This is a genomic window from Kocuria turfanensis (assembly GCF_001580365.1).
GTDB lineage: Bacteria > Actinomycetota > Actinomycetes > Actinomycetales > Micrococcaceae > Kocuria > Kocuria turfanensis.
Genome location: NZ_CP014480.1, coordinates 681,258 through 1,134,765, shown reverse-complemented (window position 1 = coordinate 1,134,765; position 453,508 = coordinate 681,258). Strand labels below are relative to the sequence as shown.

397 protein-coding genes, 13 tRNA genes, 2 other RNA genes, 5 pseudogenes and 1 riboswitch (2 of these 418 only partly in view) are annotated in these 453,508 nt (G+C 74.0%); of the genes and pseudogenes, 279 read left to right on the top strand and 138 right to left on the bottom strand.

All coding sequences use genetic code 11. From position 1 onward, the window contains the following. A protein-coding gene (locus tag AYX06_RS05180) for an alpha-amylase family glycosyl hydrolase (protein WP_062734880.1) crosses the window boundary here: on the top strand, positions 1-2,164 show its 3' portion. Its footprint begins 1,310 nt before the window's first position; the window shows 2,164 of its 3,474 coding nt (coding positions 1,311-3,474); the start codon falls outside the window, past its left edge; the stop codon is at positions 2,162-2,164. 87 nt (positions 2,165-2,251) lie between these two features. Here the strand turns inward: AYX06_RS05180 and AYX06_RS05175 are convergent, their stop codons facing one another. The 4 genes from AYX06_RS05175 to AYX06_RS05160 form a co-directional block, all read right to left on the bottom strand. Continuing rightward, positions 2,252-3,229, bottom strand: a complete 978-nt coding sequence (locus tag AYX06_RS05175; protein WP_084271461.1) for a carbohydrate ABC transporter permease — start codon at positions 3,227-3,229, stop codon at positions 2,252-2,254. Continuing rightward, positions 3,226-4,212 (bottom strand): carbohydrate ABC transporter permease, encoded by a 987-nt coding sequence (locus tag AYX06_RS05170; protein WP_062734879.1) that lies wholly within the window; start codon positions 4,210-4,212, stop codon positions 3,226-3,228. Before AYX06_RS05170 ends, AYX06_RS05175 begins: the two co-directional genes overlap by 4 nt. Before the next feature lie 128 nt (positions 4,213-4,340). Then, on the bottom strand, positions 4,341-5,708 hold the full coding sequence (locus tag AYX06_RS05165; RefSeq protein WP_062734878.1) for an ABC transporter substrate-binding protein: 1,368 nt from the start codon (positions 5,706-5,708) through the stop codon (positions 4,341-4,343). 228 nt (positions 5,709-5,936) lie between these two features. Next, a complete protein-coding gene (locus AYX06_RS05160) occupies positions 5,937-7,520 on the bottom strand; it encodes a cation:proton antiporter domain-containing protein (RefSeq protein ID WP_062734877.1) in 1,584 nt (527 codons plus the stop codon). Between the two features lie 210 nt (positions 7,521-7,730). On the opposite strand from AYX06_RS05160, the gene AYX06_RS05155 reads away from it, so the two are divergent. From AYX06_RS05155 to AYX06_RS05130, 6 genes are all read left to right on the top strand, one after another. After that, on the top strand, positions 7,731-9,119 hold the full coding sequence (locus AYX06_RS05155) for an MFS transporter (RefSeq protein WP_062734876.1): 1,389 nt from the start codon (positions 7,731-7,733) through the stop codon (positions 9,117-9,119). Further along, on the top strand, positions 9,116-10,219 hold the full coding sequence (locus tag AYX06_RS05150) for a winged helix DNA-binding domain-containing protein (RefSeq protein ID WP_062734875.1): 1,104 nt from the start codon (positions 9,116-9,118) through the stop codon (positions 10,217-10,219). Before AYX06_RS05155 ends, AYX06_RS05150 begins: the two co-directional genes overlap by 4 nt. A 101-nt stretch (positions 10,220-10,320) precedes the next feature. Next, the gene (locus AYX06_RS05145; RefSeq protein ID WP_062734874.1) at positions 10,321-11,337 is read left to right on the top strand and encodes an Acg family FMN-binding oxidoreductase; all 1,017 of its coding nucleotides are present in this window, start codon (positions 10,321-10,323) and stop codon (positions 11,335-11,337) included. Positions 11,338-11,409: 72 nt separating this feature from the next. Next, on the top strand, positions 11,410-12,108 hold the full coding sequence (locus AYX06_RS05140) for a maleylpyruvate isomerase family mycothiol-dependent enzyme (protein ID WP_062734873.1): 699 nt from the start codon (positions 11,410-11,412) through the stop codon (positions 12,106-12,108). A 356-nt stretch (positions 12,109-12,464) separates the two neighbouring features. After that, on the top strand, positions 12,465-14,378 hold the full coding sequence (gene typA, locus AYX06_RS05135) for a translational GTPase TypA (RefSeq protein WP_062734872.1): 1,914 nt from the start codon (positions 12,465-12,467) through the stop codon (positions 14,376-14,378). Positions 14,379-14,415: 37 nt separating this feature from the next. Next, positions 14,416-15,768, top strand: a complete 1,353-nt coding sequence (locus tag AYX06_RS05130; RefSeq protein WP_062734871.1) for a PIG-L family deacetylase — start codon at positions 14,416-14,418, stop codon at positions 15,766-15,768. Positions 15,769-15,931: 163 nt separating this feature from the next. On the opposite strand, the gene AYX06_RS05125 is transcribed toward AYX06_RS05130, so the two are convergent. Next, positions 15,932-16,234, bottom strand: a complete 303-nt coding sequence (locus tag AYX06_RS05125) for a putative acetyltransferase (RefSeq protein ID WP_232319395.1) — start codon at positions 16,232-16,234, stop codon at positions 15,932-15,934. Positions 16,235-16,304: 70 nt separating this feature from the next. Here AYX06_RS05125 and fdxA point away from each other — a divergent pair, with 70 nt between their 5' ends. From fdxA to AYX06_RS05105, 4 genes and pseudogenes are all read left to right on the top strand, one after another. Continuing rightward, positions 16,305-16,634 carry a ferredoxin gene (fdxA, locus tag AYX06_RS05120; protein ID WP_047801516.1) on the top strand — a complete coding sequence of 110 codons (330 nt, stop codon included), beginning with the start codon at positions 16,305-16,307 and terminating at the stop codon, positions 16,632-16,634. Then, positions 16,631-17,758 (top strand): annotated as a pseudogene (gene dapC, locus AYX06_RS05115) (succinyldiaminopimelate transaminase); the annotation flags it as partial. The gene fdxA and the pseudogene dapC, both read left to right, overlap by 4 nt. A 195-nt stretch (positions 17,759-17,953) precedes the next feature. Next, positions 17,954-19,252 carry a citrate synthase gene (locus AYX06_RS05110; RefSeq protein ID WP_084271728.1) on the top strand — a complete coding sequence of 433 codons (1,299 nt, stop codon included), beginning with the start codon at positions 17,954-17,956 and terminating at the stop codon, positions 19,250-19,252. A 90-nt stretch (positions 19,253-19,342) separates the two neighbouring features. After that, positions 19,343-19,708: an A1S_2505 family phage non-structural protein gene (locus tag AYX06_RS05105; RefSeq protein WP_062734869.1), complete on the top strand. Its 366-nt coding sequence runs from the start codon at positions 19,343-19,345 to the stop codon at positions 19,706-19,708. Positions 19,709-19,718: 10 nt separating this feature from the next. Here AYX06_RS05105 and galE read toward each other — a convergent pair whose 3' ends face one another. The 3 genes from galE to dapD form a co-directional block, all read right to left on the bottom strand. Beyond that, positions 19,719-20,738, bottom strand: a complete 1,020-nt coding sequence (gene galE / locus AYX06_RS05100) for a UDP-glucose 4-epimerase GalE (protein ID WP_062734868.1) — start codon at positions 20,736-20,738, stop codon at positions 19,719-19,721. 35 nt (positions 20,739-20,773) lie between these two features. Beyond that, positions 20,774-21,697, bottom strand: coding sequence for a hypothetical protein (locus tag AYX06_RS05095; RefSeq protein ID WP_147017290.1), 924 nt, complete (start codon positions 21,695-21,697; stop codon positions 20,774-20,776). 123 nt (positions 21,698-21,820) lie between these two features. Beyond that, positions 21,821-22,807, bottom strand: coding sequence for a 2,3,4,5-tetrahydropyridine-2,6-dicarboxylate N-succinyltransferase (gene dapD, locus AYX06_RS05090; RefSeq protein WP_062734867.1), 987 nt, complete (start codon positions 22,805-22,807; stop codon positions 21,821-21,823). Positions 22,808-22,868: 61 nt separating this feature from the next. Between dapD and dapE the strand changes: the two genes are divergently transcribed. Continuing rightward, positions 22,869-23,978 carry a succinyl-diaminopimelate desuccinylase gene (dapE, locus tag AYX06_RS05085; protein ID WP_062734866.1) on the top strand — a complete coding sequence of 370 codons (1,110 nt, stop codon included), beginning with the start codon at positions 22,869-22,871 and terminating at the stop codon, positions 23,976-23,978. A gap of 25 nt (positions 23,979-24,003) precedes the next feature. Here the strand turns inward: dapE and AYX06_RS05080 are convergent, their stop codons facing one another. From AYX06_RS05080 to AYX06_RS05065, 4 genes are all read right to left on the bottom strand, one after another. Beyond that, positions 24,004-24,876 carry an amino acid ABC transporter permease gene (locus AYX06_RS05080; RefSeq protein WP_062734865.1) on the bottom strand — a complete coding sequence of 291 codons (873 nt, stop codon included), beginning with the start codon at positions 24,874-24,876 and terminating at the stop codon, positions 24,004-24,006. Then, positions 24,876-25,562: an amino acid ABC transporter permease gene (locus tag AYX06_RS05075; protein ID WP_047803717.1), complete on the bottom strand. Its 687-nt coding sequence runs from the start codon at positions 25,560-25,562 to the stop codon at positions 24,876-24,878. The genes AYX06_RS05080 and AYX06_RS05075 overlap by 1 nt, the downstream gene beginning before the upstream one ends. A 132-nt stretch (positions 25,563-25,694) precedes the next feature. Continuing rightward, complete coding sequence (locus AYX06_RS05070; protein ID WP_062734864.1) at positions 25,695-26,543, bottom strand: glutamate ABC transporter substrate-binding protein; 849 nt, start codon at positions 26,541-26,543, stop codon at positions 25,695-25,697. Positions 26,544-26,598: 55 nt separating this feature from the next. After that, entirely contained in the window at positions 26,599-27,318 is a 720-nt protein-coding gene (locus AYX06_RS05065; RefSeq protein ID WP_170301014.1) for an amino acid ABC transporter ATP-binding protein, read from the bottom strand. 216 nt (positions 27,319-27,534) lie between these two features. Here AYX06_RS05065 and AYX06_RS05060 point away from each other — a divergent pair, with 216 nt between their 5' ends. The 3 genes from AYX06_RS05060 to AYX06_RS19165 all read left to right on the top strand — a co-directional run bounded on the left by AYX06_RS05060 (position 27,535) and on the right by AYX06_RS19165 (position 29,303). Continuing rightward, positions 27,535-27,840: a DivIVA domain-containing protein gene (locus AYX06_RS05060; RefSeq protein WP_062734862.1), complete on the top strand. Its 306-nt coding sequence runs from the start codon at positions 27,535-27,537 to the stop codon at positions 27,838-27,840. Then, complete coding sequence (locus AYX06_RS05055; RefSeq protein WP_084271460.1) at positions 27,837-29,021, top strand: hypothetical protein; 1,185 nt, start codon at positions 27,837-27,839, stop codon at positions 29,019-29,021. The genes AYX06_RS05060 and AYX06_RS05055 overlap by 4 nt, the downstream gene beginning before the upstream one ends. A 114-nt stretch (positions 29,022-29,135) precedes the next feature. Continuing rightward, positions 29,136-29,303: a DUF3117 domain-containing protein gene (locus AYX06_RS19165; protein WP_075872508.1), complete on the top strand. Its 168-nt coding sequence runs from the start codon at positions 29,136-29,138 to the stop codon at positions 29,301-29,303. A gap of 114 nt (positions 29,304-29,417) precedes the next feature. Here AYX06_RS19165 and AYX06_RS05050 read toward each other — a convergent pair whose 3' ends face one another. Beyond that, complete coding sequence (locus AYX06_RS05050) at positions 29,418-30,050, bottom strand: O-methyltransferase (RefSeq protein ID WP_062734861.1); 633 nt, start codon at positions 30,048-30,050, stop codon at positions 29,418-29,420. Between the two features lie 161 nt (positions 30,051-30,211). Between AYX06_RS05050 and AYX06_RS05045 the strand changes: the two genes are divergently transcribed. After that, the gene (locus tag AYX06_RS05045) at positions 30,212-30,898 is read left to right on the top strand and encodes a hypothetical protein (protein WP_062734860.1); all 687 of its coding nucleotides are present in this window, start codon (positions 30,212-30,214) and stop codon (positions 30,896-30,898) included. A gap of 37 nt (positions 30,899-30,935) precedes the next feature. After that, positions 30,936-31,283, top strand: a complete 348-nt coding sequence (locus AYX06_RS05040) for a Sec-independent protein translocase family protein (RefSeq protein WP_062734859.1) — start codon at positions 30,936-30,938, stop codon at positions 31,281-31,283. A gap of 94 nt (positions 31,284-31,377) precedes the next feature. Here the strand turns inward: AYX06_RS05040 and AYX06_RS05035 are convergent, their stop codons facing one another. The 3 genes from AYX06_RS05035 to AYX06_RS05025 are packed head-to-tail and all read right to left on the bottom strand — an operon-like array spanning position 31,378 to position 34,469. Then, positions 31,378-32,565: an Mrp/NBP35 family ATP-binding protein gene (locus AYX06_RS05035; protein ID WP_084271459.1), complete on the bottom strand. Its 1,188-nt coding sequence runs from the start codon at positions 32,563-32,565 to the stop codon at positions 31,378-31,380. Continuing rightward, positions 32,558-33,175 carry a DUF1003 domain-containing protein gene (locus AYX06_RS05030; RefSeq protein WP_062734858.1) on the bottom strand — a complete coding sequence of 206 codons (618 nt, stop codon included), beginning with the start codon at positions 33,173-33,175 and terminating at the stop codon, positions 32,558-32,560. Before AYX06_RS05030 ends, AYX06_RS05035 begins: the two co-directional genes overlap by 8 nt. Next, positions 33,168-34,469, bottom strand: coding sequence for a magnesium transporter MgtE N-terminal domain-containing protein (locus AYX06_RS05025; protein WP_062734857.1), 1,302 nt, complete (start codon positions 34,467-34,469; stop codon positions 33,168-33,170). Before AYX06_RS05025 ends, AYX06_RS05030 begins: the two co-directional genes overlap by 8 nt. A gap of 87 nt (positions 34,470-34,556) precedes the next feature. Between AYX06_RS05025 and AYX06_RS05020 the strand changes: the two genes are divergently transcribed. Beyond that, positions 34,557-35,459: a general stress protein gene (locus tag AYX06_RS05020; protein ID WP_084271458.1), complete on the top strand. Its 903-nt coding sequence runs from the start codon at positions 34,557-34,559 to the stop codon at positions 35,457-35,459. Positions 35,460-35,515: 56 nt separating this feature from the next. Here AYX06_RS05020 and AYX06_RS05015 read toward each other — a convergent pair whose 3' ends face one another. Continuing rightward, entirely contained in the window at positions 35,516-37,090 is a 1,575-nt protein-coding gene (locus tag AYX06_RS05015; RefSeq protein WP_062734856.1) for an aminopeptidase P family protein, read from the bottom strand. Positions 37,091-37,171: 81 nt separating this feature from the next. On the opposite strand from AYX06_RS05015, the gene AYX06_RS05010 reads away from it, so the two are divergent. Next, positions 37,172-38,023 carry a PHP domain-containing protein gene (locus AYX06_RS05010; protein ID WP_062734855.1) on the top strand — a complete coding sequence of 284 codons (852 nt, stop codon included), beginning with the start codon at positions 37,172-37,174 and terminating at the stop codon, positions 38,021-38,023. Positions 38,024-38,033: 10 nt separating this feature from the next. Here the strand turns inward: AYX06_RS05010 and AYX06_RS05005 are convergent, their stop codons facing one another. The 5 genes from AYX06_RS05005 to AYX06_RS04985 form a co-directional block, all read right to left on the bottom strand. Beyond that, on the bottom strand, positions 38,034-38,891 hold the full coding sequence (locus AYX06_RS05005) for a DNA-methyltransferase (RefSeq protein ID WP_062734854.1): 858 nt from the start codon (positions 38,889-38,891) through the stop codon (positions 38,034-38,036). Further along, a complete protein-coding gene (locus AYX06_RS05000; protein ID WP_147017292.1) occupies positions 38,888-40,582 on the bottom strand; it encodes a DEAD/DEAH box helicase in 1,695 nt (564 codons plus the stop codon). The genes AYX06_RS05005 and AYX06_RS05000 overlap by 4 nt, the downstream gene beginning before the upstream one ends. A 346-nt stretch (positions 40,583-40,928) precedes the next feature. Continuing rightward, a complete protein-coding gene (locus tag AYX06_RS04995; RefSeq protein WP_062734853.1) occupies positions 40,929-41,165 on the bottom strand; it encodes a DUF3107 domain-containing protein in 237 nt (78 codons plus the stop codon). 55 nt (positions 41,166-41,220) lie between these two features. Then, complete coding sequence (locus tag AYX06_RS04990; RefSeq protein WP_062734852.1) at positions 41,221-41,838, bottom strand: TetR/AcrR family transcriptional regulator; 618 nt, start codon at positions 41,836-41,838, stop codon at positions 41,221-41,223. A gap of 51 nt (positions 41,839-41,889) precedes the next feature. After that, positions 41,890-43,215, bottom strand: coding sequence for a glutamyl-tRNA reductase (locus tag AYX06_RS04985; protein WP_062734851.1), 1,326 nt, complete (start codon positions 43,213-43,215; stop codon positions 41,890-41,892). Between the two features lie 125 nt (positions 43,216-43,340). Here AYX06_RS04985 and hemE point away from each other — a divergent pair, with 125 nt between their 5' ends. The 8 genes and pseudogenes from hemE (at position 43,341) to hemL (ending at position 52,299) form a co-directional block, all read left to right on the top strand. Then, a complete protein-coding gene (hemE, locus tag AYX06_RS04980; protein ID WP_062734850.1) occupies positions 43,341-44,546 on the top strand; it encodes a uroporphyrinogen decarboxylase in 1,206 nt (401 codons plus the stop codon). Beyond that, positions 44,543-46,066 carry a protoporphyrinogen oxidase gene (gene hemG / locus AYX06_RS04975; protein WP_062734849.1) on the top strand — a complete coding sequence of 508 codons (1,524 nt, stop codon included), beginning with the start codon at positions 44,543-44,545 and terminating at the stop codon, positions 46,064-46,066. Before hemE ends, hemG begins: the two co-directional genes overlap by 4 nt. A gap of 3 nt (positions 46,067-46,069) precedes the next feature. Continuing rightward, a complete protein-coding gene (hemQ, locus tag AYX06_RS04970; RefSeq protein WP_062734848.1) occupies positions 46,070-46,816 on the top strand; it encodes a hydrogen peroxide-dependent heme synthase in 747 nt (248 codons plus the stop codon). Next, the gene (locus AYX06_RS04965) at positions 46,813-48,021 is read left to right on the top strand and encodes a ferrochelatase (RefSeq protein WP_062734847.1); all 1,209 of its coding nucleotides are present in this window, start codon (positions 46,813-46,815) and stop codon (positions 48,019-48,021) included. Before hemQ ends, AYX06_RS04965 begins: the two co-directional genes overlap by 4 nt. Next, positions 48,018-48,974, top strand: a complete 957-nt coding sequence (gene hemC, locus AYX06_RS04960; RefSeq protein ID WP_062734846.1) for a hydroxymethylbilane synthase — start codon at positions 48,018-48,020, stop codon at positions 48,972-48,974. The genes AYX06_RS04965 and hemC overlap by 4 nt, the downstream gene beginning before the upstream one ends. 5 nt (positions 48,975-48,979) lie before the next feature. Further along, positions 48,980-49,807: pseudogene (locus AYX06_RS20385) on the top strand (uroporphyrinogen-III synthase); the annotation flags it as partial. 111 nt (positions 49,808-49,918) lie between these two features. After that, complete coding sequence (gene hemB / locus AYX06_RS20380; protein ID WP_062736888.1) at positions 49,919-50,929, top strand: porphobilinogen synthase; 1,011 nt, start codon at positions 49,919-49,921, stop codon at positions 50,927-50,929. A gap of 53 nt (positions 50,930-50,982) precedes the next feature. Further along, positions 50,983-52,299, top strand: coding sequence for a glutamate-1-semialdehyde 2,1-aminomutase (gene hemL / locus AYX06_RS04950; RefSeq protein ID WP_062734845.1), 1,317 nt, complete (start codon positions 50,983-50,985; stop codon positions 52,297-52,299). A gap of 22 nt (positions 52,300-52,321) precedes the next feature. Here the strand turns inward: hemL and AYX06_RS04945 are convergent, their stop codons facing one another. After that, the gene (locus tag AYX06_RS04945) at positions 52,322-53,176 is read right to left on the bottom strand and encodes a 3'-5' exonuclease (protein WP_084271455.1); all 855 of its coding nucleotides are present in this window, start codon (positions 53,174-53,176) and stop codon (positions 52,322-52,324) included. Between the two features lie 383 nt (positions 53,177-53,559). Between AYX06_RS04945 and AYX06_RS04940 the strand changes: the two genes are divergently transcribed. The 5 genes from AYX06_RS04940 to AYX06_RS04920 all read left to right on the top strand — a co-directional run bounded on the left by AYX06_RS04940 (position 53,560) and on the right by AYX06_RS04920 (position 62,651). Beyond that, complete coding sequence (locus AYX06_RS04940) at positions 53,560-54,708, top strand: TerC family protein (RefSeq protein ID WP_084271454.1); 1,149 nt, start codon at positions 53,560-53,562, stop codon at positions 54,706-54,708. Next, positions 54,705-55,199 (top strand): adenine nucleotide alpha hydrolase family protein, encoded by a 495-nt coding sequence (locus AYX06_RS04935; protein ID WP_062734844.1) that lies wholly within the window; start codon positions 54,705-54,707, stop codon positions 55,197-55,199. The genes AYX06_RS04940 and AYX06_RS04935 overlap by 4 nt, the downstream gene beginning before the upstream one ends. Positions 55,200-55,227: 28 nt before the next feature. Then, entirely contained in the window at positions 55,228-55,662 is a 435-nt protein-coding gene (locus tag AYX06_RS04930) for a helix-turn-helix transcriptional regulator (RefSeq protein WP_307725486.1), read from the top strand. Between the two features lie 57 nt (positions 55,663-55,719). Then, positions 55,720-59,076, top strand: coding sequence for an ATP-dependent helicase (locus AYX06_RS04925; RefSeq protein WP_062734843.1), 3,357 nt, complete (start codon positions 55,720-55,722; stop codon positions 59,074-59,076). Positions 59,077-59,156: 80 nt separating this feature from the next. Further along, complete coding sequence (locus AYX06_RS04920) at positions 59,157-62,651, top strand: ATP-dependent helicase (RefSeq protein ID WP_084271453.1); 3,495 nt, start codon at positions 59,157-59,159, stop codon at positions 62,649-62,651. Here the strand turns inward: AYX06_RS04920 and AYX06_RS04915 are convergent. Then, complete coding sequence (locus AYX06_RS04915) at positions 62,627-63,907, bottom strand: macrolide 2'-phosphotransferase (protein ID WP_062734842.1); 1,281 nt, start codon at positions 63,905-63,907, stop codon at positions 62,627-62,629. The genes AYX06_RS04920 and AYX06_RS04915 overlap by 25 nt on opposite strands. 115 nt (positions 63,908-64,022) lie before the next feature. Here AYX06_RS04915 and nudC point away from each other — a divergent pair, with 115 nt between their 5' ends. Together nudC and AYX06_RS04905 are read left to right on the top strand one after the other, a co-directional pair. Continuing rightward, the gene (gene nudC / locus AYX06_RS04910) at positions 64,023-65,114 is read left to right on the top strand and encodes an NAD(+) diphosphatase (RefSeq protein WP_147017294.1); all 1,092 of its coding nucleotides are present in this window, start codon (positions 64,023-64,025) and stop codon (positions 65,112-65,114) included. After that, complete coding sequence (locus AYX06_RS04905) at positions 65,111-66,934, top strand: ATP-dependent helicase (RefSeq protein ID WP_147017295.1); 1,824 nt, start codon at positions 65,111-65,113, stop codon at positions 66,932-66,934. Before nudC ends, AYX06_RS04905 begins: the two co-directional genes overlap by 4 nt. Here AYX06_RS04905 and AYX06_RS04900 read toward each other — a convergent pair. After that, complete coding sequence (locus AYX06_RS04900) at positions 66,925-67,746, bottom strand: ThiF family adenylyltransferase (RefSeq protein WP_062734839.1); 822 nt, start codon at positions 67,744-67,746, stop codon at positions 66,925-66,927. The two genes, AYX06_RS04905 and AYX06_RS04900, sit on opposite strands and share 10 nt — an antisense overlap. Positions 67,747-67,906: 160 nt before the next feature. Between AYX06_RS04900 and AYX06_RS04895 the strand changes: the two genes are divergently transcribed. Continuing rightward, on the top strand, positions 67,907-68,473 hold the full coding sequence (locus AYX06_RS04895; protein ID WP_062734838.1) for a M48 metallopeptidase family protein: 567 nt from the start codon (positions 67,907-67,909) through the stop codon (positions 68,471-68,473). Here AYX06_RS04895 and AYX06_RS04890 read toward each other — a convergent pair. Then, entirely contained in the window at positions 68,449-69,891 is a 1,443-nt protein-coding gene (locus tag AYX06_RS04890) for a zinc-dependent metalloprotease (protein ID WP_062734837.1), read from the bottom strand. The two genes, AYX06_RS04895 and AYX06_RS04890, sit on opposite strands and share 25 nt — an antisense overlap. Before the next feature lie 213 nt (positions 69,892-70,104). On the opposite strand from AYX06_RS04890, the gene AYX06_RS04885 reads away from it, so the two are divergent. The 3 genes from AYX06_RS04885 (at position 70,105) to AYX06_RS04875 (ending at position 74,455) form a co-directional block, all read left to right on the top strand. Beyond that, entirely contained in the window at positions 70,105-71,184 is a 1,080-nt protein-coding gene (locus AYX06_RS04885) for a YlbL family protein (RefSeq protein ID WP_062734836.1), read from the top strand. Between the two features lie 160 nt (positions 71,185-71,344). Continuing rightward, complete coding sequence (locus AYX06_RS04880) at positions 71,345-74,320, top strand: UPF0182 family membrane protein (RefSeq protein ID WP_062734835.1); 2,976 nt, start codon at positions 71,345-71,347, stop codon at positions 74,318-74,320. Between the two features lie 58 nt (positions 74,321-74,378). Beyond that, a tRNA-Met gene (locus tag AYX06_RS04875) sits at positions 74,379-74,455 on the top strand. A gap of 162 nt (positions 74,456-74,617) precedes the next feature. Here AYX06_RS04875 and AYX06_RS04870 read toward each other — a convergent pair. Further along, positions 74,618-75,361 carry a PspA/IM30 family protein gene (locus AYX06_RS04870; protein WP_062734834.1) on the bottom strand — a complete coding sequence of 248 codons (744 nt, stop codon included), beginning with the start codon at positions 75,359-75,361 and terminating at the stop codon, positions 74,618-74,620. Between the two features lie 154 nt (positions 75,362-75,515). Further along, complete coding sequence (locus tag AYX06_RS04865; RefSeq protein ID WP_062734833.1) at positions 75,516-77,567, bottom strand: TPM domain-containing protein; 2,052 nt, start codon at positions 77,565-77,567, stop codon at positions 75,516-75,518. A gap of 297 nt (positions 77,568-77,864) precedes the next feature. On the opposite strand from AYX06_RS04865, the gene AYX06_RS04860 reads away from it, so the two are divergent. Continuing rightward, a complete protein-coding gene (locus tag AYX06_RS04860) occupies positions 77,865-79,301 on the top strand; it encodes a S1C family serine protease (protein WP_062734832.1) in 1,437 nt (478 codons plus the stop codon). 22 nt (positions 79,302-79,323) lie between these two features. On the opposite strand, the gene AYX06_RS04855 is transcribed toward AYX06_RS04860, so the two are convergent. Continuing rightward, positions 79,324-79,791, bottom strand: a complete 468-nt coding sequence (locus tag AYX06_RS04855) for a tRNA (cytidine(34)-2'-O)-methyltransferase (protein ID WP_062734831.1) — start codon at positions 79,789-79,791, stop codon at positions 79,324-79,326. A gap of 59 nt (positions 79,792-79,850) precedes the next feature. Between AYX06_RS04855 and AYX06_RS04850 the strand changes: the two genes are divergently transcribed. From AYX06_RS04850 to secA, 10 genes are all read left to right on the top strand, one after another. After that, positions 79,851-81,056: a cysteine desulfurase family protein gene (locus AYX06_RS04850; protein ID WP_062734830.1), complete on the top strand. Its 1,206-nt coding sequence runs from the start codon at positions 79,851-79,853 to the stop codon at positions 81,054-81,056. A gap of 100 nt (positions 81,057-81,156) precedes the next feature. Further along, positions 81,157-82,353, top strand: coding sequence for a tRNA 2-thiouridine(34) synthase MnmA (mnmA, locus tag AYX06_RS04845; RefSeq protein ID WP_084271451.1), 1,197 nt, complete (start codon positions 81,157-81,159; stop codon positions 82,351-82,353). 10 nt (positions 82,354-82,363) lie between these two features. Then, positions 82,364-82,765 (top strand): chorismate mutase, encoded by a 402-nt coding sequence (locus tag AYX06_RS04840; protein WP_062734828.1) that lies wholly within the window; start codon positions 82,364-82,366, stop codon positions 82,763-82,765. Further along, positions 82,762-83,814 (top strand): uroporphyrinogen decarboxylase/cobalamine-independent methonine synthase family protein, encoded by a 1,053-nt coding sequence (locus tag AYX06_RS04835; protein ID WP_062734827.1) that lies wholly within the window; start codon positions 82,762-82,764, stop codon positions 83,812-83,814. The genes AYX06_RS04840 and AYX06_RS04835 overlap by 4 nt, the downstream gene beginning before the upstream one ends. 163 nt (positions 83,815-83,977) lie before the next feature. Then, complete coding sequence (gene mtrA, locus AYX06_RS04830; RefSeq protein ID WP_062734826.1) at positions 83,978-84,661, top strand: MtrAB system response regulator MtrA; 684 nt, start codon at positions 83,978-83,980, stop codon at positions 84,659-84,661. Then, positions 84,658-86,403, top strand: a complete 1,746-nt coding sequence (gene mtrB, locus AYX06_RS04825) for an MtrAB system histidine kinase MtrB (protein ID WP_062734825.1) — start codon at positions 84,658-84,660, stop codon at positions 86,401-86,403. Before mtrA ends, mtrB begins: the two co-directional genes overlap by 4 nt. Beyond that, on the top strand, positions 86,400-88,091 hold the full coding sequence (locus AYX06_RS04820; RefSeq protein WP_062734824.1) for an LpqB family beta-propeller domain-containing protein: 1,692 nt from the start codon (positions 86,400-86,402) through the stop codon (positions 88,089-88,091). The genes mtrB and AYX06_RS04820 overlap by 4 nt, the downstream gene beginning before the upstream one ends. Positions 88,092-88,257: 166 nt before the next feature. Further along, complete coding sequence (locus AYX06_RS04815) at positions 88,258-89,052, top strand: ComF family protein (RefSeq protein ID WP_084271450.1); 795 nt, start codon at positions 88,258-88,260, stop codon at positions 89,050-89,052. An 89-nt stretch (positions 89,053-89,141) separates the two neighbouring features. Then, complete coding sequence (hpf, locus tag AYX06_RS04810; protein ID WP_062734823.1) at positions 89,142-89,828, top strand: ribosome hibernation-promoting factor, HPF/YfiA family; 687 nt, start codon at positions 89,142-89,144, stop codon at positions 89,826-89,828. Positions 89,829-90,018: 190 nt separating this feature from the next. Then, entirely contained in the window at positions 90,019-92,760 is a 2,742-nt protein-coding gene (gene secA / locus AYX06_RS04805; protein WP_062736884.1) for a preprotein translocase subunit SecA, read from the top strand. 27 nt (positions 92,761-92,787) lie between these two features. Here the strand turns inward: secA and AYX06_RS04800 are convergent, their stop codons facing one another. Beyond that, positions 92,788-93,303: an Rv3235 family protein gene (locus AYX06_RS04800; protein WP_062734822.1), complete on the bottom strand. Its 516-nt coding sequence runs from the start codon at positions 93,301-93,303 to the stop codon at positions 92,788-92,790. Between the two features lie 158 nt (positions 93,304-93,461). Continuing rightward, positions 93,462-94,256, bottom strand: coding sequence for a LysM peptidoglycan-binding domain-containing protein (locus AYX06_RS04795; RefSeq protein WP_062734821.1), 795 nt, complete (start codon positions 94,254-94,256; stop codon positions 93,462-93,464). Positions 94,257-94,474: 218 nt separating this feature from the next. On the opposite strand from AYX06_RS04795, the gene AYX06_RS04790 reads away from it, so the two are divergent. Continuing rightward, a complete protein-coding gene (locus tag AYX06_RS04790; protein WP_062734820.1) occupies positions 94,475-95,038 on the top strand; it encodes a hypothetical protein in 564 nt (187 codons plus the stop codon). A 34-nt stretch (positions 95,039-95,072) separates the two neighbouring features. On the opposite strand, the gene AYX06_RS04785 is transcribed toward AYX06_RS04790, so the two are convergent. Next, positions 95,073-95,288 (bottom strand): helix-turn-helix domain-containing protein, encoded by a 216-nt coding sequence (locus AYX06_RS04785; RefSeq protein WP_047802457.1) that lies wholly within the window; start codon positions 95,286-95,288, stop codon positions 95,073-95,075. Positions 95,289-95,519: 231 nt separating this feature from the next. Between AYX06_RS04785 and AYX06_RS04780 the strand changes: the two genes are divergently transcribed. The 3 genes from AYX06_RS04780 to AYX06_RS04770 are packed head-to-tail and all read left to right on the top strand — an operon-like array spanning position 95,520 to position 99,156. Continuing rightward, on the top strand, positions 95,520-96,173 hold the full coding sequence (locus AYX06_RS04780) for an SAF domain-containing protein (RefSeq protein WP_062734819.1): 654 nt from the start codon (positions 95,520-95,522) through the stop codon (positions 96,171-96,173). Then, a complete protein-coding gene (locus AYX06_RS04775) occupies positions 96,170-97,543 on the top strand; it encodes an AAA family ATPase (RefSeq protein WP_232319394.1) in 1,374 nt (457 codons plus the stop codon). The genes AYX06_RS04780 and AYX06_RS04775 overlap by 4 nt, the downstream gene beginning before the upstream one ends. A gap of 47 nt (positions 97,544-97,590) precedes the next feature. Further along, complete coding sequence (locus AYX06_RS04770) at positions 97,591-99,156, top strand: sensor histidine kinase (protein ID WP_062734817.1); 1,566 nt, start codon at positions 97,591-97,593, stop codon at positions 99,154-99,156. 72 nt (positions 99,157-99,228) lie between these two features. On the opposite strand, the gene AYX06_RS04765 is transcribed toward AYX06_RS04770, so the two are convergent. Continuing rightward, the gene (locus AYX06_RS04765; protein WP_017833636.1) at positions 99,229-99,477 is read right to left on the bottom strand and encodes a WhiB family transcriptional regulator; all 249 of its coding nucleotides are present in this window, start codon (positions 99,475-99,477) and stop codon (positions 99,229-99,231) included. Positions 99,478-99,789: 312 nt separating this feature from the next. Here AYX06_RS04765 and AYX06_RS04760 point away from each other — a divergent pair, with 312 nt between their 5' ends. From AYX06_RS04760 to AYX06_RS04735, 6 genes are all read left to right on the top strand, one after another. Next, complete coding sequence (locus tag AYX06_RS04760) at positions 99,790-100,188, top strand: hypothetical protein (RefSeq protein ID WP_062734816.1); 399 nt, start codon at positions 99,790-99,792, stop codon at positions 100,186-100,188. 110 nt (positions 100,189-100,298) lie between these two features. Further along, on the top strand, positions 100,299-101,477 hold the full coding sequence (locus tag AYX06_RS04755; protein WP_062734815.1) for a glycosyltransferase family 4 protein: 1,179 nt from the start codon (positions 100,299-100,301) through the stop codon (positions 101,475-101,477). Positions 101,478-101,580: 103 nt separating this feature from the next. Continuing rightward, complete coding sequence (gene glf, locus AYX06_RS04750) at positions 101,581-102,768, top strand: UDP-galactopyranose mutase (protein WP_062734814.1); 1,188 nt, start codon at positions 101,581-101,583, stop codon at positions 102,766-102,768. Further along, complete coding sequence (locus AYX06_RS04745; RefSeq protein ID WP_062734813.1) at positions 102,765-104,768, top strand: glycosyltransferase; 2,004 nt, start codon at positions 102,765-102,767, stop codon at positions 104,766-104,768. Before glf ends, AYX06_RS04745 begins: the two co-directional genes overlap by 4 nt. Beyond that, the gene (locus AYX06_RS04740; protein ID WP_062734812.1) at positions 104,768-105,628 is read left to right on the top strand and encodes an ABC transporter permease; all 861 of its coding nucleotides are present in this window, start codon (positions 104,768-104,770) and stop codon (positions 105,626-105,628) included. Before AYX06_RS04745 ends, AYX06_RS04740 begins: the two co-directional genes overlap by 1 nt. A 2-nt stretch (positions 105,629-105,630) precedes the next feature. Further along, positions 105,631-106,398: an ABC transporter ATP-binding protein gene (locus AYX06_RS04735; RefSeq protein WP_062734811.1), complete on the top strand. Its 768-nt coding sequence runs from the start codon at positions 105,631-105,633 to the stop codon at positions 106,396-106,398. 76 nt (positions 106,399-106,474) lie between these two features. Here the strand turns inward: AYX06_RS04735 and AYX06_RS04730 are convergent, their stop codons facing one another. Continuing rightward, entirely contained in the window at positions 106,475-108,547 is a 2,073-nt protein-coding gene (locus AYX06_RS04730) for a DUF6541 family protein (protein WP_062734810.1), read from the bottom strand. A 141-nt stretch (positions 108,548-108,688) separates the two neighbouring features. Here AYX06_RS04730 and AYX06_RS04725 point away from each other — a divergent pair, with 141 nt between their 5' ends. Together AYX06_RS04725 and AYX06_RS04720 are read left to right on the top strand one after the other, a co-directional pair. After that, positions 108,689-109,354, top strand: a complete 666-nt coding sequence (locus AYX06_RS04725; RefSeq protein WP_232319393.1) for a glycosyltransferase family 2 protein — start codon at positions 108,689-108,691, stop codon at positions 109,352-109,354. 54 nt (positions 109,355-109,408) lie between these two features. Next, on the top strand, positions 109,409-109,825 hold the full coding sequence (locus AYX06_RS04720; RefSeq protein WP_062734808.1) for a DUF2304 domain-containing protein: 417 nt from the start codon (positions 109,409-109,411) through the stop codon (positions 109,823-109,825). Between the two features lie 10 nt (positions 109,826-109,835). Here AYX06_RS04720 and AYX06_RS04715 read toward each other — a convergent pair whose 3' ends face one another. Next, the gene (locus AYX06_RS04715; RefSeq protein ID WP_062734807.1) at positions 109,836-110,783 is read right to left on the bottom strand and encodes a glycerophosphodiester phosphodiesterase; all 948 of its coding nucleotides are present in this window, start codon (positions 110,781-110,783) and stop codon (positions 109,836-109,838) included. Between the two features lie 388 nt (positions 110,784-111,171). On the opposite strand from AYX06_RS04715, the gene AYX06_RS04710 reads away from it, so the two are divergent. The 8 genes from AYX06_RS04710 (at position 111,172) to AYX06_RS04675 (ending at position 117,166) form a co-directional block, all read left to right on the top strand. Further along, a complete protein-coding gene (locus tag AYX06_RS04710; protein WP_062734806.1) occupies positions 111,172-112,434 on the top strand; it encodes a CpaF family protein in 1,263 nt (420 codons plus the stop codon). After that, positions 112,431-113,288, top strand: coding sequence for a type II secretion system F family protein (locus AYX06_RS04705; RefSeq protein ID WP_062734805.1), 858 nt, complete (start codon positions 112,431-112,433; stop codon positions 113,286-113,288). Before AYX06_RS04710 ends, AYX06_RS04705 begins: the two co-directional genes overlap by 4 nt. After that, positions 113,285-114,229 (top strand): type II secretion system F family protein, encoded by a 945-nt coding sequence (locus tag AYX06_RS04700; protein WP_062734804.1) that lies wholly within the window; start codon positions 113,285-113,287, stop codon positions 114,227-114,229. The genes AYX06_RS04705 and AYX06_RS04700 overlap by 4 nt, the downstream gene beginning before the upstream one ends. Before the next feature lie 51 nt (positions 114,230-114,280). Further along, positions 114,281-114,505: a hypothetical protein gene (locus tag AYX06_RS04695; RefSeq protein WP_147017299.1), complete on the top strand. Its 225-nt coding sequence runs from the start codon at positions 114,281-114,283 to the stop codon at positions 114,503-114,505. 2 nt (positions 114,506-114,507) lie between these two features. Next, the gene (locus tag AYX06_RS04690; RefSeq protein WP_084271448.1) at positions 114,508-114,939 is read left to right on the top strand and encodes a TadE family protein; all 432 of its coding nucleotides are present in this window, start codon (positions 114,508-114,510) and stop codon (positions 114,937-114,939) included. Next, positions 114,920-115,369, top strand: coding sequence for a hypothetical protein (locus AYX06_RS04685; protein WP_232319392.1), 450 nt, complete (start codon positions 114,920-114,922; stop codon positions 115,367-115,369). Before AYX06_RS04690 ends, AYX06_RS04685 begins: the two co-directional genes overlap by 20 nt. Continuing rightward, positions 115,366-115,851 (top strand): pilus assembly protein TadG-related protein, encoded by a 486-nt coding sequence (locus AYX06_RS04680; protein WP_062734803.1) that lies wholly within the window; start codon positions 115,366-115,368, stop codon positions 115,849-115,851. Before AYX06_RS04685 ends, AYX06_RS04680 begins: the two co-directional genes overlap by 4 nt. Positions 115,852-116,020: 169 nt before the next feature. Beyond that, positions 116,021-117,166, top strand: coding sequence for a glycerol dehydrogenase (locus AYX06_RS04675; RefSeq protein ID WP_062734802.1), 1,146 nt, complete (start codon positions 116,021-116,023; stop codon positions 117,164-117,166). A 56-nt stretch (positions 117,167-117,222) separates the two neighbouring features. Here the strand turns inward: AYX06_RS04675 and AYX06_RS04670 are convergent, their stop codons facing one another. After that, on the bottom strand, positions 117,223-118,383 hold the full coding sequence (locus tag AYX06_RS04670; protein WP_062734801.1) for a glucose-1-phosphate adenylyltransferase family protein: 1,161 nt from the start codon (positions 118,381-118,383) through the stop codon (positions 117,223-117,225). A gap of 88 nt (positions 118,384-118,471) precedes the next feature. Between AYX06_RS04670 and prfB the strand changes: the two genes are divergently transcribed. Beyond that, positions 118,472-119,593: a peptide chain release factor 2 gene (gene prfB, locus AYX06_RS04665; protein ID WP_062734800.1), complete on the top strand. Its 1,122-nt coding sequence runs from the start codon at positions 118,472-118,474 to the stop codon at positions 119,591-119,593. 121 nt (positions 119,594-119,714) lie between these two features. Here the strand turns inward: prfB and AYX06_RS04660 are convergent, their stop codons facing one another. After that, positions 119,715-120,965 (bottom strand): polysaccharide pyruvyl transferase family protein, encoded by a 1,251-nt coding sequence (locus tag AYX06_RS04660; RefSeq protein ID WP_062734799.1) that lies wholly within the window; start codon positions 120,963-120,965, stop codon positions 119,715-119,717. A gap of 181 nt (positions 120,966-121,146) precedes the next feature. Between AYX06_RS04660 and smpB the strand changes: the two genes are divergently transcribed. The 6 genes from smpB (at position 121,147) to AYX06_RS04625 (ending at position 129,096) form a co-directional block, all read left to right on the top strand. Then, positions 121,147-121,623 (top strand): SsrA-binding protein SmpB, encoded by a 477-nt coding sequence (gene smpB / locus AYX06_RS04655; protein WP_062734798.1) that lies wholly within the window; start codon positions 121,147-121,149, stop codon positions 121,621-121,623. Between the two features lie 86 nt (positions 121,624-121,709). Continuing rightward, positions 121,710-122,092: a transfer-messenger RNA gene (ssrA, locus tag AYX06_RS04650) on the top strand. Positions 122,093-122,629: 537 nt separating this feature from the next. Continuing rightward, on the top strand, positions 122,630-124,258 hold the full coding sequence (locus AYX06_RS04645; RefSeq protein WP_062734797.1) for a zinc ribbon domain-containing protein: 1,629 nt from the start codon (positions 122,630-122,632) through the stop codon (positions 124,256-124,258). Positions 124,259-124,261: 3 nt separating this feature from the next. Beyond that, complete coding sequence (locus tag AYX06_RS19155) at positions 124,262-125,869, top strand: serine/threonine-protein kinase (RefSeq protein ID WP_147017305.1); 1,608 nt, start codon at positions 124,262-124,264, stop codon at positions 125,867-125,869. Between the two features lie 58 nt (positions 125,870-125,927). Next, the gene (locus AYX06_RS04630) at positions 125,928-128,162 is read left to right on the top strand and encodes an ATP-binding cassette domain-containing protein (RefSeq protein WP_084271446.1); all 2,235 of its coding nucleotides are present in this window, start codon (positions 125,928-125,930) and stop codon (positions 128,160-128,162) included. Between the two features lie 148 nt (positions 128,163-128,310). Then, complete coding sequence (locus tag AYX06_RS04625; protein WP_062734795.1) at positions 128,311-129,096, top strand: DUF4190 domain-containing protein; 786 nt, start codon at positions 128,311-128,313, stop codon at positions 129,094-129,096. Positions 129,097-129,246: 150 nt separating this feature from the next. On the opposite strand, the gene hisN is transcribed toward AYX06_RS04625, so the two are convergent. The 4 genes from hisN to AYX06_RS04605 form a co-directional block, all read right to left on the bottom strand. Next, positions 129,247-130,044: a histidinol-phosphatase gene (gene hisN, locus AYX06_RS04620; RefSeq protein WP_062734794.1), complete on the bottom strand. Its 798-nt coding sequence runs from the start codon at positions 130,042-130,044 to the stop codon at positions 129,247-129,249. A gap of 70 nt (positions 130,045-130,114) precedes the next feature. After that, positions 130,115-131,224: a ribosome small subunit-dependent GTPase A gene (rsgA, locus tag AYX06_RS04615; protein ID WP_062734793.1), complete on the bottom strand. Its 1,110-nt coding sequence runs from the start codon at positions 131,222-131,224 to the stop codon at positions 130,115-130,117. Next, the gene (gene aroA / locus AYX06_RS04610) at positions 131,214-132,569 is read right to left on the bottom strand and encodes a 3-phosphoshikimate 1-carboxyvinyltransferase (RefSeq protein ID WP_062736879.1); all 1,356 of its coding nucleotides are present in this window, start codon (positions 132,567-132,569) and stop codon (positions 131,214-131,216) included. The genes rsgA and aroA overlap by 11 nt, the downstream gene beginning before the upstream one ends. Before the next feature lie 38 nt (positions 132,570-132,607). Beyond that, a complete protein-coding gene (locus AYX06_RS04605) occupies positions 132,608-133,147 on the bottom strand; it encodes a DoxX family membrane protein (RefSeq protein ID WP_062734792.1) in 540 nt (179 codons plus the stop codon). Positions 133,148-133,495: 348 nt separating this feature from the next. On the opposite strand from AYX06_RS04605, the gene AYX06_RS04600 reads away from it, so the two are divergent. Both AYX06_RS04600 and rsrA read left to right on the top strand, forming a co-directional pair. Further along, a complete protein-coding gene (locus AYX06_RS04600) occupies positions 133,496-134,164 on the top strand; it encodes a sigma-70 family RNA polymerase sigma factor (protein ID WP_047802491.1) in 669 nt (222 codons plus the stop codon). A 2-nt stretch (positions 134,165-134,166) separates the two neighbouring features. Beyond that, positions 134,167-134,433, top strand: coding sequence for a mycothiol system anti-sigma-R factor (gene rsrA / locus AYX06_RS04595; protein WP_047802492.1), 267 nt, complete (start codon positions 134,167-134,169; stop codon positions 134,431-134,433). Between the two features lie 106 nt (positions 134,434-134,539). Here rsrA and AYX06_RS20915 read toward each other — a convergent pair whose 3' ends face one another. The 3 genes from AYX06_RS20915 to AYX06_RS04585 form a co-directional block, all read right to left on the bottom strand. After that, a complete protein-coding gene (locus tag AYX06_RS20915) occupies positions 134,540-134,614 on the bottom strand; it encodes a 50S ribosomal protein bL37 (protein ID WP_095343185.1) in 75 nt (24 codons plus the stop codon). A gap of 136 nt (positions 134,615-134,750) precedes the next feature. After that, positions 134,751-135,350, bottom strand: a complete 600-nt coding sequence (locus AYX06_RS04590; RefSeq protein WP_062734791.1) for a GDSL-type esterase/lipase family protein — start codon at positions 135,348-135,350, stop codon at positions 134,751-134,753. A gap of 130 nt (positions 135,351-135,480) precedes the next feature. Then, positions 135,481-139,353: a multifunctional oxoglutarate decarboxylase/oxoglutarate dehydrogenase thiamine pyrophosphate-binding subunit/dihydrolipoyllysine-residue succinyltransferase subunit gene (locus AYX06_RS04585; protein WP_062734790.1), complete on the bottom strand. Its 3,873-nt coding sequence runs from the start codon at positions 139,351-139,353 to the stop codon at positions 135,481-135,483. Positions 139,354-139,623: 270 nt separating this feature from the next. On the opposite strand from AYX06_RS04585, the gene guaB1 reads away from it, so the two are divergent. From guaB1 to AYX06_RS04570, 3 genes are all read left to right on the top strand, one after another. Continuing rightward, a complete protein-coding gene (gene guaB1 / locus AYX06_RS04580; RefSeq protein ID WP_062734789.1) occupies positions 139,624-141,081 on the top strand; it encodes a GMP reductase in 1,458 nt (485 codons plus the stop codon). A 178-nt stretch (positions 141,082-141,259) separates the two neighbouring features. Further along, the gene (locus tag AYX06_RS04575) at positions 141,260-142,606 is read left to right on the top strand and encodes a hemolysin family protein (RefSeq protein WP_062734788.1); all 1,347 of its coding nucleotides are present in this window, start codon (positions 141,260-141,262) and stop codon (positions 142,604-142,606) included. Next, positions 142,603-143,685, top strand: a complete 1,083-nt coding sequence (locus AYX06_RS04570; protein WP_062734787.1) for a hemolysin family protein — start codon at positions 142,603-142,605, stop codon at positions 143,683-143,685. Before AYX06_RS04575 ends, AYX06_RS04570 begins: the two co-directional genes overlap by 4 nt. A gap of 72 nt (positions 143,686-143,757) precedes the next feature. On the opposite strand, the gene AYX06_RS04565 is transcribed toward AYX06_RS04570, so the two are convergent. Together AYX06_RS04565 and AYX06_RS04560 are read right to left on the bottom strand one after the other, a co-directional pair. Next, on the bottom strand, positions 143,758-144,714 hold the full coding sequence (locus AYX06_RS04565; protein WP_062734786.1) for a diacylglycerol kinase family protein: 957 nt from the start codon (positions 144,712-144,714) through the stop codon (positions 143,758-143,760). After that, positions 144,707-145,132: a Fur family transcriptional regulator gene (locus AYX06_RS04560; protein WP_062734785.1), complete on the bottom strand. Its 426-nt coding sequence runs from the start codon at positions 145,130-145,132 to the stop codon at positions 144,707-144,709. Before AYX06_RS04560 ends, AYX06_RS04565 begins: the two co-directional genes overlap by 8 nt. A gap of 143 nt (positions 145,133-145,275) precedes the next feature. Between AYX06_RS04560 and AYX06_RS04555 the strand changes: the two genes are divergently transcribed. Together AYX06_RS04555 and AYX06_RS04550 are read left to right on the top strand one after the other, a co-directional pair. Further along, the gene (locus tag AYX06_RS04555) at positions 145,276-145,938 is read left to right on the top strand and encodes an MBL fold metallo-hydrolase (protein ID WP_062734784.1); all 663 of its coding nucleotides are present in this window, start codon (positions 145,276-145,278) and stop codon (positions 145,936-145,938) included. A gap of 127 nt (positions 145,939-146,065) precedes the next feature. Continuing rightward, complete coding sequence (locus AYX06_RS04550) at positions 146,066-146,494, top strand: HIT family protein (RefSeq protein ID WP_062734783.1); 429 nt, start codon at positions 146,066-146,068, stop codon at positions 146,492-146,494. Between the two features lie 40 nt (positions 146,495-146,534). Here AYX06_RS04550 and hrpA read toward each other — a convergent pair whose 3' ends face one another. Continuing rightward, positions 146,535-150,623 (bottom strand): ATP-dependent RNA helicase HrpA, encoded by a 4,089-nt coding sequence (gene hrpA, locus AYX06_RS04545; RefSeq protein WP_062734782.1) that lies wholly within the window; start codon positions 150,621-150,623, stop codon positions 146,535-146,537. Positions 150,624-150,797: 174 nt separating this feature from the next. On the opposite strand from hrpA, the gene AYX06_RS04540 reads away from it, so the two are divergent. From AYX06_RS04540 to AYX06_RS04525, 4 genes are all read left to right on the top strand, one after another. Then, on the top strand, positions 150,798-151,805 hold the full coding sequence (locus AYX06_RS04540; protein ID WP_062734781.1) for an ABC transporter substrate-binding protein: 1,008 nt from the start codon (positions 150,798-150,800) through the stop codon (positions 151,803-151,805). 145 nt (positions 151,806-151,950) lie between these two features. Then, positions 151,951-152,889, top strand: a complete 939-nt coding sequence (locus tag AYX06_RS04535) for an ABC transporter permease (protein WP_062734780.1) — start codon at positions 151,951-151,953, stop codon at positions 152,887-152,889. Between the two features lie 3 nt (positions 152,890-152,892). Further along, positions 152,893-153,720 carry an ABC transporter ATP-binding protein gene (locus tag AYX06_RS04530; protein ID WP_062734779.1) on the top strand — a complete coding sequence of 276 codons (828 nt, stop codon included), beginning with the start codon at positions 152,893-152,895 and terminating at the stop codon, positions 153,718-153,720. A 105-nt stretch (positions 153,721-153,825) separates the two neighbouring features. Continuing rightward, positions 153,826-154,218, top strand: coding sequence for a hypothetical protein (locus AYX06_RS04525; protein ID WP_062734778.1), 393 nt, complete (start codon positions 153,826-153,828; stop codon positions 154,216-154,218). A gap of 9 nt (positions 154,219-154,227) precedes the next feature. Here AYX06_RS04525 and AYX06_RS04520 read toward each other — a convergent pair whose 3' ends face one another. Both AYX06_RS04520 and AYX06_RS04515 read right to left on the bottom strand, forming a co-directional pair. Then, positions 154,228-155,622 carry an APC family permease gene (locus tag AYX06_RS04520; protein WP_062734777.1) on the bottom strand — a complete coding sequence of 465 codons (1,395 nt, stop codon included), beginning with the start codon at positions 155,620-155,622 and terminating at the stop codon, positions 154,228-154,230. A 102-nt stretch (positions 155,623-155,724) separates the two neighbouring features. Next, positions 155,725-155,797 (bottom strand) — tRNA-Arg (locus AYX06_RS04515). A 105-nt stretch (positions 155,798-155,902) separates the two neighbouring features. On the opposite strand from AYX06_RS04515, the gene argS reads away from it, so the two are divergent. The 9 genes from argS (at position 155,903) to AYX06_RS20840 (ending at position 168,248) form a co-directional block, all read left to right on the top strand. After that, positions 155,903-157,573: an arginine--tRNA ligase gene (argS, locus tag AYX06_RS04510; RefSeq protein WP_062734776.1), complete on the top strand. Its 1,671-nt coding sequence runs from the start codon at positions 155,903-155,905 to the stop codon at positions 157,571-157,573. A 5-nt stretch (positions 157,574-157,578) separates the two neighbouring features. Next, a complete protein-coding gene (gene lysA, locus AYX06_RS04505) occupies positions 157,579-159,027 on the top strand; it encodes a diaminopimelate decarboxylase (protein ID WP_062734775.1) in 1,449 nt (482 codons plus the stop codon). After that, positions 159,028-160,350, top strand: a complete 1,323-nt coding sequence (locus AYX06_RS04500) for a homoserine dehydrogenase (RefSeq protein WP_062734774.1) — start codon at positions 159,028-159,030, stop codon at positions 160,348-160,350. Positions 160,351-160,442: 92 nt separating this feature from the next. Further along, the gene (gene thrC, locus AYX06_RS04495; protein WP_062734773.1) at positions 160,443-161,552 is read left to right on the top strand and encodes a threonine synthase; all 1,110 of its coding nucleotides are present in this window, start codon (positions 160,443-160,445) and stop codon (positions 161,550-161,552) included. Between the two features lie 6 nt (positions 161,553-161,558). Continuing rightward, entirely contained in the window at positions 161,559-162,515 is a 957-nt protein-coding gene (gene thrB / locus AYX06_RS04490) for a homoserine kinase (RefSeq protein WP_062734772.1), read from the top strand. 324 nt (positions 162,516-162,839) lie between these two features. Then, on the top strand, positions 162,840-165,074 hold the full coding sequence (gene rho, locus AYX06_RS04485; protein WP_062734771.1) for a transcription termination factor Rho: 2,235 nt from the start codon (positions 162,840-162,842) through the stop codon (positions 165,072-165,074). A gap of 124 nt (positions 165,075-165,198) precedes the next feature. Next, complete coding sequence (gene prfA, locus AYX06_RS04480) at positions 165,199-166,281, top strand: peptide chain release factor 1 (protein WP_062734770.1); 1,083 nt, start codon at positions 165,199-165,201, stop codon at positions 166,279-166,281. Between the two features lie 16 nt (positions 166,282-166,297). After that, positions 166,298-167,218: a peptide chain release factor N(5)-glutamine methyltransferase gene (gene prmC / locus AYX06_RS04475; RefSeq protein WP_062734769.1), complete on the top strand. Its 921-nt coding sequence runs from the start codon at positions 166,298-166,300 to the stop codon at positions 167,216-167,218. 4 nt (positions 167,219-167,222) lie between these two features. Then, entirely contained in the window at positions 167,223-168,248 is a 1,026-nt protein-coding gene (locus tag AYX06_RS20840) for an L-threonylcarbamoyladenylate synthase (RefSeq protein ID WP_084271444.1), read from the top strand. A gap of 106 nt (positions 168,249-168,354) precedes the next feature. Here the strand turns inward: AYX06_RS20840 and AYX06_RS04465 are convergent, their stop codons facing one another. Next, positions 168,355-169,326 (bottom strand): NAD-dependent epimerase/dehydratase family protein, encoded by a 972-nt coding sequence (locus tag AYX06_RS04465; protein WP_062734768.1) that lies wholly within the window; start codon positions 169,324-169,326, stop codon positions 168,355-168,357. Between the two features lie 170 nt (positions 169,327-169,496). Between AYX06_RS04465 and AYX06_RS04460 the strand changes: the two genes are divergently transcribed. From AYX06_RS04460 to murA (AYX06_RS04390), 15 genes are all read left to right on the top strand, one after another. Next, a complete protein-coding gene (locus AYX06_RS04460) occupies positions 169,497-170,408 on the top strand; it encodes a glycosyltransferase family protein (protein ID WP_062734767.1) in 912 nt (303 codons plus the stop codon). Continuing rightward, the gene (locus tag AYX06_RS04455; RefSeq protein ID WP_232319391.1) at positions 170,405-171,250 is read left to right on the top strand and encodes a glycosyltransferase; all 846 of its coding nucleotides are present in this window, start codon (positions 170,405-170,407) and stop codon (positions 171,248-171,250) included. Before AYX06_RS04460 ends, AYX06_RS04455 begins: the two co-directional genes overlap by 4 nt. Positions 171,251-171,318: 68 nt before the next feature. Further along, positions 171,319-173,229 (top strand): polysaccharide biosynthesis protein, encoded by a 1,911-nt coding sequence (locus AYX06_RS04450; protein WP_062734766.1) that lies wholly within the window; start codon positions 171,319-171,321, stop codon positions 173,227-173,229. Further along, entirely contained in the window at positions 173,226-174,341 is a 1,116-nt protein-coding gene (locus AYX06_RS04445; protein WP_232319390.1) for an MraY family glycosyltransferase, read from the top strand. The genes AYX06_RS04450 and AYX06_RS04445 overlap by 4 nt, the downstream gene beginning before the upstream one ends. After that, positions 174,338-174,796, top strand: a complete 459-nt coding sequence (locus tag AYX06_RS04440; protein WP_062734765.1) for a hypothetical protein — start codon at positions 174,338-174,340, stop codon at positions 174,794-174,796. Before AYX06_RS04445 ends, AYX06_RS04440 begins: the two co-directional genes overlap by 4 nt. Beyond that, positions 174,783-175,193, top strand: a complete 411-nt coding sequence (locus tag AYX06_RS04435) for an AtpZ/AtpI family protein (protein WP_062734764.1) — start codon at positions 174,783-174,785, stop codon at positions 175,191-175,193. The genes AYX06_RS04440 and AYX06_RS04435 overlap by 14 nt, the downstream gene beginning before the upstream one ends. Positions 175,194-175,226: 33 nt before the next feature. After that, complete coding sequence (gene atpB / locus AYX06_RS04430) at positions 175,227-176,018, top strand: F0F1 ATP synthase subunit A (RefSeq protein ID WP_062734763.1); 792 nt, start codon at positions 175,227-175,229, stop codon at positions 176,016-176,018. A 118-nt stretch (positions 176,019-176,136) separates the two neighbouring features. After that, entirely contained in the window at positions 176,137-176,340 is a 204-nt protein-coding gene (gene atpE / locus AYX06_RS04425; protein WP_062734762.1) for an ATP synthase F0 subunit C, read from the top strand. 47 nt (positions 176,341-176,387) lie between these two features. Next, the gene (locus AYX06_RS04420; protein ID WP_062734761.1) at positions 176,388-176,939 is read left to right on the top strand and encodes a F0F1 ATP synthase subunit B; all 552 of its coding nucleotides are present in this window, start codon (positions 176,388-176,390) and stop codon (positions 176,937-176,939) included. After that, entirely contained in the window at positions 176,939-177,751 is an 813-nt protein-coding gene (locus AYX06_RS04415; RefSeq protein ID WP_062734760.1) for a F0F1 ATP synthase subunit delta, read from the top strand. The genes AYX06_RS04420 and AYX06_RS04415 overlap by 1 nt, the downstream gene beginning before the upstream one ends. Before the next feature lie 148 nt (positions 177,752-177,899). Continuing rightward, positions 177,900-179,525: a F0F1 ATP synthase subunit alpha gene (gene atpA, locus AYX06_RS04410; RefSeq protein WP_047802195.1), complete on the top strand. Its 1,626-nt coding sequence runs from the start codon at positions 177,900-177,902 to the stop codon at positions 179,523-179,525. Positions 179,526-179,585: 60 nt separating this feature from the next. Continuing rightward, positions 179,586-180,497: a F0F1 ATP synthase subunit gamma gene (locus AYX06_RS04405; protein WP_062734759.1), complete on the top strand. Its 912-nt coding sequence runs from the start codon at positions 179,586-179,588 to the stop codon at positions 180,495-180,497. A 54-nt stretch (positions 180,498-180,551) separates the two neighbouring features. Next, positions 180,552-182,018, top strand: coding sequence for a F0F1 ATP synthase subunit beta (gene atpD, locus AYX06_RS04400; RefSeq protein WP_062734758.1), 1,467 nt, complete (start codon positions 180,552-180,554; stop codon positions 182,016-182,018). Between the two features lie 2 nt (positions 182,019-182,020). Beyond that, the gene (locus tag AYX06_RS04395; RefSeq protein ID WP_062734757.1) at positions 182,021-182,293 is read left to right on the top strand and encodes a F0F1 ATP synthase subunit epsilon; all 273 of its coding nucleotides are present in this window, start codon (positions 182,021-182,023) and stop codon (positions 182,291-182,293) included. 127 nt (positions 182,294-182,420) lie between these two features. Further along, positions 182,421-183,698, top strand: coding sequence for a UDP-N-acetylglucosamine 1-carboxyvinyltransferase (murA, locus tag AYX06_RS04390; RefSeq protein ID WP_062734756.1), 1,278 nt, complete (start codon positions 182,421-182,423; stop codon positions 183,696-183,698). Between the two features lie 78 nt (positions 183,699-183,776). On the opposite strand, the gene AYX06_RS04385 is transcribed toward murA (AYX06_RS04390), so the two are convergent. Both AYX06_RS04385 and nucS read right to left on the bottom strand, forming a co-directional pair. Beyond that, the gene (locus AYX06_RS04385) at positions 183,777-183,980 is read right to left on the bottom strand and encodes a cold-shock protein (RefSeq protein WP_017833253.1); all 204 of its coding nucleotides are present in this window, start codon (positions 183,978-183,980) and stop codon (positions 183,777-183,779) included. A 278-nt stretch (positions 183,981-184,258) separates the two neighbouring features. After that, positions 184,259-184,954 (bottom strand): endonuclease NucS, encoded by a 696-nt coding sequence (gene nucS, locus AYX06_RS04380; protein WP_062734755.1) that lies wholly within the window; start codon positions 184,952-184,954, stop codon positions 184,259-184,261. A gap of 63 nt (positions 184,955-185,017) precedes the next feature. Here nucS and AYX06_RS04375 point away from each other — a divergent pair, with 63 nt between their 5' ends. Next, complete coding sequence (locus AYX06_RS04375; RefSeq protein WP_062734754.1) at positions 185,018-185,362, top strand: hypothetical protein; 345 nt, start codon at positions 185,018-185,020, stop codon at positions 185,360-185,362. Positions 185,363-185,392: 30 nt separating this feature from the next. Here the strand turns inward: AYX06_RS04375 and AYX06_RS04370 are convergent, their stop codons facing one another. Then, on the bottom strand, positions 185,393-186,622 hold the full coding sequence (locus AYX06_RS04370) for an AI-2E family transporter (protein WP_062734753.1): 1,230 nt from the start codon (positions 186,620-186,622) through the stop codon (positions 185,393-185,395). A gap of 224 nt (positions 186,623-186,846) precedes the next feature. On the opposite strand from AYX06_RS04370, the gene AYX06_RS04365 reads away from it, so the two are divergent. From AYX06_RS04365 to AYX06_RS04345, 5 genes are all read left to right on the top strand, one after another. Continuing rightward, a complete protein-coding gene (locus AYX06_RS04365; protein ID WP_062734752.1) occupies positions 186,847-187,806 on the top strand; it encodes a tetratricopeptide repeat protein in 960 nt (319 codons plus the stop codon). Positions 187,807-188,000: 194 nt separating this feature from the next. Beyond that, a complete protein-coding gene (locus tag AYX06_RS04360) occupies positions 188,001-188,852 on the top strand; it encodes an ABC transporter ATP-binding protein (protein WP_062734751.1) in 852 nt (283 codons plus the stop codon). Further along, complete coding sequence (locus AYX06_RS04355; protein WP_198161415.1) at positions 188,834-190,486, top strand: hypothetical protein; 1,653 nt, start codon at positions 188,834-188,836, stop codon at positions 190,484-190,486. Before AYX06_RS04360 ends, AYX06_RS04355 begins: the two co-directional genes overlap by 19 nt. Positions 190,487-190,537: 51 nt before the next feature. Next, positions 190,538-190,876, top strand: coding sequence for a DUF3039 domain-containing protein (locus tag AYX06_RS04350; protein WP_084271443.1), 339 nt, complete (start codon positions 190,538-190,540; stop codon positions 190,874-190,876). 124 nt (positions 190,877-191,000) lie between these two features. After that, entirely contained in the window at positions 191,001-192,803 is a 1,803-nt protein-coding gene (locus AYX06_RS04345) for a DEAD/DEAH box helicase (protein ID WP_062734749.1), read from the top strand. A gap of 93 nt (positions 192,804-192,896) precedes the next feature. On the opposite strand, the gene AYX06_RS04340 is transcribed toward AYX06_RS04345, so the two are convergent. Continuing rightward, positions 192,897-193,508 (bottom strand): isochorismatase family protein, encoded by a 612-nt coding sequence (locus AYX06_RS04340; RefSeq protein ID WP_062734748.1) that lies wholly within the window; start codon positions 193,506-193,508, stop codon positions 192,897-192,899. Positions 193,509-193,600: 92 nt separating this feature from the next. Next, positions 193,601-194,950, bottom strand: coding sequence for a nicotinate phosphoribosyltransferase (locus AYX06_RS04335; RefSeq protein ID WP_371860046.1), 1,350 nt, complete (start codon positions 194,948-194,950; stop codon positions 193,601-193,603). A gap of 55 nt (positions 194,951-195,005) precedes the next feature. Between AYX06_RS04335 and clpS the strand changes: the two genes are divergently transcribed. From clpS to AYX06_RS04295, 8 genes are all read left to right on the top strand, one after another. Continuing rightward, complete coding sequence (gene clpS / locus AYX06_RS04330) at positions 195,006-195,344, top strand: ATP-dependent Clp protease adapter ClpS (protein WP_062734747.1); 339 nt, start codon at positions 195,006-195,008, stop codon at positions 195,342-195,344. Next, positions 195,345-195,905 (top strand): DUF2017 domain-containing protein, encoded by a 561-nt coding sequence (locus tag AYX06_RS04325; RefSeq protein ID WP_062734746.1) that lies wholly within the window; start codon positions 195,345-195,347, stop codon positions 195,903-195,905. A 128-nt stretch (positions 195,906-196,033) separates the two neighbouring features. After that, complete coding sequence (murI, locus tag AYX06_RS04320) at positions 196,034-196,978, top strand: glutamate racemase (protein ID WP_062734745.1); 945 nt, start codon at positions 196,034-196,036, stop codon at positions 196,976-196,978. A gap of 56 nt (positions 196,979-197,034) precedes the next feature. Further along, complete coding sequence (locus AYX06_RS04315) at positions 197,035-197,862, top strand: MBL fold metallo-hydrolase (RefSeq protein WP_062734744.1); 828 nt, start codon at positions 197,035-197,037, stop codon at positions 197,860-197,862. 56 nt (positions 197,863-197,918) lie between these two features. Further along, complete coding sequence (gene rph / locus AYX06_RS04310) at positions 197,919-198,704, top strand: ribonuclease PH (RefSeq protein ID WP_062734743.1); 786 nt, start codon at positions 197,919-197,921, stop codon at positions 198,702-198,704. Continuing rightward, on the top strand, positions 198,697-199,347 hold the full coding sequence (gene rdgB / locus AYX06_RS04305) for an RdgB/HAM1 family non-canonical purine NTP pyrophosphatase (protein ID WP_062734742.1): 651 nt from the start codon (positions 198,697-198,699) through the stop codon (positions 199,345-199,347). The genes rph and rdgB overlap by 8 nt, the downstream gene beginning before the upstream one ends. 26 nt (positions 199,348-199,373) lie before the next feature. Continuing rightward, entirely contained in the window at positions 199,374-200,240 is an 867-nt protein-coding gene (locus AYX06_RS04300; RefSeq protein ID WP_062734741.1) for a phosphotransferase family protein, read from the top strand. A 22-nt stretch (positions 200,241-200,262) separates the two neighbouring features. Next, on the top strand, positions 200,263-200,940 hold the full coding sequence (locus AYX06_RS04295; protein ID WP_084271442.1) for an exonuclease domain-containing protein: 678 nt from the start codon (positions 200,263-200,265) through the stop codon (positions 200,938-200,940). Here the strand turns inward: AYX06_RS04295 and AYX06_RS04290 are convergent. After that, positions 200,912-202,027 carry an ADP-ribosylglycohydrolase family protein gene (locus tag AYX06_RS04290; protein WP_062734740.1) on the bottom strand — a complete coding sequence of 372 codons (1,116 nt, stop codon included), beginning with the start codon at positions 202,025-202,027 and terminating at the stop codon, positions 200,912-200,914. The two genes, AYX06_RS04295 and AYX06_RS04290, sit on opposite strands and share 29 nt — an antisense overlap. Before the next feature lie 177 nt (positions 202,028-202,204). Between AYX06_RS04290 and AYX06_RS04285 the strand changes: the two genes are divergently transcribed. After that, positions 202,205-203,338, top strand: coding sequence for an MIP/aquaporin family protein (locus AYX06_RS04285; RefSeq protein WP_062734739.1), 1,134 nt, complete (start codon positions 202,205-202,207; stop codon positions 203,336-203,338). A gap of 175 nt (positions 203,339-203,513) precedes the next feature. After that, a complete protein-coding gene (locus AYX06_RS04280) occupies positions 203,514-204,821 on the top strand; it encodes a hypothetical protein (protein WP_062734738.1) in 1,308 nt (435 codons plus the stop codon). Positions 204,822-204,863: 42 nt separating this feature from the next. Here the strand turns inward: AYX06_RS04280 and AYX06_RS04275 are convergent, their stop codons facing one another. From AYX06_RS04275 to AYX06_RS04265, 3 genes are all read right to left on the bottom strand, one after another. Beyond that, positions 204,864-205,649, bottom strand: coding sequence for an MBL fold metallo-hydrolase (locus AYX06_RS04275; RefSeq protein ID WP_084271441.1), 786 nt, complete (start codon positions 205,647-205,649; stop codon positions 204,864-204,866). Continuing rightward, positions 205,646-206,767 carry an S-(hydroxymethyl)mycothiol dehydrogenase gene (locus AYX06_RS04270; protein WP_062734737.1) on the bottom strand — a complete coding sequence of 374 codons (1,122 nt, stop codon included), beginning with the start codon at positions 206,765-206,767 and terminating at the stop codon, positions 205,646-205,648. The genes AYX06_RS04275 and AYX06_RS04270 overlap by 4 nt, the downstream gene beginning before the upstream one ends. A gap of 201 nt (positions 206,768-206,968) precedes the next feature. Further along, the gene (locus AYX06_RS04265) at positions 206,969-208,081 is read right to left on the bottom strand and encodes a YihY/virulence factor BrkB family protein (protein WP_062734736.1); all 1,113 of its coding nucleotides are present in this window, start codon (positions 208,079-208,081) and stop codon (positions 206,969-206,971) included. Between the two features lie 173 nt (positions 208,082-208,254). On the opposite strand from AYX06_RS04265, the gene AYX06_RS04260 reads away from it, so the two are divergent. Further along, a complete protein-coding gene (locus tag AYX06_RS04260; RefSeq protein WP_062734735.1) occupies positions 208,255-209,085 on the top strand; it encodes a transglutaminase-like domain-containing protein in 831 nt (276 codons plus the stop codon). A 9-nt stretch (positions 209,086-209,094) separates the two neighbouring features. On the opposite strand, the gene AYX06_RS04255 is transcribed toward AYX06_RS04260, so the two are convergent. The 6 genes from AYX06_RS04255 to bcp all read right to left on the bottom strand — a co-directional run bounded on the left by AYX06_RS04255 (position 209,095) and on the right by bcp (position 217,010). Continuing rightward, the gene (locus tag AYX06_RS04255) at positions 209,095-209,529 is read right to left on the bottom strand and encodes a MarR family winged helix-turn-helix transcriptional regulator (protein ID WP_047804513.1); all 435 of its coding nucleotides are present in this window, start codon (positions 209,527-209,529) and stop codon (positions 209,095-209,097) included. A gap of 241 nt (positions 209,530-209,770) precedes the next feature. After that, on the bottom strand, positions 209,771-212,920 hold the full coding sequence (locus AYX06_RS04250) for an efflux RND transporter permease subunit (RefSeq protein ID WP_062734734.1): 3,150 nt from the start codon (positions 212,918-212,920) through the stop codon (positions 209,771-209,773). Positions 212,921-213,111: 191 nt separating this feature from the next. Continuing rightward, positions 213,112-214,596: a malate:quinone oxidoreductase gene (locus AYX06_RS04245; protein WP_084271439.1), complete on the bottom strand. Its 1,485-nt coding sequence runs from the start codon at positions 214,594-214,596 to the stop codon at positions 213,112-213,114. Positions 214,597-214,712: 116 nt separating this feature from the next. Next, complete coding sequence (locus AYX06_RS04240) at positions 214,713-216,311, bottom strand: ABC transporter substrate-binding protein (RefSeq protein WP_062734732.1); 1,599 nt, start codon at positions 216,309-216,311, stop codon at positions 214,713-214,715. A gap of 105 nt (positions 216,312-216,416) precedes the next feature. Next, positions 216,417-216,500 (bottom strand) — tRNA-Leu (locus tag AYX06_RS04235). A gap of 36 nt (positions 216,501-216,536) precedes the next feature. Next, positions 216,537-217,010: a thioredoxin-dependent thiol peroxidase gene (gene bcp, locus AYX06_RS04230; RefSeq protein ID WP_062734731.1), complete on the bottom strand. Its 474-nt coding sequence runs from the start codon at positions 217,008-217,010 to the stop codon at positions 216,537-216,539. Positions 217,011-217,214: 204 nt separating this feature from the next. Here bcp and AYX06_RS04225 point away from each other — a divergent pair, with 204 nt between their 5' ends. Next, complete coding sequence (locus tag AYX06_RS04225) at positions 217,215-217,766, top strand: MarR family winged helix-turn-helix transcriptional regulator (protein ID WP_084271438.1); 552 nt, start codon at positions 217,215-217,217, stop codon at positions 217,764-217,766. A 293-nt stretch (positions 217,767-218,059) separates the two neighbouring features. Here the strand turns inward: AYX06_RS04225 and AYX06_RS04220 are convergent. After that, positions 218,060-218,135 (bottom strand) — tRNA-Lys (locus tag AYX06_RS04220). A 569-nt stretch (positions 218,136-218,704) separates the two neighbouring features. On the opposite strand from AYX06_RS04220, the gene AYX06_RS04215 reads away from it, so the two are divergent. The 4 genes from AYX06_RS04215 to AYX06_RS04200 all read left to right on the top strand — a co-directional run bounded on the left by AYX06_RS04215 (position 218,705) and on the right by AYX06_RS04200 (position 223,255). After that, complete coding sequence (locus AYX06_RS04215) at positions 218,705-220,597, top strand: acetolactate synthase large subunit (RefSeq protein WP_062734730.1); 1,893 nt, start codon at positions 218,705-218,707, stop codon at positions 220,595-220,597. A 2-nt stretch (positions 220,598-220,599) separates the two neighbouring features. Beyond that, positions 220,600-221,109, top strand: coding sequence for an acetolactate synthase small subunit (gene ilvN, locus AYX06_RS04210; protein WP_062734729.1), 510 nt, complete (start codon positions 220,600-220,602; stop codon positions 221,107-221,109). Positions 221,110-221,209: 100 nt separating this feature from the next. Continuing rightward, complete coding sequence (ilvC, locus tag AYX06_RS04205) at positions 221,210-222,235, top strand: ketol-acid reductoisomerase (RefSeq protein ID WP_062734728.1); 1,026 nt, start codon at positions 221,210-221,212, stop codon at positions 222,233-222,235. Positions 222,236-222,397: 162 nt separating this feature from the next. Continuing rightward, the gene (locus tag AYX06_RS04200) at positions 222,398-223,255 is read left to right on the top strand and encodes a CPBP family intramembrane glutamic endopeptidase (RefSeq protein WP_062736872.1); all 858 of its coding nucleotides are present in this window, start codon (positions 222,398-222,400) and stop codon (positions 223,253-223,255) included. On the opposite strand, the gene AYX06_RS04195 is transcribed toward AYX06_RS04200, so the two are convergent. Next, a complete protein-coding gene (locus AYX06_RS04195; RefSeq protein WP_062734727.1) occupies positions 223,209-223,877 on the bottom strand; it encodes an AIM24 family protein in 669 nt (222 codons plus the stop codon). The two genes, AYX06_RS04200 and AYX06_RS04195, sit on opposite strands and share 47 nt — an antisense overlap. A gap of 95 nt (positions 223,878-223,972) precedes the next feature. Between AYX06_RS04195 and metG the strand changes: the two genes are divergently transcribed. The 9 genes from metG to AYX06_RS04150 all read left to right on the top strand — a co-directional run bounded on the left by metG (position 223,973) and on the right by AYX06_RS04150 (position 231,518). Beyond that, positions 223,973-225,535 carry a methionine--tRNA ligase gene (metG, locus tag AYX06_RS04190; RefSeq protein ID WP_062734726.1) on the top strand — a complete coding sequence of 521 codons (1,563 nt, stop codon included), beginning with the start codon at positions 223,973-223,975 and terminating at the stop codon, positions 225,533-225,535. Between the two features lie 79 nt (positions 225,536-225,614). Further along, positions 225,615-226,691, top strand: a complete 1,077-nt coding sequence (locus AYX06_RS04185) for a 3-isopropylmalate dehydrogenase (RefSeq protein ID WP_062734725.1) — start codon at positions 225,615-225,617, stop codon at positions 226,689-226,691. Between the two features lie 100 nt (positions 226,692-226,791). Continuing rightward, on the top strand, positions 226,792-227,901 hold the full coding sequence (locus AYX06_RS04180) for a branched-chain amino acid aminotransferase (RefSeq protein WP_062734724.1): 1,110 nt from the start codon (positions 226,792-226,794) through the stop codon (positions 227,899-227,901). A gap of 75 nt (positions 227,902-227,976) precedes the next feature. Next, entirely contained in the window at positions 227,977-228,750 is a 774-nt protein-coding gene (locus tag AYX06_RS04175; protein ID WP_062734723.1) for a fumarylacetoacetate hydrolase family protein, read from the top strand. Positions 228,751-228,810: 60 nt separating this feature from the next. Further along, positions 228,811-230,322, top strand: a complete 1,512-nt coding sequence (gene gltX, locus AYX06_RS04170) for a glutamate--tRNA ligase (RefSeq protein ID WP_062734722.1) — start codon at positions 228,811-228,813, stop codon at positions 230,320-230,322. 124 nt (positions 230,323-230,446) lie between these two features. Then, positions 230,447-231,025, top strand: coding sequence for a cupin domain-containing protein (locus AYX06_RS04165; RefSeq protein ID WP_186815590.1), 579 nt, complete (start codon positions 230,447-230,449; stop codon positions 231,023-231,025). An 89-nt stretch (positions 231,026-231,114) separates the two neighbouring features. Continuing rightward, positions 231,115-231,186, top strand: a tRNA-Gln gene (locus tag AYX06_RS04160). Positions 231,187-231,207: 21 nt separating this feature from the next. Continuing rightward, positions 231,208-231,280 (top strand) — tRNA-Glu (locus tag AYX06_RS04155). A 162-nt stretch (positions 231,281-231,442) separates the two neighbouring features. Next, positions 231,443-231,518, top strand: a tRNA-Glu gene (locus AYX06_RS04150). Positions 231,519-231,596: 78 nt separating this feature from the next. Here the strand turns inward: AYX06_RS04150 and AYX06_RS04145 are convergent. Beyond that, positions 231,597-233,045 (bottom strand): alkaline phosphatase PhoX, encoded by a 1,449-nt coding sequence (locus AYX06_RS04145; protein WP_062734720.1) that lies wholly within the window; start codon positions 233,043-233,045, stop codon positions 231,597-231,599. Positions 233,046-233,281: 236 nt separating this feature from the next. On the opposite strand from AYX06_RS04145, the gene AYX06_RS04140 reads away from it, so the two are divergent. Then, on the top strand, positions 233,282-233,620 hold the full coding sequence (locus tag AYX06_RS04140; protein ID WP_062734719.1) for a hypothetical protein: 339 nt from the start codon (positions 233,282-233,284) through the stop codon (positions 233,618-233,620). A gap of 232 nt (positions 233,621-233,852) precedes the next feature. Here the strand turns inward: AYX06_RS04140 and AYX06_RS04135 are convergent, their stop codons facing one another. The 3 genes from AYX06_RS04135 to AYX06_RS04125 form a co-directional block, all read right to left on the bottom strand. Beyond that, the gene (locus tag AYX06_RS04135; RefSeq protein ID WP_062734718.1) at positions 233,853-234,284 is read right to left on the bottom strand and encodes an OsmC family peroxiredoxin; all 432 of its coding nucleotides are present in this window, start codon (positions 234,282-234,284) and stop codon (positions 233,853-233,855) included. 164 nt (positions 234,285-234,448) lie between these two features. Beyond that, positions 234,449-235,705, bottom strand: coding sequence for a heparan-alpha-glucosaminide N-acetyltransferase domain-containing protein (locus AYX06_RS04130; protein WP_062734717.1), 1,257 nt, complete (start codon positions 235,703-235,705; stop codon positions 234,449-234,451). 149 nt (positions 235,706-235,854) lie between these two features. Further along, entirely contained in the window at positions 235,855-236,247 is a 393-nt protein-coding gene (locus AYX06_RS04125; RefSeq protein WP_062734716.1) for a hypothetical protein, read from the bottom strand. 228 nt (positions 236,248-236,475) lie between these two features. Between AYX06_RS04125 and AYX06_RS04120 the strand changes: the two genes are divergently transcribed. From AYX06_RS04120 to AYX06_RS04060, 13 genes are all read left to right on the top strand, one after another. Further along, on the top strand, positions 236,476-237,198 hold the full coding sequence (locus tag AYX06_RS04120; protein WP_062734715.1) for a response regulator transcription factor: 723 nt from the start codon (positions 236,476-236,478) through the stop codon (positions 237,196-237,198). Then, a complete protein-coding gene (locus AYX06_RS04115) occupies positions 237,195-238,484 on the top strand; it encodes a sensor histidine kinase (protein WP_084271437.1) in 1,290 nt (429 codons plus the stop codon). Before AYX06_RS04120 ends, AYX06_RS04115 begins: the two co-directional genes overlap by 4 nt. Beyond that, positions 238,481-240,673, top strand: a complete 2,193-nt coding sequence (locus tag AYX06_RS04110; protein WP_062734714.1) for a heavy metal translocating P-type ATPase — start codon at positions 238,481-238,483, stop codon at positions 240,671-240,673. The genes AYX06_RS04115 and AYX06_RS04110 overlap by 4 nt, the downstream gene beginning before the upstream one ends. Before the next feature lie 38 nt (positions 240,674-240,711). After that, on the top strand, positions 240,712-241,392 hold the full coding sequence (locus AYX06_RS04105; RefSeq protein WP_062734713.1) for a DUF305 domain-containing protein: 681 nt from the start codon (positions 240,712-240,714) through the stop codon (positions 241,390-241,392). Further along, on the top strand, positions 241,389-241,661 hold the full coding sequence (locus AYX06_RS04100) for an SHOCT domain-containing protein (RefSeq protein ID WP_062734712.1): 273 nt from the start codon (positions 241,389-241,391) through the stop codon (positions 241,659-241,661). The genes AYX06_RS04105 and AYX06_RS04100 overlap by 4 nt, the downstream gene beginning before the upstream one ends. Beyond that, the gene (locus tag AYX06_RS04095) at positions 241,658-243,190 is read left to right on the top strand and encodes a multicopper oxidase family protein (RefSeq protein WP_062734711.1); all 1,533 of its coding nucleotides are present in this window, start codon (positions 241,658-241,660) and stop codon (positions 243,188-243,190) included. The genes AYX06_RS04100 and AYX06_RS04095 overlap by 4 nt, the downstream gene beginning before the upstream one ends. Positions 243,191-243,353: 163 nt before the next feature. After that, complete coding sequence (locus AYX06_RS04090; RefSeq protein ID WP_062734710.1) at positions 243,354-244,742, top strand: APC family permease; 1,389 nt, start codon at positions 243,354-243,356, stop codon at positions 244,740-244,742. Between the two features lie 114 nt (positions 244,743-244,856). Continuing rightward, on the top strand, positions 244,857-246,146 hold the full coding sequence (locus AYX06_RS04085; protein ID WP_232319389.1) for a carboxylate-amine ligase: 1,290 nt from the start codon (positions 244,857-244,859) through the stop codon (positions 246,144-246,146). Beyond that, positions 246,143-247,024, top strand: coding sequence for an alpha/beta fold hydrolase (locus AYX06_RS04080; RefSeq protein WP_062734709.1), 882 nt, complete (start codon positions 246,143-246,145; stop codon positions 247,022-247,024). Before AYX06_RS04085 ends, AYX06_RS04080 begins: the two co-directional genes overlap by 4 nt. After that, complete coding sequence (locus AYX06_RS04075) at positions 247,021-247,725, top strand: esterase/lipase family protein (protein ID WP_084271436.1); 705 nt, start codon at positions 247,021-247,023, stop codon at positions 247,723-247,725. Before AYX06_RS04080 ends, AYX06_RS04075 begins: the two co-directional genes overlap by 4 nt. Before the next feature lie 120 nt (positions 247,726-247,845). Continuing rightward, a complete protein-coding gene (locus tag AYX06_RS04070; protein WP_147017314.1) occupies positions 247,846-248,112 on the top strand; it encodes an SHOCT domain-containing protein in 267 nt (88 codons plus the stop codon). Positions 248,113-248,290: 178 nt separating this feature from the next. Further along, complete coding sequence (locus AYX06_RS04065) at positions 248,291-248,485, top strand: DUF2795 domain-containing protein (RefSeq protein ID WP_047803530.1); 195 nt, start codon at positions 248,291-248,293, stop codon at positions 248,483-248,485. Positions 248,486-248,698: 213 nt separating this feature from the next. Then, complete coding sequence (locus tag AYX06_RS04060; RefSeq protein ID WP_062734707.1) at positions 248,699-249,106, top strand: four-helix bundle copper-binding protein; 408 nt, start codon at positions 248,699-248,701, stop codon at positions 249,104-249,106. A 240-nt stretch (positions 249,107-249,346) separates the two neighbouring features. Here AYX06_RS04060 and AYX06_RS04055 read toward each other — a convergent pair whose 3' ends face one another. Continuing rightward, positions 249,347-249,907 carry a DUF421 domain-containing protein gene (locus tag AYX06_RS04055; RefSeq protein ID WP_062734706.1) on the bottom strand — a complete coding sequence of 187 codons (561 nt, stop codon included), beginning with the start codon at positions 249,905-249,907 and terminating at the stop codon, positions 249,347-249,349. A gap of 51 nt (positions 249,908-249,958) precedes the next feature. Then, positions 249,959-251,206: a cation:proton antiporter gene (locus AYX06_RS04050; protein WP_062734705.1), complete on the bottom strand. Its 1,248-nt coding sequence runs from the start codon at positions 251,204-251,206 to the stop codon at positions 249,959-249,961. 174 nt (positions 251,207-251,380) lie between these two features. Between AYX06_RS04050 and AYX06_RS04045 the strand changes: the two genes are divergently transcribed. From AYX06_RS04045 to AYX06_RS04030, 4 genes are read left to right on the top strand one after another with little or no spacing between them, the layout of a single operon-like run. Next, entirely contained in the window at positions 251,381-252,256 is an 876-nt protein-coding gene (locus AYX06_RS04045) for a potassium channel family protein (RefSeq protein ID WP_062734704.1), read from the top strand. A 45-nt stretch (positions 252,257-252,301) separates the two neighbouring features. Then, positions 252,302-253,222, top strand: coding sequence for an NADP-dependent oxidoreductase (locus tag AYX06_RS04040; protein WP_062734703.1), 921 nt, complete (start codon positions 252,302-252,304; stop codon positions 253,220-253,222). 50 nt (positions 253,223-253,272) lie between these two features. Beyond that, entirely contained in the window at positions 253,273-255,036 is a 1,764-nt protein-coding gene (locus AYX06_RS04035) for a dynamin family protein (protein WP_062734702.1), read from the top strand. Then, the gene (locus tag AYX06_RS04030) at positions 255,033-256,721 is read left to right on the top strand and encodes a GTPase (protein WP_062734701.1); all 1,689 of its coding nucleotides are present in this window, start codon (positions 255,033-255,035) and stop codon (positions 256,719-256,721) included. Before AYX06_RS04035 ends, AYX06_RS04030 begins: the two co-directional genes overlap by 4 nt. Before the next feature lie 82 nt (positions 256,722-256,803). On the opposite strand, the gene AYX06_RS04025 is transcribed toward AYX06_RS04030, so the two are convergent. The 3 genes from AYX06_RS04025 to AYX06_RS04015 all read right to left on the bottom strand — a co-directional run bounded on the left by AYX06_RS04025 (position 256,804) and on the right by AYX06_RS04015 (position 260,571). After that, on the bottom strand, positions 256,804-257,655 hold the full coding sequence (locus AYX06_RS04025) for a hypothetical protein (RefSeq protein WP_062734700.1): 852 nt from the start codon (positions 257,653-257,655) through the stop codon (positions 256,804-256,806). Beyond that, entirely contained in the window at positions 257,639-259,531 is a 1,893-nt protein-coding gene (locus tag AYX06_RS04020; RefSeq protein WP_084271435.1) for an FAD-dependent oxidoreductase, read from the bottom strand. The genes AYX06_RS04025 and AYX06_RS04020 overlap by 17 nt, the downstream gene beginning before the upstream one ends. A gap of 227 nt (positions 259,532-259,758) precedes the next feature. After that, the gene (locus AYX06_RS04015; protein ID WP_261775370.1) at positions 259,759-260,571 is read right to left on the bottom strand and encodes an IclR family transcriptional regulator; all 813 of its coding nucleotides are present in this window, start codon (positions 260,569-260,571) and stop codon (positions 259,759-259,761) included. A gap of 129 nt (positions 260,572-260,700) precedes the next feature. Here AYX06_RS04015 and leuC point away from each other — a divergent pair, with 129 nt between their 5' ends. The 6 genes from leuC to AYX06_RS03985 all read left to right on the top strand — a co-directional run bounded on the left by leuC (position 260,701) and on the right by AYX06_RS03985 (position 267,339). Beyond that, complete coding sequence (gene leuC / locus AYX06_RS04010; RefSeq protein WP_232319388.1) at positions 260,701-262,203, top strand: 3-isopropylmalate dehydratase large subunit; 1,503 nt, start codon at positions 260,701-260,703, stop codon at positions 262,201-262,203. 32 nt (positions 262,204-262,235) lie between these two features. Next, a complete protein-coding gene (gene leuD / locus AYX06_RS04005) occupies positions 262,236-262,835 on the top strand; it encodes a 3-isopropylmalate dehydratase small subunit (protein ID WP_062734699.1) in 600 nt (199 codons plus the stop codon). Between the two features lie 170 nt (positions 262,836-263,005). Then, the gene (murA, locus tag AYX06_RS04000; RefSeq protein WP_062734698.1) at positions 263,006-264,322 is read left to right on the top strand and encodes a UDP-N-acetylglucosamine 1-carboxyvinyltransferase; all 1,317 of its coding nucleotides are present in this window, start codon (positions 263,006-263,008) and stop codon (positions 264,320-264,322) included. Between the two features lie 13 nt (positions 264,323-264,335). Beyond that, positions 264,336-265,085 (top strand): lysophospholipid acyltransferase family protein, encoded by a 750-nt coding sequence (locus tag AYX06_RS03995; protein WP_062734697.1) that lies wholly within the window; start codon positions 264,336-264,338, stop codon positions 265,083-265,085. A gap of 26 nt (positions 265,086-265,111) precedes the next feature. Next, the gene (locus tag AYX06_RS03990) at positions 265,112-266,224 is read left to right on the top strand and encodes an NAD(P)H-dependent glycerol-3-phosphate dehydrogenase (RefSeq protein ID WP_062736867.1); all 1,113 of its coding nucleotides are present in this window, start codon (positions 265,112-265,114) and stop codon (positions 266,222-266,224) included. Beyond that, a complete protein-coding gene (locus AYX06_RS03985) occupies positions 266,221-267,339 on the top strand; it encodes a D-alanine--D-alanine ligase family protein (RefSeq protein ID WP_062734696.1) in 1,119 nt (372 codons plus the stop codon). The genes AYX06_RS03990 and AYX06_RS03985 overlap by 4 nt, the downstream gene beginning before the upstream one ends. Before the next feature lie 34 nt (positions 267,340-267,373). On the opposite strand, the gene AYX06_RS03980 is transcribed toward AYX06_RS03985, so the two are convergent. Both AYX06_RS03980 and AYX06_RS03975 read right to left on the bottom strand, forming a co-directional pair. Continuing rightward, on the bottom strand, positions 267,374-267,976 hold the full coding sequence (locus AYX06_RS03980) for a class F sortase (RefSeq protein ID WP_232319387.1): 603 nt from the start codon (positions 267,974-267,976) through the stop codon (positions 267,374-267,376). Continuing rightward, positions 267,973-268,722, bottom strand: coding sequence for a hypothetical protein (locus AYX06_RS03975; RefSeq protein WP_157093451.1), 750 nt, complete (start codon positions 268,720-268,722; stop codon positions 267,973-267,975). The genes AYX06_RS03980 and AYX06_RS03975 overlap by 4 nt, the downstream gene beginning before the upstream one ends. Positions 268,723-269,410: 688 nt before the next feature. Between AYX06_RS03975 and AYX06_RS03965 the strand changes: the two genes are divergently transcribed. Then, a complete protein-coding gene (locus tag AYX06_RS03965) occupies positions 269,411-270,691 on the top strand; it encodes an ABC transporter permease (RefSeq protein ID WP_062734692.1) in 1,281 nt (426 codons plus the stop codon). A gap of 24 nt (positions 270,692-270,715) precedes the next feature. On the opposite strand, the gene AYX06_RS03960 is transcribed toward AYX06_RS03965, so the two are convergent. The 3 genes from AYX06_RS03960 to AYX06_RS03950 form a co-directional block, all read right to left on the bottom strand. Further along, positions 270,716-271,021, bottom strand: coding sequence for a DUF4193 domain-containing protein (locus AYX06_RS03960; protein ID WP_062734691.1), 306 nt, complete (start codon positions 271,019-271,021; stop codon positions 270,716-270,718). Between the two features lie 182 nt (positions 271,022-271,203). After that, positions 271,204-271,620: a CBS domain-containing protein gene (locus tag AYX06_RS03955; protein ID WP_062734690.1), complete on the bottom strand. Its 417-nt coding sequence runs from the start codon at positions 271,618-271,620 to the stop codon at positions 271,204-271,206. A 199-nt stretch (positions 271,621-271,819) separates the two neighbouring features. Beyond that, positions 271,820-272,323 (bottom strand): DUF3515 domain-containing protein, encoded by a 504-nt coding sequence (locus AYX06_RS03950; RefSeq protein WP_062734689.1) that lies wholly within the window; start codon positions 272,321-272,323, stop codon positions 271,820-271,822. A gap of 64 nt (positions 272,324-272,387) precedes the next feature. On the opposite strand from AYX06_RS03950, the gene thiL reads away from it, so the two are divergent. The 5 genes from thiL (at position 272,388) to AYX06_RS03925 (ending at position 278,795) form a co-directional block, all read left to right on the top strand. After that, entirely contained in the window at positions 272,388-273,473 is a 1,086-nt protein-coding gene (thiL, locus tag AYX06_RS03945; protein ID WP_062734688.1) for a thiamine-phosphate kinase, read from the top strand. Beyond that, on the top strand, positions 273,463-274,422 hold the full coding sequence (locus tag AYX06_RS03940) for a DAK2 domain-containing protein (protein ID WP_307725487.1): 960 nt from the start codon (positions 273,463-273,465) through the stop codon (positions 274,420-274,422). Before thiL ends, AYX06_RS03940 begins: the two co-directional genes overlap by 11 nt. 12 nt (positions 274,423-274,434) lie before the next feature. Next, positions 274,435-276,732, top strand: coding sequence for an ATP-dependent DNA helicase RecG (locus AYX06_RS03935; protein WP_062734686.1), 2,298 nt, complete (start codon positions 274,435-274,437; stop codon positions 276,730-276,732). A 34-nt stretch (positions 276,733-276,766) separates the two neighbouring features. Then, a complete protein-coding gene (rsmD, locus tag AYX06_RS03930) occupies positions 276,767-277,366 on the top strand; it encodes a 16S rRNA (guanine(966)-N(2))-methyltransferase RsmD (RefSeq protein WP_062734685.1) in 600 nt (199 codons plus the stop codon). A gap of 106 nt (positions 277,367-277,472) precedes the next feature. Continuing rightward, positions 277,473-278,795, top strand: coding sequence for a UDP-glucose dehydrogenase family protein (locus AYX06_RS03925; RefSeq protein ID WP_062734684.1), 1,323 nt, complete (start codon positions 277,473-277,475; stop codon positions 278,793-278,795). Positions 278,796-278,868: 73 nt separating this feature from the next. Here AYX06_RS03925 and AYX06_RS03920 read toward each other — a convergent pair whose 3' ends face one another. Both AYX06_RS03920 and AYX06_RS03915 read right to left on the bottom strand, forming a co-directional pair. Then, on the bottom strand, positions 278,869-279,114 hold the full coding sequence (locus tag AYX06_RS03920) for a hypothetical protein (protein WP_062734680.1): 246 nt from the start codon (positions 279,112-279,114) through the stop codon (positions 278,869-278,871). Between the two features lie 199 nt (positions 279,115-279,313). Further along, on the bottom strand, positions 279,314-280,534 hold the full coding sequence (locus tag AYX06_RS03915) for an aminotransferase class I/II-fold pyridoxal phosphate-dependent enzyme (RefSeq protein ID WP_062734677.1): 1,221 nt from the start codon (positions 280,532-280,534) through the stop codon (positions 279,314-279,316). Between the two features lie 46 nt (positions 280,535-280,580). Between AYX06_RS03915 and coaD the strand changes: the two genes are divergently transcribed. The 5 genes from coaD (at position 280,581) to mutM (ending at position 283,603) form a co-directional block, all read left to right on the top strand. Next, a complete protein-coding gene (coaD, locus tag AYX06_RS03910) occupies positions 280,581-281,048 on the top strand; it encodes a pantetheine-phosphate adenylyltransferase (protein WP_062734674.1) in 468 nt (155 codons plus the stop codon). 68 nt (positions 281,049-281,116) lie between these two features. Next, positions 281,117-281,731 (top strand): YceD family protein, encoded by a 615-nt coding sequence (locus AYX06_RS03905; protein ID WP_186815592.1) that lies wholly within the window; start codon positions 281,117-281,119, stop codon positions 281,729-281,731. A gap of 2 nt (positions 281,732-281,733) precedes the next feature. Continuing rightward, the gene (rpmF, locus tag AYX06_RS03900) at positions 281,734-281,937 is read left to right on the top strand and encodes a 50S ribosomal protein L32 (RefSeq protein ID WP_031282896.1); all 204 of its coding nucleotides are present in this window, start codon (positions 281,734-281,736) and stop codon (positions 281,935-281,937) included. A 5-nt stretch (positions 281,938-281,942) separates the two neighbouring features. Next, on the top strand, positions 281,943-282,641 hold the full coding sequence (gene rnc / locus AYX06_RS03895; protein WP_062734672.1) for a ribonuclease III: 699 nt from the start codon (positions 281,943-281,945) through the stop codon (positions 282,639-282,641). A 20-nt stretch (positions 282,642-282,661) separates the two neighbouring features. Further along, positions 282,662-283,603, top strand: coding sequence for a bifunctional DNA-formamidopyrimidine glycosylase/DNA-(apurinic or apyrimidinic site) lyase (mutM, locus tag AYX06_RS03890; RefSeq protein WP_062734669.1), 942 nt, complete (start codon positions 282,662-282,664; stop codon positions 283,601-283,603). A 22-nt stretch (positions 283,604-283,625) separates the two neighbouring features. On the opposite strand, the gene AYX06_RS03885 is transcribed toward mutM, so the two are convergent. From AYX06_RS03885 to AYX06_RS03875, 3 genes are all read right to left on the bottom strand, one after another. Further along, entirely contained in the window at positions 283,626-284,807 is a 1,182-nt protein-coding gene (locus AYX06_RS03885; RefSeq protein WP_084271434.1) for an NAD-dependent epimerase/dehydratase family protein, read from the bottom strand. Beyond that, positions 284,804-287,500, bottom strand: a complete 2,697-nt coding sequence (locus AYX06_RS03880; protein WP_062734667.1) for an alpha/beta fold hydrolase — start codon at positions 287,498-287,500, stop codon at positions 284,804-284,806. Before AYX06_RS03880 ends, AYX06_RS03885 begins: the two co-directional genes overlap by 4 nt. 129 nt (positions 287,501-287,629) lie before the next feature. Continuing rightward, on the bottom strand, positions 287,630-288,655 hold the full coding sequence (locus AYX06_RS03875) for a 3-oxoacyl-ACP synthase III (protein WP_062734664.1): 1,026 nt from the start codon (positions 288,653-288,655) through the stop codon (positions 287,630-287,632). A 257-nt stretch (positions 288,656-288,912) separates the two neighbouring features. On the opposite strand from AYX06_RS03875, the pseudogene smc reads away from it, so the two are divergent. Next, positions 288,913-292,526 (top strand): annotated as a pseudogene (gene smc, locus AYX06_RS03870) (chromosome segregation protein SMC). Between the two features lie 75 nt (positions 292,527-292,601). Here smc and AYX06_RS03865 read toward each other — a convergent pair. Beyond that, complete coding sequence (locus AYX06_RS03865; RefSeq protein ID WP_062734662.1) at positions 292,602-293,837, bottom strand: MFS transporter; 1,236 nt, start codon at positions 293,835-293,837, stop codon at positions 292,602-292,604. 79 nt (positions 293,838-293,916) lie between these two features. Here AYX06_RS03865 and ftsY point away from each other — a divergent pair, with 79 nt between their 5' ends. The 25 genes from ftsY (at position 293,917) to AYX06_RS03740 (ending at position 318,398) form a co-directional block, all read left to right on the top strand. Beyond that, positions 293,917-295,062, top strand: a complete 1,146-nt coding sequence (gene ftsY / locus AYX06_RS03860; RefSeq protein ID WP_062734659.1) for a signal recognition particle-docking protein FtsY — start codon at positions 293,917-293,919, stop codon at positions 295,060-295,062. A 207-nt stretch (positions 295,063-295,269) separates the two neighbouring features. Further along, complete coding sequence (locus AYX06_RS03855) at positions 295,270-296,583, top strand: ammonium transporter (protein ID WP_062734657.1); 1,314 nt, start codon at positions 295,270-295,272, stop codon at positions 296,581-296,583. Positions 296,584-296,634: 51 nt separating this feature from the next. Next, on the top strand, positions 296,635-296,973 hold the full coding sequence (locus AYX06_RS03850) for a P-II family nitrogen regulator (RefSeq protein ID WP_047805187.1): 339 nt from the start codon (positions 296,635-296,637) through the stop codon (positions 296,971-296,973). Between the two features lie 223 nt (positions 296,974-297,196). Further along, a complete protein-coding gene (ffh, locus tag AYX06_RS03845) occupies positions 297,197-298,789 on the top strand; it encodes a signal recognition particle protein (protein WP_062734655.1) in 1,593 nt (530 codons plus the stop codon). Positions 298,790-298,796: 7 nt separating this feature from the next. After that, complete coding sequence (locus tag AYX06_RS03840) at positions 298,797-299,282, top strand: NUDIX domain-containing protein (RefSeq protein ID WP_062734653.1); 486 nt, start codon at positions 298,797-298,799, stop codon at positions 299,280-299,282. 74 nt (positions 299,283-299,356) lie between these two features. After that, positions 299,357-300,679, top strand: a complete 1,323-nt coding sequence (locus AYX06_RS03835) for a hypothetical protein (RefSeq protein WP_147017320.1) — start codon at positions 299,357-299,359, stop codon at positions 300,677-300,679. 580 nt (positions 300,680-301,259) lie between these two features. Then, positions 301,260-302,777 (top strand): sensor histidine kinase, encoded by a 1,518-nt coding sequence (locus AYX06_RS03830; RefSeq protein ID WP_062734648.1) that lies wholly within the window; start codon positions 301,260-301,262, stop codon positions 302,775-302,777. Beyond that, complete coding sequence (locus tag AYX06_RS03825) at positions 302,774-303,448, top strand: response regulator (RefSeq protein ID WP_062734645.1); 675 nt, start codon at positions 302,774-302,776, stop codon at positions 303,446-303,448. The genes AYX06_RS03830 and AYX06_RS03825 overlap by 4 nt, the downstream gene beginning before the upstream one ends. Before the next feature lie 169 nt (positions 303,449-303,617). After that, positions 303,618-304,559, top strand: a complete 942-nt coding sequence (locus AYX06_RS03820) for an ABC transporter ATP-binding protein (protein WP_084271433.1) — start codon at positions 303,618-303,620, stop codon at positions 304,557-304,559. After that, positions 304,556-305,737, top strand: a complete 1,182-nt coding sequence (locus tag AYX06_RS03815; RefSeq protein WP_062734643.1) for an ABC transporter permease — start codon at positions 304,556-304,558, stop codon at positions 305,735-305,737. Before AYX06_RS03820 ends, AYX06_RS03815 begins: the two co-directional genes overlap by 4 nt. Before the next feature lie 223 nt (positions 305,738-305,960). Continuing rightward, positions 305,961-306,395: a 30S ribosomal protein S16 gene (rpsP, locus tag AYX06_RS03810; RefSeq protein ID WP_062734640.1), complete on the top strand. Its 435-nt coding sequence runs from the start codon at positions 305,961-305,963 to the stop codon at positions 306,393-306,395. Between the two features lie 2 nt (positions 306,396-306,397). Continuing rightward, positions 306,398-306,643 carry an RNA-binding protein gene (locus AYX06_RS03805; protein ID WP_047805200.1) on the top strand — a complete coding sequence of 82 codons (246 nt, stop codon included), beginning with the start codon at positions 306,398-306,400 and terminating at the stop codon, positions 306,641-306,643. 145 nt (positions 306,644-306,788) lie between these two features. After that, complete coding sequence (gene rimM, locus AYX06_RS03800; RefSeq protein WP_062734638.1) at positions 306,789-307,427, top strand: ribosome maturation factor RimM; 639 nt, start codon at positions 306,789-306,791, stop codon at positions 307,425-307,427. After that, positions 307,427-308,263: a tRNA (guanosine(37)-N1)-methyltransferase TrmD gene (trmD, locus tag AYX06_RS03795; protein ID WP_062734636.1), complete on the top strand. Its 837-nt coding sequence runs from the start codon at positions 307,427-307,429 to the stop codon at positions 308,261-308,263. The genes rimM and trmD overlap by 1 nt, the downstream gene beginning before the upstream one ends. Before the next feature lie 198 nt (positions 308,264-308,461). Further along, positions 308,462-308,860 (top strand): 50S ribosomal protein L19, encoded by a 399-nt coding sequence (gene rplS / locus AYX06_RS03790; protein WP_062734634.1) that lies wholly within the window; start codon positions 308,462-308,464, stop codon positions 308,858-308,860. A gap of 16 nt (positions 308,861-308,876) precedes the next feature. Continuing rightward, positions 308,877-309,557, top strand: a complete 681-nt coding sequence (gene lepB / locus AYX06_RS03785; RefSeq protein ID WP_062734631.1) for a signal peptidase I — start codon at positions 308,877-308,879, stop codon at positions 309,555-309,557. A 72-nt stretch (positions 309,558-309,629) separates the two neighbouring features. Further along, a complete protein-coding gene (gene lepB, locus AYX06_RS03780) occupies positions 309,630-310,568 on the top strand; it encodes a signal peptidase I (protein ID WP_232319386.1) in 939 nt (312 codons plus the stop codon). After that, complete coding sequence (locus AYX06_RS03775) at positions 310,558-311,319, top strand: ribonuclease HII (protein WP_062734630.1); 762 nt, start codon at positions 310,558-310,560, stop codon at positions 311,317-311,319. Before lepB (AYX06_RS03780) ends, AYX06_RS03775 begins: the two co-directional genes overlap by 11 nt. Continuing rightward, positions 311,316-311,660: a DUF2469 domain-containing protein gene (locus tag AYX06_RS03770; RefSeq protein ID WP_062734628.1), complete on the top strand. Its 345-nt coding sequence runs from the start codon at positions 311,316-311,318 to the stop codon at positions 311,658-311,660. Before AYX06_RS03775 ends, AYX06_RS03770 begins: the two co-directional genes overlap by 4 nt. Positions 311,661-311,758: 98 nt before the next feature. Continuing rightward, positions 311,759-312,127 carry a YraN family protein gene (locus tag AYX06_RS03765; RefSeq protein WP_062734623.1) on the top strand — a complete coding sequence of 123 codons (369 nt, stop codon included), beginning with the start codon at positions 311,759-311,761 and terminating at the stop codon, positions 312,125-312,127. Between the two features lie 90 nt (positions 312,128-312,217). Beyond that, positions 312,218-313,483, top strand: a complete 1,266-nt coding sequence (locus AYX06_RS03760) for a hypothetical protein (protein WP_062734619.1) — start codon at positions 312,218-312,220, stop codon at positions 313,481-313,483. Between the two features lie 236 nt (positions 313,484-313,719). Next, positions 313,720-315,333: a YifB family Mg chelatase-like AAA ATPase gene (locus tag AYX06_RS03755; protein ID WP_062734616.1), complete on the top strand. Its 1,614-nt coding sequence runs from the start codon at positions 313,720-313,722 to the stop codon at positions 315,331-315,333. 55 nt (positions 315,334-315,388) lie between these two features. Beyond that, entirely contained in the window at positions 315,389-316,615 is a 1,227-nt protein-coding gene (locus AYX06_RS03750; RefSeq protein ID WP_062734613.1) for a DNA-processing protein DprA, read from the top strand. Between the two features lie 9 nt (positions 316,616-316,624). Next, positions 316,625-317,575, top strand: coding sequence for a tyrosine-type recombinase/integrase (locus tag AYX06_RS03745; RefSeq protein ID WP_062734609.1), 951 nt, complete (start codon positions 316,625-316,627; stop codon positions 317,573-317,575). 319 nt (positions 317,576-317,894) lie between these two features. Then, positions 317,895-318,398, top strand: a complete 504-nt coding sequence (locus AYX06_RS03740) for a DUF3145 domain-containing protein (RefSeq protein ID WP_047805220.1) — start codon at positions 317,895-317,897, stop codon at positions 318,396-318,398. Between the two features lie 97 nt (positions 318,399-318,495). Here AYX06_RS03740 and AYX06_RS03735 read toward each other — a convergent pair whose 3' ends face one another. From AYX06_RS03735 to aceE, 6 genes are all read right to left on the bottom strand, one after another. Beyond that, positions 318,496-319,755: a beta-ketoacyl-[acyl-carrier-protein] synthase family protein gene (locus tag AYX06_RS03735; protein ID WP_062734606.1), complete on the bottom strand. Its 1,260-nt coding sequence runs from the start codon at positions 319,753-319,755 to the stop codon at positions 318,496-318,498. A 112-nt stretch (positions 319,756-319,867) separates the two neighbouring features. Next, positions 319,868-320,113, bottom strand: a complete 246-nt coding sequence (locus tag AYX06_RS03730; RefSeq protein WP_017833742.1) for an acyl carrier protein — start codon at positions 320,111-320,113, stop codon at positions 319,868-319,870. Between the two features lie 207 nt (positions 320,114-320,320). After that, a complete protein-coding gene (locus AYX06_RS03725) occupies positions 320,321-321,388 on the bottom strand; it encodes a beta-ketoacyl-ACP synthase III (protein ID WP_062734603.1) in 1,068 nt (355 codons plus the stop codon). 111 nt (positions 321,389-321,499) lie between these two features. Continuing rightward, positions 321,500-322,414, bottom strand: coding sequence for an ACP S-malonyltransferase (locus AYX06_RS03720; RefSeq protein ID WP_062734600.1), 915 nt, complete (start codon positions 322,412-322,414; stop codon positions 321,500-321,502). Positions 322,415-322,492: 78 nt separating this feature from the next. After that, positions 322,493-323,767: a PucR family transcriptional regulator gene (locus AYX06_RS03715; RefSeq protein WP_062734597.1), complete on the bottom strand. Its 1,275-nt coding sequence runs from the start codon at positions 323,765-323,767 to the stop codon at positions 322,493-322,495. A 107-nt stretch (positions 323,768-323,874) separates the two neighbouring features. Next, positions 323,875-326,613: a pyruvate dehydrogenase (acetyl-transferring), homodimeric type gene (gene aceE, locus AYX06_RS03710; protein WP_062734595.1), complete on the bottom strand. Its 2,739-nt coding sequence runs from the start codon at positions 326,611-326,613 to the stop codon at positions 323,875-323,877. Between the two features lie 435 nt (positions 326,614-327,048). Between aceE and AYX06_RS03705 the strand changes: the two genes are divergently transcribed. From AYX06_RS03705 to AYX06_RS03690, 4 genes are all read left to right on the top strand, one after another. Next, entirely contained in the window at positions 327,049-327,465 is a 417-nt protein-coding gene (locus AYX06_RS03705) for a DUF3052 domain-containing protein (RefSeq protein WP_047804578.1), read from the top strand. Positions 327,466-327,502: 37 nt separating this feature from the next. Further along, entirely contained in the window at positions 327,503-327,961 is a 459-nt protein-coding gene (locus tag AYX06_RS03700; RefSeq protein WP_062734593.1) for a peroxiredoxin, read from the top strand. Positions 327,962-327,989: 28 nt separating this feature from the next. After that, positions 327,990-328,892, top strand: a complete 903-nt coding sequence (locus AYX06_RS03695; protein WP_062734591.1) for a Sir2 family NAD-dependent protein deacetylase — start codon at positions 327,990-327,992, stop codon at positions 328,890-328,892. Positions 328,893-329,021: 129 nt separating this feature from the next. Beyond that, positions 329,022-329,094 (top strand) — tRNA-Val (locus tag AYX06_RS03690). Positions 329,095-329,126: 32 nt separating this feature from the next. Here AYX06_RS03690 and AYX06_RS03685 read toward each other — a convergent pair. Next, entirely contained in the window at positions 329,127-329,378 is a 252-nt protein-coding gene (locus AYX06_RS03685; RefSeq protein ID WP_062734588.1) for a hypothetical protein, read from the bottom strand. A gap of 220 nt (positions 329,379-329,598) precedes the next feature. On the opposite strand from AYX06_RS03685, the gene gndA reads away from it, so the two are divergent. After that, positions 329,599-331,056, top strand: coding sequence for an NADP-dependent phosphogluconate dehydrogenase (gene gndA / locus AYX06_RS03680; protein ID WP_062734585.1), 1,458 nt, complete (start codon positions 329,599-329,601; stop codon positions 331,054-331,056). A 98-nt stretch (positions 331,057-331,154) separates the two neighbouring features. On the opposite strand, the gene epsC is transcribed toward gndA, so the two are convergent. The 3 genes from epsC to msrA all read right to left on the bottom strand — a co-directional run bounded on the left by epsC (position 331,155) and on the right by msrA (position 333,567). After that, on the bottom strand, positions 331,155-331,739 hold the full coding sequence (epsC, locus tag AYX06_RS03675; RefSeq protein ID WP_062734582.1) for a serine O-acetyltransferase EpsC: 585 nt from the start codon (positions 331,737-331,739) through the stop codon (positions 331,155-331,157). Positions 331,740-331,924: 185 nt separating this feature from the next. Continuing rightward, entirely contained in the window at positions 331,925-332,860 is a 936-nt protein-coding gene (cysK, locus tag AYX06_RS03670) for a cysteine synthase A (protein WP_062734580.1), read from the bottom strand. Positions 332,861-332,988: 128 nt separating this feature from the next. After that, on the bottom strand, positions 332,989-333,567 hold the full coding sequence (gene msrA / locus AYX06_RS03665; RefSeq protein ID WP_062734578.1) for a peptide-methionine (S)-S-oxide reductase MsrA: 579 nt from the start codon (positions 333,565-333,567) through the stop codon (positions 332,989-332,991). 91 nt (positions 333,568-333,658) lie between these two features. On the opposite strand from msrA, the gene AYX06_RS03660 reads away from it, so the two are divergent. Further along, positions 333,659-334,708, top strand: coding sequence for a Nif3-like dinuclear metal center hexameric protein (locus tag AYX06_RS03660; RefSeq protein WP_084271432.1), 1,050 nt, complete (start codon positions 333,659-333,661; stop codon positions 334,706-334,708). Next, positions 334,705-335,439, top strand: a complete 735-nt coding sequence (locus AYX06_RS03655; protein WP_062734576.1) for a zinc ribbon domain-containing protein — start codon at positions 334,705-334,707, stop codon at positions 335,437-335,439. Before AYX06_RS03660 ends, AYX06_RS03655 begins: the two co-directional genes overlap by 4 nt. Before the next feature lie 25 nt (positions 335,440-335,464). Here AYX06_RS03655 and rnpB read toward each other — a convergent pair. After that, an RNA gene (gene rnpB, locus AYX06_RS03650) (RNase P RNA component class A) lies at positions 335,465-335,856 on the bottom strand. Between the two features lie 103 nt (positions 335,857-335,959). Between rnpB and AYX06_RS03645 the strand changes: the two genes are divergently transcribed. Continuing rightward, the gene (locus tag AYX06_RS03645; RefSeq protein WP_062734573.1) at positions 335,960-336,733 is read left to right on the top strand and encodes a YaaA family protein; all 774 of its coding nucleotides are present in this window, start codon (positions 335,960-335,962) and stop codon (positions 336,731-336,733) included. Positions 336,734-336,748: 15 nt separating this feature from the next. Here AYX06_RS03645 and def read toward each other — a convergent pair whose 3' ends face one another. The 3 genes from def to orn form a co-directional block, all read right to left on the bottom strand. Then, positions 336,749-337,321, bottom strand: coding sequence for a peptide deformylase (def, locus tag AYX06_RS03640; RefSeq protein WP_062734571.1), 573 nt, complete (start codon positions 337,319-337,321; stop codon positions 336,749-336,751). Positions 337,322-337,421: 100 nt separating this feature from the next. Then, positions 337,422-337,495 (bottom strand) — tRNA-His (locus AYX06_RS03635). Positions 337,496-337,616: 121 nt separating this feature from the next. Continuing rightward, entirely contained in the window at positions 337,617-338,234 is a 618-nt protein-coding gene (gene orn / locus AYX06_RS03630) for an oligoribonuclease (protein WP_147017326.1), read from the bottom strand. Between the two features lie 155 nt (positions 338,235-338,389). On the opposite strand from orn, the gene mptB (AYX06_RS03625) reads away from it, so the two are divergent. The 7 genes from mptB (AYX06_RS03625) to ettA all read left to right on the top strand — a co-directional run bounded on the left by mptB (AYX06_RS03625) (position 338,390) and on the right by ettA (position 345,191). After that, positions 338,390-339,952 carry a polyprenol phosphomannose-dependent alpha 1,6 mannosyltransferase MptB gene (mptB, locus tag AYX06_RS03625; RefSeq protein ID WP_232319385.1) on the top strand — a complete coding sequence of 521 codons (1,563 nt, stop codon included), beginning with the start codon at positions 338,390-338,392 and terminating at the stop codon, positions 339,950-339,952. A 69-nt stretch (positions 339,953-340,021) separates the two neighbouring features. After that, positions 340,022-340,094: transfer RNA gene (locus AYX06_RS03620), tRNA-Arg, on the top strand. A 284-nt stretch (positions 340,095-340,378) separates the two neighbouring features. Then, complete coding sequence (locus AYX06_RS03615) at positions 340,379-341,416, top strand: acyltransferase family protein (protein ID WP_062734568.1); 1,038 nt, start codon at positions 340,379-340,381, stop codon at positions 341,414-341,416. A gap of 343 nt (positions 341,417-341,759) precedes the next feature. Continuing rightward, entirely contained in the window at positions 341,760-341,990 is a 231-nt protein-coding gene (locus AYX06_RS03610; RefSeq protein WP_047804588.1) for a hypothetical protein, read from the top strand. A 313-nt stretch (positions 341,991-342,303) separates the two neighbouring features. Next, the gene (locus tag AYX06_RS20710) at positions 342,304-342,438 is read left to right on the top strand and encodes a hypothetical protein (protein ID WP_261775371.1); all 135 of its coding nucleotides are present in this window, start codon (positions 342,304-342,306) and stop codon (positions 342,436-342,438) included. A 388-nt stretch (positions 342,439-342,826) separates the two neighbouring features. Continuing rightward, complete coding sequence (locus tag AYX06_RS03600) at positions 342,827-343,399, top strand: single-stranded DNA-binding protein (protein WP_062734561.1); 573 nt, start codon at positions 342,827-342,829, stop codon at positions 343,397-343,399. Between the two features lie 109 nt (positions 343,400-343,508). After that, positions 343,509-345,191, top strand: coding sequence for an energy-dependent translational throttle protein EttA (gene ettA, locus AYX06_RS03595; protein WP_062734558.1), 1,683 nt, complete (start codon positions 343,509-343,511; stop codon positions 345,189-345,191). A gap of 245 nt (positions 345,192-345,436) precedes the next feature. On the opposite strand, the gene AYX06_RS03590 is transcribed toward ettA, so the two are convergent. Continuing rightward, on the bottom strand, positions 345,437-346,327 hold the full coding sequence (locus AYX06_RS03590; protein ID WP_062734556.1) for an acyl-CoA thioesterase: 891 nt from the start codon (positions 346,325-346,327) through the stop codon (positions 345,437-345,439). 160 nt (positions 346,328-346,487) lie between these two features. Between AYX06_RS03590 and AYX06_RS03585 the strand changes: the two genes are divergently transcribed. Together AYX06_RS03585 and AYX06_RS03580 are read left to right on the top strand one after the other, a co-directional pair. Next, entirely contained in the window at positions 346,488-346,973 is a 486-nt protein-coding gene (locus AYX06_RS03585) for an acyl-CoA thioesterase (RefSeq protein WP_062734553.1), read from the top strand. A gap of 5 nt (positions 346,974-346,978) precedes the next feature. Then, a complete protein-coding gene (locus tag AYX06_RS03580; RefSeq protein WP_062734551.1) occupies positions 346,979-347,647 on the top strand; it encodes a hypothetical protein in 669 nt (222 codons plus the stop codon). A 30-nt stretch (positions 347,648-347,677) separates the two neighbouring features. On the opposite strand, the gene AYX06_RS03575 is transcribed toward AYX06_RS03580, so the two are convergent. After that, positions 347,678-348,097, bottom strand: coding sequence for a globin (locus AYX06_RS03575; protein WP_062736861.1), 420 nt, complete (start codon positions 348,095-348,097; stop codon positions 347,678-347,680). 167 nt (positions 348,098-348,264) lie between these two features. Further along, entirely contained in the window at positions 348,265-350,832 is a 2,568-nt protein-coding gene (gene pepN / locus AYX06_RS03570; protein WP_062734548.1) for an aminopeptidase N, read from the bottom strand. 215 nt (positions 350,833-351,047) lie between these two features. Between pepN and AYX06_RS03565 the strand changes: the two genes are divergently transcribed. From AYX06_RS03565 to AYX06_RS03555, 3 genes are all read left to right on the top strand, one after another. Beyond that, positions 351,048-351,569 (top strand): ribose-5-phosphate isomerase, encoded by a 522-nt coding sequence (locus AYX06_RS03565; RefSeq protein ID WP_062734546.1) that lies wholly within the window; start codon positions 351,048-351,050, stop codon positions 351,567-351,569. Then, a complete protein-coding gene (locus AYX06_RS03560) occupies positions 351,570-352,460 on the top strand; it encodes an Fpg/Nei family DNA glycosylase (RefSeq protein WP_062734544.1) in 891 nt (296 codons plus the stop codon). Positions 352,461-352,563: 103 nt separating this feature from the next. Continuing rightward, entirely contained in the window at positions 352,564-353,205 is a 642-nt protein-coding gene (locus AYX06_RS03555) for a methyltransferase domain-containing protein (protein WP_062734541.1), read from the top strand. Between the two features lie 125 nt (positions 353,206-353,330). On the opposite strand, the gene AYX06_RS03550 is transcribed toward AYX06_RS03555, so the two are convergent. Next, positions 353,331-353,401, bottom strand: a tRNA-Gly gene (locus AYX06_RS03550). A gap of 226 nt (positions 353,402-353,627) precedes the next feature. Here AYX06_RS03550 and AYX06_RS03545 point away from each other — a divergent pair. The 6 genes from AYX06_RS03545 (at position 353,628) to AYX06_RS03520 (ending at position 358,967) form a co-directional block, all read left to right on the top strand. Further along, a tRNA-Pro gene (locus tag AYX06_RS03545) sits at positions 353,628-353,700 on the top strand. 108 nt (positions 353,701-353,808) lie between these two features. After that, positions 353,809-355,269 carry a trigger factor gene (tig, locus tag AYX06_RS03540; protein ID WP_062734539.1) on the top strand — a complete coding sequence of 487 codons (1,461 nt, stop codon included), beginning with the start codon at positions 353,809-353,811 and terminating at the stop codon, positions 355,267-355,269. 190 nt (positions 355,270-355,459) lie between these two features. Beyond that, positions 355,460-356,125, top strand: coding sequence for an ATP-dependent Clp protease proteolytic subunit (locus tag AYX06_RS03535; protein ID WP_062734536.1), 666 nt, complete (start codon positions 355,460-355,462; stop codon positions 356,123-356,125). 61 nt (positions 356,126-356,186) lie between these two features. Continuing rightward, on the top strand, positions 356,187-356,864 hold the full coding sequence (locus AYX06_RS03530) for an ATP-dependent Clp protease proteolytic subunit (RefSeq protein WP_062734533.1): 678 nt from the start codon (positions 356,187-356,189) through the stop codon (positions 356,862-356,864). Between the two features lie 143 nt (positions 356,865-357,007). Further along, positions 357,008-358,303, top strand: coding sequence for an ATP-dependent Clp protease ATP-binding subunit ClpX (gene clpX, locus AYX06_RS03525; RefSeq protein ID WP_062734530.1), 1,296 nt, complete (start codon positions 357,008-357,010; stop codon positions 358,301-358,303). Positions 358,304-358,370: 67 nt separating this feature from the next. Further along, positions 358,371-358,967: a mycothiol-dependent nitroreductase Rv2466c family protein gene (locus tag AYX06_RS03520; protein ID WP_062734528.1), complete on the top strand. Its 597-nt coding sequence runs from the start codon at positions 358,371-358,373 to the stop codon at positions 358,965-358,967. A gap of 86 nt (positions 358,968-359,053) precedes the next feature. Here AYX06_RS03520 and valS read toward each other — a convergent pair whose 3' ends face one another. Then, positions 359,054-361,690 carry a valine--tRNA ligase gene (gene valS / locus AYX06_RS03515; RefSeq protein WP_062734526.1) on the bottom strand — a complete coding sequence of 879 codons (2,637 nt, stop codon included), beginning with the start codon at positions 361,688-361,690 and terminating at the stop codon, positions 359,054-359,056. 338 nt (positions 361,691-362,028) lie between these two features. Between valS and ileS the strand changes: the two genes are divergently transcribed. From ileS to ndk, 4 genes and pseudogenes are all read left to right on the top strand, one after another. Beyond that, positions 362,029-365,376, top strand: coding sequence for an isoleucine--tRNA ligase (gene ileS, locus AYX06_RS03510; protein ID WP_084271718.1), 3,348 nt, complete (start codon positions 362,029-362,031; stop codon positions 365,374-365,376). After that, positions 365,373-366,746, top strand: coding sequence for a bifunctional folylpolyglutamate synthase/dihydrofolate synthase (locus AYX06_RS03505; protein WP_062734520.1), 1,374 nt, complete (start codon positions 365,373-365,375; stop codon positions 366,744-366,746). Before ileS ends, AYX06_RS03505 begins: the two co-directional genes overlap by 4 nt. 100 nt (positions 366,747-366,846) lie before the next feature. Next, entirely contained in the window at positions 366,847-367,281 is a 435-nt protein-coding gene (locus AYX06_RS03500) for a DUF4233 domain-containing protein (RefSeq protein ID WP_084271431.1), read from the top strand. 43 nt (positions 367,282-367,324) lie between these two features. After that, positions 367,325-367,714, top strand: a pseudogene (gene ndk / locus AYX06_RS03495) (nucleoside-diphosphate kinase); the annotation flags it as partial. Between the two features lie 127 nt (positions 367,715-367,841). Here ndk and AYX06_RS03490 read toward each other — a convergent pair. Beyond that, positions 367,842-368,474, bottom strand: coding sequence for a vitamin K epoxide reductase family protein (locus tag AYX06_RS03490; RefSeq protein WP_062734515.1), 633 nt, complete (start codon positions 368,472-368,474; stop codon positions 367,842-367,844). A 416-nt stretch (positions 368,475-368,890) separates the two neighbouring features. Between AYX06_RS03490 and AYX06_RS03485 the strand changes: the two genes are divergently transcribed. From AYX06_RS03485 to AYX06_RS19145, 25 genes and pseudogenes are all read left to right on the top strand, one after another. Next, the gene (locus AYX06_RS03485; RefSeq protein WP_084271430.1) at positions 368,891-372,436 is read left to right on the top strand and encodes an Rne/Rng family ribonuclease; all 3,546 of its coding nucleotides are present in this window, start codon (positions 368,891-368,893) and stop codon (positions 372,434-372,436) included. A 243-nt stretch (positions 372,437-372,679) separates the two neighbouring features. Next, on the top strand, positions 372,680-373,414 hold the full coding sequence (locus AYX06_RS03480) for a nuclear transport factor 2 family protein (RefSeq protein WP_062734513.1): 735 nt from the start codon (positions 372,680-372,682) through the stop codon (positions 373,412-373,414). Positions 373,415-373,496: 82 nt separating this feature from the next. After that, positions 373,497-373,590: riboswitch (TPP riboswitch) on the top strand. Then, positions 373,582-374,454 (top strand): hydroxyethylthiazole kinase, encoded by an 873-nt coding sequence (thiM, locus tag AYX06_RS03475; RefSeq protein ID WP_062736859.1) that lies wholly within the window; start codon positions 373,582-373,584, stop codon positions 374,452-374,454. Its footprint overlaps the riboswitch before it by 9 nt. Continuing rightward, positions 374,451-375,131: a thiamine phosphate synthase gene (thiE, locus tag AYX06_RS03470; protein WP_062734511.1), complete on the top strand. Its 681-nt coding sequence runs from the start codon at positions 374,451-374,453 to the stop codon at positions 375,129-375,131. The genes thiM and thiE overlap by 4 nt, the downstream gene beginning before the upstream one ends. Next, a complete protein-coding gene (locus tag AYX06_RS03465; protein WP_062734509.1) occupies positions 375,128-376,648 on the top strand; it encodes a bifunctional hydroxymethylpyrimidine kinase/phosphomethylpyrimidine kinase in 1,521 nt (506 codons plus the stop codon). Before thiE ends, AYX06_RS03465 begins: the two co-directional genes overlap by 4 nt. 220 nt (positions 376,649-376,868) lie before the next feature. Continuing rightward, positions 376,869-377,180, top strand: coding sequence for a 50S ribosomal protein L21 (rplU, locus tag AYX06_RS03460; RefSeq protein WP_062734507.1), 312 nt, complete (start codon positions 376,869-376,871; stop codon positions 377,178-377,180). A 61-nt stretch (positions 377,181-377,241) separates the two neighbouring features. Next, positions 377,242-377,499, top strand: a complete 258-nt coding sequence (gene rpmA, locus AYX06_RS03455; RefSeq protein ID WP_017834601.1) for a 50S ribosomal protein L27 — start codon at positions 377,242-377,244, stop codon at positions 377,497-377,499. A gap of 154 nt (positions 377,500-377,653) precedes the next feature. After that, a complete protein-coding gene (gene obgE, locus AYX06_RS03450) occupies positions 377,654-379,219 on the top strand; it encodes a GTPase ObgE (protein WP_062734505.1) in 1,566 nt (521 codons plus the stop codon). Positions 379,220-379,496: 277 nt separating this feature from the next. Continuing rightward, on the top strand, positions 379,497-380,750 hold the full coding sequence (gene proB / locus AYX06_RS03445) for a glutamate 5-kinase (protein WP_186815595.1): 1,254 nt from the start codon (positions 379,497-379,499) through the stop codon (positions 380,748-380,750). Beyond that, positions 380,747-382,105 (top strand): glutamate-5-semialdehyde dehydrogenase, encoded by a 1,359-nt coding sequence (locus AYX06_RS03440; protein WP_261775372.1) that lies wholly within the window; start codon positions 380,747-380,749, stop codon positions 382,103-382,105. The genes proB and AYX06_RS03440 overlap by 4 nt, the downstream gene beginning before the upstream one ends. A 120-nt stretch (positions 382,106-382,225) precedes the next feature. Continuing rightward, positions 382,226-382,474, top strand: coding sequence for a hypothetical protein (locus AYX06_RS03435; protein ID WP_062734503.1), 249 nt, complete (start codon positions 382,226-382,228; stop codon positions 382,472-382,474). 121 nt (positions 382,475-382,595) lie between these two features. Next, the gene (gene nadD / locus AYX06_RS03430; protein ID WP_062736856.1) at positions 382,596-383,222 is read left to right on the top strand and encodes a nicotinate-nucleotide adenylyltransferase; all 627 of its coding nucleotides are present in this window, start codon (positions 382,596-382,598) and stop codon (positions 383,220-383,222) included. Next, positions 383,222-384,169, top strand: a complete 948-nt coding sequence (locus AYX06_RS03425; protein WP_062734501.1) for a hypothetical protein — start codon at positions 383,222-383,224, stop codon at positions 384,167-384,169. The genes nadD and AYX06_RS03425 overlap by 1 nt, the downstream gene beginning before the upstream one ends. A 93-nt stretch (positions 384,170-384,262) precedes the next feature. After that, positions 384,263-384,685 carry a ribosome silencing factor gene (gene rsfS, locus AYX06_RS03420; protein ID WP_062734499.1) on the top strand — a complete coding sequence of 141 codons (423 nt, stop codon included), beginning with the start codon at positions 384,263-384,265 and terminating at the stop codon, positions 384,683-384,685. 115 nt (positions 384,686-384,800) lie between these two features. Continuing rightward, positions 384,801-384,876: transfer RNA gene (locus tag AYX06_RS03415), tRNA-Ala, on the top strand. Between the two features lie 276 nt (positions 384,877-385,152). Beyond that, positions 385,153-386,370 carry a formaldehyde dehydrogenase, glutathione-independent gene (fdhA, locus tag AYX06_RS03410; protein WP_062736855.1) on the top strand — a complete coding sequence of 406 codons (1,218 nt, stop codon included), beginning with the start codon at positions 385,153-385,155 and terminating at the stop codon, positions 386,368-386,370. Between the two features lie 115 nt (positions 386,371-386,485). Beyond that, on the top strand, positions 386,486-387,556 hold the full coding sequence (locus tag AYX06_RS03405; protein WP_062734497.1) for an App1 family protein: 1,071 nt from the start codon (positions 386,486-386,488) through the stop codon (positions 387,554-387,556). 58 nt (positions 387,557-387,614) lie between these two features. Further along, positions 387,615-389,093 carry an aldehyde dehydrogenase family protein gene (locus AYX06_RS03400; RefSeq protein WP_062734496.1) on the top strand — a complete coding sequence of 493 codons (1,479 nt, stop codon included), beginning with the start codon at positions 387,615-387,617 and terminating at the stop codon, positions 389,091-389,093. Between the two features lie 299 nt (positions 389,094-389,392). After that, a complete protein-coding gene (gene nrdH / locus AYX06_RS03395) occupies positions 389,393-389,629 on the top strand; it encodes a glutaredoxin-like protein NrdH (RefSeq protein WP_062734493.1) in 237 nt (78 codons plus the stop codon). A 98-nt stretch (positions 389,630-389,727) separates the two neighbouring features. Beyond that, positions 389,728-390,222, top strand: a complete 495-nt coding sequence (gene nrdI, locus AYX06_RS03390; protein ID WP_084271429.1) for a class Ib ribonucleoside-diphosphate reductase assembly flavoprotein NrdI — start codon at positions 389,728-389,730, stop codon at positions 390,220-390,222. Further along, positions 390,219-392,378, top strand: a complete 2,160-nt coding sequence (nrdE, locus tag AYX06_RS03385) for a class 1b ribonucleoside-diphosphate reductase subunit alpha (protein ID WP_062734491.1) — start codon at positions 390,219-390,221, stop codon at positions 392,376-392,378. The genes nrdI and nrdE overlap by 4 nt, the downstream gene beginning before the upstream one ends. Before the next feature lie 88 nt (positions 392,379-392,466). Then, positions 392,467-393,465, top strand: coding sequence for a class 1b ribonucleoside-diphosphate reductase subunit beta (gene nrdF / locus AYX06_RS03380; protein WP_062734489.1), 999 nt, complete (start codon positions 392,467-392,469; stop codon positions 393,463-393,465). Positions 393,466-393,884: 419 nt separating this feature from the next. Further along, complete coding sequence (locus tag AYX06_RS03375) at positions 393,885-394,364, top strand: potassium channel family protein (RefSeq protein ID WP_186815596.1); 480 nt, start codon at positions 393,885-393,887, stop codon at positions 394,362-394,364. Positions 394,365-394,688: 324 nt separating this feature from the next. After that, the gene (locus AYX06_RS03370) at positions 394,689-395,213 is read left to right on the top strand and encodes a DUF1269 domain-containing protein (RefSeq protein ID WP_062734485.1); all 525 of its coding nucleotides are present in this window, start codon (positions 394,689-394,691) and stop codon (positions 395,211-395,213) included. A 166-nt stretch (positions 395,214-395,379) separates the two neighbouring features. Then, positions 395,380-396,123 (top strand): annotated as a pseudogene (locus AYX06_RS19145) (class II glutamine amidotransferase); the annotation flags it as partial. Between the two features lie 96 nt (positions 396,124-396,219). On the opposite strand, the gene AYX06_RS03365 reads toward AYX06_RS19145, so the two are convergent. The 4 genes from AYX06_RS03365 to AYX06_RS03350 form a co-directional block, all read right to left on the bottom strand. Continuing rightward, complete coding sequence (locus AYX06_RS03365) at positions 396,220-397,506, bottom strand: ion channel protein (RefSeq protein WP_062734483.1); 1,287 nt, start codon at positions 397,504-397,506, stop codon at positions 396,220-396,222. Positions 397,507-397,922: 416 nt separating this feature from the next. Then, a complete protein-coding gene (locus AYX06_RS03360; protein ID WP_062734481.1) occupies positions 397,923-398,543 on the bottom strand; it encodes a dihydrofolate reductase family protein in 621 nt (206 codons plus the stop codon). Positions 398,544-398,878: 335 nt separating this feature from the next. Beyond that, the gene (locus AYX06_RS03355; RefSeq protein ID WP_084271427.1) at positions 398,879-399,823 is read right to left on the bottom strand and encodes a CPBP family intramembrane glutamic endopeptidase; all 945 of its coding nucleotides are present in this window, start codon (positions 399,821-399,823) and stop codon (positions 398,879-398,881) included. Between the two features lie 896 nt (positions 399,824-400,719). Continuing rightward, a complete protein-coding gene (locus tag AYX06_RS03350) occupies positions 400,720-402,240 on the bottom strand; it encodes an HNH endonuclease signature motif containing protein (RefSeq protein WP_186815597.1) in 1,521 nt (506 codons plus the stop codon). 710 nt (positions 402,241-402,950) lie between these two features. On the opposite strand from AYX06_RS03350, the gene AYX06_RS03345 reads away from it, so the two are divergent. Then, positions 402,951-404,465 carry an MFS transporter gene (locus tag AYX06_RS03345; protein ID WP_232319384.1) on the top strand — a complete coding sequence of 505 codons (1,515 nt, stop codon included), beginning with the start codon at positions 402,951-402,953 and terminating at the stop codon, positions 404,463-404,465. A gap of 18 nt (positions 404,466-404,483) precedes the next feature. Here the strand turns inward: AYX06_RS03345 and AYX06_RS03340 are convergent, their stop codons facing one another. The 4 genes from AYX06_RS03340 to AYX06_RS03325 all read right to left on the bottom strand — a co-directional run bounded on the left by AYX06_RS03340 (position 404,484) and on the right by AYX06_RS03325 (position 408,348). Continuing rightward, complete coding sequence (locus AYX06_RS03340; protein WP_062734475.1) at positions 404,484-405,431, bottom strand: helix-turn-helix transcriptional regulator; 948 nt, start codon at positions 405,429-405,431, stop codon at positions 404,484-404,486. 246 nt (positions 405,432-405,677) lie between these two features. Continuing rightward, the gene (locus AYX06_RS03335) at positions 405,678-406,910 is read right to left on the bottom strand and encodes a Dyp-type peroxidase (protein ID WP_062734473.1); all 1,233 of its coding nucleotides are present in this window, start codon (positions 406,908-406,910) and stop codon (positions 405,678-405,680) included. Next, positions 406,903-407,559: a copper chaperone PCu(A)C gene (locus AYX06_RS03330; RefSeq protein WP_062734471.1), complete on the bottom strand. Its 657-nt coding sequence runs from the start codon at positions 407,557-407,559 to the stop codon at positions 406,903-406,905. The genes AYX06_RS03335 and AYX06_RS03330 overlap by 8 nt, the downstream gene beginning before the upstream one ends. Positions 407,560-407,688: 129 nt before the next feature. After that, on the bottom strand, positions 407,689-408,348 hold the full coding sequence (locus AYX06_RS03325) for a hypothetical protein (protein WP_147017341.1): 660 nt from the start codon (positions 408,346-408,348) through the stop codon (positions 407,689-407,691). Between the two features lie 147 nt (positions 408,349-408,495). Between AYX06_RS03325 and AYX06_RS03320 the strand changes: the two genes are divergently transcribed. Continuing rightward, complete coding sequence (locus tag AYX06_RS03320) at positions 408,496-409,902, top strand: MBL fold metallo-hydrolase (protein WP_062734467.1); 1,407 nt, start codon at positions 408,496-408,498, stop codon at positions 409,900-409,902. A 330-nt stretch (positions 409,903-410,232) separates the two neighbouring features. Here the strand turns inward: AYX06_RS03320 and AYX06_RS03315 are convergent, their stop codons facing one another. The 3 genes from AYX06_RS03315 to AYX06_RS03305 form a co-directional block, all read right to left on the bottom strand. Beyond that, complete coding sequence (locus AYX06_RS03315; protein ID WP_062734465.1) at positions 410,233-410,619, bottom strand: hypothetical protein; 387 nt, start codon at positions 410,617-410,619, stop codon at positions 410,233-410,235. Positions 410,620-411,276: 657 nt separating this feature from the next. Beyond that, complete coding sequence (locus AYX06_RS03310; protein ID WP_062734463.1) at positions 411,277-411,570, bottom strand: rhodanese-like domain-containing protein; 294 nt, start codon at positions 411,568-411,570, stop codon at positions 411,277-411,279. A 41-nt stretch (positions 411,571-411,611) separates the two neighbouring features. Continuing rightward, positions 411,612-412,148, bottom strand: a complete 537-nt coding sequence (locus AYX06_RS03305; protein ID WP_084271715.1) for a rhodanese-like domain-containing protein — start codon at positions 412,146-412,148, stop codon at positions 411,612-411,614. A 341-nt stretch (positions 412,149-412,489) separates the two neighbouring features. Here AYX06_RS03305 and AYX06_RS03300 point away from each other — a divergent pair, with 341 nt between their 5' ends. Further along, entirely contained in the window at positions 412,490-412,930 is a 441-nt protein-coding gene (locus AYX06_RS03300; protein WP_062734459.1) for a DUF302 domain-containing protein, read from the top strand. Between the two features lie 87 nt (positions 412,931-413,017). On the opposite strand, the gene AYX06_RS03295 is transcribed toward AYX06_RS03300, so the two are convergent. After that, positions 413,018-413,575 carry a dihydrofolate reductase family protein gene (locus tag AYX06_RS03295; RefSeq protein ID WP_062734456.1) on the bottom strand — a complete coding sequence of 186 codons (558 nt, stop codon included), beginning with the start codon at positions 413,573-413,575 and terminating at the stop codon, positions 413,018-413,020. A gap of 192 nt (positions 413,576-413,767) precedes the next feature. On the opposite strand from AYX06_RS03295, the gene AYX06_RS03290 reads away from it, so the two are divergent. Then, positions 413,768-414,256, top strand: a complete 489-nt coding sequence (locus tag AYX06_RS03290) for a hypothetical protein (RefSeq protein ID WP_062734452.1) — start codon at positions 413,768-413,770, stop codon at positions 414,254-414,256. A gap of 240 nt (positions 414,257-414,496) precedes the next feature. Beyond that, complete coding sequence (locus tag AYX06_RS19665) at positions 414,497-414,994, top strand: hypothetical protein (protein ID WP_147017343.1); 498 nt, start codon at positions 414,497-414,499, stop codon at positions 414,992-414,994. On the opposite strand, the gene AYX06_RS03280 is transcribed toward AYX06_RS19665, so the two are convergent. The 3 genes from AYX06_RS03280 to mptB (AYX06_RS03270) form a co-directional block, all read right to left on the bottom strand. Further along, positions 414,931-416,577, bottom strand: a complete 1,647-nt coding sequence (locus tag AYX06_RS03280) for a peptide chain release factor 3 (RefSeq protein WP_062734446.1) — start codon at positions 416,575-416,577, stop codon at positions 414,931-414,933. The two genes, AYX06_RS19665 and AYX06_RS03280, sit on opposite strands and share 64 nt — an antisense overlap. Positions 416,578-416,754: 177 nt before the next feature. Next, positions 416,755-417,981 carry an IS110 family RNA-guided transposase gene (locus tag AYX06_RS03275; protein ID WP_062734075.1) on the bottom strand — a complete coding sequence of 409 codons (1,227 nt, stop codon included), beginning with the start codon at positions 417,979-417,981 and terminating at the stop codon, positions 416,755-416,757. A gap of 345 nt (positions 417,982-418,326) precedes the next feature. Continuing rightward, the gene (mptB, locus tag AYX06_RS03270) at positions 418,327-419,907 is read right to left on the bottom strand and encodes a polyprenol phosphomannose-dependent alpha 1,6 mannosyltransferase MptB (protein ID WP_062734444.1); all 1,581 of its coding nucleotides are present in this window, start codon (positions 419,905-419,907) and stop codon (positions 418,327-418,329) included. Between the two features lie 285 nt (positions 419,908-420,192). Between mptB (AYX06_RS03270) and AYX06_RS03265 the strand changes: the two genes are divergently transcribed. Then, positions 420,193-421,500, top strand: a complete 1,308-nt coding sequence (locus AYX06_RS03265) for a glycosyltransferase 87 family protein (RefSeq protein WP_062734442.1) — start codon at positions 420,193-420,195, stop codon at positions 421,498-421,500. 91 nt (positions 421,501-421,591) lie between these two features. Next, on the top strand, positions 421,592-422,788 hold the full coding sequence (locus tag AYX06_RS03260; RefSeq protein WP_371860061.1) for a glycosyltransferase 87 family protein: 1,197 nt from the start codon (positions 421,592-421,594) through the stop codon (positions 422,786-422,788). Positions 422,789-422,941: 153 nt separating this feature from the next. Here the strand turns inward: AYX06_RS03260 and AYX06_RS03255 are convergent, their stop codons facing one another. Continuing rightward, positions 422,942-425,041 (bottom strand): acyltransferase family protein, encoded by a 2,100-nt coding sequence (locus AYX06_RS03255; protein ID WP_062734438.1) that lies wholly within the window; start codon positions 425,039-425,041, stop codon positions 422,942-422,944. Between the two features lie 447 nt (positions 425,042-425,488). After that, positions 425,489-427,192 (bottom strand): ribonuclease J, encoded by a 1,704-nt coding sequence (locus AYX06_RS03250; protein WP_062734436.1) that lies wholly within the window; start codon positions 427,190-427,192, stop codon positions 425,489-425,491. Between the two features lie 504 nt (positions 427,193-427,696). Between AYX06_RS03250 and AYX06_RS03245 the strand changes: the two genes are divergently transcribed. Both AYX06_RS03245 and AYX06_RS03240 read left to right on the top strand, forming a co-directional pair. Then, the gene (locus tag AYX06_RS03245) at positions 427,697-428,548 is read left to right on the top strand and encodes a hypothetical protein (protein WP_062734433.1); all 852 of its coding nucleotides are present in this window, start codon (positions 427,697-427,699) and stop codon (positions 428,546-428,548) included. Between the two features lie 350 nt (positions 428,549-428,898). After that, positions 428,899-430,362 carry a protein adenylyltransferase SelO gene (locus AYX06_RS03240; protein WP_062736852.1) on the top strand — a complete coding sequence of 488 codons (1,464 nt, stop codon included), beginning with the start codon at positions 428,899-428,901 and terminating at the stop codon, positions 430,360-430,362. 172 nt (positions 430,363-430,534) lie between these two features. Here AYX06_RS03240 and AYX06_RS03235 read toward each other — a convergent pair whose 3' ends face one another. Both AYX06_RS03235 and AYX06_RS03230 read right to left on the bottom strand, forming a co-directional pair. Beyond that, the gene (locus tag AYX06_RS03235; protein ID WP_062734430.1) at positions 430,535-431,980 is read right to left on the bottom strand and encodes a phytoene desaturase family protein; all 1,446 of its coding nucleotides are present in this window, start codon (positions 431,978-431,980) and stop codon (positions 430,535-430,537) included. Then, positions 431,977-432,843, bottom strand: coding sequence for a UbiA family prenyltransferase (locus AYX06_RS03230; protein WP_084271423.1), 867 nt, complete (start codon positions 432,841-432,843; stop codon positions 431,977-431,979). Before AYX06_RS03230 ends, AYX06_RS03235 begins: the two co-directional genes overlap by 4 nt. Before the next feature lie 181 nt (positions 432,844-433,024). Between AYX06_RS03230 and AYX06_RS03225 the strand changes: the two genes are divergently transcribed. Continuing rightward, the gene (locus tag AYX06_RS03225; protein WP_062734424.1) at positions 433,025-434,218 is read left to right on the top strand and encodes a nucleotide disphospho-sugar-binding domain-containing protein; all 1,194 of its coding nucleotides are present in this window, start codon (positions 433,025-433,027) and stop codon (positions 434,216-434,218) included. Between the two features lie 320 nt (positions 434,219-434,538). After that, complete coding sequence (locus AYX06_RS03220) at positions 434,539-434,733, top strand: hypothetical protein (RefSeq protein ID WP_062734422.1); 195 nt, start codon at positions 434,539-434,541, stop codon at positions 434,731-434,733. Positions 434,734-434,772: 39 nt separating this feature from the next. Here the strand turns inward: AYX06_RS03220 and AYX06_RS03215 are convergent, their stop codons facing one another. Both AYX06_RS03215 and yczR read right to left on the bottom strand, forming a co-directional pair. Then, positions 434,773-435,876: an excalibur calcium-binding domain-containing protein gene (locus AYX06_RS03215; RefSeq protein ID WP_084271422.1), complete on the bottom strand. Its 1,104-nt coding sequence runs from the start codon at positions 435,874-435,876 to the stop codon at positions 434,773-434,775. A gap of 207 nt (positions 435,877-436,083) precedes the next feature. Beyond that, positions 436,084-437,508: a MocR-like transcription factor YczR gene (gene yczR, locus AYX06_RS03210; RefSeq protein ID WP_062734421.1), complete on the bottom strand. Its 1,425-nt coding sequence runs from the start codon at positions 437,506-437,508 to the stop codon at positions 436,084-436,086. Positions 437,509-437,569: 61 nt separating this feature from the next. Between yczR and yczE the strand changes: the two genes are divergently transcribed. The 3 genes from yczE (at position 437,570) to AYX06_RS03195 (ending at position 440,239) form a co-directional block, all read left to right on the top strand. Next, entirely contained in the window at positions 437,570-438,190 is a 621-nt protein-coding gene (gene yczE / locus AYX06_RS03205; RefSeq protein WP_062734419.1) for a membrane protein YczE, read from the top strand. 223 nt (positions 438,191-438,413) lie between these two features. Beyond that, entirely contained in the window at positions 438,414-439,583 is a 1,170-nt protein-coding gene (locus AYX06_RS03200) for a mannitol-1-phosphate 5-dehydrogenase (RefSeq protein ID WP_062734416.1), read from the top strand. Positions 439,584-439,774: 191 nt separating this feature from the next. Then, complete coding sequence (locus tag AYX06_RS03195) at positions 439,775-440,239, top strand: hypothetical protein (RefSeq protein ID WP_062734414.1); 465 nt, start codon at positions 439,775-439,777, stop codon at positions 440,237-440,239. Between the two features lie 24 nt (positions 440,240-440,263). Here AYX06_RS03195 and AYX06_RS03190 read toward each other — a convergent pair whose 3' ends face one another. The 7 genes from AYX06_RS03190 to AYX06_RS03160 form a co-directional block, all read right to left on the bottom strand. Continuing rightward, positions 440,264-441,043: a hypothetical protein gene (locus AYX06_RS03190; RefSeq protein ID WP_062734412.1), complete on the bottom strand. Its 780-nt coding sequence runs from the start codon at positions 441,041-441,043 to the stop codon at positions 440,264-440,266. A gap of 10 nt (positions 441,044-441,053) precedes the next feature. After that, positions 441,054-441,428 carry a PadR family transcriptional regulator gene (locus AYX06_RS03185; protein WP_062734410.1) on the bottom strand — a complete coding sequence of 125 codons (375 nt, stop codon included), beginning with the start codon at positions 441,426-441,428 and terminating at the stop codon, positions 441,054-441,056. A gap of 118 nt (positions 441,429-441,546) precedes the next feature. After that, entirely contained in the window at positions 441,547-441,999 is a 453-nt protein-coding gene (locus AYX06_RS03180; RefSeq protein ID WP_062734408.1) for a GNAT family N-acetyltransferase, read from the bottom strand. A 103-nt stretch (positions 442,000-442,102) separates the two neighbouring features. Continuing rightward, positions 442,103-442,558: a universal stress protein gene (locus AYX06_RS03175; RefSeq protein WP_062734406.1), complete on the bottom strand. Its 456-nt coding sequence runs from the start codon at positions 442,556-442,558 to the stop codon at positions 442,103-442,105. 159 nt (positions 442,559-442,717) lie between these two features. Further along, the gene (locus AYX06_RS03170; protein WP_062734404.1) at positions 442,718-443,146 is read right to left on the bottom strand and encodes an Hsp20/alpha crystallin family protein; all 429 of its coding nucleotides are present in this window, start codon (positions 443,144-443,146) and stop codon (positions 442,718-442,720) included. Positions 443,147-443,405: 259 nt separating this feature from the next. Continuing rightward, the gene (locus tag AYX06_RS03165; protein ID WP_062734402.1) at positions 443,406-443,837 is read right to left on the bottom strand and encodes a universal stress protein; all 432 of its coding nucleotides are present in this window, start codon (positions 443,835-443,837) and stop codon (positions 443,406-443,408) included. Next, positions 443,834-444,166 (bottom strand): hypothetical protein, encoded by a 333-nt coding sequence (locus AYX06_RS03160; protein WP_062734399.1) that lies wholly within the window; start codon positions 444,164-444,166, stop codon positions 443,834-443,836. Before AYX06_RS03160 ends, AYX06_RS03165 begins: the two co-directional genes overlap by 4 nt. A 258-nt stretch (positions 444,167-444,424) precedes the next feature. Here AYX06_RS03160 and AYX06_RS03155 point away from each other — a divergent pair, with 258 nt between their 5' ends. Continuing rightward, positions 444,425-445,165 carry a glucose 1-dehydrogenase gene (locus AYX06_RS03155; protein ID WP_062734396.1) on the top strand — a complete coding sequence of 247 codons (741 nt, stop codon included), beginning with the start codon at positions 444,425-444,427 and terminating at the stop codon, positions 445,163-445,165. A 111-nt stretch (positions 445,166-445,276) separates the two neighbouring features. On the opposite strand, the gene AYX06_RS03150 is transcribed toward AYX06_RS03155, so the two are convergent. Further along, a complete protein-coding gene (locus tag AYX06_RS03150) occupies positions 445,277-446,515 on the bottom strand; it encodes an FG-GAP repeat domain-containing protein (RefSeq protein WP_062734394.1) in 1,239 nt (412 codons plus the stop codon). A gap of 306 nt (positions 446,516-446,821) precedes the next feature. Here AYX06_RS03150 and AYX06_RS03145 point away from each other — a divergent pair, with 306 nt between their 5' ends. Continuing rightward, positions 446,822-447,517: a hypothetical protein gene (locus AYX06_RS03145; protein WP_157093449.1), complete on the top strand. Its 696-nt coding sequence runs from the start codon at positions 446,822-446,824 to the stop codon at positions 447,515-447,517. A 319-nt stretch (positions 447,518-447,836) separates the two neighbouring features. On the opposite strand, the gene AYX06_RS03140 is transcribed toward AYX06_RS03145, so the two are convergent. Then, positions 447,837-448,409, bottom strand: coding sequence for an MOSC domain-containing protein (locus AYX06_RS03140; protein ID WP_062734389.1), 573 nt, complete (start codon positions 448,407-448,409; stop codon positions 447,837-447,839). Positions 448,410-448,537: 128 nt separating this feature from the next. Between AYX06_RS03140 and AYX06_RS19125 the strand changes: the two genes are divergently transcribed. Beyond that, a complete protein-coding gene (locus tag AYX06_RS19125; protein WP_084271421.1) occupies positions 448,538-449,818 on the top strand; it encodes a GNAT family N-acetyltransferase in 1,281 nt (426 codons plus the stop codon). A 75-nt stretch (positions 449,819-449,893) separates the two neighbouring features. Here the strand turns inward: AYX06_RS19125 and AYX06_RS03130 are convergent, their stop codons facing one another. After that, positions 449,894-450,658 (bottom strand): hypothetical protein, encoded by a 765-nt coding sequence (locus AYX06_RS03130; protein WP_062734387.1) that lies wholly within the window; start codon positions 450,656-450,658, stop codon positions 449,894-449,896. 284 nt (positions 450,659-450,942) lie between these two features. On the opposite strand from AYX06_RS03130, the gene AYX06_RS03125 reads away from it, so the two are divergent. The 4 genes from AYX06_RS03125 to AYX06_RS03110 form a co-directional block, all read left to right on the top strand. Beyond that, the gene (locus AYX06_RS03125) at positions 450,943-451,548 is read left to right on the top strand and encodes a helix-turn-helix domain-containing protein (protein WP_062734385.1); all 606 of its coding nucleotides are present in this window, start codon (positions 450,943-450,945) and stop codon (positions 451,546-451,548) included. Then, on the top strand, positions 451,541-452,281 hold the full coding sequence (locus AYX06_RS03120; protein ID WP_062734383.1) for a B3/B4 domain-containing protein: 741 nt from the start codon (positions 451,541-451,543) through the stop codon (positions 452,279-452,281). Before AYX06_RS03125 ends, AYX06_RS03120 begins: the two co-directional genes overlap by 8 nt. A 117-nt stretch (positions 452,282-452,398) precedes the next feature. After that, a complete protein-coding gene (locus AYX06_RS03115; RefSeq protein ID WP_062736850.1) occupies positions 452,399-453,244 on the top strand; it encodes an EamA family transporter in 846 nt (281 codons plus the stop codon). A 196-nt stretch (positions 453,245-453,440) separates the two neighbouring features. Continuing rightward, positions 453,441-453,508: the 5' end (the start) of a dihydrodipicolinate synthase family protein gene (locus AYX06_RS03110; RefSeq protein WP_062734381.1), read on the top strand. Its footprint extends 832 nt past the window's final position; the window shows 68 of its 900 coding nt (coding positions 1-68); it begins with the start codon at positions 453,441-453,443; the stop codon falls past the right edge of the window.

Here is a 453,508-nt window from a genome sequence, read left to right as displayed (position 1 = left end):
CTTCTTCATGTTCGGCGAGGTCTACGACGCCGACCCGGCGTACCTGTCCTCCTTCACCACGGACGGCCGGCTCCAGGCCGTGATCGACTTCGGCTTCCAGGCCCGCTCCCTCGAGTTCGCCAAGGGCGGCGCGACCACGTCCCTGCGGGACTTCTACGCCGCCGACGACCACTACACCGACGCCGACTCGAACGCCTACCAGCTGCCCACGTTCACGGGCAACCACGACATGGGCCGCGCCTCCTGGCTGCTGTTCGACGCCGGCTTCCGGGACGAGCAGCTGCAGCGGCGCGTGGAGCTGTCCAACGAGCTGATGTTCCTGACCCGGGGCCAGCCGGTGGTCTACTACGGCGACGAGCAGGGCTTCATCGGCTCCGGCGGGGACCAGCTGGCCCGCCAGGACATGTTCGCCACCCAGGTCCCGCAGTACCTGCAGGAGCCCATGATCGCGGCCGAGCCCGGCGCGGCCGACCGCTACGGCACCGACCACCCGCTCTACGAGCAGATCGCCGAGCTCTCCGCGCTGCGGGCGGCCCACCCGGCGCTCGCCGACGGCGCGCAGCTGCACCGGTACTCCTCCGACCGGGACGGCGTCTACGCGTTCAGCCGGATCGACGCGGACGAGCGGCGCGAGTACGTGGTGGTCACCAACAACTCCGAGCAGGCCCGGACCGTGACCGTTCCGACGTCCTCGGACAACACCCAGTTCACCGCCCTCTACGGGACGGACGGCAAGGACAAGCGCAAGTCCGGCAAGGACGCCCGGCTCGACGTCGAGGTCGCCCCGCTGTCGACCGTCGTGTACCGGGCCGGGCGGGCCCTCGCCCCCGAGCAGGAGGCCCCGCAGGTGCGCCTGCAGGCCCCCGACCTCGCGGCCGACGGCCGGACCGAGCTGCGGGCGGACGTCCCCGGCCGCGGCTTCGCCCAGGTCAGCTTCGCCGTGCGCCCGGCCGGGACGCAGGAGTGGACGGCGCTGGGCACGGACGACAACGCCCCCTACCGGGTCTTCCCCGACGCCGCGGACGTGGCCGACGGGACCCTGCTCGAGTACCGGGCCGTGCTGAAGGACTCCTCCGGCAACCTCTCCGCCTCCTCGGCCTGGGCCGTGGCCGGTGCGGGCGGCGCCCCCGCGGACGGCGGGACCACGGGCCCGGTGGTGGGCGAGGTGCAGCAGCCGGACACGGTCTCCGTGCCCGGCACGCACAACACCGAGATGGGCTGCGCCGCCGACTGGGCGCCCGCCTGCGATCAGGCGCAGCTGCGCCTCGACCCCCAGGACGGGATCTGGAAGGGCACCTTCGACCTCCCGGCCGGGGGACACTCCTACAAGGTCGCGATCGACCGCGCCTGGGACGAGAACTACGGCGCCGGCGGCGCGCTCGCCGGCGCCAACATCGGCTACGACGCCCCGGGCGGGCCGGTGACGTTCTACTACGACCCGGCCACGCACTGGGCGGCCACCGACGCCGACGGGCCCCTGCTCACGGCCTCCGGCACGTTCCAGGACGAGCTGGGCTGCGCCGCCGACCGCACCCCCGACTGCCTGCGCCCCTGGCTGCAGGACCCGGACGGGGACGGCACCTACGCGTGGTCCACGACCCTGATCCCGGCGGGGGAGTACACGTTCCGCGTGGTGGAGGGCCTCGGCGCCGGCGCGGCGTACGGGCAGGACGGGGCCGTGGACGGCGCCGAGGTGAGCCTATCGGTCCCCGAGGACGGGATGGTGTCCACCATCGAGTACGACGCCGGCACCCACGAGATCCGCACCCGGACGGGCGAGGCCGAGCAGCCCGCCGCCGGCCCCGACCTGGGCACGGACCGGGCCGCGTGGGTCGGGGCGGACCTGCTGGCGGTCCCGGCGGGCACGGTCCCGGCCGGCACGGACCCGGCCCTGCTGGACTGGTCCCTCACCTGGGGCCCGGACGGCGCCCTGGCCCTCGACGCCGAGACCGTCACCGGCGGCCGCAGCGTGCCGGTGACGGTCGCGGAGCTGCCGGCCGGCGTCGTCGCCGAGCGCCCCGAGCTGGCCGGCGGGGTCGCCCTGCAGGTGGACCGGCGCACGGCCCGGCAGGCCGGGGAGATCCTGGCGGGCCAGGCCGTGGTCTCCGCCACCGACGGCACGGGCCGGATCGTGGCCGCCACCGGCGTCGCCGACGCCCGGTAGCACCGCACCCGCCCGGACACCGGGCAGAGAGAGGCCCCCGGAACCGGAGTTCCGGGGGCCTCTCCGTGCGCCGGGGCCGGCGGGCGCTCAGCCCTTCACGCCACCGGCCAGCAGCCCGCGGACGAAGTAGCGCTGCAGGGCCAGGAACACGACCATCGGCACGACCATGGACACGAAGGCCCCGGCGGAGAGCAGGTGCCACTCCGAGCCGCGCGTGCCGGCCAGCTCCCCGAGCCGCACCGTCAGGGGCGCCACGTTGAGGTTGGAGCCGAAGGTCAGGCCCACGAGCAGGTCGTTCCACACCCACAGGAACTGGAAGATCGCGAAGGACGCGATCGCCGGGACCAGCAGGGGCAGCAGCACCCGGAAGAAGATGGTCACGTGCCCGGCGCCGTCCATCCGCGCGGCCTCGATGAGGGTGCGGGGGATGTCCATCATGAAGTTGTGCAGCAGGAAGATCGCCAGCGGCAGGGCGAAGATCGTGTGCGAGAGCCAGACCGCCCAGAAGGACCCGGACAGGCCCCACTGGTTGTACTGGGTCAGCAGCGGGATCAGGGTGATCTGGATCGGCACGATCTGCAGGGCGAAGACGGCCACGAACAGCCAGGACCGGCCGCGGAAGTCGATCCACGCGAACGCGTAGGCGGCCAGCAGGGCCAGCGTGATGGGGATGACCACCGCGGGCACCGTGATCACCACGGAGTTGACGAAGAACGCCGCGAAGCTCGAGGTCGCGGACCCGGTGATGACCTCCTCGTAGTTGGCCAGGGTCACGGAGGGGTCCGCGAAGAACGTCCACCAGCCGGAGCGGCGGATGTCCAGCTCCGGGCGGAAGGAGGTGATCAGCAGGCCCAGCGTGGGGGTGGTCCACAGCACCGCGATGACGACCGCGGCGAGGGAGGCCCACGGCGAGCTGAGCTTCGTCCTCGCCCGTGCGGCCCGCTCCCCGAGGCTGCGGCGCCGCCCCGGGACCACGGTGGTCCCGGCGGGGCCGCCGCGCTCCGGGCGGCCGTCCTCGACGAGGTCCTCGGGCGAGGCGGGCGGGATGTTGGCGGCGGTGGTCATCGCTGCTCCTCGGAAAGCTTCATCTGCCGGATGTTGTAGAGCACGATCGGGACGACCAGCACGAACAGCGCCACGGCCAGCGCCGCGCCGATGCCCGGCTGCCCGAGCGGGAAGCTCTGCGTGTAGAACTCGTTGGCCACGATCGAGGTGCCGAAGTTGCCGCCGGTCATGGTGCGGACGATGTCGAAGACCTTCAGGGTGCCCATCGCGATCGTGGTGATCACCACGACGATCGCCGGGCGGATCGAGGGCACGGTGACGGAGGCGAACATGCGCCAGGCCCCGGCGCCGTCGAGCCGCGCGGCCTCCATGATGTCGTCGGGGATGGCCTTGATGGCCGCCGAGAGCACGGTCATCGCGAAGCCGGTCTGGATCCAGATCATCACGGCGATCAGGAAGAAGGTGTTCCAGGGCGGGTCCAGCAGGAACTGCTGGGGCGGCGCGCCCAGCCACACCAGCAGCTGGTTGAGCAGGCCCGTCTGCCGGACGCCGGGCTGGTCCGGCTTGAACTCGTAGACGAACTTCCAGATGATCGACGCGCCCACCAGCGAGATCGCCATGGGCAGGAAGATCAGGGTCTTGGCGAGCTTCTCGAACCGGGTCCGGTCCACGAGCACCGCGTACACCAGCCCCACGGCCGTGGCCACGGTCGGCACGAGCAGCACCCACAGGGCGGTGTTGAGCAGGACGGTCTGGAACCCGTCCTCGGTCAGGATGGTGCGGTAGTTGTCCAGCCCCACCCAGGTCTGCCGGTCCCGGGCCTGGAAGGAGCCCAGCACGGTGCGGGCGGCCGGGTACAGCAGCCCGAAGACCAGCAGGGCCACGGCGGGGCCGAGGAAGCCCACCAGGGGCACCCAGCGGGGCAGGGAGGGGCGGTCGACGAGCCACAGCACGGCGGCCGTGACCCCGACGAACAGCAGGATCGCCACGCACATGACGAGCAGTTTCTCCGCCGTCGTGTCGGCGTTCAGCAAAAGGTCCACGAAGAGCTCCTCAGGGCTCGGTTCCGGCGGCCGTCGTCGGCGCCGCGGGTCCGTCCGGTGGCACGCGGCGGGCGGGCCGGGTCGCGGGGACCCGGCCCGCCCGCCGGTGCGTCACGGACGGCCTGCGGTCACTCGGACGGCCAGCTCTTCTCGATGTCGGCCAGGACGGTCTCGCTGTCCTCGCCGAGGGAGATCCAGTCGGTCATGCCGTTCCAGAAGGACCCGGCGCCGACCGCCGCGGGCATGAGGTCCGAGCCGTCGAAGCGGAACACCGCGTTCTCGTCGGTCAGCTGCTCGTAGGCCAGCTTGTCGATCGGGGACTTCAGGTTCTCCGGGTCCAGACCGGAGTTGGCCGAGATCCAGCCGAACTCGGTGGCCTGGGCCTTGGCGTTGGACCACTCCGGGCTGGTCAGGTAGGCCTGGAAGGCCTGGACCTCGGGCCGGTCGGCGAAGGCGACGGTGAACTCGCCGCCGCCCAGGATCGGCTTCTCGTCCTCGGACTGGCCGGGCAGGTAGAACGCGAAGACGTCGCCGTCCTCGGCCACGTTGGTGCCCTCCGGCCAGTTGGCCTGGTAGAAGGACGCCTGGCGGTGCATCCAGCAGGACCCGTCGAGGATCGGCAGGCCGGCGTCGCCGAAGGCCGTGGTGGCGATGGAGCGCACGTCGCCCAGGCCGCCGTTGACCATCTTGTCGTCCTTGAGGATCGCCCCGGCCGCGTCGAGGGCCTCGACGACCTGCGGGTCGTCGAAGGGGATCTCGTGGTTGACCCACTGGTCGTAGGCCTCGGGCCCGGCGGTGCGCAGCATGGTGTCCTCGAGCCAGTCGGTGGCCGGCCAGCCGGTGGCGTCGCCGGACTCGATGCCCGCGCACCACGGCTTGGCGCCGGTCCCGGCGATCGTGTCCGAGAGCTCCATGAGCTCGTCCCAGGTCTTGGGCACCTCGTAGCCGGCCTCCTCGAACATGGCGGGCGAGTACCAGACGAAGGACTTGGCGTTCGCCCCGAGGGGGGTGCCGTAGAAGGTGCCGTCGACCGTGCCGTACTCCTTCCAGGAGGGGTCGTAGTACTCGTCGACGTTGGCCGCGGCGTCCTCGCCGACAGCCTGGATGACGTCCGGGTGGTCCTCGGCGATGGTCCGGATCAGGCCCGGCTGCGGGACGAACGCGACGTCCGGCGCGCTGCCGGACTGCAGGCGCACGAGCAGCTGCGCCTCGAACTCGCGGGAGCCCTCGTAGACGATGTCCGCGCCGGTGCACTCCTCGAACGGGGCGTAGGAGTCGATGTGGGACTGGTCCTCGGGCGCCACGATCGAGGTGTAGACGCTCACGCTCTTGCCGCTGAGGTCGCCGTACTGCTCGAAGGCCGAGCAGTCGACGTCGCCGCCGGCTGCGGTGGCGTCCTCGGAGCCGCTGTCGCCGCCGCAGGCGGTGAGCGTCACGGCCGCGGCCGTGGCGGCGAGCGCCAGGGTGATGCGTCGGGTGGAGGGGGATGTGGACATGGGCTGTCTCCGATTTCCCGGTCGGCCGGCGTGCGGGCCGGCCATGCGATGGTTTCGACTTCCGCACTCGGAGCCCGGGAAACCTCTGGGGTTACCGCCGAGGAACATTTGTGCGAACGCTATGAAGGTACCACAACAGTGACCTGGCACACATTGGGTTCGGGAGTCGAAGACAACGTGTTGCAAAAGGAAACGTCCGGTCGGCGCGGGACCCGGGCGTCCGGGCCGTCAGTCGGCCCGGTGGCCGAGGGCCTCGACGGTCTCCGCGGCCAGGGCGATCCCGGCGCCGCTGTAGAGGTTGAAGACTGTGCGCACCCCGTGCCCGCGCAGCTCCTGCACCTCGTCGTCGTACTGCGCCACGGCAGCCACGGCCCCCGTGAACCCCGACTCCGTGAGCTGGCGCAGGGCCACGAGGTTGGAGCCGTGGAAGGGCATCGCCAGCACCGCGATCCGCACGTGGCCGGTCGCGATCACCCGCTCCCAGAACTCCTGGTCGGTCGCATCGGCCTCCTGGACGTCGAAGCCCTGGGCGCACAGCCGCTCGACCCGGTCCGTGGCGTTCTCGATGCCCACCACGGAGAACCCGTACTCCCCGGAGAACTCCTGGTAGGCGGCCTGGCCCACCCGTCCCATGCCCAGCACCAGCACGTCGGCGTGACCGATGTCGATGGGCCGGTCCTCCGGGTGCAGCCGGTGCTCCGGGTGCTCCGGCAGCCGCCGGGCCAGGGTGCTGATGAGGGGAGAGCCGCGCCGGTTGACCAGCGCGGAGACCACGAAGCTGGCCGCGACCGCCACCGAGAGGACCACGAGCCAGCGCTCCGTGAGCATCCCGGCGGACACCCCGATGGCCCCCACGATCAGGGCGAACTCGGAGTGGTTGGCCAGGGCCAGCCCGCCGCGGAGCGACGTCCGGCGGCGCAGCCCGAACAGCCACAGCAGCAGCACGAACAGCAGGGACTGGACCGGCACGAGCACCAGCAGCAGCAGCCCCAGGAGCACCGTCATGGAGTCGGGCATGCCGTTGAACCCGATCGAGACGAAGAACGCCACCAGCAGCAGGTCCTTGAGGGTGAACAGGGTCCGGGAGAGCTCGCTCGCGTTCGCGTGCGAGGCCAGGAGCATGCCCACCAGCAGCGCCCCCAGGTCCCCCTTGATCCCCACCGCGGAGAAGGCGATGTAGCCGGGCACCAGGGCCATGACCACCCCGAACAGCGCCTGCATCTCCCCGTGCCCGATCCGGTCCCAGACCCGGCGGAACACCCAGGCGGCCGGGATCAGCAGCACCAGCCCGAAGGCCCAGGGGCTCGGCGGGTGCTCGCTCGTGGCGGTGATGAACACGACCGCCGCGAGGTCCTGCATGATCAGGATGCCGATCGCCACGCGCCCGTAGAGGGACGTGGTCTCGCTGCGCTCCTCGAGCACCTTGAACACCAGCACGGTGCTGGAGAAGGACAGCGCGAAGCCCACCAGGGCGAGCGTGGGCAGGTCCGCGTCGGGCAGGGCCAGGCCGGCCAGCATGAACAGCCCCAGGAAGCCGGCGCCCAGCGCCGTGCTCAGCACCATGTGGATCCCGGCGGTGCCCCAGACCTCCTTGCGCAGCAGGAACCGGGCGTCCAGCTTGAGCCCGATCCCGAACAGCATGAGGGTCACGCCGATGTCGGCGAGCTCGTCCACGGCCTCCAGCCGCTCCACGCCCAGGCCGTTGAGCACGAAGCCCGCGGCCAGGAACCCCACCAGGGGCGGCAGCCGGAGCAGGACGGCCAGGGCGCCCGCGCCGAAGGCGACGACCAGGTACACGGCGACCGTTGTCACAGGAGGCTCCCTCGCCGGGCCGGTGGGTGGGGACCCTCCCAGTCTAGGGGCGGAGCAGCTCCCCGGCCGGGCCCGGGGCGACATGCGCCCGGCCGGCGCCGTCCGGTCCGCCGACCGCCTACAGTGGTCGCAGCGCCGCGGCAGCCCCACCACCGCGGCAGCCCAGCACCGCCGTGGTCGCCGCACCGCGCACAGGGGAAGGACCGGAGCATGCACGAGAGCCCGCGGCCCGCCGGCAGCACGTCCGCGCTGACGCGGTCGCAGCGGCTGGACCGGCTGCCGTACACCACCGAGCACCGGAAGCTGCTCGTCGGCTCCGGCGTCGGCTGGGCGCTGGACGCCATGGACGTCGGCCTCGTGTCGTTCGTGATGGCCGCCCTGGCCCAGCAGTGGGCGCTGAGCTCGGGGGAGCTGTCCCTGCTCGCCTCGATCGGCTTCGTCGGCATGGCGGTGGGGGCCGGCCTGGGCGGGCTGCTGGCCGACCGGATCGGCCGCCGCCAGGTGTTCGCCCTGACCCTGCTCGTCTACGGGCTGGCCACCGGCGCGTCCGCACTGGTGGGCTCCCTCGCCGCGCTCGTCCTGCTGCGCTTCGTGGTGGGCCTGGGCCTCGGCGCGGAGCTGCCCGTGGCCTCCACCCTCGTCTCCGAGTACTCGCCCCGGCGGATCCGCGGCCGCCTGGTGGTGGTCCTCGAGTCCTTCTGGGCCGTCGGCTGGATCATGGCCGCCCTCGTCGGCTACTTCGTGGTGCCGACCTCCCCGGACGGATGGCGCTGGGCCCTGGTCGTCGGCCTGGCGCCGGCCGCCTACGCGGTGGTCGTGCGCCGGGCGCTGCCCGAGTCCGTGCGCTTCCTGGAGAGCCGCGGACGCACGGACGAGGCCGAGGCGGCCGTGCGCGCCTTCGAGCGCGCCCCGGCCCTGGGCCGGTCCCGGGCGGAGTCCGAGGGGCAGGCCCGGGCCGCCGAGCCCGCCGCCGTGCCGGCGACCGGGGCCGAAGGTCTCTGGTCGGCCGGGCTGCGGCGGCGCACCGGGGCGCTGTGGACGGTCTGGTTCTGCGTCAACTTCGCCTACTACGGGGCGTTCACCTGGCTGCCCACGCTGCTGCTCCAGCAGGGCTTCACACTTACCACGTCCTTCGGCTACGTCCTGGTCATCACGCTGGCCCAGCTGCCCGGCTACGCGGCGGCCGCCTGGCTGATCGAGGTCTGGGGCCGGCGGATCACCCTGGCGGTCTTCCTCGGGGGCTCCGCGGTGAGCGCGGTGCTGTTCGGCATCGTCTCGGTCGGCACCGTCGTGCTCCCCTGGCAGGTGATCGGCTCCGGCATGGCCCTGTCCTTCTTCAACCTGGGCGCCTGGGGTGCGCTCTACGCCATCGGCCCCGAGCTGTACCCCACCGCGCTGCGCGGGACGGGCACCGGCGCCGCCGCCGCGTTCGGCCGGATCGCCTCCATCCTCGCCCCGCTGTCGGTGCCGGTCCTGCTGGGCCTGGGCGGGGAGCGCTACGACCTCGTCGTGGTCTTCGCGGTCTTCGGGGCGGCGTTCCTCGTGGCCGCGGCCGCCGCGTTCGCCCTGCCCGAGCAGCGCGGCCGGACCCTGGCATGACGTCCCCGCCCGTCCTCGGCGACCGGGAGATCGGCTTCGCCCGGCTGGCCGCCCACGGGCTCGTGCGACCCGCCGACGCGGCCCCCGAGGACGTCGTGCGCGCCCTCGGGGCCGTCCAGGCCCAGGACCTGCCCGGTGCCCTCGTGTCGGTCGGGCTGCGCCGGGGCGCCGGGGCCGCGGCGGTGCGCGAGGCCTTCGCCGAGGGCCGGATCGTGCGCACGTGGCCCATGCGCGGGACCCTGCACCTGGTGCCCGCCGAGGAGCTGCGGGCGTGGCTGGCCGTGCTCGGGCCCCGCACCGTCTCCGCGACGGCGGCCCGCCGGCGGGAGCTGGGCGTCGACGAGCGCCTGGACGCCGCCCGGGAGACCGCCCTGGCGGCGCTGCGCCACGGCCCCCAGCCCCGGGAGCGGCTGCACGCCGCGTGGGAGGAGGCCGGGCTGCTGGGCGCCCCGGGCCGGGCCTACCACCTCATGCTCGCCCTGCACCTGGACGCGACCCTGTGCATGGGCCCCCTGGCCGCGGACGCCCGCGACCAGCTCGTGGTCCCCGTCGCGGACTGGGTCCCGGGGGCCGGGGAGGAGCCCGGCCAGGCCCCCGCCGCCCCCGGGGTGCCGCCCGTCGTCGTGCACTGGGTGCGCCGCTACCTGCGCAGCCACGGCCCGGCCACGGTCGCCGACGCCGCCCGCTGGGCGGCGCTGCCGCGCGCCACGGTGCGCGCCGCGGTGGCGGTGCTCGACGACGTCGTGGCGGTGCACGACGCCGGCGGCCAGGAGCTGTGGTGCGCCCCCGAGGTGCTCGGGGCCGCGGTGCGGGCGGACCGCCGGGCCGCGGGGGTGCACCTGCTGCCGCCGTTCGACGAGTTCGTCCTGGGCTACGGGGACCGCTCGCACGTGCTGGCCGGCCGGCACGCCGTGCGCATCGTCCCCGGCGCCAACGGGGTCTTCAAGCCCACGGTCGTGGCCGGCGGGCGCGTGGTGGGCACCTGGGGGCGCAGCCGCCGGGCGAGCTCGCCGGGACTCGTGCTGGAGCCCTTCGAGGAGCTCTCGGCCACCCGCCGCCGGGCCGCCGAGCGGGCGTTCGCGCGGCTGCCGGTCCTCTGATCCGACCCCGGGAGGATGTTCGGCGGCCACCGCCGGCGGGTGTTGACCTGCGGACGACGGCCGAGGACCGTGGACCGTCCCAGGACGCGGGAGGAGCCGGCATGGACCACGACGAGGCCGTCCGGGAGACCTGGCGCCGGCCCCCGGCCGGTGCCGGTGGGGAGCACGAGCGGCTGCGGTCGCTGGTCCACCACGCGACCCTGGCGCCGTCCAGCCACGACATCCAGTGCTGGCGGTTCCGGCTGGACGGGCGCACGATCTCGATCCTGCCCGACCTCTCGCGGCGCTGCCCCGCCGTCGACCCCGACGACCACCACCTGTACGCCTCGCTCGGGTGCGCCGCGGAGAACCTGGCCCAGGCCGCGCGCGCGGACGGCTGGGAGCCGGTGGTGCGCTTCGAGGACCGGCCGCCCCCCGGGCGGGTGCGGGTGGACCTGACCCCGGCCCCGGCCCGGGCCTCCGACCTGTTCGACGCGATCCTGCGGCGCCAGAGCACGCGCACGGAGTACGACGGGACGCCGCTGGGCCCGGAGGAGCTGGAGCTGCTGCGCTCCGCCGGGACGGGCAACGGCGTGCGCACCGTCCTGCTGACCGGCGGCCGGGCCAAGGAGACGGTCGTCGACCACGTGACGCAGGGCAACACGGCCCAGCTGCGCGACCGGGCGTTCGTGCGGGAGCTGAAGCAGTGGATCCGCTTCGACGACGCCGAGGCCGTGCGCACCCGGGACGGGCTGTCCGGGCGCGCGACGGGCAACTCCTCGGCGTCCCGGTGGATCGCCGGCCCGCTGTTCCGGCTCCTCTCCCGCACCGGGCCCGCCAACGAGGCGTACGCCCGGCGGATCCGCAGCGCCTCCGCCGTGGCCGTGCTCGTCTCCGCGACCGACGACCCCGAGCACTGGGTGGAGGCCGGGCGGTGCTACGAGCGCCTCGCCCTGCAGGCCACGGCGCTGGGCGTGCGCCACGCCTTCGTGAACCAGCCGGTCGAGGACGCGGCCCGGCGGCGCCGCTTCGCATGGGCGCTGGACCTCGACGGTCGGCCCGACCTCGTGATCTGCCTCGGACGCGGCCCCGAGATGCCCCGGTCGCTGCGGCGCCCGGTCGACGACGTGCTGCGCTGACGCCCGGAGGAGCACCCCGCGGCCGGGCCCCGGTGGTGGCCGGGCTCACACGGCGCTGGATAGGGTGGGCCCATGAGCGATCCCACCCGCCTGCACACCGACCTGTCCCGCCTCGGGCGCGAGACCGACAGGTTCCTCGCCACGGCCGAGTCCCTCTCCGGAGAGGAGCTGGCCGCGCCCTCGCTGTGCGGCGGCTGGAGCCGCGCCCACGTCGTGGCCCACCTCGCCTCCAACGGGCGGGCCCTCGTCCGGCTGGTCGACTGGGCCGTCACGGGCCGGGAGCAGCGCCCCTACGCGTCCCCCGAGGCCCGCAACCGGGAGATCGACGAGCTCGCCGCCCTGCCCCGCGAGGAGCTGCTGCGCCGGACCCGCGAGAGCGCGGCCTACTTCGCCGAGCAGTGCCGGCGGCTGGGCGGGGACCTGGCCGTGGACGAGGTGCACATGCACGGCAAGCGGATCCCCGCCTCCGCCGTGGTGGCGCTGCGGAACTCGGAGATCGTCGTCCACCACCACGACCTCGACACGGCCTGGACCCTGGAGCGGGCCGAGCCGGACTCGCTGCTCGACGCCCTCGAGGCGGCGGTGCGCACCATGCGCGCCAAGGACGCCCCCGGCATGACCCTGGTCACCGAGGAGGGCGACGAGTGGGTGATCGGCGACGGCGCCGCGCGCGTCCGTTCCGACCGCGCCGGCCTGCTGGCGTGGCTGGCGCGCGGGCAGGCCGGGCGCGTCACGGCGGAGGAGCGGCTGCCGGCGCTGCCCACCTGGTGAGCCCCGCCCCGGCACGCCCCCGCCGAGTCCCCAGACCCTGGTCCCGCTGAGCGCCGAGTCCCCGCTGTTGCGGCGCCTCCCCAGGAATGAGCATGGGGATCCGCCACAATGCTGGGGGTTCGGCGTCGTGGACGGGGCTCGGCGCTTCGGGGGCGGGGGAGTCGCAGCGTCGGGGTCGGCGGGGTCACAGCCCACCGGGGTGCCGCCCGGACGGTCCCGCAAGGTAGACTGTCCGGTGGCCCGCTGTGCGGGCGCCCCCGCCCGGGCCCCTCCGGGTGCGCGGCGGCGCCCCGGCCGCACCCATCGGGAGGGCTGCACCTCCCCCCGCATCTCCACCCGAAGAGAGACCCACGCGTATGTCTGTAACCTCCACCACCGCCCAGCGCGCCGACCTCCGCAACGTGGCCATCGTGGCCCACGTCGACCACGGCAAGACCACCATCGTGGACGCGATGCTCCAGCAGACGCACGCGTTCTCGTCCCACGGTGAGGTCGAGGAGCGCGTGATGGACTCCGGTGACCTGGAGCGCGAGAAGGGGATCACGATCCTCGCCAAGAACACCACGGTGTTCTACGACGGGCCCTCCGCGAACGGGGAGACCATCACCATCAACGTCATCGACACCCCCGGCCACGCCGACTTCGGCGGCGAGGTCGAGCGCGGCCTGTCCATGGTCGACGGCGTCGTGCTGCTCGTGGACGCCTCCGAGGGCCCGCTGCCCCAGACCCGCTTCGTGCTGCGCAAGGCGCTCGAGGCGAAGCTGCCCGTGATCCTCGTGGTCAACAAGGTCGACCGCCCCGACGCCCGGATCGAGGAGGTCGTGGGCGAGTCCATGGACCTGCTCCTGGGCCTGGCCTCCGACATCTCCGAGGACGAGCCGGACCTCGACCTGGACGCCGTGCTGAACGTGCCCGTGGTCTACGCAGCGGGCCGCGACGGCCGGGCCTCCCTCGAGCAGCCCGCCAACGGCTCCCTGCCGGACAACGAGGACCTCGAGCCGCTGTTCAAGACGATCATCGAGCACGTCCCGGCCCCCTCCTACGACCCCGAGGGCGTGCTCCAGGCCCACGTCACCAACCTGGACGCCTCCCCGTTCCTGGGCCGTCTCGCCCTCCTGCGCATCTTCAACGGCACCCTCAAGAAGGGGCAGACCGTGGCCTGGGCGCGGGCGGACGGCCAGCTCAAGAACGTGCGGATCTCCGAGCTGCTGGCCACCAAGGGCCTGGACCGGGTCCCGGCCGAGTCAGCCGGTCCCGGTGAGATCGTGGCCGTGGCCGGGATCGAGGACATCACCATCGGCGAGACCCTCACCGACCCGGAGAACCCGCAGCCCCTGCCCCTGATCACGGTGGACGACCCCGCGATCTCCATGACCATCGGGATCAACACCTCCCCGCTGGCCGGCCGCGTCAAGGGCGCCAAGGTCACCGCCCGTCAGGTCAAGGACCGCCTCGACAAGGAGCTCGTCGGCAACGTCTCGCTCAAGGTGCTCCCCACCCAGCGCCCCGACGCCTGGGAGGTCCAGGGCCGCGGTGAGCTGGCCCTGGCCATCCTCGTGGAGCAGATGCGCCGCGAGGGCTTCGAGCTGACCGCGGGCAAGCCCCAGGTCGTCACCAAGACCGTCGACGGCAAGGTGCACGAGCCCTACGAGCACATGACCATCGACGTGCCGGACGAGTTCCTCGGCGCCGTGACCCAGCTGATGGCCGGCCGGAAGGGCCGCATGGAGGCCATGGCCAACCACGGCACCGGCTGGGTGCGCATGGAGTTCAAGGTCCCGTCCCGCGGGCTCATCGGCTTCCGCACAAGGTTCCTCACCGACACCCGCGGCGCCGGCATCGCCTCCTCCTACGCCGACGGCTACGAGCCGTGGGCCGGGGACATCGAGTACCGCACCAACGGCTCGATGATCGCCGACCGCGCCGGCGTGGTCACCCCGTTCGCGATGATCAACCTGCAGGAGCGCGGGACGTTCTTCGTGGAGCCCACCTCCGAGGTCTACGAGGGCATGATCGTCGGGGAGAACTCCCGCGCCGACGACATGGACGTGAACATCACGAAGGAGAAGAAGCTCACCAACATGCGGGCGGCCTCCTCCGACACCTTCGAGAACCTCACGCCCCCGCGCAAGCTCACCCTCGAGGAGTCCCTCGAGTTCGCCCGCGAGGACGAGTGCGTGGAGGTCACCCCGGAGTCCATCCGGATCCGCAAGGTGGTCCTCGACGCGAACGAGCGGCTGAAGGCCAACCGCGCCCGCGCCCGGGCCTGAGCCACCGGCCCAGCAGGCGAGCGCAGCAGGCCCGGTCGTGACCCAGCCCGTCCCGTACTACCCCGAGCAGGGCGTCCTCGTGCGCGAGGACGCCCTGCCGGGTCTGCTGCCCGCCGGGCTGCGCCCGGAGGACGCCCGGCTGCTGTTCGTGCACGCCCACCCCGACGACGAGTCCATCGCCACGGGGGCCACCATGGGCCGGTACGCGGAGCTGGGCGCGCAGGTCGTGCTGCTCACCATGACCCGCGGGGAGCGCGGCGAGGTGATCCCCGAACCCCTGCGCGGGCTCGAGGTCGGCCGTCCCGGCTGCACCGACGACGGCACCGCCCTGGGCCGCTACCGCGTCGGGGAGCTCGACGACGCCGCCGCCGCGCTGGGGGTGGCCGACCGCTTCTTCGCGGGCGAGCCCCCCGCCCTGGACCCCGCCGCGGGCTTCGCCGGCGGCACGGGCCACTACCACGACTCCGGGATGTCCTGGGGCCCCGACGGCCGGGCGGCCCCGGCCGGGGACTCCTCCCCGCACAGCCTCACCGCGGCGTCCGCCGAGGAGGCCGCCGCGCACGTCGCCGCGGCCGTGCGCGCCGTCCGCCCCCACGTGCTCGTCAGCTACGACGACGACGGGGGCTACGGCCACCCCGACCACGTCCGCACGGCCGCCGTCGCGGTGCGCGGCGCGGAGCTGGCCGCCCGTCCCGGCACGGACGCGTCGGGCCGGGTTGCCGAGCCCTGGCGCACCCCTCTGCTGTGGGCCGTGGAGGGGGAGGCCCGGGCGGACGACCCCCGCCCGCAGGCCGCGGTGCACGGCTCCGCCGAGCGCAAGCGGTCGGCCATGGCCGCCCACGCCACCCAGCTGGTGCTCGCCGAGGACGGCAGCCGCTTCGCCCTGTCCAACGGGGTCTGGCAGCCCTTCAGCGCCGTGGAGACCTTCCGCCTGCTCGCCGGGGACCCGGGTGCCGCCGCCGAGGAGACGCGCGCCGACGCCGGCCCGGCCTCGCTGCCCACCACCCTGGTGACCTCCGTCGCCGCCGGTCTCGCCGGCGCGAGCGTGGCCACGGTGCTGCACGCGGCGATCTGGTACTCGCCCGCGGGCTGGTGGATCCCGTGGGGACTGCTCTTCGCCGCCGCCCTGCTGCTGAGCGTGTCCCTGTGGGTCGGCACCGCCACCCGCCGCGTGTGGGCCGCCGCCGTGCCCGGGCTGATCGGCTACCTCGTCTCCTGGTTCTTCGCCTACGGCGGGGACGGCTCGGTGATCGTGGTGACCGACCCGAGCACCGTGGTCGGCGTCCTGGGCCTGGCCTGGTTCGTGGTGGTGTTCGCGGTGACGATCGCCTCCGTGCTCGTCACGGGCCGCTGGGTGCGCGCCCGGCGGCGGGCGGCCCGCCCCGCCTGAGCGCCCGGCGGCCCGCCCCGCCGGAGCGCCCGGCCGGCCGCGGTCCCGGCGTCCGCCGGGCTCGGGGCGCCGGCCCCCCAGAACCCGTCCAGCCCGGCCCACCCGCGCACCCGGGACCGGCTCGGGCCTGCCCTGCCGCCGCGCCACCCCGCGCGGCCGCCGTTCAGCCGCCGCGCGGACGCCGGCGCGGCGGGGCCGGCGGCACCACCCGGGCGGCCCGCACCGCCGCGGCGGGGATCAGCACGTCCCCGCGCCGGGTGCGCACCGTGACCGTCCCGGCACCCCCGTCGGTGTCCAGCCCCACCAGCTCGCCCAGGGCGTCCGTGAGCGGCAGCCCGGAGACGTCGTCGGCGGGCAGGGCGTAGCGCACGCTCACCCGTGTACCGCAGGGCAGGCCCGCGAGCAACTCGACGGCCGCGGATGACGGAACGGGCGAGGACGTTGAGCCGGATGTCGGGGAGACCATGGCTGTCATCGTAGCCAGGACGCGGTGGCTAGACTGGTCGGAGAATCCCAGCAGAAAGGTGTGAAACGCCGTGACCTATGTCATCGCCCAGCCCTGTGTCGACGTCAAGGACAAGGCCTGCGTCGAGGAGTGCCCCGTCGACTGCATCTACGAGGGGGAGCGCTCGCTCTACATCCACCCGGACGAGTGCGTGGACTGCGGCGCGTGCGAACCGGTCTGCCCCGTCGAGGCCATCTACTACGAGGACGACACCCCCGAGGAGTGGGCCGACTACTACAAGGCCAACGTCGAGTTCTTCGACGACCTCGGCTCCCCGGGCGGGGCCGCCAAGCTCGGCAACACCCACACGGACCACCCGATGATCGCGGCCCTGCCCCCGCAGAACCAGGGCGCCCAGTGACCGAGACGGCACGGTCCTTCGGCCTCGCCCTCCCGGACTACCCGTGGGACACGATGGCGCCCTACCGCGCCGTCGCCGCGGAGCACCCGGACGGGGTCGTGGACCTGTCCATCGGCACGCCCGTGGACCCCACCCCGCTGGTGGTCCAGGACGCGCTGGCCGCCGCCGCGGACGCCCACGGCTACCCGACCACCCACGGCACGCCCGCCCTGCGGGAGGCCGTGGTGGCCTGGTACGCCCGCCGGCGCGGCGTGCCCGGCCTGGACCCGGCCGCGGTCATGCCCACGGTCGGCTCCAAGGAGCTCGTCGCGTGGCTGCCGCTGCTGCTGGGCCTGCGCCCGGGGGACGTGCTCGTGCGCCCCACGGTGGCCTACCCGACCTACGACATCGGGGCCCGGCTGGCCGGCGCCGAGGCGGTGGCCGCCGACGACCTCGACGAGCTCGAGGACGAGGTCCGCGCCCGGGTGCGCCTGGTCTGGTTGAACTCGCCGGCCAACCCCACCGGCATCGTCCGCGACGTCGAGTCGCTGCGCCGCGTCGTCGACCAGGCCCGGGCCCTCGGGGCGGTGGTCGTCTCCGACGAGTGCTACGCCGAGCTCGGCTGGGGCGCGTGGGACGTCCAGCAGGGCGGGGCCCCCGTCCCCTCGGTGCTGGACCCGCGGGTCAGCGGCGGGGACACCTCCCTGCTGCTCTCGGCGTACTCGCTGTCGAAGCAGTCCAACGCCGCCGGCTACCGCGCCGCGTTCCTCGCCGGCGACGCCCGGCTGATGGCCGACCTGGTGAACTCCCGCAAGCACGCCGGGATGATCGTCCCGGCCCCCGTCCAGGAGGCCATGCGGGTCGCCCTCGGCGACGACGCCCACGTGCACGCCCAGAAGGCGCTCTACCGGGCCCGGCGCGACCGCCTGGTGCCCGCCGTGGAGGCGTTCGGGCTGCGCGTGGAGCACTCCGAGGCGGGGCTCTACCTGTGGTGCACGGCCGGGGAGGACACCTGGTCCACGGTCCAGCGCCTCGCCGAGCGGGGCGTCGTGGTGGGCCCGGGCGTGTTCTACGGGACGGCCGGGGAGGGGTACGTGCGGCTCGCGCTCACCGCCACGGACGAGCGGATCGACGCCGCCGCGCAGNGCCGCGCAGCGGCTCGCCCGCCGCTGAGACGCCCCCGCGCGGCGCCGGGATTGGTCCGCCCGCCGACGGAACAGGTAGGTTGGACCCTGACGATCGCTGTGTCCCGAGACACGCCCGTGCTGCGCCACCGGTGCCGCCCGGCAGGGCCGCCCCGGGCACCGGACACCGAAATCCACTCGCGGAGGACGAAGAACATGACCGAGTCTGCACAGAAGACCGAGACCGCCCAGCTCGACTACGGCAACGGCGGACGGCTCGAGCTGCCCGTCCAGGACGCCACCGTGGGCAACCGCGGGTACGCGATCACGAACCTGCTCAAGGAGACCGGCAACGTCGCCTTCGACCCCGGGTTCATGAACACCGCCAACGCACGCTCGGCCGTGACCTACATCGACGGCAACAACGGCATCCTGCGCTACCGCGGCTACCCGATCGAGGAGCTCGCCCAGCACTCGACGTTCATCGAGACCGCGTACCTGCTGATCTACGGCGAGCTGCCCACCCCGGCCCAGCTCGAGGACTTCGACACCCGGGTGCGCCGGCACACCATGGTCCACGAGGACCTCAAGAGCTTCTTCAACGGGTTCCCGCGCAACGCGCACCCCATGCCCGTGCTCTCCTCGGCGGTCTCGGCGCTGTCCACGTTCTACGCGGACTCCCTCGACCCGTTCGACCAGCAGCAGGTGGAGATCTCCACGATCCGGCTGCTCGCCAAGGTCCCGACCCTGGCCGCGTACGCCTTCAAGAAGTCCAAGGGCGAGCCGATGCTCTACCCGCAGAACGACCTCAACTACACGGAGAACTTCCTCCGCATGTGCTTCGGGGTGCCCGCCGAGGACTACGAGATCGACCCGACGATGGCCAAGGCCCTCGACGTGCTCCTGATGCTGCACGCCGACCACGAGCAGAACTGCTCCACCTCCACGGTGCGGCTGGTGGGCTCCTCCCACGCCAACATGTTCGCCTCGGTCTCCGCCGGGATCAACGCCCTCTACGGCCCGCTGCACGGCGGCGCGAACGAGGCAGTGCTCGCCATGCTCAACCGGATCCAGCAGGAGGGCGTCAAGCCCGAGGAGTTCATGGAGAAGGTCAAGAACAAGGAGTCCGGCGCCCGGCTCATGGGCTTCGGCCACCGCGTGTACAAGAACTACGACCCGCGCGCGCGCATCGTCAAGGACTACGCCCACGACATCCTCGAGAAGCTGGGCGGCAACGACGAGCAGCTCGACATCGCGATGCGGCTCGAGGAGAAGGCCCTCGCCGACGAGTACTTCGTGGAGCGCAAGCTGTACCCGAACGTCGACTTCTACACGGGCCTGATCTACAAGGCGATGGGCTTCCCGGAGAAGATGTTCACCGTCCTGTTCGCCATCGGCCGGCTGCCGGGCTGGATCGCCCAGTGGCGCGAGATGATCGAGGACCCGGAGACCAAGATCGGCCGCCCGCGCCAGCTCTACGTGGGCGAGGCCGAGCGGCACTACCCGCAGGGCTGAGCCGCGCCGCCGGCGACCGGGCCCGCGTCCCCCGAGGGGGCGCGGGCCCGGTCCTTTCTCCCCGCCGCGCGGCCCGGTAGGGTGCGGGCCATGAGCGAGCAGCGGCACACCCCCGAGCGGATCACCGAGCTGGGCCCGGACGAGGTCTTCGTCTTCGGCTCCAACGCCCGCGGCGCGCACGCGGCCGGCGCGGCGCGGACCGCGGTGGAGCGCTTCGGCGCGGTGCCGGGGCAGGGCCACGGGCTGCAGGGGCGCTCCTACGCGATCGACAGCATGAGCGGGTTCCCCGCCCTGGCGCGGGAGGCGGCCGCGTTCGTGGACTTCGCCCGCGCCCACCCGGAGCTGACGTTCTGGCTGACCCGGGTGGGCACCGGCATCGCCGGCCACGACGAGCGCCGGGTGGCGGCGCTGTTCGCCGACGCGCCGCCCAACGTGGTGCGGCCGCCGGGCTGGTGAGCCCGGGGCCTCAGGACCCGGCGTAGCCCTCCGGGTTGCTCCTCTGCCAGTTCCAGTGGTCGCGGCACATCGTGTCGATGTCCCGCTCGGCCGACCAGCCCAGCTCGGCCAGGGCCGTGGAGGGGTCGGCGTAGGAGACGGCCGCGTCCCCGGGACGCCGGGCCGCGACCTCGTAGGGGATGCTGCGCCCGGAGGCCCGCTCGAACGCGGCGTGCACCTCCAGCACCGAGTAGCCCTTGCCCGTGCCCAGGTTCCACGTGTGCACCCCGCCGTGCCGGGCGAGGTGGTCGAGGGCCCGCAGGTGGCCCTCCGCGAGGTCGACGACGTGGATGTAGTCGCGCACCCCGGTGCCGTCGGCGGTGGGGTAGTCGTCGCCGAACACGCGCAGCTTCTCGCGCCGGCCCACGGCCACCTGGGCGATGAACGGCAGCAGGTTGTTCGGCACCCCGGTGGGGTCCTCCCCGATCCGGCCGGACTCGTGGGCGCCCACGGGGTTGAAGTAGCGCAGCAGGGCCATGCTCCACGACGGGTCCGAGGCGGCGAGGTCCACGAGCATGTCCTCGATGTGCTCCTTGGTGCGGCCGTACGGGTTCTGCGCGTCCATGGGCTGCTTCTCGGTCAGCGGCATCTCCTCCGGGGCGCCGTAGACCGTGGCGGAGGAGGAGAACACGATGGAGCGGCAGCCGTGGGCCTCCATGGCCTCCAGCAGGTTCAGGGTCCCGGTCACGTTGGTGCGGTAGTACCGCAGCGGCTGCTCGCCCGACTCGCCCACGGCCTTGAGCCCGGCGAAGTGGATGACCGCCTCCGGCCGGTGCTGCGCGAACAGGGCGTCGAGCCCGGCCGGGTCCAGCAGGTCGACCTCGGCGAACGCGGCCGCCGGGCGCCCCGCGAGCTCCTCCACGCGCTGCAGGGAGGTCCGCGAGGAGTTGGCGAGGTTGTCCATCACGACGACGTCGTGGCCGGCCTCCAGCAGGGCGAGGACGGTGTGCGAGCCGATGTAGCCGGTTCCCCCGGTGACGAGAATTCTCATGCGCCCAGCGTATCGGCCCGGGCGCGGGCGGGCCCTCAGCGGCTCGCGAGGACCAGCACGACGTCCTCCGCCGGCGGGGGGCCGTCCGGGTGGGCCTCGGCGGCGTCCACCCAGCCGGGGGCGGGGGCGAAGCGGGTGGTCCGCTGGTCGGCCCGGACCCAGCTGCGCCCGTCGAAGGAGACCTCGGCGACGCCCAGCCGCTCGGCGGAGGCGACCGCCCAGTGCGCCACCGCCCAGCCGGTGGGCCCGGCCGGGGCGGGCACGACCACCCGGCCGGCCTCGGCGCGCGCCGCGGGGGCCGCGGCGCCGAAGGCCGCGCCCAGGGCGCCGGCGGCCGCGGCCGCGTCCCCGGGCTGCTCGGGGTCGGCGAGCACGCAGTTCAGGGAAGCCTCGGTGCCCCCGGTCAGGCTGTCGGCGAAGGCCCGGGCCAGGGGCTCGTGCCGGGCGTAGGCGTCCGGGTGCGCGGAGCGCTGGACCGCCTGGGCGGCCTCGGTCACGGACAGCCCGGCGTAGTCCACCTCGGCGAGCCGGTCGTAGAAGACGCCGGTGGCGTAGGACGGGTCCAGGATCTGCTCGACCGTGCCCCAGCCCTGGGACGGGCGCTGCTGGAAGAGGCCCACGGAGTCGCGGTCCCCGTAGTCGATGTTGACCAGCTGGGACTCCTGCATGGCCGTGGCCAGGGCCACGACCGCCGCGTACGGGTCCGTGCCGCGCCGGACGGACTCGGCGGTGATCAGGGCCGCGTTGGCCGCCTGCTCGGAGGACAGGGTGTGCCGCCGGCGCTGCCCGTCCGGGTCCGTGGTGGCGACCACGCAGCGGGGCTCGCCGGCCGAGGGGCGCCCCGCCCGCAGCTCGACGGCCACGAGGGTCCCGGCGGCGAGCACGGCGCAGACCAGCAGCAGCACGAACAGCGACAGCCCGGCCGTCCTGGTGCGGCGGCCGGAGGCGGGGGAGGACACGGGGGCTCCTGGACGGGCGGGGGAGGCGGGTGCGGAGTGGGGCGCGGCCGGCGGCGCTCGGCCGGCGGGGGAGGCCCGCCGACCTGGCTGCTCAGCCGGGGTGGAGCTCAGCCGGGGTGGAGCTCAGTTGGCGTGCAGGGCCGCGTTGAGCTCCACGGTCCGACCGGCGCGCGGCAGCACCTCGACCGTGCCGGTGAGCGAGTTGCGGCGGAACAGCAGGTTCGGGACGCCGGAGAGCTCCGAGGCCTTGGCCGTGGACTGCGCCCCGTCGGCGAGCACGCTCACCCGCGTGCCGGCGGTGACGTAGAGGCCGGCCTCGACCACACAGTCGTCGCCGAGGGAGATGCCCACGCCGGAGTTCGCCCCGAGGAGCACGCGCTCGCCCACGGTGATCCGCTCCTTGCCGCCGCCGGAGAGGGTGCCCATGATGGACGCGCCGCCGCCGATGTCCGTGGCGTCGCCCACGACCACGCCGGCGCTGATCCGGCCCTCGACCATGGACTGGCCCAGCGTGCCGGCGTTGAAGTTCACGAAGCCCTCGTGCATCACCGTGGTGCCGGCGGCCAGGTGGGCGCCGAGCCGGATCCGGTTGGCGTCGCCGATCCGCACGCCCGAGGGCACCACGTAGTCCACCATCCGCGGGAACTTGTCGACGCTGTGCACGGTCACGTGCCCGCCGGTGGCCTTCATCCGCAGCAGGGCGAGGGTGAGCTCCTCGGCGAGCACGGGGCCGCGGTCGGTCCAGGCGACGTTGGCGAGCAGGCCGAACACCCCGTCGAGGTTCACGGTGTTGGGCCGCACGAGGCGGTGGGAGAGCAGGTGCAGGCGCAGGTACGCGTCGGCGGCGTCGGCGGGGGCGGCGTCGAGGTCGACGACCGTCTCGACGATCTCGCTGCGGATGTTGCGGTCCGGGTCGGCGGTGGCCGCCAGCCGCAGGTCGGCGTCGAGGGAGGTGTCGACCGCGTCGGACAGCGCCGGGGCGGGGTACCAGACGTCGAGGACGGTGCCCTCCTGGGGGCCGGAGGCCACGACGGTGGCCAGGCCCAGGCCGGAGGCGGAACGACCGGCGGCGGGACGACCGGCGGCGGGACGAGAGGTGGGAGAAGTCATGGCGTCCATCCTACGGGGGAGGGCGGGGCCGGGCCGATCCGGCCGCGGGGGTGCCGCCGCTATGCTGGCAGCCATGATCGCACCCGACCTCGACCTCGCCGCGGACCCTGCCGAGCTCACCGCCGCCCTCATCGACCTGGAGTCCGTCTCCGGCGGCGAGGGGCCCATCGCCGACGCCGTCGAGGCCGCGCTGCGCCGGCTCCCGCACCTCGCGGTGCACCGGGACGGGGACGCCGTGGTCGCCCGCACCGAGCTGGGCCGGGGCGAGCGGGTGGTGCTCGCCGGGCACCTCGACACCGTGCCCCTGCCCGCCGTGCCCGGCGCCCGCGGGACCGTGCCCTCGTCGTGGGAGGAGGCCGACGGCCACCGGGTGCTCTACGGCCGCGGGGCCACCGACATGAAGGGCGGCGTGGCCGTCCAGCTCGCCCTCGCGGCCGCCCTGACCGAGCCCAACCGGGACGTCAGCTACGTCTTCTACGACCACGAGGAGGTCGACGCCGCGGCCAGCGGCCTGGGACGGCTGCAGCGCAACGCCCCGGAGCTGCTCGAGGCGGACTTCGCGGTGCTGCTCGAGCCCACGGACGGGACGGTGGAGGGCGGGTGCAACGGCACGATGCGCTTCCGGATCACCACCACCGGGCGCGCGGCCCACTCGGGGCGGTCCTGGATCGGGGACAACGCCATCCACAAGCAGGCCGACGTCCTGGCCCGCCTGGCCGCCTACACCCCGCGGACGATCACCGTGGAGGGCCTCGACTACCGGGAGGGCCTCAACGCGACCGGGATCGGCGGCGGCGTGGCCGGCAACGTCGTCCCGGACACCGCCCACGTGGAGATCAACTACCGCTTCGCCCCGGACAAGTCCCCGGAGGAGGCCCTCGCCCACGTCCGGGAGGTCTTCGCCGGCTACGAGCTGGAGATCGCCGACCTCTCGGCCGCGGCCCGCCCCGGCCTGGACCGCCCCGCCGCCGCGGCGTTCGTGGCCGCGGTGGGCCAGGAGCCGAAGCCGAAGTACGGCTGGACCGACGTGGCCCGCTTCTCCCAGATGGGGGTGCCGGCGGTGAACTTCGGTCCCGGCGACGCCCTGCTCGCCCACACCGACGACGAGCACGTGAGCGCCGAGGCCGTGCGGGAGTGCTACCGGGCCCTCGCCGCCTGGCTCACCGACTGAGCGGCCGGCTCAGACGGCGGTCGGCTCAGACGGTGGCCTCCTCGGCGGCGAGGGGGCCCTCGGCCGGCTTGGTGGCGCCTCCCGTGCGGTAGCTGAGGAACCGGGAGAGCCACGCCGCCAGCAGCGTCAGCAGGTAGTTGATCAGCACGAAGACCAGGGCCACGACGAACAGCGTCTGGAGGATGTTGCCGTCCCCGGAGCCCAGGCGCCGGCCGCTGGCGAGCAGCTCCGGGTAGGTGATGATGTAGCCCAGGGCCGTGTCCTTGAGGATGACCACGAACTGGCTGACCAGCGAGGGCAGCATGGCCGTCAGCGCCTGGGGGAGCTCGATCAGGCGCAGCGAGCGGGCCGGCGTGAGCCCGATGACGAGCCCGGCCTCCCGCTGCCCCTTGGGCAGCTGGTGGACGCCGGAGCGGATCAGCTCGGCGATCACGGACCCGTTGTAGAACATCAGGCCGAGGACCACCGCCCAGAAGGGGACGTTGGACGGCTCGACCAGCCCGGCCCGCCCGATGCCCAGGTAGAAGAAGATCATCATCACGAGCACCGGCACGGCGCGGAAGAACTCCACGACCACGGTGGAGACCCACCGGACGGGCCCGAGCTGGGAGAGCCGGCCGAGCCCGAAGACCAGGCCGAAGACGACGGAGAGGACCACGGCCAGCAGCGCGGCCCGGAGGGTGTCCCACAGTCCCGGCAGCAGGAAGTTCTCCCACGTGCGCGCGGTCAGCAGGGGACTCCACTTCGCGGCGTCGAGCTGGCCCTTCTCGGCCAGCTCGCCCAGCACGATCCAGGCGAGGGCCGCCGCGAGCAGCACGCCGAGCACGTTCAGCGCCGCGCTGACCCGCCGGCCGCGGGGTCCTTGGACGTCGAAGAGGACGTTCTGGGTCTTGGCCATCAGCGCTTCACCGCCAGCTTCCGGGAGGCCCAGGTGGTGAGCAGGCCCACCGGGACCACGATGAGGACGAAGCCGAGGGCGACCACCAGGAAGATCGCGATGATCACGTCCGGGCGGAACTCGATCATGGTCTTCATGAGCGAGGAGATCTCGGTGACCGACGCGGCCGCGGCCACCGTCGTGTTCTTCGTCAGGGCGATCAGGGTGTTGCCGAGCGGCGTGACGGCCCCCCGCAGCGCCTGCGGGAAGATGATCAGCCGGGCGGCGGGCAGGAAGGACAGACCGATGGCCCGGGCGGCCTCGGCCTGGCCGACCGGGACGGTGTTGACCCCGGAGCGGATGGCCTCGCAGACGAAGGCCGCGTGGTAGAGGCTCAGGCCGATGACCGCCCAGTTGAAGAAGTTCTGGTTGAAGTCGCCGGAGAGGTTGATCCCCAGCTGGCTCCACACGCCCAGGACCAGGAAGACGAGGATGATGGTCAGCGGCGTGTTGCGGAACAGGTTCACGTACCCGGTGCCCAGCAGCCGCAGCGACGCGATGGGGGAGATGCGCATCAGCGCGATCAGCCCGCCGAGGACCGCCGAGCCGATCGCGGCCCAGAAGGTCAGCCGGAGGTTGACCCAGAAGGCGGCCAGGACGTCGTACTGCTCGAACAGGCTGGCGAAGTCTGCCAGGTAGTCGCTCACGGGAGCTCCCGGGGATCGGGGTGGTGCTGGGTCACGCGAGGGCCCTTCGTCGTGGATCGGTCGGTGTGCTGCGGGGGCGCCGGTCCCGGGGCCGGCCGGAACCGGCCGGCCCCGGGACCTACGCGTCCGTCGTCACTCGCCGCAGGGCTCGGGCTCCGGCGGGTTCAGCTCAGCGTTGTACTGGTAGTCGGCCCCCTCCGTGTTGGCGGTGACCGCCTCCTCCCAGGCGCCCTCGTCGATCATCTTGGTGATGGCCTCGTTGACGGCCTCGCACTGGTCGGAGCCCTGGGGCAGGCCCACGCCGTAGCGCTCCTCGGAGAAGGTGTTGCCCACCACCTTGAACTTGCCCTGGTTGGCCTCGGTCGCGGCCAGGCCCGCGAGGATGATGTCGTCCGTGGTCACGGCGTCCACCTGGCCGGACTCCAGCGCGGTGAGGCAGTCGGCGTAGCCGGGCTGCTCGACGAGGTTGGCGCCGGGCTGGTCCTCCTTGACCTTCTGCGCGGAGGTCGAACCCGTCACCGAGCACAGGTTCTTGCCCTCGAGGTCGTCCGGGCCGGTGATCGAGGTGTCGTCGCTGCGGACCAGCAGGTCCTGGCCGGCCACGAAGTACGGGCCGGCGAAGTCCACGGTCTGGTCGCGCTCCTCGGTGATCGAGTAGGTCGCGAAGATCATGTCCACCTGGTCGTTGGCGAGCATGTTCTCGCGGTTGGCCGAGGGGGACTCCACCCACTCGATCTGGTCCTCCGCGTAGCCGAGCTCGTTGGCGACGTACTTGGCGACGTCGACGTCGAAGCCGGTGTACTGGTCGCCGTCCCGGAAGCCGAGGCCCGGCTGGTCGTACTTGATGCCGATCCGGACGGACTCGCCGGACCCGCCGGTCTCCCCGCCGCCGGCCTGCTCCCCGCCGCCGCCGCACGCAGTGAGGGTCAGGGCCGCGGCCGCGGCCATCGCGGCGAGTCCGAGGGGCTTGGTGTTGCGCATGGTCTGCTCCTTGCAGTCGAGGTGGTGGCGTTCGGTCGGAGGGACGGGTGGACGGTCAGTGGCCGAGGATCTTGCCCAGGAAGTCCTGGGCGCGCGCGGAGCGCGGATTGGTGAAGAACTCCTCGGGGGTGTTCTCCTCGACGATCTGCCCGTCGGCCATGAACACGACGCGGTCGGCGGCCTTGCGGGCGAAGCCCATCTCGTGGGTCACCACGATCATCGTCATGCCCTGCTTCGCCAGGGCGACCATGGTGTCGAGCACCTCGTTGATCATCTCGGGGTCGAGGGCGGAGGTCGGCTCGTCGAAGAGCATGACCTTCGGCTCCATGGCCAGGGCGCGGGCGATCGCCACGCGCTGCTGCTGGCCGCCGGAGAGCTGGGCCGGCAGCTTCTCGGCCTGGTTCGCCACGCCCACGCGGGTCAGCAGCTCCATGGCCTGCTTCTTCGCCTCGCCCGCCGAGCGGCCACGGACCTTGACGGGTCCGAGGGTCACGTTCTGGAGCACCGACTTGTGGGCGAAGAGGTTGAAGGACTGGAAGACCATGCCCACGTCCGCGCGCAGCCGCGCGAGGGCCTTGCCCTCCTCGGGCAGCCGCTTGCCGTCGATGAGGATCTCCCCGTCGTCGATGCTCTCGAGCCGGTTGATCGCGCGGCACAGGGTCGACTTCCCGGACCCGGACGGGCCGATCACCACGACGACCTCGCCGCGGCGCACCTCCAGGTTGATGTCCCGGAGCACGTGGAGGTCCCCGAAGTGCTTGTTGACGTGCGACATGCGGACCAGGGCCTCGCCCGTGCCGGGCGCGGCGGCGGACGGTGCGGCGGCCGGCGGAGTGGCGTGTGACATACCGGAAAGATATCCCAGATTTCTTCCGTGTGATGGCGAACACGTTGCGAGCACGTTAAGTGCGTACCGATCCGTAGGAATGTTTCGCGTCCGGGCGGCCGCGCAGCTGCCGGGCCGCCCGGGCCCGGCGCATAGCCTGGTGCCATGACCGAACTCTTCGTGGTGCTGACCGGCCTGGTGCTGCTGCTGACCGTCGTGGGCGTCGTCCTGCTCGGCCGCGACCGGCTCTCCGGCTGGACCGCTCCGGCCCGGGACGGGATCCGGGCCGAGCGCGCCCCGGACGCGCCTCTCGTGCTGCCCGAGGTGATGACGCGCGAGGACGTCGGGCGGATCGCCTTCTCCGTCCGGCGCCGCGGCTACGACCCCGGGGAGGTGCAAGCCGTGCTCGACCGCCTCGCCCGGCAGCTGCCGGCCCAGGACCCCGGACCCGGTCCGGCGCGGAGAGCGTGAGCTCCCGCCTGGCCGCCGCCCCCTGGTGGGCCCAGGCCGCGCTCGTCTGGGCGGCCTCCCGGGTGTGGGCGTGGGCCGTGTTCACCACGGTGGGGCGCCAGCAGGGCCCCGGCCCGTGGGGCGACGGCGCCCTGGGATACCTCGCGTTCACCGGCATCTGGGACTCCGACTGGTACGAGCGGATCGCCCGGGAGGGCTACCCGGGGTCCGTCCCGCGGGACGAGGCCGGGCGCACCCAGGAGAACGCCTGGGCGTTCTACCCGGTCTTCCCGCTGCTCGTCCGGGCGGTGACGGGGCTCACCGGGGCCGGCTGGGACGCCGCGGCCTCGGTGGTGTCCCTGGCGGCGGGCTTCGGCGCGGCGCTGCTCGTCCACCGGCTCTTCCTCCGGTTCGCCGCCCCGGACACGGCCCTGTGGGGGCTGGCGTTCGTGGCGTTCAACCCGGTGGCCCCGGTGCTGCAGGTGCCCTACGCCGAGTCGCTGCACCTGGCGCTGCTGGCCGGGGCCCTGCTGCTGGTGGCCCGGGGCCGGCACCTCGCGGCGGCGCCGGTGGTGCTCGTCATGTGCCTCACCCGCCCCGCGGGGGTGCCCTTCGCCGCCGCCCTGGGGATCACCTGGCTCGTGCGGACCGTGGCCCGGCACCGGGCCGGGCAGCTGCGCCGGGCGGCCGACGCGTTCGACGGGCTGTTCGCCCTCGCAGTGTTCTCCTGCGCCGCCGCGCTGGCCTGGCCGGCGATCGCCTGGTGGGCCACGGGGGAGCCGACGGCCTACACCGAGACGGAGACGGTCTGGCGGGGCGGAGGGCTGGTGCCGGTGGTCCCGTGGTTCGACGCCGGGACGGACCTCTTCGGCCCGGTCGCGGGACTCGCCGCCCCGGTGCTGCTGGTGGCCGGCTGTGTCCTGGTGCTGCGCTCGCGGGTGGTGCGCGAGCGGCTGGACCTGCTCACCCGGGTGTGGCTGGCGAGCTACGCCGTGTACCTGCTGCTGTTCCTGCACCCGCAGACCAGCACCTTCCGGCTGCTGCTGCCGCTGTTCCCGCTCGCCCTGCCGCTGGCGGCGGTCTCGGACTCGCGCGCCTACCGGGTGGCGTGCGTGCTCTTCGGCGCCGTGCTCCAGCTGGTCTGGGTGGGCTGGCTGTGGCACTGGAAGCAGCTGCCCGGGGGCGGGGACTACCCGCCGTGAGCCGCTCCCGGAGGCCGCGCCGACGCGCGCCGCCCCGGTCCCGTGCCGTCCGGGCCCACCGCGACGGCTCGGATAGGATGGGAGCAACACCAACTGAGGAAGAGGAGTTCCCACATGGCGGCCATGAAGCCGAGAACCGGTGACGGACCGATGGAGGTCACCAAGGAGGGGCGCAGCCTCATCATGCGCGTGCCGCTCGAGGGTGGCGGCCGGCTCGTGGTCGAGCTGAAGCCGGGCGAGGCCGCGGAGCTCAAGGAGTGCCTGGCCGGCGTGACCGAGTGACGTCCCGCCCGCGACGGCGGAGGGCCCGGCACCACGGGGTGCCGGGCCCTCCGCCGTGCTGCGGGCCCGGCCGGTGCGGTTCTCCCGAGGGGAGGCCCCGTCCCGGGGGCCGGATCAGCGGCGGACGGCGAGGAGCAGGCCCGAGCCGGTGGTGAGCAGTGCGGTGCTGAAGCGCTCGTCGTCCCGGAACAGCCGGTGCACGGCCCGCATGGTCCGGGTGTTCTCCTCGCGGTTGGCCGGCTGCGCCACCTTGTCCTGGTGCAGGGCGTCGTTGACCACCAGCATCCCGCCCGGACGCAGCAGCCGCACCGCCTCCTCGGCGTAGTCCAGGGTCCCCTCGGAGTCCGCGTCGAGGAACACGAGGTCGTAGGCCCCGGCGCTGAGCCGGGGCATCACCAGGGAGGCGCGGCCGGGGATGGTGCGGGTCCGGCTCGTCGGCACCCCGGCCTCCCGGAACGTGTCCCGGGCCGCGCGCAGGGCCCGGATGTCGGTGTCGATGGTCGTCAGCACGGACGTGGCCGGCAGCCCGCGCAGCAGCGCGAGCCCGGAGACCCCCGCCCCCGTGCCCACCTCCACGACGGTGGCGGGCCGCGCCGACGCGGCGAGCACCGTCAGGGCGGCGGCCGTGCCCGGGGTGACCGGCGGGATGCGCAGGGCGAGGGACCGCTCCCGGGCGCGGTAGGCGAGCTCGTCCTCCACGGCGAACGCCTCGGCGTACGACCAGCTCGTCGTCTTGTCCGCGCCCATGTTCCGCCCTTCGTCGCTGTGGCCAATGCGCGTCATCCTACCGGCTGGGTCCCCGCGCCCGGCCATCGTCCAGTCCGCGTCCAGCTTGCCCGCCGATCATGGGACCGACGCCGCGCCCCGCGCCCGGCCCCGCCCACCAGCGCCCGCACGAAGGAGGCCCGATGCCCCGCCCGGACCGCGCCGCCCCGGTGCCGGCCCGCCCCCGCAGCAACGCGGTGCCGGTGGCCGCCGCGACCGTCAGCGCGGTGCTCACCCTGCTGCTGGGCTCGGGCTACGCGGTCGGGCGCACCGTCGTGGCGGAGTCCGCGGCGTCCTCGGGCACCGCGGAGCAGGCCCCGGTCTCGGCGTGGCGCGGCACCGGCGGGGTCCTGCACGCGGACGAGGCCTCCGCGGACCGCTGGCGCGCGGAGGGCTGGACGCTGCCCACCCTCGCCTCGGACGGCTACCAGGTGCTCTCCATGGCCCGCGACACGCGCTCCGGCCACCCGGTCGTCGAGGTGCGGCTGCAGCGCGGCGAGGAGCTCGTCGTCGTGGTCGAGCAGCGCGGCCGGGTCGACCGGGGCAATCCCATGGACGGGATCACCGGGCTGCCCGTGAGCGCCGAGGGACTCCGGCCCTCCCCGGTCGAGGGCGTCCCGCTGTGGCTGGACGCCGGTCCGCCGTGGCGGGTGGTGCTCGTGGGCGAGGACGTGGTGTACACGGTCACCGGGGACAGCGGCCCGCCCGCGATGGCCCGCACCGTCCACCACGTCCTGGCCGACGAGCTCAGCCGGGTGGCCGAGCCGGCCGCGGAGGATCCCGGCGTCGCCGAGACGGTGGCCGCCGGCCTGCGCAGGATCTTCGGCTGACCCGTCCGGCTCCCTCCGGCTGGTAAAATTTCTTCCTGTGCTCGGCATCAACGGCGGCGAAGCGATCATCCTGGTGCTCCTTGCCCTGTTCATCATCGGGCCGGAGCGGCTGCCGGAGTACGCGGAGAAGCTCAAGGAGTTCGTCAAGGCCGCCAAGCGCTACGCCACCGGCGCCACGGAGGAGCTCAAGGAGACCCTGGGGCCCGAGATCGCCGACGTCGACTGGCGCCGGCTGGATCCCCGCCAGTACGACCCCCGCACCATCGTGCGCCAGGCGCTGCTGGAGGACGACGAGCCGGCCCGGCCCGGCCCGCAGCGCTCCCGGCCCTCGCTGACCCGGCTGGCCCCCGGGGAGCGCGCCCCCTTCGACACCGAGGCGACCTGAGCCGCCCGACCCGGAGGACCGGTCGACGGAGGCCCGGTCAACGGGGGGCCTGTCCACGGACACGGGCCGGCGGGGACCGGCCGGCGGGAACCGGTCAGCGGGGACCGAGGCCCAGCGGCCGGCCGGCCAGCCCGAGCGGCCGGGAGCCCAGCACGTCGGCCACCGAGCGCAGCGCCGCCGCCGCGGGCGAGTCCGGGGCGGACCACACCACCGGCCGGCCCGTGTCCCCGCCCTCCCGGAGGGCGACGTCGAGGGGCACGCCCCCGAGCAGCGGCACCTCGTAGCCGAGCCGGCGGGTCAGCGACTCCGCGATCCGGGCGCCGCCGCCGGCCCCGAAGAGCTCGAGCACGCTGCCGTCCGGCATGGGCATGCCGGCCATGTTCTCGATCACCCCGGCCACCGTCTGCCCGGTCTGCACGGCCAGCGCTCCGGAGCGCTCGGCGACCTCCACCGCGGCCTGCTGGGGGGTGGAGACGACCAGCACCTCGGCGGTGGGCAGCAGCTGGGCCACGGAGATCGCGACGTCCCCGGTGCCCGGCGGGAGGTCGAGGAAGAGGTGGTCCAGGTCCCCGAAGTGCACGTCCGTGAGGAACTGCTCGACCGCCCGGTGCAGCATCGGCCCGCGCCAGGCGACCGGCTGGTCCGGGTCCACGAACATCCCGATCGAGATGACCTTGAGCACCCCGGCGCGGCCGGTGTCCTGCCGGGCCGTCTCGGGGACCTCCACCACCGGGGGCAGGATCATGTCCCCCACCTGGGTGGGGGACCGGTCGATGCCCAGCAGCCCCGGGACGGAGAAGCCGTGGACGTCCGCGTCCACGATCCCCACGGACCGGCCCCGGGCGGCCAGCGCGGCGGCGAGGTTCACGGTGACGGTCGACTTGCCGACCCCGCCCTTGCCGCTGGTCACGGCGTGCACCCGGGTCAGGGAGGACGGGTCGTTGAAGGGCACGGTCCGGGTGTGGCCCACCCGCTCCTTGAGCGCGGTGCGCTGCTCGGGCGTCATCACCCCGACCTCCACGGCCACGGCGCGCACCCCCTCCACGGTCGACACGGCCTCCCGGACGTCGTGCTCGATGGTCGAGCGCAGGGGGCAGCCGCTGATCGTCAGCAGCACGTGCACCGCGGCGCGGCCGGCGTCGTCGAGGGCGGCGGAGCGGATCATCCCCAGCTCGGTCACCGGCCGGCGCAGCTCGGGGTCGAGCACGCGGTCCAGCGCCTTGCGCAGCGCGGGGTGCAGGTCCTCGGGGGCGAGGACGTCGTCGGCACGGGGGTCAGACACGGGGGATTCCTCTGGTCTCGGGGGCGGCGGGTCGGTCGAGGCTCCTGCTCCGGCGGCGGGGGCTCTTCCGCGGGTGGGCGGCCGGCTCGTCGGCGTCCGGGGCCTCCTCCTGCGCCTCGAGCAGGTCCTCGAGCACCGTGCGCAGCTCGGAGCGCACGAAGTCGCGGGTGGCGACCTCGCGCAGCGCGATCCGCAGCGACGCGATCTCCCGGGTCAGGTACTCGGTGTCGGCGAGGTTCTGCTGGGCCCGGCGCCGGTCCTCCTCCTGGGTCACCCGGTCCCGGTCGTCCTGCCGGTTCTGCGCCAGCAGCAGCAGCGGGGCGGCGTAGGAGGCCTGCAGGGAGAGCATCAGCGTCAGCAGCGTGAAGTTCAGGGCCCGGGAGTCGAACTGCAGCTCCCGCGGGGCGAGGGTGTTCCAGCCCAGCCACAGCGCCACCAGCACCGTCATCCAGAACAGGAACTGGGGCGTGCCCATGAAGCGGGCGAAGCCCTCCGTCCACTTCCCGAACGCGTCCGGGTTGGGCCGGAACCGGTCCAGCAGCCCGGGGCGGTGCTCCCGGGGCTGGTCCAGGGCGTTGACGCGGGCGCGCCGGGCCTCCCGCTCACTCATACCGCTTGCCCACCTTCCGGATCGGGGTGCCGTCGTCGGCGGTGCGCCAGTCCTCGGGCAGCAGGGCGTCGAGGACGTCGTCGATCGTGATCGCCCCGACCACCCGGTCGTGGTCGTTGACCACGGGGATGATGGTCAGGTCGTAGGTCGCCAGCTCGCGGGCGACGTCCTGCAGGGACGCGAGGTCGGAGACCGGCTCGAGCGAGCGGTCGATGAGGTTGCCCACGGCCTCGGGCGGCGGGTAGCGCAGCAGCTTCTGGGTGTGCACCATGCCGAGGTACTTGCCGGTGGGCGTCTCCAGCGGCGGCCGGGAGACGATCACGGCCGCCGCGACCGCGGGGCTGAGCTCCTCCTGCCGGATGTGCGCGAGGGCCTCGGCGACCGTGGCCTCCGGCGGCAGGATGATCGGCACGGGGGTCATCAGCGAGCCGGCCGTGCCCTCCTCGTACTCCAGCAGGCGCCGGACGTCCTCGGCGTCCTCGGGCTGCATGAGGGCGAGCAGCTCCTCGGCCTGGGCGTCGGGCAGCTCGTTGAGCAGGTCCGCGGCGTCGTCGGGCTCCATCTCCTCGAGCACCGTGGCCGCGCGGTCCCGCGCCATGTTGGTGAGGATGTAGACCTGGTCCTCCTCCGGGAGCTCCTCGAGGACGTCGGCGAGCCGGTCGTCCTGCAGCTCGTGCGCGATCTCGAGCATGCGCTTGGCCGACATGTCGTGGATCTCGTCGGCGAGGTCGGCGGGCTGCTGCTCCTCGTGGGAGGCGACCCACTGGGTGGCCGGCTGGTGGCCCGCGGCGGAGGGGTCCCCGGCGTCCTCCCAGTCGATGATCAGCGTCTCGTTGCGCCGGCGCATCAGGCCCCCGCCGGTGCCGGTGCGGCGGACGAAGAGCTGGGTGATCAGCCAGTCGCCGGTGTTGCGCTTGCGCTCCATGGCCATGTCCTCGACCGTGGCCTCCCCGGAGCCGTCGCGCAGCACCACGGTGCGGTCGAAGACCTCGCCGACGGCCAGGGTCTCCGCGCCGCGCTGCTCGAAGCGGCGCAGGTTGACGAGCCCCGTGCTGATGATCTTGTCCGCGTCGATGCTGGTCACCCGGGTCATGGGCACGAACACGCGCTTCTTGCCGAGGACCTCCACCACGAGACCCACCACGAGCGGGCGGCGGGAGGAGCGCCCGTACCGGGAGCTCCCGCGCATCAGCACGACGACGTCGCGCAGCCGCCCCAGACGGTCCCCCAGGGGGTCGAACACGTCGAGGCCGATCAGGCGCGCGATGAAGATCTTGTCGATGTTGCTGCTCACCGTACAAGACTACCCACCGGGTCCGCGGGGCCCGATCAGGCCCCGGGGAGGACCCGGAAGAGGCCGGGGATGGGGGAGAATGGGGCCATGAGCACGCCACGGTCCCTGCCCCCCGCCAGCCCCGCCGTCCGCGGCCTGCCCCGCGGGGAGGTGATCGGCCGCTACGGCACCTACGCCGACGCCCAGAAGGCCGTGGACCACCTCGCGGACGAGCAGTTCGAGGTGGACCGGATCGCGATCGTCGGCAACGACCTGAAGTCCGTGGAGCAGGTCACCGGCCGGCTGAGCTACCCGAAGGTCGCCGGTCAGGGCGCGCTCAACGGCATGGTCTTCGGCGCCTTCCTCGGGATGATCCTCTCCCTGCTCGCCGGCGGCGAGTGGGTGTCCTCCCTGCTGGTGTCGGTGCTGCTCGGCGGGGCGTTCTGGATGCTGCTGGCCACGGTGACCTACGCGATGCAGCGCGGCAAGCGGGACTTCACCTCCACCAACCAGATCGTCGCCACCTCCTACGACGTCGTGGCGGCCCCGGAGGTGGCCCAGCGCGCCCGCCAGGTGCTGCAGGGGTTGCGCGGGCTGCAGAGCCTGCCGCTCGGCGGGTCCGCCCGGCCCGGCCCCGCGCAGGGCCCGGCGCACGGCCAGGGCCCCGCGCACGGCCAGCAGCCGCCGGGCGCACCGGGGGCCCCGTGGCAGCGCCCCGCCTACGGCGCCCCGGCCGGTCAGGGCCCCGGGCCGCAGACGCCCGGGCAGCAGGGCCCCGCGCAGCAGGGTCCCGCGGGTCCGGCCCCCGGGCCGCGGCCCGAGGAGCCGGTGCCCGGGCGCTCCGCCGGTTTCGAGGACCTCCCCGACGGGCGGCCCCAGTACGGCATCCGCCTCCCGGCCGGGGAGCCGGCCCGCCGCGACGCCGGGCCGGCCGAGCACGGTGCCGCCCCGGAGGGCGGCCCGGGCGAGCCGTCCGCCGGCGGGAGCACGTCGGCCGACGCCTCCCGCTGACGGGCGGGCGCCGCCTCCCGCGGGGCGGATCCTGCCGCCCGCCGGCGGGCGCCGGCTCAGCTCGGGTCCACACCCTCCCGGGCGTGCCACAGGCCCGTCATCCAGGCCTCCACCTCGTCCGGGGTGCGCGGCAGCCCCGAGGAGAGGTTGACGTTGCCGTCCTCGGTGATCAGGACGTCGTCCTCGATTCGCACGCCGATGCCCCGGTACTCCTCCGGCACGGCGAGGTCCTCGGCCTTGAAGTAGAGGCCGGGCTCGATCGTGAACACCATCCCGGGCTCGATCACCCCGTCCACGTACAGCTCCCGCTTGGCCTGCGCGCAGTCGTGCACGTCCAGGCCCAGGTGGTGGCTGGTGCCGTGGGGCATCCAGCGCCGGTGGTGCTGGCCCTCCGCGGACAGGGAGACCTCCGCGGGCACGGGGAGCAGCCCCCAGCTCTCCAGCCGGCGGGCGAGCACCTCCATGGCCGCGGCGTGCACGTCGCGGAAGCGGTTGCCGGGCACCGCGGCGTCGAAGGCGGCGTCGGCGGCGTCGAGGACCGCCTGGTAGATCCGCCGCTGGACGTCGGTGTAGCGCCCGTTCACCGGCAGGGTGCGGGTGATGTCGGCGGTGTAGAGCGAGTCGGCCTCCACCCCCGCGTCCACGAGGATGAGCTCCCCGGGGATCACCCGGCCGGTGTTGCGGATCCAGTGCAGGACGGTGGCGTTGTTGCCGCACGCCGCGATGGTGTCGTAGCCGAGGTCGTTGCCGTCGGTCCGGGCACGGGCGAAGAACGCGCCCTCGACCATGCGCTCGCCGCGGTGGCGGTGGCCGGCGGCCGCGGGGAGCACGTGCACGATGTCGGTGAAGCCGGCGATCGTCGCGTGCACGGCCTCGCGCAGCTGCTCGACCTCGTGTTCGTCCTTGACGAGGCGCAGCTCGGAGAGCGCCTCGGTGAGCTCGCCGTCGAGGGCGTCCGAGCTCTCCAGCTCCACGCCGGTGTTGATCCGGGAGGTGTCGACCAGGGCGTCCACGTTGAGGTCGACCTCGCGCACCAGGCGGATCCGCAGCCCGCCCAGGGCCGCCGGTCCCGCGTTCTTGGTGACGGCGTCCTCGAGCCCGCCCAGGTCCCGGGTGCGCAGCCCGTAGGCGGTGCCCAGCTCCTCCAGGGTCGGGCGGGGTCCCACCCAGAACTCGCCGTTCTTGGCGTCCGCGTAGAACTCCTTGGAGTCGCGCCCGGCCATCGGGTGGAAGTACAGGGTGGCCTCGTGCCCGCCGCCGTCGTCGCCGCGGCCCTCCTCCACGGGCTCGAGCACCAGGACGGCGTCCGGCTCGTGGTCCACCCCCAGGCCCGTGAGGTGGGCGAAGGCGGAGTGCGGGCGGAAGCGGTAGTCCGTGTCGTTGGAGCGGACCTTCAGCGGCCCGGCGGGCAGCACGAGCCGCTCGCCCGGGAACCGCTCGGAGAGCCGCCGGCGGCGCCGGGCCGCGAAGTCGGCCACCGGCTCCCGCCGGGTCTCGGCCGGCTCCGCGTCGGCCCACTGGGAGGCCATGAACTGCTGGAAGGCGGGGGAGTCGGGCCGCTGCGACCGGTTCTCGACCCGGTCGGAGAGCGGCTGGTCGGCGTCCTGGGGTGTGCTGCTGTGCTCTGTCATGGTTCCTTTCCTCGTCTCGTCCGTCTCATCGTGCCACGGCGGGCCGCCGGCCGTCCCCGCCGGGACCGGTATCGTGGAGGGGTGAAGATCGACCTGCACACCCACTCGGCGGAATCCGACGGCACGGAGCGCCCGGCGGACGTCGCCCGCGCCGCCCACGCGGCGGGGCTGGACGTCTTCGCGCTGACCGACCACGACACCACGTCCGGGTGGCGGGAGGCCGGGGACGCGGCGGTGGCCCTCGGGGTCGCCTTCGTGCCCGGCATGGAGATCTCCTGCACCACGGACACCGGGATCTCCGTGCACCTGCTGAGCTACCTGCACGATCCCGCGGACCCGGCGCTGCTGGCCGAGGTCGAGTCCTCCCGCGGCTCCCGGCGCACCCGGGCCCAGCGCATGGTGGAGCTGCTCTCGGAGGACTACCCCATCGACTGGGACGTGGTCCTGGACCACGTCCACGAGGACGCCACGGTGGGCCGCCCGCACATCGCCGACGCCCTGGTCACCGCCGGGGTCGTGGAGGACCGCAGCGCCGCCTTCGCCTCGGTGCTGCACAGCCGCTCCCGCTACTACGTCCCGCACTACGCCCCGGACCCGGTGCGGGCGGTGCGCCTGGTGCGCGCCGCCGGCGGGGTCCCGGTGTTCGCGCACCCGCTGGCGGCCGCCCGCGGCCGGGTGGTCGGCCCCGAGGTCTTCGAGGCCATGATCGACGCCGGCCTGGCCGGGCTGGAGGTCGCCCACCGGGACAACCCGGACGACGCCCGGGCGCGCCTGGTGCAGATGGCCTCCGAGCACGACCTGCTGGTGACGGGCTCGAGCGACTACCACGGCACCGGCAAGCCCAACCGCCTCGGGGAGAACCTGACGTCGGTGCAGTCGCTCGTGCGGATCGAGGAGCAGGCCACCTCCGGGGTGGTCGTCCGCTACCCCTGAGCCGGCCGGCTCAGCCGCGCACGGCGGCGTGCGGCAGGCGGGCCCGCATGACCTCGACCGCCTCCGGGTTGCGGTCCACGCACACGAACCGCCGGCCCAGCTGCTGGGCGGCGGCCCCGAGGGTCCCGGAGCCGGCGAAGAAGTCCAGCACCCAGTCCCCGCGGGCGGAGCTGGCCGCGACCATCCGCCGCACCAGGCCCACGGGCTTCTGGGTGGGGTAGCCGGTCTTCTCCCGCCCGGTGGGGGAGACGATGGTGTGCCACCACACGTCCGTGGGCAGCTTCCCCCGCTCCACCTTCTCGGGGGTCACCAGCCCCGGGGCCATGTACGGCTCCCGGTCCACCTCCGTGCTGTCGAACAGGTAGCGCTCCGGGTCCTTGACGTAGACCAGGACGTTGTCGTGCTTGGCCGGCCACCGGCGGCGGGAGCGCCCGCCGTAGTCGTAGGCCCAGATGATCTCGTTGAGGAAGCACTCCCGGCCGAAGATCGTGTCCAGCATGACCTTGGCGTAGTGCACCTCCCGGTAGTCCAGGTGCAGGTACAGCGTCCCGTCGTCGGCCAGCACCCGCCACGCCTCCCGCAGCCGGGGCTCCAGGAAGCCCCAGTAGTCGGCGAACGCGTCGTCGTAGCTGCGCAGCTCGCCCAGCACCGTCGTGTAGGAGCGCCCGGCGAAGCCGGTCCGGTCGCCCTCCCCGTCCGCGGCGGGGGTCATGCTGGAGGCGCGCCGGCGCTGGGTGCGGCCCGTGTTGAAGGGCGGGTCCACGTAGATCATGCGGAAGGCCCCGCCGGGCAGCCGCCGCAGGAGATCCAGGTTCTCCGCGGCGACCACCGCGTCGGGGCCCTCGGCGTCGAAGACGAAGGGGATCACTCGGCGGCGGTGCCGCTCTGCGCCCGCTGGGCCTCGCCGCCGCCCTGGCCGCCGCGGCGGCGCCGGCGCCGGCGGGTGGTGCCGTCGGAGGTGCGCTCCACCGAGGTCTCCCGGGAGGTCTCCCGGGCCTCCCCGCGCGGCTCGTCCGTCGCCGGGGTCGCCTCCCGGCGGCTCCGGCGCTCGCCGCGGTCCTCGCGGCGCTCCTGGTCCCGGTCCTGGCCCCGGCGGGAGCCGCCGCCGGAGCGGTTCGCGTCGCGGTCGCGGGAGCGCCCGCCCCGGCCCTCGCCGCGGGGGCCGGCCTTGCGCCCGCCGGGCTCGCCGAGGTCCTCGAGCACCTCGGCCTCCAGCCCGGCGTGGGTGCGCTTGGAGCGGGGCAGCCGGCCCTTGGTGCCCTTCGGGATGCCCAGGTCCTCGTACAGGTGCTCCGAGGAGGAGTAGGTCTCCCGCGGTTCGGGGATGCCCAGCTCGAGGGCCTTGTCGATGAGCCGCCAGCGGGGCACGTCGTCCCAGTCCACGAACGTGACGGCGGTGCCCTTGTTGCCGGCGCGCCCGGTGCGCCCCGTGCGGTGCAGGTAGGTCTTCTCGTCCTCGGGGCACTGGAAGTTGATCACGTGGGTGACGTCCTCGACGTCGATGCCGCGGGCGGCGACGTCGGTGGCCACGAGCACGTCGACCTTGTTGTTGCGGAAGGCCCGCAGGGCCTGCTCGCGCGCCCCCTGCCCGAGGTCGCCGTGCAGCGGGGCGGCGGCGAAGCCGCGGGAGATCAGCTCGTCCGCCAGCTTGGCGGCGGCGCGCTTGGTCTTCGTGAAGACGATGGTGCGCCCGCGGCCCTCGGCCTGCAGGATCCGGGCGACGACCTCGTCCTTGTCGAGCTGGTGGGCCCGGTAGACGACCTGGCGGATGTCCTTCTTGGTGGCGCCCTCGTCCGGCGCGGCGGCCCGGATGTGCATGGGCTTGGTCATGTAGCGCCGGGCCATGGCCACCACGGGGCCGGGCATCGTCGCGGAGAAGAGCATGGTCTGGCGGACCTCGGGCACCGCCGCGAGCAGCTTCTCGACGTCGGGCAGGAAGCCCAGGTCCAGCATCTCGTCGGCCTCGTCGAGGACCACGGCGCGCACCGCGGAGAGGTCGAGGTGGCGCTGCCGGTTGAGGTCGATGAGCCGGCCCGGGGTGCCCACGACCACCTCGACGCCGCGCTGGAGCTCCTCGATCTGGGGCTCGTAGGCCCGGCCGCCGTAGATCGTGGCGACCCGGGCGTCCCGGGTCCGCGCGGCGGTCGAGAGGTCCTGGCCGACCTGGACGGCCAGCTCGCGCGTGGGCACCACGATGAGGGCCTGGGGGGCGCCCGGCTTCTTCAGCTGCTCCCAGCCGGCGTCGCCGCGGCCCACGACGCGCTGCACCACGGGGATGCCGAAGCCCAGGGTCTTGCCCGTGCCGGTCTTCGCCTGGCCGATGATGTCCTGCCCGGACAGGGCCACCGGCAGGGTCATGGCCTGGATGGGGAAGGGGTGGACGATGCCCTCGGCGGCGAGGGAGTCCACGATGTCCTGGCGCACCCCGAACTCGCCGAAGCCCTGCGGCAGCGGCTGGGGGTGCTCGTCGGTCTCCACGACGACGTCGGGGGTGCCGACCGGCGTCGCCTCGCTGGGCGTGAGGTCCTCGGGGGCGGTGTCGGTGATGTGGTCGGTCACGATGCGGGTTCCTTCGTTCGGGCACGCCCGCGCCAGGGGCGCGGACCGGGGTCCGGCCTCGGGCGGCCGTGGTGGCGGCCGCCGGGGGCGTGCGGTGGGTGGAAGCCGATCGCGAGCGTGCGCCGCCCCGACCGGGCGCGCCACGGGATCGTGGGGCCCGGCTCCGGTCCCGTGCGCGGCCGCCGTGGGGGGCCTGGTCGCCGGGAGCGGGGGCGAGAAGGTGTCTGTCGTTCGTGGGATCGCGGGTACGACCGGTCATCCAGTGCGCTTAACAGTGTAGCCCGACGACCGCGCACACTCCGTGCGGTCGCCGGGCCGGGGTCCGCCGTGCTCGGCGGGAGGGCGCTCAGTCGTCCTTCGTGAAGGGCATGAACCCCACGGGCCGCTTCTGCTCGGCGCCGACGGCGGCGTAGCCGATGACGTTCGCGGGGACGACGGTCACGTTGCCCTTGGCGTCCGTGAGCGTCAGCGGGGTCCCGGAGGAGATGGCCGCGGTGATCCGCTCGACGGCCTCCTGCGCCTCGAGCGCGGAGTCGACGACGATCTCCCTCGCGACGTGCTGAACACCGATCTTGATCTCCATGGGTCCTCCTCGAAAGCGGGGCTGCGGGTGCGTCCCGGTCAGTCTAGGGAGGGGCCTACTCCCAGTCCTCGTCGATCACCGAGATTCCGCCCCAAGCTAAACGGAAGATCTGCCGCTGGGCCTCGGCGCGCCCGCCGGTGCCCGGGTTGCGGATCCAGTGCACCGCCGCGGTCTGCGCCATGCCCGTCAGGGACCGGGAGACGAGCACCGCGTGCGGGTGGCTGAGCCCCGCGTTGGGCCCGAGCACCGTGGCGATCGCGTCGGCCACGGTCAGGTGGAAGCTCTCGAACCGTTCGGCGACCTCGGGGTCCGCGAGCAGGTCCGACTCGAAGATCAGCCGGTGGGCCTCCGGGTTGGCCTCCACGAAGCCGAAGTAGACGTCCAGCATGGACTCCACCCGCTCGCGGTTGACCTCGCTGCCCCGCAGCGCGGCGACGAGGGCCTCCGAGAGCTCCTGGAGGTAGTAGTCGACGAGCGCCAGGTAGAGCTCGCGCTTGCCGGGGAAGTGCTGGTACAGCACGGGCTTGCTCACCTGGGCGGCGTCCGCGATGTCGTCCATCGACGACCCGTGGTAGCCGTTGGAGGAGAACACGGTCAGCGCCGTCTCCAGCAGCTGCCGGCGGCGCGCCTCCCGCGGCAGGCGCGCGGGGCGGCCTCTCCTGGTCTCAGTCATGAACCGTTCCTCCTCAACCGGCCGGCGGAGCCGACCGCACGAAATGCTGCCCTACCCTGCCGCCTTCGGACGGTGGTCGATCTCCGCGGCCGGAGCGGGGGCCGGGGGCGCGGTCCGCTCGGCCGGGGCCGCGGGGACCTCGATGCCGTACAGGGCCTCCAGCCCGGTGATGTACTCGTCCTGCCGGCCCTGCGCGGCGAGCTCCCGGGCGCGCACGGTCGGGGTGTGCAGCAGGGAGCGGACCATGCGGCGCATCGCCAGCTCGATCTGCTCCTTCGCGGCCGTGCAGCCGTGGTGGGACGTGACCTTCTCGAGCTCGGCGTCGAGCACGGCCATGGTGTGCCGGCGCAGCGCGACGATCGCGGCGTCCATGTCCCGTCCGTCCTGGCTCGCGGCGAACTCCTGGGCGGCGTGCTCCACGATCCCCGTCGCGGCCTCGACCGACTCCCGGGTCTCCTCGGGAGCGGCCAGGCGCACCGACTCGAGGGTGATCAGGTCCACGCCCGGCAGGTCCGCCACGGCCGGGTCGAAGTCGCGGGTGAGCGCCAGGTCGACGACGGTGCGCGGTCCGGCGGGGAGCGCGGACGCGCTCATGGGGGAGGAGCCGCCGCTGCAGCCGATCACCACGTCGGCGCGCTCCAGGGCGGCCGGCAGCCCCGCGGGCTCCACCGGGGTCCCGCCGCGGTTCTGGGTGAACTGCTCGGCGCGCCCGGAGGCGGAGAACACCTCGATGTCGGCGCAGCCGCGGTCGCGCAGGGCGGCCATGGTCGCCCCGGCGTAGGCGCCGGTGCCGAACACGAGGGCCCGGCGCGAGGCCCAGGTGCCGGCCGTGACGTCGTCGGCGAGGTCCAGGGCCACGGAGACGATCGAACGGCCCCGCTCGCCCAGCGCGGTCTGCGTGCCGACCTTCCGCGCCGTGCGCGCGGCCGCCTCGAACAGGCGCAGGAGCCGGCCGGAGACGGTTCCCGCCTGCTGTGCGTCGTTGAGCGCCCGCCGGACCTGCCCGGTGATCTCGCGCTCGCCCACGACGGCGGACTCCAGCCCCGAGACCACCGTGAAGAGGTGCCGGGCGGCGCCCGAGTCGGTGAAGACCCGCAGCGAGCCGGTGACGAACTCCGGGTCGAGTCCGGCGCGGGAGCCGATCTGCTCGGCGAGTTCCGCGAGGACCTCGTCCAGGGCGGCCCGCGGGGCGGCGCCCGGCGCGGGGGCGAGCTCGCCGTAGAGCTCCAGCCGGTTGCACGTGGACAGGGTCACGGCCCCCCGGAGCCGGCCGGACCCGACCATCTCCTCGGACAGGCCGAGGGCACCGGTGCTGAGACGCGCAACGGTGTTCAGATCGACGTTCTGGTGGGAGGCGACGAGTGCGAAGAGGACCACAGTCCATTCATACTAGACGGTCACCGCCATTGCGTGCCTCGGTGACGCGTGAGAGGCCGCTCACCCCCGGCGGTGACGCTGCGTCGGTAAACGACGTCGGTGTTCCTTGGCACAATGGAGGCACTATGCCTACCACCCCTGAGACGGCGAGCACGCCGGACACGTCGACCGCAGCCGTTCCCGGGCATCCCACGGGCGGCACCCACCCCACGACGGCGTTCGACCGCCTGACCGGATCGCTCGGGGCGCTGCCGGAGCGCCACCCGCTGCGCGCCGCCGGGACGATGGACGCGCCGCTGCTGCAGGCGCTCACCGGCCGCACGCCCGACCGCCGCCCGGTGTGGTTCATGCGGCAGGCCGGCCGCTCGCTGCCGGAGTACCGCAGCCTGCGCCAGGGCACCGCCATGCTCGACGCCTGCCTCGACCCGGCGATGGCCGCCGAGATCACGCTCCAGCCGGTGCGCCGGCACGACGTGGACGCCGCCATCTTCTTCTCCGACATCGTCGTGCCCATGCGCGTGGCCGGCGTGGACGTCGAGATCGTCCCGGGCCGCGGTCCCGTCCTGGAGCACCCGGTCCGCACCGCCGCGGACGTCGCCGCGCTCCCGGAGCTGGCGGACGCCGCCCTGGACCCCGTCCGGGAGGCCGTCGCCCGCACCGTCGCGGAGCTCGGCGCCACCCCGCTGATCGGCTTCGCCGGCGCCCCCTTCACGGTGGCCGCCTACATGGTGGAGGGTGGGCCCTCCCGGGACCACCTCCTGCCGCGCACGATGATGCACGCCGACCCCGCCGCGTGGCGGGCGCTGGCCGAGTGGGCGGCCCGGACCTCCGGGGCGTTCCTGCGCGCCCAGGTCGAGGCGGGCGCCTCGGCCGTGCAGCTGTTCGACTCCTGGGCGGGATCCCTCTCGCTGGCCGACTACCGGACGCACGTGCTGGAGCACTCGACGGCCGCGCTCGGTGCCGTCGCCGACCTCGCCGTGCCCCGCGTCCACTTCGGGACCGGCACCGGCGAGCTGCTCGCGGCCATGCGCGACGCCGGGGCGGACGCCGTCGGGGTCGACTACCGGCTGCCCCTCGAGGAGGCCAACCGCCGGCTCGGCGGCCGCACGGTGCTCCAGGGCAACATCGACCCCGCCCTGCTCTCGGCCCCGTGGCCGGTGCTGACCGAGCACGTGCGCGAGGTGCTGCGCGGCGGGGACCGGGCGCCCGGCCACGTCGTGAACCTCGGCCACGGCGTCCCGCCCGGGACCGATCCCCAGGTGCTGACCGATCTCGTGGGCTTCGTCCACGACCAGCCGGTGGAGCGGGTCCCGCGCGGGGGCACCCCGTGAGCCCCCGGCCTGCCGGACGGACGGCTCCGCCGCGCTCCGCCCTGGTGGTCGGCGGGGGCGTCTCCGGCCTCGTGGCCGCCCACGACCTCGCCGCGCGGGGGCTGCGCGTCACGCTGGTCGAGGCGGAGGACCACCTGGGCGGCGCCGTCGGCGCCCACCAGGTGGCCGGTCTCGTCATGGACTCCGGCGCGGAGTCCTTCGCGACGCGCTCCCGGGCGGTGCCCGACCTCCTGGAGGAGCTGGGACTCGGCGACCGCGTGGTGCAGCCCCGCCGGGGCGGCTCCTGGCTGTTCCTGCCCGAGGGCGCGGTCCCGGCGCCCGACTCCGGGATCCTGGGCATCCCCGCCGACCCGACCGCCCCGCGGCTGCGGGCCGCCCTCGGCCGCGCCGGCCTGGTCCGGGCCGGCCTCGACCGCCGGCTGCCCGCCTTCGTCGGCATGACCGAGCGCTCCCTGGGCGGTCTCGTCCGGGTGCGGATGGGGGAGCGGGTGCTGGAGCGCCTCGTCGCCCCGTTCACCACGGGCGTGCACTCCGCCCACCCCGACGACCTCGACGTCGACGCCGTGGCCCCCGGCCTGCGCCGGGCCCTGCGCGAGCACGGCTCCCTCGGCGCCGCGGCGGGGGCCCTGCGCCGCGCCGCGCCCGCAGGGGCGAACGTGGCCGGGCTGCGCGGCGGGATGAACGCCCTGTCCGAGGCGCTCGTGCGCGAGCTCGAGCGCGCGGGCGTGAAGCTGGTCACCGACTACGACGTCATCGCCCTGGACCGCGACCCCCGGCGGGAGGGCTGGATGGTCATCCAGCGCCAGCCCCGCCGCGGCGAGAAGACCGCGGTGGCCCGCGGCGAGCTGCTGGTCGTGGCCACGGGCGGCGCGACCGCCGTCCGGCTCCTGTCCGGGCACCGCCACGAGCTCCAGCGGTTCACCCCGGAACCGGGCCCCCAGGTGGCCCTCGCCACCCTCGTGGTGGACGAGCCGCGCCTGGACGGCGCGCCCCGGGGCACGGGCCTGCTCGTCAGCGAGGACGCCCGCGCGGTGCGCGCCAAGGCCCTGACCCACGCCACCGCCAAGTGGGACTGGCTGCGGGAGGCCGCCGGCCCGGGCCGGCACGTGCTGCGCCTGTCCTACGGCCGCGCCCAGCCCGACGCCTCCGCGGTGCCCCCGGAGGTCGCCCTGCCCGACGAGCAGCTGATCCGGCTGGCGCTGTCCGACGCCTCGACCCTGATGGGGGTGCCCCTGCGCCCCGCGCAGCTGGTCGGCGCGGACATCGTGCGCTGGCGCTCGGCCCTGCCCCGCGCGGGGGTCGGCCACGTCCGCCGCGTGACGGAGTTCCGCCGGGCGCTGGCGCAGCTGCCCGACGCCGTCGCCGTCGGCGGCTGGCTGGCCGGCACGGGACTCGCCTCCGTCGTCGCCGACACCCGCTCCCAGGTCCGCGCGCTGCTCGCCGAGGCCGGCGTCCCGGAGGCCGCCGCGCCGCCCGGGCCGGCCCGGACCGACCCCGACCCCACCCGACGAAAGGACTGATCCTTGAGCCACGACACCAGGCCGCAGCCGCACGACGGCCGTCCCGCCGCCGAGCCCGACCAGGCGCAGGACGGGGGCGCGGAGCGGCTCCACTGGGCCGTCTGGACCGTGTTCGCCCGGCCCGCCGGGCCCTCCGGCGCCTCCGTCGGTCCCGACGGGTCCGCCGCGGAGTTCGACGGCGTCGTCGAGCAGCTGGCCGCCGAGGGCGTGACGCTGCGCGGGGTCTACGACGTCTCCGGGATGCGCGAGGACGCCGACGTCCTGACCTGGCTGCACGGGGAGGACCCGCAGGCCCTGCAGGCGGCGGTCCGCCGGCTGCGCCGCACGGGCCTGCTGGCGGGCACCGCCCAGGTCTGGAACGCGATGGGCGTCCACCGGGACGCCGAGTTCACCCGCAACCACTCCCCGTCCTTCGCCCGGGGGGTCCCGGCCGAGCAGTGGGTGTGCGTCTACCCGTTCGTGCGCTCCTACGAGTGGTACTACATGAACCCCCAGCGCCGCGGCGAGATGCTGCGCAACCACGGCATGGCCGCCCGGGACTACCCCCAGGTGCTGGCCAACACCATCGCCTGCTTCGGGCTCAACGACTTCGAGTGGCTGCTGGCCCTGGAGGCGCCCGAGCTCGTGGACCTCGTGGACGTGATGCGGGCCTTCCGCAACACGGAGGCCCGGCTGCACGTGCGCGAGGAGACGCCCTTCTACACCGGTCGCCGGATCGGCACCGAGGAGATCGCGGAGGTGCTGCGATGACCGCCGAGAACGACCTGTCCCGCGCCCGGGCCCACCCGCCCGAGGACTACGACGCCGTCATCCTCTCCTCCTTCGGCGGCCCCGAGGGCCAGGACGACGTCCTGCCCTTCCTGCGCAACGTCACGAAGGGCCGCGGCATCCCCGACGAGCGGCTCGAGGAGGTCGCCACCCACTACCGGGCCAACGGCGGCGTCAGCCCCATCAACGCGCAGAACCGCGCGCTGCGCTCCGCCCTCGAGGCGGAGCTGCTGGGCCGGGGGATGCACGTGCCCGTGCTCTGGGCCAACCGCAACTGGGCCCCCTACGTGGCCGACGTGGTGCGGGAGTGCCACGCCCGGGGCATGCGCCGGCTGCTGGTGCTGGCCACCAGCGCGTACTCCAGCTACTCCGGGTGCCGGCAGTACCGCGAGGACTACGGCGTCGCGCTCGAGGAGCTCGGCCTGCGGGACGAGATGCACATCGACAAGGTGCACCAGTACTACGACTCCGAGGGCTTCGTGCAGCCCTTCGTCGAGGGCCTCCGGGACGGCCTCGCGCAGGTCCGGGGCCGGCTGGGCGCCGAGGGCGGGCGGATCGCCATCCTGTTCTGCACCCATTCCATCCCGACCACCGACGCGGAGGCGTCCGGGCCGGCGCGGATGGACTTCGAGGAGAACTCCGCCTACGTGGCGCAGCACCTCGCCGTCGCCCGGACCGTGCTCGAGCGCGTCGGGCCGGAGGAGCTGGGGGACCACACCTGGGACCTCGTCTACCAGTCCCGCTCCGGACCCCCGCAGGTGCCGTGGCTCGAGCCGGACGTCAACGACGCCCTCGAGGAGGTCGCCGCGCGCGGGGTCGCCGGCGCGGTGCTGGTGCCGCTGGGCTTCGTCTCCGACCACATGGAGGTCAAGTGGGACCTCGACACCGAGGCCCTCGAGACCTGCGAGCGGCTGGGCCTGCCGGCCGTCCGCACCCCCACCGCCGGCACGCACCCGGCCTTCGTGTCCGGGCTGGCCGACCTCGTCGAGCAGCGGGTCGCCGGCCGCACCGCACCGCCGAGGGTCTCCGCGTGCGCCCAGGGCACGTGGTTCGACGACTGCGCCCCGGACTGCTGCGTCAAGGTGCTCCGGGGTGCCGCCGGGCCGCGCCCGACCATCGCCCAGCGGCCCGAGGGCGACCCGATCCCCGTGGATCTCGACGAGTCGGGGGAGGTGCGGTACGCGTGACGGCCGAGACCGCCCCGGACCGGCCCGTCCTCCGGGTCGGCACCCGCGGCTCCCAGCTGGCCCTGACCCAGACCGGCACGGCGGCGCGCGCCGTGGCGGCCGCGGGCGGCCTCGAACCGGAGCTCGTCACGATCCGCACGGAGGGTGACGTCCTGACCGGCCCGCTCTCCCAGATGGGCGGCACCGGGGTCTTCGCCACGGCCCTGCGCGCGGCGCTGCTGGCCGGCTCGGTGGACCTGGCCGTGCACTCGCTCAAGGACCTGCCCACCGCCCCCGTGCCGGGTCTCGAGGTGGCCGCGGTGCCGGAGCGGGAGGACCCCCGCGACGCCCTGTGCGCCCGCGACGGGCTCACCCTGGCGCAGCTGCCGGCCGGCGCGAAGGTCGGCACCGGCTCCCCGCGGCGGGCGGCGCAGGTGCGCGCCGCCCGCCCGGACCTGGAGATCGTGGACATCCGCGGCAACGTCGGCACCCGCCTGGCGCGCGTGGCCCCCGGCGACCTCGACGCCGTGGTCCTCGCCGCCTCGGGGCTGCACCGGCTGGGCCGGCAGGACGCGATCACCGAGCTGATCGACCCGTCCGTGATGCTCCCGGCACCGGGCCAGGGCGCCCTGGCCCTGGAGTGCCGGGCCGAGGACGCCGCCGGGGACGCCCCGCTCGCCATCGGCCTGGCCGCGGTGGACCACCTGGAGACGCGGCTCGCCGTGACCGCCGAGCGGGCGCTGCTGACCCGCCTCGAGGCCGGCTGCGCCGCCCCCGTCGGCACCTACGGGCGGCTCCGGGGCGACGAGCTGGTGCTCGACGTGGTCGTGGCCGACCCGGACGGCAGCCAGGTGATGCGCCGCGGCGGCAGCACGGCGCATCGCACCGTCGACGCCGCCCGGGACCTCGGCACCCGGCTGGCCGACGAGCTGCTCGCCGACGGCGCCGGCCGGCTGGCCCGGTTGACGCTCTGAGACCCGTGCCGCGCCCCGGCCACGACGACCGCTCCGGTGCCCTGCACGGGGCCCGGGTCGTCGTCACGCGCTCCGCCGGGCGGGCCCGGGAGCTCGTGGCGCTGCTGCGCGCGGACGGGGTCCGCGTCCGGCTCGCGCCGCTGCTCGAGCCGACCCTGCCGGGAGACACCGCGGCGCTGTCCGCGCTGCTGGACCGCGCGGCGGCGCCCGGGCCCGCGGGGCGCACCTGGCTGGCGGTCACCTCGGTCAACACCGTGCGCGCCCTGCAGGCGGTGACCGGGGCCCCCGGCCCGTCGGGGCTCGGCGCGCGGCTGGCCGCGGCCCGGAGCGCGGGACTGCGCGTGGCGGCGGTGGGGGACGCCACGGCCGCGGCCCTCGCGGACGCCGGGCTGGCCCCGGACCTCGTCCCCGGCACCGCGCACTCGGCCGCGGGGCTGCTCGCGGACTGGCCGGCCGAACCGGCCCCCGGCACCGTCCTGCTGCCGCTCTCCGCCCGGGCCCGGCCGACCCTCGAGGCGGGCCTCGCCGCGAAGGGGTACCGTGTCCTCACGGCCACGGCCTACGCCACGGTCCCGTGGCCGGCCCCGGAGCCCCTCGTGCCGGAGACCGCGGCGGACGCCGGTGCCGTGCCGACGCTGGACCGGGCCGGGCTCCTGGCGGCCCTGGCCGCCGGCGAGGCCGACGCGGTGGTGCTCACCGCGCCCTCCCACCTCGCCGAGCTGGTGGGCGAGGACCCCGCCGTGCTGGCGGGCACCGCGCTCGTGGCCATCGGCGAACCGACCCGGCAGGCGGCCGCCGACCGCGGCCTGACCGCCCACGCGGCGGCCCGTCCCACCCCGGAGGCGGTCCGCGCCGCCCTCGCCCGCGCCCTCGCGGCCCCCCGCGGGCCGCGGCGCCCGGAACCGACGACACCGACGACATCCCCGACCGAGGAGACGACTCCCGTGACCGACCGAACCCCGCGCTACGACCTCGTGTCCCGGCCCCGCCGGCTGCGCAGCACGCCCGCCGTGCGACGCCTGGCCGCCCAGACCCGGGTGCACCCGTCCGACCTCATCCTCCCGGTCTTCGTGCGGGAGGGCCTCACCGAGCCCGCCCCGCTCGGCTCCATGCCGGGCGTCGTCCAGCACTCCATGGACTCGCTCCGCCGCGCCGCGGCCGAGGTCGCGGCCAAGGGCCTGGGCGGGATCATGCTCTTCGGCGTGCCCGCGCAGCGGGACGCCCGGGGCAGCGCCGGGTGCGACCCCGAGGGGGTCCTGAACCGTGCCCTGCGCGCCGTGCGCGCCGAGGTCGGCGACGACACGGTGGTCATGGCCGACCTGTGCCTCGACGAGTTCACCGACCACGGGCACTGCGGCGTCCTGGCCGAGGACGGGACCGTGGACAACGACGCGACCCTGGAGATCTACGGCCGGATGGCCGTGGCCCAGGCCGAGGCCGGCGCCCACGTGCTCGGGCCCTCCGGCATGATGGACGGCCAGGTCGGGGTGATCCGTGCCGCCCTCGACGAGGCGGGCCGGCCCGACGTGGCCGTCCTGGCCTACTCCGCGAAGTACTCCTCGGCGTTCTACGGCCCCTTCCGGGAGGCGGTGGACTCGCAGCTGCAGGGCGACCGGCGCACCTACCAGATGGACCCCGCCAACCGGCGCGAGGCGCTGCACGAGCTGCAGCTGGACCTGGACGAGGGCGCCGACATGGTCATGGTCAAACCCGCCATGAGCTACCTCGACATCCTGCGCGACGTCGCCGAGGTCTCCCCGGTGCCCGTCTCCGCGTACCAGATCTCCGGGGAGTACGCCATGATCGAGGCCGCCGCGGCCAACGGGTGGATCGACCGGCGGGCCGCCGTCCAGGAGTCCGTGCTCTCCATCCGCCGCGCAGGGGCCGACACCGTGCTGACCTACTTCGCCGTCGAGCTCGCGGACTGGTTCCGCGAGGAGAACGGCCTCTCCTGAACCCCACCCTCCCCCGAGCCGGCACCCCCGGCGGAAGGAAGCAGACAGAACCCATGAGCGTTTCCCAGGAACTCTTCGACCGAGCCCGCAAGGTCATGCCCGGCGGGGTCAACTCGCCGGTGCGCGCCTTCGCCTCCGTGGGCGGCACCCCGCCGTTCATCACCGCGGCCAAGGGCCCGTACCTCACCGACGTCGACGGCCGCGAGTACGTCGACCTCGTCAGCTCGTGGGGGCCCGCCCTCATCGGCCACTCCCACCCCGCGGTCATCGAGGCCGTGCACGAGGCCGTGGAGCGGGGCCTGTCCTTCGGGGCGACCACCCGCGGCGAGACCGAGCTCGCCGAGCTGGTCGTGGACCGGATCGGCGCGATCGACGAGCTGCGGATGGTCTCGACCGGCACCGAGGCGGCCATGACCGCGATCCGCCTGGCGCGCGGCGTGACCGGCCGGGACCTGATCGTGAAGTTCGCCGGCTGCTACCACGGCCACGTGGACTCCCTGCTGTCCGAGGCGGGCTCCGGCGTCGCGACCCTGGCCCTGCCCGGCTCGGCCGGGGTCACCGCGGCCACCGCCGCCGAGACCCTGGTGCTGCCCTACAACGACCTCGCCGCCGTGGAGGAGGCCTTCGCCGCCCACCCCGGCCGGATCGCGGCCGTCATCACCGAGGGCGCCCCCGCCAACATGGGCGTCGTGACGCCCCTCGAGGGCTTCAACGCGGGCCTGCGCCGGCTCACGCGCGAGCACGGCGCGCTGATGATCTTCGACGAGGTGCTGACCGGCTTCCGCGTGCACGAGGCCGGCTACTGGGGCCTCACCGCGGCCGGTGAGGACGGCTGGGAGCCGGACCTGTTCATGTTCGGCAAGGTCATCGGCGGCGGGCTGCCCGCGGCCGGGGTGGGCGGCCGCGCCGAGGTGATGAACCACCTCGCGCCGCTGGGCCCCGTCTACCAGGCGGGCACGCTGTCCGGGAACCCGGTGGCGATGGCCGCGGGCGCGGCGACGCTGCGCACCGCGGACCGGATCGCCTACCAGACCGTCGACCGCCGGTCGGCCCAGCTGCAGGAGGCCGTGCGCGCCGTGCTGGACGAGGCCGGGGTGGACCACTCGATCCAGTCGGCCGGCAGCCTGTTCTCGGTGGCCTTCGGCACCTCGGCCACCGGCGTGCACGACTACGCGCAGGCCAGGGCGCAGGAGACGTTCCGCTACCCGGCCTTCTTCCACGCGATGCTGGACCAGGGCGTGTACCTGCCCCCGTCCGTGTTCGAGGCGTGGTTCCTCTCCGCCGCCCACGACGACGCGGCCATGGACCGGATCGTCTCCGCCCTGCCCGCGGCGGCGCGTGCCGCCGCCGAGGCCCGGCCGGCCGCCTGAGCACGGACCGCTCCGGGGACGCTCAGGCGTCCTCGGGGCGGCGCAGCGGCCAGGCGCCGTCCACCACCGCGTCCGGCCGGGTCCGCCGGAAGTACTCCTGCAGGCTCGCGGCCTGCTCCGCCGCCCAGCCCACCTGGTCCTCGTGCAGCTCGGCGGCCGGGCGCACGAGCTCGGGGAACCGCCGCGCCATCAGCACGGCGAGCCGCTCGGTGGCCACCGCGTCCGCCGCCGAGGTGTGCGCGGCGGTGAGCTCGACCCCGTACTCCTCGCAGAGCGCCCCGAGGGTGCGCTTGCCGCGCCGGTACCGGTGCACCTGCTTGTTCAGGACGTAGGGATCGAGCACCGGGAACGGCTGCGGCACCTCGACACCGTGCCGCCGCCCCTCGTGGGCGAGGACCGTGAAGTCGTAGGAGGCGTTGAACACCAGCACGGGCGTCCCGGCCGCGAACAGCTCGGCCAGGACCCGGGCGATCTGCGCGACGACCTCCGCCGCCGGCCGGCCCTCGGCACGGGCCCGCTCGGTGCTCACCCCGTGCACGGCCGCCGCCTCCTCCGGGATCTCCACCCCCGGGTCGGCCAGCCACTCCCACTCGTCCGTCACCGTGCCGGAGGCGTCGGTGCGCACGACGGAGGCCGTGACGATGCGGGCGGTGTGCGGGTCCCGTCCGGTCGTCTCCAGGTCGAAGGCCGCCCGCGGCCCCTCGGTCCACGCCGGGGCGGCGCCGGGCGCGACCGTCGGGGGGCCGAGCTCGAACAGGACGTCCTGCTCCGCGTCGGCGCCGGCCGCCGAGGGCGCCGGCGGCGCGGCGCGCAGCGGCGCGGCGTCGAACAGGGGCGGCTGGTCGGTGGGCTCGGCAGGGCGTGAGGGCGAGGACATGGATCCACCGTACCGGCCCCCTCCGACCCGCCACGCCGCGCCGCCGGGCACCACCCGGCCGGCAGGCCCGGCGGCGGGTCCGTCCCCGTGGCGGGCGGGCCCCGGGACGGCACGACGGTGACCGTGACGACGCCTGCCGGCTCCGGTCCCGGTCGTCCCGACGGGCGCCGCCCCGGTCGTGGTCCGTCGTGGGCCCTGATCGGCGTCACCCGTCGGGCCGGCGGGGTCTTGCCGGAACAGGTGAACCGTGCTTCACTTGTCGGCACAGGGAGGGGAGTATCCCAGCAGCGTTCCGTCGTCACTACGGCCCCGCGAGGGGTCCGGCGGGCGGGCCCGGACGGGCCGGGAGAGACCTCCGATCGACTCGATCGGAAGGTGCTGTCATGGATGTCCCGTTCTGGATCTGGGCCGCGGTGCTGGGCTTCATCGTGGTGATGCTGGCCGTCGACCTCTTCGCCCACCGGCACGCCCACGTCATCGGCGTGCGCGAGGCGGCCGTGTGGTCGGGGGTGTGGGTGGTCTTCGGCGTCGCCTTCGGCGCTCTCGTCTGGTGGGGTTGGGGTGCGGAGTTCGGCCAGCAGTACTTCGCCGGCTACCTGATCGAGAAGTCCCTGGCCGTGGACAACGTGTTCGTCTGGGCGATCATCTTCAGCTACTTCGCCGTGCCGCGGGAGTACCAGCACCGGGTGCTCTTCCTGGGGGTGCTCGGCGCGCTGGTGTTCCGCGGGATCTTCATCGCCGCCGGGGCGGTGCTGATCCAGAACTTCTCCTGGATCCTCTACGTCTTCGCGGCGTTCCTGCTCTACACCGGGTGGCGGATGATCCGCCAGCGCAACGAGCACCTGAACCCCGAGCAGTCGATGGTGCTGCGCGGCTTCCGCCGCTTCGTGCCGATGACCGACGCCTACCACGGCCAGAAGCTGCTGGTCCGGCGGAACGGGGTGCTGCTGGCCACGCCGCTGCTGGCGGTGCTGGTGCTGATCGAGGTCACCGACATCGTCTTCGCCGTCGACTCGATCCCGGCGATCTTCGCCGTCACCGACGAGGTGTTCCTGGTCTTCACCGCCAACGCCTTCGCGATCCTGGGGTTGCGGGCGATGTACTTCCTGCTGGCGGATCTGATCCACCGCTTCGTGTACCTGAAGGTCGGGCTGGCCCTGGTGCTGATCTGGGTGGGGATCAAGATGCTGCTGAAGATCGACATCGTCTACATCCCCACCGGGATCTCCCTTGCGGTGGTCGCCACGATCATCACCGTCTCGGTGGTGCTGAGCCTGCGGGCCACCCGCGGGCAGGGCCGCCGGTCGCTGCCGGCCCCGGCCCAGCCGCCCTTCCGGGTGGCCACCGCCGAGGAGAACGCGGCCCTGGACCCGGTGTGGCGCCGCGGGCGACCCGCCGTGCGCGAGCGGGCCGGGCGGGTCCACGACGACGCCGCCCCCGCCCGCAGCGGCGCCGAGGACGGCTCCCGGACCGGTGCCCGGGACGACCACGACCGACAGCACGACCGACAGCACGAAGGAGACGCACGATGAACGGTCCCGCCACCGGAGCCCGGCACCCGGTCGCCGCGGTGATCACCGACGGCCCCGAGGCCGCCGCGGTCGCCCGCCGCGCCGTCCGGATCGCCGCGGAGGCGGGCCGGCCGCTGCTGCTGCTGGTGCCGATGCTCCGGTCGGCGTTCACCGACGACGCCGTCATCGGCCGGCACGTGCACGAGGAGGCGCTGCAGGACGCGCGGGCCGTCGCCGCCCGCGCCCTGCCGACCCTGGAGGCCGCAGGCGTGCCGTTCCGCGTGCAGGTGGTCTGGCACCGCAGCTGCGGCCTCAGCGGCGCCCGGCAGGTCCGCGCCGTCGCCCTGGCCCACGCGGCGCACCGGGCCGGGGCCCCGGTCGTGGTCACCCCGGTCCAGCTGCCGGTGCCCACGGTCGAGCACGGGCCCAGCGTGGTCCTCGTGGCCTCCGGGTCGGCCGCCCCGCTCACGGTGCACCGCCCGGCGCGCTCGCGCCGGCTGGACCAGCTGTGACCCGCCCCCAGCACGGAAGGAGCCCACGGTGACCCGTTCCGCCGTCCCCGCGGGCGGCGGCGCCCCGGCCACCGGCGCCCCGGCCCCCGGCCCGCCGCGCGACGTGGACCCGCGCGACGGGCGGACCCGGGGATCCGGGCCGGTGCCCGCCGGTGGGGTCGTCCGGCCGCCGTGGACCTTCCTGACCAACCACGGCCACGTGCTGCTGGCCGTGGCCCAGTCCCAGGACGCCCGGGTCAGCGAGATCGCCGCCCGGGTGGGCATCACCACGCGTGCCACGCTGGCGATCCTCAAGGACCTCGAGTCCGCCGGCTACCTCCGCCGCCACCGCGTCGGGCGCCGCAGCCACTACACGGTCGACGGTCACCGGCCCTTCCGGCACCCGGCCATCGCCGCCCACGAGATCGGGGAGCTGCTGGACGTCCTCGCCCCGGCGCCGGCCGGGGCCGGGGGCGCGTCCTGACGGGTGGCCGCGGCCGGTGGCGTTATCCCGTCGGAGTGCCGTGATGGGATGAGTCCCATGCGGCACTCCGAGGACAGCACCCAGACCACCAGCACCGCCGCGGCGCCCGGGGCGGGGCCGGTGCGCTGGAACCTCGTGCCCCCGTCCGGCGCCGGCCCCGCCCGGGCCCCGTGGCAGCCGACCCCCGAGCAGGAGGCCGTGGCCGGTCTGCCGGCCGGGTGCGGGCCCCGTCTCGTGCTCGGCGGGCCCGGGACCGGACGCACCCGGGTGCTCGTGGAGCTGGCGGCGCGCCGGATCCGGGCGGGCCTGGACCCGGACCGGCTGCTCGTGCTCACCCCCTCCCGCCTGTCCGCCGCCCGGGTGCGGGACGAGCTCACCGCCTCCGTGTCCGCCACCATGAGCACCCCGCCGGTGCGGGCCTGGCAGTCCTACGCCTTCGACCTGCTCCGGCGGGCGCAGAACGAGGGCCTGCTGCCCGGCGTGGCCCACAGCCCCAAGCTGCTGTCCGGCCCCGAGCAGGACGTCCTGATCGGCGAGCTCATGGCCGGGCACGCCGCGGGGGAGGGCGCCGCCGTCGCCTGGCCGGCGGACCTGCGGGAGGCGCTGGGCACGCGGGGCTTCCGGCAGGAGGTGCGCGAGCTGTTCGACCGGATGTCCGAGTACGACCTCGCGCCCGCGGACCTGCGCGACCTCGCCCGCCGGCTGGACCGCCCGGACTGGTCCGCCGCCGCGGCGATGCGCGCCGAGTACCAGGCGGTGCGCCGGCTGCGGATGCCCGAGTCCTACGACCCCTCGGCCCTGGTGACCGAGGCCGCGCGGGTCCTCGAGGAGCAGCCGGACTTCCTGCGCGCCGAACAGGAGCGCCTCGAGCTCGTGCTCGTGGACGACCTCCACGAGGCGACGCCCTCGATCCACCGGCTGCTCGCCGTGCTGTGCCGGGGCCGGGACACCGTGCTGACCGCCTGCGCGGACACCGTCGTGCAGGGCTTCCGGGGGGCCCGGCCGGACCTGCTGCGCACCCTCGACGACCGTCTCGCCGAGCCCGCCCGCCCGCTCCGGCGGCACCTGCTGGGCGAGAGCCGTCGGATGCCGCCGGCGGTGGCGGAGGTCTGGCAGCGCGTCGCGGAGCGCATCCCCGCCGTGGCCGGCGCCCGGCACCCGCGGCGGCTGGAACCGTCCGACGCCGTGGCGGGGGAGGGAGAGGTCGTCACCGTCGTGCTCTCCTCCCCGCTGCACGAGGCCCGCTGGATCGCCCACGAGATCCTCCAGCGCCACCTGGTGCAGGACGTCCCGCTGGCGGACATGGCCGTGGTCGTGCGCAGCGGCCGCTACCTGGAGAGCCTGGAGCGCCAGCTCTCGGCCTTGGGCGTGCCCGTCAGCACGTCCGCCGCCGAGACCCCGGTGCGGGACGAGGCGGCGGTGCGCCCGCTGCTGGGCGCCCTGCGGATCGTCACCGAGGCGGACGCCGCGGCCGCCGAGCGGGACGGGGGCGGGCACTTCGCCGCCCTCACGGTGCAGGCGGCCGTGGAGCTGCTGTCCTCCCGGATCGGCAACGCCTCCCCGATGGACGTCCGGCGGCTGCGCCAGCGGCTCCGGGCGGAGGAGCTCGCCGCCGGCGGCGGCCGGACCAGCGACGACCTGCTCGTCGAGGCCCTCGTGGCCCCCGGCGCGCTGGACGCGGCCGGGGTGCGCTCCGTCCCCGCCCGCAGGATCGCCCGGATGCTCACCGCCGGCCGGCGCGCCCTGCGCGAGGAGGGCGCCACCGCGGAGACGGTCCTGTGGGCGCTGTGGGAGGCCGCCGGGGTCGCCGAGTCCTGGCGCCGCCGCGCCCTGGAGGGCGGGCCCGCGGGTGAGCGGGCCGACCGCGACCTCGACGCCGTCGTCGGCCTGTTCGAGGCGGCCGAGCGCTACGTCGACCACCTGCCCGGGGCGAGCCCCGCGCAGTTCCTGGACTACATCGACAGCCAGGAGCTGCCCATGGACACCCTGGCCGCCCGCGCCCCGACCGACGAGACCGTCGAGATCATGACCCCGGCCACCGCGGCCGGCCGGCAGTGGCCGGTCGTCTTCGTCGCCGGGGTCCAGGAGGGCGTGTGGCCGAACACCCGCCTGCGCGGGCAGCTGCTGGCCGCGGACCTGCTCACGGACGCCCTCGACCTCGGCGTCGAGCAGGCCTCACGGGTCACCCCGGTCACCCGGATGCGCGAGGTCCGCCACGACGAGCTGCGCTCATTCTCCGCCGCGGTCTCCCGCAGCCGGGGCACGCTCGTGGTGACGGCGGCCTCCGACGAGGACCAGCAGCCCTCCGAGTTCCTGGACCTCGTCGACCCGCCGGGCACGGGCCCCGGGGACGGCGTCCGAGCCGTCGTGGACGCCCCCCGGCCCATGACCCTGCGCGCCCTCGTGGCGGAGCTGCGGCAGTGGGTGCAGCTGCACGACGAGGACCCCGTGCGCGCCGAGGCCGCCGCGCGCCTGCTGCACCGCATCGCCTCGTCCCCGCGCCCGGTGCCCGGGGCCCACCCCGACACCTGGTGGGGCGCGGCCGAGCTCTCCAGCACGGCCCCGGTCTTCGACGACGGGGTCCCGGTGCCCGTCTCCCCGTCCCGGATCGAGACCATCCACCGGTCCCCGCTCGACTGGTTCGTCGCGGCCTCCCGCGCCGAGGCCGCCACCGACCTCAGCCGCAGCCTCGGCTCGCTCGTGCACGCCATCGCCGAGGAGCTGCCGGAGGCCTCCGGGTCCGAGCTCGTGGCCGAGCTCGAACGCCGCTGGCCCACGCTGGGGCTCCCGGAGACGTGGGAGTCCGCGGTGCAGCTGGAGCGCGCCCGGCAGATGCTGCGCAAGTTCGCCCAGTACGTGGTGGACGCCCGCAGCCGGCACGGCCGGCGGCTGGCCTCGGTGGAGGGCTCCTTCAGCGTGCTCGTCCAGGGCCGGGCCCGGGACGCCCTGCTCCGCGGACGCGTGGACCGGCTGGAGCTCGACGAGCAGGGGCGCTACGTCGTCGTGGACCTCAAGACCGGCCGCAACCAGCCGGCGGGGGCGAAGATCGCCGAGCACCCCCAGCTGGCGGCCTACCAGGTGGCACTGTCCGCGGGCGCGGGAACGGCCATGGTCGCGGGCGAGGACGAGGCCGTCCTGGAGCTGCCCGGCGGCACGGTCACGGAGCTCTCCGGCGGCGCCCTCCTCGTCCAGCTCGGGACCCGGGCGAAATCTCCCTCCGTGCAGCAGCAGGACCCCCTGGACCCGGCGGACACCTGGGCGCGGGACCTGATCACCCGCGCCGCGGAACTGGTGGCCGGGGAGCACTTCGTCTCCCGCCACGACCAGGCGGAGGGCGCCTTCGGCGGGCACGGGTGCCGGCTGCCGCAGATCTGCCCGCTCTGCGCCGAGGGCCGGCAGGTGAGCGAGCCGTGAGGACCGTCCCCGGGTCCGCCGGACCCCACACCGGGCGCCCCGGCGCCACCACCCCCGGAGCACAGGAGGACCCAGCCCCCATGACCGAGGCCCCCGCCACCCCCACCGCGCGGACCGGGCACGACCCGGACCACCCCTACGGCGGCGTCGACCCCCGGTACAGCCCCGAGGAGCTCGCGGAGCTGCTCGGCGGCAACCGCCCCACCGGGCAGCAGTCCGCCGTGATCTCCGCCCCGCTCTCGCCCCGGCTCGTGGTCGCCGGCGCGGGCTCGGGCAAGACCGCCACCATGGTCGACCGGGTCGTGTGGCTCGTGGCCAACGGCATCGTGGCCCCCGACCAGGTCCTCGGCGTCACCTTCACCCGCAAGGCCGCCGGGGAGCTGGGGGAGCGGATGCGCACCCGGCTCGCCCGCCTGCGCGCCGAGGGGCTCGTGGCGCCCGTCGGCGCCGAGGACGACGACGTCCCGGCCGCGCCGCAGGACCCGACCGTCAGCACCTACCACTCCTACGCCAACACCCTCGTGCGCAACTACGGGCTGCGGATCGGCATCGAGCCGGACACCACGCTGCTGGGCCAGGCCCGCACGTGGCAGATCGCCGCGCAGACCGTCGAGGCGTGGACCGGGGAGCTGCTCGAGGCCATGCCCGCGAAGTCCACCATGGTCCGCGCCGTCCTCGACCTCGCCTCGGCGTGCGCGGAGCACCTCGTGGAACCGGCGGCCGTGGAGCGCTTCGCGGCCCGGCTGCTGGGCGAGCTGGCCACCACCCCGCCGGGCCGGCGGAAGAAGACCCTCGGGGCCTCGCTGAAGAAGGTCGAGGAGAACCAGCGCACCGCGTGGGTGCTCGCCGAGCTCGTGGCGGACTTCGCCCGGCGGAAGGAGGAGGCCCAGGCCATGGACTTCGGGGACCTGCTCTCCGCGGCGGCCCGGCTGGCCGAGCAGGACCCCGCCGCCCGGCGGAGCGAGCGGGAGCAGCACCGCGTGGTGCTCCTCGACGAGTTCCAGGACACCTCGCACGCCCAGCTGCGCCTCTTCGCCGCCCTGTTCGGGCAGGGCCACTCCGTGATGGCCGTGGGCGATCCCCAGCAGTCGATCTACGGCTTCCGCGGGGCCTCGGCCGGCCAGCTCTTCGGCTTCTACGACTCCTTCCCGGTCGCCCCGGGCCAGGACGGGGACCCCAGCTTCCTGACGACGGCGTGGCGCAACGACGCGAGCATCCTCGACGTCGCCAACACCCTCGCCGCCCCCCTGCGGACCCTGCCGGCGTGGGCACGGGGGGCGTCCTCCCTGACCGTCCCCGAGCTCACGCCCCGGCCCGGCGCCGGCCCCGGGCACGTGCGGCTCAGCCGGTACGCGACCGACGTCGAGGAGGCGGCCGCCCTCGCCGAGCGGATCGGCGCCCGCCGCGAGGAGCACCGCGGGGACCCGGAGGACCAGATGCCCACCATGGCGGTGCTGTGCCGCAAGCGCGCCCAGATCGAGCCCGTGCGCCGGGAGCTCGCCGCCCGCGGGATCCCCTACGAGGTCGTGGGCCTCGGCGGGCTGCTCAGCACCCCGGAGGTCTCCGACGTCGTCGCGACGCTGCGGGTGCTGGACGACCCCGGCCGCTCGGACGCCCTGGTGCGCCTGCTCGCGGGGGCCCGGTGGCGGATCGGGGCCCGGGACCTCATGGCGCTGTCCGACTGGGCGTCGCACCTGGAGCGGCGCCGCACCGAGGCCGCGCGGGCCGGGCGGCCGGAGGACCTCGAGAGCCCCGTGACCGCGGAGGAGGCCGAGGAGGAGGCCCTGGTCGAGCCGGACCTCTCCGACCACGCCTCGCTGGTCGAGGCGCTCGAGACCCTCCCGCGCCCGGGCTGGACCTCCGTGCACGGCCGGTCCCTGTCCGAGGCCGCCCGGCACCGGCTCGGCACGCTGCGGGCCGAGCTGGAGCACCTGCGCTCCTACCTCTCGGACGACCTGCCCAGCCTGCTGCACGAGATCGAGACGGTCCTCGGCCTCGACATCGAGGTCGCCGCGCACCCGCACCGCTCCTCCCACCAGGCGCGGCGCAACCTGGACGCCTTCCAGGAGGCGGCGCAGTCCTTCACCGCCTCCTCCGCGACCGGCGACGTGTCGGCGTTCCTCGCCTGGCTCGACGTCACGCTGGCGGAGGAGAACGGGCTCGAGCCGGGCCCCGACCGCGCCCGGCACGACGCCGTGCAGCTCGTCACCGTGCACTCGTCCAAGGGCCTCGAGTGGGACCACGTGTACGTGCCCGGCCTCAACGCCAAGAACTTCCCGACCGACAACCCCGCGCGCTGGACCCTCGACACCGGCGCCCTCGCGTGGCCGCTGCGCGGGGACGCCCGGTTCCTGCCGCAGTGGTCCGTGGACACCACCGACCTCAAGGCCCTCGAGGAGTCGCACGCGGAGTTCCTCGAGCTCGCCGCGCAGCACGCCGAGGACGAGGAGCGGCGCCTGGCGTACGTGGCCGTGACCCGCGCCCGGACGGTGCTGGAGCTCTCCAGCACCGTCTTCCGCGGCACCGCCGCCAAGGGCCAGGAGCCCTCCCGGTTCGTGGCCGAGCTGGCACCGCTGACCGAGGGGGCGGCGCCGCCCGTCCGGCTCGGGCCGTGGGCCGAGGTGCCCGAGGGGACGCGCAACCCGGCCGCCGCCACCGTGCTGAGCGCGCCGTGGCCCTACGACCCGCTGGAGGGCCCGGAGATCACCGAGACGGTCACGGGGGAGGACGGCACGGACACCGTGCGGGTGAGCCCGCCGGCCCACCTCGGGCGCCGGTCCCGCCTGGAGCGGGCCGCCCGGGCGGTCCGGGAGCGCGGCTTCGAGGACACCGCGGACCTGGACGTCGAGGACCTGCTCGGCGCCGGGGAGCGCGACGGACGCTCCCCGGACCCGCGGCGCTGGTCCGAGGAGGCCCGGATCCTGCTGGCCCGGCACGAGGACGCACGGGCCGAGCGGTCCGTGCCCATGCCGTCCCACGTCTCCGCGTCGACGCTGGTGGCGCTGGCCCGCGACCCGCTCGAGGTCGTCTCGGGCCTGCGGCGCCCCATGCCCCGGCGGCCCGGCACCGCCGCCCGGCGCGGCACCACCTTCCACGCGTGGATCGAGCAGTACTACGGCAGCTCCGCGATCTTCGACGTCGGCGAGCTGCCCGGCACGGCCGACGAGTACGTCGACGAGGCCTACGACCTCCCCGAGCTCGCGGCGACGTTCCGGTCGAGCCCCTGGGCGGACCGGCAGCCGCACGCCGTGGAGTTCCCGCTCGAGACCCCGATCGCCGGGATCACGGTGCGCGGGCGCGTGGACGCGGTGTTCCGCAACGGCGACGGCACGTGGGAGCTCGTCGACTGGAAGACCGGGCGGGCGCCGGCCGGACGGGAGCTGCGGGAGCGCTCGGCGCAGCTGGCCGTCTACCGGCTCGCGTGGTCCCGCCTGCGGGGAGTCCCGCTCGAGGCGGTCACCGCGGCGTTCTACTACGTGGCCGAGGACCGGGTGGTCCGCCCGCACGACCTCTCCGGGGCCGAGGAGCTGGAGGCGGTGATCCGCGAGGCCTACGACGTGGTGCTGCGGTCCTGACCGGATCCGTCCGCCGGCGGCGCGCCCGAGGTCCGTCCGGGCCGCGCGGCCGGGCGCGGGACGCCGCCGGCAGTCCCGCTCTCGGTGCTCTCCCCGGTGCTGTCCCCGGTGCCCCGGTCCCGGGACTCCCCGTCCGGGGCCGCCGGCTCCCCGGCGGCCGGCGCCACGGTGGCCCGCGCCGGTGCGGTGGTCGGCGCCGTGACCGGTGCGGCGTCCTGTGGGGGCGCCGCCGCGGTGGCCGGCGCGGCGGTCTGCGCCTCCGCGGCGGCGCGCCGGGCGACGTCCTGGGCGAGCGTGTCCAGCATCTGCTCCGCGTCCGCCACCAGGCCGTCCATCCCGCGGTCCACCGCGCGCACCAGCCACTGCGCGAGGGCGAGCTCCGCGTCCAGCCGGGCGCGGTCCAGCAGGTGCGGGTCCGGCTCCCGGTCCGGGGCCTGGAAGGAGGTGCGGCGGCAGGCCGCGGCGTAGGCCTCCAGCACGCCCTCGGCGAGGCGGGCGTCCCGCGCCGCGAGCAGCCACGCGAAGTCCCCCGCGGGATCGCCCACGTGCAGGTCCGTCCAGCCGGTGACCCCGCGCACCCGGCCGCGGGAGATCAGCAGGTCGTCCTCCTGCAGGTCGCCGTGGACGACCCGGGGCGGGAACCGCCACACGGCCCGGTCCTCGAGGACCCGCTCCCACCGGTGCAGCAGCGCCGCGGGCACCCGGCCCGTGGCGGCGGCCCGCCGCAGCTCCACCACGCGCCGCTGCCGGCACTGCTCGGCCGTGTAGCTGGGCAGGTCCGCGTCCAGCACCAGCGCCGGCGGCAGGGCGTGGATCGCGGCCAGCAGGCGCCCGAGCTGCACGCTCAGGGTGGGGGGCGGCTCGGCGCTGGGGACGTGCCGGTGGTGCTCCGGGTCCGGGGCGGCGGCCATGCGGGCGAGCTCGTCGATGTCCAGCGGCGCCCCCTCGATGTGCGAGTGCACGAAGGCGTGCAGGTGCCCGTCCTCGACCGAGCCCGCCGCGGTGGGCACGAGGAAGGGCAGCCGGGAGCGGATCGCCGGGGTGAAGCAGCGCAGCACGAGGTGCTCCGTCTCCAGGCGCACGCTCGCCTCGGGGCTCAGCGGCGAGCGCACCCGCCACCGGCGGCCCGCGGCGTCGAGGACCACGGCGGAACGGAAGTCGGCGTCGTCGTCCGGGGAGGGACCCACGGCCACGGGCGCGAGTCCGGGGACGCCTGCGGCGGCGACGGCGGCCAGGTGCTCGAGGGAGGTGCTCACGGCGTTCACCCTACAAGAGGCCCGGTACAAGAGGCCCGGCCGGGGGCGACCACCGCCGTCCCCGGCCACCGTCCGGCCCGCTCCGGGGTCCGCCGGGATCGCTACAGTGGGGAGCGTGTCCGCCTCCACCGTTCCCCTGCCCGAGCCCGGCCCCGGCGCGTCCTCCGCGCCGGCCCCCGGGCGCCTCAGCGCGGCCCGGCTGCCGTTCGCCGCGACCGCCTTCGACCGCGACGCCGTCGACCGCGAGCTCGAGGACGTCCGCGTGCTCGCCGCCCAGGACCCCTCCTCGCTCGTGCTCGTGCTCGCGGGCGGCCTCGCCCCCGTGGCCGGCGACGCCCTGGTCCTCGTGCCGGTCGCCGACGTGCCACGCGTCGACCACGACCCGCGCCGCCCGGAGGTCTACCTGGGCCGGCTGTCCGGCGCCGAGGGCGAGCGGGGCCCGCGCGTGCTGCTGCGGGCCGTCCCGGCGGCGGAACCGGCGGACGGGGACGCGGCGGCCGAGCCGTTCGCGGTGCCCGAGCCCGTCGTGGCGGCGGTGACGGCCTCTGCCGCGGCGCGCGGCGTGGAGGGGCTGCGCTGGGCCGGGCTGCGGGAGCTGGGCCCGGTGCTCCCCGCCGCGGACACCGCGCTGCTGGTCACCGCGCAGTCGGTGGGGCTGTGGCACCGGGACCACCCCCGGTGCCCGCAGTGCGGGGAGCCCACCGAGGTGATCCGCTCCGGCTGGGCGCGGCAGTGCCCCAACGACCGTTCCCTGCACTTCCCGCGCACCGACCCCGCGATCATCGTGGCCGTCAGCGACGGCCACCCCGACCCCGCCCGGGAACGGCTGCTGCTGGGCCGCTCGGCGCTGTGGAAGGGCAACCGGTTCTCGACGCTGGCCGGGTTCGTGGAGCCGGGGGAGTCCCTCGAGCAGGCCGTGGTCCGGGAGGTGGCCGAGGAAGCGGGGCTGATCGTGGGGGACGTCCACTACCTGGGCTCCCAGCCCTGGCCGTTCCCGCGCTCCCTGATGCTCGGCTGCCGGGCCGTGGTGCGCTCCGGCGCGGCCGTCCCGGACGGCCAGGAGATCCTGGAGCTGCGCTGGTTCACGCGTGCGGAGCTGCGGGAGGCCGCGCGCACCGGGTCCGTGACGCTGCCCGGGCGGGTCTCGATCGCCCATGCCCTCATCGAGCACTGGCTCGGCGAGGACCTGCCGGAGACCGCGTGGTGAGCGGGGAGGACGCCGACCAGCTCTCGGAGGTCGGGCTCGAGGAGCGGATCCTCGCCGGGCTGGACCCGGAGCAGCGGGAGGTGGCGACCACGCTGCGCGGCCCCGTGTGCGTGCTGGCGGGGGCCGGCACGGGCAAGACCCGGGCGATCACCCACCGGATCGCGTACGGCATCGCCACGGGCGTGTACACCCCGCAGAAGGTGCTGGCCCTGACGTTCACGGCGCGCGCCGCCAACGAGATGCGCAACCGTCTGCGCGGCCTGGGCGCCGGCGGGGTGCAGACGCGCACGTTCCACGCCGCCGCGCTGCGCCAGCTCCAGTACTTCTGGCCGCAGGCGGTGGGCGGGCCCCTGCCCGGGCTGGTGGAGCACAAGGCGCGGCTGATCACCGAGGCCGCGCAGAACATGCGCCTGTCCACGGACCGCGCGGCCGTGCGGGACCTCGCCGCGGAGATCGAGTGGGCCAAGGTCTCGATGCTCACGCCCGACACCTACCCGTCCCGGGCGGCCCGGCGGGACATGCCGCTGGGCTACGAGGTGCGCACCGTGCAGCGGCTCTACCAGTCCTACGAGGAGCTCAAGACGGACCGGCACCTCATCGACTTCGAGGACGTCCTGCTCCTGACCGTCGCCGTGCTCGAGGAGGACGAGCGCGTGGCGGCGACCGTCCGCGAGCAGTACCGGCACTTCGTGGTCGACGAGTACCAGGACGTCTCCCCGCTCCAGCAGCGCCTGCTCGACGCCTGGCTCGGCGGGCGGGACGACGTCTGCGTGGTGGGCGACGCCTCCCAGACGATCTACTCCTTCACGGGCGCGAGCTCCCGGCACCTGCTGGAGTTCCCGCGCCGGCACCCGGAGGCCCGGGTGGTCAAGCTCGTGCGGGACTACCGCTCCACCCCGCAGGTCGTGGAGACCGCCAACCGCCTGCTCGCCGCCCGCCGGCCGGGCCCGGGCTCCACCCCCGGCTCCTGGGCGACCCCGCTGCACCTCGTGGCCCAGCGCCCGGACGGCCCCCGCCCGTCCTGGAACGAGTACCCGGACGACGAGGCCGAGGCCGCCGGGACGGCCGCGCGCATCCGGGACCTGATCGACGACGGCGTGCCCGCCTCCGAGATCGCCGTGCTGTTCCGCACGAACGGGCAGTCCCAGGCCTTCGAGACGGCCCTGGCCGAGGCGGGCATCGGGTTCCAGCTGCGCGGCACGGAGCGCTTCTTCAACCGCCCGGAGGTCAAGCAGGCCGTGGTGCAGCTGCGCACGGCCGCACGGGCCGCCGAGGCCTCGGACGAGCCCACCCGGCTGGTGCGGGACATCCTCTCCTCGCTGGGCTACTCCGACCGGGCGCCGCGCTCCACCGGGGCGGTGCGGGAGCGGTGGGAGTCCCTGGCCGCCCTCGTCTCCCTCGCCGACCGGATGGCCGAGGACGCCGCGGCCCGCGGCGAGCAGTTCCTGCTGCCGGACCTCGCGGCCGAGCTGGAGCGCCGCACGGCCCAGCAGGACGCCCCCGTGATGAACGGGGTGACCCTGGCGTCCCTGCACTCGGCCAAGGGCCTGGAGTGGGACGCCGTGTTCCTGGCCGGGCTCAGCGAGGGGCTGGTGCCCATCGGCTTCGCCGAGACCGCGGACGAGATCGACGAGGAGCGCCGCCTGCTCTACGTGGGGATCACCCGGGCCCGCGAGCACCTGGTGCTGTCCTGGACGCTGTCCCGCACCCCGGGCGGGCGGCCCACGCGCAAGCCCTCACGGTTCCTGGACGGACTGCGGGAGACCGAGCCGCCCCGGCCGCGCGGCCCGCGCGGCCGGGGAGCCCGGGCTCACGCCTGACCGAGGCCGCACAGGCATCGGCTGCGGTCGAGCTCCAGCAGCGCCTCCGCGCCGGGCCACGGCGGGGCGAGGAGCCGGGCGTGCGGCCACCCGCCGTCCGTCCCCTCCGGGGTGCCCCGCGGCTCCGCGGGGACGCCCGCGCCCCGCAGCGCGTCCCCCCACAGCGTGTCCAGGGCCACGGCCAGCACCTCGACCGCCAGACCGCCGGCCACGGCCTCCGCGTGGGCGGGCCGCGCCCAGCCGGTGAGGACGGCACCGGGGCCGCGCGGCACCGGGTCGGGTTCCCGGGCACCGAGGGTGGCCCGCAGGCAGTCCGGGCACGGCCGGTGCGCCCAGGGCACCGTGGGCCAGCGCAGCAGCGCGCCGTCGGCGTGGTGCAACGACACCAGGGGGTGGCGCGGGTCGAGGGCCGGTTCCGTCCACAGCGCGCCGCCCCCGCCCGCCAGGGGGTGCTCGGTGCTGCGCACCACCACCGTGCCCGGCAGCAGCGCCCCGGGGAACAGCTCCGGCGCGCTGACCGGGACGCAGCGGGGATCCAGCGCGCGCAGCCGCCGGCGCAGCACCTCGTCCCGGGGGCGGCCGAGATCGGCCCGACGGTACACGCCGGTGTCCAGGTCGGCGGCGGCCACGGGCGAGCCGTCGTTGACGTTGAGCCCGAGCACCCCGCAGCGGAGCAGGAGCACGGCCAGCCCGGCCGCCAGGCCGTCGAGGCCCAGCAGCAGGACGTGCACCTCCTCGGGGCGCGGCGGCTCGAGCCGGGGCGGGACCGGCTGCGGCGCGGGGCGGGGACCGGGGACGGAGGGGAACGGCACGGGGGCACCTTCCGGACGGGTGGGCGGGATGCCGCCACTGTGGCCCGGGCCGGGCCCGCCGCGCGCTCGAGCACGGCCCGTCCACTGTCCACGTCGGGGGCCGTCCACACGTCCGGACCGCCGGTTCGCGGCCGGCGGCGCGGGCGTGTTCAATGAGCCCATGCCCGTACCGTCGCAGCCCGAGGTCGTCGTGCGCCGCTCCGCCCGCCGCCGCAAGACCGTGTCCGCGCACTGGAGCGAGGACACGGTGGTGCTCTCCGTCCCGCAGTCCGCGACCCGGCGGGAGATCGAGCACTGGACCCGGGAGCTCGTCCCCCGGGTCGTGGAGCGCCGCCGCCGGGAAGCGGCCAGGGGCGCCGACCGCCGGTCCGACGACCGGCTCCTGGAACGGGCCCGGGAGCTGTCCCGGCGCCACCTCGAGGGCCGGGCCCGGCCCTCGGACGTGCGCTGGTCGGCGCGGCAGAACACGCGGTGGGGCTCGGCGACGCCGGCCACCGGGGTGATCCGGATCTCGGCGCAGCTCCAGGAGGCCCCGGAGTGGGTCCTCGACTTCGTGCTGGTGCACGAACTGGCGCACCTGCTCGAGGCCGACCACAGCCCCCGGTTCCGGGAGCTGGAGGCCCGGTACCCGCTGGCCGGGAAGGCCCAGGCGTTCCTCGACGGCGCCGCCTGGGCCCACCGGTCGGGACGGGCCGCGGAGGATCAGCGGGGCGCGTCCCCGCCCTGAGGGCCCTCGCCCTCGGGCCGCTGCGGGCCGGCGCCGCCGTCCGCGCCGGGGCCCTCGTAGCCGCCCGAGAGCAGCCGCTGGAGCGCGGCGTCGACCTCGTCCTCGGAGGCGGTGAGCAGCCCGCGGCGCTCGGAGAAGCCCGCGGGGTCGTCCAGGTCCTGGTCGGTGGGCAGCAGCTCCGCGGCCTCCCACAGCCCGTCGCGGTCCTGGATCCCGCGGCGCTCGCCGACGTACTGCCAGAACTCCGCCGCCTCGCGCAGCCGGCGCGGGCGCAGCTCGAGGCCCACCAGGGCCCCGAAGGCGTGCTCGGCCGGGCCGCCCGAGGCACGGCGGCGCCGCACGGTCTCCGAGAGCGCCCCCGCGGAGGGCAGGTTGGCCGTCGAGTCGACCGTGACCACGTGCACCCAGCCCTCCACGAGCGCCAGCACCGTCTCGAGCCGCTTGAGCGTGGCCTCCTGGTCCGGAGTCTGCTGCGGGGCGAAGATCCCCGAGGAGAGGGCGTCCTGCATGCTGGAGGGGTCCATGGGGTCGATGTCCCGCGCCGCCTCCTCGATCCGGGACATGTCGATGTGGATGCCCGCGGAGAAGCGCTTGATGAGCTCCAGGATGTGCTCCCGCAGCCAGGGGTTCGCCGCGAACAGCCGGACGTGGGCGGCCTCGCGCACGGCGACGTAGAGCATGATCTCCTGCGCCGGGATGTCCAGGCCCTCGCCGAACTCCTTGATGCTGGCGGGCAGCAGCCCGGACCGGCCCTCCGCCAGCGGCAGACCGATGTCGGTGGAGCACAGCACCTCGCGGGAGAGCCCGCCGATGGCCTGCCCCAGCTGCATGCCGAACAGCATCCCGCCGGCGCCGGCCAGCATCCCGGAGGCCCCGCCCATCATGCTCGACAGCTCGGCGGGGAGCTGCTGGGTGAGGGCGTCGGTGAGCGCCTGGGTCACCGACTCCGCGACGGGGCCGGTCATGTCCTTCCACGTCTCCTGCGTGGCCTCGATCCACTCCGCGCGCGACCACGCCTGCGGGCGGATCGAGGTCTGCCCGAACTCGGTGTGGTCCACCAGCCACAGCTCGGCGAGCCGCATGGCGTCCTCCACCGCCCCTCGCTGGGCGGGCGTGACGGAGGGGTCGCCGTCCGCCGCGGCGATCCGGCGGGCCTGGTCGTGGGCGAGCTTCCAGTTCACCGGCCCCTCCCCGGCGCCGGCGCCCATCATGGACTGGATCTGCTGGAACATCATGGACATCGCCTGCGGGTCCATCGGGATCCCGGCGCGGCCCAGGTCCTCGGGGCTCATGCCGCCCTGGCCCATGAGGCGCTCGAGCATCTCCTGGAAGGGGTCCTTGCGGTGGTCGCCGGAGTCGTCCCCGGGGGTGTCGCCGGGGGTGTCCCCGGAGCGGTCGTTGGGAGGCTGCGGAGTCATGGGTCCACCGTTTCGTCGGATCGGTCTCGGGATCGGGGCGCGCGGGCGCTCCCGACGTCTCTGCGTCCAGCCTAGCGATCCCCGGTCGGGGCCGACCATGGGCCAACTCCCAGTTCGCTGGAAGCTCACGGGGGGCTCCGCCGCGATAAACTGGACCGTCCGGACCGGGAGGCGCCCGGCCCCGGCCCCACCGACGACCGCCGAGGACTGCCCGTGACCGTTTCCCCCCGCCCGCGCCGCGGCCTGCGCCGCCGCAGCCTCGAGTCGTGGGCGCTGCTGGGGTCCGCCGGGCTGCTGCTCGCCGGGACGGTGCTGCCCGCGCCGTTCGTGATCGAGTCGCCGGGGCCCACGTTCAACACGGTGGGGGAGCACGACGGCCGGCAGCTGCTGGGCGTGAGCGGCGCGCCCACCTATCCGAGCGACTCCGTCCTGGACCTCACCACGGTCTACGTCACCGGGGGCCCCACCAGGCACGTCAACGTCCTCACGGTCCTGGGCTCCTGGCTGGACCCCTCCGCCTCCGTGGTGCCGGCCGACAGCCTCTATCCGCGCGAGGTCTCCGGGCAGGAGGTGGACGACGCCGGGATGCTGGCGATGTCGTCCTCGCAGGAGCACGCCGTCGCGGCGGCCCTGGACCACCTGGGCATCGGCTTCGACACGGAGCTGTCGGTGCACGGCACCGTGCCCGGCGGCCCGGCCGACGGGGTGCTGGAGAGCGGCGACGTGCTGCGCCGCGTCGACGGCTCGACCGTCTCGTCCCTGTCCGGCCTCAAGGGCGCGCTCGACGCGGCGGGGGAGCGGGGCGTGCGCCTGGAGGTCGAGCGCTCCGGCGAGCCGCGCGAGGTCGCGGTGGACACCGTGCGCGACGAGGCGACCGGCGCCTGGCAGCTCGGCGTCTTCCTCGTGCCCGACTTCGACTTCCCCGTGGACGTGGACTTCGAGCTCGACGAGGTCGGCGGCCCCAGCGCGGGCATGATGTTCGCCCTCGGGCTCGTGGACGAGATGACCCCGGGCTCGATCGCCGGCGACCGGCACCTGGCGGGCACCGGCACCATCACCCCCGAGGGGGACGTCGGGCCCATCGGCGGGATCCGGCAGAAGCTCGAGGGGGCCCAGCAGGCGGGGGCCGAGGTGTTCCTGGTCCCCGAGGGCAACTGCGCCGAGGCACGGGGCCACGTGCCCGAGGGCCTGACGGCGGTGTCCGTGGGCACCCTCGACGACGCCGTGGCCGCCGCGGAGGCCGTCGCCGAGGACCGGGACCTCTCGGCGCTGCCCGGGTGCACCGACACATGAGGACCGCAGCGTGCACGATTGCACCCCCGAGAACGGCCCGGGCAGAATGGTCGGGGCCCCCCGTCGATCCGTCGGCGGACCCGATCCCGCCCGGGGCAGTGCAGCACCCACGACTCCACGCACCACACCTGACGATCGACGCGAAATGCAGAGGTAACCAGTGACCGCCGGACCCACAGCCCCCCGACCACCGAGGCAGCAGCCAGCCGGACAGCGGCGGAAACGGGGTGCGCTCTGGCCGACCGTGGTCATCGTGCTGGTCCTCGTGGCCGCCTTCGTGGGGCTGACCCAGCTCTACACGGACGTCCTGTGGTACGACCAGCTGGGCTACCTCAGCGTGTTCTTCACCGAGAACGCCACGAAGATCGCGATCTTCGTGGTCTCCGCGGTGCTCGTGGCCGCGCTGATGTTCGCGAGCCTGTTCTTCGCCTACCGCAGCCGGCCGATCACGGCCGAGTCGATCGTCGACGACAACCTGCGCCGCTACCAGGAGGCCCTCGAGCCGGTCCGCAAGATCGTCATGATCGTCGTGCCGGTGCTGTTCGGGCTCTTCGCGGCGAGCACGGCGATGACCCAGTGGGACACGGTCCTGCTGTTCCTCAACCAGGAGCCGTTCGGCCAGGAGGACCCGCAGTTCGGCCTGGACCTGGGCTTCTACGTCTTCACCCTCCCGTTCCTGCGCTTCCTCATCGGCTTCCTGGTCTCGGCGATCCTGCTGGCCGGCGTCGCGGGGATCCTGATGCACTACGTCTACGGCGGCATCCGGATCACCGAGCGCGGGCTGTCCACCACCCGGGCCTCCCGGGTGCACCTGGGCGTGCTGGCCGCGCTGTTCCTGCTGCTGCAGGCGGCGAACTTCTGGCTGGACCGGTACTCCACCCTGCAGTCGACCTCCGGGGAGTGGACGGGTGCGCTGTACACCGACGTCAACGCGGTGATCCCCACCAAGGCGATCCTCGCCGCGGCGGCGCTGATCGTCGCGGTCCTGTTCGTCGTGGCGTCCATCATCGGCCGCTGGCGGCTGCCGGTGATCGGCACGGCCATGCTGCTCGTGGTTGCGGTCGTGGCCGGCGGGATCTACCCGTGGATCGTCCAGCGCTTCCAGGTGCTGCCGACCGAGCAGGCCCTGGAGAGCCAGTACATCGAGCGCAACATCCAGCTCACCCGCTCGGCGTACGGGCTCGACGCGGCCGAGGTGATGCCCTACGACGCCACCACCCAGACCGAGCAGGGCGCGCTGCGCCAGGACACCGAGACGACGTCGAACATCCGCCTGCTGGACCCCAACGTGGTCTCCTCCGCGTTCTCCCAGCTGCAGCAGTTCCGCCCGTACTACCAGTTCCCCGACACCCTCAACGTGGACCGCTACGAGATCGACGGCGAGGTCCAGGACACGGTCATCGCCACGCGCGAGCTGAACCCGGACCAGAACCAGGGCTGGTACAACCAGCACGTGGTCTACACGCACGGCTACGGCGTGGTCGCGGCCTACGGCAGCCGGGTCGAGGCGGACGGCAAGCCGCAGTTCATGCAGTCCGGCATCCCCTCCCGGGGCGTCATCTCCGACGACTACGAGCCGCGCATCTACTTCGGCGAGAACTCCCCGATGTACTCGATCGTCGGCGGCGGGGAGGGCGACGAGCCGCTCGAGCTGGACCGCCCGCAGACGGCCGGGGACGAGGCCGGCGACGCCAAGACCACGTTCGCCGGCAACGGCGGGCCCAGCATCGGCAACTTCTTCAACCGCCTGGCCTACGGCATCAAGTTCCAGTCCTCGGACCTGCTCCTGTCGGACGCCGTGCGCCCGGAGTCCCAGATCCTCTACGACCGGGACCCGCGCGAGCGGATCGAGAAGGTCGCCCCCTACCTGACGGTCGACGGCGCCCCGTACCCGGCGATCATCGACGGCCAGGTGCAGTGGATCGTCGACGCCTACACCACCTCCGACGCCTACCCGTACTCGACGCCGTCGGTGCTGGAGGAGGCCACGCAGGACACCCAGACGGCCCAGGGCGCCGCCGCGACGCTGCCGCCGGAGCGGGTGAACTACATCCGCAACTCGGTCAAGGCCACGGTCAACGCCTACGACGGCTCGGTGTCCCTGTACGCCTGGGACGACCAGGACCCGGTGCTGAAGGCGTGGCAGAACGTCTTCCCGGGCACGCTCAAGCCCTACTCCGAGATGTCGGCGGAGCTGATGGCCCACGTGCGCTATCCGCAGGACATGTTCAAGGTCCAGCGCGAGCTGCTCAACCGCTACCACGTGACGGACCCGAACAGCTTCTACCAGAACGACGACGTCTGGTCCGTGCCCAACGACCCGACGCAGGACTCCGAGGTCGCACTGCCGCCGTACTACCTGTCGATGCGCATGCCCGGTGAGGAGGAGGCCAACTTCTCCCTCACCACGTCCTTCATCCCGCAGCAGTCGGAGACGGGCAACACCCGCAACGTGATGTACGGCTACCTCTCGGCCAACTCCGACGCCGGCACCGGCGAGGACGGCGTGAAGAGCGAGGAGTACGGCACGCTGCGCCTGCTCGAGCTCCCGCGCTCCTCGGTGGTGCCCGGGCCCGGCCAGGCGCAGAACCTCTTCAACTCGGACACCGACGTCTCGACGGAGCTGAACCTGCTCCGCCAGGGCGCGTCCGAGGTGATCAACGGCAACCTGCTCACCCTGCCCGCCGGCGGCGGCATGCTCTACGTGCAGCCGGTCTACGTGCAGTCCTCGGGCGACGCCGCGTACCCGACGCTGCGGCGCGTGCTCGTCGGCTTCGGCGAGGAGGTCGGCTTCGCGCCCACCCTGGAGGAGGCGCTCGACGAGGTCTTCGGCGGCGACTCCGGCGCCCAGACCTCCGCCGGCGCCGGCGTGAACGACGCCGAGGCGCAGACCCCGGACGGGGAGGCCCCGGCGGAGGGCGAGGCCCCCGCCGGTGGCGGCGGTCTCGACGACGCCCTGCTGGAGGCCAACCGGGCGATCCAGGAATCGGAGCAGGCGCTCGCGGACGGCGACTGGACCGCCTACGGGGAGGCCCAGCAGCGGCTGCAGGACGCCATCGAGCGGGCGCTCGAGGCGGACGGCGTCGTCGCCCCGGAGGCCGAGGGCGCGCTGGCCCCCGAGCAGCCCGCCGAGTAGCCGGCCGAGCAGCCGGTTTGCGGCTCCACCCCGCGGCACGTATAGTCGTACCTGTCGCCGCGGGGTGGAGCAGTTCGGTAGCTCGCTGGGCTCATAACCCAGAGGTCGCAAGTTCAAATCTTGCCCCCGCAACCACGGAAGGCCCCCGGACCGTCACGGTCCGGGGGCCTTCGTCGTGCCCGCCGCGGACGCCGCCGCCCCGGCGCCCGGCGGGGCCGCCGCGCGCGGCCCCGGGCACGGCTGAGGCCCCACGGCCGTGCGCCGTGGGGCCTCTGCGGTGCCGGGGGCAGCCGCCCGTCAGACCTCTTCGGAGGAGACGATCTTCTCGGCGTTGCGGGACTTCAGCGCCGCCAGCCGGGCCTCGATCTCGCTCTGCTGGCCCAGGGCCTCCAGGGACTCGAACTGCGCGTCGAGGGAGGAGGAGGCGAGCTCCTGCTGGCCGAGCAGGCGGGCCTCCTCGCGGCGGATCTTGTCCTCGAAGCGGGAGACCTCGCTGGTCGGGTCGAGCACGTCGAAGGCCTTGATGGCGTCCTGGACCTGCGACTGCGCCTGGACGGACTTCTGCCGGGCGTTGAGCTCGTCGCGCTTGTTGGACAGCTCCTGGAGCTTCCCGCGCATCTTGTTGAGCCCGTCCTTGAGCTTCTCCACGACCTGGGTCTGGGACTGGATCTGCGGCTCGGTGCCCCGCGCCTCCGTCTCGTACTGGATCTGGCGCTGGAGGGCGACCTTGGCGAGGTTGTCGAACTTCTCGGCCTCGGAGGACCGGCCCGAGGCGCGGAACTCCTCCGCCCGGTTGGAGGCGGCCAGGGCCTTGTTGCCCCACTCCTGGGCCTCGCGCACGTCCTCCGCGTGGTCCTGCTCCAGCAGGCGGAGGCTGCCGATGGTCTGGGCGACGGCGGCCTCGGCCTCCCGGATGTTCTCGGTGTAGTCGCGCACCATCTGGTCCAGCATGAGCTGCGGGTCCTCGGCGGCGTCGATCATGGCGTTGATGTTGGCCTTCGCGAGCTGGGCGATGCGGCCGAAGATGGACTGCTTGATCATGGTTCCTTCTCTCCTCTGGTGCTGCCGGGAGGGGTCTCCCGGATCGTCGGACGGTCGTGGTCGGGGTCGGGGTCGGAATCGTGGTCGGAGTGGAGGTCGGGGTGGAGGTCGTGGTCCTGGCCGGGCGGGCCGCGGTCCGGTCGGGCGGCGGCGCTCAGAACCCCCCGCCGATGTCGCCGCCGAAGCCGCCGCCGAAGCCGCCGCCGAAGCTGCCGCCGAAGCCGCCACCACCGTCGCCGCCGCCGAAGCCGCCGCCGCTGAAGCCGCCGCCGCCGTTGAGGATGGAGCCGAGCAGGATCCCGCCGAGCATCGCCCCGCCGAGCCCGCTGTTGGACCGGCCCCGGTAGCCGCCCATGCCCATCGGCCCGCCGAAGCCGCCGTAGGAGAAGGACTCCACGTCCCGCTGGGCGGCGTACTGTGCCTCGCCGGCGAGCCGGATGGCCTGGTTGGCGTAGCCGAGGGCCTCGGAGGGCTGCGACTGCCGTGCGTGCTGGGCGGCCTCCAGGCAGCGCTCGGCCTCGGCCAGGCGGGTGCGGGCCTCCGGGCCCACGCCGCCGCGGCGGGCCCAGATGTACTCGCTGGCCGAGCTGACCTGGGCCTGCGCGGAGACGAGGGTGTGGGCGAGGGTCTCCCGCGCGGAGCGGTCGCGGTCGTTCTGCGAGCGCACGGAGGCGAGCCCCTTGTCGAGCTCGTCCTTGGCCACGGCCAGCCGGCGGCTCAGCCCGAGCGGGTCGATGCGCCCGGCGCGCATCTGCTCCTCGACGGTGCGCAGCACGGCGGCGACACCGGCCACGGCCCCGGCCAGCTCCGGGTTGGACCCGCGGCGGACGAGGGCGTCCGCCTCGGCGACGTCCCGCTGGGCGATGGTCACGGCGTCCCGGAGGGACTCCTCGGCGGCGGCGAGCTCGGTGGCGGCGTGGTCCACGGCGTCGAGCAGGCCCCGGGCCTGGCCCACGCCCTCCTCGGCCGCGCGGATGTCCACCACGGCGTCGCTCGTGCGGCCGGCCCCGAGCTCCTCGCGGGCCTCGTCCACGGCGGCGCCCACGAAGTCGAGGCGGTCGCGAGCCTGGTCGATGTTGTCGCGGACCGGGGCGAGCGCGGTGTCGTTGTAGCGGGCGGCGAGCTCGCGCAGCCGGGCGTCGGCGGTGCCGAAACGGGGCCGCACGGCCTCGGCCTCGCGCTGGACGTCCGCGAGCGCGTCCGGGGCCCGGGTCTCCAGCTGCCGCAGGGAGCTGAAGGCCTGCTGGTGCTCCTGGAGGGGGCGCTGGGCGTCCTGCGACCGGGCGATGATCTCGGCGAGCCAGGCCCGCTGCTGCTCCTCGGTGTCCGGGATGTGGTCCTCGAGCTGCTGCTGCAGGGCGAAGGAGGCCTGCATGTGCTTCTTGGCGTCCTGGATGGCCCGGCGGAAGGGCTCCACCTGCTCGTCCCCGTACTGCAGCTGGGCGAAGGCCAGCTCCTGCTCGGAGTGCTGGATCGCGTTGTCGGTGGCCACCAGCAGCGTCCCGGCGCGCTTGCGCAGCTCGGGCACCGGCACGTCCGGATAGGGTCCGGCCGGGTGCTCCTGCGCGGCCGGCCGGCCGTCGTGCTGCGGCCCGCGCTGCCGGCGCTTCTTGTTCCGCGCGGCGATGCCGTAGACGGCCAGGCCGCCCAGGCCCAGGGCGCCGAGGCCCAGGATCCCCGCGCCCGCGCCGCCGCCGGAGGCGCCCTCCTCGCCGCCGCCGGTGCCGCCGAGCTCGGCGTCGATGCCCTCGACCGCTCCGCGGACCGCGCCGTCCCAGTCCTCCGCGGACAGGGCGGGGGAGATGTGCTCACGGTAGATGCGCTCCTGCTGCGCCTGGTCCAGCGGGCCGGCGGAGGAGGCCGCGAAGCGCGCCTGGCGGTCCTCGGTGGCCACGACCAGCACGGCGTCGGAGCTGCCGAAGCCGTTGAGCGCGGCGAACTCCTCCAGCCACGCCTCCGGCTGGTCGGGGCTGGTGAACGTCTCGACGAACACCGCCGTGAGGTTGACGCCCTCCTCCGTGGCGAGGTCGCGCACGTCCGCCTCCAGCGCCGCGGGGTCCTGCAGCACCCCGGAGTCGTCGACGATCCGCTCGCCCGGGGGCACGTCCACGGGCGGCTCCGCGACGGCCGCCCCCGCGGGCACGAGCAGGGCGAGCGCCAGGCCGCAGCCGGCGGCGGTGCGGCGGGACACGGGGCACCAGTGCATGATCTCCCTCACGTGGTCGGTGGTCCCGATTCTAGGGCGGGGCCGCGGCGCCGTCCCGGAGGACGGGATGCCTACGCGCAGGGCGAAATCGCAAGGAGGCTGTCGAGCGCACCGGGGCCGTGCGGACGGTGCCCAGGATCCGCCCGGGCGGCTTCCGGACGACTCCCGGACCGCTCCCGGGCCGCGGTGAGGCCTCTCAGCGTAGTTTCAGTGCCGACCGGGATACTGGGGAGCAGATCCGCCCGTACCGCCCCGCCCGGCGGCCCGGGCCCGGCCGTTCCCAGGAGGAGAGCCCCCATGTCCGAGCCCCGCGACCCGCGCTTCGACGCCGAGACCCAGCACACGCAGCCGATCCCGCCGGTCGGCGACCGCCCGTCGCAGGATCCCTGGTCGTCCGGCGTAGCGCCCGCGCCGGGCGCCCGCCCCGTCTACGGGGCCGCGCCGGACGGGTCCGGGCACCCCGCCGCGCAGCCCGGGTGGGGGAGCGGCGCCGGGGAGGCGCCCGAGGGGCCCCGTCCCGGCCGGCGCAAGGGCTTCTCGGCGGGCGCCCTGGTCACCGGCATGGCGCTCGCCGCGCTCGTGGGAGCGGGGGCGGCCGTGGGGACCGACGCCCTGCTGGACGGAGGCGGCACCGGCACGGTCGCCGGCGGCTCGACGTCGGAGTCGATCATCGTCAACGACCAGGACGAGGTGAACGCGGTCACCGCGGCGGCGGTCAAGGCCTCCCCGTCGGTGGTGACGATCTCCGCCTCCGGCGGCGGCCAGTCCGGCTCCGGCTCCGGCGTGATCCTCGACGACGAGGGCCACATCCTGACCAACACGCACGTGGTGACGCTCGACGGCACGGCCAGCGACCCCGGCATCGAGGTCCAGCTCGAGGACGGCAGCGTCCACCGGGCCACCGTGGTCGGCACGGACCCGCTCTCCGACCTCGCGGTGCTCAAGATCGACGTGCAGGGCCTGACGCCGGCGACCCTGGGCTCCCTGGAGGACGTCAACGTGGGCGACACGGCGATCGCGATCGGGGCCCCCCTCGGGCTCGCGGGAACGGTGACCGACGGCATCGTCTCCACCCTGAACCGCACCATCGCCGTGGCCTCCTCCGCCGCGCCGTCCACGCCCTCGGAGGGCGGCTCCGAGCAGGGCGACGGCAACGACTTCTTCTTCGACCTCCCGGACGAGGAGGGCCGGGGCGGGGGCTCGCAGGGCGCCGCGGCGTCGGTCTACCTCAACGTGATGCAGACCGACGCCGCGATCAACCCGGGCAACTCGGGCGGTCCGCTGATCAACACCGACGGCGAGGTGATCGGGATCAACGTGGCGATCGCCTCGGCCGGGGCCGCCACGGAGGCCGGCAACATCGGGGTCGGCTTCTCGATCCCGATCGACACCGCCCGGCGCGTGGCCGAGGAGATCATCGCGGACGGCAGCGCCAGCCACGGCTACCTCGGCACGAGCGTCAGCGCCGCGCCCGCCGCGGACGGGCAGAGCCGGGCGTTCTCCGACGGCGCCGTGGTGCGCGAGGTCGTCCCGGGCTCGCCGGCCGACGAGGCCGGGCTGGAGGTCGACGACGTCGTCACCGAGTTCAACGGGCACCGGATCGAGGACGCGAACTCCCTCACCGCGGCCGTGCGGGAGCTGCCGGCCGGCGGGACCGGCAGCATGACGTTCCGGCGCGACGGCGAGGAGCGCACCGTCGAGGTGACCGTCGGGGACGCGGCCGAGCAGTCCTGATCCCGGCCGGGCGTCGGCCGGGCTACCGGCCGGCGCCGGCGAAGCCCAGCTGGCGCCAGGCCTCGTAGACGGCGATGGACGCCGAGTTCGCGAGGTTGAGGGAGCGGCGGGCGGGCAGCATCGGGATCCGGACCCGCGCGGTGACGTGCGGGTCCGCCTTCACCTCCGCGGGCAGCCCCACGGACTCGCGGCCGAAGAGCAGCACGTCGCCGGGGCGGTAGGCGACGTCGGTGTGCGCCAGCTCCCCGTCCGTGGTGAAGGCGAAGACCCGCTCCGGGGCCAGCGCCGCCCACGCCGTCTCCAGGTCGGGGTGCACGGTGAGCACGGCGAGGTCGTGGTAGTCCAGGCCGGCCCGGCGCAGGTGCGCGGAGCCGAAGTCGAAGCCCAGCGGCTCCACGAGGTGCAGCTCGGCCCCGGTGACGGCGGCCAGGCGGATCGCGTTGCCGGTGTTGCCCGGGATCTCGGGGGTGTGGAAGAGGATGCGGAGCATGCCCGCCAGTCTACGGACGCCGGGCCGGCGCCCGGCCCGGCGTCCGTAGACTGGAGGGCGTGCCGCACCGTCCCGTCTACCTCGACCACGCCGCCACCGCGCCCCTGCGGCCCTCCGCGCTCGCCGCGGTCACCGAGCAGCTGGCCCGCGGCGGCAACCCCTCCTCGCTGCACCGGGCCGGGCGGTCGGCACGCACGGTGGTCGAACAGGCCCGTGACGACGTCGCCGCGGCCCTCGGCGCGGACCCCGTCGAGGTGATCTTCACCTCCGGGGGCACCGAGGCCGACAACCTGGCCGTGCAGGGCCTGTACCGGCACCGCCGGGAGGCCGACCCGCGCCGCCGCCGCATCCTCGTCTCCTCGGTGGAGCACGCCGCGGTCGCCGAGACCGTGGAGTGGCTGGCCGAGCACGAGGGCGCCGAGCCCGTGCACCTGCCCGTCGACGCCGCCGGCCGGGTGGACCCGGCCGCGGTCCGGGCGGAGCTGGCCCGGGACCCCGGCGCCGTGGCGCTGCTGAGCGTCATGTGGGCCAACAACGAGGTCGGCACCGTCCAGCCCGTGGCGGAGCTGGCCGCGCTCGCCGAGGAGTTCGGCGTCCCCTTCCACTGCGACGCCGTCCAGGCCTTCGGCTCCCTGCCCGTCGACGCGCACCTGCCCGGGCTGACCACGCTGGCCGTCTCGGCGCACAAGGTGGGCGGACCGGTGGGCGCGGGAGCCCTCGTGGCCGGGCGCGCGGTGGGGCTCGCGCCGGTCCAGCACGGCGGCGGGCAGGAGCGCAGGATCCGCTCCGGCACCCTCGACGCCGCCGCGCTCGCCGGCTTCGGGGTCGCGGCCCGGGAGGCCGTGGCCGAGCGGGCCGAGGAGGCCGAGCGGCTCGCGGGCCTGCGCGACCGCCTGGTGGCGGGCGTGCGGCGGGTCGTGCCGGAGGCCGTCCTGCGCGGGCCGGAGGACCCCGAGCACACGGGTGCCCGGCTGCCCGGCAACGCCCACTTCACCTTCCCCGGGTGCGAGGGGGACTCGCTGCTGTTCCTGCTCGACGGCGCCGGGATCGCCTCCTCCACCGGCTCCGCCTGCCACGCCGGGGTGCCCCGGGCGTCCTCCGTGCTGCTGGCCATGGGCCTGGACGAGGCCACCGCCCGCGGGGCCCAGCGCTTCAGCCTGGGGCGCACGAGCACCGAGGCCGACGTCGACGCCCTGCTCGACGCGCTGCCCGAGGTCCACGCCCGGGCCCGGCGCGCCGGGCTCTCCGGCACGCCCCCGGGCTGAGCCGCCCCCCGGTGCCGGGAATAGGCCCCGGCACCGGGTCGTTGAGCCCACGACCCCCGACCCCGACCCACCTGCCCCCGCGCAGGGGAAGGACCCGACCGTGCGAGTACTGGCAGCCATGAGCGGCGGCGTCGACTCGGCCGTGGCGGCGGCCCGGGCCGTCGACGCCGGCCACGACGTCACGGGCGTGCACCTGGCCCTCTCCCGCACCCCCGGCACCCTGCGCACCGGCTCCCGCGGCTGCTGCACGATCGAGGACTCCCGGGACGCGTGGCGCGCCGCCGACGTGCTGGGCATCCCCTACTACGTGTGGGACTTCTCCGAGCGCTTCCAGGCCGACGTCGTCGACGACTTCGTCGCCGAGTACGCCGCCGGGCGCACGCCCAACCCGTGCCTGCGCTGCAACGAGAAGATCAAGTTCGCGGCCCTGCTGGAGAAGGCCCTCGCCCTGGGCTTCGACGCCGTGTGCACCGGCCACTACGCCAAGGTCGTCCAGGACGCCGACGGCCGGCGGGAGCTGCACCGGGCCGCGGACTGGGCCAAGGACCAGTCCTACGTGCTGGGGGTGCTCACCGCCGAGCAGCTCGAGCACGTGCTGCTCCCGCTGGCCGACACCCCGTCCAAGGCCGAGGTGCGGGCCGAGGCGGCCCGCCGCGGCCTGTCCGTGGCGCAGAAGCCCGACTCCCACGACATCTGCTTCATCCCCGACGGCGACACCCGCGGCTGGCTCGCGGAGCGCATCGAGATGCGCGAGGGCGAGATCCGCGACGTCGAGGGCACCGTCGTCGGCACCCACCCCGGGGCCAACGCGTTCACCGTGGGCCAGCGCAAGGGCCTGCGGATCGGCACCCCCGCCCCCGACGGCAAGCCGCGCTTCGTGCTGGAGATCCGGCCGAAGACCAACGAGGTGGTCGTGGGCCCGGAGTCGATGCTCGCCGTGGACGAGCTGCGCGGGATCCGCCCCTCCTGGGCCGGGGCGCCCGTGCCCGAGGCGGCGCCGGTGCTGCGGCCCGGGGCCGCGGCGGGGGAGGCGTCGGCGTCGTTCCCCGTCCTCGCGCAGGTCCGTGCGCACGGGGACCCAGTGGCCGCCCGGGCGCACCTGGAGCTCGTCGAGGGGGACGGCGGCGCCCCGCTGCCCGAGCTGGTGGTCCGGCTCGAGGAGCCGCTGCGCGGGGTCGCCCCCGGGCAGTCCGTCGTGCTCTACCAGGGAACCCGCGTGCTCGGGCAGGCCACCGTGGACCGCGCGCACTCGCTGGCCCGCCCGGACGTCGCGGGCGGGTCCGGCGCCGGCCGATAGACTGGCGGGCATGAGCGCTCCGCACCCCCACGCCTCCGCCGACGTCCGTGCCCACCACGACTTCGACCCCGCGGCGTCCTCGCTGCGGGGCGAGGCGGATCCCGAGGTGCTCGCCGAGCTGCAGTCCATCCGCGGCACCATCGACAACATCGACGCGGCCCTCGTGCACCTGCTCGCCGAGCGGTTCAAGGCCACCCAGCGCGTCGGGGTGCTCAAGGCCACCCACGGCCTGCCCGCCGGGGACCCGGACCGCGAGACGGCCCAGATCGGCCGGCTGCGCGCCCTCGCCGCCTCCGCCCAGCTCGACCCGGAGTTCGCGGAGAAGTTCCTGAACTTCATCATCAGCGAGGTCATCCGCCACCACGTGGCCATCTCCGAGGACCACCGGCGGCAGGACCCGGACGAGTCGTGAACCGCGCACCCGACCCCCGCCGCACCGACCCCGACGTCCCGCACGTCGTGGGCACGGCCCTGGGCGCGATGCCCGGCACCGACGTGGTGGAGACCGTCACGCTGCTGCGCGGGGAGCTCGGGGCCCCGCACCTCTCCTTCCTGCCGTCGCTGCCCGCCCGCGGGCCGGCCGCGGACCCGGTGGCCCGCACCGCCGCGGTGCTCGACGAGCTCCACGCGGACCGCCAGCCGCACGGGCTGCGCGTCTCCGGGGTCCCCGGCAAGGACTCCCGGGCCGCCCGGGCCCTGCTGGCCGGCGACGTCAACGTCCTCGCCGACGTGATCGGCGCCGAGAGCGGCGGCGACGACGCCCCGGTCAAGACCCAGCTGCTCGGCCCGCTCACCCTCGCCGCCCGGCTGCACCTGCACGCCGGGGAGCGCGCCCTCAAGGACCACGGCGCCCGCCGCGACCTGCGCGACTCCCTGGCCTCCGGCGTCACCGCGCACGTGCGCGCCGTGCGGGCCGCGGCGCCCGGCCGCGAGATCGTCGTCCAGCTGGACGAGCCGGACCTGGCGCAGGTGCTCGCGGGCACCCTGCCCACGATGAGCGGCTACCGGACCCTGCGGGCCGTGCCCGCGGCGGAGGCCCGGACCTCCCTGGCCGCCGTGGTGGAGGCCTGCCGGCAGGCCGGGGCCGCCGCCGTCGCGCTGCGGCTTCCCCCGGGGGTCGACTCCCGGCTGGCCCCGGAGGCCGGTGCCGACGCCGTGCAGCTGACCGCCCCGGAGGGCACCGCCCGCGACTGGGAACCGCTCGCGGCGCTCGTGGAGAACGGCACCGAGCTGTGGCTCGGCCTCGTCCCCGTGCCCCCCGCCGGAGCCGGCGCCGAGGCGCTCGCCGCGGCGGTGTGGCGGATCTGGCGTGACCTGGGGCTGCCCGCGGGGGCCCTGGACCGCGTGCGCATCACGCCCCGGGAGGACCTCCTCGCCCTGGGCCCCGACGGGGTGCGCGAGGTCCTCTCCCGCGTCACCGGAACCGCCTCGGCCCTCGCCCGCACCGCGGCCGAGGCGTGAGGCGGGCCCCCGTGGCGGTCGACACACAGCGCGCCGAGGTGCGCGGCCCGGCCGGGATCGGGGACAATGCAGGTGGACCCCGGTCCAGCACGGTGCCCCGGACCTCCCGGGGCCACGGCGGGAGCCGCCTTCGGCGGGTCCGCCCGATCCCAGCGGAGAGGCGATGAACGCGCGAATACTGGTCGTCGACGACGACGCTGCCCTGTCGGAGATGATCGGGATCGTCCTGACCGCGGAGGGCTTCGAGCCCGTCTTCTGCTACGACGGCGGCACGGCCGTGGACACGTTCCGCGCCGTGCGCCCGGACCTGCTGCTGCTCGACCTCATGCTCCCGGGCAAGGACGGCATCCAGGTCTGCCGTGAGATCCGCACCATCTCCGACGTCCCGGTCGTGATGCTCACCGCGAAGTCGGACACCGTCGACGTCGTGCGCGGGCTGGAGGCCGGCGCCGACGACTACGTGCCCAAGCCCTTCAAGCCGGCCGAGCTCGTGGCCCGGGTCCGGGCCCGTCTGCGCCCGGTCGAGCGCGCCCACTCCTCCGAGCTGCGGATCGGTGACCTGACCATCGACGTCAGCGGGCACAGCGTGCACCGCGGCGACCACGAGATCAACCTCACCCCGCTCGAGTTCGACCTGCTCACCGCCCTGGCCCGGGCCCCGCACCAGGTCTTCTCCCGCGAGATGCTGCTGCGCGACGTGTGGGGCTACCAGCACGCCGCCGACACCCGGCTGGTCAACGTCCACGTGCAGCGGCTGCGCTCCAAGGTCGAGCGGGACCCGGAGAACCCCGAGATCGTGGTCACCGTGCGCGGTGTCGGCTACAAGGCGGGCTCGTCCGCCCGATGACCCCGCCGGACGCCGTCGCCTCCCCCCGGCGCCGCGGGCCGGTCCGCGCCACGGGCCGCCGCCTGCAGCTGTTCCGGCTCCTCCTGGCGCGCCGCTGGCGGCAGTCCCTGCAGTTCCGCGCCATCGCCGTGTCCCTGTCCCTGACGGCACTGGCGTTCTTCGTCACGGGCAGCTTCCTCTCGCACCAGATCGCCGACCGGCTCTTCAGCGAGCGCCTCGACCAGGTGCTCGCCTCGGCCACCGCGGACTTCGAGCAGGTGCAGGACAGCTTCGACGCCTCGGACGCCTCGGACCGCGACGAGCTGCAGGCGCTCGTCGCCTCCTCCCTGGGCGCGCTCTCGGTCGACGGCGCCGAGACGGAGCGCTGGATCCTCCTGCCGATGGACTACACGAGCGGGCAGACCCTCATCCCGGCGCAGAGCCAGAGCCCGTGGATGACGTCGAGCACCGTCCCGCAGGAGCTGCAGGAGCGGCTCGCGGAGCAGGACGGGGTGTTCTGGCAGCCCGCGTCGGTGCCGATGACGGAGAACGGCGACGAGGCCCCGGTCGTCGTCGTGGGCACGGTGGTGGAGCTCTACCAGAACTCCCGCTACGGGCTCTACCTCGTCTACGACTTCTCCGAGCCCCAGCGGACCCTCGACGCGATGCACGCGGTGCTGCTGCTGTCGGTCGTGGTGCTGCTCCTGCTCGTGGGCGCGATCGTCTGGTACGTGACCCGGGAGGTCGTCCGCCCCGTCTCCAGCACGGCCCGGGTGGCCGAGCAGCTCGCCGAGGGCGACCTCGGGGTGCGCCTGCCGGTCAGCGGCTCGCACGAGGTCGCCCGGCTGGCGCGCTCCTTCAACCGGATGGCCGACAGCCTGCAGGAGCAGATCACCCAGCTGGAGCAGCTCTCCTCGATGCAGCAGACCTTCGTCTCCGACGTCTCCCACGAGCTGCGCACCCCGCTGACCACGGTCCGGATGGCCGCGGAGGTGCTGTTCAACGCCCGCGAGGACTTCGACCCCGTCAACCGGCGCTCCGCCGAGCTGCTCTACCACCAGGTGGACCGCTTCGACTCCCTCCTGGCCGACCTGCTCGAGATCTCCCGCTTCGACGCCGGCGCCGCCCGGCTGGAGGTGACCAGCGTGGAGCTGTTCTCGGTGGTGCACGACGTCGTGGAGGGCGCCGCCCCGCTCGCGGTCTCCTCGGGGTCGGCCGTGCGCGTGCGCTCCGAGCTGTCCCGCTGCACGGTCCAGGGCGACCAGCGGCGGATCGAGCGGATCCTGCGCAACCTCGTCGTGAACGCCCTGGAGCACGGGGAGGGCCGGCCCATCGACATCGTCGTGGGCGCCTCCGACGTCGCGGCGGCCGTGGCCGTGCGGGACCACGGCATCGGCATGGACGAGGAGGAGGCGGAGAAGGTGTTCAACCGCTTCTGGCGCGCCGACCCCGCCCGGGCCCGCACCACGGGCGGGACCGGCCTGGGCCTGGCCATCGCCACCGAGGACACCCGCCTGCACGGGGGCCGCCTCGACGTCTGGGGCGCCCCGGGGGAGGGCGCCTGCTTCCGGCTCACCCTGCCCCGCACCCGCGCGCGCCGGCTCGGCCCGGAGGACCCCAGCCCCGTCGGGCTGCCCCCGGACGCCGCCGCCTACCCGGAGACGGCGGAGGTGACGGCCACCGGCACCCTGGTCCTGACGTCCGTGCGGCCGCCGGAGCAGACCCCTCCGGCGGCGCCGGCCGACGAGGAGGGCCGGCCATGAGCAGCACCCACCGCCGCCGGGCGACCGCCGCCGCCCTGTGCCTGGCCGTGGTCCTCGGCGGCTGCGGCGCCATCCCGCGCTCCGGGCCGGTCCACCGCCACGCCGAGCCCACCCGCACCACGGCCGAGCCCACCTACGACGTCGCGCCGGCGGGCCCCCAGGACGGCGCGGAGCCCGAGCAGGTGGTCCGCGGCTTCCTCGCCGCCGGCACGGGCGTGGACGACGACTACTCCGTGGCCCGGGAGTACCTGACCCCGGAGCTCGCGGCGACCTGGCACCCCGACGCGCGCACCATCGTGCACCGCGGCGAGCCGTCGCTCGTGCCCCGGCTGGAGGAGAACGAGTACCGGATGAGCCTGGAGATCGCCGCCGTGGTGGACGGCACGGGCGTGATCGAGCGCAAGCCCGCCGGGGCCGCCGAGGTGCTCGACTTCGACGTGGTCCAGGTGGACGGGCAGTGGCGGATCTCGGACGCCCCCGACGCCACCGTGCTCACCGCCTCGGACTTCGAGGAGATCTTCGAGCCCCACCAGCTGTACTTCGCCGACACGGACCAGAGCAACTTCGTCGCGGACCCGCGCTGGTTCCCCGACCGCACGCCCGTGTCCACCTCGATCGTGCGCGGCCTGCTCGGCGGCCCCGCCCCCTACCTGCGCGGCGCGGTGAGCACCGCCTTCCCCGCCGGCACCACGCTGGCGCGCTCGGCGGTGCCGGTGCGCAACGGCACCGCCACCGTGGAGCTCAGCGTGCCCGACTTCGACCCGGCGAACATCGAGACCAACCGGCGGATGCACGACCAGCTCGCGCTGAGCCTGCGCTCGCTCACCGCCGTGAACGACGTCGAGCTGCTCGTGGACGGCGCGCCCGTGGAGCTCGGGGCCGGGTGGACCGACGCGGCCCCGGTCGAGGACGTCACGGTCCCGTCCCGGCAGATCGGCCTGCGCGACGGCGAGCTCGCGTTCTACCAGGGCGGCCAGACCGACGCCGTCAGCGGCCTCGCGCCGCTGGACGGCCACCGGCCCTCCAGCCCGGCGATGGACGCCGCCGCCGAGCACTTCGCGTTCGTGGACGCCGGCACCGGCGCCCTGGTGACCGTGGACCGCGAGTCGGAGCCCGTGGAGCGCTTCAGCGGGACGGGGCTGACCCGCCCGAGCTTCGACGAGCACGGGTGGGTCTGGGCCGCGGACTCCGCCGGGGCCGTGCGGGCCGTGCGCCCCGGGGTCCGGGACGCGGAGCCGGTGCGCGTCGAGGCCCCGTGGCTGGCCGCGCGGACGGCGACGTCCCTGCGGATCTCCCGCGGCGGCACACGGGCGCTCGTGGTCACCCAGGACGACGGGGACGCGCAGGTGTGGCTCTCGGGCGTGGTGCGCGGGCCCGAGGGCGCCCCGCAGAGGCTCAACGAGCCCTACCGGGTGGCGGCCGACGTGGACGCGGACGTGGCGCTGTGGCTCAGCGACCGGGAGTTCGTGACCGCCCCCCTCGGCGGGACCGGGTCCGTGCGGCCCCGGGTCTACGACGTGTCGGGGCGCTACCGGGAGCTGCCCGGCCTGGAGGGGCTCACGGGGCTCAGCGGCGGCAACGGCACCTCCTCGGTCTACGCCGTGGCCGACGGGACGCTGCACATGCTCACCGGCAACGCCTGGGCCCCGCAGAGCGAGGACGTGCGGGACACCGCCTTCGCCGGCTGACCTCCCGGCCCGGAGCCCGCCGGCGGGGACGTCGGTCTCCGGGCGGCACGCCGGCGCGCCTCCCGGCGCCGGTTGGCCCATCGGCGCCGGGCGGTCCACAGGCGCGGCCGTCCGGATCCGGGTCCGCCCCGGGCGCCGGGCGGGCCCTCCGGCCCACGATGGGCCCATGCCCGTCGTTCCGCACCGCGTCCGCGCCCTGGACCGTGCGGCAGCCCGCGCCCTGGACCGCCTGGCCGAGGCCGCCGAGGTCCTCGTGCCGGTGGAGTGCGCGGTGTGCCGGGCGCCGGGCAGCAGCCTGTGCCGGGGCTGCCGGATGCTGCTGCGCCGCTCCTGCGCCCGGCCGTTCGAGGCCTCCTCGACCGCGCCCCTGCTCGGGCCGTGCCTGCCCGTGACCGCCGCCGGCCGCTACGCCCACGAGCTGGCGAGCTGCCTGCTCGCGTTCAAGGACGGCGGCCGCACCGACCTCGCCCCCGTCCTCGCGGCCGGTCTGGCCACGGCCCTGCGCGCGGCCGCGCCGTCGTGGCCGCCGGGGCCCGTGCTCCTGGTCCCGGTGCCCACGGCGCCGTCCGCCCTGCGCCGGCGCTGGTTCGACCCCGTGCTCGTCCTGCTGGAGGACTGCGCACGCCGCGGGGTGCTCCCGACGGGGACCGCGGTCGCCGGGCACCTGCGGCACCGCGGCGGCGTGCTCCCCGGACCGGCGCAGAAGAGGTTCGGCCGCGCGGGCCGGCGCACCCGGCAGGCGGGGTCGCTGCGGGCGGTCGTGCCCGCCGGGGCCCGCTGCGTCGTCGTCGACGACGTGCTGACCACGGGGGCGACCCTCGCCGAGGCGGCCCGGGCGCTGCGGGCCGGCGGCGCCGACGTGGTGGGCGCCGTGGTCCTCGCGGCCGTGCGCCCGCCGGCGGTTCCGCTGACCGCTGATTCCCGCCCGGCGCCTCCGGGGGCTGGTGAATATCGACTGTGATTCCACTAACGTTGAGTCACGGGACGCAACAATCCTCCCGGGTGGGCGGCCCCATCCGCCCACGTCACCCCCGACAACTGGAGGGCATCATGGAACTGAACGTCATGGGGCGCAACGTCGCCGTACCGGAGCGGTTCAAGGAGTACGCCGCCGAGAAGGTCGTCAAGTTCGAGGAGCTGGGCGAGAAGGTCCAGCGCATTGATGTCAAGGTCACCAAGGACCACGCGATGCCGGGTCACCAGGGCATGGGCGTGGAGATCACGGTGTCCGGGCGCGGCCCCGTCCTGCGGGCCGAGGCACGCGGCGACGACAAGTTCGCGGCCTTCGACGAGGCCTACAGCAAGCTGCTCGAGCGGCTGCGCCGCGCGCGCGACCGCCGCAAGGTGCACCGCGGCGCCCACCGCCCCACCGCCGTTCACGAGGCCACCGGCGCCCTGCCCGTGGTCCCGAGTTCCGGACCCATCTACACCACCCCCGAAGAGCTCGCGACCGCCGAGCAGGAGGCGTTCGACCAGAGCGTGAGCCTCACCGACGCGGTCACGCCCGTCGAGATCCGGCGCAAGCGGTTCCCCGCCGCCGAGCTGAGCGTCGACGAGGCCGTCGACCACATGGAACTGGTCGGCCACGACTTCTACCTCTTCCTCGACAAGGAGACGGGGGAGCCCTCCGCCGTCTACCGCCGCAAGGGCTGGAGCTACGGCGTGATCAGCCTCAGCGAGAACGGCGAGGAGCCCCAGGAGAGCGTCCGGGCGTACCAGACCGAGGGCGCCCGCTGAGCGCGCACCGCTGAGCGCGGGACCCCGCCGGCCGGGAGCCGGCCGGGTCCCGCCCCGGAGGAGCCCGGTGGTCGGCGCCACCGGGCTCCTCCGTGCCCGCCGGAACGGGCCTGCTCCCGTAGACTGGAGCAGGTGCCGTAATCCCCCCACCAGCCCAACACGGCAGTCGAACACCGAGGAGCGTGTGCACGTGGCGTCATTCCTGGAGAAAGTCCTCAGGACCGGAGACAAGAAGGTCCTGACGAGGCTGCGGTCCTACACGGCCGCCATCAACAGCCTCGAGGACAGCTTCCGGGAGCTCAGCGACGCGGAGCTGCGCGCCGAGACGGACGCCTTCCGCGCCCGGGTGGCCGACGGCGAGTCGCTGGACCGGCTGCTGCCCGAGGCCTTCGCCGTGGTCCGGGAGGCGGCCTCGCGCACCCTGGGCCAGCGCCACTACGACGTGCAGCTCATGGGCGGCGCCGCCCTGCACCTCGGCAACATCGCCGAGATGAAGACCGGTGAGGGCAAGACCCTCGTCGCCACGGCCCCGGCCTACCTCAACGCGCTCACCGGCAAGGGCGTGCACGTCGTCACCGTGAACGACTACCTGGCCGAGTACCAGGCCAACCTGATGGGCCGCGTCTACCGGTTCCTCGGCATGGAGACCGGGGTGGTGCTGGCCAACCAGGACCCCGCGACCCGGCGGCAGCAGTACGTCGCGGACATCACCTACGGCACGAACAACGAGTTCGGCTTCGACTACCTGCGCGACAACATGGCCTGGAGCCCCGACGAGCTCGTCCAGCGCGGGCACAACTTCGCGATCGTCGACGAGGTCGACTCCATCCTCATCGACGAGGCGCGCACCCCGCTGATCATCTCCGGGCCGGCCTCCGGCGAGGCCAACCGGTGGTACACCGAGTTCGGCCGCCTCGTGCAGCGCCTGAAGCCGGAGACGGACTACGAGGTCGACGAGAAGAAGCGCACCGTGGGCGTGCTCGAGTCCGGGATCGAGAAGGTCGAGGACTGGCTGGGCATCGACAACCTCTACGAGGCGCAGAACACCCCCCTCATCGGTTTCCTGAACAACGCGATCAAGGCCAAGGAGCTCTTCCGGGCCAACAAGGACTACGTGGTGCTCAAGGGCGAGGTGGTGATCGTCGACGAGCACACCGGCCGCATCCTCGCCGGGCGCCGCTACAACGAGGGCATGCACCAGGCCATCGAGGCCAAGGAGGGCGTGGAGATCAAGGCGGAGAACCAGACCCTCGCCACGGTCACCCTGCAGAACTACTTCCGCCTCTACGACAAGCTCTCCGGCATGACGGGCACGGCCGAGACCGAGGCCGCCGAGTTCATGAACACCTACGGGCTGGGCGTCGTGTCCATCGAGACCCACCGCCCGCTCGCCCGCATCGACCGCCCCGACCTCGTCTACAAGAACGAGGTCGCCAAGTTCGCCGCCGTGGTCAAGGACATCGAGGAGCGCCACGCCAAGGGCCAGCCGGTGCTGGTGGGCACGGTGTCGGTCGAGAAGAGCGAGTACCTCTCCAAGCTGCTGGCCCAGCGCGGGGTCCGCCACGAGGTGCTCAACGCGAAGAACCACGCCCGCGAGGCCGCGATCGTCGCCCAGGCCGGACGCCGGGGTGCCGTCACGGTCGCCACGAACATGGCCGGCCGCGGCACCGACATCATGCTGGGCGGCAACGCCGAGTTCAACGCGGTGGACCGGATGCGCGAGCGGGGCCTGGACCCCCAGCGCGACGCCGAGGAGTACGAGCGCGTCTGGCCCGAGGTGCTCGCCGCCTGCGAGGCCGAGACCAAGGCGGAGCACCAGGAGGTCGTCGAGGTCGGCGGCCTCTACGTGCTGGGCACGGAGCGGCACGAGTCCCGGCGCATCGACAACCAGCTGCGCGGGCGGTCCGGGCGCCAGGGCGACCCGGGCGAGTCGCGGTTCTACCTGTCGCTGGCCGACGACCTCATGCGCCTGTTCAACGCCGGCGCCGCCCAGCGGCTCATGGCAGGAGCCCCGGACGACACCGCGCTCGAGCACAAGATCGTCTCCCGGGCCATCGCCTCCGCGCAGAGCCAGGTGGAGGGCCGCAACGCCGAGCAGCGCAAGAACGTCCTGAAGTACGACGACGTCCTCAACCGCCAGCGCGAGGCCGTCTACCGGGACCGCCGCCGCGTCCTGGAGGGCGACGACCTGCAGGAGCAGATCGTCCAGTTCGTCGACGAGGTCATCAGCTCCACGGTCGAGGACCGCACCGCGGTGGGCCATCCCGAGGACTGGGACCTCGAGGGTCTGTGGGAGTCGCTGCGCACGATCTACCCGGTGACCCTCACGGTCGACGAGGTCGTGGAGGAGGCCGGCGGGCGCACCCGCCTCACCGCCGAGTTCCTGCGCGAGCAGATCCTCTCCGACGCCCGCCTCCTCTACGCCCAGCGCGAGGAGGAGGTCGGCCCGGAGGCCATGCGCAACCTGGAGCGGCGTGTGCTGCTCTCGGTCATCGGGCGCAGGTGGCCCGAGCACCTGTACGAGATGGACTACCTCAAGGAGGGCATCGGCCTGCGCGCCATGGCCCAGCGCGACCCGCTCGTGGAGTACCAGCGCGAGGGGTACGCGATGTTCCAGGAGATGATGGGAGCGATCCGCGAGGAGACGGTCTCCACGCTGTTCCGGATGGAGATCCGCCGTCAGCGCGTGGGCGCCGACGGCGGTCCCGTGGAGCTGCAGATCCCGCGCCAGCCCAGCTTCCTGCAGTACACCGCGCCGGGCGAGACCGGCGGGACGCAGACCCGGGTGGAGCCGGCGCCCGCGGCGGCCCGCGCCCGCGCGGACGGATCGGCCGGAGCTGACGGATCGGCCGGCGCGGACGAGCCGACCCCGAACCGGGCGGAGCGCAGGGCCCGCGCCCGGGCCGGCAGCGCCGAGGCCGCCGAGGGCTGAGCGGAGCGGGCCGCCCCGGGGCGGCGGTCAGCCGACCTCGAGCTCGGTGACGCTCCAGCCCCGCCCCAGGCGCTCCACCCGCATGGCCACGGCCCGCCCGCGCCGTGGCTCGACCACCACGAGGGCCACCTCGTAGACGCCGCGGTCCACCCGGCAGACCCGGCACCGGCGGACGTGCGGATTGCGGTGCAGCTCCTGCAGCGAGGCCTTGCCCTCGAACTGCTCCTGCAGCAGCCGCAGCATGTCGGCCCGCTGCTGGAAGCGCTGCACGATCTCCGGAGTGGTCCACCGGGCCAGCTGCGCCGCCGGCCGGCTGCCGCCGAGCACCTCCACGGCCGCCTGGCCGATGGACCGGGCGAGCGCGGTGACGCGGCCCAGCTCGTCCTCGGCGGTGCCGCCGACCACGCGGGTGGCGCCCCAGGTGTAGCCGCCCGGGGCCGTGGGCGGGGCCGGGCGCTCCCGGCGGACCGGCGGCGCGGCCGGGGACGGCCGGGGAGCGAGCGGCCGGGCGACAGGATCGGAGCCGGCGGCGGGTGCGTTCATGACGGGCCTCCTGGGAGCGGTGCGGGAGTGGACGGGGCCGGGCGGTCGGAACGGGGCGGTCAGGTCGGAGTGGTCAGGTCGGAGTGGTCGGGACGGAGTGGTCAAGGTCGGAGTGGTCGGGACGGAGTGGTCAGGTCGGAGTGGCCGGGGCCGAGTGGTCAGTGGTCCCCGGTGCCGGGCACCACGAGCCGCTGGCCGGGGAGCAGCAGATGAGGCCCGTGCACCAGGACGCGCCGGTTCAGCTCGTACCAGGCGGGCCAGGCGCGGTCGACGTCCTCGGCCGAGGCCCCGGGGCCGAGCTGCGCCGCCGCGAGGGACCACAGGGTGTCGCCGCGCAGGACGGTGACGACGCCGTCGACCGTGCGCTCGGCCGGCGTCGGGTGCGCTCCCCGAGACCGCGACGCCTCCTCGCTCGAAGGCGCGGCGGGCGGACGGAGCGGTGCCGGGTGTGCCGGTGCGGGGGCGGCCGCACCGGCGGACGGCGGTCCGTCCGGAGCGGACCCGGAGGACCCGTGCACCGCCGTGCCGCCGGACCAGAAGGGGGAGGGCGTCTTGTCGGCGACCGCGCCCGGGGTCGCGACGAGCTGCAGCCCCAGGGCCGTGGCGGCGACCCGGCGCAGCAGCGCCGGGGAGCAGCGCCCGCACAGCCGGCCCAGGCGCTCCCACCGGTGGTGCCCGGCCAGCACCGCCAGGACGGCGAGGGCGGCGGCCACCGCCCATGCCACCACCACCGCGCAGCCGAGGCCGGCCGCCGCGAGTCCGATCAGCTGCTCGGGGTCCGTGGCGGCGGACCACGGGGCGCCGCGTGTCCCGCCGCGGTGCTCGTCCCCGGGCGGAGCCCCGCCGAGGAGGACGGCGCCGCTGGCGGCGAGCGACAGACCGAGGGCGGGCAGCAGCAGGGCCGGCCACAGCTCGGTCACGGCGCGGGACGCGGAGCCTGCCGTAGTGCCCATGCGCGTCCCTCGCTGTTCCCGCCGAAATCTGGTCTTTGATGCTGTTTGATGTCGTTTGACACGTTTTGGTGTCATGGGAGATTGGTAGCACCGTGACCGGCCGGGTGTAAAGACCCCGCGTCCTGCGGTGGACACGGACCTGCTTGACGGCCGTGCGGGGCGGTCCTAGGTTGAGGGCCTGCCCGGCCGGAGGCGCCGGGCGCCGGAGGGAGGGCCGGATGCGCTGGGAGCAGCTGTTCGCGGACATGGAGGCCCAGCTGGCCGCTGCGGGCCAGCAGGCCCTCGAGGCGGAGGCCGCCGAGCAGGCCCGGGCCGAGTACGCGCGGGTGCAGCTGGCGGACCGCCTGCGCCGGCGGCGCGGCGAACCGGTGCGGGCGCTGCTGGCCGGCTCCGTTCCGGTCGAGGGGCGGGTGCGGGCGCTGGGCGCCGGGTGGGTCGCTCTCGAGGACCGGGGGGCTGAGCACCTCGTGCCGCTGGGCGCGGTGCTGTGGTGGGAGTCCCTGGGCCGGGGCTGGCAACCGGCCACGGACGTGCTGACCGTGCGCCTGGGGCTGGCCCACGCGCTGCGGGCGCTCGCCCGGGGACGGGCCCGGGTGCGGATCCGGCTCGTCGGCGGCGGCGCCCTGGGGGAGCTCGACGGGACCATCGACGGGGTGGGCGCCGACTTCGTGGACCTGGCCCTGCACCCGGACGACGACTACCGCAGGCGGGGCAGCGTGACCGCCTCGCGGGCGGTGCCCTTCTCGGCCCTGGTCTGCGTCTCCTCGCTCACCGGAGCGTGAGCGCCGCGCCGGAGCGGCACCGCGCGGGCGCCGGTCAGTCCAGGGAGCCGGAGCGCACGGCCTCCGCGGTGCGCTCGTAGCCGCGCGCGATGTACTCCTCCAGCTTGGCCGTCTCCACCCGCCACTGACCGCGCCCGCCCACCTGGATGGCCGGCAGCTCCCCGCTGCGCACCAGGGCTCTCGCCTGCGTGGCCGAGATGTTGAGGATCTCGGCGACGTCGGCCAGGGTCAGGAAGCGCTGCTGCGCCATGCTCCGCCTCCTCGCACGTCGTTGCTCGTCCGTCCCAGTCTGCCACCGAACGCCCGTCGCCGGGTGGCCGTCCACACGGGAGGACGCCCCGCCCCGGGAACCCCTGCGGGGCGGGTGCGGGCCTGTCCCCAGTTGTGCACCGGGCTGTTCCCGTGGTCGTGCCGCAGGGGCAGAATGTGGGCGACGAGCGCGGCGCCACGGCCCGCCCACGCAGGAGGAAGGCGGTCGCCGATGAGCGGCACGGTCAGGGGCGCGGACACCGCGTCGGCCCGGTTCAGGAAGCCGACCTGGAAGGATCCGCGGCTGCTCACCGGGCTGCTGCTCGTGCTGCTGTCCGTCGCCGGGGTCACCGCGGTGGTGACGGCCACCAACCGCACGGACCCCTTTCTGGCCGCGGCTCGCGACCTCGAGGTCGGGCAGGCCGTGACCGAGGACGACGTCGTGGCCGTGGACGTCCGCCTCCAGGACGCCGCCGACCTGTACGTCCCGGCGGGCGCCGCCCCCGCCCCGGGCACGGTGGCGACGCAGCGGATCCCTCAGGGCCAGCTGCTGCCGGGGGCCGCCCTCGGCACCGCCGACCGGCTCGATCGCAAGCCGGTCGCGGTGCCCGTCGAGCACCCGCTGCCCGAGGACGCCGCTGCGGGCTCGCGCGTCGACGTGTGGGTCGCGGCCCAGAAGCCCTCCGGCCGCGGCCACGAGTCCGCGCGCCTGCTGCTGCCCGCCGCGGAGATCGCCTCGGTCTCCGCGGAGGAGACCGCTCTGGGGGCGGGCCGCGGCACGGTGGTGCACGTGCTCGTCGAGGACGGCCCGATGGAGGACGTCGTGGACGCCCTGGGCAACGACGCCCGGGTCACGCTCGTGTGGAACCCGGCGGGCGCGCCGTGACCGGACTGCCGGTCATGGCCCTCGGGATCTCCACGTGGCCCCTGGTCGACGGCATCGAGCGGCTGCACGGGCCCGTCACGGTGGTCCGGCGCTGCCTGGACCTCACCGAGCTCCTGGCGGCGGCGCGGGCGGGACTCGGCCGGGCCGCCCTGGTCGCGGAGGGCGCCGAGGAGCTGACCGCCAGCCTGCTCGAGCAGGTCCGGCTCGGCGGAGCGGTGCTGCTGGTGCTCGAGGGACACGACCACCGCCGGCTCGCGGGGCTCGGCGCCGTGGTCGTCCCGGAACGAGCGGGTCCGGCCGACGCCGCGCGCCTGGTGGAGGAGGCGGTGTCCGCCGCGGCGGACGCACCGAGCGTTGCCGGCTACGCCGACGTCGCCGCGCAGACGACGCAGCGGCAGGCCGCCGTCGGCGAGGCCGCCGACGGGTCGGTCACCGGGCCCGAACCGGCCCCGCCCGGCGCGGAGCCGCCGGGCCCGCCCCGGTCCGGGCGGATCGTGGCGGTGTGGGGGCCCACCGGGGCCCCCGGCCGCACGACCGTGGCGGTCAACCTCGCGGCGGAGCTCGCGCTGCTCGGCGAGGACGCGGCGCTGGCCGACGCCGACACCTACGGGCCGTCGGTGGCCGCCGCCCTGGGGATGCTGGACGAGGCCGCCGGGCTCGCCCAGGCCTGCCGCCTGGCCGACCAGGGCCGGCTCGACGGCCCCGCGCTGCGCCGGACCGCGGCCGACGTGGCGGTCGCGGGGCGGACCGTGCGAGTGCTCACCGGCCTCACCCGTCAGGACCGGTGGCCGGAGCTGCGCTCGGGAGCGGTGGCGACGGTCCTGGAGCGCTGCGCCCAGGAGTTCGGGACGACCGTCGTGGACTGCGGCTTCGCGCTGGAGGCCGACGAGGAGCTCACCGTGGACACGATGGCGCCCCGCCGGCACGCGGCGGCGCTGACGGTGCTGGAGCGGGCCGACGTGGTCGTGGCCGTGGGGGCGGCGGACGCCATCGGCGTCCCGCGGCTGGTCAAGGGGCTGCCCGACGTCGCCGCGGCGGCGCCGGGCGCCCGGCTCGTCGTCACGGTCAACAAGCTGCGCCGCTCCGCGGCGGGACGGGCCCCGGAACTGGGGGTCCGCGATGCGTGGGCCCGGTTCGGCCCCGGACCGGCCGTGGAGCACTTCGTGCCGTGGGACCCGGAGACCTTCGACGAGGCGCTGCTGGCGGGCGCGGTGCTGGCGGAGACCGCGGCCGGCTCGCCCGGGCGGGCGGCGCTGCGCCGGCTCGCCGCCGGGGTGCTCGCCGAGCCTGAGGGCGCGGACGCCGGCGGGGACCCGGTGGTGCGCGGTACTAGGCTGGGCGGCAGGATCGGGGCCTGGTTGCGCCGCTGATCCCGGGGGGCCGTCCGGTTTCCCCGCCCGCGACGACCGGAGGCGAAGTGGCGTTCACGGAACCCCTGAGGAACTGCGGGGACTTCGGTCCCGGCGACTACGAGTGGCTGCACCTGCTCGTGGGGGACTGGCAGCTCATCTCCGACCTCGCCTTCGGCGACCTCGTGCTGAGCTTCCCGGCGGACTACATCCCCTCCGCCGGCAGCGGCAACGGCCGGGGCATGCCCGCCCCGGGCAGCCCCTTCCGCGTCCTCGCCCACGTCCGCCCGGCGACCGGTCCCACCGTCTTCCACCAGGACATGGTCGGGGAGCTGATGCCCGAGGAGCTCACCGGGCCGCTGCGCGCGGCGTGGGTGGGGCGGCGGATCGAGCTGCTGCGCGCGGGCGGGGACGGGCCGGCCACGGGCGCCCAGGTCAAGATCGTCCCGCTCGTGCGCAACGGCCGCACCCTCGCCCTGCTGACCGTGCACACCGGGCGGCGGTCCGGGCAGGTGACCTCCCTGCAGGAGGTCGTCTACCGGGAGGCCGCGGACGCGCTGCTGCGGATGGCCAACGAGGGCCTGTGGCCGGACTTCTCGGCGCCCACGGGCTCCCGCCGCGGCGCGCCGCGGGTCGGGGACGGGGCCATCCGGATCGACGCCGACGACCGGGTGGCCTACGTCTCGCCCAACGCCGAGTCCGCGCTGCGCCGGCTGGGGATCGACGGAGAGCTGGTCGGCAAGCGCCTCATGGACGTCGTCCCGCCCGCGCTGGGTCCCGGCGTCGAACCGGACGAGACGCTCGCCCCGGTGCTCAGCGGGCGCACCGCCTGGCGCACCGAGGTGGAGGGCGCGCGGGTGAGCGTCAACTTCCGCTCCGTGCCCCTGCGCGACCGGTCGGGCCGGCTGGGCGCCGTGCTGCTGTGCCGCGACGTCACCGAGCTGCGCCGCCGGGACCTGGAGCTGGTGTCGAAGGACGCGACCGTCCGGGAGATCCACCACCGGGTCAAGAACAACCTGCAGACGGTCTCCGCGCTGCTGCGGCTGCAGGCCCGGCGGATGACCACCGACGAGGCCCGGCACGGGCTCGAGCAGGCGATGCGCCGCGTGGCGACGATCGCCATGGTGCACGAGACGCTCTCGCAGGGCTTCTCGCAGAACGTGGACTTCGACGAGCTCATCGAGCGGCAGTTCCGGCTCGCCGCGGAGGTGGCCGCCCCGGAGCAGTCGGTGCGCACGCGGATCATCGGGGAGTTCGGCGAGCTGCCGACCCGCCTGGCCACGCCCCTGGCCCTGGTCATCAACGAGCTGGTCACGAACGCGGTCGAGCACGGACTGGCCGGCCGGACCGGGACGGTGACCCTGGAGGCCTCCCGGGTGCCCGACGAGGAGGGCGCCGGCCAGCTGCTGGAGGTCGTGGTGAGCGACGACGGGGCGGGCATGGGCGCCGCCGTGATCGAGGAGTCCGGCGTGGGGGCGTTCCGGCGGGCCGACGTGGGGGAGGGCCTGGGGATGCAGATCGTGCGCACCCTCGTGGCCGGGGAGCTGGGCGGGTCGATCCACTGGTCCCCGCGCCAGGGAGGCGGCACCGAGGTCACGGTGCGGGCCCGTCTCGACGACCAGCCCGGCCCCTGACGACGGAGGACCGGGACCCCGTGGGGTCCCGGTCCTCGGGTGCCGCGGGCGTCCTCGTCCCGGGCGGGTGCCTCAGGAGGCGCGACGGGCGCGGGCGGCGCGGCGCTTGAGGGCGCGCCGCTCGTCCTCGCTCATCCCGCCCCAGACCCCGGCGTCCTGGCCGGACTCGAGGGCCCACTGGAGGCAGGTGTCCATCACGGGGCAGCTGCGGCACACGGCCTTGGCCTCCTCGATCTGGAGCAGAGCAGGTCCGGTGTTGCCCACGGGGAAGAACAGCTCGGGATCCTTCTCCAGGCATGCTGCGCGACTACGCCAATCCATGGTCAGCGATCGCTCCTTTCAAGGACGGGTCCCGGCGCACAGGGCAGAACGATCCTGCGGCAGGGGCGTCCGGGACAAGAGAAAAGGCCCACTCGCACGGGCCTTGTGAAGAACTGTCGTCCACCTTCCCACGCCGCGGGGTGGGGGACAAGGGGTTTGGGGCGCCGGTCACACCCGTGTCGGTGAGGTCTTCCTCACAGCCGGGCCCGGACGGGCGTCCCGCGGGCGTCCCCGCCGCCGCCCGGCGCACTATGGTGGCGGGGGAGCGCGGCAGCCCGCGCCCCGCCGCCCGGTCGGAAGGAGACCGTCACCATGTCCACCCCCTCCCGGGACGTGCGCCCGCGCGAGATCGCCGTGCTGGCCGGCACCGTGGTGCTGGAGGCCCTGGCCCTGGCCGTCGCCGGGCTGCGCCTGGTCTGGACCCTGCTCTTCGAGCAGCCCCTCACCGTGGGCGGGACGGTCTTCCTGGTGCTGGTGCTCCTCGGCGGCGCGCTGTGGCTGCTGCACGTGGGCCGCGGCCTGTGGCGCGGCTTCCGCTGGCCGCGGGCCGCGGCGCTGGTGGTCCAGCTGTTCGTGCTGGTGCTCGCCCTCCCGCTGCTCCAGGCCGGCCAGTGGGTCCTCGGCCTGGTCCTGGCGGCGCCGGCCGTCGTCGTGCTCCTCCTGCTGTTCCGCCCGGCGGTGCTCGCCTGGACGAGCCGCACCGTGCGGTAGGAGCGGGCCAGTACAGTGGGAGCGCCCGCGCCCGGCGTCGTCGTGCCCGGCCTCCGGACCCCCCGCCCTTGTCCCTGCCCGTCGAGAAGCTCCGAACAGGTGGTCTCCCCGTGACTCCCCGCCGCGTCGTCATCGTCAGCCGCATCTTCGCCCCCGAGCCGGCTGCCGCGTCCTTCCGGCTGCGCGCCCTGGCCCGGGGCCTCACCGAGCAGGGTGCGCAGGTGCGCGTCCTCACCACGCGACCGCCCGCGGGGACGGAGATCGAGCCCGAGCCCTATCCGGTGCGGCGCTGGCCGGTCCTGCGGGACCGGTTCGACTACGTGCGCGGCATCGTGCAGTACCTCAGCTTCGACGTCCCCGTGTTCTTCCGGCTGCTGCTCACCCGCGCCGACCTCGTGGTCAGCGAGCCGCCCCCCACCACCGGGATGGCCGTGCTCGCCGCCTCGGCGCTGCGGGGCCGGCCCTACGTCTGGTACGCGCCGGACATCTGGACGACCGCCGCGGAGAAGATGGACGTCTCCCCCCTGGTCAAGCGGGCCATGCGGGTCATGGAGACGCTCGCGGCGCGGCGGGCGGCCGGTGTGCTCACCGTCTCCGAGGCCATGGGACGGGAGCTGCAGTCCGTCACCGGCGTCGCGTGGGAGAAGGTGCTCGTGGCCGAGAACGGCATCGACACCGACGTCTTCCGGCCCGACGGCCCCGTGGCCGACCCCGGCGCCCCCTACTTCGTCTACGCCGGGTCGATGTCCGAGTGGCAGGGCGCGGACGTGTTCGTCCGCGCCCTCCCGCGGGTCCTCCGCGCCCATCCCGACGCGCAGCTGCGCTTCTTCGGCCGCGGCTCCGACATCGACCGGGTCGAGGAGATCGCCGCGCGCACGGCCCCCGGCCACGTCGTCTTCGAGGGGCTGCGTCCCGCCGCCGAGACCGCCGAGTGGACCCGCGGGGCCGTGGCGGCCCTGGGCGCCGTGCTGCCGAACATCGGCTACGACTTCACCAAGCCCACCAAGATCTACGCGGCCGCCGCGTGCGGCACCCCCGTCGTCTACGCCGGGACCGGCGTCGCCGCCGAGCTCGTGGAGGACAACGGCCTGGGCGCGGCCGTGGACCACGACGCGGACGCGGTGGCCGAGGCGATGATCGCCGCCCTGGACCGCCGGCGCGACCCGGCCCTCGCCGAGGAGAACGACCGGCTCCGGCGCCGGCGCGCGGACTGGGCGGCCCGGAACGCCTCCCTGGCGGCCTCCGGCCGCCTCGCCGCCGGGTGGCTGCTTCAGGGCTTCCCGGACTGATCAGGTACTTTGGTACGCAGCGCACGCCCGGCGCGCCCGTGCCTTCCCCCACCGGCCGGATGTCGGCCGGGCCCACCAGGACACCAATGTCAGGAGTTTGCCCGTGAACGCAGATCTCGTCGTCGTCGGGTCGGGCCTATTCGGCCTGACCGTGGCCGAGAGGGCCGCCAACGAGCTGGACCTCAACGTGGCCATCATCGACCGTCGCTCCCACATCGGGGGCAACGCCTACACGGAGAACGAGGAGCAGACCGGGATCGAGGTGCACCGCTACGGCGCCCACCTCTTCCACACCTCCAACGAGCGGGTCTGGGACTACGTCAACCGCTTCACCGACTTCACCGACTACGTCCACCGCGTCTACACCCGCCACCAGGACGAGGTCTTCCCCATGCCGATCAACCTCGGCACCATCAACCAGTTCTTCCGGGCGGCGTACTCGCCGGCGGAGGCGCGGGCGCTGATCCAGGAGCAGGCCGGGGAGCTCGCCGGGACGGACCCGCAGAACCTCAACGACAAGGGCATCCAGCTCATCGGCCGGCCCCTCTACGAGGCGTTCATCAAGCACTACACGGGCAAGCAGTGGCAGACCGACCCCAAGGACCTGCCCGCCTCGATCATCAACCGGCTGCCGGTGCGCTACACCTACGACAACCGGTACTTCAACGACAAGTACGAGGGCCTCCCGGTGGACGGCTACACCGCCTGGCTCGAGCGCATGGCCGACCACCCGAAGATCGACGTCCGCCTGGACACCGACTTCTTCGACGAGGGCCACGACTACTCCCGCTCCGCCGTCTCCGGGCAGGTGCCCGTGGTCTACACCGGCCCCGTGGACCGGTACTTCGACTACGCCGAGGGCGACCTCTCGTGGCGGACCATCGACCTGGAGCAGGAGGTCCTGCCGGTCGAGGACTTCCAGGGCGCGCCGGTGATGAACTACCCGGACGCCGACGTCCCGTTCACCCGGATCCTGGAGTTCCGCCACTTCTACCCGCAGCGCAACTACACCAAGGACGCCACGGTGATCATGCGGGAGTTCTCGCGCTTCGCCGAGAAGGGCGACGAGCCGTACTACCCGGTCAACACGTCCGTGGACCGCGAGAAGCTGCTGAAGTACCGGGACCTGGCCCGCGGCGAGGACAAGGTCCTCTTCGGGGGCCGGCTCGGCACCTACAAGTACCTCGACATGCACATGGCCATCGGCGCCGCCCTGTCCATGGTCGACAACAAGCTCAAGCCCCACTTCACCGGCGGGGCCTCCATCGAGAGCGGGGGAGTGGACGCGTGACCGCGACGACCCAGGACACCGACCGGACCGGCACCGCGGGCACCGCCCACCGGGTGCTGCAGGAGCTCGTCTTCCCGGCCAAGGACCGCGCCTCCACCCAGCCGCTCTACCTGGACACCCGGGCGGACACCGGCAGCTCCGTCCAGCAGGAGGACACGGGCGAGCAGCGCCCCCAGATCGTGGTCAACGTGGCCTCCGAGCCCGCCAGCTCGAGCGGGCTGACGATCCTCGGGCGCACCTCCGCGCGGGTGCGCGCCCGCAGCACCGTCTCCTTCGCCACGTACTTCAACGCGTTCCCGGCCAGCTACTGGCGGCACAACACGCACCTGCGCGAGGTCGTGCTGCGCGTGCGCACCACCGGCCGCGGCACGGTGAGCGTGCACAGCTCCAACGCCCGGGGCGAGTCCGTGCCCGTCTCCGTGCACGAGGTCGCCGGCGCCGAGCACGTCGTGGAGGCCGTGCTGCCGCTGAAGGCGTTCGCCGACGGCGGGTGGTACTGGTTCGACCTGGCCGCCGCCGACGAGGACCTCCAGCTGCTCGGCGCCCAGTGGCTGGGCGACGGCACGGGCGTCCCCGAGGGCACCGTGACGCTCCAGATCACCACCATGAACAAGCCGTCCTACTGCCTGACCAACGCCCGGCTGCTGGTCGAGCAGCAGGAGAACCTGCCGCAGGTCGAGCAGGTCGTGATCGTGGACCAGGGCAACCAGAAGGTCGTCGACGAGCCCGGCTTCGACGAGGTGCAGGAGCGCTTCGGCGACCGGCTGCGCGTGATCGACCAGGGCAACCTCGGCGGGGCCGGAGGCTTCGCGCGCGGGATGTACGAGGCCGTCCGCGCGGACAGCACCTACGTGCTGCTCATGGACGACGACGTGGAGATCGAGCCCGAGGCGGTGCGCCGGGTCAGCGTGTTCGCCGACTTCTGCAAGCGCCCCACACTGGTCGGCGGGCACATGATCGACCTGCTCAACCCCACGAAGATCCACAACTTCGGCGAGGCGATGGACCCGTACAGCTTCCAGTACGGGCCCGCGGGGGAGGGCGTCGAGCTGGGCCACGACTTCCGGCACAGCAGCCTGCGCAGCACGGCCTGGATGCACCGCCGCGTGGAGGTCGACTACAACGCGTGGTGGATGTGCCTGATCCCCACGCAGGTCATCCGCGAGATCGGCCTGGCCCTGCCCGTGTTCATCAAGTGGGACGACGTCGAGTACGGCATCCGCGCCAAGGCGGCCGGCTACCGGACCGTGTCCCTGCCGGGCGTGGCCGTGTGGCACCTGGCCTGGGCGGACAAGGACGACACGATCAGCTGGCAGGCGTACTTCCACAAGCGCAACCAGCTCGTGGCCGCGCTCCTGCACTCGCCGTTCGACCGGGGCGGGGAGGTCCTGGGACGCAACGGGGCCAAGGACCTCCGGCACCTGCTGTCCATGCAGTACTTCGCCGAGGAGGCCCGGGTGCTCGCCCTCCGCGACGTGCTGGCCGGGCCCGAGACGCTGCACGAGCTGCTGCCCCAGCGGATCCGCGACGTGCGCCGGCTGATGACCCAGCACACCGACGCCGTCTACCAGGCCGACATCGACGCCTACCCGGCGGTGGCCTCGGCCAAGCCGCTCCGCACCCGGCGGCTCTCCGCGCCGCACGGGGTGAAGATCCTCACCTCCACCGCGTCCGCCCTGGTGCGCCACCTCGCGGTGCGCCCCAAGGACGAGGCGGACCAGCACCCGCAGGTGCACCTGCCCTACCAGGACGCCCGCTGGTGGCGGCTCACCCGCTACGACAGCGCCCTGGTCTCGGCCTCGGACGGCACCGGCTACACCTGGTACAAGCGCTCGCCCCGGGAGGCCCGGGCCCTGCTGGCCGAGTCCCTGCGGCTGCACGCGCAGCTGGCCCTGCGCTGGCCGGAGCTCTCCCGGCGCTACCGGGAGGCCCTGCCGGAGGTGACCTCCATGGAGGCGTGGGAGGCGACCTTCCGCGAGCACTCGGAGATCGGCGTCTGATGGCAGCGCCCACGGTCGTCCGGAGGCCGTCCCCCGGGACGGGGCTGCCGGCGGTCTTCCGGCAGCGCTACCTGCTGAAGCTGCTGGTCGACAAGGAGCTGCAGATCCGCTACCGCGGCACGATCCTGGGGCTGCTGTGGTCCTACGTGAAGCCCGGCATCCAGTTCGTGGTCTTCTACGTGGCGCTGGGCATCTTCCTGGGCCTGGAGCGGGGGATGGAGAACTACGCCGTCTACCTGTTCTCCGGGATCATCCTGATCAACTTCTTCTCGGAGTCCTTCGGCAACGCCGCCCGCTCCATCGTGGCCAACGCCAGCCTGATCAAGAAGATCTACCTGCCGCGGCAGATGTTCCCGGTGGCCTCCGTGTGGGTGGCCGGGGTGCACCTGCTCCCGCAGCTGGTGGTGATGCTCGTGGCGTGCCTGATCGTGGGCTGGTCGCCCACCTGGATCTCCCTGCTGGCCGTCCCCGCCGCGCTGCTCATCGTGGGCCTGCTGGGGGCGGGGCTGGGCATGGTCTTCGGCGCGGCGAACGTCTTCTTCCGCGACGCCGAGAACTTCGTGGACCTGATCGTGATGGTCAGCACCTGGTCCGCCCCGGTGCTCTACGCGTGGACGATGGTGCGCGACGTGCTGGGCCCGGTGTGGTTCGCCGGGTTCATGCTCAACCCGCTGACCGTGGCCGTGGAGCTCTCCCACGCGGCGTTCTGGCTGCCGACCACCAGCCCCGGCGCCCACGCGGTGCCGCCGAACCTGTTCTCCCTGTGGACGCCCGCCGCGCTGGTCGTGGTCGCGGTGATCATGTTCCTGGGCGACCTGACCTTCCGCCGGCTCGAGGGCCGGTTCGCGCAGGAGCTGTGACGATGAGCACTGACCGCACCGTCCCGCCGGCCGAGCCCGCCGTGGTCGCCCGGCACCTGGCCAAGGAGTTCTCGCTGCGCCACGCCCGCTCCCTCAAGGAGACGGTGATGTGGCTCGCGCGGGGCCGGCGCCAGGACATCTCCAACCGCTTCCGCGCCCTGGAGGACCTCACCCTCAGCATCCGGCCGGGCGAGAGCGTGGCCCTCGTGGGGCTCAACGGCTCCGGGAAGTCCACGTTCCTCAAGCTGGTCTCCGGCGTGATGAGCCCCGACGGCGGCTCGCTGGAGGTCAACGGGCGCGTGGCGGGGCTGATCGAGGTGGGGGCCGGCTTCCACCCGGACCTCACCGGCCGGGACAACGTGTACCTCAACGGCGCGATCCTCGGGATGACGAAGGAGGAGATCGACCGGAAGTTCGACCAGATCGTCGCCTTCTCCGAGATCGAGCAGTTCATCGACACCGAGGTGAAGTTCTACTCCTCGGGCATGTACCTGCGCCTGGCCTTCGCCGTGGCCGTGTTCACCGACCCGGACATCTTCATCATCGACGAGATCCTCTCGGTCGGCGACGAGCCCTTCCAGCGCAAGAGCCTGGGGCGGGTCCGGGAGCTCTCGGAGGAGGGCAAGACCCTCCTGGTGGTCAGCCACGACTTCGACGTGGTCCGCAAGGTCTGCGACCGCGGGGTGTGGATCGAGCACGGCCGGGTCCGCAGCGACGGACCCATCGACGAGGTCATCGAGCAGTTCCGCGCCTCGGAGAACGCCGGCTGACGCGGTCCTCCGGCACGGACGACGGGCCGCCCAGCTCCTCCCGGAGCCGGGCGGCCCGTTCTCGTCCGCCCCGGGCTCAGGGCGCGTCGCAGCCGACGACCTCGTAGAGCGCCGCCGGGCCCTCGCGCTCGACGAGGGCGAGGCCGGGGGCGCCCGCGGGGTCGACGGCGTTGAGGCCCGAGTAGTCCCGGGCCTGCTGGGCGTGCGGGATGATGAACTGGGTGCCGAAGTCCAGCACCCAGCGGACGTCGAGCTCCTCGGCGGCCGCGCAGGCCGGGGTGCCCGGGGCGGCGTCGCCGATGCCCGTGGCGAGGGCGTGCAGCTCCGGGTCCAGGGCGCGCAGCTCGGTGTCGGGCGACTCGACGTGGTACTGGGTCACGGGCCGGTCCGCGACCGCGTAGGCCAGGGACCCGCCGTTCCAGGGATTGACCGCGATGACGTCCCCCGGTTCGGTGAGCTCGTCGAGGTCCTGCAGCAGCTCGTACTCCGCCTGGTTGAGGATGCTCTCCGGGCCCTCCCACGCGTAGTACTGCTTGCCCCAGCGGGTCGCCTGCGTCAGCGACTCGACCTGGGAGTACGGCACCGCCAGACCCAGCAGCACGAGCGCCGCGACGGGGTAGGCCGCACGGGCGGCCCGGGGCCGGCCGGCGAAGGAGGCGAGCGCCGTCCCGGCCGCCGCGAGACCGGCCACCACGTGCGCGGCCCCGAAGGCGATGAGCGGCACCGCGGTCAGGGGCAGGGTGGCCGCCAGCCGGTAGGAGTCGGTGTACCACCCGCCCACGAGCCACTGCCGGGCCGGGCCCTCCTCGCCCGCGGCCGCCACGGCGTAGAGGTACACGAGCACCAGGTGCGCGACCACCAGCCAGCGCAGCCTCCGCCGGGCGACGGCCGCGTAGACCCCCGCCGCGGTGAGCACCACGAGCACCCAGGGAACGTCCTCCCGGCCGTTGGCGCCGTAGAGCAGGGCCTCGCCGGCCGCCCGCGCCACGGTGGTGGACGGCTCCCACACGAACGAGGTGGTCAGCACGTTCCACAGCAGCAGCCACGCGGTGACCGCGACGACCGCGACCGCCGCGAGCCCGAGCGACGGCCCGAGCCGCCGGGCGCCGGCCGCGGCCCGGAAGCCCAGCCACCAGGCCGTGGCCGCCAGCGGCACGGCGACCACGAGCAGGGCCAGGAACGCGTTGGGCTGGGAGACGAACAGCGCGCCGAGGGTGACCACGAGGCTGGCGGCCAGGCGGACCCGGCCGGCGGCGTCCGGGGTGCGCGCCGTCCGGTCCGCGGTCACCCCCGGGCCCAGCAGCCGCACGAACAGCCCGAGGGAGACCGGGACGATCGCCAGGGCGAGGATGTTGGGGAAGAGCGGCCCCCAGGCCATCAGGCCCAGCGGGAAGACGCTGAACCCGGCGGCGGCCGTGCCGGCGGCCACGGCGGCGACCGCGGACGAGCCCACGAGGCAGCGCACGAGGAAGATGCACGAGGCCGGCCACACCACCCCGGCCACCGCGAGCAGGGTCAGGTTGTGGGCGACGAGCACGCTGTCACCGCTCAGCGGCACCACCAGGGACGCCAGCTGGTGCCACGCCGCCGGGTACAGGGCGACGGCGCTGTCCGGGTTCACCAGCCGGTTCAGGGTCAGGGTCGAGCCGTTGCCCGTCTCCACGACGTAGCGGATCGCGTTGAGGTGGAAGATGTTGTCCCAGCGCTGGGCCATGGCGTCCGGGGCACCGATCACGGACGCCAGCCGGCGCAGCAGGAGGACCGCGCCGATCACGAGGCCGGCCGCGGCCCCGGCGGGGAACAGCCAGCGGCGGTGCGCGCCGAAGCGGGCCTCCGGGTCTGCCGGATCGGGCACCGCGGCGGAGGAGCCGGCCGCGTGCCCGCCCCGCGGGATCAGCCGCCCCACCAGCCAGGCCAGCCCCGTCAGCACCACGGCGGCCAGCACCTGGGAGAGCACCCCGTAGGGGACGCCGACGAGGTCCAGCACCACTCCCGTGAGCCCGACGACGGCGACGCTGAAGGCCGGGGCGGTCAGCAGGGTCCGGCCGCCGCGCTGCCCGAAGGCCCACAGCAGGGCCAGCCCGGGCAGCCACAGGAACGCCAGCAGGACCAGGAACGCCGGGAGGTGCGGCCACCAGTCCGTCAGCACGTCGGTCCTGCGGAGCTCGGCCTGGCAGCGGGCACAGTCTTGTCCTCACGGTGGGGGGAAGGGTCGGGTCGATCATAGCGGCCACCCGGCCGGGGACCGGTCCTGACGGGCGGGTCCGGCGCGCTGTGCGAGAATGTCCGGGTGAGTCGTTCGTGGATCGTCATGCCCGTGTACAACGAGGCGGCCGTCGTGGGAGAGGTGCTGAGGGAGCTCCGCAGGACCTTCCCGCACGTCGTCTGCGTCGACGACGGATCTTCCGACGACTCCGCCCGGATCTGCGCCGAGGCCGGCGCCGTGGTCGTCCAGCACCCCATCAACCTGGGGCAGGGGGCGGCCCTGCAGACCGGCTTCGAGTACGCCCTGCAGGACCCGGACATGGACTGCGTGGTGACCTTCGACTCCGACGGCCAGCACCGTGTGGTCGACGCGTGGGACATGGTCGGGCGCATCCGCTCGGGGGAGGCGGAGGTCGTGCTCGGCTCCCGGTTCCTGGACCGGCGCACCCAGGTCTCCGCGCTCAAGCGCCTGGTGCTGCGCACCGCGGCGTTCTTCTCCCGGCTCTCCACGGGCATGGACCTCTCCGACGCGCACAACGGGCTGCGCGCCATCGACCGGGGCACGCTGTCGAGGATCCGGCTGACCCAGAACCGGATGGCCCACGCCTCCGAGATCGTCAACCAGCTCGCGGACATCCAGCCGCGCTGGGTGGAGCACCCGGTGCAGATCATCTACACGGACTACTCGAAGTCCAAGGGGCAGTCGCTGCTCAACGGCGTGAACATCCTCGCCGAGCTGTTCGTGAAGTAGCCCCCGCCCCGACCCGCCCGCACACCGCACCACTGAAGGGAAGAGCCGCCCCCCATGATCTACGCCGTGCAGATCCTGCTGGTCCTCGCCGTGGGCTACGGCGCGCTCGCGCTGATCCGCGGCGGGGCCAACGCCAAGCACCAGGCGATCCGCCGGGTGGTCGGGCTGGCCTTCTTCATCTTCGCGGCCCTGTCCATCTTCTTCCCCGACCTGCTCACGGGCGTGGCCCAGTTCTTCGGCATCGGCCGCGGCACCGACCTGGTGCTCTACGGCTTCGTGGTGGTCTTCATGATCACCCAGGCCACCTCCGCCCTGCGCAACCGCCAGCAGGAGGTCAACGTGACCCGGCTGGCCCGGCACATCGCCGTGACCGAGGCGGAGCAGCCGTGGGCCCCGGCTCCGGCCCACACCGGGCGGGCCTCGGTGCGCTCCTTCGCGCCGTCCTCCCCCGGGGAGCGCCCCGCCGGCTGACCGGCACGGGTCAGGCCTCCCGGACCACCCGGGAGAGCAGGTCCGGCCGGTCGGTCATGACGCCGTCCACGCCCCACGCCAGCAGCCGGCGCATGTCCTCCTCCCGGTCGATCGTCCACACGTCCACGCGCAGGCCGGCCTGCTGGGCGGCCCGCAGCAGCCGGGGCGTGAGGACCCGCAGCCCCAGGAGGGTGTCCGGGGGCTGCAGGCCCTGGAAGGGTGGGGTGTGGCGGTCCTGGCGGCCCAGCAGGCACAGCAGCCGGAACGCCGCGAACTCCGTGACGGCGGCCGCCGTGGGGACCGCCCCGTCCGAAGCCCGCCGGAAGCGCCGGATCGAGGCGGTGCGGTTGGCCGCGACCAGCGTGCGGTGCTGGGCGCCCGCCGCCCGGACGGTCCGCCAGACGGCCTCCTCGGCGCCGGGGCGGTTGCCCTTGAGCTCGATCGCCACGGGGTGGTCCGGGAAGGACGCGTAGACCTCCGCCAGCGTGGGGACCCGCACCCCGCGCCCCCGCCACGGGAAACTCTCCCCGTCCGGGGTGAACGCGTGCCCGGCGTCCAGGCGCTGCAGCTGCGCGGTGGGCAGCAGGGCGACCGCCCCGGTCCCGTCCGTCGTGCGGTCCACCGTCAGGTCGTGCATCAGCACGGCCGTGCCGTCGGCGCTGACCTGCACGTCGAGCTCCAGCACGACGTCGCCGAGGGCCGCCGCCGCCCGGAACGCCTCGAGGGTGTTCTCGGGCGCGACCTCGGCGCCGCCCCGGTGGGCGAAGGTCGTCGGCCAGTCCCGGGGCACGGGAGTCCTCGTGCCCGGTGCGGGGGAGCCCACGTGCCGGACGAGGGCCGCGCCGGCGGCGCCGGTGAGCAGGTTCCCGGCGAAGGGGACGGCCGCGAGCAGCAGCGCCCGGGCCCGGGTGGTGACGCCGGGGCGCGCCCCGTGCTGCTCGGTGGTCACGTGGGTCACGGCGGTCCTTCCGGTCGGCGGCGGTCCGGGCGGCGCCGTGCTGGGGGCGCTCGGTGCGGATCTCGGACGGGGACGTCCGGTGCGGAGCACCTCCGCCCGCCCACCCTACGGCTCCCGCGGCGTGCGGCGCACGCCGGCGCGTGCCGTGGCGGATCGCGGCGGCTCGGCGGAGAGCGGCGCCGCCGACGCGAGGGTTCATGCACCCGCATCCTGCGACGGATTGTGCGTTCGCAGTCGGGAACAACACCGCAGGTCAGCGCCGGCTGTCCACAGGGGGCGGCCCCGGGGTTGTGGGGAGTGCCGTCGTCTCGCCTATGTTCCTGTGCATGCGCTCCGGGGGGAGCGCTGCCGGTGCGCATCGCGCGCCGGGCACCGCGCAGGGGGTCACATGGCGGCACTGCTCTCCGAGGACGCGCTCGGGCTCGTGGAGGCGGAGGTGCGCGAGCTGATCCGGCGCCGGGGGCTGGACCCGGTGCTGGAGCCGGAGCGGACCCGGGAGCTGGTGGACGCCGCGGTGCGCGACTACGACCAGCGCTCGGCGCGCGGGGTGCTGCCGGCCCTGACCGACCTGCAGGCCGCCCGCCGGGTGCTGCTGGACCTCGTGGCGGGGTTCGGGCCGCTGCAGCCGCTGCTGGACGACCCCCGGATCGAGGAGATCTGGATCAACGGCCCCGCGGAGGTCTACGCGGCCCGCGGCGGGGAGTCCGAGCTGACCAGCCTGGTGCTGACCGAGGCGCAGATCCGCAACCTGGTGGAGCGGATGCTGAAGTCCTCGGGCCGCCGGCTGGACCTCTCCTCCCCGTTCGTGGACGCGGCGCTGCCGGACGGGTCCCGGCTGCACGTGGTGATCCCGGACGTGACCCGCAGGCACTGGGCGGTGAACATCCGCAAGTTCGTGGCCCGGGCCCGCCGGCTCGACGACCTCGTGGAGCTGGGCTCGCTGCCGGCCCGCGCGGCGCGCTTCCTCGACGCGGCGGTGGCCGGCGGCCTGAACATCCTCGTCTCGGGCGCCACGCAGGCCGGGAAGACCACGCTCCTCAACTGCTTGTGCGCCTCGATCGGACCGCGGGAGCGGGTCGTGACCGTCGAGGAGATCTTCGAGCTGCAGGTGCCCCTGCGCGACGTCGTGGGCATGCAGTGCCGCCAGCCCAACCTCGAGGGCACCGGCGAGATCCCCCTGCGGCGGCTGGTGAAGGAGGCACTGCGGATGCGCCCGGACCGCCTCGTGGTGGGAGAGGTGCGGGAGGCCGAGAGCCTGGACATGCTCATCGCGCTCAACAGCGGACTGCCCGGCATGTGCAGCCTGCACGCGAACTCGGCCCGGGACGCCGTGACGAAGATCTGCACCCTGCCGCTGCTCGCGGGGGAGAACATCAGCACGGGCTTCGTCGTGCCGACCGTGGCCTCGTGCTTCGACCTCGTGGTGCACTGCCACCGGGACGCCGACGGCCGCCGCCGCGTCACCGAGATCCTCGGCATCGGCAACCGGGTCGAGAACGGCGTGATCGAGACGTACCCGGTCTTCGCCGAGGGGGCCGACGGCCTGCGCGCGGTGGCCGCAGAGGCCCCGGCGGCGTGGAAGTTCGAGCGGGCCGGGCACCGGGTGCGCGACCTGCTCGCCGAGGACGGAGCGCGTGGGGGCGCCCGGTGAGCGCCGCGCTCGGCGTGCTGATGGGCGCGGGCGTGTTCCTGCTCTGGTGGTCGTGCTGGGCGGAGGAGACGCCACGGGCGCAGCGGCGCCGCCGGATCGGGCGGCTGCGCGAGCTGCTGGTGCGCGCGGACCTGGCCCGGGTCAGCCCCGCCGGGCTGCTGGCGGCCTGCGCCGGGGCCGGGGCGCTGAGCGGACTGCTCGTCGCCGCCGTCACCGGCGCGGCCGTGCTCGGGCTGTGCGCGGGCCTGCTCGGCGCCTGGCTCCCGGCGGCGGTCGTCCGGCACCGGGCCCGCACCCGCGCCGCGGTGCTGCGGGAGGTGTGGCCCGACGTCGTCGACCACCTGCGCTCGGCGATCCGCGCGGGCATGTCCCTGCCGGAGGCACTGATCCAGCTCCAGTACCGCGGCCCCGAGCCGGTGCGCCCGGCCTTCGCCCGCTTCGCCGCCGACTACCGGGCGTCGGGCCAGCTGCAGGGCTCGCTCACGCTCCTCAAGGACCGGCTGGCCGACCCGGTCGCGGACAACATCGTCGAGGCGCTGCGCGTGACGCGGGAGGTGGGCGGCACCGACCTCGGGAGGCTGCTCGGCACCCTCTCGGAGTTCCTGCGCGAGAACGCCCGCACCCGCGGCGAGCTGGAGGCCCGCCAGTCCTGGACCGTCAACGCCGCGCGCCTGGCCGTGGCCGCCCCGTGGATCGTGCTGCTGCTGATGGCCACCCAGCCCGCGGCCGTCCGCGCCTACGACACCCCGGCCGGTGCGCTCGTGCTGCTGGGCGGGCTGGTCGTGTCCGTGCTCGCCTACCGCCTGATGCTGCGCATCGGCGCGCTGCCCGAACCCGAGCGGGTGCTGCGATGAGCGGCTCCCCGGCCCTGCTGGTCCTCCTCGGCCTGCTGCTCGCCGCAGGCCTGTGGCTCGTGCTCACCGGGAGCCGGGTGACCGGCGGGCCCTCCTTCGCCGCGCGGATCTCCCCGCAGCTGCGCTCGGTGGAGGTCGAGTCCGCGCTGCTGGCCGGACCGGGGCCGCGCCGCGCCGGGACCCAGGACCCGGGGAGCACGGTGCTGGGCTCCGCCGCCCGGGACCTGGCCCGGCGGCTGGTGCGGCACGCCGGCTCCTCGTCGCGGGTGGAGCGGCGGCTCGCCCGCGCCGGATCCGCCGGCACGGCGGCCGACTTCCGCGCGGAGCAGCTGCTGTTCGCGACGGGGGGCCTGCTGATCGGCGTCCTGCTGGGCCTGGCCGCCGCCGCCCGCTGGGGCACGGGCGGCGCGGGCGGGGTACTGGCCGCGGCGGCCACGGCGGCGGCCGGCCACCTGCTGCGCGACCACCTGCTGAGCCGGCGGATCCGGGCCCGGGAGGCGAGGATGCTCGCCGAGTTCCCCGCCGTGGCCGAGCTCATGGCGCTGTCCGTGGGCGCGGGCGAGAGCGCGGTGGGGTCGCTGGAGCGGGTGTGCCGGGTCGCGGAGGGCGAGCTCACGGCGGAGTTCCGCCAGGTGCTGGCCCAGACCCGGTCGGGGGCCGGCCTGGTGCACGCCCTGCAGGACTTCGCCGCGCGCACCCCGGTGGCCCCGATCGGGCGGTTCGTCGACGGCATCGTCGTCGCGATCGAGCGCGGCACGCCCCTGGCCGACGTCCTGCGCGCCCAGGCCCAGGACGTGCGCGACCACGACAAGCGCGAGCTGATGGAGGCCGCCGGGCGCAAGGAGATCGCCATGATGGTCCCCCTGGTGTTCTTCGTGCTGCCGCTGACCGTCGTGTTCGCGGTGTACCCGGGGCTGGCCGTGCTGGAGCTCGGCTTCTGAGGACCCCCACCGGGCCCGGCTCCGGGCCGCACCACCACGAAAGGACACCCCATGAAACACCTGCTCCGGCCGGCCGCGCTGCTCGGCGTGCTCGCCCTGATCCGCACCGGACTCCTCGACCGGCTCGCCGCCGAGGACCCCGACCGTGGCGACGTCCCCGGCTGGGTCATGCTGACGCTGATGTCGGCGGTGCTCGTGGCCGGGCTGCTCCTCGTGGCGCAGCCGGCCCTGGAAGGGCTCTTCCAGGACGCCATGGCCCGGGTCAGCCAGAACTGAGCATGCGGCTCGCGCGCCTGCTCCGGCCGCTGCAAGCCCGGTTGCGGGGAGCCGGCGGGCCCGCGGCCGCGGACCGGGGCCACGCCGTGGTGGAGTACGTCATGGTGGCCGGTCTCGCGGCGATGATCTTCGCCGGCACCCTGCAGCTGGCGCTGGCCCTGCACGTGCGCAACACCCTCATCGACGCCGCGGCGGCCGGGGCCCGGTACGGGACCCTGGCGGACCGGTCGCCCGAGGACGGGGTGCAGCGCACCCGCCGGATCGTCGCCGACGCCCTCGGACCCCGCTACGCCCAGGACGTCGCCGCCTCCCCCGTGACGGTGGGGGAGGTGCGGACGCTGGAGGTCCGCGTCGTCTCCCCGCTGCCGGTGGTGGCGCTGTTCGGCCCGCCCGCGTCCCTGGAAGTGCGCGGCCATGCCGTGCTCGGCGGCTGAGCCGCGCCCCGCCCGCGGGCCGGCGGAGGACGAGGGCAGCGCGGTGGTCGAGTTCGTGGCCCTGGGGACGCTGCTGCTGGTCCCGGTCGTCTACTTCGTGCTCACGGTGGCCCAGGTCCAGGCCGGGGCGTTCGCCGTCGTGGCCGCGGCGCACCAGGGCTCCCAGGTCCTGGCCGGGGCCGAGCCCGGGGAGCTCGCCGCGGCCGACCTGACCGCGGCGGCGCAGCTGGCGGCCGCGGACCAGGGCTTCGGGCCCGAGCAGCTCGCCGTCCGGCTCGAGTGCTCCGACGGGGCCTGCACGAGCCCCGGCGCGGTCGCCACGGTGCACACCACCCTGGAGGTCCCGCTGCCCCTGGTGCCGGGCTTCACCGACATGGAGGTCGCCGTGCTCACCTCCTCGGCCACGGTCGTGCCGGGGAGGTACGGGTGAGCAGGCCGGACGCGGTCCCGGACCGGGGCCCGGAGGGCGGCCCGGAGGACGGTCCGGACAGCGGGCAGGTCACGATCCTGGTGCTCGGCTTCGCGGTGGTCTCCCTGCTGCTGACGGTGGTGGTCATGGGCGTCACGTCCGTCTACCTGGGGGAGCGGAAGCTGCAGGTGCTGGCCGACAACGCCGCGCTCGCCGCGGCGGACACCTTCGTGGCGCTGCGCCCCGGCGGTCCCGGCGCACCGCCCAGCACCGTCCTGGACGACGACGCCGTGGCCGGGGCCGCGGCGAGCTACCTCGACACCGTCGGCGCCTGGACCGCCACCCCGGGCCTGGCCCTGGCCGCCCCGACGGGCAGTCCGGACGGGCGCACCGCCGAGGTGACGCTGACCGCCGTCGTGCACCCGCCGGTGGTCAACCTGCTGGTGCCCGACGGCATCGCGATCACCGCCGGCAGCGAGGCCCGCGCCCAGCTCGGGCGGTGAGCGCCGTCGCCCCGCGCAACGTTGCGGGCGCGGCGCGACACGGTTCTCAACGGGCGAGAACACCCCTGGCGCCGGGCGCCGCGCCGTTCCTGCGCTGGCGGGCACCGGGGAGGACACCCCGGGCGGCACGCGCACCGACCTGCCGGCACCGTCGTCGAAGGAGAACGCCATGGACGCTCCCGTCCGCTCCGTCATCAGCCCCGGGCGCTACGTCCAGGGACCGGGCGCCATCGCACGCCTGGGCGAGTACCTCTCCGCCATCGGGCGGACCCCCCTCGTCGTGGCCGACGACGTCGTCTGGGGGTTCGTGGGCCACGACGTGGAGGCGTCCCTGACGCGGGCCGGCATGACGGCCACGCGCGAGAAGTTCCACGGCATCCCCTCGGCCGGGGAGATCGACCGGCTCACCGCCGTCATCCGCGACACGGGAGCCGACGTGGCCGTGGCCGTGGGCGGCGGCAGCACCATCGACGCGGTCAAGGCGTCCGGGTACCTCGCCGGCATCCGGTGGGTCAGCGTGCCCACCGTCGCCTCCACCGACGCCCCGACCTCGGCGCTGGCGGTCGTCTACACGGACGAGGGCGTGTTCGAGGAGTACCGCTTCTTCCCCCGCAACCCCGACCTCGTCCTCGTGGACTCCCAGCTGGTGGCCAACGCGCCCGCGACGTTCCTGGCGGCAGGGGTCGGCGACGCCCTGGCCACCTGGCTGGAGGCCCGGGCCACCGCCGCCTCGGGGTCGCTGACCATGGCCGGGGGAACGGCCACCCTCACGGGCACCGCCCTGGCCCGGCTGAGCTGGGACGTGCTGTGGGAGAACGCCCTCGTGGCGATGGACGCGGCCCGGGACCACGTGGTGACCCCGGCGCTGGAGAAGGTCATCGAGGCCAACACCCTGCTGTCCGGGCTCGGCTTCGAGTCGGGGGGCCTGGCCGCGGCCCACGCCGTCCACAACGGGCTGACCGCCGCACCGCAGACCCACGGCCTGGCCCACGGGCAGAAGGTCAACATCGGCTCGATCACCCAGCTGGTGCTGGAGGGGGCGCCGAGCGCGGAGATCGTGGACTTCATCGAGTTCACCACCCGGGTGGGGCTGCCGACCACGCTCACGGAGATCGGGCTGCGCCCGGAGGACACCGAGGAGATCCAGGCCGTGGCCCGGGCGGCGACCGTGGAGGGCGAGACCATCCACAGCATGCCCTTCACCGTGCGGGCGGAGGACGTCGCCGCGGCGCTGACCTCGATCGAGCGCCTGGGCCGGCGGGTGCGCGAGCGCGCCGGGCTGCCCGAGCCGCAGCCCTACCGCCACGCCCACTAGCGACCCTCCCGGCCTGTGCCCCGCCCCGGGCCGCCCGGCACCGGCCCGGGGCGGGCTCAGAAGCCGCCGGGCAGGGCCGACCGGCGGTCGAACTCCTCCGTGACGGACACGGCGCCGGACCCGTCGAGCAGGGTGACGGCGCCGGGACCGCCGTGCACGCCCGCGGGTACCCCGGCGCCCACGTCGGCCACGACGTTCTCCAGGTGCGCCCCGGCGGGCACCCGCACGCCGTCCAGCAGCACCGAGTGGCGCACCGTGGCGCCCTCCTCGACCACCACGCCGGGGCCCAGCACGGAGTGCTCCACGGTGCCGCGCACCGTCGAGCCCGCCGCGACCATGGACCGGCGCACGTCGGCGCCGCCCTCGATCCGGGCGGGCACCAGCTGCGGCTGGGCCGAGAGGATCGGCCAGTCCGGGTCGTCGAGGGTGACCCCCTCGCCGTCGAGCACCTGGAGGTGCGCCGTCCAGTAGGACTGCAGGGTGCCCAGGTCCATCCAGTACCCCTCCAGGCGGTGCTCCACCACGGTGCGGTGGGCCACGAACCAGGGCACGAGGTCGTGGCCGTAGTCCTCGAGCTGCCCCTCCTGCTCGTGCAGCTCCTCCAGGGCCGCCAGCAGCTGCTGCGCGTCGTAGAGGAACATCTCACCGGCCACCAGCCGCCCCTGCGGCCGCTCGGGCTTGTAGTCGAAGCCGGTCACGCGCCCGTCGTCGTCGGCCTGCACCACGCCGTAGCGGGAGGGGTCCTCGTCCACGACCGTGGTGACCATGGTCAGGTCCGCGCCCTTCTCCCGGTGGGTCTCGATCACGTCGAGGAAGTTCAGGGTGTAGAGGTGGTCGGCGCTGAGCACCAGGACCAGGTCCGGGGCGAAGTCCCGGATGAGGTCCTTCTGCCGGTAGAGGGAGTCCGCGTTGCCCTCGGCGAAGCCCGCGTCCTCGGTGCCCTCGTACGGGGGCAGGACCTGCAGGCCGCCGTGCGTGCGGTCGAGGTCCCAGGGGCGGCCGTTGGCCAGGTGCCGGTTGAGGCTGTGGGGGAGGTACTGCTGGACCACCCACACGTCGGAGATGTGGGAGTGCGCCAGATTGGACAGCGCGACGTCGACCAGCCGGTAGGTGCCGGCCACGGGCAGGGCCGGCTTGACCTTCTTCTCGGTCAGCGCGGCGAGGCGGGAGCCCTTCCCGCCGGCGAGCACGAGGGCCAGGGTCCGGGGAATGCGCATCGTGCGTCCTCTCTCTCGGCTTCATCCTGCCAGAGGGGCGGGCTCCTGGCCCGGGGCAATTTGCCCCCATGCGATAATCTTGGCTTCCATGGCCTCCCTTGACTTCCCGGCAGAGATCTCCGCCCTCCGTTCCACGTTCGCCTCCATCGAGGCCGTGAGCGATGTCGACGCGATCCGGCGGGACATCGCCGAGCTCTCGCAGCAGGCGACCGCCCCGGACCTGTGGGACGATCCCGCCGTGGCGCAGAAGATCACCTCCAAGCTCTCCCACAAGCAGTCCGATCTCGAGCGGCTCGAGAAGCTGGGCGGCCGGATCGACGACATCGAGGTCATGGTGCAGCTGGCCGCCGAGGAGGACGACCCGGAGACCCTGGAGCTGGCCGTGGAGGAGCTCGCGTCGGTCAAGCAGGCGCTCTCGCAGCTCGAGGTGCAGACCCTGCTCTCCGGGGAGTACGACGAGCGCGAGGCCGTGGTGACCATCCGCGCCGGCGCCGGCGGGGTGGACGCAGCCGACTTCGCCGAGATGCTGATGCGGATGTACCTGCGCTGGGCCGAGCGCCACGGCTACCCGACCACGGTCCTGGACACCTCCTACGCGGAGGAGGCGGGCCTGAAGTCCGCCACGTTCGAGGTCAAGGCGCCCTACGCGTTCGGCACCCTCTCCGTGGAGGCCGGCACGCACCGGCTCGTGCGCATCTCCCCGTTCGACAACCAGGGCCGGCGCCAGACCTCCTTCGCGGCCGTGGAGGTCATCCCGCTCATCGAGCAGGACGACTCGATCGAGATCCCCGAGTCCGAGATCAAGGTCGACGTCTTCCGCTCCTCGGGCCCGGGCGGTCAGTCCGTGAACACCACCGACTCCGCGGTGCGGATGACCCACATCCCCACGGGCATCGTGGTGTCCATGCAGAACGAGAAGTCCCAGATCCAGAACCGTGCCGCCGCGCTGCGCGTGCTCCAGTCCCGTCTGCTGCTGCAGCGCCAGGAGGAGGAGAGCGCCAAGAAGAAGGAGCTCGCCGGTGACGTCAAGGCGTCCTGGGGGGACCAGATGCGCTCCTACGTGCTCAACCCGTACCAGATGGTCAAGGACCTGCGGACCAACCACGAGGAGGGCAACCCCTCCGCGATCTTCGACGGCGCGATCGACGGCTTCGTCGACGCCGGCATCCGCTGGCGGGCCGACCAGCGGCACGCGCCCGCGGACGCCTGAGCCCGCCGGGTCCGCGCCTGCCGGGTCCGCCGGGTCCGCGGGCCGAGGGGGCCTGCTGCGCCCGAGCTCCCGCCGGACGAATGGAGCCCGGCCGGTCCGCGGACCGGCCGGGCTCCTCTCGTCAGCGGCGCAGGAAGCGGGCCACCGTCCGGCCGGGCGGGACCCGTCCGGCGGCGGCGGCCGGCGGATCCTCCAGCGCCTCCCGGGCCGGGTAGAGCTCCTCCGCCTCCCGCAGCTTCGTGCGGTGCAGCCGGGCGGCGGTCTCCGGGAACGACGACGAGCGCGCGGGCGGCTGCGCCGTGCGGCTGCCGGCCGGGGTGACGGACCAGCCCGTGCCGGCGTCGAGCAGGGACTGGTGCTTGACCCGGTAGTAGTCCGCGCTCACCTCCAGCGCCGTGCCCTCGGCCCCGCAGGCAGCGGCCAGCAGGTGGAAGTGGAACCGGGAGGTCAGCCAGGTCTGGCCGGCCCGGGCGGGGAAGCCCTCCTGCCAGACCCGGGTGAAGGGCACGAAGTGCTGCTCGGGGATCAGGTCCGCCAGGCGGTCGAAGGCCGCGCGGTCCGCCCCCGGGATCGCCTCGAGGTAGCGCACGGTCCGGCCCGCCAGCTCGGGCCCCGTGAGGGCGGTGCGCACGGCGGCCACCGCGTCGTCGAGGACCCCCGGGTCGGCCATGTCGCTCTGCAGGCACACCCACACGTCGCCCTCCGCAGCGGGCGCCCCGGACGGGCCGGCCGGGAACCCGGCCACGTCGGGCAGCCCGAGGAAGGCGTCGTCGGGCGCCCGCCGGGCCCGGGACAGCTGCGCGCTGGGCGCGTCCCGGACGGTGACGTGGTCGAAGGCGGCGAGCGCCTCGCGCAGGGTCTCCGTGGCCGCAGCGGTGTCCTCGGCCGGGGTCAGGCCCAGGCCGGTGGCCGCCAGCCGCGCGCCGGAGAGCTCGCCCAGCCGCCGCGCCGCACGCAGCAGGCGGGCGTGGTGCGGCCAGATGGCGTTGAGGTACCCGCCCCCGATCAGGTGCACCGAGCTCGCCCGCCGGGCCCCGAGCAGGCCGAGGTCGTAGCGCGGGGAGCCCAGGGAGGTCACCACCCGGTCCACGTGGGCGTCCGCGGCGGCCGGGTCCATCTCCGTCGTCTCGAAGACGAGCCGCCAGAGGGTGTCCGTGGTCCGCAGCCGCGGGTGCAGCCCGTCGAAGAGGTGGGACGCCAGCCCGGGGTGCGGGCAGTCGAGCCAGACCTCGGCGTCGGGCCGGGTGCGGGCGAGGAAGCGCAGCCACGAGGCGGCGATGAACTCGTCGCCGAAGTTCGGGTGACCGCTCGTGCCGACGAGGTAGAGGATGTCCGCGGCTGGGGACGGCGCGGAGGGGGCGATGTCCAGCATTGGCCCAGCGTACCGGGTGCCCGGGCGGCGACCTGGGACGACGCCCCGTCGCGGGACCGGCCGGCGGTGGCCCGGCGCGGACCGCGCCGGGGGAGAGGGGGGTGGCGTAGGATGGAGGACCGGCCGCGCGCCCCGGCGCGCGGCCGCGTTCCGTCCGCACCGTTCCCGAGGGAGGAGGCCCATGGCCACGAAGGACACCGGCCGCCAGGTCGTCGCGAACAACAAGAAGGCCCGGCACGACTACCACGTCCTCGACACCTACGAGGCCGGTCTCGCCCTCATGGGCACGGAGGTGAAGTCCCTGCGGATGGGCCGCGCCTCGCTCGTGGACGGGTTCTGCCAGTTCACCGACGGCGAGCTGTGGCTCGAGGGCGTGCACATCCCCGAGTACCTCCAGGGGTCGTGGACGAACCACTCCGCCCGCCGGCGCCGGAAGCTGCTGCTGCACCGCAGCGAGATGGACAAGATCGAGCAGAAGGTCCGGGAGTCGGGCTTCACGATCGTGCCGCTGTCCCTGTACTTCGTGGACGGCAAACGGGTCAAGGTGGAGATCGCCGTGGCCAAGGGCAAGAGGGAGTACGACAAGCGCCAGGCGCTGCGGGAGAAGCAGGACAACCGGGAGGCCCAGCGGGCCATGCGGTACAAGAACCTGGGCTGAACCCCGGCGCCGGCTCCTTGCACGGCCACGTACCGCGCGGTAGACTGATGTATCCCGCTGCGGCGGGGTGCTTGGAAACAGAATACGGGGATGATCGGTTTCGACGATGTGAGTTGAGACAGGGGAAGCGGGTCGAGGACGCAGAGTTATCTCGTAAACGCTCTCTGTAAAACAATAGTTGCCAATTCCAACAGCAACGCCACCGCAAAGTCTGACCTCGCGCTCGCCGCGTAACCAGACTTAGGTGACTGTCAGCCCGGGTTCGCCTTCGACCCGGGGCCTGGCATCAGCTAGAAGGCCACTGCTCCAGCCGTTCGTCGCGGGCGTCTGGAGAACACTTGCGCGACTGAGTCCGTCGGCCACGGGTCTGCACGAGGGCCGGGACTGAGAAAACGTCACGCAGACTGCACCCGGAGAAGCCCTGACAAAGCTGCATCGGACGGGGGTTCAATTCCCCCCATCTCCACATTCCCGGCGGGGACGTGCCTGTGGGCACGTCCCCGCTTTTCTGTTGCCATCTTCCGGGGCCACGGCCGCGGCGCGGTGTCGCCCGCACCGGACACGGACGACATCCGCCTCTCCGGGGGTGCCCCTGCACACGGCCCGCAGCGTCAGGCGCCGCCCTCCTCGGCGGGGCCCGTCACACGTCCGCACCCTGGCTGCGGACGGCTCGTCCACTGCTACATTGGGGCCATGGACATCGTCGTTCCAGTCGGCGGACCCAGCGGTGGCCATCACCGTTCGTGAGGGCGAGCAGGCGGAGGTCCGCCCGCACGCCGCGGTCGCGACGCCCGTGATGAAGGGGCGTCCGGGAGTCGACGACGGGCCGGAACGGGTCGTGCCGCCGACGTGCCGGGCTGGTACGGGCACCTGGGGAACGACGAACCAGGGCGAGCTGCCGCAAAGCGGCCGGGACCCCGTCCCACGGACCTGCGCGGGGCGCCGGCGGCGCATCGGTGACAGGGCATCGGCCGTGCTGCACCGCATTCCGAGGAGCCTCCGCGGGGTGGGCCCACGCTCCGCCCGATTCCTGGCACTCCTCCGCGGGATCCTGCTGGCCATGGTCGCCGTGCTGATGCTCACGGCCGCCGGGAACCCCGGTCCGCCGTCGTCCGGCACCCTGCACAGCGGCATGGAGGGCACCAAGGCCGCGCTCGTGCGGATCGAGCTCCGCGCGGCCGCCGAGATCGCCCACATCGACCACACCACCGGTGAGGTGGAAGTCTCCCGGGGCCGATCCACCGTTCCCCTGGGCTCCGCAACGGGCGTGCTGACGTCCGCGGACGGCATCGTCGCCACCACTTGGGACAATCTCGCCATCGACGAGTCGGCGGTGGCGGTGTACGCCGCGAACGAGCTGTTCGCCGAGGAGATCGGGGTGCAGGTCGTCGGCAACGGCGGCGACCCGGCTCGGAGAGGCTCCACGCCGGACCCCTACTGGAGACCGCACCTGCAGCACTGCTACGACCAGGTGACGCACTGCGTGCTCTTCCGGGTCCCGCAGTACCACGTCCGCACCTACACCTCCGAGCCCGGTGGCGTCATGGCCGAGCTGCTCAACTCGCCGTCGGACCCCGGAGACGTCGCGCTGCTGCGGATCGGTGGAGGAGGGGGAGCACCCACGGCGACGCTCGCGGCCCCGGGCACCACGCCCGGTCCGGACCCGGTCGTCCTCGGCTTCACGGAACGGCCGTCGCCTGAGGCCGGCCCCGCAGAGATCCCGGCGACGGTGGACGCGTCCACCGGTTCGATCAGTGCGGAGGAGGACCTCGCGGCGCCGTTGGACGCGGGTGTGTCCGGCGGACCGGTCCTCGACCGGGCGAGCGGTGAGGTCCTCGGCCTCACCGGGCCTCTCCAGGAGGACGGCTCGGCGTCGCTCGTGTCCGCGGACGCCGTCCGGGCGGCGATGACGGAAGCGGACGTGGAGCCGGCACCGTCGAAGTTCGACGCCGTGTTCCGCCGGGGAGTCGATCATCTCGCGGCGGGCAACCAGGGTGGGGCGGCGGAGAGCTCCCTCGAGGAGGCTCTCACCTATTACGACTCCGCCCTGGCCGCAGCCCACCTGGACCGGGCGCGGGGCTCGTCCGACAGCCGGCCGTCGGCCGACGCGGCGGCCACGGGCACCGGCACGGGCGGCCCGTCCCTGGGCGCGCTGCTGCCCGTCGTCGTCGGTGCCCTGTTGCTGCTGGGTGTCGTCGGGGCCGTCCTGCTGCGGCGCCGTAGGGCATCGACGAATGTTTCCGCGTCCGGCGCCCTGCACGCCCCGGAGGCGGGGTCCAGGTCAGCCTCTCACGCGGTGTCGCGGCCGGGTCGGTCGGGAGCCGATGACAAGGCGTCCCGGTCGACGATCGCCGCACGGGCCGACCGCGGCCGTCCGGACTCCGGCACGGCCGCTTCGACCGAGCGCCCGCGCTCCGCCCAGCGGACGTCCCGTCCGACCGCGGGGCCGGTGGATGCCGGGACGCCCCCGGCCACGTACAGGAACCGGTCGCGGGCCGACGACGAGACGCGTGCCGCGGGTGCGCTCGCTCCGCGTGCGGCCGAGGGACCACCCCCTGCCTTCTGCTCCCAGTGCGGGCGGCCGGTGCGGCCGGGAGCACGGTTCTGCTCCGGCTGCGGTCAACCGGTCGGATGACCCGTGGAAGACCCGCGCAACTACCTCGAGCCCGGCACCGAGATCGCGGGCTACCGGGTCCAGTCGCTCATCGCGCGAGGCGGCATGGGCGTCGTCTACCGTGCGATGGACATCCAGCTCGGCCGGCCCGTGGCCCTGAAGCTTCTCGCGCCTGAACTCACCCCGAACGAGAAGTTCCGTCACCGGTTCATCCGGGAGTCCCGGCTGGCCGCCTCCGTGGACCATCCGCACATCCTGCCCGTCTACGGTGCCGGGGAGTGGTCGGGTCTGCTGTACATCGCCATGCGGTACGTCCGTGGCACAGACCTGAGGGCCGAGATCGCGTCACGGGGCCCGCTGCCGGTGTCCGAGGCGCTGGACATCCTCTCCGACACCGCGTCCGCCCTCGATGCGGCCCATGCGGCCGGACTGGTGCACCGGGACGTCAAGCCCGGCAACATCCTGCTCTCCGACGACCGGGTGGACGGCCGGCGGCACGTCTACCTCACGGACTTCGGCCTCACCAAACGTGCGACGTCCGCCACCGGGGTCACGACGGCCGGCCACTTCCTCGGCACCCTGGACTACGTCGCGCCCGAGCAGATCCGCGGGGAGGACGTGGACGGCCGGGCCGACGTCTACGCGTTGGCGTGCGTGGCCTACACACTGCTCGCAGGCCATCCGCCGTTCGACCACGACGACGACGCCGCGCAGCTGTGGGCGCACATCGGCGAGGACCCGCCCCGTGTGAGCGCCGAGCGACCGGAGGTCCCGAGCAGCGTCGAGCACGCCATCCTGGCCGGGATGGCCAAGCAGCGCGACGACCGGCCTGCCACCTGCGGCTCACTCGTCGCCCTGATGACCGGCCACGGGGTCACCGGCGATCCGTCCGCGCCGGCACCGGGTCACGAGGACGACGACCCTGCTGTCACCGCGCCGGAGGAATCCCTCACCGGGTCCGCCGCTGCTCCGGCTCCCGGCGGGCGCCGCAGTGGCGCCTCCCGGCACCGCGAGGCAGTTCCCGGCCGCCGGTCCGCCGGGCGGCGGGTGGTCCTGAGCGTCGTGGTCGTCCTGCTCCTCGCCACCGGTGTCCTGCTGCCTCGAGCGTTGTCGGGCGACGACCGCGTGACCTTCCGTGCCGACGGCGTCCCCTACACCCTCGAGGTCCCGGAGCGGTGGACGGTCCGGACCCGGGAGGCGGGCGACAGCACCGTCAGCGTGCTCTCCGAGACGGATCTCGTCGCGCTCTTCGCGGACGAGCCGGATGCGCTGCCGGCCGCGGCGGCGCACGTCGCGGACGACCCTGCCGGCGTCGTGGGCCTCGCCGTCTACCACCGGCCGGCCGGTCTGGACGGCCGGTCGCCGGCCGCGCGGCTCGGAGCGGCCGAAGCCCTCCTGCCCGGCCGGGACGCCCGCCTGGTGGACCGGGGCAGCACCACCGTGGGGGGCGTCCCGGCGCAGGAGATGGAGGGGACGATGCCGCTCACTGCCACCGACACCCTGCAGGTACGTGCCCTCGTCGTGGAGACCGACCCGGTCCAGCTCCTCGTGTTCTTCGCGCCCCCGTCGCTGTACCCGGAGCGCACCGGGGTCTTCGACGACGTCGCCGCGTCCCTGCGTCCCATGGAGTGAGGGGTGCACCATGCGCCACGAACAGTTCCCGTCTCCGTCTCCGTCTCCGGGCGCACCGATGCTGTACGTGCGGCTGGACGGACACGAGTGGAGCTTCGCCCCGGGGAGGAAGCTCGGTGTGGGCCGGGACCCGCAGGCCGATGTCCGTCTCGACGACGAGCGCGTGAGCCGCGAGCACGTCCGCATCTGGCACAGCAACGGCCGGTGGTGGGTCGCGGACCACGCCAGCCGCAACGGCACCTGGGTCGTGGGCGCGGACCAGGCGATGGACGGGCCGGTGCCGGTCGTCCACGGCGGGCTGCGCCTGCGTCTCGGCGCGCTGGACGGCCCAGAGCTGCTCCTCAGCACCGAACAGCCCGAGAAGCCCGCGACGCACCGTGTGCTCACCATCGGCAGGTCCTGCTCGTGCGACGTCGTCGTGGAGGATCCACTCGCGTCCCGACGCCACGCCACGGTGGAGCTCGACGAGCACACCGCTGTGCTGCACGACGCGGGCAGCTTCAACGGCACCTTCCGCAACGGCGAGCGGATCCAGGAGGCCGAACCGTTGCGCCCCGGGGACGTGATCGGCGTCGGGTCGACCTCGCTGACTTGGGACGGCACCGACGTCAGGGCGGCACCGGCGCCGCCACCCGTCTTCAGTGCCCGGCACCTGGAGGTGACCACCCGGACCGGTGCCCACTTGTTGGACGACGTGTCCATCACCGCTCGGGCCGGCGCGCTCGTGGCCGTCATCGGGCCGTCTGGCGCGGGGAAGTCGACCCTTCTGGGGGCGCTCACAGGGTTGCGGCCGGCCACCCGCGGACATGTCACCTGGAACGGTCGGGACCTCTACGCCGAGTACGCCCAGCTGCGCTTCCTGGTGGGCCTGGTGCCGCAGGACGACATCCTCCACCGGCAGCTCACCGTCCGGCGGGCGCTCCAGTTCGCCGCCCGGCTGCGCCTTCCGCCGGACACGACCGCCGCCGAGCGGGACGAGCGGGTGCAGGAGGTCCTCGCCGAGGTCGGCCTGACGGCGCAGATCGACCAGCGGATCGACTCGCTCTCGGGCGGGCAGCGCAAGCGGACCTCGATCGCCCTGGAACTGCTCACCGCACCCCGCCTGCTGTTCCTCGACGAGCCAACGTCCGGGCTCGACCCGGGGCTCGACAGGCAGGTCATGCGCAGCCTGCGCTCGCTCGCCGACGCCGGCCGTGTCGTGCTGGTGGTCACCCACAGCGTGCTGGCCCTGGACGAGTGCGACCGCGTGCTCGTCCTCGCCCGCGGCGGGCGGGTGGCTTTCTTCGGGCCGCCGGTGGACGTGCTGCCCTTCTTCGGGGTGGACGACTACCCCGCGGCCTTCGCCGCTCTCGAGGACCGGACGTGGGTGGGCCGGTACGCGCGCTCACCGGCCCGCGACGCCTACGTGGGACGGACGTCGTCGGCCGTCGTGCCGGTGCCGGCGGCCGACGCGCCCCCGCCGCCGCGGGCCGCCCCGGTGCGCCAGCTGTGGACGCTGATCCGGCGCAACGCCGCCGTCGTCGCCGCGGACCGCCTCTTCGTGGTGCTCCTCGTCGGCATGCCGATGCTGCTCGCCCTGATGGCGCATGCCTTCCCCGGCGAGGCCGGGCTCTCGGTGAGCGAGGCCCGCGGGGATCTCCACCAGATCCAGCTGCGGCTGATCGTGCTCGTGGTCGGTGCCGCGCTTATGGGCACGGCCATCTCCGTGCGCGAGCTCGTGGTGGAACGGCCCATCTATCGGCGGGAACGGGCCGTGGGTCTCTCGCCTGGGGCGTACCTCGTCAGCAAGGTCGTCGTCCTGGGCGTGCTCGTCGCCGGCCAGTGCGTGGTGTTCACCGTCCTCGCGCTCGTCGGTCTTCCCGGGCCCGACGACGCGCTGGCGCTGGGGAACGGACACGTGGAGGTCGCGGCGGCCGTGGCCGCGGTCGGCGTCACGATGACCGTCGCCGGGCTCGCGGTGTCGGCCGCCGCGACGTCGACGGAGCAGACCATGCCGGCGCTCGTCGTCCTGGTCATGGCTCAGCTCATCCTGTGCGGCGGCCTGTTCCCCGTCGAAGGACGCGCCGGCCTCGAGCAGGTGTCCTGGGTGCTCCCGGCGCGCTTCGGCTACGCGGCGACGGCGGCCACCGTCGGAATCCAGCGTCCCCCCGCGCCGGACGTCGACCCCCTGTACGACCCGACCGCTCAACAGTGGCTCGTCGACCTCGGCCTGCTCGGCGTCCAGTCGCTGGTCTTCCTCGCCCTCGCGGCGTGGGCGCTGCACCGTTCGGCGACCCGGAACGCGTGGCGGTGAGGGCGGGCTCCGTGCACCGCCGGGGTGGCGACCTCGGGCGTCCACGGGGCCGGGCGTCCGGCTCGTGGCCGGCCCGGGAAATAGGCGGCGACCGGGGGCCGGTGTGACAAGCTGGAGGTGTACCGCCGACGACCGAGAGGGCAACGCCATGAGCCAGAACGACAACACGCCAGACCAGGGCGGCACGGGTGCCGGCGGGTCGTCGAGCTACGGCGGCCGGGGCGGGCCCGAGTACGGCCAGCGCATCGAGGGCGCCCCCTCCGGGCCGTCCTACGAGGCGCCGCGCTACGGCCAGGGCACGGGCGGGGACCAGTACTCGTCCCCGCAGTACGGTCAGGGACAGTACGACCAGGGCCAGCAGGGCCAGTACGGCGGCGGGCAGTACGGCCAGGACCAGTACGGTCAGGGACAGTACGGCCAGGGCCAGTACGGCGGCGGGCAGTACGGCGCCGGGCAGTACGGCCAGGACCAGTACTCCCAGGGGCAGTACGGCGGCCAGGGCTATCCCGCCCAGTACCAGCAGGGCCAGGGCTACCCGGGGCAGCAGGGCCAGTACGACATGGGCCAGTACGGCGCCGGTGCGAAGCCGCAGGGCACGGGGCTGGGCATCGCCGCCCTGATCCTGGGCATCGTGTCGCTGCTGACCTGCTGGTTCGTGCTGGGCCTCGTGCCCGGGCTCGTGGGCCTGGTGCTCGGCATCGTGGCCGTGCGCAAGCTCGGCCGCACCCCGGGGGCGTCCAAGGCGGTGCCGATCATCGGCATCGTGCTCAGCGTCCTGGGCATCCTGGCGAGCATCTTCTTCCTCGTGATCTTCGGGGCGCTGCTCGGGGAGTTCGGCCCGGCCATGGAGGCCTGCAACCAGTACTCGTCGGACCCGACCGCCTTCCAGCAGTGCATCGAGCGCGAGATGGGCCTCACCACCCAGAACCTCTGAGCTCCGCCGGCGACGCGAGGGGCCCGCACCGGCCGGTGCGGGCCCCTCGCGTCGTCGTGCCCGACCGGCCGGGTCCGCACCGGGTGCGGACCCGGAGCCCCGCCGGACCCGGGGCCTCTGGCACGGGGACCCGGGCCCCGGGAACCCGGATCAGGAGGACGGCGTCAGCAGCTCCAGCACCTCGTCGTGGAGCAGGCCGTTGCTGGCCAGCGCGCTGCCGCCGAAGGGGCCGGGCTCGCCCTCCAAGGAGGTGAAGCGGCCGCCGGCCTCCTCGACCACGGGCACGAGCGCGGCCATGTCGTGCAGGCTCAGCTCGGGCTCGCACGCGAGGTCCACGGCGCCCTCGGCGAGCAGGCAGTAGGACCAGAAGTCGCCGTAGGCCCGGGTGCGCCACACCTCGTCGGTGAGCTCGAGGAAGCGGTCCCGGACCCCGCGGTCCCGCCACCCGGTCAGTGAGGAGTAGGACAGGGAGGCGTCGGAGAGCCGCCCGACCTGCGAGACCCGGATGCGCTGGGCGTTGGCCAGGGACTTGCCGGTGAACGCCCCCGTCCCGGACGCGGCCCACCAGCGCCGCCCCAGCGCGGGCGCGGAGACCACCCCGACCACGGGCCGGCCCTCGTCGACGAGGGCGATCAGCGTGGCCCACACCGGCACGCCGCGCACGAAGTTCTTGGTGCCGTCGATCGGGTCCACGACCCACTGGCGGGCCCCGCTGCCGGTGGCGCCGTACTCCTCGCCGATGACGGCGTCCCGGTTGCGCGTGCGCCCCAGCTGGGCGCGGATCAGCTGCTCGGCCTCGCGGTCGGCGTCCGTGACCGGGGTCAGGTCGGGCTTGGTCTCCACCGTCAGGTCCTGGGCCTTGAACCGGCGCATGGTCAGGCGGTCCACGGCGTCGGCCAGGATGTGGGCGAGGCGGAGGTCGTCGGTGTAGTTGCTGGGGCTGCGCATTGCTCCAACCTACCCCGAACCGGTCCCGCGCCCGGCCGGACCTGGGCCGACGGCCGGCGCGGCCGCCGGCTCACTGGATGCCGAGCTCCTTGTCCTCCCGGGACTCGCCCGGGCGCTCCCCGGCGCCGAGCAGCCGGCGCAGCGAGGCCAGCCGGGACGTGCCCGCGTCCCCGGCCCGGCCCTGCGCCACCCAGTCGTCCAGCGCGCAGCCGGGGGAGGCCTCGGTGTGGCGGCAGCCCTTGGGGCACTCGGCGATCGCCTCGGCGAGCTCGTCGAAGGACTCCACGATGCGGTCGGGGTCGACGTGGGCGAGGCCGAAGGAGCGGATGCCGGGGGTGTCGATGATCCAGGACCCGGGGGAGGCGTCCTCGATCCTCAGGGCCAGGGCCGACGACGACGTGTGCCGGCCCCGCCCGGTCACCGCGTTCACCCCGCCGGTCGCCCGGTCCGCGCCCGTGAGGGCGTTGACGAGGGTGGACTTGCCGACCCCCGAGTGCCCGAGCAGCACCGAGACGTGGCCGTCGAGCCGCGCGCGCAGGGCCTCCACGAGGGTGCGGTCGAGGGGCAGCGTGGCCCCGTCGTCGTCGGCCGCCGCGTCCCGCGCGGGACCGGAGAGGAGCACCGGCAGCTCCAGGGCGGTGTAGTGGGAGATCAGCTCCGCGGGGTCGCGCAGGTCGGTCTTGGTGATGCACAGGAGCGGCTCGATCCCGGCGTCGTAGGCGGCCACGAGGGACCGGTCGATGAAGCCGGTGCGCGGCTCCGGGTTGGCCGCGGCGACCACGATCACGAGCTGGTCGGCGTTGGCGACCACCACGCGCTCCACCGGGTCGGTGTCGTCGGCGCTGCGCCGCAGCACCGTGGCGCGCTCCTCGATCCGCACGAGGCGGGCCAGGCTGTCCGGGGCGCCGCTGACGTCCCCGACGAGGCCGACGAGGTCCCCGGCGACCACGGGCCGGCGGTGCAGCTCCTTGGCGCGCACCGCCACGACCAGCCGCTCCCGGTCGGTGTCCTCGTCCAGGACCGCGGTGTAGCGTCCGCGGTCCACCGTGACGATGCGGCCGGTCACGGCGTCCCGGTGCGCCGGCCGGTCCTTGGTGCGGGGCCGGGAGCCGGACTTGTTCGGGCGGACGCGGACGTCCGACTCGTCCCAGTCGCGCCGGGCGGAGTCCCTACGCGCCACGGCCGGTCCCCAGGAGCGCGGCCCACAGCTGCGGGAACTCGGGCAGGGTCTTGGCGGTGGTCCCGATGTTCTCCACGCGCACGCCGGGCACCACCAGGCCGATCACGGCCCCGGCGGTGGCCATCCGGTGGTCCTCGTAGCTGCGGAACGTGCCGCCGTGCAGCGGGGCCGGCCGGATCAGCAGACCGTCCTCGGTCTCCTCGGCGTCCCCGCCGAGCCGGTTGATCTCGGCCACGAGCGCCGCGAGCCGGTCCGTCTCGTGGCCGCGCAGGTGGGCGATGCCGCGCAGCCGGGACGGGGTGGTGGCCACGGCGCACACGGCGGCGACGGTGGGGGCCAGCTCTCCGGCCTCGCCCAGGTCCAGGTCCACGCCGGTGACCACCGGGGGGCCGGTGACCGAGAAGGTCCCGTCCGCGAGCTCCACCTCGGCGCCGAAGGCGGGCAGGATGTGCTTCCAGTGGTCCCCGCCCTGGGTGGTGTGCCCGGGCCAGCGCGGCACCGAGACCCGCCCGCCGGTGACCACGGCCGCGGCGAGGAAGGGACCCGCGTTGGAGAGGTCCTGCTCGATGGTGACGTCGAAGGCCCGGACCGGGCCGGGCGCCACCCGCCACTGCTCCGGCACGGAGTCGTCCACCGCGACCCCGAGCCCGCGCAGCACCGCCACGGTCATCTCGACGTGCGGCATGGACGGCACGCCGCGCCCGTCCGCGCCCCGGTGGTGCAGCAGCAGGCCGTCGTCGAAGCGCGCCCCGGCGAGCAGGAGGGCGGAGACGAACTGGCTGGAGCCGGTCGCGTCGATCTCGAGCTCCCCGCCGGGCACCCCGCCCGTCCCGTGCACGGTGAAGGGCAGCCGGCCGCGGCCGCCGTCCTCGACCCGCAGGCCGAGTGCCCGCAGGGCGTCGACCACCGGGCCCATCGGGCGCACCCGGGCGCCCGGATCGCCGTCGAAGGTCACCGGGCGGCGGCCCAGGGCCGCCACGGGCGGGACGAAGCGCATCACGGTCCCGGCGAGCCCGCAGTCCACGGTGACCGGGTCCGTGGCGTTCCAGGCGGCGGGCCGCACGAGCAGGTCCGGGCCGAAGTCACCGTCCCCGGGCACCTCCTCCACGCCGGCCCCGAGGGCGCGCAGGGCCTGCACCATGAGCCGGGAGTCGCGGGAGTGCAGCGGGGAGCGCAGGCGGCACGGGCCGTCCGCGAGGGCGGCGAGGAGCAGGTACCGGTTGGTGAGGGACTTGGAGCCCGGCACCGTCAGCTCGGCGACGACCGGGCGGTCGCCCACGAACGGAGCCGGCCACAGCTCGTGCTGCTGGGCCGGCTCCGGCACGTCGGGACGGGGCGCGGGCACGGGGGCCTCGGACGGGATCACGACCGCGGGACCCCGGCTCAGCTGTGCTTGACGGCGTGCTGGAGCGCCTTCTCGGCCTTGGCGACCTGCTTCTGGGTGTCCTTGCCGAGCCTGGAGGCGTTCTTCTTGACGTCGCCGGCGAGGTGCTCGGCGCGCCACAGCAGGGAGGGGTTGCCCTCGGTGTCCACGGCGGCGAGCATGACGGCGCCGACGAGGGAGGCGTTCTTGAAGGCGGTGGCCCGGCGGGCGGCCTTCTGCTCCGCGGTGTCCGCCTCGGCGGCGCGGTAGTCGGCGTAGGCGTTGAGCGCGGTGGTGGTCACCAGCACCCCGGCGGACAGGCGCGGCAGCCGGCCCAGGCCGAACAGCACGGCGGCGCCGACCTGCGCGGCGGCGAGCCCCTGGGCGACCACGGCCGGGTTCTGCAGCACGGGGCCGGCCTGCGGGAAGGCCTTGGACGCCGCGGAGGCGGCGGGAGCGAGGTGCTCGGCGGCGCGGGACGAGTTGCGGAAGCTCTCGACACCGTTGGCGACGTAACCGGTGGCCAGCAGCGGGCGGGCGATGCGACGGACGATGCTCATGGATTCCTCCTGGGCGGCAGGCGTGACCGCGGGGCGTTGTCGGACGGGTACTGGTTCGGCGGACGGCGCCGCTGGACCCATCCTAGCCACGGGGGCCGGGGCACGGGCGAGCCGCGACCCGCCGCGACGGGGAATACGCGCGCCCGTGACCTCCGTTGTGCAGGAGGACGGCGAGCGGCCCCGCAACGGGCCGGCCCGCCGCGGCAGGACCGCCGGAACCCCGGCGGCCGGCCGGACGTCCAGCGAGCACACCGGCACGCCCGGGGGAGAGGAGCAGCCATCAGCACCGCCGTCAGCACCCTCGCCCCGGCCCCGGCCGGCCGGCGGGTCCCCGTAGACTGGGCCGTGATGAACGAGCAGAACCAGCAGGGGGCCGTCCCCCAGCGCACCGAGCCGCCCGTCGACGTCGACACCGAGACCCCGGAGGCCCGGAAGGCGCGCTTCGAGCAGGACGCCATGGAGTACGTGGACCAGCTCTACGCCGCTGCCCTGCGGATGGCCCGCAACCCCGCCGACGCCGAGGACCTGGTGCAGGAGGCCTACACCAAGGCGTTCTCGGCGTTCCACCAGTACCGGCCCGGCACGAACCTCAAGGCCTGGCTGTACCGGATCCTCACGAACACGTACATCAACCTCTACCGCAAGCGCCAGCGCGAGCCGCAGCAGGCGAACACCGACACCGTGGAGGACTGGCAGCTGCACCGCGCCGAGTCCCACACGTCCTCGGGCCTGCGCTCGGCGGAGGTGGAGGCCCTCGACCACCTGCCGGACAGCGACGTCAAGCGGGCCCTGCAGGAGCTGCCCGAGGAGTTCCGCCTGGCCGTGTACTTCTCCGACGTGGAGGGCTTCGCCTACAAGGAGATCTCCGAGATCATGGACACGCCGATCGGGACGGTGATGTCCCGGCTGCACCGCGGGCGGAAGCTGCTGCGCGAGAAGCTCGCCGACTACGCGGCGGAGCGCGGCTTCGACACGTCCAAGGTGACCGGCGACAAGAAGAAGGAAAAGGACAAGTAGACATGGCCGACTGCGAGAGCCTCGGACACTGCACGGACGAGCGGATCCGCCGGATCTACGAGTACCTCGACGGGGTGCTCCCGGCGCAGGACCTCGACGAGATCCACGGCCACCTCCTCGAGTGCCGGGAGTGCGCGCGCGAGTACGACCTGGAGTGCGTGATCCGCTCCGTGGTCCGCAGGTCCTGCGCGGAGACCGCCCCCGCCGACCTGCGGGTCTCGATCCTCGCCCGCCTGCACGCCCAGCGCCAGGAGCCCCCCGCGGCCTGAGCGCCGCTCGGCACCGCGCCGCGCCCCACCCCGGGCGCACGGAAGGGCCCCGGACCGCTCAGCGGTCCGGGGCCCTTCCGTCACGGCGTTGCCGGGTCCGGGGACCTCAGGCGTTGGGGCGCTTGCCGTGGTTGGCGCCGCCCTTGCGGCGGTCCTTGCGCTTGCGTCCGCGCTTGCTCATACGAGCCTCCTGTCTGTCCGCGGTCGCCCGCGGCGGATCGTGGGTGTCGGCGTCCGTTCCCGCGTGGTCTGGTGAGTTCAGCGGCGGCCGGACGAGGCACTGCCCGCCATTGTCTCACACGCGCGGGAGGCCGGGTTCACTGGGGCTCGGGCAGGTCCAGCCAGTTGTACCAGCCGCGGTGCAGCACGAGCCACGCCATCAGCCCGTAGCCGGCCTGTCCTGGGTGGCCGTGGTTGGCGGCCAGGTCCTTGCGCCACTGCTCGTGGTGCTGCAGCGGGTTGAAGGTGTCCACGTAGACGTGGTTGCGGCGGGTCGTGACGTCGGCGTAGGCGGCCGAGAGGTCCGCGATGCGCCGGTTGCGCTCGCCGTCCAGCGTGGGCGGGGGCCCGACGACGAGCACCCGCACGTTGTGCTGGGACGCCGTGTCGATGATGTTGGCCATGTTCAGCCGGGAGCGGGCGCTCGTGATGGACAGGTCGATGTCCAGCGTGGAGGGCGCGATGACCAGACGGTTGTCGTGGCCGGGGGAGAAGCGGCGGGCCGCCTCCTCGAACCAGCGCTCGTTGAGGGACTCGCTGCCCTCGCCGGGGGCGGCGAGGTTGTAGGCCGCCACGGGGGCCACGTGGTGCGGGGTGCGGGCCATGACGCGCCCGAACCAGCCGAGGGCCCGCGGGTCGCCCTCGCCGGCCAGCAGCTCGTCACCGACTGCGACAATTCTGATCCTTCGTTGCTCCACGTCGTTCTTTCTGGTCGGGGGTGCGGGTGGTCATGGGCAGCGCCGGCCCGTGGGGCACGGGCCGGCGCCGGACTCGCTGGGAACGTGCGGGGACGGCGGGGGCCAGGGGCCCCCGCCGTCCCGGGCGGGCTCAGTCCCGCTCGAAGGCCGTCTGGACCAGGGTCTCCAGCTCGGCGGCGTGGCGCTTGGCCGAGCCGTTGGCCGGGGACGCCGAGGCGGGCCGGGAGGCCAGGCGCACCCTGCGGTCCAGCTCCGGCAGCAGGTTGACCGCCATGAACGGCCAGGCACCCTGGTTGGCGGGCTCGTCCTGGGCCCAGGTGAGACGGGCCTCCGGGTACTTGGCCAGCTCCTCCCGGATCTCCGCGAGCGGCAGCGGGTAGAGCTGCTCCACGCGCACGATCGCGGTGCGGCGGTCCTGGCGCTGCTCGCGCGCGGCGGCCAGGTCGTAGTACAGCCGGCCCGAGACCAGCACCACGTCGGTGACCTCGGAGGCGTTCAGCCCGCCCTGGTCGCCGATCACCGGGCGGAACGCGCCGGAGGTGAACTCCTCGATCGGGGAGGCCGCCGCCTTGAGCCGCAGCAGCTGCTTGGGCGTGGCCACGACCAGCGGCTTGCGCGGACGGCTGTAGGCCTGCCGGCGCAGCAGGTGGAAGTGGCTGGCCGGGGTGGACGGGTTGGCCACGATCATGTTCTGCTCCGCGCACAGCTGCAGGAACCGCTCGATCCGGGCCGAGGAGTGGTCCGGGCCCTGTCCCTCGAAGCCGTGGGGGAGGAGCATGACCAGCGAGGAGCGCTGGCCCCACTTCTGCTCGGCCGAGGAGATGAACTCGTCCACCACGGTCTGCGCGCCGTTGACGAAGTCCCCGAACTGGGCCTCCCAGACGGTCAGGGCGTCGGGCCGCTCCACGGAGTAGCCGTACTCGAAGCCCAGCACGCCGTACTCGGACAGCAGCGAGTTGTAGATCGCCAGCTTGGCCTGGTCCCCGGAGAGGTGGTTGAGCGGGGTCCACTCCGCCCCGGTGCCGGCGTCGAAGAAGACCGCGTGCCGCTGGGTGAAGGTCCCGCGCCGCACGTCCTGGCCGGACATCCGCACCGGGATGCCCTCCATCATCAGCGAGCCGAAGGCCATGAGCTCGCCCATGCCCCAGTCCACGCCGCCCTCGCGGGTCATCGCCTCCCGGCGCTCGAGCAGCTTGCGCAGCTTCTTGTGCACGGTGAAGTCCTCGGGGACCTCCACGTGCACCGCCCCCAGGCGCTGGGCGGCCTCCGCGGAGATCGCCGTGGTCCGCGGCACCGAGACGCCGGAGTCCGCCTGCTGGGCGGAGGGCCGCTCGATGTTCGAGATCGCCGCGGAGTCGCCGGTGACCAGCGGGATGGACGAGGTCTGGGCCTCGTGGGTCTCCGCGAACACCCGCTCCAGGCGCTCCTGGTAGTCCTTCAGCGCCCGGTCGGCCTCCTCCTGGGTGATGTCGCCGCGGCCCACCAGGTTCTCGGTGTAGATCTTGCGGGTCGAGCGCTTCTCCTCGATGAGGTTGTACATCAGTGGCTGGGTCATCGAGGGGTCGTCGCCCTCGTTGTGGCCGCGGCGGCGGTAGCACATGAGGTCGATCACGACGTCCTTGTGGAACGCCTGGCGCCAGGCGAACGCCATCTGTCCCACGTGCGTGACGGCCTCGGGATCGTCCGCGTTGACGTGGAAGATCGGCGCCTGCAGGCCCTTGGCGATGTCGGTCGCGTAGGTCGTGGAGCGCGCCGCCGCGGGGGACGTGGTGAAGCCCACCTGGTTGTTCACGATGACGTGGACGGTGCCGCCCACCGTGTACCCGGGCAGCTGCGCCATCTGCAGGACCTCGGCCACGACGCCCTGGCCGGCGAACGCGGCGTCGCCGTGGACCTGGATGGGCAGCACGGGGTAGGTGCCGTCACCCTCCGGGCCGGCGCCGAGGACGTCGGTCTTGGCGCGGGCGATGCCCTCGATGACCGGGTCCGCCGCCTCGAGGTGGGACGGGTTGGCGGCGAGGTAGACCTGGGTCTCGTTGCCGTTGTCGGAGGTGAAGGTGCCCTCCGTGCCGAGGTGGTACTTCACGTCGCCGGAGCCCTCGGTGGTGCGGGGGTCCTGGCTGCCCTCGAACTCGCGGAACACCTGGGCGTAGGACTTGCCGGCGATGTTGGTGAGCACGTTGAGCCGGCCGCGGTGGGCCATGGCGATGCCCACCCCGGCGAGCCCGGCGTCGGCGGCGTCGGCGATGATCTCGTCGAGCAGCGGGATCAGGGACTCGCCGCCCTCCAGGGAGAAGCGCTTCTGGCCCACGTACTTGGTCTGCAGGAACGTCTCGAAGGCCTCGGCGGCGTTGAGCCGGCCGAGGATGCGGAACTGCTCCTCGCGGCTGGGCTTCTGATAGCCGTGCTCGAGCTGGTCCTGGAACCACTCGCGCTCCTCGGGCTCCTGCAGGTGCATGTACTCCACGCCGACGGTGCGGCAGTAGGCGTCCCGGAGCCGGCCCAGGATGGTGCGCAGGCTCAGCACGTCCGCGCCGCCGAAGCCGCCGGTGGGCCACTCGCGCTCCAGGTCCCACAGGGACAGCCCGTAGGTGCGGATGTCCAGGTCGGGATGCTTGCGCATCACGTACTCGAGCGGGTTGGTGTCCGCCATGAGGTGCCCGCGCACGCGGTAGGCGTGGATGAGCTGCTGGATCCGGGCGACCTTGTTGACCTGGATCTCGGGGTTGACCTGGTTGTCCACGGCCCAGCGCACGGGCTCGTAGGGGATCCGCAGGGCCTCGAAGATCTCGTCGTAGAAGTCGTCCCCGCCCAGCAGGTAGGACTCGATCAGGCGCAGGAACTCCCCGGAGCCCGCGCCCTGGATCACGCGGTGGTCGTAGGTCGAGGTCAGCGTGATGATCTTGGAGACGGCGTGCCGGGCGATGGTCTTCGGGGAGGAGCCCCGGTACTCGGCCGGGTGGTCCAGGGCGCCCACGCCGACGATGCAGGCCTGTCCCTTGGACAGCCGCGGCACGGAGTGCACGGTGCCGATGCCGCCGGGGTTGGTCAGGGACACCGTGGTGCCCTGGTAGTCCTCCATGGTCAGCTCGTTCGTGCGCGCCCGCCGCACGATGTCCTCGTAGGAGTTCCAGAACTGCAGGAAGGACATCGCCTCCGCGCCCTTGATGTTGGGCACCACGAGGTTGCGGGAGCCGTCCTTGTTCGGGATGTCGATGGCGATCCCGAAGTTGACGTGGGCGGGGTGCACGGCCACCGGCTTGCCGTCCTGCTCGTCGTAGACGACGTTCTGGGACGGGTAGTTGGCCAGCGCCTTGATCACGGCGTAGCCGATCAGGTGCGTGAAGGACACCTTGCCGCCGCGGTTGCGGGCGAGGTGGCTGTTGATCACGATCCGGTTGTCGATGAGCAGCTTCGCGGGGACCGCGCGCACGGTCGTGGCGGTCGGCACCGTGAGCGAGGCGTCCATGTTGGCGGCCACCGCCTTGGCGGGACCGCGGAGCTTGACGACCTTGTCCTCCGCGGGGGCGTCCGTGCTGGGGGCGCTGGCGCGGGCCCGGGCGGGCTGGGCCGGGATGGGCCGGCGGGACTCGGTCTCGCCCTGGCCGCTCTCGGGGCGGCCCTCGGCCTTCGCGCCGGACTTCGTGGCGGGCGGGGCCGCGGCCGGCGCCGTCGCCGACGCGGCCCGGGGGGCGCTCTGCTGGGCGGCGGGCGGCCGGGGGGCGGCGGCGGCCTTGGGCTGGGCGGGGGCCTCCCGCGGGGCGGGTGCCTTCGGGGCGGGGGCCTCCTGGGCCGGGGCCGCGGCGGGGGTCCGCTCGGGGGAGGACTGGGCGCCCGGCTGCTCCGTCGCAGTGCCGTTGTCAGCGCTCATCGCCTCGAAGATGGGCCACCACTTCTCGTCCACCGAGTTCTTGTCCGACCGGTACTTCTCGAACAGTTCGTCGACGAGCCACTCGTTACCTGCGAATTCTTCAGGGATGGGGTGCTGTGGCTGATGTGGCACGGGGAATACGCCTCTTCCATAGGTTGATCGCGCGAAGGACCGGCTCTCCGGTCCCCGCGTTGTCGGTCCCAGCAGCATCCGGTCCCGCCGCCGGTGTTCGTCGCCGGCCGTCTCCCGCGACAGCCGCCGGCGTCCTCCGGACCTGCCGGACGGTCGTGAACCGGGCGCGGCCGTACCTCCGGCGAGTCTAGTGATCTGCGCGGCGGCATGGCTAGTCCGCGCTCCCCGCGCCGCCGCGCGTGTCGCGGGCCCCCCGCTAGACTGGTCGGCGTGCGCTTCCTCAACACCCCCACGTCCGACCTGACCTACAACGACGTCTTCCTGGTCCCCGCCAGCTCCCGGGTCACCTCCCGCTTCGACGTCGACCTGACGCCCCGCGACGGCACGGGCGCCACGATCCCCCTGGTCGCGGCGAACATGACCGCGGTCACCGGCCGCCGCATGGTCGAGACGCTGGCCCGGCGGGGCGGTCTGGGCATCCTCCCGCAGGACATCCCGCTCGACGTCATCGCCGAGGTGACCTCCTGGGTGAAGAACCGCTCCCCGCGCTTCGAGACGCCCGTGGTGCTGGGGGCGGAGGACACGGTCCACGACGCCCTCGGCATCATGCACAAGCGCCCCCACGGCGCCGTGGTGGTGTGCGGCCCGGACCGCGCCTACCGCGGGGTGGTGCTCGCCGCGGACTGCACGGAGGTGGACCGCTTCACCCAGCTCGGCTCGATCATGCGCACCGACGCCCCGGTGTTCTCGCTCGCGGAGGTCTCCGCGCGCTCGGGCGAGGAGGTCCTGGCCGCCGCCTACGACCGCCTCACCCAGACGCGGGCGCACGTGGCGCCGGTGCTCGACGGCGACACCGTGGTGGGCGTGCTGACCCGCAAGGGCACCGTCCGCTCGACCATCTACACCCCCGCCCTCGACGGCGCCGGCCGGCTCCGGGTCGGCGCGGCGGTGGGCATCAACGGCGACGTCCGGGGCAAGGCGCGGGCGCTGCTGGACGCCGGCGTGGACGTGCTGGTGGTGGACACCGCCCACGGCCACCAGCGCAAGATGATCGAGGCCCTCGGCCAGGTCCGCGCGGCGGCGCCGGACGTGCCGGTCGTGGCGGGCAACGTGGTCACCGCCGACGGCGTGCAGGACCTCGTGGACGCCGGGGCGGACATCGTGAAGGTCGGCGTCGGCCCCGGGGCGATGTGCACCACCCGGATGATGACGGCCGTGGGCCGGCCCCAGTTCTCCGCGGTGCTCGAGTGCGCCGAGGCGGCCGCCGGCCTGGGCCGGCACGTGTGGGCCGACGGCGGGGTGAAGCACCCCCGCGACGTCGCCCTCGCGCTCGCGGCCGGCGCCAGCCAGGTCATGGTCGGCTCCTGGTTCGCCGGCACCCACGAGGGACCGGGCGAGCTCAACGTCGACGCCGACGGGCGTGCGTACAAGGAGAGCTTCGGGATGGCGTCCACCCGCGCCGTGCGCGAGCGCACCCGGGGCGAGGGCGCCTTCGCCCGGGCCCGCAAGGGCCTGTTCGAGGAGGGCATCTCCAGCTCCAAGATGTACCTGGACCCCGAGCGCCCCGGCGTGGAGGACCTCGTGGACCAGATCACCGCCGGCGTGCGCAGCTCCATGACCTACGCGGGGGCCACCAGCCTCGAGCAGTTCGCGGCGCGCGCGGTGGTCGGCATCCAGTCCGCCTCCGGCTACGAGGAGGGCAGGGCGCGCCCCGTCAGCTGGTCCTGAGCACGCGCCGGCGGGTCCCGCTCCGGTACCCTGGAGTCCTCATGGACTCCTTCAGTAGTTGCCGGCCCGGCCGCGGCACTCCCCGCCGCGGCCCCCGAGCCGGCTCACCCACCGACCCCCCACCAGCCCCCGACCGCCTGGCCCCGGGCCGGCGGTCCCCCCGGGGAGGCAGCGCCTGATGGAGTGGTTGCTGCTGGCCTCCGGCCTGCTCCTGATCCTGGGCACGGGCTTCTTCGTGGCCGTGGAGTTCTCCCTCGTGGCCCTGGACCAGACCACGGTCCGCCGCGCGATCGCCGAGGGCGACCGGGCGGCCGAGCCCCTGCTGAAGTGCCTGAAGTCCCTCTCCACGCAGCTCTCCAGCTGCCAGCTGGGCATCACCCTCACCACCCTGCTCACCGGCTACACCCTGGACCTGGCGCTGCAGTCCTTCCTGCGCGAGCCGATCGCCGAGCTGACCGGCCTGTCCGTGACCGCCGCCGGCGGGGCCACCCTGGCCCTGTCCATGCTCATCTCCACGCTGCTGTCGATGCTGCTGGGGGAGCTGGTCCCGAAGAACTGGGCCATCGCGGAGGCCTTCCGGGTGGGGCGGGTCGTCGCCCGCCCGCAGCTGCTGTTCACCGCGGTGTTCAAGCCCTTCGTGCTCACGCTCAACGGCGTCGCCAACCGGGTGCTGCACCTGTTCGGCATGGAGGCCAAGGAGGAGCTCTCCGGGGCGCGCTCGCCCGAGGAGCTGTCCTCGATGGTGCGCCGCTCCGCGAAGATGGGCACGCTCGACGTCGGCACCGCCAACTTCGTGGCCAAGACCCTGACGTTCGCCGAGCGCACCGCCGCGGACGTGATGACGCCGCGGATCCGGGTGCAGATGCTCGACTCCCACGAGTCCGTGGCGGACGTCGTGGCGCTGGCCTCCCGCAGCGGGCACTCCCGCTTCCCCGTCATGGACGACTCCCCGGACGACGTCCGCGGCGTGGTGCACATCAAGAAGGCCGTGGCCGTGCCGTCGGAGCGCCGGGCCGCCCTGGAGTGCGGGGCGATCATGGAGGAGGTCCTGCGCGTGCCCGAGACCGTGCACCTGGACTCGCTGCTCGTGCAGCTGCGCTCCGGCGGGCTGCAGATGGCCGTGGTCGTCGACGAGTGGGGCGGCACCGCCGGCGTCGTCACCCTCGAGGACCTCGTGGAGGAGGTGGTCGGGGAGGTCTCCGACGAGCACGACCGGCTCACCCTCGGGGCCCTGCAGTCGGCCACCGGCGAGTGGTACTTCCCCGGCCTGATGCGCCCCGACGAGGTGTCCGAGCAGATCACCGAGCTCGACATCGAGGACGGCCCTGCCTACGAGACCATGGGCGGGTTCATGATGGACCGGCTCGGGCAGATCCCGCGACCCGGGGACGCGGTGCCCGTCAAGGGCGGGACGCTGGAGGTCGCCCGGATGGACGGCCGGCGCGTGGACCGCATCCGCTTCGTCCCGTCCGCGGACGACCAGCAGGACACCGGAGCGGCCGCGGCCGGGGAGGAGGCACGATGAGCGACTGGGCAGGCCTGGCGTGGCTGGTGGTCCTCCTGGCCGGCAACGCCTTCTTCGTGGGCGGCGAGTTCGCCGTCATGTCCGCGCGGCGCAGCCAGATCGAGCCGCTCGCCGAGGCCGGGAACAAGCGTGCGCGCACCGCGCTGTACGCGATGGAGCGGGTCTCCCTCATGCTGGCCTGCTGCCAGCTGGGCATCACGGTGTGCTCGCTGCTGATCCTCAACATCTCCGAGCCCGCCCTGCACCACATCGTCTCCGGGCCGCTGGAGCACCTGGGCGTGCCCGCCGAGGTGGCCGATGTCAGCGGGTTCCTCACGGCGCTGGTCGTGGTCACCTTCCTGCACGTGGTCTTCGGCGAGATGGTGCCCAAGAACATGTCCGTCTCGGCCGCCGACCGCGCGGTGCTGCTGCTGGCCCCGCCGCTGGTGTTCGTCTCGCGGGTGGTCAAGCCCGTCATCGCGACGCTGAACTGGTCGGCCAACCACGTCCTGAAGCTCATGGGCATCGAGCCGAAGGACGAGGTGTCCTCGACCTTCACCCTCGACGAGCTGCAGTCCATCGTCGCGGAGTCCACGAAGGAGGGCACCGTGGCCGACCAGACCGGCCTGCTCTCCGGGGCCCTGGAGTTCTCCGCCAAGCGCACCGCCGACGTCATGGTGCCGCTGCACGAGCTCGTCACCCTGCCGGAGGACGTGTCCCCGGCGGAGGTCGAGAAGGCGGTGGCCCGCACCGGCTTCTCGCGCTTCGCCCTCACCGAGGACGACGGCGTGCTCAACGGCTATCTGCACATCAAGGACGTGCTCTCCATCCCGGGCAGCCGGTACAACGAGCCCGTGCCGGTGACCCGGGTCCGCTCCCTGGCCAACCTGCGGCCCGAGATCGAGATCGACGACGCCCTCGCGGCGATGCAGCGCACCGGCTCGCACCTGGCCCGGGTGGTCGACGCGGGCGGGCGGACGCTGGGCGTGCTGTTCCTGGAGGACGTCATCGAGGAGCTCGTGGGCGAGATCCGCGACACCACGCAGGACCGCCGCCAGCGCCGCGGGGACCGGGTCGACTTCTCGGAGCCGCCGCGCTGACCCGAGGCGCTGACCCGAGGCGCTGAGCTACCGGGCTGAGCTGCCGGGCTGGGACGCCGGGCGCCGGAGGGCTCAGGCCAGGATCCGCACCGCCGCGGGGAGCACGTCCACCCGCACGGGCAGCGGGCCGAGGCGCTCCCCGTCGGCGTAGGCGGTGACGCCCGGGGCCGCCACGCGCACCGAGCGCACCTGCTCGATGCGCACGCTGGGCAGGGCGACGTGGCGCCCCGAGAACAGCCGCGGGAACAGGACCAGGAACTTCGCCCGGCCCAGGGGCGCCACGGTGAACAGCTCCAGCAGCCCGTCGTCCTCCCGGGCGCCGGGCACGACGGGCAGCCCGCCGCCGATCGAGGAGGTGTTGGCCACGTTCAGGAGCACCCCCGCCCGGTCCTCCGGGCGGCACCGGCCCGCGGCGTCCTCGACCTCCAGCCGGTAGGCGACGGTGCGCAGCCGCACGATCTCCACCAGGACGGCCAGCAGGTACGTGCCGGGCCCGGTCAGGCGCGGCCAGCGGTTGGCCCGCTCGTTCACCACGGCGTCGAAGCCGGCGCACAGGGCGGTCCCGAAGCAGCGGGTGCGCCCGTCCGGGAACCGGACGCGGCCGACGTCGAGCCGGCGCGGGACCGGGTCGTCGAGCCGGCGCAGGATCCGTCCGGCCGCGCCCACCGGGTCCCGCAGGGGGACGGACAGGTGACGGGCCAGGTCGTTGCCGGTGCCGCAGGGCACCACGCCCAGCGGGATCTCGACGCCCTGCTCGGCGAGCTCCACGAGCACCCCCAGGCCGGCCTGGACCATCCCGTCCCCGCCCACGACCACCAGGGCTCGGATGGAGAGCGCGGCGGCGCGGAGCCGGTCGCGGACCATCGTCACCAGGGTGTCGAGGTCCGCGGCGGAGAGCACCACGGCGTCGTCTCCGCCGGTGCGCAGCAGGTCCGCGGCCCGGTGCGCCTCCGCCAGGGCCCGGCCGCGGCCGGCGCGGGGGTTGACGGCGAGGACGAAGGTGCCGCGGGGGAGCGCCGGCTCAGCCATCGGCGCGCCGTGCGCTGCAGGCGGCGCACAGGCCGGTGATCTCGATCGTGTGGTCCACCTCGGTGAAGCCGTGGGCGGCGGCGGTGCGCCCGGCCCACTCCTCGACCGTGGGGGCCTCCAGCTCCACGGCGGCGCCGCAGCGGCGGCAGACCAGGTGGTGGTGGTGGTGCTCGGCGGCGCAGCGGCGGTAGATCGCCTCGCCGTCGCCGCCGCGCAGGACGTCCAGCTCCCCGAGCTCGGACATCGACTGCAGGATCCGGTAGGTCGTGGCCAGGGAGACGGACTCGCCGCGCTCCCGCAGCAGCGCGTGCAGGTCCTGCGTGGAGATGAAGTCCTCCAGGGAGGCCAGGGCCTGGCTGACGGCACGGCGCTGCCGGGTGTTGCGGACCTCACCGCCCCCGCCGGTTCGCACGCTCACGCCTCGTCCTCTCGTCGGTCTGCTCCGCCCGGCGCCCGGTCCGGCCGCCGGCGCCCGGACGCGTCCGGGCGAGCCACCAGCTTAACAAGGCCGGGGCCGGCACGCTCCCCGGGCGGCGCCGGGGCCGGGGCTAGGCTGGGCCCATGGAGCTGATCAAGTACACCCACTCGTGCGTCCGGCTCGAGAACGAGGGCCGGGTCCTGGTCATCGACCCGGGCAACTTCTCCGGGCCGGAGGAGCTGGCCCGGGCCCTCGACGGGACGGACGTGCTGCTCGTGACCCACGTGCACCCGGACCACCTGGACGCCGAGCCCGTGCAGGAGCACCTGCGGGCGCACCCGGAGGTCCAGGTGCACGCCCCGGCGCCCGTGGCCGCCGGGCTGCGGGAGGCGCTCGGGGAGGGGGCCTCCGTGCACGACGCCGCGCCGGAGACCGTGCTGGAGCTGGACGGCTTCACGGTGCGGACCTTCGGCGGTCAGCACGCCCTGATCCACCCGCTGATCCGCACCGTCGACAACGTGGGCTACCTGGTCAACGACACCGTCTACCACCCCGGCGACTCCTTCGTGGTGCCGCACGGGCTGGAGGTCCCGGTGCTGCTCGCCCCGATCCACGCGCCGTGGAACAAGCTCTCCGAGGTCGTCGACTTCGTCGTGGCCGTGCGCCCGCGGCAGGTCTTCCAGATCCACGACGGGCTGCTCTCGGCCAACGGCTTCGGCATCATCGAGAAGCAACTGGCGGCGTTCGCCGCCAAGTACGGCACCGAGTACCGCCACCTGGACACCGGGGAGCGCGTGCGGCTGTAGCCGCCCCGCCCCCGTGCCGACCCCGCCGGGTCGGCACGGGCGGCAGGACCGCGGCCGCCGCGCGGCCGCCACCCCCCACGGACCCGACCGCGGACACCCCGTCCGCCCGAGGAGCGAAGGAGCACCTGTGAGCACCGTCTTCACCAAGATCATCGAGGGGGAGATCCCCGGCCGCTTCGTGTGGCAGGACGAGCGCTGCGTGGCGTTCCTGTCCATCGAACCGCTCGGGCCGGGGCACACCCTGGTGGTCCCGCGCGAGGAGTACGACCACTGGATCGACCTGCCCGAGGACCTGGCCGCCCACCTGATGGTGGTCTCCTGGAGGATCGGCCGGGCCCTCGACGCCGTGTGGCGGCCCGCGCGGGTGGGCCAGATGATCCAGGGCTTCGAGGTGCCGCACACCCACGTGCACGTGTGGCCCGCGAACTCCGTCGAGCAGTTCCAGTTCGCCAACGCGGACCGGCACCCGGACGCGTCCGCGATGGACGAGGCCGCCGCCCGGATCCGGGCCGCCCTGGTCGACGCCGGGCACGGCAGCTCGGTCCCGCAGCCCTGACCGCCCCGGGCCCGACCCGTGGGCGCCGGGCGCGGGCGGATCAGGCCCGGGCGGCCTCCAGGGCGTCCTTGAGGGCCTTGCGGATCCGCTTCTCCGACACCGTCTGGGCGGTGCCCAGCTCCTGGGCGAACAGGGACACCCGCAGCTCCTCGATCAGCCAGGCCACCCGGCGCAGCTCCTCGGGCACCGGCGCCGCGGGCGGCAGGGTGTCCAGGGCGGCGTCGTAGTCGTCCTCGAGCTTCTGCACCGCCAGCATGTGCACCGTGTCCCGCTGCAGGTGCCCCGCGAGCTTCTCCAGCCGCACCTCCATGGCCCGCACGTAGCGGGGCAGGTGCTGGAGCTGGTCGTAGCCGGTGGCGGCCACGAACCCGGGGTGCACCAGGTGCTCCAGCTGGGCCTTGACGTCGTTGAGCGAGTTCACCGCGGCGAGGGAGGGCGCCCGCTTCAGCTGCTTGCGGATCCGCGCGGCCCCGGAGAGCACCTGCTCCACCAGCGCGGTGACCTGGAAGACCGTGTCGATGAGCTCGGCCCGCACGTGCTCGTGCAGGGCGTCGTACTCCGCGCGCGTGAACGGCGGCTCGGGCGGGGTGAGCTTGTCGATCGCCGCGACCGTGCAGTCGGCGATGAGCTCGGTCACGGACCCGTGCGGGTTCTGCGTGAAGACGAGCTTCTCCTTGTTGTTGAGGTGCTCGAGCACGTACCGCTCGGGGGAGGGGATGCGCAGCAGCAGCAGGGTGATCACCCCGCGGCGCTGGGCGGCCCGCTGCTCCGCGGCCGAGGAGAGGATGCGCACCGCCACGGTGGCGTCCCGGCCCGGGGCCCGCCGGCCCGGCGGCCGGGCCGCTCCCGTCCGCGGCCGCTCCGGGACGAGGGCCGGCCAGCCGGTGATCCGCTGTCCCGCCACGGTCGTCTCCACGCTGCGCGGCAGGTCCGGCTCCGGCCACGCGGTCAGGCCCGTGCGCTCGAGGGCCGGCGCCGCCGGGGCGTCCGCCCGGGGCGGGACGGGGGCGGGCCGGCCCGCGCCGCCGCGGGACCCGGACCCCCCGGGCCCGGAGCGGCCGGGACCGGCCGAGGGGACGGCGCCCAGGGACTCGGCCAGGGCCGCCCGGATCTCGTCGTGCAGCTCGGCCTTGAGCTGCTCCAGGTCCTGGCCCTCGCCGAGCACCCGGTTGCGGCGGTCCCGCACCTCGAAGCGCATCCGCAGGTGGGCCGGGACCGCGTCCCAGTTCCAGGACCCGGGGGGCACCACGTGCCCCTTGAGCCGGCGCAGCACGAGCTCCAGGGACGGCTCGAGGGCGTCGACGGCGGGATCGAAGTCCTCCTGCAGCATCCGCACGGCCTGGCGGGCGACGTCCGGGGCGGGCACGAAGTTTCGCCGCACGGCCTTGGGCAGGGACTTGATGAGGGCGGTCACCAGCTCCGTGCGGAGGCCGGGGATCTGCCACTCGAACGGCGCGGGGTCGAGCTGGTTGAGGAACAGCACGGGCACCCTCACGGTCACGCCGTCGGCCTGGTCCGCCCCGGGGGCGAACTCGTAGACGAGGTCCAGCACGAGCTCCCCGTCGGGGGTCCGGCGCACCCACTGCCGCGGGTACAGGGACTCGTCGTAGTCGCGGGCGTCCTCGGCGATCAGGTCCTCGGGGTCGAGGTCGAGCAGGTGCTCGTCCTGGTGCCGGGCCTTCTTCCACCAGGCGTCGAAGTGCCGGGCCGAGACCACCGACGCCGGGATCCGGGCGTCGTAGAACGCGAACAGGGCCTCGTCCTCCACGCGCAGGTCCTTGCGGCGCAGCCGGTTCTCGAGCTCCTCGACCTCCGCCAGGCGCTTGCGGTTGCGCGCCCAGAACCGGTGCCGGGTCTGCCAGTCGCCCTCGACCAGCGCGTGCCGGATGAACAGCTCCCGCGCCAGCTCCGGGTCCACCCGCCAGAAGTTGATCCGGCGCTGGGCCACCACGGGCACGCCGTAGAGGGTGACCTTCTCGTAGGCCATCACGGAGCCCTGGGCGCGGGACCAGTGCGGCTCCGAGACGCTGCGCTTGACCAGGTGCGGGGCCAGCTCCTCGGCCCACAGGGGGTCGATCGCCGCGTTGACGCGGGCCCACAGCCGGGAGGTCTCCACCAGCTCCGCGGACATGATCCAGTCCGGGGACTTCTTGAACAGGTTCGAGCCGGGGAAGACGGCGAACCGGGAGCCGCGCGCGCCCTGGTACTCCCGCTTGCGCTCGTCCTTGAGCCCGATGTGGCTGAGCAGGCCGGCGAGCAGCGAGACGTGGATCTCCCGCTCCTTCCCGGACGGGTCCACCTCCCGGCCCTTGCCGACCCGGATGCCGACCTGCTGGCCCATCTGGCGCAGCTGGGCGTAGAGGTCCTGCCACTCGCGGATCCGCAGGAAGTTCAGGAACTCCCGCTGGCACAGCTTCCGGAACCGGGTCGAGGAGAGCTCCTCCTGCTGCTCCTGGACGTATCGCCACAGCAGCAGCCAGCTGGTGAAGTCGGAGTTCTCGTCGAAGAAGCGCTTGTGCAGCTCGTCGGCCTGCTGCCGCTTCTCCAGGGGACGCTCCCGCGGGTCCTGGACGGTCAGCGCCGCCGCGAGCACCATGACCTCCCGGGCGCAGCCCCGCCGATCCGCCTCCACGATCATCCGGCCCAGCCGGGGGTCCACCGGCAGCTGCGCCAGCTGGCGCCCCACCGCGGTCAGCGGGCCGCCGCCGTCCTCGTCCCGGCGCTCCCGCGGGGCGCCGCCCGAGGTCCCGCCCCGCGGCTCCTTGAGCGCGCCGAGCTCCCGCAGCAGCGCCACGCCGTCCTTGACGGCCCGCGACTCCGGCGGCTCCACGAACGGGAAGCGCTCGATGTCCCCGGGCTCCTTGACGACCCCCACCGAGGTCATCTGCAGGATCACGGACGCGAGGCTGGTGCGCAGGATCTCGGGGTCGGTGAACTCCGGGCGGGAGAGGTAGTCCTCCTCCGCGTAGAGCCGGATGCAGATGCCGTCCGAGACGCGCCCGCAGCGGCCCGCCCGCTGGTTCGCGGAGGCCTGGGAGATGCGCTCGATCGGCAGCCGCTGCACCTTGGTGCGCGCCGAGTACCGGGAGATGCGGGCGGTGCCGGGGTCGATGACGTACTTGATGCCCGGGACGGTCAGGGACGTCTCGGCCACGTTGGTGGCCAGCACGATCCGCCGCCGCCCGGACGGGGCGAACACCCGGTGCTGCTCGGCCATGGACAGCCGGCCGAACAGGGGGAGGACCTCGGCGTCGGACATCCCCCGGATCCGATGGAGCGCGGCCTGCAGCGCCTCCTGGGCGTCGCGGATCTCGCGCTCGCCGGCGAAGAAGATCAGGATGTCCCCGGGCGGCTCGTGCGAGAGCTCCTCGACCGCGTCGCACACCGCGTCGATCGGGTCGCGGTCCTCGTCCTCCAGGCCGTCGCCGGCGTCCTCGGCGTCCGGCCCGCCGTCCCCGGACCGGGGCTCGGACAGCGGGCGCCAGCGGATCTCCACGGGGTAGGTGCGCCCGGAGACCTCGATGACCGGGGCCGGCTCGGGCTCCCCGCCGGCGTCCGGCCCGGCCGCCCCGGAGGGCTCCGGGGCGAAGTGCCGGGCGAAGCGCTCCGGGTCGATCGTGGCCGAGGTGATGATGATCTTCAGGTCGGGGCGCCGGGGCAGGATCCGCCGCAGGTAGCCCAGCAGGAAGTCGATGTTCAGGGAGCGCTCGTGCGCCTCGTCGATGATGATCGTCGAGTACCGGCGCAGCAGCCGGTCGTGCTGGATCTCGGCGAGCAGGATGCCGTCGGTCATCAGCTTGATCCGGGAGTCCGCGCCCACCTCGGAGGTGAAGCGCACCTGGTAGCCGACGGTCCCGCCGATCTTCTCGCCCAGCTCCGAGGCGATCCGCTCGGCCACCGAGCGCGCGGCGATCCGCCGCGGCTGGGTGTGCCCGATCAGCCCCTGCTCGCCCAGGCCGAGCTCGAGGCACATCTTCGGGATCTGCGTGGTCTTGCCGGAGCCGGTCTCGCCGGCGATCACGACCACCTGGTGCTCGGAGATCGCGCGCTTGATGTCCTCCCGGCGCGCGGAGACCGGGAGGTCCTCGGGGTAGACGACGGTGCGGGGGCTGCTGAGCGATGCTGGCATGACCCCCCGATCCTACCGGCGACGGGCCCCGGTCACGGCCCGGACGCGGTGGACGATCCGGGCCCCGTGGATCGCCGGCGAAGCCGTTCTGTCATCATTTGTGAGCTGTCTCTCATTTCTCGACCGAACGGCAGGTAATATTCCTGACATCACCCGTTCCAGAAAGGACACACCATGCAGCGACTGTTCCCGTTGACGGCAGCCCTCGCCTCCTCCGCCCTCCTCCTCACGGCCTGCGGCGGCTCCGACAGCTCGGGCGCCGCCGGCTCCGGGGAGTCGGGCGCGGCCGTCGAGGAAGCCACCGTCGGGATCAGCCAGTTCGTGGAGCACCCCTCCCTCGACGCCGCCCGCGAGGGCTTCCTCGCAGCGCTGGAGGAGGGCGGCTACACGGAGGGGGAGAACCTCACCGTCGACTTCCAGAACGCCTCCGGGGACCAGGGCACCTCCACCAGCATCGCCTCGAACCTCGCCGGCTCCGACGCCGACCTCGTCCTGGCCGTCGCGACGCCCTCCGCCCAGGGCGTGGCCCAGGCCGTCACCGACCGGCCCGTGCTCTTCACCGCCGTGACCGACCCGGTCGAGGCGGGCCTCGTGGAGTCCCTGGAGAACCCCGGGGGCAACGTCACGGGCACCACCGACATGAACCCCGTCGCCGAGCAGATCGCGCTGATCAAGCAGCTCGACCCGGAGGCGAAGTCCGTGGGCATCATCTACAGCTCGGGCGAGACCAACTCGCAGGTCCAGGTGGAGATGGCCAAGGAGGCCGCCGCCGAGGAGGGCCTGGAGGTCGTCGAGAAGGCCGTCACCAACACCTCCGAGGTGGCCCAGGCCGCCGAGTCCTTCGACACGGACGCGATCTACGTGCCCACCGACAACAAGGTGGTCTCCGGCCTGGAGGCGGTCATCTCCGCCGCCGAGGCCAAGCAGATCCCGCTGGTCGCGGGCGAGGGCGACTCCGTGGAGCGCGGCGCCCTCATCACCAAGGGCATCGACTACGAGCAGCTCGGGCGCCAGACCGGGGAGATGGCCGTGCGCATCCTCGCCGAGGGCGCCGACCCGGCCACCATGCCGGTGGAGTCCCAGGAGGAGACCGAACTGGTCATCAACATGCAGGCCGCCGAGCGGATGGGCGTGGAGGTCCCGCAGGAGCTGCAGGACTCCGCCGCGCAGGTCATCGAGTAGGCGCCGGCCGCGCCCGGACCGTGACCCCGGCGCCCGGTGACCCCGGGCGCCGGTCCGCCCGGGCCCACCCCACCACAGCCGGGGTGCCCCCGCCCGATCGGCGGAGTCGCTCCGTGTCCCACCAATCAGAACGGATCCACCAGAAGTGATAGCCGGTATCGAACTCGGACTGCTCTACGCGGTCATGGCGCTGGGCGTCTACCTCACGTTCCGGGTGCTCGACTTCCCCGACCTGACGGTCGACCAGTCCTTCACCACGGGCGCCGCCACCACGGCGATGATCATCCTCGGCGGCGGCAGCCCCTGGCTGGCCACCGCCGCCGGCTTCGTGACCGGCGCGCTCGCCGGGCTGATCACGGGCCTGCTCCACACCAAGGCCCACATCAACGGGCTGCTCGCGGGCATCCTGACCATGACCGCCCTGTACTCCATCAACCTGCGCGTGATGGACGGGCGGGCGAACCTGTCCCTGCTGCGCGAGGACACGATCTTCACCCCCCTCGCCGAGCTGGGCGTGCAGGGGACGTGGATCGGCATCGCCCTGTTCCTGCTGGGCGTGGCCGTGGTGAAGGTGCTGCTCGACTGGTTCCTCTACACCGACGCCGGCCTGGCCATGCAGGCCACCGGCGACAACCCGGAGATGATCCGGTCCTTCGGGGTGAACACGGACCACCAGAAGATGCTGGGCCTGTGCCTGTCCAACGGGCTCGTGGGCCTGGCCGGGTCCCTCGTGGCCCAGTACCAGGGCTTCGCCGACATCGGCATGGGCATCGGCCTGATCGTCGTCGGGCTCGCCTCCGTGATCCTGGGCCAGGGCCTGTTCGGCTCGCGCACCGTGGTCGTCGCCACCCTCGCGGTGATCCTCGGCTCGATCGTCTACCGCCTGGTGATCACCGTCGCCCTGCAGGCCGGGCTGAACCCGTCCGACATGAAGCTGATCTCCGCGGTCCTCGTGGTGCTCGCCCTGGTGGTCCCGCAGATGCAGTTCTTCCGGCGGCGCCGGGAGCGGCACCTGGCGAGCCAGGCGGCGCAGCTCGTCGACGACCTGACCGACACGCCCGCGACCACGAAGGCAGGTGCCTGAGCCGTGCTCACCATCGACAACGTCCACAAGACGTTCTTCGCCGGGACCGTCAACGAGCGCCGCGCCCTCGCCGGCGTCTCGCTGACCCTCCAGGAGGGCGACTTCCTCACCGTCATCGGCTCCAACGGCGCCGGGAAGTCCACGATCCTCAACACGATCTCCGGGACCCTCATCCCGGACACCGGCACCGTGCGCGTCGACGACACCGACGTCACCCGGCTGCCCGAGCACAAGCGCGCCCGGTACCTCTCCCGGGTCTTCCAGGACCCCATGAAGGGCTCCTCGCCGACCATGACGGTGGAGCAGAACATGGCCATCGCCCTCCAGCGGGGGAAGAAGCGCGGACTCGTCCCGGGGCTCACCGGCGCGCGCCGGCAGCTGTTCCGGGACAAGCTCGCCAGCCTCGAGCTCGGGCTGGAGAACCGGCTGGGCGCGAAGGTCGGCCTGCTCTCGGGCGGCCAGCGCCAGGCCCTGTCCCTGCTCATGGCCACGTTCTCCGAGCCGCGCATCCTGCTCCTCGACGAGCACACCGCGGCCCTCGACCCGCAGCGGGCGGACCTCGTGTCCCGGCTCACAGCGGACATCGTGGCCGAGCAGCACCTGACCACGGTGATGGTCACGCACAACATGGAGCAGGCGCTGCGCCTGGGCAACCGGCTGATCATGATGCACGAGGGGCGGGTGCTCTTCGAGCTCGACGCCGCCCAGAAGCAGACCATGACCGTGCCCGGCCTGCTCGAGCAGTTCCGCCGGCTCCAGCCCGGGGCGGAGCAGGGCGCCTTCGACGACGCTACGCTGTTCGAGAGCGTCAAGACCGAGGACGGCCACTGACCGCACGTCCGTGACCGGCACCGGCGGGGCGGACGGGGCGGGCCGGACACGGCCCGCCCCGTCGCCGTTCCCCGCCGGACCCCACCAGCCCAGGAGGCCACGACCGTGCCCGAGCCCACCGAGCAGCAGCGCGCCCGCCGCCGACGCACCGGGGGGTGGATGCTGGCCGTGGGGGTGGTGGCGCTGTTCGTCTCCACGTTCACGGTGCCCGAGGCGATCCACGACCTGGCCCGCGTCTCCGCCGGGCAGGAGACCGGGCTGAGCACGCGCGGGGTGGTGGTCACCGTGGTGGGCGCCGCCACCCTGCTCGGCGGCGGGGCCCTGGCGATTCTCGGGTTCAACTGGCGCCGGTCGGTGGGGGAGGGCCCCCACCCGGAGGACCTGCTGCTCGACGAGCAGTTCGGCGACGCGCCCGTGCGCCCGTACGACCCCGACGAGCTCCGCCGCCGGCCGGGGCGCCCCGATCCCGAGGACGGGCAGCGGGACGACCGGTCCTGACCCCGTGCGTCAGCCGCGGAGCCCGGCCCGGCCGGAGGCGTCCTCCGTGGCCGCCGGGGAGGCCCCGTCCGCGGTGACGTCCGCGCGCCCCGGGGCCCCGGGGCGCCGGCCGGTCAGCCGGGCGACGGCGTAGAGGACGGCCCCGGCGCCGATCAGGATCCCGCCGCGCCACCACACCTCGGCGCTCTGCTGGGACAGCAGGACGAGGCAGGAGAGCACGGCCAGCACGGGCAGCGGCGTCCAGGCGCGGAAGTGCCCGTGGGCCACCCGCTCCCGCCGCAGCACGAGCACGGCGATGTTGGAGCTGAGGAAGACGAACAGCAGCAGCAGCACGAGGGTCTCGGCGAGGACCACGACCCCGCCGGTGGTGGTGAGGACGACGGCCACGGCCGTGGTCGCGGCGATCGCCGCCCACGGGGTGCCGCGCAGCGGCAGGACCCGGGTGAAGACGCCGGGCAGCAGCCCCTGGACTCCCATGCCGTAGGCCAGCCGGCTGGCCATGATCATGGTCAGCAGCGCGCCGTTGGCCACCGCGACGAGCGCGATGAGGCTGAACAGCCAGCCCGGCACGGCGATGCCGGAGGCGGAGACGACGTCGAGCAGCGGGGCGCTCGAGGCCGCGAGCCGCTCCGCCGGCAGCACGACGGACGCCGCCGTGCCGACCAGCACGTACATCACTCCCGCCGCGGCCAGCGCCCCGAACAGCGCCCGGGGATAGGTGCGGGAGGGCTCCCGGAGCTCCTCCACGACGTTGGCGGAGGTCTCGAAGCCCACGAAGGAGTAGTAGGCCAGCAGCGCCCCGCCGAGGACCGCGGGCAGCGGGTCCACGCCCTCCCCGAAGCTCAGCGCCCGGCCGGGATCGCCCTCGCCCCGGCCGAGCAGCAGGGCCGCGGCCACGACGACGATCAGCAGCCCCGTCAGCTCCACCGCGGTCATGGCGACGTTGGCCCGCAGGGACTCCTTGATCCCGCGCGCGTTGAGCAGGGCCACCAGGACCAGGAAGACCGCGGCGCCGGCCGTCGGCGGGACGTCGAGGAAGACCGAGAGGTAGTCCCCGCTGAAGGCCAGGGCCAGGGCGGCGGCGCTGACCACGCCGGCGGCGAGCATGCAGAACCCGACGAGGTAGGACACGAGGGGCACGCCGAAGGCCCGTTCGGCGAACACCGCCGCGCCCCCGGCCCTCGGGTACTTGGTGACCAGCTCGGCGTAGGAGGCCGCGGTCAGCAGCGCCAGCACCAGGGCCAGCACCATGGGCGCCCAGGTGACGCCCCCGACCCGGCCCGCGATGGTGCCCACCAGGGCGTAGACGCCGGCGCCGAGGACGTCGCCGAGGATGAACAGGAACAGGAGCGGTCCCGTGATGTCCCGCTTCAGGGCGGAACCGACAGTGTGCTGTTGAGTCATGGGGGCACTCTATGCGCCTCGCCGGGCGGGGACGTGCGGCGGGAGCACGGGAACGACACAGGGCCCCGGACCGATCGGTCCGGGGCCCTGTGTCGTACGGGGTGCCCGCGGTAGGATTCGAACCTACGGCCTTCTGCTCCGGAGGCAGACGCTCTATCCCCTGAGCTACGCGGGCCTTTCACCGCCTCAGCGATGAACCTCGACGATACTAGCAGGTTTTGCGCGGCTGTCGTTCCCCGCCCGGCACAGGGCCTGCGGAGCGCCCGGTTACACTGGTCCGGTGACTCCAGAACAACTTTCTCTCGCCGTATCCGCATGCCTGCAGGACGCCGTGGCCCAGGGCGATCTCGCCCTCGCCGACGGCGCCGCGCTGCCGGAGGTGCGCATCGAGCGACCGAAGAACCGGGAGCACGGGGACTGGGCGACGAACGTCGCCATGCAGCTGGCCAAGAAGGTCGGCCGGGCTCCCCGCGACGTCGCCGCCGTCGTGCAGGACCGGCTGCAGGGCACCCCCGGCGTGGCCGCCGTGGACGTGGCCGGCCCGGGCTTCCTCAACATCACCCTCGACGCCGCCGCCGCCGGCGGGATCGCCCGCACCGTGGTGGAGCAGGGGGAGGCCTTCGGCAGGGCGGACGCGCTGGCCGGGACGTCCATCAACCTCGAGTTCGTCTCGGCGAACCCCACCGGCCCGGTGCACCTGGGCGGCACGCGCTGGGCCGCCGTCGGCGACTCCCTCGCGCGGGTGCTCGAGGCGCAGGGCGCGCAGGTGGTGCGGGAGTACTACTTCAACGACGCCGGCGCGCAGATCGACCGCTTCGCCCGCTCCCTGCTGGCCCGCGCCCAGGGCGAGCCCGCCCCGGAGGACGGCTACGGCGGGGAGTACGTCACCGAGATCGCCCAGCGGATCGTGGCCGAGAACCCCGGCGTGCTCGACTCCGGGGACCCCCAGGAGGGCTTCCGGGCCGCCGGCGTGGAGCTGATGTTCGCGGAGATCAAGTCCTCGCTGCACGACTTCGGCGTGGACTTCGACGTCTACTTCCACGAGCAGTCGCTGTTCAGCAACGGCGCGGTGGAGGCCCTGCTGGAGCAGCTCAAGACCTCCGGCGCCCTCTACTTCGCGGACGGCGCGTGGTGGCTCCGCTCCACCGCCTACGGCGACGACAAGGACCGGGTGGTCGTCAAGTCCGACGGCCAGGCGGCCTACATCGCCGGGGACATCGCCTACTTCAAGAACAAGCGGGACCGCGGCGCGGACCTGTGCATCTACATGCTGGGCGCCGACCACCACGGCTACGTGGCCCGGCTCAAGGCCGCCGCGGCCGCCCTGGGCGACGCCCCGGAGCGGGTCGAGGTGCTCATCGGCCAGATGGTCAACCTGGTCAAGGACGGGGTGCCGGTGCGGATGTCCAAGCGGAACGGCACGGTGGTGACCATGGAGGACCTCGTCGAGGCCGTCGGCGTGGACGCCGCCCGCTACTCGCTGACCCGGTTCTCCGTGGACTCCAACATCGACATCGACCTGGACCTGCTGACCCGCCGGTCCAACGAGAACCCGGTCTTCTACGTCCAGTACGCCCACGCCCGCACCTGCGCCGTGGGCCGCAACGCCGAGGCCGCCGGGGTGTCCCGCACCGGGGCGGACGGCGAGGCCGTGTTCGACGCCTCCCTGCTCGACCACCCGATGGAGGGAGAGCTGCTCGCGGCCCTGGGCCAGTACCCCTCGGTGCTCGCGCAGGCCGCCGAGTTCCGGGAGCCGCACCGGGTGGCCCGCCACCTGGAGGTCCTCGCCGGGACCTACCACCGCTGGTACGACGTCTGCCGCGTGGCCCCGCAGGGCGACGACGACGTCACCGACCTGCACCGCACCCGGCTGTGGCTCAACGACGCCGCACGCCAGGTCCTGGCCAACGGCCTGGGCCTGCTCGGCGTGTCGGCCCCCGAGAGGATGTGATTCGCATGACCGCCGACCCCACCACCCGCACCGGGGGCTCGCCGCTGGCCCCGCAGTGGCTCAGCGTGCCCGAGGACCTCGACGCGCTCGACCCGGCCATCTGGCCCGAGGCGTTCCGGCGCGACGCCGAGGGAGTGCTGACCGTGGCGGGGATCCCCGCCACGGAGCTCGCCGAGCGCTACGGGACCCCCTCCTACGTCTACTCCGAGGACACCTTCCGGGCCCGCGCCCGGGAGTTCCGCGCCGCCTTCACCGAGGCGTTCGCGCGGATCGGGGCGGAGGTCTCCGTCTACTACGCCGGGAAGTCCTTCCTGACCACCGAGGTGGTGCGATGGATCCGCGAGGAGGGGCTCAACGTCGACACCTCCTCGGGCGGGGAGCTGGCCGTGGCCCTGCGCGGCGGCATGGAGCCGGCCCGGATCGCGCTGCACGGCAACAACAAGTCGGCCGCCGAGATCACCCGCGCCCTCGACAACGGGCTCGGGCGGATCGTGGTGGACTCCCTGGCCGAGATCGAGCTCGTCGCCCACCTGGCGCGCACCCTGGGCGTCGTGGCGCCGGTGATGATCCGGGTGACCCCGGGGGTGCACGCCTCCACGCACGAGTTCATCGCCACCGCCCACGAGGACCAGAAGTTCGGCCTGTCCCTGGCCGCGCCCGAGGACGGCGGGGACAGCCCCGCGATGCAGGCCGTCGCCGCCTGCGTGGTGGACCCCGACCTCGACCTGCGCGGCCTGCACTGCCACATCGGCTCCCAGATCTTCGACGCCGACGGCTTCGGGAAGGCCGCCGAGCGGGTGCTGACCCTCATGGCGCAGGCCGACGAGCGCTTCGGGCTGACCCTGCCGGAGCTCGACCTCGGCGGCGGCTACGGCATCGCCTACACCGAGGCGGACACCCCGCGCCCGGCGCGCGAGATCGCCGAGTCCCTGGCCGACCAGGTGGCCGCCACGGCCCGGTCCCTGCACATGGCCGTCCCGCACCTGTCGATCGAGCCCGGCCGGGCGATCTCCGGTCCCTCCGCGTGCACCCTCTACACCGTGGGCACGCTGAAGACCGTGACCGTCGAGGACGGCGCCCGGCGGCGCTACGTGTCGGTGGACGGCGGGATGAGCGACAACGCCCGTCCGGTGCTCTACGGCGCGGACTACACCGCCGTGCTCGCCAACCGCCGCGCCGAGGGCGCCCCCGTGCTCTCCCGGGTGGTCGGCAAGCACTGCGAGTCCGGGGACGTCGTGGTCCGCGACGTCTACCTGCCCGAGGACCTCGCCCCCGGCGACGTCCTGGCCGTGCCTGCCACGGGCGCCTACTGCTGGGCCCTGGCCAGCAACTACAACTGGATCGCCCGCCCGCCGGTCGTCGCCGTGCGCACCGCCGCGGACGGGCCCGAGGCCCGGCTCATCGTGCGGGGCGAGACCGAAGAAGACCTGTTCGCCCGCGACCTGGGAGCCTGATTGAGCGACTCGACCCCTGCGACCCCCCGCCCGACCACGACCGTGAAGGTCGCCCTGCTCGGGGCAGGAAACGTCGGCGCCGAGGTGGCCCGCATCCTCCTCGACCACAGCACCGAGATGGCCGCCCGCGTGGGCGCCCCCATCGAGCTGGCCGGCATCGCCGTGCGGGACCTCGCCGCGCGGCGGACCGTGGAGCTGCCCGAGGAGCTGTTCACCACCGACGCCGAGGCCCTCATCGACGCCGCGGACGTGGTCATCGAGCTCACCGGGGGCATCGAGCCCGCCCGCAGCCGCATCCTGCGCGCCCTGCACGCGGGCAAGCCGGTGATCTCGGGCAACAAGGCGCTCATCGCCCGGCACGGCCGCCAGCTGCAGGACGCGGCCGACGACGCCGGGGTGCCCCTCTCCTACGAGGCCGCCGTGGCCGGGGCGATCCCGATCGTGCGGCCCATGGCCGACTCCCTGGCGGGGGACCGGGTGGACCGCGTGCTGGGCATCATGAACGGCACCACCAACTACATCCTCGACCAGATGGACACCACCGGCGCGCAGTTCGACGACGCGCTCGCCGAGGCCCAGCGGCTGGGCTACGCCGAGGCGGACCCGACCGCCGACGTCGAGGGCCACGACGCCGCGGCCAAGGCCGCGATCCTGGCGTCCCTGGCCTTCCACTCCACCTTCACCATCGACGACGTCTACTGCCGCGGCATCACCGGCGTCACCGCCGAGGACGTCGCCGCGGCCGCGGAGGCCGGCTACGTCATCAAGCTCCTCGCCGTGTGCGAGCGCTGCGCGGGCGGGGTGAACCTGCGCGTCACCCCCACCATGATCCCGCGCGAGCACCCCCTGGCCGGCGTGCACGGCGCCTACAACGCCGTGTTCGTCGAGGCCGCGAACGCCGGGTCCCTGATGTTCTACGGCGCCGGCGCCGGCGGCGCCCCCACCGCCTCGGCCGTGCTGGGCGACTTCGTCTCGGCGGCCCGCCGCCTGGTGCTCGGGGCCCCGGCCCAGGGCGCGGAGCCGCACGCCCAGCTGCCCGCGGTGCCCATGGACGACGTGCGCACCAGCTTCTCCATCACCCTCACCGTGCAGGACCGGCTCGGCGTCCTGGCGCGGATCGCCCAGGTCTTCGCCGACCACGGCGTGTCCATCTACACGATGCAGCAGAAGGACGACCCGCACGGGACCGCGCAGCGCTCCGAGATCCGCCTGGTGACCCACCGGGGCACGAACAAGGACCTCACGGCCACCGTGGAGGCCCTGCGCGAGCTGCCCTTCGTCGAGGACGTCACCGGCGTGATCCGCGTGGAGCACGCCGACTGATCCCCGGCGGCGTCCGCCCGCACGGCGCCGCCCGCCCCGGGGCACCAGCACCCCACCGCACCGTTCGCAGTCCACAGGAAGAGATCCAGCACATGGCACACGTCTGGCAGGGCGTCATCAACGAGTACCGGGACCGGCTGCCGGTCACCGACTCCACCGAGGTCATCACCATGGGGGAGGGCGGCACGCCGCTCATCCGGGCCCGCGCCCTGTCGGAGCTCACCGGCAACACGGTCTGGCTGAAGTTCGAGGGGATGAACCCGACCGGCTCGTTCAAGGACCGGGGCATGACCATGGCGATCACCAAGGCCAAGGAGGAGGGCGCCGAGGCCGTCGTGTGCGCCTCGACCGGCAACACCTCGGCGTCCGCCGCGGCCTACGCCAAGCAGGCCGGGCTCACCTGCGCGGTGCTCGTGCCCGAGGGGCGGATCGCCATGGGCAAGCTCTCCCAGGCCGTGGCGCACGGGGCGGACATCCTCCAGGTGGACGGCAACTTCGACAACTGCCTGGAGGTCGCCCGCAAGCTCTCCGAGTCCTACCCCGTGTTCCTGGTGAACTCCGTGAACCCCTACCGGATCGAGGGGCAGAAGACCGGCGCGTTCGAGGTGGTCGACACCCTCGGCGACGCCCCGGACTACCACCTGCTGCCGGTGGGCAACGCGGGCAACATCACCGCGTACTGGAAGGGCTACCAGGAGTACGCCCGGCCCTACGACTCCGCGACCGCCGGGGAGCTGCCGGCCGCGTCGACGAAGCTGCCCGTGATGTGGGGCTTCCAGGCCGAGGGCGCCGCCCCGCTGGTGCTCGGCCACCCGGTCACCGAGCCCGAGACCATCGCCACTGCCATCCGGATCGGCAACCCGGCCTCCTGGGACACCGCGATCGCCGCCCGGGACGAGTCCGGCGGGCTCATCGGCTCCGTCTCCGACGACGAGATCCTCGCCGCCCACCGCTGGCTCTCCGCGCAGGAGGGCGTGTTCGTGGAGCCCGGCTCCGCCGCGGGCGTGGCCGGGCTGCTCCAGAAGCACGCCGCCGGCGAGGCGCCCACCGGTGCCACGATCGTGATCACCGTGACCGGCCACGGGCTGAAGGACCCGCAGTGGGCCGTGAAGGCCGCCGAGCTGGAGGACCCCTCGCTGGCCGAGCCGAAGCGGGTGCCCTTCGACGTCGTGGCCGTGGCCGCGGCGCTGGGCCTGGAGTAGGCGCGGATGTTCGAGATCGGGCAGCGGGTCGAGCTGAGCGTGCCCGGGTCCACGGGCAACGTGGGCCCCGGCTACGACAGCCTGGGCCTGGCCCTCGGCCACTACGACGACCTCGCCGTGACGGTGACCGAGGCGGGGCTGGAGTTCGAGCTGCACGGCGAGGGCTCGCAGGCCGTGCCGCGCACCGCGGAGCACCTGGTGGTGCGCGCCATGCGCGCCGCCTTCCGCGCCGCGGGCGTCGAGCACCTGCCCGGACTGCGGCTCGAGGCGACCAACCGCATCCCGCACGGACGGGGCATGGGCTCGAGCGCCTCCGCCGTGGTGGCGGGCGTGCTCGCGGCGAACGCGCTGCTGCCCGCCGGGCGCGCCCTCGACGACCGGCAGCTGCTGCAGGTCGCCGCCGCGATGGAGGGCCACCCGGACAACGTGGCCCCGTCCCTCTACGGGGGCCTCGTCATCTCCTGGAGCGGGCCCGAGGGCTACCGCAGCGCCCCCGTGACCGTGCACGAGGACGTGATGCCGGTGGTCGCGATCCCCGACTACGAGGTGCCCACCCGGCTCGCACGGTCCCTGCTGCCCGCGACCGTCCCGCACCACGACGCCTCGGTCAACGCCGGACGGACGGCGCTGCTCGTCGAGGCCCTGACCCGCCGCCCCGAGCTGCTGCTGCCGGCCACCGAGGACCGGCTGCACCAGCCGTACCGGGCCTCGGCGATGCCCCCGAGCGCCCGGCTCATGGCGGACCTGCGGGAACGGGGGCTGCCCGCCATGATCTCGGGCGCCGGCCCGACCGTCCTGGTCCTGGCCGCGGGCGCGGCGCAGGCGGAGGCGACCGAGGGCGCCCTGGCGGAGCTCGTCCCGGCCGGCGCCGGGGCCGCGGGGGTCTCCTGGCGTGTCCTCCGTCTGCGGGTCGACGGGCAGGGTGCTAAGCTGGAGAAGCACCCGCAGAAGATCCAGGGGTAGGAGACCGCGCCCGGCGCGGTGAGGACAGCGGGCATCATGAGGGGCGTCGCCCCGGGCGGATGCCCTCGATTCCTCGCCTCCACCGCTCCGGTCCTCCGGTGATCCCCCGCCGGCACCTGCTTCCACGATGCCGACGGTGCACCGGCCCGCTCTCTGCGGACCGGGGCGCACCACGATCTGACGGGTGACACCCTGTTCGCCCAGGCTGCCGCGCCCTGAAGTGCGCCCCGCCGCCGGCGGCCCGCGTTCGCGGCCCGCCGGGAACCCATCACGGTCCTGGACTCTGAGATCCACGGACCCCCCACCGAGGGAGAAGGACACTTCGTGACCGAGACCACCGACCTTTCCACGGGTACGGAAGAGACCACCACCGACACCAGGAACGCGGGCCTGTCCGCGCTCAAGCTGGCCCAGCTCCAGGCGCTCGCCTCGCAGCTCGGCATCACCGGCGCCCGCCGGATGCGCAAGAGCCTGCTCGTCGACGCGATCGCCGCCCACCAGCGCGGCGGCGCCGTGGCCGACCGCGACCGCGCCGTCGAGCAGAAGATCGCCCAGACGGTGGAGAAGACCGCCGACCAGCACGCCGCCCCCGCCGAGCGTCCCGCGGAGGACTCCGGCCGGCCCGCCGCGGCGGCCCAGCCCGACGCCGAGCAGGGCGGCCAGGACGCCCCGCCGCAGCGGCGCAGCCGCTCCCGCCGGGCCACCAGCACCGGCGTGGTGGCCCCCGCGGAGCAGGACGGCTCCGCGCGTCCGGCCGAGGCCGGCGAGCCGAGCACCCCGTCCGCCGCAGACGGGTCCACCCCCGCCCAGCCCACCACCGCGCAGTCCGCCCCGGCGCCGTCCGGCGAGGACGCCTCCGGGCCGGAGGGCGAGGGCGGCCGCGGCCGCAACCGCAACCGGCGCAACCGCAGCCGTGAGGACAACGGCGGCAACGGCCAGGAGAGCACGCAGCGCGCCGAGGAGGCCCGCCCCTCGGCCGACGGCCGCGACGAGGACCCGTCGAAGCAGGACCGCAGCCGCAACCAGAACCGCGGCCAGGACAACCGCCAGGACAAGGGCGGTCAGGACAACCGGGGTCAGGACAACCGCCAGGACAAGGGCGGTCAGGACAAGAACGGCCAGGACAAGAACGACGGCCGCGGCAAGGGCGGCAAGTCCCAGGAGTCGAAGGGCCAGGAGCCCAAGGGCCAGGACAACCGCGGCCAGGACAACCGCGGCCAGGACAACCGCGGCCAGGACGGGGAGGGCGGCAGCCGGCGCAGCCGCCGCAACCGCAACCGCAACGACCGGGACCGCAATGAGCGCAACGAGCGCAACGACCGCGCCGAGCGCAACGAGCGCCGTAACCGACGCGGGCGCAGCTCCGGCCCCGAGGTCGACGACACGGAGTTCACCGAGGACGACGTGCTGCTGCCCGTGGCGGGCATCCTGGACGTGCTGGACAACTACGCGTTCGTGCGCACGTCCGGCTACCTGCCGGGCCCGAACGACGTCTACGTCAGCCTCGCCCAGGTCAAGAAGCACAACCTGCGCAAGGGTGACGCGGTGGTGGGCGCGATCCGTGCCCCGCGCGACGGCGAGCAGCAGAACAACACGCGGCAGAAGTTCAATGCCCTCGTCCAGCTGACCACGGTCAACGGCAAGAAGGCCGAGGACAACAAGGACCGCGTGGACTTCGGCAAGCTGATCCCGCTCTACCCGCAGGAGCGGCTGCGCCTGGAGACGGAGCCCAAGAAGATCGGGCCCCGCGTCGTCGACCTCGTCGCGCCCATCGGCAAGGGCCAGCGCGGCCTGATCGTGTCCCCGCCCAAGGCCGGCAAGACGCTGATGCTGCAGGCGATCGCCAACGCGATCACCACGAACAACCCCGAGGTCCACCTCATGATGGTGCTCGTCGACGAGCGCCCCGAGGAGGTCACGGACATGCAGCGCACCGTGAAGGGCGAGGTCATCGCCTCGACCTTCGACCGCCCGGCCGACGACCACACCACGGTCGCCGAGCTGGCGATCGAGCGGGCCAAGCGCCTGGTGGAGATGGGCATGGACGTGGTGGTCCTGCTGGACTCCATGACCCGCCTGGGCCGTGCCTACAACCTCTCGGCCCCCGCCTCCGGCCGCATCCTGTCCGGCGGCGTGGACTCCGCGGCGCTGTACCCGCCGAAGAAGTTCTTCGGCGCAGCCCGCAACATCGAGAACGGCGGCTCGCTGACCATCCTCGCGACCGCCCTGGTGGAGACCGGGTCCAAGATGGACGAGGTCATCTTCGAGGAGTTCAAGGGCACCGGCAACATGGAGCTGCGCCTGTCCCGCTCGCTCGCGGACAAGCGGATCTACCCGGCCGTGGACGTCAACTCCTCGGGCACCCGCCGCGAGGAGAACCTGCTCTCGCCCGACGAGATCAAGATCATGTGGAAGCTGCGCCGGGTGCTCTCCGGCCTGGACCAGCAGCAGGCGCTGGAGCTGCTGACGAACAAGCTGCGGGACACCCAGTCCAACACCGAGTTCCTGCTCCAGGTGCAGAAGACCACGTTGTCGGCCCGCTCCGAGAGCGACCGCTAGCGCACCCGCTGCCGCCGCGGCCCGCACCGGACACCCGGTCGGGGCCGCGGCGGCGTCGTCGTGTCCGGGCGCCGCGCCCGCGACCCGTCGCCGTCGTCCCCGCCGCCCGAAGAAGGAGCGTCCCATGCCGGACCCGATCCAGTCCCTGCTCGACGAGCACGCCGAGCTGCAGCGCCAGCTCGCCGACCCCGCGGTGCACGCCGAGCCGGGCCGGGCCCGGAAGCTGGGACGCCGCTACGCCGAGCTCAACGGCATCGCCGAGACCCACCACCGGGTGCGGCGTCTCGAGGAGGACCTCGGGGCGGCCCGGGAGCTCGCCGACGAGGAGCCGGAGTTCGCCGAGGAGATCCCCGCGCTGGAGGAGCAGCTCACCGCGGCCCGGGAGCGGCTGCGCCGGCTGCTCGTGCCCCGCGACCCGGACGACGGGCGCAACGTCATCCTGGAGGTCAAGGCGGGGGAGGGCGGGGACGAGTCCGCGCTCTTCGCCGGGGACCTGCTGCGGATGTACCTCAAGTACGCGGAGGCCCGCGGCTGGAAGACCGAGTTCATCTCCACCAACGAGTCCGACCTCGGCGGCTACAAGGACGTCCAGGTGGCCATCAAGTCCACCGCCACGGACCCCGCCGAGGGCGTGTGGGCCCGCCTGAAGTACGAGGGCGGGGTGCACCGCGTCCAGCGGGTGCCCGTCACCGAGTCCCAGGGCCGGATCCACACCTCGGCGGCCGGGGTGCTGGTCTTCCCGGAGGTCGACGAGCCGGAGGAGGTGGAGATCAGCCAGAACGACCTGAAGATCGACGTCTACCGGTCCTCGGGCCCCGGCGGGCAGTCCGTGAACACCACCGACTCCGCGGTGCGCATCACCCACCTGCCCACGGGCATCGTGGTGGCCATGCAGAACGAGAAGTCGCAGCTGCAGAACCGCGAGGCCGCGATGCGGGTGCTGCGCGCCCGCATCCTGGCCCACCAGCAGGAGCAGGTCGACGCGGAGAACGCCGCGCAGCGCCGCTCCCAGGTGCGCACCATGGACCGCTCCGAGCGGATCCGCACCTACAACTTCCCGGAGAACCGGATCAACGACCACCGCACCGGGTACAAGGCCTACAACCTCGACCACGTGATGGCCGGGGACCTCGAACCGGTGGTGCAGTCCGCGATCGAGATGGACGAGAAGGCCCGGCTCGAAGCCATCGGCCGGCAGGACGGCTGAGGGCGGGGGAGCGGGCATGCACAGGTCGCTGGGCCAGGCGGTGCGCTGGGCGGAACAGGTCCTCGCCGAGGCGGGGATCGACTCCGCCCGCACGGACGCGCTGCTGCTCGCGGGCCACCTGCTGGGCCTGTCCCGCGGGGAGGTCGAGGCGCGCGCCATCATCGGCGGGGACGAGCCGGCGGGCTACGCGGAGCTGGTCGCCGAACGGGCCCGCCGGGTCCCGCTGCAGCACCTCACCGGCGTCGCGCACTTCCGCTACCTGACGCTGTCCGTCGGGCCCGGCGTCTTCGTGCCCCGGCCCGAGACGGAGACCGTGGTGCAGACCGTCGTGGACGAGCTGCGGCAGCAGCTGGCCGCGGGGGTGCACCGGCCCCGGGTGGTCGACCTGGGCACGGGCTCCGGGGCGATCGCCGCCTCCGTCGCCCACGAGGTGCCGCAGGCCCGGGTGCACGCCGTGGAGCTGTCCGAGAGCGCCCACGCCTGGGCCGCGCGGAACCTGCGCGGCACCCGCGCCGAGCTGGTCCGCGGAGACCTGCGCACCGCCTTCCCCGAGCTCGAGGGCCGCTGCGACGTGGTGGTCTCCAACCCGCCGTACATCCCGGCCGACGCGCTCCCGCGGGAGCCGGAGGCCCGCGAGCACGACCCGGAGCTCGCCCTGTACGGCGGCGGCGAGGACGGGCTCGAGCTGCCGCGGGCCGCCCTGGCCTCGGCCGTGCGGCTGCTGCGCCCGGGCGGGTTCTTCGTCATGGAGCACGCCGAGGTCCAGGCGGAGCCCGTCGCCCGCGCCTTCCGGGAGGCGGGCCTGGTGGACGTCGTGGGCCACCAGGACCTCACGGGGCGGGACCGCGCCACGGCCGGACGGACCCCGGAGCTTGCCGCACCGGCCCCGGACGAGACGGCCCCGGACGAGACGGCCCCGGACGAGATGGGAGAATGACACCGTGAGCCACACCGTCTACGACTGCAGCAGCATCGCCCAGCGCACCGCCGGGCTCAAGCACGCCGCCCGGGCGCTGGCCGCGGACGCCTGCGTGGTGCTGCCCACCGACACCGTCTACGGCATCGGCGCCGACGCCTTCTCCGCCCGCGGCGTCGCGACCCTGCTCGCGGCCAAGGGCCGTTCGCGGGCGATGCCCCCGCCCGTGCTCATCGCCCACGCCGGGGTGCTGGACGGGCTCGCGGACGAGGTGTCCGACGACGCCCGCGCGCTCGCCGCGGCCTTCTGGCCGGGCGGGCTGACCCTGATCCTGCACGCCCACCCCTCCCTGGGCTGGGACCTCGGCGAGACCCACGGCACCGTGGCCCTGCGCGTGCCCGACGACGAGCTGGCGCAGGCGCTGCTCATCGAGAGCGGTCCGCTGGCCGTGTCCTCGGCGAACCGCACCGGCCACCCGGCCGCCCTGAGCGCCGAGGCCGCGGTCGGGATGCTCGGCGACGCCGTGGAGGTCTACCTCGACGACGGCCCGCGGCCCGCCGGGCGGCCCGGCACCCCGGAGGCCGACCCCGTGTCGTCCACGATCGTCGACTGCACCGGGGAGACCCCGCTGCTCGTGCGGCACGGCGCCGTGAGCCTGGCCCGGCTGCGCGCCGTGGTGCCCGCGGTGACGCCGGCGGACGGGGACGAGGAGCTCGAGGAGGCGCCCGCGACGGCCCCCGGCGACCCCGCGGAACGGTCCGGGAGCTCCGGCTCCCACGCGGTGCGCGAGATCGACCCGGAGGCCGCGCCGAGCCCGGAGCCGGCACCCGCTCCGGCGGAGCGTCCGGCCGCGCCCGCTCCGGCGCAGGCGGCCGCCGCGCAGGGCCTGGCGGTCTCGCTGGTGGCCCGCTCCGTGCCCGGGCCGGCGGCCCGCCCCGCGGTGGACCAGGACCGCACCCGGGCCCAGCGCCCGGCCGTGCCCGGGCAGCCGCGGCCCCTGTCCGTCGACGAGGCCGCCCGGCTCGTGGCCCGGGGCCTGGACGGCGCCTGAGGCCGGTCACCGGCGGGGGGAGCACCGCACCCCCGGCCGCCGGAGGGCCCACCGCGCGGCGGCGGGCGCCGGGCGGGACCGGGGGCCGGACGGTCCCCGGGCGGGCTCAGCCGCGGCCGGCGGCCAGGTGGGCCTGGCGCAGCACCTCGGTGATCCGCGGTTCCGGCAGCTCGCCGTGCTCCTCGGCCCAGCCGCGCACCTGGCGCTGACCGAACCAGGTGACCTCCAGCCGGCGCACGAGCCCGTGCCAGCGGTTGCCGGCCAGGCCGGAGACGGCGAAGCCGGTGTCCACCGCGGCCCGGCACAGCAGCGCCGGGAGGTGCAGCGGCTCCCGGCGGCCGGCGTCCCGCAGGATCGAGGCGGTGGTGGCACCCTCCCACGGCTGCAGCAGGACCTGGGGCAGCTCCCCGGGGTGGCGCCCGGCACGGGAGACGAACTCCGCCAGGGCGTGCACGGAGGTGACCGGCGTGGGCGCGGAGCCGTCGCCGGCCACGGAGCTCAGCCACGAGGACGCGAAGCGGGCCAGCCGCGCGGTGGTGCGCCGGCCCGAGCCCTGCACCGAGGTGGCGCGCAGCGCCGTGATCGCGGGGCCCCCCGGCTCGGCGGCCCAGTCCCGGCGCAGCTTCAGCAGGGCGCTCTCGCCGAGGGCCTTGGAGAAGGAGTAGGGGGAGAAGGGCCGCACCGCGGGCGTCTCGTCCAGGACGTCGATGTCGCCCTGGACGGCGGCGCTGCTGATGTGCACGACCCGCCGCACGCTCGTGCGGCGGGCGGCGAGGGCCACCAGCACCGGCAGCAGCGCGTTGGCGCCCAGCAGCGACTCCTCGTGGGTCTGGTCCGGTGCGGCGAGGCCGGCGGCGTTGACGACCACGTGGGCCCCCGCGAAGGACTCGGCGAGGTAGTCGATCACCGACTCGAGGCGCCCGGCCTGCTCCAGCAGGTGGTGGACGGTGTGCGCGCCGGACGCCAGGCGGGGTGCGGAGACCGGGACCACCGTCTGGCCGTCCGCCTGCAGCCGGGCCACGGTCGCGGAGCCCACGAACCCCGTCGCCCCCAGGACTGCCCACGTCGTCGATGTCACGGTGCTTCCTTCCCGCCGGTCTGCGCCGGTCGCCGTCGTCCGGGCCGGAGCCCCTGGGCTCATCGTACAGACCGGCCCCGGCCCCGCCTGCTTGCTAGACTCGGCACGATCCGGCGCCCACCCCGGCACCCCGCCGCGCCGGAGCCCGCTACCGCACCTGGAGGATCCGCATGCCGTCCGACCCCACGCCCACGGTGGCGGTGGCCTGCGTGACCCAGGACCGGCACGAGGACGTCCTGACCCTGGTGGCCGCGCTGCGGGCGCAGACGGTGCCGATCGCCTCGCTGTGCCTCGTCGACGCGGGCCGCGAGGCGGTGCCCCGGGACGCGCTCGAGGCGGCGGTCGGCGGCCGGTTCGAGCTGCACCACGTGCGGTCCCTGGCCAACCTGGGCGGCGCCGGCGGGTTCTCCCTCGCGATCCTCACCGCGCTGGCCACCGGCGCGGACCGGGTGTGGCTCATGGACGACGACGCCCACCCGGAGCAGCCCGACTGCTTGGGAATCCTCCTGGAGGAGGCCGCGCGGCGGGAGCTCGCCGTGGTCTCCCCGCTGATCGTCGCCCCGCAGGACCACGCCGCCCTGGCGTTCTCCTACCGGCTGGACGGGAGGCTCACCCACGCCCGGGCCGACGTCGAACCGCTGGGCTTCCTGCCCGGCTACGCCACCTTCTTCAACGGCGCCCTCGTGGCCGAGGACGTGTTCTTCCAGGTGGGGCTGCCGGACCTCAAGCTGTTCCTGCGCGGGGACGAGGTCGACTTCCTGGTGCGGCTGCGCCGCGCCGGCCTGCCGTTCGGGACCACCACCCGGGCCGCCGTGGCGCACCCGCCGGGCTGGGCCGAGGAGCACGTGGTGATCCCGGGCCGGCTCAAGGTCGTGGTGCCCGAGACCGAGTTCAAGCGCGCGCACTTCTTCCGCAACCGCGGCTGGACCACCTGGCGCTACAAGCGGCCGGTGCAGCTGGCGGCCGACCTCGTCGGCTACCCCCTGTACTACCTGGCCCGCCGGGACGTGCGCGGCCTGGTCGACTGGGCGGACCGCTACGTCGGCGGGATGCGCGGCCGGGGCTTCGGCGGTCCGCGGTGACGGCGGCCTCCGGGGCGGTGCCCGAGTTCTCGGTCCTGATGCCCGTCTACCGCGGCGACACGCCCGAGCGGCTGCGCCGGGCCGCGGAGTCCACCACGGTGGAGCAGCAGCGCCGGCCGGCGGAGCTCGTCGTCGTGCGCGACGGCCCGGTCCCCGCGCCCCTGGAGGCGGAGCTGGACCGGCTCGCCCGGGAGCTGCCCGTGCCCGTGGTGCGGGTCGACCTCGAGCGCAACGAGGGGCTCCCCGCCGCCCTGACCGCGGGCCTGGCCCGGTGCCGGCACGACGTCGTGGCCCGGATGGACGCCGACGACGTCTCCTACCCCTGCCGCTTCGCGGTGCAGCTGCCGGTGATCGAGGCGGGCGCCGACGTGGTCGGCTCCTCGATGCACGAGATCGGCGACGACGAGACCCGCCCGCTCGCGCTGCGGCTGGCCCCGGTGGGGCGGGCCCGGATCCTGGCGGTCTCCCGGCGGCGCAACCCGCTCAGCCACCCCTCCGTGGTGTTCCGCCGCTCCGCCGTGACGGCCGTGGGCGGCTACGAGGACGTGCCGCTGGGGGAGGACTACTGGCTGTGGGTCCGGTTGCTGCAGGCGGGGGCCGACGTGCGCAACGTGGCCGAGCCGCTGGTGGGCTACCGCGTCACCTCCGGGGCCTACGAGCGCCGCGGCGGGATGCGGATGTTCCGGGCCGACCTGGCCCTGCAGGCCCGCCTGCTGCGGGCCGGGCACGTCGGCTTCCTACAATGGGCGGTGAACGTCGGGGTCCGCGCGGGCTACCGCTTCGTCCCCACCCGGTTCCGCAGGCCCGCCTACCGGGCCATGGCCGGGACCGGCCGCCGCTGACCACCGGTCCTGCGCCCCGCCCGCCGGAGCCGACCGTGAGCGGCCCCGACCACGAAAGGAACGACTCGATGAGTGGTGAGCCCGAGCGCACCCCCCGCGCCGTGGCGTCCGCGCTCCCGGCCCCGCCGGGGTCCCCGGAGAAGCCGGTGGCGTGGCTGTGGATCCAGATGCTGCTGGACTCCGCCGCCTGGATCGTGGCGCTCGTGCTGGCCCTGGTGCTGCGCTACGAGATGGCCCTGCAGTTCATCACCGTGCCGGGGGTGCTGGTGGTGTCCGCCGTGGCGGTCGCCGCCCAGCTCGTCGTGGGCTTCTCCTTCGCCCTGTACAAGGGGCGCTACTCCTTCGGCAGCTTCGACGAGGCCAAGCTGCTCGTGGTCGTCACGCTCATCGTCACGGCGGTGCTCCAGGTGCTGCTCCTGGTGGTGGGCACGAGCATCGGCATCCCCCGCTCCACCGCCCTGATCGCCTTCCCGTTCGCCTGCCTGTTCATGGCCGCCTTCCGGTACCTCAAGCGGATGTACCAGGAGGCCTCGGCCCGGCCGGACGCCGCCGCCCAGCACGTGGTGATCTACGGCGCCGGCTACCTCGGGACGTTCCTGGTGCACCGGATGATGCAGGACCCGAACTCCGACTTCCTGCCCGTGGCCCTGCTCGACGACGACCCCGCCAAGAAGCACCTGCGGATCTCCTCGGTGCCGGTGCTCGGCACCCTGCACGACGTCCGCGACGTCATGGCCCGCACCCGGGCCTCCGTGCTGATCGTGGCGATGTCCAGCCCCGAGCCCCGGCTCATGCACCGCGTGGCCGACGCCGTGGCCGGCACCGGGATCCGGGTCATGACCATGCCCCCGCTGGGGGAGGTGCTCACCGCCAAGCACAAGGCCGTGGACTTCCGCGACATCAGCATGGAGGACCTCATCGGCCGCCGCCCGGTGGACATCGACCTCGAGGAGATCGCCGGCTACGTCACGGGCCGGCGCGTCCTCGTCACGGGCGCGGGCGGCTCCATCGGCTCGGAGCTGTGCCGCCAGCTGGTGGGCTTCGAGCCCGCGGAGCTGATCATGGTGGACCGCGACGAGTCGGCGCTGCAGGGCACGCAGATCTCCATCACCGGCCGCGGCCTGCTCGACGGCCGCGACACGGTCCTCGCCGACATCCGCGACCCCGAGTCCGTCGGGGCGATCTTCCGCGACCGGCGCCCGCAGGTCGTCTTCCACGCGGCGGCCCTCAAGCACGTGTCGCTGCTCGAGCAGTACCCGGACGAGGCGTGGAAGACCAACGTCCTGGGCACCCTCAACGTGCTGCAGGCCGCGGAGGAGGCGGAGGTCGAGGTGTTCGTGAACATCTCCACGGACAAGGCCGCCAACCCCACCACGGCGCTGGGCCACTCCAAGCGCGTGGCCGAGAAGCTCACCGCCTGGATGGCGGACCGGACCGGGCGCCGGTACGCGTCCGTGCGCTTCGGCAACGTCTTCGGCTCCCGCGGCTCGATGCTGCCCCTGTTCACCGAGCAGATCCGGCAGGGCGGCCCCATCACGGTGACCGACCCGGAGGCCACCCGGTACTTCATGACCATCCCGGAGGCCTGCCAGCTCGTCATCCAGGCCGGGGCGATCGCCCGGGGCGGGGAGGTGCTGATCCTGGACATGGGCGAGCCCGTGCGGATCATGGACATCGCCGAGCGGCTGCGCGTGATGAGCGGGCGGGAGGACGTCGAGATCGAGATCACGGGACTGCGCCCGGGGGAGAAGCTGCACGAGGACCTCATCGGCCTCGGCGAGACGGACGAGCGGCCCTTCCACCCCAAGATCTCCCACGCCCGCGCCGACCGCCTGGACCCGGCCCAGCTGGACCGGCACACCTGGAAGGTGCGCGGCGGGATGGTCTACACCGGCACGATCCCCGTGGTCCGACCCTCCACCCAGCCGCCGCCCACCTCCGTGCAGCGCCCGCGCAGCCCCTCGGGGAGGGCGTCGTGAGCGCCGCCGTGCCGCTGCCCGTGCTGTGGCCGGCCGGGCTGGACCTCACCGACCCCGGCGCCGCCCCGGACCCGGAGGAGCTGCGCCGGCTCGGCGAGCTCGCCCTGACGGTCGGGGCCCCCGCCCTCGTGCTGAGCCTGGTGCTGCCCCTGGTGGTCAAGCCGCTGCTCGCGCGCTGGGGCGTGCTGGACGTGCCCAACGAGCGCTCCTCCCACCAGCGCACCGTGGTGCGCGGCATGGGCCTGGCGGTGGCCGTGGCCGTGCTCCTGGCCTACGGGGGCGCCCTGCTGGCCGGGGCGGTGGAGGTCGACCGCTCCGTGGCGCTGGTCGTGCTCGCGGTGGCCGGCCTGTGCGCGGCCCTCGGCTGGGTCGAGGACTACAGGGGGGTGTCCGTGCGGGGGCGCCTGGCCGCGCAGCTGGGCATCGGGCTGGCCGCCACCGGTGTGCTCGTGGCCGTGCTCGGCACCTCCGTGTGGTGGCTGCCCGTGGGCACCCTCGCGATCGCCGCCTACGTCAACATGGCCAACTTCATGGACGGGATCAACGGGATCTCCGGGCTGCACGGGCTGGCCGCCGGGCTGCTCTACGCCTGGGCCGGCGCCTCCAACGACCTGACGTGGATGGTCGCCGCGGGCCTGGCCGTGGCCGGCGGCTTCGCCGGGTTCCTGCCGTGGAACCTGGGCCGCGGCACCGTCTTCCTCGGCGACGTCGGCTCCTACCTGCTGGGCGGGTCGCTGGCCGGCATCGCGGTGGCCGCGTTCCTCTCCGGCGTCTACGTCGAGTACCTGCTGCCGCCGCTGGCCGTCTACGTGGCCGACACCGCCGTGACCCTGCTCCGCCGCGTCCGGGCGGGGGAGGACTGGTCCCGTCCGCACCGCTCGCACGTCTACCAGCGGCTCACCGACGCCGGGCTCTCGCACGTGGGCTCCTCGCTCGTGGTCACGGCCGTCACCGTCCTCGTGAGCGTGGTCTCGGTCCTGGGCCTGCGCACCGGGCCCACGGCCACGGTGCTCGCGGGCGCGTTCGTGCTGGCCGTGCTGGGGCTCTACCTCGTGCTGCCGGAGCTGCTCGCCCGCCGCGGGGCGCGCCGCCGGACCGGGGCCCCGCGGTGAGCGGGGCCGCGCTCAGCGCCCTGACCGGGGCCGGGCTGATCGCCGCGAGCCACCTGGTCACCCTGCTCGTGGCCCGGGCGACCGCCGGGGCCTCCGGGCCCGTGGCGGCCCCCGCCCTCGCCCTGAGCTACGTGGTGAAGGTGTTCGTGCTCGGCTGGGTGCTGCTGACCGTGCCCGCCCCGCCCTGGCTGTCCCCCGGCTGGCTCGCCGGAGGCCTGCTGGGGGCGCTGGCCGTCTCCCTCGTCCTGGCCGGGCGCACGAGCGCCCGGCGGACCCGCGCGGCCCTCGGGCCGGTGCTGCGCGCCCGCCAGGAGGACCGGCAGCGCCACGGACACGGGGACCTGCCCGGGGACCTGCACGGGGACCTGGGCGGGGGCCGGGACGACGAGCCCGCGGGGGCCGCCGGGGCCCCGGCGCACGACGACAGGAGACCCGAGCGCCATGAGCACGGATGACCGCGACGGCACGACCGGCGGCCCCGCGGACCCGCCCGACCCCGCCCCGGAGGGCGGCCCGGCAGGCGCGGAGCGCGACGGCCGGGACGGGCCCGCCCGCGGCCGCGGACTGCGCACCGCGGGGGAGCTCGTGGAGGGCGGCGGCCTGTCCGGCGGCCTGACGACACTCCTCTACGTGGTGATCGGGATGGGGTTCTGGAGTTTGGTAGGGTGGGGTGCGGATCGCGTGCTGGGAACCCGGTGGATCGTGGTCCTGGGAGCGTGCATCGGCGCCGCCTCCGGGATCTACGTCGTGTACCTCCACATGCAGGAGGGGCTCCGTCGCAGCCAGGCCTCCGACGGAGCTGATCCTCACAACCCGCACCAGTCCGGCCCGGACTCGGCGCCCCGACCGTGACCACCGGCCAGAGCACTGCAGAAAGGACCCGCATTGAACGCCGCCCTCAGGCTCCCCGCCACCGGAGGATTCACCGCCCCGACCGTCGATGAGATGCACCTGCCTCCGTTCTTCGAGCTGGGCACCTTCGAGTTCGGCAAGCAGATGCTGCTGGTCCTCCTGTCGGTCGTCCTGATCGCCGGCTTCTTCATGTGGGCCATCCGCCGCCGCGCGCTCGTCCCCTCGAAGGCCCAGTACCTCGGGGAGAGCGGCTACGGCTTCGTGCGCAACCACCTCGGCCGGGACATCATCGGCGAGAAGGAGTTCCGCCCCTACGTCCCGCTGCTGTTCACGTTCTTCTTCTTCATCCTCGTGAACAACCTCTTCGGCTCCGTCCCGATCCTCCAGCTGCCGACGCTCTCCCACGCGGGGTCCGCCTACGTGCTGGCCGGCATCGCCTACGTCACCTGGGTGTTCATGGGGATCAAGCGCCACGGCCTCGGCGGGTTCATGGGCAAGATGACCATGCCGCCGGACGTCCCGAAGGCCCTGTACGTCTTCCTGATCCCGATCGAGTTCCTCTCGAACCTGATCATCCGCCCGGTCACCCACGCCCTGCGTGTGTTCGCCACGATGTTCGCCGGTCACCTGGCGCTCATGGTCGCGGCCTCGATGACCGCGTACCTGCTGACCCAGGGCGGGCTGCTGGGCATCGTCTCCGTGGGCTCCACCGTGCTGGGCATCTTCATCTACTTCCTGGAGATCCTCATCCAGGTCCTCCAGGCCTACATCTTCACCCTTCTCTTCGCCGTCTACGTCCAGGGCGCCCTGCAAGAGGGCCACTGATCCCGGCGGAGCACCCGTCCGGCCCCGGCCGGACGCCCCCAGGTCCAACCTCCAACTGTTCAGAGCCGACACGGCTACGACGCCCGGCCCCCGGGCACCTAGAAAGGAAACACCCCTCATGACTGGTTCGCTCAGCGCTATTGGTTACGGTCTGGCTGCCATCGGCGGTGGCATCGGCGTGGGTCTGATCTTCGCCGCGTACATGCAGTCCGTCGCCCGCCAGCCGGAGTCGCAGCGCGTGCTGCAGCCGATGCTGTTCTTCGGCTTCGCCGTGGTCGAGGCGCTCGCGATTCTGGGCTTCGTGCTCGCGTTCATCAGCTGAGTGCCTGAACAAGTACAAGTCCTTCCTAGAGAACAGGAATCGCGAACATGACACTGTTGCTGGCAGCCGAGGAAGGGGCGAACCCCCTCTTCCCCAATGTCTGGGAGATGGCGATCACCCTGATCGGGTTCCTGATCCTGCTCGCCCTCGTGATCAAGTTCGTCGTGCCGGCCTTCGAACGGGTCTACCAGGAGCGCACCGAAGCCATCGAGGGCGGTCTCGCGAAGGCGAAGGCCGCGCAGGCCGAGGCCGCCGCCGCGCGTGACGAGTACAACCAGCAGCTCGAGAGCGCGCGCCTGGAGGCGCAGAAGATCCGCGAGGAGGCCCGCCTGGAGGGCGAGAAGATCCTGGCGGACTTCAAGGACCGGGCCAACGCCGAGTCCGCGCGCATCACCGAGAACGCGCACCGGACCATCGAGGCGGAGCGCTCGGCCGCCGTGGTCTCGCTGCGCAACGAGGTGGGCGCGCTGGCCACCACGCTGGCGTCGAAGATCGTGGGGGAGACCCTCGACGACGACGCCCGCGCCGGCCGGGTCGTCGACCGTTTCCTCGCCGACCTCGAGTCGGAGCAGCAGCGGAACGCGGGTGCAGCGCGGTAATGGCAGACGCACCGAACGAATACCGTCAGCAGACGACTGCCGGCGCCGAGCGCTGGGCCGGCTCCGCCAGCCCCGCGCTCGCGCGCGAGCTGTTCGCCGTGCTGGCCGTCCTCGACGAGAACGGCCCCGTGCGCCGGGCCCTGGTGGACCCCTCGTACTCGGGGGAGCAGCGGGCCCAGGTGGTCCGCCGGCTGTTCACCGGCAAGGTCTCCGCGGACGCCGTGGAGATCGTCGCCGCGATGACCGGTCGGCGCTGGCGCGACGACCGCGAGTTCGCCGACGGCCTGGAGCACGCCGGGGTGGTCCTCACCGCGGCGTCCGCCGAGAACCGGGCCGGCCTCGAGGGCCTCGAGCAGGTCGTCGACCAGCTCATCGCGTTCAAGGCCGTGCTGGACGGCTCCCACGAGATGCAGCGGGCGCTCAGCGATCCGCGTGCCGACGTGGAGGCGAAGACGCAGCTCACCCGCCGGCTCAGCCCGGGTGCCTCGGAGGAGACGCTGCTGCTCCTGGAGCAGGCCGTGCTCTCGCCGCGCGGCGCCCTGGTGGGCCGTCTCGTGGAGCGATTCGCGGAAGAGGTCGCGGCGCGCCGCCAGCGCTGGATCGCCCACGTGAGCGCCTCCCGCCCGCTGACCGACGAGCAGCGGGCCCGCCTGCAGCACCAGCTCAACACGCTGTACGGCAAGGACCTCAAGCTCACGGTCGACGTCGATCCGGCGCTGATCGGCGGGCTCAAGGTGCAGGTCGGCGAGGAGGTCATCGACGGTTCCGTCGCGGCCCGCCTCGACGCGCTGCGCCAGCGGATCGGCGCCTGAGCCGAGGCTCGCACGCCGCCGTGGCGGGGGCACCGCCCCGCCGGCCGGACGGCACCGGCCGGTGGACCGGCGCAGCCTTCCGCCACGACAATGGACTCACGGTCACCGCCGACGCAGTGATCACGAACTAGGAGAGCAGGGACAGGACATGTCCGAAGTCACCATCAATGCCGACGACGTCCGTAGCGCGCTGAGCGAATTCGCCGCGTCCTACGAGCCCGGCACCGCAGAACGAACCGAGGTCGGTCGCGTCAGCAGCGCCTCCGACGGCATCGCCCGCGTGGAGGGCCTGCCCTCGGTCATGGCCAACGAGCTGCTGCGTTTCGAGAACGGCGTGCTCGGCCTCGCGCAGAACCTCGACACCCGCGACATCGGCGTCGTGATCCTCGGCGACTTCCGCGGCATCGAGGAGGGCCAGGAGGTCCAGCGCACCGGGGAGGTCCTCTCCGTGCCCGTGGGCGACGCCTACCTCGGCCGCGTGGTCGACCCGCTGGGCATGCCCATCGACGACCTCGGCCCCATCGAGGCCGAGGGCCGCCGCGCCCTGGAGCTGCAGGCCCCCGGCGTGACCATGCGCAAGTCGGTGCACGAGCCGCTGCAGACCGGCATCAAGGCCATCGACGCCATGATCCCGATCGGCCGCGGCCAGCGCCAGCTGCTCATCGGTGACCGCCAGACCGGCAAGACGGCGATCGCCGTCGACGCCATCCTCAACCAGCGCGCCAACTGGGAGTCCGGGGACGTCAACAAGCAGGTGCGCTGCATCTACGTGGCGGTCGGGCAGAAGGCCTCGACCATCGCCGGCGTGCGCCAGACCCTGGAGGACAACGGGGCGCTCGAGTACACCACGATCGTCGCCGCCCCGGCCTCCGAGGCCGCGGGCATCAAGTACCTCGCCCCCTACGCCGGCTCGGCCATCGGCCAGCACTGGATGTACGGCGGCAAGCACGTGCTCATCGTCTTCGACGACCTGTCCAAGCAGGCGGAGGCCTACCGCGCGGTCTCGCTGCTGCTGCGCCGCCCGCCGGGACGCGAGGCCTACCCCGGCGACGTCTTCTACCTGCACTCCCGCCTGCTCGAGCGCTGCGCCAAGCTCTCGGACGAGCTGGGCGCCGGGTCGATGACCGGTCTGCCGATGATCGAGACGAAGGCCAACGACGTCTCGGCCTTCATCCCGACCAACGTCATCTCCATCACCGACGGCCAGATCTTCCTGCAGTCGGACCTGTTCAACGCCAACCAGCGCCCGGCCGTGGACGTGGGCATCTCGGTGTCCCGCGTCGGCGGCGCCGCGCAGGTCAAGGCGATGAAGAAGGTGTCCGGCACGCTGAAGCTGGAGCTGGCCTCCTACCGGTCGATGCAGGCCTTCGCGATGTTCGCCTCGGACCTCGACCCGGCCTCGCGCCAGCAGCTGACCCGCGGCGCGCGCCTGATGGAGCTGCTGAAGCAGAAGCAGTACACGCCGTACCCGGTCGAGGACCAGGTCGTGTCGATCTGGGCCGGCACCAACGGCCACCTCGACGAGGTCGAGGTCGCCGACGTGCTGGACTTCGAGCAGGCCCTGCTGGACCACGTCCGCCGCACCACCAACGTCATGGACTCCATCGTGGGGACCGGCAAGCTCGAGGACGACGCGGTCGCCGCCCTCGAGACCGCCGTGGCCGAGGTCAAGCGCGACTTCCGGGGCACCAAGCACGGCATCGAGCCGGGGCACGAGGAGCACGAAGCCATCGACGCCTCGAAGGTCGACCAGGAACGGATCGTCAGGAAGTAACCGGTCGGTCCGGTGCGCCGCCGCGGCGGCGCACCGGACACGGTGACGAAAGGAAGTCACATGGGAGCGCAGATTCGGGTCTACCGGAACAAGATCGCGTCGACCAAGTCCATGAAGAAGATCTTCAAGGCCATGGAGATGATCGCGACCTCGCGCATCAACAAGTCCCGACAGGGTCTGCTCGCGGCGCGTCCGTACGCGAACGCGCTGACCCGGGCGGTCTCACAGGTCGCCACCCAGCACAACGTCTCCCATGTCCTCACCACGCGGCCCGACGAGGTGCGCCGGGCCGCCGTGGTGATCATGACCTCGGACCGCGGTCTGGCCGGGTCCTACTCCTCCAACGTGCTCAAGGAGGCCGAGGGCCTGCTGGAGCTGCTGCACGGGCAGGGCAAGGAGACCAAGGTCTACCTGATCGGCCGCAAGGCCCAGGCCTACTTCGACTTCCGCAGCCGCCCGTACGAGCGCAACTGGACGGGCGACACCGACAACGCCCGCCCGGAGCGGGCGCGGGAGCTGCGCGAGGTGCTGATCGAGGACCTGGAGACCGCGTACGAGGACGGCGGGGTGGACGAGATCCACCTGGTCTACACGTCGTTCCAGTCGATGGTCACCCAGGAGCCCCGGGTGCTGCGCCTGCTGCCGCTGGAGGTCGTGGACGCCAACGCCCTGACCGACGAGGTCGCCCGGGAGTTCGACGAGCTGGAGGAGCCGGACAGCACCTTCGAGTTCGAGCCGAACCCCGAGGAGTTCCTCGACGCGGTGCTGCCGCGCTACATCGACGCCCGCCTGTACGCGAGCCTCTCGCACGCGGCCACGAGCGAGCTCGCGGCCCGGCAGAAGGCGATGAAGGCCGCCGGCGACAACGCCGACGAGCTGATCAAGAAGTACACGCGCCTGATGAACAACGCCCGCCAGGCCGAGATCACCACCGAGCTCACCGAGATCGTGAGCGGCGCCGAAGCCCTGTGACGGGCCGCCCGGCGATCCAGCAACTGACCACCACGAACAAGTGAAGTGAGAGAAATGACTGCCACCATCAGCGAACAGGCCGGGCAGCCGGTCTCGGGCGGCGCCACGGGCCGCATCGCCCGGGTCATCGGGCCGGTCGTCGACGTCGAGTTCCCGGAGCACGCCGTTCCGGAGATCTACAACGCGCTGACCGCCCAGTACGAGCTCAACGGCGAGACGCGCACGATCACGTTCGAGACGGCCCAGCACCTGGGCGAGAACATGGTCCGGGCGATCTCCCTGCAGCAGACCGACGGCCTGGTGCGCGGCACCGAGGTCAAGGACTCCGGCGGGCCGATCTCCGTGCCCGTGGGCGACGTGGTCAAGGGCCACATCTTCAACGTGCTGGGCGACGCCCTCGACGTCGAGACCTCCTCCCTGGAGATCACCGAGCGCTGGCCGATCCACCGCAAGGCCCCGTCCTTCGCGGAGCTCGAGGGCTCCACGGAGATGATGGAGACCGGCATCAAGTCGATCGACCTCCTCACGCCCTACATCAAGGGCGGGAAGATCGGCCTGTTCGGCGGCGCCGGCGTGGGCAAGACCGTGCTCATCCAGGAGATGATCACCCGTGTGGCCCGCAACTTCGGCGGCACCTCGGTCTTCGCCGGCGTGGGCGAGCGCACCCGTGAGGGCAACGACCTCTGGGTCGAGATGGAGGAGGCCGGCGTCCTCAAGGACACCGCCCTCGTGTTCGGCCAGATGGACGAGCCGCCGGGAACGCGCCTGCGCGTGGCCCTGACCGGCCTGACCATGGCGGAGTACTTCCGCGACGTGCAGAACCAGGACGTGCTGCTGTTCGTGGACAACATCTTCCGCTTCACCCAGGCGGGCTCCGAGGTGTCCACCCTGCTGGGCCGCATCCCCTCCGCCGTGGGCTACCAGCCCACGCTGGCGGACGAGATGGGCGTGCTCCAGGAGCGCATCACCTCCACCCGCGGCCACTCGATCACCTCGATGCAGGCGATCTACGTGCCCGCCGACGACTACACCGACCCGGCCCCGGCCACGACGTTCGCCCACCTGGACGCGACCACGGAGCTCTCCCGCGACATCGCCTCCCGCGGCCTGTACCCGGCGATCGACCCGCTGGCCTCGACCTCGCGCATCCTCGACCCGCAGATCGTGGGCCAGGAGCACTACGACGTCGCGATCCGCGTCCGGGCGATCCTGCAGGAGAACAAGGAGCTGCAGGACATCATCGCGATCCTCGGCGTCGAGGAGCTCTCCGAGGAGCAGAAGGTGGTCGTCGCCCGCGCCCGCCGGATCGAGCAGTTCCTGTCCCAGAACACCTACACCGCCAAGCAGTTCACCGGCGTGGAGGGCTCCACGGTCCCGCTCGCCGAGACCATCGAGGCGTTCGGGAAGATCACCGAGGGCGAGTTCGACCACGTCCCGGAGCAGGCGTTCTACAACGTGGGCGGTCTGGACGACGTCATGCAGAAGTGGGACGAGATCAAGACCCGGACCGGCGGCAAGTAGTCATGGCCGAGATGATCGTCGAAATCGTCTCCCTCGAGCGCTCGGAGTGGACCGGCACGGCCCGGATGGTGCGCGTGCGCACCTCCGAGGGCGACATCGGCATCCTGCCCGGGCACGAGGCCGTGGCCGGTCTGCTCCGGCCCGGTGACTTCGCGCTCGACCCGGTGGACGGCGCGCGCGTCGAGGGCACCATCGACTCCGGGTTCGTGTTCGTCGACAACGACCGGGTCACCATCGTGGCGGACAACGTGGAGCTCACCAGCGCCGCCGCCTGATCCGACCGGCCGCGGGGCCGTCGCCCCGCTCAGCACGCACAGTCGCGGCCTCCGCACCACCGGTGCGGAGGCCGCGGCCGTACCCGGGGCCCGGCGGGCACCCGGCCGAGACCGCCCAGGAGAGTGGATGGAAGAGAAGATCGTCGTGCACGGACCGACCGCGGTCGGGGGCACGCTGCGCGTCTCCGGGGCGAAGAACAGCGTCCTGAAGCTCATGGCCGCGGCGCTGCTGGCCGAGGGCGAGTCCACGATCACCAACGTGCCGGAGATCCACGACGTGACCATCATGGCGGAGCTGCTGCGCCGCCTGGGCTGCGCGGTGGCCTACGACCGGGTCGCCAAGACCGTGCGGATCGACGTCCCGGCCGCGCTGCACCACCAGGCGGACTACGACCTGGTCCGGGCCATGCGCGCGTCGATCTCCGTGCTGGGCCCGCTGGTCGCCCGCTGCCGGGTCGCCGAGGTGGCCCTGCCCGGCGGGGACGCGATCGGCGCCCGGGGCCTGGACATGCACCGGGCGGGGCTCGAGGCGATGGGGGCGGTGCTGCAGATCGAGCGCGGCTACCTGGTGGCCTCCGTCCCGCAGGCCCTGCGCGGGACGCCCTTCCGGCTGGACTACCCCTCGGTGGGGGCCACCGAGAACCTGATGATGGCCGCGACGCTGGCCGAGGGCACCACCGTGATCGACAACGCCGCGCGGGAGCCGGAGATCGTGGACATCGGGCGGATGCTGCAGGGCATGGGCGCCCGGATCGAGGGCCTGGGCACGAGCACCGTGACGGTGACCGGGGTCGCCTCCCTGCACCCGGTGGCGCACCGGACGGTGCCGGACCGCATCGTCGCCGGCACGTGGGCCTTCGCCGCCGCCGTGACCGGGGGGACCGTGCGGATCGAGGGGGCGGAACCGGGCCACCTGGCCGTGGTGCTCGACAAGCTGCGCGCGGCCGGGTGCCGCGTGGACACGCAGGACGGCTGCCTGGTGGTGGCCGGGCCGCAGCGGCCCCGGGCGATCAACGTCTCCACCCTGCCGTACCCGGGGTTCCCCACCGACCTCCAGCCGTTCGTGGTCGCCCTCAACGCGGTCGCCGAGGGCTCGGGCATGGTCACCGAGAACGTCTTCGAGGCCCGCTGGGGCTTCACCGCGGAGCTGGAGCGCCTGGGGGCCAGCGTGCGGCTCGACGGCCACCACGCCCTCGTCGCCGGGGTGCCCGTGCTCTCCGGGGCGCCCGTGGAGGCGAAGGACATCCGGGCGGGCGCGGCCCTGGTGATCGCCGGGATGGCCGCGGTGGGCACCACCGACGTGCACGGCGTGGAGCACGTCGACCGCGGCTACGAGCACTTCGTGGAGCAGCTGGCGGCGGCCGGGGCCGCCGTCGAGCGGCACCTGGCCGGCGCCGCGTCCTGAGCCGCCGGCCGGCAACGGAGGAGCCCCGCACCCGGGACGGGTGCGGGGCTCCTGCTCAGCCGGTGCGCGGAAAGCGGATCAGATGAGCGTGACGCCGGTGGCCTGCGGGCCCTTCTGGCCCTGGCCGATCTCGAACTCGACGCGCTGGTTCTCCTCGAGGGTGCGGAAGCCGCCCGACTGGATCTCGGAGTAGTGGACGAAGACGTCCGAGTCGGAGTCGTCGGGGGTGATGAAGCCGAAGCCCTTCTCGGCGTTGAACCACTTGACGGTGCCCTGGGCCATGAAATCTCTCCTTGCGAGATGGTGCGAAACGTGTGCACAGGTCGTGCACGGGAGGGCGGTAGGACGAGATGAGCCGAGGACCGTCGTGCCGGCCCCGCGGGGCCGGAGTCGGGATCCGGGTCGAACGTCACGCTCGCTTACCCGTTCTGCGAGCATGCAAAACATGGAACGAAGAACATGTTCAGCTTCACACATCCCCCGGGGACGGTCAACGTTGTTCGCCTGCTGACCATCCGCGCCGCCGGGGTGTTCGCTCACCGCGTGACGGGCCGCCGGGCTCAGAACAGCCGCGCGTCGCTGTCGTCCACCCCGCGCATGCCGTCGTAGTCGAGGGTGAGGCAGGCGATGCCGCGGTCCTCGGCGAGCACCCGGGCCTGGGGCTTGATCAGCTGCGCGGCGTACACCCCGCGCACGGGCGCCAGCAGGGGGTCGCGGTTGAGCAGCTCCAGGTAGCGGGTGAGCTGCTCCACACCGTCGATGTCCCCGCGGCGCTTGAGCTCCACCGCCACGGTCGCCCCCGCCGCGTCGCGGGCGAGGATGTCCACCGGCCCGATCGCGGTGGGGTACTCCCGCCGCACGAGCGTGTGCCCGGCCCCGAGCAGGTGGATCTGCTCGGCGAGCAGGCGCTGCAGGTCGGCCTCGACCCCGTCCTTCACCAGACCGGGGTCCACGCCCAGCTCGTGCGAGACGTCCTCGTGGATCTCGAAGAGCTGGATGACCAGGCGGTCGTCGCTCTTGGCCGCCTGCACCGTCCAGGTCTGCACGACGCCCTCGGCCGCGAGCTCGGCCTCCGGCTCGCCCACGTGCAGCCGGGCCGGCGGGCTCATCCAGTTCAGGGGCTTGTAGCTGCCCCCGTCCGAGTGCACGAGCACGGAGCCGTCGGCCTTCACGAGGAGCAGACGGCGGGCGGCGGGCAGGTGGGCGCGCAGACGCCCTTCATAGTCGACGGAGCAATCGGCAATGACGAGACGCACGGGGACCAGCCTAACCAACCCCGGGGACGCCCCGCGCCGGGGGCCGTGTGAGAGGATGTCGCCGTGCCCCGCTCCAACCACTCCTCGCGAGGCCGCCGGGCCGGCGGCCCGGCCACCGGTGCCCGCGCCAGCAAGTGGCAGCGCGCCGCGGCGCGGGAGCCCTGGTCGGTGGAGCGGGTCCTGGAGCCGGCGCCCACGGTGGAGCGCGCCCCCGACGGCGACTGGATGGTCCGCCACGTCCGTCCGGCCAACGCGGTGAAGACCTACGTCTGCCCCGGGTGCGGCCGGTCCATCCCGCCGGGGATCGCCCACCTCGTCGTCTGGCAGCAGGACTCCCTCCTGGGCGCGCGGAGCGCCTTCGAGGACCGGCGGCACTGGCACGAGCGCTGCTGGCGGACGCGCCGCTGAGCACCGTCCAGCTGAGCACCGCCCAGGGCCTCAGCGGTCGTCCTGGCGCGGGACGAACACCTCCCGCACGAGGATGAGGCCCGCCGCGGCCGTGGGGATGGCGATGAGCGCGCCGAGCACCCCCCACAGCGCCCCGCCGGCGGCCACGGCGATGACCGCGATGGCGCCCGGCACGGCCACGGCCCGGCGCATGATCCGCGGCGAGACGAAGTAGGCCTCCACCTGCAGGTAGGCGAAGTAGCCGATCGCGTAGGGCACGGCCGTCCCCCAGCCGGCGGTCACGGCCACGAGGGAGACGAGGATCCCGGCCAGCACCCCGCCCACCAGGGGGACGAAGGCGAGCAGCGCCACGACCAGGGACAGCAGCGCCGCGAACGGCACCCCGGTGAGCAGCATGAGGGTCAGCGCCACCGCGGCGTTGAGCAGGGCCACGCAGGTCTGGCCCACCACGTAGTTGCCGACCCCGCGCAGCATCCGGTCGCCCAGCTCCTGGACGCGGGCGCGGCGGGAGGCCGGGGCGAGCCGGTAGGCCCACTGGGTCATCAGCGGCAGGGAGGCCAGGAAGTACAGGGTCAGGGCGAGCACGATCAGGGTCCCCGCCACGGCGTTGAGCACCACCGAGCCCAGGCCCACGACCCCGCCGAAGAGCCCGCCCAGCAGCTCGCTGTCGGCCCCGATCCGCCCGCCCAGGCCCTGCAGCCACTGCTCGGTGGAGTCGCGGATCCGGAACCGGGAGTCCAGCTCCGCGAAGCTGCGCGAGGCGAGGAGCCCGTCGACGAGCCGGGGCGCCCGCTCGGCCAGCTGGGCGGCCTCGGCCACGATCCGGGGGACCACGAGGGCGATCAGTGCGGCCAGCGCCCCGGCCAGGCCCAGCACCACGAGCGCCACCGCCCCCGGGCGCGGCACCGACCGCGCCTCGAGCCACCTCACGAGGGGCTCGAGACCGAGGGCGAGGAACGTGGCCGTGACGACCCAGCCGACCAGCGGCCCGACGTTCGCCAGCACCCACCAGCCGAGCAGCGCCAGGCCCACCCCGACCGCCAGCAGGAACCCGGTCTGCACGGGGCGCAGCAGCCCCGGCGGCTGCGGCGGCCGCGCGGGGCGCTCCCCGCGCTCGGGCGGCACCTCGAAGCGGCGGCGCGGCCGCGCCCCGGGCAGGGGGCGCAGGAAGCGGTCCACGGCCCCGGCGCGGCGCGCGCGGGCCGGCTCCGGGCGGGGTTGCCCGGCCTCCTGCGCGGGCCCGGGGTCGGGTGGCGTCATGGCTGCTCCAGTGCGGTCGGCGGCGCCGCGGACCCGTCTGCGCCGTCGTCCGGCCGGGCCCCGGTCACGCCGGAAGCGTACACCGGCCCGCGCCGGTGGCCGAGCCGCGGTCCGCCGTCGATAATCGACGGTAGACCCGCGGCGCCCGCCGCGCCGCCACCCCGGATCCGCCCGGCTCCCACCGGCCCGGCCGGGGCCACCGCCGAGTTCCCCAGGAGACGCTTGTGAACGAGTTCCCGCACCAGCAGCCGCGCAGCGCCGCAGAGCCCGCCCCGCAGCCCGAGCCGGCCCTGCCCGCCTCCGTACGGGGGGCCGTGGACCTGGGGGCGGCGCCCGCACCGGCCGCCGCGCCCGCGGGCTACCCCGGGGAGGGCGCCGCCGGGGGCTACCGCCGCGAGGTGAGCACCGCGGACTTCCAGGAGGTCGCCCAGCTCTCCACGCAGGTCCCGGTCGTCTTCGCCCTGTGGGCGCGCTTCAGCCAGCAGTCCGTGGCCTTCGCCGACACCCTCGAGCAGGTCGTCGACCGCTACCGCGGCCGGATGCTGCTGGCCTCCGTGGACGCCGAGGCGTCCCCGGAGATCGCGCAGATGTTCCAGGCGCAGTCCGTGCCGACCGTCGTGGCCCTGCTGGGCGGGCGCCCCGTGCCGCTGTTCAACTCCACCGTCCCGGCCGAGCAGGCGGCCCAGCTCCTGGACGAGCTGCTGGGCCTGGCCGAGCAGAACGGGATCTCGGGCACCGTGGAGCCCGTGCGCGCCGACGAGCCCGAGCCGCTGCCCCCACTGCACCAGGAGGCGGCGGACGCCCTCGAGGCGGGGGACCTCGACGCCGCCGAGGCCGCCTACCGCAGGGCCATCGCCGAGAACCCGGGGGACCGGGACGCCAAGCTCGCCCTCGCCCAGGTCCACCTCCTCCAGCGGGTGCTGCCGCTGGACGCCGCCACGGTGCGCGCCGAGGCCGCCGCCGCCCCGGACGACGTCGCGGCGCAGCTGGCGGTGGCCGACCTCGACGTCTCGGGCGGGCACGTCGAGGACGCCTTCCGGCGGCTGCTGGACCTCGTGCGCCGCACCGCGGGGGAGGACCGCGACACCGTGCGCCGGCGCCTGCTGGAGCTCTTCGACGTGGTCGGCGCCGAGGACCCCCGGGTGGTCACGGCCCGGGGCTCCCTGATGCGCGCCCTCTTCTGAGGCCCGATCCCCGTCAGCCGGTGCTGAGGCCGGGCTCCGCCGCCGCGTGCTGAGGCCGGGTTCCGCCGCCGGGTTGCGGGTCCGGGCTTCCGGGGCAGGGCTCCGCCGCCCGGGGGAGCCCGGTCGCGGAGCGGGTCGGCGGGATCCGTCGCGCGCCGGAGGCGGCCCGGACCCGGCCTGCCTACGCTGGTGGCATGAGCCACCAGCCGCCCCTTCCCCCCGCCCCGGTCCCGTCCGCGGCGCCGGACCGGTCCGCCCCGCCGCCCGGCGGGCAGCCCGCGCTGAGCGTGCGCGGGCTGGTCCGGGTCTTCGGCCGGCCCGGGACCCCGGACGCCAAGGTCGCCGTGGACCGGGTCGACCTCGACGTGCCGCGCGGGTCCTTCTTCGGCCTCGTCGGCCGCAACGGCGCCGGCAAGACCACCATGCTGTCCATGGCCACCGGTCTGCTGCGCCCCACGGCGGGGACGGTCCGGGTCGCCGGGGTGGACGTGTGGGCCGAGCCCCGGCGGGCGAAGCAGCTGATGGGCGTTCTGCCCGACGGCGTGCACCTGTTCGACCGGCTCACGGGCCGGCAGCTGGTGACCTACTCGGGCCTGCTGCGCGGGATGGACCGCGAGGTCGTGGCCGAGCGCGCCGAGGACCTCCTGCGGGCCATGGACCTGCTGGGCGACGCCGGCACCCAGGTGCAGGACTACTCCGCGGGCATGACCAAGAAGATCGCCCTGGCGGGCGCCCTCGTGCACGCCCCGAGCCTGCTCGTGCTCGACGAGCCGTTCGAGTCGGTGGACCCCGTCTCGGCGGCCAACATCCGCGGGATCCTGCACGGTTTCGTGGCCGCGGGCGGCACCGTGGTGGTCTCCAGCCACGTCATGGACCTGGTGCAGCGGATGTGCGACCACGTGGCGGTCATGGACCGCGGCCGGGTGCTCGCCGCGGGCACGGTCGACGAGGTGCGGGCCGGAGCATCCCTGGAGGACCGTTTCGTGGAGCTCGTCGGCGGCCGCCGGGAGACGGGGGAGGAGCTCTCGTGGCTGCGCCCGGAGTGAGCCCCGGCCTCGCGCCCGCCCCGCACGGGCCCGTGCCCGGCCGCGCCGGTGCGGCGCTGCCGGTCCGCCACCTCGTGGGGCTCAAGGCGAGGATCCTGCTCAACACCCTCACCCGCAGCACCTGGGTGCTCGTGGGCACCGTCGTGGGCGCGGCCTACTTCCTGTTCCTGCTGGTCACCTCGCTCGTGGGGCTGTTCCTGCTCGGCCGGGAGGAGCTGTCCCTCGTGCGGACCGTGCTGGTCCTGGCCGGGTCCGCGGCGACCCTGGCCTGGTGGCTGGTGCCCGTCCTCGCCTCCCGCGCCGACGCGACCCTGGACCCGGCCCGGCTGGCCCTGTTCCCGCTCACGGTCGGCCAGGTCCAGTGGGGGCAGGCCCTCGGCGCCCTCGTCGGGGTCCCCGGGGCCCTGACGGCGCTCGCGCTGGCCGGGTCCGTGCTCGCCTGGCGGTCCTCGGCCGCGGCCGTGCTCACCGCCCTCGTCTGTCTGCCCCTGGCCCTCGCGCTGCTGTTCACGGGATCCCGCTGCGTCACGGCGCTCGCGATCGGGCTGAGCCGCCGGCGCCGGCTCACCGAGCTGCTGTCGGTGGTCGCGCTCATGGGCCTGGTCTTCCTCGGCCCCCTGTTCGCCGGGGCGGTGAGCGGGCTGGAGCTCGTGTGGGAGCGGCTCCCGGAGTACGCCGCGACCCTGGCCTGGACACCGCTGGGCGCCGTCTGGGCCCTGCCCGCCGACGCGGCCGCCGGCCGGTGGGCCGCGGCCGCCGCGCGGCTGGGCGTGGCCGCGCTGACCGTGCTCGCCCTCGTGCTGCTCTGGCGGGTCGCCCAGCAGCGTGCCCTCACCAGCACGGCCGGGGAGCGGGCCGCGGCGGCCGGCGGGAGCGACGGCGCCGGGCTCCTCGACCGGCTGCCGTCCCGCCCCTGGGCCGCCGTCGCGGCCCGCTGCCTGATCTACTGGGTCCGCGACCCGCGCTACTCGGCGGGTCTGCTCGTGATCCCGGCGATCGCCGTGCTGCTGTGGCTGACCCGCGACCCCGGCGGGCCCAACGTCCTGTTCCACGCCCTGGGGCCCATGGTGGCCGCGCTGATGGCCTACACGATCTCCGCCGACGTCTCCTCGGACAACACCGCCGTCCACCTGCACCTGCTGACGGGGCTGCGCGGCGTGCACGACCGCGCGGGGCGGGTGCTCGCCCTGCTGGTGGTCGCGGCGCCGCTCGCGGCACTCGGGCTGCTGCTGCCCCTGGCGGTGGAGGGCCGCTGGCACCTGCTGCCGGGGCTGCTGGGCACCACGGTGCTGGCGCTGCTCGGCGGGTGCGGCCTGGCCTCGGTGATGTCGGCCCGCTACACCTATCCGGTGGCCCCGCCGGGCTCCTCCCCGCTGAAGACCCCGGAGGGGTTCACGGTGCTCAACGTGCTCGTGCAGTTCGTTGCCCTGGCCCTCATGCTGGTCCTCACGCTGCCCGCGGCCGTGCCCCTGCTGGTGCACGCCGCCGGAGGGAGCGCCGGGTGGGGCTGGGCGGCGCTGGCCGCCGGGCTGGTGCTGGGCCCGCTGCTGTGCGCGCTCGGCGTCGTCGTGGGCGGGCGCTGGTACGACCGGCGGGCCCCGGAGCTGCTCCAGGAGGTGGCCCGGTTCCGCTGAGCCTGCGCCGGGTCGCACGCCCGGCGACGGCGACGGGGTAAACTGGCGCCCATGCACTCCTTCCCAGCCTCCACCACCGGCACCCCGACCAGCGGGCTGGACGACAGCCCCTACGGCACCGATCCGGCGCAGCCGGCGGGCGGCACCACGACCATCGAGCGCGAGGAGACCCGGGAGCTCCAGGAGCCCGGTGACCACGAGCGCTTCGCGCACTACGTGCGCAAGGAGAAGATCATGGAGTCCGCCCTCTCCGGCGAGCCCGTGATCGCGCTGTGCGGCAAGGTCTGGGTGCCGGGGCGGGACCCGCAGCGGTTCCCCGTGTGCCCCACCTGCAAGGAGATCTACGAGGGCCTGCGCCCGAGCAACGACAGCGGCGACGACCAGGGCTGAGCACGGCTCTTCCGACGAAGCGCCCGCCGCCGGCGGGCGCTTTTGCGTGGCCCGCCGCCGCGCCCCTCCCACCCGCCGCGCCCGTGCCGGGCCGCGGCACCACGAGCGAAAGGACGTCGCCCCCGTGTCCCAGGACGACCAGCTGTCCTTGTTCGGCGCCGCTGCCGCCGATCTCCCCCCGGCCTATCCGGACCGCGCCGCGTGGGGGACGGCCCCCAAGCTGCGCGCCTGGCAGGCGGAGGCGCTGCAGCGCTACTTCGAGGCCCAGCCCCAGGACTTCATGGCCGTGGCGACCCCCGGGGCCGGCAAGACGACCTTCGCGCTGCGGGTGGCCAAGGAGCTCTTCGACCGCGGCACCGTCAACCGCATCACGGTGGTGACCCCCACCGACCACCTGAAGCGGCAGTGGGCGGACGCCGCCGCCCGGGTGGGGCTGGCGATCGACCCGAACTTCAAGAACTCGGACGGCTCCCACGGCCGGGACTACCTGGGCGCCGCGGTGACGTACTCGCAGGTGGCCATGAAGCCGCTGCTCCACCGCGCCCGCACCGAGGCCGGCCGCACCCTGGTGATCATGGACGAGATCCACCACGCCGGGGACTCGCTGACCTGGGGCGACGGACTGCAGGAGGCCTTCGACCCGGCCGTGCGCCGGCTCGCGCTGACCGGCACCCCGTTCCGCTCGGACACCGCCCCGATCCCCTTCGTGCGCTACGTGGAGGACGGGGACGGCATCCGCCGCTCCAGCGCGGACTACACCTACGGCTACGGGGACGCCCTCAAGGACCACGTGGTGCGACCGGTGATCTTCCTCGCCTACTCGGGGCAGATGCGCTGGCGCACGAGCGCGGGGGAGGAGATGGCCGCGGAGCTCGGCGAGGGCTTCACCAAGGACATCACCTCACAGGCCTGGCGCACCGCGCTGGACCCCCAGGGGCAGTGGATCCCCTCGGTGCTGCAGGCCGCCGACCAGCGGCTCACCGAGGTGCGGCGCACCGTGCCCGACGCCGGGGCGCTGGTCATCGCGACCGACCACCAGGACGCCAAGGCCTATGCCGCCCAGCTGCGCCGGATCACCGGGGAGAACCCCACCGTGGTGCTCTCCGACGACAAGGGCGCCTCGGACCGGATCGACGAGTTCTCCGCCGGGGACAGCCGCTGGATGGTCGCCGTGCGCATGGTCTCGGAGGGCGTGGACGTCCCGCGCCTGGCCGTGGGCGTCTACGCGACGTCCACCTCCACCCCGCTGTTCTTCGCCCAGGCCGTCGGCCGCTTCGTGCGCGCCCGCAAGCGCGGGGAGACGGCGTCCGTGTTCCTGCCGTCCGTGCCCGCGCTGATGCAGCTGGCCAACGAGATGGAGGCCGAGCGGGACCACGCCCTCGACAAGCCGGCGGCCGCGGAGACCGGCCTGCCCGCCGACCCGATGGAGGAGGGCTGGGACGACGACCTGCTCGAGGAGGCCAACCGCGAGGAGAAGGCGTCCTCGACCCTCGCCCAGGGCCGCTTCGAGGCCATCGGCTCCGACGCGTCCTTCCACGGCGTGCTCTTCGACGGCGGCGCCTTCGGCGGCGGCGTGGCCGTGGGCTCCGAGGAGGAGGCCGACTTCCTGGGCATCCCCGGGCTGCTCGAGGCGGACCAGGTCTCGGCGCTGCTGCGGGAGCGGCAGTCCCAGCACGCCCGTCGCCGCTCGGGCACGGCCCGGGCACCGGAGGCGCCGGCGGTGCCCGACCACCGGCGGCTCAAGGAGCTGCGCTCCACCCTGTCCAAGAACGTCTCGGCCTGGGCGTCGCGCACGGGCACCCCGCACGGCATGGTGCACAACGAGCTGCGCCGGGTCTGCGGGGGCCCGCCGGTGGCGCAGGCCAACGAGGAGCAGCTGCAGGCCCGGGTGAAGAAGCTCCAGGACTGGTTCATCGGCCGCAAATAACCCCACCTCTCATCCCCGCGAGGTCGCGGCTGCCGGCCACCGGGGCGCCCTCGGCCGCCGACAGCCGCGACCTCGCGGGGAGAACAGCAGGGGTCAGGGGCGGACGATCTCGACGCCCGCGTCGGCCATCTCCTGCAGGGCGCGGGCGGTGGAGTCCTCGGCGACACCGGCGGTGAGCCCGACCAGCACCCGGGTGTCGTAGCCGGCCTCGACGGCGTCCAGGGCGGTGGCCCGCACGCAGTGGTCGGTGGCCAGGCCCACGATGTCCACGGCCTCGATCTCGTGCTCGCGCAGCCAGTCGTCCAGGCTGACGTCGGGCTCGTCGTCGACGTCCTCGTCGTCGCCCATCGGCACGTCCGCGTCCGGGGCGAGCAGGCCCTCGAAGCCGGAGTAGGCGGCGTCGTGCTCGCCCTTGCGGAACCACGCCTGGATCCAGTCGGTGTCCAGGTCCGGGTGCGAGTGCGCGCCGGCCGACTCGGCCACGCAGTGCACGGGCCAGGAGTGCACGTAGTCGGGCTCGTCGGAGAAGTGCGCCCCCGGGTCGATGTGCCAGTCCTGGGTCGCGGCGACGGCGGCGTACTCCCCGTGGTGGTTCTCGAGGTGCTCCGACACGGCGGCGGCCACCTCCGCGCCGCCGGTCACGGGGAGCGCCCCGCCCTCGCAGAAGTCGTTCTGCACGTCGACGACGATCAGTGCGGTCCTCATGGTGCTCCTCCTCTAGTCGGCCGGCTCCGGCGGGATGGGCTCGGGCCGGGTCGGTGCGGGTCGGTGGGGTGGGGTCGGGCGGGCCCGGGGGCTCAGGCGGCCGCCTCCGGTTCGACGACGGTGGGGATCACGGGGTCGCCCTCGCTCAGCCGCCGGGCGGAGCGGGGGAGCTCGGCCATCGAGGCGCTGTGCCGGGTCCGCGCCCGCTCCACGCCGGCCGGACCGGTCCAGCCGTCGAGCAGCTGCCCGTCGCGGACGAAGTCCTCGAGCAGGGGCCGGTCGTCGCCGTCGTCGAGCGGGGACCGGCCGACCCCGACCATCTCGTGGGTGGCGGTGCCCCGCTCGTCGCGGCGGCGCAGCGCGTACTTGCGCCCGCCGAGGGAGGCCTTGCCCACGGCGGCCTTGGCCACGGGCTGCAGCGTCCCGGAGGAGTCCTCCCGGGCCACGAGCTTGTAGACCATGGAGGAGGTCGGGGCGCCGGAGCCGGTGACCACGCGGGTGCCCACGCCGAAGGCGTCGACCGGGGCGGCGTTGAGCGCCGCGATCGCGTACTCGTCGAGGTCGGAGGTGACGGTGATCCGGGTGTCCGGGTTGCCGAGCTCGTCGAGCAGGCCGCGGACCCACGAGGCCTGGGTGACGAGGTCCCCGGAGTCCAGGCGCACCCCGCCCAGCTCGGGCCCGGCGAGCTGCACGGCCTTGCGCACGGCCGCCTCCACGTCGTAGGTGTCCACGAGCAGCGTGGTGCCGCGGCCCATCGACCCCAGCTGGGCGCGGAAGGCGTCCTCCTCGCTGTCGTGCAGGAGGGTGAAGGAGTGGGCGGCGGTGCCCACGGTCCGGAGCCCGTAGCGGTGGCCGGCCTCGAGGTTGGACGTCGAGTCGAAGCCGCCGATCACCGCCGCGCGCGCCGCCGCGACGGCGGCCTCCTCGTGGGCCCGGCGCGAGCCCATCTCGATGCACGGGCGGCCCGCCGCCGCGCCGACCATGCGGGAGGCGGCCGAGGCCACGGCGCTGTCGTAGTTGAGCACGGACAGGAAGTAGGTCTCCAGGACGCACGCCTCCGCGAACGTCGCCTCCACCACGAGCAGCGGCGAGGAGGGGAAGTAGGCCTCGCCCTCGGCGTAGCCGGAGATCGAGCCCGTGAACCGAAACCCGGCCAGGTAGTCCAGGGTGGAGCGGTTCACCACGCCGGTGGCGGCGAGGAAGCTCAGCTGCTCGTCGTCGAAGCAGAAGCTCTCCAGGCCCTCCAGCAGGCGGCCGGTGCCGGCCACCACGCCGTAGCGGCGCCCGGCCGGCAGGCGCCGGGCGAACACCTCGAACACGCTGCGCCGGTGCGCGGTGCCCGAGTGCAGGGCCGCCTGCAGCATGGTCAGCTCGTAGTGGTCGGTCATCAGGGACGTGGGCGGCGGGGTCCACGGGTGGCTGCGCTGGTTCACGGGCACCACTCTAGCGACGCCGCCGGTGCGCCCGGCCTCCGGGACTCGCTACGATGGACGGACCATGCACTGCACCCTCCCCGCCGCCGTCCGCGCCGCGGCCACCGTTTCCCCGGAGACCGGCACCCGGACCACCGGGGAGACGTCGGTGTCCTCGGCGACCGAGCGCCCCTGGAACGTGGTCGTCTGGGACGACCCGGTCAACCTCATGAGCTACGTGACGTACGTGTTCCGCTCCTACTTCGGCTACCCGGAGGACAAGGCGCGGTCCCTGATGCTGGAGGTCCACCACCACGGGCGCTCCGTCGTGGCCAGCGGCTCCCTGGAGGAGGCCGAGACCCACACGGCGGCCATGCACGGCTTCGGGCTGTGGGCCACCTTCGAGCAGGCGGGGGGACGCTGAGTGGCACAGGGATTCCGGTCGACCCGCAAGGGCATCACCGCCCGGTTCGAGGACGCGGAGAAGGAGCTGCTGCAGAAGCTCTTCGCGGACGTGGCGCAGACCCTGGCCCCCCAGGAGCCGGCCGCGCAGGACCCGCTGGAGCGGATGCTGGGAGTGTCCGCGGACGCCTCCGCCCCGGAGGACTCCGCGCTGCGGCGGCTGCTGCCCGACGCCAGCCCCGACCCGGAGCGAGCCGCGGAGTTCCGCCGGTACACGGAGCGGGGGCTGCGGGAGACCAAGATGGGCGCGCTCAAGCAGGCCGCCCTGGCCCTGGAGGCCCAGCCCGTGCGCCTGGACCCCGAGCAGGCCCAGGCCTTCGGGCAGGCGCTCAACGACGTCCGGCTGGTGCTGGCCGACCGGCTGGAGATCCGCAGCCAGGAGGACGCCGAACGGGTCGGCCGCTACGACGACTGGTCCACGATCGAGGACGTCGAGGCGTACATGTCGCTGCTGTACAACTTCGTCTCGTGGCTGCAGGAGACCCTCATGGAGGCGCTGCTGCACGACCTGCCCCGTCACTGACCCGGGACTGACCAGCGGCGGAGCGTGCGGGGCGCCCCCGCGAGAGGGTGCGGGTGACCGTGATCACACCGCCGCGGCCGCCGTGGGGTTTGGGGCGGCGGCACGCCCGGGACTACGCTCTTGACGATATGCAGGATGACGACGTCTTCGGGCCCGGCGGCCGGGCCGCGCGCGGCCCCAATCCCGGCTCACCCATCGGCGTGTTCGACTCCGGGGTGGGCGGGCTCACCGTGGCCCGCGCCATCATCGACCAGCTCCCGCACGAGGAGATCGTCTACGTGGGCGACACCGCGCACGGGCCCTACGGGCCCCTGCCGATCGCCCAGGTGCGGGCGCACGCCCTGCGGATCATGGACGAGCTCGTCGACTCCGGGGTGAAGCTGCTGGTGATCGCCTGCAACACGGCCTCGGCCGCGGTGCTGCGCGACGCCCGGGAGCGCTACACCCGGGTCTACGGCATCCCGGTGGTCGAGGTGATCCAGCCGGCGGTGCGCCGCGCGGTGGCCTCGACCCGCAACGGCCGGATCGGCGTGATCGGCACCGAGGCCACCGTGGGCTCGCGCGCCTACGACGACACCTTCGCCGCCGCCCCGCACCTGCGGATCGACTCGGTGGCCTGCCCGGCGTTCGTCGACTACGTGGAGGCGGGGGTCACCACCGGCCCCGGGCTGCTCGCGACGGCGCAGGGCTATCTCGGCCCGCTCAAGGACGCGGGCGTGGACACGGTCGTGCTGGGCTGCACCCACTACCCGCTGCTCACCGGCGTGATCTCCTACGTCATGGGCGACACCGTCACCCTGGTCTCCAGCGCGGAGGAGACCGCCCAGGACGTCTACCGGGCGCTCGTCAGCCACGGGCTCGAGCGCGAACCGGGGGCGCCGGGCGGATCGGCCCGGCACGAGTTCCTCGCCACCGGGGACGCGGCGTCCTTCGAGGTCCTCGCCCGGCGCTTCCTCGGCCCGGAGGTGGCGCGCGTGCGGCACACCAGCTCCGTGGCGGAGCAGTTCCCCACGGGCTCGCTCGCCCGGATCACCCCGGAGATGATCGGGGGCGCCGGCCCCTCCGGCCCCTGAAGCCCAGCGGCCGGTGCGGCCGCCGTCCCACCGGTTCCCCTGGAAGGCTCTCGCCCATGAAACTCACCATCATCGGATGCACCGGATCCTTCGCGGGTCCGGACTCCCCGGCCTCCTGCTACCTGGTCAGCGGCGAGGACGCCGACGGCCGGGTCTGGCGGATCCTGCTGGACATGGGCAACGGCGCCCTGGGCGTGCTCCAGCGGCACCTGGACCTGCACGACATCGACGCCGTGCTGGTCAGCCACCTGCACCCGGACCACTGCATCGATCTCGCCGGGCTGCACGTGGCCGTCAAGTGGGACCCGCGGGGCTGGGGCGGGGCCCGGATCCCGCTGTGGGGGCCCACCGGGATCCACGACTACCTCAGCAACACCCACGGCCTGCCGCTGGACCCGGGCATGCACGGGGAGTTCGACTTCCACTCCTGGGTGCCCGAGCAGCCCGTGCGGATCGGGCCGTTCACGGTCACGCCCTACCTGGTGGAGCACCCCATCCCCGAGCCCTACGCCCTGCGCCTGGACTACGACGGGGTGATGGGGCCCAGCACGCTGACCTACTCCGGGGACACGGACGCCTGCGCGGGGCTGGTGCGCGCCGCGCACGACGCCGACGTGTTCCTCTGCGAGGCCGCCTACCACGAGGGCCGCGACGACGCCCTGCGCGGCATCCACCTCACCGGCCGGCGCGCCGGCGAGGCGGCCCGGGATGCCGGGGCGCGCAAGCTGCTGCTGACCCACCTGCCCGTCTGGAACTCGCCGACGCGCGCGGTGGAGGAGGCCGAGGAGGTCTTCGAGGGCCCCATCGGCCTGGCCGAGCCGGCCTACACCTACCGCATCGTCCGGCACAGCAGCGGCCGCCCCGCCGCCGCCGTCGGTCCGTGACCCCCGGCGCCGCGGACGGGGCGTCCCGGCCCGGACCGAGGAGTAAGGTGGGGCCCATGGAAACCCCCGTCGACACGACCGCCCCGGCCTCCTCGACCCCGGGGGCGACCCGGGCGGACGGCCGCTCACCCGACGAGCTGCGGCCCATCACCATCACCCGCGGCTGGTCCCAGCAGGCGGAGGGCTCCGCGCTCATCGAGTTCGGCAGCACCCGGGTGCTGTGCACGGCCTCCGTGACGGAGGGCGTTCCGCGCTGGCTGAAGGGGGAGGGGCGCGGCTGGGTGACCGCCGAGTACGCCATGCTCCCGCGCGCCACCTCCACCCGCTCCGCCCGGGAGTCCGTCAAGGGCAAGATCGGCGGGCGCACCCACGAGATCTCCCGGCTCATCGGCCGGTCCCTGCGCTCGGTCATCGACCTGTCCGCCCTGGGAGAGAACACCGTGGTCCTCGACTGCGACGTCCTCCAGGCCGACGGCGGGACCCGCACCGCCGCGATCACCGGGGCGTACGTGGCGCTGGCCGAGGCGGTGAACTGGGCGCGCGCCGAGGGGCTGATCGCCCGGCGCGCCCAGCCGCTGACCGACACCGTCGCCGCCGTGTCCGTCGGGATCATCGACGGGGTGCCGATGCTCGACCTCCCCTACGTGGAGGACGTGCGGGCCGAGACCGACATGAACGTGGTCGTCACCGGCTCCGGCGACTTCGTGGAGGTGCAGGGCACCGCCGAGGGCGCCCCGTTCGACCGCGCCGAGCTCGACGCCCTGCTGGACCTGGCGCTCGCCGGCTGCGCCCAGCTGACCCAGATCCAGGTGGAGACGCTGCGGGAGGGCGACGGTGCCTGAGCACGACGGCGCCCGTGTGGTGCTGGCCACCCACAACCCCGGCAAGCTGACCGAGCTGCGGGAGATGATCGCGGCCGCGCTGCCCGGGGCGGACGTGCAGCGGCTCGTGGTGGACGCCGCCGCCGCGGGCGCCCCCGACGTCGTCGAGGACGGCACCACCTTCGCGGCCAATGCCCTGCTCAAGGCCCGCTCCGCGGCCGCCGCCACGGGGCTGATCGCCGTGGCCGACGACTCCGGGCTGGCCGTGGACGTGCTGCACGGCGCCCCCGGGATCTTCTCGGCGCGGTGGTCCGGCCGGCACGGCGACGACGCCGCCAACCTGCGGCTGCTGCTCGACCAGCTCGCCGACATCCCCGACGCCCACCGCGGCGCCGAGTTCGTGTGCGCCGCGGCCCTGGCGACCCCCGACGGGCGGGAGCACGTGGAGACCGGGACGCTGCGCGGCACGCTGCTGCGGGAGCCCGTGGGGGAGGGCGGCTTCGGCTACGACCCCGTCCTGCTGCCGGAGGGCTCGGACCGGTCCGTCGCCCAGCTCACCCGCGCCGAGAAGAACGCCGTCAGCCACCGGGGCCGGGCCATGAGCGCCCTGCTCCCGCACCTCCTGGCCGCGCTCGGCGCGGACTCCGGCACCGTCCCCGGCTGAGCCCACCCGGACCGAGAAGACAGCCCATGCCCTGGTCGTCGCTCCAGCACCTCCCCTTCGCCGGCGCCGTCGAGGCCGTCCTGGCCGAGGCGGGGATCCGCGTGGCGCGCAGCGAGTGGGAGGTCCACGCCGGCGGCTCCGCGCACGTGGTGGTGAACGTGGGGCACATCATCTCCGTGCGGATCGCGAAGAACCTCACCGTCTGCGAGCAGGTGGAGCGGCGCACGGAGGTCCTGCGCCGGCTGCCCCGCTTCTCCTTCCCTATCCCGCGTCCGCTGACGGGCGTGGTGGTCGCCAACGGCTACACGGGGGTGGGGCTGACCTGGCTCCCCGGGGTGCCGCACCCGCCCGGGTACGGCGACCCGGCCGTGCTGCACCGGGTGCTGACCGAGCTCGCGGAGGTCGACGCCTCCGGCTTCGCCGCCTACCTGGACCGGCCCGGTCAGCACTGGGGCGGGCACCGCCGCCGGCACGTGCTCCTCGACGAGGTCATCCCGCGGCTGCTGCCCCGCAACCAGGGGGCGGCCCTGCAGGCCGTGGCCGAGCTCGCGGCGCTGCCCACCGTCACCCCCTCCCTGGTGCACGGGGACCTGATGGGGCACAACATGCTCTGGGACGGGGAGGAGCTCACCGGCATCATCGACTGGGACCACGCCTGTCTCTACGACCCCGCCCACGACGCAGCCTCCCTCGGGCTGTGGTACGGCTGGGACGTCCTGCGGTCCGCCGTGTCCGAGTCGGTCTACGAGCGGGCCCGGTTGCACGCACGCACGTTCCCGCTGCAGGCGATCGCCTACGCCATGCACCACGACCTCGACACCGCCCAGGTCAACCAGGCCATCGCCCGGGCGGACGAGTGGATCGAGACCCACCTGCGCGGCGTCCACGCCTGAGCCGGGGCAGTAGGCTGTTCCGGTGCCTTTTCCCGCTTCCCCCGACACCGACGCACCGTCCCCCGCCCCGGCTCCCGGGACGACCGGCGCCGGGCCCTCGCCGGCCCCGTCCTCCCTCGACTTCACCGCGATCGACTTCGAGACCGCCAACCGCTTCATCGGCTCGCCGTGCGCGGTGGGACTGGTCCGGGTCCGCGGCGGGGTGGTGGTGGAGGAGCGCTCCGCGTACATGCGTCCCCCGCGCACCCGCGCCTCCTTCGACCCCGGCAACGTCCGCATCCACGGGATCACCGAGCGCACCGTCGCCGACCACCCGGTCTTCGACGAGCTGTGGCCCCGGATCGAGGACTGGATCCTCGCCGACGACGCCGACGAGCTGGTCGTGGCGCACAACGCGGCCTTCGACATGGGCGTGATCCGCGCCGCCTGCGCGGAGACGGGCACCCGGCACGCCCCGCTGGCGTACGCGTGCAGCCTCGCGCTGGCCCGGCGCGGCTACGACCTGCCCTCCTACGCGCTGCCGCGGGCGGCGGAGGCCGCCGGCGTCCCCCTGGAGCGCCACCACGACGCCCTCGAGGACGCCCGGGCCTGCGCCGGGATCGTGGTGGACCTCGTCCGGCGCTCCGGGGCGGGCACGGTCGGGGCGCTGCTCGCCGGCTGCGGCCTGAGCGTCAGACGACTGGCGCCCCGACTTCCCTGAGCCAGCGCTCGGCGCAGTCGGCCACCGCGTCCCGGGCGTCCAGCAGGGCGAGCCACTCCGGGGGCAGGGCGGCCGTGCCCAGCGCCGCGCCCGTGACGGCGCCGGCGATCGATCCGGTGGCGTCCGGGGCGGCGCCGGAGGCCGTGCCCAGGCCCACCGCGCGGCGGAACACCGACTGCGGGTCCGCGGCCGCCGGGGCCTCGGCCTCGGCGCGCAGGGCCGCCCAGAGCCCGGCCGCCAGGACCACGGGCGCCGTCGGTTCCCCGGCGAGGACCTCGGGGCGCCCGCCGGGCAGCGCCTCCGGGGCCGGGGCCTGCGCACCGGCGGCGCGCACGGCGTCGTCGAGCCGGGCGAGGGTCTCGGCGACCGGGCGGGTGAGGTGCGCCGCGGTCTCGCGGGCGGCGGCGACGGCGGCGGCGACCGGCCGTGCCGTCCCCTCCCGGCGGGCCCGGACGGCGGCGTGGACGGTGAAGCCGTAGACCGCCGCGGCGGTCTGCGCCTCGGGGTGCCCGTGGGTCAGCGCCGCGCCGTTGATCGCCAGCGGCGCGAGGGTGCGCCACCCCACGTGGGGCAGCAGGCCGAAGGGGGCGGAGCGCGGCACGGCCGCGGCGTCCTCGGCGTCCGGCAGCAGCGGCCGCTCGACCTCGCCCATCCGTCCGCTCCGCAGGGCCTCCAGCACCGTGCCGGCCGGGTCCCGGACGGCGTGCAGGACCTCGTGCTCGTCGAGCCGGCGGGGCAGGGGCCGTGGTGCCTCGGACGGGTGGGGCACCCCCTGGGTGCGCAGCCAGCGCAGGTAGGCCAGCCACAGGCAGGCGGTCTCGTCGGCGGGCTGGCCGTCGTTGGCCCACTCCACGACCTCCAGGAGGGCGTCCAGCGTGTAGAGGGTCAGCTGCGTGTCGTCGGAGACCAGCAGCCGCCCGGCGCCGCCGTCGGCACCCGGGTGCTCGGCGTCCGGGGCGTCCGCGCCGGCCCGGTAGCCGATGGCGTCCCCCAGGGCCCCGCCCAGCAGGGCGGCGCGCACGGAGTCGGCGTACTCGGGCAGGGCGGGATCGTGGCCGGCGTCGGGGCGGAGGAGGGGTCCAGGCATGCGGTCAGTGTAGTCGGGCCCTGCCGTCGGGCCGTGCCGCCCAGCAGCGCGGTCCGGGTCCGCACCGCGGTGTCTCACCGCGCTTTCAGGTGGCCTGTGGTTCCATGGCACGGGCGTCCGCCGCCCCGACCGCCACGGCACCCCGTCCGTGTCGACCCGACCCCCCAGGAGCACCCGATGACCGAGAACGTCCGCACGACCCCCGTGCGCCCCGGCGCCGAGGAACCCGCCCACGGCAGCGCCCGCGCAGGCACTTCCACCGCCACCCTGGCCGGCACCCTCCCCGGTGCCCGGCCCGAGGATCGCCCCGAGCACCACCCCGAGCACCAAGCCGACGCCGTCCTCGCCGGCCGGCGCGACCCCGGGCCCACGGGCCTGGCGGCCCCGGTGCCCGCGGCCGCGCGCAAGGACCCGGGGCCGGCCGCCGGGCAGGACCCCTCCGCCCCGGCGCGGTGGGCCGCGGAGTTCGCGGGCACGGCGCTGCTCGTCTTCGCCGGGCTGGGCACCGGCATGTTCGCCACCGAGGTCATCGACTCCGCGCTGGGCTTCGGCCTCGGCCTGCTCGCCGCGGTCGTGGCCTTCGGGCACGTCTCCGGCGGCCACTTCAACCCGGCCGTGACGCTGGCCGCCGTGGTCGCGGGCCGGACCGCTCCGGGCTCCGCGATCGGCTACGTGGTGGCCCAGGTGCTGGGCGCGCTGAGCGCCGCGGGCGTGCTGTGGGCGGTGCTGATGACCCTGCTGGACTCCTCCACCACCGCCCAGGTGATCGGGGGGATCTCCAACGGCTTCGGGGCGAACTCCGCCTCGCAGGCGGGCTGGACCACGGTCCTGCTGGTCGAGTTCGTCGCCACCGCCCTGCTCGCCCTCGTGGTGCTCGGCTCCACCGCGCCCCGGGCCAACGCCGTGCTCGCCCCGGTCGCGATGGCCGCGGCGCTGGCCTTCCTGCTGACGGTCACCGCGCCGTTCGACGGCGGCTCGCTGAACCCCGCCCGCTCCACCGGCGCCGCCGTGGTCGCAGGCTCGTCCCACCTCGGGCAGCTGTGGCTCTTCTGGCTGGCCCCGCTGCTCGGCGGCCTCGTGGCCGGGCTCGCCCACCGCGCAGCCGGCCTCCGGCGCCCGCGGGCCGGCGCGGCCACGGACGCCGCCGCCCACGACAGCACCGCCCACGACAGCACCGTGCAGGACGGCACCGTGCAGGACAGCACTGTGCAGGACGGCACCGTGCGGGACAGCACCGTGCAGGACGCCACCGTGCCGGGCCCCGCCGCGGATCCCGTCCGTCGCGGAGCAGACCGGGACCCGTCGGCCTGAGCGGCGGACGCGGCCGGCCGCCCCGGCGCGGGCCGCTCCCGGCCACCTCCGGCCCGCGCCGGGGGCGCCGGGAGCGGCCCGCGGTCCGTGGGGCCGACGCTTTCCGTCATCGTCCGGGGCCGTGGCTAGGCTGGTGCGTGCCCCGGCGCCCACCGGAAGGAACCGGACCACCCTCGTGAGCAGCACGCGCGCCCCCGAACCGCTCGGCGGGATCAGCATGGCCAGCCGTTCGCCGCTGGCCGACTCCCGCGAGCTCGCCGCCGTGAGCGGCGCCCTCTACCCGGTGCTGACCCTGCTGGTGCGCCTGCCCCAGACCATGGTGCCGCTGGGCGTGCTCACCACGGTGGCCCTGATCTCCGGGTCGCCGGCTCTCGGCACGCTGTGCGCCGGGGCCGTGACCCTCGGCTCGGCCGTGTGCGGCCTGGCCATGGGGGCGGCCGCCTCCTGGCGGGGGCGCCAGCTCGGCCTCGTCCTGCTCACGCTGGCGAACCCGGTGGCGGTCTGGTGGCTGGTCCGGCTGCTGCCGGGGGCCTCCGCCGCCCCCGAGCCCGACCCCGCCCGGCTGGTCCTGCCGTGCCTGCTCGCCGGACTGGTCCTGCCGCAGATGGGCGTGGTCTGCCGGCTGCGCTGGTGGTCTCTGCTCGGCCGGGACGACCGGCAGGACCTCTTCGACACGGCGCTGCGCCACGAGAGCGTGATGGACTCCCTGGCGACCGTCCTGGCCGCCGTGGTCACCGGGCTCGTGGCCGTGAGGCTCGGGCCGGCCGCCGTGCTGGCGCTCTCGGCGGCCCTCACCCTGGCCGGCACCACCGTGTTCCTCCTGCACTGCTCGGCGCGGCTGCCGCGCCGGCTCATCCGCTTCCGCGCCCCGGCCGCCGCCGGGCTCACCCGGGCGGCCCGGCTCCGGCGCCGCCGGACCGCGCAGCTGCGCCTGCTCCCGGTGGTGGGCATGGGGGCGCTGGGGGCCCTGCTGGGGTCGATCCTGGGCTCCGTGGTCGTCTTCGCGATCTCCGTGGACGCGGTGGTCTCGGTGGCCTGGCTGTACGCGGTCACGGGGCTGACCTCGGCGGTCGCGGCGGTGTTCGCCTCCGCCCGCACCGAGGAGCTGCGGCTGTGGAACCGCTGGGTGGGGGCGGCGTCGGGGGCGGTGCTGGCCTCGATGCTGCTGACGGTCCCGGACGACTCCGTGGGGATGGTGCTCGCCCTGGCGGTGGCCGGGCTGACCACCGGGCCCTGCCTGGTGGCCGTCTACGAGCTCGCGCGGCTGGTGGCGCCGAGTTCCCGGGTCACGGCCCTCACCACGGTGATGACCGCGGCGATGAGCGTGGGGCTGACCGTGGGCCTCGTGCTCTCCGGGTGGTTCGGGGAGACGTGGGGCTACCGCACCGCGGCCCTGGTGCCCGTCGGCTCCGCGGCCCTGCTGCTCGCCGGGGCCCTGGGCTTCGTCCACCGGTGGCGGCGCACCCTCCTCGACGACGCGTGAGTCCCGCCGGGTCCGGTGACCGGGCCCGGCGGGACGGACGGCTCAGTGGCCGCGGTCGATCCACTCCTGCAGGTGCGGGGCCTCGGCCCCGATCGTGGTGGGGTCCCCGTGCCCGGTGAGCACCTGGGTCTCCGGCGGGAGGGTGAGCAGCCGCTCGCGGATCGACCCGATGATCGTGTCGAAGTCGCTGTAGGAGCGGCCCGTGGCCCCGGGCCCGCCCTGGAACAGGGTGTCCCCGGAGAAGAGGACCCCGGACCCGTCCAGCGCCGGGGCGGAGAAGCACACCGAGCCGGGGGAGTGGCCGGGGGTGTGCAGCACCGTGAGGGTCAGGCCGCCGACGGTGAACTCCTGTCCGTCCGCGAGCTCGGCGTCGAAGGCAGTGTGCGGGTAGACCTGCTCCCACAGCACGGTGTCCTCCGGGTGCAGGTGGATCTCCGCCCCCACCTGCCCGGCGACCTCCTTCACGGCCCGGATGTGGTCGTCGTGGGCGTGCGTGAGCAGGATCGCGACGACCCGTCGCCCGGCCACGGCCTCCACGACCTTCTGCGGGTCGTGGGCGGGGTCGATCACCACGCAGGCGTCGTCGTCGCCGACGAGCCACACGTTGTTCTCGACCTCCCAGGTGCCGCCGTCCAGGGAGAACGTGCCGGCGGTGACCAGCCGCTCCACCCGCACCTGCCCGGCGGCGGGGCGTGCGGGCACGGCCCCGGAGTCGTCGGGGTGCGCGCGCCCGGTGTCGGGCAGGGCGTCGCCGTCGACGGCCGGGGCGGCCGGATCGGGTGCGGACGCTCCGGACGCGGAGCCGGGGGTGGGGCCGGGGGCGCTCATCGGGCCGCCTCCGTGCCCGGGGCCGGGGCGATCTCGACGACGGAGCGCAGGACCTTGCCGGCGGTCATCTTCTCGAACGCCGGCTCCACCTCGCCGATGCCGATCCGCTCGGACACGAAGCCGTCCAGGTCCAGCCGGCCCAGCCGGTACTGGTCCACCAGCATCGGGAAGTCCCTCGAGGGCAGGGTGTCGCCGTACCAGGCGGACTTGATCGACCCGCCCCGGCCGAACACCTCGTCCAGCGGGATCTCCCAGGTCGTCCCCGGGGCCGGGACCCCCACCAGGACCATCCGCCCGGCCAGGTCACGGGCCTCGAAGGCCTGCTGGAAGGTCACCGCGATGCCCACCGCGTCGATCACCAGGTCCGCGCCGAACCCGCCGGTGAGCGCCTTGATCGCCTCCACCGGGTCCTGCTGCCGCGAGTTGACGGTGTGGGTGGCTCCGAACTGCTGCGCCGTGGCGAGCTTCTCGTCGTCGAGGTCCACCGCGATGATCGTGGTCGCCCCGGCCAGGGCGGCCCCGGCCACCGCGGCGGTGCCGACCCCGCCGCAGCCGATCACGGCCACGGACTCCCCGCGCTGCACGGCCCCGGTGTTGAGCACCGCCCCGATCCCGGCCATCACCCCGCAGCCGAGCAGGCCCACCGCGGCGTACTGGTGCGGTTCGAGCTCGGCCTCGATCTTGGTGCACTGCCCGGCCGCCACCAGGGTCTTCTCGGCGAACGCGCCGATGCCCAGGGCCGGGGACAGCGGGGTGCCGTCCTCCAGGGTCATCTTCTGGGTGGCGTTGTGGGTGGCGAAGCAGTACCAGGGCTGGCCCTTGCGGCAGGCCCGGCACTCCCCGCACACCGCGCGCCAGTTCAGGATCACGGCGTCGCCCACGGCGACCTCGGTGACCCCCTCGCCGACGGCCGAGACGATCCCGGCGGCCTCGTGGCCCAGCAGGTAGGGGAAGTCCTCGCCCACGGCCCCCACCTTGTAGTGGTGGTCGGTCTGGCACACCCCGCAGGTGAGCACGTCGACCAGTGCCTCCCCGGGCCCCGGGTCCGGCACCAGGATCGTCTCCAGGGTGGCCGGTGCGTTCTTCGCCGTGACGACGACTCCTCTGACCTCGTGCATGGGGAATGGTCCTTTCTGCGGACGACGTGGCGGTTCCGGTCCGGAACCCTGCTCCCCAGTCTAGGGAAGGGCGTCCCGGGTGCACCGGGGCCGCGGTGCACCCGGGAACGCCGCAGCGGCGACCCCGTGGCGCTGGAAGCCACGGTGCCGCCGCTGCGGGGCCCGCGGAGCTGCTGGCGCTCTGCGGTGCGGTGTTCCGGATCAGGAGGCCGAGCTGCCCTGGCGGGAGTTCCCGGAGTCGCCGGAGGAGTAGTCCAGGTGCTCGTGCTCCAGGCGCAGCTTGCGGCCCTGGTCGACGAGCTTGTCCTCCTTCTTGTCCTTCTTCTCGACCTGACGGGTGTCCCGCGGCGGGAGCTGGATGGTCTCCTCGGCCTTGATCCCGCCCTGCAGCTGGCGGCCGCGCTCCACCTCGGCGTCGATCTCCGCGCCCAGCAGCAGCACGTTGTTGATGATCCACAGCCCGAGCAGGAGGATGATGACCGAGCCGATGATGCCGTAGGTCGCGTTGTAGGACGCGAAGTTGGTGACGTACCACGTGAAGGCCGCCGCGGCCAGGGCGGCCACGAGCAGCGCGACGATGGAGCCCATGCTGATCCAGCGGAACTTGGGCTGCCGCACGTTGGGGGTGAAGTAGTAGAGCACCGCGATGAGGAGGACCGCCAGGACCACGACGACCGGCCACTTGGCGATGTTCCACACGGTCACGGCGGTGCTGCCGAGCCCGATGAGGTCACCCACCCACTGGGCGATGCCGCCGGAGATCAGCAGCATGAGCATGATCAGCACCACGATGAGCACGAGCACGAGGGTGACGAGGATGTTCATGGGCCGCAGCTTCCAGACGGGCCGGCCCTCCTCGACCTCGTAGATCCGGTTCATGGCCCGGCCGAAGGCCCCGGTGTAGCCGGAGGCGGTCCACAGGGCGCCGACGATACCGGTGACCAGGGCCAGCCCGGCGCCGGTGCTCGTGGTCAGGTTGTTGATCGGCCCCTCGAGCAGGGTGACGAGCTCGGGCGGCGCGGCGCCCTCGAGGAAGCCGGTGATCGCCTGGGTGGTCGCCTGGCCCTGCCCGAACACGCCGAGCAGGGAGACGATCGCCAGCAGCGCGGGGAAGAGGGAGAGCACCGCGAAGTACGTCAGCGACGCGGCGAGGTCGGTGCAGTCGTCCTTGGAGAACTCGGAGAGGGCGCGCTTGAAGACGTAGCCCCATGCGGGCTTGGTGATCTCCGTCGGGCTGTCCGGCTTGCGGGGGTCCTCGGGGTCGGGCGCGGTCTGCTCCTTGGACCGGCTGTCCTGGGTCGTGTCGTGTGCCATCGTGCACGTCCTTCGGTCGTGGCCGCCGGATGCGGTGCCTGGGCTCCGTCCGGCGGCGGGGGCGTGTGGGGGAGGTCTCGTGCATCAGTGTACTGATGATCGGTGTCGTGGGCGACAATGGACCGGGCGGGCCGCGGGCCCGGCCGACATCCCACCTGACCAGGAGGCCCATCGTGCCCACCACCCGGCGCACCGTCTCCGCGGAGGTCGACTTCGCGTCCGAGACCGATCACCTGGCGGTGTTCTCGCTCGCCGCCGCCCGACTGGGCGGGGGCCCGCACCCCGGGGAGCGGCTGCGGCTGCGCGTGGACGGCGAACCGGTGCCGCTGGAGCCGGCCGAGGACCTGCACGGCACCCGGCTGCACCTGGCCCGCGTGCCGGGCGGGACGCAGTGCACCGTCTCCTACGAGCTGGCCCTGGACGGGGCGGGGGGCCCGCCGCCGGCGGCGGAGTCCGTGGACGTGGTCCGCTACACCCGCCCGAGCCGCTTCTGCCCGTCCGACGAGATGACCGGCACCGCCGACGCCCTCTTCCCGGGCGCCCGCGGCGGCGGCTACGCGACGCTGCAGCGGGTGCGGGACTGGGTGCACGAGAACCTGGACTACGTGGCGGGATCGTCGGCGGCCACGGACACCGCCGTGCACACGTACCTGACCCGCCAGGGCGTCTGCCGCGACTACGCCCATCTGCTCATCACCCTGCTGCGGTCCCTCGGCGTGCCGGCGCGGCTGGTGTCCGTCTACGCCCCCGGGCTGTCCCCCATGGACTTCCACGCCGTGGTCGAGGCGTGGCACGACGGCGGATGGTACACCCTGGACGCCACCGGACTGGCTCCCCGCTCGGAGTTCGTGCGGATCGCCACCGGCGCCGACGCCGCGGAGACCGCGTTCCTGACCACTCTGCAGGGGCGGATCACGCTGGGGGAGATGCGGATCGCGGCGGAGTCCGCCGCCGGCACGCCCGAGGACCCCGGGGCCCGGGTCGTGCTCCCGCTGCCCGCCTGAGCGGGCCGGTCAGAGGGAGTTCACGGCCTCCCGCAGCCGGTCGGCCAGCCGGGTGAGGATGCGCAGCTCCTCCGGGTCGAGCCCGGCGGACATCAGCTCGTGCACGTGCACCCGGAACTGCTCGGCGATCTGCGCCTGCATGGCCCGGCCCGCGTCCGTCAGCCGGATCCGCAGGCCCCGCAGGTCCTGCGGGTCCTGCCACCGGTGCACCAGCCCCTTGAGCTCCAGGCGCTCGAGCATCCGGCTGAGACTGGACTGGGTGAGCAGCACGTACTCGTTGAGCTCGTTGAGCCGCATCCCCGACTCGTCGGAGCGCGACAGGTTGAACAGGACGTCGTACTCGCGGGCCGAGAGCTCCGCGAACTCGGGTTGGCGCTGGAGGCGCCGCATGACCGTCACCTGGGCCCTGAAGAGGGCCTCCCAGGCGTCGGCGCTGTTCTGCACACGGTCTGTATCTCTGCGGGGCACACGTTAATGCTACGACCGGGTTACATGGGCGGACCGGGCGCGAGTGTCCCCCTTTCGGGGGTCCCCCTGCCGGGGCCGGGCGGAGTCCACCCGGGGACCGCCCCCGCCTCCCGCCGTGACCAGGCACGATGCGGCGGCGATCTCCGGTCCCGGCCGGGACGGCTGTGTGCGGACACCGTTATTTCCTATCGCAAATGTCCACGAAAGAGCGCAGGTGTCATGCGCCGGACAGCGCCGCGATCCGCTCCTCCCGGCGGCGGTGGCGCTCCTCCTTGCGGGCCTCCACGAGCCGGTAGAGCACCGGGACCAGCACCAGGGTCAGCAGGGTCGAGGAGATGAGCCCGCCGATGACCACCACGGCCAGGGGCTGGGAGATGAAGCTGCCCCGCCCCGTGACCCCGAGCGCCATGGGCGTCATCGCCAGGATGGTGGCCAGCGCGGTCATCACGATGGGCCGCAGGCGGCGGGTCGCGCCCCGCTCGATGGCGTCCTCCAGCGCCATGCCGTGCTCCCGCCCCCGGTACTGGTTGATGAGGTCGATCAGCACGACCGCGTTGGTCACCACGATCCCCACCAGCATGAGCACGCCCACGAGCGAGGCCAGGCCCAGGGGCACCGCGGAGGCGAGCAGGGCGAGCACCGCGCCCGTGGCCGCGAAGGGGATCGAGACGAGCAGGATCAGGGGCTGGACCAGGGACTTGAACGTCGCCACGAGGACCACGTAGACGATGGCGATGGCCGCGAGCACCGCGAGGCCCAGCTGGCGGAAGGTCGTCTGCTGCTCGGTGGCGGCCCCGCCGAGCTCGGCCGCCGCGCCCTGCGGGAGGTCGAGTCCGGCGAGGGCCTCCTGGACCGCGGCGCTCGTGGCGCCGAGGTCGTCGCCCGCCGGGGTGACGGCCACGGTCGCGGTGCGCTGGTCACGGCTGGAGGTGATGGTCTCGACGGTGAGCGTCTCCTCGACCTCGGCCAGGTCGTCCAGGCGCGCCACCCCGCCGGCCGTGGGCACCGGCAGGGCGCGCAGGGCCTCGACGTCCTCCACGGCGCGGCCCTCGCCGATGGTCACGGCCACGGAGTCGGCGTCCAGGTCGATGGACCCGGCCGGGACGGGGTTGACCGTTCCGGCCAGCGCCCCGGTGACCTGCTCCTCGGTCAGCCCGCGCTCGGCGGCGGCGGCCCGGTCGACCGTCACGACCACGGTGGGCTGGGTCGCGGCCAGGTTGCTCGTCACCTGCCCGGCGGAGTCGAGCCCGCGCATGACCTCCACGACGGCGTCGTCGGCCGCGACCAGCGTGTCCTGGTCCGGGGCGCTGACGGTGATCTCCACGTCGCTGCTGGTGAACCCCTGGGCGCCCTGCACGGAGAAGTCGCCGGCGCCGTCCAGCGCGTCCAGCTGCTCGCCCACGGTGCGGCGCAGCTGCTGCTGGTCGACCTCGGCGTCCGTCGTCACGGAGAAGGTGGCGCTGTTGCTGCCGCTGCCGGGCATGAACGCGGAGAAGCCGCCGCCGGTGCCCATGGTGACCTGGACGTCCTCGATGCCCTCGGTCGAGGCGAGCACCTCCTCGGCGCGGGAGGCCTGCTCGGAGGTCACGGCCAGGGCGGTCCCGGCCGGGAGGTCCTGCTCGACCGTCATCGTGTTCTGTCCCGTGTCCCCCAGCAGGTTCGTGGGCAGCACCGGCAGCAGGGCGGCCGTGCCGGCGAGGACCAGCACGCTCACCCCGAGCGTCGCCCACGGGTGCCGCTGGGTGCCGCGCAGCACCGGGAGGTAGCCGCGGGCCAGACGGGTCGGCGCCTCGGCGCCGGCGGAGGACCACGGAGCCGTCCGGGCGGGGGCCGTGCGGGAGCGGCGCCGGGCCAGGCGCGGATCGCGCAGGAACCAGTACGCCAGGACCGGCACGATCGTCAGGGACACCACCAGGGAGGACAGCAGGGCGATGGTCGTGGTGAGCGCGAACGGCCGGAACAGCTCACCGGTCACGTCGCCCACGAAGGCGATCGGCACGAACACCGCCACGGTGATCAGCGTCGAGGCGGTGATCGCCCCGGCGACCTCGCGCACGGCGGTGAGGATGGCCCGGCGCTTCGCGTTGGCGGGGTCGGTGCGCAGGTCCACCGTCCCGTAGTGGCGCTTGATGTTCTCGATCACCACGATGGAGTCGTCCACCACGCGCCCCACGGACAGCGTGATCGCGGCGAGCGTCAGGAGGTTGAGCGAGTAGCCCAGGGCGCTGATGCCGATGAAGGTGGCCAGCAGGGACAGCGGGATGGAGATCGCCGTGACCAGGGTCGAGCGCAGGGACGCCAGGAACACGAGGATGACGAGGACGGCGAAGGCGAGGCCCAGCAGGCCCTCCACGGTGAGGTCCTCGATGGACTGCTCGATGTAGGGCGCCTGGTCGAAGACGGTGGTGATCCTCGCGCCGTTGCCCAGGTCCGCCTCGAGCTCGGGGACCATCTCCTCCACGGCGCGGGAGATCCCCACGGTGTCCCCGTCCGGGGTCTTCGTGACGGACACGGCGAGGGTCGGCTGACCGTTGGTGCGCGTGATCGAGGTCTGCTCCTGGTCGGCGAGCTGCACGGTGGCCACCTCGCCGATGGTGGTCGTCCCGGCGTCCGCGGGCGCGTCCTCGGAGCGGGGGAGGGGGACGTTGCGCACGGCCTCGAGGGAGTCCAGCGGGGAGCCGGCCTGGACGGGGACGCTCGTGGCGCCGTCCTCGACCGTGCCCACCGGCACGAGCCCGCCGCTCTCCTCCAGCGCGGTGCGGAGGTCGGCGGGCGTGGCCCCGGCGCGCGCGAGCTGCGCCTGGTCCGGCAGGATGGACACGACCTGCTCCGGGGCGCCGCTGACCTCGGCCGAGCGCACGCCGTCGATCTTCTGCAGGTCCGGGACCGTGAGCCGCTCCAGGTCCGCGGCCAGGGGGCTGAGCTGCTCGTCGGAGGACACGGCGAGGAAGACGATGGGGAAGTCCGCGACGGACCCGGCGAAGGCGGTGGGCTCCACGTCCTCCGGCAGCTGCGCCTCGACGTTGGACACAGCCCGCTCCACCTGGTTGCGGGCCCGGTCCAGGTCGGTGCCGTACTCGAAGCCGAGCTGGATCTCGGACAGCCCGCTGCGCGAGGTGGACGTGGAGCTCTCCAGGCCCTCCACGATGTTCAGGGCGCGCTCCAGCGGCCGGCCCACCTGCTCGTCGACCACCTCGGCCGAGGACCCCGGCATGACCGAGACCACGCTGATCACGGGGATCTCCAGGGAGGGGATGAGCTCCTGCTTCATGGAGCGCATGCTGAGCACGCCGAAGACGGCCACGAAGACCGTGATGAGCACGATCAGGGCGCGGTTGGCCATTGAGGCGCGGGCGAGGAGAAACACGCGTGCTCCTAGGGGAGGGACGGTCGACGGCGCTCCGGGGAGGCCGGGCGCGGGCGCTCCTCAGCGTACCGCCGGAATCCGACAGGCCGCCGGGACCGCCCGTGCCGGGCACCGGGCGGCGGCGGGCACGCCGCGGGCCCCGGACCGGGCGGTCCGGGGCCCGCGGCGTGCGTGCCGGGGCCGGCGCGGGGTCAGTTGATGCCGAGCACCTGGGCGGTGCGGCCCATGACCTCGTCCGCGAGCTGCGGGTGGTCGTTGAGGGTGACGCCGTAGGAGGGGATGAGCTCCTTCAGGCGGGCCTCCCACCCGGAGATCCGCCCCGGGAAGGACTTGGCCAGCAGGTTGAGCATGATGGGCACGGCCGTGGAGGCCCCCGGGGAGGCGCCCAGCAGACCGGCGATCGAGCCGTCGGCGGCGGTGATGAGCTCGGTGCCGAACTGCAGCACGCCGCCCTTCTCCTTGTCCCGCTTCATCACCTGCACGCGCTGGCCGGCCTCGACGAGCTCCCACTGGGAGCCGTCGGCGGTCGGGTAGAACTGCTGCAGGGCCTCGACCCGCTGCCCCTTGGTCTTGGCCAGCTCGCTGAGCAGGTACTTCACGAGGTCCAGGTTCGCCAGGCCGGCGCGGGTCATGGGGTAGAGGTTGTGCGGGCGCACGGACAGCGGCAGGTCGAGGAACGAGCCCTGCTTGAGGAAGTTCGGCTTGAAGCCGCCGTAGGGGCCGAAGAGCAGGGCGCGCCGGCCGTGCTCGTACCGGGTGTCCAGGTGCGGCACGGACATGGGCGGAGCGCCCACGGAGGCCTGGCCGTAGACCTTGGCGTTGTGCTGGGAGGCCACGTTCTCGTCGGTGTTGCGCAGCCACAGGCCCGAGACCGGGAACCCGCCGTAGCCCTTGGCCTCGCGGATGCCGGACTTCTGCAGCAGGGGCAGGGCGCCGCCGCCGGCGCCCACGAAGACGAACTTGGCCCGGATGAGGCGGTGGCCCTCGGCGTTGAGCCGGTTCTTGACCTCGGCCACCCACGTGCCGTCGCTCTGCCGGTCGAGGTCCACGACCTGCTGGCCGTAGCGCACCTCGCCGCCCCGGGCCTGCAGGTGGGCGACCTGCTGCCGGGTCAGCTCGCCGAAGTCGACGTCGGTGCCCTCCGGGGACCAGGAGGCGGCCACCCGTCCGGCGCCCCGGCCGTGCATGGTCAGCGGCGCCCAGCCGGCGATCCTGTCCCGGTCCTCGGTGTACTCCATGCGCTCGAAGAGCTTGTTCGGCTTCAGGGCCTCGTAGCGGCGCCGCAGGTAGTCGCTGTGGGCGTCGCCGAAGACCAGGGACATGTGCGGCACGGGGTTGATGAAGGTGCGCGGGTCCTGCAGCTTGCCCTCGGACACGAGGGAGGCCCAGAACTGGCGGGAGAGCTGGAACTGCTCGTTGATGCTGAGCGACTTGGCCGGGTTCACCGAGCCGTCGGCGGCCTGCGGGGCGTAGTTGAGCTCGCACAGCGCGGAGTGGCCCGTGCCGGCGTTGTTCCAGACGTTGGAGCTCTCGGCGCCCACCTGGTCCAGGCGCTCGAGCAGCGTGATGTCCCACTGCGGCTCGAGCTCCTTGAGGAACACGCCGAGGGTGGCGCTCATGATGCCGCCCCCGATCAGGAGGACGTCGGTCGATTCCGTTGCCTGAGGTGATGTCACAGTCGATGCTCCCGTAGAACGCCCGGCGCGGACGCTGCGCCGGTGAGTGGTCGGGACTCAGACTAACGCCACGCCCGGACGATTCCCGAATGACACCGGGCGCTCGGCGGACGGGCTCAGCGCGCCGGGTCGAGGCGGACCCGGTTGAACTCCTCGTAGCCGGTGGAGGTCAGGGGGAAGGACGTGACGGAGTCGTCGACGGCCACGGCGGAGATCGGGTGGGCCAGCGGGACGGCCGGCAGCAGGCGGGAGAGACGGTCGTTGATCGATGCGTAGGCGCGGGTGCGCTCCTCGCCGTCGGGCAGCGCCGCCGCGCGGTCGACCGCCCGGAACAGCGAGGCGCTGTCGATCCCGAACTCGCCGCTGGGGCCGCCGAAGAGCGCCCCCATGAAGTAGTCGGGATCCCGGTAGCCGCCGTTCCAGCCCAGCAGGTGCAGGGCGTGGTCGCCGTCGGGGTCCTGGACCTGCTGCGCGTACCCGTCCGTCCAGTCCACCGGAACGGGCTCGATGACGAAGCCCGCCCGGACCAGCTGGGCCGCGATGTCGGCGTAGACCTTCTCGGGCTCCTGCATGTACGTGCGGGAGGTGTGGCGCGGGTAGTAGAAGCGCAGCGGCTGCCCGTCGTAGGAGGACTCCGCGAGCAGCTCCCGCGCCCGCTGCGGGTTGTAGGAGGGCACCCGCAGGTCCGTCCCGTCCATCGCGAAGCGGGCCGGGAGGAACTGGTCGGCGACCCGGGTGCCGTCGGGATAGTGCTCGCGCACGATCGCGCCCCGGTCCACCGCGGCGGCGATCGCCTCCCGCACGTCCGGGTCGTCGAGCGGGGGCACGTTCTGGTTGATGCCCAGGTAGGAGACCGAGTACGGGTCCCGCTGGAAGACCTGGACGCCCTCCCGGGCCAGCGGGGCGAAGGAGTCCAGGCCCACCTGGTCGTAGCCGTCCACCTGGCCCAGGCGCAGCGCGACGTAGCGCAGCTCGGGCTCGGCGACGGTGCGGAACTCGAGGGTGCCGATGTCCCCGAGCTCCCCCCAGTAGCCGGGATCGGCCCGGAGCACCACGCCGGCGCCGTCCCCGGACTCGTAGCGGAACGGGCCGGTCCCCACGGGGTGGTTGTCCTGGGTGCCGGCCGCCAGGGCCTCCGGGGAGGCGATGCCGAAGGCGGGCTGCGTCAGCGCCCGCAGCACGGGCGTGCGGGCGGCGGTCAGGGACAGCACCAGGGAGGAGGGCGACTCCACGGTGCAGCCCTCGTACAGGGTCCCGCCGCCGGCGGCGCGGAAGACCGTGGCGAAGGAGGTCCGCTGCCCGGCGGCGGCCAGGGACTCCCAGCGCTCGAAGTTCGCGCAGACCGCCTCCGCGTCCAGGACGGTGCCGTCGTGGAAGCGCACCCCGTCGCGCAGTTCGAAGGTGTAGCGCAGCCCGTCCGCCGAGCGCTCCCAGGAGGTGGCCAGCGCCGGCACGGGCTCGCCCGTCGACGGGTCCGCCCGCACGAGGCCCTCGAGGATCTGGGCGGCGATCCGCGAGGTCTCCACGGTGCTGACAGCCGCCGGGTCCAGGGTGGGCGCCGCCGCGGCGTTGGCGAAGACGAACGTGGCCTGCGGCACGGACCGGGAGGCCGTGGGCGCGGGCGCGCCGTCGCCGGGCGCGCACGCGCTCGCGGCGAGCAGCCCCGCGCAGAGCGCGAGGGCGGCCGCGGTGCGGGGGACTCGCCTGGGCGCCATGGGTCCTTCGTGGCCGGCCGGACCGGCCGGCGGAGTGGTCGTGGGCACCGCCGTGCTGATCGACGGCGGCCGGGTCGTGCTCGGGCCCCGGGCGGGGCCGTGGGGTGCGCGAGGCGGGACTCGAACCCGCACGCCGGTCAGGGCACAGGAACCTAAATCCTGCGTGTCTGCCAGTTCCACCACTCGCGCCGAGGGGCCCGTCCGGGCCCCTCGCCCATCCTAGCCTCAGGCGTCGAGTCCGAGGTCGCGGCGCAGCTTCGCCACGTGCCCCGTCGCCCGGACGTTGTACTGCGCGAGCTCCACGTCCCCCTCAGGGCCGACCACCACGGTCGAGCGCACGAGGCCCTCGTAGGTCTTGCCGTAGTTCTTCTTCTCGCCCCAGGCCCCGTACGCCTCCGCGACCCGGTGGTCGGCGTCGGAGAGCAGGGGGAACGTCAGGGCCTCGGCGTCGACGAACCGGGCCAGCGCCTCCGGGCCGTCGGGGGAGATGCCGACGACGGCGAAGCCGTCCGCGGCGAAGCGCTCCAGGCTGTCGCGGAAGTCGCACGCCTGCGTGGTGCAGCCGGGTGTGGAGGCCTTGGGGTAGAAGTAGACGACGACGCGGCGCCCGCGGTAGTCGGCGAGCGAAACGGGCCGGCCCTGCGCATCGGGCAGGGTGAAGTCGGGGGCCTTCCGGCCGGGTTCGAGACGTGCCGCCATGAACGGTTCCTCCATGCTGTGCTGTGCGGTGCGGTGTGGTCCGGGCGGTGCCCGGACCACGAAGACTACCGGCGGTTCCCGGGCTGCCGCCGGACGGGTCGGCGGGCGGCACCCGGGCTGCCCGGCGCCCCGCGCGGCGAAATGCTCATAAGTTTGCTTAGCATGATGCTGTAATCGGCGTTCCGGGTCGGTAGACTGCTTTTCATGCCTTTCACCACTCAATGGCCCACCAACAGACTGCTCTCCACGGCGGCACGTCTCGTGGAGCACGCCTGGAACGAGCGCCTGGCCACGCTCGGCGTCACCCATGCGGGCGTCATGGCCCTCGACGTGCTGCAGACCGCGGGGAGCATGACGCAGGCCCAGCTGGCGCACCGCGTGCGGGTGCAGGCGCAGACCATGGGCAAGACGCTGCACCGGCTCGAGCTGCACGGGCACGTCACCCGCTCGAAGAACGTGCGGGACCGCCGCAGCCACCTCGTGTCGATCACCCCGGAGGGGCAGCGCATCCTCGAGGCCGCCACGCAGCTCGAGGACGACCTGGTCGGGGACGGCCTGCTCACCGACGAGAGCCTGCGCCGCACCCTGGCCGACATCATCACCACCCTCGGAGGCGCCCGCTGGAAGCTGCGGGTGGAGCCCGACGGGACCGTCACCGACGCCGGGTCCGCCGGTGCGCCCCCGGCCGCCCAGGAGATCGAGGTGGATGACGCGGTGGAGCGCGAGACCGTGGTCCAGGGCGACACCACGCCCTGAGCCGGTCGGTGCCGCCCGCGATCACCGGCCGGGGGCGGCGCGGCACGGCCTCCGCGCCGCCGCGCGCCGGCAGGGCCACGAGGATGTGGTCCGGCCGAGAACACCCGGGGCGCGGTCGTGGCCCCGGGTGCTGTCGTGCCCGGACCGGCGCGTCCGCCGCCGGGTCCGGGGACGGCGGGTCCAGGGGTGACGGGAGGCGCTCCGGGCCGGGGCGCTGGACGGTTCCGAGCGGTGCCCGGTTCCGGCAATGACAAGAGGCCCTGCCGCGTGCTGACGCGGCAGGGCCTCTGCTGTGGTGCGCCCCCTCGGACTCGAACCGAGAACCCATTGATTAAGAGTCAATTGCTCTGCCAATTGAGCTAGGGGCGCGGGTGCTGCGGCAGAAACAGTAGCACGACCCGGCTCGAGGGCCGAATCGGGCCGGCCGGCTTGCGCCGTGCTCCGCCTCGCAACGAGAAAGTACTCTACCACTTCACGGCGGCTTGTCCATTTCGCCCGGGTCGCACCGGGCCGCACCGGGTCCGCCGCGGGGCACGTCCGGCCGGCCCTCGGCCCGGCTGCGCGCCGTCCGAGGGTGCGGGCCGGCTCGTCGCGGGGAGCGGCCCCTGCTCCGGCGGCAGCCGGACGTCCCCGCGGGGCCCGCCGCGCAGGCGCGACGACGGCCGCGGCGTGCGCTGTCTCACATGGTGGGACGAGCCGTCCGAAGATTGACACACCCGGGCGGGCGGCAGAGCATGGAGCCATGCAACTCAGCCACGGTGTCGTCAAGCTCACGGTACGCGTCCTCGTCGGACGCGGGGCCTGAGCCGACGACCGGTCGAGCGCACGGGCCCTGTCGCACCACCCGGTGCAGCGAGGGCCCTTTTTCTTGCCCGGCGCCGACGGGGACGCGACCGCAGGGGCCGGAACAGAACCACCGACACCAGAAGGACAGTGACATGAGCAAGGGACAGCCGATCAGCCCGGCGCTGATGGCCACCAAGCGGGTGGACACCGCCGCCGACCACCGGCCTCCGGGGGCCCGCGAGCACGTCGTCCCGGCAGCTCCGGCCGTCCACGGGCCCGGCAACACCGTGCCGCCCATGCAGATGACCGGCTCCCAGGCCGTCATCCGGTCCCTGGAGGAGCTCGGGGTGACCGACGTGTTCGGCCTGCCCGGCGGCGCCATCCTGCCGACCTACGACCCGCTGATGGACACCGACAAGATCAACCACATCCTGGTCCGGCACGAGCAGGGCGCCGGCCACGCCGCCGAGGGCTACGCCCTGGCCTCCGGCCGGGTGGGCGTGTGCATCGCGACCTCCGGGCCCGGGGCGACGAACCTCGTCACGGCGATCGCGGACGCGCACATGGACTCCATTCCCATGGTCGCCATCACCGGGCAGGTGTCCTCGAAGGTCATCGGCTCCGACGCCTTCCAGGAGGCCGACATCGTGGGGATGACGATGCCGATCACCAAGCACTCCTACCTGGTGACGCAGGCCGAGGACATCCCGCGCGTGCTCGCCGAGGCCTTCCACCTCGCCTCGACCGGCCGGCCCGGTCCCGTGCTCGTGGACATCGCCAAGGACGCCCAGCAGGACACCATGACGTTCTCCTGGCCGCCGCGGATGGACCTGCCCGGCTACCGGCCCGTCACCCGCGGGCACGCCAAGCAGGTGCGGGAGGCCGCCCGGCTCGTCGCGGCCGCCCAGCGCCCGGTGCTCTACGTGGGCGGCGGGACGATGCGCGCCGACGCGGCGGCCGAGCTCGCCGAGCTGGCGGAGCTGACCGGGGCCCCGGTGGTCACCACGCTGACCGCGCGCGGGGTGTTCCCCGACTCCCACGAGCAGAACCTCGGGATGCCCGGGATGCACGGCACCGTCCCGGCCGTGTACGCGATGCAGCAGGCCGATCTGCTGGTGACGCTGGGCGCGCGCTTCGACGACCGGGTCACCGGCCACCTGGAGACCTTCGCCCCCACCGCCCGGATCATCCACGCCGACATCGACCCCGCCGAGATCTCCAAGAACCGCACCGCCGACGTCCCGATCGTGGGCGACGTGAAGGAGATCATCCCGGACCTGGTCGCCGCCGTGCGCCAGGAGTTCGAGCGCAGCGGCGCCCCGGACCTCTCCGCGTGGTGGACCACGCTGAGCGGCCTGCAGGCCACCTATCCGCTCGGCTACCCCAAGCCCGCCGACGGGCTGGGCTCCCCGCAGCACGTCATCGAGCGGATCTCCGCCCTGACCGGCCCCGAGGCCGTCTACGCGGCCGGCGTGGGCCAGCACCAGATGTGGAGCTCCCACTTCGTGCGCTACGAGCGGCCCCGCCAGTGGCTGAACTCCGCCGGGCTGGGCACCATGGGCTTCGCCGTGCCCGCCGCGATGGGCGCGAAGGTCTCCCAGCCGGACCGCGTGGTGTGGGCGATCGACGGCGACGGCTGCTTCCAGATGACCAACCAGGAGCTCGCCACCTGCACGATCAACAACATCCCGATCAAGGTGGCCGTGATCAACAACTCCTCGCTGGGCATGGTGCGCCAGTGGCAGACCCTGTTCTACGACGGCCGGTACTCCAACACCGACCTGAACACCGGCCACGACAGCATCATGGTGCCCGACTTCGTGAAGCTCGCCGAGGCCTACGGCTGCGCCGCCCTGCGCTGCACCCGGGACGAGGACGTGGACGACGTCATCCGCCAGGCCCTCGAGATCAACGACCGCCCCGTGGTGATCGACTTCGTGGTCTCCGCGGACGCGATGGTGTGGCCGATGGTGCCCGCCGGCGTGTCCAACGACCAGATCCAGATCGCCCGCAACATGACCCCCGAGTGGGACGAGGAGGACTGACCATGAGCCGACACACCCTCTCCGTGCTGGTCGAGGACAAGCCCGGGGTGCTCACCCGCGTGGCCGGGCTGTTCGCCCGCCGCGCCTTCAACATCGACTCGCTCGCCGTGGGACCCACGGAGCTCGACGGCGTCTCCCGCATCACCGTGGTGGTGGACGCCGAGGGCGAGCTGCTCGAGCAGGTGACGAAGCAGCTGAACAAGCTGATCAACGTCATCAAGATCGTCGAGCTCACCACCGACTCGTCGGTGCAGCGTGACCACATCATGGTCAAGGTGCGCGCCGACGCCGCGACCCGTCTGCAGGTCACCCAAGCCGCAGACCTGTTCCGGGCCACCGTTGTCGACGTCTCCACCGAGTCGCTCGTCATCGAGGCCACCGGCGCCCCGGACAAGCTCCGGGCGCTGCTCGACATCCTGGAGCCCTTCGGCGTCCGGGAGATCGTCCGGGCCGGTACGCTGGCCCTCGGACGTGGTCCCAAGTCGATGAGCGACCGCGCCCTGCGCCACTGACGCCCCCGGGCGGCGGTGCCCCGGGCGCCGGCCCACAGACACCCCAACCACCTCGCGGCGGGCTCCGCCGCGCCCATCCATGCTTCAAGGAGACACCCCCATGGCAGAGATCTTCTACGACGACGACGCCGACCTGTCGATCATCCAGGACCGCTCCGTCGCCGTCATCGGCTACGGCTCCCAGGGCCACGCCCACGCGCTGAACCTGCGCGACTCCGGCGTGGACGTCCGGATCGGCCTGGCCGAGGGCTCGAGGTCCCGCGCGAAGGCCGAGGCCGAGGGGCTGCGCGTCCTCACCGTCGCGGACGCCGTCGAGGAAGCCGACGTCATCATGATCCTCACCCCGGACCAGGTCCAGCGCCACGTCTACGCGGAGTCGATCGCCCCGAACCTGAAGGACGGCGACGCCCTGTTCTTCGCCCACGGCTTCAACATCCGCTACGGCTACATCGAGGCCCCCGAGGGCGTCGACGTCGTGATGGTCGCCCCCAAGGGCCCCGGGCACACCGTGCGCCGGGAGTTCGAGGCCGGCCGCGCCGTCCCCGCCCTCGTGGCCGTCGAGAAGGACGCCTCCGGCAAGGCCCTCGAGCTGGGCCTGTCCTACGCCAAGGCCATCGGCGGCACCCGCGCCGGCGTCATCAAGACCACCTTCACCGAGGAGACCGAGTCCGACCTCTTCGGCGAGCAGGCCGTGCTGTGCGGCGGCATGTCCCACCTCGTCCAGTACGGGTTCGAGACCCTCACCGAGGCCGGCTACCAGCCGGAGATCGCCTACTTCGAGGTCCTCCACGAGCTCAAGCTGATCGTGGACCTCATGGTGGAGGGCGGCATCGCCAAGCAGCGCTGGTCCATCTCCGACACCGCCGAGTACGGCGACTACGTCTCCGGCCCCCGCGTGATCAACCCCGCGGTCAAGGAGAACATGAAGGCCGTGCTCGCCGACATCCAGGACGGCACCTTCGCCAAGCGCTTCATCGAGGACCAGGACCAGGGCGGCCCCGAGTTCAAGAAGCTGCGCGAGAAGGAGGAGGCCCACCCGATCGAGGTCACCGGCCGCGAGCTGCGCAAGCTCTTCGCCTGGACCTCCCCGGACGCCGACTACGTGGAGGGCACCGCGGCCCGCTGATCCGCACCCGCTCCCGCCGCCCCGGACGGGGCCGGGAGCACCGGCCGAGGGGCCGCGTCCGCACGTCATGCGCCGAGCATTCCGCGCGGACGCGGCCCCTCGCCGTACCCGCAGCCGTACCCTGAGGGCGGAGGCAGCCGCCACGATCGGGGGGTGGTCCGCATGGCGGACGTCGGCGCACGCGAGCGGTCGCCCGGCAGGGGTGTGCGGGACTGGACCGCACGCCACCAGCTCGTGGCCTTCTTCGCGCTGGCCTACGCCTGGTCCTGGGCGTGCTGGGCGCCCCTCCTGGCCGGGGCCGGTGGCACGGTCCTGCTCCTGCTCGGCGGCTTCGGGCCGCTGGTGGCGGCCTGGACCGTGCAGCGGCTGGCGGGGGAGTCGCTGCGGCCCTGGGCCCGGGCGATCGTGCGGTGGCGGGTCCCCGTCCGCTGGTGGGCCTGGGCGCTGGGGCTGCCCGCGCTGCTGTACGCCGTCGCCAACCTGGTGCTCGGGGCGCTGGGCCGGGAGATCGACTGGTCCCTGGCCCTCGACCGGGCGCCCGCCTACCTGGCGGGCTTCGCCTTCGTGGCCGTGCTCGGGGGCGGCCTCGAGGAGCCGGGCTGGCGCGGGTTCGCGCTGCCGCGCCTGCAGCATCGGCTGGGGCCGCTGCGCGCCACGGCGCTGCTGGGCCTGCTGTGGGGAGTGTGGCACGTGCCGCTCTACGGGCCGCTGGGCTTCGTGGTGCCCTTCGTCCTGGCGTTCTTCTACACGCCGCTGCGCAACCGCACCGGCAGCGTCCTGCTGTGCGTGCTGCTGCACGCCAGCTTCACCCCCGCCCAGGACCACCTCGTCCTGCTGGCCGCGAAGCCGGTGCACACCGGGCTGCTGGACGTGGTGGACCTCGTCGTGCTCGGCACCTACGCCGGGGCCGCGCTGCTGGTCGTCGCCCTCACCCGGGGGCGCCTGGGCGCTGAGCGCGCCCGGGGCCGGCCGCTCAGCCCTGCCGCACCACCGGGACGCCCTCCGAGGGCTGGACGATGACGAAGCCGGGGCCGGAGAAGGCCAGCTGGAAGGACTCGCCGGAGCCGCCGCGCAGCAGGGAGCCCATCGACAGGTCGTTCCGGATCCCCGGGACCAGGTTGGCCGACCACGCCACGGCCGCCTGCGGGTCCACGTACGTGGGCTGGCCGGCGCAGTCCAGGATCATCGGCGCCCCGTCGGAGCACAGGGCGAGCACCCCGTGGCCGGAGAGCTCCAGGTTGAACAGCCCGCCCGCCATCAGCCCGGCCCCGCCCACGCGCCGGATGTCCCAGGACAGGGTGTCGTCGAAGGCCAGCAGGGAGGAGCTGCTGACCGTCATCCCCTCGCCCTCCAGCAGCACGGTGAACACGTTGCGCGCCTGCCGGGCGAAGAAGACCTCGCCCTCGCCCGAGACGCGCATCATGGGTGCGTCCTCGCTGGTCAGGACCTTCTTCATGAGCTTGCCGAGCGAGCCCGAGCCCTCGTGCCGGAAGCCCATCCGCCCCTGGTAGGCGACCATGGCGCCCTTCGTGGCGACCACGTCCGGGCCCAGGCCCACCCGCAGCATCCGGGGGGACTGCAGGGTCCAGCGCTCCTGGCTCTGGCGTTCGAAGTGGTCCTGGGCGAAGAGCTCGCTGCGCACGGTGGCCTCCTGAGGGATCGGTGCCGGCTGTCCCGCCCATCGTGGCACCCGCGGGCGGGCGCCGCAGCCTCCGCGCGGTCGGTAGAGTGGAAACCGTGACTTCCTCCGACCGCACCCCGTACTACATCACCACGGCCATCGCGTACCCCAACGGCACCCCGCACATCGGGCACGCCTACGAGGTGATCGCGACCGACGTCATGGCCCGGTTCAAGCGGCTCGACGGCTTCGACGTCCGCTTCCTGACCGGCACCGACGAGCACGGGCAGAAGATGCAGCAGACCGCGGAGAAGGAGGGGCTGACGGCCCGGGAGCTCGCGGACCGCAACGCGGCGCGCTTCCGGGAGATGGACGACGCCCTGAACATCTCCTACGACCGCTTCATCCGCACCACGGACCCCGACCACTACGCCGCCTCGGCGGCCATCTGGCGGCGCATGGAGGAGGCCGGGGACATCTACCTCGGCAAGTACGCCGGCTGGTACTCGGTGCGCGACGAGGCGTTCTACGCCGAGGACGAGACCGAGCTGCGCGAGGACGGGCTGCGCTACTCGGTGGGCACCGGCACGGAGGTCACCTGGACCGAGGAGGAGTCCTACTTCTTCCGGCTCTCCGCCTACCAGGACCGGCTCCTGGCCCTCTACGAGCAGCAGGGCTTCGTGTTCCCGGAGACCCGCCGCAACGAGGTCGCCTCCTTCGTGCGATCGGGCCTGGAGGACCTCTCGATCTCCCGCACCACCTTCGACTGGGGCGTGCCCGTGCCCGGCGACCCGGACCACGTGATGTACGTGTGGGTGGACGCACTGACCAACTACCTCACCGGGGTCGGCTTCCCGGACACCGACTCGGAGCTGTTCCGGCGCTACTGGCCGGCCGGCGCGCACGTGATCGGCAAGGACATCGCCCGCTTCCACGCGGTGTACTGGCCGGCGTTCCTGATGTCGGCCGGGCTGCCCCTGCCCGAGCGGGTCTTCGCCCACGGGTTCCTGTTCAACCAGGGCGAGAAGATGTCCAAGTCCGTGGGCAACGTGATCGACCCGCACGCCCTGGTCGCCGAGTACGGGCTGGACCAGCTGCGCTTCTTCCTGCTGCGCGAGGTGCCCTTCGGCCAGGACGGCAGCTACTCGCACGACGCGATCCGCAACCGCATCAACTCCGACCTCGCCAACGACCTCGGCAACCTGGCCCAGCGCTCGCTGTCGATGGTGGCGAAGAACTGCGAGGGCCGGGTCCCGGAGCCCGGGGAGCTCACCGCCGAGGACCGGGCGATGCTCGACGCCGCGGCCGGCCTCTACGAGCCGGTGCGCGCGGAGTTCGACGAGCAGCAGTTCCACCGGGCCCTGGAGCTGATCTGGCGGGTGGTCGCCGAGACCAACCGCTACTTCACCGCGCGGGAGCCGTGGAAGCTGCGCAAGACCGATCCCCAGCGGATGGCCACGGTGCTGTGGGTGACCCTCGAGGTCGTGCGGACGGTGGGCCTGCTCGTGCAGCCGGTGATGCCGGAGGCGGCCGGCCGGCTGCTCGACGTGCTCGGCCAGGCCGAGGGCGACGCCCGGCTCTTCACCGCCCTGGGCGCGCGGCTGGTCCCCGGCACCCCGCTGCCCGCCCCGGCGCCGGTGTTCCCCCGCTACGAGGAGCCGGCGGCCCTGCAGGCCTGAGCCCCACCGGGCCGTCCGGCATGTGAGACGTCCGTCCGAGACGTGGATGCCCGCGCCAGGGCGCTCCTATTCTGAGGGCATGAGCGAGCCGACTCCCGCAGCAGCCCCCGCCCCCCTGAGGATCGCCGTCGTCCCCGGCGACGGCATCGGCCCGGAGGTGGTGGCCGAGGCGGAGAGGGTCCTCGACGCCGTGACCTCCGCCGTCGGCGTGCGCGTGGAGAAGCGCCGGTTCGGTCTCGGCGCCCAGCACTGGCTGGAGACGGGGGAGACCCTCACCGAGCAGACGCTGGAGGAGCTGCGCGCCCACGACGCCATCCTCTTCGGCGCGGTGGGCGCCGCCCCCGGCGACCGCCGGGTGCCCTCCGGGATCATCGAGCGGGACGTGCTGCTGCGGATGCGCTTCGCCCTGGACCACTACGTGAACCTGCGCCCCTCCCGGCTCTACCCGGGCACCACCAGCCCGCTCGCCCGGCCCGGGGACATCGACTTCGTGGTGGTCCGCGAGGGCACCGAGGGCCCCTACGCCGGCAACGGCGGGGTGCTGCGCCCCGGCACGGACGCCGAGATCGCCACCGAGGTGTCGCTGAACACCGCCCACGGCGTGCGCCGGCTGGTGCGCTACGCCTTCGAGCTGGCCGCCCGGCGCGAGCGCCGGAAGCTCACCCTGGTGCACAAGCACAACGTCCTGGTCAACGCGGGGCGGCTCTACTCCCGGCTGGTCGAGGAGATCGGCGCCGAGTTCCCGGAGGTCGCGGTCGACTACCTGCACGTGGACGCCGCGACCATCTTCCTCACCACCGACCCGGCGCGCTTCGACGTGATCGTCACCGACAACCTCTTCGGCGACATCCTCACCGACCTGGCCGGCGCGGTCACCGGCGGCATCGGCCTGGCCCCGGCGGGCAACATCAACGCGGACCGCACCGCGCCGTCGATGTTCGAGCCCGTGCACGGCTCCGCGCCGGACATCGCCGGACGGCAGCTGGCGAACCCGGTCGCGGCGATCCTGGCCACCGCCATGATGCTCGAGCACCTCGGGCTCCCGGAGCAGGCCGCCCGGATCGAGGCCGCCGTGCAGCAGGACCTCGCCGAGCACGGCACCGAGGCCCGCAGCACCGCCCAGGTGGGCGACGGCGTGCTCGCCGCGCTGACCTGAGCCGCTCCCGCCCGTGCGCTCCGGGGATAGGCTGGGAACACGAAACATCCGCCCGCCCCGCGTGCCGGTCGCCACGGGGTCGACCCCGCAGGGAGACGCAGTGACCACTCAGCCCACCACCTTCGCCCACCACCTGACCCAGGACCCGGTCCCGGAGGAGGTGCGCGCGGCCATCCTCGCCGACCCGGGCTTCGGCACGAACTTCTCGGACCACATGGTGAAGATCGACTGGTTCGGCGACGTCGTCGCGGGCACGGGGCGCTGGAGCGACCCGCGGATCGAGCCGTACGGGCCGCTGGTGCTCGACCCCGCCGCCGCGGTGCTCCACTACGGCCAGGAGATCTTCGAGGGGCTGAAGGCCTACCGGCACGCGGACGGCTCCGTGTGGACGTTCCGGCCCGAGGCCAACGCGGCCCGGCTCAACCGCTCGGCCCGCCGGCTGGCGCTGCCGGAGCTGCCCGAGGCGATGTTCCTGGACTCCCTGCGGGAGCTCGTGTCCGTGGACGAGCAGTGGGTGCCGGACGGGGAGGGCGAGTCCCTGTACCTGCGCCCGTTCATGATCGCCACCGAGGCGTTCCTGGGCGTGCGCCCGTCCCGGCAGGTGCTGTACTCGGTGATCGCCTCCCCGGCCGGCAACTACTTCGGCGGGCCCGTGAAGCCAGTGGACATCTGGCTCTCCCGCGACTACGCCCGCGCCGGGCGCGGCGGCACCGGGGCGGCCAAGTGCGGCGGCAACTACGCGGCCTCGCTGGTCGCCCAGATCGAGGGCGAGGCCCACGGCTGCCAGCAGGTGATGTTCCTGGACCGCGACCGCGGGGACGCCGTCGAGGAGCTGGGCGGGATGAACGTGTTCTTCGTCCTCGGGGACGACACGCTGGTCACCCCCGAGCTCACCGGCACCATCCTGGAGGGGGTCACCCGCACGTCGATCATCCAGCTCGCGCGCGACCGCGGGATGACCGTCGAGGAGCGCCGCTTCACCCTCGAGGAGTGGCGCGAGGGCTGGCGGTCGGGCACGGTCACCGAGGCCTTCGCCTGCGGCACCGCGGCCGTGATCACGCCCATCGGCCGGCTCCTCTCCGCGGAGGGGACCATCGGCGACGAGGGCGCCCGGCCCGGGACCGTCACCATGGACATCCGCAAGCAGCTGCTCGACATCCAGACCGGCCGCGCGGAGGATCCCCACGGCTGGCTCACCCGCCTGGTCTGAGGCAGGCGCGGCCCTCTCGGTGACCGGACGAGGGGGCCGCGCGCCGCCCTGCGGGCCGTGGGATAGCCTGGGGCCATGCGAATTGCCAGGTTCACCGTCGACAACGAGATCCACTTCGGCGCGGTCCAGGGCGCGCCCGGCGCCGAGACGGTCACCGTCCTCGCGGGCGACCCGTTCTACACCGGGATCCACCCCACGGAGCAGCGCCACGAGCTCGCCGACGTCCGCCTCCTGGCCCCGGTGATCCCGCGCTCCAAGATCGTGTGCGTCGGGCGCAACTACGCCGACCACGCCGCGGAGCTGGGCAACGAGCTGCCCACCTCGCCGATGCTGTTCTTCAAGCCCAACACCTCCGTGGCCGGCCCCGGCGACCCGGTGACCCTGCCCCCGTGGACCGAGGAGGTCTCCTACGAGGCGGAGCTCGCCGTGGTGATCGGGCGGATGTGCAAGGACGTGCCCGTGGAGCGCGTGCCCGAGGTGGTCTTCGGCTACACCGCCGCCAACGACCTCACCGGCCGCGACGTGCAGCGCACCGACAACCAGTGGGCCCGCGCCAAGGGCTTCGACGGCGCCTGCCCGCTGGGCCCCTGGATCGAGACCGACCTCGACACCTCCGCACTGGCCGTGCGCAGCCGCGTCAACGGGCAGACCAGGCAGGACGGCAGCACCCGGGACATGGTCTTCGACGTCCCGTTCCTCGTCTCCTACGTCTCCCAGGCATTCACCCTCCTGCCCGGCGACGTGATCCTCACGGGCACGCCCGCCGGCGTCGGCGTCGTCGACGAGGGCGACCGCATCGAGGTCGAGGTCGAGGGCATCGGCGTCCTGCCCACCGTCCTGCGCCGCTGACGCCCGCGACCGCACGCCCCGCTGACCCACCCACGCACCCACCGACGTCCCGAAAGAGCCATGACCGAAAAGCCCGCCACCCCGGCCACCGCCTCCGCCTCCTCGCCCGTGCGGGTGCGCTTCTGCCCGTCCCCGACCGGCACCCCGCACGTGGGGCTGATCCGCACCGCGCTGTTCAACTGGGCCCACGCCCGCCACACCGGCGGGACCATGGTGTTCCGCGTCGAGGACACCGACACCCAGCGGGACTCCGAGGAGAGCTACCAGCAGCTGCTCGAGGCCCTGGCCTGGCTCGGCATCGACTGGGACGAGGGCGTGGAGACCGGTGGTCCGCACGCCCCCTACCGGCAGTCCCAGCGCCTGGACATCTACCGCGACGTCGCCGCGAAGCTGTTGGCGCACGGGGCCGTCTACGAGGCCTACTCGACCCCGGAGGAGGTCGAGGCCCGGCACCGCGCCGCCGGCCGCGACCCCAAGCTGGGCTACGACAACTACGACCGGGACCTCACCGAGGAGCAGGTCGCGGCCTACCGGGCCGAGGGCCGGGAACCGGTGCTGCGGCTGCGGATGCCGGACGAGGACATCGTGGTCCACGACATGATCCGCGGCGAGATCGTCTTCCGGGCCGGGTCCATCCCGGACTACGTCGTGGTGCGCGCCAACGGCCAGCCGCTGTACACCCTCACCAACCCCGTGGACGACGCCCTGATGGAGATCACCCACGTGCTGCGCGGGGAGGACCTGCTCTCCTCGACGCCGCGCCAGATCGCCCTCTTCCGGGTGCTGGTGGAGATCGGCGTCGCGCAGTACGTGCCCGAGTACGGCCACCTGCCCTACGTCATGGGGGAGGGCAACAAGAAGCTCTCCAAGCGCGACCCCGAGTCCAGCCTGTTCCACCTCAGGGACAGCGGCTTCGTCCCCGAGGGACTGCTCAACTACCTGGCCCTGCTCGGCTGGTCCCTGTCCGCGGACGAGGACGTGTTCACCGTGGAGCAGCTGGTGGCGCACTTCGACGTCCACGACGTCCTGGCGAACCCGGCCCGCTTCGACCTCAAGAAGGCCACCGCCATCAACGGCACGCACGTGCGCCTGCTCGAGCCCGCCGACTTCCGCGACCGCCTCGTCCCCTACCTGCAGGCCGCGGGCGTGCTGGGGGAGACCCTCACCGAGCGGGAGGCCGCCGTCCTCGACCAGGCCGCCCCGCTGGTGCAGGAGCGGATGAACCTGCTCGGGGAGGCCCCCGAGCTGCTGTCCTTCCTGTTCGCCGCCGACGACGAGATCGAGCTCGCCGACGACGCCCGCAAGCAGCTCAAGGACTCCGCCGGCGACGTCCTCCGGGCCGCCCTCGAGGCGCTGGAGCCCCTCGAGGACTGGCGCGCCCCGGCCCTGGAGACCGCGCTGCGCGAGGCGATCGTCGACGGGCTGGGCATCAAGCCCCGCCTCGCGTTCGGACCCGTCCGCACCGCCGTGTCCGGGCGGCGGATCTCCCCGCCGCTGTTCGAGTCCCTGGAGATCCTCGGCAAGGACTCCTCCCTCGCCCGGATCCGCGCCCTCGCCGAGCAGCTCGGCTGAGCCTGTACGACGACGCCGGCCCGGAGCACCGCGTGCGGTGGTCCGGGCCGGCGTCGTCGTACAGGCCCGGTGGCCGCGCGCGGGAGGGCGCGGCGGCGTAGCCTGGACCCAGGGGGCGATGGCCATGGACCGGACCGACGAAGAGATCAACCGGATGCGCACGGGCCGTGCGCAGCACCGCAACCCGGTGCAGCGGGACACCGTCACCTGGTTGCGCACCGGTGCCGAGACGGGCGGCGAGCACGCCCTGCTCCACGTCGAGGTGAAGCCCGGAGGCGAGGTGCTCGCCCACTACCACCGCCGGATCGGGATGCACCTGCGGGTCCTCGAGGGGATCCTGCGCGTCCAGGTGGGGCACGTGGTGCGGGACCTCGGGCCCGGCCGCGAGGTGGAGGTCCCGGAGGAGCACCTGTTCCGGTGGAGGAACCCGGGCTCCGCGCCGGCCCGGTTCGTCGTCGAGCTGCGCCCGGCCCCGGCCTGCCTCGAGAAGGGCCTGGTCGCCCTGTACGGCCTCGCCCGTGACGGGCGCACCCGCCGCGACGGCAGGCCGAGGAGCCTGCTGCGCACGGCGCTGCTGATGCAGTGGACCGACATCAGCCTGCCGGGGGTCTACCGGTGGCTGGGGCCGGTGCTGCGGGGGCTCGCCGCGGTGGCCTGCCGGCGGGGGATCGACCGGGAGCTCGAGGAGCGTTACTGCCGGTGACCCCGATTTGCCGCCCCGGCCGAAGGCCGGTATAGTTTTTTTGCGTTGCGCCGGTCGGTGCGGGAAACCGCAGGGACCGGGGACGACAGTGGGATATGGTGTAATTGGCAACACTACGGTTTCTGGTACCGTCATTCTAGGTTCGAGTCCTGGTATCCCAGCGCTGATCGCTCGATCAGTAGGGCCCCATCGTATAGCGGCCTAGTACGCCGCCCTCTCACGGCGGTAACGCGGGTTCGAATCCCGCTGGGGTCACACCGAGAAGAACCCCCGGACCGTACGGTCCGGGGGTTCTTCCGTGTCCGGACCCGGAGGGGGCGGCACCGCGCGGTGCCGCACCGACGCGTCCGGAGATCTCCCCGGAACCTGGTACAGTGTACGAGTCCGGCAGCGGGAAAGCGCCGACCGGACAGCCGCGGCCCCATCGTATAGCGGCCTAGTACGCCGCCCTCTCACGGCGGTAACGCGGGTTCGAATCCCGCTGGGGTCACCAGCAGAAGCCCCCCGGACCGGACGGTCCGGGGGGCTTCGTGTCATCTTTGGGCTGGTAACCGCCGATGGTGTCGACGGGTTATGCGACCGACTCCTCCGGCGAGCGGCCCCATGGCCCCGCGATCGCCAACGTGAATCCGGGGGACTGGATGTTGACGAACAGGAGTTGCCCGTCCGGGGAGAACGTCGGGCCGCAGAACTCGGAGTCGTTGTAGTCGTTGCGGGCCATGGCATAGGCCCTGCCCTCGCTCGTGACGCCCACCAGATGGCTGGTGCCGTCACCGTCCTCGGCCAGAATCAGGCCGCCCTGCGGTGACACCGTGATGTTGTCGGGCCTTTCGAAGCGCATTTCGAGGTTGGGATCCTCCCGGACACCGAAGAGCACGGTCAGCGTCACGGTCTCGGCGGACGGGTCGTAGAACCACACCTGCCCGTTATGGTGCTGCGGGGCGCCGCTCGGCAAATCACCCGTGCTTCCCTCCTCGCCAGGCTGGTCCGGGACGTCCGCGTAACTGGACACGAAGTAGACGCCTCCATCTCCCCACCACTGACCTTCGAGTTTGTGCGCGCGGGTGATGCCGTCGTTGCTGAACTGTCGGCGCACCGACTCGTCCTGGCCGTCGCGGTCGAAGATGTCCATCCACAGAACGTCATAGCGAGTTCCGATGCTTGTCGCCTCGGACAGATCGGCCACGACAGCCCCGTCGTCAAGGCATTGCATCGCCTGCAACTGGCCGGCGACGTCGCCGCCCTCTGACTCCGCGAGTTCGCGTAGCGCCCCACGCCCAGCGACAAATCCCGGCGGAGGAGTCCAGCGGAAGTACAGCCCGTTGGGGTCCGCAGCGTCTTCAGTCAGATAGATCTGGGTGGTGGACGGGTCGATGGCAACAGCTTCATGGGAGTAGCGGCCCAGGAACTTCAATGGGACGGGCGACTTGTCGATATTGTCCTCGAGGCTCTGCGGGTCCACCTCGAACACGTATCCGTGGTCTTTCGTCAAGCCGTCCTCCCCGGCTCGCGCACTCGTCTCCTCGCAGCTCAGCCACGTTCCCCAAGGCGTGACGCCGCCGGCGCAGTTGTTGACCGTCCCCGCGAGCGACGTGTATCGGGCCGTCCGCCGGCCCTCGGCGTCGACGACCAGCGTCGATGTGCCGCCGGCCGCCCCCGGGTCGTAAGTAAGCCCCTCGACCGTCGGAACCCCGTGTGGCTCGGATCCGTCGTTCTCATGATTGCAGATCAGGATGCTTCCACCATCCGGCCCGGTGAAAACGCCCATGCCGTCCGGATCGGACGGATAGGCGCCCTCGGACGTCGAGGTCTCCCCAGATCGAGCTATCACCGTGTAGGTGAAGTCGCTCGGCAGCGCCAGAAGGCCCTCAGGGTCCGCAATGAGCTGCCCGTATCCGGCCACGGCCTGCGTAGTGGGGTGATTCGGGCGCCCACACGAGGCAACACCTCCAAGGCCCGCAAAGACTAGGCCCAGGGTGCCGGCCCGCAGGAAGCCTCGGCGCGAGATTTGAGAGGGCATGAATGGACTCCTCAGGGAGGATCAACGGCTGTCCAGCGACGACTGCATCGGAATGGTCACACTAAGGAATGCCGGTCCTGCTGTGCATCCCTTTGGCGTCACATGACGGGTTCCTCAACCCACGCGTCGTGACTGCTAGGTAAGTGCACTTATCGTCAGTCCTGCGTACTGCTACCGTGGCAGGACATCGCAGGACCGGCGCCGGGTCTCCGGCGCCCACCGCCGAAGGAGCAGACGTGAACGACATCCCTCAGCACGACGACCTGCCGCTGCCCGACTACGACCACCTGCCCGTGGGGGTGCTCGGGTCGAAGATCACCGGTCTCGACGAGTCCGGCCTGCAGCAGCTGCTCGCCTACGAGCGCGCGCACGGGGACCGGCTGCCCGTCGTCCAGGTCCTCGAGCGCCGGCTCGAGGCGCTGCGCCAGGGCGCCGAGCCCAGCGGGTCGGTGCCCACCGAGGCCCCCGAGGTCTCCTCCTCCAGCCAGGGGTCCCCGGTCTCGCCGGAGACCTCCGGCCCGCCGATCAACCCGCCGTCCCAGGGCACGCCGTTCAACCCCGCCCAGCCGCGCTGACCGTTCCAGCGGCGCACGGCTCCGGGGCCGGCGGCACGCCCGTGGCGGGCACGGACGTGCGCGGTGACGCCACGGAGTCGTCCGCCCGGTGACGCCGCGGGTCCGTCCGCACGGGTCCGCCCGCACGGATCGCCGGAGCGAGGACCCCGGCGGAGCCCTCGTGCGCCACCAGGGGTGAGGACCCGCCGGGCCGGTGGCGGCCCGGCGGGTCCTGCGCGTTCAGGCCACGCGCTCAGGCCAGCGAGGCATCCACGGTGATGTCCACGGACAGGGCCTGGGAGACGGGGCAGTTCGCCTTGGCCTCGTCGGCCAGGCGCGCGAAGTCCTCGGCCGAGAGGTTCTCGACCTCCGCCTGCACGCTGAGCGCGATGCCCGTGATCCCCTCGCCCGCGACGAACGTCACCTCCGCGCTGGTGTCCAGGCGGGTGGGCGGGGTGTCGTTCTGCGCCAGTCCGTTGGACAGGGCCATGGCGAAGCAGGTGGCGTGGGCGGAGGCGATGAGCTCCTCGGGGCTCGTCCGCGGCCCCGCGCCCTCCTCCGCGCGGGCCTTCCAGTCCACGTCGATCGGGCCCAGGCCCGAGCCGGACAGGCGGGTGCTCCCCGAGCCGCTGAAGAGATCGCCGTTCCAGACGGTGCTGGCCTTGCTGACGACGGGTTTCGGCATGGTTCCTCCTGAGGTCCACGGCACGCGGGCGATCCGCCTGCCGGCGCCGGGCGGCGCTGCTGTCACGGTAACGGATCGGGCGGGCGTGTGACCGCCCGGTGACACCGGTTCCGCGCCCGGCGTGACGCCGGGCGGGGTGGGGGACTGCGGCGGAGCGTCGGCCGCTAGCCGAGGGGCGTGCGCGGCGGCCCGGGGTCGCGGGGCCTCGCCCGGTCCGCGACGGTGCGGGCGGTGGCGTGCGCGGCGCCGGCCACGACCCGCTCCAGGGGCCCCCGGCCGAAGGCGTGCCGCCAGGCCAGGGCCACGAGGGCGGAGACCACCAGGCAGGCGAGGAACCACAGCAGGGGGCTGCTGTGGTGCACCTCGGTGGAGAGCAGCACCAGCTGCCCGGCGTACAGGGTGAGGGCCATGGCGCCCATGGCGGTCAGCGGCAGCAGCCACGTGGCGAACTGCCGCTCCAGGAGCAGGAACGCGGCGAGCACCGCCAGGCTCACCCCCAGGCTCCAGCCGACGGAGAGCGGCGTGTTGACGTGCGGGGCGGCGATCACCTGCCACCACAGGGTGTTCGTGGGCAGCTCGCCCTCGGCGCCGAAGACGATGATGTGCTCGAGGTCCGCCCGGGTCAGGGACTCGATGCTGTACAGCAGCACGTTGTAGCCGTCCGCGGCGTAGAGGAGCAGCCAGGAGAGCAGCTTCGAGACGGCCGCGAGGCCGAGCCCGGCCGCCAGGAGCCGGAGCTGGACGTGCAGGTTCTTGAGGTTGAGCCGGCCCACGGCCAGACCCGCCAGCAGATAGGCCAGGTAGGCCACCGCCGGGTACCCGCCCGTGACGAGCAGCTGCCAGAAGACCGCCACGGGCTCCGTGAACAGGCTCGCGAACGTCGGGTTCGCGTCCGTGTGCTCCGGCACCCGGTCGGCGAGCCAGTGGATGAGCAGCGGCCCCAGCACCAGGAAGGCGCCCGAGCACGCCAGCAGCGTCCGTGCCCGCAGACCCAGGAACGGCAGGGCGAGCAGGAAGAAGGCGCCGTAGTGGACGAGGATGCCGACGGCCGGAGGATCCGGGGGCATCAGGTACCCGATCGTCAGGCCGACCAGCATGATGAGCAGGGCCCGCACGGCCGTCCCGGCCCGCACGGCCGTGAGGTCCCTGCCCCGTCGGGGCCGGCGGCCGCCGGAGGCGAGGGCGAGGCCCACGCCCGCGAGCAGGGCGAACAGCGCTGCGGAGTCCCCGGCGAAGAGCAACCACGACAGCGTCGGCCGGTTGTTGTCCGGGTAGGCGTCCGGCAGGAAGTGGACGGCGGTCATCCCCGCGAGCGCCAGACCGCGGGCTGCGTCGACGGCGACCACCCGTCCGGCCGAACGGCGGGGGTCGAGCCCGCCGGCGGCCTCCGTGGCCCGGTCCTGGGTGGAGTGGTCGTTCATGCGTCCCGCCGTTCTCTTTCTCGTCCCCCGGTGCGGCACTGCTCAGGATCGTGCGTGCACTGCCGCCAATCTTTGCACCCCCGGTCGTGGACGCGGCAACGTTGCGCTCGGCGACCCGGCGCCGGTCCGGCCCCTGGTGGCCGGAACCGTCAGGAGGCGGCGCTGAGCGCGGGCTGGGGCAGCGGCACGGGAAGCTCGCCGGCACGGCGCTGCAGGATCCCGTGCCGCAGCCGGCGCCGGGCGTCCAGGGCGGTGGCTGCGGCCCCGGAGGGGATCCGCTCCGGGGCGAGGATCTCCACGGCGTCGCCGAGGCCCGGATCCTGCTCCACCGCCTCGCGGAGCAGGTCGAGGGCGTGCGGGTCCAGATCGCGCACGCAGCTGAGGTCCAGGCGCACGGTGGCCGCGGGGAGCATCGTGCGGGCCCGCCGCAGCACGGGGTGCAGCCCCTGCTGGTTGACCGCGGTCACGGCTCCGGTCACGTCGACGCGGACGTACCGGCCGTCGAGGTCCACCTCGACGAGGACGGAGATCTTGCGCTGCACGGGGTTCACTCCTTCACGGGACGACCGGTCGCGCACCCCCGGCAACTGCTCAGCCTGCTGTCCGTCAGGGTGCCCTGGAATGCTAAGCCGACTGTCGGTCGTGGTGCAAGCCCGGATTCCTCCACGGGGCGGGCGCGGTGCCGGGGCAATGCTGAAGAAATGACGAAGATCCGCGCGCGCGGCCCGCTCCGCAGGCACCGGCGACCGGTCCGGGAGGACACTGGACGCATGGGAACTGCTGTCGAGGACGCCGCCCGCCCGGCCGGACGGGTGCTGGTGGTGGACGACGAGAAGGCGCTCGCGGGGATGGTCGCGTCCTACCTGGTGCGGGCCGGGTACGACGTCACCCAGGCGCACACCGGTCCGGCCGCGCTGGAGGCGGCCGACGCCGGCGCGCCCGACGTCGTGGTCCTGGACCTGGGGCTGCCCGGACTGGACGGGGTCGAGGTGTGCCGGAGGATCCGCGCCTCCTCGGAGTGCTACGTCCTGATGCTGACCGCGCGCGGGGACGAGGAGGACCGGCTCGCCGGTCTGGCCACGGGTGCCGACGACTACATCACCAAGCCGTTCAGCGTCCGGGAGCTCGTCGCCCGGGTGCAGGCGGTCATGCGGCGCCCGCGCACCGTCGCCCAACCGGACGGTGCCGCCGCGCCGCGCGTGTTCGGGGAGCTGGAGGTCGACGTCCCGGGCCGGCAGGTGCGGGTGGCGGGGGAGCGGGTGCCCCTGACGCGCACCGAGTTCGACCTGCTGGCGGCCCTGACCCAGCGGCCCCGGGAGGCGATGTCCCGTCGCCGGCTCATCGACGTGGTGTGGGACCCGGCCTGGGTGGGGGACGAGCACCTCGTGGACGTGCACATCGGCCACCTGCGGCGCAAGATCGGCGACGACCCGGCCGCGCCCCGCTACGTGGAGACCGTCCGCGGGGTCGGCTACCGGATGGTGGCGCGGTGACGGCGCGGCGCGAGCGGGGGCTGGCGGCGCGCTTCCTGCTCGCCCAGCTGCTGGTGGTGGCGGCGAGCGTGCTCGCCGCGGCGGTCGTGGCCTCCCTCGCCGGGCCGCCGCTGTTCCACGAGCACCTGGTGCGCGCCGGGGCCGAGCCGGACCCGGCCCAGCTGATGCACGTCGAGCGCGCCTACCGGGACGCCGGCCTGTGGACGCTCGGCGTGGCCCTGGTCACCGCGCTGGCCTGCGCGCTGGCCGTGAGCGCCTCCCTGGCCCGCCGGCTGCGCGGCCCGCTCGCCGCCCTCACCCGGGCCGCGCAGGACCTGGCCCGGGGCCGCTGGGGTGCCCGGGTCCCGGCCATGGGCGCCGGCAGCGAGGTCGACGCCCTGGCGGCCGCCTTCAACGCGATGGCCGCCGAGCTCGAGGCCACCGAGGGCGTCCGGCGCCGGATGCTCTCCGACCTCGCGCACGAGATGCGCACCCCCCTGTCCGTGCTCGGCGTCTACCTCGAGGGGCTCGAGGACGGCGTCACCGAGTTCGACGCGAGCACCGGCGCCGTCCTGGCCGAGCAGCTCTCCCGGCTCACGCGGCTGGTGGAGGACATCGACGACGTCTCCCGGGCCGAGGAGGGCCGCATGGTCCTGGAGCGCTCGCCCGTGCCCGTGGCGCAGCTGCTGGGCGCGGCCGCCGACGCGGCCCGGGAGGCCTGCGCCGCCAAGGGGGTGGCGCTGCGGGTCGAGGACGGCACGGCCGGTGCGGTCCTGCCCGTGGATCCGCAGCGGATGGGGCAGGTGCTGGGCAATCTCCTCTCCAACGCCCTGCGCCACACCCCGCCCGGCGGGGAGATGGTCCTCGGTGCGGCCCGGCTCGGCACCACGGCCGTGGTGCTGCGGGTCGCCGACACGGGGGAGGGCATCGCGGCGGAGCATCTGCCGCACGTCTTCGAGCGCTTCTACCGCGGGGACACCGCCCGGGACCGGGAGCACGGCGGCTCCGGCATCGGACTCACCATCTCCAAGGCGCTCGTGGAGGCCCACGGCGGTGCGCTCGAGGCGAGCTCGGCCGGCCCCGGGCGGGGCGCCGAGTTCCGGGCGGTGCTGCCCGTCCGGTGCCCGGCGTCCTCCGAGGGCACGGCGCCCTCCGAGCACGCGGTGCCGGCAGGCGACCCCGGCCTCTTGAAACATACCCCTGGGGGGTATAGTCTCGGGTTCACGGACGGGCCCCGGCCGGCACGCCGTGCAGCCGCACCGGAGCCGCCGCCCACCTCGCACAGCCGCGGAAGGAGCTCATCATGAACACCCCGGACACCCACCCGCACGCGCACGGGGGTGGCCTCGGGCGCCACCCCGGCGACGCCGACACGCACGGGCAGGCCATGCCGCACGGTCCCGCCCACTCGGCCGTGGACGAGGAGCACACGGTCCACACCCACGGTGAGCACGCCGGGCACTCCACGGCGATGTTCAAGAACCGGTTCTGGCTCTGCCTCGTGCTCGCGGTCCCGGTGGTGGTCTTCAGCCCGATGGTCGGCCACCTGCTGGGCTACCACGTCCCCGCGTTCCCGGGCTCGGCCTGGCTCCCGCCGGTGCTGGGGACGGTGATCTTCGGCTACGGCGGCCTGCCCTTCCTGCGGGGAGGGCTCACCGAGCTGAGGTCGCGGCAGCCCGGGATGATGCTGCTGATCGCCATGGCGATCTCGGTCGCGTTCGTCGCCTCGTGGGTCACCACGCTGGGCATCGGCGGCTTCGAGCTGGACTTCTGGTGGGAGCTGGCGCTGCTGGTGGTGATCATGCTGCTGGGCCACTGGATGGAGATGCGCGCCCTGGGCGCGGCCTCCAGCGCCCTGGACGCCCTGGCGGCCCTGCTGCCCGACGAGGCGGAGAAGGTCGTGGAGGACGGGACCGTGACCGTCCGGATCGGTGAGCTCTCCGTGGGCGACGTGGTGCTGGTCCGCTCCGGGGCCCGCGTGCCGGCCGACGGGGTGATCCTCGACGGGACGGCCGAGTTCGACGAGTCCATGATCACGGGCGAGTCGCGGACCGTCTCCCGGTCGCCCGGCGATGCGGTCGTGGCGGGGACGGTCGCCACCGACAGCACCGTGCGGGTGCGGGTCGAGGCGGTGGGGGCCGACACCGCCCTGGCCGGCATCCAGCGGATGGTCGCCGACGCCCAGGAGTCCTCGTCCCGCGCCCAGGCCCTGGCCGACCGCGCCGCCGCGCTGCTGTTCTGGTTCGCCCTGGTGGCCGGCATCCTCACCGCCGTCACCTGGACGCTGCTGGGCAGCCCCGACGACGCGGTGGTCCGGACGGTCACCGTGCTGGTCATCGCCTGCCCCCACGCCCTGGGGCTGGCCATCCCCCTGGTCATCGCCATCTCCACCGAGCGCGCCGCCCGCGCCGGGGTGCTGATCAAGGACCGCCTGGCCCTGGAGCGGATGCGCACCATCGACGTGGTCCTGTTCGACAAGACCGGCACCCTCACCGAGGGCGCCCACGCCGTGACCGGCGCCGCCCCCGTCCCCGGCACCTCCGAGGGGGAGCTGCTGGCCCTGGCCGCCGCGGCCGAGGCCGACAGCGAGCACCCGGTGGGCCGGGCCATCGTCACCGCCGCCGCGCACGACGCCGAGGCGCGGCGGCTGGACCTGCGCGGCACCGACTTCCGAGCGGCCACCGGCCGCGGCGTGACCGCCGCCGTCGACGGTGCCCGGATCACGGTCGGCGGGCCCAACCTGCTGCGCGAGCTCCGCCTCGAGACCCCCGCCGCCCTGGGGCCGGCCGTCCGCGAGTGGACCTCCCGCGGGGCCGGGGTGCTCCACGTGCTGCGCGACGGACAGGTCATCGGCGCCCTGGCCCTGGAGGACACGGTCCGCGCGGAGTCCCGCGCTGCGGTGGCCGCCCTGCAGGACCGCGGGGTGAAGGTCGCCATGATCACCGGCGACGCCCGCCAGGTCGCCGACGCCGTGGGCGCCGAACTGGGCATCGACGAGGTCTTCGCCGAGGTCCTCCCGCAGGACAAGGACAGCAAGGTCGTCGAGCTGCAGGACCGCGGCATGACCGTGGCGATGGTCGGCGACGGCGTCAACGACGCCCCGGCCCTGGCCCGCGCCGAGGTCGGCATCGCGATCGGGGCCGGCACCGACGTGGCCATGGAGTCCGCCGGGGTGGTCCTGGCCGGCAACGACCCCCGCTCGGTGCTGTCGATGATCGACCTCTCCCGGGCCAGCTACACCAAGATGATCCAGAACCTGGTGTGGGCGGCCGGCTACAACGTCGTCGCCGTTCCCCTGGCCGCCGGCGTCCTCGCCCCCGTCGGGATCGTGCTGTCCCCGGCCGTCGGCGCGGTCCTCATGTCGGTCTCCACCATCGTGGTCGCCCTCAACGCCCAGCTGCTGCGCCGGCTCGACCTCTCCCCGGCCCACCTGGCCGCCACCGCCGCCGAGTCCGGCCGCGCCGGGGCGCGGCCCCTCGCCGTCCCCACCCGCTGACCGCCCACCCCACCGACACCGAACGAAGGACAGACACCATGACCCGCACCACCACGCTCCCCGCCCTGGCGCTCGCCGCCGCGCTCGCGCTCGCCGGCTGCGGCAACGGCCAGGAGGCGGAGGCGCCGGCCACCGGCGGCGCGAGTCCCGCCGCGGACGCCGCACCGACCGGAACCGCCTCGGCCGGGAGCACGCCGACCGGCAGCACGCCGGCCGCCGGCGCCGCGGAGATCTCCGGTGAGCACAACGACGCGGACGTCATGTTCGCGCAGATGATGATCCCGCACCACGAGCAGGCGGTGCAGATGAGCGAGATCCTCCTGGGCAAGGACGGTGTCCCGCAGGACGTCCGGGATCTCGCCGAGCGGGTCGGGCAGACGCAGGAGCCCGAGATCGAGCAGATGCAGGCGATGCTGACGGCCTGGGACGCCCCCGCGACCCCGGACGAGTCGGCCACCGCCCACGGCGGCCACGGCTCCGGGATGGTCGACGAGCAGGGCATGAACTGGCTGCGCGAGGCCGAGGAGGGGCCCGAGGCCGCCGAACTGTACCTGGAGCAGATGATCCGCCACCACGAGGGCGCCACCGAGATGGCCCGGGACGAGGTGGAGCAGGGATCCAACCCCGAGGCCGTCGAGCTCGCACGGGAGATCGTCGAGGCCCAGGAAGCGGAGATCGAGGAGATGAGGACGATGCAGGAGGAGCTGAGCCAGCCATGATGTGGGGCGACGGCATGGGCTGGGGCATGGGCTGGATGTGGATCTTCTGGCTCCTGCTGATCGTGGGCACGGTGGTCCTGGTGTTCGTGCTCGTGAAGCTGCTGACCGGCGGTGCGGGCGGCGGGACCCGGCAGGACGGTCCCGCCCCGCCGACCGGCCCGCGGCCACGCCGGTCCCTCGAGATCCTCGAGGAGCGCTACGCGCGCGGGGAGATCAGCACCGAGGAGTACCGCGAACGGCTGCGCACCCTGGAGGAGGGCGACCGGTGAGCCCGCTGACCCGCCGGCAGCTGCTGGCACTGGGGGCCGTCGGCGCGGGCGCCGCCGCCGTCGGCGGGGCCGGTCTGTGGTGGAGCGGGGGCGGCGAGGCCCTCGGCGGCGGCCGCGGACTGGTCCAGCCGGAGGTGCTGACCGCCGCGGACGGGCTGCTCGAGCTGGAGCTCGCCGCCGCCCCGGCCACGGTCCGCGTCGGGGCCCGCGCGGCGCACGTCCAGGCCTTCAACGGGTCCCTGCCCGGGCCCACCCTGCGGCTGCGGCCCGGGACCACGCTGCGGGTGGCGATGACCAACCGGCTGGAGGCCCCGACCAACCTGCACGTGCACGGGCTGCACGTCTCCCCGGAGGGCAACGGGGACAACCCGTTCGTGAGCATCGACCCGGGGGAGTCCTTCGACTACGAGTTCGCCCTGCCGGAGGACCACCCGCCCGGCACCTACTGGTACCACCCGCACCGGCACGGCCACGTGGCCGACCAGCTGGCGGCCGGACTCTACGGGGCGATCGTCGTCGAGGACCCCGACCCCGTCCCGGTGACGCGCGAGCGCGTCCTGGTCGTCTCCGACATCACCCTGGACGCCTCCGGCGACCTCGCCGAGGTCTCCCCGCCGGAGCAGATGATGGGCCGGGAGGGTGAGACCGTCCTGGTCAACGGCCAGGTCCGTCCCGAGGCCACCGCCGCTCCGGGCGAGCGGGAGCTGTGGCGGGTCGTCAACGCCTGCCCGGCCCGGTACCTGCGGCTGCAGCTGGACGGCCAGACCCTGTGGCTGCTCGGCCGGGACACCGGCCGCCTGCCCGCACCGCGGGAGGTCACCGAGGTGACGCTGGCCCCGGGCAACCGGGCGGAGCTGCTGGTGGACACCCGCGAAGGCACCTCCCGGCTGCTCGCCGCCCCGGTGGACCGCGGCGGCATGGACGGCATGATGGACGGCATGATGGGCGGGCGGATGCCCGGGGACGGTCCGGGCAACGACGAGCCGATCGAGCTGCTCACCCTCGAGGTCGCCGGGGCCCCGGCCGGGGACCCTGGTCCCGTGCCCGCCGGCCCCGCGCCGCGGGACCTGCGCGGGGAGCCCGTGGCGGCCCGGCGGACCCTGGACTTCGCCATGGGCGCGGGCATGGGCATGGACGGCGGGATGATGGGCGAGGGGATGACGGGCGACGGGACGACGGGCGGCACGCGCGGGCCCGGCTCGATGATGTCCTTCACGATCAACGGGGAGCGGTTCGACGAGGACCGCACCGACCAGCGGGTCGCCGCGGGGACCGTGGAGGAGTGGACGCTGACCAACTCCAGCCCCATGGACCACCCGCTGCACCTGCACGTGTGGCCCATGCAGGTGGTGCAGGACGAGGACCGCGACGTCGGCACCCCCCTGTGGCTGGACGTGGTCAACATCCCGGCCTTCGGCGAGGTGGTGGTCCGGGTGGCCTTCGACGACTTCACCGGCCGCACCGTCTACCACTGCCACATCCTCGACCACGAGGACCTCGGCATGATGGGCACCCTCGAGGTCCGCTGACCGCACAGCCCACCGCACCGACGCACCACCGCACCGACGCACCACCGCACCGACGCACCACCGCACCGACGCACCACCGCACCGACGCACCACCGCACCGACGCACCACCGCACCGACGCACCACCGCACCGACGCACCACCGCACCGACGCAGAGGAGGACCGTGGAACGCCACGACGCGCACGAGCACCGGACGACGCAGCGGGAGCAGACGCAGGGAACGGACCGGGATCAGGAGCAGAAGCTCTCCCTGACCGGGTCCGTGGCCCTGGGCACGGGGGTGATGATCGGCGCCGGCATCTTCGCCCTCGTGGGACAGGTGGCCGAGCTGGCCGGCGGCTGGGTGCCGTGGGCGTTCCTCGCCGGAGCCGTGGTCGTGGCCTTCAGCTCCTACTCCTACATCCGGTACTCGGCCACCAACCCGTCCTCCGGCGGGATCGCCATGCTGCTCAAGGCCGCCTACGGCCCCGGGGTGGTGGCCGGGTCGTTCTCCCTGTTCATGTACGTCTCGATGATCCTCGCCCAGAGCCTGCTCGGACGCACCTTCGGCACCTACCTGCTGCGCCCCTTCGGGATGCAGGACTCGGCCGTGTGGGTCCCGGTGCTGGCGGTGGCCGCCATCACGGCCGCGGCGCTGGTGAACCTCGTCGGCAACCGGTGGGTGGAGCGCTCGGCCACGGTGACGGCCGCGATCAAGATCGCCGGGATCGGGGTGCTGGCCGCCGGCGGGATCCTCGCCGCCGGCGTCTCCTCGCTGGGCCGGCTGGTCACCGCCGCCGACCGCACTCCGCCGGAGCAGGGGTGGGCAGGATTCCTGGCCGCGGTCACCCTGTGCATCCTCGCCTACAAGGGCTTCACCACGATCACCAACCAGGGCGCCGACCTGGCGCGGCCCGAGCGCAACATCGGCCGCTCCATCATGATCTCCATCGCCCTGTGCACCGTGCTGTACCTGCTGATCACGGTGGCCGTCACCGGTAGCCTCAGCGTGCCGGAGATCGTGGCGGCGCGCGACTACGCGCTCGCCGAGGCGGCCGAGCCGATGTTCGGCGTCTGGGGCGTACGGCTGACCGTGCTGATCGCCGTGGTGGCGACGCTGTCGGGGCTGGTCGCGAGCCTGTTCGCGGTCTCGAAGCTCTACGACATGCTCCGGGACATGGGTCAGGCCCCCGGGCTGCCGGGGACGGAGGGCCACCAGTCGCTCTACATCACGGCGGGACTGGCCGTCGTCATGGCGGCCTTCTTCGACCTGTCCCAGATCGCCGCGCTGGGGGCCATCCTCTACCTGGCGATGGACATCGCCATCCACCTCGGCATCCTCCGCCACCTCGCGGACGACGTGCAGGCCAGCCCCTGGATCCCCTGGGTCGCGATCGCCCTCGACGTCGCCGTGCTCGTGCCGTTCGTGCTGCTGAAGGCCCGGGCCGACCCGTTCACCGTGGTGGTCACCGCCGTGGTGGCGGGGACGATCGTCGCTGCCCAGTGGGTCGCGGTACGCCGCCGCTCGGGCACGCGGGAGGACCGGGAGCCGGAGCAGCACCCCCGGCCGTGAGCGGGGCCACCGGTCCTCCGGGGCCCGGAGCCGTCGGGATCGCCCCGAGCCCCACCGCCCGAGGCCGCCGTCCGGCATCAGGCCCGCGCCACGGGGCCGGGAAGGACCGACGCCGTGCCCCGCACGTCCGACGGGCTCGTCAGGCGTGTCGGAACAGGCCCCGGCACCGCGCTCGCCGGGACCCGGGTGCTACGCTCCGATGAGCTCGACGACACCCCGCGACGGGCTCCGGCGCGCGCGCCCGGCCTGCCGACCCGGATGGAGGCGATCACCGTGCCCCCGTACCCCGACACGTCCGGCACCGACGGCCGGGGCCGCACCTTCGGCGTCGAGGAAGAGCTGCTCCTCGTGGACGCCGAGACCCTCGAGCCCGTGGCGGTGAGCCGCGACGTGGTCCGCGACCACGACCGGCACCCGGCGGCCTCCGGGCACCGGATCACCACCGAGCTGCAGCAGGAGCAGATCGAGGTCGCCGGGCCCCCGGTGCGGGGGCTCGCGGAGCAGCTCGCGGCAATCCGACAGGGCCGGGCCCTGCTGGACGCCGCCGCGCGCCGCAGGGGAGCCCGGGCCGTGGCGCTGGCCTCACCGGTGTTCCCGGCCCGGCCCCACCTCGTGCCCCAGCCCCGCTACGAGTGGCTGCACGAGCGCTACGGCATGGTCGTCGAGGAGCAGCTGACCTGCGGGCTGCACGTCCACGTGGGGACCTCCGGCCCGGACGAGGGCGTCGCCGTGCTGGACCGGATCCGCGGCTGGCTGCCGGTCCTCCTGGCGCTCAGCGCCAACTCACCCTTCTGGTACGGCCGGGACACCGGGTTCGGCAGCTTCCGGTACCAGACGTGGACCCGCTGGCCCACGTCCGGCCCCGACGAGCTCCTGGCCACGGCCCAGGAGTACGACCGCCGGTGCGCAGCCCTGCTGCGCTCCGGGGTGGCCCTGGACCGCGGCATGCTGTACTTCGACGCCCGGCTCTCGGCCCGGTACCCCACCGTGGAGATCCGGATCGCGGACGTGTGCCTCGAGGCCGAGCACGCCGCGGTGCTCGCGGCCCTCGCCCGCGCCCTGGTCGAGACGGCGGCCGGGCAGTGGCGGGCCGGCGACCCGGCGCCGCCGATCGGCGTGGCACAGCTGCGGGCCTGGTCCTGGCAGGCCAGCGCCGCGGGGACCGGCGGAACGCTGGTCAGCCCGGTCTCCGGCGCGCCCACGCCCGCGGATGAGGTCGTGGCCGAGCTGCTGGCGCACGTGCGCCCCGCCCTCGAGGCGCAGGGCGAGCTGGAGTCCGTGGCCGGGACGGTGGCGGCCCTCCTGCGGGGAGGGGCCGGGGCGCGGCGTCAGCGCGAGGCCTGGGCCGTGCGGCAGGACCCGCACGACGTGGTCCGCGCGGCCCTCGAAGCGACCCACCGGTGAGCCGGGTCACCGACGGCCGGGAGGCCTCGCTGCGCCCCGGGCGGACCCGGGCGGGGGAGCGCGCCGCGCCGCCGGCGTCGAGCACCGGCCGGGTGCGCCGGCACCCGCTGCTCCGGCGGCGCCGCGTCGTCGTCGGGCCCCACGCGGTGGACGTGCGGGGGACCTTCGACCCCGCGCTGCCGCCGGTGGTCCTGGTGCACGGGGTCGGGATGTCGGGGGCGTACTTCCTGCGCCTGGCGGACGAGCTCGCCGCGACCCGGGACGTGTACGCCCTCGACCTGCCGGGCTACGGCACGACGCCCAAGCCGCGGCGGCCCCTCTCCGTGGCCGAGCTGGGGGAGGCCGCCGCGGGGGCGGTCGCGGCGCTGGGGCTGTCGAGGCCCGTGCTGGTCGGGCACTCCATGGGCTGCCAGATCGTCGTGGACGCCGTCAGGGACCACCCCGGGCTGTGCTCGGGCTACGTCCTGGTCGGGCCGACCGTGGACCCGGACGCGCCCAGCCGGCCCGGCCAGGCGTGGCGGCTGCTGCGGGACACACTGCGGGAGCCGCCGCCGACCAACGCCCTCGTCCTGCGGGACTATCTGCGCATGGGCCCGCTCCGGTATCTGCGCACCGCCCGGTCCATGGTCCGGGACCGGATCGAGGAGGACATCCGGGGCTGCGCGGTACCGGGCCTGCTCGTGCGCGGAGGACGGGACCCCATCGCCCCGCGGGACTGGGTGCGGCGACTGGCCCGGGCCGCCCCCGACGCCCGGGTGGTCGAGATCCCCGGCGCCCCGCACAACGTCCAGCACACCGACCCGAAGGAGCTCGCCGCAGCATGCGCCCCCTTTCTCGACGCCTGCCGACCCGCCCGCCGTCCGGACGCCCCGGCGTGATCCCGCGCCGGCTGACGGAGGCGGGGGCCAACATCGCCGCCTGGGCGCAGGACTACGCCTACGCGCTCCGCTGGCAGGCGGCCGGTGTCCTCGGCCGGTGGGACCCGGCGCACTACCGGGCACCGGCGGATCCGGACCGGTCGCCGGTCGTGCTGATTCCCGGCATCTACGAGTCGTGGACCTTTCTGCTGCCCGTGGCCGGGCTGCTGCGGGAGCACGGGCACGACGTGCACGTGGTCGAGGACCTGAAGTTCAACACCGGCACCATCGAGGAGATGGCCGAGCTGGTGGACGCGCACCTGCGCACGGCCGGCGTGGAGCGGTGCGTGCTCGTGGCGCACAGCAAGGGCGGGCTGATCGGCAAGCACCTCCTGGCCCACCACAACCGGGACGCCGGGATCCACGGGCTCGTGGCGGTCAACACCCCGTTCTCCGGGTCGCAGCTGGCCCGGCTGCTGCCGCTCTCCACCATCCGGGTGTTCCTGCCGCACTCCCCGGAGCTCACCGCGCTGACCACCCAGCAGGCGGTGAACCGGGACATCGTCTCGATCTACGGCCGCTTCGACCCGCACATCCCCGGCGGCAGCCGGCTGGAGGGCGCGCACAACGTCCAGCTCGAGACCCGCGGGCACTTCCTGCCCCTCAACGATCCCCGGGTGCACCGGGCGATCCTCGACGGCATCCGCGCGCTGACCCGCTGACCGCCCGCCCCGTCCCCGGCGTCGGGGGCGGCTGGTACTCTGCGGCCATCGTCCGCCCTCCGGCGGTTCGCGCCGGCGAGCGGGGACGACGTCGGAGGGGACGGTGGCACCGTGGTCGTGATGGGACTGACGCCCTTCCAGGGCTGGGAAGCCGTGTCCTGGGTGCTGCTGCTCCTCACTGCAGGGTGGGGGCTGATCCGGCTGGCGCGCCGGCTGGTGCTGCGCTACGGGAGCAACACCCGGTGGGGCCGGCGGACCCGCACCCGGCTGGGGCTGCGCCGGGCCCGCGACGACCTGCTGGAGCGCCATGCCCGCGGGGAGATCACCGAGGCGGAGTACCTGGAACGGCTGCGCATCCTCGAGCAGGAGGGCCGGTCCGGTCCGTGAGCCGACGGCCCGGAGCGCCGGGCGGGACGAGCGGGCCGGTCCTGACCGCGCCGGCTCCCCGGGGCGACGCGCGGTCGGCGGCCGGGGGCTGACGAACGACAAGCAGGCTGACAGACTGGGGATGTTCGTGTCCCGTCGAGCCGGCGGGACGAGACCGCGCGACGACAAGGAGATCCCCATGTCCGACAAGCCCAACCCCATCGAGCTGCAGAAGCACCTCAGCGGCCTGGACTACCCGGTCAGCAAGGACGAGGTCGTGCAGAAGGCGCAGGACTCCGGCGCGGACGACTCGATCCTCGAGGCGCTGCGGAACCTCCCGGAGCAGCAGTACGAGAAGCCCACGCACGTGACCGAGGCCGTCTTCGGCGAGTAGCGCCCGCGGCCCCGACTCCGGCAGGCCCCGCAGCGCGCGCCGCGGGGCCTGCCGCGCTGCGGGCTTCATCGAATCTTCAGGGTTCCGGGGTTCACCCGCCGGAACGGACAGTCTACTGTCGATCGTGTGGGGCGCGGCCGGTGCCGGGCCCCACCCAGCACCGCAGGACGGGCGGCCGGCGCGCGGCCGCCGATCGGACGAAGGAGCGACACCATGACCCACGTGACATCGATGCTCGAGACCTACCCGAAGGACCTCGGCGGAGTGGACCGGCAGAAGCTGGCCGAGTGCATCGCGGCGTGCTTCGAGTGCGCCCAGACCTGCACCGCCTGTGCCGACGCGTGCCTGTCCGAGGACATGGTCGCCGAGCTGACCAAGTGCATCCGGACCAACCTCGACTGCGCCGACATCTGCGCCACCACCGGCAACGTGCTCTCCCGGCACACCGGCTACGACGCCAACCTCACGCGGGTGGTGCTCCAGGCCTGTCAGGCGGCCTGCAAGGCCTGCGGGGACGAGTGCGCCCAGCACGCGGGGATGCACGAGCACTGCAGGATCTGCGCGGAGGCCTGCCGCCGCTGCGAGCAGGCCTGCGCCGACCTGATCAGCTCCCTGGGCTGATCCCGTCTCCGGCGAACGAGGGGCCCGTCCGGCGGACGGGCCCCTCGTTCGCCGTCCGGCCCCGACGCCGGCGGACAGGGGACGGCCGGACGCCGGCGGCACCGTGCGACCGGGGCGGACCGCGCTCAGTCCGCCACGATCAGGACCTGCGGGGCCGCCTGCTGCATCCGCGTCGACAGCCGGTGCAGCTGCGTGCGGGTCTCGCCCTCGCAGCGTTCCGCGACGTCGATCAGGCCCCGATCACGGTGCCCCCGGTCCGGACCGGTCCCGGCCGTCGCCACCGCCCCGGGCCTCGAGCCCGCGGACGTCCTCGAGCGCGGACCCGTCGCCGTACGTGCTCGACGTGATGACGCTGAGCTTGCCGTTGGTCTCGAGCACCACCGCCGCCACCTGGGACAGGTCCCCGGTGCCCTGCATCCGCACGGCCTGGCGCAGCTCGGACTCCGTGAGCCGGTTCCGGTGCAGGGCGTCGTAGCGGATCTCCCCGTGCGCGAGCAGCAGCGCGGGCTGCGAGGTGAACATGCCTCGCGCCCGGGGCCACCGGGTCGAGATCCAGGCCACCAGCAGCTGCAGCCCCGCCAGCAGGACGAGCGCGGTGACGCCCTCCGTCCAGGAGACGTCCGTGCTCAGGAAGATGGTCGCCAGGGTGGAGCCCAGCGCCACCGTCACGATGAAGTCGAAGACGTTCAGCTGGGCGAGCGTCCGCTTGCCGGACAGGCGCAGGATCACCACCAGCGCCGTGTAGGAGGCGGCGCCCACGAGGACGATCCGCAGGATCTCGGACCAGGAGTCAAACCACACGGCGCGGCCTCCGATCCGTCGTCGGGCGCTGCGGACAGTGCTGCTGGAATCTCATGCGGCGGTCTCCTCCTCCTGTTTCCGCTCCGGCTCCCGGTGCTGGAGCCAGGCGCTCAGCGGGGCCGTGGACAGCCCGTGGACCAGCACCGACAGGGTGACGGCCAGGGTGGTGTAGACGAAGATGTCGTGCCGGCCCGTGTGGCGCTCGGCGAGGGTCGCGTAGAACAGGGCGGAGACCCCGATGGGGCCGAACCAGCTCAGGAAGAACGTCTCGGAGCGGTCGTGCACGTCCCGCAGCAGCGGCCGCAGCGCCCAGAGGGTGACCAGGCGGCGCAGCAGCAGGGCAGCGGTGAGGACCACGGGGGGCACCCAGCCCAGCCGCGCCCACTCCTCGACCGGCAGGGCCATGCCGAGCAGGATGAACACCGGCAGCAGGAACAGCCGGGCGACGGCGTCCTGCACCTTGTCCTCCTGCGCCTCGTCGCGCTGGGGGATCACCTGGCCGAAGACGGCCACGCCCACGAACACGGCCAGCAGGGCGTCGGTGCCCAGCAGCTTGCCGGTCCCGAGGACCAGGAGGGCCAGCGGCACGACGAAGGCGAGGTAGGAGCTCTCCTCCATGAGCCCGTGCCGGCGGACGAGGACGAACAGCTTGCCCATCAGGAAGCCCACCAGCGCGCCGAACACCGCGGCGCCGAGCACCTCCCGGAGCAGGACCGTGGTCAGCAGCTCCCGCCACGCCCGGTCCGGCTCGGTCAGCAGCAGCACCGGGAGGAGGACGAAGAGATAGGCGAGCCCGTCGTTGAGCCCGCTCTCGGCCGAGAGGTTGTGCCGGACCCGTTCGGGGATCCGGTTCTCGGCCAGCGAGCCCGTGACGATCGGGGTGGTGACGACCGGGTCGGTGGGGGTGATGATCGCGCCCAGCAGCAGCGCCACCAGGAACGGCACGCCCAGCGCCGCCCACAGCACGCCGGTGGCCACGGCGAACATCAGGGCCATGCCCAGCCCGATGACCACGGCGATCCAGCGGGCGTCACGCCGCCAGTAGCCGTGCGGCAGGCGCAGGGCGACTCCGGCCAGGCCCACCGCCAGGGTGATCCGCGCGGCCTGCTCCAGCAGCGTGCCCGGGGGCAGGCCGAAGTCCTCGATCCGCACGACGTCCAGCGCGAAGGGGCCGATCAGCGCCCCGAAGGCCAGGGCGAGCACGGGGCCGGGAAGACTGACCCGCTGCAGCAGCGTGGAGAACGCCGAGATCAGCAGGACGGCTCCGGCGAAGAGCGCCAGCACCAGGTTGATGTCCATGGCCGTCCTTCCGCGTGGGGGGCCGCGGCGCCGTCCCGGGCCGCGCGTGCCCCCACCGTAACCCTGCTGATGGTCCTCGGGGCAAGCGCCGGCGGCGAACCGCCGGGACGGGCCCGGGCGCCACCGGGTAGGGTGCCGGGGAAGGACAAGCGCGAACGGGGAGGGAGCGACGACGTGGCCGTGCTGCTGACGCTGCTGGGGATCGTGATCGTCCTGGTGGGCCTGTGGGACATCTACCACAGCCTGCTGCACCCCAGCGGCACCGGGGCGATCGGCGGACGGGTGCAGACGGCCGTCTGGCGGATCTCCCGGCGCACCGGGCACCGCTTCGGCTCGGCCGTGGGGCCGGGGTCGATGATCACGGTGGTCCTCCTGTGGGTGTTGCTGCAGGGGGTCGGCTGGGCGCTGGTCTACCTGCCGCACGTCCCCCAGGGCTTCACGTACTCGCCCGGGGTGGACCCGGCCGACTACCCCGACGTCCTCGGCGCGCTCTACATCTCCCTGGTGACGCTGGCGACGCTGGGGTTCGGCGACGTCGTGGCCACCGACCCCTGGGTCCGGCTGGCCACCCCGCTGGAGGCGCTGACCGGGTTCGCCCTGCTCACCGCCGCCCTGACGTGGTTCACGCAGATCTACCCGCCCCTGTCCCGCCGCCGCTCCCTGGCCCTGGAGCTGAAGTCCCTGGCCGACGTCGGCTACGCCGACGGGATCGCCCAGGAGGACCCCGTCACGACGGCACGGGTGCTGGACGGTCTCGCCGCGGAGGTGGCCAAGGCCCGGATCGACTTCACCCAGCACGGGGAGACCTACTACTTCCAGGAGGAGGACCCGGACCTCTCCCTGGCCCGGCAGCTGCCCTACGCGCTCGAGCTGCGCGAGCGCGCCGCCGCGTCCGCCTCGCCGGCGGTGCGCACGAGCGCCGGCCGCCTCGGTCTGGCCCTCGAGCAGCTGGGGCAGAAGCTGCGCGAGGACTTCGTCCGCACGGGGGAGACCCCCGAGGAGGTCTTCGCCGCCTACGCCGCGGACCACGGGCGGGAGCCGGTCCGCTGACCGGCCGCCGGGAATAGGCCCCCGCGGCCCCCGGTTGCCCCGAGCATGAAGGCATTGACGTACGCCCGCTACGGCGGCCCCGAAGTCCTCGAGCTCACCGACCTCCCCGAGCCCAAGGTGCCCCCGGGCTGGGTGCTCGTGCGGGTGCGCAGCGCCGCGATCAACCCGGTCGACTGGAAGATCATGGCCGGTGGACTCGACCCTCTCATGGAGGTCCAGTTCCCGGTGGTGCCCGGCTGGGACGTGTCCGGGGTCGTGGAGTCGGTCGGCATCGACGTGCCGGAGTGGGCCCCCGGGGACGAGGTGATCTCCTACGCGCGCACGGACTGGGTGCACGGCGGCACGATGGCCGAGTACGTCGCCCTGCCGTCCCGGCTGCTCGCGCCGAAGCCCGCCTCGGTGGACTGGGACCGGGCGGCGTCGCTGCCGCTGGCCGGGCTCACGGCCTACCAGGTCCTCGGCCGCCTGGAGGTCGCCGCGGGCCAGACCGTGCTCGTGCACAACGCCTCCGGCGGCGTGGGCGGCTACGCCGTGCAGCTCGCCGTCGCCCGGGGCGCCCGGGTCGTCGGCACCGCCTCGGAGGCCAACCACGACTACCTGCGCGGCCTGGGCGCGGAGCCGGTCGTCTACGGGGAGGGGCTGCCCGGGCGGGTCCGGGCGCTGGCGCCGGAGGGCGTGGACGTCGTGGTCGACCTCGTGGGCGGGGTCGTCGAGCAGACGCTGGCGGTCCTGAAGGACGGCGGGCGGCACGCCTCCGTGGCCGACGACGCCGTGGAGGCCCACGGCGGGACGTGGATGTGGGTGCGGCCCTCCGCCGAGGACCTCACGGAGCTGAGCCGGCTCGTGGACCGGGGCGCGCTGCGGATCGAGCTCGGCGGCAGCGTGCCGCTCGCCGAGGCCGCCGAGGCCTACCGGCGGAGCCAGGAGGGCCACGTCCGCGGCAAGATCGCCGTGCGCATGGGCTGAGCCGGGGAGCTCCCGTAGGTGCACAGCAGGCTGACTGGCACAATGAGCGGGTGACCGATCAGACAGAGACCCTCAGGGCCCTCGAGCACGCGCGGGACCTGCTCGCGGCGTCGAGCCTGCCGCTGTCCACCACGAACGTGCTGCACGAGCGGGAGGACATCGACCGCGCCGTCGCCCAGCTGGACGACTACGTCCTGCCGCGCGTGCGCTCCCTCGACGCCCCGCTGCTCGCGGTGGTCGGCGGATCCACGGGCGCGGGGAAGTCCACCCTCGTCAACGCGGTGGTGGGCCACCCCGTGACCCGTTCGGGGGCCATCCGCCCGACCACCCGCCAGCCGATCCTGGTCCACCACCCCCGCGACGCCGAGGCGTTCGCCACCCAGCGGGTGCTCCCGCACCTGAGCCGGATCCACGCCCGGAAGGTCACCCCGCCGGGCACCACCGCCGCGGACACCGCGGCCCCGTCCGCGCTGCCCGGGACCGCGGACGGCCAGGCCCTCGTGCTGCTGGCCGAGCCGCGCATCCCCGAGGGCGTCGCCCTGCTCGACGCCCCCGACGTCGACTCGATCTCCGACGAGAACCGCCGGCTCGCCGGCCAGCTGCTGGCCGCCGCCGACCTCTGGCTGTTCGTCACCACCGCCAACCGCTACGCGGACGCCGTCCCGTGGCGGCTGCTGGTGGAGGCCGCCGGGCGGGACATCACGGTGGCCGTGGTCCTCGACCGCGTCCCGCTCGGGCTCGAGGCCGAGATCGAGGAGGACCTCCGGCGGATGCTCGCCGACCAGGGACTCGGCGACGCCCCGGTGTTCACGGTCCCGGAGTCGCCGCTCAACGAGACCGGCATGCTCCCGCCCCACGTCGTCGCCCCCGTCGTGGACTTCCTCGCCGAGCTCGGCCGGGACGCGGCCTCGCGCTCGGAGATCGCCCGCCGGACCCTCGGCGGCGCGGTGCGCTCCATCGCCGAGCGCACCGACGCCGCCGGGGACGCCGTGCTCTCCCAGCAGCGGGCCGGGGCGCAGCTGCGCCACGACGTGGACCGCGCCTTCGACGAGGCGCTGGCCTCCGTGATCGACTCCACCCGGGACGGCACCCTGCTGCGCGGCGAGGTCCTCGCCCGCTGGCAGGACTTCGTGGGCACCGGGGAGTTCTTCCGCAACCTCGAGGCCGGCATCGGCCGGGTCCGCGACCGGATCACCGCCTTCCTCAGCGGCAGGCCGGCCCCGGAGGTCCAGGTCGAGGAGGCCATCGAGACCGGTCTGCAGACCGTCATCGTCGAGGAGGCCGCGCGCGCCTCCGAGACCGCCGAGCGCCGGTGGCAGGACGAGCCCGCCGGCCGCGTGCTGCTGGGCGGCTCCGACCTGGGCTCCCTGCCCCCCGACTTCCGGCAGCGCACGGCCGAGCAGGTCCGGGCCTGGCAGGGCGACCTCATGGAGCTGATCCAGCGGGAGGGCGCCGACAAGCGCACCAAGGCGCGGGCCATGTCGCTCGGCGTCAACGCGCTGACCGTGATCCTGATGATCGGGGTGTTCTCGATGACCGGCGGGCTGACCGGACTGGAGGTCGGCATCGCCGGCGGCTCCGGGGTGGTCGGCACCAAGCTGCTCGAGGCCGTGTTCGGCGAGGACGCCGTGCGGCGGATGGCCGAGGACGCCCGCCGGAACCTCGAGGCGCGCATCTCCGCGCTGCTGGACGAGCAGGCGTCCGTGTTCCTGCGGCGCCTCGACGTCCTGGACGGACACCCGGAGGCGGAGGATCTGAAGGCCGCCGCCGAGCGCATCCGCGCCGCCGCCCGGACGCTGGGGGACACCGCGTGAGCCCCGCCCGCCGGCCCGCCCCGACCCTCTCCGAGCGGCTGCCCGCGCTCGCCCGCGCCACGGACCTCGCCGACGGGCGGCTCGACGAGGAGGCCGTCGCGGCGGCTCGCACCGTCCTGGCGCGCGCCGCCGAGCGCCGCTCGCTGTCCGCCGACCACACGGTGGTGGGCTTCTTCGGGGCCACCGGCTCCGGGAAGTCGACCCTCTTCAACGCCGTGGTGGGCCGGGAGATCGCCCGTGCCGCGGCCCGCCGCCCCACCACCTCGGAGCCGCTGGCCGCGGTGTGGGGGGAGCCGGGCAGCCAGGCCCTGCTGGACTGGCTGGACGTCTCCCAGCGCCACCACGTGGACACCCCGCTGCCCGCGGGGCAGGAGGACGCCGGGCGGTGGACGCGCGTGAAGGAGCGGCTCGCGGGCGGATCCGCCCCGGAGGGCCCCGGCGGGCTCATCCTGCTGGACCTGCCGGACTTCGACTCGGTGAGCCTGCACCACCGCACGATCGTGCAGCGGCTGGTCGGGATGGTCGACGTGGTGGTGTGGGTCGTGGACCCGCAGAAGTACGCGGACGCGATCATCCACCAGGAGTTCATCGCCCCGCTGGCCCGCCACGGGGCCGTGACCATGGTCGTCATGAACCAGGTGGACCGCCTGCCCGCCGCCGAGGTCCCCGCCGTGATGGCCTCGCTCGCGGAGCTCGTGGCCCAGGACGGGCTGCCCACCACCGGGCTCTCGAAGCCCGTGGCCGTCTCCGCGGTGTCGGGGGAGGGCGTCGAGGCCCTGCGCTCCCGGATCCGCCAGGTGGCGGACACGAAGGCCGCGGCCGGGGCCCGGCTCGACGCCGACGTCACCGACGCCGCCGAGCGGCTCGCGCAGGCCTCCGGCGAGGGCGAGCCCGCCGGGATCACGCCGGAGTCGGAGGACCGGCTCACCGACGGCCTCGCCCAGGCCGCAAACGTCCCGGGCATCGCGCGGGCGGCCGGGAAGTCCTACGCCCTGCACGCCGCCGGGCACACGGGGTGGATCGCCACCCGGTGGCTGCTGAAGTTCCGCAAGGACCCCATGCGGCGGCTCAACCTGGACCGGGGGGACGCCGTGAACCCCGAGGTCAACCGGACCTCGCTGCCGCCGATGGGCGCGGCCCAGCGGGCGGCCGCCGACTCCGCGGTGCGCGGCTTCGCCCACGACGCCGCGGCCGGGGCCGCCGAGCCGTGGACCCGGTCGGTGCGCCAGGCCGCCCGCACCCACGAGGCCCGGCTGCCCGACGCCATCGACCAGGCCATCGCCGGCACCGACTTCCGGGCCCGGAAGAACGTCTGGTGGTGGCTCCTCTTCGACGTGCTGCAGTGGATCGCGATGCTCGCCGTGGTGGCCGGCCTCCTCTGGCTGCTGGGACTGTTCCTGCTGGAGTACTTCCAGATCCCCGTGCCCCCGCTCCCCACGGTCGAGGGCTTCCCGCTGCCCGTGCCCACGCTGCTCGTGCTCGCCGGGGTGGTGACCGGGCTGTTCCTGGCGCTGACCGGGCGGATCCTCGCCGGCTTCGGCGCCCGGCTGCGCGAGCGCACGGTCCGGCGGAAGCTGCGGGCCTCGGTGGCCGGGGCGGGCCGGCGCACCGTCGTCGAGCCGGTGCGGGCGGAGCTGGAGGCCCACGCGGCCTTCCGGGAGGCGCTCGCCGCGCTGCGCGGCTGACCCCACCCTGAGGGGCCCCGGGGCGGCCTCCGGGTCGTCCCCGGCCGCCCTCCGGGCGGGTGCGGACGCCCGGAGGGCTCCCTCAGCGGCGACCGGCCGCCGGGCGCAGCGCGAGGATCCATCCGCCCGCGGCGCCGATGGCGAGCAGGACGGTGACGAAGCCGATCGCGGGCGCGGACGCCCACGTCAGGGCCTCGCCGTACCTCAGCAGGGCGATCGCCTGCAGGAGGGCGAAGGCCAGGGCGCCCACCCCGAGGGGGCGGACGGTCAGGGCGTCGCCGCTGCGCAGGGCGTAGGCCGCGGCCCAGCCGAGCCCGACCAGCCACGCCCCGACCGCTCTCGCCGTGAGCGGGGTCAGCGGCCATGGCCACAGCGCCGCCGCCGCGGCGGGCACCACCAGGAGCGCGACGCCGACCCCCAGCAGCACGGCGGCGACGGCCGCCAGGAGCAGCCGCAGCCCGCCCGGCAGCGGTGCGCGGGCCGCCGCGGGCTGCCCGGCAGGCCCCCGGGAGCGCAGCTGGAGCCGGCCGATGACGAGCATGGCCACGGGCACGGCGGCGTAGATGGCCAGCCAAGCCCAGGTGGCGAAGCGGGCCAGGGGCGGGTGCTCCGGCGACAGGTGGAAGCGGTCGAGGTGGAGCAGGGTCACACCCAGGGTCAGCGTCGTGAAGACGAACACGGGCCAGACGGCCAGCCTGGCCCGGTCCCAGCCGGCGGAGCGGGCCCCCGCCACCTCGAGGAGCGCGCTGGACCAGTACGCCGCGCCGAGGAACACGGCGGTCATCGGCGGCTCGATCGTCCAGGCGAACCAGTCGGCCGTGCGCAGGGGGAAGACGAACAGCACCAGCCCGGCGAGGAACACGAGGAAGGCGGCGACGTAGAGCAGCCGCCGCATCGCCGGGATCAGCGGCGCGGTCTCAGCCGGGGAGCGCATCGCCGGCCGGGTTCCCGGGATCGGCCGTCCGGGCCGCGGGCGGGGCCGGGGCGGCAGGAGCGGCCGGGGGAGACTCCGGGGCGGCCGGCGGGTGCCCGGCCAGGTAGCCGTGCAGGAGCGAGACCACGGTAGCGCCGTCCCCCACGGCGGTCGCCACGCGCTTGATCGAGCCGGCCCGGACGTCGCCGATCGCGAAGACGCCCGGAAGACTGGTCTCCAGGGGCAGCGGCGACCTGGCCGGTGCGCCGCTCCCGGCGCCGTCGGGATCCCCCGTGCCGCCCGTGCGCAGGAACCCGGCGCGGTCGCGCTCCACCGACCCGGGCAGCCACGACGTCCGCGGCACCGAACCGATCAGCACGAACAGCGCGGACGCCGTAATCTCCTCCGGACCCATCTCCGCGACCTGCTCCGGGCCGGCCGCCGCATTCTTCTCCGCGACCCCCTCCGCGACCCCCTCCGCGACCCCCTCCGCGACCTCCTCCGCGGGGACGGCGCCGGGACCGCCGGTGGGGGCGACCACGACGGCGGTGAGGCACCCGTCGTGCTCGCGGGCGCCCACCACCGAGGTCCCGTAGCGAACCGTCACGTTGCGGGTCGCCTCGAGCTGGGTGATCAGATAGCTGGACATGCTGGCCGCGAGCGAGGGCCCCCGGACCAGCAGCGTCACGTGCTCCGCGTACTTCGCGACGTGCAGGGCCGCCTGCCCCGCCGAGTTGCCGCCCCCCACCACACAGGCACGCTGCCCGGCCAGCGACGGCGCCTCGGAGACGGCGGCGCCGTAGAAGACCCCCCGCCCCACCAGGGCCTCGAGCTGCGGTACGCCGAGGCGCCGGTAGTCCACGCCGGTGGCCACCACCACCGTGCGGCCCCGCACCACGCCGCCGTCGGACGTGGTCACCGTGCGTACGGGCCCGTCGGTCCCGAGGCTCTCCACCCGCCGCAGGAACAGGAAGTCCGTGCCGAAGACCCAGGCCTGCTGGAAGGAGCGGAAGGCCAGGTGGGCGCCGCTCACCCCGCGGGAGAAGCCCGGGTAGTTGCGGATCAGCGAACTGGTGCCGGCCTGGCCGCCCACGGCCTGCTGCTCCACGACCATGGTGGAGAGACCCTCGGAGGAGGCGTAGACCGCCGCGGCGAGACCGGCGGGACCGGCACCGACGATGACGACGTCGAAGACCTTGTCCGTCGGCGGCGGCCGGTTCAGCCCGAAGGCCTCCACGATCTCCGGGTCGCTGGGATCCTCCAGGACCGTCGGCGGCGAGGTGAACTGCAGCACCAGGACCGGCAGCGCCGGGTCGTGCAGGCCCAGGCTCTCCAGCATCCGCTGCGCGGCCGGGGATCCGACCGGATGGAAGCCCACCGGGATGTGGTTGCGCACCAGGGTGTCGCGCAGCGTGTGGGCCCGCTCGTCGCGCTGGTCCCCGATCATCCGGACCGCCTCGAACCCGCCGCCCTGGGCCAGGTGCCAGTCGTCGAGGGCGTCGGTGATCGCGCCGTGGAACTCCTCGTCGCGCGGACGCTCGGGGCGCAGGACGAGCAGGTCGGCGTGACCCTGGGCGATGGCACGGAACACGGTGGGGCCGCTGGCGAAGTCGCCCCAGGTCACCGCGACGGCCCGCTTGGCGGCGGGGTGGTCGGCGTAGGCGCGCCGCAGGAGGTCCAGCCCGTCGCGGTCCGACGGCCCGTAGCAGCCCACGATGAGGGCCACCGCACGGCCCCAGCGCCGCAGCCCCCCGAGGACCGCCCGGGCATGGGCGTGGTCGGCGCAGACCACGACCTCGTAGTCGGCGCCGTAGCGCCGACGCAGCTCGTCTCCCAGGATGCCCCGGGAGACCGGGTCGCTGGTCGCGAGCAGCAGGACCGGGACCGGGTCGTCCATGGCCGCCACCTCCTGGTGGGTCCCCTGGCCGGATGGCGCTCAGGCTACTCGCGCGGGCATCCGCGGGCAAGAGATCCGCCGCCGGACCGGTCCGGGCGGCCGCGGGGCGCTCGGGAGGGCTCCGGGGGCGAGCGCCTCCGCCCGAGGGGGCGGACAGCACCGGGCCGCTCCGGTCGCGCTCCCGCGCGCCTCCGGGGCCCCCTGCGGCGTCCGGCGGACCAGCCCATCTAGTGCGCGGCGGCCCGCACCGTCTCGGTGAGCTGGCGGGCGGCCTGCACCACGACCTCCGCGTGCAGGCGTCCGGGCTGGCGGGTGAGCCGCTCGATCGGACCGGAGATCGACACCGCCGCGATCACGCGGCCGGAGGGCCCCCGCACGGGCGCGGACACGGAGGCGATGCCCGGCTCCCGCTCGCCCAGCGACTGGGCCCAGCCCCGGCGCCGCACCCCGGCCAGCACCGTGGCGGAGAACCGCGCGTGGCGCAGGCCCTCGAGCAGCCGGTCGTGGTCCTCCCACGCGACGAGCACCTGCGCGGCCGACCCGGCCTTCATCGACAGCTGCGTGCCCACGGGGATCGTGTCCCGCAGCCCGATCGGCCGCTCGGCCGAGGCCACGCACACGCGCCAGTCGCCCTGCCGGCGGAAGATCTGCGCGGACTCCCCGGTCGCGTCCCGCAGGTTGACCAGCACGGGGCCGGCGGCGGCGATCAGCCGGTCCTCGCCGGCGGCGGAGGCCAGCTCCACGAGCCGGGACCCGAGCACGAAGCGGCCCTGCATGTCCCGGCCCACGAACCGGTGGTGGGCCAGGGCCACGGCGAGCCGGTGCACGGTGGGCCGGGCCAGACCGGTGGCGCTCACCAGCTGCGCCAGGGTCGCCGGCCCGGCCTCGAGGGCGTCGAGGATCATGGACGCCTTGTCCACGACGCCCACACCGCTGGGGGAGGCGGCCGAGCTCAGCAGCAGGGCCTCGCCCGTGCCCTGCCCGCCCAGGGGGCTGCCCAGGGGGGCGCCGGACGGGTCCATGTGTCCAGATGTGTCCATGCTCTGATACTGCCGTCTCAACATGTGAGAAGCAAGCGACAAAGCTGGCCACTCCACGAGCCCGCCCGCGACCATGGAGGCACGACCCCGCACAGGCAGCCTCGCGCAGGCAGCACGGAAGGATCCGCCATGCCGGACTACCAGTCCTCCACCCCCTCCACGACTCCCGCCCCGGCCTCCGGGCGCGCGGGCGGGCGCACCCTGGCCGAGAAGGTCTGGGCGGACCACCTCGTGCGCCAGGGCGAGGACGGCCGGCCGGACCTGCTCTACATCGACCTGCACCTGCTGCACGAGGTGACCTCCCCGCAGGCCTTCGAGGGGCTGCGCCTGGCCGGCCGGCCGCTGCGCCGCCCGGACCTGACGATCGCCACCGAGGACCACAACACGCCCACGCAGGACATCTTCTCCCGCATCGCCGACGACACCTCCCGCAAGCAGATCGAGACGCTGCGCGCCAACTGCGCCGAGTTCGGCGTGCGCCTGCACCCGCTCGGCGACGCCGAGCAGGGGATCGTGCACGTGGTGGGTCCCCAGCTGGGGCTCACCCAGCCCGGGATGACCGTGGTCTGCGGCGACTCCCACACCTCCACCCACGGCGCGTTCGGCGCGCTGGCCTTCGGCATCGGCACCTCCGAGGTCGAGCACGTCATGGCGACCCAGACGCTGCCGCTGGCGCCGTTCCGGACCATGGCGATCACCGTCGAGGGCACCCTGCGCCCGGGCGTCTCCGCGAAGGACATCATCCTGGCCGTCATCGCCAAGATCGGCACCGGCGGCGGGCAGGGCTACGTCCTGGAGTACCGCGGCTCCGCGATCCGCTCCCTGTCCATGGAGGCGCGGATGACGATCTGCAACATGTCCATCGAGGCCGGGGCGCGGGCCGGCATGATCGCCCCGGACGAGACGACCTTCGACTACGTCCAGGGCCGTCCGCACGCCCCCGCCGGCGCCGACTGGGACGCCGCCGTGGAGTACTGGCGGACCCTGCACACCGACGAGGACGCCGTCTTCGACGCCGAGGTGTTCCTCGACGCGGACGAGCTCGAGCCCTTCGTCACCTGGGGCACCAACCCCGGCCAGGGCGTCCCGCTCTCGGCGGCCGTGCCCGACCCCGAGGACATCGGGGACGAGAACGACAAGGCCAACGCGCGGCGGGCCCTGGAGTACATGGGCCTGAGCGCCGGCACCCCCATGAAGGAGATCCCGGTGGACACTGTGTTCCTGGGCTCCTGCACCAACTCCCGGATCGAGGACCTGCGGGCCGCCGCGGAGATCGTCAAGGGCCGGTCCAAGGCCGGGAACGTGCGGATGATGGTGGTGCCCGGCTCCGCGAAGGTGCGGCTGCAGGCCGAGGCCGAGGGCCTGGACCAGGTGTTCAAGGAGTTCGGTGCGGACTGGCGCTTCGCCGGCTGCTCGATGTGCCTGGGCATGAACCCGGACCAGCTGGCCCCGGGCGAGCGGTGCGCCTCCACGTCGAACCGCAACTTCGAGGGCCGCCAGGGCAAGGGCGGGCGCACCCACCTCGTCTCGCCCGTCGTGGCCGCGGCCACCGCGGTGCGCGGCACCCTGTCCTCCCCGTCCGACCTCGAGCCCGCCGCCGCCCCGACCGACCTCGCGTCGGCCGGCGCGTGAGCCCCCGACCCGCAGCCCAGGAAGGCCCTCCCATGGAGAAGTTCAGCACGCACCGGGGCGTCGGCGTCCCGCTGAAGCAGTCCAACGTGGACACCGACCAGATCATCCCCGCCGTCTACCTCAAGCGGATCACGAAGACCGGCTTCGAGGACGCCCTGTTCGCAGCCTGGCGCAAGAACGAGGACTTCGTGCTCAACCGGGAGCCCTACCGGCACGGGACCGTGCTGGTGGCCGGCCCGGACTTCGGCACCGGCTCCTCGCGCGAGCACGCCGTGTGGGCGCTGCGCGACTACGGCTTCCGGGTGGTGATCTCCGCCCGCTTCGCCGACATCTTCCGCGGCAACTCCGGCAAGCAGGGGCTGCTCGCCGCCCAGGTCGACCAGTCCGACGTCGAGCTGCTGTGGAAGCTGATCGAGGAGCACCCCGGCACTCCGATCGAGGTCGACCTCGAGGCGCGCACCGTGAGCTGCGACACCGTGACCGTGCCGTTCGTCATCGACGACTACACCCGCTGGCGGCTCATGGAGGGCCTGGACGACATCGGGCTGACCCTCCAGGACGAGGACGCCATCACCGCCTACGAGGCCCGCCGGCCCGCGTTCAAGCCCACCACGCTGCCCGCCCGCACCTGAGCCCCGGCGCCCCGATCCCGGCCCGGCGGAGCCCTTCACGGCTCCGCCGGGCCGCGCGCTGTCCCGGACACGCACGACCCCGCCTGTGCGAGGCGCCTCTCCGGGGAACCTACACTGTACGGGTGCCGCTCCCGCTCGGGGGTGGCCCGGCAACAGCAGATCGGAAGTTCATGAGCAGCGCACTGCACATCACGGGCGGAGTTCCCCTGTCCGGCCAGGTCACCGTGCGAGGTGCCAAGAACCTCGTCCCCAAGGCCATGGTGGCCGCCCTCCTGGGGTCCACGCCGTCCGTCCTGGCGAACGTGCCGGAGATCAAGGACGTCCAGGTCGTCACCAACCTGCTGTCCCTGCACGGGGTCGAGGTGGGGCGCGAGGACGGCCGGCTCTCCCTGGACCCGTCCAACGTCACCACGGCCCGGCACGCGGACATCGACGCCCACGCGGGGGACTCCCGCATCCCGATCCTGCTGTGCGGACCCCTCCTGCACGCGATCGGCGAGGCGTTCATCCCCGACCTCGGCGGATGCAAGATCGGCGACCGGCCCATCAACTACCACCTCGACGTGCTGCGCCACTTCGGGGCCCGGGTGGAGAAGCTCGAGTCGGGGATCCGGATGAGCGCCCCCCACGGGCTGCACGGCGCCAAGGTCGAGCTGCCCTACCCCTCGGTCGGCGCCACCGAGCAGGTGCTGCTCACCGCCACCCGCGCCGACGGCCACACCGAGCTGCGGGGCGCGGCGACCGAGCCCGAGATCATGGACCTGATCGCGATCCTGCAGAAGATGGGCGCCATCATCACGGTGCAGACCGACCGGGTGATCCGGATCGAGGGCGTCCCCGAGCTCACCGGCTACCGCCACCGGGCCATGCCCGACCGGATCGAGGCCGCCTCCTGGGGCTCGGCCGCGCTCGCCACCGGCGGCGACATCTTCGTGGCCGGGGCCCGGCAGGCCGACATGATGACCTTCCTCAACACCTTCCGCAAGATCGGCGGCGGCCTCGACATCACCGAGGACGGGATCCGCTTCTACCACCCCGGCGGGGACCTCAACCCGCTCATCGTGGAGACCGACGTCCACCCCGGCTTCATGACCGACTGGCAGCAGCCGCTCGTGGTCGCCCTCACCCAGGCCAAGGGCGTGTCCATCGTGCACGAGACCGTCTACGAGAACCGCTTCGGCTTCACCGGCGCCCTCAACCGGATGGGGGCCACGATCCAGCTGCACCGCGAGTGCCTGGGCTCCGTCCCGTGCCGGTTCGGGCAGCGCAACTTCGTGCACTCGGCCGTGATCTCCGGGCCCACCCCGCTGCGGGCCGCCCAGATCAACATCCCGGACCTGCGCGGAGGCTTCTCCCACCTGATCGCGGCGCTGGCCGCCGACGGGGTCTCCCACGTGACGGGCGTCGAGCTCATCAAGCGCGGCTACGAGCACTTCACCGACAAGCTGACGGGGCTCGGGGCGTCGTTCGAGCTCGACGGCGAGTGAGCCGGGCCCGTCGATGAGCCGCACCTCGAACCGCCGCCTGTTCCGTGTGCTGGCGGGGATCGTCAAGCCGGCCTACCGGCTGGTGGCGCGGCTGCGCTGGACCGGGGCGGAGCACCTGCCCGCGGAGGGCGGGTTCATCGTGGTCCCCAATCACCTCACCGAGCTCGACCCGCTGACGGTGGCGATCACGCTCTACGACAACGGCATCATGCCCCGGTTCCTCGCCAAGGAGTCGCTGTTCCGCGCCCCCGTGGTCGGCGCGGTGCTGCGGGCCACCGGGCAGGTCCCCGTCCTGCGCGGCACTCCCGACGCCGCGGCCGCGCTCACCGCCGCCCGCGCGGAGCTGGCCTCCGGCGGGGCGGTGGTGATCTACCCCGAGGGCACGCTCACCCGCGACCCCGACCAGTGGCCGATGACCGGGCACACGGGTGCCGCCCGGCTCGCCCTGGCCACCGGCGTCCCGGTGATCCCGCTGGCGCACTGGGGGGACCAGGAGGTCCTCGGCCGGGCCCCGTCCACCGGTCGGCAGACCGTCAGCCTGTTCCCGCGCAAGCACGTGCGCGTGCGGATCGGCCCGCCCGTGGACCTCACCCCGTGGCGCGACGACGCCCCGGCCCTGACGCACCCCGTGGGGCGCCACGCCGCCCGGCTGGAGGACGCCACCGACGCGATCATGCGGGCCGTGACCGACGAGCTCGCGGCGCTGCGCGGGGCCGAGGCCCCGCCCGCCCTGTGGGACCGCAGCCGAGGAGGCCGCCTGTGACGTCGCCCTCCGGCCCCGCCCGGCCCATGCCCGGCTCACCCCTGCCCGTCCCGTCCGGAACCGCCGGGGGCCCCCGGAAGATCGCCGTGCTCGGCGCCGGGTCCTGGGGCACCACCTTCGCCAAGGTCCTGGCCGACAGCGCCCGGGCCGCCGCGCACGCCCGGCACGAGCCCCCGGCCCGCACGGTCGTGCTCTGGGGGCGTGACGCGGACGCCATGGGGCACGTGGCGCGCACCCACGTGAACGACCGCTACGTGCCCGGCATCCGGCTGCCCGGGCTCCTGCAGGTCACCGGGGACCTCGCCGCCGCCGTGCACGGGGCCGACCTGGTGGTCCTCGCGGTGCCCGCCCAGGCGCTGCGCGCGCAGCTGGCCGCCGCGGCCCCGCACCTCGACCCGGAGGCGGTGCTGCTCTCCCTGGCCAAGGGACTCGAGCGGGACACCGGGCTGCGGATGAGCGAGGTGGTCGCCGAGGAGCTCGGCCGGGACACGGACCGGGACGCCGAGCACTGGCGGGAGCGCACCTGCGTGCTCTCCGGGCCGAACCTGGCCATGGAGATCGCCGAGGAGCAGCCCACCGCCTCCGTCGTCGCGGCCCCCACCACGGAGCTCGCCAGCTGGGTGGCGCACGCCTGCCGGACCCGCTACTTCCGCCCGTACACCAACACCGACGTGGTGGGCACCGAGATCGGCGGGGTGGTCAAGAACGTCATCGCCCTGTCCGTGGGCATCGCCGACGGGCGGCACTTCGGGGAGAACTCGAAGGCCTCCATCATCACCCGCGGGCTGGCCGAGACCACCCGCCTCGCCCTCGCCCTGGGCGGCCGGCTCGAGACGCTCTCCGGCCTGGCCGGGATGGGCGACCTCGTGGCGACCTGCTCGTCGCCGCTGTCCCGCAACCGCACGGCGGGCCGGCTCCTGGGGCTCGGCGCGACCCTCGCCGAGGTGCAGGAGGAGATGACCCAGACGGCCGAGGGGATCAAGTCCGCCCCGGCCGTGCTGGCCCTGGCCCGCCGGCACGGCGTCGACATGCCCATCACCGAGGCCGTCGTGGCCATCCTGCGCGAGGACATCACCGTCGACGACCTGGCCCCGCTGCTGCTGGGCCGCGAGATCAAATCCGAAGGGACCACCCCATGACCCCCCGCCCCTGCGTCGCCGTGCTCTTCGGCGGACGCTCCAGCGAGCACTCCATCTCCCTCATCACGGCCCGCGGCGTGCTGCGCGCCATCGACCGGGAGAAGTGGGACGTGGTGACGGTCGGGATCTCCACCTCCGGTGAGTGGTTCCTCTGCCCGCAGGAGGAGCTGGAGCGGCTGCTGGACGAGAACCCGATCGCCGAGCTGCCGGTGGGGGAGGACCTCGTGAGCCTGCCGCTGAAGGTCGGGGAGAACGAGCTGATCGTCCGGCAGGCCGGCTCCTGCGGCGAGACCGTGACCCGCGACCGCCACATCGACGTGGTCCTGCCCCTGCTGCACGGGCCCTTCGGCGAGGACGGCACCCTCCAGGGGCTCCTCGAGCTCGCGGACCTGCGCTACGTCGGCTGCGGGGTGACCGCCTCCGCGGTGGGCATGGACAAGCACTTCATGAAGCTGGCCTTCGAGGCGGCCGGCATGGAGGTGGGCCCCTACACCGTGGTCACCGACCGCCAGTGGGCTCTCGACCCGGCCTGCGTGCGCGAGCGGATCGCCGCGCTGGGCTTCCCCGTGTTCGTGAAGCCGGCCCGGGCGGGCTCCTCCTTCGGGATCACCAAGGTGGACCGGCCCGAGGACCTGGACGCGGCGATCGAGACCGCCCGGGAGCACGACCGCAAGCTCGTGGTCGAGGCCGGCATCGTGGGCCGGGAGATCGAGTGCGCCGTGCTCCAGGGCCGCGGCACGGACCCGGCCCGCACCTCGATGCCCGGGGAGATCGAGATCGTCGACGAGCACGCTTTCTACGACTTCGAGGCCAAGTACGTCTCCCAGGCCTCCGCGAGGCTCAGCTGCCCCGCGGACCTGCCGCAGGAGGCGACCGACGCCATCCGCGCCGGAGCCGTGACCGCCTTCGAGGCGCTCGACGGCGAGGGCCTGTGCCGCGCCGACTTCTTCTACACCCCGGACGGCCGGGTCGTCATCAACGAGGTCAACACCATGCCCGGCTTCACCCCGATCTCCATGTACCCGCGGATGTGGGCGGCCTCCGGGCTGGACTACGCCCGGCTGATCGACGAGCTGCTCGGCCTGGCCATGGAGCGCCCGGTCGGCCTGCGCTGACTCTCCGGCCCGCCCGTTCCCCTCGGGGCCGGGCCTAGTCCTCCGGGGCGGGGGAAGCGGTGACCACGACGTTCTTGCCGACCGCGTCACGCGTGTAGCAGCTGATCAGCACGATGCGGTGGGGCACGACCCGCCAGATCCCGCTGTCCTTGAGCGTGTCCTTCTCGTAGGTCGTGACGGAGTCGACCACGTAGTCGAGCGTCCCGTCGACCGTCTCCACCTCGAGCCGTTTCCCGACCAGGGACGGGTCGCTGAGCTTGTTGAACGGCAGCGCGACCCGGTCGTAGCTGTGCCCGGCGATGTAGGTGGTGTTCTCCGAGCCCGCGCCGGGCATCCCGTAGGGGGTGAGCCAGTAGCCGCTGTAGGTCTGCGGGGGCACCAGGGAGGCCTCCGAGAGCTGGTCCTCCGTGGGGTTGTAGGGCAGGACGTCCGCCTCGAAGTCCACGGCGTCGATGCTCAGGCGCAGCGGCGACGCCGCGCCCGGGGTGTGGCCGAAGAGCTCCTGGGCGAGGAACCACTGGTTCATCAGCCCCACCCAGAGGACGGCGGCGCAGATGGTCACCACGGCCGCCCACCGCGCCCGCGGGTCCGTGCGGGAGGTCGTGCCCGGGCGCGGCGGCGCCGGCAGGGTGCTCATGCCCATGCTGTCCTGTTCTCCGTGGTCCGGGCCGCGACGGCCGGGACCGGTCGTCCCTGTGCGGGGGCGCGGCCGGGCGCCCGCCGCACCGGCGCCGCCCCGAGCCGGCGGGCCCGGAGCGCCAGCGCGCCGGGCAGGGCCACCGCCGCCGCGAGCAGCGCGGTGAGCACCCCGGCCGCGGCCGGCTGCTCCAGGGGCGCGGCGGTGAGGAAGGTGTCCACGTTCAGACCGGTGTTCTCGCCCCCGCTGGGAGCGGCCACCTCGGCCGCGGGCGCGGCCGGGACCTCCTGGACGGCGGCCGGGACGTCCGCGGGCGCGGGGTCCACGGCCGGCGGTGCGACCGGGGCGGCCTCCTGCGCCGCGGGTGCGGCCGGGGCGACCTCGGGGGCCGCCGGTGCCACCTGGGCGGCGGCCGGGACGTCCGCGGGCGCGGGGTCCACGGCCGGCGGTGCGACCGGGGCGGCCTCCTGCGCCGCGGGTGCGGCCGGGACCACCTCCGGCGCAGCCGGTGCCTCCTGGGCGGCCGCGGGGGCCTCCACGGGTGCGGGATCGACGGGCGCGGGAGCCACGGCCGGGAGCTCGGCCGGAGCGGCCTGCTGCGCCGCGGGTTCGGCCACGCCCGGCGGGGCGTCAGCGGCCGGTGCGTCCACCGGTGCGGCGACGGCCGACGGGGCGCCCAGCAACAGGCTCCCCACCAGCACGGTCGTCGACGAGCCGGCGACCACCAGCTTTCTCGTAGCAGTCATGTCGATGTGTCTCCTGATCGTCCGTAGTCGGCCCGGGCCCACCCCAGGACCGCCAGCGCGCAGCACGAGCCCCTGACGGTGTCGCCTCCGCACCCCCGCGCGGACACGACGGGACGCGTCGTGCTGCTCCTCGTTCGGCCCGGACGGGGCGAGTGCCCGTTCGACGGAGCCGGAACCCCCGACCGAAGAACTGCTGTGCTTTAACTATGTACTCCTGCACATCGTTAGCAAGGGTGAACGGCTACGTGACGGCATGAGGCGGCGGACCCGGGCCGGGCCGCAGAGGCCGCCGCGCGGGCGCCGGGGCGGCCGGGATCCGGATCCGGCCCCTTTCCCCCGGCGCAACCCTGCACTAGTGGGGACACGTGTCCGGTCCGCACCGTCATTCGCGAACGCACATGATGGAGTCCACGGGGTGCCGCTCGGGCACTCCGCCGGCCGCACTCCGGAGGGCGGCCACGTCCGCCCGAGGCGGGGAGAGGCAGTCGATGAGCTCAGGAGTGCCCGGGGCGGGGGGCCCGGTGCAGGTGCACGGCCGCGCGGAGCACGGCAGGACCGTGGTGGGCGCCCACGGCCCTGCGCGGGCGGCCCGGTGCGGCCGCCGGTCCCAGCGCTGCGGGGCTCCGGTGCTCGCGCCGCCCGCCTGCGCCGCACCGGGCGGCGCGTTCGCCGGCGCCGGGGGCGTCCCGTGAGGTGGCCCGATCTGCTCGGCTCCGCGGCGGTCAACGCGCGGCGGGCGAGGATCCGCACCGGCCTGACCGTGGTCGCGGTGTTCATCGGGGCCTGCGCGCTGACGCTGACCTCCGGGATGGGCACCGGTGTGAACCGCTACATCGACGACACCGTGGCCGCCTTCGGCGACGCCGACGCGCTCTACGTCCAGAAGTCCCAGCCCCTTGTCGAGCTCTCGGCCGGTGCCGGGCCGCGCGAGTACGACCCGGACACCACGCGGATCCGCACGGGCTTCGGCGTGTCCTTCGAGGGGCTCTCCCCGGAGGACGTCGAGTTCCTCGAGGGCCTCGACGGCGTGGCGTCGGTCAAGCCGATGTACGCGGTCTCGCCGACCTACCTGGAGGCCGCGGACGGCAGCCGCTTCCAGCTCTCGCCGGGCATCCCGGTCGACGCCGTGGGCCTGCAGATGGTGGCCGGCGGGCCCCCGGCCGCGGAGCGGGACGAGATCGCGGTCCCGGACAGCTGGGTGGCCCACCTCGGCTACGCCTCCGCCGCGGAGGCCGTCGGAGGAGAGGTGGTCGTGGTCATGACCGACCTCGCGGAGCGGGACCGGGCGTTCCCGGCCCGCATCTCCGGGGTGACCCAGGCGAGCCTGGCGGGGACCTCCCTGAACCCGATCCCGTCCGACTCCTTCAACGAGCGGCTCTACGCGTACCAGGTGAGCGGCGGGCCGCAGCAGGTGCCCGAGAGCTTCGCGATGGCCACGGTCACGGTCGAGGACATGGGGCGGGCTGCCGAGATCCAGTCCCGGCTGGAGGAGCGGGAGATGCTCGGCCTGACGGTGGAGGACCAGCTGGGGATGTTCCGCACGGTCATCAACGCCATCGTGTGGATCCTCAACGCCTGTGCCGTGATCGCCCTGCTGGCCGCGGGCCTCGGGATCATCAACACGCTGCTGATGTCGGTGCAGGAGCGCACCCGGGAGATCGGGCTGATGAAGGCCATGGGGATGAGCGGGCGCACGGTCTTCGGCCTCTTCTCCCTGGAGGCCGTGCTGATCGGCCTCCTCGGCGCGGCCCTCGGCGCCGCGGCGGGCGTCGCCGGCGGCTCCGCGGTGAGCAGCGCGCTGGCCGGGGGCTATCTCTCGGGTCTGCCCGGCCTGTCCCTGTTCGCCTTCGAGGCGGGGAGGGTCGGGCTGATCGTGCTGGCCGTCATGGGGATCGCGTTCCTCGCCGGCACGATCCCGGCCGTGCGGGCCGCGCGGAAGGACCCCATCGCCTCCCTGCGCCACGAGTGAGCCGCGGCGGGCCCGCCGGGCGGGTCAGCCCTCGCACTCCAGGCAGTACTTCGCGCCGTCCTTCTCGCGGGCGAGCTGGCTGCGGTGGCGGACCAGGAAGCAGGACATGCAGGTGAACTCGTCCTCCTGCTCGGGCACCACCTGGATCAGCAGCTCCTCCTGGGACAGGTCCGCGCCGGGCAGGTCGATGCCCTCCGCCGTGTCCGCGTCGTCGACGTCGATCGCCGGGCTCTGGCTCGTGGCGCTGCGCTGGGCCTGGATCACCTCGAGCGACTCGTTGGCGGGTTCGTCCTCGGGCTTGACGCGGGGCTCGTCGTAATCGGTGGCCACGGGTGATCTCCTCCTGTGGATGGTGCGGTCGTTGAGGTGTCCACGCCACAACCCGGCGGGGAACGGACCTATTCCCGTTCCGCCGCGGCCGGTGCCGGGGAAGGCACCGATGGTAGCCCGCCCGGGGGCCGCGGGCACAAACCGCCCGGCACGGTCCGTGCCGGGCGGTCCGTACCGGGGGCTCAGTCGAAGGAGATCAGCTCGACGAGCTCACCCACGCGGTCCTCGGGCATGGACCGGGCGATGTCGGCCTGGCTGATCATGCCCACGAGGGCGTGTCCGTCGATCACCGGCAGGCGGCGCACCTGGTGCTCCTGCATGGTGTCGATGGCCTCCTCCACGCTGTCGTCGGCGCCGATCGTCACCGGCTTCCCCTGGGCCAGCTGCCCGGCCTTCACCTGGCGGGGGTCGGTGCCGACCGCCAGGCACCGCACCACGATGTCGCGGTCGGTGAGCACGCCCTTGAGCCGGTCGTCCTCCCCGCAGATGGGCAGCGCACCGACGTCGAGGTCCTTCATCTTCCGGGCGGCCTCCTCGAGGCTCTGGTTTTTCCCGATGCACTCCGCGCCGGGGGTCATGATCTCTCGTGCGGTCGTCATGGCTCGTCCTCCTGTGCTCTCGAGGTGCCGGGAGGGCACCGCTGCGGTCCGTGCGGCCGGTTCCCGGCCGTGCCGGGGCACCCACGATAGTGATCCCGGACACGCCGGGGAACCGCCGGCCCGCCCCGCCCGTCACACTCCGCCGCGGGCCGCACCGCGCGCCGGCGCCCGGCGCCACCGCACCGGGCGCCGGCGGGGGTCACAACCCCTCGGCGGCGTCCTGGAGGTCCAGGCACTGGCGGTCGGCGGGGATCTGCTCGACCGCGGAGCCCAGCTCCACGAGCAGCGTCGAGGAGGACACGGCGGTGCTGTCGAACACCACCTCCACCGCGGGGTCGCGGCCGTACGTGGTGGCGGTCCAGGTGTCCCCGTCCTCGCCGTCCGCGCCGCCCTGGCGGATCAGCCAGTCGACGTCGTTCACGGAGGAGCACGGGTCCGTGGTCGGGCCGGGGGGCGTCACCCCGCAGCGGACGACCACCGCCGTGGGCTCGCCGTAGGCCGTGGTGGCCTGGCTGGTGGTCTCCCGCTGCTCGTGCTCACCGATGGTCTCCGGCATGGCGAGCATCGCCGGGGCGCACCCGGGGTCGGCGGCGTTCTCGGCGGGGTCCACGGTGACGGCCGGGGTGCAGCCCGTGAGGACCGCGGCCAGGGCGCCCGCCGCCAGCAGGGCGCGGGCAGGACGGGGCGGGGGGAGCAGGGGCATGCCACCAGCGTAATCCGTGGCCGGGGCCGTTCCCGCGTCCGGGCCCCTCGTTAGGATGAGCGCCATGAGCCGACCCCCAGCGGACCCCCCTGCACCCCACGCGCCGCCCGCGGCGGAGCCGACGGTCGGGGAGCTCTCGGAGGCGGAGCTGCTGGCGCGCGTGCTGCCGCTTCTCGCCCGGCCCGCCGCCCAGGTGCTGCTCGGTCCCGGGGACGACTGCGCCGTGGTCGCGGCCCCGGACGGCCGGTACGTGATCACCACGGACACCCAGGTCCAGGATCAGGACTTCCGCCTCGCCTGGCCCAGCGGCGTGCGCACCACCGGCTACGACACCGGCGTCAAGTGCGCCGCGCAGAACCTCGCCGACGTGGCCGCGATGGGCGCGGTCCCCTCGGCCCTCGTCGTCTCGCTCACCCTGCCCCCGCACACCCCCGTGTCCTGGCCCGAGGACTTCGCCCGCGGTCTCGCCGCCGGATGCGAGGCCATGGGGGCGCAGCGCTGCGCCGTGGTCGGCGGGGACCTCGGGGCCGGACGGGAGCTGTCGGTCACGGCGACGGTGACCGGCGACCTCGAGGGCCGGGATCCGGTGCGCCGCGCCGGGGCCCGGGAGGGAGGCGTGCTCGCCCTGGCCGGCACGACCGGCCGCGCCGCCGCCGGGGTGGCCCTGCTGGAGGACCCCCGCTACCGGGCCGGGCAGGACGAGCTCCTGGACGAGCTCGCGGCGGCGCAGCTGCGCCCGTGCGCCCCCGTGCCGGCCGGCCCGGACGCCGCCCGCGCCGGCGCCACCGCCATGATCGACCTCTCGGACGGCCTGCTCCGTGACGCCGGGCGGGTCGCGGCCGCCAGCGGCGTCGTGGTCGACCTCGACGGCGCGGCCGTGGCCGCCCTCGCCGAACCCCTGGAGCCGGCCGCCCGGCTGGTCGGCGCGGACCCCCGCGACTGGGTGCTCACCGGCGGGGAGGACCACGGCCTGCTGGCCGTCTTTCCACAGGGCGCCCCCCTGCCCGGGGCCTTCCGTGCGATAGGCTCGTGTGCGCCCGCGCCCCCGGGGCACGACGGCACCCGCCCCCGGGTGCTGCTCGACGGACGAGCGCCGCACCTCGCCCTCGGGCACCCGGTCGGTGAAGGATGGGATCACTTTGAACCATAGGATCGGATCGAACACGGCCGTCATGCGGCGGTGGCTCGACCTGGCCCACCGCGATCTCGTCCGGCACAGCCCCGTGCTCAACGCCCTCAACGTCTTCCCGGTCGCCGACTCGGACACCGGGACCAACCTGGCGACCACCGTGCGCGCCGCGGCCGAGGCCGCCGGCGTGCTGGAGACCGGCGACGTTGGAGAGCTGCTCGCCCTGGCCGGCCAGGCCGCCCTGGAGGAGGCCCGCGGCAACTCCGGCACCCTCTTCTCCGTGTTCCTCACGGCGGTGGGCCAGTCCCTCGAGGGACAGACCCGGATGAGCGCCGAGTCCGTGCGCGTGGCCCTGCACGCGGGCCACGTGCGGGCCTGGAGCGTGCTCTCCGACCCGGTCGCCGGCACCATGCTCTCGGTGCTGGAGGCGGCCGCGGCCGTCCCGGTCCCGCAGGACGTGGGGGACGGGTCGAACCAGCAGCTGAAGGACTTCCTGGCCCAGGTGAGCGAGGCCGCCCGCGCCGCCGTCCTGGCCACCCCCGACCAGCTCGAGATCCTGCGCGAGACCGGCACGGTCGACGCCGGGGCGCTGGGCATGCTCGTCGTCCTCGACGCGCTCGCCCGCACGGTGGGCGGGGACGACGCCGGCGACGAGGCCGGCCTCGACCAGCTGATCGACGACGCCGCCGCACGGGCCGCGGTCGCCCAGGCCGCCCCGCACACCGTGCACGGCGGCGTGGAGGTCATGTGCACCGTGGAGCTGTCCCCGCTGGACGCCGCGGAGCTGCGGCACGAGCTCAGCGAGGTGGGCAGCAGCGTGATCATGAGCGCGGTCTCCGAGGCCGGGGACGGCTACCGGTGGCGCGTGCACGTGCACGTGGAGCGCACCGAGGAGGCGCTCGCGGTGATCGGCGCCCGGGGCGAGGCCGTCAACCTCACGGTGACCTCCCTCTCGGAGGCGGACGGATGAGGCGCGCCTGAGATGGCCCGGTCCCACACCGGCGGGGCGTTCCCCGCCCCGGTCCCCGAGCTCGACCAGCCGCTCGCGCGCCTGCTGGGCCGCGCCACGGCCGACCAGCTGGCGCGGCAGCTCTCCGTGAGCACGATCGGGCAGCTGCTCGACCACTTCCCCCGCCGGTACATGCCCCGGGGCGAGCTCACCCCCTTCTCGGAGCTGCGCATCGACCAGCAGGTCACCATCGTGGCCGAGGTCGTCTCCGCCTCCACCCGCCAGATGCGCTCCCGCCGCGGGTCGATCACGGACGTGGTGATCACCGACCGCGTCTCCTCGGACCCCCGGCTGCTGTTCGAGGACGCGGAGCCCGCCCCGGGCCGGACGATGCGGCTGAGCTTCTTCAACGCCTGGACCGCGGCCAGGGACCTCCCCCCGGGCACGCACGCCCTGTTCTCCGGGAAGGTCGGGCTGTACAACGGCGCCGTGACCATGACCAACCCGCACTACGCGATCCTCGACCCGGACGCCCCGGAGGCCGGGGAGAGCGCGGAGGAGCGGGCCGGGCGCCCCATCCCCATCTATCCGGCCACCGCCAAGCTCACCACGGACAAGATCGCCCGCGCCGTGCACTCCCTGCTGCCGGTCGTCGACTTCGCGGCGGTCCCGGACCCGCTGCCGGAGAGCATCCGCGAGCGGGAAGGGCTCATGGGCCTCGAGGAGGCATACTGGCAGGTGCACCGGCCGCGGGACACGCGGGCCCACGGCGAGGCCCGCCGCCGCTTCCGCTACCAGGAGGCCTTCCTGCTCCAGTGCGCCCTCGCCCGCCGCCGGGCCGAGCTCGCGGCCCACCCGACCACCGCCCGCCCCGGCACCCCGGACGGGCTCCTGGCGAAGTTCGACGCCGCCCTGCCCTTCGAGCTCACCGCCGGACAGCGCGCCGTGGGGGAGGAGCTCGCGGCGGAGCTCGCCGGGACCCACCCCATGAACCGGCTGCTGCAGGGCGACGTGGGCGCCGGCAAGACGCTCGTGGCGCTGCGCGCCATGCTGCAGGTCGTCGACTCGGGCGCCCAGGCCGCGCTGCTCGCGCCCACCGAGGTGCTCGCCGGGCAGCACCACGGCTCCGTGCTGCGCTCCCTCGGCCCCCTCGCCCACGGCGGGCAGCTGGGCGGGGACCCCGACGGCACGCAGGTCGTGCTGCTCACCGGGTCGATGGGTGCGGCCGCGCGCAAGCGGGCGCTGCTGCAGATCGCCTCCGGGGAGGCCGGGATCGTCATCGGCACCCACGCCCTGCTCTCCGAGGTCGTGCAGTTCGCCGACCTCGGGCTCGTCGTCGTGGACGAGCAGCACCGCTTCGGCGTGGAGCAGCGCGACCGGCTCCGGGACAAGGCCGGCCGTCCCCCGCACCTGCTCGTGATGACCGCGACCCCCATCCCGCGGACCGTGGCCATGACCGTCTTCGGCGACCTCGACGTCTCCGTGCTGGACCAGCTGCCGGCCGGGCGCCAGCCCATCGCGACCCACACGGTGGGGCTCGTGGAGCACCCCGCCTGGGAGCAGCGCCTGTGGCGCCGCGCCCGCGAGGAGATCGACGCGGGCCGGCAGGTCTACGTGGTCGCGCCCAAGATCGGGGACGACGACGAGGCCCCGCCCGCCGGCTCCCTGGCCGAGTCCGCCCGCGCAGCCGCCGCCGAGGACGAGGAGGCCGAGGCGCCGATGGCCTCCGTGGCCTGGCTGGCCGAGCTGATCGCCCGGCAGCCCGTGCTGGACGGCGTGCGCGCCGAGGTGCTCCACGGCCGGCTCGACCCGGTGCAGAAGGCCCGCCTCATGGAGGACTTCGCCTCCGGGGTGGTGCAGCTGCTGGTGTGCACCACCGTGGTCGAGGTGGGGGTGGACGTCCCCAACGCCACGCTGATGATCATCGTGGACGCCGACCGGTTCGGCATCTCCCAGCTGCACCAGCTGCGCGGGCGGATCGGGCGGGGTGGGCACGCCGGGACGTGCCTGCTGGTCACCCGGCGCCCCGCCGAGCACCCCTCGCGGGAGCGCATCGAGGTCGTGGCCGGCTCCACCGACGGCTTCGCGCTCGCCCGGGCCGACCTGGAGCTGCGCCGCGAGGGGGACATCCTCGGCGCGGCGCAGTCGGGAGGACGGTCCACCCTGCGGCTGCTGCGCGCGCTCGACGACGCCGAGCTGATCGAGCGCGCCCGCCGGGACGCCGTCACCCTCCTCGGCGAGGACCCCGGGCTCGACGAGCACCCCGAGCTCGCCGAGGCCATCGAACGCTACCTCGCCCCGGACGCCGAGGCGTTCCTGGACCGGGGCTGAGCCCGGTGCGGTCGAGGACGGGAGGAGCACGACCATGAGCAGGATCATCGCCGGAGCCGCCGGGGGACTGCGCCTGCAGTCCGTGCCGGGCCAGGGCACCCGCCCCACCACCGACCGGGTCAAGGAGTCGCTCTTCGCCCGCCTCGAGGCCTGGGGCATGCTCCACGAGGCCCGGGTCCTGGACCTGTTCGCCGGGTCCGGGGCGCTGGGCTGCGAGGCCGCCAGCCGGGGCGCGGCGGCGGTGACCCTGGTCGAGCGCCACCCGCCCGCCGTCCGCGCCTGCCGGGCCAACGCGGCCGTGGTGCACCGGGCGCTGGGCCGCGACGACGTCGTCGCGGTCCACCAGGGCGCCGTCGCCGCCTACCTGGCCGATCCCGCGGCGGGTCCCTGGGACCTGGTGCTGGCCGACCCGCCCTACCCGCTGGGCGAGCGCGAGCTGACCGCGGTGCTGGCGGCGCTGGTGGGCCGGCTGGGCGAGGGCGGGGTGGTCGTGGTCGAGCGGTCCTCGCGCTCGCCCGAGCCGGCGTGGCCGTCCGGGCTGCGCCGCTTCGAGCAGAAACGGCACGGGGAGACCACCACGTGGTTCGCCGAGACGGCGCTCACATCCGCGCCGCCGCCCGGCGCGCCGCGCTGAGCAGGTGCGCCGCTGCGCGCCCCGGCCCTGACAAGATCGCCCTGACAAGATGCGACAGGCAACAACGAGCACGGGCCCGGCGGCCCGGCAGAGACGGAGGACGTCCATGAAGATCACGGTTCTGGGCACGGGCTACCTGGGGGCCACGCACGCCGCGTCGATGGCGGAGATGGGCTTCGAGGTCCTGGGCGTGGACGTGGACCCGGCCAAGGTCGACGCCCTGTCCCGCGGGGAGCTGCCCTTCCACGAACCAGGACTGGGCGAGCTGCTGCGCAAGCACGTGGACACCGGGCGCCTGCGCTTCACCACCAGCTACGAGGAGGCCGGGGCTTTCGGCGACGTGCACTTCGTGGGGGTCGGCACGCCCCAGCGCGCCGGGTCCTTCGCGGCGGACATGCGCTACGTGGACGCCGCCGTGGGCTCGATCGCCGCGGCCGCCACGAAGGACTGCGTGATCGCCGGCAAGTCCACGGTCCCCGTCGGCTCGGCCCGGCGGCTGGCCGACCTGGCGCGGGCCTCGGCCCGGGACGGGGTGGACGTGTCCCTGGTCTGGAACCCGGAGTTCCTGCGCGAGGGCTACGCCGTGGAGGACACCCTGACCCCGGACCGGATGGTGCTGGGCGCGGAGGACGCGGCCGCGGAGGCCGTGATGCGCCGGGTCTACGCCCGCCAGCTGGAGGCGGGCGTGCCGCTGATCGTCACCGACTTCGAGACGGCCGAGCTGGTGAAGGTCGCCGCCAACGCGTTCCTGGCCACCAAGATCTCCTTCATCAACGCCCTCTCCGAGCTGACCGAGGCGGTCGGCGGGGACATCCGCACCCTCGCCGACGCGATCGGGCTCGACGAGCGGATCGGGCGGAAGTTCCTCAACGCCGGGGTGGGCTTCGGCGGCGGCTGCCTGCCCAAGGACATCCGGGCCCTGCGGGCGCGGGCCGCGGAGCTGGGCGTGGAGCAGTCGGTGCGCTTCCTGGCGGAGGTCGACGACATCAACGTCCGCCGCCGCGGGCACACCGTGGACACCGTCACCCAGATGCTCGGCGGCTCCGTGGTGGGCAAGCAGGTGGCCGTGCTCGGGGCGGCCTTCAAGCCCGACTCCGACGACGTGCGCGACTCCCCGGCCCTGGACATCGCCGCCCGGCTGCACTCGATCGGCGCCGAGGTCGCCGTCTACGACCCCAAGGCCAACGCCAACGCCGCCAAGCGCTATCCGCGCCTGGACTACGTGGACTCCCTCGAGGCCGCCGCCACCGGCGCGGAGGTCGTGGTGCTGCTGACCGAGTGGGCCGAGTTCAAGGCGATGACCCCCGAGCAGCTCCACCCGCTGGTGGCCGTGCCGCAGATCCTGGACGGGCGCAACGTGCTCGACCCCGAGCGCTGGGCCGCCGCCGGCTTCTGCTACCGGGCCCTCGGCCGCCGGGCGACGGTCTGAGCTCCTCCCGCCCACGCACCGCGGCGACGGCGGCCGCTGTCTCGGCAGCGGCCGCCGTCGCCGCGGGCGGGACTCAGTCCCCGTACTTCTCGAAGATCAGGTCGTCCGTGTTCTTGTCCAGCTGCATCGAGCTGCTGTGCTGGATGAGCCGCGCCACGGTGCTGGCCTCGCTCTCCGGGACGACGAGCAGGTACTCCTCCACACCGTCGTCGAGCGTCAGCTCGAACGTGTAGGAGCCGGCGTCGCCGTCCCCCTGCCTGCTGCGGATCACGTCGACGCTCGTGACCCGCCGGATGTTCTTGCCCTGGCCTGCTGGCATGGTTCCCCCTTCGGACACAGCTTGCGGGAGGGGCCGGTCGCCGCGGCCGCGCGTGCCGGCCCCACTGACGACGGCGGCCGTCGGCGGGCCGCCGGCCCGGGCCCGGAACGCTCCACCGGGCTCGCGGGTGCGCACCACGGTAGCCACCCGGCACGGCCGCGCCAAGGGTGCTGACCGTGTGTGACGGGCCCTCCGCGGCTCAGCCGGCCAGCCGCCGGCCGGCCTGCTCCAGGAGGTCCCGGCGCTTGCCGAAGGAGAAGCGCATCCAGGTGGTGTACAGACCCCGGTGCGCCGCCGAGGCCAGGGCCGGCACCGGCACGCCCACCACGCCGGAGCGCTCGGCCAGCACGGGGGCCAGCGCGGTGGCGTCCCCGACGCCGTGCCGCTCGCACAGTGCGCGCACGTCGGCCACGACGAAGAACGTGCCCTGCGGCTCGAAGGGCTCGGCGCCCGCGGCGGCCAGCCCCTGCACGAGCACGTCACGGCGCTGCCGGAAGTCCTCGGCCAGTCCCTCGTAGAAGGCGTCCGGCAGGCGCAGGGCCGCCGCCGCCCCGAGCTGCAGGGGTGTGGCGGCGCTGTGCGTGAAGTACGCCTTGGTGGCCCGCACCGCGCCGACGAGGTGCTCCGGCCCGCTCACCCAGCCCACGCGCCAGCCGGTGGCCGAGAACGTCTTGCCCACCGAGGAGACGGTGAGGGTCCGCTCGAAGGCCCCCGGCAGGGCCGCCAGGGGACGGTGGGCGCCGCCGTAGCGCAGGTGCTCGTAGACCTCGTCGGTCACCACCACGCAGTCGTGCTCCGCGGCCAGCTCGACCACCCGGGACAGGACGGCGTCGTCGAACACGGTGCCCGTGGGGTTGTGCGGGTCGTTGAGGATCACCATGCGGGTGCGGGGCCCGAAGGCCGCGGCGAGGCGGTCCAGGTCCGGGGAGAAGCGCGGGGGCTCGAGCGGGACCGTGACCAGCCGCGCGCCCGCGAACTCCACCACGGCGCCGTAGAGGTCGTAGTGCGGCTCGAAGGTGACGACCTCGTCCCCGGGTCGCAGGAACGCGAGGAGGCTCGCGGCCAGCCCCTCGGAGGCGCCCACGGTCACGACGACGCCGGAGGCCGGGTCCGGCTCGAGGCCGTAGAAGCGGCGCTGGTGCTCGGCGACGGCCTCCTGCAGCTGCGGCACTCCCGCGACCGGGGAGTACTGGTTGCCGCCGCCGCGCAGCGCGGCGGCGGCGGCGTCGAGCATCTCCGGGGGTCCGTCCACGTCCGGGAAGCCCTGGCCCAGGTTGATCGCCCCCGTCCGTGCGGCCAGCCGGGACATCTCCTCGAACACCGTCCCGGAGAGCTCGCCGGCGCTGGTCAGCAGGCCTCCTCCGTGGGCCATGCGCTCCCAGGGGGCGCGGGACGTGTGGGCGGCGGCAGTGGCATCCATGGCCGCCAGTCTAGGGTCCCGCGGCCGCGTGCCTAGGATGGGGCCCATGCATCGAGCGATCTGTCCCGGCTCCTTCGACCCCATCCACAACGGCCATGTGGAGGTCGTCGCGCGCGCCGCGGCGCTCTTCGACGAGGTGGTGGTCGCGGTGTCCACGAACCCGCACAAGCGCTACCGCTTCGACCACGAGCAGCGGCTGGCCCTGGCGGAGGAGAGCCTCGCAGGGATCGCCGGCGTCGTCGTCGAGCCCATGGGCGGAGGCCTGCTCGCGGACTACGCGGCGGAGCGTGGCGCGGTGGCACTGGTCAAGGGCCTGCGCTCGGGGGAGGACTACGCGTACGAGGTACCGATGGCCACGATGAACCGCGACCTCACCCGGGTCGAGACGGTGTTCCTGCCGGGGGACCCGCAGTTCCTGCACCTGTCCTCCACCCTCGTCAAGGAGGTCCAGGGGCTGGGCGGGGACGTCTCCGGCTTCGTGCCCGAGCCGGTGCTGCGCGCCCTGCGGGCCTGAGCCCGCCGGGGCCGTCCGGGGTCGCCGGGGCGCGTCCCGTTTGAGAACGGGCGGCGGGGCGCGCTACCATGGCCTGTCGGCCAGAATTTCACCAGGAGATCGTCATCAGTCGCGAGAACAGTTCGCCCCTCATCATCGATGTCAGGGACCTCGAGCACCGCCCGGGGACGATGCGACGACTGGAGAAGGTGGTGCCCGCGCCGAAGGACTTCGGCAACGCACTCATCGGCGCCCCGGAGGGTTCGGACATCGAGCTGGAGCTCCGGCTGGAGTCCGTCCACGACGGGATCCTGGTGTCCGGCACGGCCGCCGTGGACATCCACGGCGAGTGCAGCCGATGCCTCGACCCGATCGACTACGATCTGGACGTCGACGTGCAGGAGCTGTACCTCTTCGACGCCGCCACCACCGGTGGGGAGGACGTCGAGGACGACCAGATGTATGAAGTTCAGGACGAGAAGATCGACCTCGAACCCATGCTTCGGGACGCAGTGATCACTCAGCTGCCGTTCCAACCGGTGTGCCGGGAGGACTGCCAGGGGTTGTGCGCCCAGTGCGGCGCGCGCCTGGAGGACGACCCGGGACACCACCACGAGGTGCTCGATCCTCGCTGGAGCGCCCTGTCGGGCCTGCTCGAGCAGGACACCTCGGAGAAGACGACCGATACGAGAGAAGAGAGATAGCCGTGGCTGTTCCCAAGCGGAAGATGTCCCGTGCCAACACCCGTGCACGCCGTTCCCAGTGGAAGGCGACCGCGCCGAAGCTGGTCAAGACCGTCGAGAACGGCAAGGTCACCTACAGCCTGCCGCACCAGGCCAAGGTCGTGACCGACTCCGCGGGGACCGCGCTGTTCCTGGAGTACAAGGGCCGCAAGGTGGCCGACGCCTGACCACGGTGACCACCACCGCGAACCCTCAGGACCTGCTGGAGCGTCTCGGCGTCGACATCGACGCCGAGACGCTCCGTCTTGCGCTGACCCACCGCTCCTACGCGTACGAGCACGGGGGACAGGGCCACAACGAACGGCTCGAGTTCCTCGGCGACTCCGTGCTGGGCCTGGCGGTCACCGACGAGATCTTCCACCGCTACCCCGACGACTCCGAGGGCAACCTCGCCAAGATCCGCGCGGCCGTGGTGAGCACCCGCACCCTCGCCGACCTCGCGCGCTCCCTCGACGTGGGCGCGCACATCCGCCTGGGCAAGGGCGAGGTGCGGACCAGGGGGCACGAGAAGGCCTCGATCCTGGCCGACACCATGGAGGCGCTGATCGGCGCCGTCTACGTGTGCTCCGGGCTGGAGGCCGCCCGCGACTTCGTGCTGCGCCTGGTCGTGCCGCTGCTCGAGGACGGCTTCGTGATGACCGAGGGCCGCGACTGGAAGACCGAGATCCAGGAGCTCGCCGCGGCCCGCGGGCTGGGTCCCGTCCGCTACGCCGTGGAGGGCACCGGCCCGGACCACGACCGCCGCTACGAGGCGCACCTGCTCATCGGCGGGAAGGACCACGGCACGGGCGCCGGCACCACCAAGAAGGAGGCCGAGCGCTCCGCCGCCGCGCAGGCCTACGCGGCCCTGGTGGCCCGCAGCGGTGCCTGAGCCGGACACGCGGGGCGCCCGTGCCTGAGCTGCCCGAGGTCGAGGTCGTCCGCCGCGGCGTGGAGCGCTGGGTCGTGGGCCGCCGGATCGAGACCGTGCAGGTCCTCGACCCCCGCTCGGTGCGCCGGCACGCGCCCGGCCCGGTCGCCTTCGCCCACGAGCTCGAGGGCGCGGTGGTCGGCGACGCCGTGCGCCGCGGCAAGTTCCTCTGGCTGCCGCTGACCGGACCGGACGGGGACCCGCCGCAGGAGGCCCTGCTGGTGCACCTGGGGATGAGCGGGCAGCTGCTCGTCAAGGACGCCGGGCTGCCCGCAGAGAAGCACCTCAAGGTGCGGCTGAGCCTGTCCGAGCGCCCCGGCACCCCCGCCGAGCTGCGCTTCGTGGACCAGCGGATCTTCGGCGGCATGGTCCTGGACCGGCTCGTGCCCACCGACGACGGCGCCCCGGGCGGACGCTCGGTCACGGGACTGCCGGCCGTGCCCGCCCGCGCGGCCCACATCGCCCGCGACCCCCTGGACCCGGCCTTCGACGCCGACGTCCTGCACGACCGGCTGCGCCGGCGCCGCACCGGGCTCAAGCGCGCCCTGCTGGACCAGGCCCTCGTCTCCGGGATCGGCAACATCTACGCCGACGAGGCGCTGTGGCAGGCCCGCCTGCACTGGGCCCGCCCCACCGACACGCTCCGGCGCCCCGAGACGCACCGGGTGCTCGCGGCGGTCCGGGAGGTGATGGACCGGGCCCTCGCGGCCGGCGGGACGAGCTTCGACTCCCTCTACGTCAACGTCAACGGGGAGTCGGGCTACTTCGCCCGCGACCTCAACGCCTACGGCCGCTCCGGCCGGCCCTGCCCCCGGTGCGCGGAGGAGGGCCGGTCGGCGCTGATCGTGCGCGAGCAGTTCATGAACCGCTCCTCCTACCGCTGCCCGGTCTGCCAGCGCGCTCCCCGCAACGCCCGGTTCTGACCGGCCGCGGCGCAGTGCCGGCTCAGGCGGCGTCGGCGGCGGTGGACCCGGTGGCCGGCTGCGGGGCGTCGTGGGCGCCCAGCGGGTGCGTGCGGTAGTACTCGGCCAGCCGCCGCATGCCCTCCTCGATGGTCACGGCCGGCGTCCAGTCGAGCACCTCGCGGGTGGTCTGCTGGTCGAACCAGTGCGCCGTGGACAGCTGCTCGGCCAGGAACGCCGTCATCGGCGGCTCGTCGGCCCCCGGCCGCAGCGCCCAGAGCTTCTCGATGAGCTTCCCGGCGACGCGGGCCACCGCGCCGGGGACCCGCCGGGTCGGCGGCTGCACGCCCGCCGCCCGGCAGAAGCCGGAGATCAGCTCGCCCACGGTGCGCGGCTGGCCGTTCGTGACCACGAGCGCCTGCCCGTGCGACCACTCGATCCGCTCCAGCGCCCGCACGATGGCCTCGGCGGCGTTGTCGATGTAGGTGGTGTCGATCAGCGCCGCGCCGTGGTCCAGCAGCGGCATCCGGCCCCGGGCGGCGCGGTCCACCACGCGCTCGACCAGCTGGGTGTCCCCGGGGCCCCACACGATGTGGGGGCGCACGGCCGTGACGCGCAGTCCCCGGCCGTCCGCCTCCAGCGCGAGCAGCTCCGCGGCGGCCTTGGAGCGGGCGTAGTCGCCGCGGGCGTGCACGGGGTCGGCCGGGCGGGCCGGCTCGCCCACGATCGACACGCCCGTGTGGGCGACGGAGGGGGAGGAGACGAACACGACGTTGTCCACGCCCGCGCGCCGGGCCGCCTCCAGCAGCACCCGGGTGCCCGTGACGTTGATCAGCACGAACTCGTCCCAGTCCCCGGCGAAGGACACCTTCGCGGCGAGGTGGACGACGTCGTCGACGCCCTCCAGCGCGCGGGCCACGGCGTCGGGGTCGGTCACGGAGCCCAGCACCTCCTGCACGCCGGGATGGTCGGCCAGGGCGGCGTGCCGGCGCTGCAGCAGCCGCACCGTCCAGTTCCGGCTCCGGAGCAGGCGGGCCACGTGCTCCCCGAGCATCCCGGAGGCGCCGGTGACGAGCACCGTGCGGCCGCGCCCCTCCAGCTCCCGGGGCCCGCGGTCCACCTCGTGGCTGCCGGTGCCGGCCGGCGGGGCGCCCTCCGTCACGGCGGCGTCGTAGGCGGGGACCTTCTCGTCGTGCGGGCCGTCCTTGCGGTGCTTGCCGTTCACGGGTTCCTGATCCTTCCTCCGGCCAGGGCGGCGTCCGCCCACCCGGCCAGCAGGGCTCGGTCGATCTTGGAGTTGTGCCGGATGTCGGTGGGGTGCTCGGGCAGCACCAGGACGGCCGCGAGGTCCATGCCGGTCGCCTCCCGCACGGCCTCGCGCACGGCGCCGGTGAGCAGGGGATCGGCGGGTCCGGGCCGCGGGGCCGGCGGCACGGTCTCCGCAACGGCCACGGGCACCTGGGCGCCGGCGGGGCCCACGCCGACCACGGCGACGCGGCCCACTCCCGGCACGGTCTGGGCCGCGTGCTCGGCGGCGACCGGGGTGCGCACGCCCCCGGCGGTCACGATCACGTGGGCCAGGCGGCCCTCCACCCACAGCCGGCCGGCGGCGTCGACGTGTCCCACGTCCCCGGTGCGGTGCCAGCCGGGCAGCTGGGTGCTCCGGTGCTCCGTGGCCCACAGCCGGTCGTAGCGGTCCTTGACGTGCGGGGCGCGGGCGACGATCTCCCCGGTGGTCCCGGCCGCGGTGGTGATCTCGTCGCCGGGCACGCCGTCCGGGCCCAGGGCGGTGACGCCGAGCTCGGCCCCGTGCACGGCGGTGCCCACGCACACCCCGTTGCCGGCACCGGCCACCGGGGAGCCCCCCGCCACGGTGCCGTCCCGGCGCGCCTGGCGGATCGTGCCGAGCGTGACGTCGGTGAGGGGCAGCCCCTCCGTCATGCCGTAGGGCGTGTGCAGCGTCGCGGCCGGCACCAGCTCCTGGAACCGTTCCAGCAGCGCCTCCGGCAGCGGCGCCCCGGCCGAGAGCACCAGCTCCACGCGGCCCAGGGCCAGCCGCTGGCCCTCGTCGAGCTCGTGGGCGGTGGCCAGGACGTTCGTGATGGCGGCCGGGGACAGGAACACCGCGGTCGCCCGGATCGCGGAGGCGGCGTCGGCCAGGGCGCGGGCCGTGAGGGTCTTCGGGGCCGTGACGTCCATGTCCGGGGTCACCGAGGTCGTGCCCATGGCGGGCCCGAGCAGGGCGAACGGCGCGAAGCCGGCCACGAGCCCGGTGCCGGCGGACAGGCCGTAGGTGCCGCGCACGGCGTCGCGCATCGCGGAGAGCTGCCGGTGGGTGTAGACCACGCCCTTGGCCGGCCCGGTGGACCCGGAGGTGAACAGCACCACGGCGTCCGCCTCGGGGCCGGGAGCGGGCAGGTCCGGGCGCGGCGCGGACTCCAGCAGGCCGGGGACGTCGTGGGCCACGCCGAGGACGCGGCGGGAGACCGGGTCGAGGCGCTCCAGGGAGATCCGGGTGCCCGGCCAGCCCAGGGCCCGCCCGGCGACCAGGGCCTTGCGGATGCCCACCAGCCAGTCCGGCCCCGCGCCCTTGAGCGCCCGGGTCAGCCCCTTCGGGCCCAGCCCGGTGTCCGCGACGACGACGACGGCGCCGACGCGCAGGCACGCGTAGAGCAGCGCGGTGAGGTCCGAGCCCGGCGGGACCATGAGGTTCACCCGGTCCCCGGGGCGCACCCCGATGCCGGTCAGACCGGCGGCGAGGCGGTCGACCCGGTCGGCCAGCTCCGCCCAGCTCAGGCTGGCCCGCACGGGGGCCGTGGTCGCCCGCGGCCCCGTGGCCTCGGCACCGGGGGCCATGTCGACCACGGCGAGGCCGAGGTCGGCGCGGCGCTGCTCGAGCTCCGCGTGGAAGGGCACGTGGGCGCCCCGGGCCGTGGCGCGGCGCTGCACGTGCAGCTCGCGCCGGGTGGGGCCGGGCCCGAAGCGGTCGGCGAGCCAGGCCATCACCGGGCCGGCGATGTCCCGGGCCTCGGGCAGCAGGTGCTGGGCGCCCTCGTAGCGGTGCACGTCGGCGTGCGGCAGCCGCCGCATCAGGTCCTGCAGGTAGCGCTCCTGGAACACGGGGTCCCCGATGCCCCACAGGAGCAGGGCGGGGACGTCCATCCCGGCCACGCCGGCGGCGATCTGCTCGAATCTCGCGTGGGAGGGGTGGTCGGCGGGCACGGGGATGTCGGCCACGAAGTGGCGGATGGCCTCGCGCCGGGCGCGCGTGGCGTACGGGGCCCGGTAGGCCGCCCGGACGTCCGCGGGCAGGGACGGGTTCGCCAGCGCCAGCGCGACGTCGAGGAAGGCCGTGGTGCGCTCGGTGAGCAGCCCGTGGGCGGCCGGGGCCAGGGCCAGGCGCAGGGAGGCGGGGATCTCCTCGGCGCCGTCGTGGTGGACGGCGGTGTTGGTGAGGACCACCCCGCGGTGCACGTCCGGGTGCTCCAGCGCCCAGCCGGAGGAGATCAGCCCGCCCCAGTCGTGGGCGAGGGTCACCACGGGCGTGGTGGCGTCGTCGAGGCCGAGCTCGGCGGTGAGGTCGGCCAGGTCCCGCACCCGGTCGTCCAGGCGGCGGAAGAGCCCGGTGCGCTCGGAGAAGCCCATGTCGAGCTGGTCCACGGCCACGACCCGCCACGGGTTGGCGGGGTCGACGCCGGCGGCCAGCACGTCGCGCCACAGGTAGGACCAGGTCGGGTTGCCGTGCACGGCCAGCACCGTGCCGCGCGGGCTCAGCCCGGCCGCCTCCAGTGAGGCCGCGTTGTCCAGCAGGTGCCAGCGGCGGCGGCGGCCGGGCACGGGCTCCACGGGCGCGGTGGAGGCGACCGTGACCGTGCGGGACCAGACCGGGTCCACCCCGGGCAGCGGCACCTCGGTCATGGGCAGCCGTGCCGCGTCCGGCCCTTCGTGCTGGGGGGTCGTGGACGGTCGTCTGCGTGCCATGGGCGTGGGGCTCCTCGTCGGGTGCGGGCGTGCGGGGGTGATCGGGCGGCGCTCAGCGCCGGGGGATCACCAGTCGATCTCCATGTACGTCGCGTTGAGCCCCGAGCCGACGCCCAGGAGCAGGACCCGGTCCTCGCGCTCGAGCCGCTCGGCCTCGAGGGCGAGGGTCATGGGCAGGGCCGCGGCCGCGACGTTGCCCCAGAAGGGGAAGGTCAGCGGGAACCGCTCCGGGGCGATCCCGACGTCCTGGAACAGCTTGTTGGTGTGGGACATGGAGACCTGGTGGCCGATGTAGCGGTCCATATCCGACCACTCCCAGCCGTCCTGGTGCGCGTCGTGCCAGGCGTCCGCGAGCAGGCCCACGCCGTGCTTGAGCAGGCCGGTGGCGTCGGTGTACATGCCGTCGAAGCCGCCGATGCACAGCCCGTGGTGCTCGGTCGCGGACCGAGTCACGGACCCCGCGATGCGGTGGCCCTCCGGGTGCCGGTCGGCCGGCCCGACCACGGCGGCGGCGGCCCCGCAGCCGAGGGTCAGGGTGGCGAACTCGCGCACCACGTCCGCCCGCGTCACGTCCGGGCCCTGCAGCCGCTCGTACGTCTCGCGGTGCCAGGGGGTCGGGTCCTCGCCGGCGACGACGACGGCGTAGTCGATCGCGCCCGAGTCGATCATCGTGGAGGCGATCGTGAGCCCGTTGACGAAGCCCAGGCACGCGTTGGTGACGTCGAAGTTCAGCGCGGAGGGCGCCAGCCCGAGCCGGTGGTGCACGGACACCGAGACCGCCGGCTCGTAGCCGTCGCGGGTCACCGAGGCGTTGATCAGCAGCCCCACCTGCTCCGGGCGGACCCCCGCCCGGGCCAGGGCCGCCTCGCCCGCCTCCACGGCGCCGTCGGTGAAGTGGCGCCCCGGCGACCACACGCGCCGCTCGTTGACGCCCGCGAGGCGCTGCAGCAGCCCCTTCGGCATCTTCAGCCGCGCGAACGTGTCCTCCAGGACCTCGTCGGCGTGGGACGAGGGCACCACCTCGTCGGCCTCGACCTTGGTGATGGCCAGGAGTGCGGCGTTCTGGTGACGGATCGAGGAATTACCGGTCAAGGTCTCTGGCTTTCGTTAGGGGCTCGCCGACGCCCCGCTCCGGCGCCCGGCAGGCGCGGTCACGGGTCGGCAGGTCGTGCTGGTCGCGGTCAGTCTACCGGCCGGTCGTCGGCGCGGTGCCCGGGCACCGCCGTTTCTCTGCAGGCTTAGCTTTTCCCTCCGGCCCGGCCCCTGCCCGCACCGCGCCGCCGCGCCGGGACGCGCCCGAGTACAGTGGGGGCGACCCCCGAACCCCCAGTCCAGGAGACCGGCCGCCCGTGCACCTGAAGACCCTGACCGTGCGGGGGTTCAAGTCCTTCGCCTCGGCCACCACCTTCGAGTTCGAGCCCGGGGTCACCGCCGTGGTCGGGCCCAACGGCTCGGGGAAGTCCAACGTGGTGGACGCCCTGTCGTGGGTCATGGGGGAGCAGGGCGCCAAGTCGCTGCGCGGCGGGAAGATGGAGGACGTCATCTTCGCCGGCACGGCCGGGCGGGCCCCGCTCGGCCGCGCCCACGTGGCGCTGACCATCGACAACGCCGACGGCGCCCTGCCGATCGAGTACTCCGAGGTCACGATCTCGCGCACGCTCTTCCGCTCGGGAGGCTCCGAGTATGCGATCAACGGGAGGGCCTGCCGGCTGCTCGACATCCAGGAGCTGCTCTCCGACTCCGGGCTCGGCCGCGAGATGCACGTCATCGTGGGCCAGGGACAGCTCGACCGGATCCTGCACGCCACGCCCGAGGAGCGCCGCGGGTTCGTCGAGGAGGCCTCCGGGATCCTCAAGCACCGCCGCCGCAAGGAGCGCACGCTGCGCAAGCTGGAGGCCATGCAGGCGAACCTGGACCGGCTCGAGGACCTCACCGCCGAGATCCGCCGCCAGCTGACCCCGCTGGGGCGGCAGGCCCGGGTGGCCCGCCGCGCCCAGCGGATCCAGCACGACGTCCGCGACGCCCGGGCGCGGCTGCTGGCCGACGACCTCGTCCGGGCCCGCACCTCGCTCGCGGTCGACGAGGACCTCGAACGCCGGCTGCGCGCCGAGCGCGCGCAGGCCGAGCAGGACCTCGACGCCGGGCGCGCCCGGCAGGCCGACGTCGAGGCCCGCGCCGCGCGCGCGACGCCTGCGCTCAACGCGGCCCGGGACACCTGGTACCAGCTCACCGCGGTGCAGGAGCGCTACCGGTCGCTGGCCTCGCTGGCCGCCGAGCGGCGCCGGCTGCTGGGCCCGGCCGCCGAGGGGACCCGGACCGGCTCGCCGTGCAGGCCGCCCGCACCCGCGCGGAGCAGGGCCTGCTGCTCGAGCAGGTCGAGGACGCCACCGACGGGCTCGCCGCGGCCATCGAGGACCGGGAGGCCGCCGAGGCCGCCGCCCGGGCCCAGGACGCCGTGGTCACCGGCCTCCTCCGGGCGGCCGCCGACCGGCGCGAGGGCCTGGCCCGGCTGACGGGCGCCGTGGCGGCGGCCCGCTCCCGGGTGGAGGCGGCCGAGAACGAGCTCGCCCGCCTGCACGCCACCCGCGCCGAGGCCGGGGAGCGCCGGGAACGGGCCGGCGCGGAGGCCGAGAGCCTCGCCCTGGCCGCCCGTGAGGCGGCCGGTGCCGCCGACCGTGCCCGCGCCGAGCACGAGGCGGCGGACGCGGCGGCCGGGACGGCCCGTGCGGCCGCCCGGGAGGCGGAGACCGCGGCGCAGGAGCTGCTGCGCGCCCACGACGCCCAGCGGGCCCGTGCCGAGACCCTGCGCGCCGCCCTGCGCCAGCCCGACGGCTCGTCCGCGGTCCGCGAGCGCCACGCGGACGCCGTGCTGGGCGCCGTCGTCGACCTCGTGGGCGTGGAGCCCGGGTGGGAGCGGGCCGTGACCGCCGCCCTGGGCCCGTTCGCGGAGGCGCTCGCCGTGCGCTCCCACGGCGCGGCCGTCTCGGTCTTCGAGGCCCTGCGCGGGGACGGGGTGGGCCGGGTCCACCTCCTGGTCGCCGACGGCGCCGCCCCGGCGGGAGTCCCCGCCCCGCCGGAGGTCCTGCGCCTGCCCGGGGTCCGGCCCGCGGCCGCCGTCCTCGGGCCCGGGGCGGGGGGAACGGACGACGACGCCCGGCGCGGCGCGGCCGCGGTCCGCGCCCTGCTGGCCGGCACCGTGCTCGCGGAGGACGCGGCCACGGCGGCCCGGGCCGTGGCCGGCCGGCCCGGGCTGACCGCGGTGACCCGCGACGGCGACGTGTTCACCTCCGCGACCGCCTGGGGCGGGGCCGCGGAGGCCGCCGGCACGCTCGAGACCCGCGCCGCCGCCGAGCGCGCCGAGCAGGAGCAGGCCCGGCTCGCCGCCGCCCTGGACCGCGCCCGCGCCGCGGTGCGCGCGGCGGGCGAGGAGCGCGACGCCGGCCGCCGGCGGGCCCAGGAGGCCGCGGCGGCGCTGCGCGCGGCCGAGCGCGGCGCCGAGCGGGCCGCCTCCGAGCTGTCCCGGGTCCGGGCCGTGCTGGACTCCGCCGCGGCGGAGACCGGCCGCTTCGAGGAGCAGGTCGCGGCCGCGGACCGGCACCTGGCCGCGGAGCAGCAGCGCCTGCGCGAGGTCGCCGACCGCCTGCAGGCCGCCGAGGAGCTCGGCGAGGAGGACACCGAGGACGCCCAGCTGGAGGCCGCCGCCCGCCGCGACGAGCTGCACCGTGCCGCCACCGCCGCCCGCGCCACCGAGACCGAGGCGCGGCTGGCCCTGCGCTCCCTCGAGGAGCAGGCCCGTGCCCTCGGCAACCGGGCGGCCTCCCAGGAGCGGGCCGCCGCCACCGAGCGCCGGGCCCGGGAGGAGGCCGAGCGCCGGGCGCACCGCCGCCGGCTGCAGGCGCGCAACGCCGAGGCCGTGCTGGCCGCGGCCGAGCAGCTGCTGGTGCGTGTCGAGGCGTCCGTGGCCGCCGCCGCCGGGGACCGGGACCGGGCGGAGGCCGTGCGCGCCGGCCTGGACGCGGAGCTCACGGAGCTGCGCGCCGCCAACGACCGGCTCGCCGCCCGCGTCGCCGAGCTCACCGACTCCGTGCACCGTGACGAGCTGGCCCGCACCCAGCAGCGCACCCGGATCGAGGCGCTCGAGGCCCGCTCCCTGGAGGAGCTGGGCCTGACCCCGGACGCGCTCGTGGAGCACTACGGGCCGCACCTGCCGATCCCCGACCCCGACGAGGGGACCGGGACGGAGGAGCCGCCGGAGGGGGCGGACGGACAGGACGCCCTGTTCGGGGCGGTGGCGGGGGCGCCGTTCGTGCGGACCGAGCAGGAGAGGCGGCTGCGCCGGGCCGAGAAGGAGCTGGCCTCGCTGGGCCGGGTGAACCCGCTGGCGCTGGAGGAGTTCGCGGCGCTCGAGGAGCGGCACCGCTTCCTCGCCGAGCAGCTCGAGGACCTGAAGCGCTCCCGGCAGGACCTGCGCAGCATCCTGCGCGAGGTGGACGAGCACGTGGAACGGGTCTTCACCGAGGCCTACGCCGACACCGCCCGGGAGTTCGAGGGCGTCTTCGCCACCCTGTTCCCCGGCGGCGAGGGCCGGCTGCGGCTCACCGACCCGACGGACATGCTCAGCACCGGCATCGACGTGGAGGCGCGCCCGGCGGGGAAGAAGATCAAGCGGCTGTCCCTGCTCTCCGGCGGCGAGCGCTCCCTGACGGCCATCGCCCTGCTCGTGGCGATCTTCAAGGCCCGCCCCTCGCCGTTCTACGTGATGGACGAGGTCGAGGCGGCCCTGGACGACCGCAACCTCGGGCGGCTGCTGAGCATCTTCCGCCAGCTGCAGGAGACCTCGCAGCTGATCATCATCACGCACCAGAAGCGGACGATGGAGATCGCCGACGCCCTCTACGGGGTGTCCATGCGCGGGGACGGGGTCACCACCGTGATCGGGCAGCGGCTCGCCGAGCTACGCTGAGCCCGGCGCCGGGCCCGTGCCGCCCGGTCACCGGTCGCCCGGTCACCGGTCGCCCGGCACCGCGCCCGGGCCCGCCTACGACCCGGCCGGGCGCGCCGCCGCGGTGTCGGGCCGTTCCATGGTGTCCCGCACGGGCAGCCAGGCCCCGGCCGCGAGCAGCATGATCGCCCCGGAGACCCCGAAGGCCCAGCCGAAGCCCGCGGCGTCGGCGAGCGCGCCGGCGACCACGGGGCCCAGGATCTGCCCGGCGTCGGCGCTCATCTGGAAGCGCGCGAGCACGGGCCCGCCGGCCCGGTCCGGCCCGATGACGTCGGCCACGGTGGCCTGCTGCCCGGGGTTCAGCGTCCCGGAGCCCATGCCCGCCACCAGGGACAGGACCACGAACCACGGCACGTCCTGGACCAGGCCCAGGCCCATGGTGGCGACCCCGTTGACCAGCAGCCCGGAGAGCACCAGCGGCTTGCGCCCGAACCGGTCGGTCAGCCGGCCGGTGACCGGCAGGGCCAGGGCGTTGCCCGCGGCGTAGACCGCCAGCGCCAGGCCGGCCACCGCGGAGCCCGCCCCGAGGACGGCGACCGCGAACAGCGGCACCAGGGCCACCCGGATCCCGTGGGCGGTCCAGCCGTTGGCGAAGCTGGAGACCAGCGCGGAGCGGTAGGCGCCCACCTGCCGGGCCTCCGCCACGGTCATCACCGGCTGGTTCCTCCGGTCCCGGCCGGCACCGAGCACCTCGTCCTTGAGCCGGAAGTGGACCACGGCCACCGCCACGAGCAGGGCGACCGCGTAGATCAGGAACGGGGCCTGCATCCCGAGCCCGGCGAGCAGGCCGCCCACGACCGGGCCGAGCACCCCGCCCACCAGGAACGCCGAGGCGTAGTAGCCGGAGACCCGGCCCCGCATCCGGGGCGGGGCCAGGCGCACGATCAGGCCCATCGCGGAGATCGTGAACATCACCGACCCGATCCCGCCGAGACCCCGGAACAGCAGCAGCTGCCAGTAGCTCTGGGCGAACGCGGTGGCCGCCGAGGACAGCGCCACGATGAGCACCCCGGTCACGTAGGTGGGGCGCTCGCCGATCCGGTTCAGGATCCGCCCGCCCGCCGGGGCGAACAGGAGGCGGGCCACGGCGAAGACGCTGACCACGGCGGAGGCCGCCGCCACCCCGACCCCGAAGGTCGTGGCGAACTGGGGGAGCACAGGCGCCACGATCCCGTAGCCGATCGCGATGACGAAGGCGGCGGCGATGAGCACCGTGATCTGCTGGGGGACGCGGTCGCGCTCGGGCGCGGGGGCGGGAGGCTGAACGGGCACCCGTCGAGTCTAGGACTCCGGGGCGCGCACGGCCCCCGCCGCAGGGTCCCGCCAGGGGCGGTGTGAGAAGCTGGGAGGCGTGGATTCGATACCCGTTCTCGTATACGTGCTCATCGCCGTCGTGGTCCTGGGTCTGCTCGGCCTCGTGCTGCTGCGCGGCCCCAAGGCCCCCCGCGGCGGCTACCCCTCCACCCGGGACGCCGACGACCTCGAGGGCGGCCCCGCCGAGGCCCCCGGGGACCTGGAGCCCGGCACCGGGCCGGCCCCGCCCGCCGACACCCGACCGGCGCTGGACCGGCCCGAGTCGGCGTCGTCGCGGATGGCGCGCCTGCGCGGGCGGCTGGCCCGGTCCAACAACGTCCTCGGCAAGGGCCTGCTGGCCCTGCTCTCCCGCGACCGCATCGACCAGGACGTCTGGGACGAGATCGAGGAGACGCTGCTGCTCGCCGACCTCGGCACGGACGCCTCGATGGAGCTCGTGGAGTCCCTCCGGCGCCGGGTCACGGTCGAGGGCACCAGCGACCCCGCGCACGTGAAGGCCATGCTGCGGGAGGAGCTCGTGAAGCTCGTGGACCCCACGCTGGACCGGTCGCTGGCCGTGTCCCGCAAGGGCCCCGTCCCCGCCGTCGTCCTGGTCGTGGGCGTCAACGGGGTCGGCAAGACCACCACCGTGGGCAAGCTCGCCCGCGTGCTCGTCGCCGAGGACAAGGACGTGCTGCTGGGCGCGGCCGACACCTTCCGGGCCGCGGCCGCCGACCAGCTCTCCACCTGGGGGGCGCGCGTGGGCGTGCCCACGGTGCGCTCCGACGTCGAGGGCGCCGACCCCGCCTCCGTGGCCTACGACTCCGTGGTCGCCGGCATCGAGCAGGAGGTCGACGTCGTGATGATCGACACCGCCGGCCGGCTGCAGAACAAGGCCGGCCTGATGGACCAGCTCGGCAAGATCAAGCGGGTCGTCGAGAAGGCCGCCGTCATCGACGAGGTCCTGCTGGTCATCGACGCGACCACCGGGCAGAACGGCATGACCCAGGCCCGCGTGTTCTCCGAGGCCGTGGACGTCACCGGCATCGTCCTCACCAAGCTCGACGGCACCGCCAAGGGCGGCATCGTGGTGGCCATCCAGAAGAGCCTCGGGGTCCCGGTCAAGCTCATCGGCCTGGGCGAGGGCCCGGACGACCTGGCCCCCTTCGAGGCGGAGGGCTTCGTGGACGCCCTGCTCGACTGACCCGTCCCCCGAACGCCCCACGGGCCCGCCGCAATTTACACGCGCGTCATCATTGCGGCGGGCCCGAAACATGTCCGCAACCGGGCGCGGCGGCGGACGAAACATCTCTCTCGGACACTCGAGGTGAACGGTGAGCACCGGACGGCCCCGCGGGGAACGGGCCAGTGGCACCGGTGACCGACCAACCCTCAGAGAGAGGTGCACATCGTGGAAATCACTGCTGGACACGTGTGGACGATCGTCGCGGCAGCCCTGGTCTTCTTCATGACCCCCGGGCTGGCGCTGTTCTACGGCGGGATGACCCGGGCCAAGGGCGTCCTCAACATGATGATGATGAGCTTCATCTCCATCGCCATCGTCTCGGTGGTGTGGGTGCTGTGGGGCTATTCGATGAGCGGCGGGGACCCGCTCCTGGGCGGGATCACCGGCAGCCCGGTGCCCTCCTTCGCCCTGGCCGACCTCATCGGCAGCGAGGACCTCCTCGGCGCCGCCTACGGCGGGACCTTCGCCATCATCACCGTCGCCCTGATCTCCGGGGCGATCGCCGACCGCGCCAGGTTCGGCGCCTGGGCCGTCTTCGTGCCCGTCTGGGCCACCCTCGTCTACGCGCCGCTGGCCTACATGGTCTGGGGCGGCGGGCTGCTCACCGAGGACGGCGCCGTGGGCTCCGCCCTCGGGGAGGCCATCGACTTCGCCGGCGGGCTCGTGGTGCACATCAACGCCGGCGTCGCGGCGCTGATCCTGATCATGATCGTCGGGGCCCGCCAGGGCTTCGGCAAGGACCCGAGCCAGCGCCCGCACAACCTGCCGCTCGTGATGCTCGGCGCCGCCATCCTGTGGTTCGGCTGGTTCGGCTTCAACGCCGGGGCGGCCGGCACGGCCGAGCAGGCCGGGCTGATCTGGATCAACACCCTCGTGGCGCCCTCCGCGGCGATGCTCGGCTGGCTGCTCACCGAGCGGATCCGCGACCGCCACGCCACGTCCCTGGGCGCCGCCTCCGGCGCCGTGGCCGGGCTCGTGGCCATCACCCCGGCCTGCGCCAACGTCTCCCCGGTGTGGGCGAGCGCGCTGGGCTTCGTGGCCGGCATCTGCTCGGCGCTGGCCGTGGGGCTCAAGTACCGCATGGGCATGGACGACTCGCTGGACGTGATCGGGGTGCACCTGGTCTCCGGCGTCGTCGGCACCGTGGCCCTGGGCTTCGTGGCGCTGCCGTCCGAGGGCACCGCGGGGCTGTTCTACGGCGGCGGCTTCGGCCTGCTGCTCACCCAGGTCGTGGCGGTGCTCGTCTCGGTGCTCTACTGCGCCGTACTGACCTTCCTCATCGCCTTCGTCGTCGACAAGACCATCGGCTTCCGGATCCCGGAGCGGGACGAGATCGACGGCATCGACATCACCCAGCACGCCGAGTCCGGCTACGCCCTGGCCGGCGACGCCACGGGCTCGTTCACCCCGGGCCGGCACGCCGCCGGCGAGGAGGCCGCCGCCTTCGAGCCCGGCCGCTCCCAGCCGGTGCGCGGCTGAGCCGTGCGACGGCGCCCGACGCATCCCACCCCCACGAAAGGCAGCTCTTCCATGAAACTCGTCACCGCGATCGTGCGCCCGGAGAAGTTCAAGGACATCAAGTCCGCGCTCGAGTCCTACGGCGTCCAGGGCATGACGGTCCAGAACGTGCACGGCTACGGCCAGCAGCGCGGGCACACCGAGGTCTACCGCGGCGCGGAGTACACGGTGGACCTGCTGGAGAAGGTCCGCGTGGAGATCCTCGTCGACGACCACCAGGCCACGGACATCGTCGACGTCATCGTCTCCTCGGCCAACACCGGCCGCGCCGGTGACGGGAAGGTCTGGGTCACCGACGTCCGGCAGGCCGTGCGGGTGCGCACCGGCGAGCGCGACGAGACGGCGCTCTGACCGCTCGGTCCCCGCGGCCGGTCCCCTTCCGCCGGAGGGGGCCGGCCGCCGTCGTGCCCGCCGTCTGGTCCGCCGTCGCGTCCGTCCCGTGACGGCGGCGGGCCCGGGGCCGCCCGGAGTTGCTAACCTTGGACACTGACCCGCCACACCGGGCCGGGCCGCGGCCCGCGGCGCAGACCGCGGCGCACCGGCCGACTCCCTCGACGAAAGCAGCTTTCGACCCGTGTTCAATTCACTGTCCGACCGGTTGACCGCCACCTTCAAGAACCTCAAGGGCAAGGGCCGCCTGACCGAGGCGGACGTCGACGCCACCGTGCGGGAGATCCGCCGGGCCCTGCTCGACGCCGACGTCGCCGTCCCGGTCGTGCGCGAGTTCACCGCCGCGGTCAAGGAGCGCGCCCTCGGGCTGGAGGTCTCCGAGGCGCTGAACCCCGGCCAGCAGGTCGTGAAGATCGTCAACGAGGAGCTGCAGAACATCCTCGGCGGCCAGACCCGTCGGATCCGGATGGCCAAGAGCGGCCCCACGATCATCATGCTCGCCGGCCTGCAGGGCGCCGGCAAGACCACCCTGGCCGGCAAGCTCGGCAAGTGGCTCAAGGGCCAGGGGCACCGGCCCCTGCTCGTGGCCTCGGACCTGCAGCGCCCCAACGCGGTCACGCAGCTGAAGGTCGTGGGCGAGCGCGCCGGGGTCCCGGTCTTCGCCCCGCACCCGGGCACCACCTCCGAGTTCGACGACCCCACGGGCGATCCCGTCCAGGTGGCCCGCGACGGCGTGGCCCAGGCCCGCGCGCGGCTGCACGACGTGGTCATCGTGGACACCGCCGGGCGCCTGGGCATCGACGAGGCGCTCATGGCGCAGGCCCGCGACATCCGCGACGCGGTGCAGCCCGACGAGGTGCTCTTCGTCATCGACGCCATGGTCGGCCAGGACGCCGTGAACACGGCGCAGGCCTTCAACGAGGGCGTGGACTTCACCGGCGTGGTCCTGTCCAAGCTCGACGGCGACGCCCGCGGCGGCGCGGCCCTGTCCGTGGCCTCGGTGACCGGCAAGCCGATCATGTTCGCCTCCACCGGCGAGAACGTCGACGACTTCGAGCAGTTCCACCCGGACCGCATGGCCTCCCGGATCCTCGACATGGGCGACGTCCTCACCCTGATCGAGCAGGCCGAGAAGCAGTGGGACCGGGCCGAGGCCGAGAAGATGGCCCGGAAGTTCACCGACCAGGAGGACTTCACCTTCGAGGACTTCCTGGCGCAGATGCAGCAGCTGCGCAAGATGGGCTCGATGAAGAAGATGCTCATGATGATGCCGGGCGCCGCCGGCATGCGCGAGCAGCTGGAGAACTTCGACGAGCGCGAGATCGACCGCGTCGAGGCCATCGTGCGGTCCATGACCCCGCACGAGCGGGTCGCCCCGAAGATCATCAACGGGTCCCGGCGGGCCCGCATCGCCAAGGGCTCCGGGGTGACCGTCTCGGAGGTCAATCAGCTCATGGAGCGCTTCGCGCAGGCGCAGAAGATGATGAAGCGGCTGGCCCAGGGAAAGGGCGTGCCGGGCATGCCCGCCGGCATCCCGGGCATGCCCGGCGGCGGCGGCGGCGCCGGCGGGGGCAAGAAGGGCAAGGGCAAGAGCTCCGCGAAGAAGGGCGGCTCCCGCTCCGGCAACCCCGCCAAGCGCGCCCAGGAGAACGCCGCCCTGGAGCAGCAGCGCAAGCAGAAGGCGCCCGCCGGCTCGGCGTTCGGCGCCGGCCAGGCCCAGCCGGACCCGGCGGACCTGAACCTGCCCAAGGGCTTCGAGAAGTTCCTGGGGAAGTGAGGCCCCGATGAGCTCCTACCTCTCCGAGCCCGAGCTGAAGAAGTTCGTCGACTCCCTGCCCACCCGGCGCCTGGCCGCCGAGGCCCTCATCCGCGACCCGCAGGGCCGGGTCCTGCTCGTCGAGCCCAACTACAAGTCGGACTGGACTGTTCCCGGCGGCACCGTGGAGGCGGGGGAGGACCCCCGCACCGGGTGCTTCCGGGAGGTCGTCGAGGAGGTCGGTCTGCACCTGGCCCCCGGCCGGCTGCTCGCCGTGGCCCACGGGGTGGCCATGGGCATCTGGGGGGACTCGGTCTCCTTCGTCTACGACGGCGGGGTGATCGACGCCGGCACCCCCATCACGGTGCAGGAGGAGGAGCTGCTCAGCCACCGCTGGACGGCCCCGGAGGAGCTGGACGCCTACCTGCGCCCGGGGCTGGCCCACCGCCTGCGCGCGGCCCTGGCCGCCCTGGCGGACGGGACGGTGGCGGAGCTCGTCGACGGCCCCCGCTGACCCCCGCCGGACGCGGCCCGCGGACCCGGTGGCGGCCCCCGGGACGGCCGGGACGACGGCGTAGCATGGACGCCATGACCTCACTCCCCGCCGACGACATCACGTCCTCCACCTCCGCGTGGGACCTGGTCCCCGCCACGGTGGTCTGCGCGACGGAGGCCGCCGCCGCGCCGACCCCGGAGCCCCGGCCCACGTGCGAGGAGATGCGCGCGGTCATCGCCGGGCACCGCCTGATCAGCGCCTACGCGGAAGGCCCCCGGGCCACGCAGCTGATGTTCCTCGCCGACGCCGAGGGCCGCCTGGCCCGCGCCGCCGCCGACGGCTCGGTGGAGGCCGGGTGCACCCTCGACGAGCTGGCCGGCGCCCTCGCCCGGGCCACCGGCCACCAGCTGCGGCCCGAGCACCCCGGTCTGCGCCGGGTCCTGCTGGTCCACCTGGACGCCCCGGACCTGCCCGTGCTGGCCGCCCTGTCCGGCACCGGGTTCACCGCGGTCTCCCGGCACGGCTGGTCCGTGGTGGTCTTCGACGCCGAGGTCGACTTCTGGACCGTGCGCACCGGCCTCGCCGAGACGGCCGTGGCGCTCTCCTCGGACGGGGCCACCCGCTCCTTCGAGGTCCTGCTCGCCGGGGAGGACCCGGCGTCCGTCACCGACCTGGAGGCCGCCGACGCGGTGTGCGCCCTCGAGTGGGGCCCGGAGTGGCGGCCCACCGGCGGGGCCGGCGCGGAGTCGGGGGAGACCCCGGCCGGGCGGTTCGAGCGCGACCTGGTCCGGCTGTGCGCCGGCGGCACCTCGGAGCTGCAGACCGAGTCCGTCGCCTCGGTCTTCGACCTGGACCCGGCCGAGACGAACCGGCTGCGCAACTACGTGCTGGGCGAGTCCACCGACCTGGTCCTGGAGTCCGTCCTGCAGCTGCTGGGCCTGCCCGCGCTGGCCGCCAAGGTCGTGGAGGGCAGCCGCGAGATCACCGAGCTCGAGGGCGCCGAGCACTACGAGCCCGCGGCCGTGGGCGCCGCGCTCCTGCACGGTCTCACCATCGAGCCCACCGGGGACGGGCTGCTCGCCCGCTACCAGCGCGCCCTCGTGCGCCGACCCGAGCTGCTGCTGGCCCTGGCCGGCACCGAGACCGCCCTCGGGGTGGGGCTCGCGGGCGCCGCCCGACGCGGCGGGTCCGGGGCCCGCGTGCTCGGCACCCTCTCCGCGGCGCTGCTCGCCGACGCCGCCGCCGAGAGCGCCTACTACGCCGCGCTGCGCGGGGCCCGCCACCGGCACGCCGGCACGCGCCCCGGCACCGTCGCCGCGGACGACTCCCCGGCGGCCGAGCTGCTCGCCGGGCCGGACCCCGCGACCGGTTCGCGGGCGCGCTGGCGCCGCTTCTTCGGCCTCGACCGCGGCTGAGACCCGCGCCCGGCCCGCGACTGACCCGCGCCCGGCCCGCGCCGACCTGCACCCGGCCCGCGACTGACCCGCGCCCGGCCCGCGCCGACCTGCACCCGGCCCGCGACTGACCCGCGCCCGGCCCGCGCCGACCTGCACCCGGCCCGCGACTGACCCGCGCCCGGCCCGCGCCGACCTGCACCCGGCCCGCGACTGACCCGCGCCCGGCCCGCGCCGACCTGCACCCGGCCCGCGACTGACCCGCGCCCGGCCCGCGCCGACCTGCACCCGGCCCGCGACTGACCCGCGCCCGGCCCGCGCCGACCTGCACCCGGCCCGCGACTGACCCGCGCCCGGCCCGCGCCGACCTGCACCCGGCCCGCGACTGACCCGCGCCCGGCCCGCGCCGACTTGCATCCGGCCCGCGCCCGGCCCGCGACTGACCCCCGCACCCGGCCCGCGACTGACCCGCACCGACTCGCGCCCGGCCGGCGGCGGGCCCCGGTCGATGCGGCCGGCAGGCACCCTGACCGGGCACCGCTCGCCGGGCTCCCCCCGGCGGCGGAGCCCGGTCCGGCCCCCGCCGCGCTAGCGTGGTGACGTGCCCACTCCATCCAGCACCGACCCCGCGACCGCCCCCGGCCGGACGGCCCTGCCCGGCCCCCTCGAGCGGAGCGTCGGGACCGCGGAGGCCCCCGGCACCGGCCCCGGTCCTGCCGGGGTGCCGCGGCTTCCGTTCCCCGAACGGTTCACGGCCTGGCTGAACGACCCCGAGGACCCGTTCTGGGAGCGGCCCGCGCCCACGCCCGCGCAGCGGCGCAACGACGTCCTCGGCACCGCCGCCTTCCTGGCGGTGGCCCTGTTCAGCGCCGTGCTGATGCACAGCTACGTGGGCGTGCCGGAGACGGAGGAGCCGTGGCTGATGTACCTCGGCGTGAGCGCGCTGATCCTCCCGCTCGCGGTGCGGCGCCGGTTCCCGGTCGGCGTGCTCCTCGTCTCGTCGGTGCTGTTCTTCGCCTTCTACTACATCAGCATCGCGGCGGCGTTCCTGCTGGCCTACCAGGTCGCCTACTTCGCGGCCCTGTACGCCGCAGTGGCCTGGGCCCGGGACCGCGCCGCGATGCTCACCGCCCTGTCCGCGGTGATCGGCTGCATGGCCCTGTGGCTGGTCGTGGAGCTGACCATCACCCAGGCCTACGCCGAGATCGTCCAGGCGCAGGAGCCGGTGGACGGGCCGCTGCCGCAGGTCCTGGCCGTCCAGCTGCACGCCGGACTCGTCAATGTCGTGTACTTCGGCGGCGCGGTGCTCGCCGGCCGGGCCTCCTGGCGCTCGGCCCTGCAGCGGCACCGCCTGGCGGGCCAGGCCGAGCGGATCCGCGAGCAGTCCGCGGAGATCGCCCGCCGCGCCGTCGTCGACGAACGGATGCGGATCGCCCGGGAACTGCACGACGTCGTGGCCCACCACGTCTCGGTGATCGGCATCCAGGCCGGCGCCGCCCGCAAGGTCCTGGACCGGGACCCCGCGGCCGCGGCGGCGGCCCTGCGCACCGTCGAGGAGTCCAGCCGGACGGCCGTGGGGGAGATGCGCCAGCTGCTCGGCGTCCTGCGTGCGGAGGACGAGAACGGGGACGCACCTGCCGGGCGCCGACCCGATCCGGGGCTCGCGGACATCGCAGCCCTCGCGCACCGGCACGCCGAGAACGGGCTCGCGGTGGACGTGCGCACGGTCGAGGCCGTGACCGAGGACCTCGGCCGGGTCCCCGCCGGTCTCGGCCTTTCCCTGTTCCGGTGCGCCCAGGAGTCCCTCTCCAACGTGATCCGCCACTCCACGGCCACCACCGCCTCGCTCGTCCTGCGCACCGGGCGCGGCCCGGACGGACCCTGGATCGAGCTGGAGGTGCTCGACGGCGGCTCGCCCCGGTCCGGCACCGCGGGCACCGGCTTCGGGCTGCAGGGACTGCGCGAGCGCGTCCGGCTGCACGGCGGCGAGGCGGAGATCGGGCCGCGGTCGGGCCGTCCCGGATGGCGGGTGCGCGCCCGCTGCCCCCTGCCCGCGGACGGCTCGCCGGACGGGGCAGGCGCCGCCGTACCGGCGCCCGTGGAAGGATCGGGAGCATGATCCGCGTCCTGCTCGCCGACGACCACGCCCTCGTCCGTTCCGGCTTCGCCATGGTCCTGTCCGTCGAGGACGACATCGAGGTCGTGGCCCAGGCCGCCGACGGCGCCGCCGCCGTCGCCGCGGCCCGGAACGGGGCCGTGGACGTGGCGCTGCTGGACGTGCAGATGCCGGTGATGGACGGGATCGAGGCGACCCGGCGGATCGTGGGCACGGGCTGCGCCAAGGTCGTCATCGTCACGACCTTCGACCGGGAGGACTACCTCTTCGACGCGCTCGCGGCCGGCGCCAGCGGCTTCCTGCTGAAGAACGCGGACCCCGACGACCTCGTGGAGGCCGTGCGCGCCGTCGCCGGAGGGCACGCCCTGCTCGCCCCCGAAGCCACGCTGCGCGTCATCCGCGCCCTGGCCGCCGACGTCTCCCCGGCCGCCCCGGAGCCGGCCCCCGCCCCGCCCGACCCCGCGCAGCAACGGATCGTGGCCTCCCTCACCGAGCGCGAGCACGAGGTCCTGCGGCTGGTCTCCGAGGGACTGTCCAACGCGGAGATCGCCCAACGCCTGTTCCTGGGCCCGGCCACGGTCAAGACCCACGTCTCCAACATCCTCGCCAAGACGGGCTCCCGCGACCGGGTGCAGGCCGTCGTCTTCGCCCACCGGGCCGGCCTGGCCGGCTGACCCGGCTCCACCGCCAGGCGGAGATCCCCACGGGTCCGGGCCCGTGCGGTCTCCGCCCCCGTGGGGATCCGCGGGTGAGCCGCACTTCCTAGGCTGGAGCCGAGCCGCCCGGCACCCCGCGGGCGGGCCCCCGGTCGAGAGGACCCCGTCCCATGAGCACCCCCGCCCCATGAGCACCGCCGTGACGCCCGGGGCCGGCACCGCCCGCGGCCGGCCCCGCACCGACGGGCACGTCCTGGAGGCCCGGGGGCTCAGCCGCAGCTTCGGGGGCCGAACCGTGGTCGACGACGTCTCCTTCACCGTGGCGCCCGGCCGGATGACCGGCTTCGTCGGGGCCAACGGCGCCGGCAAGACCACCACCATGCGGATGCTCATGGGCGTGCTGCGCGCCTCCTCGGGGCAGGTCCTCTGGGACGGCCGCCTGATCACCGCGGCCGACCGCGCCGGCTTCGGCTACATGCCCGAGGAGCGCGGGCTCTACCCCAAGCAGGGGGTCCTCGACCAGCTGGGCTACCTCGGCCGGCTGCACGGGATGAGCCGCCGCGACGCGCTCGCGGAGGCCGCCCGGCTGCTGGAGCGCTTCGGCCTCGCCGGGCGTGCCAAGGACCGGCTCGAGTCCCTGTCCCTGGGCAACCAGCAGAAGGTCCAGGTCGCCGCCGCGCTGCTGCACGGGCCCGCCGCCCTGGTCCTCGACGAGCCGTTCTCCGGGCTGGACCCGGTGGCGGTGGACGCCATGGTGGAGCTGCTGCGGGAGCGGACGGCCCGAGGCGTGCCCGTGCTCTTCTCCAGCCACCAGCTCGAGCTCGTCGACCGCCTCTGCGACACGCTCGTCGTCCTCTCCGGCGGCCGGGTCCTGGCCGCCGGCACCGCCGACGAGCTGCGCCGGGCCGGTCCCCGCCGGCACCGGCTGCACTGCGAGCAGGACACCGGGTGGGTCCGCGACGTGCCCGGGGTGCGCGTCGTCGACGTCGACGGCCCGGCCGCGGTGCTGGAGCTCGAGGACCGCGCCGCGCGCGCCCGGCTCCTCGAGCAGGCCGTCCGGCACGGGCTCGTGGAGTTCGCCGAGATCGTCCCCGCCCTGACCGCTGTCTACCGCGAGGTGACGCGGTGACCGCCCGCCCGCCCGCGGACCGGCCGTGGTGGACCGTCACGGCCCGCGAGATCGCGGTGAAGCTGCGCGACCGGTCCTTCCTGCTCTCGACCGCCGCCACGCTGCTCCTGGTGGCCGCCTCGATCGCCGCCTCCGCCCTGCTGGGAGACCGGGCCGCCGAGCACGTCGTGGCCACGGCCGGCCCCGAGGCGGCACCCGTCACCGCACGGGCCGCCCAGGCCCTGGCCGACGCCGGCGAGGACACCCTGACGGTGCACGGCACCGGCTCGGCCGACGCCGCGCGGGCGGCCGTGGCCGCCGAGTCCGCGGACGCGGCACTGCTGCTCGAGCTCGACGGCTGGACGGTGGTCGGCCGGGACGGCGTGGACCCCGGTCTCGGCCGGGCCCTGGAGCAGGCGGTCGCCGACGCGACGCTCGCCGCCAACGCCCGCGCGGCCGGCACGACGGCCGAGGAGCTCACCGCCGGCGCCGAGCTGCGCACCGAGCTGCTCGCCGGCGGGACGGACCGGGGACCCGTCCGCCTGGCCATGGGATTCGCCTTCGCCCTGCTGTTCTACCTCTCGGCGGTCGTCTTCGGGATGGCCATCGCCCACTCCGTGCTCGAGGAGAAGCAGAACCGGGTCGTGGAGATCCTGGCCACCGCCGTCCCGGTCCGGCAGCTGCTCCACGGGAAGGTGCTGGGCAACTGCCTGCTCGCCTTCGGGCAGATCGCCCTCTACGCCCTCGTGGGCCTCGTCGGCGTGAACGTCGCCGGAACCGCGGCCGACGTCGGCTGGGCGCTGGCGGCCTCCGGCTGGTTCGTGGCCTTCTTCGTGGCCGGCTTCGCCGCGCAGGCCTCCGTCTGGGCCGTGCTCGGCTCCCTCGCCTCCCGCCCGGAGGACCTGCAGAGCAGCACCGGGCCGATCCTGGCCGTGCTCGTCGGGGCGCTGTTCGTGGGCCTCTACGCCGAGGGCGCCTGGCTCACGGCCGCCTCCTACGTGCCCGTCGTCTCCTCCGTCGCCATGCCCGTGCGGATGCTCGGCGGCGACGTGGCCTGGTGGCAGCCCGTGCTCTCCCTCGCCGTGACCCTCGCCGCGGCCTGGCTGCTGCTGCGGGCGGGGGAGCGGATCTACGAGCGCGCCGTGTTCCAGGGCGGTCGATCCCTGGGCTGGCGGGAGGCGGCGCGCCTGGAGCCGTGACACCGGCCCGGATCCCTGACACCGGACGGGCCCCGCGGCGACCCGGGCAGCGCGCCGGTGGGCGGCGGACTTGACCGCGTCTGGCATACTGGAGGGGTACTCGATGCGTGCGGTCCCTCTCGCCGCACGTTTCTCGTGTCCACAGAACCCCTGCGACCGGCCCGCCCCACGGGAGCGAGACCAGGGCGTTCACCTCATCCAAGAACCAGGAGAGTCCACACCAGTGGCTGTTAAGATCCGTCTCAAGCGCATGGGCAAGATGCGCGATCCCCGTTACCGCCTCGTCGTCGTCGACTCCCGCAAGAAGCGCGACGGCCGCGTCATCGAGGAGATCGGCAAGTACCACCCGACCGAGCACCCCTCCTACATCGAGGTCGTCTCGGAGCGGGCCCAGTACTGGCTCGGCGTCGGCGCCCAGCCGTCCGAGGCCGTCGCGGCCATCCTCCGGGTGACCGGTGACTGGCAGCGTTTCAAGGGCGAGGAGGGTGCCGAGGGCACCCTGCAGCAGCCCCAGGGCAAGGGCGAGTTCGTCGCCCCCGACAAGGGCTCCGTGATCATCCCCGAGGCGATCACCCCCAAGGGCGAGAAGACCGAGACCGCCGCGCCCGGCGCCGAGTCCGACGACGCCCCCGCGGCTGACGCCGAGAAGGCCGAGTAGTCGTGCTCGCCGACGCGTTGGAGCACCTCGTCCGCGGGATCGTGGACAGCCCCGATGACGTCGACGTCCGACTAAAGAGCGGGCGCCGGGCGGAGACCCTCGAGGTCCGGGTGCACCCGGACGACCTCGGGCGGGTCATCGGACGCCAGGGCCGCACCGCCAAGGCGCTGCGCACCGTCATCGGCGCGCTCGCCGAGGACGGCCCGGTCCGGATCGACGTCGTCGACACCGACCGCCGCACCCGCTGAGGCGGGCCGGGCGCGCCCGCGACCGGCCCCGCCGCCCGCACGGTCCCCGCATCCGCACCGGATGCGGGGACCGTCGGCGTTGACGGCCCCCGCGCCGTCCGCACCCCGCCCCGGCCCCCCGGCCGCACAACCCTCAGGAGCGCACATGTTGGTCCAGGTCGCCCGCATCGGCAAGCCCCACGGCATCCGCGGGGAGGTCACCGTGCAACTGTTCACGGACGCCCCCGAGGAGCGCTTCGCCCCCGGGGCGCGGCTGCGGCTCGAGCCGTCCTCCCCGCTCGCCCCGCAGGGGACGGTCACCGTGCGCGGGGCCCGCTGGAACAAGGCCGTGCTCGTCGTCGCCCTCGAGGAGGTGCCCGACCGCAACGGCGCCGAGTCGCTGCGCGGCACCCTGCTCTTCGCCGAGGCCCAGGACGAGGACCCGGAGGCCGAGGAGTGGTACGAGCACGAACTGGTCGACCTCGAGGTCCGCACCGGGCCCGAGGACGGCAGCGGCCCGCGGATCGGCGTCGTGACCGGGCTGCGCACCATGCCCGTCCAGGACCTGCTCGAGATCACGCTGGACGAGGACGGGCGCGAGGCCGCGCTGCCCTTCGTCGAGGAGATCGTGCCGGTCGTCGACCCCGAGGGCGGCTTCGTCGTCGTCACCCCGCCGCCGGGACTGCTCGAGCTCGGTCTGGAGGACGCCGCCCCCGAGCCCGTCACCCTTGAGCCCGGCACCCCTGAGCCCGGCACCCCTGAGCCCGGCACCCCCGAGAACGGCGCCCCGGAGGGCGGACGCTGATGCGCATCGACGTCGTCAGCATCTTCCCCGAGTACCTCTCCGCCCTCGACCTCTCGCTGATCGGCAAGGCCAGGGAGCAGGGGTTGCTGCAGCTGACCGTGACCGACCTGCGCGAGTTCACCGCCGACCGGCACCGGACGGTCGACGACACGCCCTACGGCGGCGGCGCCGGCATGGTCATGAAGCCGGAGCCGTGGGCGCTGGCCCTCGACGCCGCCCGCACGCGCGGCCCCGCGGCGGCTGGGGCCCCGGAGCAGCGGCCGGTGCTCGTGGTGCCCTCCCCGGCCGGTGAGGTCTTCACCCAGGCCACCGCCCGGGAGCTCGCCCTCCGGGAGCACCTCGTCTTCGCCTGCGGGCGCTACGAAGGCATCGACGAGCGTGTCGTCGAGTGGTCCCGGGAGCACTTCGAGGTCCGGCCCATGAGCCTGGGCGACTACGTGCTCAACGGCGGGGAGGTCGCCGTGCTGGCCATGGTCGAGGCGATCGGCCGGCTGGTGCCGGGCGTGATCGGCAACCCGGAGTCGCTCGTGGAGGAGTCCCACGCGGAGGGGCTGCTCGAGTACCCCGTCTACACCAAGCCCGCACTGTGGCGGGACCGGCCCGTGCCGGAGGTCCTGCTCTCGGGCCACCACGGGCGGATCGCCCGCTGGCGGCGCGACCGCCAGCTGCAGCGCACCGCGGCCCGCCGCCCGGACCTCGTCGCCGCCCTGGACCCGGCGGGCCTCGACCGCGCCGACCGCGACGTCCTCGCCGCGGCCGGCTGGGTCGTGTCCGGCGACCGGGTGGTGCGCGACGGCGCGGGCGGGGGAGACGCCCAGGGGCATCCTGTGGCATAATGACCAGCTGTGTCTGCTGGGCACGCCCCTGCCGCAGGGGGATGAGCGACCAACAGCAGGACACCCGGGAACCCTCCTTCGGGGGCCCGGCCACCACGTCTTGCGGATTCCGCACCCGGACCGGGCACCGCCCGGGCCGCAGCACGGATCCGTGCCGACCCACGTGAGCGACCTGCGGCGTTCACCAGGAGAGACACCATGAACATCCTCGACCAGCTCGACGCCAAGTCCCTGCGCAGCGACGTCCCCGACTTCCGTCCGGGCGACACCCTCAACGTGCACGTGAACATCGTCGAGGGCAACCGCTCGCGCGTGCAGGTCTTCAAGGGCTTCGTGCTCGGCCGCCAGGGCGCCGGCGTGCACGAGACCTTCACCGTCCGCAAGGTCTCCTTCGGCGTGGGCGTGGAGCGCACCTTCCCGGTGCACTCCCCGGTCATCGACAAGATCGAGGTCCTCACCCGCGGTGACGTCCGTCGCGCGAAGCTCTACTACATGCGCGACCGCCACGGCAAGGCCGCTCGCATCCGCGAGAAGCGGGACAACACCGCCACCACCAAGTCGAACAAGTCCGGCAAGTCCGGCAAGTCCGGCAAGTAGGACGGCGCGCGCTCCCGTGCCCACCGGAACCCGGGCGCGGGACCCGCACAACACCGGGTCCCACGCCGTACGGCGAGAACGCCAGCTCCGCACTCGGGGCTGGCGTTCCGTCGTCCTCGCCCTGCTCGTCGCGGCGCTCGTCGCCGGAGTGCTGCGCGCCTTCGTCGTGGACGTGTACTGGATCGGCTCGGACTCGATGCAGCCCACCGTGGAACCCGGGGACCGGGTGCTGGTGGGCAAGCTCCGCCACGGGACGGAGCCCGAGCGCGGCGACCTGGTGGTCTTCGACGGCCGCGGCAGCTTCGCACCGCTGCGCAGCGACGATCCCTGGCCGGTCCAGGGCCTGCAGAGCCTCGGCCGGTGGACCGGGCTGGCCGGCTCCGACAGCGTCTACCTCAAGCGCGTGCTGGGCACGCCCGGGGACACGGTCTCCTGCTGCGGCCCCTCCGGACGTCTGGTGGTCAACGGCGAGGAGATCACCGAGGACTACGTCCGGGAGGGGGACCGCCCGAGCGAGATCGAGTTCACCGCCGTGGTCCCCGAGGGCCGGCTCTGGCTCATGGGCGACCACCGCTCGGTGTCGGTCGACTCGCGCAGTCTGCTCGGCGCGCCCGGTGGCGGGCTGGTCCGAGCGGATAAGGTCATCGGAGAACCTGTTGCTGTCCTCTGGCCCCTGGACCGGGCCGGGCAGCTCTGACGCGATCCGCACGGATCCGGAACCGGGCGCCCGCGGGCGCCCGCGGGCGCCCGCCCAGGAAGGACGAGAGCATTGGCCGACAGGACCCCGACCGCCGGTGACGGCGCGCCCCGCGAGAGCCGGGGCGCCACCGGCGACGCCGCCCTTCCCGCCGCGGAGGCCCCCGGCACGCCTCCGACGGCCTCCACCGTGCCGCCGGAGGACTCCGCCACAGCCGCGCAGGACCCCGGCGCGGACGCCGAGGGCACCGACCTCGACCGGGGATCCACGTCGCGGCGCGGCCGCCGCTCGGGCGCGGGACGATCGCGCAAGCAGCGCCCGGACACGTTCTGGGGCTCGGTCCGGGAGATCGTGCTCGTGCTGGTCTGGGCCGTGCTCATCGCCTTCGTGGTCAAGACCCTCCTGGTGCGGGGCTTCTACATCCCGTCCGGATCCATGGAGAACACCCTCCAGCTCAACGACCGGATCTTCGTCAACGTCGTCGAACCCACCTTCGGCCCGCTCGAGCGGGGGGACATCGTGGTCTTCGAGGACGCGAAGGGGTGGTTGCCCGCCCAGCCGGACAGCGGCGGGGGGCCGGCGGACGCCGTCTACGACGCCCTCGCCTTCGTCGGCGTGCTGCCCGACCGCACCGACCAGCACCTGATCAAGCGCGTCATCGGGGTCGGCGGCGACCAGGTGGCGTGCTGCGACGGTTCGGGGCGGGTCACCGTCAACGGGCAGGCCCTCGAGGAGGGCGGCTATCTGTACCCCGGCTCCGCGCCCTCGGACATCCCCTTCGACATCGTCGTCCCGCAGGACCACTACTTCGTGATGGGCGACCACCGCGACGCGTCCGCCGACTCGCGGGTCCACTTCTCGGAGATCATCGAGGACAGCGCGTTCATCAGCCACGACGACGTGGTCGGCACCGCGTTCGTCATCGCCTGGCCGCTCGACCGCTTCCAGTGGCTGCAGAACCCGGACGACGTCTTCGCCGACATCCCGGCCGGGTCCGCCGGTGGCTCCTGAGCCCCGCACGGCGCGGCCACCGGCCGGGCCCCCGGGACGGGCCCCCGGCCTCGCCGTCGAGCGATCCCTCCAGGAGGGCGGCGCCCATCGGGTGGGCGGCATGGACGAGGTCGGCCGCGGCGCCCTGGCCGGCCCGGTCACGGCCGGGGTGGTGGTCCTGCACCCCGGCACGGCACGCGGGATCCCCGGGCTGCGGGACAGCAAGCTGCTGAGCCCCGCCCGCCGCGAGGCCCTCGTCCCGCGGATCCGCTCCTGGTGCGCCGCCAGCGGTGTGGGCCACGCCTCCCCGCAGGAGATCGACGGGCTGGGGCTGACGGGCGCGCTGCGCCTGGCCGGGCAGCGCGCCCTGGCCGCGGCGGCCCGAGGCGGCGCCGCCCCGGACGTCGTGCTCCTGGACGGACGGCACGACTGGCTGTCCGCGGCCGCGGCCCCGTCCCTCTTCGACGCCCCCGCCGCCGCGGACGAGCCCGTCTGGACCGGGACGGTCGTGACCCGGGTCAAGGCGGACCTGACGTGCGCGAGCGTGGCCGCGGCCAGCGTGCTGGCGAAGGTGGAGCGGGACGGGATCATGCGCGAGCTCTCCGGGGCCTGGCCGCAGTACGGTTGGGAGAACAACAAGGGCTACGGTGCCGCAGGGCACCGCGCGGCTCTCGAGGAGGGCGGCCCCACGCCCCACCACCGGCTGAGCTGGCGGCTGACCCGGCCGGCGGCCGCCGCCGGGCCGAGCACGAGCGGAGACGAGACGACATGAGCGCCGAAGAACTCGAGAACTTCGAGACGGACCTGGAGCTGCAGCTCTACCGCGAGTACCGGGACGTGGCCGGGCTGTTCCAGTTCGTGGTGGAGACCGACCGCCGCTTCTACCTGGCCAACTCGGTGCGGATCGACCCGGTGGAGACGCGCACCGGGCTCTACTTCGACGTCGAGCTCAAGGACGCCTGGGTGTGGGACGTCTACCGCTCGGCGCGGTTCGTGAAGCACGTGCGCGTGATGAGCTTCAAGGACGTCAACGTGGAGGAGCTCGCCCACGCGGATCCCTTCTCCGTGCCCGGCGCCGCCGGACCCGCGGCCGGAGATCCCACGGCCTCCTGACCCGCCCTGCACACCGGCCCGCGGGCGGCTCCCGCCGCGGCCGCCGGCGGCCATGCTGGACCCCGGTCCGCGGCGTCCCGGACCGGGGAGGGGGTCGGGTGTCCGGGGGACTCGGAGCGCACGGTGAGCAGCTCGCGGCCGCGCACCTGACGGGGCTGGGCTACCGCGTCCTGGACCGCAACTGGCGTGCGGTGCCCGCCCGGGACGGCCTCCGCGGCGAGGTGGACGTCGTCGCCGAGCAGGGGGAGTGGGTCGTCGCCGTGGAGGTGAAGACCCGCTCGAGCGTCCGTTACGGGCATCCTTTCGAGTCCATTACGCGGGCCAAGACGGTGCGCCTGCACCGCCTCGCGGCGGCCTGGGCGAGGGCCCACGACCGCGACCCCGCGATGATCAGGGTCGATGCTGTTGCAATCACATTCGCACAGGACGGAGCGGCCGAGATCGAGATCCTGCAACAGATCCAATAAGACGCGACGCGCCCGCACCCGGCGTGACAGTCCTCCCGCGACGTGCCACTGTGGAACCGTCGACAACCGGGAGAACGTCGGAGGTGCGCTGTGGTCGCTGCGGGACCGCTCACCCCCGCGCGTCGTGCCGCGACCCTCGCCGCGGCCGTCGCGCTGGCCGCCACGGGCTGCGGCGCGGCGACGGAGGACGAGCCCGAGATCGTCGCCCAGCCGGGGACCGTGACGACCGCCCCCAGCGGGCTGACCCCGGGCCCCTACGCCCTCACCACGGAGGAGGGCGCCGTGATCTCCTTCGACCTGCCGACCGTGCCCGCCCCGGACGACGAGGTGGAGCAGCTGCGCAAGGATCTGCACGTCGAGCCCGTCACCTACGTCGAGCTGCACATCGACAACACCGAGGGCACGCGCGCCGTGGAGATCGACGACCTGAAGGTGATCAGCCACGAGGGCGGCCAGTTCCCCTTCCAGCCGGCCGTCGAGGTGCTCGCCGAGTGGGATCCCGACCGGTCCGTCGAGGGCGGGTTCTGGCGCGCCGACGGCACGCCGCTGGACGCCGCGGAGGGCACGGAGCTGGACGCCCGCACCCACGAGCTCATCGGCCAGTACACCGGGTCCGTCCCGGCCGGCGCCGAGGGCCGCGAGCTGATGATCGGCGACTTCGAGCGCCTGCCGCTGAGCTTCGACGACGTCGAGCTCTCCCCGTACCCGAACGAGCGGGCCCTGTTACCGGAGCCGGTCGGCCACGGGCCCGTCCAGCGCCAGTACCGTGCGGGGGCCCCGGAGCCGGCCCCGCGGGAGCGCGTCGACCCGCTGCCGGCGCCCGATGCCCCGGCCCAGCCGGCGGCCCGGCCGGCCCAGCCCCCGGCCGCGCCTCCCGCCCCGCCGCCTGCCGAGCCCACCGCCGCGCCGGAGCCCGCCCCCGGGCCTGCTCCCGTGTACGTGCCCGACTGCACCGACGCCGCCGATCCGTCCGGCCCGGTGCAGCAGGCCGCCTGGAACGCGGCCTGCGCACCCGTGGCCGAGCCGTTGCCCCTGCCCACGGGCGCACCGGCTCCCACACCGTCGCCGGAGCCGACGTCGCCACCCCCTCCGCCGCCTCCGGGCCCTGAGCCCGAGCCCTCACCCACCGACGACGACCTGGCCCCCGCCGCCGGGGCGCCGGGGGCGACGCCCAGCCCCACCCCGTCGGCGTCCTCGAGCCCCACCGCGCGCCGGACCTGGCCTCCGCCTCCGGAGCCGGTCACCCAGGCCTCCCCGGACCCGGCCGGTCCCACGTCCTCCGCCACGCCCACGCCCACTCCGGAGCCCACGGCCACGCCCTCGTCCTCGCTCCCCATCGGGAGCTATCCGGCCTGACGCGCCGGGCTGTTCCACAGCGGGACCTGCCGGTCCTCCGTGATCCGGGCCGCGCCGTGGAGCATGGCCGGCATGCACCCGAGCCCACCGCACCGCGCTGCCGACCCCGGCCCCGCCCGCCGCCGGCGCGCCGCCGCCGACCTGCACCCCAGTCGACCGCACATCGTTCCCGGTTCCGGGCGCGCCCGCACCGGGCCTCCGCCCGGCCCGTACCCGTGCCGGGCGGAGGCCCGGTGATGGGCTTCGCGCGCACCTGGGCGGTGGCCCTCGTGGGGCTGGACGGGGCGATGGTGGAGGTCGAGGCCGACATCGGCCAGACCCTGCCCGCCTTCTCGATCGTCGGCCTGCCGGACGCCGCCCTCAACGAGGCGCGCGAGCGGCTGCGGGCCGCGGCGCGCAACAGCGGCATGCCGCTGAGCCCGCGCAAGCTCACGGTCAACCTGACCCCGGCGACCCTGCCCAAGCGCGGCTCGCTCTTCGACCTCGCCATCGTGCTGAGCGCCCTGCAGGCCGCCGGGTCCGTGCCCGCGACCGGCCGCACCGTCTTCCTGGCCGAGCTCGGCCTGGACGGGGCGCTGCGCCCGGTGCGCGGGATCCTGCCGGCGGTCATGGCGGCGGTGCGGGCCGGGCACGAGCGGATCGTCGTCTTCGAGGCCAACGCCGCCGAGGCCGCCCTGGTCCCCGGCGCCCGGGTGGCCGGCTACGGCTGCCTCGCCGAGGTGCTCGCCGCCGCCGGCGCCGATCCGCAGGAGCTGCGCCGCCCCGCACCGGCCGGTGACCCCTCCGGCGCCGTCCCCTCCTGTGCCGCCCCGTCCGCACCCGGACCGGGCGGCCCCGGGCCCGGCAGGACGGCGCCGGACGGGACGGCCGCGGGAGCGGCGGCGCACACGGATCCCGACCTCGCCGACGTCGCCGGTCAGGAGGACGGCCGGCTGGCCCTGGAGATCGCCGCCGCGGGCGGGCACCACCTGCTCATGGTGGGCCCGCCCGGTTCCGGCAAGACGATGCTGGCCGAACGCCTGCCCGGACTGCTGCCCGACCTCGAGGACGACGCCGCCATGGAGGTCACCGCGATCCACTCCCTCGGCGGCCCTGCGCAGCGGCGCACCGCGCTGATCCGGCGCCCGCCCTTCGAGGCGCCGCACCACACCGTGTCCTCGGCGGCCCTGTTCGGGGGCGGGACGGGGATCCCGCGGCCCGGCGCCGCCTCGCGCGCCCACCGCGGGGTGCTGTTCCTCGACGAGGCGCCGGAGTTCGACCGGGGCGTGATCGACGCCCTGCGCCAGCCCCTGGAGAGCGGGCGGGTGACGATCGACCGGGCGGTGGCCTCGGCGGTGTACCCGGCCCGGTTCCAGCTGGTGCTCGCCGCGAACCCCTGCCCGTGCGGGCAGTCCGCAGGCCGCGGAGCGGACTGCACCTGCACCCCTCGGGTGCGCCGGTCGTACTTCGGCAAGCTCAGCGGCCCGCTCCTGGACCGCGTGGACCTGCAGATCTCCGTGCCCAAGGTCTCCTACGGTGAGCTCGCCTCCGGGGCGGGCGGTGCCGAGCCGACGGCCGCCGTCGCCGCCCGGGTCGCCGCCGCCCGCGGCGCCCAGGCCGAACGCCTCCGCCGGCTGGGCCTGCGCACCAACGCCGAGCTCGGCACGGTCCTCCTGCACGGGCCCCTGCGGCCGCCGCGCACCGTCACCGCGCCGCTGGAGCGGGCGATGGACCGGGGGGCGCTGACGGCCCGGGGCCACCAGCGGGTGCTGCGCGTCGCCTGGACGCTCGCCGACCTCGACGGCCGCGGCGTGCCGGCGGTGGACGACGTCGACACCGCCCTGTACCTCCGCTCGCTCGTGCCGGCCTGACCGCGGCACTGATCCGACCGCGGCACCGACCCGACCGCCCAGAGGAGGACCGACCATGCACCCCGCCCCGTCCGCTCCCCGACCCGCCGGTGACGGCGTGCGGCTGGCCCGCGCCGGGCTCTGCCGCCTCGTGGAGCCCACGGACCCCACCGCCATGCTCCTGCTGGCCGCCCTCGGACCGGTCGCGGCCCTGGAGATCGCCGCCGGCCGACGGACGATCCGTGCGGCCGAGCACGCCGACCTCGTCCGGGCCGGCGCAGAGGCCGGGTACGGTCCCCGGCAGGTCGACCTGCGCCGCGCGATGGAGCGCTGGGCCGGCCGCGCCGCCGGGCTGGACCCCGCCGCGGACCTCGCCGCGGCCGCCCGGGCCGGAGCGTGGTTCGCGGTGCCGGAGGACCCGGACTGGCCGGAGGCGCTGGCGGACCTGGGGCTGTTCCAGCCGATCGGACTGTGGGGCCGGGGCCGGCGCGGGCTGCTCCGGTTCCCCGCCGGCCGGGCGGTGGCCGTCGTCGGCTCCCGCGACTGCTCCGGCTACGGCCGCGGGATCGCCCTGGACCTCGCCGGTGCCCTGGCCTCGCGCGGCTGGACCGTGGTCTCCGGGGGCGCCTACGGGATCGACCAGGCCGCCCACACCGCCGCTCTGGCCACCGGCACGGGCGTCCCGCCCACGGTCTCGGTCATGGCCTGCGGCATCGACCGGCTCTATCCGCGCGGCAACGACGAGCTGCTCCGCGGCGTCGAGGCCTCGGGGCTGCTGCTCAGCGAGGCGTCGCCGGGGTGCACGCCCAGCCGCTACCGCTTCCTGCAGCGCAACCGGATCATCGCCGCCCTCTCGGCGGGGACCGTGGTCGTCGAGGCCCGGTGGCGCTCGGGCGCCCAGAACACCGCCCACCACGCGGACGGCCTCAGCCGCCCCGTGGGCGCCGTCCCCGGCAGCGTCCTCGCGGGGACCTCTGCCGGGTGCCACCGCCTGGTCCGGGAGGGCAGCGCCGTGCTGGTCACCGACGTCGAGGAGGTGCTGGAGCTGCTCCAGCCGCTGGGCGCCACCGCGGCGGCCACCGACCCCGCCGACGCCGCGGAGGGGCCGGCCGCGGTGGTCGACGGGCTCTCGCAGCCCGACCGCGTGCTGCTGGACGCCCTGCCGCTGGCGGCGCGCAGTCGCCCGGACCACCTCGTGCGGGTCGCCGGCCTGTCCGCGCGCGAGGTGCTCGGCGGACTGCGCCGGCTCGAGGAGCGCGGGCTGGCCGAGGGGTCGGAGGAGGGCTGGCGCCGCCGTCGCTAGACTCGCCCCATGAGCACCGCCCCCGCCCCGCTGCCGACGGCCGTGACCCGCGCCCTGGAGCGGTACGCGGAGCACCTGTGGCACGAGAAGGCGCGCAGTCCCCGCACCGTGGGCGCCTACACCTCGGACCTGCGAGCCCTGTTCGCCTGGCTGCACGAACGCTACGCCGTGGCCACGCCCGCGGCCGTGGACCTGGACATGCTCCGGGCGTGGCTGGCCACCCGGCACGCAGGCGGCGCGGGACGCTCGTCGATGGCCCGCTGGACGGCCTCGGTCCGCGGCTTCTTCGGCTGGGCCGCCGCCACCGGTCTCGTGGGCGCCGACCCCAGCCTGCGGCTCGTGGCCCCTCGGCGGCAGCGCCACCTCCCGGACGTCGTGCCCGCCGACGGGATGCGGGAGCTGCTCGACGACCTCGCCGGGCGCGCCGCCGACCCGGCCGTCACCGAGGCCGAGGCGGCGCTGCGCGCGCGGGACCGGGCGCTCCTGGAGCTGCTCTACGCCACGGGGGCGCGGGTGAGCGAGCTCGCGGGCGCCGACGTCGACGACCTCGACCGCCACCGGCGGGTGCTCACCGTGATCGGCAAGGGCGACAAGCAGCGCACCGTGCCCTTCGGCCGCCCCGCGGACGAGGCGCTGCAGAGCTGGCTGGCCCGCAGGCCGCTGCTGGCCACGGCCGGGAGCGGGCCGGCGCTCTTCCTCGGCTTCCGGGGCGGGCGGATCGACGTCCGGCAGGTCCGCCGGGTGGTGGAGCGCGAGCTCGGCACGGTCCCGGACACCGCGGCGCGCGGGCCCCACGCGCTGCGCCACTCCGCCGCCACCCACCTCGTGGACGGCGGCGCGGACCTGCGCACCGTGCAGGAGCTGCTGGGCCACGCCTCCGTGGCCACCACGCAGATCTACACGCACGTCTCCGTGGACCGGCTCGGAGCGGTGTACCGCCAGGCGCATCCGCGCGCCTGAGCCCGCGCGTCCGAGCCCGCGCCGACCGCGCCCCGGCGGCCGCGCGACGTCGCACAGGTTGACGGCCCCGGAAACTGTGCAGTTGAATGAGATGCGTAGTGTATCCACCGTTCCGGACCGGCCGGCAGGTCGCGGGCCGGGGCGGCGGGTACGGCACCGGGTCGACCGGGCGCCGTGCGGGCCTCGAATCCCCGCGGTGCACGGGCCGGCCGCACAATCGCATCGCCCGGGAGCGGCGCGCACACCGCGACCCGGCGGGTGGGGCCGTTGCTGTGCAGGGCGTCGGGGAAGACGTACCTACACGACGGAGGAGCAGGTCATGTCTTCACCCACCACGCGCGGAGTGCTCTACGTGCACTCCGCGCCACAGGCGCTGTGCCCGCACATCCAGTGGGCGCTGGAGTCGGTCGCGCGCCAGCGCACGGAGCTGGAGTGGACCCAGCAGAACGCCGAGCCGGGCACGGTGCGCGCCGAGCTGGAGTGGTCGGGCCCCGCCGGCACCGGCGCGCTGCTGGCCTCCGCCCTGCGCACGATGGGCCGGCTCCGGTTCGAGGTGACGGAGAACCCCTCCCGCGGCCACGACGGCGCGCGCTGGTCCTTCACCCCGGACCTCGGGATCTTCCACGCCACCACGGACGCCGCCGGCAACATCATGGTCTCCGAGGACCGGATCCGCTACGCCTACGAGACCGCGGCCGGCAATCCGCTGCTGGTGATCAACGAGCTCTCGCTCGCCCTCGGCGAGGCCTGGGACGAGGAGCTGGAGCCGTTCCGGCACGCGGCTGAGGGCGCTCCGGTGCGCTGGCTGCACCGGGTCGGCTGAGCGCACCCGTTCCCGCTCCGCCTCCGGGGGCCGGACACGGCACGAGGGTCGCCCCGCGCTGCGGGGCGACCCTCGTGCCGTGTGCCGGACGGACCGGTCAGACGGTGCGGAACGCGGCGACGGCGTTGTGCCCGCCGAAGCCGAAGGAGTTGGACACGGCGACGAAGTCCCCGCCCGGCAGCTCCCGGGCGTCCGTGACGACGTCGAGGTCGATCTCCGGGTCCTGGTTCTCCAGGTTGATGGTGCACGGCGCGGTGCGGTGGTGCACGGCGAGGACGGTCAGCACGGCCTCCACGGCACCGGAGCCGCCCAGGAGGTGCCCGGTCATGGACTTGGTGGCGGAGACGCACATGTCGTCCACGGCCGAGCCGAAGGCCCGCCGCAGGGCACCGGCCTCGGGGGCGTCGCCCCGGGGGGTGGAGGTGGCGTGGGCGTTGACGTGCTTGACGTCGGCCGGCGCGAACCCGCCGGTCTGCATGGCCTCGTCGAGGGCGCGGGCCGCGCCGCGGCCCTCGTCGTCGGGCGCGGTGATGTGGTAGGCGTCGGAGGTCAGCCCGGCTCCGGCCAGCTCCGCGTACACGCGGGCGCCGCGGGCCTTGGCGTGCTCCTCCGACTCGAGCACCACGGCGCCCGCGCCCTCGCCCATCACGAAGCCGTCGCGGGCCGTGTCGTAGGGCCGGGACGCGCGCTCGGGCTCGTCGTTGCGCTTGGACAGCGCCTGCATCGAGGAGAACGCGGCGATGGTCACCGGGTGGATCGCGGACTCGGCCCCGCCGACCACCACGAGGTCGGCCTTGCCGGAGCGGATCAGGTTCATGCCCTGGTAGAAGGCCTCCGTGCCGGAGGCGCAGGCCGAGACGGGGGTGATCGAGGCGGCGCGGGCCTTGAGGTCCATGCCGACGGCCGCGGCGTTGCCGTTGGGCATGAGCATGGGCACGGTCAGCGGCATGACGCGGCGGGCCCCGCGCTTCTGCAGGGTGTCGTAGGCGTCGAGCAGGGTCCAGACCCCGCCGATGCCGGTGCCGAAGGCCACCGCGAAGCGGTCGGGGTCGACCTCCGCGGAGTCCTCGGCGTTGGGGCCGGAGAAGCCGGCGTCCGCCCAGGCCTCGCGGGCGGCGATGACCGACAGCTGCCCCGAGGGGTCCAGGCGCTTGGCCTCGACGCGGGAGAGCACCTCGCCGGCGGAGGTCGAGACCGGCGCGGCGATCCGCACGGCGAGATCGTAGGTGTCCACCCAGTCGTGCTCGATGGCGCGGACACCGGAGACGCCGGCGTTGGCGCTGCGCCACAGCTCGGGGACGGTGCCACCGATCGGGGTGGTGGCACCGAGACCGGTGACGACTACTTTGCGGGTCATGACTGCACTTCCTCGTGTCCTGGGATGAAGCGGTGGGCGGTCCGCCCGGGTGCGGGTCGGCGGGACGCGGCGGTTCCTGCGCCCCGCCGCGTCCCGCTGACGACCGGCCGACTCAGGCCTGGGCGTTGTCGATGAAGTTGACGGCGTCCTCGACGGTCTTGAGGTTCTTGACCTCCTCGTCGGGGATGGTCACGTCGAACTTCTCCTCGGCGTTGACGACGATGGTCATCATCGAGATGGAGTCGATGTCCAGGTCCTCGGTGAAGGACTTGTCGAGCTGGACCGCCTCGGTCTCCAGACCGGTCTCCTCGTTGACGATCTCCGCCAGGCCGGTCAGGATTTCCTCTTTGCTCGCCATAGTGTGGCTTCCTTTCTCTGCGGCTGCCGGGGCAGCCGGTGGTGACGGGCGCTCCCGGGCGGGTGCCGGGCGCATCTGTCCCGGTCAGGCCGTACGGCCGGGCCGGGGGACATCGGGTGTGCGGTTCAACCCTACGACGAGTCGCAGAGGCCCCGCGCCGGGTCCGACACGTGCCCCGACCGGGATCCGGGCACGTGCGGCCGGGGATCAGGGGAGGACGACGACCTGCGCCCCGTAGACCAGGCCGGCGCCGAAGCCGATCTGCAGGGCCAGCCTGCCGGACAGCTCCGGGTGCTCGGCGAGCAGCCGGTGCGTGGCGAGCGGGACGGAGGCGGCGGAGGTGTTGCCGGCGTCGGCGATGTCGCGGGCGATGACCACGGAGTCCGGCAGCTTCAGCGTCTTGGCCATCTGGTCGATGATCCGCATGTTCGCCTGGTGCGGGATGAAGGCGCCGAGGTCCTCGGGCCCCACGCCGGCGACGTCCATGGCCTCCTGGGCCCGCTTGGCGACCTCCCACGAGGCCCAGCGGAAGACCGTCTGCCCGTCCTGGCGCAGCGTGGGCCACAGGGTCGCGTCCTCGCGCACCTCGCCGGTCTCCGGATCGAGGAGGTCGGGGGAGGGGGTGCGCTCCCGGCCCTGCTCCACGGCGCGGATGTCCGTGAGCGGGTGGGTCATCCGGATGGCGTCCCACTTGGAGCCGTCCGAGCCCCACACGGACGGGCCGATGCCGGGGGTCTCGGACCGGCCGACCACCGCCGCGCCGGCGCCGTCGCCGAGCAGGAACGAGATGGAGCGCTCGCTGTTGTCGATGACGTCGGAGAGCTTCTCCACGCCGACGACCAGCACGTAGTCCGCCGCCCCGGAACGCACCAGGGCGTCGGCCTGGGCGACGCCGTAGCAGTAGCCGGCGCAGGCCGCGGAGATGTCGAAGGCGGGCGCCGGGGTGGCACCCAGCCGCTCGGCGAGGGCCGCGGCCGCCGAGGGGGTGAGGTAGGGGAAGGAGATCGTGGAGACGATCACCCCGCCCAGCTGCGAGGCCTCGATCCCGGCGGCGGCCAGCGCCTCCCGGGAGGCGTGCTCGGACATGTCGAGCACGCTCACCTCCTCGGCGGCGCGGTGCCGGGTCCGGATGCCGGTGCGCTGCTGGATCCACTCGTCCGAGGACTCGATCCACTGGCACACGTCGTCGTTGGTCACGACCACGTCCGGGCGGTAGACCCCGAGGCCGAGAATGCGGGAGTGCGCGTTGGTCTGCTGCTGCTTCAGGGTCACCACAGGGGTCGTTGCTCCTTCGTGCGGCCGGGCGCGGCGGTCGGGCCGGCGGGGCGGGGCGGGGCGGCTGCTCCGGCCTCGGGACGTGCCGCGCACCGGGTGCGCGGGCGGACGTCAGACAAGAATACTCCGGGCCTGCTCCAGGTCCTCCGCGGAGTTCACGGCCAGGGCCGGGACGCCCTTCATGCCCCGCTTGGCCAGGCCGGACAGGGTGCCGGCCGGCGGCAGCTCGACCAGCTGCTCGACGCCGCGCTCCAGCAGCGTCTGCATGCACAGGTCCCAGCGGACCGGGCGGCAGACCTGGGCCACGAGCGCGTCGAGGGCCGCCGCGCCGGAGGCCACGGGCGCGCCGTCGGCGTTGGAGAGCAGGGGGTGCACGGGGTCGGCGGGGGAGAGGCCCGCCACGAGCTCGCGGAGGGGCTCGAGGGCGGGGGCCATGTGCTCGGTGTGGAACGCCCCGGCGACCTTCAGGGGCACGACGCGGGCCCGGGCGGGCGGGTGCTCGGCGAGGGCTGCGAGCTGCTCGAGCGTGCCCGCGGCGACGGTCTGCCCGCCGCCGTTGGCGTTGGCGGCGGTGAGCCCGGCCGCCTCGATCGCGGCGCGGACCTCGTCCTCCTTCCCGCCCAGGACGGCGCTCATGCCGGTGGGCAGGGCCGCGGCGGCCTCGGCCATGGCGTTGGCGCGGGTCCGGACGAACGCCATGGCGTCCTCCTCGGTGAGGACGCCGGCCAGCGCGGCGGCGGTGATCTCCCCGACGGAGTGCCCGGCGAGGACCAGGTCCTGTCGCGCGGGGCCGATCCGGTCGGCCAGCAGCCGGCCGGCCACGAGTCCGGCGGCCACGATCAGCGGCTGGGCCACGGCGGTGTCCTTGATGGTCTCCTCGTCCGCCTCGGTCCCGTAGTGCACGAGGTCCAGGCCGGCGGCCTCGCCCAGCCGCTCGAGGTGGGGGCGCACGCCGTCGAGGGCGAGCCACTCGGTGAGGAAGCCGGGTTTCTGGGAGCCCTGTCCGGGGCAGACGATCGCGATCACCCTCACAGCTTGGCAAGGAAGCGCCGCGCGGCGCGGGCGCGGAGGCCACCAACCCACGCGGCGGTGTTTGTAGGGAAGCTACAAGACCGGTGCCGGGGCGGGGGCGGAGGTGTCGAGCGGGGCGCAGGAGTCGGCCAGCCGTCCGGCGAGCAGGGCGCAGTGCAGCACGAACGCGTCCCGCGGGACGAGGGGGTCCCAGCCGGTGAGGTCGCAGATCCGGCGCAGCCGGTAGCGGACCGTGTTCGCGTGCACGAACAGCTCCCGGGCGGTGGCCTCCAGGGAGTGGCCCACGGAGACGTAGGCCGAGAGCGTCTCCGCCAGCCCGGTGGCCGACCGGGTCAGCGGGCGGTAGACCGACTCGACCATCGCCGCGCGTGCGGCCTCGTCCCCGGCCATGGCCCGCTCGGGCCACAGGTCCTCGGAGTGCACCGGGCGCGGGGCGGCCGGCCAGGCCGGGGCCACGGACAGGGCCGCGTGGGCGAGCCGGGCGGAACGGCCCGCCTCGAAGATGGTGGGGGACTCCGGGCCGTAGGCGACCGGCCCGGGCCCGAACGCGGCGGTGAGCTTCTCCAGGGCGGTCTCCCGCTCCACCAGGCCGCCGAGGATGAGCACCAGCCGGTCGCCCTGGATGGACACGAGGGAGTCCTGCGCGTGGCGGGCGGCCAGCCGGCGCAGCCGGGCGACCGTGGCGGGGCCGGTGGCCTCCGGCGCGGAGCCGGTGAGCACGGTGACCGGGCCGGTCGAGGCCCAGCCCAGGGCCGCGACCCGGGAGCGCAGGGAGTCCGAGTGCTCGCCCCGCAGGATCCCGTCGACCACCAGGGACTCCAGCCGGGCGTCCCAGGACCCCCGGTTCTCGGCCGCCCGCGCGTAGACGTCGGCGGCGGCGAAGGCGATCTCCCGCGAGTACCGCAGCACGGCCTCGCGCAGCGCGGCCTCGTCGTGGTGCTTGGCGAGCTCCGGGACCTTCTCCTCGACCACGTCGACCACGATCCGCAGCAGCTGCAGCGCGTACTGCAGCGAGATGGACCGGGTCAGCTCGGTCGGCGCGCTGCGGAAGACCTGGGTGAGCACCCACAGGGGCTCCTCCGGGTCCTCGTACCAGCGCACGAACGAGGAGATGCCGCGCTGGGCCACGAGGCCCAGCTCGGAGCGCTCGTCGGCGCGCAGCTCCTCGAACCAGCCGAGGTCGGTCTCGAGGCGGCGGGTGGCGACCGTCGAGATCGCCCCCAGGTTCGCCTTGAGGTTCTCGAGCGTCTTGGGGTGCGGCGGGGTGACGGGACGGGACTTGTCGGTGGGCCGCTTGCGCGAGGGGCGCAGCCAGCGCGTCGTCGGGTTCCCGTCCTGTCCTGCCATGCCCCGAGCTTAGAGCACGCCCCCGCCTGCCCCCGACCGAGACGACGACGGCGCCCCGGCCACCCGCGCGGGTGGCCGGGGCGCCGTCGGGCGCCGGTGGGCTCGGCTCAGGCGTCGCCGCCGGCGTTGCCCGAGGTCCCGGCGTTGACGTCGTGCAGGCGGTACTTCTCGATCGCCTCGCCCGGGGTGCGCCAGTCGACCTCGCCCCGCTTGGCGAGCATCTCCAGCGCGCGCACCACCATGGAGTGCGAGTCCACGTGGAAGAAGCGGCGGGCGCCCTGCCGGGTGTCGGCGAAGCCGAACCCGTCGGTGCCGAGGGAGGCGAACTCGTTGGGCACGAACTGGCGGATCATGTCCGGCAGGTCCGAGCTGAAGTCCGAGGACGCGACGATCGGCCCGGTCGCCCCGGCGAGCTGCTGGGCCACGAACGGCGTCCGGGTGCCCTCGCCCGGGTTGAGGAACGACTCCTTCTCCGCGGCGAGCCCGTCACGGCGCAGCTCGACCCACGAGGTGACCGACCACACGTCGGCGGAGACGCCCCAGTCCTCGGCGAGCAGCCGCTGGGCGTCCAGGGCCCACGGCACGGCCACGCCGGAGGCGAGCAGCTGGGTGCGGGGTCCGTCCTTCTCGGCGGGCTTGAGCAGGTAGATGCCCTTGAGGATGCCCTCGACGTCCACGTCCTCCGGCTCGGCCGGCTGCTGGTAGGGCTCGTTGTAGACCGTCAGGTAGTACATGACGTCGTGGTCCTCGTCACGGGTCCCGTACATGTGCTCGATCCCGCGCCGGACGATGTGGGCGATCTCGTAGCCGTAGGCCGGGTCGTAGTGGACCACCGCGGGGTTGGTCGAGGCCAGGATCGGGGAGTGCCCGTCGGCGTGCTGGAGCCCCTCGCCGGTGAGCGTGGTCCGCCCGGCGGTCGCGCCGATGAGGAAGCCGCGGGTCAGCTGGTCGGCGGCCGCCCAGAACTCGTCGGCCGTGCGCTGGAAGCCGAACATCGAGTAGTAGATGTAGACCGGGATCATCGGCTCGCCGTGCGTGGCGTAGGAGGTGCCGGCGGCGGTGAACGCCGCGCTCGCGCCCGCCTCGTTGATGCCCGGGTGCAGGATGACGCCCTGCACGGACTCCTTGTAGGCGAGCATGAGCTCGCGGTCCACGGAGAGGTAGTTCTGCCCGTTGGGGTTGTAGATCTTCGCCGTGGGGAAGAACGAGTCCATCCCGAAGGTGCGCGCCTCGTCCGGGATGATCGGCACGATCCGGTGGCCGAAGTCCTTCTCCCGCAGCAGGTCCTTGAGGATGCGCACGAACGCCATGGTCGTGGCGGCCATCTGCTTGCCCGAGCCCTTCTTGGCCGACTTGTAGGCGGCGTCGGTGGGCAGCGTGATCTCCTGCTGCTGGTGCGGGCGGTCCGGGACGAACCCGCCCAGCTCCTTGCGCCGCTCGAGCAGGTACTTGATCTCCGGGGCGTCCGGGCCCGGGTGGTAGTAGGGGGCGTTGTAGAGGTCGGCCTCGATCTGCTCGTCGGAGACCGGGATGCGCAGGTGGTCGCGGAAGGCCTTGAGGTCCTCCAGGGTGAGCTTCTTCATCTGGTGGGTCGCGTTGCGCGCCTCGAAGTGGCTGCCCAGCCCGTAGCCCTTGACGCCCTGGGCCAGGATGACGGTCGGCTGGCCCTTGTGCTCCATGGCTGCCTTGTAGGCGGCGTAGACCTTGTGGTAGTCGTGCGCGCCGCGCTTGAGCTCCCAGATCTCGTCGTCGCTCATGTCCGCGACGAGCTCCTTGGTGGCCGGGGACTTCCCGAAGAAGTGGTCGCGGATGAACCCGCCGGACTCGGCCTTGTAGGTCTGGTAGTCGCCGTCGAGGGTCTCGTTCATGATCCGGACCAGCTCGCCGTCCCGGTCCTTGGCGAGCAGCTGGTCCCACTCCCGGCCCCACAGCACCTTGATGACGTTCCAGCCGGCGCCGCGGAAGAAGGCCTCCAGCTCCTGGACGATCTTGCCGTTGCCGCGCACCGGCCCGTCCAGGCGCTGCAGGTTGCAGTTGACCACGAAGGTGAGGTTGTCCAGCTTGTCGTTGGCGGCCAGCTGCAGCGCGCCGCGGCTCTCCACCTCGTCCATCTCGCCGTCGCCCAGGAACGCCCAGACGTGCTGGTCGGAGGTGTCCTTGATGCCGCGGTTGTCCAGGTAGCGGTTGAACTGCGCCTGGTAGATCGCGTTCAGCGGGCCGATGCCCATGGACACGGTGGGGAACTGCCAGAAATCCGGCATGGACCGCGGGTGGGGGTAGGAGGACAGGCCGTGGGGCGCCTTGGTCTTCTCCTGGCGGAACGCGTCCAACTGCTCCTCGGTGAGCCGCCCCTCCAGGTAGGCGCGCGCGTAGTTGCCCGGCGCCGAGTGGCCCTGCCAGAACACCTGGTCGCCGCCGCCGGGGTGCTCGGGGCCGCGGAAGAAGTGGTTGAGCCCCACCTCGTAGAGGGTGGCCACGCCGGCGTAGGAGGAGATGTGCCCGCCCACCCCGATCTCGGGGCGCTGGGCGCGGTGCACCATCACGGCGGCGTTCCAGCGCAGGTACGCGCGGTAGCGCCGCTCGACCTCCTCGTCGCCCGGGAAGTCCGGCTCCTGGTCCACGGGGATCGAGTTGACGTAGTCGGTGGTGGTCACCATCGGCACGCCCACGCTCTTGGCGCCGGCGTGCTGGAGCAGGGCGCGCATGATGTACTGCGCCCGTTCCGTGCCCTGCGTCTCGATCAGGCCCTCGAAGGACTCGATCCACTCCCGGGTCTCCTCGGTGTCGGAGTCCTTGAGGTTGTTGGTCAAGCCACTGAGGATGTGGTGGTTGCTGGATGAAGGCACGTTGAACCTCTCTTCGTCGAGTTGCCGGGCAGGACCCGGGCGAGCGCACGCGCGAGCGCGGCCGGGCTGTTCCGACAGTCTCAAAATACCCGCCGACCGCTCCGCTTCCCGGGCGCCACCCGCGGGGGTGGGGCGTCCGGGGACCGGCCCGCCGTGCGGATCGCGCCGGCGGGGTGTTCCAGGCGTACGGGGTGTCTGTTGGCACCATGTTTCCACACCCGGGACCGACCGTCACACGCGGGCGCGGCCCACGATTCGGGGGGACGTCACCGTGCGGGAGCTTGAAAGACACCCTGATCCGGTGTTGTCTGGAGGATGAAGCCGGTATCCGGCCCGCCACCGTGCCCCCGCGGTCCGCCGACGGGCAGGCGGAGCCCCGCACCGGTACGCAGTGCGCGGTCGCTCGTCGGCCCGATCCCAGAAGGAGCAAGAACAGTGAGCGAGGCCAAGACCACCGCGGGCGACGCGGTAGTCCAGCTCGGTTTCAAGGATGGCGACTACATCCAGGAGTTCGGATACGACGAGGACGTCGACCTCGACCTGAGAGAGGGCATCGAGGACCTGATCGGTTCCGATCTGCTCGACGAGGAGGACCAGGAGGTCGTCGACGCCGTGCTGCTGTGGTTCCGCGAGGGCGACGGCGACCTCGTGGACACCCTGGTGGACGTCCAGACCACCCTGGACGACGGCGGCGTGGTGTGGGTGCTGACCCCCAAGGCCGGGCGCGACGGCTACGTGCCGCCCGCCGAGGTCCAGGAAGCGGCTCCCACAGCGGGGCTGCACGTGACCACGACCGCGCGGGTCAGCGCGGACTGGGCCGCGACCCGTCTCATGCCCAAGCGCAACGTCTGAGCACGCGCCCCGGCGTCCACACCACAGGAGACCACCCATGCCCGAGATCGGCGACACCGCCCCGGACTTCACGCTGCCGAACCAGTTCGGCGAGCCGGTCACCCTGAGCGGACTGCGGGGACGGCCTGTGAGCATCGTCTTCTACCCCTTCGCCTTCTCCGGGACCTGCACCGGGGAGCTGTGCCGGCTCCAGGACAACCTGGCGGTGTTCGACGACGCCGGCGTGAGGCTGCTGGCGGTGTCCGTGGACTCCAAGTACGCGCTGCGGGCGTTCGCGCGCGAGGAGTCCTTCGAGTTCGACCTGCTCTCCGACTTCTGGCCGCACGGGGCCGTGGCCGAGCGCTACGGCGTCTTCGACCCCGTGTCGGGGCAGGCGGAGCGGGCCACGTTCGTGCTCGACGCCCAGGGCGTCGTCGTCGACGCCTTCCGGGCCCAGCCCGGGACGCCGCGGGAGCTCGAGGCCTACCGCGCCGCCCTGGCCAAGCTGCCGGCCTGAGGCCCCGGCGCCGTCCGAGCGACCAGCGATGCCCACCGTGCGTGCCGGCTACGGCGCCCCCGTCGGTCCCGACCAGTTCCCCGATCCCGACGCCGCGGGCCTGGACGAGGGGCTCGACGCCGCCGTCCCGCTGCTGGCCGGGCGGCGGACCGCGGTGCTGACGGGCGCGGGGATCAGCACCGACTCCGGGATCCCGGACTACCGCGGCCCCGGCTCGGCCCCGCGCACCCCCATGACCTTCCAGCAGTTCATGGCCGGCCCCGCGATGCGCAGCCACTACTGGGCGCGCAACCAGTACGGCTGGCGGCACCTCGAGCGGGCCGACCCCAACCCCGGCCACGGGGCCCTCGCCCGGCTCGAGGCCGCCGGAGCGGTCGCCGGCGTCGTCACGCAGAACATCGACCGCCTGCACCAGGCGGCGGGCTCCCTCAACGTCGTGGACCTGCACGGGCGCTTCACCCGCGTGCTGTGCATGCGGTGCGGCACGCGGATCCCGCGGGCGGTGCTCTCCGACCTCTTCGACGAGCTCAATCCCGGCTTCTACGACTCGATCGGCTCGCCGGAGGACATCGAGTTCGCCCCGGACGCCGACGCGGTGCTGCCGCGCACGGCGGGCTTCCGCGTGCCCGACTGCCCCGTCTGCGGCGGGATCCTCAAGCCCGACGTCGTCTTCTTCGGCGAGAACGCCCCGCGGCACCGTGTGCTGCGGGCGCTGCGGATGGTGGACACCGCTGACGCCCTCCTGGTGGTCGGCTCCTCCCTCACCGTGAACTCGGGGCGCCGGTTCGTCCGGCACGCCGTGCGCGCCGGCGTGCCGGTGCTGATCGTCAACCACGGCCGGACCCGCGGGGACGCCGCGGCCCGGGTGAAGGTCGACGCCCCCGCCAGCGAGTTCCTGGTCCGGCTCGAACAGCGACTCGCCCGCCCGTAGAATGGAGCCCGGATGTGGCCAACGCCACAGCCGCGACGGGCGTCCTGCACGGTTACCAGCTGGTAGCAACGGGTAGCCTGTTCGGGAACCGGGTGCTGGCGGTTGCAGAAATCGTCCACCCGGTTGTCAGGGTCTTTAGCTCAGCTGGTAGAGCGCCACGTTTACACCGTGGATGTCATCGGTTCGATCCCGGTAGGACCCACGTGCCCCGCGGGCCGCCGGTACGGGCCGCGGCTAGCGGAAGTACACCTGCTTGCCTCCGGGCAGCCTGCAGACGACCACGATGCTCCCCTCGCGGTCCGCCTTCCGGGCCTTCTTCACGTAGGCGGAGGCCTTGCCCCCGCACAGTTGTGCCGCCCTCTCGCTGGCGCGGTCGATCGTGGCCTCGTTGAGCACCTGCTTGCCGCCCACCACCAGGTCGACCTTGCCGTCGGCGGCGGCGGCCGGCGCGAACCCGGCGCCCGACCACAGTGCGGCACACGCCACCGCCCCGATCGCGGTTCTCCTCCACGCCTGCATCCCTACCCCCCCTGGGCTCTGGTTGCGATGGCACCACCGTAGGGCCCACGACCGGTGTGCGGGGTTTGTGACACGAGGTGTCCGGCGGGCCGTCTCGTCCGCGGCCGGGCGTCCGTGCGGGTCCCGTGCGCGGGGCGCCGAGCGGGGACCGGTCGGAGCCGCCCGCCAGGGTTTGTAGGCTGGGGGCATGGCAGCAGAACAGAAAGCTCAGATCGGCGTGACCGGCCTCGCGGTCATGGGCGCCAACCTCGCCCGCAACTTCGCCCGGCACGGGTACACCGTCGCCCTCCACAACCGTTCGGTGTCCAAGACCGACGCCCTCCTCGAGGCCCACGGGTCCGAGGGGAACTTCATCCGCACCGAGACCCTGCAGGAACTCGTCGACTCCCTGGAGACCCCCCGCCGCATCCTGGTGATGGTCAAGGCCGGGGCGCCGGTGGACGCGGTGATCGAGCAGCTCGTGCCGCTGCTGGAGAAGGACGACATCATCATCGACGGCGGCAACTCCTACTTCCAGGACACCCGGCGCCGGGAGCGGGAGCTGGCCGCCCAGGGCATCGACTTCGTCGGGGTCGGGGTCTCGGGCGGTGAGGAGGGCGCCCTGCTCGGGCCGTCCATCATGCCCGGCGGCCCGCGCAAGTCCTACGACGCGCTGGGGCCGCTGCTGGAGGACATCGCGGCCAAGGCCGAGGACGGCAAGCCGTGCTGCGCCTGGATCGACACGGACGGGGCCGGACACTTCGTGAAGATGGTGCACAACGGCATCGAGTACGCCGACATGCAGGTCATCGGCGAGGCACACGAGCTGCTGCGCGCCGTCGCGGGCCTGGAGCCGGGGGAGCAGGCCGAGGTCTTCGAGCAGTGGAACACCACGGAGCTGGCCTCCTACCTCATCGAGATCACCGCCCACGTGCTGCGCCAGGTCGACGCCCGCACCGGGGCTCCGCTGATCGACGTGATCGTCGACGCCGCGGGCCAGAAGGGCACCGGCCGCTGGACCGTCCAGGAGGCCTTGGAGCTCGGCTCGCCGGTCACCGCGATCGCCGAGTCCGTATTCGCCCGCGCGCTCTCCTCCGCCGAGCCCGAGATGCGCCTCGAGGCCCAGCGCGTGCTGCCGGCCGGGATCGGAGGCACCACCGAGGACGTCGTGCACGACCCCGAGTTCGTCGAGGACGTGCGCAAGGCCCTCTACGCCTCCAAGCTCGTGTCCTACGCCCAGGGCCTGGACATGCTCACCATGGCCGGGGCGGAGTACGGCTGGGACCTCGATCTGGCGACCATCGCGTCGCTGTGGCGGGAGGGCTGCATCATCCGGGCGCAGCTGCTGGAGGTCATCATGGAGGCCTACCAGGGGGAGGCGGCCCCGGCGAACCTGCTCTTCGCCCCGCAGTTCGTCGCCGCGATCGAGGACGCCCTGCCGTCCTGGCGCCGGGTGGTGGCCCGGGCGGTGGAGCGCGGGATCCCGGCCCCGGTGTTCGCCTCCACGCTGAACTACTACGACTCCCTGCGCCGTCCGCGGCTCAACGCGGCCCTGACCCAGGGGCTGCGCGACTACTTCGGGGCGCACACCTACCGGCGCACCGACGACGCCGAGGGCGTCTACCACACCCTGTGGTCCGGGGACCGCTCCGAGGTCGTCGCCTAGTCGCGACTGCACCTCGCCACCATGCAGGAGGGCCACGCACCGTCGGGTGCGTGGCCCTCCTGCGTCGCCGTGGCCGGGGACTTCTGGACCGGCGCGGCCTAGATCCACATCGCGGGGTCGATGTAGGTGGAGGGGTCCACCAGCGGCTGCTGCTTCTCCGGGGTGCGCGGGCGCACCTTGCCGGGGATCCCGGTCACGATCGCGTCCTCGGGCACGTCCTTGACCACCACGGCGTTGGCGCCGACCGCCGAGTCCGCCCCGATCTCCACGGGACCGAGGATCTTCGCCCCGGCGCCGATCACCACGCGGTCGCCCACGGTGGGGTGGCGCTTGACCTTCTCCAGGGACCGGCCGCCGAGGGTCACCCCGTGGTAGATCATCACGTCCTCGCCGATCTCGGCGGTCTCCCCGATGACCACGCCCATGCCGTGGTCGATGAAGAAGCGACGACCGATGACGGCGCCGGGATGGATCTCGACGCCGGTGAGGAACCGGCCGAGCTGGGAGACCGTCCGGGCGAGCAGCCGCCGCTCCGGGTGCTGCCACAGCAGGTGCGAGAGGCGGTGGATCCAGATGGCGTGCAGACCCGAGTAGTTGAGGGCGATCTCCAGCCGGGAGCGGGCGGCGGGGTCGTGCGTGCGGGCCGTCTGCAGGTCCTCGGCGAGTCTGCTCCAGAAACTCAAGATCTTCCTCTGTTCTTCCGGGGGTCGGTTCTTCCGGGGCGGTGGCCCGGTCCGCGGCGCGGATCCACGCGGACCGGTTGCGGGGTGCGAACCGGAACGACCCGCCCACCTCCGGGGCAACGTCGCCGGGAGGCGGCGCTATTCCCGGAAGGGGCGGGTCGTCGGCGCGGAGCGCCCGGGCCGGATCAGCCGCGGATGTCCTCGTAGAGCAGCGTGGAGATGTAGCGCTCCCCGTAGTCGCAGACGATCGCCACGATCAGCTTGTCCCGGTTCTCCTCCTTGGCGGCCTCCTGGAGGGCGGCCCACACGATGGCGCCCGAGGAGATCCCGCCGAGGATGCCCTCCTTGGTGCCCAGTTCCCGGGCCACGCGCACGGAGTCCTCGACGGTCACGTCGTAGACGTCGTCGTAGATCTCCCGGTCGAGGATGTCCGGGACGAAGTTCGCGCCCAGGCCCTGGATCTTGTGGGGGCCCGCCTTGCCCTCGGTCAGCAGCGGGGAGTCGGCCGGCTCGACCACGAGCAGCCGGATGTCCGGCTTCTGCTCGCGCAGGTACCGGCCCGCGCCGGTGATGGTGCCGCCGGTGCCCACGCCCGAGATGAAGATGTCGATCTGCCCGTCGGTGTCCTCCCAGACCTCGGGGCCGGTGGTGGCGTAGTGGACGGCCGGGTTCGCCTCGTTGGCGAACTGGCTGGCCAGGACGGCGTTCTCGGTGCTCTCGACGATCTCGCGGGCCTTGTCGACCGCCCCGCGCATGCCCTCGGCGCCGGGGGTGAGCACGATCTGGGCGCCGTAGGCGCGCAGCATGACCCGGCGCTCCGTGGACATGGTCTCGGGCATGGTCAGGATGACCTTGTACCCGCGCGCCGCGCCGACCATGGCCAGGGCGATGCCGGTGTTGCCGGAGGTGCCCTCCACGATCGTGCCGCCCGGCTTGAGCTTGCCGGACTTCTCCGCGGCGTCGATGATGGCCACGCCGATCCGGTCCTTGACCGAGTTGGCCGGGTTGTAGAACTCCAGCTTCACGGCGACGTTGCCGGGCAGGCCCTCGTCGAGCCGGTTCAGGTGGACGAGCGGGGTGCGGCCCACGATCTCGGTGACGTCGTTGTAGATCTTCGCCATGTGCATACCTCGGTTTCTGCGTGGTCGGTTCTCGGTGGGGTGGGAACGTGCTCCTGAGCCGCCGGGGCCCTGGGGGTGACCGCGGCGGCGCGGTCCTAGCTCAGCCTAGCCAGGCTCCGCAACTGCTACTACGCGGTAAGCCACGCGGAGTAACGTTGCCGGACCTTGGCCAGCTTGGGATTGATGATCACCTGGCAGTACCCGTTCCAGGGCTGCGCGGCGTAGAAGTCCTGGTGCTCCGGCTCGGCCTCCCAGAACGTGCCCAGCGGCTCGAGGGTGGTGACGATCGGCCGGTCCCACAGCGGCTGCGTGCGCTCGATCGCGGCCGCGAACAGCTCCCGCTGGTCGTCGTCGGCCCAGAACATCGCCGAGCGGTACTGGGTGCCGACGTCGTAGCCCTGCCGGTTGAGGGTGGTGGGGTCGTGGCCGGTGAAGAAGAGGTCGAGGATCACGTCCGCCGGCACGACGGAGGGATCGAAGGTCACGGCGACCGCCTCGGCGTGCCCGGTGTGGCCGGAGCAGACCTCGTAGTAGGTGGGACGGTCCGTGGCGCCGCCGGTGTAGCCGGAGACCACGGAGGTGACGCCCCGCGTGATCCGGTACACCGCGTCGAGGCACCAGAAGCACCCGCCCGCGAGCACGAAGGTCACGGAGGCGGGGCGGTCGTCGGGGACGGGGCGTGCGTCGTCGAACTCGGGAGAGGCCATGCCGGGTACAACACCGCGCCGCGCGCAACATTCCCGCGCCACCGCCCGGACCCGCCCGGGTCCCCCGCGCAGGGACTCCTAGACTGGGCCCATGAGCCAGCAGAGCACGTCCCCGACCGGGCCCGCCCCCACGCTGTCGGAGGTGCTCGAGGCCGTCGAAGCGCTCTGGCCGCTGCACCTGCAGGAGCCCTGGGACGCCAGCGGGCTCGTCACCGGGCGCCCGGAGCAGCCCGTGCGCCGGATCCTCTTCGCCGTGGACCCCGTGGCCGACGTGGTCGCCGAGGCCGTCTCCACCGGCACCGACCTGCTCCTCACCCACCACCCGCTGCTGCTGCGCGGCGTCACCTCCGTGGCCGCGGACGGCTTCAAGGGCGCGGTGGTGCACGAGCTCATCGAACACCGGTGCGCCCTGCTCGCCTGCCACACCAACGCGGACTCCGCCCCGGACGGCGTCTCGGACGCCGTGGCCCGCGCCGCCGGGCTCACGACGACGACACCCCTGGCACCGCACCCGGCCGACCCCGCCGTGGGCATCGGCCGGGTGGGCGAGCTGCCCGAGCCGGTGTCCCTGGCGCAGCTGGCGCGGCGCCTGGCCGCCGCCGTGCCCGCCACCGCCCACGGGGTCCGCGTGGCGGGGGACCCCGACACCCCGGTGCGCCGCGTCGCGGTGTGCGGCGGGGCGGGGGACTCCCTCTTCGACGAGGTGCGGGCCAGCGGCGCCGACGTCTACGTCACCGCCGACCTGCGCCACCACCCCGCCTCCGAGGCTCGCGAGGCGGCCCTGGGTCCGGGCGCGGACGGCACCCCCTGCCTCGTGGACCTCTCCCACTTCGCCAGCGAGTGGCTGTGGCTGCCCGTGGGCGCGGCGGCGCTGCGCGCGGCGCTGGCCGCGCGCGGCCACGACGTGGCGGTCGAGGTCTCGGTGCGCCGCTCCGACCCGTGGGACTTCCGCGTCGACCACCCTGCCCTCGATCACCCCGCCCCCGATCACCCTGTCCACGACCACCCTGTCCACGACCACGGGGCCGCCGGCCGACCGGGTCACGACCACCCCGCCCCGGACCACTCTGTCCACGATCACCGGTCCGCCTTCCGCCCCGGCCACGACCGTCCCGGCCCCACCGCAGGAGGACCCGCATGAGCACCGCCACGCCCGAACAGCAACGAGCGCTCCTGGAGCTCGAGCGCGTCGACGCCCGGCTGCGCCGCATCGCGGCCCGGATCGCGGAGCTGAGGGCCGATCCCGAGGTCGCCGCCGCGCTGCAGCTGCGGGCCCGGGCCATCGCCGCGGCCAAGGATCTCGACGCCGGGGAGCAGGACATCCGGCAGCGGCTGGCCGCGGCGGAGGAGAAGGTCGCCCGCGTCCAGGCCTCCATCGAGAAGGACCGCCGCCGCCTGGAGCAGGGCGGGACCGCCAAGGACCTCATGGGGCTGCAGCACGAGATCGACACCCGCACCCGCCAGCTGGCAGCGGCGGAGGAGGCGGAGCTGGAGCTCATGCAGGAGCTCGACGACGCGGCGGAGCACCGCGCCCGCATCACCCCGCGGCTCAGGGCGGCGGACGCTGACGCCCGGCGGCGCGTGGCCGCCCGGGACGAGGAGGGGCAGGCACTCACGGCGGAGCGCGAGGAACTGGCGGCCACGCGCGCGGCCGCGGCGCAGGCCGTGGGCGCACCCGCGCTGGTCGCCCGGTACGAGAAGATCCGCACCGGCCGCGGCACGGAGCGCCCGGCGGCCGCGGAGCTGCGCGGCAGCGTGTGCGGGTCGTGCGGGACCGCGCTGAGCCCCACGGACGCCGCGACCTTCCGGGCGGCGGCCGAGGACGAGGTCCTCACCTGCCCGGAGTGCGGGGTGATCCTGGTCCGCGGCTGACCGCCGGCGGGCCGGGGAGGAACGAGGGACAGGCCGGCCTGTAAGCCGGGTTCTGTGCACACGGCCGGTCGCCCGGGCCGTGCTGGTGACCATCCATCTAGGCCCGCCGTTGCCGACGGGCTCCAGCGGCCTACCCGGGTGCTCGGGCGAGCAGCCCTCGGGCGCACCCTGTCTGGCCTTGCTCCGGATGGGGTTTACCGAGCCGCGCCGGTCACCCGGCGCGCTGGTGGTCTCTTACACCACCTTTTCACCCTCACCCGCTGCCCGGACGGACCGGGGGCGGGCGGTCTGTTTTCTGTGGCACTTTCCTGCGGGTTCCCCCGAGTGGGCGTTGCCCACCATCCTGCTCTGCGGAGCCCGGACTTTCCTCGCGCCGACGACCCGGAGGTCGCGGCCCGCGGTCACCCGGCCGGCCTGTCCGCCGTCCATCCTACCCGCCCGGGATCCTGCCCGGACCCGTGACAGGGTCCGGCGACCGGGCCCGGCGCCACCGGCCGCGCGGGTCACTAGACTTCTGCGGGTGCTGATCCTGCTGCCCCCCTCCGAGACCAAGACCGCCCCCGGCTCCGGCGAGCCCGTCGACACCAAGGCCCTCGCCTTTCCCGAGCTCACACCCGCCCGTGAGCAGGTCCTCGCCGAGCTGGCGAGCGCGAGCGCCCGAGCGGACGCCCTGGAGGTGCTGGGCGTGGGGGAGCGGCTGCGCGGGGAGGTCGAGCGCAACACCCGTCTCGGCGCCGAGCCCGCGGCACCGGCGCTGCACGTCTACACCGGGGTGCTCTACGACGCCCTGGACCCGGCGGGGCTCACGGCCGGGCAGCAGGAGGCGGCGGCGGCCTCCCTCGTCGTCGTCTCCGCCCTGTGGGGCGCGGTGCGGCCCACGGACCGGATCCCGGCCTACCGGCTGTCGATGGGGGCGGAACTGCCCCGGCTGGGCAAGCTCGCGGCCCACTGGAAGCGCCACCTGCCCGCCGCGCTCGGACCCGCCGCGGAGGACCGTCTCGTGGTCGACTGCCGCTCGGCCGCCTACGCCGCCGCGTGGCGTGCTCCCCGGGAGCGGACGGTCGGGGTCAAGGTCGTCCGGGAGCGGGGCGGGACGCGCACGGTCGTCTCGCACATGGCCAAGCACACCCGCGGGCTGCTCGCCCGTCACCTGGTGCAGCGCGCCGCCGGCGGCGAGTGCGTCGCGACGCCGCAGGACCTGCTGGCGGCAGCCGGGGAGCGCTGGCGGGCGGAGCTCCGGGAGCCCACGGCCCGCTCGGCCGGGGAGCTCGTGCTGGTGCTGCCCGGGGACTGAGCCGTCCCCGCCGGCTCAGTGCCCGAACGGGTCCTCGTCGACCCCCGGGGTCCAGCTGTGGCCGTCCCGGCCCCAGCCCTCCGCCTTGACCGCCCTGCGGGCCTTGCGGGCCCACTTGTCGTTGAGCCGGTCCAGGTAGAGCTTGCCGTCCAGGTGGTCGTACTCGTGCTGCATCACCCGGGCGAACCAGCCGTTGGCCTCGAAGGCCACCGGCGCTCCCGCGGTGTCGACCCCGGCCACCCGGACCCAGTCCGCGCGCTTGAGCGGCCAGCTGTAGCCGGGCACGGAGAGGCAGCCCTCGGACTCCTCGTCCGGGTCCGGGGCGTCCTGGGAGACCCGGCCGAGGGTCAGCACGGGGTTCACGAGCACCCCGCGCGGCGGGACCCCGTCGTCGTTCGGGAACGCGTAGGTGAAGATCCGCAGGCCCACGCCGATCTGCGGGGCGGCCAGACCCACGCCGTGGGCGGCGTCCATGGTCTCGTACATGTCCTCGACGAGGGCGCGCAGCGCGTCGTCGAACGCCGTCACCTTGGCGGCGGGGCGGTGCAGGACGGGGTTGCCGGTGATCACCACGGGGCGGATGGCCATGACGCACTTCCTTCGACTTGCCGGGGGCTTCGCCCCTGCGCGAGCCGGGGCGGGAACGACGAAAGGCCGCCCCGAGTCCTCGGGACGGCCTTTCACAGCGGGTGAGCGACGGGGGTTGAACCCGCGACCTCCTGGACCACAACCAGGCGCTCTGCCGAACTGAGCTACGCCCACCATGAACGCCCGCCGGAAGACCGTGCTTCCGCTGGGCAACGCATACGAGTGTACCGCATTCCCGGACCGCACCCGACCACGTCGGCCACGGCCTCGGCGGGGCGGGCGCGGACCCGGTCGTTCAGGCGCCGGTGCGGGACCCGGCGATCTCCGCGGCGATGGCCCGGGCGGTCTCGGAGTCGGGCCCCGGCTCGGGGGCGAAGACGGCCTGGCGGTAGTAGCGCAGCTCGTCGATCGAGTCGCGGATGTCGCCCAGCGCCCGGTGGTTGCCGGTCTTCGGCGGGGCCTGGAAGTAGGCGCGCGGGAACCAGCGGCGGGAGAGCTCCTTGATGGTGGAGACGTCGATCACGCGGTAGTGCAGGTGCTCCACGACCTGCGGCATGTCCCGGACCAGGAAGGTGCGGTCCGTGCCCACGGAGTTGCCGCCCAGCGGGGCCTTGCCCGGTTCGGGCACCCACTGCCGGATGTAGGCGAGGACCTGCTCCTGGGCCTGCTCCATCGTCAGGCCGGAGGGCAGCTCGTCGAGCAGCTTGGACGCCGTGTGCATGTTCCGCACGAAGTCGCCCATCTGCGCCAGGGCCTCGTCACTGGGGCGGATCACCACGTCGACGCCCTCGCCGAGGACGTTCAGCTCGTCGTCGGTCACGAGGGCCGCGACCTCGATGAGGGCGTCCTCCTCGAGGGACAGCCCCGTCATCTCGCAGTCGATCCACACAATGCGTCCGTTGGAAGTAGCCACCCCGACAATCTACCGTGCCGGCCCGACGCCGCCTCCCGCGCACGGCCCTGCCGGGTGCTCTCCCGTCGGCGACGATAGGATCGGGGCGACCACGGGTCCGCGCTGCGCCCAGCCGCGGCCGCCCGCAGCCACCGGACGGGCGCATCGGGAGAGCAGTGCAGACCACTTCGAGGACGCCGGCGCCGGGCGAGGGCGCCGAACCGCTGGCGGGCCCCGACGGCTCCCGGTCCGTCTCCGGCTCCCTGCTCCGCACCGTGCTCATGGGCACCGTCGGCTCGCTCATGCTCTTCGTCGGCTCCCTGGGCGTCGGCTGGCTCGCCTCCGTCTCCCCGCTGCGCCAGGTGCCGGTCATCATCGCCATGCGCTTCACCACCGCGGGCGCGATCGTATCGATCCTCCTGCTGGCGATGGGCGGGATGCTGCTGATCCGGGAGTGGCTGCGGCTGGGCCAGAAGCTCAACCGGTGGGGTCCCGGCAGCGGGCGGTGGGTGCTCATCGCCATCGCCGCCTGGTCGGCGCCCATGCTCGTGACCATCCCCCTGTTCAGCCGGGACGTGTACTCCTACATCGGCCAGGGCCGGGTGATGGCCAGCGGGCTCAATCCCTACGAGCACGGCGTCTCCACGATCGACAACTTCTTCCAGCTCGGCGCCGACCAGATGTGGTCCGAGTCGCCGCCGCCCTACGGGCCCCTGTTCCTGTGGCTGGAGCAGCTCGTGGTGGCCGTGACCGGGGCGAACCCGGACGCGGCCGTGCTGTGGTTCCGGGCGATGTGCGTGCTGGCCGTGATCGCCTGCATGTGGCTGATCCCGCGGCTGGCGCGGCTGCACGGGATCAATCCCGCCCGGGCCCTGTGGCTCAGCGTGGCCAACCCCCTGTTCCTCACCAACTTCATCGTCTCCGTGCACAACGACGCGATCATGATCGCCCTGGCCCTGGCCGGCACCTACGTGGCCGCGGTGCACCGGAACTGGAAGGGCGGGCTGGCCGGCACGGCGCTCGTCACCCTCTCCGTGGCCGTCAAGCCCATCACGCTCGTCTTCCTGCCCTTCATCGGTCTGCTCTGGGCCGGGAAGAACGCCTCGTGGACGCGCCGCTTCGTGGCGTGGTTCCTCACCCTCGTCTACGCCCTGGCCCTGCTCTGGCTGATGGGCCTGGTCAACGGCTTCGGCTTCGGCTGGGTCGCCGCGATGTCCACTCCGGGCTCGGTGTCCATCTGGTACGCCCCCGTGGGCTTCCTGGGCGGGCTGGCGTCGGCCCTGGCCGCCGCTGTGGGGGCCGACGCCGGGCAGTGGCGCGGCACGGTCCACTCGATCGGGCAGGCGCTGGCCGTGCCGATCATCCTGTGGCTGATGTTCACGGGCCGCGACGAGCGGATCATCCGCCGTCTGACCTGGGCGTTCGCGGCCATCGTGCTGTTCTCCCCGATGATCCAGGCCTGGTACGTGGTCTGGCTCATCCCGCTCTTCGCGGTCACGGGCATCCGCAGCGACTGGCAGGTGGACGTCCTGTTCTTCCTCACCGTCTTCTTCATGATCTACGCGGTCTCGGACCAGCTCGACGTCTTCCCGTACCTGGACCTCGACCTGAGCTCCGGCCGGCTGATCGCGGCGGTCGTGGCGCTGTCCTACGGGGTGTACCTGTGGTTCCTCGACCCCGCGACCGGACGCAGGCTCCGCGGCCGCTCCGAGCCCCCGGTGCAGAGCGCCGTCATCTGAGCTCGCGTGCCGGGCGCCGCGAGTTGGTAAACTCGTCCGCGGCGCCCGGGACACGGACCCGGGCGGCCCGCCTCAGTAGCTCAGTGGATAGAGCAGGAGCCTTCTAATCTCTTGGTCGGGGGTTCGACTCCCTCCTGGGGCACCGGAGAACGACTGGTCGGACAGGCCATAGCCCCCCGTCGTCGGCACGGAAGCAGCCTGCCGCGGCCGGAGGCCGCGGGTGAGCGCGGACGGGGCGGCCCGGTGGCCGCCGGCGGCGCCGGTGCGGGTCCGGCCGGTCGGCGCGGTGACCGCCGGTTCCTCCGCCGGCGGGTCGCCTCCTCGTCATGCCGTGCGATCGTGATGGCGCTTCAGGCGTTTGCATGTGAGAATACGGTCCTCACCCGTGGGGTCGGGTGAGGTCCCTCGCAGAGAGTCCTGCCGCTCATGACACTCAAGGATCGGCTCAGCAGCCGTCACAACCTTCTCAACGCCGTCCGCATCGTGTTCGCGGCCATGGTCATCCTCGGCCACGCGTGGCCGCTCACCGGTGCCTCCGGCCACGGACTGGAGATGCTCTCGGACGTGGCGGTCAACGGCTTCTTCCTGGTGAGCGGTTATCTCATCGCGGAGAGCCGCACGCGGACACAGTTCGTGCCCTACCTCTGGCGACGCCTCCTGCGCATCTATCCGGGCTTCCTGGTCAGCCTCCTGGTGGTGGCGGCGATCTTCGCGCCCCTGGGCGCCCGCCTGGGCGGCCAGGCCTTCGACCTGCGCTCGGCCGCGGGCTTCGTGCTGTCGAACAGCGCGCTCAGGATCACCCAGTGGGAGATCGACGGGTCGCTCGTCGGGGCTCCCGTCGACGGGGCGTGGAACGGCTCCCTGTGGACCCTGTTCTACGAAGCGGTCGCCTATCTCGCCCTCGGCGCGGTGCTCAGCCTCTCCGTGGCCGTCCGGCGAGCCCGGTGGGTCCTGCCCGCACTGACCCTGGCGGTCATCGGCCTCCGCGTGCTCGCCGAGGGCCCGCTGGAGGTCACCACCACCCTCTACCTCAACGGGCTCCGGCTCGCCGGCTACTTCCTGGCCGGGGCGGCCGTCTGGGCCTGGGCCGACCGCTGGAGACCCCGCCCGTGGCACGTGGCGGCCGCAGTCGTTGCGTACCTCGTCCTGACCAACGAGGGCTGGGCGGACCTGTTCGGCCAGTTCCCGCTCGCCGTCGCGGTCCTCGGCATCGGATCCCTGCCCTCCCACCACTGGACGACCCGCACGGACCTGTCCTACGGCGTGTACATCTACGCCTATCCCGTCCAGCAGCTGCTGGTCATGCTCGGCACCGCGGCGTGGGGCGTGACCGCGAACATCGTGCTCACCGTGGTCTTGGTGCTGCCCCTGGCCTTCCTGTCGTGGACGCTCGTGGAGAAGCCGGCGCTGCGCGCCAAGCGACTCCTGGACCCGCGGGTCCCGGTGTCGCCGACTCCGCAGTAGGCGCACGCCGCGACTGCCGGCCTCGCCCGGCGACGCACGGCACCGGTGCCCACCGTCGGCGTGCGACGACCCCCGCTGTGCGCGGTCACGGCCCGTGCGGTCGTGGCACCGCCGACCGCCGTGCGGGGCGGAAGTGGGGACAGCCCGACTCGGTGAATTCGCATAAGTTAAGAGGTGTTCCGCGAGACGTGGCCCACCCGGCCTCGTACCGCCCTCGGCAGGGCGGGCGAGCCGGGAGCACGATCCTCGCTCACCCCGGCTGCAGCTCGCCGGAGTGGCCGCCCCGGAGGGGAGACCCGGGGCGGCCAGGGCCACGCCTGCGGACCCGATCAGGGGAGGAACCATGAGCGTCACCATCATCCGGCAGTGGGTGGGCGGAGGGGCCCGCCACCACCACTACGAGACCGTCGAGGAGGCCGCGGAGGACACCAAGGACTTCATCGCGCGGCACGTCGACGAGGACATCGCCCCCGACCGCCTGGAGGCCATCATCCGCAGCGTCATCGACAGCCACTGCGTCCAGCTGGACACCCGCACGGGGGGCATCATCACCGGGCAGGGCCTCATCGTCTAGGGCACGCCGGGGCCGGGGCCGTGCTCCGGGCCCGGTCCCGGCGTCCGCACTGCACCTGGGGCCGGGCACCCGGGACCGGGCACGGGTCCGGCCACGTCGCTCCGTCCGGCGCTCCCGGCCAGGACCCACCCCCGCGCGGGCGGGTTCCTGCCCGGACGACGGCCGCCGGGGGAGTCCCCGACCGGGCCGTCACGTCCCCGCTGCATCCACAGGGGCTCCCGCACCGGTAGTAGGAGTGAGGGCACCCGCGCAGGATGACGTCCGGCGGGCCACCGCCCGACCGGCCGCTGCAACGTTCATCGAGGTGAGCACGATGGCCCAGATCCGGCTCTGCCCGTGCGGGGCGCCACCCGTCCACGGGCCGTGGTGCTGGGCGTGTGCCCAGGAGCAGGAGAAGCAGCACCGCCCGCTCGGCGTGATCACCTGGGACACCGCCGACCTCGACTGAGGCACGTCGCCCACCTGCTCCGCACCGACCACCGGCCGGGTCCGCACGCCATCGGTTCCCGGGTCCGCACGCCATCGGTTCCCGGGCCCGGACGGCACGCGTCGGTCCGCCCGGCCCCGGTTGCCGGACGCAGGGGCCCAGGGCGATCCGCACGGCATCGGTTCCCGGCATCAGGGGCCGCGGGTCGGTCCGCCCGGCACCGGTTCCCGGCCCCAGCGGCCGCAGGACGATCCGCACTGCACCGGCCCCGGGACCCGAGGGCCGCGGGCATGCTCCTCCACAACCGGGCCGCCGGGGACGCGCCCCGGGCCGGGAGCGCAGGACCCTGGGGGCACCCCGACACCGGGGCCAGCCCCGGCCGAACGGCCGCCGTCCTGAGGAGTTCCCGATGACCGAGCAGATCACCGTCCGCGGCTACGTGGCCACGGACCCCGAGTCCCGCAACCTGCCCGACGGCACCGTGGTGGTGACCTTCCGCCTGGCCTCCACGCCGCGCTGGTTCGACCAGCAGAGCTCGGCCTGGCGCGACGGGCACACCAACTGGTTCTCGGTGCAGGCGTTCCGCGCGCTGGGGCTCAACGCGCTGGCGAGCATCAAGAAGGGCCAGCCCGTGGTGGTGGTCGGAAAGCTGAAGGTCCGGTTCTGGGAGGGCGAGCACGGGCGCAACACCGCCGTGGACGTGGACGCCGTCTCCATCGGGCACGACCTGGCGCTGGGCACGGCCTGCTTCCAGCGCACCGTCACCTCCTCCCCGGCCACGGAGCAGACCGGATCACCCGGACCGGCCGGGGAGAGCACGGCGCAGCCGGCTCCGGGGGAGACGGCGGGCGCCTCCGGGGAGAGCCGGGACCCGGCCGAGGAGGACCCGTCGGCTCCGGAGGGCGTCGATCCGGAGACCGGCGAGATCCGCCCCGGAGCCGAACCGGGCCGCCGCCAGCGCCGGCAGCCCGCGACCGCCTGAGCCGCCCGTCCGGCCCACCCCCGCACCCCGGTCGAGCGGGGGCGGGGCCCAGCCGGTCCCGCTCCGTCCCCGCCGGTGGGCGGGGACGGGGCGGGGTAGCCTTGAGGGCATGGCGGAATTCATCTACACAATGTCCAAGGCCCGCAAGACCGTGGGCGACAAAGTCATCCTCGACGACGTCACCATGTCCTTCTACCCCGGCGCGAAGATCGGCGTCGTGGGACCCAACGGCGCCGGCAAGTCCACCATCCTCAAGATCATGGCCGGCCTCGACCAGCCCTCCAACGGCGAGGCCCGGCTCAGCCCCGGCTACACCGTCGGCATCCTGCTGCAGGAGCCGCCGCTCAACGAGGAGAAGACCGTCCTCGGCAACGTGGAGGAGGGCGTCGGCGAGATCAAGGCCAAGCTCGACCGCTTCAACGAGATCTCCGAGCAGATGGCCCAGCCCGACGCCGACTTCGACGCCCTGATGGAGGAGATGGGCCGGCTCCAGGAGGACATCGACACCGCCAACGCCTGGGACCTCGACTCCCAGCTGGAGCAGGCGATGGACGCGCTGCGCTGCCCGCCGCCGGACGCCGACGTCAAGGTCCTCTCCGGTGGTGAGCGCCGCCGCGTGGCCCTGTGCAAGCTGCTGCTGCAGAAGCCGGACCTGCTGCTGCTCGACGAGCCCACCAACCACCTGGACGCCGAGTCCGTGCTGTGGCTGGAGCAGCACCTGAAGGACTACCACGGCGCCGTCATGGCCGTGACCCACGACCGGTACTTCCTCGACCACGTGGCCGAGTGGATCTGTGAGGTCGACCGCGGCCGCCTCTACGGCTACGAGGGCAACTACTCGGCCTACCTCGAGACCAAGCGCGCCCGCATGGAGGTGCAGGGCAAGAAGGACGCCAAGCAGGCCAAGCGCCTGGCCGACGAGCTCGAGTGGGTCCGCTCCAACGCCAAGGGGCGGCAGGCCAAGTCCAAGGCCCGCCTGGCCCGCTACGAGGAGATGGCCGCCGAGGCGGAGAAGACGCGCAAGCTCGACTTCGAGGAGATCCAGATCCCGCCGGGACCGCGCCTGGGCAACCTCGTGATCGAGGCGAAGAGCCTGCAGAAGGGCTTCGGCGACCGGTCCCTGATCAAGGACCTGTCCTTCTCCCTGCCGCGCAACGGCATCGTGGGCGTCATCGGCCCCAACGGCGTCGGCAAGTCGACCCTGTTCAAGACCATCGTGGGCCTCGAGGAGCTGGACGGGGGCGAGCTGAAGATCGGCGACTCCGTCAAGATCTCCTACGTGGACCAGAACCGCGCGAACCTCGACCCGAACAAGTCGCTGTGGGAGGTCGTCTCGGACGGCCTGGACTACATCAACGTCGGCAACGTGGAGATGCCCTCGCGCGCCTACGTCTCGGCGTTCGGGTTCAAGGGCCCGGACCAGCAGAAGAAGGCCGGGGTCCTCTCCGGCGGCGAGCGCAACCGGCTCAACCTGGCCCTGACCCTCAAGCAGGGCGGCAACCTGCTGCTGCTCGACGAGCCCACCAACGACCTCGACGTCGAGACCCTCGGCTCGCTGGAGAACGCGCTGCTGGAGTTCCCGGGCTGCGCCGTGGTGGTCTCCCACGACCGGTGGTTCCTGGACCGGGTCGCCACGCACATCCTCGCGTGGGAGGGCACCGAGGAGGAGCCGGACAACTGGTACTGGTTCGAGGGCAACTTCGAGGCCTACGAGGCCAACAAGGTGGAGCGCCTCGGCGCCGATGCCGCGCGGCCGCACCGGGTCACCCACCGCCGCCTGACCCGCGACTGATCCGCGCCGGAGGGAACCGCGGCCGGCCCGGTGCCCTCCGACGTGCTGCAGGGGCCCGGCCGGTCGGGAGGACCAGATCCTCCCGACCGGCCGGGCCCCTGCGTCGCATCGGCGCCGACGCCGGGGTTCGTGCCGGGGCTGGACAGGCGTCACGGTCAGGTCCGCGCCGCGGCGCGAGCCACCGCCGCCGCGTGGTCGGCGCCGGAGCCGGCGCGACGACGGGGGCCGCGCCGGGGGCGGAGGAGCTAGGCGAACTCCGGGAAGCGCATCATGCCCTCCTGGGCGGTGGTGGCCACGAGCCGGCCGTCCCGGGTGAACATCCGTCCCACGCCCAGCCCGCGCGCCGAGGAGGCGTTGGGGGAGGACTGCACGTAGAGCAGCCACTCGTCGGCGCGGGCCTCGCGGTGCCACCACATGGCGTGGTCGAGGGAGGCGAGGTTCATGCCCGGCTCGATCCAGGTCTTCCCGTGCAGCCGCAGGATCGGCTCGAGCAGGGTGTAGTCGCTGGCGTAGGCCAGGGCCGCGCGGTGCACGTCCGGATCGTCCGGCAGCGGCTTGAGCGTCTTGATCCACACCGCGTTGAACGGCTCGCCGCGGGAGTCCGGCTGGAAGTAGATGGGCTCGGTGATGTAGCGCATGTCGAAGGGCCGTTCGTGGGCGATCGCCTGCGCCTCCGGGGCGTCGATGTGGCCCAGCAGCTCGACGGCGCTGGGCAGCGACTCGGGGTCGGGGAGGTTGCGCGGCGACTCGTCCTGGTGGTCCAGCCCCCGGGCGGGGACCTGGAAGGAGGCGATGGCCGAGAGGATGGCGCGGCCGTCCTGGTAGGCGTGCACCCGGCGGGCGGAGAACGAGCGGCCGTCGCGGATCCGCTCCACGCCGAAGGTGATGGGCTGGGACACGTCCCCGGCGCGCAGGAAGTACGCGTGCAGGGAGTGGATGATCCGCTCCGGCTCCACCGTGCGCATCGCGGCGGTGGCGGCCTGGGCCAGGACCTGCCCGCCGTAGACCCGGCCGCGGGCGGGGGAGATGGAGTGGCCCACGTAGATGTCCTCGAGGGTGCGGGCGCCGCCGCCGTCGGCGAGGTCCAGCATGTCGAGCAGCGCCTGCGTGGGGTCCGGGATGGGGCTGTAGGTCATGGGCTTCACTCTAGCCAAGGCCCCCGGTCCTTCCCGCCGCCCGCCCGGGCCGCGGCGCGCTGTCGCGGCGCGCTGTCGTGGCGCGCTGTCGTGGCGCGCTGTCGTGGCGCGCTGTCGTGGTGAGCTTCCGGCGGCGCCCGGGTGTGATGGGATGGGATGCATGTCATCCCTGCTGATCCCCATCCAGATGCGCTTCGGCGACATCGACAGCTACGGCCACGTCAACAACGTCACCATGCTGCAGTACCTGGAGGACGCCCGCGTCCGGCTCATGTCCCGCGCGCTTCCCGAGGACGCCGCGGCGGGGATCCCGGAGGGCGCCTCGTTCCGCTCCCTGCTGGGGGAGCGCCAGACCGTGATCGGGCGCCAGGAGATCGAGTACACGGAGCAGCTGCTGTACCGGCCCGGGCCGGTGTTCGTGCGGGTGTGGGTCTCCTCCGTGGGCGGGTCCAGCTTCGTGCTGGACTACGCCGTGCAGGAGGAGGACGGCTCGCGCGTCTACGCCGTGGCGCAGACCGCCGTCGTGCAGATCGACCGGGGCACCGGGCGGCCCGTCCGCCTGGACGGCACGCAGCGCGAGCTGCTCGAGCAGTGGGTGGACGCCCCCACCCGGTTCGCCCGCCGGCCCGCTCCCGCCGGGGCCTGAGCCCGATGAGCCGTTTCCTGCCGCTGACCGACCCGCGCGACGTCGCGGACCTGCGGACCTTCCTGACCCGCGCCCGCGGGGTGGACCCCCAGGGCGCGGTGCGCTTCCAGGCGCGCGGGCGCGCCGTGGGCGCGTACGTGTGCGTGCTGGAGCCCCACGGCCTGCTGGACCGCACGCCCACGGTGCTGGGGCTGCGCACCGCCGCGCTGGCCCGCGCGCACGAGCTGGACGTCACGGTCCCGCTCGGCGGGGTGCTCGACCGGATGCCCCGCCAGGACCAGGAGCAGGCCGAGGTGGGGCTGCCGCCGATGGACGCGGCCGTCTCCTGGGCCGGCATCGCCCCGCCGCTGAGCGGGTGGACGCCGGTGGGCGCGGTGGCCGGTGACGCCCTGCGCGAGACGGCCCGGGCCGGGATCGCCGAGGTCGCCCGCACGGTGCCCACGGACGCGGGCGCCGCCGTCGTGGACACCGTGCGCTCGCAGGTCTGGGGCCGCTCGTCGGGCTGGGCCGAGACCCTCGCCGGGCGCCTCAGCGGCGCCCCGGTGCCGGACGGCGCGGCGTTCGCGGCGTACTCGCTGGGCTTCCTCCGCCCCGGCGCGGAGGTCGCCGTGGCCGAGAACGGCCGCTGGGTGCGCCTGAGCACCCCCGGCGGCCACGTGCTCACCAAGCGCTGAGCCCGCCGCGGCGGACCCGGGGCACCGGCCTCAGCCGGGGCGGTTGATCATGGCGTGGGCGGCACGGTCGAAGTAGTCCCAGATGATCCCGTCGTGCAGCGGCGAGAGCTCCAGGGTGTCCAGGGCTGCGCGCATGTGCTTCAGCCACGTCTCCCGGGCCCACACGTCCACGGGGAACGGCATGTGCCGCATCCGCAGCCGCGGGTGCCCGCGCTGCTCGGAGTAGGTGGTGGGCCCGCCCCAGTACTGCTCGAGGAACATCCGCAGCCGCTCCTCGGCGGGGCCGAGGTCGTCGTCCGGGTACAGCGCCCGGAACCGCTCGTCCTCGGCCACCCGGGCGTAGAACTCGTGCACGAGCTTCACGAACGTCTCGTGCCCGCCCACCTGCTCGTAGAACGACGCCGACGTGCCCGCCTCGGCCTCCTGCCGCTCGTCGCCGACCTGCGGCACGGGCCGGCGCAGCTGGGACAGCGGCGCCCCCACCGCGAAGGACCGGGACCCGGGCGGGGCCGCGGCCGCGGGGTCCGTGCGCGGTGCGCCGCCGGGCTCACGACCGGGCTCACGACCGGGCTCAGGAGCGTGCCCGGGACCCGGCCCGGGCGGCCTCTGCTCGTCGCTCATGCCCGCGCCACCTCGTACCGGGCGTCCACGGCCTGACCGCGGACCGCGCGGGCGGTGGCGTCGCGCTGCTCGAGCACGAGCCGGCGCAGCCCGTGCAGGTCCACGGGCAGTCCGGCCAGGAACGCGTCCGTGGCGTCGACGGTGCGCTGGGTGGGGATGTTCGGGTACATCCCCACGGCGATCTGCTGGGCGAGCTCGTGGGTGCGGGTGCGCCACAGCTCGGGCATCGCCGCGAAGTACTGCTCGGCCCAGGGCTCGAGCAGGGACGGGTCGGCGGCCGTGCGGAACCCGTCGATCGCCGCGTCCTGGATGGAGTTGGGCAGCGAGCCCTCCACCATGATCTGCTCCCAGGCCCGGGCCTTGGCCTCGGCCGTGGGGACCGCGGCGCGGGCGCGGGCCGCGGCGATGGCGCCGTTCTCGGTGTTGTCCTCGGCGAGCATCGCGTCCACCGCCTCGTCCCCGAGGCGCCCCCCGGCGCACAGGGCGGTGAGCACCGCCCAGCGCAGGTCGGTGTCCAGGGCCAGGCCCGCCAGGGACCGGCGCCCGTCCAGCAGCTGCTCGAGCACGTCGAGCTGGCCGGCCGTGCGGGCGTGCCGGGCGAAGGCCTTGAGGAACTGCAGCTGCTGGTCGGACCCGGCCCCGGCCTCCTCGGTGAGCCGCCACAGCCGGTCGGCGGCGTCGTGCTGCACGGCCTCGCGCACCGGTTCGGCCACGTAGCCCTCCAGCACCGTCTCCAGCCGGCGCAGCTGGACCTGGATGCCGGTGGAGTCCGTCTCGTGGGCGATGTTGCCCAGCACGAGCTCCACGTAGCGGCGGGCCGGGGTCTCGCCGTCGTGCACGCCGTCCCACACGGAGGCCTGGACGAGGGCCCGGGGCAGGGTCCGCTCGAAGTTCTTCAGGTGCGTGAGCGCGGTGTCCAGGGAGCACTCGTCGAGGCGGATCTTCGCGTAGGCGAGGTCGTCGTCGTTGAGCAGCACCAGGTCCGGCAGCTCCCGGCCGACCAGCTCGGCCACCTCGGTGACGGGTCCGTCGACGTCGAGCTCCACCCGGTGGGTGCGCACGAGCTTGCCCTGCTCGCCGTCGTGGTCGTAGAACCCGACGGCCAGCCGGTGCGGGCGGAGGGTCGGGTGCTCCTCGGGGGCGGTCTGCTCGATCCGGAAGGAGCGGATCACCCCGTCCTCGTCGGTCTCGAGCACCGGGGTCAGGGTGTTCACCCCGGCGGTCTCGAGCCACTTGGCGGACCACTGCTCCAGGTCCCGGCCGCTGGCCTCCTCGAGCCGGACCATGAGGTCCCGCAGCTCGGTGTTGCCCCACGCGTGCTCCCGGAAGTACCGGTTCAGCCCGGCCATGAACTGCTCCTGGCCCACCCACGCGACCAGCTGCTTGAGCACCGAGGCGCCCTTGGCGTAGGTGATGCCGTCGAAGTTGACGAGCACGTCCTCGAGGTCGCGGATCTCGGCCTTGATGGGGTGGGTGGTGGGCAGCTGGTCCTGCTCGTAGCCCCAGGACTTCTCCCCGGCGGCGAAGGTCGTCCACGCGTCGGTGTAGCGGGTGTTCTCCGCCGCGGCGAGGGTGGACATGAACTCCGCGAAGGACTCGTTGAGCCACAGGTCGTTCCACCAGCGCATGGTCACGAAGTCCCCGAACCACATGTGCGCCAGCTCGTGCAGGATCGTGATCGCCCGCCGCTCCACGCGCGCCTGCGTGGGCCGGGAGCGGAACACGTAGAGCTCCACGAAGGTCACCGCCCCGGCGTTCTCCATGGCCCCGGCGTTGAACTGCGGGACGAAGAGCTGGTCGTACTTCTCGAAGGGGTAGGGCATCCCGAACTGCGCCTCGAAGAACTCGAAGCCCCGCTTGGTGATGCCGAACATCTCCTCCGCCTCGACGTGCTCCATGAGCGAGCGCCGGGCGTACAGCCCCAGCGGCACCGTGCGCCCGTCGGCGCTGACGAGCTCGTCGTGCACGGAGGCGTAGGGGCCGGCGATGAGGGCCGTGACGTAGCAGGGCACCACGGGCGTGGGGGAGAAGGACCACGTGGCCGCGCCGGGACCGGCCGGCACGGGCTCCGGGGTGGGCTGGGTGGAGACCACCGTCCAGTGCGCGGGGGCCGTGACCGTGAACGCGAAGCGCGCCTTGAGGTCCGGCTGCTCGAACACGGCGAACATCCGGCGCGTGTCCGCCACCTCGAACTGGGTGTAGAGGTAGACCTCGTCGTCGACCGGGTCCACGAACCGGTGCAGGCCCTCGCCGGTGTTCATGTACCGGCAGTCCGCCTCGACCGTCAGCACGTTCTCGTCCTCCAGGCCCGGCAGCTGGATCCGCGCCCCGTCGGAGACCTCTGCGGGGTCCAGCTCCCTGCCGTTGAGCACCACGGAGTGCACCGTGTCGGTGATCGCGTCGATGAACGTCGAGGCGCCCGGGACGGCCCGGAAGCGCACGGTGGTCGTCGAGCGGAAGAGCCGCTCGCCGCGGGTGAGGTCCAGGACCACGTCGTAGGCGTCCACGGCGACGGTCTCGGCCCGCGCGGCCGCCTCCTGGCGGGTCAGGTTGGTTCCGGGCACTTCAGTGCCGTCCTCTCGTCGGGGGCAGGGGGCGCCCACGGCCGGTGGGCCGCAGGGATTCCGTCCATTATGTCAGCCGCGTCACCCTCCCCGAGGGAGGACGTCCCGGGCCCGGCCCGGCGCGCCAGCAACTACGCTGGTGGGCGGCCGGTCCGCGCGCGCGGTTCCCGCCACGATCCCGCCCCGTACCCGCGAACCCCAGGAGCACGCCGCCCATGCGCGTCCACATCGCCACCGACCACGCCGGCCTGGACCTCTCCCGCTACCTGGTCGAGGAGCTCGTCGCCGCCGGCTACGACCTCGTCGACCACGGCCCGGCCGAGTACGACGCCCTCGACGACTACCCCGCCTTCTGCATCAGCGCCGCGCGCGCCGTGCGCGAGGACCGGGAGGCGGGCCTGGACTCCCTGGGCATCGTCCTGGGCGGGTCCGGCAACGGGGAGCAGATCGCCGCCAACAAGGTCCGCGGGATCCGCGCCGCCCTCGCCTGGAACCTGGACACCGCCCGCCTGGCCCGCCAGCACAACGACGCCCAGGTCGCGGCCGTCGGCGGGCGCCAGCACCCCCGGGAGGAGGCGCTGGAGATCGTCAAGGCGTTCCTCGCGGAGCCCTTCTCCGGCGAGGAGCGCCACGCGCGGCGGATCGGCCAGGTCGCCGAGTACGAGGCCACCGGGACCGTGGCGGGCCGGCTCGAGGAGCTGCGCCCGCGGGAGTTCCCCGCCGCCCGGGAGGCCTGAGTGCCGGAGGGCCACTCGGTCCACCGGCTGGCCCGCCAGTTCGCCGACTGCTTCGTGGGCCAGACCCTGGCCGTGAGCTCCCCGCAGGGCCGGTTCGCGGAGGGGGCCGCGGCCCTCGACGGCGCCGTCCTGGAGGGCGCCCGCGCCCACGGCAAGCAGCTGTTCCTCGACTTCGCGGGGGACCGCGTGCTGCGCTCGCACCTGGGCCTGTACGGGGCGTGGAGCTTCGGCGGCACCGCGCGGTTCCGCGGGGCCTCCTCCATCGGGGCGCCGCGGCGGATCGGCGAGCGGGAGGCCGACGACGACGCCGCGCCCGCCGCCGGCCCGCTGCGTCCGCCCGCGCCGGTGGGCGCGGTGCGGGTGCGCCTGGTGGGCGACGAGGGCTGGGCCGACCTGCGCGGGCCCGCGCTGTGCGTGCTCGAGAGCCGCGCGGAGGCCGAGGCCGCCCGGGCCCGGCTGGGTCCCGACCCGCTGGACCCCGGCGCCGACCCGGCGCCGTTCCTGACCGCCGTGCGGCGCAGCCGCCGTCCGGTCGGGGTGCTGCTCATGGACCAGGCCGTGCTGGCGGGGGTGGGCAACATCTTCCGGGCGGAGTCGCTGTTCCGGTGCGGCGTGGACCCCCTGCTGCCCGGCCGGGCGCTGGGGGAGGAGGCCGTGCGGCGGCTGTGGGCGGAGAACGTGGCCCTGATGCGCGCCGGGGCCCGGCTGGGCCGGATCGTCACCACGGACCCCGCCGACCGTCCCGGGGTGGACGAGACCGCGGCCTGGCCCGAGCACGCCCACTACGTCTACCGGCGCGCCGGGCAGCCCTGCCGGCGGTGCGGGACCCCCGTGGCGACCGGGGAGCTGGCCGGCCGCGGCCTCTACTGGTGCCCCGCCTGCCAGCCCTGAGCCGCCGGCCCTGAGCCGCGGGGCCTGACCGCAGGACCCGAGCTGCCGGGCCCGAGCCGCCGTGGCTGAGCCGCCGGGCCCGAGCCGGGGATATCCTGGTGCCATGTCCGGTTGCTGCGGCCCCGCGAACTACGCGAGCGTCTTCGGGCCCCGGGTGGCCCGCGGGCTGGCCGCCCGGTACCGCCTGCGCGGCCCGGACCGGACCACCCGCCGGGTGCTGGACTTCCTCACCGCCCGGGGCGTGGACGGGGCGTCCGTGCTCGAGATCGGCGGCGGCGTGGGCGAGGTGCAGCTGGAGCTGCTGCGCCGCGGCGCGGCCCGCACGACCAACCTGGAGCTGGTGGACTCCTACGAGACCGAGGCGGCCGCGCTCGCCGCGGCGGCCGGGGTCCGCGGGCGCACCGTGCGCCGGCAGCTGGACATCGCGGTGGACCCGGGGGCGGTGGCGGCCCACGACGTCGTCGTGCTGCACCGGGTGGTGTGCTGCTATCCCGACCACGAGCGGCTGCTGGCGGCCGCGGCGGACCACGCGGAACGGATGCTGGTGCTCAGCTTCCCGCCCGACACCCCGGGGATCCGGGCGTCCCTCGCCCTGCTCAACGCGTTCTACCGGCTCACCGGCCGCTCGTTCCGCAACTACCTGCACCCGCCCGAGGCGATGCTGGAGGTGCTGCGCGCCCACGGGCTGCGCCCCGTCCACGCCCACCGCGGCCGGCTCTGGCAGGTGGTCGGCCTGGTCCGCTGACCCGGCCGCGACCGGCCCGGGACGCGGGCGGCGAGCGGGCCGTGAGCGGGGTGGAGCAACCCCGCCGACGACGAACGCCCCGGTCCGAGCGGACCGGGGCGTTGGTGCACGGGAACGTGCGGGGGAGGGGATGACGGGAATCGAACCCGCGTAATCAGTTTGGAAGACTGAGGCTCTACCATTGAGCTACATCCCCGGCGCCCGCTCGTGGCGGGCCTTTCCATTAACCGGCCCGGCGCGTGCGGTGTCAAATCCCCGGCCGCGCTCCCCGCGCCGGGGCCGGCCCCAGGAGGACCCCCGCGGACCGGCCGCGGCAGCTCGCGGCGGGCCGAGGTGCGGGTGCGTCCGCCCAGCCGGTAGACTCGCCGGTGGTCCGTGCCCGAGCACCGGACCGCAGTCGTTGCAGCCGAGGCTGCAGGTACCGGGGCGTAGCGTAGTGGCTAGCGCGCCTGCTTTGGGAGCAGGAGATCGCAGGTTCGAGTCCTGTCGCCCCGACGTTGGAGCGGCTGCCCGGTCCACCGGGCAGCCGCCTTTCCGACTGTCCCGGGCCGGAGCACGGCCCCAGAACACCCACCCGACCTACCACTCAGGAGTGCAGCGGAAGTGAAGAGCGCCGTCGAGAAACTCAACCCGACCCAGGTCAAGATCGTCGTGGACGTCCCGTTCGCGGAACTGAAGCCGTTCATCGACGAGACCTACAAGTCGCTCGGGAACCAGATCCAGGTCCCCGGCTTCCGCCGCGGCAAGGTCCCGGCGCGGCTGATCGAGCAGCGCGTGGGCTTCGACTTCGTCGTCGAGAACGCGCTCAACGAGGGCCTGAACACCTTCTTCCAGCAGGCCCTGGCCGAGAACGGGATCACCCCCCTGACCCAGCCGCAGGTCGAGGTCGTCGCCAAGCCGGACGAGACGAACCGTGAGGCCGACACCAAGGTCGAGATCGACGTGGCCGTGCGCCCCGAGATCGAGCTGCCCGACTACAAGGGCCTCGAGGTCGAGGTGGACGCCCGCGAGGCCTCCGCCGAGGACGAGCAGAAGGCCCTCGACGAGCTGCGCGGGCGCTTCGGCACCCTCAAGACCGTGGACCGCCCGGCCGTCGAGGGCGACTTCGTCACCCTCGACCTGCAGGCCCTGGTCGACGGCGAGGAGGTCGACGCCGCCAACGACCTGTCCTACCAGGTGGGCGCCGGCACCATGCTCGACGGCATGGACGAGGCCATCACCGGCCTGTCCGCCGAGGAGGACGCCACCTTCGAGACGAAGCTCGCCGGCGGCGAGCACAGCGGTGAGGACGCGACCGTCAAGGTCAAGGTCACCGCCGTGAAGGAGCGCGAGCTGCCCGAGGCCGACGACGAGTTCGCCCAGCTGGCCTCCGAGTTCGACACCATCGAGGAGCTCAAGGAGGACCTGAAGAAGCAGGCCGCCGAGGGCACCGTCGTCGAGCAGGGCATCGAGGCCCGCGACAAGGTCCTGGAGAAGCTGCTCTCGCTGGTCGAGATCCCCGTGCCGCAGGCCGTGATCGACGAACAGATCGCCCAGCACTTCGACAACCCGCAGGCCGAGGCCGACCACGACTCCCCGGAGCACCGGGACGAGGTCCGCAAGAACGCCGAGGACGCCTTCCGCAACGAGATCGTGCTGGACGCGGTCGCCGAGGCCGAGGAGATCGGCGTCGAGCAGTCCGAGCTGATCGACTACATCATCAACATGTCCCAGCAGTACGGCATGGACCCGAACCAGTTCGCGCAGCTGCTGGACTCCTCCGGCCAGGCCGGGCTGATGGTCGGCGAGGTCCGCCGCCGCAAGGCCCTGGCCAAGGTCCTGGAGTACGCCACGGTCACCGACACCGAGGGCAACCCGGTGGACCTCTCCGCGTTCGTCCGCCCGCAGGACGAGGAGCAGGGCGCCGAGGAGCAGGCGTCCGAGGAGCAGGCCGAGGAGGTCGCCCCCGAGGAGACCACCGCCGCCCCGACCCCCGGCACCGAGGAGGAGTCGGCGGACTCGCCCGAGTCCCCGGAGTCGGCCGAGTCGGCGGACTCCGCCGACTCCGCGGACTCGGCCAAGTGAGGTCCTGAGCCCCGCGCCGGAGGCGCCGTCGTTCCCCCGGAACGGCGGCGCCTCCGCCGTCGGCGGGCCCGCCGCGGCCACCATGCGCCATCAGCGAACAACCCCGGCGCGGACCGGTTCCGGCCCGGGGCGGGCACTAGTGTTCTGTTCAGAGATCACCGGACCACACGGACGAAAGAGGCACTGTTTCATGACCTCCGCTCACGAGTCGCCGTTCGGCTCGACCCACGCAACCTCCACCGGCCCGCGCCTGCAGGGCGGCGCCCCGATGGGCGGCCAGGACGACTACGTCTACAACCGGCTGCTCAAGGAGCGCATCATCTGGCTGGGCTCCGAGGTGCGCGACGACAACGCGAACCTCATCTGCTCCCAGATGCTGCTGCTCTCGGCCGAGGACCCGCAGGCCGACATCTTCCTGTACATCAACTCCCCGGGCGGCTCCGTCACCGCGGGCATGGCGATCTACGACACCATGCAGCTGATCCCGAACGACGTCGTGACCGTGGCCACCGGCCTGGCGGCCTCGATGGGCCAGTTCCTGCTCTCCTCCGGCGCCAAGGGCAAGCGCTACGCGACCCCCAACGCCCGGATCCTCATGCACCAGCCCTCCGGCGGCATGGGCGGCACCGCCTCGGACATCCGGGTGCAGGCCGAGCTCATCCTGTCGATGAAGCAGCGTCTGGCCGAGCTCACCGCCGAGCAGACCGGCCAGACCCTGGAGACCATCCTCCGCGACAACGACCGGGACAACTGGTTCGACGCCCAGCGCGCCCTGGACTACGGCTTCTTCGACCACATCGCCAGCTCGGCCGGGGCCATGACCGGCGGCGGCGGGACCATGAAGGACCAGGAGTAGGACCTCGGCGGTCCCGCCCCCACGACCCGGCAAGCACCCCAGACTCTCGAGGATCTCAACGATGACCTACACCTACGGACCTTCGTCCACGGCCGGTTCCGCGGCCGCCCTGCCCACCAGCCGCTACGTGCTCCCCGACTTCGAGGAGCGCACCCCCTACGGGTACCGCCGGCAGAACCCCTACACCAAGCTGTTCGAGGACCGGATCATCTTCCTGGGCGTGCAGGTCGACGACGCCTCGGCCGACGACGTGATGGCCCAGCTGCTGGTGCTCGAGGCGCAGGACGCCGACCGGGACATCACCATGTACATCAACTCCCCGGGCGGGTCGTTCACCGCGATGACCGCGATCTACGACACCATGCAGTTCATCCGCCCGGAGATCCAGACCGTGTGCCTCGGGCAGGCGGCCTCCGCGGCCGCCGTGCTGCTGGCCGGCGGCACCCCGGGCAAGCGCCTGGCGCTGCCCAACGCCCGCGTGCTCATCCACCAGCCGGCCATGTCCGGGCAGGGCGGCGGGCAGGCCTCCGACATCGAGATCCAGGCCAACGAGATCATGCGCATGCGCGAGTGGCTGGAGGAGACCCTGGCCCTGCACTCCGGCAAGACCGCCGAGGAGGTCAACCGCGACATCGAGCGCGACAAGATCCTCACCGCCGCCGCCGCCAAGGAGTACGGGATCGTGGACCACGTCCTGGAGTCCCGCAAGATCCACAAGCCCGCCACCGTCACCGTCTGACGCGCGGCACCCGTCCCGCCGGAGCCCCGGTGCGCCGCGACCCGGACCGGTCGCGGCGCACCGGGGCGTCCCGGTGTTGGGGCGGGCCCCGGTCCTCGCCTATCCTGGACGAGGATTTCCGTACCCGACCAGAGGACTGATTCATGGCGCGCATCGGCGAGACCGCGGATCTGCTCAAGTGCTCCTTCTGCGGCAAGAGCCAGAAGCAGGTCCGCAAGCTCATCGCGGGCCCACGCGTCTACATCTGCGACGAGTGCATCGAGCTGTGCAACGAGATCATCGAGGAGGAGCTGAGCGAGGTCAAGGACCTGGAGCAGCAGGAGCTTCCCACACCCCACGAGATCTACCAGCACCTGCACCAGTACGTCATCGGGCAGGAGACCGCCAAGCGGGCGCTGTCCGTGGCGGTGTACAACCACTACAAGCGGGTCCGGGCCGGGGAGAACGGCAAGCCCCTGTCCCTGGCCACCGCGGCCGGTGACGAGGACGTGGAGATCGCCAAGTCCAACATCCTGCTCGTCGGGCCCACCGGCTCCGGCAAGACCTACCTGGCGCAGTCGCTGGCCCGCCGGCTCGACGTCCCCTTCGCCGTCGCCGACGCCACCTCCCTCACCGAGGCCGGCTACGTGGGCGAGGACGTGGAGAACATCCTGCTCAAGCTCATCCAGGCCGCGGACTACGACGTCAAGCGGGCCGAGACGGGCATCATCTACATCGACGAGATCGACAAGATCTCCCGCAAGTCCGAGAACCCCTCCATCACCCGCGACGTCTCCGGGGAGGGCGTGCAGCAGGCCCTGCTGAAGATCCTCGAGGGCACCGTGGCCTCGGTGCCGCCGCAGGGCGGGCGCAAGCACCCCCAGCAGGAGTTCATCCAGATCGACACCACGAACGTGCTGTTCATCGTGGCCGGTGCCTTCGCCGGCCTGGAGGACATCGTGGACTCCCGCGCCGGGCACACCAGCATCGGGTTCGGCGCCGCACTGCGGGAGAGCGGCCCGCGCCGGGACGTGATGGCCGACGTCATGCCCGAGGACCTGCTGAAGTTCGGCCTGATCCCCGAGCTCATCGGCCGGCTGCCCGTGGTCACCACCCTGCGGGAGCTGACCGTCGCCGACCTCACCCGGATCCTCACCGAGCCGCGCAACGCCCTCGTGAAGCAGTACCGGAAGATGTTCCAGCTCGACGGCGTCGAGCTGACCTTCGACCCGGAGGCCCTCACGGCCGTCGCCGAGCTCGCGATCCAGCGGGGCACCGGTGCCCGCGGGCTGCGCGCCATCCTCGAGGACGTCCTGCAGCCGGTGATGTTCGAGCTGCCCAGCCGCGAGGACATCGCCGCGGTGCTCGTCACCGCCGAGGCCGTGGCCAAGCAGGCCGAGCCGGAGATCATCACGCACGAGATGATCCGTGAGGAGCAGAACCGGAACAAAACCGCCTGATCCGTGGCTTGTACTCCGTGAGGCGCCCGCCGGTCCCGGCGGGCGCACCCGTGAGGAGAGGAAGCTGATGACGGACAAGGTCGATTTCTGGTTCGATCCCCTGTGCCCCTGGGCCTGGATGACCTCCCGCTGGATGGAGGAGGTGGAGTCCCGCCGCGACGTGGAGGTCACGTGGCGGATCATCTCCCTCGGCATCCTGAACGAGGACAACCCGGACAACCACCACCACGGCCACGAGAAGTCGATGTGGCTGGTGCGCGTGGTCGAGGCCGCGGCGAGCGCCCACGGCGACGACCAGCGCAAGAAGCTCTACGACGCGATGGGCACCCGCCGCCACCCCGGCGGCATGGAGGACCTGGAGCAGATCATCACCGAGTCGCTCGCCGAGGTCGGGCTGCCCGCCGAGCTCGCGGCCGCCAAGGACTCCGCCGAGTTCGACGGGGCGCTGCGGGACTCCACCGAGGCCGCGCGGACGGTCGCCGGGCAGGACATCGGCACCCCCTGCATCGCGGTCAACGGCACCGGGTTCTTCGGCCCCGTCTTCACCCCCGCCCCGACGGGGGAGGAGGCCGCGAGGATCTGGGACGGCTCGCTGGCCCTGGCCTCCTACCCGGGGTTCTACGAGCTCAAGCGCGGGCGGGAGCAGGGCCCCGTCTTCTCCTGACGCTCCCGCATCCCCGGTGCGCCGCGCCGGACACGGACGAAGCCCCCATGGCGGACCCATGGGGGCTTCCTCCGTGCCCGGGGCGTCTACCGCGCGGGCTCCTCGGCGGGGGCCAGCTCGACGTCGCGCACGCTGAGGCCCTCGTCCCCGGCCACGAGCGTGAGCTGGTCGGCGTTGCCGGCGGCCCGGAGGTCGTCCAGCCCGGCCTCGAGCCGGGCCACCTCCGCGGCGGGGGCGGTGATGGTCGCCGAGCGCACGGCGGTGCGCTGCTTGACCTTGGCCTCCGACTTGGCCTTGCGCAGCCCGGACAGCGCCTCGCCCAGGGTGGTGAGGACCTCCGGGTCGGCACCGTCCACGGCCGCGGCGAAGGCGTCGGCCGCCGGCCACGCGGCCCGGTGCACGGACCCGGTGCGCCACCAGGACCACACCTCCTCCGTGGCGAAGGGCAGCACCGGGGCGAACAGCCGCAGCAGGGCGTCGAGGGTGGTGGCCAGCGCGGCGTGCACGGAGGCCTGAGCGGCCTCGCCGCGGGCCCCGTAGGCCCGGTCCTTGACGAGCTCGACGTAGTCGTCGGTGAACGTCCAGAAGAACTGCTCCGTGAGCTGCAGCGCCCGGGCGTACTCGTAGTCCGCGAAGGCCTGCGTGGCGCGCTCCACCACCGTGCGCAGCTGCGCGAGCAGCGCCCGGTCCAGGGGCTCGGTCAGCACGTCGGCGGACGCCCCGGCGCCGAGCACGGACGCCTCCGTGACGCCCTGGGCGAGGACGAACTTCGAGGCGTTGAGCAGCTTGATCGCCAGCCGGCGGCCGATCTTCATCTGCCCCTCGTCGTAGGCGGTGTCCGCGCCCAGGCGGGCCGAGGCGGCCCAGTAGCGCACCGCGTCGGCGCCGTAGTTCTCGAGCACCTCGGTGGGGACCACCACGTTGCCCTTGGACTTGGACATCTTCTTGCGGTCCGGGTCGAGGATCCACCCGGAGAGCGCGGTGTTGGTCCAGGGCACCGTGCCGGCCAGCGACTCCGAGCGCACGACGGTGGAGAACAGCCAGGTGCGGATGATGTCGTGGCCCTGCGGCCGCAGGTCCATCGGGAACGTGTTGGCGTGCAGCTGCTCGTCGAACGCCCAGCCGGTGGCGATCTGGGGGGTCAGCGAGGACGTGGCCCAGGTGTCGAGCACGTCCGGGTCCCCGGTGAAGCCGTGCGGCTGGTCCCGCTGGGACTCGTCGAAGCCGGGGGCGGGCTCGGCGGCCGGGTCCACCGGCAGCTGGTCGTGGGCGGGCAGGACGGGAGCGTCGTAGTCCGGGTTGCCGTCGCCGTCGAGGCGGTACCAGACCGGGAACGGGACCCCGAAGAAGCGCTGGCGGGAGATCAGCCAGTCGCCGTTGAGGCCCTCGATCCAGTTCTCGTACCGGGAGCGCATGAACGAGGGGTGCCAGTCCATCTCGCGGCCCCGCGCCAGCAGCGCGTCGCGGCGCTCGGCGTCGCGGCCGCCGTTGCGGATGTACCACTGGCGGGAGGTGACGACCTCGAGGGGCTTGTCGCCCTTCTCGTAGAAGTTCACCGGGTGCACGACCTTCTGCGGCTCGCCCACCAGGTCCCCGGACTCGCGCAGCATCTCCACGACGGCCTGCTGGGCGGAGAACACCGTCCTGCCGGCCACCCGGGCGTAGTGCTCGGCCGGGGCCCCGGCGGCGATCCACTCCGGGGTCTCGCTCGCGAAGCGGCCGTCACGGCCGACCAGCGCGCGGGTCGGCAGCTCCAGCTCGCGCCACCACGTGACGTCGGTGAGGTCGCCGAAGGTGCAGATCATCGCGATCCCGGAGCCCTTGTCCGGCTTGGCCAGCGGGTGCGCCCGGACCTCGACCTCGACGTCGAACAGCGGGGAGCGCACCGTGGTGCCGAACAGCGGCTGGTAGCGCTCGTCGTCCGGGTGGGCCACGAGGGCCACGCACGCGGGCAGGAGCTCGGGGCGGGTCGTCTCGATGTGGACGGTCCCGCCGTCGGGCCGGTGGAAGGCCACCCGGTGGTAGAAGCCCTCCCGCTCCCGGTCCTCGAGCTCGGCCTGGGCCACGGCGGTGCGGAAGGTGACGTCCCACAGGGTGGGGGCCTCGGCCAGATAGGCGTTGCCGGCGGCCAGGTCCTCGAGGAAGGCGCGCTGGGAGACCGCCCGGGAGCGGGCGTCGATCGTGCGGTAGGTGCGGGTCCAGTCCACGGACAGGCCCAGGGTGGAGAAGAGGTGCTCGAAGACCTTCTCGTCCTCGACCGCCAGCTCCTCGCAGAGCTCGATGAAGTTCCGGCGGGAGACCACGTCCCAGTCGCGCTGGTTCTTCGCGGGCTTCTCCGGCGGGCGGTAGCCCTCCACGTAGGGCCGGGCGGGGTCGCAGCGCACGCCGTAGTAGTTCTGCACCCGCCGCTCGGTGGGCAGGCCGTTGTCGTCCCAGCCCAGCGGGTAGAAGACGTTCTTGCCGCTCATCCGCTGGTAGCGGGCGATCACGTCGGTCTGCGTGTAGGAGAACATGTGGCCGACGTGGAGGGAGCCGGAGGCGGTCGGCGGGGGAGTGTCGATCGAGTAGACCTGCTCGCGGGTCGTGTCCTCGTCGAACGCGAAGGTGCCCTCCTCGCGCCACTTCCGCGAGTACGTCTGCTCCAGTCCCTCCAGGGCGGGCTTGTCGGGAACGGTCACGGTCGTCGGTGCGGGCGTGTCTGTGCCCTGCGTGTTGTCAGCCATGCCGACCAGTCTCTCACGAGGCCGGGGCCGGCCCGGGGCGGCCCCGGCCTCGGCACCGGCCCGCGCGTGGGTTAAGCTGGGGGCAGTCATCACGGCGTCGATCCGGCCATCACCGGGGAGCCTTCGGAAGAACAGGCCCCGCCCGTCGCGGGAGGGGCCCCAGTAGAACCGAACGGGTAAGCCCGTCACAGCAGTCAACGAGCGGCGGCCCGCGCCTCCTCCGGGGGAGCGGGCCGCAAGCGAGGTGGTACCGCGTTCCGCCCCGGGCGACCGGCCGGCAGCGTCCTTGCTCCCTGACCCGCACCAGCAGCACCGACGTCAGAACGAGGATGGACCCCGTGCCAGACCAGCCCGTCTACCCCAAGGCGACCACCGACCCCGCCGCCCGCGGCGTGCCCGCGGCCCCTGCGTTCCCGGCCGTCGAGGAGCGGGTCCTCGCCTACTGGGCGCAGGACCGCACCTTCCAGGCCAGCGTGGACCAGCGCGATCCCGGCCGGGACGGCTCCAACGAGTTCGTCTTCTACGACGGCCCGCCCTTCGCCAACGGCCTGCCGCACTACGGCCACCTGCTCACCGGCTACGTCAAGGACCTCGTGGCCCGCTACCAGACCCAGCAGGGCCGCCGGGTGGAGCGCCGCTTCGGCTGGGACACCCACGGGCTGCCCGCCGAGCTGGAGGCCATGAAGCAGCTGGGCATGGCGGACAAGCAGGAGATCGAGCGGATGGGCGTCGCGGCGTTCAACGACGCCTGCCGGTCCTCCGTGATGAAGTACGCCTCCGAGTGGCAGGACTACGTGACCCGCCAGGCGCGCTGGGTCGACTTCGACAACGACTACAAGACCCTCAACCCCGAGTACATGGAGTCCGTGATCGCGGCGTTCAAGGCGCTCGACGACAAGGGCCTCGTCTACTCCGGCTACCGCGTGCTGCCCTACTGCTGGAAGGACGAGACGCCGCTGTCCAACCACGAGCTGCGGATGGACGACGACGTCTACCAGGACCGCCAGGACCAGACCGTCACCGTCACCTTCCCCGTGCTCGACGACGCCTCCTGGGCGGTGCGGCCCGAGCTGGCCGCCGAGCTGGCCGGGGTGGAGGCCCTCGCCTGGACCACCACGCCCTGGACGCTGCCGACCAACCAGGCGATCGCCGTGGGCCCGGAGATCGTCTACGCGGTGGTCCCCGGGGCCGGGGAGCTCGCGGGCCGGCGCTTCCTCATCGCCGAGGAGCTGCTGGGCGCCTACGCCAAGGACCTGGGCTGGGGCGAGGAGGAGGACCCCGCCGCCGCGGCGGCGGCCGCCGTGACCGCCCGCCACCGCGGAGCCGACCTCGAGGGGCTGCGCTACCGGCGGCTGTGGGACTACTACGCCGACGCCGAGCGCTTCGGCACGGGCACGTCCTGGCAGTTCGTGGTGGCCGACTACGTCACCACGACCGACGGCACGGGGCTGGTCCACCAGGCCCCGGCCTACGGCGAGGACGACCAGAACGTCTGCGCCCGCTACGACATCCCCGTGGTGCTCTCCCTCGACGAGTCCGGGGTCTTCCACCGGACCTTCGCCGACGAGCGGCTCGCCCCGGGCGCGCCGCTGGCCGGGATCGCCGGGCGCAACGTCTTCGACAAGGACGTGGCCCGCACGGTGATCCGGGACCTCAAGGCCCAGGGCCGGCTGGTGCGGCAGGCCACCTACGAGCACCCCTACCCGCACTGCTGGCGCTGCCGGAACCCGCTGATCTACCGGGCCGTGTCCTCCTGGTTCGTGGAGGTCACCCGGATCAAGGACCGGATGGTGGAGCTCAACCAGCAGATCAACTGGATCCCGGACAACGTCAAGGACGGCCAGTTCGGCAAGTGGCTGGAGAACGCCCGCGACTGGTCGATCTCCCGCAACCGGTACTGGGGCTCGCCCATCCCGGTCTGGGAGTCCGACGACCCCGAGCACCCGCGCCGCGACGTCTACGGCTCCCTCGCCGAGCTGGAGGCCGACTTCGGCCGGGTGCCCCGCAACGACCGCGGCGAGGTGGACCTGCACCGGCCGTGGATCGACGAGCTGACCCGGCCCAACCCGGACGACCCCACGGGCCGCTCCACGATGCGCCGCGTGCCCGAGGTCCTGGACGTCTGGTTCGACTCCGGCTCCATGCCCTACGCCCAGGTGCACTACCCGATGGAGAACCGGGAGTGGTTCGAGACCCACAACCCGGGCGACTTCATCGTGGAGTACATCGGCCAGACCCGCGGCTGGTTCTACACCCTGCACATCCTGGCCACGGCGCTGTTCGACCGGCCCGCCTTCCGCAACGTCATCAGCCACGGCATCGTGCTCGGCTCGGACGGGCAGAAGATGTCCAAGTCCCTGCGCAACTACCCGGACGTCAACGAGGTCCTGGACCGGGACGGCGCCGACGCCATGCGCTGGTTCCTGATGTCCAGCCCGATCCTGCGCGGCGGGAACCTGGTCGTCACCGAGCAGGGCATCCGCGACGGCGTGCGCCAGATGATGCTGCCGCTGTGGAACGTCTACCACTTCTTCGGCCTCTACACGAACGCCGCGAACGGCGGCGCCGGGTACGAGGCGCGCACCCGCCACGAGTCCGGCAACGTCATGGACCGCTTCGTGCTGGCGGCCACCGGCCGGCTCGTCACCGACGTCAAGGACGCCTTCGACCGCTACGACGTCTCCGGCGCCGCCGAGCACCTGCGCGCCTACATGGACACCCTCACCAACTGGTACGTGCGCCGCTCCCGGGACCGCTTCTTCGACGAGGACACCGTCGCCTTCGACGTCCTGTACACCTGCCTGGAGACCGTCTGCCGGGTGGCCGCCCCGCTGCTGCCGCTGGTCACGGAGGAGATCTGGCGCGGGCTCACGGCCGGGCGCTCCGTGCACCTGACCGACTGGCCGGACGCGTCGCTGTTCCCCGCGGAGACCGCCCTGGTGCAGCGGATGGAGACCACCCGCAGCATCTGCTCGGCCGGCTCCGCCCTGCGCAAGGCCCACAGGCTGCGCGTGCGCCAGCCGCTGGCCGGGATGACCGTCGTCGTCCCCGGCGGGGACGCGCTCGCGGGCACCTTCGAGCACATCGTCGCCGACGAGCTCAACCTGAAGTCGGTGACCCTGCTCGACGCTGCGGAGGCCTCCGCGGAGCAGTTCGGCATCTCCCAGCAGCTGAAGGTCAACGCCCGCGCGGCGGGCCCGCGCCTGGGCAAGGGCGTGCAGACGGTGATCAGGGCGGCCAAGGCCGGGGACTGGTTTACCGCCGAGGACGGCACCGTGACCGCCGGCGGGGTCGTGCTGCACGAGGGCGAGTACGAGCTGGAGACGGTCGTGGCCGGGGACGCCGCGGCCGGCTCCCGCGCCGTGACCGTGCTGCCCGGCGGCGGCTTCCTGGTCCTGGACACCGAGCTCACCCCCGAGCTCGAGGCCGAGGGCACCGCCCGGGACATGGTGCGGGCCATCCAACAGGCCCGCAAGGACGCCGACCTGCGGGTCTCCGACCGGATCCGCGCCGTGGTCACCGCCGACGAGCGCACGGTCGCCGCCCTGGAGGCCCACCGGGCGCTCGTGGCCGGCGAGACGCTGGCCACCGAGCTCGAGCTGCGGGTGGGCGAGCCCTCCGTGGACGTCGCCGTGCTCGGCGCGGCCAGCCCGGCCACCACCGGCGCCGGGACGGTGCAGGCGTGAGCGCCCCGTTCGCGGAGGCCGGGGACGCCTCGACCGTCGAAGAGGTCTACGCCCGGCTGCTGGAGCGCGCCCCCGAGAACCGGATGGCCCCGCGCCTGGACGCCATGCGCCGGGCCATGGAGGTGCTCGGCGAGCCCCAGCGCGCCGCCCCGGTCATCCACCTGACCGGCACCAACGGCAAGACCTCGACCGCCCGGATGATCGAGGCCCTGCTGCTGGCCCACGACCTGCGCGTGGGCCGCTACACGAGCCCGCACCTCTCCCGGGTCACCGAGCGGATCAGCGTGGACGGGGAGCCCGTCGACGACGAGACGTTCGTGCGGGTCTACGGCGAGATCGCCCCGTACCTGGGGTTCGTCGACGCCGAGCTGGCCGAGCGCGGCGAGCCCCGGCTCAGCTACTTCGAGACGGTCACCGCGCTCGCGTTCGCCGTGTTCGCCGACGCGCCCGTCGACGTGGTCGTGCTCGAGGTCGGCATCGGCGGCTCCTGGGACGCCACGAACGTGGCCGACGCCGCGGTCTCCGTGGTCACCCCGATCGACCTCGACCACACCGACATGCTCGGCGACACGGTGGGGGAGATCGCCGCGGAGAAGGCCGGGATCCTCAAGCCCCACGGGTTCCTGGTCTCCGCCCCGCAGGCCCCCGAGGCCGCCGAGGTGCTCCTGAGCCGGGCCCGCGAGCTGGGGGTCCCGTTCCGCTTCGGCGGCGTCGAGTTCGGCGTGGAGTCCCGCGCCACGGCCGTCGGCGGGCAGGTGCTCTCCCTGCAGGGCCTGGCCGGGCGCTACCCCGAGGTGCTGCTGCCGCTGTTCGGTGTCCACCAGGCGGAGAACGCCGCGACCGCGGTGGCGGCCGTGGAGGCGTTCCTGGGCGGCGGCGACAAGGAGCTCAACCCCGAGCTCGTGCGCGCCGGCCTGGGCGCCGTGGCGTCCCCGGGACGCCTCGAGCTGGCCCGGAAGGCCCCGCCGGTGATCCTCGACGCGGCGCACAACCCGCACGGGCTCACCGCCGCGGCCGCCGCCCTCAAGGAGGCCTTCACCTTCGGCAAGCTCAACCTGGTCGTGGGCGTGCTCCACGAGAAGGACGCCGAGGCGATGCTGCGGGTGCTGCTGGACGAGTACGAGGAGTTCCACACCGAGTTCTGGTTCACCCGCTCCTCGTCGCCGCGGGCGGTCGACCCGCAGGAGCTCGCGGAGCTGGCCGTGGACCTCGGCTTCCCCGAGGACGTGGTGCACGCCGTGGGCACGCTCGACGACGCCGTGGCCGAGGCCGTCCAGGACGCGGCCGGCCGCCCGGAGTTCGACGGTGCCGTGCTCGTCACCGGGTCGATCACGGTGGTCGGCGAGGCCCGGACCCTGCTGGGCCTGTGACCGCGCCCCGCGCCCCGCACCCGCCGGCCGCACCGCCGGCCCGTCCCCGGGCTCATCCACCGGCCCATCCGCAGGAGAGGAACCGTTCCCCGTGGCACGCATGACCAAGGCCCAGCGCGAGTGGCGTCCCGGGCAGCCCCGCCCGCGCCGCTCGATCCGCACGATGTTCGCCTCCTCCGTGCTGGTCATGGAGGCGTTCATCGCCTTCTTCGCCGCCCTGACCGCCTACGGGGTCCTCGGCCGCGAGCTGGAGGACAGCACCCGCACGGCGATCTTCGCGGGCGGCTGCGTCCTCGCCGTCGTCCTCCTGCTGGCCCCGGCCGTGCTGGGCCGCTCCTGGGGGTACCCCCTGGGCTGGGTCCTGCAGGTCGTGCTCATCGCCACCGGCTTCGTGCTCCCGGCCATGTTCGTGGTGGGCGTGCTCTCCGCCCTGGCGTGGTGGTACGCGGTGCGCACGGGAGCGCGGCTGGACCGGGAGAACGCCGCCCGCGACGCGGCCCAGGCGCAGTGGGAGCGCGAGCACCCGGACGGATAGGCTGGGCACCGACATCCCAGACCCGTCCTCCGGAAGGATCCTCATGACCACGGAACGCACCCTCGTCCTCGTCAAGCCCGACGGGGTGGCCCGCGGCCTCACCGGCCAGGTCCTCGCCCGGATCGAGGCCAAGGGCTACCGGCTGGCCGACCTGCGGCTGCTCCACGCGGAGCGCGCCGTGCTCGAGGAGCACTACGCGGAGCACCGGGGCAAGCCCTTCTTCGAGCCGCTGGTGCAGTTCATGCTCAGCGGCCCCGTGGTGGCCGCCGTCGTCGAGGGCGACCGGGTGATCGAGGGCTTCCGCTCGCTGGCCGGGACCACCGAGCCGACCACCGCCGCGCCGGGCACCATCCGCGGCGACCTCGGCCGGGACTGGGGCCAGAAGGTCCAGCAGAACATCGTGCACGGCTCGGACTCCCCGGAGTCCGCCGAACCGGGGCAAGCCCTTCTTCGAGCCGCTGGTGCAGTTCATGCTCAGCGGCCCCGTGGTGGCCGCCGTCGTCCGGCGCCGCGCCCGGGCGGGCGACGCGGGTCGGTCCGGAACAAGCACGCCGGGCAGATCAGGCCGGGAAGATGACGCCGGCGAAGCGGATCAGCACCGTCCCGAAGATCAGCACGAGCAGCGCGGCGGCCGCGAACCACGCCCACTGCTCCGCCCCGCGCGCCACGGCGGCCGGGGCGGGCAGGACACCCGCGCGCAGGTTCCGGGCGGTGGTCTGCACCACCAGCACCGTCTGCATCACCCAGACGAGCATGCAGTACAGGCACAGGGCGTTGATCTCGAACGTGGTCTGGTACCACAGCCACAGCACGAACAGCCATCCCAGGGTCACCCCGATCTGCACGCCCCACCAGTACCAGGCCGCGAACCGGGCCCCGGCCAGCACCGCCAGGGCCACGGCCACCACGACCGCGTAGGCGACGAGGCCGATGAAGGGGTTGGGGAAGCCGAAGGCCTCGGCCTGCGGGGTGCGCATGACCGTGCCGCAGGACAGCCAGGAGTTGATGTCGCAGCTGGTGCGGTGGCCGGCGTCGAGGAAGAGCTGGACCCGCTCGTAGACCAGCGTGGCCGCGCCGTAGAAGCCGAGCAGTCCGGTCATGAGGGCCACGAGACCCCAGCGCCGGTCGGCGCGCGCGGCGGGCTCGGAGCGCTGGGCGGGGGAGTCGTCGAGGGCTGAGGCAGAGGTGGTCACAGGCCCGATCCTAGGGGATGCTCCCCGGAGTTCCCGGGGAGCCCGGCGGGCCGGTTGCGGGCCGTGACGAGGACAATCCGGGTCGGAACCGGGCGTCTGTGAGATACTGACCACGGTCGAGCCCGCCCGTACGCGGAATCTCGGCCCAGCCGGACTTCGACGCCGGTCGGCAGGACCCGCGGCTCTCATCGGATTGAGCGCGTCCGCCGCCGGCCCAAGACCGTTGCCCTTGCGAGCAGCGGCTCGGAGCCCCGGACTGGCTCGTTGCCGTCCCCGCCCGTTCGCGTGGCGTGCGGGACGCGGCGGGTACGCACAGGACTTCTGGCCGCCGCGTGGACCCCACCGGCGAAACGCCGACCAAGCCGCTGCGGGGACCGGGTACGGACGGCGTACCGCGGCATGGAGCACAGCTGTATATGGATGCCGAACAGGTGAACCAGGACGGGGCGCAGGACGCCCTGGACGCTGGTCAGCAGAACACATCGGACGACGCACGCCCGGAACCCGCGGCCGTGGACCCGGCGGGCGACAACGCCCCCGGGACCCTGGCGGAGACGCCGGGCGACGTCCTCGACGAGCCCGCCGGAGCGCAGTCGCCCGCCCCGGCGCGCGGCGACGCCGCCGGGACCGACACCCTCGACGTCGCGCCGGGCACCGCCGTGCCCGGCGACGAGACGCCGGGCTCGGTGGCCGAGGAGGTCTCCGCGCCGAGCCGCCCCGCACCGGGCACGCCCGGGGCCGCCCTGGCCGGCGAGGAGATCGAGCCGGCCGGTGAGGCCCAGGACCTCGGCGTGAGCGCCGCGCCGGCGGACCAGGACGCGGTCCCCGCGGCCGGCGGCTCGCCGTCCGCCGATGACCGCGCAGCGGACACCGCCGAGGACACCGCCGAGGCCGTTGCCGCGCCCGCGGAGGAGGCCCCCCGCACGGGCTCCGCGCCGGGCTCTCACCGCAACGACCCGGAGGCCGCTGCCGCGCCCGCTGAAGAGGCTCCCACGGTGAGCTCCACGCGGGACCCGGACGGTTCCGGCCAGGAGCCCGCCGAGACCGCTGCCTCCGAGGCCGCTGCCGCGCCCTCGGAGGAGGCTCCCGCGGTGAGCTCCACGCGGGGTCCGGAGGGCTCCGGCCAGGAGCCCGCCGAGACCGTTGCCGCCGGGACCGCCGCTCCGCCCGCGGAGGAGGTCTCCCAGGGGGGCCCCGTGCCGAGCCCGGAGGGCTCCGGCCAGGAGGACACCGGCGACGCCGAGGAGCCGGAGGAGTCCGACACCCCGCTGGCGGCCGCCGTCACCGCGACCTCGCTCATGTTCCACGCCCCGGACCTCGACGAGCTGCGCGAGGCCGCGCAGCAGCGGGCGGCCCGCCGCCGCGAGGCCCGGCGCCGGCAGCAGGAGGAGAACGCGACCGCCGAGGACCCGGGCGACGGGGCCGAGGCGGAGGCGGCCGAGCTCGCCGAGGAGGCCGAGGAGGCCGAACAGGGCACCGGCGGGGGCGTGACCAGCCGCCGGCGCCGTCGCCGGCGCCGCGGGGACGTGGACATGGAGCTGGTGGGCGGCAGCGACGACGACCCGCCCAACACCGTCACGCGGGTCCGCGCCCCGCGCGCCGCGGAGAGCGCCACGGTCGACGAGGTCGTGGCGGTGAAGGGCTCCACCCGGCTCGAGGCCAAGAAGCAGCGTCGGCGTGAGTCCCGCCAGACCGGCCGCCGCCGGCAGGTCATCACCGAGGCCGAGTTCCTCGCCCGCCGCGAGTCCGTCGAACGGCGGATGCTCGTGCGGCAGAAGGACAACCGGATCCAGATCGGCGTCCTCGAGGACGGCGTGCTGGCCGAGCACTTCGTCTCCCACACGCAGCAGGACTCGCTGATCGGCAACGTCTACGTGGGCAAGGTGCAGAACGTGCTGCCCTCCATGGAGGCGGCGTTCATCGACATCGGCCGGGGCCGCAACGCGGTGCTCTACGCCGGCGAGGTCAACTGGGACGCCTCCCGCCTCGAGGGCGGGCCGCGCCGGATCGAGGTCGCCCTGAAGTCCGGGGACTCGGTGCTCGTGCAGGTCACCAAGGACCCGGTGGGGCACAAGGGCGCCCGGCTCACGAGCCAGATCTCCCTGCCCGGCCGCTACCTGGTCTACGTCCCGGGCGGCTCGATGACCGGGATCTCCCGGAAGCTGCCCGACGTCGAGCGCGCCCGGCTGAAGAAGATCCTCAAGGACCGCCTGCCGGACGGGGCGGGCGTCATCGTGCGCACCGCCGCGGAGGGCGCCTCCGAGCAGGAGCTCACCCACGACATCAACCGGCTGCGGGCCCAGTGGGAGCAGATCCAGGAACGGGCGAGCTCCACCAAGACCCTGGCCCCGGAGATGCTGTACGCGGAGCCGGACCTGACCATCAAGACCGTCCGCGACGTCTTCAACGAGGACTTCACCACCATGGTGGTCCAGGGCGACGAGGCGTGGGACAACATCGAGGCGTACGTGACCTACGTCGCGCCGGACCTGCTCGACCGGCTCCAGAAGTGGGACGAGGACGAGGACCTGTTCGTGAACCAGCGTGTGGAGGAACAGATCGAGAAGGCTCTCGACCGCAAGGTCTTCCTGCCCTCGGGCGGCTCGCTCGTGATCGACCGGACCGAGGCCATGACGGTCGTCGACGTCAACACCGGCAAGTTCACCGGCTCCGGGGGCAACCTCGAGGAGACCGTCACCAAGAACAACCTGGAGGCCGCCGAGGAGATCGTGCGGCAGCTGCGGCTGCGGGACATCGGCGGCATCATCGTCATCGACTTCATCGACATGGTGCTCGAGTCCAACCGCGACCTCGTGCTGCGCCGCCTGGTGGAGTGCCTGGGACGGGACCGCACCAAGCACCAGGTGGCCGAGGTGACCTCCCTCGGGCTGGTGCAGATGACCCGCAAGCGGATGGGCACCGGCCTGCTCGAGGTGTTCTCCGAGCCCTGTGAGCACTGCGCCGGCCGCGGCGTCGTCGTGCACGACCACCCGCTGGAGGGCCGCACCGGCGGCGTCCCGGGCGAGATCCGCGACCAGCGGCCCAACCGCACCGACCGCAAGCGCAGCCGCCGCGGCCAGGGCGAGCAGCAGCCCGCCCGCCCGGAGGCCCGGACCGCCGAGCCGGATCCCGCGGAGAAGGCGAAGGCCGAGGCCGCGCGCACGGCGTTCGCGACCATCGCGGCCGCGACCCACCACGAGACCCCGGAGGAGCCGGAGACGCCCCGCGCCGAGGAGCCGGCCGCCCCGGCGGAGTCCCGCCCCGAGGGCTCGGGGCGCTCGCGGAAGAAGCGCCGCGGCAAGCGCAGCCGCAACCGCGGCCAGGGCGCGGAGACCGCCGCCGAGCAGCCGGAGACGGAGGAGACCCGACCCCCGGCCGAGCCCGCGCCCGCCGTCGAGGAGCCCGCAGCCGAGCAGGGCTCGCGCCTGACGATCAAGGGCGAGGTCATCGAGCTCCCGCAGGGCCACGCGCCCGTCGCCGAGGAGCCCGCCGAGGCGCCCCGACTGAGCCTGGACTCGCTGGCGGAGGCCTTCGACCAGCGGGCACCGGAGCAGCGGACCGCCGCGCCGGCGGACGACGCCGGTGCTCCCGCGGCCGAGCCCGAGGACGAGAGGGCCGAGCCGGCGCGGACCCCCGCCCGGGAGCGGCAGGCCACGAGCCAGGCCCCGGCCGTGCCCCCGACCGGGCCCTCCACCGGGACACCGGCTGGGACGACGGCCGAGGCGCCCGCGGAGCCGGCGCGTCCGCGCCGGCGCTCCCGCCGTGCCTCGGCCCCGGCCGCCCGACCGGGGGAGGCCCAGGTGACCGCCGGTCAGGCGGCCGCCGCCGAGGGCGGGCGGCACGAGGCGACGACCGCCGCGGAGCTTCCGCAGCGCGCTCCCGCCGGCCACGGGCCGACCGTCGTGGGCGTCGGTGTCAAGGCCGAGGACCTCACCAGCGGCCGGCCCGCCGGCCAGGGCTGAGCGCCAGCCCGCCGACGCACCCCGAAGGACCCCGACCCGCCGGTCGGGGTCCTTCGCCGTCGCGGGACCGGTACTCCTGGTCACGGCAGGGCCCGGACTCGTGCCGCCCTCCTGCCGGGTTCCCGGGCCGTCACATGGCCCGATCCTCTGTCCGGCCCTGCAGGAGCGGGAGTAGCGTGGTCGCACCACACGCGGGCGGCCCGACCGGGCGGACCCCCGGCCCGCAGCGCCGAGGGGATGGCCATGAGCAGCAAGCAGATCGTACTCACCGCCGGCACCGACCTCTTCGGACACCGGGATCCCTCGGCCCTCGACCGGTACTGGGCCCCGGACTTCCGGCAGCACTCCGCCCTCGGGGCCGACGGCCGGGAGGGGCTCCGCGCCGTCCTCCAGCAGCTCCCCGAGGACTTCCGGATCGACAACCTGCGCATGCTCGAGGACGGGGACATGGTCGCCGTCCACTGCGTGTACCACGGCCTCGCCCCGGAGCCCCTGGTGGCAGTGGACGTCTTCCGTGTGGCCGGCGACCGCCTCGCCGAGCACTGGGACGCCTACGCGCCGCTGCCCGGCGGCGCCGCCGGCGCCCACCGGATCGACGGCCCCCGGCAGGTCACGGACCACGAGCACACCGCGGCGAACAAGGCGCTGATCACCGAGTGGGTGCACGAACGGCTCCTGGGCGCCGACCGGGAGGCCCTCGCGGAGCTGGCCCGCGACCCGCGCTACGTCGAGCACGGCGCCGGCCCGGGCGCCCGGCTCGCCCGGCACGCCCTCCACCGGGTGCTCGGCGAGGGCGACTTCGTCCTCACCGTCACCGAGGGCGTGCTCGAGCCCGACGGCGAGGCCCCGGAGCACGGTGACCGGCGCCCGGCAGGCTGCTACGACCTGTGGCGGGTCGTCGACGGACGGATCCTCGAGCACTGGGAGGTCGTCCAGCCCGTCCCGGAGCGGATGCCGCACGGCAACGGATTCTTCTGACCGGGCGGCCGCCTCGTGCGGCGGTCCACGGCCGGATCCGGCCCCGCCGCGCCCGGCACCGGCCGGCGGCTAGACTGGCGGAACACCTGACACGGGGTGCCGCGCGAGCGGCTGAGATCACACCCGTCGAACCTGATCTAGCCAGTACTAGCGAAGGGATGTCGCTGATGCGCGATGCCGTACCCCCGCCCGCCCGCACCGCAGGAGCCGAGGGGGCGCCACCGGACCACGCGCTCGCCGAGGACGCCGCCACGGCCCTCGAGGAGCTGCGCACCGCAGCGCCGCTGGTGCAGTGCATCACCAACACCGTGGTCGCCAACGTCACCGCCAACGTCCTGCTGGCGGTGGGCGCCTCCCCGGCCATGACCGACATCCAGGGCGAGGGCGGAGTCTTCGCGGAGCTCGCCGACGGGCTGCTCGTCAACACCGGCACACCCACCGCCGAGCAGCGCGGGGCCGCCTACGAGGCCGTCGGCGCCCGGCAGCGGGCCGGCCGCGCATGGGTGCTGGACCCCGTGGCCGTGGGCGCCCTGCCCGTGCGCACCGCACTGGCCCGAGACCTGCTGCGGCACCGGCCGGCGATCGTGCGCGGCAACGCCTCGGAGATCATCGGCCTCGCCGGCGGCGCCGGAGGGCGGGGCACGGACGCCACCCACGGCGTCGACGCCGCCCGGGACGCCGCCGCCGTGCTGGCCGCGCAGGCCGGCTCGGCCGTGGCCGTCTCCGGTCCGGTCGACCTCGTGCGCGCCCCCGACGGGGGCGTGGTGCGCGTGCCGCACGGCACGCCGCTGCTGACGCGGATCACCGGCGGGGGCTGCGCCCTGGGCGCCCTGATGGCCGCCTTCACCGCCGTGCGCGCCGACCCCGCCGCGGCGGCGACGGCCGCCACGACGGTGTACACCCTGGCGGCCGAGGACGCCGCCGCCGACTGCGCCGGCCCCGGGTCCTTCGCCGTGGCCCTGCTGGACCGGCTGCACGCCATCACGCCGGAGCAGCTCGCCGCCCGGGCGGAGCTCGTGCGCGAGGAGGGTGCCCGGTGAGCGCCCGTCTCGATCCCGCCGCCCTAACCCTGCACCTCGTGACCGACACGGCGCTCAGCGCCCCGCGCAGCGTGCCCGACGTCGTGGCGGCCGCCGTGGCCGGGGGAGCCACCATGGTCCAGGTCCGGGAGAAGCACGCCCCGGCCCGGGACCTGGTGGCCCTGCTCGTGGCCGTCGCGGAGCGCGTGGGCCGGGACGTCCCCGTGCTCGTCGACGACCGCGCCGACGCCTACCTGGCCGCCCGGGCGGCCGGCGCGCCCGTGGCCGGGGTGCACGTCGGCCAGAGCGACCTGCCCGTGGAGCTGGCCCGGCGGATCTGCGGGCCGGACGCGGTGCTGGGCCTGAGCGCCGCCACGGCGCCGGAGCTCGACGCGGCCGCCGCCCTGCCCCCGGGCACCGTCGACTACCTGGGGGTCGGCGCCGTGCGCGCCACCCGCACCAAGCCCGACCACCCCGAGCCGCTGGGCGTCGAGGGGTTCGCCCGTGCCGCGGCCCGCACCGCCCTGCCGTGCCTGGCGATCGGCGGGGTGCGGGTCGAGGACGCCGCGGCCCTGCGTGCCGCCGGGGCGGCGGGGCTGGCCGTGGTCTCCGGCATCTGCGCCGACCCCGACCCCGCGGCCGCGGCCGCCCGCTACGTGCGCGCTTTCGGCCGCGTCCCCGAGGAGGTGGCCCGATGAGTCCCCGGGTGCCCCGCGTCCTGGCCGTGGCCGGCACCGACCCCACCGGCGGGGCGGGACAGCACGCGGACCTGAAGTCGATCGCGGCGATGGGCGGCTACGGGATGAGCGCCGTGACGGCCGTCGTGGTGCAGAACACCCTCGGGGTGCGCGGCGTGCACGTCCCGCCGGTGGAGTTCCTCGCCGCCCAGCTGGACGCCGTCGCCGAGGACGTCGAGATCGACGCGGTGAAGATCGGCATGCTCGGCTCCGTGCCGGTGATCGAGACGGTGACCCGCTGGCTCGAGGACCACCGGCCGCCGGTGGTGGTGCTGGACCCCGTCATGGTCGCGACCTCGGGCGGGCGCCTGCTCGAGCGGGAGGCCGAGGACGCGCTGCGCGCGATGCTCCGCCACGCCGACCTCGTCACCCCGAACCTGCCGGAGCTGGCGGTCCTCGCCCAGGAGGAGATCGCCTCCTCCTGGGCGGAGGCCCTGGCGCAGGGCCACCGGGTGGCCCGGGCCCACGACACCCTGGTGCTCGTCAAGGGCGGGCACCTCACCGGGGACCGCACCCCCGACGCCCTCGTGGGCCCGGACGCGCCGGAGCCCCTCGTCGCGTTCGACGGCGCCCGGGTGCCCACCGAGAACTCCCACGGCACCGGCTGCTCGCTCTCCTCGGCGCTGGCCACCCTGCAGGCCCGGCACGGGGACTGGGCGCACAGCCTCGGAATCGCCCGCGAGTGGCTGCGCGGGGCGCTCGAGCGCTCCGGGGACCTGGCGGTCGGCCACGGCAGCGGCCCCGTGCACCACTTCCACCACGTCCAGGACGCGCTCGAGAGCTGGGGTGCGGCACCGGCCCGGTTCAGCGACGAGCTCTGGGCGGCCTCCGCCGGGGTGCGCCGGGAGATCGAGGAGCTCGACTTCGTCCGCGGCCTGGGCGACGGCCGGCTCGAGCCGGAGCGGTTCCTGGCCTACCTCGACCAGGACCTGCAGTACCTCGACGGCTACAGCCGGGCGCTGACCCTGCTCGCCGCCCGGGCCCCGGACGAGCGGCAGCGGCTGTTCTTCGCGACCGGCGCGGTCTCCTGCACCGAGACGGAGAGCGAGCTGCACCGGGCCCGCCTGCAGCACGCCGCGACGGGGGCCGCCGGGGCCGGGCCCGGGGAGGTGACCCGGCGCTACACCTCCTTCCTGCTCGCGGCCACCGCCGCGGAGCCCTACCCGGTGGGCCTCGCCGCGGTGCTGCCGTGCTTCTGGGTCTACGCCGATGTCGGCCGGCACCTGGGGGAGCTCGCGGCCGCCGCCGGGACCGGCGAGCACCCCTACGCGGACTGGCTCGCCACCTACGCCGACGAGGGGTTCCAGGCCGCGACCCGCACGGCCCGGGAGCTGCTCGACGAGGCCGCCCGGGGCGCGTCCCCAGCCGTGCGGGAGCGGATGCGGGAGGTGTTCCTGGAGGCCTGCGCCCTGGAGCGGGACTTCTTCGACGCGCCGGTCGCGGCGGTTCGGTTGGCGGGCATTGACGGGATCGAGTAGTCTTGATCTTCGGTGCCATGCCGGTGCGCGCGTGTTCCAACTCGACACCCCACCTGGCGGCACATGCGGGTGCAGTTCCTGAATTGCGGCGAACCTGCGCTGACCACGGCCTGGTCCCACGGGCCGGTCACCGTCAGCTCGTCTCAACGTCGTTGGTCCTGACAGGGGTGCGCTCGACCCACACTGTTTACACATGACGTCGAGAGAAGTGAGTTCCCAAGTGGTGTACGCGATTGTCCGCGCTGGCGGCCGCCAGGAAAAGGTTTCCGTCGGAGACCTCGTTACCCTTGACCGCGTCGCCGGCGGAGCAGGCAGCACCATCGAGCTTCCTGCTCTTCTGCTGGTCGACGGGGACAAGATCACCTCGGATGCCCAGACCCTGGCCAACGTGAAGGTCACGGCAGAGATCGTCGGCGACCTGCGCGGTCCCAAGATCTCCATCCAGAAGTTCAAGAACAAGACCGGCTACAAGAAGCGCCAGGGCTTCCGGGCCGAGCTGACCACCGTCAAGGTGACCGGTATCGACGCCTGATCGGCGCGATTCCCCCTCCACATACCGGACGCCAGTCCCAACACGAAGGTAGGCACACCTCATGGCACACAAGAAGGGCGCGAGCTCCACTCGCAACGGTCGGGATTCCAACGCGCAGTACCTCGGCGTGAAGCGCTTCGGCGGCCAGACCGTCAACGCCGGCGAGATCCTCGTCCGCCAGCGCGGCACGCACTTCCACCCCGGCCTGAACGTCGGCCGCGGTGGCGACGACACCCTGTTCGCCCTGGCCGCCGGGCAGGTCGAGTTCGGCACCCGTCGGGGCCGCAAGGTCGTCAACATCCAGGCTGCCGCCGAGTAGTCGACCGGGCCGGTCCGCCGGCCCCCGGTGCGGGCTCCGTCCCGCACCACCCATGTCTGATCTGTGGAGGGTGGGTGCGTCCAGCGCCCGCCCTCTACAGTTTTAACGTGGCCCGTGCGCGGGCCCGCCCGTTCATGACCCAGAGGAGCTCTCCGTGGCCAGTTTCGTCGACCGCGTCGTCCTGCACGTCTCCGGCGGTTCCGGGGGGCACGGCTGCGTGTCCATCCGCCGCGAGAAGTTCAAGCCGCTCGGCGGGCCGGACGGAGGCAACGGGGGCGACGGCGGCAACGTGATCCTGCGCGTGGACGGCCAGACCACCACGCTGCTCAACTACCACCACGCGCCCCACCGGTCCGCGCCCAACGGCGGGCCCGGCAAGGGCGACCTCCGGCACGGCCACCAGGGCGAGGACCTGGTGCTCTCCGTGCCCGACGGCACCGTGGTCAAGGACGGCGACGGCAACGTCCTGGCCGACCTCGTGGGCGAGGGCGCCGAGTTCGTGGCCGCCCCCGGCGGGCAGGGCGGGCTCGGCAACGCCGCCCTGGCCTCGGTCAAGCGCAAGGCCCCCGGTTTCGCCCTCCTGGGCACCCCGGGCGAGTCCCGGGACGTGGTCCTGGAGCTGAAGTCGATCGCGGACATCGCCCTCGTCGGCTATCCCTCCGCCGGCAAGTCCAGCCTGATCGCGGCCATCAGCGCGGCCCGGCCGAAGATCGCCGACTACCCGTTCACCACGCTCGTGCCCAACCTCGGGGTCGTCCAGGCCGGGGACGTGCGCTACACCGTCGCCGACGTGCCCGGGCTGATCCCGGGGGCCTCCGAGGGCAAGGGACTGGGCCTGGAGTTCCTGCGCCACGTGGAGCGCTGCGCCGCCCTCGTGCACGTCCTGGACTGCGCCACCCTCGAGCCCGGCCGCGACCCGATCTCCGACCTGGAGACCATCGAGGCGGAGCTCGCCGGCTACGCCGTGGACGGCGACCTCGACGGCGGGGACGCGCTGCCGCTCAACGAACGGCCCCGGCTGGTGGTGCTCAACAAGATCGACGTGCCCGAGGCCCGCGAGCTGGCCGACTTCGTGCGCCCCGAGCTCGAGTCCCGGGGCTACCGCGTCTTCGAGATCTCCACCGCCTCCCACGAGGGGCTGCGTCCGCTGACCTTCGCGATGGGCGAGGTCGTGGAGCAGGCCCGGGCGGCCCGCCCGGCCCCGGCGGAGGCCCCGCGCGTGGTGCTGCGGCCCAAGGGCGTGCGCGGGCCGGAGTTCACCATCACCCGCGAGGAGCGCAACCTCGAGCCGCTGTGGCACGTGCGCGGGGACAAGCCCGACCGCTGGATCCTGCAGACCGACTTCAACAACGAGGAGGCGGTGGGCTACCTCGCCGACCGGCTCGCGAAGCTCGGCGTGGAGGCCGGGCTGTTCAAGCAGGGCGCCCGGCCCGGGGACGCCGTGCTCATCGGCCCGGAGGACAACGGCGTGGTCTTCGACTGGGAGCCGACGATGGTCGGCGGCGCGGAGCTGCTCGCCGGCCCGCGCGGCACCGACCTGCGCTTCGCCGACATCGACCGCCCGACCCGCGAGCAGAAGCGCCAGCAGTACCAGGAGCGCAAGGACGCCAAGGCCGCGGCCCGCGCCGAGCTCGAGGCCGAGCGCACCGCCGGGGTGTGGACCGAGTCGGTCGACGCCCGCCGGGGCGCGGCCGAGCCGGACCCCGGCACCGACGACTGACGACCGACGACCGACGAACGACGACCGACCCCAACACGACCGACCCGGACACGATCGAGCCGGACCCGGCACGACCGAGCCGGACAAGACCGACGCGGACACGACCGACGCGGCACCGACGCCCGAGGACCGGCCCGGGCCGCGACCGTCCCGGGACACGACCGCCCCGGGACACGACCGCCCCGGCAGCGACGACACCGACGACCACGACCCGCCGCACAACCATCACGACCGACCCCCCTACCGACGACCCCCACCGCACAGGGAGACGCACAGGATGAACGAGCAGACGACCCAGATCGACGTCGAACGCCTCGAGGAGGTCGCGGAGAAGTCCGCGGTCCAGCTCAGCAGCGAGAACCGCGGCAAGAACCGGCGCAGCCCGATCGAGCGCCGGGAGGACATCCCGCGCGCCCACCGGGTGGTGGTGAAGGTCGGCTCGTCGTCGCTGACGTCCATCGAGAGCTCCATCGACGAGCAGGCCGTGCGGATGATCGTGGACGCCCTGGGGGAGACCAAGGCGCGCGGCATCGAGATCGTGTTCGTCTCCTCGGGCGCGATCACGGCCGGCCTGGCGCCCCTGGGGCTGTCCCGGCGGCCCAAGAACCTCGCCGGCAAGCAGGCCGCGGCCGCCGTGGGCCAGGGGCTGCTCATGGGCCGCTACATCGAGTCCTTCGCCCGCTACGGCGTCACCGTGGGGCAGGTGCTGGTGACCGCCGAGGACCTCATGCGGCGCAGCCACTACAAGAACACCCACCGCCAGATCGAGCGGCTCCTGGACTTCGGCGTGCTGCCGATCGTCAACGAGAACGACGCGGTGTCCAGCCAGGAGATCAAGTTCGGCGACAACGACCGCATCGCCGCCCTCATCGCCCACCTGATCAAGGCCGACGTCCTGCTGCTGCTCTCCGACGTCGACGCCCTCTACACCAAGGACCCCCGCAAGGGCGGGGACCGGATCCCGGTGGTCAACGACCCCATCAAGGACCTCGAGGGCGTGCAGATCGGCTCCGTGGGCGCCGCCGGCGTGGGCTCGGGCGGCATGGTCACCAAGGTCCAGGCGGCCCGGATCGCGGCGGCCTCTGGCATCCCCGCCCTCGTCACCTCGGCGCAGAACATCACCCGCGCCCTGCACGGGGAGGACGTCGGGACCTGGTTCGCGACCTCCGGGGGCCGCCGCAACGTGCGGCTGCTGTGGCTGGCCCACCTGGCGGACATCAAGGGCTCGCTCACCCTGGACCCGGGCGCCGTGGAGGCGATCCGCGACCGCAACTCCCTGCTGGCCGCCGGCGTCGTCGGGGTCTCCGGCACCTTCGAGGCGGGGGAGCCGGTCTCGCTGCGGGACCCGGAGGGCCGGGAGATCGCCCACGGGCTCAGCAACTACTCCTCGGACGAGATCCCCCCGATGCTCGGCAAGTCCACCTCCGTCCTCGCGGACGAGCTCGGCGACGACTACAGCCGGGAGCTCGTGCACGTGGACAACCTGGTGGTCCTGCGCGCCCGGGGCGCGCGGACTAAACTGAAGAAATGACTTCCGCCGCACACGATTCCGTGACCACCGACGAAGCCACCCCCGCGACCGGCAAGGCGGTCGTGTCCGACACCGGCGTGATCGCCACCTTCGGCGAGGACCCGGTCGCCGGCGTGTCCGCCATGGCCGACGACGCCCGCGGCTCCGCCCGTGTCCTCGCCCGCGCCACCCGCACCTGGAAGGACCGCGCGCTGCTGGCCATCGCGGACCGGATCGAGCGCAAGCAGGACGTCGTGCTCGCCGCCAACGCCAAGGACCTCGAGCGCGGCCGCGTGAACGGGACCTCCGAGGCCCTGCTGGACCGCCTGAAGCTCGACGCCCAGCGGATCACCGGCCTGGCCGAAAGCCTGCGCGAGCTCGCCGCGCTGCCCGACCCCGTGGGCGGGTTCGTCCGCGGCAGCACCCTGCCCAACGGCCTGCGGATGCGCCAGGTGCGCGTGCCCATGGGCGTGGTCGGCGCCATCTACGAGGCCCGCCCGAACGTGACCGTCGACATCGCCGGCATCGCGCTGAAGTCCGGCAACGCCGTGCTGCTGCGCGGCGGCTCGGCCGCGGAGGAGAGCAACCGGGCCCTCGTCGGCATCATCCGCGACTCCCTCGCCGACGTGAAGCTGCCCGTGGACTGCGTCCAGAGCATCGACGAGTACGGCCGCGACGGCGCGAACGCCCTGATGGGCGCCCGCGGCAAGGTCGACGTCCTCATCCCGCGCGGCGGGCACGGGCTGATCCAGTCGGTCGTGCAGAACGCGAAGGTCCCCGTGATCGAGACCGGCGAGGGCAACGTGCACCTGTTCGTCGACCACTCCGCGTCGAAGGACATGGCCGTCGACCTCGTCGTGAACTCCAAGACCCACCGCACCAGCACGTGCAACACCACGGAGACGCTGCTGCTGCACAGCGGCTTCGCGCACGGGGGCACCGTCCTGGCGGCCCTCGACCGCGCCGGGGTGACCCTGCACGTCGACGAGCGCGCCGAGGCGATGCTGCCGGCCGGCAGCCACCACGTCCGCGCCACCGACGAGGACTGGGCCACCGAGTACCTGTCCATGGACCTGGCCGTGAAGGTGGTCGACTCCCTGGACGAGGCCCTCGAGCACATCGACCGCTGGTCCACCCGGCACACCGAGGCCATCGTGACCAACGACCTCGCCCACGCCGAGCGGTTCGTGGCGGAGATCGACGCCGCCGCGGTCATGGTCAACGCCTCCACCCGGTTCACCGACGGCGGGCAGCTGGGCCTCGGCGCCGAGATCGGCATCTCCACGCAGAAGATGCACGCGCGCGGCCCGATGGGCCTGGAGGAGCTGACCACCACCAAGTGGATCGTCCAGGGCGACGGGCACGTCCGCGCCTGAGCCGCACGCGGCGGGCCCGCCGCGGATTCAGTACCATGAGAACCGTCCGGGCCCGCCGGCCGAGGCGGCACGGGCCGCTCACCGACTTCCGGCCCCGCGCCGGCACCAGAAGGGATCCCCATGTTCCAGCAGTCCGTCACCACCGTCCTCGCCGCCGTCGAGGGTGGGCACGCCGCCGCCGAGGCCGGGATCCCGCCCGCCGTCTGGGGCGTCTCCGTGTTCGTCGTGCTGATCGGTCTGATGATCGTGGCGATGTCCTTCGCCAACCGCGGGCTCAGCCCGGAGGCCGGCCAGCACCAGGATCCCGCGGACCTGCCGGCGGACGAGCGTGCGCTGCTCGCCGAGTACGCCGCCAAGCGGCACGGCTGAGCCAGGGAGTCCCCTCGTCGTGACGACCGCCGCCCAGGACGCCTCCGCCCGCTCCCGGGACCTGCCCGCGACGGGGACGGCCGTCCCGCCCCGCCGGCCCGGACGCACCCGGCTGGGCGTGATGGGCGGGACGTTCGACCCGATCCACCACGGTCACCTCGTGGCCGCCTCCGAGGTGGCGGGGGAGTTCGACCTCGACGAGGTCGTGTTCGTGCCCACCGGCCACCCGTGGCAGAAGGCCGCCGGGGCCGTCAGCCCCGCCGAGCACCGCTACCTGATGACGGTGATCGCCACGGCGTCCAACCCGCGCTTCACCGTCAGCCGCGTCGACATCGAGCGCGACGGCCCGACGTTCACCGTGGACACCCTGCGCGACCTGAAGCGCCAGCGCCCGGAGGCGGACCTGTTCTTCATCACCGGCGCCGACGTCATGGCGGAGATCCTGACGTGGAAGGGCGCCGAGGAGCTGTGGGAGCTCGCCCACTTCGTGGGGGTCACGCGTCCGGGGCACGATCTCGCCGCGCCCGTCGGGTCCAGCGGGGTGAACCTGCTGGAGGTGCCGGCCATGGCCATCTCCTCCACGGACTGCCGGGCCCGGGTGGCCCAGCACAAGCCCGTCTGGTACCTCGTGCCCGACGGTGTGGTGCAGTACATCAACAAGTACGGCCTGTACCTCGGTCCCGAGCCGAGCGCGGAGGCCGGTCACGTCGGCGCGCACCCGGGCACCGTCCCGGTGGAGGCCCCCTGATGTCCGGCGGCGACCAGACCCGGGACGACGGGACCCGGGACGCCGGGCAGCCGCCCCCCTCCGGGCCGGCCCCGATCATCGACCTCGGCGGGGACGCCGTGCCGGTGCGGCCCGTGAAGCCCCTCGGACCGCGGCGGCTGGCCCGCCTGCAGCGGGAGCTGGCCGAACGCTCCCGCGAGCTGGAGCAGGCCGGTGGGAACCCGGCCGACCCGGAGCTGCTCGAGAAGCAGCGCCGGTTCGCCGAGCTCGCCGCCCAGGCCGAGCAGGCCAACGCGTCCTCCGCCGGCGGTGCCGGGGTCCCCGCGCCCGTGACGCCGGAACCGCCCGTGGCGCCGTCCGCTCCCGTCGAGGTCTCGTCGGCCGAGCCGGCGCCGGGGGAGCCCACACCGGGGGAGCCCACACCGGGGGAGCCCACGCCGGGGGAGCCCACGGCGGGGGAACCCGCGCCTGCGGAGGCGACCGAGCAGATCACCGTCGTGTTCCCCGGCGCGGACGGCGTGGCCGGCGCGGACGGGCACGTGGGCCACGACCCGGTGCACGTCGATCCCTCCCTGTTCAGCAACCGGCTCGCGCCGGAGGAGCTGGCCGCGCTGACGCACATCGAGATCCTCGCCCCCGCCGAGCACCACGGCTCGCACGCGGCGGTCCCGGAGGATCCCGGCGACACGGAGGCGCCGCCGGCGGAACCACTATCGGCCCCGTCGGAGACCGCCTCCTCCGGGACCGCCCCCTCGGCGTCCGCCGTGCCGGAGCCGGCCGGGGCGTGGCCCGAGGCCGAGGAGGAGCCGGAACCGCCGGCCGCTCCGGTGCCCGCCACGGCGGCGGGCGGCCTGGAGCTGCTCGAACCGCGCGAGTACCGGCGCGGGGCCGGAGGCCGCTGGTTCGGGCTCCTGCTGCTGGTCCTGCTGGCGGCGCTGGCCGTGGTGCTGGTGCTCTTCGTCCTCTGAGGGCGCCTCCCTCCCTCCTGTTCACCTTCCGTTCGCTCGACACCGTCCTCACCGCGGGGGCGGAACCACCGGTTCGCCGGGAAAGGATCCTCCTTGACTGTCAACGATCTCTCCCTGTCCATCCTCCAGGTCGCGGCCGCCGCGGCCGACGCGAAGCAGGCCCACGACATCGTGGCCCTCGACGTCAGCGAGGCGCTGGGCATCACCGACGCGTTCCTCGTCGCCTCCGCCTCCAACGAGCGGCTCGTCAACGCCGTGGTCGACGAGATCGAGGAGAAGCTCGTCGAGCGGCTCGATCTGCGCCCGATCCGGCGCGAGGGCCGCTCCGAGGGCAGATGGGTCCTCCTGGACTACGGCGACGTGGTCATCCACGTCCAGCACGACGAGGACCGGGCCTTCTACGCGCTCGAGCGGCTCTGGCGGGACAGCCCCGTGGTCGACCTGGGGGTGCCCGAGCAGGGCGCCACCGCGCCGGAGGAGTCCGCGCCGGCCCCCGCGTCCGACGATTTGCCTTGATCCGGATCAGCTGTCTACTATGAATGCGTTGCCCAGCGGGGCGCAGGATCAACCGGAAAAGGGTGACCGAAAAGGGAACTCCGAGGTTGTGATAGTGTTCCGGAGGTAACGACCTGGGGCTGTGGCGCAGCTGGTAGCGCATTTGCATGGCATGCAAAGGGTCAGGGGTTCGAGTCCCCTCAGCTCCACCAGGACGAGAGAGCCCGTTCCGCATCACGCGGAACGGGCTCTTTTGCTGTCCCGTCCGCGGCGCCGCCCGTCACGTTCTCCGCGCTGCCGCTCCGGGCGCTCCCGTGCCACAAAAGCCGTACTCGCCCGCATCCCTTCCACTCGTTGATGCGTCCTGTTAGCGTCTGCTCCACCGGCGGCCGACCTCCGTGAGCTGCATCACGGCGTGTCGGAATCCGCCGGACACGCGCGCCTCGCGGCGCACATTCCAGCGGACATCCTCAACGGAAGAGGTCATGATGGCAGGCAACAGAGCGGTCGCCTACAAGGGTCCCGGCAAGGTCGAGGTCATCGACACGAACTACCCCGAGTTCGATCTCAAGGACGCGCCGGGGATCAACCCGGCCAACATCGGCCGAAAGGTCCCGCACGGGGTCATCCTCCGGACCGTGGCCACCAACATCTGCGGCTCCGACCAGCACATGGTCCGCGGCCGCACCACGGCCCCCACCGACCTGGTCCTGGGTCACGAGATCACGGGCGAGGTCGTGGAGGTCGGTCCCGACGTCGAGTTCATCAAGGCCGGGGACATCGTCTCCGTGCCCTTCAACATCTCGTGCGGGCGCTGCCGCAACTGCAAGGAGCGCAAGACCGGCATCTGCCTCAACGTCAACCCGGACCGGCCCGGCTCCGCCTACGGCTACGTGGACATGGGCGGCTGGGTCGGCGGGCAGGCCGAGTACGTCCTGGTGCCCTACGCGGACTGGAACCTGCTGAAGTTCCCGGACCGGGACCAGGCCCTGGAGAAGATCATGGACCTGGCCATGCTCTCCGACATCCTGCCCACCGGCTACCACGGCGTGGTCACGGCCGGAGTGGGGGTCGGCTCCACCGTCTACATCGCCGGCGCCGGCCCGGTCGGCCTGGCCGCGGCGGCCTCCGCTCACCTGCTCGGGGCGGCCGTGGTGATCGTGGGCGACATGAACGAGCAGCGCCTGGCCCAGGCCCGCAGCTTCGGCTGCGAGACCGTGGACGTGTCCAAGGGCGCGCCGGCCGAGCAGATCGAGCAGATCCTCGGCGTGCCGGAGGTCGACTGCGGCGTGGACGCCGTGGGCTTCGAGGCCCGCGGGCACGGCAAGGACGCCTCCCACGAGGCCCCGGCCACCGTGCTGAACTCCCTGATGGACATCACCGCCGCCGGCGGGGCCCTGGGCATCCCGGGCCTCTACGTCACCGGGGACCCGGGGGCGGTCGACGAGGCCGCCAAGAAGGGCTCCCTGTCCATCAGCCTCGGCACCGGCTGGGCCAAGTCCCTGTCCTTCACCACCGGCCAGTGCCCGGTCATGAAGTACAACCGGCAGCTGATGATGGCGATCCTGCACGACAAGATCCAGATCGCGAAGGCCGTCAACGCCAAGGCCATCCCGCTGGAGGAGGCGCCGAAGGGCTACGCCGAGTTCGACGCCGGGGCCGCCACGAAGTACGTGCTCAACCCCAACGGCTACATCAAGAACTAGCCGCAGCACCCAGCGCGACGACGCACGCCCGCGGGGCGCTGCGGGCCGGGGAACCGGCCCGCAGCGCCCCGCGGGCGTGCCGTGGCCTGGGCGGGCGCTGTGAAACACTGGGCGCATGGCGAAGAAATCCGACAGCTCGGACCTCCTGCAGACCGTCGACCACGTCACCGAGGAAGCCATCAACGTGGGCTACCGCCTCGAGCAGCGGTTCCACCGGTTCCGCCAGCGCCGCGCCGAGACCCGGGGCGACATCCCCGTCATGGTCGCCTTCGAGGGCTACGGGTCCGAGCACCACGTGCGGGTGCTGGGCCGGGCGCTGCTGAAGACCCGCGGGCTCATCGAGTCCACCGACGAGAGCGCCGAGTCCATCCGTGGCTGGCGCTCCTTCACCTCCGTGCCCATCGCCTTCGCCCACGTCAACGTCTGGATCGACGAGTACGAGTTCCACCTGGTGGCCGACAAGGGCGGAGTGGTCGACGTCGACCTGCAGGTGTCCCTGCCCCCCGGCGAGCACACCGTGTGGATGCAGACGGACGGTTCGGACGTCGTCGAGGCCCGGGTGTTCGTCGTCGCCGACGAGCAGCGGATCGGCGTGGTCTCCGACGTCGACGACACCGTCATGGTCACCGCTCTGCCCCGCCCCCTGCTGGCGGCCTGGAACTCCTTCGTGCTCAACGAGCACGCCCGCACCCCGACCCCGGGCATGGCCGTGATGATGGACCGGCTGCTGCACCGCCACCACGAGGCGCCGTTCGTCTACCTCTCCACGGGCGCCTGGAACGTGGCGCCCACCCTGCGCCGGTTCCTCACCCGCAACGCCTACCCGGACGGGGCCCTGCTGCTCACCGACTGGGGGCCCACCACGGACCGCTGGTTCCGGGCCGGCTCGGCCCACAAGGTGCAGAACCTGGAGCGCCTGGCCCGGAACTTCCCGGAGGTGCGCTGGATCCTCATCGGCGACGACGGCCAGCACGACCCCGAGATCTACAGCGGGTTCGTGCACCGCTACCCGGACCACGTGGCCGCGATCGTGATCCGCAACCTGTCCCCGGCCGAGGCGGTCCTGGCCGGCAATCCGCTGGTCAACGAGGAGCGGCGCGTGAGCATCCCCGAGGGGACGCTGTGGATCGAGGGCAACGACGGCGCCTCCATCTCCCGCCAGCTCGCCGAGCACGGACTGCTCTGAGCGGCAGGGCGTCCCGCCCGCGGCGTGGGACGTCCGAGCACGGTCCTACGCTGGACCCATGACGAGCACCCACAGCACCCTCACCGCAGCCGCCCCGGCCGCCACCACCACCGGGGACTTCCCGGCGGTCGACGCCGCCGTCGCCCGGGCCCGGGCGTCCTTCGTCCCGGACCTGGACCTCGAGGCCCGGCTGGACCGGCTCCAGCGGCTGGAGGACCTGCTGCGGGAGAACCGCGAGGCGCTGCAGGACGCCCTCGCCGCCGACCTCGGCAAGCCCCCTGCCGAGGCGTGGCTGACCGAGATCGGCTTCACCCTCGAGGAGATCGCCGGGATCCGCAGGGAGCTGCGCCGCTGGATGGCCCCGGTGCGGATCCCGGTGCCGCTGAGCCTGGCCCCGGCCCGCTCCCGGATCGAGCACCAGCCGCTCGGCACCGTGCTCGTGATGGCGCCGTGGAACTACCCCGTCCAGCTCGTCCTGAGCCCGCTGGCGGGAGCGCTCGCCGCCGGCAACACCGTCGTCGTCAAGCCCTCCGAGGTCTCCGCCACGGTGTCCGCAGTGCTGGCCGGACTGCTCGAGACGTACCTGGGGGACTGCGTCAGCGTGGTCGAGGGCGGGGTCCCGGAGACCACCCGGCTGCTGGAGCACCGCTTCGACCACGTCTTCTACACCGGCAACGGGACGGTCGCCCGGATCGTGATGGCCGCGGCCGCCCGGCACCTGACCCCGGTGACCCTCGAGCTGGGCGGGAAGTCCCCGGTCTGGGTGGACGGCTCGACCGATCTGCGGACGGCTGCGCGGCGGATCGTGTGGGGGAAGTTCCTCAACGCCGGACAGACCTGCGTGGCCCCGGACCACGTCCTCGGCACGCCCGGGACGCTGGCCGCCCTCGAGCCCGAGCTGGTGCGGGCGGTGGGGGAGCTCTACGGGAAGGACCCGCGCCGCAGCTCCTCCTACGGGCGGATCGTCACCGGGCGCCACCTGGACCGGCTCACCGGCCTCCTGGACCAGGTCCCTGCCGAGGACGTGGTGTGCGGCGGCGCGGCCGACCCGGAGGCGCGCTACCTGGCGCCCACGGTGGTGCGCTCGGCGCCGGACGGCCCGCTGATGGCCGAGGAGATCTTCGGGCCCGTCCTGCCGCTGGTGCCGGTGGAGTCGGCCGAGCACGCGGTGGAGCTCGTCACTGCGAGGGACAAGCCGCTGGCCCTCTACGTGTTCACCGAGGTGAAGGCGGTCAAGGAGCTCTTCCGCCGGCGCACGTCCTCCGGCGGGCTGTCCTTCAACGCCCCGCTGCTGCAGCTGAGCAGCCCGGAGCTGCCCTTCGGCGGGGTGGGGGAGAGCGGCACCGGCGCCTACCACGGGAAGTTCTCGTTCACCACGTTCTCCCACGCGCGGGCGGTCCTGGACAAGCCGCTCGCTCCCGACACCCTGTGGGTCGTCTACCCGCCCTACCGGGGCCTGCGGGCCCTGCTCGCCGGCGCGGCGGTCGGTCTGCGCCGGCCCCGCCGCCGGAGCCGACACGCCGTGTCCGAAAATTAATTCCGTCCACCGCCCGGGGGCCCCGCGGAGCGCACAGCCTGTGCATATCGGGGCCCCGGTCGCGGAATTCCGCGACCCCCGCGGACGGTGCCCTGTGGATGGCCGAGGCCCGTCCTGGGGATAGGCAGAGAGGAGCTGTGGACAACCTTCACCACTGCATCTAGGGGTCACTTCCCCTTCCGAACACTAGATGTAGTATTGAAATCAGCCACCCGGAGAGACCCCTTCACAGCCGCAGAGTCTGCGGAAGTCCCGGATCTCCCCCGAAAAACCACCCGAGCGACCAAGGGGAAACAGCGATGTCCGTGACCGTGTACAGCAAGCCGTCCTGCGTCCAGTGCAATGCCACCTACCGGGCCCTGACCAAGAAGGGCATCGAGTACAGCGTCGTCGACGTCACCGAGGACGAGGCGGCCCTGGCCCACGTCCTGGCGCTGGGCTACCAGCAGGTCCCGGTCGTCGAGACGTCCACCGAGCACTGGTCCGGCTACCGTCCGGACAAGATCACCTCCCTGGCCGTCCTGCTCTCGGCCTGAGGCCCGCGCGCCGCCCGCTTCCCCGCGGCGCCCGGTCCCGGACCCGGACCCGGATGCAGGACCACCGGCCACCGACCCACCCCGGAGCGCGGAAGCACATGAGCACGAACCTCCCCGGCACCCCCGGGACCGCTCTGCAGGAGCCCGGCGCCGCCCGCGCGGCGTCCGAGTCCTGCGCCCCCCTGGTCGTCTACTTCTCCTCGGTCTCCAACAACACGCACCGCTTCGTCGAGAAGCTCGCCGCCCGCGCGGTGCGCCTTCCTCTTCTGACCGGGGAGGAGCCCCCCGAGATGACCGAGCCCTTCGTGCTGGTCGCCCCGACCTACGGGAGACCCAACGGCAGCGGGGCCGTTCCGCCGCAGGTCGTGAAGTTCCTCAACCGGGAGGCCAACCGGCGGCTGCTGCGCGGCGTGATCGGCGCGGGCAACACCAACTTCGGGCCGGCGTTCTGCCTGGCCGCGGACAAGATCGCGGCCAAGTGCGACGTCCCCGTCCTCTACAAGTTCGAACTCATGGGCACCTCCGAGGATGTCCGCAAGGTAAACGAAGGATTGGAACAGTTTTGGCGACAATTTCCGCAGCCCCGGGCGTGAGCGTCGAGCCCGGCCACGAGGACAAGCGCGTTCCGGAGAAGTACCGGGGCCTGGGCTACCACGAGCTCAACGCCCTGCTGAACCTCTACGACGCGGACGGCAACATCCAGTTCGACGCCGACCGGCAGGCCGCGCGGCAGTACTTCCTGCAGCACGTCAACAACAACACCGTCTTCTTCCACGACCTCGAGGAGAAGCTCGACTACCTGGTCTCGCACCAGTACTACGAGCCCGAGGTCCTGGCGAAGTACAGCCGGGACTTCATCAAGGAGCTCTCCAAGCGGGCCTACGCGAAGAAGTTCCGCTTCGAGACCTTCCTGGGCGCGTTCAAGTTCTACACGTCCTACACGCTGAAGACCTTCGACGGCCAGCGCTACCTCGAGCGCTTCGAGGACCGCGTGGTCATGGTCTCCCTGTACCTCGCCGACGGCAACGAGACCCTCGCCACCCAGCTCGTGGACGAGATCATCTCCGGGCGCTTCCAGCCGGCCACCCCCACGTTCCTCAACGCGGGCAAGCAGCAGCGCGGCGAGCTCGTCTCCTGCTTCCTGCTGCGCATCGAGGACAACATGGAGTCCATCGGGCGCTCCATCAACTCCGCGCTGCAGCTGTCCAAGCGCGGCGGCGGCGTGGCGTTCGCGCTGACCAACATCCGTGAGGCCGGCGCCCCGATCAAGAAGATCGAGAACCAGTCCTCGGGCATCATCCCGATCATGAAGCTGCTGGAGGACTCGTTCTCCTACGCCAACCAGCTCGGCGCCCGCCAGGGCGCGGGGGCGGTGTACCTGCACGCCCACCACCCGGACATCTACAGCTTCCTGGACACCAAGCGGGAGAACGCGGACGAGAAGATCCGGATCAAGACCCTGTCCCTGGGCGTGGTCATCCCGGACATCACGTTCGAGCTGGCCAAGAAGAACCAGGACATGTACCTGTTCTCCCCGTACGACGTCGAGCGGGTCTACGGCATGCCGTTCTCGGACGTGAACGTGAGCGAGAAGTACCACGAGATGGTCGCCGACGGCCGGATCCAGAAGAAGAAGATCAAGGCCCGCGAGTTCTTCCAGACCCTCGCCGAGGTGCAGTTCGAGTCCGGCTACCCGTACGTCATGTTCGAGGACACCGTGAACCGGGCGAACCCGATCGACGGCAAGATCATCATGTCCAACCTGTGCTCCGAGATCCTCCAGGTCTCCGAGCCGTCCACGTACCACGAGGACCTGGACTACGACGAGGTCGGCAAGGACATCTCCTGCAACCTCGGCTCCCTCAACATCGCCCTCACCATGCAGTCCCCGGACTTCGGGCAGTCGGTGGAGACCGCGATCCGGGGCCTCACCGCGGTGTCGGACATGTCCAACATCAACTCGGTGCCCTCGATCGAGCGCGGCAACCAGATGTCCCACGCGGTGGGGCTGGGCCAGATGAACCTGCACGGCTACCTCGCCAAGGAGCACATCCACTACGGCTCCGAGGAAGGCCTCGACTTCACGAACATCTACTTCTACACGGTCACCTACCACGCGATCCGCGCCTCGAACGAGATCGCGAAGGAGCGGCGGGCCACGTTCGCCGGCTTCGAGCGGTCCCTGTACGCGACGGGGGAGTACTTCGCCAAGTACACCGACCGCGAGTGGGCCCCGGCCACCGGGCGGGTCCGGCAGCTGTTCGCCGAGGCCGGCGTGCACATCCCCACCCAGGAGGACTGGGCGCGGCTCAGGGCCTCGGTGATGGAGCACGGGATGTACAACCAGAACCTCCAGGCCGTCCCGCCGACCGGGTCCATCTCCTACATCAACAACTCGACGTCCTCGATCCACCCGATCGCCTCGAAGATCGAGATCCGCAAGGAGGGCAAGCTGGGCCGCGTGTACTACCCGGCGCCCTTCATGAACAACGAGAACCTGGAGTACTTCCAGGACGCCTACGAGATCGGCTACGAGAAGATCATCGACACCTACGCCGCGGCCACGCAGCACGTGGACCAGGGCCTGTCCCTGACCCTGTTCTTCAAGGACACGGCCACCACCCGCGACATCAACAAGGCGCAGATCTACGCCTGGCGCAAGGGCATCAAGACGATGTACTACTCCCGGATCCGCCAGCTGGCGCTGGAGGGCACCGAGGTCGAGGGCTGCGTGTCCTGCATGCTCTGACCGCCGGCCCCGGCGACCACCACGAACTCCCCGCGTGCGTCCGCAGGACGCGCGCGGGGGCCCACCCCGTTCAAGGAAGAGACAGACCATGACGCTGGAGAAGAGCGAGAGCATCGACAAGGTGCAGCTGCTCCACCACCAGGCCCAGGCCATCAACTGGAACCGGATCGAGGATCCGAAGGACGACGAGGTCTGGGACCGCCTGACCGCGAACTTCTGGCTGCCCGAGAAGGTCCCGATCTCCAACGACGTCCCCTCGTGGAAGACGCTGACCCTGGAGGAGCAGGAGCTCACCATGCGGGTCTTCACGGGCCTGACGCTGCTGGACACCATCCAGGGCACCGTGGGCGCCGTCTCCCTGATCCCGGACGCCGTGACCCTGCACGAGGAGGCGGTGTACACCAACATCGCGTTCATGGAGTCCGTGCACGCGAAGTCCTACTCCTCGATCTTCTCGACGCTGTCCTCCATGAAGGACATCGACGACGTGTTCCGCTGGTCCCGGGAGAACCCGTACCTGCAGAAGAAGGCCGAGATCGTCATCCGGTACTACAAGGGCGACGACCCGCTGAAGAAGAAGGTGGCCTCGACCCTGCTCGAGTCCTTCCTCTTCTACTCCGGGTTCTACCTGCCCATGTACTGGTCCTCCCGGGCGAAGCTGACGAACACGGCCGACCTGGTCCGCCTGATCATCCGCGACGAGGCCGTCCACGGCTACTACATCGGCTACAAGTTCCAGCGCGCCATGGCCCAGGAGTCGCAGGAGCGCCAGGACGAGCTGAAGCTCTACACCTACGAGCTGCTCGACGAGCTCTACGAGAACGAGGTGCTCTACACCGAGTCCCTCTACGACGGTGTGGGGTGGACCGAGGACGTCAAGAAGTTCCTGCACTACAACGCCAACAAGGCCCTCAACAACCTGGGCTTCGAGGCGCTGTTCCCGAAGGAGATGACCGACGTCTCGGCGGCGATCCTCTCCGCGCTGTCCCCGAACGCCGACGAGAACCACGACTTCTTCTCCGGCTCGGGCTCCTCCTACGTCATCGGCAAGGCCGTGAACACGGAGGACGAGGACTGGGACTTCTGATCCCCGTCTGACCGGTGGGACGAAGGGGTGGCTCTGCACCGGCAGGGCCGCCCCTTCGTCGTCGCGGTTCCCATCGGCCGGCAATCGTGACGGCCACGCTGGTCGTGTCTCTGCCCGAGCAGGGCCGGTCCCCGACCCTCGAGACCGGCGGCGCTACGGGGGTGATCTCCTGCGGCCCGGAGCGGCCCGCCAGCGCGCGGCTCGGGGGCGGGTGAAGGCGACGGGTCGTCGGGACAGCACCACGCACAAGAGCGGGGTGCCCGTCCGCACGCTCCCTCGGGTACGGTCGACCCACCGGTACGAAGCCCTCAGCGCGGCGGACCGTGCGGGGTGGACACAGGAGGTGCAGACCGATGCGGACCGGACGAGCACCCGGACCTCCGGACAAGGGCCGGACCCGGGGCCCGCGCAGCATGCTGGTGCGTTCGTCCCTGTCGGGGCTGGGTGTCCTGCTGGCGTACTTCTGTCTCCCGTTCACCTCGGCGTTCACCGCCAGCACGGTCCTGGTGCTCACCGGTGGGCTCGTGGTCGTCGCGGGGCTGCTGGTGCGGCAGATCCGCGCCATCAAGGTCTCGCCAGCGCCGCGGGCCCAGGCCTTCGGGACGCTGGCGCTCACGGTGCCGGTGTTCGTCGTCGTCTTCTCCCTCACATACCACCTGATGTCCCGTGCCGCTCCGGAGCACTGGTCTGAGCCGCTGAGCCGGCTGGACGCCTTCTACTTCACGGTGACGGTCATCGCGACCGTCGGGTTCGGGGACATCACGGCCGTCTCCCAGGCGGCCCGCGCCGTGGTCACGGTGCAGATGATCGGCAACCTCCTCCTGGTCGGCCTCATCGCCCGGGTGATCATGGGCGCCGTCCAGGAGGGCCTGGCACGGCGGGGTTCCGCCGCCGACTGAGCCGTCTCCCCCCGATCGCTCCCATGTCCGCCCCGGCCGACGGGACTCGCTGGGCTTTCACCCTGCCGGGGTGATCCGCGTGGGGAAGCAGGCACCCATCCTGTGAACAGGTCGGCGAGGACGGCTCCGCCGCGGAGCGATCGGCGGACCACACCGTGGCCGGTGCGGTGGCCTGTGACCGCACGTCATGTGCTGCGGAGGCGAGCGGATCGATCCCTCGGGGCCCGTCCGATCGGTGATCGGCGCCGCGCCGTCGTCCGGTCCGTTCTGTCGATGTCGACCAGCTCCACCACAGCACCGCTTCACTGCTCCGGGAGGCAGACCATGGCTACGCTCACCGTATGGAAGTTCGACACCCCTGACGGGGCCGAGGTGGCGACACAGACGCTGCAGCGCCTGACGAGACAGGAGCTGATCCGGGTCCACGACGCCGCGATCGTGACCTGGCCCGAGGACAGGAAGAAGCCGAAGACCCGTCAGCTCAACAACCTGGTGGGCGCCGGGGCTCTCGGCGGGTCCTTCTGGGGCATGCTGTTCGGGCTGATCTTCCTGGTCCCGCTGCTGGGCATGGCCGTGGGCGCCGCGGCCGGAGCCCTGAGCGGCATGCTGACGGACACGGGCATCGACGACGGCTTCATCAACCGGGTGCGCGAGGAGGTCACGCCGGGCACATCGGCGCTGTTCGTCCTCACGTCCGGCGCCGTCGTCGACCGGGTGCGGGAGGCCTTCGCCGGCCAGGACATGCACCTGCTGCACACCAACCTGTCCCGGGACGAGGAGCAGAAGCTGTTCCAGGTCTTCGCCGAGGAACCGGGCGCGACCGTTCCCGCGGACAGCGCCACGAGCTGATCGGCTCCGCCGACGTCCCGGGGCCCGGCCGACGGCCGCGGCCCCGGGACGAGGTTTCACTCCAGGCGTGCCGCGGAGGCGGTGCTGGCTCCACGGCCCCGGAACGAGGCTCCTCGGAGGCTCGCCGCTGAGGCGGCGGCCCCCATGGCATGAGAGGACGAGCGACATGTTCCGCTGGCTGGCGTACTCGGGTTCGCCCGTGAGCCTGGAGGACCTGCTGTTCAAACCCGCCAACTCCCTGGTCGTGCAGAGCAAGCACGCGCGCCTGGGCGTGGAGACCACCAACGGGGACGGCTTCGGCGTCGGCTGGTACGGCAACCGGCCGACGCCGGGGCTGTTCCGCAGCACGGAGCCCGCCTGGAACGACCGCAACCTGCACGAACTGGCGATGCAGGCCTCGCCGGGCTACGTCTTCGCGCACATCCGGGCCACCACCGGCACTGCGGTGCAGCAGACCAACTGCCATCCGTTCCGTCACGGCCACTGGCTGTGGATGCACAACGGGCTCATCGAGGACTTCCTGACCCTCAAGCGCGACCTCGTGCTGGCCGTCGAGCCCCGGCTGTTCCCGCTGATCGAGGGCTCCACGGACTCGGAGCTGTTCTTCTTCCTCGCCCTCACCCTCGGCCTGGAGCAGGACCCGGCGGCAGCCGTCGCGGCAGCGGCGGGGCTCATCGAGGAGGTCGGCCACCGTCACGGCGTGGAGCACCCGCTCCAGATGACGGTGGCCACCACCGACGGGCGGACCACCTGGGCCTTCCGCTACTCCAGCGAGGGCCGCTCCCGGTCGCTGTTCCACAGCGCCGACGTCTCGGCGCTGCGTGCCCAGTACCCGGAGCACGCCATGCTCCAGCAGCTCTCCGAGGACGCGCGGATGGTGGTGTCCGAGCCCCTGGGCGATCTGCGCGGAGCGTGGCAGGAGGTGCCGGAGTCCACCGGCCTGGCCGTGCACGACGGAGAGGTCGAGCTCTTCGTTCACCCCCGTCACCGCTTGGGGCCGGACCGGTCAGAGTGTGGGCTCCGACGCCTCGGGCGACCCCGGCGGGCTGACCACCATCCCCGGTGCTCTGGACACCAGGAGCCAGACGGGCAGGATGACGAGGCTGAGGACGGCCAGCACCGTGACGTCGCCGACCAGGACCACGGCGACGAACAGGGAGATCCAGCCGTCCCGCGTCACGGGCAGGAGCACGCCGAGGACTCCGCAGGCGAGCGCCAGCCCCAGCGGCATCCCCGGGATCAGCGCGTGCCCCAGCAGCCCGACGCCGGCGCCCATGAAGACCGCCGGGAAGACGTGCCCGCCCCGGAAGCCGGCGCTCGCGGCGACGAGCAGGGCCGCGAGCTTGACCGCGACGACGAGTGCCAGCTGCCACGGGGAGTAGTCCGCAGCGTTCTGGATGAGCTCGCCCGTCTGGCGGGCGCCCTTGAACAGGGTGATCGGTCCTCCCAGCACGCCCAGGACGCCCAGCAGCAGACCGCCGAGGGTGCTGTAGAGCACCGGGTGCCGCAGCGAGTGGAACAGCCGGTGCAGGTGCGGGAACAGGTGGACCGTGGCCAGCCCCACCAGGGCGCCTCCCACCGCCACGGCGAGACCGGTGGCGAGATCGACGGCGTCGGGGGTGCCGAGCGGAGGCGGGCCGGCCTCGGGCAGCTGCGGGCCGGCGAGCCACCTCATGGTGACCGCGCCCGCGCCCGCCGCCGCCAGCGGAAGGAAGAGCCGGTCCCACAGGGCGCCTCCCTGCTTGAAGGCGGCGACCACGCCGGTGAGCACCAGAGCGGCTGCCACGGGCGTCCCGAACAGGGCGCCGATCGTCCCCGACGCGGTGATCAGCACGACGAGCTCGACGGGCACCCGCGGCCACCACCGGGCCACGAGGGCCACCAGGACCGCGGTGTTGATGGCGATGATGGGGAGCTCCGGCCCCATGCTCACCCCGCCGGCCAGTCCGAGCACCGTCACCAGCACCAGGCTGGGGACCGCTGCGAGCTTCAGCGGCGGCGCGATCAGCTCCGTCGTCGCGGAATCGCGGCCGCCGTGTCCCGGGACGAACTGCACCACCAGCCCGACGGCCAGGCCGGTCAGGGTGAGGACCCCGAGGATCCACCAGCCCGACCCCGGATCCAGGCCCCACAGCGAGGGCAGGGTCGACCAGAGGAGGTGCTCGACGACGAGAGCCACCTCGTCGACGACGAACAGGCCCAGCGCCGAGACCGTGCCGACCAGGAGTGCCGGAACGGCAAGCTGCAGCTGCGTGCGGACGGTGGGTCCTTCGTGCGTGCTCGTCCCGGCCATGAGTGGTCACCCGTCGTGAGGTCGTCGGAGGAGGCGCCGGAGCAGGCGCCCGGTCGTCGGCCCCGATCGTCACCGTCCTCGGTCGTGCCGGCAGGATTCCCGGTCCGGGCGGGCTCCGGGCCGGCGGCCCGTCCGGGTGGTCGCGCTCGGCGCGCCCGGCGAACTCCTGGGGCCGCGCTCCAGGTACGTCCACGGTCGCCACCACGGCCGCCCCTGTCCTCACCCCGCCCGGGTGACCCGGCGCCGGACCCGTGACGACCGCAGCCCGGGACGGCGCGGCCCTGTCCGGGCGCACCGTCCGGGCGTCCTGCCGGCCGGTCCTCCGCGGAGCACGGCGCCGCTGCCGTCGGGGGCGGCCGTGTCGTCACCTGCTGGGCGCTGCGCGGTCCGTGGCGCGCGTGAGCATCGGTGCTCGCCTACTGGCCGGCTCGTGCGACGTCGACGCCGGTCACCGGGGCGCCGGCCCGCTCGTAGACCAGGGAGACGGCTCCCTTCGGGAACGCCCGCGGCGGCGCCACCAGGGTGAAGGCGGCCGGGGCCGCACCACTGCCGAAGATGCGCTTGCCCGAGCCCAGGACCAGTGGATAGACGAGGAGGTTCAGCCGGTCGACGAGGTCCTCCCGCAGCAGCGCTGTCACGAGCTCGCCGCTGCCGATGACGTGCACTGCGTCGAACCGGTCCCGGAGCGCTCGCACCTCCGCCGCGACGTCCCGCAGGACCGTGCTGCCCGCCCAGGACGGGTCGGTCAGCGTGCGCGACACGACGAACTTCGGCACGGCGTTAAACCTCACGGCGATCGGGTCGTCGTCCCCGTGGGCCGGCCAGTAGCCGGCGAAGATGTCGTACGTCCTGCGTCCGAGCAGCAGCGCGTCCAGCCGGTCGATGCCGGCGCCGATCATCTCCCCCGTCGCGTCGTCGAAGTACGCGCCCTGCCAGCCGCCGAGCTCGAAGCCGCCCGCACGGTCCTCGTCCGGCCCGCCCGGGCCCTGGTAGACGCCGTCGAGGGTGAGGAAGAGGTCGACCTGGATGATGCCCATGAGGTGGTCCTTCGGTGTGCGACGACGTCCGGGGCGCACCATCCTGTCCGGACCGCGTCCGGGGGTCAATCCTGGGGCGGTGCATGACGGCGCGCCCCGGCCGAGCACTCGGGACTGCCGCCTCGATCCCCGACGGACGCCGCATCGACCGGATGGCCGGTGCTCGCGGCCCGGACGGTGACGGGCACGGCACGCCGCTCGTGCGCGGAGCGTCCGTCCCGGGTCGGGCATCCGGCAGACCACCGGGGCGGGACGCCCGTCGTGCGTCCCGCGGCCACGGCCGGCAGGTCCGACCTGCGGGGGAGTGCCTCGGGCGTCGGGCCCCACAGCCCCTGTCAGGAATCGGGAGACGGTGCTCGTGGCTCCGATTGCTGTCGCCGGGATCCCGGTCCCTGGGGCAGTGCCCCCGGATCCCGGCGGCGTTCGTGCCTGGCGGCGAGCCACACGGCCGCGAACATGAGGGCGAGCACGTCCGCGAAACCCAGGATCGCTGCCCACGGCATGGTGATGCCACCGCCCTGCAGGTTGTTGTAGAACGACCCGAGCGGCACCAGCAGCGGCCACAGCACCACGACGTTGCGGACCAGGGCGAACGCGACCGCGTAGACGACGCCCAGTCCGAAGAGGAAGAGCATCTCGGAAGCGCCCATGCCGTAGCCGACGTGGTAGCCGGCGTACAGCGCGGCGGACCCGCCGACGCCGGCCACGGACCCGAACGCGGTCTCCAACCGGGTCTGCACGAAGCCCCGGAAGAACACGACCTCGAAGAGTCCGACGGTCAGGGCGAGCGCCAGCAGCGGCACCCAGTCCACCGGTTGCGGCAGGTCGTAGCCCCACAGCGTGAGCGCGAACTGCACACCGGCCAGGACGACGCCCAGGGCGACGGACCGGCCGATGTTGTCGCGACGCAGCCCCAGTGCGGACAGACTCCGGCCACGGATCCACACGGTGTAGACGACCGGGCCCACCACTCCCAGCACCATCCCGGAGGCGAAGCACAGGAACAGGCCCAAGGTGTTCTGCTGGGTGAACACCCGGAACGCGAGCCAGAACAGAGTCACTACCCCGAGGTAGAGCCCGGCCACCACGGCCAGGTCGAGTGCATCGGGGTGCCGTGCCAGGCGGGGCCGGGGCCCCGGGACCGCCACGACGAGGGCCAGTGCGGCCGCTGGGACGGCGATCCCGTACAGCACCTCGTTGCCGGCTCCGAGCAGCAGCAGGGCTCCCACCAGGAAGGCCGGCCACACGAGGTGGCGAGGTGATCGAGTGGTCGTGTTCATCGCCGGCTCCTTGTCGCGACGCCCCTGCCGTGGATGTCGACGATGGGCTGGAAGGACGCACCCGCCACGAGGAATATGCGTCAACGGTCAGCATGTCGGGGTTGGATCCGCCGGGGGCAGGGAGGGTTGCCGGCCCTCGGACTGTCACGTTAACCCTGCTCGGTGACCGATGCCTACGCCCGTGGAGGTTCCCGCGATTCCATGACGACGACGCGCAGGCATTCCTGCTCGCTCGCCGCGGAGTCGACGCCCATCCACGGCGCCCGGCGTACGAGGCGAGGCCCGGTCGTCGAGTCCGAATCGGGGACTGCGGACGGGCTGCCACCGATCAGCATGGACGAATGCCGGCAGGTCACAGACCCGGACAGCGGCGATGCGCACGCCGTCGCCGTGCCGTCTTCGTATCGTCCTCGGGCCGTCGGCGCGTACCGTCTGCTTACCGTGCCGTGCCGCATCGCCGTACCGTGTCGCCGTACAGTCGCCGTGCCCGATTCACGTATGGTCGCCGCGCCGCGCCGCGCCGCGCCGCCCCGCGCCGTGCCGTGCTGTCCCGTGCTGTGCCGTGCCGTGCCGTGCCGTGCCGTGCTGTGCCGTGCTGTGCCGTGCCGTGCTGTGCCGTCTTCGCAGGCCGTCTTCGCAGGCCGGGTTCGCAGGCCGGGTTCGCAGGCCGGGTTCGCGGACGGACGCGGACGGACGACGACTCAGAACCGCGCTCAGGAGGGGGCTCGGGCACTCCCACACCAGAAGGGCGGGGGAGCCCCCACCGGATCGAGGGGCGGAGGACTCACGGGTGGTCGGGGGACCCGGGAACTCTGACGTCAGAAAGGCGGGGGAGCGTCACCCGGGTCGAGGGGCGGAGGACCCACGGGTGGTCGGGAGAGCCGAGAACTCTGGCGTCAGAAGGGCGGGGGAGCGTCACCCAGGTCAAGGGGCGGGGAATCCCCGGGTGGTCTGCCGGCGACCGGTGTGCGGCGGAGGTCAGCGAGGATCTCACGACCACCGACGTGCTCGGGCGCGGACCGGTGCACGAGGCCGGCAGGCGACGTCCACTCCAGCACCGCGGTACGTCCCGGCGGTTCCCCGGTTGCTCCGAGCGCGGGCTCAGCATCGATCTGCCGCACCGACCAGCGCCCGAGGTGCCCGCTGCGGTGCTTGATCCGGTGGTGGTGCCGGCACAGTGCGGCCAGATTGTGCTCGGCCGTCGGCCCTCCGTCGATCCAGGCCACCGTGTGGTCCAGATCGCAGCTCTGGGCCCGGCGCCGGCACCCGGGGAACCGGCAGGTGCCGTCGCGCAGCTCGACCAGACGACGCAGGTCCCGCGGCACGGCATAGACGGTGCGGTCGTGGTCGAGGACCACCCCCGTGGCGGGGTGGGTCAGCACCCGGTGCCAGGCTCCGGCACCGGCAGCCAGCTGACGGGCCACCTCCGCGCTGATCGGGCCGTAGCCGGACAGCATCGGGGCGCCGCACCCGGTCGCTCCTGGTCCTGCTCCGGCACCGGTCAGCATGGCCACCGGCACGGTCACACTCACCTGCGCCCTGATTCCGCGCGGAAAGCGTGCATCGTCCGGCAGGACACCGTCCAGCAGCAGGTCCGCCAGCACATCGGCACGGAGTTCTCCTGCGGTGCGCGGCTCCGCGGCCTCCGGGAGCTCCGGCCCCGGCGCGCACGCCGGTCCCGGACGGCCCGGCACGGGTACGTCCTCGCCCAGCAGGGTGGCCAGTTCTTCGAGCCGGCCGTGCACGGCGATCGCCACGTGCGCGTCCAGCAGCGCGTGCAGATAGGCCGTCCCGTCGGACGCCGGCTCCACCCACACTGCACGATGCTTCCGCGCGGCTCGCCGGCTGCGCTCCTCGGCGTCGGCCACGAGCACGGCGCGCCGGGCACGAGCTGTTGCCCGCAGCTGCGCGGCCGTCACCTGCGGGGCGCGCTCCAGCAGCTCGGCGATCAGGCGGCAGACAGACTCGACGGGCGGCGGCACGCACTGCGTGCCGGTCCAGGTCGGCGCGTCCACGACCAGCTCGCGCCACTGCTCCACCATGACCATGGCCTGGGCCGCACCGATCCGGCCCGCCTCCAGAGCGATCAGGACCTCCGGCAGCATCTCGGCCAGCAGCACGGCGTCCTCCACACGCCGCCGGGCCGTACCCGAGGGCAGCCGGAGGGCCGGCCCGACCTCGGCCGCCACGTCCACGACCAGTTGGTGCTCCGCCTCGGCCAAGGGACTCAGCGGGTCCGGGCGGACAGCACCACGGGCGAACAGCTCCGCCTGGGCCTTCTCCATCGCCTCGAACCGGGCCGCCGTGCGAGCCGCCTGCGCGGCCAGCCACAGGCGGTGGATGCACCGCAGCTGCGCGCCCACTGCTCGCGCCTCCGCCGCAGCCGCGTCAGCGAGCTCGAAGGCAGCGGCTCGCACGGCGGCACCCCTCGCCCGGAGGTCGAGCATCTCCGGAGGCACGGACTCGCCCGGACATTCCTCACCGCTCACCCGGGTTCGGGGCCGCCGCTGCGCCGTTGCCGTCATGGGTTCATTCTCCAGGCCGTGTCCGACGTCCTAAGGTGCTCGGTGCCGCCTCACACGTCGAGGTCTCCCATCGGCCTGCCGGTGATCCGAACAGACCCACGAGGCCGACCTTCCCGTCGTCCCTGTGGGGCACCGCTGTGCCGGCAGCGACCCGTGATCGTCGCGCGCCGCCTTCCCCTTCACCGGACACGAGGACTGTCGGCCAGGTCCGGGGTGCAAGCCCCGCGGGGTCCCGCAGCGACCATGCGCCGACGGTGCCCCGGTCGCCGCCGCAGCTCGGGAACTCGGCTCCGCCCACCGTCCGGCGGGGACGTGGACGACCTCGGAAAGGCTCGGTCGGCGCGTCACCGTCCTGAGCCCGCATACCGTCCGTCACCGGCGGTGCGAACCGTCCCGGGCGCGGTGCCCGAGGTCGTCGATCCGACCTCCTGCGCAGCGTGGCGACGATAGGGCCGGGCCGGGACGGGTCTGTGCCCAACGACGGGCTGCACCAGCACGTCGGTGCACGTCGTACCGGCTCCCAGGAGCGGGGTCGGGCGCGTGTCCTGCGCGGCGAGCCGGACAGCGGCTACCGTGTCCGCGGTCGTTTCTAGACTGGCCGCATGAACGAGCAGCATCCGGGTTCCTCCCGGGCCGTCGATGCTCCCGCCGAAGGCGTGCCAGGTCCAGCGGACGCGGCCGTGCGGCCCGTGCCGGACGGAGACGGCGGGCCGCCCGGTCCGGTCGACTCCGACGCCGTCGACACGTCCGTGCGCAGCCCGGCGCAGCGGTCCCGCACCTTCGCCGGGATCCTCGTGAACACGGCGCTCGCCAACATCACGACCAGCTACCTGTGGTTCGCCCTGACGTTCTGGGTGTATCTGGAGACGCGCAACGTGATCGCCACCGGGGTGGTCGGCGGCGCGTACATGCTGCTGATCGCGCTCTCCAGCATCAGCTTCGGCACCTTCGTCGACCGTTACCGCAAGCTCGTCGTGATGCGCTTCGCCGCCGTCTTCACCCTGGTGATGTTCGTGCTCGCCGGGATCCTGTACCTCCTCACCCCCGCCACTGCCATGGCAGACCTGACCCGGCCGTGGCTCTGGGCCTTCGCCCTGGTCGTCCTGATCGGGGCCGTGGTGGAGAACATGCGCAACATCGCCCTGTCCACCACGGTCACGATCCTCATGGAACCGGACCGGAGGGCCAACGCCAACGGACTCGTGGGCATGGTGCAGGGACTGATGTTCATCGTCACCTCGGTGCTCTCCGGCCTGTCCATCGGGCTGCTGGGCATGGGCGGCACAGTCGTCGTCGCCGTGGCGCTCACTGCCGTGGCCCTCGTGCACCTGCTCACGCTGCGCATGCCCGAGGAGGTGCGCGCCGCGGCCACGGACGCACACGGCGGCTTCGACCTCCGGGGTGCCTTCGCGGCCGTGCTGGCCGTGTCCGGGCTGTTCGCGCTGATCCTGTTCTCGACGTTCAACAACTTCATCGGCGGCGTCTACATGGCGCTGATGGACCCCTACGGCCTGGAGATGTTCCCCGTGGAGATCTGGGGAGCGGTCTTCGCGCTCGGTGCCACCGGTTTCATCGTGGGCGGGGCGCTGATCGGCAAGTTCGGCCTCGGGTCCAACCCGTTGCGGACCATGCTGCTCGCCGTGGTCGCGATGGGCGTGCTCGGGGCGGTGTTCACACTGCGGGAGTGGGCCTGGCTGTACGTCCTCGGCATCTGGCTCTACCTCGTGCTCGTCCCTTTCGTGGAGGCGGCCGAGCAGACGGTCATCCAGCGGGTGGTGCCGCTGGAACGGCAGGGCCGGGTCTTCGGTTTCGCCATGGCGTTCGAGTCCGCCGCCGCGCCGATCACCGCGTTCCTCATCGCACCGGTCGCCCAGGTCTGGATCATCCCGTACGCGCGATCGGCCGAGGGCGCCGCCCAGCTGGCTCCGCTGCTGGGGGAGGGCACCTCCCGCGGCATCGCCCTGGTGTTCCTCGTGGCGGGAATCGTGATGATCGCGGCCGCGCTGCTGGCCTTCCTGACCCCGGTCTACCGCCGGGTCTCGGCGTCGTACGCGCAGGTGGCCGCTGAGGGCGGCGAAACCGCCGTCACCGCGCCCTCGTCCGCGTCCTCGGGCTGAGCCGGGCGTGCTGCCCGGTCAGCGGCCGAGAGTGTGCCTGGGCGTCGTCCCGTAGACCTGCCGGTAGTACTGGGCGAAGCGGCCCGGATGGGCGAAGCCCCAGCGGGCGGCGATCTCCTTCACGGTGTCCCCGCGAGCAGGGTCCGCGTCCTGCAGCTCGCGGTGGGCGGCGTCCATCCGGGTCCGGCGCAGGTACTGGGCCGGCGTCAGCCCTGTCGGGTGATTGGCGCGGAAGGCCCGCACCAGGGCCTTGGTGGTCGTCCGGGCCGCGCGGGCGGCGTCCTCCACGGTGATCGGGTCCGCGGCGTGGTCGTCGAAGTACTGCAGCGCAATCCGGTATCGGCGGCACTGGGCTTCCATGGACAGGTACCGCTCCGCGCGGTCCCCGCGCAGTGGGAAGCACTCGAGCAGTCCCACGGCCAGGTGGCGGGTGAGGTCGGCGCGCACCACGGGCTCGTCGAAGGCCGCGGACGCGAGCACACCGGCGCTGAAGCGCGCCAGCTCGGACCAGTACTGCCCCAGCCGGGTGCTGACCGGCACGGGGGACGTGAAGCCCACCGGGGACTCGGTGCCGTAGACGGTGTCGGCGGTCTGCTGCACCACGTCCACGGGAAGGTGCGCGAGAGTGACGGCCACGTCCTCGGCCACGACGAGCACGGGATGTCCCGGGCGGAACAGCACAGGGATTCCGGCGGCGGCGGTGCCGGTCTCCTGCCGCGTCTGCCAGTCGTAGCGTCTGCCATGCACGTGGGACACCGTGAAGGTCGCGGTGTCGCCCCACAGCGACATCGCGCCTCCCACGTGCACCCGGGAGACAGCACCTCGCGCGTCACCGGCGCGCGAGAGCCGGTAGGAGAACTCGGGATCGGCGGAGCCGTAGCCCAAGCGCAGTCCGGTCCGCTCCCCGAGCACGGGCAGCACGTCCGGGTCCGAGACCGTGAGTTCGTGGCGGAACACCTCACCCATGAGCCAGTACCACCTTCCGCACAGGCCGCGTCCGGCACTGCCTCAGCTCCGACCGTCCGTACCTCGGTCGGGGAATCTCGCCCCAGTATGGCCCGGCTCCCCCGATTGCACAGTCGCCGCCGTCATATGTGCACGCATTGACGACATGTGCCTCTGTCCTGGGGCGCCGGCGGTGGGGGAGGAGCACCAGGCGCTGGAGGCAGTGAGGCTCCGGGAGCCCCTGGCATGGGCGATCCGAGCCGGAGTTCAGGCGTCGAACAGGACGTCGCCGACGAATCCTCCCTCGGTGCAGCCCGGGGGCACGGCGAAGACGGCCGAGCCGACGGGCGTCGTCCAGGTGTTCAGCATGTCCAGCTCGTCGAGCCGCTGCTGGATCGGGACGAACTGGCGGTCGACATCGGCCTGGTAGGACGCGAACAGCAGCCCGACGTCGCCCGCGGCACCGGGCACCCCGGCCCCGGGGACGTCGTAGTTGTAGGCGCGCCGGTGGATCTGCTCCGGCGGATTCCCGGTGCGGGAACGACGGATATGAGCGTAGCCGGCGATGACGGGGAACCCCAGCGGACCCTTCGCGGCGAAGTCGGGCTCCTCGTGCTCGGAGGATCCCGTCAGAGGCGCCCCGTCCGTCAACCGCCGCCCGACGGAGTCCTCCCGGGCGGGGGTGTCGACCTCGTCCCAGGTGTCCAGATCCATGGCGATCCGCCGCAGCACCAGCGCCGTGCCGTCCTCGACCCACGCCGGACATCCTCCGCGTCCGTAGACGACCCGCTCGAACTCCTCGGTGCCGGGTGCCGGGTTGACGGTGCCGTCGACCTGCCCGAAGAGGTTGCGCATGGACCCGCCCGACGCCGTGGAGCCGACCGTGTGCCGGAAGCCTTCCTGGATCCACCGCACGGCCGTGGTGGAGCGGGCGTCCTTGAACAGCATCCGCTGGGCGTGGGAGACGGTCAGCCGGTCCTCGGCGCAGATCTGGAGCAGCAGATCGCCTCCGCTCCACCGGTCCTCGAGCCGGTCGACGGAGAACCGCGGCAACGGCCTCAGCCAGTCGGGCCGGAGGTCGCCGGCGACGAGCGCGAGGACCCGGGGGCCGAAGCCGAAGGTCACCGTGAGCCGGGAGGGGTTCTGGGCCAGCCACGGCTCCTGGTCTCCCAGAGGGGCACGACCCTGGGTCAGCGCCGCCGCGTCGTCGGACAGCACCGTGAGGAGCCGGCGCACCGTGTCCCGGGTGGCCCCGGCGTGCAGGTCCAGGCCCACGAAGGAGGCGAAGGCCTGTGGCGTGGTGCCCACACCGGCCTGCCGGGGGCCGTGGAAGGCCACCGTGTCCCGGCCGTGGGCCCACCGATCCGCATCCGGATCGGGCCGGAACGCGCCGGCCCTGCGGGCGGACTCCAGTCCCACCGCCGAGACCGCACCGACCCCGGCGGCCCCGCCGGCGGCGAGCAGCCGCCGACGACTGACCCGGTCGCCGAGCTCACTCATGGCAGCTGGGCAGCGCCGAGACGGCGGCGGACGCCGTGTGACCCGGCTCGTCGTGCCCCGGTTCGCCGTGCTCGTCGTGGTCCTGGTCGTATCCCGGAACGTACTCCTCCTGGGCGCCGGCGTAGTCCTTGATCGGGGCGGCGACGGTCTGCCCGGCCCCGCCGTCGAACTGGAGGGTGAGGTCCAGGGCGTCACCGGCGTAGAGACCGCACTGCAGGTCGAGCAGCATGATGTGGTTCCCACCGGGTTCGAGCACGTAGGACGCACCCGGGGCGATCGTGACGGGCTCGGCCATCCGCCGCATGACCGTGGATCCGGTCTCCGGGTCCAGCGCGGTCTCGTGCAGCTCCGTGGATCCGCTCGCGCCGTCGGTGGCGACCCCGACGAGGGTCACCGGGACGTCGGTGTCGTTGACGAGGGTGGCGAAGGCGCCGGTCATCCCCGGCGTGGTGCGGGCCTTGACCCAGGCCTGCTCGACGCGCAGGGGCGCGGCGACCGAGGAGGCCGGCGCGGAGGAGACGGGCGCCGGGGAAGCGGGGCCGGCTGCGGGGGCGGTGTCCGCGGCGGCGCCGCAACCGGTCAGGGTGAGTGCGCCGAGGGCCAGGACGGCGGTGCGGCGCGGAGTGCGGGTGGAGTGATGGAAGAGCATGGGCATCCTTCAGCCAGGGGAGGGCAGCGCGGCGTCGAGGGCCGTGCGGTGGGACGGAACGTGGAGGGGGACCACGCCGGAGGTGGCGCGTCGCGGCGGCCCCGCCGGCTGCCGGCGCCGTGTCGGCGCTCAGCCTGCCCGAGCGGGAGCGACGCCCGGCGCCGCACGGAGGACTCGGTCGAGGTCCCGATGACGGCGCTCCGGCGGGCCGCGGTAGGACAGCGCCGGACGCAGCCGCTCCTGGTCGATCAGCACGGGCGAGCGCCCCTCCGTCACGGGACGGGGACGGTGCGCCACGAGAGGACAGGACGCGACCTGCCACAGCCGGCGGACGCGCATCCGGAGAGAGTCGAGCACCCGCACCGCGGAGACCTCGCCGTGGCGGATCAGACCGTAGGTGGCCGCGGCGGCGAGCACGTGGAGGGCCACCATGGTGGTGCCGTCGTGGGCGGCGTGCGGCTCGGCCGCGAGCACGAGGGCGGGTCCTCCCGCTTCCGCTGCGGGGGCGGCGTGGTGGGCATCGCCGGAGACGACGACGACCTCCCCGGTGCCGCCGAACAGCAGGTGGAAGACGCCCTGGCTGACCAGCACACCGGCTGCCACTGCGGAACGGGACAGCACCTGCCCGGCCAGGGCGGTGCACACCGGCCCGGACAGCGCCAGGGAGAGGAGGACGAGCATCGGTGCCGGAGCCGGGCCGCCGCCGGCGACGTGGGACGCCGCCGCGACGGCCGTCGCCAGGACGGCCCCCGTCCAGCCGCGCAGCAGTCGCCGTGCTCGTGGGTGCATCCGTCTCACCTCCACCGCCATCCGCGTCCAGCATACCCCCCTGGGTACTTGCGCCATACCCCTGGGGGTATTACCGTTGTCGTCAGACGGCCGGAGAGACCTCCGCCGGACCCCTGTTCCACACCCCATCCTGCGAAGGAGAGACCCATGCTCATCGAGCGCATCTACGACGAGGACCTCGCTCAGGCCAGCTACTTCATCGGGTGCCAGCGCACCGGGCAGGCCCTGGTGGTCGATCCCCGTCGCGACATCGACGTCTACCGGGACCTGGCCGCGAAGAACGGCATGCGGATCACCGCGGTCACCGAGACCCACATCCACGCCGACTACCTCTCCGGGACCCGCGAGCTGGCCGCCGGCACCGGGGCCACCATGCACGTCTCCGGCGAGGGCGGAGAGGACTGGCAGTACGAGTTCGACGCCGAGCGCCTGTACGACGGCGACGAGCTCCGGATCGGCAACATCGTGGTGAAGGCCGTGCACACCCCGGGCCACACGCCGGAGCACCTGTCCTTCCTCGTCACCGACGGCGCCTTCGCCGACGCCCCGGGCTACATGCTCACCGGGGACTTCGTGTTCTCCGGGGACCTGGGGCGGCCCGATCTGCTGGACGAGGCCGCCGGCGGGGTGGACACCCGCTTCCTCGGGGCGAAGCAGATGTTCGCCAGCCTCAAGGAGAAGTTCCTGACCCTGCCCGACCACGTCCAGGTCTTCCCCGGGCACGGGGCCGGATCGGCCTGCGGCAAGGCCCTGGGTGCGATCCCGTCGACCACGGTGGGCTACGAGCGGCTCTACTCCTGGTGGGGTCCCTACCTGGCGGCCGACGACGAGGCGGGCTTCGTCGAGGAGCTGCTCGAGGGCCAGCCCGACGCCCCGTTCTACTTCGGGCGGATGAAGAACCAGAACCGGCGGGGCCCGGCGGTCATGGGGGAGCGGGCCCCGCTGTCCCAGCTGGACGCGCAGCAGGTCGCGCGGCTGCTCGCCGCCGACGAGGCCACCTTCGTGGACACCCGCTCCGCGGCCGAGGTGCACACCGGCACCGTGAGCGGGGCACTGAACATCCCCGCCGGCGGATCGGTGGCGACCTACGCCGCCTGGGCCGTGAACCCCGAGGCCGACACTCGTCCGCTGGTGCTGCTGGCCGACGACCAGGAGGCGGCCCAGGACTTCTGGGACCACCTGGTGCGCGTGGGCATCGACAGGGTCGCCGGCTACGTCACCGGCACGGCGGGCCTGCCGCGGTCCACCCCGCAGCTGGTCCAGCCCGAGGAGGTCGAGTCCTTCGACAAGGCCGTCCTGCTGGACGTGCGCGCCGCGAGCGAGCACGCCGCCGGGCACGTGCCCGGTTCCGTTCAGCTGCACGGGGGCCGGGTGCTGTGGAACCTGGACCGGCTGCCGCAGCAGGGCACCATCGTGACCTACTGCCAGAGCGGGCTGCGGTCCTCGGTGGTGGCCTCCACGCTCCGGCACGCCGGCTACGACGTGGCCGAGCTCGACGGTTCCTACGCCGGCTGGTCCGCCTACCGGGACACCGTGGCTGCCGCCGTGCGCTGATCCCGAGCCTCGAGCGCTCAAGAGCCGAAGGGGCCGCCCGCAACACGCGGGCGGCCCCTTCGGTCGTCTTCGGCGCCCGGACGAGCCCGCTCCGGCGGCACGACGGGGCGTCGTCGGCGGGTGGAAGGGGCCTCCGGCGGCACAGAGAGGGTCTCCTCGGCGGCTGGAGGGCGACTTTGACGGTATGGACGGGGTGTTCTCGGCGGCTGGAGAGGAGGGCTCCGGCGGTAAGGACGGGTCGTCGTCGGCGGGTGGAAGGGGGCCACCGGCGGCACGACGGGGTGTCCTCGGCGGCCGGCCGCAACGGCAGCTGCCGGGAAGGGGTCGTCCTCACTCCCCAGGTGCGGCCCGATCCGCCTGCGGCCGGCGGGTGAGCAGTTCGATCAGCGTGACGACGGCGACCGCGAGACCCAGCAGCCAACCGGCGGCATAGGGCAGAAGAACGAGCGCTCCCCATCCGGGGGAGCGCCCGGTTCCCGGCCCGAAACCCCCGGCGGCGCTCGCGATCCACATGGCGGCCACGCCCGTGGTGACCAGGACCAGTGACCAGGACGCATACTGCCGGCGCCTGCTCCGACCGAGGTGGGCGCCGAGGGCCGCCAGGGCTGCGCCCGCCAGGATGACGAGCGATCCCTCCAGGGGATCGAGGGCCCCGACCAGCAGGCCGAGCAGACCGGCGGCGACCAGCCATCGCGACCATCGGATGCGTGCGGACATGTGCGCCCTTCCCTCTCCGTGCCCCGGCCTGCGATGAGGACGAACACGATGGCCCGAAGCGGCCGGGGTGCCCCCAGGGGTGACCCCCGCCCGGCGGAGGAGACGACGACACACCCGACCGGGTCCTGCGCCTTCGACCTGCACAGGAGGCGGATGGCCACCTCCACGCCGACTCCGGCCACCGGCAACGATTGTCCCAGCAGCAGGCGCGGGGGTGGTTCCGGTGCTGAGCCGCCCCGACGTCGTCGTCACGGACGTACATCTCGAGAGCGCGGCCCGGACACGCCCCGCGTCGGCCCTGCCTGCCCCGCAAGTTCCTCCGGGAGCATCTCCGCGAGGCCGTCCACGTGTGGTCGGCGGCCGGACGGCGTTCGCCGGGCGGTGCGACGCGGATGAGCTCCGGAGGTGCAGTGCGACGGGAATGCTGTCCGGGCGGATGCTGCTCCGGTGCGGTGCGGTGCGGTGCGGTGGGGAGGCGGGGCCTGGACACGGTCGAAGGGGCCGTCCGCGAGATGCGGACGGCCCCTTCGTGCTGTCGGTGCCCGGCACCCGGCACTCGGTGCCCGGGTTCGGTGCCCGGGTTCGATGCCCGGCGCTCAGCACCCGCTGTTCGGTGTTCGGTGCCCGCGGTCGGTGGCCGACGCCGGCTGCTGCGGATCAGCGGATGGGCAGCCCGGCGCGCTGCCAGGCGAGCATGCCGCCGGCCATGGTGTCCGCGGTGTAGCCGGCGCCGTTGAGCGCGTCGGCCACCCGGGCGCTGCGGTTGCCGCTGCGGCAGACGACGATCACCGGGCGGGTCCGGTCGAGTTCGGGCAGGCGGGCGGTGAGCTGCCCCATGGGGATGTGGAGGGCGCCGGGGATCATGCCGTCGGCGACCTCGAAGTCCTCGCGGACGTCGAGGACCTGTTCCTGGGCGGGGCGGTGGGGAGGCGGAGCCGAGCGGCGGCGCACGCGGCTCTCGGCCGGCTCCGGTCAGCCGGCCTTGGTGGGGCTCAGGCGCCGGCAGCGGGGATCTGGTTGATGGCAGAGGTGGCAGTGGGCTCGTCGGCAGTCCTGTTCCACGGCATGGCCGCGAGCGCCTTGCCCATCGCACAGGTGTTGGAGGCCGCCGAGAAGGCCAGGCCGGTGCCGACGATCCCGGCCAGGGTGCGCACCTTGGGCGAGATGAACCGGCCTCCGACCAGCCCGGTGAGCACGAGGGAGCCGGCGGCCATGCGCACCTGGCGCTCCAGGTCCCAGCGCTGGGCGCCGCGCACGACGTCGCCTCCCGCGGCGGCGAAGCCGGGGGCTCCGCCGGTGAGCACGTAGGCGGTGTCGACCCCGGCGGTGGACAGCCGCTGACGGGCCTGCTCGGCACGGACCCCCGACTGGCACACCAGCACGACGCGCTCACCGAGGCGCGCGGCCAGTTCGGCGGTGTGCTCGGACAGCAGGGGCAGGGGCACGTTGTAGGAACCGCGGATGTGCAGGGACTCGAACTCGGCCGCGGAGCGGACGTCGATGACGACCAGGTCCTCGTGCTGGGCCATCCACTGGCGCAGGGTCCGGGGGTCGAGGGTGGTCACGGCGGTGGGGGCGGAAGTCACGAAGTGCCTTTCGAAGAGCGGACGGGTGAAACGTGTGCCTCCAGTATGTCTGATACCCCCAGGGGTATGCAAACGCTCGGGAAACACCCGCCGGTCGCGCGACGGATCCCGGTCGGGGCCTCGGGCTGCCGGACACCACGGGAGCGCGGCCCGGGGCGGGGGGAAGGACCGGCGGGGACGGAGCGAAAGGACCGTTCTGCCCCCCCCTGGCCTCGGCGGCGGAAGACTGAGAGGTTGGAGGCGGAGAACTCCGCAGTGCCCGATCGATCCCGAGGGAGCTGAGCATGGCCTACACCCACACCGTCACCGTCCCCCTGCCCTACGAGCAGGCCGTGGAGCGGACACGCGCCGCTCTGGCCGATCAGGGCTTCGGCGTCCTGACCGAGATCGACGTCAGGGCGACCTTCACCACGAAGCTGGGCCCCGAGGCCGCCGAGGCCGTCGGCGACTACGTCATCCTGGGAGCCTGCAACCCCGGCCTGGCCAGCAGGGCGCTGGCCGCCGAGCCGCAGCTCGGCGCCCTGCTGCCCTGCAACGTCGTGGTCCGCCGCGCTCCGGGAGAGGACCGGACCACCGTCGAGGCCATCGACCCGCAGACCATGGTGCAGCTCAGCGGCAGCCCCCAGGTGCGGGAGGTCGCCGACGACGCCGACGCACGGCTCCGTGCAGCCCTGTCCACCCTCGGTGGGGCCGGGGCCGCAGGAGCCGGCGCCGCGGGCGAGTGAGCCGCGCCGCCGGATCGGGTCGGCCGCCCGCACCGGCGGTCGCGACCCGGCCCCCGGCGCAGCCCTCGGGGCGGCGGGAGCAGGGCGTCAGCGCGCGACGTCGTAGACGGCCTTGACGACGCCGTTCGCGTAGGCCTGGTGCTCGACCAGGTCCAGCTTGCGCAGCGTGTCGGCCGTGTCGTCGAAGAGACGCCGTCCCGCGCCGAGCAGCACGGGGAAGATCAGCAGGTGGTACCGGTCCACGAGGTCGGCGGCGGCCAGGCCCTTGGCCAGCGTCGCGCTGCCGTGCACCAGGATGGTGCCGTCGACGGTCTCCTTCAGCCGGGCGACCTCGTCGAGGGAGCGCAGCACCGAGGTGTTGTGCCACGCCGGGTTCTCGAGGGTGGAGGAGACCACGTACTTCGGCATGGCGTTGTACTCGGCGAACTCCTCCATCGAGGGCCAGACCGGGGCGAACTCCTCGTAGCTGACCCGGCCCATCAGCATCGCGGCCGCCTCCTGCTGCTCCCGGTCCTTGATCTCGTAGGCGGTCTCGTCGAACTCCACCTGCTGGAAGGTCCAGCCGGCGTGCGGATGCGGGCCACCGCCGGGGGAGTCGACGACGCCGTCGAGCGTGGTGAACTCGGTGATGATCAGCTGGCCCATGGGGATCTCCTGTCGATGACGTGCGGCCGGTGTCGCCGTGACTCATACTCTGGCGGTACCTCGCGGTCTGCGGAAGGGACGCGCCGACTGCGACGTCACAGGTCGAGGGTCCTGCGGGTGCTGGGCGTGCGGACCCGCTGAGCACAATGGGCCCATGACCCGCACCCCGTCCAGCCGCGCGCACCGCTCGCCGTGAGCCGCATCCTCATCGCTGTCGTGGCGGGACTGGTCGGCCTCGCCGCGTCGATGACCCTGTACCTCGGCCTGGTGCACGCGGTTCCGTTGGTGAGCTGGGGCACCGACGAGGAAGAGCTCCTGCGCGTCGAAGGCGCACACGACGTGCGCCGTGCATCCGTGGTCGCCGCGCTGGCCGGCATCCTGCTCCTGACCGCCCGTGCTCGGTGGACAGGGGGCATCGCCGTGGCGGCCGCCTGCCTGCTGGCAGTGCTCTCCCACGAGAACACGATCGCGTCCTGGGGTCTGTTGCCGGTCTACGTGCTGGCCCTGTTGGTGGGCTGCGGCGCCGTCGTCGGACGGGCCGGGAGCCGGCGGGGCACGGCGCCGTCGCGGCGGGCCCGAGATCAGCAACGTCGTGGGACGCCGACCCGGCGCTCGTGCGCCGGCCGTCGCCGCACCGTCTCGCGACGCGACTCCTCGCACCGGCACCGACGGCTCCGCTGATCCGGCTCGACCGGACCTCCCCGAGACCGTGCACGACGCCCGGCGCTGCGGCCAGGCCTCCAGGACAGCGACGCCCCCTCATGTGGATGCCCGGTTGCGGCCGATGCCCATGGGGGCATGCGCGTCATCATGCGGTGCCGCGGTGGGAGACGCCTGACGGCCGTGGTGCAATGGGCCTCCACCAGCCGTCCGGACGAAGCGCTCCGACGTCCGACACCGTCGGAGCGGGAAGGACCTGTCATGGCATCCACGGCACATCGGCACATCCGTCGCCCGAGCGTGAGGCCGGCACCGCGGCGGGCCGGGCTGTGGGGCGTCCGGGCCGTGGGACTGTACTTCAGCGGCTCGGCCGTCCTCAACGCGGTGTACACGGTCCGCATCGCCCACCGGCTGATCGGCTGGTTCCGCGACAGCGCGTGGGTGCCGCCCTACCGGCCCGTCCTGGCCGCGCTGGAGCCGGTCGCTCCGGCCGTCGTGCTGGCCACGGCGGCGTTCGAGTCCGTGGTGGGCTATCACCTGGTGCGCAACCGCAGGACCTCCGGAGCGCTGCGCTGGGCGCAGGCATGGGTGCTGTGTCTGTGCCCCGCCCTGCCCTGGCCCTACTGGGTGCCCAACGCGGCGTCGGCGGTGGTCTTCGAGGTCGTCCGCCGCAGGGCGGCGGCGCCCGGGCGGGCTCAGGCGGGGGTGGTCTCCTCGGCGTCGCCGCCGATCGGTTCGAGGGACGCCTCGGGGGCGTAGGTGGGAATGCGGCCGAGCTTCCACTTGTCGGTGAGCACCGCCACCGCCTCGCCGTCGGAGCGCCACAGCACCTCGACGCCCGGCACCTGGTTCAGCACGCCGGGATCGGGGGCGACGACTCGCCGGGCGAGGGTGTAGGGAAGGGCCTCCAGGCGCACCTGCGCACCGAACTCCTGGGCCATCCGGTCGGCCACGACCTCGAACTGCATCGGGCCCACCGCCGCGAGCACCGGCGCCTGGTCCCCGCGGACCTCCGAGCGCAGCACCTGGATGACGCCCTCGTGCTCGAGCTGGGTGATCCCACGGCGGAACTGCTTGGCCCGCCCGGCGTCCACGGCCCGGGCCACCTGGAAGTGCTCGGGGGAGAAGTGCGGAATGGGCGGGAAGGTCACCGGCGTGCCGGTATAGACGCTGTCCCCGGCCCGCAGCGCCGAGGCGTTGACCAGCCCCACCACGTCCCCGGGGAAGGCGGTCTCGACGGTCTCCCGGTCCCGGCCGAAGACCTGGTGGGCGTACTTGGTGGCGAACGGTTTGCCGGTGGCCCCGTGCGTGAGCACCGTCCCGCGCCGGAACACCCCGGAGCAGACCCGCAGGAACGCCACGTGGTCCCGGTGGGCGCGGTCCATCCCGGCCTGGAGCTTGAACACGAACCCGGAGAACGGCGCGTCCACCGGCCGCGGGACCCCCGCGGCGTCGGGACGCGCGCCGGCCGGGGGCGCGAGGTCGACCAGGACGTCGAGCAGGGTGCCCACCCCGAAGTTCAGGGCCGCGGCGGCGAACAGCACCGGGGTGGCCTCTGCGGCCAGGAACGCCCCGGGCTCGAACGCCCCGTTGCTCTCGGCCACCAGATCGGCCGTCTCGCACGCCTCCGTCCACGCCGCCCCCTCGAGCTCGGCGGCCTGCGCGGGGTCGAGCACCTCCGCCTCGGCCAGGGCGGCGCCGGCGGCCACCCGCCGGTACCGGGTGTAGGTGCGGGTGCGCGGATCCAGGGTGCCCCGGAAGTCCCCGGACAGCCCCACCGGCCAGGTCAGCGGCACCGGCACCCGGCCGGTGCGCTGCTGCACCTCGTCCATGAGCTCCAGGGCGTCCTTGCCGGGGCGGTCCCACTTGTTGATCACGGTGATCACCGGCAGGCCCCGCCGTGCGCACACGTCGAAGAGCTTCAGGGTCTGGGTCTCCAGGCCCTTGGCGGCGTCGACGAGCATCACCGCGCAGTCCACCGCGGCCAGCACCCGGTAGGTGTCCTCGGAGAAGTCGGCGTGGCCGGGGGTGTCGAGCAGGTTGACCACGGTGTCCCGGTAGCTGAACTGCAGGGCGGCCGAGCTGATCGAGATGCCCCGGTCCTGCTCCATCTGCATCCAGTCCGAGACCGTGGCCTTCCGGCTGGACTTGCCGTGGGTCGCCCCGGCCTCCTCGATGACGCGCGCGTGCAGGGCCAGGGCCTCGGTCAGCGTCGACTTGCCCGCATCCGGGTGGGAGATCACCGCGAACGTGCGCCGGCGGGCGGCCTCCGCCGCGACCGTCTCCGGGGCGGACCCGTCGAGCAGGGTCGACGGGGTGCGTGCTGTCTGCTGTCCGGCCATGCCCACGACTCTAGCCGGACGTCACGACGGCGCCGTCGGCGCGACCTCACCGGCCCCGGGCCGCGACGGCGCCGCCGCTGCCCCCACGGCCCGGCGGTGCCCGCGGCCACCGCTCGGCCGGTTGCCGTCGCGGTCCGGGGCGGTCGGGTCCGACGGGGGGTGCCTCTATCGTTTTCGTCAAGCGGCCAGGGCCACCGGTGACGGGCTCTGAGGCTCGGTGGGGTCTTGGTAGAGGGTCCCGTCGCGCAGCATCGCGTACAGGACGTCGATCCGTCGGCGGGCCAGGGCGATGATCGCCTGGTTATGGCGTTTGCCCTGGGCGCGCTTGCGGTCGTAGTACGCCCGGGAGGGCGGGTGGTTGAGTGAGGCGAAGGCGGAGAGGAACAGCGCCCGTTTGAGTCTCTTGTTCCCGCCCTTGGCGGCGTGCTCGCCGCGGATCGAGGTTCCCGACCTTCGGGTAACCGGGGCGATTCCGGCGTAGGAGGCCAAGTGCCCGGCGTCTCGGAAGTCCTTGCCGACGACTTCGGTGAGGATCCTCGCGGCGGTCCTGACGCCGATGCCGGGCATCGAGGTCAGGACCGCGGAAAGAGGGTGGGCCTCCACGAGGGCCTCGACCTGGGTAGCCACCGTGGCGCGCTGATGGATCAGGCCGGCCAGCTGCCCGGCCAGGATCGGGATGACGGTGGCGGCGGCCTCGGTACCGGCCACGACCACGCTCTGCTGGCCCAGGGCGTCGAAGACCTCCTCGGTCAACGGCTCGGCCAGCCGCGGGGCGTGCTTCTTCAGCCTCGCCCTCACATGACCCCGTCCGGCCGTCTGCAGCTTCGCCGGGGTCGGGTAGCGGGTGAGCAGGTCGGCCACCGCCGGGTGGGTCACCCGCGGCCCGAGGACCCGTTCCAGGGCGGGGTGGATCTGGGTGAGCATCCCCCGCAGACGGTTCGAGGTGGCGGTGATCTGGGCGGCGAGGTCGTCGTCGAAGCCGGCCAGCACACCCAGCTCGGCGATCTGAGCCTCGTCCACCCGGATGTTCCGCAGGGTGTGCGGCATGGTCCGGGCGGCCTCGGCGATGATCAACGCGTCGCGGGCGTCCGTCTTCGCCGCACCCGGGTGCAGGTCCGCGATCCGGCGCATGGCCAGTCCCGGCAGGTATGCCACGGTGACAGACTCCATCGCCTGGGCCACCGCCACCGGCAGCGCCCCGATGGTGGCCGGCTGATCAACGACCATCAGCACCGGCCCGTGCTCGACGATCAGGGCCTCAAGAATCGCCCGCAGCCGAGCCTCGTCGTTGGGCAGAGCTTTGTCATAGACCGCCCTCCCCGTGCTCGTGACGGCCACGGCGTGATGGTCGGACTTGCCGACGTCGAGGCCGACGAACACCGCCGGGGATGGTTGCTCTGACATGGCCGGGTCCCTTCTCCTGCGATGGCATCTGCACGTGCTGGCCGGCCGGGAGGTGGTCACGCTCGGCATCCACGTTACAAAGGTCCTCCACAGGAGATCCCGCCTCTATCAGCGATCCGTGACCACCGGACCGGCCCTCGGTGACAACACCCCCCGGATCATGGATGACTGGGGGCAAACGATCATGCCGAGGACCGGCCGGCCAACACTCCTCATCATCACGGACCGAGGAGCTGGGAAGAAGGTAACGGGGCGTCGGGCGGTCGGGCCGGGTAGGGGCGTCGGGCGGTCGGGTCCGGCGGGGGCGCCGGGGGCGTCGGGCGGTCGGGTGCCGACGTGGGGGTCTCAGCGACGGGGGCGCCGGCGGGCGAGCCAGCGCACCGGGCCTCCGCGGACCAGCAGGTGCCGGGTGTGGGGGTCCAGGAGGATCAGGTAGGCGGTGAACGCCAGCGCCGTCACGAACGCGATCGTCGACGCGTCGACCGGCAGCTCGATGAACGGCCACACGGAGAGCTGGTCCTGGGCGCCGAAGATGACGAAGAAGGTGATCACGATGTAGAGCGAGCGGATCTGCCAGTTGTCCTTGATGCCGGTCACGGCGAGGAACGGCAGGAACCAGAGGATGTACCAGGGCTGGATGATCGGTGAGAGCAGCACCACGGCCGCGAAGGCCAGTCCCAGCCTGCGGACCACCTGCCGGTCGTCGCCGCGGAACATCAGGAGGAGCACCAGTCCGATGGCGGTGTACTGCAGCGCGCTGCGCAGCGCCGAGGCCAGCTGACCTCCCGGCAGACCCACCGCGTCCGCGAGGTGGTCGACCCGCTGGCTCAGGAACCCGGACGGTGAGTAGCCGGTGAAGCCCGGGGTGGGATCCACCAGCGCCCAGACCCACCCGGTGCCCAGCTGATAGGGGAGGCCGCTCAGCAGCAGCACCCCGCAGCTCAGGGCCGCCGTCGCCGCCCAGAGGCCGAACCTCCGCCCCCAGGACGCCTTCGGCCCCGCCCACAGCAGCCCGATGAACGGCAGCAGCAGGATGGTGATGGGCTTGACGGCGATCGACGCGGTCACCAGCAGGACACCGGCGATCGGCCGCCCCGTGGCCGCGGCGTACGTGCCGGCCACGGCCAGCCCGAGCATCAGCGCGTCGTTGTGCGCGCTGGCCACGAAGCTGATGAGGAACAGGGGATTGGCCACGGCGATCCACAGGGCCCGGGCCGGGTCGACCCCGTGCAGCTGCGCCAGCTTGGGCACATAGACCACGCACAGCAGGACACCGGCGCAGGCCAGGAGGCGGAAGAGCAGCACCGACAGGTCCGGCTGCGCCCCGGTGAGGGCCACGATCGCCCGCGCCGCCCACAGGAAGTGCGGCCCGTAGGGAGTGCGGGCCTCGGCCCAGGCCGGATCGGCGCCCAGCATGAACCAGTTCTCGAGGGTGGAGATGCCGGTGGTGTAGGGATTCTGGTCGGCCAGCATGAGCCGCCCCTGCCCGATGTAGGCGTAGACGTCCCGGGAGTAGATCGGGACGGCGAACAGCAGGGGCAGCGACCACGCGCACACCGCCAGCAGGACGGGGCGCTGGGCGCCGGCGGGCCAGTCCTGCAGCCTCTGCCCGAGACGGAGCCAGGAGCGCACCAGCAGCATCGCGCCGACCGTCAGCAGCACGGTGGAGCAGTACACGCCCCATCCCTCGACGCGCAGTGCGATGACCAGAGGATGGCGGACCATCGGAGAACCGCTCGCGATCCACCCGGTGCCGATCGATCCGACGAACATCAGCACGGAGCCGACGAACCCCTGCAGGACGGCGACGTGCGCTCGCGGTGGCCGCGGGGTGACCGGCTCCGGCCGGGGCTGTGCTGCCGCGGGCTCCTCGGCCTGCTCGTGACGGTTCCCCGGTGCCCCCCGATGCGAACCACCTGCCGTCATGACGTGTGCTGATCCCCTAGGTGTGTCATTGCTGGGCGGACAGGTGCCCCGGATGCTCTCCGGGAGCCCGATCCTAGCAGTCACGGACGCCTCGGCCCCGGGACTGCGGAGGGTTTCGCCGTGGTTCCCGTCCCGGATCGCCCGGCCGGTCGGGGTCCCGGCCGGGCGGATGTCCGCCCGGCCCCGCCCGGGCACGTAGCATGGGGGAGCCGCGCAACGGTCCCGGCGACGGCTCGCCGGGACGGCCCGCTGCCCTGTCGCTCAGCCCCTGACGAGGATCGCCCCATGTCCACGGACAAGACCTTCAGCCTGCTCACCCGGTTCCGAGACCGCTTGCTGCCCCAGCGGTGGCAGGTCTGGGCGAACTCCCCGCGCGGACTGCTCACCGGCTTCGTCGCGGTGCACCTGGTCTTCCTGGTGTTCGCCCTGGTGACGTCCCTGGCCGGCGGCGCCTTCAGCGACACCTACATCTACCGTGCCTGGGCCCAGGCCGACTTCGACGAGCAGAATCTCGGGGCCGAACCCAGCCCCTGGGTCTATCCGGTGCTGGCGCTGCTGCCGATCGCGGTGGCCGGAGCGGCCGGTCCGGGCCCGTTCTTCTTCCTGTGGGTGCTCATGATCACCGTGCTCAACGGCTGGGCCGTGGGGAAGCTGACGGACTGGGGACGCGACCGCCACGCCGTCCCGGCCGCGTGGTGGTGGCTGGGCTTCGTCTTCCTGATGGGCTGGCTGGGCTTCGCCCGGGTCGACGGGCTCACGGCCCCGCTGGTGCTCGTCGCCCTGGTCTACGGCGCGGCGCACCCGGTCGTCGCCTCGGTCCTGCTCAGCGTCGCCACCTGGATGAAGGTCTGGCCCGCCGCCGTGGTGCTCGCCCTGGTCACCGTGGTGCGCCAACGGGTCCAGGTCGTCGTCGCGGGCCTGCTGGTCAGCGCGGCCGCGGCCGGGGTGGCCGCCGCCATGGGGGAGCTGCCGAGACTCCTCGACTTCCTCACGCAGCAGGGGGACCGGGGCATGCAGCTGGAGGCCACGTTCACCACCCCGTGGCTGTGGCTGTCCGTGCTGGGCGTGGGCGAGTCCCGGATGTACATGAACACCGAGATCAACTCCATGCAGGTGGACGGCCCCGGGACGGAGACCATGGCCGTGCTGATGCAGCCCCTGCTGCTGCTGGCCGCCGCCGTGGTGACCGTCCTGATCGCCCGGGGGCTGCGCCGCGGGGAGCAGTCCGGCGCCACCGACCGCACCGAGCTGCTGCTGGCCGGCTCGCTGACCATGGTGACCGCCTTCATCGTGTTCAACAAGGTCGGTTCGCCGCAGTTCATGGTGTGGCTCGCGTCGGCCGTGGCCGTGGGGCTGACCCACCACCGGACGGTGTGGCGGGTGCCGGCGGCGATGCTGATCGTCATCGCCGTGGCCACGTTCTTCGTCTACCCGCTGTTCTACTACGAGCTCAGCCACAACGACCCGCTGATGGCGCTGGTGCTGACCCTGCGCAACGCCATGCTCGTGGTGCTGCTGTGGTGGTCGGGGCGCCGCCTGTACCGGCTCGGCTCGACGCGGCCGACCACCGTGCTCACCGCCAAGGAGTCCTGAGATTTCCGCCGCCTTCCGCGACCGGCTGACCGGTCTGCGCGACGCCGTCCTGCCCGCCCGTGCCGCGGCCTGGTTCGCCCGCCCGTCCAGCGTGTGGTGGGGCTTCGCCGTCGTCCACCTCTACTTCCTGGGCTGGATGATGTCCTTCGTCGTCCACGGCGACGCCTTCAGCGACACCGAGCAGTACCGCCGGTGGGCCATGGCCGGGTACGACCCGACCGGCGGCGCGGACGACATCAGCCCGTGGGTGTACCCGGTGCTGGCGCAGATCCCGATCCACCTGGCCGGGATCGCCGGGCCCGGCCCCTACCTGCTGGTGTGGACGCTGATCATCACGGTGCTCAACGCCGTGGCACTGGCCTGTCTCACCCGCGGCCCGTGGCGGGCGCGCAGCGTCCTCCCGGCATGGTGGTGGCTGGTCTTCACCGTCTTCCTGGGCTATCTCGGGTTCGCCCGGGTGGAGGGCGTCGCGGCCCCGATCGTGCTCATCGGGCTGCTCTGGGCGGCCCGGCGTCCGGTGCTCGGCTCGGTCCTGCTGAGCATCGCCACCTGGATCAAGGTCTGGCCGGCGGCCGTCCTGCTCGCCCTGGTCATCGCCTGCCGGCAACGGCTCCAGGTCGTGGCCGCCGGGGTGGTGGTCACCGCGGCGGTGGTGCTCGGCACGTATCTCTCCGGCGGCATCGCGCGCATCGCGGACTTCCTGGTCAACCAGGGCGAACGCGGCATGCAGCTGGAGGCCACGTTCTCCACCCCGTGGGTCTGGCTGAGCGTCCTCGACGTGGCCGGGGCGCGGATGGCCGACAACGTGGCCATCAACTCCACCGAGGTCTACGGGCCCGGCGCCGAGCTCACAGCGTTGCTCATGCAGCCCCTGCTCGTGCTGGCCGTCCTCGCGGGGTCCGCCCTGCTGGTCCGTGCGCTCCGGCGCGGGGCCGAGCGGGAGGAGCTCCTCTACGAGGGGGCGCTGATGATGACCACCGTGTTCATCGTCTTCAACAAGGTCGGCTCCCCGCAGTTCATGATCTGGCTCGCCCCGGTCGTCGTGGTCGGCCTGGTGCACGACCGCCGGCGGTGGAGGGCCCCGGCGGCGCTGCTGATGGGGATCGCGGTGGCCACGTTCGTGATCTACCCGCTCTTCTACACCCCGCTCATCCACGCGCACCCGGTGATGGCGGCCGTCCTGACCGTGCGCAACGCGCTCCTCGTCCTCCTGCTGTGGTGGTCCGTGCGGCGGACCGTGGAGCTGGGGAGCGCCACCCGCCCCGCGCCCCGGACCGTCGACGCCTGAGCCCGCGGATCGGCCCCGGCGGTCCTGGACGGTGGCGACACGGGGACGGCGCGCCGGCGGGACCGCTGCCGATGGATCCTCCGGGCTGTCGTCCCCGCGGTCCTGGCCACGCCGGTGGCCGCTCGGCCGGCCGCTCAGGTGGCCGTCACGGAACTACCGCCGGTCCGGCCAGCCCAGGGCCTCGAGCATCCGGTGCTCCACGTCGGGGGCGAGGGTCTCGCCGTAGGCCGAGGTGACGTGGTCCAGGTCCATGTAGACCTGGATGTTGCCCACCACCCCGGGGCAGACGGAGTCGGTGCACAGCCGGTCCGTGAGGTCGACCGGGTGCAGGTCCTCGTGCCGGGCGGCCAGGTCCTCGAGCGGGTTCTCCGGGAGGAGGGACTCCGAGCGGGGCGGATTGCAGCGCGCACGGTCGGGGCCGTAGGTCTCCACGCAGGCGAACATGCTGAACGGGAAGCGCGGGTTGTCGCGGAAGGCCAGGACGGGGATGCCGGCGTCCAGGAAGGGGCGGACGCCGGCCTCGTAGCCGTCGACGAGCTTCTCGTGCGGGGCCTCGGGGAGGCTCAGGGTCCCGATGGTCAGGACCGCGTCCGGCTCCGCCTCCAGGGCGGCCTGGCGGGCGGCGGCGTTGAACTCGCCGCACTCGGCGTCGGCCGGCTCGGCGTCGCCCGTGTAGCGGCAGGCCATGCGCAGGTAGGAGACCACCTTCCAGCCCTGGGCGTCGGCGGCCCGGTGGATCGGGGTGAGCAGCTGCTGGGCGTGGGAGTCCCCGATCACCACGACGGTGCGCTCGGGGTCAGCGCCGTCGTCGGGTTCGATCACCCGGCAGTGGCCCAGGCCGTCGATGCCCTCGGGGGCGTCCTCGGGCGAACAGGGCCCGCCGGTGTCCCCCCACTCGTCCTCGCGCTCGGCGCCGGTGGGGATGATCGGCACGTCCGGGACCTCGGTGACGTCCCCGCGCAGCACCGCGGCCCCGGGGTAGTTCTCCGGGGTGCGCTCGACGCCGGCGGAGGGATCGCGCTGGACCGTGTACTGGTGCGCGCCGGTGAGGGGCACCGCCACGACCAGGGCGGTGGCGGCCAGGCGGAGGCCGTGGCCGGCGCGCACCCCGGGCAGGGCCCGCCAGCCGGCCAGCAGCGGCGCGGTGGCCCGGGTGAGGAGCACGGAGGCGGCGAGAACGCCGAGACCGTCGACGACGGGAACGTCGTCACGGGCGGAGATCAGCAGGTAGGTGATCAGCAGCGGCCAGTGCCACAGGTAGATCCCGTAGGCCCGGTCGCCGAACCAGAGCAGCGGGCGTGCCGCGAGCACGCGCCCCGCGCTCAGCGGTCTGCCGGGGGCCAGCGCGCCGCCGAGCAGGATCGCCGCGGCGCCCAGGGTGGGGGCGAGGGCCGCGGTGCCGGGGAAGCGGGCGCCGGTGTCGAGGAGGAACGGGGTGGCCACGACCGCGGCCAGCCCGGACCAGCCCAGCGCCACGCCCACCGGCCGGGCCGCGGCCTCCGGGAGGCTCCTCCGCGACGCGTCCTGCGGGCGGGACGAGCGGGCGAGCGCCAGGGCGGCCAGGGAGCCGAGGGCGAACTCCCACAGCCGGGTGACGGTGCTGAAGTAGGCCCAGGCCGGCGCGCCGGCCGTCTGCGCCAGGGACCACGCGAAGGAGCCGGCGAACACCAGGGCGAACACGGCCAGGGCGACCGTGCGGAAGCGCAGCCCCGCCCACCGGGCGGCGAGCGCGCAGCCGGCCAGCAACAGCGGCCAGAGCAGGAAGACCTGGCCCTGGACGGACAGCGACCACGTGTGCTGCAGCGGGGTGGTCTCGGCGCTGTCGGCGGCGTAGTAGTCCACGGACTGACCGGCCAGCACCCAGTTCTGCACGTAGGACAACGAGCCCCACACGTGGGAGAGCAGCTCCTCCCACCGGCTGGGCGGGAAGAGGGTCAGCACCGCGGCGAGCACGGCCAGCAGCATGACCGCCATCGGCCCGATCAGCCGCGCGAAGGTGCGCACCCAGTACTCGCGCACCGCCAGGGGCCTCCCGCGCTCGATCCGCCGCACGAACGTGCCCGTGAGCAGGAACGCGGACAGGACGAAGAAGACGTCCACCCCGCCGGAGACCCGGTCCGTCCACAGGTGGAAGGCCACGACCAGCAGCACGGCCACCCCGCGCAGGCCCTGGATGTCGGGGCGGTGGCCGGGCGGATGCGCACCCGCAGGAGCGGGCGCGGCCGGGGTGGTGGTCGTGGTCGGGTACGTCATGGGAGGTGGTGCCTGTCGGGGTCGATGGCAGGGTCAGCGTCCGGTGCCGGGCCCGCGGGGGCGAGGACGCCGGCACCGCCGTCTCCGGGGCCGCGGCTCACCCGGGGGGAGAGCGCCCACGGGGTGGACCGGTGCCCGGCGTCCGGTGCGGTCCGACCCGGCGTGCCCCCCGGCCCTGCGGTCACCGGGGACGGGGCCGCCACGGTCGAGGAGGCCCGCACACGGGGCCGCCGGGACGGGCGAGCACGTGCTGCGGCGCACCGGCGTCGTCGACCGCCGTGCGGAGGTCGCGCGGAGCGGAGGGCGGGCCCGCCCTGTTCGGGCACCGGGCGAACTGCCCTCCGACGTGCTCCTCCACGGTACCCGCTCCGCCACGGGGTGCACGAACCGGTGGGCCGCCCCCCCCGCGGGGCGCAGAGCCCGCCGGGGCGGCCCGAGGGGCGCGGATCAGGCGTCGATGACGACTGCGGTGACCAGCGGCGCGCGCCGGTAGGCGCGCTCCAGGTGGCGGGCCACGGTCTCGCCGATGAGCGACTCGAGCTCGTCGAGGTCCTCCAGCTTCTGCGTGGCCGGGCGGGCCAGGGCGTGCTCGACCTTCTCGGCGGCCTTGTCGAAGATGTGCTCGTCGTGGACGAAGCCCTTCGCGATGAACTCCAGCGGCTCGGCCAGCACGTTGGTGTCGGCGTCGACGATGGCCACGACGGTGACCACCCCGCCCTCCTGCAGCAGACGACGCTCGACGAGGGTCTCCTCGGTGACCTTGCCCACCGTGTGACCGTCGACGTAGACCAGGCCGGCCTCCACCCGCCCGGAGATCCGGGCCCGGCCCTCGACGAGGTCGATGGTGCTGCCGTCCTTGGCGATGAGCACGTTCTCCGGGTCCACGCCGGTGCGGATCGCCAGCTCGGCGTTGGCGTGCAGGTGCTTGGACTCCCCGTGCACGGGCATCACGTGGGTGGGCTTGACGATGTTGTAGCAGTACACCAGCTCACCGGCGGAGGCGTGACCGGAGACGTGCACCTTGGCGTTGCCCTTGTGCACGACCTTCACGCCGAGGTCGGTGAGCTTGTTGATGATCCCGTAGATCGCGTTCTCGTTGCCCGGGATCAGCGAGCTGGCCATGAGCACCGTGTCCCCGGGGTTGAGCTGGATCTGGTGGGTCTCGTTGGCCATCCGCGAGAGCGCGGCCAGGGGCTCGCCCTGGGAGCCGGTGCACACCAGGGCGACCTTCGCATCGGGCATGGAGCGCAGCTTCTTGAAGTCGACCACCAGCCCGCGCGGGATCTTCAGGTAGCCCAGCTCGGTGGCGATGCCCATGTTCTTGACCATGGACCGGCCGACGAAGGCGACCTTGCGCCCGTGGGCGTGGGCGGCGTCGAGGACCTGCTGGATCCGGTGCACGTGGCTGGCGAAGCTGGAGACGATGATCCGCTTCGGCGCGGTGGCGAAGACGTGGTCGATCGCCGGGGTCAGCTCCTGCTCCGAGGTGGTGAACCCGGGGACCTCGGCGTTGGTGGAGTCGGTGAGGAACAGGTCCACGCCCTCGTCGCCCAGCCGGGCGAAGTGGCGCAGATCGGTGATCCGGTCGTCCAGGGGGAACTGGTCCATCCGGAAGTCCCCGGTGTGCAGCACCAGCCCGGCGTCCGTGCGGATGGCCACGGCCAGGCTGTCCGGGATCGAGTGGTTGACCGCGACGAACTCGCACTCGAAGGGGCCCGCCCGGTGCTTGTCACCGGCCTCCACGTGCACCGTCTTCGGGGTGATCCGGTGCTCGGTGAGCTTGGCGGTGATGAACGCCAGGGTCAGCTCCGAGCCGATGAGCGGGATGTCCGGGCGCTCCTTGAGCAGGTAGGGCACACCACCGATGTGGTCCTCGTGCCCGTGCGTGAGCACGATCCCGACGATGTCACCCAACCGGTGCCGGATGGCGGTGAAGTCGGGCAGGATGACGTCGATGCCCGGCTGGTGCTCCTCGGGGAACAGCACCCCGCAGTCGACGACGAGCAGCTTGCCGGCGTGCTCGAACACGGTCATGTTGCGCCCGATCTCGCCCAGGCCCCCCAGCGGGGTCACCCGCAGGCCCCCGGCGGGCAGCGGCGGCGGGGACTTGGGCTTGCGGGAGGATCGGGAGGAACGGGAGGAAGTGGTCAACGGATCACGCTTTCATGGTGGGTTCGGGCACGGTGGCGCGGCCGGCTCGCGCGGAGCGCGGCTCGCATGCGGGGTGGAACTGCCCCGCGAAGTCTGGGTCAACTCTAACGTGGTGAGAAAGTGCGCAGGCGCGGGCGGCGGCCGGGGGCCGGTGCCGGCGGTGACCGGGTCCCGTGCGACGGGCCGGCCCGGCGCCGGCTCCCGCACGTCGCGGTCCGTGGCTGCCGCCCGGGCACCGGCGCACCGGAACGACCGGCCGCAGACCGTCGCTCGAGGTCTCCGCGCACCCGGCGCTCGCTGAGTTCAAGCTTGTCACAGGCTGTTTCGTCCCGATAGGCTCCCGGCTGTACATGCAATGACATTCGTGGTGTCCGGGACAGTGCCGGCGGACGTCCTCATGGGCCGGAGCCGACCGATTCCTCCCGGGAGCAGCACGCGTGCCGGGTGCCGGCCGGAACTGCCCGCGGCGATCTCCTGGGACCATCACGGGAACAGGAACGGCCAGTGCACACCCTCACTCCGATCACCACGTCGACCACGACCCGGCAGGCCCGCCGCTGGTGGCGGTGCCTCCTGCGCCCGGCCGTCGGCGGTGCGCTGGCCGGCGGACTGCTGCTCGCCGCGGCTCCGGCGCAGGCCGTGACCACCAGCTCGACCGGCTGGCACCCCGTCAGCGGCGCCGACCGGGTGTTCCGCGCGGACAACGGCATCTCCTTGAGCTACCACTACTACGCCGAGGGCGTGGACTGGGACCGTCCGGCCGGGGCGGTGTTCTTCTTCGACGGGGACGGCACCGCCCGTGCCGAGCAGCCGTCCGGGCGCTTCGCCACGCGGATGGCCCGGGTCGCCGCGGACACCAACCGGGCGTTCGTGTTCGTGGAGGCCCCCCACGGCACCCGCAGCTGGCGGGCCGGGAACACCGGTGCCGTCGCCGAGGCGGTGCGCCAGTTCGCCACCACCAACATCACCCCCACCACCGACGCCGGGGTGCTGGTGACCGGCTACTCCGGGGGCGCGGAGTTCCTGTCCCGGAACCTGCTGCGCGGGGACACGCACTGGCTGCCGGACGGGTCCGGGGCCGCGTTCATCGGCGGCGGCGGCACCTACGGGCAACCGGTCGCCGAGGCCACACCGGCCACCGAGGACCTGGCGCTGACCTGGGTCGTCGGCGACCGGGACGGCGCCTACGCGACCGACTCCGGGTCCTGGTCGGCCCGGGCGGCCACCGCGCAGGCCGCGGCCGCGTACCGGGGCGCCGGCTACGAGCGGGCCCGGCGCATCACCACCGCCGGTGCGCACACCGACTACGACATTCCCGCCCTCGTGGCGGACCGGCTGGCCGCGCTCGAGAGGTGACCGTCCCGCCCGTGGGCCGGCGCGGCGTGGCCCTCCGTCGCGGAGGCGCCCCCCGACGTGCGGTTCGTGGTCGCGTCACTATCACGATTCCGCCTCCGCGTCGAAGATGCAACTAAGGGTACTGACCAGTATGGTGGGATGCGGCTCGGATCGCGGGCCTGGACATCGCCGGAGGCCGGGGGGGCCTCGGGGGCGGCGTGCTCCAGGGCGACCTGCTCGGGCCGGAGGTGGCGTCGGGGCCGGGGGGCCCCGAGGCCACTGCCCGGGTGACCGTCCTGCGCGACCGTCCCGTGCGACCGCGGGCAGGGCCGCGGGTCCCGCTGTCCGCCGGTCCCTGTATCGTTGACAAGGTGACTATAACACCGCTGTCGACCGTCACCTTCGAGGGGCGCTTCGCCCGTGAGCTCGGCGAGCTGGCCGTGCCCTGGCGTGCCGAGGAGGTGCCCGAACCCCAGCTGCTCGTGCTCAACGAACCCCTCGCCGTCGAGCTCGGCTTCGATCCCGCCGCGCTGGAGAGCCCGGCCGGCGTGCGGCTGCTGGTCGGCAACGCCGTTCCCGGCGGCGCCACCCCGGTGGCGCAGGCCTACTCCGGGCACCAGTTCGGCTCCTTCAACCCGCGCCTGGGCGACGGCCGCGCCCTGCTGCTGGGCGAGATCGCCGACGCCGGGGGCCGCCTGCGCGACCTCCACCTGAAGGGCTCCGGCCGCACGCCGTTCGCGCGCGGCGGCGACGGCCTCGCCGCGCTCGGCCCGATGCTGCGCGAGTACGTCGTCAGCGAGGCCATGCACGCCCTGGGCATCCCCACGACACGTGCCCTCGCCGTCGTGGCGACAGGACGCCGGGTGCGCCGCGAGCGCCTGCTGCCGGGCGCCGTGCTGGCCCGGGTGGCCGGCAGCCACCTGCGGGTCGGCAGCTTCCAGTACGCCCGGGCCACCGGCGACCTCGGGCTCCTGCGCCGCCTGGCCGACCACGCCGTCGACCGGCACTATCCCGACGCCGCATCGGCCGAGCACCCGCATCTGGCCCTGTTCGAGGCCGTCGTGGCCGCCCAGGCGACCCTGGTCGCCCAGTGGATGCTGGTGGGCTTCGTCCACGGGGTCATGAACACCGACAACATGACCATCTCGGGCGAGACCATCGACTACGGGCCGTGCGCGTTCATGGACGCCTTCGACCCGGCCACGGTCTACAGCTCGATCGACGAGCGCGGGCGCTACGCCTACCGCAACCAGCCGGTCGCGGCGGAGTGGAACCTGGCCCGGCTCGCCGAGGCCATGCTGCCCCTCTTCGACGAGGACCAGGACCGTGCGGTGGGCCTGGCGGAGAAGTCGCTCGGCGGGTTCGCCGGGCAGTACAGCGCCGCCTGGACGGCCGGCCTGCGCGCCAAGCTCGGTCTTCCCCGGGAGCTCGGGGACGACGTCGTCTCCGCGCTGACCGACGACCTGTTCGCCCTGCTCCAGGCCAACCACGTGGACCACACGTCCTTCTTCCGCAACCTCGGTGCGGCCGCCCGCGGCGACGCCCGGCCCGCCCGGGACCTGGTGCTCGACCTGCAGGCCTTCGACCGCTGGGCCGAGCGCTGGCGGGCCCAGGGCCCGGATCCCGAGATCATGGACCGGACCAACCCGGTCTACATCCCGCGCAACCACCTCGTCGAGGAGGCGCTCGCAGCGGCCGGGGACGGCGACCTCGACCCGCTGGGACGGCTCCTGGAAGCGGTGACCGCCCCGTACGACGAGCGTGCCGGCCTGGAGCGCTACGCCGCCCCGGCGGCGGAGGACTTCGGGCCGTACACCACGTTCTGCGGGACCTGAGGCCCGGCCGCCGGACCCCGGCACGTTCTGCGGGACCTGAGGCCCGGCCGCCGGTCCCCGGCACGTTCTGCGGGACCTGAGGCCCGGCCGCCGGTTCCCGGCACGTTCTGCGGGACCTGAGGCCCGGCCGCCGGACCCCGGTCCGAGCGCGCGTCGTCGCGGGGCGCCCCGCTCAGGCCGTCGGCCCCAGGTGCTGCAGCAGCTTCTCCGTCGAGATCATCGCCCCGCCCAGGACGGCGGGCAGCCCGCCGCCCGGATGGACGGAGGCGCCTACCCGCCACAGCCACGGTCGCAGCAGGCTCCGGTGGGACGGGGTGTGCAGGGGCCCGCTCAGCCACGCCGGACGGACCGCGCCGTAGAGCGCCCCCTGTGCCGAGCCGTGGACCGCGAAGAACGCGGGGTCGAGGATCTCCGTGCGGCGGAAGCGCTCCCGGAGCGGGGCCCGCAGCCCCAGCACCTGGCTCGCGCGGTCGAGCTCGCGGGCCACGAACGGGTCGTCGAGGGTGTAGGACCTCCCGTTGGCGGGGGCGGTCAGGAGCAGGGCCAGGGTGGGGGAGCTGTTCGGGTAGACGCCGTGGGCCGGGTAGTAGTTCGCGAAGGCCATGGTCTGGACGGGCTCCTCCCCGGCCTCCAGGCTGGCGTAGAGCTCCGCCGGGCGGTCCGGCAGGATGACGCCGTGCCGGGGCGTGCCCTCGGGGAGCGCGGCGTCGAGGACGGCGTAGATCGCGATCGCCGAGCAGCTGAGCCGGCGCGGCCGCCGGGGGGCGCGCCCGGCGAGGAGACCGCCCAGCCGGTGGGCGTCGACCCCGCTGACCACGGCGTCGGCCCGGTAGGTGCCGCGGGCGGTCTCGACCCGCCGTCGCGCGACGGCGGTGACCGGCTCCCCGGTGCGGATCTCCACGCCGGCCCGCCGGGCCAGCCGGTCCAGGGCCTCGACCAGCTCGTACACCCCGCCGCGGGGGATCCACACCCCGTCCCGGGCCATCACCGCGGGCATGCTCGCGTAGAGGGCCGGGGTGCGCGAGGGGCTGACGCCGGCGTTGAGGGTGTGGATGGCGATCACCTCGCGCAGGCCCTCCGGCATCCAGTCGAGGCCGTCGAGGTAGCTGCGGGTGGTCAGGCGTGGACCGTAAAGCCGTCCGAGCGCGGCCAGCGCGGGGTAGGAGCTGCGGTCCAGGGGAGCGGTGGTGAGCAGCCGGGTGACGTCCGGGCCGAGACCGCCGTGCTCGGCCTCGAATCGCGCCCAGGCCGCGTGCCAGGGGTGGCCCGGCGGCACGGGCAGCTCGCTGCGGGTGCCGCGGTAGTAGTACGTCCCGACGTCGGGCAGCCGCTCCAGCTCCAGCCGGGCCACCGCCGCGGCGTCGGGTTCCCCGGCGCGGGCACCGGTGCCCGCGCCGCGCAGCGTGTCCAGGCGCTCGAGGAGCTCCCGCCACACCCCCGGGAACGTGACCAGCGAGGGGCCGGTGTCCATCCGCTGCCCGGTCTGTTCGATGCGCCGGCTCTTGCCGCCGACGTGGTCGGCGGCCTCCAGCACGGTGACCCGGTGGCCGGCGTGGCCCAGCAGGGCGGCGGCGGTCAGCCCGCCGATGCCGCCGCCGACCACGACGACGCGGCTCACGGGTACCGTCCCAGGATCAGCGCGCCCGCCAGCTGCACCCCGGCCACGGTGCCGGCGACGTAGGGGAACGCGATGGAGTGCCGGTAGAGCCGGTGGCCGGTGGCCGGGGACGGGGCCCGCAGCAGCGAGAGCACGAGCCACCCGGCGATGAGAGCGTTGACCACCGCCACCGGAACGCTGACGAGCGCGAAGCCCAGCACGGACACGGCCCACCACGCGCCGCTCCACCAGCCGGTGCCGCGCGCGCCGAGCCGGACCGCCGTCGTGGTGATGCCCACCGCGCGGTCCTCCTCGATGTCCTGGACGGCGTCGAACGCGTGCTTGGCCACGCTCCAGGCCATCAGGCCCAGCGCCGCCGGCCACACGGGGGTGTCCCCGAGCGCGTAGGCCAGGATGACCAGGGGGAAGGCGTAGGCGGCGTTGCTCAGGGAGTCGAGGAAGGGCCGCGCCTTGAAGCGCAGCGGCGGGGCCGAGTAGAACACGAACACCAGCACGTACAGCGCGATCCAGCCCAGGGCCGCCGGGGGGAGGGCGAGGGCGAACCAGAGGACGAACGGCAGGTTGGTCGCCAGCACCGACGCCCAGATCGTGCGCACCTCGGAGGACCTGATCCGCGCGCCCTCCAGCGACCCCTTGCGCGGGTTCAGGGCGTCGGTGTCCTGGTCGAAGATGTCGTTGACGCCGTAGATCAGCAGATTGAACGGCAGGGTCAGCCACAGCAGCAGCGGCACCGCCTCCCACCGCAGCAGCGAGCCGGTGAGCCACATGCCCAGCACCCCCGGGCCCAGCGTGTTGATCCAGAGCACCGGCCGCGAGATGTGGACCATCCGCCGGAGGGCGGGGGCGGGGCCTGCTGCTGGCACGGTGGGGGTCCTCCTCGGACGACGGGCACCCGGGAAGCCCGGGTGTCCTCCACTCTACGGGGCCGCGGGAACCGGGGACCCTGCGCGGGCGGACGGCGGGCCCGGCCCGGAGGACGGCTCGGGCGGGGCCCCCGGCGGTTCGTGCTCCGCCGCGCGGCCGGGCAGACTGGTGGTCGTGCGCATGATGCTCCTGACCTCCGGAACCCGCGGCGACGTCGAGCCCTTCGCCGCCCTGGCCCGCTACGCCGCCGCCCGGGGGCACGAGGTCCGGCTGGGTGTCCCGGACCGCTCCGGCGCCGACCTGTCCGGGCTCGACACCGTGCGCCTCGGGGTGGACTTCCACCGCCTGCTGCGCACCGACGGGCTCACCCCGCGCACGGCGCTGCGCCACTACCGCGCCGAGGTCCGGCCCGGCATGCGGCGGATGCTCTCGGCCGCGGTGCGGGAGACGCTGGCCTTCGGGCCCGACCTGGTCGTGCACCACCCGCTGATCCTCACCGCCCCCGCGGTGGCCGACGCCCTGGGCGTCCCGCGGGTGCTGACCGAGTTCGTGCCCGTGGCCACGCCCACCCGCGAGTTCTCCGCCCCGGGCGGGCCCACGGTCAGCGCGGACCTCGGGCGGTTCAACCGTGCCACCTACGCGGTGCCGCGCGGCGCCGCGCGTCTGTTCCGCGCCGACGTCGAGCGTGCCTGTGCGGCACTGCCCGGCGGCCGGGCGCCCTCGCCGCGCTCGTCCTCCCGGGCCACGCTGATCGGGGCCAGCCCGCACCTGCTGCCGCGGCCCGCCGACTGGCCGCCCGCGGTCCACCTGACCGGAGCCTGGCACGACGAGGCGCTGGAGCCCGCGGCGGAGCCGGTGGTGGACCGGTTCGTGCGCGGCGGACCGTACCTGGTGGCGACCTTCGGGTCCATGAGGGCGGGCGACGCGCAGGCCCGGGCCCGGGCGGTCGTGGCCGGGGCGCGCGCCCACGGCCTGCGGACCCTGCTGCTCAGCGGATGGGGCGGCCTGGTCCTGCCGGAGGACCACCGCGGCGAGGACGTGCTGGTCGTGCCGTCGGCACCGCTGGGCGCCGTGCTCCGGGGAGCCGCCGCGGCGGTCCACCACGGCGGGGCCGGGACGGTGCACACCGTCGCCCGCGCGGGCGTGCCCTCCGTGGTCGTGCCCTTCCTCGCCGACCAGCCGTTCTGGGCCGGGCAGCTCCACCGCCTGGGGATCGCGTCGGCCCCCGTGCCCCACCGGCGGCTGACGGCGGAGACGCTGGTCCCGGCACTGGGGGAGGCCCTGGACCGGGGCGAGCGTGCCGAGCGGCTGGGGCGTGCCGTGCGGCAGGAGCGGGGGCTGCGGACCGCGCTGGACGTCCTCACCGGCCTCTGAGCCGGGGCCGGCCGGCCCCGGCTGTCCGGCCGGTGCTGCTCCTCAGGCGTGTCATGACCCTCGAGCGTGTCGTGCCCGTCCAGCGTGTCGTGACCGTCCGGCGTGTCGTGCCCGTCCTGCTCGACCGGCACGTCCAGCACATCCGGCACCTCCTGTGTGTCCGGTCCGCCCCGCGGCCTGTCCGCCCCCGCCTGTCCGGCCTGCCCCGCCCCGCCCTTCCGGCTCGGTCACCCGGCCTGCCCCCGGAAGAGGGGTCAGACGGGCCGGGCCGGGCCGTGCCACGATGCCGGAGGCACGACGCCGAGCGGAGGGGGACCGCCATGCCGAACCAGATGACGCTGCTGTTCATGAACCTGCTGCTGACGATCGTCCTCGTCGTGGGGTTCTTCCTGCACCTGGGTGGGTGGCAGTGGTGGTTCCCATGCCTGTGGCTCGTGGGCATGGCCCTCGGCTCCGTCTGGAGCGCGCTGCCCCGCCCGCGCGCGCTGCGGTCCCGGTGGGCCGGCACCGGATGACCCGCTGCGGGCCCGGCCCCGGCAACGGGGTCGCGCGGCTCAGCCCTCGCACGCGACGCCGTCGGCGTCGCGGTCCATGGCGTCCCGGTAGCCGGGCTCACCGCGGCGCAGCGGGGCCGCCCCGGCCTCCCGGGCGGCCGCGCAGTTCTGGTAGTGGACGTCCGTGGGCACCGCGGGCACCGGGACCTCGGGAGTCGGCGACGAGGCCGAGGAGGGCACGGGCGCGGCCGGGGCATCCCCGGTGATGTCACCGAACGGGATCCCGCCGGGCAGCTGCTGCGCCGGGCAGCCTGCGAGCACCTCTGCCATGGCCTGCTTCTCCGGAGCCGTGACCCACAGTCCGTACCGGGCCTTCACCGCGATCTGGGTGGCCACCATCCCGCACGCGAACGCCTCGTTCGGCGGCAGCCACCCGGACGCGTCCAGGTCCGACTTCGACCCGTTGGCGGGCCCGTCGACCGCCAGCAGGTTCAGCGGGTCGTTGGCCAGCGCCACCCGCTCGGCCTGCGTCAGGCGGCGCGCCCCCGTGATCCACGCGTTGCCGAGGGAGACGACGTGGTCGACCTGGACGTCACCGGAGGTCGCCGCCCCGCGGACGAAGGCGATCGTGGACCCGGTGTAGGGGTCCGCGAGCGTGCCGGTGGCCACCGTGCAGCCGTCCGCGGAGGTGATGTCCGTCAGGTCGCGGGCCAGGACCTCGGCGCGGGTGTCCTCGCAGTCCCCGTCCGCGTCGATCCAGCCGCCGAACAGTGCCTCCCGGTCGTAGTCGGACATCGTCCCGGCCGCGGCGACCGGCAGACCCTCCAGGGCCAGCCGGGCGCCCGCGAGCGGAACGGCCGCCGGGACGGGGGTCTCCGCCGGTGCGGGCCTGACCGTGGTGACCGTTCCGAGGGGCGGCGGGGCGGCCGGTGAGGTGCTGGTGGAGGCGGGGGCGCTCGCGGTCGGGGAGGCGCTCGCGGGCACGGTGGACACCGTGCCCGGAACGGGCGCCGGGGTGGTGGAGGCCGTGCTCGAGGCGCACCCGGTGACCAGTCCGAGGGCCAGGGCCAGGTGCACCGGCGTGGCCAGGAACCGCCGGACGGCGTCGCGGCGGCCGGCCGGGCCTCCCGCCCGGACCGGGGTGGGCGAGGGGGTGCTGCGCATGGTTCTCCTGGGGGCGGGACGAGGGTGCCCCGGGGGTGGGGGCGCGTGCCGCAGGCGTCGGGGGAGGCGCGTGGCGCACGCTCTCGTTGTACGACGGGCGGGGGCCTGCCGTCGTCCGGCGCGCCGGGCCGGGGGCCGCGGCGACGAATGTGACGCCCGGTGTCGCGCGCTGCCCGGTGGTCCGGGACGGCCGGGCGGGTGCGGGCGTCAGGCCAGCTGCGCGGCCGCCGTAGGGCTGACGGCATCGAGCGGCGTGCTGCCGAGCGCGGCGTCGGCACGGGCCAGGCCGGACACCGCCCGTTCCAGGTCCGGGACGGGGAGGGTGAAGGGCAGGCGCAGGAACCGTTCGAAGGCCCCGTCGACGCCGAAGCGGGGCCCGGCCGCCAGGCGCAGCCCGTAGCGCGGCGCGAGCGCGGCCAGCGCGCTGCTGACCGGTTCCGGCAGCTCGGCCCACAGGGAGAGTCCGCCCGGGGGGACCTCGAACCGCCAGCCGGGCAGGTGCTCCCCGAGCAGTGCGACCAGCGCCGCCCGCTGGGCGCGCAGCTGCTCCCGGCGGGCCGGGAGCACGTCCGGGTCCCGCAGCAGCGCCGCCGTCGCCAGCTGCTCGACGATGGGCGAGCCCATGTCCACGCTCGGCCGCGCCGCCGCCAGCCGGGTGATCGTCCCGGGCGTCGCACGGATCCACCCGATGCGCAGCCCCGCCCAGTAGGACTTGCTCGTCGAGCCGATCGAGATGACGTCCGGGTGGTGGGCGCCCGTCGGAGGACCGGAGGGACCGTCGAGGTGCAGGTCCACGAGCGTCTCGTCCACGACCAGCGTGGTCCGGGACTCGCGCGCGGCGCGCACGATCTCGGCGCGCTCCGCACCGGTCATGCACCGGCCCGTGGGGTTGTGGAAGTCCGGGATCACGTAGGCCATGGTCGGTGCGGCCTGCCGGAGCGCGGCGCGGAAGCCCTCGACGTCCCACCCCGTGCTCCCGAGGGCCACGGGCACAGGACGGCAGCGCGCCTCCCGCACGGCGTCGAGGGCGTGGGGATAGGAGGGGTGGTCGACGACGACGCGGTCGCCCGCCGCGGTGACCAGCCGGAGCACCAGGTGCAGGGCGTGCTGCGCCCCGGAGGTGACGAGGATCTGTTCCGGCGTGGTCGGCAGGCCCCGGGCGGTGTACTTCCCGGCGACGGCCCCGCGCAGCACGTCCACCCCGGCAGGGGAGTACCCGTGGCTCGGCAGGTGGGCCGGCAGGTCCTGGAGGGCGGCGGCGTAGGCGGCGTGCACCGCCTGCGGTGCGGCCGGCAGCGCGGCGTAGGCGAGGTCCAGCACTCCGTCCGGTGCCTCCGGGCCCGGCGTGCTCGTCCCGGTCCCGCCGGGCAGGGCGGTGGTGCTGCGCGCGCCCTGCCGGCCGGTGAGGCAGCCCTCCTCCCGCAGCAGCCGGTAGGCCCCGGTGACGGTGGTCCGGCTGAGACCGAGGGCGGCCGCCAGCTCACGCTCCCCGGGCAGCGCGACGCCCAGCGGCACTCTCCCGTCGAGCACGAGCAGGCGCAGGTGGTCCGCCAGCTCGCGGTAGGCGGGTCCGCGATCGGACGGGGGCGGGAGCATCGGTGCCAGGGCGCGGGCACTGATCCTGCGGGTCATGAAAGCCAGTGTTCCGCAACTGGCTATAGGAAGCAATGCCAGTTGAGCGGAGACTGGTGGCATGTTGATGCGCAGACTCGTCCAGTTGTACGCCGGCCTGGTGGCCTACGGCCTCTCGCTCGCCCTGATGCTGCGGGCCGACCTCGGCCTGGATCCCTGGGACGTCTTCCACCAGGGCGTGGCCGAGCGGCTCGGCTGGAGCTTCGGGGCGGTGGTGATCGCCACCGGTGCGCTGGTCCTCCTGCTCTGGGTGCCGCTGCGGCAGCGGCCCGGTCTCGGGACGGTGAGCAACATCGTGGTCATCGGCCTGGTCGTCGACGCCGCCCTGCTCGTGCTCCCGCACGCCACCGGCATCCCGGCCCGGATGGGACTGCTCGCGGGCGGTGTCCTGCTCAGCGGGGCGGCCACCGCCGCCTACATCGGGGCCCGCTTCGGTCCCGGCCCCCGCGACGGCCTGATGACCGGGCTGGTGGAGCGCACCGGCGGGTCCGTCCGGCGGGTGCGCACGGCCATCGAGCTCTGCGTCCTGGCCACGGGCTGGGTGCTGGGCGGCAGCGTGGGCGTGGGCACCGTCGTCTACGCGCTGGCCATCGGCCCGCTCGTCCACCGCCTGCTGCCGCTGCTGGACCTCCCCGCCGGTCCCCGCACCGTGCCCGTCCCCCGGGAGAGGACCGCGCCGTGACCGCGCAGCTGATGCTGCCCTGTGCCGTGCTCGCCGTGCTCGCCTCGACGCCCTCATCGGGCGGTCGGGCGTCCCGGTGACCGGCGGCCACGGTGACCGGCGTCCCGGTGACCGGCGGACTGGTGACCGGCGGCCACGGTGTACGGAGCCGTACACAGGTGTCCTGCCCGCCGGCGGCGCGTACCGTGGGCGAGGTGATGGACGTCTTCGGGAAGGTGAACCCATGAGCACGGCAGTGCACTTCGGTGCGGGCAACATCGGACGGGGTTTCGTGGGGCTGCTGCTCCACGAGGCGGGCTACGAGGTGGTCTTCGCGGACGTGGCGGCGCCGCTGATCGACGCGCTGGCCTCGACCCCCAGCTACACGGTGCACGAGGCCGGCGAGGGCGGCCGCGACCACGTCGTCGAGGGCTACCGGGCGGTCAACTCCGCCACGGACGAGGCGGCGCTCGTGGCCGAACTGAGCCGCGCCGAGGTGGTCACCACGGCCGTGGGCCCGAACATCCTGCGGTTCGTGGCCCCGGCCATCGCCAAGGGCCTGGCGGCCCGCCCGGCCGGGACGGGCCGCCAGGCGGTGATGGCCTGCGAGAACGCGATCAACGCCACCGACATCCTGGAGCGGGAGGTCCGGGCCGCTGCGCGGGACCAGGGCCTCGACGACGCGGCGGTCGACGCCCGGGCGCTGTTCGCCAACACCGCGGTGGACCGCATCGTGCCGAACCAGGAGCCGGGGGCGGGCCTGGACGTGCGGGTGGAGCCATACCTCGAGTGGGCGATCGAGAAGGGACCGTTCGGCGACACCGTCCCGGAGATCCCCGGGGTGACCTGGGTGGAGGCGCTGGGCCCCTACATCGAGCGCAAGCTGTTCACCGTGAACACCGGTCACGCGGCCGCGGCCTACTTCGGGCGCGCCGTCGGGAAGCGCAAGCTCTCGGACGCGCTGGCCGACCCGCAGATCCGGGCCAAGGTCGAGGCGGTCCTGCAGGAGACCAAGGCGCTGCTGGTGGCCAAGCACGGCTTCGACCCCGCGGAGCAGGAGGCCTACGTGCAGAAGATCCTCACCCGCTTCGCCAACGCCGAGCTGCCGGACACCGTGGACCGGGTGGGCCGGGCCCCGCTGCGCAAGCTGAGCCGGCACGAGCGGTTCACCGGGCCGGCCGCGGAGCTGGCCGAGCGCGGACTGGGCACCGCCGCCCTGCTGGAGGCCATGGCCGCGGCCCTGCGCTTCGACGCCCCGGACGACCCGGAGGCCGCCGAGCTCGCGCAGCTGCTGGGCGGAACGGACGCGGACGAGACCGTGGCCGGGCGGCTGACCGGCCTGGAGCCCGGTCACCCGCTCTTCGAGGACGTCGTGGGCATCGTCGCCGACGCACGGGCGTCCCGGCGGGGCTGAGGCCGCCGGGCACACCACGGGCGGGCGTCCCGGACTCCGGTCCGGGACGCCCGCCCGTGCTGGGTGGTCCGGTGGGTCCGCCCCTGGTGCGTGGCCCGGTGGGCCCGCGCCCCCGGATGAGGGGTCAGACACGGCGGTGCCCGGGGTGCGAGGATGCGGTCATCGAGCACGTCCGACCGGGGGAGGACCACGTGCTGACCGGCGTCGACAAGCTGCTCCTCGGGCTCTGGCTGCTGCCTCTGGGCCTCGGGTTCGTCGTGGGACTGCGCGCAGGGGACGACGAGGGGCCGGTGCTGCTCTTCGTCTCGGGGATCGTGGCCGCGATGTACCTCGCGGTGCTGGCCGGCATGCTCCACCACGCGCGGCGCCGGCGCCGCTGGGCCGACCTCGTCGCCGCGGACGGGCTCACCGGACGTGCGGATCGGACGTCTCCGGCCGTCGAGGACGTCCCCGAGACCCCGGGAGAGCGGGCGCGGCTGCTGGCGGTCCGTGCCCTCCCGCTGCTCCTCGTCATCCCCGCGGCCGTCCACCTCGTCGCCGCCCAGGGCGGCTGGGCCTCCGCGGTCATCGCCGCCCAGCTCATCACCGTGATGACCATGGCCGCCCACGTCCACCAGGGAAGTCCGGAGCCCGGCCCCGCCTCCCCGCCGGCCTGACCGCCCGCGGCGACGGCGGAGGCCTCAGGCCAGCATCCAGCCGAAGGCCGCCAGCACGGGGTAGGCCACGGGGATCATGCACGCCGGCAGCAGAGCGGTCCATCGGCGGAGAGTGGTGCCCTCCCCGGCCGGTGAGCCCGACTCCGGGGGCAGGGGGGAGGTGACGAGGTCGTCCCCGAGGCCCCGATCCAGCTCGCGGAGCTGCCACCAGGCCAGGCCCAGGACCGCCACGAACAGGCCGACGGCCACCGGGGCGGAGGGCAGGACCAGCGCGACCGGAAGGTCCCACCGGTCCGAGAACGCGGCGCCCAGCGCGAGCAGCGGGACCCCGACGGCCAGGGGCGCGCCGACCGCCCAGGGGTGGCGCACCAGCGGGCGGACGAGCCGGGGCAGGCACAGCAGCACCAGCACGAACACGCCCAGGAAGCCCACCTGGACCACGTCGTAGGCGAGGCTCTCGCCCCGGGCCCACGCGGTGACCGCGGCGGTGCCCACCAGCAGGGCCACCACCTGCGCGGCGGAGAGGAGCGTGACCGTCCAGACCCCGGACACCGGTGCGGTGCCGCCCTCCTCGGCGATCCGGGCGGCGTAGGCCACCGGGTCACCGAAGGCCTCGATGGGCGTGTCGCCGGTGGCCGCGCAGTGGGTCTCCACCTCGCCGAGGCGGTCGCCGATCACCGGTCCGGGGACGGCGCGCAGGCGCAGCTCCACCACGAAGTCGTCGCACCAGCTCCGGTGGGACCGCACGAACGGGCGCTGCCAGACCTCGTGGGCCGGGGCGTGGGGGTGGGGGACGGTGTTCACGGGTTCCTCCTCAGGGAGTAGGGGGACGGGGGGACGTCGGGGCGTCGCCGGCGCTGTCGGAGGTCAGGTAGCCGGTGACCACGCTCGAGAACGCCTGCCACTGGGTGATGCCCTGCTCCAGCTCGGCGCGGCCGGCGTCGGTGAGCGAGAAGTACTTGCGGCCGGGGCCACCCGCCCCGGCTCTCCACTCGACGGTGACGAGATCGTTCTTCTCGAGCCGGGCCAGCAGGGGATAGAGCGTTCCGCCCTTGACGTCCCCGAAGCCCGCCCGGGCCAGGTTCGCGGCGATCGCGTACCCGTAGGTCGGTCCGTCGGCCATGGCCCGCAGCACGCACAGGCCCAGGACTCCGCGGAGCCACTCGCTGCGCTGGGTGGTGGTGCTCATGAGGACACAGTGCGCCTATTTAGACAGCCTGTCTAGTGTGCGCGCGGCGATGAGGCTTCTGCGCTGGGGCGCACGTCGACGGCGGAGCCCCGCGGTCGGGGCTGTGGAGCCCGGCGGCTCAGGGGCCGTCCGGCGGCACGGCCTTGCGATAGTGCCGTGATCGCTGGGTGTAGCCGTGGCGCTCGTAGAACCGGTGCGCCCGCAACCGCCGGTTCGAGGTCGACAGCTCCAGCGCGGTGGCCCCCATGTCCCGCGCCGCCCGCTCGGCCGCGGCCAGCAGGAGCGCGCCCACGCCGCGGGACCGGGCCGGCTCGTCGACCACGAGGGCGGTCAGCCGGGCCCGGTAGGTGCTCTCGGCCAGGAACGGCACCCGGTGCAGGTGCGCCAGGCCCACCACCCGTCCGGCCGCCTCCGCCACCAGGCACCGGTCGTCGGGCACGGCCGTGCACACCCAGGTGCGCACCCAACGCGCCTCGGGGACGTAGCCGAGCTGCCCGAGCAGGTCCACCACGGCGGGGACGTCGGTGGCCCGGGCCAGGCGGACGGAGACGGCGGGGACGTCCTCGGTCACGGCGGTGTGCCGTCCGACGGATCGGCGGGGCCACCGGCCGGAGCGCCTCGCGCGGTCCCGGCGCCCGACGAACGGCCCGACCGTCGGGGGCGGACCACGTCGGCTACCGGCGCACGACCAGGACCGGGCAGTGCGCGTGCGAGACCAGCGCGGAGCTGACCGAGCCCAGGATCATGCCGAGGACCCCGCCGACGCCGCGGGCCCCGACCACCAGCATCCGGGCGCTCCTGCTCTCCTCGACGAGCAGCTCGGCCGCGCGTCCGCGCAGCAGCCGGGTGGTCAGCCGGGCGGGGCGGGTCTCGCCGAACACCTCCTGGAGCGTCTCCTGGAGCATGCGCCGGGCGTCGGACTGGAACGCTTCGGGATCGAGCTCGGGGATGTATCCGTAGGAGGTGGCGTACAGGGCCGGATCCTGCCAGCACGCGATCGCCTCCAGGGGGGCGTCGAGGGCCTGCGCCAGCCGGGCCGCTTCCCGCAGTGCCTCCTTGGAGTGGTCGGAGCCGTCGACGCCCACGATGATGCGGTCGCCGGTGGGGGTCTCGATCGGGATGTCGCTCATGGCGCTCCTTCGGTGCAGGGCCGACGCAGCCGGGGGTGGGTGGATGGGAGCGCCCCGCCCCCGGGTCGCCGGGCGCGAGGCGGTGCGGTGAACCGTGGTCGGGGCCGCGGCCGAGCGGCGGATCGCACACCGGTGGACCCGCCGCCGCGCGCGGTGTCCCTAGGCGGAGCCGGATTCCCGGCGGCTCACCGGGATCTTCTTGGTGGCCTGCTCGCCCGGCTCGCGCATCGGGGCCCGGACCTCGAGCACCCCGTCGGTGTAGGCGGCGGTGATGTCCTCCTCCCGGCAGCCCTTGGGCAGGGGCAGGGAGCGGGAGAAGGAGCCGTAGTGGAACTCGGAGCGGTAGCTGCCCTTGTCCTTGTGCTCGGTCCTCTCCTGCCGGGTGGCCCGCAGATGCAGGGTGTCGTTGACGACCGTGAGCTCGACGTCCTTGTCCGGGTCGATCCCGGGCAGCTCCGCCCGGATCACCATGGTGTTGCCGTCCTGGAACTCCTCCACGCGCGGCCACGTGGTCTCCAGGTCGCCCTCCATGAGACGACGGAGGGGCTCGAGCACGTCGAAGGCCTCCCTGCGCATCAATCCAGCCATGACCAGACTCCTCATCGTGTACTGACCGGCGCCGGCCCCGTGGCCGGCGCCCCCGAGTGCTCGCGCCCGGACCCCTGGGACCGTGCGCTGCACGTGGGCATTTCCACCGTAGGCAACCCGTGCCGGTGCGGTAAGGCCCGGGGCCGACATGTCCCGATCGTGACGCAGTCGCCCTGGGACCACCACCGGCGCGGCGAGCCGCCGCGCCCGCTCCCGTCGCGGGCACGGCGAGGAGCCGCCGTGCCCGGACTCCTCTGCCTCAGGGGTGCACGACCAGCACGGGGCACCGGGCGTGGGAGACCAGGGCCGAGCTGACCGAGCCCAGCACCGTGCGCAGCACCCGGCCCGTTCCGCGCCGGCCCACGACCAGCATCCGTGCGCCCTCGCTCTCCTCGAGGAGGCGCTCCGCCGCCCGGCCGCGCACCAGCCGGGTGGTCAGACGCTCCGGGCGTTCGTCCCCGAAGACCTCGGCGAAGATTGCCGCGAACCGTTGCTCGTGCTCCGCGCGGAACTCCTCGGGCGTGATGCCGGAGTAGCTCTCGTCGAGGTACGGGCTGTCCCAGCACATGACCGCGTCGAGCGGCGCGTCGAGGACCTGCGCCCAACGGGCTCCCTCCCGCAGGGCCTCCGCGGACGCCGCCGAACCGTCGACGCCCACGACGACGCGGTCGCCGGTGGGGATGTCGCTCATCGCTTCTCCTTCCGGGGGGAGCGCCCGCTGCCGGCACGGGTCCCGCGGGAGCCGGTCGGATCCGGCGGCGGGATCCTCAGGGTCACCGGCCCCGCTGCCGCGTCGAGCATCTCGAGGCTCCACACCAGCAGGTCGACCGCGGCGGCGCTCACGGGCTCCGCCCGCACGAGGTCCACGGTGACCGCCGCCCGGGGAAACGCCGAGCGCGCCCGGCGGACGAGGGACACCAGCGCCTGCTGGTTCCCCTCGGTCAGCTGCCCGGTGACGCCCAGCGTCACGGTTCCGTCGCAGACGTCGACCTGGACGAGCACGGAGATCTTGGGGGTCATGGCAGGGCATCCTCCGGCAGCGGTGCTCCGCCCGTCGCCGGAGCACCGTCCACGGTAGGGCCGGCGTCTCGCGGCCGACAAGGCGCTTCGCACAGGCACAGGATTGAGTCCCACCGTGTCGACGGGATCTCGTGGACCGTTGTGGGCCCGGGAGATCAGTGCTCTCGTGGGTGCAGCGGGGCCGAGGCCGGTGCGGTCGTGCGCCCCGGCCCGGCCGGGCACGGACCGGGATCTCGAGAGCGCGCAGGGGGGGCGGACATGGGACGCGTGGAGGGCAAGGTGGCGCTGGTGACCGGCGCGGCACGGGGGATCGGGGCGGCCATCGCCGTGCGGCTGGTCGAGGAGGGCGCCCGGGTGATGCTGGCCGACGTGCTGCCGGAGACGGACGTGAAGGCGGTGCTGTCCGGACACGCCGACCGCGTCCACCTGGACGTCACCGACGCGCAGGGCTGGGCGGCCGCGGTGGCCGGGACCGTGAACGCCTTCGGCGGGCTGGACATCCTGGTCAACAACGCCGGGATCGTGGAGTTCGGGCACACGGCCGAGCACTCCCGGGCCTCGTGGGACCGGGTGCTCGCGGTGAACCTCACGGGGGTCTTCCTCGGCATCCAGGCGGCCGTGCCCGCGATGCGGGACCGGGGCGGGGGCTCGATCGTGAACATCTCCTCCACCGCCGGGCTGCGCGGCTACGAGCAGATCCCCGCCTACACGGCCTCGAAGTTCGGCGTGCGGGGCCTGACCAAGGCCGCGGCCCTCGACCTCGCCGCCGACGGGATCCGGGTCAACTCGGTGCATCCCGGCTTCATCATCACCCCGATGACGGAAGGGTTCGCACCCGACGTCGTGCACGTGGCCATGGGCCGGGCCGGCCGCCCGCAGGAGGTCGCGGCGACGGTCGCCTACCTGGCCGGTGACGACTCCTCGTTCGTCACGGGAGCGGAGTTCGTCGTCGACGGCGGGGAGACCGCCGGCACCGCCCACCACCCCGTGCCGGACTGAGGGTGATGCCCCCCGGTGCTGCGCCGGCACCGGCGCGCGCCGCGGCCGGTGCCGACCCCGTCCGGGCGGACGAGGACGGCACCGGCCGCGGCGGGGCCCCGCCGGACGGGATCAGGAGAGCTGGACGTACGTGGCCGAGTGCCCGAAGCCGACGACGTCGTCACGGCCGTCGCCGTTCACGTCCCCGAGCAGGCGCGGATACCGCTCCTCCGTCCAGCCGTCGTCGTAGCCGAAGGCGGCGACCTTCAGGTACACCGGGCCGAAGGTGTTGTTCGCCCGGCCGTGGGCGACGTAGACCCCGGCGTTGCCGAAGCCCACGAGGTCCTGGATGCCGTCGACGTTGATGTCCGCATGGGTCCGCGGATGGCGGTCGCCGCGCCACCCCTGGGCCTGGCCGAAGTTGTTCACCCGCACGGCCGCACCGGTGTAGTCGCCCCCGTTCAGCGAGTAGGCGACGGAGACCCCCGAGTAGCCGAAGCCGATGATGTCCGCCGCGGCGTTGCCGGCCGGGTTGACGTTGACGTCGGCCAGCATCCGGGGGTGCTGGCCGACCCGCCAGCCCTGGGCGTAGCCGAAGTCGCGGATCTCCAGTGCGGGCTGGGTGAACGTGTCGCCCAGGGCGGAGAAGTAGGAGACGTACGTGCCGGCGTCCCCGAAGCCGACGATGTCGGCCGTGCTGTTGCCGTCGACGTCGGCGAGCAGCCGCGGGTTCTTGTCGACCCGCCAGCCGCGGTCCCAGCCGAAGCTGTCGATCCGCTTGCCGGTGCCGTCGAAGGTGCGGTCGGTGCGCCCGTGGGAGATCGTCACCCCCGAGTAGCCGAAGCCCACGATGTCGGCCGTCAGGTTGCCGTTGAGGTCGGCGAGCTCGCGCGGGTGCTGGTCGACCCGCCAGCCCTGGTTCCAGCCGAACTCGCGGACCTTCAGCGCCGGCGCGGTGAAGCTGCCGTCGCCCCGGGAGTAGGCCACGTAGACGCCGGCGTTGCCGAAGCCGACGATGTCGTCGCGGCGGTCGCCGTCGACGTCGGCCAGGGTGCGCACGTGCCGGTCGTTGCGCCAGCCCTGGGCGGCCCCGAAGTCGCGCACGCTCATCCTCGGCGTGCTGAAGGTGCCGTCGGTCTGTCCGAAGGCGACCTGCACGCCGCTGTTGCCGAAGCCCACGACGTCGGCGCGGCCGTCCCCGTTGACGTCGGCGAGCTCGCGCACGTGCTGGTCCACGCGCCAGCCCTGGCTGTAGGAGAAGACGGGCTGCGCCGACGCCGCGTGGGCCGGTCCGCCCAGAGCGATCCCGGTGGTGGCCAGCACGGCCGCGGACGCCCCGGTGAGGGCGCGCGAGACGAGTGAGTGTTTCATGGTGGGTCCCCCGAAGCGGTGAGAAGGATCGTCGGCACGGCCGCGAGAACGGCGTGCCGCGGAGAGCGGTCGGCCCCCAGCCGACCGGAGGACGTTTCCCGGCGGGCACAGCGCCCCGGGGAACGGGAGAGACCGGGAGCGAGGCCCCCGGTGCAGCGATGCACGAGATGAGAACCCCAGTTTACGACTGCAATCAGCCGCTCACCAGGGGCTTTCCCGGGTGCGACGACATGTTGCGTCCATTCGCCGCCGCGCCGGACCCGGCCCGGTCCCGGCGTCCTACCCTGGATCCAGGGGGTGGTGGCCGTGCCACGGAGGACCGCGACGATCGTGCTGGGAGCCCTGCTGCTCGCCGCCGGGGTGCTGCTGCTCCTGGAGGCGACCGGCCTCATGGAGGCCGTCGGGGTGCTGTGGGGACTGCTCTTCCTCGCGGCCGGCGCCGCGTTCGGAGTCCTGTACGCCACGGACCCCTCCAAGTGGTGGGCGGCGATCCCCGCGGGCGCGCTGCTCGGCCTCGGCGTGCTCGTGCTGTTCGACGAGGTCGGCGTGCCCGGCAGCCAGCAGTGGGGCGGAGCCCTGTTCCTCGGCGGCGGCGGCGCCGGGTTCGCCGCGGTCTACCTGCGCGACCACCGCCGGTGGTGGGCCCTCATCCCGGCCGGTGTGCTGATCACCCTGGCGCTGCAGGCCCTGCTCACCGCCGCCGCCCAGGAGGAGCAGGCCGGCGGAGTGCTGTTCTTCGTGGGGCTGGCCGTCACGTTCGCGCTCGTGGCCGTGCTGCCCACCGGCGCGGCCCGCAACCGCTGGGCGTGGATCCCCGCCGCTGCCCTGGCCGTCCTGGCGGCGCTGATCGCCCTGGAGGCCACCGTGCTGCTGTCCGCGGTGTCCTACCTGTGGCCGCTGGCGCTCATCGCGGCCGGCGGCTACCTCATCGTGCAGGCGCTCCGGCGCCGGCACGACGCGCCCGGCTCCGGCAGCACCTCGCACGCGGCCCGCGAACGGTGAGCGGGCCGGGCCCCGCACCCAGCGGGGAGCCGGGGACGGGTGCTCGCGGCCGGTGCCGCGAACCTGCTCAGTCCCGGGCAGAGCGCAGCGCCCCGCGCGCCCTGCCCCGCACGCGGCTCCCGCACCTGGCTCCCGCACGCGGCTCCCGCGCCTGGCTCTCGCGCCTGGTTCCTGCACGCGGCTCCCGCGCCTGGCTCTCGCGCCTGGTTCCTGCACGCGGCTCCCGCGCCTGGCTCTCGCGCCTGGTTCCTGCACGCGGCTCCCGCACCTGGCTCCCGTACGCGGTTCCCGCACCGACGGGAGCTGGTGGAGCGCTCGGTCAGGGCAGCCGGGCCGGGCGCAGCCGGACCGCGTCCCCGGCCCGCTCCGGGTCCAGGGGCACCGGGCTGTGCAGCACGGCCGGCCCACGGAGCAGGACCCCGTCCGAGAGCGGCCGGCAGCGCAGACCTCCCCGCCCGCGCATCGCCGCGTGCGCCCCGGGGGCGAGCATCCGGTCCATCCACGCGCAGGGGTGAGCGGGTCGCCCGGCTCGCAGCCGCACGAGCTCACCGCGCGACTCCAGGGCGAACTCCTGGCCGAGCAGCGGGGCCAGTTCGGCGCCGCGCAGGACCACGTTGCGCCGGGCGAGCAGAGGGTCGAAGGGCTCGGCGCCGAGGTCGGCCGCGATGGCCTCGAGCGCCTCGACGGCGAGCAGGGTGACGGCCGCGTCCATGTGCGCGGCCTTGCCGAAGAACCGGTCGCCGACGATGCCCTTGCCGGTCACCAGCTCGGCGCGGTCCGCGTCCGTCGTCGGCACGTCCGCGGCGCCGTCCCGGGCCCGGCCGAAGTAGGCGTGGCCGGGGGAGACGAGCAGGTGGAGGATCTCCACGTGGTAGCGGTGGGTCGTCGTCATGGGATCCAGCCTCTCACCGGCTGCGCGCGGCGTCATGCCGGCCGGGCGGTGAGGACCTCCGTCGGCAGGACCGCACCGGACCGCCGCGGGGCTCCCGGCCCCACGGCGCCCGGTGTATCGTCACGACCGTGACCGTCCCCACGCCCGGTGTCCCGGGTCCGCGCGCCGCCCTGGTCGTCGTCGACGTCCAGCGGGGTTTCGACGACGCCGCGTACTGGGGCCGGCGGGACAACCCGTCGTGCGAGGCGAACATCGCGGCCCTGCTGGCCCACTGGCAGGAGAGCGGCCGGCCCGTGGTGTTCGTCCGGCACGACTCCACCACCCCGACCTCCCCGCTGCACCCGGACCGCCCCGGCAACGCCTTCAAGGACATCGTCACCGGCACCCCGGACCTGCTGGTGCGCAAGAGCGTCAACTCCAGCTTCCACGGCAGCCCCGACCTGCACGCCTGGCTGCAGGCCCACGACGTCCCGGAGCTGGTCGTCTGCGGCATCACGACCAACCACTGCTGCGAGACCACGGCACGGGTCGGGGGCAACCTCGGCTACCGGGTCCACTTCGCCCTGGACGCCACCCACACCTTCGACCGTACGGGACCGGACGGCGTGACCGTGCCCGCGGCGGACCTGTCCCGGGTCACCGCGGTCAACCTGCACGGGGAGTTCGCCACGGTGGTGCCACGGCGGAGCTCACCACTCCGTCCCGCTGACGAGGGACGAACGGGACGGCCGGGGCGCCGCAGGCTCCGCCGGCCGTCTCCGCAGAGCGGGCCCGGACGCGGCACCCGAGGTCCCGTGCGCCCCGCCGTTGCGGGCGCGTGGTCGACTGGGGCCATGACGGATCCGCCTGACCCGATCGCCGGAGCGTGGCCCCGGTTCACGGACCGATGCCTGCTGCGCCCGGTGCGGGCCTCCGACCTCGAGGCGATGCTCGCCTACCGGGGCGACCCGCACGTCACCGAGCACCTGGGCCATGCCCCCTTGTCGCGCGAGGAGGTCCGGGACCGCATCGACGCCCGTCTGGCGGGACGCGACCCGGGGTCCGGGTGGATCGTGCGCGGTGTGGCGATCGTGGTCGACGGGCTCTGTGTCGGGGATGCGATGCTGCGCCTCCAGCCGGCGCCCGGGGCGGGAGGCTGGCAGCTGTGGATCGGCTACGCGCTGCGACCGGAGATGTGGGGGCGTGGACTGGCGACCGAGGTGGTCGCCGAGCTCGTCGGCATCGCCGAGGACTGTGGCCTGCCGGTCCGGGCCGAGACGTTCGCGGAGAACCGGGCCTCACAGCGGGTGCTGGAGAAGGCGGGCCTGGAACTCGTCGACGAGGTGGTGGCCGAGGGCCGGCGCTGCCGCGTCTTCGCTGCTGGACACCCGGGGCCGCCGGCGCCGGCGCCACCTGTCCTGTCCCGGTAGGGTGCGCCCGGGTGGTCGACCGCGCAGGGTGCCCCGGTCGTTCGTCGCCGCGCCGTGGGCCGCAGCGGAGGCTCCTCAGCCGGCGCCGCCGCGCAGTACGTCCACGTGCACGTGGTCCAGGTGGCGCAGGATCTCGTTGGCGGGCTCGGGCGCGTCGTAGTCCTGCCACTGCCCGCGGGCGCTGTGCGCGCTCCAGAACCGGTCGTCGAAGATGACGTACTGGACGTCCAGGTCCTCGGCGTGCGCGACCAGCCAGTGGGCCAGCACCCACCCCGCACGCCGGTTCTCCTCGGTCACCGGCCGGAAGAAGACGTCGACGGCCCGGCCGTCGTAGTGCGTCGACTCCTCGCCGTGCCCCTGGTCCACGCCGCCCGGGGCGAACCCGCCCAGGCTCTGCTCGCCGAACACCTCGGCCATCGCCGCGCGCAGCCGCTCGGCGCGCGGGGTCAGGCCGGCCCCGGTCGGCTGCTGCTCCGGCAGGCCAGAGGCGGCCGAGCCCCGGCAGGCCAGGCTCGCGCCGGCGTCCCCGGGCGCTCCCTCGGCCAGCCGCTGCAGCACCGCCTCGTCGAGCCCGGTGGTGTCCGCAGCCTCCCCGCGGGCGGCGAGCGCCACCGCCGTCGTGGCCCGCTTCGCCTCCTCGCGGGTGAGTCCCACCTGCCCGTCCGCGGTCTCGACCGTGCACTCCGAGCCCCAGCGCGGCCAGCCGTCGCCCGCGCGCAGACCGCTGAGCAGGTTCGGCCCGAGGAGCACCAGCGCGCCCGCGAGCGATCCCAGCAGCAGCAGGCTCAGGAGGAGCCGGAGAGGGCGGCTCCGGCTCCCGCGCCCGTCCTCCGGACTCATCGCGGGTGCGGACGGGCCGCGGGGACGAGCGCCGTCCCCGTGCTCGTGCTCGTGCGCTTGCCGCCCGGTCCACGGGCCGGATCGGCGCCGACGCATCCGGCGCCGGCTGCGGCGATCGTGACGGTGATGACGCACCTGCCTCTGCTCGTCGTGCTGTTCCCCCTGCTGAGGGTCCCTCCGGTCGTCCCGGGGGTTCCAGCTATAGCAGAGCGGAGGGGACGGACAGCACCCGGCCGATCACCGACAGGTTCTAGAATGCACTGCCAGTGCACTATGATGCACTCATGGACGACAGCACGACGACCTTGGCGACGGCCATCGGCACCCGCGTGAGACAGGAGCGGCAGCACCGGCACTGGACCCTGGATCAGCTGGCCGAGGCCGCCGGGGTCAGCCGCCGGATGGTGGTCAACGTGGAGCAGGGCGTGGCCAACCCCAGCGTGGGCACCCTGCTGCGGATCAGCGACGCCCTGGGCATCGGGCTGCCGGCGCTGGTGGAGCCGCCGCAGCCCAGGCCGGTGAAGGTGACCCGGCGCGGGGAGGGCGCGGTCCTGTGGACCGGGGACTCCGGCGGCCGGGGGGTCCTGGTGGCCGGCACCGCGCCCCCGGACGTGGTGGAGCTGTGGGACTGGACCCTGGGTCCCGGTGACCGGCACGCCAGTGAGGCCCACGCCCCGGGCACCAAGGAGCTCCTGCAGGTCCAGCAGGGCACGCTCACCGTCGAGGTCGCCGACCGGACCGTCACCCTAGACGCCGGTGACGCGCTCGCCTTTCCCGGCGACGTGGCCCACGCCTACGCCAATCCCGGCGCCGAGCCGGCGCGCTTCTCCCTGACCGTCTTCGAACCGGGCGTGGGCTCGGGCCACCACCAGGAGGGTTCCCATGACTGACCTCAGCACACCGGAACGGCTGCTCGACGACGCCCGGGTCGCGGGCGAGGTGTTCGCGCTGCGACCGGACTACCGCGCCGCGCTGCTGGCCGTCGACGGGATCGTGCCGGGCCCGAGCGACGAGGCCGGTGAGGCGCTGCTGCAGGAGGCCGAGGCCGCCGCCCGCCGGGCGCTGGGCGAGCGGCCGGTGGAGCAGCTGCCGCACGTGGCCGCGTGGCGGGACGCCTACCGGGCGTTCGGGGCGAAACCGCAGCGCACCCGCAACAGCCTGGAGGCCCTGCTGCGCCGGGCCTCCACCGGGCTGCCGCGGGTCAACCGGCTCACGGACCTCTACAACGCGGTCTCGGTGCTGCACCAGATCCAGCTCGGCGGGGAGGACCTGTCCCGCTACCGCGGTGCTCCGCGACTGGCCCGCGCCACCGGCGCCGAGCCCTTCGACACGGTCGCCGCCGGCGCGCCGGTGATCGAGCACCCCGAGCCCGGCGAGGTGGTGTGGTGCGACGACGCCGGGGTGACCTGCCGGCGCTGGAACTGGCGCCAGGGCCGCCGCACCGGCCTGGCCGAGGACACCACCACCGCCCTGTTCATCCTCGACGCACTGGCGCCCCTGACCGATGAGGCCCTGCACGCCGCGGTCGAGGACCTGGCCGCCCGCCTGGCCCGGCTCGGCCCCGAGGTGCGGATCACCCACCGCCTGCTCACCGCCGGCCCGACGTCCGCGCAAGGAGACTGACATGACCCACCGCTCCGGGGCACCCGCCCCCGGCCACCGGGAATCCCGGAGGGACCGGCCGTGACTCCTCGCGCCCCCTCCACCACCGTGCCCCCGTGGGGGCTGGCCGTGGCCGCGATGCTCTCGATCCAGCTGGGCTCGGCCCTGTCCGTGGACCTGATCGGCGCGGTCGGCCCGGCCGGGACCGCCTGGCTGCGGCTCAGCGCGGGAGCGCTGATCTTCCTGGTCCTGGCCCGCCCGCCGCTGCGGTCCGTGCGCCGGCACGACGTGCCGGCGCTGCTGGGCCTGGGCCTCACCACCGGGGTGATGACCACCGGCTTCCTCGCCGCGATCGAGCGCATCCCGCTGGGCACCGCCGTGGCGATCGAGTTCCTCGGCCCGCTGACCGTGGCCGCCGTGCGCTCCCACAGCCTCCGGGCGCTCGCCTGGCCCGCCCTGGCGCTGGCCGGGGTGGTGCTGCTGACCGAGCCCTGGCACGGCCGGATCGACCTCGCCGGCATCGGGTTCGCCGGGCTGGCCGCCGTCGGGTGGGGGTTCTACATCCTGCTCACCCAGCGGATCGGTGACCGCTTCAACGGCATCGACGCGCTGTCGATGACCGTGCCCGTCGCCGCGGCGGCGGCAGCGGTCGTCGGCATCCCGCAGGCCGCCGGGCACATCACCCCCGGCGTGCTCGCCGCCGCGGCCGGGCTCGCCCTGCTGCTCCCCGTCCTGCCGTTCGCCCTGGAGATGCTCGCGCTGTGCCGGATGACGCCCACCGCCTTCGGCACCCTGATGGCCGTGGAGCCGGCCTTCGGGGTGCTCCTGGGGCTGCTCGTGCTCCACCAGCAGCCCTCCGGCGTCCAGACCGCCGGCATCCTGCTCGTCGTCCTCGCCGGTGCGGCCGCCCAGCGCGGTGGCCGGCGCCGCCCGAGGACCTCCGAGCCCACCGCCGCCCGGCCCGCCCTCGACCCGATCAGCTAGGGGGCACCCCGCCGCACGCCGGTGCCGCGCTCGCAGGATCACCGTGCACCGGCAGTCCCATCATCCCGCCCGGCGAGACCACCGGCGGGGCCCACCCGCGTGCCCGAACGCGTCGGCCGGCACGTCAAGAAGCTCGTCAACCGGCACGACCGGATGCACGCCGACCGGGCCGCCGACCAGCACAGGAGAATCCACGATGTTCACCGGCCTGAGCGCGTTCCCCCTCACCCCGCTGGCGGGCGACGCCGTGGACGAGACCGCCTT

What these genes read in the sequence shown, in the direction of transcription:
- AYX06_RS03315 (WP_062734465.1), bottom strand. Translation starts at nt 410,619, where the DNA reads ATGTCCGCACGCATCCGATGGTCGCGATGGCTGGTCGCCGCCGGTCTG.
- AYX06_RS05080 (WP_062734865.1), bottom strand. Translation starts at nt 24,876, where the DNA reads ATGGCCAAGACCCAGAACGTCCTCTTCGACGTCCAAGGACCCCGCGGC.
- bcp (WP_062734731.1), bottom strand. Translation starts at nt 217,010, where the DNA reads ATGGCGGCACGTCTCGAACCCGGCCGGAAGGCCCCCGACTTCACCCTG.
- AYX06_RS20710 (WP_261775371.1), top strand. Translation starts at nt 342,304, where the DNA reads ATGGCCCAGATCCGGCTCTGCCCGTGCGGGGCGCCACCCGTCCACGGG.
- AYX06_RS03980 (WP_232319387.1), bottom strand. Translation starts at nt 267,976, where the DNA reads ATGAGCACCCTGCCGGCGCCGCCGCGCCCGGGCACGACCTCCCGCACG.
- hemL (WP_062734845.1), top strand. Translation starts at nt 50,983, where the DNA reads ATGAGCGTTTCCCAGGAACTCTTCGACCGAGCCCGCAAGGTCATGCCC.
- AYX06_RS03125 (WP_062734385.1), top strand. Translation starts at nt 450,943, where the DNA reads ATGGACGACAGCACGACGACCTTGGCGACGGCCATCGGCACCCGCGTG.
- AYX06_RS04435 (WP_062734764.1), top strand. Translation starts at nt 174,783, where the DNA reads ATGAGCACGGATGACCGCGACGGCACGACCGGCGGCCCCGCGGACCCG.
- AYX06_RS03580 (WP_062734551.1), top strand. Translation starts at nt 346,979, where the DNA reads ATGAGCCGTTTCCTGCCGCTGACCGACCCGCGCGACGTCGCGGACCTG.
- AYX06_RS05015 (WP_062734856.1), bottom strand. Translation starts at nt 37,090, where the DNA reads ATGACAGAGCACAGCAGCACACCCCAGGACGCCGACCAGCCGCTCTCC.
- AYX06_RS04285 (WP_062734739.1), top strand. Translation starts at nt 202,205, where the DNA reads ATGACCGAGAACGTCCGCACGACCCCCGTGCGCCCCGGCGCCGAGGAA.
- hisN (WP_062734794.1), bottom strand. Translation starts at nt 130,044, where the DNA reads ATGCGCAGCCCCAGCAACTACACCGACGACCTCCGCCTCGCCCACATC.
- AYX06_RS05125 (WP_232319395.1), bottom strand. Translation starts at nt 16,234, where the DNA reads ATGGTCTCCCCGACATCCGGCTCAACGTCCTCGCCCGTTCCGTCATCC.
- AYX06_RS05065 (WP_170301014.1), bottom strand. Translation starts at nt 27,318, where the DNA reads ATGTCGCACGTCAACAAGCACTTCGGGGACCTCCACGTGCTCCGGGAC.
- AYX06_RS04895 (WP_062734838.1), top strand. Translation starts at nt 67,907, where the DNA reads ATGCCCGTACCGTCGCAGCCCGAGGTCGTCGTGCGCCGCTCCGCCCGC.
- AYX06_RS04265 (WP_062734736.1), bottom strand. Translation starts at nt 208,081, where the DNA reads ATGGCACACGACACGACCCAGGACAGCCGGTCCAAGGAGCAGACCGCG.
- prfB (WP_062734800.1), top strand. Translation starts at nt 118,472, where the DNA reads ATGGCCTCCCTTGACTTCCCGGCAGAGATCTCCGCCCTCCGTTCCACG.
- ilvN (WP_062734729.1), top strand. Translation starts at nt 220,600, where the DNA reads ATGAGCCGACACACCCTCTCCGTGCTGGTCGAGGACAAGCCCGGGGTG.
- AYX06_RS03325 (WP_147017341.1), bottom strand. Translation starts at nt 408,348, where the DNA reads ATGCACCCACGAGCACGGCGACTGCTGCGCGGCTGGACGGGGGCCGTC.
- lysA (WP_062734775.1), top strand. Translation starts at nt 157,579, where the DNA reads ATGACCGCCGACCCCACCACCCGCACCGGGGGCTCGCCGCTGGCCCCG.
- AYX06_RS04050 (WP_062734705.1), bottom strand. Translation starts at nt 251,206, where the DNA reads ATGGACATCAACCTGGTGCTGGCGCTCTTCGCCGGAGCCGTCCTGCTG.
- AYX06_RS04520 (WP_062734777.1), bottom strand. Translation starts at nt 155,622, where the DNA reads ATGACTCAACAGCACACTGTCGGTTCCGCCCTGAAGCGGGACATCACG.
- AYX06_RS04420 (WP_062734761.1), top strand. Translation starts at nt 176,388, where the DNA reads ATGACACTGTTGCTGGCAGCCGAGGAAGGGGCGAACCCCCTCTTCCCC.
- AYX06_RS03655 (WP_062734576.1), top strand. Translation starts at nt 334,705, where the DNA reads ATGAGCACCGCCACGCCCGAACAGCAACGAGCGCTCCTGGAGCTCGAG.
- AYX06_RS03535 (WP_062734536.1), top strand. Translation starts at nt 355,460, where the DNA reads ATGACCTCCGCTCACGAGTCGCCGTTCGGCTCGACCCACGCAACCTCC.
- AYX06_RS03935 (WP_062734686.1), top strand. Translation starts at nt 274,435, where the DNA reads ATGGCCCGGTCCCACACCGGCGGGGCGTTCCCCGCCCCGGTCCCCGAG.
- AYX06_RS03745 (WP_062734609.1), top strand. Translation starts at nt 316,625, where the DNA reads ATGAGCACCGCCCCCGCCCCGCTGCCGACGGCCGTGACCCGCGCCCTG.
- yczR (WP_062734421.1), bottom strand. Translation starts at nt 437,508, where the DNA reads ATGACCCGCAGGATCAGTGCCCGCGCCCTGGCACCGATGCTCCCGCCC.
- AYX06_RS05175 (WP_084271461.1), bottom strand. Translation starts at nt 3,229, where the DNA reads ATGACCACCGCCGCCAACATCCCGCCCGCCTCGCCCGAGGACCTCGTC.
- AYX06_RS04605 (WP_062734792.1), bottom strand. Translation starts at nt 133,147, where the DNA reads ATGAGCATCGTCCGTCGCATCGCCCGCCCGCTGCTGGCCACCGGTTAC.
- AYX06_RS04135 (WP_062734718.1), bottom strand. Translation starts at nt 234,284, where the DNA reads ATGCCGAAACCCGTCGTCAGCAAGGCCAGCACCGTCTGGAACGGCGAT.
- AYX06_RS05020 (WP_084271458.1), top strand. Translation starts at nt 34,557, where the DNA reads ATGAGCACGCCACGGTCCCTGCCCCCCGCCAGCCCCGCCGTCCGCGGC.
- msrA (WP_062734578.1), bottom strand. Translation starts at nt 333,567, where the DNA reads ATGGCCTCTCCCGAGTTCGACGACGCACGCCCCGTCCCCGACGACCGC.
- AYX06_RS03990 (WP_062736867.1), top strand. Translation starts at nt 265,112, where the DNA reads ATGCCCGGCTCACCCCTGCCCGTCCCGTCCGGAACCGCCGGGGGCCCC.
- gndA (WP_062734585.1), top strand. Translation starts at nt 329,599, where the DNA reads ATGGCAGCAGAACAGAAAGCTCAGATCGGCGTGACCGGCCTCGCGGTC.
- AYX06_RS04360 (WP_062734751.1), top strand. Translation starts at nt 188,001, where the DNA reads ATGAGCCACCAGCCGCCCCTTCCCCCCGCCCCGGTCCCGTCCGCGGCG.
- mptB (WP_062734444.1), bottom strand. Translation starts at nt 419,907, where the DNA reads ATGACGGCAGGTGGTTCGCATCGGGGGGCACCGGGGAACCGTCACGAG.
- AYX06_RS04890 (WP_062734837.1), bottom strand. Translation starts at nt 69,891, where the DNA reads ATGACTCCGCAGCCTCCCAACGACCGCTCCGGGGACACCCCCGGCGAC.
- AYX06_RS04990 (WP_062734852.1), bottom strand. Translation starts at nt 41,838, where the DNA reads ATGACTGAGACCAGGAGAGGCCGCCCCGCGCGCCTGCCGCGGGAGGCG.
- atpA (WP_047802195.1), top strand. Translation starts at nt 177,900, where the DNA reads ATGTCCGAAGTCACCATCAATGCCGACGACGTCCGTAGCGCGCTGAGC.
- AYX06_RS03330 (WP_062734471.1), bottom strand. Translation starts at nt 407,559, where the DNA reads ATGCTCTTCCATCACTCCACCCGCACTCCGCGCCGCACCGCCGTCCTG.
- AYX06_RS03660 (WP_084271432.1), top strand. Translation starts at nt 333,659, where the DNA reads ATGAGCCAGCAGAGCACGTCCCCGACCGGGCCCGCCCCCACGCTGTCG.
- mtrB (WP_062734825.1), top strand. Translation starts at nt 84,658, where the DNA reads ATGACCCCGCCGGACGCCGTCGCCTCCCCCCGGCGCCGCGGGCCGGTC.
- AYX06_RS04130 (WP_062734717.1), bottom strand. Translation starts at nt 235,705, where the DNA reads ATGAACGACCACTCCACCCAGGACCGGGCCACGGAGGCCGCCGGCGGG.
- AYX06_RS03740 (WP_047805220.1), top strand. Translation starts at nt 317,895, where the DNA reads ATGTCTTCACCCACCACGCGCGGAGTGCTCTACGTGCACTCCGCGCCA.
- prmC (WP_062734769.1), top strand. Translation starts at nt 166,298, where the DNA reads ATGCACAGGTCGCTGGGCCAGGCGGTGCGCTGGGCGGAACAGGTCCTC.
- dapE (WP_062734866.1), top strand. Translation starts at nt 22,869, where the DNA reads ATGCTGGCAGCCATGATCGCACCCGACCTCGACCTCGCCGCGGACCCT.
- AYX06_RS04070 (WP_147017314.1), top strand. Translation starts at nt 247,846, where the DNA reads ATGGGACTGACGCCCTTCCAGGGCTGGGAAGCCGTGTCCTGGGTGCTG.
- AYX06_RS05145 (WP_062734874.1), top strand. Translation starts at nt 10,321, where the DNA reads ATGGACCACGACGAGGCCGTCCGGGAGACCTGGCGCCGGCCCCCGGCC.
- AYX06_RS03825 (WP_062734645.1), top strand. Translation starts at nt 302,774, where the DNA reads ATGATCCGCGTCCTGCTCGCCGACGACCACGCCCTCGTCCGTTCCGGC.
- AYX06_RS03600 (WP_062734561.1), top strand. Translation starts at nt 342,827, where the DNA reads ATGACCGAGCAGATCACCGTCCGCGGCTACGTGGCCACGGACCCCGAG.
- AYX06_RS03530 (WP_062734533.1), top strand. Translation starts at nt 356,187, where the DNA reads ATGACCTACACCTACGGACCTTCGTCCACGGCCGGTTCCGCGGCCGCC.
- AYX06_RS04040 (WP_062734703.1), top strand. Translation starts at nt 252,302, where the DNA reads ATGAAGGCATTGACGTACGCCCGCTACGGCGGCCCCGAAGTCCTCGAG.
- AYX06_RS03120 (WP_062734383.1), top strand. Translation starts at nt 451,541, where the DNA reads ATGACTGACCTCAGCACACCGGAACGGCTGCTCGACGACGCCCGGGTC.
- AYX06_RS04065 (WP_047803530.1), top strand. Translation starts at nt 248,291, where the DNA reads ATGTCCGACAAGCCCAACCCCATCGAGCTGCAGAAGCACCTCAGCGGC.
- AYX06_RS03995 (WP_062734697.1), top strand. Translation starts at nt 264,336, where the DNA reads ATGAGCCGCACCTCGAACCGCCGCCTGTTCCGTGTGCTGGCGGGGATC.
- AYX06_RS03200 (WP_062734416.1), top strand. Translation starts at nt 438,414, where the DNA reads ATGAGCACGGCAGTGCACTTCGGTGCGGGCAACATCGGACGGGGTTTC.
- galE (WP_062734868.1), bottom strand. Translation starts at nt 20,738, where the DNA reads ATGAGAATTCTCGTCACCGGGGGAACCGGCTACATCGGCTCGCACACC.
- AYX06_RS03555 (WP_062734541.1), top strand. Translation starts at nt 352,564, where the DNA reads ATGTCCGGTTGCTGCGGCCCCGCGAACTACGCGAGCGTCTTCGGGCCC.
- AYX06_RS04240 (WP_062734732.1), bottom strand. Translation starts at nt 216,311, where the DNA reads ATGGCGCCCAGGCGAGTCCCCCGCACCGCGGCCGCCCTCGCGCTCTGC.
- AYX06_RS03730 (WP_017833742.1), bottom strand. Translation starts at nt 320,113, where the DNA reads ATGGCGAGCAAAGAGGAAATCCTGACCGGCCTGGCGGAGATCGTCAAC.
- hemE (WP_062734850.1), top strand. Translation starts at nt 43,341, where the DNA reads ATGCCTACCACCCCTGAGACGGCGAGCACGCCGGACACGTCGACCGCA.
- AYX06_RS03585 (WP_062734553.1), top strand. Translation starts at nt 346,488, where the DNA reads ATGTCATCCCTGCTGATCCCCATCCAGATGCGCTTCGGCGACATCGAC.
- ilvC (WP_062734728.1), top strand. Translation starts at nt 221,210, where the DNA reads ATGGCAGAGATCTTCTACGACGACGACGCCGACCTGTCGATCATCCAG.
- AYX06_RS04575 (WP_062734788.1), top strand. Translation starts at nt 141,260, where the DNA reads ATGGAGTGGTTGCTGCTGGCCTCCGGCCTGCTCCTGATCCTGGGCACG.
- fdhA (WP_062736855.1), top strand. Translation starts at nt 385,153, where the DNA reads ATGGCAGGCAACAGAGCGGTCGCCTACAAGGGTCCCGGCAAGGTCGAG.
- nrdF (WP_062734489.1), top strand. Translation starts at nt 392,467, where the DNA reads ATGACGCTGGAGAAGAGCGAGAGCATCGACAAGGTGCAGCTGCTCCAC.
- AYX06_RS03610 (WP_047804588.1), top strand. Translation starts at nt 341,760, where the DNA reads ATGAGCGTCACCATCATCCGGCAGTGGGTGGGCGGAGGGGCCCGCCAC.
- AYX06_RS04105 (WP_062734713.1), top strand. Translation starts at nt 240,712, where the DNA reads ATGACCCGCACCACCACGCTCCCCGCCCTGGCGCTCGCCGCCGCGCTC.
- yczE (WP_062734419.1), top strand. Translation starts at nt 437,570, where the DNA reads ATGTTGATGCGCAGACTCGTCCAGTTGTACGCCGGCCTGGTGGCCTAC.
- AYX06_RS03975 (WP_157093451.1), bottom strand. Translation starts at nt 268,722, where the DNA reads ATGACTGCTACGAGAAAGCTGGTGGTCGCCGGCTCGTCGACGACCGTG.
- AYX06_RS03950 (WP_062734689.1), bottom strand. Translation starts at nt 272,323, where the DNA reads ATGCCCCTGCTCCCCCCGCCCCGTCCTGCCCGCGCCCTGCTGGCGGCG.
- AYX06_RS03880 (WP_062734667.1), bottom strand. Translation starts at nt 287,500, where the DNA reads ATGACCGAGGTGCCGCTGCCCGGGGTGGACCCGGTCTGGTCCCGCACG.
- atpE (WP_062734762.1), top strand. Translation starts at nt 176,137, where the DNA reads ATGACTGGTTCGCTCAGCGCTATTGGTTACGGTCTGGCTGCCATCGGC.
- AYX06_RS04450 (WP_062734766.1), top strand. Translation starts at nt 171,319, where the DNA reads ATGAGTGGTGAGCCCGAGCGCACCCCCCGCGCCGTGGCGTCCGCGCTC.
- AYX06_RS03770 (WP_062734628.1), top strand. Translation starts at nt 311,316, where the DNA reads ATGAGCGCCGAAGAACTCGAGAACTTCGAGACGGACCTGGAGCTGCAG.
- AYX06_RS04675 (WP_062734802.1), top strand. Translation starts at nt 116,021, where the DNA reads ATGGACGCTCCCGTCCGCTCCGTCATCAGCCCCGGGCGCTACGTCCAG.
- smpB (WP_062734798.1), top strand. Translation starts at nt 121,147, where the DNA reads ATGGCCACGAAGGACACCGGCCGCCAGGTCGTCGCGAACAACAAGAAG.
- AYX06_RS03565 (WP_062734546.1), top strand. Translation starts at nt 351,048, where the DNA reads ATGCGCGTCCACATCGCCACCGACCACGCCGGCCTGGACCTCTCCCGC.
- AYX06_RS03925 (WP_062734684.1), top strand. Translation starts at nt 277,473, where the DNA reads ATGAAGATCACGGTTCTGGGCACGGGCTACCTGGGGGCCACGCACGCC.
- AYX06_RS03985 (WP_062734696.1), top strand. Translation starts at nt 266,221, where the DNA reads ATGACCCCCCGCCCCTGCGTCGCCGTGCTCTTCGGCGGACGCTCCAGC.
- AYX06_RS03695 (WP_062734591.1), top strand. Translation starts at nt 327,990, where the DNA reads ATGCCCACCGTGCGTGCCGGCTACGGCGCCCCCGTCGGTCCCGACCAG.
- clpS (WP_062734747.1), top strand. Translation starts at nt 195,006, where the DNA reads ATGCACTGCACCCTCCCCGCCGCCGTCCGCGCCGCGGCCACCGTTTCC.
- AYX06_RS05050 (WP_062734861.1), bottom strand. Translation starts at nt 30,050, where the DNA reads ATGGGCGCGGACAAGACGACGAGCTGGTCGTACGCCGAGGCGTTCGCC.
- AYX06_RS03850 (WP_047805187.1), top strand. Translation starts at nt 296,635, where the DNA reads ATGAAACTCGTCACCGCGATCGTGCGCCCGGAGAAGTTCAAGGACATC.
- AYX06_RS03170 (WP_062734404.1), bottom strand. Translation starts at nt 443,146, where the DNA reads ATGGCTGGATTGATGCGCAGGGAGGCCTTCGACGTGCTCGAGCCCCTC.
- AYX06_RS04765 (WP_017833636.1), bottom strand. Translation starts at nt 99,477, where the DNA reads ATGGATTGGCGTAGTCGCGCAGCATGCCTGGAGAAGGATCCCGAGCTG.
- dapD (WP_062734867.1), bottom strand. Translation starts at nt 22,807, where the DNA reads ATGACTTCTCCCACCTCTCGTCCCGCCGCCGGTCGTCCCGCCGCCGGT.
- AYX06_RS03360 (WP_062734481.1), bottom strand. Translation starts at nt 398,543, where the DNA reads ATGGGCATCATCCAGGTCGACCTCTTCCTCACCCTCGACGGCGTCTAC.
- ettA (WP_062734558.1), top strand. Translation starts at nt 343,509, where the DNA reads ATGGCGGAATTCATCTACACAATGTCCAAGGCCCGCAAGACCGTGGGC.
- AYX06_RS03955 (WP_062734690.1), bottom strand. Translation starts at nt 271,620, where the DNA reads ATGACGACCGCACGAGAGATCATGACCCCCGGCGCGGAGTGCATCGGG.
- AYX06_RS04340 (WP_062734748.1), bottom strand. Translation starts at nt 193,508, where the DNA reads ATGAGGACCGCACTGATCGTCGTCGACGTGCAGAACGACTTCTGCGAG.
- AYX06_RS04600 (WP_047802491.1), top strand. Translation starts at nt 133,496, where the DNA reads ATGAACGAGCAGAACCAGCAGGGGGCCGTCCCCCAGCGCACCGAGCCG.
- AYX06_RS03700 (WP_062734593.1), top strand. Translation starts at nt 327,503, where the DNA reads ATGCCCGAGATCGGCGACACCGCCCCGGACTTCACGCTGCCGAACCAG.
- AYX06_RS04110 (WP_062734714.1), top strand. Translation starts at nt 238,481, where the DNA reads ATGAACACCCCGGACACCCACCCGCACGCGCACGGGGGTGGCCTCGGG.
- AYX06_RS04700 (WP_062734804.1), top strand. Translation starts at nt 113,285, where the DNA reads ATGAGCGGCTCCCCGGCCCTGCTGGTCCTCCTCGGCCTGCTGCTCGCC.
- AYX06_RS04735 (WP_062734811.1), top strand. Translation starts at nt 105,631, where the DNA reads ATGAGCACTGACCGCACCGTCCCGCCGGCCGAGCCCGCCGTGGTCGCC.
- AYX06_RS05105 (WP_062734869.1), top strand. Translation starts at nt 19,343, where the DNA reads ATGAGCGAGCAGCGGCACACCCCCGAGCGGATCACCGAGCTGGGCCCG.
- AYX06_RS04820 (WP_062734824.1), top strand. Translation starts at nt 86,400, where the DNA reads ATGAGCAGCACCCACCGCCGCCGGGCGACCGCCGCCGCCCTGTGCCTG.
- typA (WP_062734872.1), top strand. Translation starts at nt 12,465, where the DNA reads ATGTCTGTAACCTCCACCACCGCCCAGCGCGCCGACCTCCGCAACGTG.
- AYX06_RS04935 (WP_062734844.1), top strand. Translation starts at nt 54,705, where the DNA reads ATGAACGGTCCCGCCACCGGAGCCCGGCACCCGGTCGCCGCGGTGATC.
- leuC (WP_232319388.1), top strand. Translation starts at nt 260,701, where the DNA reads ATGCCGGACTACCAGTCCTCCACCCCCTCCACGACTCCCGCCCCGGCC.
- AYX06_RS03915 (WP_062734677.1), bottom strand. Translation starts at nt 280,534, where the DNA reads ATGGATGCCACTGCCGCCGCCCACACGTCCCGCGCCCCCTGGGAGCGC.
- AYX06_RS03755 (WP_062734616.1), top strand. Translation starts at nt 313,720, where the DNA reads ATGGGCTTCGCGCGCACCTGGGCGGTGGCCCTCGTGGGGCTGGACGGG.
- AYX06_RS04995 (WP_062734853.1), bottom strand. Translation starts at nt 41,165, where the DNA reads ATGGAGATCAAGATCGGTGTTCAGCACGTCGCGAGGGAGATCGTCGTC.
- AYX06_RS05150 (WP_062734875.1), top strand. Translation starts at nt 9,116, where the DNA reads ATGACGTCCCCGCCCGTCCTCGGCGACCGGGAGATCGGCTTCGCCCGG.
- AYX06_RS04145 (WP_062734720.1), bottom strand. Translation starts at nt 233,045, where the DNA reads ATGCCCTCTCAAATCTCGCGCCGAGGCTTCCTGCGGGCCGGCACCCTG.
- AYX06_RS04720 (WP_062734808.1), top strand. Translation starts at nt 109,409, where the DNA reads ATGATCTACGCCGTGCAGATCCTGCTGGTCCTCGCCGTGGGCTACGGC.
- nadD (WP_062736856.1), top strand. Translation starts at nt 382,596, where the DNA reads ATGGGCGGGACGTTCGACCCGATCCACCACGGTCACCTCGTGGCCGCC.
- murA (WP_062734698.1), top strand. Translation starts at nt 263,006, where the DNA reads ATGAGCAGCGCACTGCACATCACGGGCGGAGTTCCCCTGTCCGGCCAG.
- AYX06_RS04780 (WP_062734819.1), top strand. Translation starts at nt 95,520, where the DNA reads ATGAGCGGCACGGTCAGGGGCGCGGACACCGCGTCGGCCCGGTTCAGG.
- AYX06_RS03255 (WP_062734438.1), bottom strand. Translation starts at nt 425,041, where the DNA reads ATGACGTACCCGACCACGACCACCACCCCGGCCGCGCCCGCTCCTGCG.
- coaD (WP_062734674.1), top strand. Translation starts at nt 280,581, where the DNA reads ATGCATCGAGCGATCTGTCCCGGCTCCTTCGACCCCATCCACAACGGC.
- AYX06_RS03440 (WP_261775372.1), top strand. Translation starts at nt 380,747, where the DNA reads ATGACTTCCGCCGCACACGATTCCGTGACCACCGACGAAGCCACCCCC.
- AYX06_RS05045 (WP_062734860.1), top strand. Translation starts at nt 30,212, where the DNA reads ATGCCCCGCCCGGACCGCGCCGCCCCGGTGCCGGCCCGCCCCCGCAGC.
- AYX06_RS04540 (WP_062734781.1), top strand. Translation starts at nt 150,798, where the DNA reads ATGCAGCGACTGTTCCCGTTGACGGCAGCCCTCGCCTCCTCCGCCCTC.
- AYX06_RS05060 (WP_062734862.1), top strand. Translation starts at nt 27,535, where the DNA reads ATGACCGAACTCTTCGTGGTGCTGACCGGCCTGGTGCTGCTGCTGACC.
- rpmA (WP_017834601.1), top strand. Translation starts at nt 377,242, where the DNA reads ATGGCACACAAGAAGGGCGCGAGCTCCACTCGCAACGGTCGGGATTCC.
- rimM (WP_062734638.1), top strand. Translation starts at nt 306,789, where the DNA reads ATGTTGGTCCAGGTCGCCCGCATCGGCAAGCCCCACGGCATCCGCGGG.
- AYX06_RS04670 (WP_062734801.1), bottom strand. Translation starts at nt 118,383, where the DNA reads ATGCGCATTCCCCGGACCCTGGCCCTCGTGCTCGCCGGCGGGAAGGGC.
- AYX06_RS03175 (WP_062734406.1), bottom strand. Translation starts at nt 442,558, where the DNA reads ATGAGCGACATCCCGATCGAGACCCCCACCGGCGACCGCATCATCGTG.
- rph (WP_062734743.1), top strand. Translation starts at nt 197,919, where the DNA reads ATGGAAACCCCCGTCGACACGACCGCCCCGGCCTCCTCGACCCCGGGG.
- AYX06_RS04060 (WP_062734707.1), top strand. Translation starts at nt 248,699, where the DNA reads ATGACCCACGTGACATCGATGCTCGAGACCTACCCGAAGGACCTCGGC.
- AYX06_RS03355 (WP_084271427.1), bottom strand. Translation starts at nt 399,823, where the DNA reads ATGAACACGACCACTCGATCACCTCGCCACCTCGTGTGGCCGGCCTTC.
- AYX06_RS03340 (WP_062734475.1), bottom strand. Translation starts at nt 405,431, where the DNA reads ATGGGTGAGGTGTTCCGCCACGAACTCACGGTCTCGGACCCGGACGTG.
- AYX06_RS05140 (WP_062734873.1), top strand. Translation starts at nt 11,410, where the DNA reads ATGAGCGATCCCACCCGCCTGCACACCGACCTGTCCCGCCTCGGGCGC.
- thiM (WP_062736859.1), top strand. Translation starts at nt 373,582, where the DNA reads ATGCGCGATGCCGTACCCCCGCCCGCCCGCACCGCAGGAGCCGAGGGG.
- AYX06_RS03265 (WP_062734442.1), top strand. Translation starts at nt 420,193, where the DNA reads ATGTCCACGGACAAGACCTTCAGCCTGCTCACCCGGTTCCGAGACCGC.
- AYX06_RS03425 (WP_062734501.1), top strand. Translation starts at nt 383,222, where the DNA reads ATGTCCGGCGGCGACCAGACCCGGGACGACGGGACCCGGGACGCCGGG.
- trmD (WP_062734636.1), top strand. Translation starts at nt 307,427, where the DNA reads ATGCGCATCGACGTCGTCAGCATCTTCCCCGAGTACCTCTCCGCCCTC.
- AYX06_RS04300 (WP_062734741.1), top strand. Translation starts at nt 199,374, where the DNA reads ATGCCCTGGTCGTCGCTCCAGCACCTCCCCTTCGCCGGCGCCGTCGAG.
- AYX06_RS03485 (WP_084271430.1), top strand. Translation starts at nt 368,891, where the DNA reads ATGGATGCCGAACAGGTGAACCAGGACGGGGCGCAGGACGCCCTGGAC.
- AYX06_RS03840 (WP_062734653.1), top strand. Translation starts at nt 298,797, where the DNA reads ATGAGCTCCTACCTCTCCGAGCCCGAGCTGAAGAAGTTCGTCGACTCC.
- AYX06_RS04385 (WP_017833253.1), bottom strand. Translation starts at nt 183,980, where the DNA reads ATGGCCCAGGGCACCGTCAAGTGGTTCAACGCCGAGAAGGGCTTCGGC.
- AYX06_RS03590 (WP_062734556.1), bottom strand. Translation starts at nt 346,327, where the DNA reads ATGACCTACAGCCCCATCCCGGACCCCACGCAGGCGCTGCTCGACATG.
- prfA (WP_062734770.1), top strand. Translation starts at nt 165,199, where the DNA reads ATGCCGGACCCGATCCAGTCCCTGCTCGACGAGCACGCCGAGCTGCAG.
- thiL (WP_062734688.1), top strand. Translation starts at nt 272,388, where the DNA reads ATGAGCCGACCCCCAGCGGACCCCCCTGCACCCCACGCGCCGCCCGCG.
- thrC (WP_062734773.1), top strand. Translation starts at nt 160,443, where the DNA reads ATGGCACACGTCTGGCAGGGCGTCATCAACGAGTACCGGGACCGGCTG.
- AYX06_RS03215 (WP_084271422.1), bottom strand. Translation starts at nt 435,876, where the DNA reads ATGCGCAGCACCCCCTCGCCCACCCCGGTCCGGGCGGGAGGCCCGGCC.
- AYX06_RS04185 (WP_062734725.1), top strand. Translation starts at nt 225,615, where the DNA reads ATGAGCGAGCCGACTCCCGCAGCAGCCCCCGCCCCCCTGAGGATCGCC.
- AYX06_RS04100 (WP_062734712.1), top strand. Translation starts at nt 241,389, where the DNA reads ATGATGTGGGGCGACGGCATGGGCTGGGGCATGGGCTGGATGTGGATC.
- AYX06_RS04275 (WP_084271441.1), bottom strand. Translation starts at nt 205,649, where the DNA reads ATGAGCGCCCCCGGCCCCACCCCCGGCTCCGCGTCCGGAGCGTCCGCA.
- AYX06_RS03480 (WP_062734513.1), top strand. Translation starts at nt 372,680, where the DNA reads ATGAGCAGCAAGCAGATCGTACTCACCGCCGGCACCGACCTCTTCGGA.
- nrdH (WP_062734493.1), top strand. Translation starts at nt 389,393, where the DNA reads ATGTCCGTGACCGTGTACAGCAAGCCGTCCTGCGTCCAGTGCAATGCC.
- AYX06_RS03615 (WP_062734568.1), top strand. Translation starts at nt 340,379, where the DNA reads ATGACACTCAAGGATCGGCTCAGCAGCCGTCACAACCTTCTCAACGCC.
- AYX06_RS04685 (WP_232319392.1), top strand. Translation starts at nt 114,920, where the DNA reads ATGCCGTGCTCGGCGGCTGAGCCGCGCCCCGCCCGCGGGCCGGCGGAG.
- AYX06_RS03280 (WP_062734446.1), bottom strand. Translation starts at nt 416,577, where the DNA reads ATGGCCGGACAGCAGACAGCACGCACCCCGTCGACCCTGCTCGACGGG.
- clpX (WP_062734530.1), top strand. Translation starts at nt 357,008, where the DNA reads ATGGCGCGCATCGGCGAGACCGCGGATCTGCTCAAGTGCTCCTTCTGC.
- AYX06_RS03735 (WP_062734606.1), bottom strand. Translation starts at nt 319,755, where the DNA reads ATGACCCGCAAAGTAGTCGTCACCGGTCTCGGTGCCACCACCCCGATC.
- AYX06_RS04625 (WP_062734795.1), top strand. Translation starts at nt 128,311, where the DNA reads ATGAGCCAGAACGACAACACGCCAGACCAGGGCGGCACGGGTGCCGGC.
- AYX06_RS03140 (WP_062734389.1), bottom strand. Translation starts at nt 448,409, where the DNA reads ATGACGACGACCCACCGCTACCACGTGGAGATCCTCCACCTGCTCGTC.
- AYX06_RS04925 (WP_062734843.1), top strand. Translation starts at nt 55,720, where the DNA reads ATGCGGCACTCCGAGGACAGCACCCAGACCACCAGCACCGCCGCGGCG.
- AYX06_RS03335 (WP_062734473.1), bottom strand. Translation starts at nt 406,910, where the DNA reads ATGAGTGAGCTCGGCGACCGGGTCAGTCGTCGGCGGCTGCTCGCCGCC.
- atpD (WP_062734758.1), top strand. Translation starts at nt 180,552, where the DNA reads ATGACTGCCACCATCAGCGAACAGGCCGGGCAGCCGGTCTCGGGCGGC.
- AYX06_RS03835 (WP_147017320.1), top strand. Translation starts at nt 299,357, where the DNA reads ATGACCTCACTCCCCGCCGACGACATCACGTCCTCCACCTCCGCGTGG.
- def (WP_062734571.1), bottom strand. Translation starts at nt 337,321, where the DNA reads ATGGCCATCCGCCCCGTGGTGATCACCGGCAACCCCGTCCTGCACCGC.
- AYX06_RS04225 (WP_084271438.1), top strand. Translation starts at nt 217,215, where the DNA reads ATGCCTTTCACCACTCAATGGCCCACCAACAGACTGCTCTCCACGGCG.
- AYX06_RS04395 (WP_062734757.1), top strand. Translation starts at nt 182,021, where the DNA reads ATGGCCGAGATGATCGTCGAAATCGTCTCCCTCGAGCGCTCGGAGTGG.
- AYX06_RS03115 (WP_062736850.1), top strand. Translation starts at nt 452,399, where the DNA reads ATGCTCTCGATCCAGCTGGGCTCGGCCCTGTCCGTGGACCTGATCGGC.
- AYX06_RS03500 (WP_084271431.1), top strand. Translation starts at nt 366,847, where the DNA reads ATGACCAAGGCCCAGCGCGAGTGGCGTCCCGGGCAGCCCCGCCCGCGC.
- AYX06_RS04025 (WP_062734700.1), bottom strand. Translation starts at nt 257,655, where the DNA reads ATGCGCTCCCCGGCTGAGACCGCGCCGCTGATCCCGGCGATGCGGCGG.
- AYX06_RS04460 (WP_062734767.1), top strand. Translation starts at nt 169,497, where the DNA reads ATGCCGTCCGACCCCACGCCCACGGTGGCGGTGGCCTGCGTGACCCAG.
- AYX06_RS04840 (WP_062734828.1), top strand. Translation starts at nt 82,364, where the DNA reads ATGAGCGCTCCGCACCCCCACGCCTCCGCCGACGTCCGTGCCCACCAC.
- AYX06_RS05070 (WP_062734864.1), bottom strand. Translation starts at nt 26,543, where the DNA reads ATGCGCAACACCAAGCCCCTCGGACTCGCCGCGATGGCCGCGGCCGCG.
- AYX06_RS03365 (WP_062734483.1), bottom strand. Translation starts at nt 397,506, where the DNA reads ATGGCCGGGACGAGCACGCACGAAGGACCCACCGTCCGCACGCAGCTG.
- rsrA (WP_047802492.1), top strand. Translation starts at nt 134,167, where the DNA reads ATGGCCGACTGCGAGAGCCTCGGACACTGCACGGACGAGCGGATCCGC.
- gltX (WP_062734722.1), top strand. Translation starts at nt 228,811, where the DNA reads ATGACCGAAAAGCCCGCCACCCCGGCCACCGCCTCCGCCTCCTCGCCC.
- AYX06_RS04120 (WP_062734715.1), top strand. Translation starts at nt 236,476, where the DNA reads ATGGGAACTGCTGTCGAGGACGCCGCCCGCCCGGCCGGACGGGTGCTG.
- AYX06_RS03155 (WP_062734396.1), top strand. Translation starts at nt 444,425, where the DNA reads ATGGGACGCGTGGAGGGCAAGGTGGCGCTGGTGACCGGCGCGGCACGG.
- AYX06_RS03165 (WP_062734402.1), bottom strand. Translation starts at nt 443,837, where the DNA reads ATGAGCGACATCCCCACCGGCGACCGCGTCGTCGTGGGCGTCGACGGT.
- AYX06_RS03345 (WP_232319384.1), top strand. Translation starts at nt 402,951, where the DNA reads ATGAACGAGCAGCATCCGGGTTCCTCCCGGGCCGTCGATGCTCCCGCC.
- AYX06_RS05155 (WP_062734876.1), top strand. Translation starts at nt 7,731, where the DNA reads ATGCACGAGAGCCCGCGGCCCGCCGGCAGCACGTCCGCGCTGACGCGG.
- AYX06_RS04630 (WP_084271446.1), top strand. Translation starts at nt 125,928, where the DNA reads ATGCTGTACGTGCGGCTGGACGGACACGAGTGGAGCTTCGCCCCGGGG.
- AYX06_RS04165 (WP_186815590.1), top strand. Translation starts at nt 230,447, where the DNA reads ATGGACCGGACCGACGAAGAGATCAACCGGATGCGCACGGGCCGTGCG.
- AYX06_RS04200 (WP_062736872.1), top strand. Translation starts at nt 222,398, where the DNA reads ATGGCGGACGTCGGCGCACGCGAGCGGTCGCCCGGCAGGGGTGTGCGG.
- AYX06_RS04695 (WP_147017299.1), top strand. Translation starts at nt 114,281, where the DNA reads ATGAAACACCTGCTCCGGCCGGCCGCGCTGCTCGGCGTGCTCGCCCTG.
- murI (WP_062734745.1), top strand. Translation starts at nt 196,034, where the DNA reads ATGCAGGATGACGACGTCTTCGGGCCCGGCGGCCGGGCCGCGCGCGGC.
- AYX06_RS04215 (WP_062734730.1), top strand. Translation starts at nt 218,705, where the DNA reads ATGAGCAAGGGACAGCCGATCAGCCCGGCGCTGATGGCCACCAAGCGG.
- AYX06_RS03295 (WP_062734456.1), bottom strand. Translation starts at nt 413,575, where the DNA reads ATGGGCCAGCTGATCATCACCGAGTTCACCACGCTCGACGGCGTCGTC.
- hrpA (WP_062734782.1), bottom strand. Translation starts at nt 150,623, where the DNA reads ATGCCAGCATCGCTCAGCAGCCCCCGCACCGTCGTCTACCCCGAGGAC.
- AYX06_RS04860 (WP_062734832.1), top strand. Translation starts at nt 77,865, where the DNA reads ATGTCCGAGCCCCGCGACCCGCGCTTCGACGCCGAGACCCAGCACACG.
- AYX06_RS03520 (WP_062734528.1), top strand. Translation starts at nt 358,371, where the DNA reads ATGACGGACAAGGTCGATTTCTGGTTCGATCCCCTGTGCCCCTGGGCC.
- AYX06_RS05030 (WP_062734858.1), bottom strand. Translation starts at nt 33,175, where the DNA reads ATGAGTGAGCGGGAGGCCCGGCGCGCCCGCGTCAACGCCCTGGACCAG.
- AYX06_RS04270 (WP_062734737.1), bottom strand. Translation starts at nt 206,767, where the DNA reads ATGCACGAGGTCAGAGGAGTCGTCGTCACGGCGAAGAACGCACCGGCC.
- AYX06_RS03400 (WP_062734496.1), top strand. Translation starts at nt 387,615, where the DNA reads ATGACGAGCACCCACAGCACCCTCACCGCAGCCGCCCCGGCCGCCACC.
- hpf (WP_062734823.1), top strand. Translation starts at nt 89,142, where the DNA reads ATGGAACTGAACGTCATGGGGCGCAACGTCGCCGTACCGGAGCGGTTC.
- AYX06_RS03305 (WP_084271715.1), bottom strand. Translation starts at nt 412,148, where the DNA reads ATGGCCCAGCACGAGGACCTGGTCGTCATCGACGTCCGCTCCGCGGCC.
- mtrA (WP_062734826.1), top strand. Translation starts at nt 83,978, where the DNA reads ATGAACGCGCGAATACTGGTCGTCGACGACGACGCTGCCCTGTCGGAG.
- AYX06_RS04740 (WP_062734812.1), top strand. Translation starts at nt 104,768, where the DNA reads ATGGCAGCGCCCACGGTCGTCCGGAGGCCGTCCCCCGGGACGGGGCTG.
- AYX06_RS04660 (WP_062734799.1), bottom strand. Translation starts at nt 120,965, where the DNA reads ATGCTGGACATCGCCCCCTCCGCGCCGTCCCCAGCCGCGGACATCCTC.
- AYX06_RS04800 (WP_062734822.1), bottom strand. Translation starts at nt 93,303, where the DNA reads ATGAACGCACCCGCCGCCGGCTCCGATCCTGTCGCCCGGCCGCTCGCT.
- AYX06_RS04290 (WP_062734740.1), bottom strand. Translation starts at nt 202,027, where the DNA reads ATGCCTGGACCCCTCCTCCGCCCCGACGCCGGCCACGATCCCGCCCTG.
- AYX06_RS04175 (WP_062734723.1), top strand. Translation starts at nt 227,977, where the DNA reads ATGCGAATTGCCAGGTTCACCGTCGACAACGAGATCCACTTCGGCGCG.
- AYX06_RS04795 (WP_062734821.1), bottom strand. Translation starts at nt 94,256, where the DNA reads ATGGGCACTACGGCAGGCTCCGCGTCCCGCGCCGTGACCGAGCTGTGG.
- AYX06_RS04710 (WP_062734806.1), top strand. Translation starts at nt 111,172, where the DNA reads ATGGCGGCACTGCTCTCCGAGGACGCGCTCGGGCTCGTGGAGGCGGAG.
- AYX06_RS04785 (WP_047802457.1), bottom strand. Translation starts at nt 95,288, where the DNA reads ATGGCGCAGCAGCGCTTCCTGACCCTGGCCGACGTCGCCGAGATCCTC.
- AYX06_RS04865 (WP_062734833.1), bottom strand. Translation starts at nt 77,567, where the DNA reads ATGCACTGGTGCCCCGTGTCCCGCCGCACCGCCGCCGGCTGCGGCCTG.
- thrB (WP_062734772.1), top strand. Translation starts at nt 161,559, where the DNA reads ATGTTCGAGATCGGGCAGCGGGTCGAGCTGAGCGTGCCCGGGTCCACG.
- AYX06_RS19665 (WP_147017343.1), top strand. Translation starts at nt 414,497, where the DNA reads ATGGCATCCACGGCACATCGGCACATCCGTCGCCCGAGCGTGAGGCCG.
- AYX06_RS03820 (WP_084271433.1), top strand. Translation starts at nt 303,618, where the DNA reads ATGAGCACCGCCGTGACGCCCGGGGCCGGCACCGCCCGCGGCCGGCCC.
- AYX06_RS03715 (WP_062734597.1), bottom strand. Translation starts at nt 323,767, where the DNA reads ATGGCAGGACAGGACGGGAACCCGACGACGCGCTGGCTGCGCCCCTCG.
- AYX06_RS04855 (WP_062734831.1), bottom strand. Translation starts at nt 79,791, where the DNA reads ATGCTCCGCATCCTCTTCCACACCCCCGAGATCCCGGGCAACACCGGC.
- AYX06_RS04945 (WP_084271455.1), bottom strand. Translation starts at nt 53,176, where the DNA reads ATGTCCTCGCCCTCACGCCCTGCCGAGCCCACCGACCAGCCGCCCCTG.
- valS (WP_062734526.1), bottom strand. Translation starts at nt 361,690, where the DNA reads ATGGCTGACAACACGCAGGGCACAGACACGCCCGCACCGACGACCGTG.
- rsmD (WP_062734685.1), top strand. Translation starts at nt 276,767, where the DNA reads ATGAGCAGGATCATCGCCGGAGCCGCCGGGGGACTGCGCCTGCAGTCC.
- AYX06_RS04350 (WP_084271443.1), top strand. Translation starts at nt 190,538, where the DNA reads ATGCACTCCTTCCCAGCCTCCACCACCGGCACCCCGACCAGCGGGCTG.
- AYX06_RS03150 (WP_062734394.1), bottom strand. Translation starts at nt 446,515, where the DNA reads ATGAAACACTCACTCGTCTCGCGCGCCCTCACCGGGGCGTCCGCGGCC.
- AYX06_RS03905 (WP_186815592.1), top strand. Translation starts at nt 281,117, where the DNA reads ATGGCCTGTCGGCCAGAATTTCACCAGGAGATCGTCATCAGTCGCGAG.
- leuD (WP_062734699.1), top strand. Translation starts at nt 262,236, where the DNA reads ATGGAGAAGTTCAGCACGCACCGGGGCGTCGGCGTCCCGCTGAAGCAG.
- AYX06_RS03370 (WP_062734485.1), top strand. Translation starts at nt 394,689, where the DNA reads ATGGCTACGCTCACCGTATGGAAGTTCGACACCCCTGACGGGGCCGAG.
- AYX06_RS04405 (WP_062734759.1), top strand. Translation starts at nt 179,586, where the DNA reads ATGGGAGCGCAGATTCGGGTCTACCGGAACAAGATCGCGTCGACCAAG.
- AYX06_RS03750 (WP_062734613.1), top strand. Translation starts at nt 315,389, where the DNA reads ATGCACCCCGCCCCGTCCGCTCCCCGACCCGCCGGTGACGGCGTGCGG.
- AYX06_RS03275 (WP_062734075.1), bottom strand. Translation starts at nt 417,981, where the DNA reads ATGTCAGAGCAACCATCCCCGGCGGTGTTCGTCGGCCTCGACGTCGGC.
- AYX06_RS04920 (WP_084271453.1), top strand. Translation starts at nt 59,157, where the DNA reads ATGACCGAGGCCCCCGCCACCCCCACCGCGCGGACCGGGCACGACCCG.
- AYX06_RS04015 (WP_261775370.1), bottom strand. Translation starts at nt 260,571, where the DNA reads ATGGACACATCTGGACACATGGACCCGTCCGGCGCCCCCCTGGGCAGC.
- AYX06_RS03920 (WP_062734680.1), bottom strand. Translation starts at nt 279,114, where the DNA reads ATGCCAGCAGGCCAGGGCAAGAACATCCGGCGGGTCACGAGCGTCGAC.
- AYX06_RS04555 (WP_062734784.1), top strand. Translation starts at nt 145,276, where the DNA reads ATGGAGCTGATCAAGTACACCCACTCGTGCGTCCGGCTCGAGAACGAG.
- AYX06_RS04760 (WP_062734816.1), top strand. Translation starts at nt 99,790, where the DNA reads ATGTCCACCCCCTCCCGGGACGTGCGCCCGCGCGAGATCGCCGTGCTG.
- AYX06_RS05165 (WP_062734878.1), bottom strand. Translation starts at nt 5,708, where the DNA reads ATGTCCACATCCCCCTCCACCCGACGCATCACCCTGGCGCTCGCCGCC.
- AYX06_RS03185 (WP_062734410.1), bottom strand. Translation starts at nt 441,428, where the DNA reads ATGAGCACCACCACCCAGCGCAGCGAGTGGCTCCGCGGAGTCCTGGGC.
- AYX06_RS03300 (WP_062734459.1), top strand. Translation starts at nt 412,490, where the DNA reads ATGGCCTACACCCACACCGTCACCGTCCCCCTGCCCTACGAGCAGGCC.
- AYX06_RS03465 (WP_062734509.1), top strand. Translation starts at nt 375,128, where the DNA reads ATGAGTCCCCGGGTGCCCCGCGTCCTGGCCGTGGCCGGCACCGACCCC.
- cysK (WP_062734580.1), bottom strand. Translation starts at nt 332,860, where the DNA reads ATGGCGAAGATCTACAACGACGTCACCGAGATCGTGGGCCGCACCCCG.
- AYX06_RS04570 (WP_062734787.1), top strand. Translation starts at nt 142,603, where the DNA reads ATGAGCGACTGGGCAGGCCTGGCGTGGCTGGTGGTCCTCCTGGCCGGC.
- AYX06_RS04870 (WP_062734834.1), bottom strand. Translation starts at nt 75,361, where the DNA reads ATGATCAAGCAGTCCATCTTCGGCCGCATCGCCCAGCTCGCGAAGGCC.
- AYX06_RS03435 (WP_062734503.1), top strand. Translation starts at nt 382,226, where the DNA reads ATGTTCCAGCAGTCCGTCACCACCGTCCTCGCCGCCGTCGAGGGTGGG.
- AYX06_RS04565 (WP_062734786.1), bottom strand. Translation starts at nt 144,714, where the DNA reads ATGGCTGAGCCGGCGCTCCCCCGCGGCACCTTCGTCCTCGCCGTCAAC.
- AYX06_RS04315 (WP_062734744.1), top strand. Translation starts at nt 197,035, where the DNA reads ATGAAACTCACCATCATCGGATGCACCGGATCCTTCGCGGGTCCGGAC.
- AYX06_RS04415 (WP_062734760.1), top strand. Translation starts at nt 176,939, where the DNA reads ATGGCAGACGCACCGAACGAATACCGTCAGCAGACGACTGCCGGCGCC.
- AYX06_RS03405 (WP_062734497.1), top strand. Translation starts at nt 386,486, where the DNA reads ATGGCGAAGAAATCCGACAGCTCGGACCTCCTGCAGACCGTCGACCAC.
- AYX06_RS05110 (WP_084271728.1), top strand. Translation starts at nt 17,954, where the DNA reads ATGACCGAGTCTGCACAGAAGACCGAGACCGCCCAGCTCGACTACGGC.
- AYX06_RS03225 (WP_062734424.1), top strand. Translation starts at nt 433,025, where the DNA reads ATGATGCTCCTGACCTCCGGAACCCGCGGCGACGTCGAGCCCTTCGCC.
- nrdI (WP_084271429.1), top strand. Translation starts at nt 389,728, where the DNA reads ATGAGCACGAACCTCCCCGGCACCCCCGGGACCGCTCTGCAGGAGCCC.
- AYX06_RS04370 (WP_062734753.1), bottom strand. Translation starts at nt 186,622, where the DNA reads ATGACGCCACCCGACCCCGGGCCCGCGCAGGAGGCCGGGCAACCCCGC.
- AYX06_RS19165 (WP_075872508.1), top strand. Translation starts at nt 29,136, where the DNA reads ATGGCGGCCATGAAGCCGAGAACCGGTGACGGACCGATGGAGGTCACC.
- AYX06_RS04690 (WP_084271448.1), top strand. Translation starts at nt 114,508, where the DNA reads ATGCGGCTCGCGCGCCTGCTCCGGCCGCTGCAAGCCCGGTTGCGGGGA.
- AYX06_RS03320 (WP_062734467.1), top strand. Translation starts at nt 408,496, where the DNA reads ATGCTCATCGAGCGCATCTACGACGAGGACCTCGCTCAGGCCAGCTAC.
- AYX06_RS04965 (WP_062734847.1), top strand. Translation starts at nt 46,813, where the DNA reads ATGACCGCCGAGAACGACCTGTCCCGCGCCCGGGCCCACCCGCCCGAG.
- AYX06_RS04020 (WP_084271435.1), bottom strand. Translation starts at nt 259,531, where the DNA reads ATGGACGACCCGGTCCCGGTCCTGCTGCTCGCGACCAGCGACCCGGTC.
- AYX06_RS04790 (WP_062734820.1), top strand. Translation starts at nt 94,475, where the DNA reads ATGCGCTGGGAGCAGCTGTTCGCGGACATGGAGGCCCAGCTGGCCGCT.
- AYX06_RS04815 (WP_084271450.1), top strand. Translation starts at nt 88,258, where the DNA reads ATGCCCGTCGTTCCGCACCGCGTCCGCGCCCTGGACCGTGCGGCAGCC.
- AYX06_RS03220 (WP_062734422.1), top strand. Translation starts at nt 434,539, where the DNA reads ATGCCGAACCAGATGACGCTGCTGTTCATGAACCTGCTGCTGACGATC.
- AYX06_RS04940 (WP_084271454.1), top strand. Translation starts at nt 53,560, where the DNA reads ATGGATGTCCCGTTCTGGATCTGGGCCGCGGTGCTGGGCTTCATCGTG.
- AYX06_RS03160 (WP_062734399.1), bottom strand. Translation starts at nt 444,166, where the DNA reads ATGACCCCCAAGATCTCCGTGCTCGTCCAGGTCGACGTCTGCGACGGA.
- rplS (WP_062734634.1), top strand. Translation starts at nt 308,462, where the DNA reads ATGAACATCCTCGACCAGCTCGACGCCAAGTCCCTGCGCAGCGACGTC.
- murA (WP_062734756.1), top strand. Translation starts at nt 182,421, where the DNA reads ATGGAAGAGAAGATCGTCGTGCACGGACCGACCGCGGTCGGGGGCACG.
- proB (WP_186815595.1), top strand. Translation starts at nt 379,497, where the DNA reads ATGAACGAGCAGACGACCCAGATCGACGTCGAACGCCTCGAGGAGGTC.
- AYX06_RS03130 (WP_062734387.1), bottom strand. Translation starts at nt 450,658, where the DNA reads ATGAGTCCGGAGGACGGGCGCGGGAGCCGGAGCCGCCCTCTCCGGCTC.